This window comes from Campylobacter pinnipediorum subsp. caledonicus (assembly GCF_002022005.1).
GTDB classification, from domain to species: Bacteria; Campylobacterota; Campylobacteria; order Campylobacterales; family Campylobacteraceae; genus Campylobacter_A; species Campylobacter_A caledonicus.
Genome location: NZ_CP017258.1, coordinates 1 through 461,373 on the forward strand (window position 1 = coordinate 1; position 461,373 = coordinate 461,373).

Below are 461,373 nucleotides of genomic sequence, written 5' to 3' on the forward strand. Positions count from 1 at the left end.
TTGCTTGCAAATGAAATTTTAGAAACTCTACGGACTCAAATATCCCAAAAAGAGTATGAATGCTATATAAAACAATTAAAATTTAATGAAAAAATATCAACAGATGAAAATATAGTATTTAATGCTCCAAATGAACTAATAGCAAAATTTATAACCACAAGATATTCAGAAAAAATAGCATATCTTTTTGAAGTAAAAACTGGAATAAAACCAAAAATAACAATTTCACTATCAAATAAATTGAAATCATCAAAAATAAACAAAGTAGACATAAAACAGATAAAAGCTCAAAGCACAATGTTAAACCCTACTTATACATTTGAAAATTTTGTTGTTGGAGCTTCAAATCAATTTGCCTTTTTAAACTGTAAAATAGCATCTGAGGAACCGGGGGTTAAGTTTAATCCTATTTTTATATATGGCTCAACTGGACTTGGAAAAACACACTTACTCCAATCAGTTGGAAATTATTGTTTAAACATCGGAAAATCAGTTGTATACATAACAAGTGAGCAATTCATAAATGATTATATAAACAACTTAAAGTTAAAAACAATGGATAGATTTCGTGATAAATACAGAAATTGCGATATTTTACTTATAGATGATGTTCAGTTTTTAGGTAAGACAGATATGATACAAGAGGAGTTTTTTCACACATTTAATGAACTTCATAGTAAAAAAGCTCAAATCATAATGACATCAGATAAACCACCAAAAATTTTAAAAGGTTTTGAAGAGAGATTAATTTCAAGGTTTGAATGGGGTTTAATGGCTGACATAACACCACCTGAGCTTGAAACAAAAGTTGCCATCATAGAAAAAAGGTGTGAGTTTAATAAAATAACTTTAAATAATGACATAATAAACTATATAGCAACTAATATGGGCGATAATATAAGAGAAATAGAGGGCGTTATAATACAATTAAACGCTTTTCAAAATTTATTACGCGAAGAGATTACACTTGATGTTGCAAAAAATGTTATAAAAGATCACATAAAAGAAAAAAGAGAAAATATAAACTTAGAAAACATCATAGATATAGTCGCAAAAGAGATGAATATAAAACAAAGTGATATAAAAAGCAAATCAAGAGTTAAAAGCATAGTTGAAGCAAGAAGAATAGTAATCTATCTAGCAAAAAATTTAACTCCAAATTCAATGCCAAAACTTGCTAATTACTTTGATATGAAAGATCATAGTGCTATAAGCCACAATATAAAAAAGATAAATGAGCTTATAAAAACAAATGAAGTTTTTAGACTTAGAGTTGAAGAAATAAAAAATAAAATTTTGACAAAAGGATGATAAAATAAAATGAAATTTGTGAATATATGTGAATTAAAAATAAAAGATATTCACAATGAAAATAACGAAATACTCGAAAGAAAAGATAATTTTCACATTTTCACAGGGTATACTATTAAAACTAAAATAAATTTAAAAAATATGAAAGGCAAAATATGAAAGTTTTTATTAATAAAAATGTTCTTGAAAGCATAGTAACAAATACAAGCCCATATTTAGAAAAAAAAGATCTAAGTGTAATAACATCTCACATAGTTATATCAGCACAAGATTCTGTTTTAAATATAAAAGCTACTGACTACGAAATAGGTTTATCATATAAACTAACAAATGTAAAAATAGTAGATGAGGGAACAGCTACTGCAAATGGTAAAAAGTTATTAGACATAATAAGAAGTTTAAAAGATGAAGAAGTTATTTTAGAAACTATGAATAACTATCTATATATAAAACAAAAAAATTCAAAATATAAACTTCCTATGTATAAATTTGAAGACTTTCCAAATTTTCCAAAAGTAGAAGGTAAAAATAAATTTGATATAGATGCTGTTTTATTTGGTAGAAGTCTTAAAAAAATACTTCCAAATATAGAACAAGGAAATAGCAAAAGAGAATTAACAGGTGCTTTAATAGATATAAAAGAAAATCACATAAACATAGTAGGAACTGACTCTAAAAGATTAAGTATTTTTAAATTAGAAACTCAAACTGAAAATGAATTTTCAATAATAATTCCAAAAAAAGCAATAAGTGAAATGCAAAAATTATTTTTTGATAAAATAGAAATTTACTATGATGAAAATACTTTGATAGCACAAAGTTCTAATTTTGAATTTTATACAAAATTAATAAATGGAAAATATCCAGATTATGAAAGAGTAATACCGAAAGAGATTAAAAAGAGATTAAAACTAAGTAGAGATAAAATGATAGATGGTATAAAAACTATATCAATACTTAGTGAAACTATGAAAGTTACATTCTCAAAAGAAAATATAACATTTGAAAGTGTTATAGAAGATAATTCAGAAGCAAAAACTACAATAGAATATCAAACAGGACTTGAAGAGGATATAACTATAGGACTTAGAAATAGATTTTTACTTGATTTCTTATCAAGTATAGAAGAAGATGAGTTTGAACTTGGATTTAATGATTCAAATTTAGCATTTACAGTAACTTCTAAAGATCTAAAAACGGTATTAATGCCTATAATATTATAAAAAATTAAGAAAGAGAAATAATGTCTGAAATAGAAAATAAAGCATACGGTGCAGGAAGTATTAAAGTTTTAAAGGGGCTAGAAGCTGTTAGAAAAAGACCAGGTATGTATATCGGTGATACAAACATAAATGGTCTTCATCATATGATATATGAGGTTGTAGATAACTCTATAGATGAGGCTATGGCTGGTTATTGTGATACTATAAATGTTGAAATTACAACAGAAGGTAGTGTTATAGTTACAGATAACGGTCGTGGTATTCCAGTTGGTATGCACCCAACAGAAAAAATTCCAGCAGCTACTGTTGTTTTGACAGTTTTACACGCTGGTGGTAAGTTTGATAAAGATACTTATAAAGTTTCAGGTGGTCTTCACGGTGTTGGTGTTTCTGTTGTAAATGCTTTATCAAAAAAATTAGTTTTAAATATCAAAAGAGATGGGAGCTTACATAGACAAGAGTTTTCAAAAGGTATTCCAGTAACAGATCTTGAAATAATAAAATCAACAAATAGAACAGGAACTTCTGTTGAGTTTTGGGTAGATGATAGTATTTTTGAAATTACTGATTTTGATAAAAATATACTTGCAAAAAGATTTAAAGAATTAGCATATCTAAATCCAAAAATAACTATAAATTTCAAAGATAGTAGAGTTGGATTTAGTGAAACTTATAAATTTGAAGGTGGTCTTGAAAGCTTTGTAAATGATTTAAATAAGTCAAATGCTGTAAGTAAAGCTGTCTCATTTAGTGGTGGTGAAGAGGATGTTATAGTTGATTTTGCACTTATATATAATGAAACATATAGTGAAAATTTACTTAGTTTTGTAAACAATATCAAAACTCCAGATGGTGGAACACACGAAGCTGGTTTTAGAGCCGGTTTAACTAGAGTTATAACAAATTATATATCAGCTAATGCTTCAGCTAGGGAAAAAGATACGAAAATAACAGGCGAAGATATAAGAGAAGGTCTTATAGCTGTTGTAAGTGTTAAGGTTCCTGAACCACAATTTGAAGGTCAAACAAAAGGAAAACTTGGCTCAAGCTATGTAAAACCAATAGTTCAAAAGATGACTTTTGAAGTTCTAACTAAATATTTTGAAGAAAATCCTATAGAAGCAAAAGCCATAATGAATAAAGCTTTAATGGCTGCTCGTGGTAGAGAAGCTGCTAAAAAAGCAAGAGATTTAACTCGCAAAAAAGAGAGTTTTAGTGTAGGAACTTTACCTGGAAAATTGGCTGATTGTCAAAGTAAAGATCCAACTATAAGTGAGCTTTATTTGGTTGAGGGCGATTCTGCTGGTGGTTCTGCAAAACAAGGTCGTGATAGAGTTTTTCAAGCTATACTTCCTTTAAAAGGTAAAATTTTAAATGTTGAAAAATCAAGACTTGATAAAATTTTAAAATCAGATGAAATAAAAAATATGATAACAGCTCTTGGTTGTGGTATCGGTGAGGAATTTGATGCTGAAAAATTAAGATATAATAAAATAATAATAATGACAGATGCCGATGTTGATGGAAGCCATATCCAAACACTACTTTTGACATTCTTCTTTAGATTTTTAAATCAAGTTGTTGAAAATGGTTATGTGTATTTAGCTCAACCACCTTTATATAGATATGAAAAAGGTAAAAAAGAGGTTTATTTAAAAGATGATAAAGCTTTGAATGAATTTTTGATTCAAACAGGGATTGAAGGGATTGATTTTAAAGGAATCGGGACTAATGATTTAGTTGATTTTTTAAAGATAGTTGCAGCTTATGATAATGTATTAAATGAACTTTCAAAGAGATTTAATTTACTTATTGCTTTAAGATATATGATAGAAAATCCAGACATAATAGGAAAAACATATCAAGAAATTTTTGAAATTTTAAAAGTATATCTTGAAAATAAGGGTTATAATATATTAAACTCATATGTAAATGATGATGAAGTAAGAATTTATGTTCAAACAGAAAATGGTCTTGATGAGTTTTATATAAATGATAATTTATTTTCAAATCCTTTATTTGAAGAGGCACTCCATATAAATAGAAAAATTGTTGAAAGAGATATGGATTTTGGTGGAAAAGATGTTTTAGATGTCTTAAAAGAGGTTATTGATAATGCTAAAAAAGGAAATAATGTAAAAATTCAAAGATATAAAGGTCTTGGTGAGATGAATCCTGATCAGCTTTGGGAAACTACTATGAATCCTGAAAATAGACGTTTATTAAAAGTAAATATACAAGATGCGCAAAGTGCAAGTGATACATTTAATTTATTTATGGGTGATGAAGTTGAGCCAAGAAGAAATTATATTCAAGAACATGCAAAAGATGTAAAACATTTGGATATTTAATGAAAAACGCACAAAATGTAGAGCGATCTCATCGTTTTAAAATAGCTTTTAAGATTGCTCTGCCTTTTATAGTTATAGTAGCTTTTTTATTATACATGTTTTTTAAAACAAACAATATAAGTAGTAAAGATATTATTCTTTTTACACTGCTTACTTTTTGCTATATACACTTTACTACTTATATGATATATCAAAGTTTTAAAGATAATGTGCTTGATAGTGTTGTAGATGTTTTTCATAGAAAAAAAATACTAGAAATTATCTCAAAAAAAATAAAAAAATATCATAAAAATGATAATTTAATTTTATTAAATTTTAAAAATATAGATGATATTTTCCAAAGATATGGATTAAATTTTGGAGATGAAATTTTAAGAAAAGGAGTTGAAAAATTAATATATTTTTTAGAAAAAAATAAAATAAAAGATAGTGTAATTGGAAGATATAGTGGTGGATATTTTTTAATTTTTGCAAATGCAAATAAAGCATATATTACACATATTTTAAATATTTTTTCTAAAAAAATACAAAATGATGGTATAAATGATATTGAAATAAAGACTAATTTTGCTTTGGTTAATGCTAATTATTCAAAAGATTTGAAAAATAGTATAAATTTTTTACTAAATGACATAAATGGTAATGAATATAGTCATAACAATATAAATGAGTATGAAAATGAAGTTTGTAAAAGCATAGATGATTCAAATTTTATATTTAAAACTCAAAAGATTGTAAGTTTAAATGATGATTCTTATCTTTATTCAGTTGTTCCTATATTAAAAACAAACAATTTTGGAAAAATTTCAAAGAGTATTTTTATGAATATTGCTAATAAAAATGGATATGAAATTACTCTTGATAAAAATATTTTTTCTGAATTTTTTAAAAAGGTAACAATTAAAGAAAATGAAAAATTTATTTTAGATGTTTCAGCAGTGAGTATTAGAAATAATACATTTTTAAATTTTTTAAAAGATTTTATAGAAAAAAATAATATAGATCCAAAAAAGATAATTTTTGAATTTAATGAGCATGAAATTTATACTCATATTAAAAGATTTGATGAAATTATAAAAATGTATAAAAAATTAGGTTTTAGTTTTGCTATTAGTCATTTTGGGGGTAAGAATAGCTTTTTTACATATTTTTTAAATTTAAAAGTTGATTACATAATTTATGACATTTCTATAAGTAAAAATTATGAAAAAGAAAAGGTAAAAAATGTATTTTTGAAATTTAATGAAATTTGTAAAAAATTAGGTATAAAAAGTATTATAAAGTTTGTAGAAAAAGCTGAAGTTTTAGAATTTGCTAAAGAAAATAAGGTTGATTTTGTTCAAGGCTTTTTTATAGAAAAACCAAAAGAAGTTTAAAAATTTAAGGAAAAAAATGCAATACGGTGAAGAAATTATAAAAGAATTTGATGTTGAAAGAGATTTAGAAGTTTGGGAAAACAAAAACGAAAGAGAGTTTGTTATAAGGATAACTTTACCTGAGTTTTGTTGTCTTTGTCCTCGTTCAGGATATCCTGATTTTGCTACTATTTATGTTGATTATGTTCCAGATAAATTAGTAGTAGAGTTAAAAGCTATAAAGCTTTATATAAATAGCTTTATGAGTAGAAAAATTAGCCACGAAGATAGTATAAATGAGATATATTCTGCGATAGAGAAAAAAATTCAACCAAAATGGATGAAAATAGTAGGTGATTTTAATCCTCGTGGAAATGTTCATACTGTTGTTGAAATATGCTCTGAAAGCTTTATAAAAGAGAAAAAAGTTGAAGCTGAAACCAGACAAGACAATAGAAGTGCCGGTGCTAGACGCATAAATGAGCGTGAAAATGATAGAAAAAGAGATTTTGCTCCTAGACGTAATGACAGAAGAGATTCTTTCAGAGGAAATGACAGAGATAGAGGAGACAGAGGAAGCTTTAGAGGTGGTGATAGAGATAGAGGAAACTCTAGAGATAGAGGAAATTTCAGAGGAAACGATAGAGGTGATAGAGGTGATAGAGGTGATAGAGGTGATAGAGGAAACAACTCTAGAGGCGACAGCAGAGATAGAAGTGGTGGTGGCTCAAGAGATGGTTACAGGAAAATACAATACGAAAATGATAAACAACCAAATATAATTAAAAAAGACTAAAAAATGATAAGTGCGAAACTGATAGAACATATACTAAAAGCGGCTTCCATTTCAAGATGGAATGACTATCCAAAAATGACAAATTTAGTTGAGCTTGATAAACAGGCTCATAAGTTTATCATCGCTTATTTTATTGCAAAATTAGAAAATGATGTTGATATAAATTATATAATTGAAGCTGGAATTTTTGAGTTTTTAAGCCGTGTTGTTGTTACTGATATTCGCCCTGATGTTTTTCACTATATACAAAAAAATAAAAAAGAAGAAGTTAACGACTGGGTTATAAATAAGCTAGAAAATATCGTTAGTGATATTGATGATGGTGAGTTTTTTAAAAAGTTAAAAAAATACCTTTTAAGTAGCGAAAAAGACCACCCAAAAGAGCGTCTTATACTAAGAGCTGCTAGCTATCTTGCTACAAGGTGGGAGTTTAGTATAGTCTATCAAACTAGCCAATTTTTAAGTGATATAGATGAAGTAAAACGAAAAGTTGAAGAAGAGCTTGAAGACTATTATGAACTAATAGGTGTTAGAAAAATAGCTATGAATCAAAAATTAGCTAGATTGGTCGATCTAAGTGGAAGACTTAGATTTCAAAAAAGATGGGCTCAAACACCTAGGATACCAGAAACAGCTGTTTTAGGACATATGCTAGTTGTTGCGATACTTAGCTATTTTTACTCTATAAAAGTTAAAGCTTGCGATAAAAGGCTTGAAAATAACTTCTTTTGTGCTTTATTTCACGACCTACCAGAAAGCCTAACAAGAGATATTATAAGCCCTGTAAAATACGGAATTCAAGGTTTAAATGAAATAATAAGTGATTATGAAATGAGACTTATAGATGAGCAAATTTTACCATTTGTTCCAAATTTCTATAAAGATGAATTTTCATATATTTTAGGTATTAGAAAAGAAAATGGCAAATTTATCAAAGATGAGTTTGAAAATAGAATTTTTGACAATTTCATAACACTTACACAAGGCACTATGGAAAATTATAACGAAGATAAATATAATGCAATAGATGGCAAAGCTTTAAAATATTGTGATAAATTAGCAGCTTATATAGAGGCTGGTATATCTATAAGTTATGGTGTAAAGTCAAAAGAATTAATTGATGGATTTGGAAAAATGCAGAAATTTTTCAATGAAAAGCCAAAAATAGATGGAGTTGATTTTCTAAGTGTATGTAATGACTTTGATAAGTATTTTTCTTTAAAAGACCCCTTCTCAGATAACTGCGGCACACACTAAATATAAGTGCTCTGCTGTGTTCCCACCCTGAAGCGGTGCCTATAAATAGCATTGCACAGGTCTAAGAAGGAGCGAACTTGGATTTTACTAAAATCTTACTTAAAATATAGTAAATTTTAGTAATCCTTAAATAAAAATATTATTTAGCTGATATATACCCCACTATCTCATCATCGCTAAGATCAGTAACATCTTGTGTTTTGTCTATGTCTATACGATTTAAAGTGCTATATACGCCTTGAGATTTAAATAGTTTTGTATTGCATTTTTCCACAGATGATTTTAATTTTTCTGTATATTCATCTACTTTTTGAACTAACTCGTTAAACGCTTCCTCGGCCGAGATACCCCTTGATTTTGCATCTTCTATCACTCTAAGAGTCTTTCCTAGTGTTTTAATACTATTAAACACAGACCAAAAATCAATTGCAATATTTACTATCATTCTTATATGAGTAGGCTCTACTATCTCTATATTTTTTTCATTAGCAAAACCCAAAACATCAGGTTGCATATAACTTAAATAAGAGTATATTTCATAAGGCACACACATAAACAAAGTAGGGTATATATCCCCGTTTCCAGAGTTGTATCCCTTTTTACCAAAGCCTAAAACCGTATTTTTCATAGTAGTAGCAAATTCAGACTTAGCTTGTTTTATCTTTTCTTCGTTTGATTGTGGATTTTGTATGATAGCTACCATTTTATTATAAGATTCTACATTGTTTTTTGCATCTATGATTATAAATTTATTATTTGGAAGTACTATTTTAAAATCAGGTCTTAAAGTACCATCTACTTTTTGAGCAAAATAAGTAATATCCTTAACCATACCGCCATTTATAAGCATTTGTTCTATTGTCTTTTCAAAATACTCTCCAGCAAATCGATTTGCCTTATAATCACGCTCATTGCTTCTATCATACATAGCTTTGACTTTATTGCTTACATCATTCATTTGTTCATTAAGTGTGATTTTAAGTCTATCATATTCGCTAGATAAAGCATTATTTTTTTCATTTAGTTCATTATTTATTTGGATTAGGTTTTTTTTATCATCTTCTAGTGATGAAACTACCATTTTTATAGCATCTAGTCTATTTACATTGTCTCTTTTTTCTATTTCAAAGCTACGATTTAAATCATCTAAATTTTTATTTTCTAAAGCTATCTTATCAAGTTGTTTTGTTATAAACTCAAGTTTTGTTTCTAACTCAGTTTTTTTACCTATCAAATCACGATTTTTTATCTCAAATTCACCTATTTTTAGGTTTAAATCTCTTATCTTTTCATCGTCTAAACTTTTTATAGCTAAAATTTTTGCATTTTCGCTATTTAGCCTCATTATCTCAGTACTAAACTGTCTATTTTGCTCATCAAATCCATTTTTGACATTTTTTAAAATCTCATTATTTGTACTTATAGTATTTTCTAGTTCAAAAATTTTTGATGTGTATTGCTTTTTTAGATTTTTAATTTTTATTAAATTAAAAAATAAACATAAAACTATACTACCAAGACCAGAAATTAAACCTATTAATATATATTCATTCATTGCTTTTAATACCTAAATATTAGAAAAATAATTTATATTATTTAACCATATTATTTTTCTAATTCGACTTTTTATATTGTTAATATCTCTTATATTAATTTTATTATATAATATTTTTATAAATTTAATAAGTTGAATATTTTTTTAAAATTATCTTTTCTGATTTATTTTTTATTGGAGATGTTATATATGGAAGATTTTCTTGATAAATTTGAAATTAAAATCGGAGATTTTATTTTAATTACAGGAAATCTAATTAAATTTATTAAAAAAGCTAAAAAAATAGACAAAGAATTTAATTTAAATTTATTAATTGACTCAATACTTGATAAAATAGGAAATAGTGGAACTCTTGCAATACAAACATTTAATTGGCAGTTTTGTTCTGGAGAAACATATGATATTTTAAACACAAAATCAGAAACTGGTTTATTAGGTAATATTGCTCTTAAAAGAAATGATTTTAAAAGAACTAGACATCCAATATATTCTTTTGCTGTTGCAGGTAAATATCAGAATGAACTTATTTCTTTAAGAAATAAAGGTGTTTTTGATGCTAATTCGCCTTTTGACTTTATGTATAAGCATAATGCAAAAATGATTATAATTGGATTACCTCTTCAAAATTCTTTTACATTTGTGCATTATGTAGAAGAAATGCATAAAGTGAGTTATAGATATAACAAAACATTTACTTCTTATTATATCGATGATAAAGGGAATAAAGAACTTGTTGAATATGATATGTATGTTAGAGATATTGAAAATAAAGTTTTAACTTTTATTGAACCATTAGAATCTATATTTATTGAAAATAATGTTATGAAAGTATCTTTATTTGATGGTATAGAGATTAAAAAAATTGATTTGTATTTAGCATATAATATAATAAAAAAAGATATTTTAGAAAATAATGGTAATAATTTATATAAAATAGGATAAATGATTGAAAAACTCAGCCAAATGCAATTGCGTATATAACTTCTTACTATAAATAAATACGTGGATTTTGTTTATCTTATAATGATTTTAAAACTTGAGTATGGAACTTATAAAATAAAAATATATAGCTAATTAATCGATGTAAAAGTAGAAACTATATGAAATTATTGATAAATTAGACTTAGCTAATTTAATTAAAATAATGCCATAAAACAATCTATTTTTAACACCAATATGCTTATTTATAATTTTTTTATCAATACCTAACTCCATTTTGTTTTAAAAAGTCTCTTAAATCCTCATATTCACTATTTTCAAAGTATCTCCATTTGCCATCTTTAAGCATTCCAAGCTCAACTCTTCCAAAACTAACTCTTTTAAGATCAACAACTTCCAAATCAAAATATCCAAAAAATCTTCTAAGCTCTCTATTTTTACCCTCATTTATCATAACACGAAGTTTGGTATAACCACCACTAGAACCAAATATATCAAATGCCACAAATGGTTTAAAATCCATAGATGTTATCTTACTTTTTTCATGAGCACCTTTTGTTGCATTTTGTGCAAAAAAGCCCTCTCTCATAGCATTTTTAACCTCTTCTGTTATCTCTCCCTTTACTTTTAGATAATACTCTCTTTCTATATCGCTATTCATCAGTGCAGTTGCGATAGCTGGTGCATCTGTTAAAAGCAAAAGCCCTTCACTTGCAAAGTCAAGTCTACCTATACTAACAAATTTTGAAAATCCACGAGGCAAGTTATCATATATAGTCTTTCTTCCACGATCATCTTTTTTTGTTACTAACTCGCCTTTTTGCTTGTTATAAACTATAACAGTAAAATCTTTCTTTTCTTTTACAAATCTACCGTTTATTTTTACTTTATCATCACTACTAACACTAACAGCCATTTGACTAATTACTTTGTTATTTATACTAACCTTAGCTTGTTTGATTAGCTCATCAGCCTCTCTTCGTGAGTAGTTTGTGTTATGTGATATGAATTTATTTAATCTCATTTTTTCTTGCATTATTTTAGTCCTAAGCTTGTTAAATCGTGGATATGAAGCACACCTCTTATCTCATTGTCTTTTAAAATTATAAGAAGTTGAATTTTAAATTTCTCTATCAAAGCTAACGCATCTATTGCTAACATATCCTCGTTATCTAATACTTTTGGATTTTTTGTAGCATATTTTATAGCCTTTGCATTTATATCAAAATTCTCATCCATCAAAGCTCTTCTTAAATCACCATCACTTAAAACAGCAACTAATGTATTGTTTTTATCAACTATCAAAACATTTCCTAGTTTTGAGTGAGTCATTACATCTATCGTAGTTTTTAAGCTTTCATTTTCATTTACTATAGGAAGATTTTCAGTTTTCATTATGTCTTTTACTTTTATAAAAAGTCTTTTTCCTAAGCTTCCACCAGGATGAAAATTTGCAAAATCTTCTTGTTTAAAATTTCTCTTATTCATTAAACAAATAGCTAACGCATCTCCTAACACAAGTGTTAGTGTAGTAGAGCTTGTAGGTGCTGCATTTAGCGGACAAGCCTCTTTTTGTATATCTAGTTTTAGCACTACATCACTATAATAACCAAGCGAACTATCCTTACTTTTTGTTATAGATATGATACTAACACCAAAACGTTTGATGTGAGGAAGTATCTTTGTTAGCTCCTCACTCTCTCCGCTAAAGCTTATAGCTAAGACTATATCATCTTTACTTATCATCCCAAGATCGCCGTGCATAGCCTCAGTAGGATGTAGGAAAAAGCTAGGCGTTCCCGTGCTTGCAAGTGTAGCTGCTATTTTTGCACCTATATGACCACTTTTACCTACACCAGTTACTACGACCTTGCCCTTAGTACGATGTATAAGCTCAACTGCTTTTTGTATATTTTCATCTATAAGCTCGGCATTTCTTAAAATTTCATTAGCTTCTAGTGTTAGCACTTGTTTTGCTATTTTTATATAATCACTCAATTTTTTTCCTTACATTATATAAATTATTGGAACGATAGTCGGATATTTTTTCACTTTTCTAAATATATGTTTTCTTATCACTTGTCTTATCTGACTTTCAAGCATTCTATTATCTTTTAAAAGCTCCTCTTTTACATTGCTTAAAAATTGAATCAATATCTCTTGCATCTCTTTACTAAACTCAGCATCTTGCTTATTTGCAACTAAACCATAGCTTATAACCCTAGGCTTTCCTATAAGCTTTTGATTGTGACTTGAAATTTGAGCTATTATCATAACGACACCAGACTCAGCTAATTTTTGTCTGTCTATCACAACATCATCAGCTATTTGTTTGTTTATTTGATTATCTATAAACATCTTTCCGGTTTTTACAGTTCTTACTCTTTTTAGATGTTTATATGATACTTCCATCTGATCGCCATCACTCATAAGATATATATTTTTCTCATTTACACCACATGCTATCGCTGTCTCTTTGTGTTTTGCTATGTGGTTGTATTCGCCGTGAACAGGTAAGAAAAATTTAGGTTTTACAAGCCTTAACATCAGCTTTTGCTCCTCTTGTGCCGCATGTCCACTTACGTGAATTTCACTAAAGTCCTGATAAGCTACATTTGCTCCGCTCTTTATCAAAAAGTTTAATACCTTTGATACACTAGACTCATTACCTGGTATCGCTTTTGAGCTTATTATTATCTGGTCAGTTGGTTTTATCTTTATGTATTTATGCTCATCAGTTGCCATTCTATATAAAGCACTCATAGTCTCGCCTTGAGATCCAGTAGTAACTATAAGCACATCGCTATCTTTATACTTAGCTACCTCATTTGCATCTATAAATATCTTTTTATCAAGCTTTATATAACCAAGTTCCATTGCAGTAAATAGGTTTCTTTCCATACTTCTACCTATCACACAAACTTTTCTGTTGTATTTAAGTCCCCAAGATATAGCTTGATAAACACGGTGGATATTTGAGCTAAATGTGCTCATTATAACCCTACCTTTTGCTTTTGAAAATATCGCATCAAAAGTCTTACCAACACTACTTTCAGACTTTGTAAAGCCCTCTTTATAGCTATTTGTACTATCACTCATAAGACATAAAACACCGCGCTCACCATAATACGCTAAGCGACCAAGATCCGCAGGATAGCCATCTATAGGAGTATGGTCTATCTTAAAATCCCCTGTGTGTATTATCGTTCCAGCCTTTGTTGTTATAGCAAGTGATGAGGCATCTATGATAGAGTGTGTCATGTGTATCCACTCTATCTCAAACTCGCCTATTTGATATGGTTTTCTTTTTTCCACTGAACGGAAAAACGACCTTTCGCTTTTTAGCCCGTGTTCTTCAAATTTATTATTTATCATACCAAGTGGAAGTGGAGTAGCATATATAGGAAATTTAAACTCTTTGAAAAAATACGGCACAGCTCCTATATGATCTTCGTGTGCGTGAGTGATAATGATACCAGCGATTTTATCCTTTATCTTTCTTATATAGTCAAAATCAGGTATAAGTATATCAACCCCGTGCATACCTTCATTTGGAAAGCTCATCCCTATATCTACTATGATAGCTGAGTTTTCAGTCTCAAACACAGTCATATTTCCGCCTATCTCACCAAGTCCACCAAGTGGAGTTATGCGTATTTTGTGTTCGTTAGAGTGTAGATACTTTAGTGGCTCAAGTATAAGCTCATGTGCAGCCCTGTTTGCTTGCATAGCCTGCGCTATATCTTGTTGCCAAGGTTCATTACCGTTTAGTTTGGCGGGTAAATTCTTACGTATTCTTTTTTTCTTAGGTGCTTTTTCGCTGTTAGTGTTTGTGCTGTTTTCTTGTTTGTTTGTGTTAGTGTTAGGATTTTTTGCTTTGTTGTTTGTTGGTTTTTTCTCTTGTTTGTTTTGAGTTACACCATTTTCATCTACTTTTTGTTTAGGTTTTTTATGGTTAAATCTCTTTTTTTTGTTGTCCTTGCTATCGTTAGTTAGAACTTTAGCTTCATTGTTTTCGCTCATTTCTTGCCTTTATTTTTTCATAAATTTTTAAATACAAGGCGACATTTGACTCGTGTGGACGAAGATTTTGGTTTATATCAAGTTCATCAAAAACTATGCGAAGTTTTTCTTTTTCTACTTTTGAACTTAGATTTTTAAACAAAGTCTTTCTAGGGGCTATAAAACAAGCTTTTAAAAAGTCTTTAAATTTATCATACTCATTTGTATCACTAAAAAGACCATTATCTCCTAAAAGCTCTTGCTTTTTGTCTATCCTTAGGACCGATGAAACAACTTTTGGTATAGGATCAAAGCACTCAGGAGCTACATCAAAAAGTAGCTCACAAGACCCTGTTAAATTTGCAAGTACTCCAAGAGAGCTAAATTCCCTCTCTCCTCCACTGCTAGCAAACTTCATAGCCACCTCTTTTTGTGTCATAGCTACTATGCTTATACAGTTTTGATCTTCTAACGCATTTAATATCATCTTGGTTGCGACATAGTAGGGTAAGTTTGCCACTAATATATAAGGCACATTGCTTAAACTTTTATGTTCGCACCACTGTAAATTTGCGTCTTTGTTTATCAGTCTAAATTGTCCATTTTCGGCTTTGTCTTTAAATCTATCAAGCAAGATAGGTATAAGCTCACTATCTATCTCATAGCTTGTTACTTTAAAATCACTTTTTAAAAGCCAAAAGGTCAAATCACCTAAGCCAGGCCCAATTTCAACTATATGTTTTATATCTTTGTTATCTTTGGGAATCGATTGGATGATCTGTGATAAAATACTTGCATCTTGTAAAAAATTCTGTCCAAAATGTTTCTTAGCTTTTATCATAGTGGATATTGTATCTAAATGATACTTATAATGAAATAAATCAAAATTTTATTAATTTATATAATTAGCAATATCAATTTTAATAATATTTTAATAGGGGGGGGGTAAAATACCTAGCTAAATTTATTTAAGGAGAAAAAATGAAAATTTCAATGATTGCTAGTGCAACCATTATAGGTGTAATGATGACAATAAATGCTTATGGTGGTTCATCTTTGGATGAAATAAATAATATACAAAACCAAAACCAAAACCAAATTAAAGAATTAGAAGAAGCTAGTAAAGATGGATTTCTTGATAAATTTCAAAAGCAAAAACAACAAATCGAACAAGAAAAACGACAAGCTGAAAATGTAAAACAAAAAGCCTTTATAAAGCAAAAAATTGCTCAAACTGAAAAAATCGAAGCCGAAGTAAAAAAAGCAGCAACTGAAAAAGCAAAAAAAACAGCTGAAAATTCAAAAAAAGAAGCTGAAAATGCAAAAAAAGAAGCTGAACGAAAAGTTGATGAAATTTTTACGCAAGGCGACAAACCTATTAAAAAATTAAATGATAAAATTGATGAAGCTATTAAAACTGATAGTACATTGCAAGATATAATAAAACAAGCAAATAAAGAAGATTTAAAACATATAACAAAAGACGAAATTGATAGTTTTAAAGATATATCATTTGACGATAATACAATTTCAAATTTATATAATGTCATTGAAGATGATAGTGCTCAAACAAATAATGCATCACAAAATGTTGAAAAGATATTGATTTTGAAAAAAATATTTAGTATGGGACTTATCAAAAAAAATGTGTTTACAGAATATAATAGACAATTTCAAGAAGCAAATTCTAACCCAGAAAATCCAGTAAAAACAAATACAGATAATAGAAAATTAGCGGAAAATTTTAAAAAAATCATAGGAGAAGATAAAAATAAAGGCTTAAGAAAGTTATATACTATAATAAATGAAATTGATAAAAATAAACTCACAAAAGAATTTGAACAAGTTGTGGATGCTCAAAAAGAATTAAAACAAAAAGAAAATACTTTACAACAAAAAATTGCTCAATTAGAAAAAGCTGAAACTGAAATTAAAAAAAATATTGAAGAGATAAAAAAACAATCAAAATTAGAACAAAAAGCACAAGAAGAAATCACACAAAAAGAACAAGAAATCAAGCAAAAACAAGAAGAAGTAGAACAAGCCGAAAAAGAACTTGAAAAAGCCCAAGAACTAGCAGAAAAAGCAAAAAACCCAGAAGCAAAAGCTAAAATAATAGCAGAACTAGATAAAAAACTAGAAAAAGCCAAAAAAGATAGAGCAGAAGCTATATCAAGTGATAAAAATTTAGAACTAAACAAAGATGAAGCTCAAACAACATCATCTTTATTATCTGTTGTTAATAATAAAGAGGTTGAAAATTTACTACTTAATGTTAAAGCCAAAGACATAGCTACTTTAGCTAAAAATATAAATAGCACATTAGAAGAAGTTTCAAAAGAGTTTAAAGACAATAAAACAGTAGATACACTTTTATCAAGTGTTGGTTCAGCTACAAACTCAAGACTTGCTAAACTAAGCAATCCATTAAATGATGATTTAGCTTTAGCTTATGCTATAAAAAATCTAAGTGATAATAAATTTGCAGATAATGCAGATACTCTTTCAAGTGTAGTAAAAGAGTATACAAATAGATTTAACTATGACAGCAACCTATGGGGAAATATCATGGGTGGTAAAGCTAAATTAAAATCTCAAGCAAATACAAATACCTATGGATTTATGCTAGGTTATGATAAAGCATTTGATAATATGATAATTGGTGGATATGCTGGATATACTAATGCTAAGTCATCAAGCAATACACTAACAACCAAATCAGATAACTACCACTTTGGTGCTTATACTAGAATGTATATTGATCAAAACGAAATAGATGCTAAAGTATCTTATGGTAAAGGTAAAAACAAACTAGATAGAAAAGTAATTATAGATCCAGACTTTGATGCTAATGGTAAATATAATACTAAATTCTTTGATGCAAGTATTGATTATGGTCATATATTTGATACAAACAACAACTCTTTTATGAAACCAATGATTGGTTTAGAATATAGCCATGTAAGTACTAAAGGCTTTAAAGAAACTGGTAAAGTTCCTGTAAGCTTTAAAGGAACTACTGTAAAAACACTATCAGCTAAAGCAGCAGTAGAGTTTAGAAAATACATAGCAAACAGTAACTTCTTATACATAACTCCAGGTATACAAAAAGAGTTACGTAAAAGTATGAAAGATACAGAGCTAGCATTTGTAAACTCAACAGAAAATATCAAATATGCATCTAAAAAAGATAAGCATACATTCTTTACACTTAAAACAGGTGCAGAGATGAAACTAACTGATAATCTATCTACAAATATAAACTTTGGCGTAAAAGCTAAATCAGAATCAAAATACTACAATGGAACTGTAGGACTTTCTTATAAGTTTTAATTACACAAACCACAACTCTAACCAAGGGTTGTGGTTATCACACAATACATAAACAACACTAATCTTATAAAACATACAAATTTATATCAAATATTTAGCTTATTTTAATAGGGGGGGGGTAAAATATAGTTTTTATATCTATAAATGCATATTAAATATAGATATAATTTATATAAAAGGAGAAAAAATGAAAATTTCAAAGATTGCATGTAGCACATTATTAGGTGCTATTATCGCTACAGGTGCTTTTGCTGCTGATGATGATCATACTGCTAATAAAGAAAGAGCTGCATACGATGCTCAAAAGCAAAAATTAGATAAAGCTCAAAAAGCAGAAGAAGTATTTAAAACTGAACTACAAAATCTTAAACAATATATAGGTGATCTTAAAAACTATGATCCAGATAATCATAATACTGGTAATTTACCTAAGATACATGAATTAATGGAAAAAATTCATAACGCTAGAGTTAAGATAAGAGGTCAGATAAGCGAAGATAATATTATGTATGAAAAAAACAAGGATTATATAGAATATGAAGATGGTAAGGGTAATAAAGTTACCCTTAAACAATATGGAGGAGTAAAGATTAAGATAAATAATGAAGAAAAGAATTTTGCTTTAGATAAAGAGGTTAATAATAAAGCAGGAGTGGAAGATTATAAAACTTTTTTTGCCGACAGTAATAAACAAATCGTACTTGGTCTTATAGACGGTTTTATCAAAAAATTCCATGAAGCTGTTGAAGCAAGAGAAGATAAGGTTGTTGAAAGAGAAAAGGACTATATTTATGAGCTTACTGTTGATGCAGATAAGTATTCTAAGCAAGATATGGATGCTATCAACTCAATATCCAAAGATTTGATTAGAGAGATTAAAGAAACTTCAGATGCTTTAGGTACTAACCATAAGTTTACTTTATACAAAGATAATGGTGCAGATAATAAAAAAGATGTAGTTATAACTATCAAAAATGCAGAGCATGCAAAAGCACTTTCTGATGCCATAGATACATTAAAAACACCTAATGGCAAAAAAATAGAAGAAGTAAGAGCTGCAGCCAAAGTTCTTATGAATGCTGGAGTGAAGCTAAAAGCAGGACAAGATCTTAGCAAGATTACTGATACTAAACAAGTAAAAGATGCTTTAGATATAAAAGAGTTTGATATAGTTTATAATAGTAAATTTAATAGTGATAAAAAAGTAAAAGAAGCTGTGCAAGCCCTTACACTAAGAGATCAATTATTTAATTTTAATGAAGATAGTTCAATGACTTCTTATTTTGAGACACAAATGGGTGAAAAAAAAGAAGAATTAAAAAAAGCTCTTGAAGAAAAAAAAGAAGAAGAAGTAAAAAAAGCACAACAAGCATTTGAAGAAGCTGAAAAAACATTTTATGATAGTGTGTCTTTAAGAGCTAATACCCTTATAGAAAATCCTAAAAACTCTCTATCATCAGCAGCTAAAGATATAATTTCTAGTATGAATGATAAAAATCTTCTTAAAAACAAGATAATACATCAAAACATGGTATCATTGATAAAAAATTCTTTAGTATCTTTCGTTAAAGCCAACGAAACCTCAATCCAATCAGCAACAAACGAAATAGGTAAAGTATCTAATCTAGATATGGTTAATTTTAGTAATCAACTATCAACACAAACAAGACTTGCTAAACTAAGCAATCCATTCAATGAAGACTTAGCATTAGCATCTGCTATAAATAAACTAAGCAATGATAAATTTGCTGATAATGGTGATAGTGTATCATCTGTAATAAAATCATATACAGATAGATTTAACAATGATAACAATATATGGGCAAATGTTATAGGTGCAAAAGGTAAAGTAAAAGATAGTTCTAATCCAGAACTACATGGCTTTAGTATAGGTTATGATAGAGCATTTGATAACACAATAGTAGGTGGATATATGACTCTTGCTAAATCAAAAGCTGATTCTAGCCTAATCAACACAAAAGCAAGCAACTATCAATTTGGTCTATATGGTAGAACATATATAGACAATAGTGAAATAGATACAAGAGTATCATTTGGTAAAGCTAAAAACAAAATTGATAGATATGTAAAAAGCAATGGTAATGTATTAACTCAAAACGGTAAATATGATACAACATATACATCATTAGCAGTTGATTATGGTTATGTTATAGATCTAAGCGATAGCTTGTTTATGAAACCATTAGTAGGATTAGATTATTCTCACTCTAAATCAAAAGCTTTCAAAGAAAGTGGAGATCTAGCATTATCATTTAATGGTGTTACTTCAAAATCTTTAAATGCTAAACTAGGTTTAGAATTTAGAAAATATGTAGACAATGGAAACTACCTATATATAACTCCAGGATTTGAAGCAGAAGTATACAAAGATGTAAAAGATCCTGTAGCTAGATTTATAGGTTCAAACAAAGACATCAAACTAAAAGCAGATGATAAAAAAGGAAGATTTGTTACACTTAAAACAGGTGCAGAATTAAAACTAACAGATGCTTTATCTACAAACGTAAACTTTGGCGTAAAAGCTAAATCAAAACAACAATACTTTGATGGAACTGTAGGACTTAAATACAAGTTCTAAGAACACAACTAAACTACAAACCACAACTCTAACCAAGGGTTGTGGTTATCACACAATACATAAACAACACTAATCTTATAAAACATTATAAAACATACAAATTTATACCAAATATTTATCTTATTTTAATATGGGGGGGGGGTAAAATATAGTTTTTATATCTATAAATGCATATTAAATATAGATATAATCTATATAAAAGGAGAAAAAATGAAAATTTCAAAGATTGCATGTAGCACATTATTAGGTGCTATTATCGCTACAGGTGCTTTTGCCGAAAATGAAAAGAAGCAAGATTATCTTACTATAAAAGATGCAAAAGATAATATTGTTAAAGAGGTTAAAGCTTTTAAAGATAGTTTATCAAAAGTTACTGATTTTTATTTAAAACATTATGATTCTAAAAAACCAATCGATGTTCCATCACTTAAAGAACTACATAGCCATGTTGCCAAATTAGCTGAATATTTTGATGTGATCAAAAACAACAGTAATCAAAAAGATGTTTTTATACCTAAAAATGGTAAAGATACCTGCAAAGATAACACAAACGATTGTCTTTTTGCTATTGATGTCAAAAAAAATGAAGTTTATCTTGATGGTGAAAAAATAGCTGAGTTAGAGGGAAATAGGATAGTATTTAAAGGTGGTGATGATAAACCGTTAGGAAAATACAAGAAAACCAATAAACCATTAGATGAGTCTTCATATTTAAAACTACAAGATTTTATAAACAAAGAAGTAAAAAAAATTGCAGATAAGTATGCAGAAGAAGCTTTAAAAAAAGATAATTTTAAAGATGCAGATAAAAAGCTTTTAACTGAAGCTATAGTAACAGCTAATGAATTAAATAACAATGAAGCTCAAACAGTATCATCTTTATTAAATGTTAAAGATGATAAAAAACTTTCTGGTATTATAGAAGAAGACTATGATGCTGAAGATATAGCTATGTTAGGTAAAGTGTTAAACAAATCTTTAGAAGATATTACCAGTGGCTTTAACAATATCGATACTATAGATGCTATAATATCAAATACTGGATTGGCTACAAACTCAAGACTTGCTAAACTAAGCAATCCATTAAATGATGATTTAGCTTTAGCTTATGCTATAAAAAATCTAAGTGATAATAAATTTGCAGATAATGCAGATACTCTTTCAAGTGTAGTAAAAGAGTATACAAATAGATTTAACTATGACAGTAACCTATGGGGAAATATCATGGGTGGTAAAGCTAAATTAAAATCTCAAGCAAATACAAATACCTATGGATTTATGCTAGGTTATGATAAAGCATTTGATAATATGATAATTGGTGGATATGCTGGATATACTAATGCTAAATCATCAAGCAATACACTAACAACCAAATCAGATAACTACCACTTTGGTGCTTATACTAGAATGTATATTGATCAAAACGAAATAGATGCTAAAGTATCTTATGGTAAAGGTAAAAACAAACTAGATAGAAAAGTAATTATAGATCCAGACTTTGATGCTAATGGTAAATATGATACTAAATTCTTTGATGCAAGTATTGATTATGGTCATATATTTGATACAAACAACAACTCTTTTATGAAACCAATGATTGGTTTAGAATATAGCCATGTAAGTACTAAAGGCTTTAAAGAAACTGGTAAAGTTCCTGTAAGCTTTAAAGGAACTACTGTAAAAACACTATCAGCTAAAGCAGCAGTAGAGTTTAGAAAATACATAGCAAACGGTAACTTCTTATACATAACTCCAGGTATACAAAAAGAGTTACGTAAAAGTATGAAAGATACAGAGCTAGCATTTGTAAACTCAACAGAAAATATCAAATATGCATCTAAAAAAGATAAGCATACATTCTTTACACTTAAAACAGGTGCAGAGATGAAACTAACTGATAATCTATCTACAAATATAAACTTTGGCGTAAAAGCTAAATCAGAATCAAAATACTACAATGGAACTGTAGGACTTTCTTATAAGTTTTAATGTCTAGATAAACTATAACAACCACTGATTTATGTTGGTGGTTGTTATTTAAACCTCACTATAAAAACAAAATTATCCATCAAAAATACAACGATCTCTGAATTAAAATATACAGCAAAAATGACTTTATAAATTTATGAAATTTAGTAGTTTTATTTTTGTTAGTAGTTTGTAGCTGTTAGTGATTTGTTATGTTATCAGCTAACTAACAACTATAAAAATTTGTTTGTTAGCTTTTATTAAAATTCTATGTTTTGATTTATTAAGTTTGTAAGGAAAGCTTTTAATATTTAGATACCTATAATATTTCAAGACTTTTAAATTCTCATTATGATAATATAAGTATAAAATGATTATATATGAAATTTGGTATTTTAGAATTTGATTTTTAATGTTTTAGAAATCAAATAATGTTAGTAGTTTTTGCATCAATGGTATTTAAAATAAAGACAATAATAGGAGTTAGAATTTGATAATTTGTGCTGGTAAGAGTGAGAGTTTTGCATTTGCAAGGTCTATCGGAGTAGGGCTTGTTGATGCGAGTATAAATTTAAGTGAGATTTGTATCAAAGAAAAACCAAATGAACTTTTGTTTGTAGGCTCTTGTGGTATTTATAAAAATGGTCAAATTTTTGATATCTTTGAAAGTAAAAACGGAACAAACATAGAAATATCATCTCTTGAAAATAACTCTTATACGCCTTTTGAACAAAAGATTATTAATGATGTTTCTTGTGAAACATTGATAAATTCATCAACATTCATAACGACAAATCAAACCCTAGCATATAAAATGTCTGATATGGGATGTGATATAGAAAATATGGAGTTTTACTCTGTTTTAGCTGTGGCTAAGAAGTTTGATATACCTGCAAATGGTATATTTGTTGCTACAAATTTTTGCAACGATAATGCACATAGTGATTTTATAAAAAATCATAAAAAAGCAAAAGAAATTTTAGAAAAATATTTAATAGAAAAAGGATTGATTTGAATAATTTACTTGATTATACTCTAAATGAACTTGAAGAGATGGTAAGTCCAAAATTTAGAGCGAAACAGATTTTTGAATGGATATATAAAAAGACAGTTGATACCTTTGATGATATGTCTAGTTTGCCTAAACAGATGAGAGAGGAGCTGTCAAAAATTTATCATTTCAATCCTCTTAAGTGCATAAAAGCAGAACAAAGTAGCGATAAGAGTATCAAATATCTTTTTGAAGCTTTAGATGGGTCTAGGATAGAGAGTGTGCTTTTGCCTATGAAAGAAGAGCAGGTTGATGAAAATGGTAAAATTTCAAAACATGCTAGATATACTATCTGTGTAAGCTCTCAGGTTGGCTGTCGTATGGGTTGCTCTTTTTGTCTAACTGCAAAGGGTGGACTTAAAAGAAATCTAACTCCGGGAGAGATAGTAGGGCAGATACTTTGGATAAAAAAACAAAACAATATACCTTATGAAAGAAGGGTAAATATAGTCTATATGGGTATGGGCGAACCACTTGATAATCTTGAAAATGTATCCAAAGCTGTTAAAATTTTGCAAGAAAATGATGGACTAGCTATCGCACCAAGACGCCAGACTATATCAACGAGCGGTCTTTCAAATCAGATAAAAAAACTTGGTGATTTAAATCTAGGTGTTTTACTTGCTATATCACTTCATGCTGTTACGGATGAGCTTAGAACAAAGCTTATGCCTGTAAATAAAGCGTATAATATCCAAACCGTTATGCAAGCTGTGAGAGAATTTCCTGTTGATATGAGAAAGAAAGTTTTGTTTGAATATCTTGTTATAAAAAATGTAAATGATAGTATAAAAGATGCTAAGACCTTGGTTAAGTTACTTGATGGTATAAGAGCAAAGGTGAATTTGATATATTTTAATCCGCATGAGGGAAGTGTATATCAACGACCAGATGTGAAGGATATGATAAAATTTCAAGACTATTTGAGCGCAAAAGGGGTTACTTGCACCATAAGACAAAGCAAAGGGCTTGATATATCTGCAGCCTGTGGACAACTAAAACAGAGAAATGAAAACAAATGACAACACTTGATATATTTCAGATAGTTTTTATTTGTATTGTGGTTTGTATCGGGATTGGTATGTTTGTTAAATTTGCATTTTTTGATGATGATAAAAATAGCTAATTTATCATAACTAACACTAACATTTTAATATCAAGCTTGTTAGTGTTGGTAGCTTTTATTATTTAATTTATACGTGTTTGTGTTAGATAAATTTTGTTATAATAATATCGCCTTAAACTCAAATCATATTTACTAACATAAAAAATAAAAAGTGTTAGCTTTGGTTTTTTAAACCAGCAAGATAGTTATAAATTCATTTTAATTACTTTTTTATTTAGTATGCATATGAAAATTTAGATGAAACAATACATATAAATTTATATATACCCATAAGCTTTTACTATGTTATTTATAACCATTGTTTGTAAAATTTACATATGAGTTACAAGAAGAACTTAGTTCGTTTGATTTATTTTTTAAATTTATAGCTATATTTTTGTAGTCTGTTTTAATATATCTTTTTATTTTATGATAGCATTGTGCTATATGTCTTTTAAGATTTATATTTATATGCTAGTTTGTAAAACTCATCATAAGCATTAAAATTACTTTTTATGTTGTATTCTTTTTCATTAAATATAAAGGACAATGAGTTTGAATGTAGCAACAATCTACTTGCACCAGTTAGTACTAGTCTTTCTTGTTTTGGCATTTTTTTATCTAAAATTTCTATTATTTTATCTTTTGTAATTCCATAAAGTGGATCTCCTAATATACTATGTTGCACGTGAAACAAATGCACTCTTATCTGGTGTTGTCTTCCAGTGAATGGTGTAGCTTCTAGCAAGGTAGCATCTATATCATCAAAATATTTTATAACCCTAAATCCAGTCAAAGCATCTTTTCCATTATCTGAAATTTCCATTCGCATTTTTACATCATCGTAGTTGTTGGCAAGTCCTATTTTTGCATTTACACTAAAATCTTCTTTTATAAAACCTTTTGCTAATGCAAGATATGTCTTTTTTACCTTTCGTTGTTCAAATAGCTTTTTTAACTCTATCTGTGAGTTTTTGTTTAGCGCAACTACTATAAGCCCACTTGTTTCAAAATCTAGTCTATGTGCAACACAAGCATTTTTACCATACAGATGCCAAATTTCATCATTTAAAGAATAAAGACAATTTCTTCCATTTGGATGACTTAAAACCCCGCTAGGTTTATCAAATACTACAAAATCATCACATTCAAATATCGGTTTTAGACCTTTTGGATTTGGCTCATAATCAATCAAATAAACATCTCCATTTAAGATGGCATTTTTTTCTTTTATGACATTTTTATCACAGATAAGTCTACCTTTGTCTATAAGTCGTTGAGCTTCTCTCATACTAAAGCCTTTGTCTATCATTATCTCATAGGCTTTTTGTGAATTTGCTTTGGTTAGAAATTTATTTATGTATGGCAAATTAACCTTTCTTTATAAGTTTATAGTCTTTAAAAATTTAAGTTCAAATTAAACCAATTATAACCACTATTTCAGGGCAATTTTTGTATAATTTTTTTATTAAAATTATACAAAAAAACTCATAAAGGTCTTATAATATGGTAGAACGATATTCGCGTAAAGAGATGGCTGATAAGTGGAGTATGCAAGCGAAATATGACGCTTGGCTTAAAGTAGAACTTGCAGCTGTAAAGTCTTGGAATAAGTTAGGATTCATTAGTGATGATGACTGCGAAAAGATATTAAAAAACGCTAAATTTGACATATCAAGAATAGATGAAATAGAAAAAACAACAAAGCACGATGTTATAGCATTTTTAACAAGTGTTAGTGAGAGTCTTGGAGGTGAGAGCAGGTTTGTTCATTTTGGAATGACAAGTAGCGACTGTATAGATACAGCTGTTGCTTTGCAGATAAAAGATAGCTTAGAGCTTATCATAAGAGATGTGAATGAATTACTTTCGGCACTTAAAACAAGAGCTTTGGAGCATAAGAAAACTTTAATGGTGGGAAGAAGTCACGGAATACACGGTGAACCTATAACATTTGGTTTGGTTTTGGCGATTTGGTTTGATGAGATAAAAAGAGCCTTAGAGCTTTTAGAACATTCTAAAAAGGTTATTAGTGTTGGTATGATAAGTGGTGCTATGGGAAATTTTTCACATGCTCCGCTTGAACTAGAAGAATTAGTCTGTGATGAGCTTGATTTATCACCAGCTCCGGCTTCAAACCAAGTAATCCAAAGAGATAGATATGCGCAGGTTATGAATGCCATTGCAATCCTTGCTTCAAGCTGTGAAAAGATAGCAGTTGCTGTAAGACACTATCAAAGAACTGAAGTTTATGAGGCTGAAGAGTATTTTAGTCCCGGTCAAAAGGGAAGTTCTGCTATGCCACATAAAAGAAATCCAGTTCTTAGTGAAAATATAACAGGACTTTGTAGAGTTCTTAGATCTTATGCTATCCCAGCTATGGAAAATGTTGCACTTTGGCACGAAAGAGATATAAGTCATAGCTCTGTTGAGAGATTTATGCTACCTGATTCATTTATAACGGCTGATTTTATGCTTCATAGACTTACAAATTTGATTAAGAATTTAGTTGTCTATCCTGAAAATATGATGAAAAATCTAAACTTAACTGGTGGCTTAGTGTTTTCTCAAAGAGTTTTACTTGAACTTCCTAAGTGTGGTGTTAGTCGTGAAGATGCTTATAAGATAGTTCAAAGAAATGCGATGAAGGTGTGGGCTGATTTACAACAAAATAGACCAGCCATAAACGAAAATGGCGAAAGCTTGTTTTTACAAAATTTATTAAATGATGAAGACTTAAACAAATCTCTTACTCAAGATGATATAAGAAGTTGTTTTGAGTATGGATACTATACTAAAAATGTAGATAGAATTTTTAATAGAGTTTTTAGATAGTATGACAAGTATAGAGCTTTTTGCTGGAGCTGGTGGGCTTGCTTTAGGGCTTGAAATGGCAGGCTTTGAACATATAGGCTTAGTTGAGTTTGATAAATCAGCAGCTAATACATTATCTACAAATAGACCTAATTGGAATGTTATTTGCGAAGATATAAAAGAAGTGGCAAAAAGGGATTTGGAAAAAGAATTTGGAATAAAAAGTAGACAATTAGACCTTTTATCCGGTGGTGCACCTTGTCAAAGTTTTAGCTATGCTGGTAAAAGATTAGGCTTAAACGATATAAGAGGAACTATGTTTTATCATTATGCAGAATTCTTAAATCGTTTACAGCCTAAAATGTTTTTATTTGAAAATGTAAAAGGACTTTTGACACACGATAAAGGAAATACATTTAAGGTTATTTCTGATATTTTTGAAGAACAAGGATATAAGATAAAATACAAAGTTCTTAATGCATGGGATTATGGAGTAGCTCAAAAAAGAGAAAGACTTATTGTAATAGGAGTAAGAAAAGATTTAGAGAACCTTAAATTTAATTTTCCTATGCCACACGAATATAAACCAGTGTTAAAAGATATACTTAAAGATCTTCCCAAAAGTGAATGTGCTAGCTATTCGGAGAAAAAAGCAAAGATATTTTCTCTTGTCCCAGCTGGCGGATATTGGAGAGATATACCGGAAGATTTGGCTAAAGATTATATGAAATCTTGTTGGAATATGGGTGGTGGGAGAACCGGAATACTAAGAAGATTGAGCTTAGATGAACCATCCTTGACAATTTTAACAACACCGCAAATGAAGCAAACAGAACGATGCCATCCAATAGAAGTAAGACCATTTAGTGTTAGAGAAAATGCTAGAATACAAAGTTTTCCTGATGATTGGGTTTTTACCGGCTCAATTGTTGCAAAATATAAACAAATTGGGAATGCTGTGCCTGTAAATTTGGCTAAAGAAATAGGCCTTGAAATATCACAAACATTAAACAAGGTATAAAATGAACGAATATATACTTGAATTTATTAGCGAGAATGATTTTGAAAGACATTTAGAACAAACGATAAAAGAATATAATCAGGTTCTTAAGTCTGTTAATTTAAAAAAATTCAATAGCAACATTATCGATCCTATAAAATTATTATTTGATAAAAATGTATTTAATAAGTCTTATGAAGATATTATAAGGCTTGAAATACAAAGACAAAGAGATAAGTCAAATAATAATATTATTGGTTATTTCCATCAGAATATTTTTAAATATTTTAACTGTTGCGAGGTGCCAGAAGAGTATTGGGATGTAATATATAAACCTAACTGTGGTGATACATACTATGTTGAAATAAAGAATAAACATAACACTATGAATAGTTCATCTAGTGCTAAAACTTATATGAAATTTCAAAATCATTTATTAACTAGTGATGATAGGGGCAATAGTATATGTGCATTAGTTGAGATTATAGCAAAAGAAAGTCAAGATAAAGAATGGGTTATTGCTATTGATAAATCAAAACAAAATCCAAATGCAAGATTAAGACGAATTTCAATTGATAAGTTTTATGAGATAGTTACAGGAGATAAAGAGGCATTTAAAAAATTATGCATTCAATTACCTATAACTATTGAAAAAATAATAAGCGAACAAGAAACTCTACAAGCTCAAGAAGATACAGTAATTGAGGAGCTATTAGAGATAGATAAGAATACACTAATGGCTTTATATAAATTAGCGTTTAAAACCTATGAAGGTTTTTAAAACCAAAGAAACAAATAAAATATTTTAAGGTGAGAAATGAAAGTAATAAAAAGAAACGGAAGAACAGAAGAGCTTGATATATCAAAGATTAAAAAATATACAACAGAAGCGATTGAAGGTCTTGATAATGTAAGTCTTAGTGAACTTGAGGTTGATGCAAAAATTCAGTTTCGTGATATGATAAGTACCGAAGAAATTCAACAAACTCTTATAAAAACAGCTGTTGAAAAGATAGATATAGATCGTCCAAATTGGACTTTTGTTGCTGCTAGACTTTTTTTGTATGATTTGTATCATAAAGTAACCGGATATAACGGCTATAATCATTTAAGAGAATATTTAGAAAAAGGCGAAAAAATAGGTCGTATTATCCCAGGTCTAAAAGAAAAATATGATCTTGATGATCTTGATGATTATATACAACCAAAAAGAGATTTACAGTTTACATATCTTGGTATAAAAACACTTTACGATAGATATCTTATAAAAGATCAAAAAGGTGAACCTATAGAGTTGCCACAGCATATGTTTATGGTTATAGCCATGTTTTTGGCTCAAAATGAGCTTGACTCTCAGAGCTGGGCAAAGAAATTTTATGATCTTATAAGTAAATTCGAGGTTATGCTTGCTACTCCTACTTTATCTAATGCAAGAACACAAAGACATCAGCTAAGCTCTTGTTACATAGGTAGCACCCCTGATAATATAGAAGGAATTTTTGATAGTTACAAAGAGATGGCATTGTTATCTAAATTTGGTGGTGGTATAGGCTGGGACTGGAGCAAGGTTAGAGCTATGGGCGGCAGCATAGATGGACATAAAAATGCAGCAGGCGGTATCATTCCATTTTTAAAAGTTACAAATGATATAGCGGTAGCTGTTGATCAGCTTGGCACAAGAAAAGGCGCTATAGCTGTTTATATAGAGCCTTGGCATATGGATGTTGGGGATTTTATAGATCTTCGCAAAAACTCAGGAGAAGAACGCCGTAGAGCACACGAGCTTTTTCCAGCTTTGTGGATAAACGATCTTTTTATGAAGCGTCTTAAAAACAACGAAAGATGGACTCTTTTCGATCCGGCGCAAGTTAGCGATCTTTGTGATCTTTATGGCGAAGAGTTTGAAAAACGCTATATAGAGTATGAAAATGATGAAAGCATACAAAAAAATACAGTTATGGCAAAAGAGTTGTGGAAAAAAATTCTTACTAATTATTTTGAGACTGGTATGCCATTTTTGGGATTTAAGGATAATGCAAACAGAACAAACCCAAATAACCACGATGGCATCATAAGAAGTTCAAACCTATGTACCGAAATTTTTCAAAACACAGATCCAAATTATTATAAGATAAAAATCACTTTTGAAAATGGTGATATTGAGCTTTATGATGAAGAGGATGAAGTAAAAATAGATACAGGTATAGTCAAAAAAGCAAAAAAATTATCAGCACTTGATAGTATAAATAAAAGACAAATTTTTATAGTAGAAAAAGAAAATATAGAGGGCAAAACAGCTGTTTGTAATCTAGCAAGTATAAATCTAAGCAAGATAAACACAAAAGAAGATATACAAAGAGTAGTGCCTATAGCTGTAAGAATGCTAGATAATGTAATAGATCTAAATTTCTATCCACATAAAAAGGTAAAACAGACAAATCTTCATACAAGAGCGATAGGGCTTGGTGTTATGGGAGAGGCTGAAATGCTAGCTACAAAAGGTGTAAGTTGGGGTAGTTACGAACATCTTAGCCTTATAGATAGTGTTATGGAAAACATAAGCTATAATGCTATTTATGCTAGTTCAAATTTAGCAGTTGAAAAGGGCATTTATCCTAGCTATGATGGATCAAAATGGAGCAAGGGTATATTTCCTATAGACTCAGCAAGTGAAAAAGCAAAAGCACTTGTTGATAGAGGTGGGTTGTTTGATGATGATACTTGTGACTGGGATAAGCTTAGAAAAAAAGTAAAAGAAGATGGTATGAGAAATGGCTATCTTATGGCTATTGCACCTACTTCAAGTATAAGTATACTAGTGGGAACCACTCAGACAATAGAGCCTGTTTATAAGCGTAAGTGGTTTGAACACAATTTAAGCGGAATGATACCAACTGTTGTACCAAATCTAAACACAGATACTTGGCAATACTACACACCAGCTTATGAACTAGATCAAAGAGTTATTATAAAGGCTGGTGCTATTAGACAAAAATGGATAGATCAAGGTCAAAGCCTAAATATATTTATAAGCTTAGATAAGGCTAGTGGTGGATATCTAAGTGAAATTTATACTCTTGCTTGGGAGCTAGGACTAAAATCAACATATTATCTAAGAAGTGAAAGTCCTGATAGTGAAAAAGTAAATAATGTAGCCGATAGATCTATCGAATGTCAAGGCTGTCAGTAATTATGAGTATTTTTATATATTAAGATATCTACAAAAATAAAAAGATAAATAATTAATAAAGTTTATATTTTAAGGATTTAATTTGAAGCTCACGCAAAATAAGTTAATTACTTTAGTAAGTATATTTTTTGTTATATTTTACAATACTACATTTTTAAAAAATGTAGTAGAGGTGTATAAATTTAGTGGTATTGATTTATTTTATTTATTTATGGCAGCATTTACATTAACAAGTTTTTTGATAGTTTTTTTCACATTATTATCATCCAGATATACAACTAAGCCCATTTTGATTATAACTTTATTTGTATCATCTTTTAGTGCCTATTTTATAGATACTTATCATATAGTTATAGATACACAAATGATACAAAATATAGTTCAAACAAATTTAAATGAGTCATTTGATCTTTTTTCTTTAAAACTATTGTTATATATAGTTTTTCTTGGTTTTTTACCATCGTGTTTTGTTTATAAAGTTGATATTGAGTATATGGCTTTCAAAAAAGAGTTATTCTTAAAATTTAAATTTTTAGGTATATTTTTTATATTGACAGTAGTGATTGTTTTGATTTTTAGTAGATTTTATACATCTTTTTTTAGAGAACATAAACCGCTTAGATATAGTATAAATCCTGTTTATTGGATATATAGCACAGGAAAATATGTTTCTAACTTGATTAATTCAGCAGATGTGGTTGTTAAGCCTATTGCAGAAGATGTAAAAATAAATAAAATACAAAATCAAGTCCCGAAACTTGTTATAGTAGTTGTTGGCGAAGCAGCTAGAGCAGATAGGTTTTCATTGAATGGCTATACAAAAAATACAAATCCTTTATTGTCAAAAGAAGATGTTTATAATTTTTCAAATGCTTTTTCTTGCGGAACTTCCACAGCCTATTCTGTGCCTTGTATGTTTTCCGTTTATAATAGAGATGATTATAGTCAGAAAAAAGCTAATTCAACAGAAAATGTTTTAGATATATTATTAAGAACAAATGAAGTTAATATATTGTGGAGAGATAATAATTCTGATTCAAAAGGTGTTGCTATAAGAACTAATTATGAAGATTATAAAACCCCAAAAAACAATACCATTTGTGAAGGCTCTGAATGTAGAGATGAAGGAATGCTTGTCGGACTCGATAAGTTTATAGACAAAAACAAAAACAAAGATATCCTTATAGTGTTACATCAAATGGGAAATCACGGTCCGGCATACTATAAAAGATATCCTAAATCATTTGAAGTTTTTAAGCCTGTTTGTTTGACAAATCAGTTTGAAAAATGCACTCAAGAAGAGATAAACAATGCCTATGATAACGCTATTTTATATACTGATTATTTTCTTTCAAAGGTTATAAAATTTTTAAAAAGTTATTCGAGTACCTATGATACTGCTATGCTCTATGCAAGTGATCACGGAGAAAGCTTGGGTGAAAATGGAATTTACTTACATGGTTTACCGTATTTTATGGCACCTGAAAATCAAAAACATATTGGTTTTATGATGTGGTTTGGAGATAGTTATTTAAACAAATATATAGATAAAGAAAAATTGATTTCTTATACTAAAAACGAAGTCTCACATAATAATTTTTTCCATACTATTTTAGGCTTGTTTAATGTTGAAACAAAGGTATACAAACCAAATTTAGACATTTTGCAAAATGCTAGAAAATAATTACAAAAAGGCAATATATGAGAAATCAACCAAAATACAATTTTTTAAAAATACTACATATGCTCTAAAATGGCTTAAAGATATGATAACTTCAGAAAGTTCTTTTAAGATAGAGATTATATGTATAATTTTGTTATTACCATTGTTATTTTTGTGGATACAGGCCTTACAAACAAAATTTTGATGTTTATGAGCCTTATTATTATCTTCATAGCAGGAGCTATAAATAGTGCTATAGAAAGATTTGTAGATTTTGTAACCTTAGAATATAATGAGCTAGCAGGAAAGGCAAAAGATGTTGAAAGTTCTATAGTTTTTAAGCATTTTTCTTTGTGTTACGGTATGGTTTATTGTGTTATTTAATATTTTTGCTTGATTTTTATGAATTATTTTAAGTGTAAATTAAAAAGTACTTTATTTATTATTTTTTTGATAAATAATATCAATTTGCTTAAACTTTAAGCTTTTTTTCTATATACTCCAAAGGAATTTTATATAGGGTGGGATATGAAACAAGTTGTAAAAAGAGATGGAAGTAAACAGGATTTTCAAGCATATAAAATTGTTGATGCTATAAAAAAAGCATTTGAAAGTGAAAATTTAGATTATGATGAAAATGTATTTACAAATGTTGTTCAAAGTATCTTTCAAAAACAAAATATAGCTACCGTTGAGGATATACAAGACACTATAGAAAAAGAGCTTTTTAATACTGGTTATTTTAATGTCCTAAAGAGCTTTATGCTTTATAGGCACACTCATAAAATGCAAAGAGAGCAAATTCTTGGACTCAATAAAGATACAACTTATATAAACTCAACCCAAACTATAAATGAATACATAAACAAATCAGACTGGAGGATTAGTGCTAACTCAAATACAAGCTATTCAAATGCAGGTCTTATAAACAATACAGCCGGTAAGGTTATAGCAAATTTTTGGCTTGATAGCGTGTATAGCAAAGAGGAGGGCATAGCTCATAGAAATGGTGATTATCATATACACGATCTTGATTGTTTAACCGGATATTGTGCTGGTTGGAGCCTTAGAGCCTTACTTAATGAAGGCTTTAATGGTGTTAGGGGTAGGGTTGAAAGCAAAGCGCCTAGACATTTTAGACAAGCACTCTCTCAAATGGCAAATTTTTTAGGCATACTTCAAAGTGAATGGGCTGGAGCTCAAGCTTTTTCTAGTTTTGACACATACCTTGCTCCTTATATTTTTAAAGATAAATTAAGTGATTTGCAGATAAAAAAGGCTATAACTAGTTTTATTTTTAATCTAAATGTTCCAGCCAGATGGGGACAAAGTCCATTTACAAATGTTACTATAGATATATCTTGTCCTGATGATTTAAAAGAGCAAATTCCAACGATAAATGATGAGCATATTTTTAAACACACAGATGACTTTGAGCTTTTGAAAGAGGCTAAAAAAAGAGGTCGCAATAGTCTTATTGATATGACATATAAAGATTTTGAGCCTGAAATGCACAGAATAGTGAAGATTTTTTATGAGGTTTTAACGGCTGGAGATAAATGCTCACAACCTTTCACATTCCCTATACCTACGGTAAATTTAACAGAGGATTTTAACTGGGATAGCGAAGTTGCTGATGTTTTGTTTGAAAATACGGCAAAAATGGGGTCTAGTTATTTTCAAAATTTCATAGGTAGTCAATATATTATTGATGAAAATGGAAATAAAATACCAAATGAAAAGGCATACAAGCCGGGTGCTGTTAGGTCTATGTGCTGTAGATTGCAGCTTGATTTAAGAGAGCTTTTAAAGCGTGGTGGTGGTCTTTTTGGTAGTGCCGAGATGACTGGAAGTATAGGTGTTGTTACTATAAATCTAGCAAGACTTGGTTATGAGTTTAAAAATGATAAAAAAGCGCTTTATGATAGGCTTATATATCTTTTAGAGTTAGCAAAGTCAACTCTTGAAAAAAAGAGAAAATTTATACAAGAGATGTATGATAGAGGTCTTTATCCATACACAGCTAGATATCTTAAACATTTCAATAATCATTTTAGTACTATTGGTATAAATGGTGCAAATGAGATGATTAGAAATTTTACAGATGACAAAGAAGATATTTCTACCGATTTTGGTAAGGAATTTGCACTTGAAATGATAGAATTTTTAAGAGATAAGATAAAATCTTTTCAAGAAGAAACAGGAAATTTATATAACCTTGAAGCAACACCGGCAGAAGGAACTACTTATAGATTTGCAAAAGAAGACAAAAAAAGATTTAAAGACATCATACAAGCTGGAAGCGGAGATAATATATACTATACAAACTCTACTCAGTTACCTGCTGATTTTGGAGATGATCCTTTTGAAGCACTTGATTATCAAGATGAACTCCAATCAAGTTATACAGGAGGAACCGTATTTCATCTATATATGAAAGAAAAGATAAGTGATACCCAAACTTGTAAAAAACTTGTAAAAAATATAGTCCAAAACTATAAACTTCCGTATATTACCATAACACCTGTGTTTAGTGTTTGTGAAAAGCATGGTTATATAGCAGGGGAACATGAGTTTTGTCCTATATGTGATCAAGAGTTACTTAACAAATATAAAGGAGCGTAAATGCAAGAATTTCCACAAGAATTGCAATCAAAAAGAACAAGATGTGTTGTATATACAAGAGTTATGGGGTATCATAGACCAGTTGAAAGCTTTAACCTTGGTAAAAAAGGTGAACATAGAGAGAGAGTTAAATTTAAACAAGAATGTGATTTTAAATCTTATAAAAATATTTAAACCAATATCAATATGGGTATTTTTAAAATAACACCATTTAATTTAACTGATTATGCTGGCAAGATAGCTTGTGTTGTTTGGTTCTGTGGTTGCAACATGAGGTGTCAGTATTGCTACAATACGGAGATAGTTTTAGGTGAGCCTTATATAAGCGATGAGGATTTTTGCAAATTTTTGGATTCTCGCAAAAATAAACTAGATGCTGTTGTGTTTAGCGGTGGGGAATGCACTCTTACAAAATCTTTTTTGAAACTTGCAAAAGAGGTTAAAAAAAGAGGTTTTTTGCTTAAAGTTGATACAAATGGAACAAATTTAAAAATCCTAAAAGAAGCCATCCAGCTTGGGCTTATAGACTATATAGCTCTTGATTTTAAATCCTTAAAAGAAAAATTTAAAGATATTACAAACTCAAATTTATATGATGAGTTTATGAAAACTTTAAAATACCTAATAAGCATAAATTTTGACTTTGAAGTTAGAACAACCGTGCATAACTCCCTTTTAAGTAGTGATGATATCCATTCTATGTATAAATTGTTAAAAGAAGAGGGTTATAATAACGAATATTTTTTACAAAATTTCTTAGATACTGGCGAAAATTTTGGAAATTTAAAAGCTTGAGTACTTTTAATTTTTAAGTAGCAACTTAGTTGCATTTTGTTAAACTCTATGACTTTTATTTTTAAAATCAAAGGAGATTTTTATGAAAAAAACACTTTTATTCGCGATCGTTGCCGCTACCGCTCTTTTTGGTAAGCCACTTGTAAGCACATCTATCTTACCTACAAAATATTTTGTAGAACAAATAGCTGGAGATACTTTAGATGTTAATGCTATGGTTGAAAAAGGATCAGATCCTCATACTTATGAGCCAAAACCACAACAGATGAAAGAGCTTGAAAAAAGCGATTTGTATTTTGCTGTTGGTATAGAGTTTGAGGACACTTGGCTTAATAAATTTAAAAAAGCCTACCCAAATTTAAACATAATCCATACAGATAAAGGTATAGAAAAGATAAAAATGGCAGCACATCATCACCACGATGATGATGATGACCATGATGAACATCACTACCACGAAGGAGATCATCACGACGAAGATCACGATGGCGATCATCATGACAAAGACCATGATGATAACCATGATCATGCCCACGATAAAGACCATCACGATCATGATGATAACCATCATGCACAAGCACATCATCACCATCATGGCGAACTTGACCCACATATCTGGCTTGATCCGATGCTTGTTAAAGAACAAACAAAAACAATAGCACAAGCTTTAATTGAAAAATTCCCAGAAAATAAAAAACTTTATGAGGAAAATTTAGATAAATTTACAAAAAGACTTGATGAGTTGGATAAATATATAGAAAAAACATTAAAACCTTTTGAAGATTCTATGTTTATAGTTTATCATCCATCTTGGGGATATTTTGCAAAAAGATATGACTTAAAACAACTTCCTATTGAGATAGAAGGTAAAGAGCCAAAACCAGCTGAACTTGCTGAGCTTATAGAAGAGGCAAAAGAGCATAATATAAAAGTTATCTTTGTAGCACCTCAATTTTCTCAAAAAACAGCTAAAATCATAGCAAAACAAACAGGTTCAAAAGTTGTTGAGATAGATCAGTTGCCTCTTGAATGGGAAAAAGAGATGAAAAAAACAGCTGAAGTCTTTGCCAAAAGTCTTAAAAATTGAAAAATTTTTTTTTAGTTATTATCCTTAGCGTTAATACATTTGCGTGTGCGTTGTGTGCTTTATATAGCCCTACCGCACACGTAACCACTAAATTTCATACAACAAATGATAACATAGATAGTGTAAAACTTATCTGGACATTTTCTGAAAATTTTTCAAATTTGATGCTTCAAACATATGACACAAATTCAGATAAACACTTTGACAAAAGTGAATTGCAGGTTGTTCTTAGATCTCTTTTAGACTATCTTGTTCCAAATGGATTTTTAACTAAAATATCGCATTACAAAGGCGATGAAGATGCAAAAGATATCTTGCTTAAAGTAAAAGATTATAATATATTTTTTGACAAAGGGCGGCTGAGATTTGAAGTTGAGTTTTTGTTGAGGATAAAAATAGAACAAAACCTTGTTATACCTATAGAAATTTTTGACAAAAATGAGTATTTTTATTTTACTTTTATGGATGAAAAATCATACGAAATATCGCCTAGTTATTGGGTTGTTCAAAACATAAATGCAAACATAAATTTCTTTAAAATAGTAAAAAAAGAGGTCGCAAAGCAAGATGATGCCAAACCAAAGTTAAAAGATGTGGCAAGTTTGCAAGAAAAAGAGCCTGATTATTCTTATATAGATGAGATTGATGCCAAGAAATTTGACTCTTTATCAAAGGTAAGTCTTGGATTTTTAGATAGACTAAAGCAAATTTTTAAAGACAATCAACAAAATCCAACTATATTTTCAACATTTTTGATACTGTTTTTTTCTTTTATTTATGGCTTTTTGCACGCTGCTGGTCCAGGACATGCTAAGCTTTTAACAGGAAGCTATTTTGCTGCAAATGGAGGAAGTTATCTTAAAGCTTTTAACTTTTCTATAAAAGTTGGTGTTATGCATGTTTTGGGAGCTTTTGTCTTGGTTGGAACTACATTTTTGACACTTAGTAAGATAGACTTAATACTTTCTAGAGAATTATCAAGAATTTCAACATTAATTTGTGGCATTGTGATAGCAATGATAGCTATTTATATGCTATATACAAAACTTAAAAAAACAAAACCAAAATATACTTGGAATACACACGAAAGTGGTTGTGGTTGCACATCTTGTACGAGCATAAATCTAAGCAAAAATAGCACATATAAGGACTGGGTTATAGCGGCTTCATCTGCCTTGATACCTTGTCCGGGTGTTATTTTGGTGTTTATACTTGCTTTTGAGCTTGGAAGTTATTTTACGGGTATACTAAGCGGTATTTTTATGGCTCTTGGAATGAGCGTTGTTATATTTTTAGCAGCCGTTTTTGGTCAAAAAATAAATAATAACTCTATATCAAAGATAAGAAATTTTAAACCATATATAGAGATTATTGCGATTTTTATAATGTTAGTTCTAGGAATTTTTATGATTTTTATTTCATTAAAAAGTAGTATATTTTGAATATGATCGAATTAAAAAATGTTAGTTTTAGCTATGACGATACAAATTTTGTTTTAAAAGATATTGACTTAAATGTAAATATTGATGATTTTTTAGTTATCATAGGGCCAAATGGTGGTGGCAAAAGCACACTTTTAAAGCTTATGCTAGGACTTTTAGAACCACAAAGCGGAAGCATAAAGGTATTTGATAAATCCCCAAAAAGTATAAGCAATGCCATAGGTTATGTTCCTCAAAGCTTTATACACAATCAAAATTTTCCTATAACCGTTATAGAAGTAGTATTAATGGGACTTATAGATAAAAAAATGTTTGGTTTTTATACAAAAGATCAAAAACAACAAGCCCTAAATGCCCTTAAAATGGTAGATATGCAAGAATACGCAAATTCTCGTATAGATAAGCTTAGTGGTGGACAAAGACAAAGGGTTTACATAGCAAGGGCGTTATGTACAAAAAGCAAGATTTTAATGCTTGATGAGCCAACGGCTAGTGTTGATACAAAAACACAAGCAGAAATATACTCTTTGCTAAAACATATAAATGCACAAGGCGTAGCCATAGTGCTTATAAGCCACGATGCAAACATAGCCCTTAGTTTTGCCACAAAAGTAGCCTATGTGAGTAAAAATTTACACTTACATAACATTACCCCGGATTTAAATAAACAAGAATTTATAGCTCATCTTGCCAAAAATCACAATCACTTTTGCGATGTAGAGCTTGCTTTAAAGGAGTGTGGTTGTGATTGAAATTTTACATCTTGATTTTATGCAAAATGCACTTTTGGCTGGTTTGTTAGTTAGTATAGCTTGTGGAGTGGTAGGCTCTTTGGTTGTTATAAATCGTATGGGCTTTATAGCAGGCGGTATAGCACACGGTGCTTATGGTGGCATAGGTATAGCATTTTTTTTCTCATTTGAGCCACTTCTTGGGGCTAGTACATTTTCACTTTTGTTAGCCCTTATTATCGCTAAAATAACATTCATAGACAAAAACAAGATAGACTCTATCATAGGTGCTATTTGGGCTTTTGGAATGGCACTTGGTATCATTTTGATAGATCTTACACCTGGATACAATGTAGATCTTATGAGCTATCTTTTTGGCTCTATACTAGCTGTTAGTGATACTGATTTGGTGTTTATGCTTATACTAAACTCTATATTTATACTCTTAGTTTCTACTCTTTATCGCCAGTTTGTGGCTATTAGCTTTGATATGGAGTTTGCAAAACTTCGTGGTGTAAATGTAAAACTTTTATATTATATTATGGTTTGTATGATGGCACTTTGTGTGGTTGCTACTATTAGAGTAGTGGGGCTTATACTTGTTATAGCTCTTATTAGCATACCATCTATAATAGCAAGTGGATTTGCAAAAAGACTTGGTTCGATGATGGTTTTATCATCAATCATAGCATCTGTTTTTTGCATCATAGGCTTGATATTAAGCTTTGAGTTTGATCTTACAAGTGGAGCTAGTATCATACTTGTAGCTTCTGTATTCTTTTTTATATTTTGTTTTAGATTTAAAAAATAAATATTTTATCTCTTAAACTTGTAAAAAGTAAAAACAATAATTATTTTATCTATATTTCAAATGTGGATGGACAGTTTCAAAAAGCTGGGTTTAGTGAAGATAAAATTCATGAATGCCATGGAAGCATCCACTACTAGCAGGGTATACATAGTTATACGAATCTTAAAAATATATTAAGCAACATATAAAATTTAAAAATTTTTAGATTTAAGTAAAAATTTAATTCTAAAAGAATATATTTATGAAATAATAAAGATTATTAATAATGAAACAATTAACTACGACTTTTGGAAATCCAATAGCTGATAACCAAAACTAACAGCTGGCAGTAGGGGAGGCATAATGCTACAAGACTATCAGCTTATAGAAAAACTAGCCCATCAAAACAGAGAAAGAATCCCCGAAAGAACAGTTCATGCAAATGGTAGTGCGGCTTATGGAGTGCTTGAGATAACAGAAGATATCTCACAATACACAAAGGCAAAGGTTTTACAAAAGGCGAAAAGACAAAGTTACTTTTGAGATTTTCAACAGTTGCAGGCGAGGCTGGTGCCGGCTGATGCCGAAAGAGATGTTCGTGGATTTGCACTTAAATTTTATACAAAAGAGGGTAACTGGGGCTTAGTAGGCAACAACACTCCGGTATTTTTCTTAAAAGACTCTTATAAATTCCCTGATTTTATCCATACTCAAAAGAGAAATCCAAGAACACATATGCGTTCAGCACAGGCAGCTTGGGACTTTTGGAGCTTAAGCCTTGAAACACTTCATCAAGTTACTATACTAATGAGTGATAGGGGTATTCCGGCAAGTTATAGACAAATGCACGGATTTGCTAGCCATACATATAGCCTTATAAATAAAGACAGACAAAGAGTTTGGGTTAAGCTTCACTTTAAATCAAGACAAGGCATTAAAAACTTAACTAACAAAGAAGCTAATGAGATAATAGCAAATGATAGAGAAAGCCATCAAAAAGATCTATATGAAAATATAGAAGAAGGCAACTTCCCAAGCTGGGATTTTAAAATCCAAGTAATGACAGAGGAGCAAGCTAAAAAGCTTTCTTATAGTCCATTTGACTTGACTAAGGTTTGGTCTCATAAGGATTTTCCACTTATCAAAGTTGGTGTAATGACTCTAAATGAAAATCCAAATAATTACTTCAATGAAGTAGAACAAGCGGCATTTGGCCCTTTAAAGTGCAGCTTAAAGAAATCGCCCTATAAACGAAGTAGGTACTTATACTGTTGGTGGTGCTATGAATAATGGCACATATGAGATAGAACAAAATGCTTACTATGAGCCAAATAGCTATGGTGACGCACAGGAAAATAAAGAATTTCTTGAGCCTGATTTGGCACTTGAGGGTCTTATAAAAAGGTATGATCATAGAGAGCTAGATGATGATTGCTACTCACAGCCAAGAGATTTATTTAATCTTATGAACGATTCACAAAAAGAGCAACTTTTAACAATATAACTGAAAGTATGGCTGGCGTGAGCGATAAAGTTATAAATAGAGCTTTAGGACATTTTGAAAAAATATCAAGTGATTATGCTAATGGTGTTAGAAAAGCTTTAAAAAAAATAGGCTATAAAGTTAAGCAAGACAAGGTGCTTGGCTTTATCTTGTGTAAAAAATTCTCTTTAAAATTGCAAAAAATTATAAAAACAATTCCCTCTAAAGTATAAAAGAGGGAATTTTATTTTATTAAAATTTGTATGAAAACATTAATTTTGCTGTTCTACCACGAGCAAAGTTGTTTTGGAGGTATTCTGTATAAAAATAATTCCCATTTTTTTGCTTTGTGTGAATCACTTTTGCATATTGTGATGCTGAGTCGTTATTTGCATCAAGTGGGTTTACATAAAGTTTGTCTGTTAGATTGTCTATAGCAAATTTTATCATAAAATTTTTACTAGGTTCATATGTGGCATAAATATCATATATTATAGGCTGGCTTTCAAACTCTTCATATTCTGCTATTTGACCTATACTTTTATATTGTTTACCTGTTGCATCTTTTGGACATTGTAAAGCTCTTTCAAAACTAAAATTACCATGTTGATCTAATGGATGAATAGGCTTAGCTCCACCTTCGCACATTAAAGTTGTATCATATTTGCTTCTTTTGCTCTTACCATAGTATTTTGCAATACCTCCTAGTGTAAGTTTTTGATCAAATAATCTTACTCCTAGTTCAAGGGAACCGTATTGATTGGGCAATATTGTAACCTTTGTTAATCCAAAACTTTGTGCATCAGCTTGATCTACAGTTATATTATCTGCAGTCCTTGATATATCGCTATAAGATGCTGGTTGATTTGTTCTTTGTTTCGCAAAGCTTGCATTCGCAAAAAATGTTCCCATATCATAGCTTATTTCAGCCTCGAAACCGTTTATAAATACTTCTTCATTATGGTTTCTGTGATATATGGTTCCGACAGTCACAGATGTTCCGTCTAGATATTTTCCAGGAACTACCCTGTAGCTTAATATATTGTGTATAAAATTTTCAATTCTTGTTTGATATCTTGTGAATTTATATCCTATTGTATCGTTTTTTGTAATTACTCCTTGAGTAAACCCATTAAATCCTATTTGTTTGGTTTTGGCTGTTTCTGGTTTTAGGGATAAATTTTTTCCAGCATTGCTTAGGTTTGAAAAGAACATTTCTTGTATAGTAGGTGCTCTGTGTGTCCTTGATAGCCCTATAAAAGGTGTAAAATATTCATTAAGATTGGCTGTTACCATAAAAGAGTAATTTAGAAAATGATCTTTTATTTCATCTTGTTTTGTTATTATATTGTTTGGATTTTGTGTGAAACCTTTTTCTATTTCATCTTGATCATGTATATTGTTTTTCTTTACTTTATTCCAATCATAGTAAGGTTTATAGAGCTCTTCTAATCTATTAAATTCCGGCTCTAATGCCTCTCTTTCTTTTGACTTTTCGGGTAATTTTTTCCAGATCTCATCAAGTTTGTTCCATTGATCGTTTAATTCATCAACAAATTGACTAACCGTAAGCAGGCTTTCGCCTTTATTTTTGTATTTAACAAAATTTATATTATAATTAAAAGTTAATTTATCCCAATTAATTGAATTATCTAAGTAAAAAGCTTTAAATTTTTGTTCTCCTTGTGGAAAAAATGAATTTGTTGGCAATGCCGCATTTATTTTTTCTGCTTCAGAAAAAGTACCGCCTAAAAACTCACTAGTTGATACCAAACAATCATCGTTTTCTTCATCATCTTCGCAAATTTTATATATTTTAAGCTCATCAGGGTAGCGATTTCTAGAGTATTTATTTTCTAATACGTTTAAACCAAATGTAGTGCTTAACGTTGAATCTTTCGGTAGCTCAAACTCAAATGTGTTGCTTATATCAAATATCTCAGCTTTATTTTCTCCAGTAAGTGGCTTGTTTATTCTTCTGTTTATTATCTCAGCACCTATATCATAGTTTTGTTGATTGAAATTATTTGAGTATAGAAAATTAAAATTAACTAAATTATTATCCGGTATATTTAGATTATAATTAATCTGCTTTGTATTATTTTTTATGCTACGACCTGCTAAGTGATTGTTTAAGGTTCTGTATTGTAATTCAAGTGAGTTATAGTCATCTGTATATTCTATCTTAAAGATATCGCTTTTTGGTTTTTGTCTAACTTTTTCAGGATCGTATGGTGTTGAATCATATGGAGATTTGTCAGGATAGTATTCTTTTTCATAATCTTCTGATATACGTTTTGTGTCTCTAATTGATTTTTCTGAATGTGTTTCACCCCCTCCAACTTCATAATTTTGTGATATGGTTTTTTCACTATGCCCATATAAAAATCCAAGAGCACCACCGTAATTAAAAAATCTCTTCCCAGCCACTGCAAACATATGCTCGGGTCTCATATCGTTGCTACCGACTTGACTTTTTAGCATACCACCTATATTTCTATCAAATCTTAAGATATCATCAACCGCGATTGTCTTAAAATTTGAAGAACCCATTAAAGAGTTTGCACCACCACTTCCTTTAAAAGAGCCTCTGTTTAGCTCAACACTTGTAATAAATGATGGATCTATGGATGCACCAAACTGAGATCCTGCACCACCCTTACCGCCGGTATCTCCACCACTGCTATAAAATGTCTGAGAAACACCATCGACCATTGTATTTACCCTACCAAATCCAGTGCCGCCCCTTATATTTACAGTAACGGCTCCAGCACCTTTGTTCATCTGTGTAAATGTGCCAGGTATTGATCTGATTATTGTATCAAGTGTTTTATCTGATTTATTTATCTCATCTCTGATACTTACAGCGCCACTTTTTTTATAGGCCTCATCTCTCTCTTTATGGTTTTGGCCAACAACTTCTACTGAATCTAACTCAACTTCATCCTCAGCATATGTAACAGATAAAATATTAACAATCAAAGCCAAACTAAGTCCGGTTTTAAGCAAATTATTCAACACAACTCCCTTTAGTTAACTAAACAATTTAAAAAATGTTTGTATTATATAGCTAAAGAATTTAAGATTTTATAAATTCTGATAATTGTAATCAAAATTATAATTTTAATTACATATCTTGTATGTTTGCGATATTGCATTAGTAAGTTAGATTTAGGCTATTTAGTTGATTTTATAAGCCAATATGATAACAAATATTAGCTTATAAAAGTGTAAATATGATCGTTTATATTTATTATGAATTTCTTACTATCAAGCTATCAGGAAGTTCAAACTCAGCTATAACAGCTTCTTCTTTTTCTCTCATTTGCCCATCATCTGTTTCGTGATCATATCCTAGCACATGAAGTAAGCCATGAGTAAACAAAAGTGCGATTTCAGCCTCTTTGCTATGTCCTAGTTCATTTGATTTTTCTTCAACCAAATCAACATTTATAAGTATGCAGCCAAGCGGCGCATGTGGCTGATAGACAAGTGGAAAGCTAAGCACATCAGTTGTTTTGTCAAATCCACGTTCTTTTAAATTTACTTTTCTCATCTCTTCGTTATCAACAAAGCACAAATCAACATCTCCCGGTGTTAAAAAATCGCAAATTTTATCTAGTATCTCTGGGTAGGTTTCATCGCAAGTTATCATTTTTTTCTCTTTTTAGCTTATTTTTGTATAATTTTATCTAAAAAATTTATGGGGTGCAAGAGTATGAAAAAAGCAGTTTGTATAATGAGTGGAGGAATGGATAGCACCTTGTGTGCTGTTTTGGCAAAAAAACAAGGCTATGATATCGTTGCATTGCATTTTGATTATAATCAACGCACGATGAGCCGTGAAAAGCGTGCATTTAAAGAGATATGCGACAAAATAGGTGTGGTAAAAAAGGTAGAGCTTGATGTTAGCTTTATATCTGATATAGGTGCTAATGCTTTGACTGATTTAAGTATGGATATAAGAAAAGACGGCGTTGCTGATGATGTGCCAAATACCTATGTGCCTTTTAGAAACGGCATTTTTATATCCATAGCTGCAGCACTTGCTGAAAAAGAGGGAGCAGAGGCTCTTTTTATAGGGGTAGTTGAGGAAGATAGTAGCGGTTATCCTGATTGTAGTGATGAGTTTATAAAAAGCATAAATGATGCTATAAACAAAGGCACAAAAGACAGCACAAATATAAAAATTCATATGCCCTTAGTTCATCTTAGTAAGGCTGATATAGTAAAATCATCTTTACAAAACAACTCTCCACTTGAGCTTACTTGGTCTTGTTATGAAAACGAAGATGAGGCTTGTGGACTTTGTGATAGTTGCAGGCTTAGGTTAAACGGCTTTGAGCTCGCTGGTGCAAAAGACCCTATAAGGTATAAAAATTTGAATAGTAAAATAAAATTATAGCTAATATACAACATATAAAATGTATGACAAAAGAGTGTGGAATGTTATCAAAAGATAAACAAAAAATAACTTTTTTTATTGATGCCGAAATAATAGAATATGATAAAAAATTGCAAACAACTTACTTTTTTCAATCAATGTCTTCCGTAATAGATGAAGCTAGAAAGGTGGAAAAAGGCTATGAGATAGCTAACTTTATCTAGCTACAGTTATAAATAGTGGTTTTGAAAAAAACTACGATATAAAAATGTTGCTACTTATAACTACATATCAAAATAAATTTTTAAAGAACTAGGGCTTGATAATGTATCAGCTGTTAATTGTTTTCAAATAGATTCATTTCCTAGTGAGAGATTTAAATGTAAGCTAGGAAAATAGGCATACACTATTTGAAATTCATTAAATATTTATAGAAGTCCTAAATCCTTATTTTATGCTATAAGTATTGAATAATTTTTAAGGATTATTTAAAAAGTAAGGTTAATGTTGCTTAATTGCTTTTAATATTATATTTGTAGTATAATACAAAAATGACAAAATAAGGGCTTTTTATGGAAAATATAGAAGAAATAACTGAACAAGATGAACAAAGATACGCTGAGCTTTGTGGCAAGGCTTTTGAATTTGCAAGACGTGATGAAAAAGAAGAATTGCAAAAGATGATAGAGGCAGGACTAAGCGTAAATTTGAAAAATGAAAAAGGCGATTCGCTTATAATGCTTGCAAGCTACCGCAACTCGCTTGAAACGGTAAAAATGCTTATAGAAAAAGGTGCTAGAGTTGATGAGCGAAATGATAAAAACCAAACTCCGCTTGCTGGTGCTTGCTTCAAGGGTCATCTTGAAGTGGTAAAAGCTTTAGTTGAAGCCGGTGCTGATATAAATGCAAATAACGGAATGGGAGCTACTCCTCATACTTTTGCTATGATATTTGGTAGAACTGAAGTTGTGAAATATCTAAATAGTGTAAATAAAAAACATAGTTTTTTACAAAAAATATTCGGTAAGATTTTTGGTTTATTTTCAGGTAAATAGACTTATTGATTATTTTGTTTTTTAAAATTATCAATTATTAGTTTTAAAATTTTATACAAATATTTTTTATATATTCTGCAAAAATTAATTCAAATTATAGTTAATTATTTGAAGTTTAAGAGCCTTTGAAGATGGTTTAAGTTATTATTATATAGTATTGAATTATTAGAAGGAGTAAAAATGAAAATTTCAAAGATTGTAAGTGCATCTATACTTAGTATTGCTGTAAGCAGTTCCGCTTTTGGTGCTGAAAATGTAACACCAAAAGAGGAAATAGAAAATGCATTAAATAAAGGAGAAATAACAGCTAAAAAAATAACAGAAAAAAATATAGAAGCAGCCAAACTAATAGCTGAAAATAAAAAAATTGAACTTAAATTGGCAAAAGAAAAGCTAGCAGCTATAAATGCAGGTGAAGAAGCTACTGAAAAAAAAATAGAAGCATTAGAGGATAAAGTATCAGAAGTAATAGAATCAGTATTAGCAGCAAAAGAAGCAGCAAAAAAAGCAATAATTATAGCATTAGAAGAAGAACAAAAAGCTGTAACACAAGAACAAAAAGCAGCAGCAAAAGCCAAAAAAGAAGCAGCAATAAAAGTAGTAGAGGATACAGATGAGCTATTGGCTGAAGCTGAAGCTGAAGTCTACATAGCAAAAGAAGCAGCAGAGGCAGCTAAAGCAGAAGATGTAGCAACACCAGAAAAAAAAGCAGAAGCAATTGAAAAAGCTAAAAAAGAAATAGAAACTAAATCTAAACAAGTAGATGTATTGCAAGATGCTTTAGCGGAAACTAATGTTAATACAGCTAAAGCTGTTAATGAGCTAAAAGAAAAAGAAAAAACGCTAAAAGAAAAAGAAACAGAATATAAAAATGCTACCGAAGCACAAAAAGCTGAGAAACTAAAAGCACTTAATGATGCCAAAAAAGAAGTAGCAGAAGCTAAAGAAGAAGTAGGTGAAGCTAATGCTGATCGTGCTAAACGTGCAACTAGAAAGCTAGATAATACAAATAAAAGTATAGCAGAGTCTTTAGGTGATATATCAGCAGATAATGAAGTGTTAAATAAACTATTCTTAGATGGCAATACTAAAAAAGAAGATATTGTTAATATAGTTAAAAATGTAACAAGCTCTGTAACAACATCAGTTGATTCAATGGCTAAAATATCTAATGTAGATATCGTTAAGTTTAATACAGATCTTTCAACCTCTACAAGACTTGCAAGTCTAAGCAACCCATTCAATGCTGATTTAGCATTAGCAAGCGCTATCAGACATTTAAAAGATGATAGCTTTGCAAGTAGTGATGATATGGCATTAAGCAACGTAGTAAGAGAATACACAGATAGATTTAACTATGACAATAACCTATGGGGAAGTGTCTTAGGTGGTAAGACAAGTGTTAAAAATGGTGCAAGTCCAAAAATCTTTGGTGTAACTCTTGGTTATGATAAGAGATTTGATAATATGATAGTTGGTGCAACTACAACTTATACTCAAACAAAAGCAGACAAAAGTGATGTTGAGTTAAAAGGTAAAAATATCCAATTAGGTCTTTATACAAGAGGATACTTTGATGAGAATGAAGTAGATGCAAGAATCAACTTTAACTTTGGAGATAACAAGGTAAAAAGAACAACTAGTATAGGTAAAACTGATGGTAAGTTTGATTCATTTGCAACATCTTTTGATCTAACTTATGGTCGCATATATCAGTTAGACAATGATGTAATGATTAAACCACTTGGTGGTGTTGGATATACATATCTAAAAACAAAATCATTTACTGAAAAAGGCGAGGGTGCTTTATCATATAACTCTATAACAACAAAAGTAGCTAACTTAAAAGCTGGTGTTGAGTTAAGAAAATATGTTGAATCTGGTAAATACTTCTATGTAACTCCTGGTGTAGAAAGAGAGATATTTAAAAACGTTAAAGATCCTATAGTTAAATTTATAGGAGCAGATAATGGCATTAAACTAGTAGGTGATGATAAGAAAAATACTTACTTTACTTTACAAACAGGTGCTAATTTTAACATAACAGATAGCTTAAGCACAAATATAAACTTTGGAACAAAACTAGGTTCTAAAAACAAATTCTATAACGGAACTATAGGTGTTAACTATAAGTTTTAATTAGCTAAGTAACCACACAAAGATACTCAAACAAGTATCTCTATAACCCCTTTAAAAGTAAAACTTAAAGGGGTATAACTATTGCTAGTTTAAAAATCAATGAATTTCTTAAAGATTAAGAACTTTTTAATATAACTGAATTTACAATAATCCTGCATTTATATTTTAAAAGGAGTAGAAATGAAAATTTCAAAGATTGTAAGTGCAGCTATACTTAGTGTAGCTGTAAGTGGTTTCGCTTTTGGTGCTGAAAATGGGGGGGGGGTAGCGACTAATCCTACACTTGATTTTTTTAATACCGTAAAGCAAAAATTAGCAGATATAGCTAACAAGAAAGAAAGCTTAGCAAATGATATATCGTCTATACATGATGAGACTGTAAAAGGTGCATTTAAAGATATTTTAGTTAAAGCAAAAGATTTAACAATTCCAGAAACCGGGTTTACTATTGCAGATTTTGCTACAGTTGGTGACAAACAAGTTAGCCTAAAGCTAACTAACCAAGCTTCTAAACCCATGCTTGAAATTTCATACGATGGCAAAAAAGACGTTTTAAGCTTAAATGATAGTGATGCTTTAACTTTTAACCCTAGAATATTAGATAGAGTAGATCCTAGTCTGAAGAATTTTAAGAATCAAGAAAATATAACTCATGATAATGGCATAGAAACTGATAGGGAAAATAATGCAAAAAATAAAGCAATGGTTGAGTATTTAAATCTGATAGTTTCAGAAACTGATAATGTATTTGATGAATTAATCAAAAACAAAGCAAATGAAGAAACAAAAAATGCAATAACACAAAATGCTCACCCACATTTACAAAAAATAGCAAAAATCCTTGATGCTGCAAAGAAAGCAAAAAAAGCAAACAACGATAATGTGGATTTTACAGATATTACTATAGGTGAAGGTGGTAAATTTAAAATATCTATTGAAACAAATGGTGAAGAACCTAAACTTAAGATAAAAAACAATCAAACAGTATTTGCAACAGATACTTTTACGTTAAAAGAAAATGGTTCTTTAGAATATCAAAAGAATACAACAACAGAAAATGTATGGAATCATATACTTCTAAATTTTAAAACTGCTGAAGCTACTCAAAAAGTAACAGAAGCTATTAAACTAAAAAAACAAGAATTAGATACAACAGAAGCAAAGGCTTCATTAAGACAAGCTATAGATACTGTTTTAAATATTGATATGGATAAATTAAAAGCTTATACTACTAATCAACAAGATGAAGGTGTAAAAGGCCGCATAAAAAACATATTAACAAAAGCTAAAGATGAAAAGCTTGATTTTTTAGGTGGTCAAGGTATTAGTAGCGGTGAATTAGATTTAAATGGCGGTAAAGCTAAAATTATATTAAAGAAAACAGATAGTGGTGCTGAACTTGATATAATTTATGATAGCACAGGGACTAATACAAATGATGAAGCTAGTAAAATAAATAAATTTGTGCTTAATGGTAATGATGTAACTTTCACTGAAGCTTCCGAAGACAATAATAAACTAAAAAATTTAGCTGCTGTTGATGATATTAAAGAAAAAATCGAAGAAGCTTTGAATAAAGGGCCTAATTTAAAATTTACAACCGAAGAAATAAACAAAGCCAAAGCCAAAGTTGACGTTTATGAGACTTTAGTAACTAATTTGCCGAAAGTACTTTCTAAAGAAAAAATAGATAAGCTTATGAATGCAGGAAATGCAGGTGTAGTGAATGCAGAACTAAAAGCAATAGTAGATCAAGTAATAGAATCAAAAGAAGAATTAACTGCAAACTTAGGAAATATAAATAATCAAAATATCACACTAAAAATAAAATCAAACGGCACTGCAATAGAAATTTCACAAGCAGATGGTAAAAAAGACACTATAACATTATTGGCTGATAATAAATTCAAAGTTGAGACCAATAGCAAAGTTGCTAAACCTGTTTTACAAGAATTAGCAGAAAATAAAGATGCATTAGGACAAGATCCATTTAAGAATGCTATAGAAAAAGCAAAAGAGAAAATTCCACAAGAAAATGGACAAGATTTAACTTCAACAGAAATAGATAAAAGAAAAGCATTTTTAGATGCCGTATACAAAGATAATGATAACAATGCTTTAAAAACTATTTTAGATGCAATTAAAACTAAAGATCTTACAACAGCTAATACAGATGCAGATATTTTAAATACAATTGATCAAGCTGGTAAAGATAAAATTAAAACAATGCTTGAAAAAGCAAAAGAAGCCGGTAATGCTTATATAAAATCATTAGCACTTGAAGCACAAATAGGTGGTGCAACCGTAAAACTAGAAATAGTAGATGATAAACCTGCTTTAACTATAGAAAAAGATGGTAAAAAAGACACATTTAAGCTTTCAGGTGATAACAATGGTCAATTAGCATATGAATCAGCTAAAACACCTACAAAAGACTCTGTATTACACCTACTATCAGGCTTTGATCCTACAAACCTAAATGCTACACTTTCAGTTTTTATAGCTAAAAATGGTGGAGAAATAACAGCTAAAGAAATAACAGCTGGGAATATAGACAGAATAGAAGATACAGCCGATGATAAAGAAAGAGATCTTAAAGTAGCACAAGCAACACTAGCAGCTATAAATGCAGGTGAAAAAGCTACTGCAGAAAAAGTAAAAACTTTAGAAGAAAAAGTAAAAACTTTAGAAAAAGCTAAAGAAGATGCAACAAAAGCTAAAACAGAAGCAGAAAAAATAGTAACAGATGCAGGAGAAAAAGCAACACAAGAACAAAAAGCAGCAGCTCAAAAAGCAGCAGAAGCAGAAGCAGAAGCAGAACTAGCAGCAGAAGAAGCTAAAGCAGAATTAGAAATAGCTAAAGAAGCACAAACAGCAGCTAAAGCAGAAGATGTAACAACACCAGAAAAAATAGCAAAAGCTAAAGAAAAAATAACAAAAGACATACAAGCTAAATCTAAACAAGTAGATGTATTAAATGATGCTTTAGCAGAAACTAATGTTAATACAGTTAAAGCCGTTAATGAGCTAAAAGAAAAAGAAAAAACATTAAAAGCAAAAGAAACAGAATATAAAAATGCAGCTGAAGCACAAAAAGCTGAGAAACTAAAAGCACTTAATGAAGCTAAAAAAGAAGTAGCAGAAGCTAAAGAAGAAGTAGGTGAAGCTAATGCTGATCGTGCTAAACGTGCAACTAGAAAGCTAGATAATACAAATAAAAGTATAGCAGAGTCTTTAGGTGATATATCAGCAGATAATGAAGTGTTAAATAAACTATTCTTAGATGGTAATACTAAAAAAGAAGATATTGTTAATATAGTTAAAAATGTAACAAGCTCTGTAACAACATCAGTTGATTCAATGGCTAAAATATCTAATGTAGATATCGTTAAGTTTAATACAGATCTTTCAACCTCTACAAGACTTGCAAGTCTAAGCAACCCATTCAATGCTGATTTAGCATTAGCAAGCGCTATCAGACATTTAAAAGATGATAGCTTTGCAAGTAGTGATGATATGGCATTAAGCAACGTAGTAAGAGAATACACAGATAGATTTAACTATGACAATAACCTATGGGGAAGTGTCTTAGGTGGTAAGACAAGTGTTAAAAATGGTGCAAGTCCAAAAATCTTTGGTGTAACTCTTGGTTATGATAAGAGATTTGATAATATGATAGTTGGTGCAACTACAACTTATACTCAAACAAAAGCAGACAAAAGTGATGTTGAGTTAAAAGGTAAAAATATCCAATTAGGTCTTTATACAAGAGGATACTTTGATGAAAATGAAGTAGATGCAAGAATCAACTTTAACTTTGGAGATAACAAGGTAAAAAGAACAACTAGTATAGGTAAAACTGATGGTAAGTTTGATTCATTTGCAACATCTTTTGATCTAACTTATGGTCGCATATATCAGTTAGACAATGATGTAATGATTAAACCACTTGGTGGTGTTGGATATACATATCTAAAAACAAAATCATTTACTGAAAAAGGCGAGGGTGCTTTATCATATAACTCTATAACAACAAAAGTAGCTAACTTAAAAGCTGGTGTTGAGTTAAGAAAATATGTTGAATCTGGTAAATACTTCTATGTAACTCCTGGTGTAGAAAGAGAGATATTTAAAAACGTTAAAGATCCTATAGTTAAATTTATAGGAGCAGATAATGGCATTAAACTAGTAGGTGATGATAAGAAAAATACTTACTTTACTTTACAAACAGGTGCTAATTTTAACATAACAGATAGCTTAAGCACAAATATAAACTTTGGAACAAAACTAGGTTCTAAAAACAAATTCTATAACGGAACTATAGGTGTTAACTATAAGTTTTAATTAGCTAAGTAACCACACAAAGATACTCAAACAAGTATCTCTATAACCCCTTTAAGAGTAAAAACTCATAAAGGGGTTATAATCCTTTTACAAACATTATCCTTATCCTTGATATTTATCAATTACTAATTTTAAAAATTTCCCTAGAATGTTCTTATATTTTTAAAGGAGAACATATGAGTGAAGAATTAAAAATGTTTTGCCATCAATGCGAAATGAGTGCTATTGATGGATGTGGCTCTCACGGTCAAAGTAAGGGAACTTGTGGCAAAACTGATACATTGGCTCGTTTGCAAGATACTATGGTTTTTGGGTTAAAAGGACTTAGCGCATATCGCCACCATGCAAATGAACTTGGTGCTGATACAAGCTATGTTGATAAGGTTATGGCTGATACTCTTTATTTTACACTTACAAACTCAAATTTTAATTTTGATGAGCATATAGCACAATTATTGCAAGTTGGCTCTGCTGGTGTAAATGTCATGGATATATTAAGCGAGGCACATACAAATGCCTTTGGTGTCCCATCTCCAGTAAGGGTTACTCAAAACAAGGTAGAAGGCAAGGCTATACTTGTTAGTGGACACAATTTAAATGCTTTAAAATTACTACTTGAAGCAACTAAGGATAAAGGTATAAATATATATACCCACTCTGAAATGCTTCCAGCCCACGGCTACCCTGAGCTTAGAAAATACCCTCATTTAAAGGGAAATGTAGGTAAGGCATGGTTTGATCAGACTAAACTTTTTAATGAATTTAAGGGCGCTATACTTATGACAACAAACTGCATAGTTCCTTTACGCTCAAGCTGTGAGTACTCCGATAGACTTTTTGGTTATCAAATAGTCGGCACAGATGGAGTTAGGCATATACAAAACGATGATTTTGCACCTTTGATACAGTGTGCTATTGATTGTGGAGATGTTAGTTTAGATAGTGATGATGTTTTGGTTACAGGCGGTCATTATAAGAGCATATTGGGTCTTGCACCTCAAATTCTTGATGCGATAAACTCTGGTAAAATTCGTAGATTTTTTGTTATAGCTGGATGCGATGCGCCTGGAAAAGGTAGAGAGTATTATAGAGAACTTGCACTATCTTTACCTAAGGATTGTGTGATACTTACATCTAGTTGTGGCAAGTTTAGGTTTAATGATATTGATTTTGGAATGGTGCCAGATACACAAATACCAAGATACATAGACCTAGGTCAGTGCAATGATAGCAATGGCGCTGTAAAAATAGCTCTTGCTTTAAGCGAGGCAACCGGTATAGCGGTAAATGACCTACCTGTTTCAATAGTGCTTATGTGGATGGAACAAAAAGCTGTTATTATACTTCTTGCTTTATTTAGCTTGGGTATCAAAAATATAAATGTAGGTCCTACATTGCCTAAATTTTTTAATGAAGAGATAGTAAATTTCTTGGTAGAAAAATTTAATGTTAGACTTATAAGTGGCGATGCAAAAGCTGATTTAGAGTATTATTTGAGCAAATAAATACTTTAACTTCTCTAAGAAATTTCTTAGAGAAGGTTATTTTATATATCTCTTATCTTTTCTAAAAATTTTTCCGACGATATATATCCTATTGTTCTTTTGTGTGAAATTTCTTGTTTGTCTTTAAACAACAATAAAGCAGGTGGATTTATAAGACCAAAGTTTTGAAGTAACTTTGTATTTTCATCTTTGTTTTCGCTTACATCAATTTTTACAAGTTTAAACTCTTTTAATTTTTGCATTACATCTTTATGTTTAAAGGTTTTATTATCAAGCTCCAAACAACTAACACACCAACTAGCCCAAAAATCAACTAAAATAGGTTTGTCCGATGTTTGTATTATTTTATTTAAATCATTTAGAGTTTTTACTTTTTCAAATTTTGTATGATTATCACTTTGTATATTTGAGCTTATATGTAGCCCTTCTAATGGCGAAAGTGGATCTTTTGAACCTATAAAGCTTCCAAAAATAAGCATTAAAGAGTATATAAATATAAGTATGGCGGATGATTTTTTAAACTTCTCTATGCCATTTTCTGCACTTTCAAAAGCACCAATATAAACAGCCCATATAACACCTATAATACCATATCCTAAAAGCTCAAAAAAGCTGCCAAATATCCTTGATAAAAGCCATACTGCCATTATAAGCATTAAAAAACCAAAAGTATATTTTATGGTATCCATCCAAATTCCTGGTTTTGGTAAAATTTTTCCGCTACTAAGCCCTATGATAAGCAAAGGCACACCCATTCCTATACCCATCACAAAAAGCATAAGCCCACCATAAAATAAATTTCCGGTTTGTGATATATAAAGAAGTGCTCCAGCTAAAGGTGCAGCAATACACGGCGAAACTATCAATGCTGATGCAAAACCCATGATAAAAACACCAAGCATACCCTTTTTATTGCTTGTTTTTTTGTTTATAAGATTTTCAAGTTTTGATGGTAGTTTGATGTCATAAAATCCAAACATACTAAATGATAAAGCTACAAAAATAAGGCTAAAACCACCAAGTACCCATGAATTTTGTAACAATCCTTGAACACCTACACCTACAATACTCGCTAAAACCCCAGCCATAGCATAGGCTAAACTCATAGCAAAAACATATACAGCCGATATTAAAAAGCTATTTTTTGAAGTTTCGCTTTTTGATACTATAATGCTTGAAAGTATTGGTATCATAGGGAAAACACAAGGTGTAAGAGATAGCAATAGACCAAATCCAAAAAATGTAGCTAGTGATAAAAATATATTATTTGATGATAATTTACTTGCTATGTCTTGCTCTTCTGATAAAATTATCTCTTTTTCTTTACCTTTTTTTAGCTCTTTAAGTGCAATTTTTCCAAAATTTTCACTTATATGGTATTTTTTAAATTGTGGTTGATAACAAATTCCATTTTCTGCACAACCTTGATACTCTAAATTTAGGGTATTTTTGTTTTCTGCTAGATATTTTTGAATAAGTTTGATAGGTATAAATATACTAAAATCTTTATCAAAAACCTTATAATCTTTTTTCTCCACCGCTTTTGGCATATTTAGTATATCTAGTATGCTCGTTTCATCTATTTTTATGTTAAAAGTTTTTTTATAGACGTATATGTCTTTTCCTAATTGGAATCGTATCTCCACATTATCGTTTGTTATGTGATTGTTTATTTTAAAAGCTTTATCTAAATTTAAGACTTCAGAAAAGCCAAAAGAGCATAAAAAACTAATTAACAGTATAATTTTTTTTATCATTTTGCCTCTATATTGGGATTTTTACTTTTGATTTTACTTAAAAATCTTAAATTTTTTCTAACTCGTGCATAATATAATTTCATTGATTTTTGTGGTTATATTTGTATTGTGATATTTTTGTGTTAAATTTTGATAACCATTTTTATTTTTATTAAAGTTAAAATGTAGTAAAGTTATGTCTTATATTTGATTAAACATGGAAAATTATTATGAAAAAACTTATTACATTTTTATTTTTAGTATTTGCTCCTATTATTTTAACTGCTAAAAGTGATGATTTTGCAAAAACTACCCAAGATATAAAAGATGCTTTAAATATTGTTATAAAAGAGTACGAAGCTGGTAATATCGATGAAGCTAAAACAGATGTTCAAAATGCTTATTTTGGTCTTTTTGAAGATATAGAAGGCGCTATCAGGATAAATCTTTCTGCCAAGAAAGCTTATCTTATGGAAAAGCAATTTGGAGATATAAGAAAAGCTATAAAAAAAGGCGAAACTGTTGCTCAAATCCAAAGTAGAGTTGATAAACTAAACAAAGAACTTGATGAGGTTTTACCTATAATTTTAGATGGACACAAGCTAGTTGGTGAGTACTCTGATACGCCTAGCGATAAAGCTAATGTTGCTGAGCTTGATTTGCAAAATTTTGCTCCTGAGTGGAAATTTGTTTTTGAAAACATTAAAAATAGCTTGGAGTTAGCAAAGCAAAATTATCAAGATGACAAAAAAGAAGAGGCCAAAAAAGCTGTTGAAGATGCTAAATTTGTCTATTATAGAAATACAAAACTAGAAGAAGCTATCAGAAAATATGCTGATAAAGGACAAAGTTTAGATGGCGATATTCAAAGAAAGATGAATGAAGCCATAGTTGGAACAAAAAATTTAATTACAAAAGATGATTTTAATACAAAAATAGATGACATTATAAATATAACCTATAATGCAATATCAAAACTACCTGCTGAAGCTACAAAAATAGCTGATGTTAAACTCCCAGATGATTTTAGTGATGAAAATAGTGGAGCTGATTTTACAAATGTTGTAACAAGCATTAATACAAAAATGCAACAAGCACTTGGTAGATACTTAAAAGGTGAAGTTGAAGCTGCAATGAGTGATGCTCAGGATATATATTTTGATGATTTTGAAGCAAGCGGCATGGAAAATAAAATTGGCGCTATAAATGTAAATCTTAAAACTACAATAGAAGCTAGTTTTGGATCCATTGTTTCTTTGATGAAATCAAGAGCAACTAAAGAATCTCTCCATGAAGTTTTAACCAAGCTTGATTCTCAGCTAAAAGAGGCTTTGGAATTAATCAGCACTCAAAGTTCGCCTTGGACATTATTTGTTTGGTCTTTGACTATTATACTTAGAGAGGGATTTGAAGCACTTATTATAGTTGCCGCCGTTGTTAGTTATCTACTAAAAACCGGTAATGCAACAAAAATGAATAAAATAGTTTATAGCTCGATAATAACAGCTGTTATTTTAAGCTTTGTTATGGCGTATGCTATGAACTTGATATTTGCTCAAACAGCTGGACAAAAAAGAGAGCTTTTTGAGGGCATAATCATGCTTGTAGCTGTCGGATTTTTGTTTTATGTTGGATTTTGGTTGCTTTCAAATGCTGGAGCTAAAAAATGGGCTGCTTATATACAAAGCAATATCACACAATCTTTAACTTCTAACTCTGTTATGGCGCTTTGGTGGACTGTATTTTTGGCTGTATTTAGAGAGGGCGCAGAAACAGTATTGTTTTATCAAGCTTTGATATTTGATGCTAAAGATAGTGCGCCAGATCTTATGATGATTGGTAGTGGATTTGTTGTAGGTCTTATTATATTATTGGTTGTATATTTTGTATTTAAAATATTTGCTGTAAAAATTCCTATCAAACCTTTCTTTATATTTACGTCAGCAATTATTTTTTATATGTCTATAGTTTTTGTAGGTAAAGGTATAATGGAGCTTGTAGAAGGAAAGATTTTTGTTCCTACAATAATAGATGGATTGCATTTTCCACCATTCTTTAACTCATGGCTTGGATTTTATGCTTATTATGAGACTTTGATTCCACAGATTATTATGATTTTATCATTGGTATTTGGAATTTTTATTATGAAGAAAAAACAAATACAATAAAAAACTTTAAACAAGGAGAAAAAATGAACAAGTTTTTAAATTCTGCATTAGCAGTAAGTCTTTTTGGCACTTTGAGTATGGCTGGTGAGTTTCCTATAGGTGAGCCTGTAGAAATCAATGGAATGCAGATAGCTGCTGTTTATCTACAACCAGTTGATATGGAACCAAAAGGTATGGATTTGGCTCCTAGTCAAGCCGATATACACCTAGAAGCTGATATACACGCTATCAAAGGAAATAAAAATGGTTTTGGTGAAGGCGAGTGGATGCCATATCTAAAAATTGCTTATGAACTAAAAAATCTTGATAATGGCAAAATGAAAAAAGGAACTTTCATGCCTATGGTTGCCTCTGATGGTCCTCACTATGGCGCAAACTTAAAAATGGATGCTGGTATAGGTAATTATGAGTTAAAATTTCATATTGATAACCCAGAAAAACAAGGTTTTGGAAGACATGCTGATAAAGAAACAGGTGTTGGTAAATGGTTTGAAGCTTTTGATGTAACTTATAACTTCAAATGGACAGGCGGTCCTGTAAAATAATTTTTAAAGGGTGTTTATCACCCTTTTATCCATCAAATAAATAGTTAGGGCTTTTATGTCAATTTATTTCTTTCATGTTATATCTTCGTTTTTTGGTTTAGTCTTTTTTGCTGCCTTAAGTAACAAAACAAAATCTATTAAAATCATATTTCTACCATCTTTTATAGGTGCTTTGCTTGGTATATTGATTTTTAAATTTGCTAGATATTTTTTAATTGATAGTTCTGTTAAAATATTTTTTGATTATCTTGCTATTTTATTTTTAATAATATCTTGTTTTTGTATTTTTTTTGAATTTAAGCCAGTAAAAATTTTTACATTTGGTGTATTATCCTTATGCTTTGGTTTTTCTTATAGTTTAAATAGTTCTCTTTTTCCACTATTTGACTCTCAGTTGCTTGATACAATGTCTATAATAAGCTTTTTCTTAATGCTTCTTGGTATGCTATTTTCTATCTTTATCTTTTTCTTAATCTCAAATTTAAAAGATAAAATTTGTAGTCATATCGTTAAAACAACATCATTTTCGGTTGTCATTGTCTTGTTGCTAGAAAAGGTTTCTCAAGCATTATTAGAATCAATGCGAGCAGGTATAGTTGCTACTCACTCTTGGCTTTTGTCGTTAGTTGCAAAAGGTATTTATTTTAATAGTTTTGCTATTTATTATTATATTGCTTTGTCTGTTGTTATCGCGCTTTTTGCTTTGAGATCGGCTCCAAAACTACAGAGCAAAGATGATATCGGTTCAAAAGAGTATCGCTTTTTAAAAGCACAAAGAAATTTTATATTTTCAAATTTCAAATATTCATTTTATATTATATTTATATCTTTATGTTTTGTGTTGTATTATGATTTGTATGCTTCAAGACCACCACAGATATCAGACCCTACATACGTAGAGCCAAAAAATGATAAGTTTGTTTTTGATGTTGAAGAATTAAGCGATAATAAGCTACACAGATATGCTTATATAACAGATGAGGGTAAAGAAGTTAGATTTTTCTTGCTTAATCGTTTTGCTGATAGAGCTTCACCTGTTATAGTGTTTGACGCTTGTATGATTTGTGGGGATATGGGATATATAAAACAAGATAACGATCTTATATGTATATCGTGTAATGTAAGGATATTTTTACCTTCAGTTGGTAAACAAGGTGGTTGTAATCCAATACCTATGGAATTTGAGTTTGATGGTAAGCATGTTACTGTTGATAGACAAACCATCGTTAATGGTGCTGGCTATTTTAGCAAAGTGGTTGAAAAAATGGTTCTTGATCCGGTTTCAAAAAAAGAAGTCAGCAATCTAACATCAAAATCATATTTGTATTATGGACATACATACTTTTTTGAAAACGAAAAAACTCAAGCCACTTTTGAAGCAAATCCTGAAAAATTTGTAGATACAAACGGGACATTAAAATGAAAAACGCACATTTTCTTATGATTATAAACTCACTTACTCGCTCAAAACTTCAAAAGCTTATGGCTTTTGTAACTGTGTGTTTGGCATCAACTCTAATTGCTTGTATGCTAAACATAACTTTAAAAATAGGCGATGAAGTTGCCAGTGAGCTTAGATCTTATGGCTCAAATATAGTTGTTTTACCAAGAGGAGAGAGCCTTAGTATAGAGGTAGAGGGTAGAAGCTTTACGCCTTTAAAATCTCAAAATTTCTTAAATGAGTCGGATTTATATAAGATAAAAGAGATATTTTGGAGAAACAATATAGTCGCCTTTACTCCTTTTTTGGAAGGTAAAATGAATGATAGCAAGGGTAGAAACTTTTCTATCATGGGGACATATTTTGATAAAAATATCGGACTTGCTGATGAACCTGAGTTTAGCACTGGCGCTAAAAGTTTATTTGGCTTTTGGAGAGTGGTTGGAAACTGGGCGAAAGATGATAGCTTAGATGAGGCTTTGGTTGGAGAGAAGTTGTCGCAAGATTTATCTATCAAGGTTGGAGATGTTTTAAACTTTAATGGCAATGATATCAAGATAGTTGGTATTTTAAAGGGTGCCGGAGATGAAAGCGGTAAGTTGGTAGTTTCTTTAAAACTAGCACAAAAACTATTTGATAAAATTGGTAAGTTTCAAAAGGCAGAAGTTTCTGCTATGACTATACCTGAAAATGATTTATCTTTGAAAGCTAGAAAGAATTTAGATGATTTAGATAGTGCGGAGTATGATAAATGGTATTGTTCTGCTTATGTTAGCTCTATAGCATATCAAATAGAAGAGAACTTCTCAGGAGTGAGTGCAAAGCCTAGTTTACAAGTAAGTGATGCTGAAAGCCATATAGTAAAAAAGATACAAAGCCTAATGGGTATAGTTAGTATAATAGCCCTTTTTGTCTCATCTATAGGCATTACATCTTTGATGACTAGTGAAATTTATCGTAGAAAAAAAGAGATAGGGTTACTAAAAGCATTGGGAGCTAGTAACTTTGCGATATATACTCTTTTTACAAGTGAAAGTTTGGTTGTTGCATTTATCGCTGGATTGGTTGGTTCGTTTATTGGTTATATTGTTAGCTATTTTGTTGCATATACTATTTTTTCACATGGTATCGGACTAGCTTTGATTATTATCCCACTTAGTGTATTTTTCTCGCTTTTAGTTAGTGTTATTGGTTCTATAATCCCTATGAAAAGTTTGATAAATTTACTTCCGGCGGAGGTATTGTATGACCGTAAATAATAAATTTATTATCAACTTAGTATATAAAAGCCTAAAAAATAGTTCGCTTCGTGGTGCCGTTATTGCTGTTTGTATCTTTATAGGTGCTTGTGTGTGCGCAGCTTTTGTAAATGTGTATTTGGATATAGATTCTAAAGTTTCAAGAGAGTTAAAAACTTATGGTGCAAATATGGTTTTTGTTCCTACTGATATGACAAAAAATGAATTTATAGATGAAAGCCTAATACAAAAAGCCAAAGCAGGTATTGATAAACAAAATCTTATAGGTTTTGGCTCTTATCTGTTTTCTCAATCAAACATAGGACCTACCGATGCTATCATAATGGGCGTAAATTTTAGCTCACTTAAAAAGATTAAACCATTTTTGGAGCTACGAGAAGGCTCTATGATTAATGTTGATTTTGATGATAAAAATGCACTTATTGGGGTTGATTTAGCAAAACAGACAGGTTTTAAAGTCGGAGACTTGATAGATATAAGAACTGCTGGCTCAAACAAAGTAACAAAGGTTCGCATAAAAGGCATAGTTGCTAGTGGTGATAAAGAGGATACTTTGCTTATAGTATCTCTTGGTTTAGCACAAGAAATTTCTAACTTGAAAAATAAAATAAATTATGCTGAAGCTGTTGTTTTAGGCTCTTTTGGTGAGATACAAAAATTATCAAATAGTTTAAGCAATGATGGATTTGTTGCAAGACCGGTGGCTAAGGTTTCAAAATCAGAGGGTATGATACTTGATAAGATTAAGCTTTTAATGGCGCTTGTTTCGCTTGTTATTTTGCTTATAACTTCTATGTGTGTAAATACGACTTTATCAGCTATAATGCTTTCTAGATCAAAAGAGATAGCTTTAATGAGAGCACTTGGTGCTAGCAATAAAAATATTTTAAATCTTTTTAGTTTAGAAATTTTTTCTTTAGCTTTTATTTGCTCAATTTTTGGTGCATTTTTTGGATATATTTTGGCTCAAATTTTAGGTTTTGTTATTTTTGATTCTAGCATAGATTTTAGAATTTTAAGTATCCCCATTGCTGTTTTTATATCCTTGCTTTTTGCTACAATTGCATCTTTTTATCCTATAAAAAGAGCATTGGGCGCTAATATGGCTGAAATTTTAAGAGGAGAATAGATGAATGCTTTAGAACTCAAAAGTGTGTGTAAACATTTTGGTGATGTTAAAGCTCTTGATGATATAAGTTTTGATGTTAAGCGAGGTGAATGGCTTAGTGTTATGGGGCCTAGTGGTTCGGGTAAATCAACCTTGGTTAATATATTGTCTTTGATGGATACACCAACGAGTGGTTTTTATATTTTAGGTGGCGATGATGCTAGCAAGCTAAGCCCTGATGATACCTTGAAATTTAGGCGTGAAAAAATAGGTCTTATCTTTCAACAATTTCATCTTATACCTTATTTGAATGCTATTGAAAATGTGATGATAGCACAGCATTATCATAGTAGTGTTGATAAAGATGATGCAATAAAAGCTTTAGAAATGGTTGGTCTTGGGCATAGACTCGATCATTTACCTAGTCAGTTAAGTGGTGGCGAACAACAACGTTTGTGTATAGCACGCTCTTTGATAAATGACCCAGAGATACTTATAGCAGATGAGCCAACTGGTAATCTTGATGAGGCAAATGAAAAGGTTATACTAGATCTTTTTTGTGAGTTAAAAAAACAAGGAAAAACTATTTTATTAGTAACCCATAATCCTGATTTAGGCGAATATGGCGACAAGATTGTTTATTTGAAACATGGAAAATTAGAAAAAATACGCATCATCGAAAGGGAAAAATGAAAAAATATCTAAAAATTTTAGCACTTTTTGTCATTTTTTTCTTTATAGGTTGTGCCGATGAGTTTAGTAAAAATCATATAATGTTAAATGATTCAAATGTCTTAAAAACTCAATATTTTCCTAAAGATAGGCGTTTAAAGATAGGTGATAAGCCATATTTTTTGTTCTTTTTTAGTTCTAGTTGCGGTGTTTGTAAAAAACAAATTCCTATATTAAACGAGTTAAATTCTAAATTAAATAGCAAGATACAGTTTATTGGAGTTTTGGGTGGAAGTATGGGTTTTGATAAAGATATACAACTTTTAAAAGAACACAATATAAATTTTAAAACAACTAGTGATAAGATTTCTGTTGATTATTTTAGTAGGGCTGTAGGCGGGATTATGGGTGTTCCTGCTAGTTTTATATTTGACAAAAATGGCAATATGGTTGAGAAATTTATAGGTTTAATACCAGAAAAAATACTCAAAGACAAAATAAATCTTTATGCAAATTAATTCATAAAAAAGAGCAATCAAATGTTATGTTTGTTGCTCTTGATGAAATCTAAATTTAATAACTATATTTAATTTTTAAAAATAGCTTATACTTAGTAATGATATAATTTATTCACAAAATAGGGGGAATTTATGGATAAAAATATTGATATTTTAAGGGCTAGGGCATATTATTATGAAGTTTTTGCGACCCCATTTTTTTTCTATGAAAATGAAGAAAAATTCCTGATTTTAAAGGAGCAACTCGCATATCTTCAACAAAATCCTTTATCTGATTCAGATGTTGAAAATTTTAAAATTTTGAATAATTTTGATTTTAAGGCTTTTAAACAAGAGCAAAATGATGTTTTGTTTGACCTTAGTTATGTAAATATACCATTAAGTGCTAGTTTTTACGAAGAGGGTAGAGATGATGGGGCTGCTAGGCTTAGGGTTATTGAAATTTTTAAAAAAAGCACTTATTATAGAGACTTTTCAAAATGCAAAGATAGTGAAGATTTTGTAGGATTTATATTTCTTGCAATGAAAACTTTTATAAGTGATGAGATAACAAATGATATAAATTTAAGTTTAAGCACCGAGTTGTTTTCTAGTGTTATAAATGGCTTTATAGATGAGTTTTGTGATAAACTTTACTCTCACGAAAAATCAGTATTTTTTAAAGCATTGGCTCAAATTTTAAATACTTTTATCACCCTTGAAAGATCCATTCTTAGCATAGAAGCACCATACTTTAAGCCAGATCAACAAAGTGTGGCTGACAAGGCTTTAAATAAAGTTCCATTTAAAACAAAAATGCCTACGCCAAAATCAAAAATTCACTGGGAAGAATTTACGGCTTTATGATTTAAGTTTTTTAAAGGAACAAATAGTACTAGAAAGGCACTATTTTGTGTCCAAAATTTTTAAAATCTCTTTACTGTCTTGATATAATTCATTTTTCGCATAAATTTCGTATTTACCAAGCCTTACATCATCTAGTATTATTATCGGATTTAGGCTCATTGTGCCACTTAACTCTTCTCTTATTTTAAGCTCATCTTTTATGCTTAATGGGTTTTTGCAAAGTTGTGTTGTATCTTTGAAATTTGTATTAAAAATAGTATTAAATCTTGATATTGATAAAAGTATGATTCCATCACGTAAATTTGTATTTTCATCTGCTTGTTCTTGCAAATTAAACTTTATAAAATTTCTTTTAAAATTTGAATAAAGCATAAAATAGCTAGGTATTGTTTTGCTATCAAATCGGACAAATGCTCTAAGAAGTCGGTAGTTTAAAAAAGAGTTTCTTTTTAGAGTAAAGCTTATCCCTTTTTCTTCGCACTCTCTTACTTTTTTATAAAGCTTTAGCCTCTCCTCTATGCTTCCTGGCATTATCCTTGTGTTTATTTCGCTACAAAGTTCGCTAAGCGGAAGCTTTTGCGCCTCTCTTTGTTTAGAAAGTCCAAATATACAACCACAATAATTTTGATGATATAATTTATCTTTTTTTGCTAAGGTAAATTGCTCGTTTGTGCCACCATTTTTGCGGTAATCTTTTGCATAAATTTCTATCTGTGTATTTTCAACAGCTTTTTTTAAAGCATTTGTTAATTGTTCAAAGTCTTTTTTTGGACTCATTAAAAGGGTAGTTGTTATACTTTTTTCTCCTATTTCAGCGGCTTTTTTTGCACTATTTCCAACCCTGAAATCAAAACAATAACTACATCTTTTACCTTTTTCTGGCTCATCTTCTAGCCCTTTTGTGCCTTGTAGCCAACTATCATAGTCATAATCCCCACATATAAGCTCTATTTTAAGTTTATCACAAGAGCGTTTTACATCCTCAAACCTTAGTAAAAACTCACTATATGGATGAATATTTGGGTCATAAAAATAACCAACCAAATTCTCATCTGGTAAATCGGCTCTTAGTTTTTGTAAAAAATAATGACTATCAACGGAACAACAAATATGAACCAACATCCTTTAACCAAAAATTTCAAATTTTTCAAATAAAGCTGGATCGTCTTTGATTATGCCTCTTTTTATTAGACTATCAACTACTTCAGGTGTGCAATCAGTCTGCTTTGGCCACTCTCTTTCGTATCCATCTTGTGCATTTTTTGGTGTTGCATCCACACAAAATCTACTATCTTTTATATAAATATCACGGATAGCATCTATATTGTTTACCACTCTCCAAGTTAGCATGTATGGGTTATTTACCCTGTTTTGTTCATCAACAAATATAAGAATTTTAAAATAATCTTTTATTTCTAATAACTTTTCAAAGAGATCTTTTATTCGCTCTTTTTTTGAAAATTTCACTATACATATTGGGTTTTTTGTATCTGTTTTGTATTGTTTAAGTTCTAAAATATCGTTTGAAATTTCTTTAAACTTAGCCAATAACTCATTATCGCTTACGGTGTTTATACCATCATCGGACAAATCCATTGTAGCATCTATGCCTAGTTTTCCGCCATAACAAGAGTTTGGCGAAGCATGATCTAACTGGTCACAAACACCCTCTGATATAAGAAGTGATTTTTCTCCAAAACGATTTAAAACATAGGTGCTAAACTCATCTAAATTTTCTAGTTCTGGTGCATTTTCATCAACAAAAATAGCATGTTTTACAAAGCTCATCTGCCCAACACCCCAAAAAGCATGCATTGCTTGTTTGGCGTGACCTGGATAAAGGGTGTTTAGTTTTGCTAAGATTAGATTGTGAAAAACACCATTTTCTGGCATATAATAATCATTTAGTTCAGGCACTGTTGTTTTTAAAAGTGGTAAGAAAATTCTCTCTGTAGCCCAACCCATATATTTGTCCTCAAGCGGTGGTTTTCCGACAACTGTCGCATGAAATATAGGATCTTTTTTGTGTGTGATAGCAGTTACATCCATAACCGGAAAAGGCTCTATTGGGGTATAAAAACCAGTATGATCTCCAAAAGGACCCTCAAGCTCAGTCTTGCTTGTATCTACAAATCCCTCTATAACAAAATCAGCATCGTGAGGCACTAAAATATCATTTGTTATGCTTTTTACAAGTTTTGCCGGTTCTTTTCTTATAAAACCATATAATAAAAGCTCAAAAATACCCTTAGGCAATGGCGCCTGACCGCACCAAATATATAAAGGATCTCCGCCTATAGCTACACTAACTGGCATTTTCTTGCCTGCTTTTTTGTATTCGTGAAAAAAATTTGCACCATCTTTGTGTATCTGCCAATGCATACCAAGTCTATTCTTATCATATATTTGTAATCTATACATGCCTAGGTTTGAAAGCTCTCCGTTAAGGCTTTTGGTGTAAACTTGCCCCATTGTTATAAATCTTCCGCCATCAAGCTCCCAAGTTTTTAGCACCGGAAGGTCAAGTAAATTTACATCTTCGTTCAGGTGTATTATTTCTTGAGCTTGTGCATTTTTATCTATTTGCTTTGTAAAAACTTTCTTCATGCTAAACAGATATGATAAAAAATCAATTTTTTGCATTAAATTTTTTGGTTTTTTTGGTTTTAAAAGAGCTTGAATTTCATCCGCTATCTCATCAGGATGTCTTTTAAAAATTAGCTCTAATGCTTTTTTTGAGCCATATATGTTTGTTAAAACCGGTGGATATTTTTTACCATTTTTGTCTATAACATTTGTAAACAAAATAGCCTTACTATCTTCTTTTTTAACCTCAATATAGCTTATATGTCCTATTTCAAGGTCTATGTCTACCGGTTGCTCTATCTTTGTTAAAAGCCCATTTTCTTCTAAAAGTTTTATATAATTCATAATAATTTGCCTATTTTTTTGAAATTTATACTATTATATAATAAAAAAGTATTTTTTTATTAAATTTGGAGTTGATATGAATTTATTAGTTGTTGATATGCAAAATGATTTTATAGGTGGAACACTTGCTTGTCCAAATGCTTTGGAAATTGTGAAAAAAGTGGTAGATTTTATTAAAAACTTTGAAGGAAATGTCTATTATTCTTTAGATTGGCATGAATCTGATCATTGTAGTTTTATCCAAAATGGGGGTATTTGGCCCACTCATTGTGTAGCTGAAAGCTTTGGCGCTTCTTTGGATAATGAATTTTATACAAAATTACCAGCACAAAAATCCCCAAATGCAGATAATATGTTCTTTAAAGGTATGTTAAAAGAGCAATATTCTGCATTTAAAGCTACAAATAAAGATAGTGTTTTTTTGTCTGATATTATAAATAATGATGTTCTTATTGTTGGTATCGCGCTAGAATATTGTGTTTTACAAACCGCAATTGATTTTAAAAAAGCAGGTTTTGATGTAAAAGTAGATTTAAATTTATGTGCTTGTGTGGATAAAAGTAAGGTAGATGATATTATTTTTAAATTTAAAAAAGAAGGAATTAAATTTAATATTTAATTAATAATTTCAATATTAAATTTATATAATTATTTAAATTAGCTGCTATTTCAATAAAAACAATATATTGTATCTAGATTTATATATTAATTTTTTATTGTTTTTTAATTTTATTTTATATAGGATGTTTTGATTTTAATATAATTTTTATATTAAAAATTATATTTAATACTTATATTATAATAAGGAGCGATCAAAATGATTGATCTATCAAAAAGGCGAACATTAAAAACTCTTGCCTGTTGCTCGGCTACACTTGCGATGCCTGATTTGGCTTTTGGTAAAATTTCTGTTAGTGATGTCAAGCATTGGGATAAGACATTTGATGCTATCGTTGTTGGAAGTGGATTTGCCGGAAGTGCAGCAATGCTTTCTTTGCTTAATGGAGGCGTAACAAATTGTATAATGATTGATAAAATGCAATATTTAGGCGGAAACTCTGCATATAGTGGTGGCTCTATGGCTGTTGCTGGAACTTTTATGCAGGAAAAAGATGGCATTAAAGATAATCCTGAATCTCAAATAAAAGATACTTTAAAAAGCGGACATGATTTAAATGATTTGGCATTGGTTAAAGAGATGGTTTATGAAGGACCAGCAACCTTTAATTGGTTGGTTGATAATGGTGTTAAATTTAAATGGGTTAGTAGAAGTGGTGGACACAGCGTTCCTCGTTCTCATTCTGCCGGCGCAGGAAGTTATATTACAAGACCATTGCAAAAAAAAATATTACAGCTTGGCGGACAAATAGCAACTAGGGTTATTATGGATGATATTATTTACAATGATAAAAACGAAGTTGTAGGTATTAAAGTTCGTGAAAAATATGAGTTTAATTTTAATAAGGGTTTTGAAGAAGAAAATAATAATAGCGGACAAGTTAGATACTATAGAACTTTTGGCGGTCTTATACTAGCAACTGGTGGTTGGGGAGCTGATATAATGTTTAGACAAAAATTCGACCCTGCTTTAAGATCTGATGTTTTAACAACAAATCACTCAGGCGCTACTGCTTATACTGTTAAAAAATTAATATCTGATGATATAAAATTTATAGATATGCAATATATACAAAGAATGCATGTAACATCTGCAGATGAGCCATTTTTTGGATTTGCTTATAGATGGATAACTCGTGGTTATGCTTATGGAATCATGGTAAATCCAAAAACAGGACTTCGTTTTGTAAATGAAATAGCGGATAGAAAAGTGGGTTCTGATGCTATTTGGGCGATGAATGAAAATGGAACAAATCATCCAATTTTAATAATGGATATAGAAGGAACACAAACTGTAGATGTGAAAGATTTTCAGCGCGGATTAAGTGTAGGCGCTATAAAACAATTCGATACTATGGATGAGCTTATTGAGTTCTATCATATCAATAAAGAACCATTTTTAGACCAGTTGAAAAGATATAATTCTTTTGTAGATGAAGCCTCTAAAAATAAAGATTATCGTGACCCTGAATTTAACCGCAACTTCTCTCCTTATAAAGGAAAATATATAAAAGTTGAAAAAGCTCCTTTCTTTGCTTCTAGACCTGGACCTAAAGTTCATCATTGTATGGGTGGAATTAAAACTACAATAGATTGTGAAGTTTATAACAATGACATGCAAATTGTGAAAAATTTATATGCATGTGGTGAATTAACTGGCGGCAGACATGGATACAATAGACTTGGTTCAAATGCAGTTCTTGATTGTTTGGTTTATGGTAAAAGAGCTGGTGCAAAACTTGCACAAAAATATAACGAAAAAAGAGGTGCATAATGAAAAAGATAATATTATTAATCTCGCTTATGGCTATATTTTTAAGTGGAAGTGAAATAAACCCAAAAGATAGCTTAACTGATGTTTTAAGAAATTCAGATGGTAAGGTTGTTACAGATTTTAGTAAAAATGCATTTCCTATAAAAGGAATACATGAAAAATTGGGTCTTGATTGCAAAGATTGTCATAAGGAAAAAAACGAAAAAGATTATTCATCTGCTATGAATAGTTCCTGTCTAGAGTGTCATGGAAGTTACAAAAAGCTGGGCGAGGCTACAGGCCATTTGGGTCATAATGATAATATACATGCCAATCCTCACTATGAGGCTCTTGATTGTGACACCTGTCATAAAGCGCATAAACCAACTGTTAATATGTGTTTGCGTTGTCACACACAAGATTCCATGAAAAAGCTTGAAGTAAAGTAAGAAAGGAACTAAGATGAAAAATACAGTACTTAAAGCGGTTGTGATAACTGCCCTTGTTATGTTTGCTATATTTTTTGGCGGATATGAGGTTGTAAAGGCAACATCTGACTATCCTTTCTGTGGAAGTTGTCATGAATGGGATGGAGCTATAGCTCAAACAAATTTAGCGGATAAAGTTCATGGACCATCAAACCAAAAAGGTGTTGGTGTCAAATGTACCGACTGCCATTTACCTCATGATTCTTTTGTTAATTACATCTTTACAAAAGCAAAAAATGGTATTTCCGAAGGTTTAACAACACTAACTAAAGATCCAAAAGCAAAAGATTGGATAGCTAATAGAGCATATGCACGTGAAAAATATACTTTCGATAGTTCTTGTTTGAATTGTCATAACAATATTTTAAAATCTCAGGATGGAAATATCACAAGAGTTGTGAATAAAATGCACTTAAAGTATATTGAGTTTAAAGGCACAAAAAATGAGATGAAATGTACCGAATGCCATAAACATGTAGGGCATCATGATCTTGGTAAAATGCTTATAGAACAAAAACATAAAACAGCACAAAATTGGGATGAGTGGAAGAAAATGCACGACTCAAAAGCTATCGCAAAATAAAACAAATTTCCCAAAAAGATTTGCTTTTTGGGAAATAAATCTACTATAATTTTTTATCTTTATATATAAATTTGAAATAATTAATGCAAAAGATATTTAGGCTAGGTGTTTGCAAGTGTGTTTTTAAAATAGGGTAAAACATAATTATAAATTTTTAAACGCACTAAAAGCTTGAAATTTAGCTACCTAGTTTATGAAATATAAAAAGGTTTTTTAGTAATAAAATTTGTGGCCTATTTAAAAATAAATTGATAATTTGTGCATCAAAATCTTATATTTAAATTTTTATGATCAAATTCCATTTGGTTGCAGGAGTTAAAAAAGTTTGTATAAAAAGTATAGTGAAAAATAACTTTAAAGTATGAGTTATAAAAAATAGTTGTCTCAAAAAGAGACAACTAAAAAATTACATCGCTTGAGCTTCTACATCAATTTGAATTTGAACTTTGTCTGAAACCATAGCACCAGGGAATTTATCTCCGATTTTAAAATCTTTTCTCATAACATCACCAGTAAGACTAAAGCCTATTCTCTCTTTTCCATCCATATCTTTAGCTATACCGCTAAGTTCAAATTTAAGCTCAACTGGTTTAGTTACGTCTCTTATAGTTAAATCACCCATAACTTTACCTTCTGTATCGCTTTCTTTTTCAAATTTTGTCATTTTGAATTTCATATCTTTAAATTCGCTAGTTTTGAAAAAATCTTCACTTTTTAAATGCTCATCTCTTTTTTCGTTTTGAGTATCTACTGAATTTACATCTAAAGTTACATCTAAAGTTTTTAGCATTTTTGCATCTTTATCATAATCTACATCTGCATTATAGCTTTTGAAACTACCATAAACTTTTGCAATTGTAAGGTGTTTAACCATGAAACCAACATTTGAGTGAGCTGGATCAACTTTGTAATCAGTAGCATATGACAAGCTCGCTAAAAGAGCTGCAAGTAAAGAAGCTTTAACCATTTTTTTCATTTTTTCTCCTTGAGTGTTTTTTACAAGGTCAAAGTATAGTACACTTTTTTATAATATATGATAAATAAAAAATATACTTTTGTTAAGCTATTTTAAATTTGCTATATTGCGATATTTTTAAGAGTTTATATCTTTTAGTAGTTTTTGTATCTCTTCAAAGCTAAAATTTTCATCCTCGCCTTGTTTTAAAAAGTCATTCATAAATGTTTTTTTTGCTATTGCTATGTCTAACTCTTTATCATTGCCTCTTTGATAAGCTCCTATGCGTAATAATACTTCATTTTCTTTTAAAAGAGAGTATAGTCTTTTAAAGGTTATGGCATTTTGTCTATGTTCTTTGCTAACTACATCATTCATGACCCTAGAAGCCGAGTTTTGTATGTTTATAGGAGGATATATTCCAAAATCAGTCAATTCTCTACTTAACACTATATGCCCATCTAATATAGAACGACTTTGGTCAGCTATCGGGTCACTCATATCATCACCCTCTACCAAAACCGTAAAAAATGCTGTTATGCTTCCTTTGCCCTCTTCTTTTCCGGCTCGTTCCATTAGTTGTGGAAGTAGCATTAAAGATGATGGTGGATAGCCTTTTGATGTTGGCGGTTCGCCAAGTGCAAGACCTATCTCTCTTTGAGCCATTGCAAATCTCGTAACACTATCCATTATAAACAAAACATCTTTACCTTGTTCTTTGAAGTATTCAGCAACACTCATGGCACAAAATGCTCCATATTTTCTCATAAGGGCGCTATCATCAGATGTTGCTACTATTATTATAGTGCCGGCAAGATCCCCTTTCAGGTTTTTTTCTATAAACTCAGGAACCTCTCTTCCTCTTTCGCCTATTAGTGCTACAACTTTTATGGGAGCTTGGGTATTTTTTACTATCATACTCATTAGTGTTGATTTTCCAACACCAGAACCAGCAAAAATTCCAAGTTTTTGACCTTTACCACAAGTAAGAAGCCCATCTATCGTTTTAATCCCAACATTAAAAGGCTCATTTATAAGTCCTCTTTTCATAGCATCTATAGGTGCTTTCATTATTGGCATTAAATCAGGTAAAAACATAGAGCCTTTGCCATCAATAGGTCGCATAAATGGATCAACTACGCGACCCAGCAGTTCATCTCCAACAGGTATATTCATACCCTGCTCACTTTGATATACAAAATCACCAACCCTAAAACCCTCAACAAAGCCAAAAGGGCTTATGAAAGCACCATCTGATGTTATCTGCGTAACCATGCCAAGACCGGTTTTACTCTTATCTTTACTTGAAATTTTAACAACATCTCCGATACTAGGTCTTAGCCCGTTTATCTGTATGGTTGTTGGCGTTATTTTCGTTATTACTCCAAATACATTGGCTAGTGAAATTTTTTTATCGTTTAGTTTAAGTTTGATTCGTTCTAAACTCAAAAAGAAAATTCCTTAGGTGAGTTTATGAGAGAAAAAAACTCTTTTCTAGTTTCGGCATTTTTGATAAATGCGCCACGAAGAGCAGATGTTGTTGTCGTTGAGTTGATTTTTTGAACCCCACGCATTTCCATACACATATGCCTTGCTTGAACTACAACTCCAACCCCTTTTGGCTCAATAACATCAGCTATAGCCTGTGCTATTTGTTCGGTCATCTGCTCTTGAATTTGAAGCCTTTTGGCGTATATATTTACCATTCTTGGTATTTTTGAAAGCCCAACAACCTTTCCATTTGGTATATAAGCTACGTGAACACGCCCTATTATAGGCAATAAATGATGTTCACAAAGGCTATAAAACTCTATATCTTTTATTAAAACCATTTCATTGTTTGAACTTTGAAATAAGGCATTGTTTAAAACCTCTTTTGGGTCTTCTTTATATCCACTTGTGAGATCTCTAAAAGACTTAAAAACTCGCTCAGGAGTTTTAATAAGACCTTCACGATTTATGTCTTCGCCTATTATAGTAAGCATATTTCTTACTGAATTTTCAAAACTTTCTTGCATTAACTTTCTCCAAAAATAAAGTTAAATTCTATATAAAAATGCCTTTTAGATGCATAAAATTTTAAAATTTATACTATTAATAAGGAAAATTTTGGTATATTCTTGCTTAAATTTTTATTTAAAAAAGGAATAAAATGGCGATTACCGTAAAAGCTATAGATAGCGTAAATACTGAAATTAGCGCAAACATAGAAAATTCACAAATAAAGGCTAATGTTGAAAAATTAGCAAAAAAAGCTGCAAAGACTATGAAAATAGATGGTTTTAGAAAGGGACATGTTCCAACTGCTGTTGTGCTTAAAAGATATGAAAAAGAATTAACAAGCGACGCAGAGCAAGACGCTTTAAAAGATATATTAGATGAGGCTATAAAACAAGCTGGCAAAAAAAGTAGCGATATTATAGGCGAGCCTATGGTTGATAAGTTTGATAAAAACGAAAAAGGCATAGATGTTAGTATGATTATATCTTTTAAGCCAGCTATAGATGTTAGCGGTTATGAGGAGATAATACCTGAGTTTTCTACTCCAAGAGTTTTGAAAAAAGACATAGAAGAGAAGAAAAATGAAATTTTAAAAATGGTTGCTCCACTTGAAAAAGTTAGCGAAGATAGAGCTTTAAAACAAGGTGATTTTGCTAAGTTTGATTTTGAAGGTTTTGTTGATGGCGAAGCTTTTGAAGGCGGAAAGGCTGAGGGCTATGTCCTCGAAATAGGCTCTGGTCAGTTTATACCTGGTTTTGAAGATGGTATGGTTGGTTTAAAAGTTTCAGAAGAAAAAGATGTAAATGTAACTTTCCCTGCTGAGTATGGTGCTGCGAATTTAGCTGGAAAACCTGCTGTGTTTAAGGTAAAACTACACGAAATCCAAGAGAGAAAAATACCAGAAAAAATTGATGAGCAAACATTAAAAGGTATATTACCAAATGAAGAAAACCCAACTGAAGAGCTACTTGATGAGAAAATAAAAGAGCAAATCAGAAACGAAAAATTATTCACTCTTGTAAATGAAGAATTAAAACCTAAATTTGCAGAAGCAGCTGTTGAAAAGTTTAAATTCGATGTTCCTAAAAATATAGTAGAACAAGAACTTGATATGCAATTTAGAGGCGCTTGGTCAAGTTTTACTGAAGATGAGATAAACAAATTTAAGCAAGATCAAGATGCTTTAAAAAATAAGCGTGAAGAATTTAGAAAAGATGCTGAAAATAGTGTTCGTTTGACATTTATTATAGATGAACTTGCTCGTGTAAGAGATGTTAAAGTAAGCGATCAAGAAGTTGTTCAAGCTGTTTACTTTGAGGCATATAGAAGCGGAAGAGATCCAAAAGCACACCTTGAAGCTTATAAAAATCAAGGAGTGTTGCCAGCTATTAAAATGTCTATGATAGAAGAAAAATTATTTAACGAAATGTTTAACAAAGATGACAAAAAAGCGGCTAAAAAAGAGAAGGCTGAATAATGAGTTATTATGTTCCTGTCGTAGTTGAAAGAACAAGCAAAGGAGAGAGAAGTTATGACATATATTCTCGCCTTTTAAAAGATAGGATAATAATGCTAAGCGGTGAGATAGAAGATGGTATGGCATCTTCTATCGTAGCTCAGCTTTTATTTTTAGAAGCGGAAGATCCAGAAAAAGATATATATTTGTATATAAACTCTCCAGGTGGAGTTATTACAAGCGGATTTAGTATATATGATACTATGAATTATATTAAGCCAGATGTTTGCACTATATGCATAGGTCAAGCTGCTTCTATGGGAGCTTTTTTGCTTAGCTCGGGAGCTAAAGGCAAAAGATATGCTCTTACAAACTCTCGTATAATGATCCATCAGCCACTTGGTGGTGCAAGAGGACAGGCTACTGATATAGAGATACAAGCTCGTGAAATTTTAAGACTTAAAGAGATTTTAAATACGACTTTAGCAAATAATACTGGTCAAAAACTTTCAAAAGTAGTAAAAGATACAGAGCGTGATTATTTTATGAGTGCCGCAGAGGCAAAAGATTATGGTCTTATAGATACTATACTTAAAAAGAGCTTTAAATAGGAATAACTTTGCAAACAGTAGATTCTGAGTCAAAATATAAGATAATAAATAATAAAAATGATAAATTGGAAGATGTTGATATATATAAATTTTCCGAAAATGTATTAAAGCAATTAAATAAAGATAACATTTCATCTATACCTAGTAATTATTCTATATATTTTGAAAAACTACTTGAGCAAAAATCTCCTGATTTTAAAAAAAAATTAGGAGATTCGCTTGAATTTTATGAAGAATTTGGTGAAAAAATGTCAGAAAGTAGCATATGTATAGAAAAAGAGATAAAACAAGGTTTTGTCCAAATTAAAAGTATGCTTCAAGCCGTTGCCTTGATTTATAAAAACATAGGCTTAATGAAAGGTATAACAAAAAAAAATTTAACTATATTAAAAAGCAATAGAGATATCCTAGCTGTTCAAAATGTGGTTTCTTCTTTTAATTGTGATATTGCTAAGCTTTTTGCGTTGATGGATAAGCATATAGAAGTAATCAAAACAAATTATAATGAAATAGGTAAAATTTTAAAAACCATAGAAGAACAAACTGTATACGATTCCAGATACGAGATATATAATAGAAAGTTTATAATCAATACTATGCAAACGGAGCTAGACACAGCTAGGCGTTATGGTTACAAATCTTCATTTTTAATTGTTAAAGTTAGCGAAAGAATACTTTTTGGTATGCAAAATTTAAAAGAAAAAAACAACTTTTTAAAAAATATCGCCAAACTTCTTTTAAAGGTATCTAGACGTAGTGATGTTGTTGGACACTATGGTGATGGGTATTTTGTCGTTATCATGAAACATACTGACATAAATGGTGCAAAACTTGCTTGCAATAGGCTTTCTAAGTTGATAAGTTCAGTAAAGCAACGCATAAATGACAATGATGTGTATGCTAAGCTTCGTATGGTTGCATGTGAGCTTGGCGCCAATTCTTTAAGTATGGAAGAGATGCTATCAAAAGCTTTAGATAGTATTGAAGTTGCTAATGAAGATGAACCTATAATTTTGGAGTAATTTTAGTGATTTTAGAAGTTTTATCATACCCTAATAAAAAATTATATGAAGTCTCAAAAGAAGTTACAGAATTTGATGATAAATTACATAAATTTCTTGATGATATGTATGATACGATGATAGCAAAATTAGGCATAGGTCTTGCTGCTATTCAAGTAGGCGTTGCAAAACGTATTTTTATTATAAATTTAGTTAATGAAGATGGAATTCAAGATAAAAATGAACTCATAGAGGTTATCAATCCTGTTTTTGAAGACAAAAAAGGTGAAAGTATTTTTCAAGAAGGTTGTTTAAGTGTGCCAGATTTTTACGAAGAAGTAAAAAGGGCCGAATGGATAAAAGTATCTTATCAAGATCGTTTCGGAATACATCACTCTATAGAAGCTGATGGATTGTTGGCTATTGCTTTTCAGCACGAAAACGACCATCTTGATGGACACCTTTTTATAGAAAAAATAGGATTTACTAAACGTAAAAAATTTGATAAAGAATTTAAAAGTGGTAAAAAACAAAAACCAAAAGAGAGTAGCTAAATAAATATATGAAATCCCTATACTGCGCAACATACTTAGATGGCTTAAAAATTGTAGAAGTAGAGTCTGTATTTTCTAGGGGGTTGCCGGGGTTTAACATAGTAGGGCTAGCTGGTGCAAGTATAAAAGAAAGCACTGAGCGTGTAAAGGCAGCACTTTTATCTTTGGGGTTTTCGTTTCCATCTCAAAAAATTACTATCAGCCTATCCCCATCTGATATATCCAAAAACGGTTCACATTTTGATCTCTCAATAGCTCTTTTGATAGCACTTCAAAAATCAGAGCAACTTGATAAAATTTTTGTTTTTGGAGAACTTGGACTTGATGGAAGTGTTAAAAATACAACAAATCTTTTTTCAATACTTCTTTTTTTAAGCACTAAGGTTCAAAATGCAAAAGTTTTAGTCCCAAAATCCATAGCGGATAAGGCAAGCGAGATACAAAATTTAGAAATTTATGGTGTTGATAAGTTGCAAGATGCTATTAATTTTTTCAGAGATAAAGACTATCAACAAAGTTGTAAGTTTAAAAATACGCATCCGGTTTTTAAAAATATAATTGAGATAAATGGTAAAAAATATCTTCCAAATTTAGATTTTAAGCTAGATTTTAAAGATGTTTTGGGTCAAACAAGAGCAAAAAGAGCTTGTCTTATATCGGCTGTTGGCATGCATAATATAATATTTGAAGGAAGCCCAGGATGTGGTAAAAGCATGTGTGCTAAAAGACTTTTGTATATTCTTCCACCTCAAAGCTTGGATGATGTTTTAAGTTCGGCTGCTTACCGCTCTTTAAATATGCAAGATAGCGAGTTTAGTAGTGTTCGTGCATTTAGAAGCCCACATCACACATCAACAAAAAGCTCTATATTTGGTGGTGGAACTAGTGTTGCTAGGATAGGTGAGGTAGCTTTGGCTAATGGCGGTATTTTGTTTTTTGATGAGTTTAACTATTTTTCAAAGCAGGTTATAGAGAGTTTACGTGAGCCTTTGCAAGATTATAAAATAAATATTTCAAGAGTAAATTCAAAAGTTTCTTATGATACAAAATTTACATTTGTGGCTGCTTTAAATCCTTGTCCTTGCGGAAATTTATTATCTAAAAATTTAAATTGTAGATGTAGTGAAAGAGAGATAAAGCAGTATAAGTCAAAACTTTCAGAACCTATTTTGGATAGGATTGACCTTTATGTCCAAATGGATGAGGTTAGCAAAACCGACAAATCAGATATCACCTCAAGACAGATGAGTGAAGTGGTGCTAAATGCCTTTAAATTTCAAAAGCAACGTGGGCAGATTGAGTTTAATGGAAAATTACAAGATAGCGATGTTGATAATTTTTGCACCCTTGATGATGAGGCAAAAAATATTTTAAATAAGGCAATAACAAGGTATAATTTATCTCAAAGAGGTATAAAAAAGACTTTAAAAGTAGCTAGAAGTATTGCTGATATTGAGTTTAAAAACGATATATCAAAATCACATATTTTGGAAGCTTTGAGTTTTAGAAATAAGGATTAGCCTTGAAAAAATTATTTTTAAACACAAATGAACTTGATTTAAGAGCTACATTAAAATTTGGACTTGAAAGTGAAATTTTAATGGAAAATGCAGCTTTGTCTATGGCAAGTCACATACGTAAAAAGATAAAAAAAGGTAGTAAAATTCTTGGAATATGCGGTGGAGGAAACAATGCAGCAGATGTTTTTGCAGCTCTTAGAATGCTTCAAGGGGACTACAAAACAAAAATATTTTTAGCATCCACAAGTTTAAAACCATTGGCTAAAAAGCAGTTAGAAATAGCTAAAAAAGCCGGAGTTAAATTAACAACAAAAATCAAAAAATCAAAGTGCATATTAGATGGTCTTTTTGGTTCTGGGCTAAATAGAGAACTTTGCAAAGAGCATAAAAAACTATTAAAAAAGATAAACAAAATAAAAGCATATAAGGTAGCTTGTGATTTTCCAAGTGGTTTAAGTGAAAATGGAAATATTTTAGGCGAGTGTTTTAAAGCTGATATTACTATTTGTATGGGTGCTTTAAAGCTTGGATGTTTTTTAGATGAAGCAAAAGATTATGTTGGCAGGGTAAAAGTTGCTAATTTGGGAGTTTGCAAAGATAAATTTCAAACAAAAACAGATACTTTTTTGCTTCAAAAAAGCGACTTAAAACTACCATTTAGAAAAAGACTATGTGTAAACAAGGGAGATTTTGGACACGCTTTTGTTATTTGTGGCAAACTGTCAGGCGCTAGTGAAATCTGTGCAAAAGCAGCGTTTAGTATAGGTGCTGGACTTGTTAGTGTGATAGGTCGAAATAAAATCATAAAAAACTATCTTATGCAAACAGATAAAATAAGTCAAAAAATGAATGCAGGTGCTGTTGGAATGGGGCTTAGCCTTGAAGATGTGTCAAATTTGAGTTCGGATACGCTAAATGATAAAAGTCTTGTTTTGGATGCTATGATGTGTCATTGCAAGATTACTTTTGATATTTTAAAACAAAATAAAAAGGTTGTTTTGACACCGCACCCAAAGGAATTTTGCTCATTGCTCAAACTTGGTGGTTTGGCTGATATTAGCGTTGATGAGCTTCAAAAAAATAGGTTTGAGTATGCTAAGAAATTTAGCCTAAAATTTAAATGCGTTTTGGTTCTAAAAGGTGCAAATACCATCATTGCAAAAAATGGTAAATTATTTATAATGCCTTTTGGATCAAGCTCTCTTGCAAAAGGTGGTAGCGGAGATGCGTTGTCGGGTATTATACTTGGGCTTTTAGCTCAGGGTTATTCTCCTTTAAAAGCCGCAATAAACGGCACATTAGCACACGCATTATCAGCAAAAAAACAAAAAATAAACAACTATGCTTTAAACCCAAACAATATCATAAAAGGAATAAAATGCTTACAAAGAAAATAGCAGTGCTTTTTAGCGGTAGCGGTTCAAATCTGCAAGCCATTTTGGATAAGGTTCACAACAAAGTATTTAATAGTGTGAGGATTGAGGTTGCTTTGTGCATAAGTAATAAAGCCGATGCTTATGGTATACAAAGAGCAGAAAAATACGGACTTGAAACCAAGATAATAGAAAATAAAAATTTTTCATCAAGAGAAGAATTTGATGCGGCTTTGGTTGAAGAGATAAAAAAACAAGATATAGATTTGGTTGTGCTGGCTGGATTTATGAGAATTTTAACAAGTGTTTTTACAACTCAAATAAAAGCGATAAATTTACACCCGTCTATACTTCCGCTTTTTAAAGGCGCACATGCTATACAAGAGAGTTTTGATAGTGATATGCAAGTTGGCGGTGTGAGTGTTCATTGGGTTAGCGAAGAGCTTGATGGCGGAAAACTTATAGCCCAAAGAGCTTTTGAGCGTAAATCGCAAATGAGTTTAGATGATTGGGCTAATGCTATACATAGTATAGAACATGAAATTTTACCAGAGGCTATAGTTAAAATTTTGTGTAACAATTAAATTAGATAAAAAATAAAATAGTCGCTTATTATTAGCTTGATTTGATTTTTGTCTTATTAGATATAGGATTAAGCTTTACAAAAAGATTTTTTTAATACAATACAAGACTTATTTTGTGGTTCCGTAGCTCAGCTGGTAGAGCACTACCTTGACATGGTAGTGGTCGATGGTTCAAGTCCATTCGGAGCCACCATTTAATAATTTTTCCATTACTTACTTTCTTTTATTTTTACTCACAAAACCCTATAAAATCAGTATTTGTTTTAATTGTATCTTTTTACATTATTCTTATTTAATTTATATTGTTTTAACGGACTAAAACAGACTTAATATAAAAAGCCCGTTAAAAATATCAAAGATAAATTCATATGCTATTAAATTTATTTAAACTAAGCGCAGGTGAGAGAATTGTCAATCTCTCGGGTATGCTATCTGTCCAGCTATGGCTGAAGTGGCTGAGTTTGCTTGATTTACACTAGCTATATCTTTTGCTGGCATGTGGTGATCCAAAACGATAGCAAAGCCATCAGGATTTGCTAAAGTCTTAGCTCCACTTCTTTTTAAATTGCTCTATAGAAATAGATGTAGCAATGTCATTTCGTATAGTCATATATAGGCTTTGTGCTATTTTTCTAGCATAAACATCTTTGCTCACATGGACTGAAAATATTTTTCTGTTATTGTCTGTCCCTTTTTTATTTCTTGTTTATTTTATCTTGTTTCTTTTTTGCATATATATTTATAAGCTCAACACTAAGTGAAAATGCCATAGCAAAATATATATAAGCCTTAGGTATATGAGCTCCAAAACCTTCTCCTATAAGGGCAAAACCTATCATTATTAAAAATGCTAAAGCCAAAACTTTAATCGTAGGGTTATTATCCACAAAATCAGATATAGCCTTTGAAGCAAACATCATAACGCAAACAGCTAAAATAACAGCAAGGATCATTATTTCTATATGCTGAGCCATTCCTACCGCCGTTATAACACTATCAAGAGAAAATACTATATCTATGATGGCTATTTGAGTAACAACCGATATGAAATTTGAACCCTTTGTTTCTTCTTTATGTTCTTCGTGTTCGCCATTTATGCTTGAGTGAATTTCCATTGTTGATTTTGCTATCAAAAACAAGCCTCCTAAAATCAGAACAATATCACGACCAGTGATATCAAATCCAAAAAGGCTAATAAGCGGTTTTGTTAGTTTCATTATCCAAAACAAAGACAACAAAAGTAATATTCTAGTAATCATAGCAAGCCCAAGACCCACCATACGCCCTTTGTCTTTTTGGTGTTGTGGCAATTTTCCTACTAAAATCGCTATAAAAATAATATTATCAATGCCCAAAACTATCTCAAGTCCTGTAAGCGTAAAAAGTGATACCCAAGCTTCAGGCGATGCTATCCAATCAAACAATACTTCTCCTTTAATATTTTAAGATACAATTTATCAAAATAAGACTTAAAAAATATAAAATTTATTGATTATCAATGATACTAAAATCATAAAATTCATTTTTGTGATCAGTGTTTCCAACTTTACTGTATTGAAGCATAGCTGCTTTTATATTATCTATTTCTTGATATAAAAAACCAAGTGCGATTCTATTTTCTATCGCATCTGGATCACTAATACGAGTTAGTTCTAAAAGTGCTATTGCGTTTGCTGACTTATTTGCTCCAGTTGCAGCGACTGAAGCTAAAAATAGAGTAACTGGATCTTCAACTTTAAAATTATCTATCAAAATATTATAAATTTCAAAACTTTTATCAAATTCATTTGTAAAAAGTTGCATGTATGCCAATGTTTGAAGCAAATTCACATTTGATGGTGCATCTTTTAGTTTTTGAACAATCTTATCTCTTTCGTAAAACAAAAGCCCAGAAATTTGAAGCAATTTAGTATATTGTTTTTTAATTATGCTTGCCCCATTATAAAAGCTATCTTCATTTAAGTCTTTGTTTTTAAAGTATTTTTGTATATTTAGTGCATATGTTTTTATATCATCTGTGTCGTAGTTTGCTATAAAATTTAGTATATTTGAAACTATATCATTTGGCATAAGCTCTAGTAGTTTAGCTGTTTTTTCTTTCATTACTTCATCTCTAGATGACATTTTAGCGATTATTATTTCAAAGGCTAAGTTTAAAGTGCTTTCATCTTTTGACTCTTCTAGATATCTAATCATAGATGATTGGTTTTGTGCTATCAAATCCAATAAAGAATTATAAATATTCGGTCGTTGAATATTTGTGTCGTTTCTTAGGTTTTTACTAAGTTCGCTTATAAATTTTGGATTTAAATTGTTTGTTATATCCGCGCAAATAGCATGAAAAACACCAGCTAGATAGTTGGTAGGATCAAGATGATAGCTTGTAGCAAAATGTTTTAAGGCCATAGAAAAATTTCCAAGTTGTGCATATGTAAGTGCTAGATTATAATGCAATATAGAGTGTTTTGGATATATAGACACAAGCTTTATAAAATCCATATTTGCCTCTTTTAGCTTGTAGTTTAAAGCCTTTGCAATAGCATTTGATAGCTCTATATTTACATTTGATAAAAGCTGTGTGTTTTTTAAATAATCACTAGCACTAGTGGTATCATCTAAAAATATACTAATACCGCCTTTTCTTATTCTTTGTATGGTTTGCTTTGCATCAAAAACTTTATATGGAGCAAAATAAAATAGTGTTTCGTATCTCTTTACCTTGTCAAAAAACATATCATTTTCAAAGTGTTTTTGGGCTATGTTTATGTCAAATAGCTCAGGGTTTAAAGTGGCTTTTATTTTGTAAATTTTACCAGGTAATGTTTTATCTATTTTATAAACTTCATCAATAAGTGTTGCACTATTTGCATAATACCCGGTTTTTAAATTTATCAAAGCATTAGTCATTCTCATAAGGTCTGGATTTGTAGTATTTTTAGAGGCTTTTTCTAGGTATTGTCTTGCTTTGTCATAGATAGCAAGTCTTGCATAAAGTTGCGAAAGAGTTAAATTTACATCAAATTCTTTTTGTGCTTCAAGTTTTTGTATAGCCTCCTTGTATCTTCCAAGCATCGTTAGTATCTTACCGCTTAGATAAAGGTATTTATCTTTATAGTGATCGCCATTTGGATGAGATAAAGCATGGAGTGCCTCTATATAATTACCTTTATAATAATTTATAAGTGCAAAATAATAATTATAAAGTGGTGAGTTTGATTCATCTTGCAAGAATGATTCAGCAAGTTCTATATAGTATTTAAAATTTTGAGTATTGTTTAAATCCAAAGAACAAACGGCAGCATTTATAGCGCTAACCGTTGTGTTTTCTTTGTTGTGAATAGCTTTTAAAAAAGACTCTATAGCCTCATCACACTTTCCTTGTTTCATTTGCGAAACTCCAAGATTATAGCTTGATAAAGATTGACTCTGTGTCGCTATATTTTCATAAATTTTAAGTGCTTGAAATTTATCCCCACGTTCGTAAAGTTCATTTGCTTTACTTATCATGTCATCTATCTTAGAAGCCTCAAAATCCTTTGTTGGGTAGTTTTGCTCTATCTGTTTTACAAGCTGATTTGTGTCAAAGTTTTGTTTTTTATCTTTTTTTGAAAGCACAACGATCAAAATAACAATCAATAGCAGGATAAAAATGCCAATACTAGCAAATATGATTATCTTTTTTTTGGTTAAAAATGGCTCTTTTTGTTCTTGCTCTTGTTCTTGCTCTTCGTTTTGATCATCTTCTTGTAAACTTTCAATGGAGACCAATTCATCTGGCTTATCATCTTCGCCAGGTGGTTTTAAAACTACCTCATCTTCTGACACTACATATACCTTTTAAGAACTTCTGGAATTTCTATTGTGCCATCTTGGTTTTGATAATTTTCCATTATAGCAATAAGTGTTCTACCTACAGCCAAACTTGATCCATTTAGTGTGTGAACTAAGGTATTTTTTGATCCATTTTTATAACGAATTTTTGCTCTTCTTGCTTGAAAATCCCTAGTATTTGATACAGAACTTATCTCTCTAAATTTATTAGCAGAAGGCAACCAAACCTCAAGGTCTATCGTTTTTGCAGCACTAAAACCAAGATCCCCGCTGCATAAAAGCATATGGCGATGTGGTAGGCCAAGTGAAGCAAGCAAATCAGAAGCACAATCAACCATATCTTGAAGCGTCTTTTCGCTATCTTCCGGTTTTGTGATACAAACCAATTCAACTTTTTCAAATTGATGTTGTCTTATCATTCCCCTCGTATCTCTCCCAGCACTTCCAGCCTCTTTTCTAAAACAAGCAGAATAACAAGTCATCTTTATAGGAAGCTCTTCTTCCGGGATAATTTCATCATTATATATATTTGTTACCGGAACCTCGCTGGTAGGTATAAGATACAAATCTTCTCCATCAACTTTATACAAATCCTCTTCAAATTTTGGAAGCTGTCCAGTTCCATAAAGTGTATTTGAACTAACCAAAAAAGGAACATTTACAAGCTCAAATCCTCTTGAATTATTAAAATCTATCATATAATTTACCAAAGCCCTACTAAGTCTAGCCATCTGTCCTTTTATGATAGTAAATCTAGACCCAGAAATTTTTACACCTCTTTCAAAGTCCAAATCAGGACTTAGTTCATAATGTGGTTTCGGTTCAAAGCTAAACTCTCTTGGTGTCAATACCTCTTTTATACATACATTGTCATTTTCATCTTCGCCAAAAGGCACATCATCATCTATAATATTTGGGACACTATTTGCTATATCTGAAAGTTTTGCTTCTAGCTCTTTTACTATCTCGCTTTTTGAGCTTATAGCCTCTTTGTTTTGGCTAAGTTCTTGTTTTAATCCTGAAACATCAGCACCACTTCTGGCTAAATTTCCAAGCTCTTTGCTTTTTGAGTTTTGGATAGCTTGCAAGTTTTCAAGCTCTATTTTTTCTTTTTTTAAGGTATTAAAAGTTTGCAAAAGGGTCTCAAGTAGCTCTTCATTTGTCTTTTTGCCACGAAGTTTTTTTACAAATTCATCATAATTGCTATCAAGAAGTTTTAAGTTTATCATTGTTTTTCCTTATTAATAAATTCCAGTAGTCTGTCTTACTTTTTCAATCAAAGGCAAAGCTACATCTTTGGCTTTTTTTGCACCGTTTTCTAAGATTTTTTCTATTTCATTTGTATTATTTATATAATAATCAAATTTCTCTCTCGCATCAGCAAAATAATCCCAAACAAGCTCATTTAGATACATTTTAAAATGTCCGTGACCCTCTCCGCCTCGTTCATATCTAGCTTGCAAATCTTTTTGTCCATTTTCATCCAAGAATAGCTTGGCGATATTATAGATATTGCAGTTTTTCCAATCCTTTGGAGCCTCTAGAGGCTCTGAGCTAGTTACGATTTGAGATATTTGCTTTTTTAATCCTTTTGCATCAGAAAAGATATCTATGGTGTTTTTATAACTTTTACTCATCTTTGCACCATCAACACCAGGAACAGTCGCCACATTTTCATCAACCTTATAATTTGGAAGTTTTAAAATATCTCCGTGGTCGTTGTTAAATTTCAAGGCTATATCTCTTGCTATCTCAACGTGTTGAATTTGATCCTTTCCGACAGGCACAACATCAGCACTATACATCAAAATATCAGCCGCCATAAGCACAGGATAACTAAATAATCCGTGATTTGCACTTATGCCTTTTGCTGTTTTATCTTTGTAACTATGCGCTCTTTCAAGTAACCCCATAGGTGTGTATTGACTCAAAATCCAATACAATTCAAGAACTTCTTTCACATCACTTTGAACCCAAAATGTTGATTTATCAGGGTCAATTCCAAGCGATAAAAATGCAGCAGCAGCTTCTAGTGTGTTTTGTCTTAAGGTTTTTGCTTCACTAGTTGAAGTCATAGCGTGATAATTTGCTATAAAGATAAACATATCGCTATTTTCTTGAGCATTTAGCATTTGTTTTATACTTGCAAAATAATTTCCAAGGTGCAATTTGCCTGATGGTTGAAGTCCTGTTAATACTCTCAAATCTAATCCTTTATTTTGTTTTTTATCTCTTTTGCTATTTGTTTTAAGGTTTTGTTTTCTATACAAACCACAATATCAGCTTTTTTTTGATAAATTTCTTCTCTTTGCAAAAATATTTTTTTTGCTTCATCTAAATTTTTTAAAAGTGGTCTTTTTTCAAAATCAGCTTTTGAATTCTCACCATTTTGCAATCTTTGTATAATAAACTCAAAACTTGATTTTAGATATATTATTTTTCCTATTTGTTTTATACTTTTAGTATTTACAAAGCCACCGCCGGTTGAGATAATGGCATTTGTTATGTTTTTGGCTAAAAAACTACAAAGCTTCTTTTCTAAATCTCTAAAATAACTTTCCCCTTTTGTTTCAAATATCCTAGGTATGCTCATACCTTCGCTATTTTCTATTAGATTATCACTATCAAGGTTAAACATTTTTAGGCTTTTTGCAAGTTCTCTTGCAACAGAGCTTTTACCAGCACCCATAAAGCCTATTAAAACCAAGTTTTCACCCTTCATCTTCGTTTGTTTCTCCGCGTTTTTTAGGTATGAATTTTATAGGAACACCGCTTAGGTTAAAACTAGCTCTTAGTTTATTTGATAAGTAGCGTCTATAACTAAAATGCAAAGCCTTTGGTCTATTCATTATAAGTGCTATTTTTGGTGGCGCAAAAGCAAATTGAACGGCATAATAAATTTTTACAGATTTACCCTTGTCGTGTGGCAGTGGATGTGTCTTTGTTGCTTCTGATATTACTTCGTTTAATTTTGATGTTTGAAGTTTTTGTGTGAAATTTTCATAAACTTCGTTTATTATAGAGTATACCTTATGGACTCTTTTTCCACCGAGTGCGGATACACTTATGATAGGTGCATAAGCTAGGAATTTAAATCTATCTTTTATATCTTTTACCATCTCATCAAACTCTACTTGCGACTTATCCCATTTATTTAAAACTATAATTATCCCCAAATCAAACTTAGATGCAAGTCCGGCTATTCTCTCATCTAGCTCGCTAAAAGGTTCTGAGCTATCAAGGACTAAAAGTGCTATATCTGTATTTTCTAAAATTTTTTGTGTTCTATTTAGTGCGTATTTTTCAATGCCTTCTATCTTACCCCTTCTTCTTATACCAGCCGTATCTACAAACTCATAAATTTTGCCATCATTTTCATAAACTTCATTTACAGGGTCTATTGTGGTTCCAGCTACATCGCTAACAACGGCACGAGAGTCTTTTACCAAGGCATTTAATAAACTTGATTTTCCAACATTAACGCGCCCTATTATCCCAACTCTTATATTTTTGTTTTCAAAGTCTTGTTTTGTTTCTAAATTATCATCTATCTCATCTAAAAAATCATCAAAATCATCGCTTTCATCAGGTATAATCTCATCTTTTAGATGTTTTTCTATCCAATCACTAAGCTCATCTATGCCGGTATTGTGGCTAACTGATATACTAAATACATCTTTTGCACCAAAGCTTATAAACTCCCAAGCCCTTTGTTCATCTTTTTTGCTATCACATTTATTTATCACTAAACAAATGGGAAGTTTTTGTTTGCTTAGTTCATAAAAAAGCTCTCTATCTTCATCATCTGGCATCATCTTGCCATCAACCATATAAACGATAGCATCAGACTCTTTTACTTCATTTAGAGTTTTTGCTTTTACATTGCGAAACAATTCAGAGCTATCATCAAGACCTCCTGAATCTATCAGTAAACATCTTTTATCATAGATGTTTATTATGGCTTTATTTGTATCTCTTGTTGTTCCACTAACATCGCTAGTTATCGCAATTCTCTGTCTTGCTAGTCTATTAAACAGCGAACTCTTTCCGACATTTGGCTTACCTACTAATATAATCTTTTGCACTTTTTTCCTTTTTTAAAGTCAATATTATACAAAATTTAAGCTTTTTGTTCGTTAATTTGAGTAAAATATATGTTTAAATTTAAAGGTATTATTTTGTTTCGTAGAATTATTATAAGAAATTTAGGCATTTATTATATGATTATTGCCTCTATTTTATTTGCTTTCACTGGTGCTTTTGCCAAAATTTTAAGCAGCGATTTACCATCCATTGAAGTCGTTTTTTTTAGAAATTTAATAGGCTTAATGATGATACTATATGCCATTTTTAAAAAGCCATTAAATCAAAAAGGCGGGCATATATTTTTACTTATGTTCCGTGGTTTTGTAGGAACAATAGCACTTTTTGCATTTTTTTATAATATAGCTCATATAAATTTAGGAGCGGCATTTACCTTTTCAAAAACAAGTCCAATTTTTACAGCTATCTTAGCGGCATTTGTGTTTAAAGAATCACTTAGCTTTAAAGGCTGGGGAGCGATATTTTTAGGTTTTATTGGGATACTTTTTATCATTCAACCAAACCTAGGTATAAGCAAAACAGATTGGCTTGGGATTTGGAGTGGTGTTGGAGCAGCACTTGCATATACAAGCGTCAGGGAATTAAAAAAGAGTTATGATACAAAGGTTATAGTTTTATCTTTTATGGGTTGGGGTTCTTTACTACCGCTTGTTTTTATGGGTATGGCTGAGTTTGTTGAGTATGAGCCGATTGATTTTTTACTATCAAAATTTGTTATGCCAAATATTTGGGATTTAGCAGCAATTATAGCTATGGGAGTCTTTGGACTTTTTTTTCAAGTTTATATGACAAAGGCATATGCGGTCAGCAAAAAAGCTGGAGTTGTGGCAGCCGTCAGTTATCTTGATGTAATTTTTACGATAATTATAGGATTTTTTATGGGTGATAAGCTTCCTGATGGATTAGCTTTTTTTGGTATAATACTTGTTATTCTTAGCGGGATAATAGTTGTAAGGGAGAAATGATGATATTAATAGCTGGTCCTTGCGTAATAGAAAGCGAAGAGCTTGTAATGCAAGTCGCCGAGAGACTACAAGAATTTAATGATAACAAAAATATAGATTTTTATTTTAAGTCAAGTTTTGATAAAGCAAATAGGACAAGTATTTCAAGTTTTCGCGGTCCTGGTTTAGAAAAAGGTTGCGAGATATTGGCAAAAGTAAAAGAGAGATTTGGATATAAAATTTTAACAGATATTCACGAAAGCTATCAAGCACAAAGGGTAGCACAAGTAGCAGATGTGCTTCAAATTCCTGCTTTTTTGTGTCGCCAAACTGATTTACTTGTGGCTGCAGCAAAAACAGATGCCGTTGTAAATATCAAAAAAGGTCAGTTTCTAGCTGCTGATAATATGAAATACTCAGTTAAAAAAGTGCTTGAAACCAGAAATATAAAAGATGAAGGTTATGAAGTAGCAAAGCAAAACAAAGTATGGCTTTGTGAGCGTGGAAGCACATTTGGATATGGAAATTTAGTAGTTGATATGAGAAATTTGCCTATTATGCGTGAGTATGCACCTGTGATATTTGACGCAACACATAGTGTCCAAATGCCTGGGTCTGCAAATGGTAAAAGTGGCGGCGATGCTAGATTTGTGCCGTATTTAGCAAAGGCTGCGGCTAGTGTCGGTGTAGATGGATTTTTTTATGAAACACATATAAACCCTTGCGAGGCGCTTTGCGATGGTTCAAACATGCTAGATATAAGTGAGCTTAAACATCTAGTGGAACAAACTATGAAAATAGAAGAAATTTTAAAAGGATAGATATGAACATTATAGAAGGAAAACTTTCATTAGATGGAAGTGAAAAGATAGCGATAATAAACGCTAGATTTAATCATATAATAACAGATAGGCTAGTTGAGGGTGCAAAAGATGCCTTTTTAAGACACGGTGGAGATGAAAAAAATCTAAGCCTTATTTTAGTGCCTGGCGCATTTGAGATACCTATGGTTTTAGAAAAAGTTTTACAAAGTGGAAAATTTGATGCTGTTTGTTGTGTTGGTGCTGTTATTAGGGGTTCAACTCCGCATTTTGATTATGTATCAGCTGAAACAACAAAAGGTATAGCAAATGTAACATTAAAGCACGGAAAACCTGTAAGTTTCGGTGTTTTAACAGTAGATAGTATAGAACAAGCTATAGAAAGAGCTGGAAGCAAAGCTGGAAATAAAGGCTTTGAAGCTATGGCTGGCATTATAGAAATGCTTAATCTTTATAAAACTTTAAAGGTTTAAAATGGCAACTCGTCATCAAGCTAGACAAGCCGTAGTTTCACTTTTGTATGCTTATGAAATGGGGACAGATAGTAAAGAGTTCTTAGAAGAGTTCTTGGAAGATAAAAAGATAAGAAACGAGAGAAAAACCCAGGTAGTTGAAACTTTTAATAAAATTCTTGAAAAAAAAGATGATATAGATAATGTTTTTAAACAACACCTTAAAGATGAAGATATAAGCAAGGTGGGGCTTGTTGAACGCTCTATTATTAGACTTGGTATATTTGAGATCAAATTTGCAGACACAGATAAGGCTGTTGTTATAAATGAAGCTATAGAGCTTGCAAAAGAGCTTGCAAGTGATACAAGCCCTAGATTTGTAAATGCAATATTAGATAAGGTTAGTAAATAAATGAAGCTTTGTGTAGCGCTTGATATGCAAAGCTTAGATGAAAATTTAAATCTCGCAAGAGGTTTAAATGGTCTTGATATATGGATGAAAGTTGGACTTAGAAGCTATCTTAGAGATGGGGCTTTGTTTTTAACTGAGCTAAAAAAGATGAATTTTAAAATTTTTTTAGACCTTAAACTTCACGATATACCAAACACAATGGCAGATGCTGCTGAGGTTATAGCTGATCTTGGCATAGATATGACAAATATCCACGCAAGCGCCGGAAAAAGAGCTATGAGCGAGGTCGCAAATAGACTAAGTATAAAGTCAAGTCGCCCATTGCTCTTTGCTGTGTCAGCTCTTACTAGTTTTTCTCAAGATGAGTTTTTTGATGTTTATAATGAAACTATAAATAATCGTGTTAGGAAATTTAGTATAGATGCTTATGAGTGTGGTCTTGATGGGATGGTTTGCTCTGTTTTTGAAAGCAAACTTATAAAACAATCAACAAGCAATAGCTTTTTAACACTAACTCCGGGCATTAGACCATTTAAAGAGTCATCAGATGATCAAAACAGAGTAGCTGATATAAATACCGCAAAAGAAAATTTAAGCGATTTTATAGTGGTCGGTCGCCCTATATATAAGTCTGACAACCCAAGAATGGTTGTAGAAAAGATACTATCTGAGATTTAAAATTTTAAATAAAATTTAACAATTTAAATATCTGTAAAATATTCAAAGTGTATATTATCTTATTTATACACTTTGAAAAATAATTGTAAAAAATTACAAGTCTATATCAAAATAACTATAAATTGATTATAAATTTTGTAGCTTTTTGTGATAATTATGAAGAATAATTATTCTCATAAAGGACTAACTTGAGTTGGTGCCATTGTCTTTTTATGTGCTACTTACTATTTTATACTACTTTACCTAGTATAGCTGCAAGTTTTAATGAGTCTCTGTTTTATGTTCAAATTTCTATCATAAGCTATCAGTAGCTATATCTTTTTTACCCCGCTTTAAATGTCTGGTTTGCTTGAGCGATACTTTGTGGCAGGTACTTGCCTAATTTAAAAAATTTAGTAGAAAATTATACTGGAAAGGTTTTACGTTATTTTCTTTTGGGCTTGTTTGTTTGACTATAGAATTGATTTTATTGCGGAGCCTGGGTTTTTTATTTAAAGTGCTTTTATTGTCTTGTTTAGTGGTTTGCTTATGGTGCCGATGTGTTGGTTCTCTTTGCTTGTTCCAATCCAAACGTGCGCTGTTTTGATTGAGTTTTTATAGCATATATTTTAAAGAAAATAAGCTATAAAACAGTATTAATATCAGTTTCTATTTTTACTATGGCAATGGGAAATAGTGCTTCCATGTTTACAATAGTTATTTTATGTGGATTTTATGGTCTATACTGTTTACTTCCAGTAATGCATTAGTCATTATAAGATAGCTAAAATTTAGCCGGTTCGTTATTTATCATGCTTAGTGTTATACAGCAAATATGCATAGGTGTTGGCATTGCTGTTGCTTTATGCTTTTAAGTTTTATAAAGACAGCATTGGAGATAGTGCTAAAATTACAATATTCTTTTGGTTATATATTTTTAAATAAGTGCTTTAGCGTTATGCTGATTTGGCTTTTGGCTATTTACATAAAGATGAAGGTAAATCTTTACAATAATCAAAACTCTTTTTCTAGCATATCTAGATCAAAAAATTCAACGTTTTGAAGAAGTTCTTTTTTTTCGTGAGTTATTAAAACAAATGCTTTTTTTTCATTTAAAATTTCTAAGACTAGATTGGTTTTTTCTTTATCTAGCTCTTTAAATGGCTCATCTAATAGATATAAATCAGCATATCTTACTAGCATTCCAGCTATTGCAACAAGCCTTTTTTCCCCACCAGATAGATAATATATAGAGTTATTTTTAAGATGTGATATTTTTAGTCTTTCAAGTATGTTGTTTGATAATCTTTCAGCTTCTTTTGCGTTTACACCATCTACTAAAAGTGAAAAAGCTACATCCTCAATAACGTTTGGGGCTATAAACTGATCATTGCTATCTTGAAACAAATATGCTATTTTTAAATCAGGGCGAGTTTTTATATTCTCTTTGCAATCATCTTTTAATCCAGCTAAAAGTGATAAAAAAGTGCTTTTCCCTCTGCCGTTATTTCCGTGTATTACTATTTTTGAGTCTTCTTGTATATCTAAGTTTATGTTTTGTAAGATGGTTTTGTCTTTGTATTTGAAAGATAAATTTCTAATTTCTACTAAATTTTTCATCAATTAATTATAATCCTATATAAAATATTTAAAACGCTAAGTATTAAAAGCATTATTTCTCCAAAATGTGCTTTTTCTGAATGCAAAAATGCAATTTTGTCTTTATATCCCCTTACTTTCATTGTATTAAAAATTTCAAATGCAAGATCAAGACTGGCAACTATATTTTTGCCTATTAAATTGGCATAACATTTGTATGTAAAAAATGAGGTTGTTAGGTTAACGCCTCTTGCTTTTAACGTTTTTGGTATTTGTTTGGTTTTTTGTAAAAAATCACTAAATAATCTTGAATTTATTACCATTATGGCTATAATTTTTTGTGGAAATTTAAGCTCATAAAGTGCTTTTGTAATAAAGTATTGATCTTTGTTAAATAGCAAACTAAGAACTAAAAGAAGTATTAAATTTGATCTTAAAAAGATAATTTTTGCATTTTGTATTTCGTTGTTTATAAGGTATGAAATGACTATAAAAAGGATAAATAAATTCAATCCAAGTAGCCAAAAAAATACACTTTTTTTATCAGGACATAAAAATAAAAACGCAAAAAATGGTATAAAAAAGTCAAATGCGCCAAAATCGTTTAAATTAAGCAATAAAAAATCATAAAGTATTATGCAAAGTAAGTAACAAACCGGTTTGTTCATAAAAAATCAGGCTTATATTTTAAGATAAAACGCAATGTAAATACTGATATAAAGCCTTCTATAAACATTAATGGTAGGTTAAATAATACGATCATATAAATAGCATATTCGAGTTTTGTACTATTTATAAGCAAAACCGCACACAATAATATAACGCTTAATAAAACCGGCAAAAAACCACCTATAAAAGATACTAAATTCGTATTTTTGTGTAGTTTGGGTCTTAAAAAATACCAAACCACAACTGCTGGAAATGCCATAATAAAGGTGTTTACACCAAGAACCCCTATGCCTCCAAACCCATAAAGCAGGGCTTGAAAAAATAGAGCTATCATTATAGCCAAAAACGAGTTTAAACCGCCAATTGCCCCAATCAAGCCGTTAAACAAAAGATGAACGCTTGTAGGCCCAACCGGTATGTGTATAAACGAACCTATAAAAAACAAAGACGATAGCATTGCAATTTTTGGCATGTCTTTGTTTTTTAATTTATAAAGTGCGTAGGCAGCTAATGAAGTAGATACAGCCCATCCTGCGGTAATTATAGTGTTGTTTAATACACCTTCTGATATATGCATTAGTTATCTTTTTTTCTTGATTTAATTAATGATAATACACCAAAAATTCCAAAAATAATACCAATTGCGCTAAGAGCACCAAAGTATTTTTGAAATACTGGCTGTTCAAATTTTGCAATTTCAAAATCATTTGCCACATCTATCTTAAATTCTTTTATGTGTTCGCCATGGTCGCTACCAGCTGTTATTTTTACATTGTAGGTTCCGGCAGATTGCGGTAAAAATGCAAAATTACCTTTGCTATCCATTCTACTATTTACAAATGCAAGAGCAGAATCTCCCTCAAAAATTTCAATCTTTGCATATGCGGCAGGTACGCTTTTTGTGAAATTTGCATTTATTATTATAGCTTTGCCCTCTTTTGCTTCATAAAAAAGACCATGTGAAAACAAAAAAGAGCAAATAAATGCCAATGTAACAAAAAATTTCACTATTTTACCTCAAAAGATATAGAGCTTTGGATAAATAAAGTATGTGCATCTGGGTCATTAAATAATGGCTCTTCGCCTCTTGCTGCAATTATATTTAGCCCTTTTTCTTTGATAGGAATTAAAGCTATACCAAATTCATTAGTTAAGTTATCAAGGTCTTCATTTGCTGTTTCAAATGCTACACCTTTTGCTGGTTTGCCATCTTTTAATACCAAAACAGGTAAAGAGTCACCAACTTTAACTTTTAAAGGATCGTTTAGCGCTATTACTTCTAGTTTTAAACCTATCGGATCTAAAAATTTCTCGTTCCAAGAAAAATATGTTTTTCCTATTTTAACACTCTTGATGTCATCAAACACAACATCATCTATTTTTGTTTTATTTCCATTTTTGTATCCGGCATCTGTTTGAACCCAGTATTTTGCATCAAAAACTGTTACCATTATGGCAGGTGCTTTTTCTGTTAGAATTTCAGGTTTTTTCGAATCATCATTATAATTATATTTTATACCTGTTTTTATTCGATCTAAATTTTCATCGTAAGCTTTGGCTCCAAGAAGTTGGTTTGAGTTATAATCGTCAAATTGCGTGTGTGCCCAGAATTTAGCTTCAAATTTATTTTTTCCAACACTGCTTGCTATAATTTGATGAGCATTTGCATTTACGGCAAAACCTAGTGTTGCAACAACGGCTAAAGATAATATTTTTTTAAGCATTTTGAGCCTCCAAATAATAAATTTTTAAAAATAGTATTATAAAACCACAAAGTTTAAAAAGTTATTAAATAATAAAGCCTGCTATCTTAAGTCATTTTTAGTAAATACTAACTTTAAATTCTAATTGTATAAATTCAAATATTTATTAAAATATAAAATTAATATTTTTTTATAAAGATAATTTTTATTATTTTTATAAAATTGCTTTTTTATATAGTATAATTAGAAATGTAATTTTTTAATAACAAGGAGGAATTATGAGAATTATTCATACAGATGAAATAAAAAAGGTTGTAAGTGAGCTTTGTAAAAAAGCCTGTTATGTTATTACTCCTGATATGAAAGAAGCTTTTATAAAAGCTACACAAACAGAAACATCACCTTTAGCAAAGGATATTTTATTTAAATTGTTGCAAAACTCAGAACTAGCTGAAAAAAAAGTAGCTCCAATATGTCAAGATACTGGAATGACTGTTGTATTTTTGGAGATAGGACAAGATGTAAGAATAGAAGGTGAGTATATAGAAGATGCTGTAAATGCTGGTGTAGCAGATGGTTACGTCGGTGGTTATTTGAGAAAATCAGTTGTTGCTGAACCACTTTTTGAAAGAAAAAATACTACAAATAATACCCCAGCCGTTATAAACACAAAGATTGTCCCTGGTGACAAAATCAAAATAAAAGTAGCCCCAAAAGGCTTTGGTAGTGAAAATAAATCTATTTTAAAAATGCTTGTTCCTGCCGATGGAATAGAGGGTGTTAAAAAAGTTTTTTTAGATGCTGTAAAGTTGGCTGGACCAAATGCTTGCCCACCAATGGTTATTGGTGTTGGAATAGGTGGCACTATGGATAAAGCCGCTCTTTTGTCAAAACATGCAGCTGTTCGTTCTATTGATAGTAAAAATAGTGATGAGAGATATGCAAAACTAGAAGAAGAGTTGCTAGAACTTGCTAGAAAAACAGGCGTAGGTCCTCAGGGTTTAGGCGGAGATACTACAGCCGTAAAGGTAAATATAGAATGGTATCCAACTCATATCGCAGGTCTTCCTGTTGCTATAAATATAAATTGTCACGCTGCTCGCCACGCTGATGCTGAAATTTAAGGAGTTTAGTTATGTCAGATATAAAAAAAATACAAGCACCTTTTGATAAAGAGGTAGTAAAAAGCCTAAAAGCTGGAGATAATATTTTAATATCAGGAACTATTATTGCTGCAAGAGATGCTGCTCACAAGGCTTTGATAGAAACATTGCAAAGAGGTGAGAGTTTGCCGGTAAAATTGGCTGGAGAGACTATATATTATTTGGGACCAAGTCCTGCTAAACCGGGAGAGGTTATAGGTGCAGCAGGCCCTACGACAAGCGGAAGAATGGATAAATATACGCCCACTATGATAAATGAAGTTGGTATAAATGGCATGATAGGTAAAGGATATAGGTCGCAAGATGTTGTTGATGCTATGAAAAAATCAGGCTGTGTTTATATGGTAGCTATAGGTGGTGCCGGTGCTTTGATAAGTCAGAGTATAAAAAAATATGAGGTTTTAGCCTATCCTGAGCTTGGGCCAGAGGCAATAGCAAGACTTACTGTTGAGGATTTTCCAGCTATAGTTGCGATTGATTGCGAAGGTAATAATTTTTATGAGGTAGGACAAGAACCGTATAAAAAGATATAGATAAAAAATAATGTCTTTGGCTAAAACCAAAGACATTTAGAAAGAATTATTTTTCTATCATTAGATTCATATCAACTTTAGCTTCGCTCCAAGTTTTTCCACTATGTAAAGCTTTACACTCTTGTGCGAACTTATTGAAAGTTTCATTTAAGCTAAAATCAAGAACATCTAAAACAGCGCTAGCTGCTAGCTTTCCATCTTTTACTTCATAAGGAGCGTTATAAGTTTTTGTTACTCCATTTGCTGTGATTTCAAGAGTAAATTCGCCCTTGTTTTCATCACCTTTTACATCAACGATTTTTGCCATTATTGCTTCATTTTTGAAAATAGAAGCAATTCTTTTGTCGCGAAGTGGATTTTTTGTAGTTAAACCAGTTGATTCAATTTTTATATCAATTGTTTTAGCAAAGTCAATAAAACTATCTTTTTTTTCTGATTTAAATTCAAATTTTTTAAATGTTCCGCCAACAGCAGTTTTATTTTCCATTTTATATCCTGTGAAACTTAGCTCAGGATCCATTTTTGCATTAAAAGCAAACGCACCAGTAGCAAATAAAGATGCTACAACAACACTAGAAATAATTTTTTTCATTTTCCATCCTAATATTAAAAATAAGTATCAAGATTATACAATGAATAAAATAATTATTTTCTTAATTTGTATTTTTTATTAAAAAAAATTTTTTTGATTTAAGATTGATGAGAGTTGTTTTTAAGTTATAGTAAGTAGTTAATTTTATTCTGTTAATTATAATGTATATTGTGTTTATTTTGTTTAAATTAATATATTTTGGTGCTGCAATTACAGTTTATATAAAATTATTATTTAACTTTTTTGTAATACTTTTTTGCGTATCGATGTTTTTAAAATCCTAATGCCCATTGGTAGAATGGTGTTATTTCGCATCTTATGCCCTCTTGGCTTACTTCATCGTAGTTTGATACACTTATGACTTGAAGTTTGCTTATATTGAGTTCTTTAAGGACTGAACGAAGTTTTTGAAATTTTAAAAATACTATTTCGCTTATTCCGAAAGGCACACATAAAATAGCTATTTTTCTATTTGGCAGATAAAAATCAAACTCTTTTGTGTAGAATATATCCGTTTTTAATTTTAGTAACTCACAAAAAACAGCATTTTTAAATACAGAGTTGAAATCTTTTTTTAAAATCAAGCTATTTTTTAGTGCGAAATTTGAAAAAAACACTCTTTTTTTGGCTTTTGATTCATTAAATTTGCCTATATTTATAATAAAACCATTTTGTTCTAACTCGTAAATTTTATTGTATACACTATCTTTTGAAACTTTTGTTTTTGCTTTTATGTTTTTATAGATTTCAAAGCTGTTTAGTTCAGATGATATTTGAAAAGCACACTCTTTTAGTAACTCTATCTTTTGATATTCAAGACCTCTTTTTAATTCGTTTTGTAAAAACTCAGAGTTTTCAGTTGGATCTAAAAATGCACTTTTTACAGCTCCTCCGTGTGCTAAAAAATGGCTAAAAAGCATTGATTGGTCTATGTTTTTTTTAAAAAATGATATAAATTCCTCGTAGTCTAGATAGTTCAGTTTTAGGTTTGAAAAACCATCTATTTTTAGATTTGTATCATATGTTGAAAAAACTATTTTTTCGCAATGCTTAAAACAGCTTGTCAAATTTGCTATATCATTTTGGCTAATATTTTCAATAGCTAAAACCTTGATATTATTTTTTGTGATAAAAGCTTGTAAGTTTTTTAAGACTTGGTTTTTGTCTATTCTTGTATCGGTTAGGTTTATATAAAGTCTATCATTTTGTTTAAATTTGTTTAAATACTCAGATATTAGTGAAGTTTTACCACTTCCTATACAGCCTGATATTATAGTTTTTGCTGATGTGATAAAAACTTTTCGGTTTATAAATTTGAAATTTTTTAAAGGTGTTTGATAAAAAAAGTCTAAATCATTCATTTTTTTCCTTATTATAAGGAATGATTATATCACAAAATAGTCTTATTTTTTATTACTAAATACTGTGTTGGTGCCATCAACTCTAAGATAAATTTTATCCCTACCTTTATACATTGTTATGAGTTTTATCTTTTTTGTTTCGTTATTGTATGTTATTATTTTTTCATAAGGCTTACTCATAAACAAAAACTCGCCTATCTGTTTTCCTATGTATTCGTTCCAGGAACAAACACAAGCCATAAGACAAATCAGATAAGAAACCATAATAAACTTTTTAAATCTAAAATATAGCAAAAGATAACCAAGTGCTATTGATATAGGCAAAAGAATATAAAAATTTATATTATCAACAAATATCACATTAAAAAACTCATTTATCGCATAATAATCAAAGTAATTAATCTTTATTCCAACAAAAATTGTAAATAAAATAGATAGTGATAACAGCAAACCTACGCAAAATGAGTTAATTAATTTCACAAATTTCCTTAAAAGTGCAATCAGGATAAAATCCTAATCGCACTCTATTTTTAATGCTTTGATAGATAGTTGGTATCGTAATTATTTGATATAAAATCTTTGTTTTTCATCATTTGTATATGAAAATCACGAGTTGTTTTTATGCCACCTATTACGAGTTGTTCGAGCGCTATACGCATTTTGTGAATAGCTTTTTCTCTATTGCTATCCCAAACTATAAGTTTTCCTATCATACTATCATAATACGGTGGGACATTGTATCCTTGATATACGTGGCTATCCATTCTTATGTTTCTTCCGCCCGGACATATGTATTTTGTTATCTCTCCAGGACTTGGGACAAAGCTATTTGGATCTTCTGCTGTGATACGGCACTCTATTGCATGACCATTTAAGTTTATGCTCTCTTGAGGCGGTAGTTTCTCACCTTGTGCTATTCTTATCATCCATTCAATAAGATCAAGTCCACTTACCATTTCGCTAACACAATGCTCAACTTGCAAGCGAGTATTCATCTCAATAAAATAAAAATTTAAATCCTTATCAACCAAAAACTCAAATGTTCCAGCACCCTCATATCCTATAGCTTTTGTAGCTTTTACTGCTGTTTCGTGAAGTTTTTGTCTTGTTTTTTCATCAAGCAACACAGCCGGGCTTTCTTCTATAAGTTTTTGGTGCCTTCTTTGCATAGAACAATCTCTTTCACCAACGTGAATAACATTTCCATGGCTGTCACCAAGAACTTGAACTTCTATGTGTCTTGGGTTTAAGATGTATTTTTCCATATACATAGTTCCGTCGCCAAATGCTGTTACTGCTTCACTTTCAGCTGACCAGAATGCCTTTTCTAGATCCTCTTCTTTTTCAACAACACGCATTCCTCTTCCGCCACCACCAGCTGCGGCTTTGATTATCACAGGATAGCCTATTTTACTTGCTAATTCTTTTGCAAATTTAACATCTTTTATAGCGCCATCAGAACCCGGTATTACAGGAACTCCGGCTCTTTGCATTACTTGCTTAGCCTTGCTTTTATCACTCATTATAGCCATAGCTTGTATGCTTGGTCCTATAAATTTTAATTTATGGTATTCACAAATTTCAACGAAATTCTGATTTTCACTTAAAAATCCATATCCGGGAAATATTGCATCAGCTTCACTTATTTCAGCTGCTGAAATAATTGCTGGTATATTTAGGTAACTATCGCTTGAACGAGGATTTCCTATACAAATGGCTGCATCAGCGTATTTTACATAAAGGGCATCTTTATCGGCTGTAGAATAAACTACTATTGCCTCTTTGCCCATTTCTTTTATAGTTTTTAATGCACGAAGAGCTATCTCTCCTCTATTTGCTATTAAAATTTTATTTATTTGCATTATAGTTTCTCCACCGCAAATAATGCCATACCAAACTCAATCGGCTGACCATCAGCTACTAAAATTTCAGAAATTTGACAATCATATTCAGCCTCTAAGTCATTCATGATTTTCATCGCTTCAATAATGCCTATAACTTCGCCTTTTCTTACCTTCTGCCCAACTTTTACAAAAGATGAAGCACCTGGGCTAGGGGCTGAATAAAATGTTCCTACCATAGGTGAGTTTAATGTGTTTTTGGCAGTTGTTGCTGGTTTTTCATTTACAACTTGAACATTTATAGGTGTTGGTGCTGGTGAAGCAACTGGTGCGGCTGGTTTTTCCGATACCTCTGTCTGTTTTTCAAGCTCAATTTCAAAATCGCCTTCTTTTATACGAATTTTGTTTATGTCTTTTTTTTCAAATAGCTCAATTATATGTTCGATATCTTCTTTTTTCATAAAAATCTCCTAAAATTACAAATCAAAATGCTACTATTTTATCAAAAAATATCAAATTTAAAGCTTACTTTTGTTTTTGCAGTATAAAAAATATCATTATTTGGTTATCTTAGATATAAAGTTTTTATCTAAAAAACGATATATTTCATTATAAATAGTTTTAAAATTAAGCTTTATATTATGGTATAATTTTACGAAATTTGATCAAGGAAAAAAATGGGACTTAAAAGCGATACTTGGATAAGAAAGATGAGTTTAGAACACGATATGATTTCACCTTTTTGTGAAGAACAGATAGGTAAGGGTGTTGTTAGTTATGGACTTTCAAGCTATGGATATGATATCAGGGTTGGCGATGAGTTTAAAATTTTTACAAATATAGGTGGAACGATAGTTGATCCAAAAAATTTTAATGAAAAAAATGTAGTTGATTTTAAGGGAGATGTTTGCATTGTTCCACCAAATTCTTTTGCTCTTGCAAGGACTATTGAGTATTTTAATATGCCAAATGATGTTTTAGCTATTTGTCTTGGCAAAAGCACATACGCAAGATGTGGAATAATAGTAAATGTTACACCTTTTGAGCCAGGTTTTAAGGGTCATATAACAATTGAAATTTCAAACACCACCCCTTTGCCGGCTAAAATTTATGCAAATGAAGGTATAGCGCAGGTATTGTTTTTGCAAGGCGATGAGGCTTGTGAAGTAACTTATGCTGATAAAAATGGAAAATATCAAAGCCAAGAGGGTATAACACTGCCTAGAATTTTAAAATAATTTAATTTTAAAATATATTTTTGGTTTATATGAGAAAGGAAAAGTATGTTTGATGGTAAAAGTATCTTAATAACCGGAGGAACTGGATCTTTTGGTAAAAAATACGCGGAAATTTTATTAAAAAAATATAAACCAAAAAGATTGATTATATATTCAAGAGATGAATTAAAACAATACGAGATGTCTCAGGTTTTTAAACATCAAGCGATGAGATATTTTATAGGCGATGTTCGCGATGAAGTTCGTTTGACAACTGCTATGCGCGAGGTTGATTATGTTATTCATGCTGCTGCTATGAAGCACGTGCCTATAGCTGAGTATAATCCAATGGAGTGTATAAAGACAAATATAAATGGCGCTCAAAATGTTATTAATGCTGCAATAGAATGCAAAGTAAAAAAAGTAATAGCTCTTTCTACTGATAAGGCTTGCAATCCTGTAAATTTATACGGTGCAACAAAACTAGCAAGTGATAAACTTTTTGTTGCTGCAAATAATATAGTAGGCTCTTTGCATACTCGTTTTAGTGTTGTGAGATATGGAAATGTAGTTGGTTCAAGAGGTTCTGTTGTGCCGTTTTTTAAAAAGCTAATCTCAGAGGGCGCAAAAGAGCTACCTATAACACATATGGATATGACAAGATTTTGGATAACCCTAGAGCAAGGCGTTTCGTTTGTGCTAAAAAACTTTGAAAGAATGAAGGGCGGAGAGATTTTTATACCAAAAATTCCTTCTATGTCTATGCCTGATCTTGCTAAGGCTCTCGCACCTGATTTGGGTATAAATATCATAGGTATAAGACCCGGTGAAAAGATGCACGAGGTTATGATTTCAAAAGATGATGCTCATCTTACATATGAGTTTGATGACCATTATGTGATTAGTCCATCTATTCAGTTTCTTACGCCTTCTGATTTTTCTACAAATTTACTTGGAGAAAAAGGCAAGAAAGTAAAAGATGAATTTGAGTATAGCTCGGATAAAAATCACTTGTGGCTTGACAAAAACTCTTTGTTGGAGATGATAAAATGATACCTTATAGTAAGCAACAAATAATTCAAAGTGATATTGATGCCGTTTGCGAAGCTTTGAAGGGGGATTTTTTAACTGGCGGTAAAAACGTAGATGCCTTTGAAGATGCGCTTTGCGAGTATCTTGGGGTAAAAAATGTAGTTGTTATGAACTCCGCTACTTCTGCGCTTCATGTAGCTTATACTATTTTTGGCATAAAGCAACAAGATGAGGTTATAACAACTCCGATAACCTTTGCAGCTACTGCCAATGCCGCTTTGATGTGTGGTGCTGATGTTAAGTTTTGTGATGTAAAAGATGATGGAAATATAGATGAGAGTTTGATACAAAATTTGATAAATAGCCAAACAAAGGTTATAAGTGTTGTTGATTTTGGTGGAAATCCAGTTGAGATACAAAACATAATAAACACAGCAAAAAAACACGGCATAAAAGTCCTTGATGATGCCTCTCATGCTCTTGGAAGTGAGATAGATGGTGTTAAGGTTGGAAATCATGCTGATATTAGTGTGTTTAGTTTTCATGCTATAAAACCAATTACTACATTTGAGGGTGGGGCCATAGTCACAAATAGCGATGAATATGCAAACTTAGCCAGACTTTATCGCTCTCACGGCATATCAAAAACAGAGCTTTGGGATAGCGATATGAGTTTGCTTGGCTATAATTATAGGCTTAGCGATGTTGCTTGTGCTTTGGGTGTAAATCAGCTTAAGAGGCTTGATGATATGATAGCTGTTCGTGAGGAAATAGCTCAGTTTTATGACGAGAGTTTTAAAGATAATGAGTTTTTTAAAACGATAAAAATACCATCAAATAAAAAAAGCTCAAGACATTTGTATCCTATCATATTAGATGAAAAATTAGCAAGATTTAAAAAAGAAATTTTTATCAAACTCCATGAGCTTGGTATCGGTGTTCAAGTGCATTATAAGCCAACATATGAGTTTAGTTTTTATAAACAAAAATACAAAGATATAAGCCTTAAAAATGCTGAGAATTTTTATAGTCGCGAGCTTAGTTTACCTTGTCATCAAGGTATGAGCTTATCAGATGCAAGGTTTGTGTCTGAAAAACTGCTTGGTGTATTGAAAGAGATTTTAAAATGAATTTATGTGTAATTCCGGCTCGTGGTGGAAGCAAAAGAATACCCAAAAAAAATATTAAAGATTTTTTAGGAAAACCACTTATAGCTTATAGCATCCAAACAGCCTTAAGCTCAAAGATATTTGATGATATTATAGTAAGCACTGATGATAAAGATATAGCTGATGTTGCAATAAAATTTGGTGCAAAAGTGCCATTTTTTAGAGATGAAAAATTAAGCGATGATTATGCTTCTAGTATTGATGTTGTGATAGATGCTATAAAGAAAATGGATGAAAGATATCAAAATATATGCTGTTTGTATGCAACCGCACCTTTGTTAAAATATCAAATTCTAATGAAAGCTTATGATGAATTTATAAGCTCAAATAGCAATTTTTTATTTTCTGTTTGCGAGTTTTCTTATCCGATACAAAGAGCCTTAATGCTTGATGAAAACAAAGCTGTAAGTATGTTTTATCCGGATTATTTTAACTCTCGTTCGCAGGATTTGCAAAAGGCATATCACGATGCCGGCCAATTTTATTTTGGTAAAAGAGAGGCTTGGCTGAGTAATAAAAACATTTTTAAAGATAATTCAAGAGCATTTGTTTTACCTTATAATTTGGTTTGTGATATAGACACATTGCAAGATTTTGAATTTGCACAAAAGCTCTATCAGATAAATGCTATTTGAAAAAATACAAAACCTAAAAACACTAATCCGTTCAGACAGTAGCTCAGATATAGGGCTTGGCCATATAAAAAGAGATTTAGTCCTTGCCAAAAAGATAAAAGATGTCAGCTTTGCTTGTATAAACCTAGATGGAAATATCATAAATGAAATTTCATATCCTACTTATATAGTAAAAAGCAATGATTTAAACGAACTTATAAAACTCATTAAAAGAGAAAAAATAGAACTTTTGATAATAGATCATTACGGGATAAGCTTTGAAGATGAAAAATACATCAAGGGGCAAACCGGAGTTAAAATTTTAAGCTTTGATGATGAGTATAAAGAGCATTATTGCGATTTTTTGTTAAATGTAAATTTATTTGCAAAGAGCGAAAACTATAAAGATTTATTAGCAAAAGATACAGAAATTTATTGTGGTGCTAGGTTTGTTTTGGTTAGAGATGAGTTTTATGTTGAAAGTAAGATTTTAAGAGATAAGAAATTTGATTATTTTGTCGGTATAGGCGGAAGTGATATACTTGGTTTGGGTTTTGAAATTTCAAAAAAACTTCTATCAAAAGGTGCTTTTGTATCAATGGCAACCACAAATGCAAACAAAACACTTAACGAGCTTAAAAAACTATCAATGCAATATCAAAATTTCACACTTTACATAAACTCAGACAATATAGCAAAGATAATGAATGAAAGTCGTGAGCTTATCATACAAGCTAGTTCATTTGTAAATGAAGCCTTTGTTTTGAAGTCTAAATTTAAAGCTATAAAAACAGCTAAAAATCAAGAACAGATATATCAATGGCTTTTGCAAAATGGCTATGATGTTTATAATGCTGATGAGATTTTAAAGTTTTTGTAAGTTAATAATAACGGCAATAAAATTATTAGTTATGTTATAATTTCTTGGTTCTTTAAAAATACCAAGGAATTATATGGAAATTTTATCACAAATCCGCTCACTAAAACCACTAGTTCATTGTATAACAAATTATGTAACAGCAAATGATGTTGCAAATGCTCTTATATCACTTGGTGCATCGCCTGTTATGGCTGATGATGAAAGAGAAGTTGAAGAGATGGTTTGTATGTCTAATGCTTTGGTTATAAATATAGGCACATTAAACGAAAGAACTATAACATCTATGATAAAAGCCGGTAAAAAAGCAAATGGGTTAAATATACCTGTGGTTCTTGATCCAGTAGGTGCCGGTGCTACAACCTTTAGGACACAAACAGCTTTAAAACTGATAGAAAATATAAAATTTAGCATTATAAGGGGCAATGCTTCTGAAATTTCAGCTCTTGTCGGAGATGATATTAATAAATCTCGCGGAGTAGATGTAAATAGCAAAAGTGCCGAGCTTGGAGTAGAAGAGATGGTAAAGCGCGCATCTGTTTTGTGGAAATTATCAAAATCAGTTGTCGTTGTATCTGGTAGAATAGATATTGTTCTAGAAGGAAATAATGTAGCTGTTGGTGAAAACGGACATGAGATTATGACAAAAGTAACCGGAAGTGGTTGTATGCTTTCAGCTGTATTGGCTGCATTTGCAGCTAGCGAAGAAGATATATTTCAAGCCGCATTATATGGTGTTTTAGCATTTGGAATTTGTGGGGAAATGGCTATGGATTTGATGAGTGATAGAGATGCAAATGCTAGTTATAGGAATTATCTTATTAATGAGCTATCAAACATTGATGATTCAACCATTGAGCTTAGAAAAATGGTTCGTAGTAATTTAGAAAAATAGTTTTAATTATAAAATATTTTTTTGCTTATCCTTTTATGTTATTAGTGTAGCCAATTTATACCTATCAAACTGCGATTTGATAAAAATAATTTAACATCGATAGCTATTGTAAATTTTTGCTGATATAACAAACGATATCCTAATGGCTTTATCAAAAAATATAAGAAATATAATAATAAAGCTTATGACTTTGAAGACTTTTTTATAGCAAAAGCAGATTAAGATGGTTGGGCTATAAATAAAGTAGGCTTAGCAACTTTGCCTATAAAAAATGGTTTTATAATAGCTATCATAAAAGCAGCTTCACAAAATAAAGATATAGCCTTATTAATTAAAAATCCAAAAGATAATGCATATAAGTATATATTTCTAAATCGCAACAGATAAAAACCAACATTATGATTTTTAAAAAGCATAGAGTTTTTAAGCTTATTTATGTCTTTCTTTGGCTATAACCTGCTATATTTGCTAAAAGCTTAACACTCTTGCTTTAATGCTAAAAAAGATTTTTTAGCAAATAGATATTTTATATAAAATGCAAAATAAAATCTTAATAAATTTAAATTTTTTGATATGATTTTGTTTAGTCTATTAAAATTTATATTTTATTGCTTGATATATATTTTTTCCTTTTTATAAGGAAAAAATAATTTAAATTTTTAGCGAATTCTACCATTTTTCTTGACTTTAATAGGGACTTTTTGTAAAATCACAATCTCTTTACGATAAAGGTGTCTATGACCTACTTATAAGATTTTATAAATCCTCTGTAAGTTTTGTTTTTATGTAAAGAGGTCGCGGGTTTGCGACAAGTTCTTTAAAAAGGAAAAAATATGGAAAGAATTAGGTTAAAGCTAAAAGCTTATGACCATAGAGTTCTAGACCGCACAGTTGCAGCAATTGTAGAAGCTGTTAAAAGAACTGGTGCTGACGTTCGTGGTCCAGTGCCAATGCCTACGAAGACTAAACGCTACACAGTCTTAAAATCTCCACACGTAAACAAAGACTCACGTGAGCAGTTTGAGATGAGAATTCATGCTAGAATGCTTGACATTGTGGCAGCCACTCCAGAAACCGTAGATAGCTTAACAAAACTTGACTTAGCCCCTGAGGTTAATGTTGAAGTTCGTGCAATGAAGTAAGGGGTGATATATGGAATATATCGTAGAAAAAATAGGTATGAGCAGAACAGTAGCTGCACAAAGCATACCAGTAACTTTGTTAAAACTTGTAGATACTAAAGTTTGCGAAATAGATGAAAATAAGCGTGCTATCGTTGCTTATGCTGACACTAAAGCAAATAACAAATCTATACAAGGTCAACAAAAAAAATACAATCTAACTGCCGAATTTAATAAATTCGCAACAATTGAAGTAGCAAACTCAGAAGTTGGCGCTATTGATGTTACTCCACTTAGTGAAGCTAAGGTTTTAAAAGTTAGCTTTAACTCAAAAGGTAGAGGATATCAGGGTGTTGTAAAAAGACATGGTTTTGCTGGTGGTCCAAAAAGCCACGGTTCTAGATTTCACAGAAGACATGGTTCTATAGGTAACTGCGAATGGCCTGGACGTGTTCAGCCTGGTATGAAAATGGCGGGACATATGGGTAATGAAAAAGTTACTGTTAAAAATGAACTAGTTAGCTTTGATAATGAAAATGGAATTATCGTAGTAAAAGGTTGTGTACCAGGTTATAATGGTGCAATGGGTAGAATAAGGATTGTAAAATGAGTAAAATTTGCGTATTAAATGATAAATTTGAAAAAGCTAGCGAGCTTGAACTTCCTGCAAGTTATGCAGAAGTAAATCCTCACAATCTTTATCTTTACGTAAAATCTTACTTAGCTTCTATGCGTGCAAATACAGCTCACACAAAGAGCCGTGCATTTGTAAGTGGTGGCGGTAAGAAACCTTGGAGACAAAAAGGTCGTGGTGGTGCTCGTGCAGGTTCAACTAGAACGAATGTATGGGTTGGTGGTGCAGTTACATTTGGTCCTACAAATAACAAAAACTACTTTCAAAAAGTTAATAAAAAACAAAAAAGACTTGCTCTTGAAGTTGCTCTTGCTCAAAAAGCAGAGGCTGGAAAACTTTTTGCTGTTGATAGCGTAGAAGTTCAATCAGGCAAAACAAAAGATGCAAATAAAATCATAAAATCTTTAAATTTGAGAGATGTGCTTGTTGTAAAAGATTTGCTTGATGACAAAACATTATTAGCGTTTAGAAATTTAGCAAATAGTTATGTTGTAGATGCAAGTGAAGTAAATGCTTACTTAGTAGCTACTTATAGTGCAGTTATAATTGAAAAAGCAGCACTTCAAACAATAACAAAAGAGGGCTAAAATGGCAGATATAACTGATATCAAAACAATTATTTATACAGAAAAAACTCTTGGCCTTCAAGAAAATGGTGTTGTTGTTATACAGACTTCACCAAGAGTTACAAAAAATGGCTTAAAAGAAGTTTTAAAAGAATATTTTGGTGTAACGCCACTTCAAGTAAATTCTCTAAGAGTGAATGGAAAAGTGAAGCGTTTCAGAGGAAGAATTGGCGTAAGAGATGATGTTAAGAAATTTTACGTGAAATTACCTGAAGGCGTAAGCCTAGAAAATACGGAGGCATAAAATGGCTATAAAATCATATAAACCATATACTCCTAGCCGTAGATATATGACAGGATTAAGTTCAGAAGATATTACAGCAAAACCAAGCGTAAGAGGACTTCTTGTTAAGATACCAGCAACTGGTGGTAGAAATAATAATGGTCGTATAACTTCAAGACATAAAGAAGCTGGTGCTAAAAAACTTTATCGTATTATAGATTTTAAACGCCGCAAATTTGATATTGAAGGTAAGGTTGAGGCTATTGAATACGATCCAAACAGAAACTGCCGTATAGCACTTATATCATATAAAGATGGTGAAAAAAGATACATAATTAGACCTAGTGGTTTAAATGTTGGTGATGTTATCTCTTCTGCAGAAGACAAATCACTTGACATCAAGCCTGGTAATGCTATGAAATTAAGATATATACCAGTTGGTACAATTGTTCATAACATAGAGCTTAAGCCTGGTAAAGGTGCACAAATAGCTCGTTCAGCTGGCGGATATGCTCAGCTTATGGGTAAAGAAGAAAAATATGTAATCTTAAGAATGCCAAGTGGCGAAATGAGACAAGTATTAGCTGAATGTATGGCAAGTATTGGTGTTGTTGGTAACGAAGATTGGGCTAACATCACTATAGGAAAAGCGGGAAGAAATAGACATAGAGGTATTCGCCCTCAAACTCGTGGTTCTGCGATGAACCCAGTTGATCACCCACACGGTGGTGGTGAAGGTAAGAAAAACTCAGGACGTCACCCTGTTACTCCTTGGGGTAAACCAACTAAAGGTGCTAAGACTCGCCGTAAAAAAGCTAGCGATAAGCTTATAATTTCAAGAAGGAAAGGAAAATAGAGATGGCAAGATCACTCAAAAAAGGTCCTTTCGTAGATGAGCATGTAATGAAAAAAGTTGTTTCTGCTAAAAGCGCAAACGACAATAAACCAATCAAAACATGGTCAAGACGCAGTACGATTGTGCCTGAAATGATTGGATTAACTTTTAATGTTCATAACGGTAAAAGTTTTATACCTGTATATGTAACAGAAAACCACATTGGTTATAAACTTGGCGAATTTGCTCCAACACGCACATTTAAGGGTCACAAAGGCTCAGTGCAGAAAAAAATAGGCAAGTAAGGTGGAAGTCATGAGTAAATCAATAATAAAATTTGTAAGACTTTCTCCAACAAAAGCTAGACTTATAGCTCGTGAGGTTCAAGGAATGAATGCTGAACTTGCTCTTGCAAGCCTTCAATTTATGCCAAATCGTGGAGCTAGATTTATAGCAAATGCTATTAGTTCAGCTGTAGCTAATGGCGGATTTGAACCGGAAGAAGTTGTTGTAAGCAGTTGTCGCGTTGATGCAGGTCCAGTTCTTAAGAGATTTAGACCAAGAGCAAGAGGAAGTGCGAGTAGAATTCGCAAACCAACTTCTCATATATTGGTAGAAGTATCAAAAGCACAGAAGGAAGCATAATATGGGACAAAAAGTAAATCCGATAGGTCTTAGACTTGGTATAAATCGTAATTGGGAATCAAGATGGTTTCCTGCTAAAGAAAGTCTTGCTGAAAGCATAGGTGAAGATTATAAAATTCGTGCTTTTTTAAAGAAAAAACTATATTATGCAGGAATTAGTCAAATTTTAATAGAAAGAACAGCTAAAAAACTTCGTGTTACAGTTGTTGCTGCTCGTCCTGGTATCATTATTGGTAAAAAAGGACAAGATGTTGAAATATTAAAAAATGATGTTGCAAAATTAATCGGTAAAGATGTTAATATCAACATCAAAGAGGAAAGAAAAGCGCAAGCATCAGCTCAATTAGCGGCTGAAAATGTTGCTATGCAACTTGAGCGCCGTGTTGCTTTCCGTCGTGCAATGAAAAAAGTTATTCAAGGTGCTCAAAAGTCTGGCGCTAAAGGTATTAAAATATCAGTAGCTGGACGTTTAGGTGGTGCAGAAATGGCTAGAACAGAATGGTATCTAGAAGGCCGTGTTCCACTTCATACACTTAGAGCAAAGATTGATTATGGTTTTGCTGAAGCACATACAACTTATGGAAACATAGGTATTAAAGTATGGATATTCAAAGGTGAGGTTCTTCAAAAAGGCGTTCAAGCTGATAAAACTGAAGATGATGCACCAAGAAAACCACGTAGAGCAAGAAGAGGTAAATAGTTATGTTGATGCCTAAAAGAACGAAATTTCGTAAGCAAATGAAAGGGCGTAACCGCGGCTATGCAACTCGTGGTGCAAGCTTATCAACTGGTGAATTTGCTATAAAAGCAGTTGAAGCTGGTAGAGTAAACTCACGCCAAATAGAGGCTGCTCGTCAAGCACTTACTCGTCATGTTAAAAGACAGGCAAAAATTTGGATTAGAGTGTTTCCAGATAAACCACTAACCAAAAAGCCACTTCAAACTCGTATGGGTAAAGGTAAAGCAGGTGTTGAAGAATGGGTAATGAATATTAAGCCTGGTCGTATAATCTATGAAATGGCTGGTGTTAGTGAGGAGCTTGCAAAAGAAGCACTAACTTTAGCGATGCATAAATTACCATTTAAGACAAAATTTGTAACGCGAGAGAGTGAAAATGAAATATACTGAGTTGAAAGAAAAAAGCGTTACTGAGTTAAACGCTATGCTAAAAGAGAAGAAGGTGCTTTTATTTACACTAAAGCAAAAGTTAAAAACTATGCAGTTAAGTAACCCTAATGAGATAGGTGCTGTAAAAAAAGAGATAGCACAAATCAATACTGCAATTAGTGCTTCAAAGTAAGGGGTAAAAGATGGCATTAAAAAAAGAAATTCAAGGCGTAGTTTTGCAAAAAGCTGGAGATAAAACAGCTACTATTTTGGTTGAAAGACGCGTTATGCATCCAAGATACCACAAATTTGTAAAGCGCTTTAAAAAATATTTAGTTCATGATGAAAAAAATGAAACAAAAGCAGGCGATACTGTTGTAGCAATAGAATGCAGACCAATTTCAGCACGCAAAAGTTTTAGATTAAAAGCTATTGTTGCAAAGGGAGTTGAATAATGATTCAAAGTTTTACAAGACTTGCGGTTGCTGATAACAGCGGTGCAAAAGAATTAATGTGTATAAAAGTTTTAGGTGGCAGCAAAAGAAGATATGCAACACTTGGAGATATTATTATTTGCTCTGTAAAAAAGGCTCTTCCAAACGGTAAGATCAAAAAAGGTCAAGTTGTGAAAGCTGTTGTTGTTAGAACAAAAAAAGAGGTTCATAGAGATAATGGTTCTCTTATAAGATTTGATGAGAACGCTGCTGTTATACTTGATAACAAAAGAGAACCTGTTGGAACACGTATATTTGGACCTGTTGGCCGTGAAGTTAGATATGCTAACTTTATGAAAATTGTTTCACTAGCACCGGAGGTTCTATAATGGCAAATGTTAAATTTAAAATCAAAAAAGGTGACACTGTAAAAGTTATAGCTGGCGATGATAAAGGAAAAACAGGTAAAGTTTTATCTGTTATTGCTAAAAAAGGTCAGGTTATAGTTGAAGGTTGCAAAATTGCAAAAAAAGCTATAAAGCCAAGCGAAAAAACTCCAAATGGTGGACATATCAATAAAGAGATGCCAATAGATATCTCAAATGTTGCGAAAGTTGAGGAGTAAGAGCTATGAGATTAAAAGAGAAATATAACGAAAGTATCAAAGCAGCTCTAACAAAAGAATTTGATATTAAAAATCCTATGCTTATTCCTGCTATAGAGAAAGTTGTTATAAGTGTTGGTGCTAATGATTCTGCAAAGGATCAAAAGATACTTCAAAATATGGCTGATACTATATCTTTGATAGCTGGACAAAAAGCTGTTATTTGTAATGCAAAAAAATCTGTTGCAGGTTTTAAGGTTCGTGAAGGTTACCCAGTTGGTATCAAGGTAACATTGAGAAAAGACCGTATGTATGCATTTTTAGATAAGCTTATAAGTGTAGCATTACCAAGAGTTAAAGACTTCCGTGGACTTTCTAGAAGTGGTTTTGATGGAAGAGGAAACTATAACTTTGGTCTTAATGAACAACTTATGTTTCCTGAAGTTGAGTATGATAAAATACTAAGAACACACGGTATGAACATAACTATAGCTACAACAGCTAAGAACGATAAAGAGGCATTCAAATTGTTAGAGTTATTTGGTATGCCATTTGCAAAAGGAAAGTAAGATGGCAAAAAAATCAATGATAGCAAAAGCTGCTCGCAAGCCTAAATTTAAAGTGCGCGGCTATACAAGATGTCAAATTTGCGGTCGTCCGCACTCTGTTTATAAAGATTTTGGAATTTGTCGTGTTTGCCTAAGAAAAATGGCTAATGAAGGACTAATACCAGGTCTTAAAAAAGCAAGTTGGTAAGGAATAAATATGTTAAATGATTTAATAGCAGACGGACTAACACGCATAAGAAATGCTGCAATGAGAAAGCTTGAAACTGCTAAGCTTTTACACTCTAAAGTTGTTGAGGCTACTTTAAATGTTTTGGCACAAAAAGGTTATATTGAAAGCTTTAACGTTGTTGAAGAAGACAATAAAAAATTTATAAATGTTGTGTTAAAATACGATGAGTACGGCAAAAGTGTAATAAATGAGCTAAAAAGAGTTTCTACTCCAGGACGTAGAGTATATCAAGGTAAAGATGATATAAAACGTTTTAAAAATGGTTACGGAACTATAGTAGTTAGTACTAGCAAAGGCGTTATGAGTGGTATTGAAGCTCACAAAGCTGGCGTTGGTGGCGAAATCATCTGCACAGTTTGGTAATAAAATAAAAAGCTTGGTTTTATACTAGGCTTTTTAAAGTTTTTGTCTGAAAAGACAATCAATTTTACGGCATTGTGGTGTTGATTCTTGATTGTAAAAACACCCTAGACAAGTAAAAGGAAAATAATGTCACGTATAGGAAAACAGCCGATATCTATTCCATCAGGTGTAGATGTTAGCTTTGAAAATAATGTCCTTAAATTTAAAAAGGGCAATAGTGTAAAAGAGCTTGATACTAAAGGTAACGTTGAAGTAAAAATAGAAAACAATGAAGTTGTTTTTTCTTCTAAAGGCGACGACAGACAAAGTAGAGCATATTGGGGAACTTACAGAGCTTTAACTAACAATATAATAATCGGACTAACTCAAGGTTTTACTAGACAACTTGAGATAAATGGTGTTGGTTATAAAGCAGCTGTAAAAGGAAAAATTCTAGAACTAGCTTTAGGTTTTTCTCACCTTGTAAATTATGAACTACCTGAGGGTATAGAGGCAACTGTTGAAAGAAACGTTATCACCTTAAAAGGAAACGATAAACAAGTTATTGGTCAAGCAGCAGCTCAAATCAGAGGTTTTAGACCACCTGAGCCATACAAAGGAAAAGGTGTTAAATATCTAGAAGAACGCATAATCCGCAAAGCGGGTAAAACATCTAAGAAGTAAGGGATAAGTAATGACAGCAAAAGTATTAAAAAGAAAACTTGCTCTTAGAATTAAGAGAAAAAAGAGGGTTAGATCTAAAATTTCAGGTTGCGAGCAAAATCCAAGAATTTCTATTTTTAAATCAAATAGAACTCTATATGTTCAAGCTATAAATGATGTAACTGCTACAACAATAGCTTCAGCTAATGGTAAAAAACTAGGAATAAAAGCAAACAAAGAAGGTGCTGCAATTATCGCTAAAGAATTTGCTAACACTTTAAAATCAAAAGGTATTAGTGCCGGTGTATTTGACAGAAATGGCTATTTGTATCATGGTGTTGTTGCAGCATTTGCTGACGCATTAAGAGAAAATGGCATCAAGCTATAACCCAAAGGAAAATCAATGCAAAAGTATAATAAAGAAGAATTTGAAGAAGTAATTGTTGATATCGGAAGGGTTACAAAGGTTGTAAAAGGTGGACGTAGATTCAGATTTACAGCGCTTGTTGTAGTTGGAAACAGAAATGGCTTGGTTGGCTTTGGATATGGTAAAGCAAAAGAAGTTCCTGATGCTATGCGTAAAGCTATAGATGATGCGTTTAAAAACATTATCAATGTTAAGCTAAAGGGTTCTACTATACCTCATGATATTGAAGTTAAATATAATGCTAGTCGCGTTTTATTACGCCCAGCGAGTGAAGGTACTGGTGTTATAGCTGGTGGTAGTACTCGTCCTATCTTAGAACTTGCTGGCGTTAAGGATATTTTAACTAAATCTCTGGGCTCAAACAACTCTGCAAACGTTGTTCGTGCTACTATAAAAGCACTTAGCATGCTTAAAGGATAAGAAATATGGCATTAGAAAAATTAACTCCAGCACCAGGCTCAACAAGAGAAACTAAGAGATTGGGTCGTGGTCAAGGAAGCGGACAAGGTAAAACAGCTGGTAAAGGTCACAAAGGTCAAAGAGCAAGAAAAGGTTACAATGAGAAGCGTGGTTTTGAGGGTGGACAACAACCCCTTCAAAGACGTCTTCCTAAGGTAGGCTTTACTTCTAAAATTGAAAAACCTTACGCTATAAATGTTGAAAAAATAACAGCTATCAAAGAGTTAAGTGAAATTACTATAGCTAGTATAGCTTCTGTTCATAAAATTTCAAAAAGCGTAAATAAAATCAAACTTATCGGAGCTAGTGCAAAAGATCTTGCTTCAAAAGTAAAAGATAGTAACGTTATCGTTAGCGGACAAAAATAATGAATAAAGCATTGACCAACAAGATATTAATCACGTTGGCATTTTTATTCGCATATAGGATACTGGCTTATGTGCCAGTTCCTGGCGTTAATGTAGATGTGATTAAAGATTTTTTTGATTCAAACAGCAATAACGCACTAGGTTTATTTAATATGTTTAGCGGTAAGGCCGCTCAGCGTCTTAGTATTATATCTCTTGGAATTATGCCATACATTACAGCTTCTATTATTATGGAGTTGCTAGCAGCTACTTTCCCAAATTTGGCTAAGTTAAAAAAAGAGCGCGATGGTATGCAAAAATACATGCAAATAATCAGATACGCAACTATAGTTATAACAATCGTTCAAGCTATTGGTGTTAGTGTGGGACTGCAAAGTCTTAACGGACAAAATGGCGAACAAGCTATTATGATAGATATGAACTTATTTATAGCAATAGCGGCTGCTTCTATGCTTACTGGAACAATGCTTCTTATGTGGATAGGTGAGCAAATAACTCAAAGAGGTATAGGAAACGGTATAAGCTTGATAATTTTTGCTGGTATAGTTTCTGGAATTCCAAGCGCGATAAGCGGAACTATAAACTTAGTAAATACTGGTGAGATGAATTTCTTAGCTGTTATAGGTATTTTTCTGATTGTTTTATTAACTATAGGTATTATTATTTTTGTTGAAATGGGAGAGAGACGTATCCCTATCTCATATTCACGCAAAGTAGTAATGCAAAATCAAAACAAGAGAATAATGAATTATATACCTATAAAAGTAAATTTAAGTGGTGTTATTCCACCTATTTTTGCTAGTGCGATTTTGATGTTTCCAAGCACGATAATGCAGGCAAGTACAAATTCATACGTTCAAGCGGTTTATGACTTTTTAAACCCAAATAGCTATGTATTTAACTTTTTAACATTTTTATTTATACTATTTTTTGCATATTTTTATGCTTCTATAACTTTTAATACAAAAGATATAAGTGAAAATTTAAAAAGACAAGGTGGTTTTATACCTGGTGTTAGACCCGGAGAAAATACAGCACATTATCTAAATGAAGTTGCCAGTAGGCTTACTTTTAGCGGTGCCATTTATTTAGGTTTGATATCTACATTACCTTGGGTATTGGTTAAATTTATGGGTGTTCCATTTTATTTTGGAGGCACTTCTGTGCTAATTGTTGTTTCCGTTGCACTTGATACAATGAGACGTATAGAGGCTCAAATTTATATGAATAAATATCAAACTTTAAGTGCGGTAGGCTTGTAATGGCAATCGGTTTAAAAAGACCTAATGAGATTGAAAAGCTTAGAGCGGCAAATGAAATTGTCGCTCGAACTTTAGACTATATAGCAGAGTTTATCAAGCCAGGTATATCACTTCTTGAAATAGACAAGGTGTGCGAAGACATGATAAGATCATCTGGAGCAAAACCAGCTTTTAAGGGTCTTTATGGTTTTCCAAATACAGCTTGTGTAAGCTTAAACGAAGTAGTAATACATGGCATACCGGATAACACAATACTAAAAGAGGGCGATATAGTAGGTGTTGATCTTGGCTCAAATTTAGATGGCTATTTTGGAGATAGCGCTAGGACTTTTCCTGTTGGAACTATATCTAAAAAAGATGAAGAGCTTATAGCATGCAGTAAAGATGCACTTTATTTTGCTATTGATTATATAAGAGCTGGAATGCACTTTAAAGAGCTATCTTATGAGCTAGAAAAATTCATACTCGGTCGTGGATTTGTTCCATTACGTGGTTTTTGTGGACATGGTATAGGAAAACGCCCACACGAAGAGCCAGAGATACCAAACTATCTTGAAGGAAACAATCCAAAAGCCGGACCAAAGATAAAAAACGGTATGGTGTTTTGTTTAGAGCCTATGATATGTCAGTTAGATGGCACTCCGGTTATAGGTAAAGACAAGTGGAAAGTAACATCAAAAGATGGTCTAAATACTAGCCATTATGAACACTGTGTAGCTGTTATAAATGGCAAAGCAGAAATTTTAAGTCAAGTGTAGTTTTTATATTATAATCTATAATTGGCTTAATTATTTTTTGCTATTCTTAACTACTAAAGTTTAAATATAAAAATATCACAATAATAATCCATTAAATTACATTTTTAATAACACAAGTTTTTTTAGCTATGTTAATATTTTTCCCTATTTATTTCTTTTATAAAATTTTATTATGAAAATGATCTTATAGTATACAATTATAATATTTGCAATATACAAAAAACTAAGAACTCGTATGATATAAAATATTTGATTTATAACATATTGAAACAATTTTATTATTAATGCATAAACACATAAAAATTATTATTTTTTATGGTTTATAGTTTCTTATAACTATTGTTTTGTTTTATTATACTTAAGCAAATGGTTTAATATATAAATGGGGTAGTGGTCGGTATACGTTAGCATAATATAAAATTTAGCAATAATAAATAAAATGATATCTTGGTTGTGGAATAAGGTGTATATAGGTAAATACTCCCATTTATAGGGAGTATTTATATTTAGTTAGTTGTTAAAACTTCTTCTTCCTTACATCTTCAACTATAGTCTTAGCCATATCATCTACTTCTAATGTAATTTGATTTGTGTTGTTTGCTATTTTAACATTTTGTTGAGTTAGCATATCTACTTCTGAAACAGATTTATTAATCATATTAATACCTTCTGCTTGTTCTTTTATAGACTCACTCATTTCATTTATTGATTGAGCTAATACATTTGTATTTGCTTCTATCTCTCCTAATGATTTTTGAGTTCTTTCTGCTAGTTTTCTTACTTCATCAGCAACAACTGCAAAGCCTCTACCATGTTCTCCTGCTCTTGCTGCTTCTATAGCTGCATTAAGTGCTAGTAGGTTTGTTTGATCTGCTATATCTCTTATTATTGTTATTATGTTTTTAATCTCTTCTGATTGTCTTATAACATCTTGTGTCTTTTGAGATATTGCATTCATTGAACTGCTCATTTGCTCTACTGCTGCTGCACTCTCTTGTAAAGAACTTGCTTGTGAGTTTGCTCCATTTGTTAATTCATCCATAGAGCTTGATAGTATTTGAGCTTTTTGTTGTAGTGTTTCTGCTTGTTTTAGATTGTTTTTAAGCATATTTGTTATTTCTTCACCAAGTAAATTTACACCACTAGCCATTCTACCTTCATCATCAAGTCTTGATGTAAAGTCTTGTCTTTTATATGAATCAAGTAATCTTAATACATCTTGACCATCTTTTGCTATTGCTTCTTGTAATGCTTCTTGAAGCTCTTTAAATGTTTGTTTTAATTGATTAAGTGCTGGGTTATTTGTATTAGCATCTAATGTAGCTGTAAAATCAGCATCTTTTATCTTATCAACAAAGTGATTTGCTTGTTGGATGAAGTTGTTTTCTTGTGTTTTGCTATCTTGGATTTTAGCTATGTTTTCGTTTATCATTGTTGCCATTTGACCAAATTCATCTTGTGAAGAAACATTTGTTCTTATAGGCTCTTTTATTTCATAATTTAGAAATTTAAAAAATGAAGCTAAACCAGCACTTATAGAAGATATAGGCTTTAAAAAGTAATTTACTGTATAAAGCAATATAGTAACTATAACTATTATGAAAATAATAGAAAATATAGCTTGATGAGTAATCACTCCATTTAGCTCTGTATCATAATCAGACAATGCATTACCAGAACAAACCAGCCAATTAGCCTGTTTATATGCTTGACATGCACCTATTTTATCTACTCCTTTGAAGGTATAGTTAAATGCCTCATCTTTATTTTTTTGATATTCATCTATAAAATGTTTTGTCAAATTTGAAAGAGTAGGATCATTAGACATTATATAGCTAGGATTTGGGTGATAAACCATTTTTAAAGTATCCATGTCAATAACATTTATAACACTTGTTTCACTATCCTTAACATCAGATAATACTTTTAATTTTTCTATAAATACATCTGTGCGTATAACTCCTAAAAGTTTTCCATTAGAATAAAAAGGAGCAGATACAGTTATAGCATTTTTACCAGTGAGTTCATCAACATGTGGATTAGTGAAATAAATATCTCTTTTTTCCACCGCTTTTTTATAATATTCTTTTGATTTAGGATCATAACTATCTTTTTCTTTTGTATATACATTAAATAGTATATTTCCATTATGTCTATTTTCTGCAGCAATCAAATCGCCTTGTTTTTCTCTTATTATATATACACCATTAGAAGCTGGAGATGTTGCATATTTTATCAAATCCTCTTTTAGGATTTCTTCATTGTCTAGCAAATAAGGATTTTCTTCCAGATGTCTTTTTACATCTTTTATAAGACCTATGTTGTCAACAAAGTAGCTTTCTATGAATATCCTCATTGATAAAGAAGCGACTTTTTTTGCCTCTTTTGATAGAGCTGTTATTACTGATGATGTTTCTTTGTAGCTCTGAAATGCAAATATTGAAAAAGAAGCTACAAGTAAACATAATATAACAACGCCTAGTTTGTTAGAAACTTTTTTCATGTTAAACCTTTTATATTTAATTTTCGTGTTAATTTTACATTTTAATAGTTTAAAATAACATTTAATATTTTAATTTATTGGATAAAAATCATATTTATTAATAAAATTTGACACTATGTTGAACCAAAAAATAAAACTTATCTACCTAAAACTTCTTCTTCCTTACATCTTCAACTATAGTCTTAGCCATATCATCTACTTCTAATGTAATTTGATTTGTGTTGTTTGCTATTTTAACATTTTGTTGAGTTAGCATATCTACTTCTGAAACAGATTTATTAATCATATTAATACCTTCTGCTTGTTCTTTTATAGACTCACTCATTTCATTTATTGATTGAGCTAATACATTTGTATTTGCTTCTATCTCTCCTAATGATTTTTGAGTTCTTTCTGCTAGTTTTCTTACTTCATCAGCAACAACTGCAAAGCCTCTACCATGTTCTCCTGCTCTTGCTGCTTCTATAGCTGCATTAAGTGCTAATAGATTTGTTTGATCTGCTATATCTCTTATTATTGTTATTATGTTTTTAATCTCTTCTGATTGTCTTATAACATCTTGTGTCTTTTGAGATATTGCATTCATTGAACTGCTCATTTCTTCTACTGCTGCTGCACTCTCTTGTAAAGAACTTGCTTGTGAGTTTGCTCCATTTGTTAATTCATCCATAGAGCTTGATAGTATTTGAGCTTTTTGTTGTAGTGTTTCTGCTTGTTTTAGATTGTTTTTAAGCATATTTGTTATTTCTTCACCAAGTAAATTTACACCACTAGCCATTCTACCTTCATCATCAAGTCTTGATGTAAAGTCTTGTCTCTTATATGAATCAAGTAATCTTAATACATCTTGACCATCTTTTGCTATTGCTTCTTGTAATGCTTCTTGAAGCTCTTTAAATGTTTGTTTTAATTGATTAAGTGCTGGGTTATTTGTATTAGCATCTAATGTAGCTGTAAAATCAGCATCTTTTATCTTATCAACAAAGTGATTTGCTTGTTGGATGAAGTTGTTTTCTTGTGTTTTGCTATCTTGGATTTTAGCTATGTTTTCGTTTATCATTGTTGCCATTTGACCAAATTCATCATTTGATGAAACGGTAACAAAACTAGGTTTAGCTATTTTATAATTTAAATAATCAAAAAAGCCTTTTAAATCCTCGCCTATATCAAACATTCTTTTACCTAATGTTTTTGAGTATGTCCACATAATAATCATTAAAATTATTATAGATATAGCGGATATTATTATCATAAAATTTCTTAAAGATCTTGCTTCTTGTGTTATTTCATCAGGATCAGCAGTCAAAACAATACCCCAGTTCTTATCAAAATTGTCTATCTCAACAGCTGAGTATATAACTTTAGACTTTTTATTGGTAATAGTAGAAACAATTTCAATCTCTAAAGGTTTTGTGTCAAATAGCGCATCTACAATAGGTTTTGCGTTTGGGTTGATTTCAAGTAGATTTTTTCCTATTAAATTTTTATCTTTATAGGTTATAAGATTTTCTTTATGCGACATAAGTAGTGCATAGTCTGTTTTGTATAGTTTGATAGAATCTACTATTTCTTGTATCTTTTCTATATTCATAGCTATACCCATAGTTCCTACAAATTTATCTTTAGCGTAAACTGGCACAGTAAAAGATGTTATTAAAACATCGGCTCCATTGAAATTGTAAAAATAAGGGTCTAATATAGCTGGTTTTTTTAGTGTCCCTAGCAACAGTAAAACAAAAGGCATCTCTATACTCTTTTGTTCTTTTGGTTAGTTTCGGAGTTCCACTGCTATTTACACTCCAAGGCGCAAAAAGTCCGTTTTCGGCATATAGTAATTCATCTCCGCCATCTTGGTATTTGTTGTAAAATTCTTCATTTGCACTCATAAACCAAATACTCATAAACTCAGGATTACTTTCTTGTATCCTCAGAAACATATCGCCTATAGAATCGGGTGATAATTTACTATCTTGCTCTATAGCTCCTGATATAGAATCCGCAATAATACGAGAACTTTGCAAGGCTCTTGTTAGAAATATAGAAATGTCATTCGCATCTTTTTTTAATTCGCTAGTCATATATTTTATGCTATTTTCATCTTTGATGGCTAATGTCTTAAATGTAACAATAAGAGAAATAAGTGACATTGTACAACTTATAATGGTTATTTTCGTGGAGAGTTTTAGGTTTTTAAACATAGTATTTATTTTGTAAAAAAATTCATATTACAATAAATTTCTTAATATAAGGTTAAGGTCAAAAATGGAACAAATCTTGCTTGTATAATTTTGAAATAAATTTATATCTAAGGATAAAACTATGTTAAGATCACTTTGGTCTGGTGTAACCGGTCTTCAAGCACACCAGATAGCAATGGATGTAGAAAGTAACAATATAGCAAATGTTAATACTGTTGGACACAAATATTCTCGTGCAAATTTTTCGGATATGTTGAGTCAAACACCAAGGATAGCAACAGCCCCACAAGGTGAGCTAGGTGGTCAAAATCCTATGCAAATAGGTCTTGGAACATCTGTTCATTCAACTACAAGAATTTTTTCTCAAGGAACTTTGCAATCAACTGATAAAAATACAGACTTAGCGCTTCAAGGAGATGGATTTTTTATAGTATCGCCCGATGGAGGTAAGACAAATTTATATACTAGAAATGGTGATTTTATAAGAGATAGAGCTGGAAATTTTGTAAACAATAGTGGCTATATAGCACAAGGATGGATTAGAGATGATGAAACCGGAACGATAGATTCAACAGGGCCTATAAGAAATATAGTAATACGAGAAGGACTTACAACCCCAGCTCGTGCTACGACATATATAAATGTAAAGGGAAATCTTGACTCAGGTAACTCAATAGGTCCAAGAAGTATCCCTATATATACTCTTGATTCTGTTGGAAATGGACGTGATTATAACAACGATGGTGTTTTGGATCCTATAGAAATTCATAATGAAAATGATGTAACCAATGATAATTTTTACACAAATAAAAGAAATGAGCAGGTGCTAACAGAAAGAGGTGTTGACCTTGGTGTTATGTTTGATGATAGAGGAAATGGTGTCGCACTAAGACAGGGCCAGGGCATATGGGTAAGCTATGCAAATGCAGAAACTAAAAAATTTAAGCTTGGTAGTAGTGATGCTGCAAATGTTGGAAAATATTTAAAGCTTCAAAATGGCAAACCTGAGCTTAAGGATGGTAAGGTTATCCCAGAGAGTAAGTCTATAGATATAGTTTTAAATGGAGTGCCTATAAAAAGTGCAAATTCTATACAAAGTATAAGCGATGTAGCAAAATTTATAAATGACCAATCAAACAAAACAGGTGTTCAGGCTGTTGTCTCAGATGGAAATAAACTTACTCTTATAAATAGAAATAATACTGGAACATCGGCAGCCACAAAAAATATACATTTGGTTGTAAATAAAGCTGGAAATAATGGAGGAACTGATACTACTGGCTTAGAGAGTATAGATGTTATAACAGCATATCAGTATGAATACACAACTTCTACTGCAAACACAACTCACTCTGCAAATGATAAGATCCCAAGACTTATAAATAGCACAGAAGATCTAAGAAGGGCTATGCAAGAGGATGCAAGAAAATATGTTGATTATAATGGAGATGGAAAAATAGAAAGAGGTACTGTAAAGAAAGTTACTAAGAAAGTAAAAGAATCTTTAACTCAAAATAATAATGGCCAAGATGAAAATGAAAAAATAAATAAAGCCGCAGATGGATTGCAAAAGATCTTAGAAGATGAAAAGATTATAAAACAAAACGAAAGCATTACATCTTACAAAAATGAATTTAAAGCCGCGTTTCATAGAGCAAGAAATAGTGGTCAAGCTTTTGATGTCGCAGCAAAAACAGCGGCACTTTATATAGGAGAGCTTACTAAATTTACTGATTATAATGATGGGGTTAAGGTTAGTGTTAATGCACAAGGTCAGTTTCAGCTAGAAAATCCAAAAGGCGATAATTTTGATCATCCGCTTTATATAAGTATAACAGGTAGAACAACTGAAACGGAAAATGATGCCCCAGCTATAAATGAAAATGTTAGACTTACTAATATGCTTAAATCTCTTGAAGGCTCATTAAGTCCAAGTGAAACTATAAAAACAAGCTCTAAGTTTATGCTTTCAAGCCACGGCTCTACTACCGAGATACACGACTCTCTTGGTTCAAAGCATACTGTAAATATCAAATGGGCTAAGGTTGGAACAACAAATGATGGTGGAACAGAGTGGAATATGGTTATTCAGGTGCCTGAGCCTGCTAAGATAAATTTTTCTGGAGAAGGTCCAGCTAACGTAATAACAGGTTCGCTTAGATTTGGCCCTGATGGTGCTTTGGCCTCATTTAATCCTTCAAGTTTTACATTTAGCGGAAATAACGGCTCATTGCCTGGACAAAGTGTTCAGCTGGATTTTGGACTAAATAGCGATTTTAATGGATTAACCAGTTTTGATAGAGATTCATCAACTGAGTATATAAGGCAAGATGGTTATGAGGGTGGAACCTTAAAAGATGTAAGGGTTGATGAGACTGGTGTTATCGTCGGTGCTTTTACAAATGGTCAAAGCTTTGGTTTGGCTCAGGTTGCTGTCGCCACTTTTACAAATAACGAGGGTTTGCAAGCAGAGGGTGGAAATGTCTTTTCTAGGACTGCAAACTCAGGGGATCCTGTCATAGGAACTGCGGGCAGTGGAAATAAAGGAACTATCGCAGCTGCAAAGTTAGAACAAAGTAATGTTGACTTAAGTAGGGCATTAACGAATTTAATAGTTATTCAAAGAGGTTTTCAGGCAAACTCAAAAGCAATCACAACAAGCGATGAGATGCTAAATACACTTTTACAATTAAAACAATAACAAAACACTTATTCACTGGTAGCTATACCAGTGAATTTATAATACCTTTATTGCATTTTTGGGTATAATGTGCTTTATAAAGGGTTTTTATGAAGTATTCACATCTTTTACAAATAGCTAGCTATCTATCAAATTTTAAAAAAATCACAATTATTAAGCGTGTTGGTAATATGAATATATATATTGGATTTGACAAAAAAGGCTTGTTTTTTGATCTATCAAAATCAGACTCATCTATATATGCAAATGATGATTTTATGCAGATAAAAGAGTATCAAGCACCGTTTGATAATATCATCAAAAAAAGACTTAATAACTCATTTTTGCTTAGTGTGGAGTGCTTAAAAAACAATAGAATTTTAAAATTTATTTGTGAGCAAAAAGGCTCATATAAGAGTATAAAAACGATACTTTATCTTGAGTTTACTGGTAGATTTACAAACGCTATTGTAACCGATGAAAATGGAATAATACTAGAAGCTTTAAGACATATAGATAGTGATTTTAGAAAGATAGAAACTGGAGAAAAGCTAAAAGAGCTTGGCGAGTTTGAGATAAAAGAAAAATCAGTTTTACCTATAAGTGATTTTGATGATTTTTTTGCTAGTGAGTTTGATAGGGTAAATAATGCAAATTTTATCTATACAAAAAATATAAAACTAGCTCAAATAGATAAAAAAATTCAAGCTGTTTTGCAAAATATAAATGCGCTTGAAGATAAAGATGAGCTTTTGATGAGTGCTGATAAAAACTCAAAAATGGCTACACTTTTACTTGCAAATTTATCAAATATAAAAGACTATGAAAGAAAATTTCAGCTTATTGATTTTGATGGAAAGGCTGTTGATTTTATCTTAGATGATAGTCCAAAGGTATTTGCAAATAAGCTTTTTAATAGCTCAAAAAGACTAAAAGCAAAGGCAAGCGGTGTTGATTTGCAAAGGGAAAATTTATCTCAAAAACTTGATTTTTTAAGGAATTTGTCAAACCTAATAAACAGTGCAAATAGTGTTAGTGAGCTTGAAATTTTGCTACCTAAAAAAAATACAATCAAAAAAGATAAAACTATAAATGAAAATATAAAAAGTTTTTATATAAGAGAGTTTAAAATTTTAATAGGCAAAAATGAGAGTGCAAATTTAGAACTTTTAAAAAATGCTAAAAAAAATGATATTTGGGTGCATTTAAAAGACCACCCAAGTCCGCACGTTATCATTAAGACAAATAAGCTAAAACCAGATGAAGATGTGCTTGAGTACGCGGCTAAAATTTGTCTAAATTTTAGTAGTGTTGGAAGTGGTAGATATGAGATTGATTATACAAAACGAGAAAATGTTAAGATAATAAACGGAGCAAATGTAAATTATATCAATTATAAGACGATAATACTTTCAAAATAAAAGGAGCTAAAATGTCAATCACGCCAGCCGGAAATATAAACTTTATAAACCAAAATGCTCCTGTTGTATCAGCTTCTAATGCAAATACGCAAGCTAGGCTTGATATGCAAAATACTATGGCTGCTGAGCTTGCAAATGAAACAAAGGATGAGATAGCAGAGCTAAGACCAGCTGAGGAGACATATAAAATAGACCCTGAAAATCAGCATGAAAAACAAAAAAATCAACAAGAACAAGAGAATAATCAAAGTAATTTGAAAAAAAATGATGAAATAGAACAAGAGACAAGCGAAAATGAAAATTCGTATCATTTGGATATAAAAATTTGATATTTTAAAATTTTAATGTATGAAGTATAAGCAAATTTTAGATAAAATCTTGTAATCTACAATCAAAATAAAGGATTTGTTATGAAACAAAGAGTTATTACTGGTGCATTGATGTTTTTAGCTGTTTTAATCATATTTTTTGTTGATAACTATAATCTAAATTTTATAATTTTAGGTGTGGTTTTATATCTATCGTTTAAAGAAAGTATCCAGCTTTTTAAGCTTGAAGGTTGCGAGAAACTTGTTTTTGTCGCTCTTGCTTTTTATACATTGAGTTTTGTTTCAAATCCGATATTTTGTCTAATTTTGGCAATACTTGTTATAGTCTCTTTTGTGGCTTATCAAAAAAGTGAAGATTTAAATCTTATTTTACCTTTTATATATCCATCAATGCCTATTTTTATGATGTGGGCTATATACTCACAATACGGAGTTGGCTATCTTGCTTGGGTGATATTATCAGTTGCTGCAAGTGATACTGGTGCTTATTTTGTTGGGAAAAAATATGGGCATAGGCCTTTTAGTAAAAGCTCTCCAAACAAAACTCTTGAAGGTGTTTTGGCAGGCTTGTTTTTAGGAACTGTTATAGGCGCTATGTATTCAAGTTATTTTATGGAAAATGCTCTTTATTGCGCTTTTGCTAGTTTCTTGATGTGTACGTTTGGTGTATTTGGAGACTTGTTTGAAAGCTACTTAAAAAGAAGGGTTGATATAAAAGATAGTGGAAATATACTACCCGGACACGGTGGTGTGCTTGATAGGATAGATGGATACTTGTTTGCAGCACCTGTTTTACTTTGGACTTTATCGTGGTAATACTTGGCTCAACCGGCAGCATAGGTAAAAATACTCTTGATATATGCCAAAGATATGGTATCCAAGTAGAGGCTATTAGCTGTAACAATAATATCGAGTTGTTAAACGAGCAAATAGCTAAATTTAATCCAAAATTTGTCTGTGTTGGCGATGAAAAACTAGCTAAAAATATAAAACATAAAAATGTTTTTTGTGGCGAAGAAGGCATTGTTGATATGTTATCTGAGTGCAAAAGCCAAAAAGTTGTAAATGCTCTTGTTGGTTTTGCTGGGCTTAAGCCTAGTTTTAAGATACAAGAAATGGGAAAAACTTTGGCTTTGGCAAACAAAGAAAGCCTTGTTATAGGTGGTAAATTTTTAAAATGCGATCAAATTTTAGCGATAGATAGTGAGCATTTTGGGCTTAAATTTTTGCTTTCCAACTCAGCATCAAAACCGCAAAAACTTATAATAACAGCTAGCGGCGGAGCTTTTTATAAAACCCCTGTAAACGAGCTAAAAGATGTAAAACCAGAAGACGCCTTAAAACATCCTACTTGGAGCATGGGGGCTAAAATAACAATAGATAGCGCTAGTATGGCAAATAAGCTTTTTGAAGTGCTTGAGGCTTATTGGCTTTATGGCGTTAAAGATATAGAGGCTATCGTAGAAAAAACTTCTATGATACATGCACTTGTTGAGTTTAAAGATGGCTCAACAACAGCTCATATATCAGGGACTGATATGAGACTTGCTATATCTCATGCAGTGCTTGATAGTGTTGATGAAAATATAGTTTCAAGTGTTGATTTGCTAAAACTTAAAGAGATAAAATTCCAAGAGATAAGCTTAGAAAAATATCCGATTTTTGGCTTAAAAGATAGGGTTTTGCAAAATCCTGATTTGGGAGTTGTTATAAATGCCGCAAATGAAATTGGTGTTTATGCTTTTTTGAGTAGAAAATGTGGATTTTTAGATATTTCAAAAGTTATATTTGAGTGTGTTGATATTTTTAAAGATATAAGCATAAGTGATAAAAACGATCTTTTTATGATAGATGATGAGGTTAGAAAACAGGCAAAAAAGATACTTAGCGTTTGATGAATTTAATAAAAAAGGAAAAACATTGACAAAATATGAGGGTTATAAATTTAATTTTAGGCAGAGCATTTTAGGTGTTCAGTTTTTATTTGTTGCTTTCGGGGCATTGGTTTTAGTTCCTATTTTGACCGGACTTAATGCAAATGTAGCTCTTTTTACAGCAGGCATAGGAACACTTGCCTTTCAGCTTGTTACTCGTAAAAATGTCCCGCCTATATTTTTAGCTAGTTCTTTTGCATTTATAGCCCCTATGACTTTTTCTATACAAAAATGGGGTGTCTCTGCCACTATGGGAGGCATTATAGCTGCTGGATTTATGTATGTTTTACTTAGCTTTTTGGTTAGATTTAAAGGAGAAGAGTTTTTACATAAACTTTTACCGCCTGTTGTTGTAGGACCTGTTGTTGCAACTATAGGTCTTATACTATCGCCAGCTGCTGTAAAGATGGCTATGGGGGTAGGGAATGAGGCTGTTTATTCTCATGCTCAGTCAATGTTTATAGCATTTTTTACCCTGATTTGCACTATTGTTATTATGACACTTGCAAAAGGAATATTAAAATTAATTCCTATTCTTATTGGAATTTTATTCGGATATTTGGCGTCATTTTTGATGGGTATTGTTGATTTTTCACCTATTGCAAATGCTAGTTGGTTTGGTATTCCTGAGTTTGTATTTCCTAGTTTTGAGTGGCATGCTATCTTATATATGATACCTATAGCGATAGCTCCGGCTATAGAGCATATAGGCGATATGATAACTATTTCAAATGTCGCAAAAGAGGATTTTTTGAAAAAACCGGGGCTTAAAAATACACTTTTAGGCGATGGTATTGCGACTAGTTTGGCTGGATTTTTTGGAGGACCACCAAATACGACATATTCTGAAGTAACAGCTGCTGTTAGCCTTACAAAGTCTTATAATCCAGCTATAATGACATGGACAGCAATAACCGCAATTTGTCTTGCGTTTATTGGAAAATTGGGTGCTGTGCTATCGACTATACCAACTCCTGTGATTGGTGGTATAATGCTACTTTTATTTGGTGTTATAGCAAGTGTTGGTATGCAAATACTTATAAAGCACAATGTTGATTTATCTGATCCTAGAAACATAATCATAGTTTCTTTGATTTTTGTATTTGCTATTGGCGGAATGATTCTTGATTTGCAATTTGTAAGTTTTTCTGGTGTTGGGCTTGGTGCGATAGTTGGTATTGTGCTAAATCTAGTTTTACCGAAAACAAAACATTTTGATGAAGTGTAAAATATTTTATATTAAAGATGGAGAGTGGAGTTGAAGGTTGTTTTTAAATTTTTTGTAATTTTTTTTGGTGTTTTGGCATTTTCTCAGAATTTAGATTATGCTCTTATTAAAAAAGGTGTTCAAGACGACAACACTATGCTTTTGATAGGTGGAATCCAAGGCGATGAGCCGGGAGGTTTTTTGGCGGCTAGTATTGTTGCTACTGATTATAATATAACAAAAGGTAGTCTTTGGGTTGTTCCAAATTTAAATTTTCCAAGCATTATACAAAGATCTCGCGGAACAAAAGGCGATATGAATAGAAAATTTGCCAAGATAGATAAAGATGATCCGGATTATAGAGCCGTTATTAGCATAAAAAAACTTATAACAGATCCAAGGGTTTCTTTGATATTAAATTTGCACGATGGTAGTGGTTTTTATAGTGGTAAATATATAAGCAATGATATAAATCCTTCAAGATGGGGAAGCACTTGTATAGTAGATCAAAAAATTTTACATGGGTCTAGTTATCCGAATTTAGAAGATATTGCTACAAGGGTAAAAGATCATATAAACTCTAAAATTTTAGATGCACACCATACTTATCATGTAAAAAACACAAGAACAGCAGAGGGCGATGTTGAGATGTTGAAATCTCTTACGTATTATGCTGTCACCCAAAATAAATCAGCATTTGCAAACGAAGCTAGTAAAAACCTAAATGCAGAAGAAAGGACTTATTATCATCTTCTTGCGATTGAGGAGTATATGAGAGTGGCTGGTATAGAGTTTACTAGACCATTTGAGCTAGATGTAAAGAGCGTTAAAAAGGCCATAGAAAAAGAAATTCATCTAAGTTTTTTTAATAATATGTTTGTTTTGAATCTTATAGATACTCGCTCGGCTTTGACATATATACCACTTAAAATTGGAGTTGAATTAGAATATGTCTCTACAAACCCTCTTTTGGCTGTTATAAAAGAAGGTAATGGGTATAAGGTTCAATATGGAAATAGATTTGTAACAAAATTAATTCCTCAATACTTCCAATACGGAAAAAAAATAGATATGATAAAAGTCATTGTTGATGGAAAAGAGGAGATACTCCAAAGTGGCACTAAGATAAGTGTTGAAAACTTTTTTAATATAGAAAAACAAAATGGCATAAGAGTTAATGTTATAGGCTATAGCTCTGGTAAAATAGATGAGAGTGATGAAAATATATATAGAAAAAATATGATAACTAGATATTCTACAGATAAAGCCGGTAAGATATATAGAGTTGAGCTATATGAGACAAATAGCAATAAATTTGTAGGTATGTTTTTGGTGGAATTTGTATGATACTTGCTATAGAAAGTAGCTGTGATGATAGCTCTTTGGCACTTTTAAAAATTAATACATTGGAGTTGGTTTATCACAAAAAAATTTCCCAAGAAAGTGAGCATAATTTATTTGGTGGTGTTGTCCCAGAGCTTGCAGCTAGACTTCACACAAAAGCTTTACCAAATCTAGTAGATGAGGTAAAAGAATATTTTAATGATATAAAAGCAGTTGCTGTTACAAATGAGCCTGGTCTTAGTGTAAGTTTGATAGGTGGAGTTAGCATGGCAAAAACTCTAAGTATGGGGCTAAAGGTCCCGCTTATACCCGTAAATCATCTTGTTGGGCATATATATTCGCTATTTTTGGATTCAAAAGCAAGGTTTCCAATGGGCGTTCTCTTGGTTAGTGGTGGACATACTATGGTTCTTGAGATAGATGAGGATAAAAACATTGAAATTTTAGCCTCTACAAGTGATGATAGTTTTGGTGAAAGCTTTGATAAAGTAGCTAAAATGCTTGGTTTGGGTTATCCTGGTGGTAGTATAGTTGCTGATTATGCGACAAAATCAACAAATAAAAACCGCTTTAAATTTCCAATTCCTTTGCTTGGAGATAAAAGGTTAGAATATAGCTTTTCTGGCCTTAAAAATGCAGTTAGACTTGCCATACAAAAGATAGATAATATAAGTGAAAGCGATATTTCTGATATATGTTTTGCTTTTGAAAATGCCGCTTGTTTGCATATAATGGATAAATTAAAGCGTATCTTTGATGAGAAAAAATTTAAAGTTTTTGGTGTAGTTGGGGGTGCGAGTGCGAATTTAAACTTGCGCTCAAGACTCAATGAGCTTTGTCAAAGACACAATGCAGAGCTTTTAATGGCGCCTTTGGAGTTTTGTTCTGATAATGCTTTTATGATAGCAAGGGCAGCTAGAGAAAAATATCTACAAGGCAATTTTATTGATTATAATGAGATACAGATAAATCCAAGAAGTGTTTTAAATAAGGCATAAAATGAAAATAGCAGATTTTGATACCAGTAAAAAAGTTTTTATAATAGCCGAACTTTCGGCAAACCATTCAGGCGAATTAAAAACCGCCATAGAAACTATAAAAGCGGCTAAAAGAGCAGGGGCTGATGCTATAAAGCTCCAAACATATACCGCAGATAGTCTTACATTGGATTGTCAAAATGATGATTTTTTGCTTAAAGATGGTTTATGGAAAGGTCAAAATTTATATAAACTTTATCAAAAAGCGTTAACTCCAAGAGAGTGGCATCTTGAGCTTTTTAAAATAGCCAAAGAGGAGGGGCTTATATGTTTTTCTAGCCCTTTTTGTAAAGAAGATGTTGAATTTTTAGAACAATTCAATCCTCCTGCTTATAAGATAGCAAGTTTTGAGGCGAATGATTGCGATTTTATAAATTATGTTGCTAAAAAATCAAAACCAATGATAATTTCAACAGGTATTATCAATGAAGATGAGATATTATCAGCCGTTAATGCTTGTAAAGAGGCAAAAAATAATGACATAGCATTGCTAAAATGCACATCTAGCTACCCATCTCCTCTAAATGAAATGAATCTAAAAAATATTGCAACAATGAAAAAAGCATTCAACGTAGAGATAGGTTTTTCTGATCATACTTTGGGTATTGTGGCGCCTGTTGTTGCTGTTAGTCTTGGTGCTAGAATAGTGGAAAAACATTTTATTTTAAATAAAAATATAAAAAGTGTAGATGAGGCATTTTCTTTAGATGAAGATGAGTTTAAAGATATGGTAAATGCTGTTAGAAATACTGAGGCTTTGCTTGGACAAGATGAGTTTGTGCTTGATTCAAAAAGTATCAAAGGTAGAGAGTTTGCAAGGTCTATTTATGCAAGCAAAGATATAAAAAAAGGTGAGAAATTTAGCGATGATAATATAAGGGTTGTAAGACCTGGATTTGGTTTGCATCCTAAGTTTAAAAAAGAACTTATTGGCAAAGTTGCTAAAAGAAATATAAAATTTGCCGATAGAATAAGAGAAGAAGATTTATAAGGAGCTCTTTTGAATAACACACAAGATACAATTTTTGAAAAGAATTTGCAGGCACTTTTCCAACAAGATGAAATTTTGGCGGCTCGTCTTTTTGCTATAACATCAAATGAAAAATACGATGTTTATATCGGTAAAAATGATCCTATAGATATAAATATTATAGATAAAAAAACTTTAAAGTATGTGTATAACAACCCACCTAAAGATGTTCACGATATGCTTGAAAGTTTAGAGAAAAAATATAAGCGTTATCCGGTTATGTTTTTTTATGGTCTTGGTAATGGTGTTTTATTTAAAGCTCTTTTGCAAAATAAAACTCATCAAAGGATAGTAGTTGTAGAGCCTGAGCTTGAAATAATTTATATAGCATTAAATTTAATAGATCTTTCAGAAGATATTAGAAGCGAAAGATTGGTATTGTTTTACTCTGAGCTTGCTACATACTCGCAATTTTATTTTTTGGCTTCTAAAAGCGAGTTTTCTGTGTTTTCAAAGCTTTATGATCTGCATGTGCATTCTGAGTTTTATGAGAATTTCGAAGAGGATTTGACAAGGATTAATGCTGATTTTACAAAGGCTATATCTCAAATGGTGGTAAGCCATGGAAACAGCATAGATGATAACTTGCAGGGCATTAGACAAAACTTAGAAAATATCGTTCACACCTTAACTAATTATTCTTATGTGGATTTGGTTAAAAAAAGACATAAATTAATGGATACGGCTGTTATCGTTGCTACTGGGCCATCTTTGGATAAACAGCTTCCTATACTTAAAAAAATAGCGCCTTATGTTAGTGTTATTAGTTTGGATGCCTCTTATCCTATACTTCTTAAACATGGCATTGTGCCTGATTATGTAACTTCTATTGAAAGGGTTGTTGAAACATCTACTTTTTTTGATAAAAAAGATAAAAATATAGATAAAGATATATATTTTATAGTCGCATCTTTAACACATAAAGAAACGATAAAAAAAATACTCCCAAGAAAACTGGTTCTTACAATGCGCCCAACGCAAGATGAAAAGACTATGAGGCTAGATAAGTTCGGCTACCTAGGCATTGGTCATAGCACTGCAAATCAAGCTTATCAGTTTGCTTACGTTTTAGGTCATAAAAATATAGTTCTTATAGGACAAGACTTGGCATTTGCACCAGATGGTTCTAGTCATGCCAAAGGACATGCTTTTGCTCAAAATGATGAGTTTCTTTATACTACTGCTTATGGCGGCGAAGGAGAGGTTAGAACTACTTATATATGGAATTTATTTAAAAACCAATATGAAAAAGATATAGAAAACTCATCAAAAGAGGATGTTGTTACATATAACTGTACTGAGGGCGGTGCTAGAATAAACGGTACTATAGAGCGTGGTTTTGAAGAGACTATGCAAGAGCTTTGTAAAGATAAGGGGATTAAAAATCTACCAAATATAGACAAGGTAAGTTATAAAGAAGCAAATAAACATCTTTTAAAAATTTATAAATACGTGACTAAAAAAACAGCTATACAAAAAGAGGCAAAAAATAAAGTAGAGGCTGCTTTTTTGGAGATTACTCCGAAGATAGATGAGTTGTTGGAATTAAAAAACAATGATAAGATAGAAGAAAAGCATTTTAAGGATTTGGTAAAAATTTCTAAAAAGATAGATAAGCTAAAAGATTTTTTAAGTTCAAAAAGGATTATGGGGCATATAGAAAATATACTTACAATATCTGTATTTTATCAAGAGTTAGAGCTTGCTAAAATCGCGGTAGCTCCAAGCGATACTACAAAGGAAAAAATAGATAAGTTGTTGGAATGGGGCGAGATACATAAGTATTGGATGTTTTCGCTGGCAGGTGGACTTGATGCCGACATACAAACTACCACAAAAGCCAGTAAAAACTTAATAAAAGAGCTTAAAAAAAGAAATATATTTCCTGAAAAAATAAAGCCAAGTGAGAGCAAGTGAAATTTTTTTATTTTTTATTTTTTATTTTATTATCATTGTTTGCAAACGATGATGAATTATTAAAAGAAGCCCAGAATGCTTATAAAGATTATGATTGTGTAAAGGCTGAAAAACTATATAAGCAACTAGCTAATAAAAACAATCCCGATGCTATTTTTACTTATGCATGGATGCTTGAAAAGGGTGAGTGTGTAAAACGTGATTATGCTGAAGCTAGAAAGTATTATGAGCTTGGCATAAAAAGTGATGATGTAAATGTTCAAAAATTATCAAATTATAGGCTTGGTCTTTTGCTTATAGCAAATAGGGGCGGAGATGAAGATGAAAGTAATAGGGTTCTTTCTTTATGGGGTACTGCTGAAAGACTAGGGTATTTCCAAGCAAGTTTGGCTATAGGAATGCTTTATTTAAGAGGCAATATAGTAGAACAAAATGATAAATTAGCTAGAGAGTATTTTAATAGAGCTTGTGATAATGATATAAAAGAGGCTTGCACAATAATATCTAATTTAAAAATAAAATAAATTTAAGCCTAAAAATTTAGGCTTAAAAAATTACTTACTAACTCTTTCTATGTATTCACCACGAACAGTATCTACCCTGATAGTTTCGCCTTCTAAAACGTGAAAAGGTATTTGAATTACTGCGCCACTTTCAAGTGTAGCTGGTTTTTTACCGCCTTGAGAGTCGCCTTTGAAGTTAGGTGGAGTTTCTACTATTTTTAATTCAACAACTTGAGGAACTTCAACACCTATTGCGTTACCGTTGTGAAATAAAATATCTACCATCATTCCATCAATCATCCATTTTTTAACATCGCCAATATCATCATCAGCTATTGAAACTTGTTCGTATGTAACTGTGTCCATAAATTGGCAATATTCACCATCATCATATAGATATTGCATTTGTTTTTCTTCTAAATTTGGTTGTTCGCATTTATCACCAGCATGAAATGTCTTTTCTAAGACTTTCCCATCTACAAAAGATTTGATTTTTGCACGAACAAATGCAGCTCCTTTGCCAGGTTTTACGTGTTGGTATTCAACAATTTTGTAAGGCACGCCGTCCATTTCTATCTTTAAGCCTTTTTTTAAATCACCCATAGAGTATGAAGCCATTTTATCTCCTTAATAATATTAAAAGCTTGCAATTATATCAAAATCAAATTTAAAATTGCAAAGTTAGTTGTCTATACACCTAATACATAATATGTTGTTTCGTTTATTTTCTTTAGATTTATTTTATATTTTTTTGCCCAATTTTGTATAATGTTTTCAACATTTTGTTTTATTTCTTCTATTGTGGCTACATTTTTTATTTTTATTCTATCCTCACTACCGCTCATAGCTACAAAGCAAAGATGAGGTTTTAAATGATCGTGTAGCTCTAAAACTTGTTTTATTTCTAATCCATCTGTGTTGTTTAAAATTCTCTTTATTTGAGCTTCATTAGCTTCATCTGTATTATATCCAAGTTGAGTCAATAAACCTTTGTAATCCATAATATTATCCTTTTTGATGAAATTTATGATAACCAAATAAAAACTTAAATATTTTTATATAATTATCTTTTAAAAAAATAATAACATTTACACTATAACATAATTTTAGTAAAATATAAATAGCTTAACATTCTAAAATTTAAAATTATGTAAGTTAAAAATTTATATACAAATTTTAGTTGATTTTTTAATTGAAATTAATAGAAAAAATACAAATAAACAGGGATTTTGATTGAAAATTTGATTTTTAATTATTTTTTTGATAAAATCACCGCTTGCTTAATTTAGAAATAAATAATAATAAACCAAAACTTTAAGGATTTAGCAATGAAAAAAGAAATTCATCCTGAATATGTTGAGAGTACTGTAACTTGTGCTTGCGGTAATACTTTTAAAACAACTTCAAACAAAAGTGAAATAAGAGTTGATATATGCTCTGAGTGCCATCCATTTTTTACAGGTAGCGAAAAAATAGTTGACAGTGCTGGTAGAGTTGAGAAATTTAAGAAAAAATACGCATTAAAATAATAACTTGATATATTTTATTCCTACTCCGATAGGAAATTTAAAAGACATATCGCTTCACGCACTAGATATTTTGCGTGAATGCGAGATTGTTTTATGTGAAGATACTAGAGTAACCAAATCATTATTTACTCTTTTAAATGATAGATTTAATGCAAATATAGATATTTCTAGTTTTATACCGTTTCACACCCATAATTGTTTTGATTTTTTGGATAAGGTTACTTTGGACTTTTTTTCCAAAAATATAGCTTATGTTAGTGATGCTGGAATGCCTTGTATAAGCGATCCCGGTGTTGAGCTTGTAAGATATGCGCTAAAAAACAATATAAATTATGAGGTTTTGAGCGGTTCAAATGCCTCCATACTTGCCATTGTTGCTAGTGGAATTCTTGAAAAAGAGTTTATTTTTTTGGGGTTTTTACCCAATAATGGCTCTGAAAGAAAGATAGCGATACAAAATGCGATGCATCTTCCTTATCCTGTAGTTTTGTATGAAAGCCCAAAAAGAATTCTTGAGTTGATACAAAATTTATCAAACATAGATCCCGAAAGAGAAATTTTTGTAATAAAAGAGGCTACAAAAAAATTTGAAACCAAGATAAAAGATAGTTCAATAAATTTAGTTGAAAAATTAAAAAATATTAACTTAAATGGCGAATGGTCAGTGGTTATAGATAAATCAAAAAATGTTCCATCTCAAAGCATAACGGTTGATGATATTTATTCGCTCGATATACCTCCTAAAAATAAAGCAAAGCTAATCAGTAAAATTACTGGTGAAGATGTAAAAAAAATATATAACAATATTATAAAATAAGTAAATTTTTACTTCTTTTTGGATACTATATATACCATGATAATTTACGGAAAACAACTATTTTTACATATTTTACAAAGACATCCAAAAAAACTTGAAGAGGTCTATCTAGCAAAAGATTGCGATAAGGCTTTATTTTCTCGTATTTGTGGAACTGGTGCGATCATTAAGCGCGTTGATAACCAAAAGGCTCAGGCTTTGGCTCATGGAGGAAACCATCAAGGTCTTTTAGCTAAGGTTAGTGAGTTTGAATTTACTAATCTAAATGAGTTTAAAAAAATGAACTTTATAGTTTTGCTTTATGGTGTTAGCGATGTTGGCAATATAGGCGCGATACTTAGAACTGCTTACGGACTTGGTTGCGATGGTGTGATACTTGTGTCAAAAAGCATAAATATAGAAGGCGTGCTGCGTAGCAGTAGTGGTGCAGCATATGAGATACCTATAGCCTTGTGTGATGATGGACTTAGCCTTATAAACGAATTAAAACAAATTGGCTTTTTTGTATATTCTACTGATAGTAATGGCAAAGATGTAAGAAAGGCCGAGTTTAGTAAAGAAAAAAAAGTTCTTATTATGGGAAGTGAGGGCGAAGGAATACCTCAAAAAGTTATTAAAAAAAGTGATGAGTGTATAGGTATAAAATTAAAAAATAACTTTGATTCTTTAAATGTAAGTGCCTCTTTTGCGATAATTTGTGATAGGATTATAAATGAATGATTTAAATATTTTAAAAGATGTTGGATTGAAAGAAGTTTCAAGGAAAACTTATATAGGAAGAGAATTTCTAGAACATATAGTAAATAAAGACTATGAAAAGCTAACTCATGTAAATGTCAATGGTTATATAAAAATTTTACAGCGTGAATATGGCATTGATCTTAGTGAGTGGATACAAGAGTATGAACAGTATTGTAAAGACAATAAAATAAATGAAGCCTTAAGAACAAAGGTTGACCCAAAGCTTAAATCATATACAGGTAGTGGTGTTGGTACAAATAATGTATCGGGTAGCTCTCTTGGGTGGCTCTTATGGCTTTTGATATTTATTGTTTTTATTGTGGCTTCCTATTTTTTAGACGCATACAAATATATAGAGTCTTTGCCTGATATTTTTGAGGATAAAAATAGAAGTGTCGTTTATTCTGATTCTAGTGTAGTGCAAGAGGTCTCTAAAAATATTAGTGTTACACAAGAAAATGTAAATATACCAGCTACAAATAAAAACAAAGAACAAAACATTAGTGTAGAAATTTCATTTGAACAACAAAATACGAAAGCTTTAAATGATATATCTTCTAATAGTACTGATAATAATTTAAGCAAAGAAGAGTTTGAAGATAATTTAAATCCAGAAGAAGTATTATCTAAAACTGATATGGCAACAGAAGAAATCAAAAACGAAAGCGATTTAAATGCTACGTTGGTATCTGAAACAAATGAAGATGGGCTAAAAAAAGAATACGAGATGGGAACTTTTCTTGCTAAAGGAAAAAATGGTTATATTGTTCCAAAAAGTAAAGTTTGGATAGGCGTTATTGACCTAAAAAATAAAACCAAAAAATCATCTACTGTATCTGAAAGATATGACTTGGATTTAACCGGAGAAAAACTAATAGTTTGCGGAAATGGAAATATTGCAATACATATTGATGATGAGCAAAAAACTTTTGATCCAGGTCGTGCTGCAAGATTTTTAATAAAAGATGGTGATATTAGATTTTTGACATATGATGAGTTTTTGAGCTTAAATGGCGGTAAATCGTGGTAAAAATTATTGCTTATTTAGCAATATGTATAAATATAATAATAGCAGATAGCTATATTAATTTAAATTTTACTACTGATAGTAATGTTTCTTCATCAATACTTGTAAAGAGTATAAATCAAAGCTTGGATGATATTAACTCTAGAGTTTTTAAGATAAATAAGTTTTCAAATAAAAATCCATTCATCTACTCTGTAAGTGTTTGGAGAGATTATTCTGTGAATTTAAATGATATAAGGGGTGAGTTTTTAAAACATGGAATTGAAATTTTAAAAACTGAAATTTCTTTAAATGCTATAAATTTTACACTCAAAGTAGATAATTTGCATATGCAATTAAACGATATTGATTTTGAAAATGAAGTTTTTATCCAAAGAGGCAAATCTAATTATCTTATAAATTTACATGGTGCTTCAAAAGTGTTTATATACCCACAGGAAAAAAGCCAGTGGCTAGCACTTATTAGGATTTATGATAAGGATTTGAAATATATTACAACCATACAAGAAACAAAACCAGTTTCTGAAGTTACGTTTGATATTTTTGATGATTATTATTATGCTCTTGTTGGCGATAGTGTTGATGTAAGCAATATAAAAGGTGGGCTGATTTTAAAATTTATTAAGGAGTAGGCTTTATGTTTGATGAGATTCGTTTCAATACAATTGAACGACTTCCAAATTATATTTTTGCTGAAGCTAATGCTATAAAAATGGCCGCAATAAGAAATGGTCAGGATATTATAGATTTTTTTATTGGAAATCCTAAAAGTAGAACTCTTCAACATATCGTAGATAAATTTTGCGAAAAAATAAATCAAGACAAAACTCATAGCTATTCGGTTTTGGTTGGAATTTATAAATTAAAATTAGCAATAAAGTTTTTATGAGAGATTGGTTGCTCTGTCAAAACAAGAGAGATTTTATATCATATCCGATATAGCGACTTTTGATAGATATAAAACACCAATTTTGACAAATGGCTGTGTTGCTGTAAGCCCCAGAGTTGGTTTTGGTAAAGTTGGTGGCAGCTATCTAAAAATAGCTTTATAGAAAATGAAAATATAATAAGACAAGTAGTAAGAAATATAAAAAAATATTTAAAAGAGTTTGAATGAATATAGCAGTTTTAGGTGTAGGAACAGTTGGGGAACAGGTTGTAAAGATATTACAAGAGCATAAAGATCTTATATTTGCAAGATCTGGCAAAGAGATAAATCCTGTTGTTGGAGTTGTAAAAAATTTAGAAAAAAACAGAGATGTAAATATAGAGCTTACTGATGATTTGGACTCTGTTTTAAACAGAACGGATATAGATGTTTATGTTGAGCTTATGGGTGGCATAGATAAATCATACGAAGTTGTAAAATATGCTTTGCAAAATAAAAAAGCTGTAGTTACAGCAAATAAAGCGCTTTTAGCTTATTATAGGTATGAGCTTCAAAAGATAGCTGGTGAAACTCCTTTTGGCTTTGAAGCTAGTGTCGCTGGTGCTATACCTATTATAAAATCTTTAAGAGAAGGTCTTAGTGCAAATAATATATGCTCTATAGAGGGCATAATGAACGGAACTAGCAACTATATCCTTACATCTATGATGAAAGGCGATACTGATTTTGCTGAGGCTCTTAAAAAAGCTCAAGAGCTTGGTTATGCAGAGGCTGATCCGACATTTGATATAGGTGGTTTTGATGCAGCACATAAGCTTTTAATACTTGCAAGTATAGCTTATGGTATCGATGCTAAACCAGAGGATATTTTGATAGAGGGAATTGACCGCATAAATAGAGCAGATATATTTTTTGTTAATGATTTTGAATACACGATAAAACTTTTAGGGATAGCGAAAAAAGTTGGAAACAAGGTAGAATTGAGAGTTCATCCTACGCTAATACCAAAAAATAAAATGTTAGCAAAAGTTGATGGTGTAATGAATGCTATAAGTGTTATAAGTGATTGTGCTGGAGAGAGTATGCTTTATGGTGCTGGAGCTGGTGGAAAAGCCACAGCAAGTGCTGTTATAAGTGATTTGATAGATATAGCCAGAGGCACAAATTTGCCTATGTTAGGATATAAAGAGCCACAAAAAGCAGGTAACTTTGAACTTTTACAAAAAGATCAGATACAAACAAAGTATTATTTTAGGCTTGAAGTTGAAGATAAAGTAGGTGTTTTAGCAACCATAACTAATATTATGAGTCAAAATAATCTATCAGTAGATAGCTTTTTGCAAAAACCGCATTTGATTTCAGATGATGATAATATGGCAACGCTATTTTTTATAACTCATACTAGTTATGAATCTGATGTAAATAATTTTATAGATTTAGTAAAAAAAGAAAGTTTTATAAAAGCCGAACCTTTTATGATGAGAATAGAGGAGTAGTTGGGACTAAAAGAGTATCTTTTTGGAAAAACAAGCGAAGATAAGGCTTGTGAATACCTGAAAGGCTTAGGGTTTAAAATTTTAGAAAGAAATTTTCATTCGAAATTTGGTGAGATAGACATAATTGCCATAGATGAAAATTCTATAGTTTCTTTTGTTGAGGTAAAGGCTAGTGAAAAATATGATGCTGCATTTAGACTAACAAAGGGAAAAATGGATAAAATTATAAAAACAATAAATTATTATTTGATGATAAATAAACTTGAGTATGATTTTGAGATAAGTTTTATTATTATTAATGGAGGTGAAATCAAATTAATAAGAAATATTAGTTTATAAAAATTATTATTTATATAAGATTTAAAATTTTTTGTGTATAATGGTGTTAAAATTATTTTAAGGAGATAAAAATGGGAAAATACATAGAACTTACATCAGAGAATTTTGATGTTGCAAAAGAGGGAGTTGCTTTGGTTGATTTTTGGGCACCTTGGTGTGGACCTTGCAGAATGTTAGCTCCTGTTATAGATGAATTGGCTGAGGAGTTTGATGGAAAAGCAAAAATTTGCAAGGTTAATACCGATGAAGTTCAAGAACTTGCTGTTGAGTATGGCATAAGATCAATCCCTACAATACTATTTTTTAAAGATGGCGAAGTTGTTGAGCAAATGGTAGGTGCTCAGTCAAAACAAGCTCTTGTAAGTAAGTTAAACTCACTTCTTTAATGAAAAAAACAAATAGAGGAAATCTTTTTCCTCTAACATATGTTTTTGCTTCGTTTTTTGGTGCTGCCATGATTGCTGGTGTGTTTGCATACAACAATTATCGTTTTTCACAATATAAATTTATTGATTTTTCTGAATTGCTTTTTTATGAACAAGGAGATATATTTGTTCCAAACAATGATGAATATATGCTTGTTGTTTACAGTTCAAATCAGTCAAATTTTTCAAAATTTGAAAACAATTTAAATATCAAAACCATAGCGATTGATATAATGCAAAAAAAACGTGAAAACAAATCAAATATAAGTTATATAAGCTCTGATATAAACACTATTTTAAAACTTTTAAATACATTCAATATCACAAGTATTCCAAGTAGCGTTAAGATAGTTCATCAAAAAAATCAGATTTATAAACAAGACTCAAAAATAAATAAAATTTAATCAAAGGAAATAAATATGCTTGATTTAGCTATTATAGGTGGTGGTCCAGCTGGTCTTAGTGCGGGGCTTTATGCAACTCGAGGCGGACTTAAAAATGTTGTAATGTTTGAAAAAGGTGAACCAGGTGGTCAAATAACATCTAGTTCTGAGATAGAAAACTATCCTGGACAAAAAAAACCTGGTGAGAGTGGTTTTGAGTTTATGAGTACATGGTTGGAACAATGTAGCCACTTTGGTCTAGTTAATAAATGGGCCAATGTTACTCAAGTTGTTCAAAATGAAGATAAAACTTTTACTATAAAATTAGATAATGGAGAAAGCGAATTAGCAAAAGCTGTAATAGTTTGCACTGGTTCAACTCCTCGTAGAGCTGGTTTTGAAGGCGAAAATAAATTCTTTGGTAGAGGCGTAAGCACCTGTGCTACTTGCGATGGATTTTTCTATAAAGATAAAGAGGTAGCTGTTTTAGGTGGTGGAGATACTGCTATTGAAGAGGCTTTATATTTATCAAATATTTGTTCAAAAGTTTATGTTGTTCATAGACGTGATGAGTTTAGAGCAGCTCCTATAACAGTTGAAAAAGCCAAGAAAAATGAAAAGATAGAGTTTATAACAAATGCAACAATCAAAGAAGCATATGGTGATAATACCGGCTTAAATGGTATTGTTTTAAATACTCCTGATGGCGAAAAAGAGCTTGAAGTTCCTGGTATATTTACATTTGTTGGTCTTAATGTGAATAATGAGATTTTAAAGCAAGATGATGGAAGTTTTATATGCAAAATGGATCAAAACGGACAAGTTGAAGTTGATTTAAAAATGAAAACAAGTGTAGATGGTCTTTTTGCTGCCGGTGATTTAAGAACTCAAGCCCCAAAACAAGTTGTTTCTGCTGCTGCTGATGGTGCGGTTGCTGCACTTAGTGTTTTAAGCTATATAGAGAGCTTGCATTAAGATTTAAATTTTAATAGCCGGGTTTGGGATTTAAAATCCGGCTTTTTATTCTTCGTATGCACCTATGGATAAAATTTTATCCATTCTAATTTTAACTAGTTCATCTTTATCTATCTTGCTTAATTCTTCTAATTGATTTAAGAAATAGTTTCCTAGCTCTTTTGCGGCATCTACTTTGTTTCTGTGTGCTCCATTGATAGGTTCATTGATGACATCATCAATAAGATTTAGTTTTTTTAAATCATCGGCTGTTATTTTCATGGCTTTTGTTGCTTGTTCTTGTTTGCTAGGATCGTTCCATAAGATAGCAGCACATCCCTCTGGAGATATTACCGAAAATATAGAGTTTTTCATCATTGCAAGTTTATCAGCAACTCCTATAGCTAAAGCTCCACCGCTTCCGCCTTCTCCTATAACTACAGCTATGGTTATGGTTTTTAAATTTGCAAACTCAAAAAGATTTTTAGCTATTGCTTCGCTTTGACCGCGTTCTTCTGCCCCTATTCCAGGATAGGCACCTGGTGTGTCTATTAGGAACAGTATAGGTAGATTAAACTTTTCTGCCATTTTAGCAACTCTTAAAGCTTTTCTGTAACCTTCAGGATTTGGCATACCAAAGTTTCTTTTTAATTTATTCTTTGTGCCTCTGCCTTTTTGTTCGCCTATAACAACGACTTTTTTACCACTTAAATATCCTATAAAACAAACTATTGCGGGATCATCACGAAATGCTCTATCTCCATGAATTTCATAATAATCAGATAGCAATAATCTCACATAGTCTATAGCGTATGGTCTGTCTGGATGTCTTGCAAGTTGCAAACGTTGATATTCATTTAAATTCTTATAAACTTTTGCAACTTCTTTTTCTAAGTTTTTATTTAAAATTTCAACGGCATGTTCATCGCCGCGTATTTTGGCTGTAGCGATATCATCATCTATTTGTTTGATATTTTTTTCAAAATCTAAATAGCTTGACATTGCTAAATCCTTTTTTAATCTAGTTTTTTAAATATAATAGAACCATTTGTGCCGCCAAAACCGAAAGAGTTACTCATAACAACTTTTAAGTCAGCTTTTCTAGCTACATTTGGAACATAGTCAAGATCACAATCAGGATCTTTTGTTGTTTGGTTTATAGTTGGAGGTATAATGCTATCTCTTATCGCCATGATTGATATAACAGCCTCTATAGCACCTGCTCCACCTAAACAATGTCCAGTTTGCCCTTTAGTTGAGGTTACAGGAGGACATTTATCTTTAAATACCTCTTTTAACGCAGCTGTTTCATTTTTGTCATTAACTGGTGTTGATGTTCCGTGAGCATTTACGTAATCAATCTTTATCTCTTCTCCAGCCATTTGTATAGCTTGTCTCATAGCATTTACAGGACCTTCAAGAGATGGAGCTGTTATGTGGTGTGCATCACCGCTTTCTCCAAAACCAACTATTTCAGCATATATTTTTGCACCTCTAGCCTTAGCACTTTCAAGCTCTTCTAAAACTAAAGCACCAGCACCTTCTCCTATTATAAATCCATCTCTGTCTGCATCAAATGGTCTTGATGCAAGTTCTGGCTCATCATTTCTTGTTGATAGCGCTTTCATAGCTGCAAATCCGCCAACTCCAGCACCGCATATGGTTGCCTCAGAGCCAATTGCCAACATTTGCTTCGCTTGTCCAAGCATTATGCACTTAGCAGCATGTGTTATAGCATGTGTGCCTGCTGCACAAGCTGTAACGCTAGATAGATTTGGTCCTTTAAGACCGTGATTGATAGAAACTATACCACCTAGCATATTAACAAGAGATGATGGGATAAAAAATGGTGAAATTTTTCTTGAACCCTTTTCTTCAAGGGTTACTGAGTTTTTTTGAATATTTGGCAATCCGCCTATTCCAGATGCTGAACTAACACCAAATCTAGTGGTGTCAAATCCTTCATCAAAATTTGCATCTTGCATTGCTTCTTTTGACGCTTTTATCCCAAGTTGTATGAAGCGATCCATTTTTTTTACTTCCTTTGCGTCAATCACACTTGTTGGCTCAAAGTCTGTTATTTCAGCTGCTATTTGGACAGGAAAGTCACTAGCATCAAACGATGTTATCTTTTTTACACCAGTTTTTCCATCACAAATAGCCTTAAAAGAGCTTTCTTTATCAAGACCTAGTGAAGTTATCATTCCAATACCTGTTACTACAACTCGCTTCAATACTTCTCCTTTAATTTTTTGATTTTATTACTTTCCTAGTTTTTCAATGTAAGTAACAACATCAGAAATACTTATAAGCTTTTCAGCTTCACTATCAGGTATTTCAACTTCAAATTTCTCTTCAAGAGCCATTACTAATTCAACTACATCAAGAGAGTCTGCACCAAGGTCTTCTATTATTTTAGATTCCAATTTAACAGCATCAGGCTCAACGCTCAGTTGCTCCACTACAACATCTCTAACATCTTCAAAAATTGCCATTTGTTTTTTCTCCTTATATAAAAATGGGTATTATTTTATAATATATAAGCTTTTGTTTATTTTAAATTGCGGATTAGCAACAAAAAATCAACATTATATTTTAGACTTATACGTATAAGCCACCATTTACTTTTAATACTTCACCGGTTGTATAGCTTGAATAATCACTTAGTAAAAATGCTACAGCATTAGCAACTTCTTCTGGATTTCCAAGTCTTTTAAGCGGTATGCTATCAACATACGCTTTTTTAATCTCTTCGCTTAAAACAGCCGTCATTTCAGTTTGTATAAATCCAGGAGTTATGCAATTAAATCTAACATTTCTACTAGCACCTTCTTTTGCAAAACTTTTTGTCATAGCTATCATTCCGCCCTTGCTAGCTGAGTAATTAACTTGTCCAGCGTTACCAGTTTCTCCAACTATTGAAGCTATATTTACTACTGAACCAAATCTTTTTTTACTCATTACTTTCAAAGCTTCTCTTGAGCCTATAAATGCTGATGTTAAGTTTGCATCTATTATGCTTGTAAACTCTTCTGTTTTCATTCTAAGGGCAAGTTTATCATTTGTGATACCAGCATTATTCACCAAATAGCTTAGCTCGCCATCGCTATCAATGATTAAATTTATACCTTTTATAAACTCATCTTCATCTGTTACATCAAATTTAATAACCGCTGCTTGTCCGCCATCTTTGTTTATCTCATTCATTAGCTCATCGGCAAGTTCTGGTTTTGAACGATAATTTATCCAAACTTTTAAACCCATTTTAGCTAAAACTCTTGCTATATCAGCGCCTATTCCACGACTAGCACCTGTTATAAGAACATTTTTTCCACTAAATTTCATATTTCTCCTTTTAAAAATTAAAATAACGCTTCATTCATTTCATCTGGTATTTTTAACCCCATCAGCTTTAAGACACTAGGGGCTATATTGCTTAATCCAAGATTTTGTTTTAATATTTTAACATCTTTTGCTATAACAAAGCAAAACACATCAAATGTGGTATGATTTGTAAGCATTTCTCCATTTTTATCACGCATCTCTTCACAGTTTCCATGATCGCTTGTTTGTATGTATGCATAGTCTTTTTGTTTTGCTTTGTCTATAATCTTTCCAAGACATTCATCTATGGCTTCTACTGACTTAACGGCTGCTTCGTAATTTCCTGTATGTCCTACCATATCGCCATTTGCAAAATTTACAACTATAAAATCAAACTCATTATCCATAGCATTTAAAACAGCATCGCATACCTCATATGCACTCATCTCTGGTTTTTCATCGTATGTTTTTACTTTCGGGCTAGGGACTAAGATCCTGGTTTCATTTTTAACCATATCTTCCACACCACCATTAAAAAAGAACGTTACGTGTGCATATTTTTCTGTTTCTGCTGTGTGAAATTGTCTTAATCCAGCATCTGCTATAACCTCAGATAGTGTATTTTTTAAAATTTCTTTTTTTATTAGTGTTGGAAAGCCAAACTTTGAATCATACTCTGTCATTGTTATAATATTTTTGATGATAAAATCTCTTTGAAATTCTTTAAAGTCCTTACAACCAAAAGTGGCAACAAGTTCTTTCATTCTGTCATTTCTGAAATTTATAAAAATTACACCATCTTCTTGTTTGATTCCATCAAATTCATTAAATGTAGCCGGTGTTATAAACTCATCAAACTCATTTTCATTATATCTTTGTTTTATGTATTCACTTGGCTTTATTTTAAGTGGTTTTAGTTTTGCAAAATATGCATCGTATGCTAATTTTACTCTTTCAAATCTATTGTCTCTATCCATAGTGTAAAATCTACCACTTATACTTGCTATATTCATTTTATTTTCGGCATTTTTTACAAAATCAAAAGCACTTTTTGGCGATACATCTCTACCATCTGTAATTATGTGTGCGAAGGTATTGCAGCCATTTTGTTTTGCTAGGTTATATATGTTATTAAAGTGATCCAAGTGTGAATGAACCCCACCATCTGAATATAATCCTATTATATGTATGTTTTTGCATTTTTTAAACATATCGTTAAGGTCGGTATTTTGTTCGAATTCTTTATTTTTTATTGCCAGGTCTATTTTTACTAGATTTTGATATATTATCCTACCGCTTCCTATGCTCATATGCCCCACTTCGGAGTTTCCCATCTGACCTTGTGGAAGACCTACAGCAAGTCCTGATGTTTTTATCAGAGTATTTGCGGTATTTTTAAACAGCCAATCAAATGTTGGTTTTTTTGCGGCACTAAATGCATTAAAATTGTTATCAGAATTAAAACCTATGCCATCAGTTATAACAAGTATGGTTTTTTGTCCCATTATAGGCTCCTAAAAGCTTTTAAATTTATATTTATTTTAGTGGCATTATACTAAAATTACCCTTTTTTAAAATAAAGGCTATAATTTGTTTTACTATCTATATGAATGTATAAATTTAAATTTCTTTCAGTATTTGACTGTTCGTTCAGGCATTGCTTTTTTTATATCTTTTTTGCTAACTATTATTATTATGCCAAAATTTATAGCTTGGGCTATTGCCAAAAATGCAAATCAACCCATCTATGAATTAGCTCCACAAACACATCAACAAAAGAGCAATATACCTACAATGGGAGGTGTGGTTTTTGTATTTACCGCAGTTATTGCAACCCTGCTTTGTGCTAGGCTAAATAATGCTTTTGTTATTATTTCATTGATGAGTTTAGTAGGTTTTTGTGCGATAGGTTTTTTTGATGATTTTTCCAAGATAGTGGGCAAAAAAAATCATGCTGGTATCACTCCAAAAACAAAGATGGCTTTACTTTTATCACTATCTTTGATCTTATGTGCTTGTTTATATTATTTTACTGATATTGGAGGAGATTTTTATCTTCCATTTTATAAATTTCCTATTTTTAATATGGGTATTTTTAGTATATTGTTTTGGGTTTTGGTGCTTGTTTCAACTTCAAATTCTGTAAATCTCACAGATGGACTCGATGGTTTAGCTACTGTTCCCAGTATATTTTCTTTGATAACTCTTGGCATATTTGCTTATCTGAGCGGGCATTCGGTTTTTAGTTCATATCTATTTTTGCCAAAAATTGCTAATTTGGGAGAGGTTATAATAGTTGCTTCTGCTTTGATAGGTGCCTTAATGGGATTTTTGTGGTATAACTGCTATCCTGCTCAGGTGTTTATGGGCGATAGTGGTAGCCTTAGCATAGGTGGATTTATAGGTATGATGGGCGTTATGAGTAAAAATGAGGTATTGCTTATACTTATTGGATTTGTTTTTGTTGTGGAGACAATGAGTGTAATTTTGCAAACTACGAGCTATAAATACCGCAATAAAAAGAGAATATTTTTAATGGCACCAATCCATCATCATTTTGAGATGAAAGGCTGGGCTGAAAATAAGATAATAATTCGTTTTTGGATTATAGCTCTTTTATCAAATTTAATAGCTTTGATAGCTTTAAAGTTAAGATAATGAAAAAAAGTATTTTTGGTTATGCAAACACAACAAAAGCGATTGCAAAGAGTGGTGGATGGGATATTTATGATGATAAATTTACTAGCGTTTCAAAGGATGAGTTTGGCAATTCACTCTTTCCTTCAAGCATGTTTGATGAGACAAAAAGCTCTTTTGAAATAACAACACCTGGCATATCTCCGAACAATCATCTCATAAAAAAGGCAAAAAATTTAATAAGTGAATATGACTATTTTTATGATGATATGCCTTTTAATGTTTGGATTAGTGGGACTAATGGAAAGACTACAACCACAAAAATGACACAGCATTTACTTCAAAGCCTTGGTTCTGTTATGGGTGGAAATGTTGGCGTTGCTTTAGGGGATTTAGATAAAAATGCAAAAATTTGGATACTTGAAACAAGCTCTTTTACTATACACTATACAAATAAGGCCAGACCAGATATTTATATCCTTTTGCCAATCACTCCCGATCATCTATCTTGGCATGGAAGTTTAAAAGAATATGAAGATGCAAAGCTAAAACCACTTAGTATGATGAGCGAAAACTCAGTAGCCATACTTCCTAAAAAATATGCAAATACAAAGACCTTAGCTCATGTTGTTTGCTATGAAAATGAGGCTGATTTGGCTGATTTTTGTAAGGTAAAATTGGATGACATAAACTTTAAACCGCCTTTTTTACTTGATGCTTTGCTTGCACTTTGTGTGCAAAAAATATTGATTGATTTTTCAGATGTAGAGCTTTTAAATAGGTTTGTTATAGAGCCAAATAAGCTAGAAGAGATTGTTGATAATAAAGGTAGAATTTGGGTAAACGACACAAAGGCTACAAATATAGATGCTTGTATCCAAGCCGTTAAGAGATATGAAGAGCATAAAATTCATCTTATACTTGGTGGTGATGATAAGGGTGTGGATATGAATCCTGTATTTAAGTTTCTAAAAGGTATGGATGTTGTTATTTATGCTATTGGTTCAAATACCAATAAACTTATAGAGTTATCTTCGCAGTTTGGACTTGAGTGCAAAAAATGTAACTTTTTACAAAACGCTGTAAAAGAGATAAATGAAAATTTAAAAGATGATGAGATAGCTTTATTGTCTCCAGCCGCGGCTAGCTTGGATCAGTTTAAAAGCTATGCACATCGTGGAGATGAATTTAAAAAATTTATTAAAGAATTAAATTTGTTATAGTAAGACTTCTTAGTTATCTGGTTATTATTTTTTTAAGCTCTCTTGCTATCTCTTTTCCTACTTTTATATATCCTTTTTGTGTTAGATGAACATCTTTTTTGGACAATCCTTGCTTTATCCATTTTCTTTTTGAACCGGTTAATTTCATAAATAAATCAATATCGTAAAAAAGGAATTTCTCTTCTTTTGCTACTTTTTTTATGATTTTTTGAACAGTTTTAAATTTTGGCTTTAGTGCTGTTGGCGGAGACAACATAAGTATTGTTGTGTTTGGTTGTGATTTTTTGATTAGGCTTATAAGCTGTTTTGTATTTTTATAGAAAATATTTTCATTTAAATTATTGTTAAATGAATCATTTGTCCCATATGCAACTATGATGATATCGTATCTAATCGAGCTTAAATCTCTAAAAAACGCCCCATTATTCCATTTTTGATATAAATTCATATGGGCTCCATTTAGCCCGCAAATATCTGCAAATTTTGCCCCATTTTTTTGATAAATTTTGTAACCACCTATCAATACATCTTTTTTTAATGCTGTGATTTCTATCGGAAAGATAAGTTCGAACTTTTTAGATTGCCAGCGATTATTTCCGCTATTTTGTATCTTAAAGCTTGTATTTTTTGTGTCTTTTATCTCTATCACATCGCCTTTTTGTTTGCTTTTGTATAAAATTTCAAATATCATTTTGTTATTTATTTTTTCATCTAGCGTGAGCTTTATATTTGCTTGATTGGTGCTTGATTTTGCAATGACTCCACAAAGTGGATAATCATTAAATTCATCAAATTGAGAGTTTATCATTTCAAAGTTGTTTGTTTTGTATTTTAGTAGTTTGTTTAAATGATATTTTGGTAGTGCCGGTAAACCAAATCCAATACTATTTTCTTTAAATAATGCATTTCTAAAAGCACTCGCTAAATCATCGGTTGCTATATGTGAATCGCCAAAAAATTTTATTGCAAATTTTGTATTTTGATTCATGCTTTTATATTTTTTAGATATATTATTTATGTTTTTATCACCAAAATCTATAAGTATATCTTGTTGTTTTATAGGGGTGTTTGGTGTGCTACAGCCATATAAAAATAGTAAAAATATTAGCGATATAAATTTATTGTTTAGAGCTATTTTCATCTATCTTGATCTTGCTAAAAATCGTTTTAGCTATTATTCTTCCACCTGCTATGCTTATATGAATACCATCATTTGCTCTTATTTTTACTGTTTCATTGTTATCATTTTTTAAATGTGTGGTATAAATTTCATTGGTGCAAATTATGTTTTTTACATCAAGGTAGGTTTCATCGTAATTTTTGCTTAAATTTGAAAATAAAACATTTAATGAGTTCATTTTTTCATTAAAATCATCTTTTTTCATACAAGGAACACCGAGCCATAAAACCTCAACATTATGTTTTTTAGCTATTTGATAAATTTCTGATATTCTATTTTTATAAAAATCATTCCATTCTTTTGTGTTAAATTCTCTATATCTTCCACGAATGCTTCGTCCCCATGAGTCATTTGCTCCAAATAATGCGATTAATAACTTAATTTTATTGTTATTTTCAAGAGCTATGGATGTTTTTTCTTCCCAGTTGTAATATTTTTTATTCACTAGGCCAGTGCTATGTTTGCTTATATCTATTATTTTTATGCCATTTTTTGCAAATAATTTTCTAGAACCAATTGCAATATTTTGCATTATAGAATCACCTATAAATAAAATTTCATCTCCAGCTTTTAATCTTATCTGTTTTGCTTTTTTTACTACGATTTTAGTTTTGTTTTGGTCATTTTTTTGTTTTTGATTTTTTTTGATTTCTTGTTTTATAATATTTGTTATTTTAATTGGCTCAGGAATATACTCTTCTTGTGGTTTATATTTTTCTTGTCCTGCGAATTTAAATTTCAAAAAGTCATAAAATTCTATGCCTTTGTTTGCAATTTTTATCTCTTTTAATTTTTTTATCCCAAAGTCGCTATTATATTTTTGTTCTAAATACATACTAAGCGGGTCTTGCATAAAAAAACATATTAGCAAAACAGAAAATATATAAACAAATAAAAACTTAAACATCAAAAACTCGAATATATAAAATCAGGTATACCATCTGGCATTATAGCAAATATAAATACAAAAAATATAGCTAAAACAAATGGTTTGAGTATAGTTGGAGTCGCCCTTAAAAATCCCCTTATAATATCTTTTAAATTCTTCAAAAAAGGATAGAATAAAAACAATACGCATAAAGCTACAAACAAAATTACATCATTTAGCATAATTTTGTTTTCATTGTTAAACATCAAATTCAAGATATTAAATGCTTCATCAAAATCATTTCTATCAAAAAATATCCAAGTTATACTAACAAATGTATATGTTATACACATTGAAAATAAAGGTAGTTTTTCTGATATGTTTATTTTTGCTTTTTGCAAAATGTTTAAAAACATAATTCCAAATCCATGAAGTAGTCCCCATATCAAGAAATTTATCCCAACCCCGTGCCAAATTCCAGATAAAGCAAATGCTATTATTAGATTTATCTGTGTTTCTAAAAATCCATTTTTGTTGCCACCTAAAGGTATATAGATATTTTCTTTAATGAAATTTGAAAGGCTTATATGCCACCTTTTCCAAAAATCTTTTAAATTTACAGCAATATGTGGCATATTGAAATTTATAGGAAGATAAAAACCTATTGATAAAGCCATAGCTGTTACTATGTCTACATATCCGCTAAAATCACAATACAACCATGCTCCATATAAATATACAGCTGTTATAATTTCTAAGGCATTAAAGCTATGCGGGTCTGAAAAAACAGCACTTACTTGTATATTTAGGTAGTTTGCAATAAGAGCTTTTTTGGTTATACCCAATATAACTAGTGTTATAATAAGGTCTATATTCTCAAATTTTCTTGTTTTACAAAATTGGGGTATCATAAAATTACTTTTTGCAATAGGACCAGCTAATAGTGTTGCAAAAAATGATAAGTAGCATGCAAGTGGTATAAACTCAGCAACTTCTTGTTCTTTTTTATATATTCCAACCAGATATGTTATAGATGAAAATGTATAAAATGATATACCTATTGGTAGCGCGATATCCAAATTTTTTGCTAAAAAATCAAATTTCAATAAAAATAGTAGACTTTTAAAATCAGAGTGGATAAAATCATAATATTTAAAAAAGCATAAAAATAGTATAGTAACTAATAGCCCTGAAAAAAGCGCATTTTTGTTTTCTCGGTATGCTATAAAAAGCCCAAAATAGGATATAAAACAAGTATGTAAAAGCACTATAAGAGTAAAGTATGGGCTAAATGAAAAAATTAGCATATAATTAAAAAACAATATAATATAGTTTTGTATTTTATAATTTTTGTAAAACATCCAATAAGTTACAAAAAACATTATAAAAATTAATGCAAATTCAATTGAAAAAAAAGTCATTTTTAAGCCAAATATTTATGTAAATTTAAAGTTAAGATTTTACAAAAAAAAATATAAATTTCTAATAAGTTTTTATCATCTTAAGTTTGATTTTTACTTGATTTTTAAAGTAAATTTAAATAAAATGATATATTTAAAATAATGAAAGGAGAGTTGCTGTTTGAAATTTCCAAACATAAGACAACTATAAAATTTATGAGAAGTCATTATTGCGCCGAACTTAACAAAGATGATATTGGAAAAGAGGTTACTCTTTGCGGTTGGGTAAATACCTATAGAGATCATGGTGGTGTTATATTTTTAGATCTTCGTGACAGAACAGGTTTGATACAACTTGTTTGCGATCCAACAGATAGTAAAGATGCTCATGAGGTAGCTTCAAGGGTTCGTGATGAGTATGTTTTAAAGATAAAGGGTAAGATAAGAGCAAGAGGCGAAGGACTTGTAAATCCTAAATTAAAAACAGGTGAAATAGAGGTTGTTGTTAGTGAGCTTGAGATAGAAAATCCAAGTGAAGCACTACCTTTTATGATAGGTGATGAAAATGTAAACGAGGATATAAGGTTAAAATATAGATTTTTAGACCTTAGAAATGAGCGTTTGCAAAATATATTCAAGCTTCGTTCAAAAGCCGCTATTGCTGCTAGAAATTCTTTGGATAAAATGGGCTTTACTGAGTTTGAAACACCAATTTTAACCCGTGCTACACCTGAAGGCGCAAGGGATTATTTGGTTCCTAGTCGTGTTTATCCGGGTCAGTTTTATGCACTTCCTCAAAGCCCTCAGCTTTTCAAGCAGCTTTTGATGTGTTCAGGTTTTGATAAATATTTTCAGATAGCAAAGTGTTTTAGAGATGAAGATTTAAGAGCTGACAGACAGCCTGAATTTACCCAAATAGATGTTGAGATGAGCTTTTGTGAACAAGAAGATATTATAAAAATGGCAGAAGAGATGCTAAAAGATATTTTCCAAGCTTGTGGTTATGATATCAAAACACCTTTTCGCCGCATGAGCTACAAAGAAGCTACTGAAAAATATGGCTCAGACAAGCCTGATTTGCGTTATGATTTGGCTATGGTTGATGTCGTTGATATATTTGAAAGATCTACAAATGAAATTTTTAGCTCAATCGCAAAAGATCCTAAGAGAAATCGCATAAAAGCACTTAAGGTTCCAAATGGCGACAATATTTTCAGCAAAAGAGAGATGAATAGATTTGAAGAGTTTGTTAGAAAATTTGGAGCACAAGGTCTTGGATATTTCCAAATGAAAGAAGAGGGTCTTAAAGGACCACTTTGTAAATTCTTTAGTGATGAAGATTTAAATGAAATTATCTCAAGATGTGATTTGAAAGTCGGTGATGTTGTATTCTTTGGTGCTGGACGTAAGAAAACCGTTCTTGATTATATGGGTAGATTTAGAATCTTCTTAGCAGAGCAAATGGGTATTATAGATCAAGATAAGATGGAATTTTTATGGGTTCTTGATTTCCCTATGTTTGAACAAAACGATGATGGCTCGTATTCAGCAATGCACCACCCATTCACAATGCCAAAAAATATAGATGAAGAAGATCTTGAAGATATACTTTCTATAGCTCACGATGTTGTTTTAAATGGCTTTGAGCTTGGCGGTGGTAGTGTTAGAATACATAAAAATGATGTTCAACAAAAAGTATTTAAATTGCTTGGAATTGAAGAGGAAGAGCAAAGAGAAAAATTTGGATTTTTACTAGATGCACTTAGTTTTGGAGCGCCACCACACGGGGGTATAGCTATAGGTTTTGATAGACTTATAATGCTTGCTACAAAATCAACAAGTATTCGTGATGTTATAGCTTTCCCAAAAACACAACGTGCTCAATGTCCTTTAACAAAAGCGCCTAGCGCACCGAGCAATGAACAAATGAGAGAGCTTGGACTACGTTTAAGAGAAAAAGAAAAATAATATTAAGGAAGAAGTTATGAAAAGTTTATTTTTAATTATTGGCGCACCTGGTAGCGGTAAGACAACTGACGCTGATTTGATTGCAAAAAATGATGAATCTTTTGCACATTTTTCAACAGGTGATCTGCTTCGTGCAGAGGTTGCAAGTGGTAGCGAACTCGGTAAGACAATAGATGGCTTTATATCAAAAGGAAATTTGGTTCCATTAGATGTTGTTGTAAATGCCATTATATCAGCTATAAAGGGTTCTGATAAGAAAAATATAATCATCGATGGTTACCCAAGAAGTGTAGAGCAAATGAATGAGCTTGATAAAGTTTTGGCTGCTCAAAACGAGATAGTTTTAAAAAGCGTTATAGAGGTTGATGTAAGCGAAGATGTAGCTAGAGAGCGTGTTCTTGGTCGTGCAAGAGGCGCTGATGATAATAATGAAGTATTTAACAACAGAATGAAAGTATATCTAGAGCCAATTACCGCAATAAGAGATTTTTATAAGAATAAAAATTTATTGCATGTTATAAATGGCGAAAGAACGATAGATGAAATCGTTTCCGATATGTCTGAATTTATTAAAAGAGTTTTAAGTAAGTAGGGATTTTTGGTTGTGCTTTGATTAAAAGCGCAACCAAGATTAGTTTTTAAGGCGAAGTCGTAATTTTTTGTTTTAAAGACTTATTTTTTGATGTAATACTATCTAAGTCTATATTTTTGTTCAATATTTAGTAAAAATTCTTTTGTTGTTATTCCATCTCCACCAGAGTATCCGCCAAGACTATTTACACCAACAACTCTATGACAGGGTATGATTATTGGTATTTTATTTGTTGCATTTGCATTTCCAACAGCACGAAATGCGTTCTTATGCCCTATATTTTGTGCTATTTGCTTGTAAGTTGCGGTCATGCCGTATGGTATTTTGCTATTTCATTGTATACTTTTATCTTAAAGTCAGTACCTTTTAAAAATATAGGTGTTGTAAAAGCTTCTAAATCCCCTTTAAAATATCTATAAATTTCATTAGCACAAAGGTTTAAAACATCATTTTTGCTCTGTGTATCCTTGTAATGTTTTACAAAATTTATCTCATGCACAGCTTGTTTGTCGGCTATAATTTTTAAAATACCAATAGGAGTTTTGATATAAATTTCGTCCATTTTTCCCTTAAATTTATTATAAATTTGATATTATGGTTAAATAATAATAAATTTAAATAAAAAGAGGCTTAAAATGAGTTTTTTTGATGATTATAATAAGCACAAACACGAACGCGAGTTATTAGGCATAGACCCTTTACCGCTTGATGAAAAACAGATAAATGATGTTATATCTTTACTAAAACAAAATCACGAAAAATCTCAAGATTTATTATTTTTGCTTAAAAATAGAGTTTTGCCCGGAGTTGATATTACATCAAAGATAAAAGCCGAGTTTTTAAATGAAATTTTAAATCACGACCTAAAAATAGCCTGTATAGATAAAGAAAAAGCTGTTAAAATGCTAGGCACTATGCTTGGGGGATACAATGTTGTTGTGCTTATAGCAACTCTTTTAAATAACGATGAAAAGCTTGCAAAATTGGCTTGTGATGAGCTAAAGCATACTATTTTTGTTCACGGATATTTTGATGAGATAGTAAGTTTGAGTAAGACAAATAAATACGCCCTTGAAGTTTTAAAATCTTGGGCAAATGCTGAGTGGTTTTTGTCAAAAGAAAAATTGCAAGATAGTATAAAAGCTGTTGTTTTTAAGGTTGATGGCGAGACAAATACAGATGATTTAAGCCCAGCAAGCGAAGCATTTACTCGTTCTGACATACCATTGCATGCAAATGCTATGCTTGTTAAAAAGGTTCCTGATTTTTTAGAACAAATATCCAAGCTTAAAGAGCTAAATTTACCTATAGTTTATGTTGGAGATGTTGTTGGAACCGGAAGTAGTAGAAAAAGCGGTATTAACTCTATTCAATGGCATTTTGGCAAAAATATAAATGGCATTCCAAATAAAAAAACAGGCGGTATTGTTATAGGGTCTAGCATTGCGCCTATATTTTTTAACACAGCAGAAGATAGCGGCGCTTTGCCTATTGTTGTAAATGTTGATAAATTAAATACTGGCGATGTGATAGAAATACTTCCTTATGAAGGTAAAATTTTAAAAAATGATAGTGTTGTTGCTGAGTTTTCGCTTGATCCTGTAAGTATTATTGATGAGTTTAGGGCAGGTGGACGAACTACTCTTATGATAGGAAAAAGTCTCTTTGAAAAATCAAGAAAAGTGCTTGGCATAGAAGAAGAAAGCGATATTTTTATCAAAATAAAAAACGAAAAACAAGATGATACCGGCTATACATTGGCACAAAAGATGGTTGGTAAAGCTTGTGGTGTTGAGGGTGTTAGAGCTGGGGAGTATTGTGAGCCAACTGTCTTGACTGTGGGTTCTCAGGATACTACCGGTCCTATGACAAGAGATGAGATAAAAGAGCTTGCTAGCTTGAGCTTTGGGGCTGATTTTGTTTTGCAAAGTTTTTGTCATACAGCCGCATATCCAAAACCTAGCGATGCCATCTTGCATAAGACTTTGCCATCTTTTATAAGTTCAAGAGGCGGTGTTAGTCTAAAGCCAGGTGATGGAGTTATACACTCTTGGTTAAACAGAATGGTTCTTCCTGATACCGTAGGGACAGGTGGCGATAGCCATACTCGCTTCCCAATAGGTATAAGTTTTCCTGCTGGTAGTGGTCTTGTTGCTTTTGCCTCTGTTTTGGGAATAATGCCGCTTAATATGCCAAAAAGTGTTTTGGTTCGTTTTTCTGGCTCTCTTCAAGAGGGTATAACTTTAAGGGATTTGGTAAATGCAATACCTTATTATGCGATAAAGCAAGGGTTACTTACGGTTGAGAAAAAAAATAAAAAAAATATTTTTGCCGGTAAGATTATAGAGATAGAAGGGCTTAATACACTAAAGGTAGAACAAGCTTTTGAACTTAGCGATGCTTCTGCTGAAAGAAGTGCGGCGGCTTGTGTTGTTGCGCTTGATAAAGAGCCTGTGATAGAATATATATCATCAAATATAGCACTTATTGATTCTATGATAAAATCAGGTTATCAAGATAAAGATACTCTAATGCGTCGCAAGCAAAAGATGCAAGAGTGGCTTGATAATCCCGAGCTTTTAAAAGCTGACGATGATGCAAAATATGAATGCGTGATTGATATAAATTTAGATGAATTAAAAGAGCCTATAGTTGCTTGTCCGAACGACCCTGATGATGTTGCGACTTTAAGCGAGGTTTTGGCTGATGAAAAAAGACCAAAAAATATAGATGAGGTTTTTGTTGGAAGTTGTATGACAAATATAGGTCATTATAGAGCTCTTGGTGAGATTTTAAAAGATATGGGTCAAATTCCTACAAGGCTTTGGGTTGTTCCACCTACTAAGATGGATAAGGATAAACTCACAGAGGAGGGGTATTACTCTATATTTGGTGCAAGTGGTGCTAGGATAGAAGTTCCTGGTTGCTCGCTTTGTATGGGAAATCAAGCAAGAGTTGCCGATGGCGCTGTTGTCTTTTCAACATCTACTAGAAATTTTGATAATAGAATGGGTATGGGAGCAAAAGTTTATCTTGGAAGTGCTGAATTAGCCGCCGTTTGTGCTATTTTGGGAAAAATTCCAAATAAAGATGAGTATTTACAAATCGTAAATAAAAAAATAAATGGCAAAGAAAAAGATGTTTATAGGTATCTAAATTTTGACCAGCTAAGCGATTTTATCGTTTAAATTTGTTAAAATAGATACTTCGCGCAAGGAGATTATTTTGAAAAAGTTACTTTTTACTATGTTTTTGATTGTTCGAGTTTGGCTTTTTGCTGATACAACTTGTGCTGATTTAAAAAATAATTCAAACAGTTTTTTTAAAACCAATCCAAGTACTTTTTCAAATTTTAATGATTCTTTATTTGAATGTGATGGTTCAATTTTTAATTTAAAAGATATTCAAAATCTCCTAAAAGTAAGCAAACAAATAAGGGGCGATAATATTAATTGCGTTGGTTCAAACGAATATTTTGAAAAACTTAATAAATTTAAATTTACTATCCTAAAAGCCTCTTTTTCTCCATATATGTATGCAAAAACATTACCAGATATAGAAACTGCTGATATTGTAAGGGAAAAACAAAGGGGGTATTTTAGGTATTGGGCTCATCAAGCATTTTATAATTTTTATAAATTTAAAGAATTTTGGAATATTTTTAACCAAGCTCAAACCCCACTTGTGAAATTTTATGAAGATAAGGGTTTTAAAACAATGGAAGCTGCATATTTTGCAACCGCTGTTTTAAGCGAGTTTTTAAACTATTCTGTTGGTAGTTACGCTAATTTATCAGATGTTGATATAGATATTTCAAAAGAGCAAAAGCTTTTAAGTGAACGAGCTGATATTTCTAAAATTATGTCTATTTTATATTCTAAAAATTGGGAGAGTTTTGAGCTAAACCAAATTTTAAATACAGCACTTTTGTATAATAAAGAGATAGAAATTTTAAATGAGATCATTAAGCGTGGAGCCAATTTAGAATCAGGTGATGAGAGTGCTATATTTTTCGCATTAAATAATTTGCATAATGTTGAGTTTTTGATAAAAAATGGTGCAGATGTAAATCATAAAAATTCTTTTGGCAAAAGTCCTATTTTCTATGCGGTTGAACTAAAAAATCCATCTTTGGTAAAATTGCTTATAAAAAATGGTGCAGATGTAAATGATACCTATATAGACCAAAACACCAAAACAGCTACGCTAGGACTTGGTAGCTCTTTACCGTTTTATATAAATATGTGTGCGTTAGAGCATACAAAAAGAACTCTTTTTATGCACGCTTCAGCAAATTCAAATCCTGAAATATTGCGTATTTTGGTAGATAATGGTGCTATTATAAATGATATAGATGAGCTTGGTTTTAATGCTATGGATTATGCTAAAATGACTTCCAATGTAGAAAATATTGAGTTTTTAAAATCATTAGGTGTTATGTCAGAAGGTTATTGATAAATTCAAGGGGTGTGGTATAAATATGAAAAATACAGCTTTTATTACTGGCGCTACTTCAGGTTTCGGGGAAGCCATAGCTAGAAGATTAAACAAAGAAGGATATAAGATAATAGCGCTTGGAAGACGTAAAGAACGCCTTGAGAAACTTGCAAGTGAACTTAATAATGTTCATATCGTGCCTTGTGATATAAGAGATAAAGACTCTGTTTTTGATGCTATAAAAAATTTACCAGATGAATTTAAGGATATAGAAATTTTAGTAAATAATGCTGGTTTAGCACTTGGACAAGAGGCTGTAATTGATGCTAGTATTGATGATTTTGAGGTTATGATCGATACAAATATTAAAGGTCTTATCTATGTAACAAAGGCTGTTTTACCTATAATGAAAAATAGAAAAAGCGGTTATATTTTCAATATTGGTTCTGTTGCAGGAGCTTGGCCTTATGCTGGTGGTAATGTTTATGGAGCCACAAAATCTTTTGTAAAACAGTTTAGCTTCAACCTCAGAAATGATTTAAAAGGTCTTAATATAAGGGTTACTGAGATAGCTCCAGGGTTGTGTAAGACCGAGTTTAGCGAAGTTAGATTTAGAGGAGATAAAGCGAAGTCTGATGCTGTTTATGAAAATACGAAATTTATAACAGCTGATGATATATCGCTGATAGTTTCAAATTGTATTAATATGCCAGCAAGTGTCAATATAAACACTTTGGAGGTTATGGCTACAACTCAGACTTGGGCTGGATTTTATTTTGAGAGAGATTGATATTTATATAAGGGGTTTAGATGAGATTTAAGTTTTTGTTGCCTTTGCTGGCTCTTTCTGTTTTTGCATTCGCGGACCCAGATAAAAATGCAGAAATTTTTGGTATTTGGACACTTTTGCCACCTTTAATAGCTATAGTTTTAGCTTTTATAACAAAAGATGTTATTTTATCACTTTTTATAGGTGTGTTTAGTGGAACATTTCTTATAAACATAATAAATGAAAATATTTTTCTTGCATTAATAAAGGGTTTTTCCGATATTGTAGCTCGTATAGTTGCTTCTATGGCTGATAGCTGGAATGCTGGTATAATGCTACAAGTTTTGTGTATAGGTGGAGTTGTTGCGCTTGTTACAAAAATGGGTGGAACAAAGGCTCTTGCACTTTGGCTTAGCAAAAAGGCAAAAACAGGAATTTCTGCTCAAATCTCAACTTGGTTTATGGGAATTTTAATATTTTTTGATGATTATGCAAATGCCTTGATAGTTGGCCCTATTATGAGACCTATAACTGATAAATTTAAAGTTAGTAGAGAAAAATTAGCCTTTATTATAGACGCAACTGCTGCCCCGATAGCGGGTATAGCTATTATATCAACTTGGGTTGGGCTTGAAATTTCTTTGATTAAAGATGGTTATAATCTTATAGGCATAAAAGAGATTAATTCTTATGGAGTTTTTATAGAGACCATACCTTATAGATTTTACAATATCTTTATGTTGTTTTTTATAATTTGTACAGCTTTTATGGCTAGAGAGTATGGCCCTATGCTTACGGCTGAACGCCGTGCGAGAAATGGCGAAATACATTACGGCAAAATAAACATAAATGATGTCGAAGATAAAACGCTAGAAGCAAAAGATGGAATTAAACTTCAAAGCTCAAATGCTATCGTTCCTATAATGGTTCTTATTATTGGTGCCTTTGTGAGTTTTTATTTTAGTGGTCTTGGTGCTTTGGAGGGTGAAGTTTTAAAATCAGCACAAGAAAATCCTTTTTCTTTTAATACTTTTAGAGAGACATTTGGCGCAGCAGATGCTTCTGTGGCACTTTTCCAATCAGCTTTGTTTGCAAGTATAGTTGCTATTTTTATGGGTGTTTGGCGTAAAATTTTTGGCGTTAAAGAGGCTATTGAGACATGGGTTAAGGGCTGGAAAACTATGATTATAACGATAGTTATTTTGCTTTTGGCTTGGAGCTTAAGCTCAACTATAAAAGAGCTTGGCACTTCTAAATATTTGGTTGAATTGTTAAGTGATACAACGCCTAAATTTATACTTCCAACAGCTATTTTTATACTCGGTTCTTTTATATCTTTTTCAACAGGCACAAGTTATGGAACAATGGGCATTTTGATGCCTCTTGCGATACCTTTAGCAAATGCTGTTGGTATCTCTTCTGGACTTGAAGGGCAAGAGCTTTATTCTTATACAATAATAAGCATATCTGCTGTTTTGACCGGGGCTATCTTTGGTGATCATTGTTCCCCTATATCAGATACTACTATTTTGTCATCAATGGGTGCTGGTTGTTCTCACATAGATCATGTTTCTACTCAAATTGTTTATGCTGTAAGTGTCGGAATTATTGCAATTGTTATTGGTTATATACCGGTTGCTTTGGGTATTAGTGTATGGGTTTCTTTAGTGCTTGGTTTGATTGCGACTTGGTCTTTGGTTAGATTTGTTGGAAAAAAGGTGGAATTATAGTTTGGATTGTAAATATTTAAAAGAGTGTGGAAGTTGTAGCCTTTTTATGCCATATAGTGAGCAAATAGAGTTTAAAAAAGAGCTAATAGGCTCAAAATTTAATCAGTTTTTTGATGGTGTTTTTGAGTTTTTCGGCTCTAATGATAAACATTATAGAATCAGGTCAGAGTTTGGTATATGGCATAGTCAAGATGATATAAATTACACTATGAATTCTACCAATAAATCTAAAATTTTTATAGATGAATGCCCAAAGGTAAGCAAGCCTATTTTTGATATTATGCCAAAACTACTTAATATTTTAAGAAACAATACTCATTTAAAAGAGCGACTTTTTGGAGTTGAGTTTTTAGATGTAAATGGTAAGATACTTTTAACACTTCTTTACCATAAAAAACTAGATGATGATTTTAAAAATGTTATTGATAATTTGCAAAAACGCCTTGATGTTTTTGTGATAGCTCGTTCAAAAGGCAAAAAGATATCAAACTCAGATATTAGTTTGGTAGAAAAACTTATTATAAACAATAAAGAGTATAAATTTACTTTTAGCGAAAATGCATTTGTTCAACCAAACAAACAAGTTAATCAAAAGATGATAGAGTGGGCTTTGTCTTGTGTTGATAGTGCCGATGATTTGCTTGAGCTTTATTGCGGTCATGGTAATTTTACGATACCTATAAGCTTTGCTTTTAATAGGGTGTTGGCGACTGAGATAAACAAAAGTTCTATTGCAAATGCTATTAAAAATTGCGAATTAAATGGTGTAGACAATATAAAATTTGTAAGGCTCAGCGCTGATGAACTAATGCAAGCTTTTGCAAAAGAGCGAGAGTTTTTTAGGCTAAAAGAAGTTGATTTGTTTGATTATAATTTTACTCATATTTTTGTTGATCCGCCACGTGCAGGACTTGAAATGAGTGTTATAAATTTTATAAAAAATTATGAAAATATAATATATGTATCCTGTAATCCAGATACATTATTTTTAAATTTACAAGAATTATGTAAAACACATACGGTTGAGAGATTTGCGATTTTTGATCAGTTTGCAAATACTCATCATATTGAGTGCGGTGTTTTATTGAAGGAGAGAAAAAATATTTGAGTTTATAAACAAAGCTAAAAACATAGCCATAGTTGGACTTAGCCCAGATGAAAATAAACATAGCAATATGGTTGCTAGTTATCTTCAAAAGCAAGGCTTTAAAATTTATCCTATTTATCCTAAAATGGATGAAATTTTAGGTGAAAAAGTTTATAGAAATTTAAATGAAATAAAAGATGATATAGATATAGTTGTTATGTTTAGAAAAGCTGAATTTGCCGAGACTTTGGTTGATGAGGTTATGCAAAAAGGTGCAAAAACACTTTGGCTTCAACTTGATATCATAAATGATAAGGCAAAAGAAAAGGCACTGCAAAATAATATAAATTTTGTTCAAAATAGGTGTATAAAAATAGAACATATGAGGCTTAAAGATGATTTTGTTGAATAAAATAATACAAGCAAAAAGAATGATAGCAGGGTTTGTAGATAAAACTCCATTTGCGTATTCGTCAAAATTAAGTGCGCTTTGTAATGCAAATATATTTTTAAAAGAGGAAAATTTACAAAGAACAGGTGCTTACAAGATAAGAGGTGCTTATAATAAAATATCAAATTTAAGCGAAGAAGAGAGAAAAAGAGGTGTTGTTGCAGCAAGTGCCGGAAATCATGCTCAAGGTGTCGCTATAAGCGCTAGAGAGTTTAATGCAAAAGCTGTAATAGTAATGCCAGAATCTACACCTTTATTAAAGATAGCTGGAACAAAAAGTCTTGGGGCAGAAGTTATTTTAAGTGGAAATAACTTTGATGAGGCATATGAGTTTGCTACAAAATACGCAAAAAAGCATCAGATGAGCTTTATCCATCCTTTTAATGATGAGTATGTTATGGCTGGACAAGGCACTATAGGTCTTGAAATGCTTGATGAAATTGCTGATTTGGATATGGTTGTTATACCAGTTGGCGGTGGTGGACTTGCTAGTGGAATTTCTAGTTGTGTTAAGCAGGTAAATCCAGATATAAAAGTTATTTGTGTTGGTGCAAAAGGTGCCCCGGCTATGCATGATAGCTATAAAGCAAAAAAAGTTATAAACTCAAAATCTGTTAGAACTATAGCCGATGGTATAGCTGTAAGAGATGCTAGTGAGAAGACATTACCAAATTTGATGGAGTGTGTGGATGAGTTTGTTCAGGTTGATGATGAAGAGATAGCTACGGCTATACTTTTCTTGCTTGAAGCTCAAAAAATAGTAGTTGAAGGTGCTGGTGCTTCTGGTGTTGCGGCATTAATGCACGGAAAAGTAAAACATAAAAAAGGCGCTAAAATAGGTGTTGTTTTAAGTGGTGGAAATATAGATGTTCAAATGCTTTCTATTATCATAGAAAAAGGCCTTATAAAATCAGCAAGAAAAATGATAATACAAGTAACATTGATAGATAAGCCAGGAGCCTTGCTTGGTCTTACTGACGCGATTAAAGAGGCCAATGCAAATATAGTAAAAATAGACTATGATAGATTTTCTACTGAGCTTGAGTATGGGGATGCTAGTATCATTATCACTCTTGAAACAAAGGGTAAAGACCATCAAGAAATAGTCGCTAGCAAATTAAGCGAAAATGGGTTTGAGTTTAAACAAATTTTCTAGTTTTTTGCTGTAGGTATTTAAGGGAAATATTATGACTGATATATTTAGTTTTGTGCTTATTATCTTGCTTTTAGTTTGTGTTTTTATTGTTTATAAAACGAACTTGCAACTTCAAAAAGCAAAAAATAACGAAAGCAAGGTAGAAGCTGTTTTAAAAATCGAACAACTAAAAAGCATAGGAGAACTATCCGTGTTTCAAGTTTATAGTAAAGAGATAGTAACAAAAACCGATCACGCTTTTGGTAATTTTGGCAAAGAGTATCTTAGGTGGCTGGTTAGCGAAAAAAAGCTTTCTATGATATTTGAGTTTGAGATAAATTTTGTATATGATTTAACAAGTGAAAAAATGCAAATTCAAGAGATAGCAAATTCTAAATTTCATATAACAATGCCACCTTGTAAATATAAATTTTCTATAGCGGATATGAAATTTTATGATGAAAAAAATGGTAAGTTTATACCTTTTTTGCTTCCTGATTCTTTAAATGGCTTTTTTGGTAGTAGCTTTAGAGAAGATGATAAAAACAAGCTTATAAGTGAAGCAAAATTAGAAGTTGAAAAGATGAGCTTAAGGCTTATAAGGCAGCTAGAAAGCAAGATACACAAATCTGCAAAAGATACATTAGAAGCTATTGCAAAAAGCTTTGGCGCGATAAGTGTTACGTTTGATTTTAATGATAGCGAAAGTCTTGCAGATACAAATTTAGAACTAAAAAACATAGCTTAGTATTAAAAAACTCATAATTTAATTATGAGTTTTTTGTTAAATGCCTAGTGTTTTGTTTTATATAATCAGAGTTGGTTCTGAACTTAATTGATAATTTCAAAAGATTTATCGGTTTTGTATGAAAAAAGATTCTTATTTGAAGTAGAAAAAAGAGTTGCCATTTGGCAACTCAATAAAATTATATAGGCATTACTCTTATTTTTTGGCTAAGGCTTTCTTGCAAAACATTTTCTATAGCATAAAGTGTACCACTGCTACCGCTTGAGCAGCTAGAACAAGCACCAAGGTATCTTATATATATGTCTATATTGCTTTGATCATCTTTTTTAATATCTAAAATTTCCAAGTTTCCACCATCCATCATAAGCATAGGTCTTATTTTTTCATCTATAACAGACTCAACAGCTTTTAATTGTCCTACTACACTTAACTCATCAAAAGCTAAATCATCATCAAAAGATTTTGCATCAGCTTGTTTTTTAAGCTTTTCTTGTTCCATTTCAGCCCTTGTGTCTCTTAATATGTCCACTAGATAATGCTCTCTATTTTCGTGTCCACCAGGTTTTACGCAAGATTTACAGAATGCACCAGCTTTTGTGTATTTTGTTATGTCTTCAACTGTTTTAAGATCATTTAGCTTTATTACTTCTTTTATTGTTCCAAGGCTAACACGAGCGCATTCGCATACTATTATCTCATCTTCAAAGTGATCTGGGTCCACACCTTTGTAGCTGGCAGCAGCGGCTTTTATAACATCATATGCCATAACAGAACAGTGCATTTTTTGTGGTGGAACAGCCGGAGTGTCAGGGTTGTCTCTCATTGCTTTTTCTACATCTATATTTGTTATTTTTACAGCTTCATCTACTGTTTTTCCTATACAAAGTTCAGCCATTGTATCAGAACTAGCTATCGCAGTTCCACAGCCAAAGCTTTTAAATTTTGCATCTAAAATTTTATCTGTTTTTTCATCTACAAGCCAATAAAGTCTAACAGCATCTCCACAGCTTTCAGCTCCAAAATCAGCAACTATAAGTTTTCCATTTGCTTTTTTTGCCTCTTCTTCTGTTATTTCTCCCATAAATTTTGGGTTGTTCATTCTATTTTGAACATTTTGTGAATACTCATCCCAAATTGAACCGCTTATTAAATTATTTTTTGCCATTTTTTATCCTTATCCTTATTTTTATAGCCCGCTTTTATGACCTTCTGGAGCATATGCAAATGTGCTTGATATAGCTCTTAGCCTTTTTACTGCTTTATTTATTACATCTATTGTGTAGTCTATCTCTTCTTCTGTGTTGAATCTAGAAAGAGATAGTCTTAATGCGGTGTGCGCTAATTCTTTATCTGCACCTATAGCTTCTAATATAGGGTTGCTTTCTAATGTTTCACTAGCGCAAGCTGAACCTGTTGAAGCAGCTATACCAGCTTTGTTTAAATCCCACAACATAGCTTCGCCTTCTATACCTTTGATAGATGCTAGTATGGTGTTGGGAACTCTTTTGCTTTTATCGCCAATTACATTTATGTCTGGAATTTGAAGCAGTGCATCTTCTAGTTTATCTCTTAATCTTCTTACATGAGAGTTTTCAAAATCTATAAATTTATTCGCTGTTTCAAGTGCTTTTGCCATTCCGACTATCCCAGCCACATCTAAAGTCCCGCTTCTTCTTCCGCCCATGTGTTCTCCACCATGAAGTAAGCTTGAAAGTTTTTGACTATCTTTTATATAAAGAGCACCTATGCCTTTTGGCCCATGAAATTTATGAGCTGAAAAACTTAAAAAATCAACATCTAAATCTTGAACATCTACAGGTATTTTACCCATTGCTTGAACCGCATCTGTGTGAAAAAGAGCGCCGCCTTCGTGGGCTATTTTTGCTAACTCTTTTATGGGAAATATCATTCCCGTTTCGTTATTTGCATACATTACAGAAACCAAAGCTACATCATCACCCATGGCTTCTTTTAGTTGTTCAGGCGTTACTACACCTTCGCTATTTACATCAAGGATGGTTATCTCTACTCCAAAATCTTTTAAAAAAGCACAAGTAGCGCTTATAGCAGGATGTTCAACAGCTGTTGTTATAATTCTTTTTTTCTCTCCTGTTGCGATTTTGTCAAAATATATACCTTTTACTACCCAGTTATTACTTTCTGTAGCACAAGATGTTACGACTATGTCGTCGTTATCTTTTGCGTTTATACCTTTATATAGTTGATCAAGCGCTTTTCTTAAAGCTGGATGTGTATCTGAGCCAAATTGATGAAGTGAATTAGGGTTGCCATAAATTTCGGAAAAAAATGGTTTCATATCTTCAAATACTTCAGGATCAACCATTGTTGTTGCATTGTTATCTAAATATACTCTCAAGTTGTTGCCTTTAATTAGGATAGATTTTATCCTTTTAATTTTAAGAATGATATTATAACAATTTTTATAAATTTTAGTTTAAAATTTAGCTGTAATTTTTTCATCTAGGGATAAAATTTGATAATAAAAATATATTGAAATTCTTTATCAATTTATGAAAATATCGTTATTGTTGCAATTAAAGCATATGACAGCCATTTAAAATATAAACTATTAATTTATATTTTTAAGAATTGTTATAAAAATTTATAAAAATTTTTTATAAAATTAAAAATATATAGTTTTTAATTATAAATTAAATCTAAATATATTAAAAAAATATTTACTACTTACATTGTTTTTTGGAATTATTAAGATTTGTTATGCTATAAGCATATAAAAATTTAAACAGGAGCCAAATGTGAGTTTGTTTACTAAAAACAAAGCTTCAAAAGAAAAAAGCGATTCTAATAATATAGAAATTAATGAGTTAAAAGTAAAAAACAGTAGTATTATTGATGAAAATCATAAACTAAAGCAGGAACTCAAACAAGTTAGAGATGAATCAAATTTAAAAGATTCTTTGATAAAAATTTTATTAAATGGTTCTATAAATGGAGTAGATGATGTAAGGGCTATGATAACAAAAAATATGGAGGTTTGTAAAGATATAGCATCAACAAGTATGGATTCGTCATCAAAGATAAAAATATTAAACGAAACAAGTGAAATTTTAATGAACTGTATATTAAAAATTTCAGAACAATCAAATAAATCTCACGAAAATGTAGATATGCTTCACAAGAGTGTTGATGAGATATCAAGTATAGTAAATCTTATAAAGGATATCTCTGATCAAACAAATTTGTTGGCACTTAATGCGGCCATAGAGGCTGCAAGAGCTGGGGAGCATGGTCGTGGTTTTGCTGTTGTTGCAGATGAGGTTAGAAAACTAGCAGAAAGAACTCAAAAAGCTACAAGTGAAGTTGAGATGAATATAAACTTGCTTAAGCAAAATGCAAATGATGCTTTAAATATGAACGAAGAAATAGAGCAAATATCAAAAAGTTCAACAGAGCATGTGGATACATTTAGAACAAATTTTGTTGATATTTTAAATATGGCAGATATTATAGAAAACGATTCTATAAAAATAACTAATAATATTTTTATAGGTCTTGCAAAATTAGACCACGTTTCATTCAAACAAAATGGATATAGAAAAATATTTATTGGTGAAAAAGAAGAAATGGTTGATCATTTAAATTGTAGGCTTGGTAAGTGGTATGAAGGCAGAGGGAGAGAAGTTTTTGGATCAACTATAGCTTATTCAAAATTATTAAACCCACACGAGGCAGTTCATAAAAGTATAAATGAAGCGATAAATAGCCTAGAAGACATGAAGGTAGTAAAAGAAAAATTTGAAATAGCTGAAAAATCATCGCAAGAATTATTTGCTTTATTAGATAGTATGCTTTCAGAAAAATATAAGTTTTAATCCCTATGCAAAAAATGGTTTAAATTTAATTATTTAAACCATTTTTTGATAAAATCCTATTAAAAAAGGATTTATCTTGCAAAATTTCAAACAAATAGATGTAGCTCATTCGCCTGATGCGGATGATATATTTATGTATATGGCTATCAAATTCGGATGGGTTAGTGCAAAAAATCTCCGTTTTTCAAATATAGCTCTTGATATTCAAACCCTAAATGATGAGGCATTAAAAGGCACTTATACAGCAACAGCAATAAGTTTTGCTTTATACCCTCTTATAAAAGATGATTATTCTCTTTTAAGAACTGCTGTTAGTTTTGGCAATGGTTACGGTCCAAAACTAGTAAAGAAAAAAGATACAAAACTAAAAAGAAATTTTAAAGTTGCACTTTCTGGACAACATACAACAAATGCACTTTTGTTTAAAATAGCATATCCTGATGCGAGGATAGTTTATAAGAATTTCTTGGACATAGAAAAAGCTGTTGTTGATGGTGAAGTTGATGCTGGGGTTTTGATTCATGAAAGCATTTTGGAATTTAGTGAAGAACTTTGTGTAGAAAGAGAGATATGGGATATATGGTGCGAACTTGCCGGAGAGATTCCTCTTCCTCTTGGTGGTATGGCTATTAGAAGAAGTTTGCCTTTAACAGATGCTATTACAGCAGAAGATGTTTTAACAAAAGCTGTAAAAATAGCAACATCACATAAACCATTTTTATCACATATGCTCATGGAAAGAAACCTAATAAGAGTTGATAAAGAAAAATTAAAAACATATCTAAATATGTATGCAAATGATGATTCTATAAGTATGAATGATGTTGCTCTGAATTCTTTAGACAAACTATTTGAGATAGGCTATAAAAATGGAATTTATCCTGAACTTATAAAAGCAGCTGATTATCTTATACCAAAAGAGTATAATGAATTAAGGTTTTCTTAATGCAAAGCACTCTTGTATCACTTGGCATAGAGACTTTTAAGATAGCTTTATATCTTAGTCTTCCTATGCTTTTAAGTGGTCTTATAGCTGGACTTTTGATATCTATTTTTCAAGCAACCACTCAAATAAACGAAACAACTTTGAGCTTTGTTCCAAAGATAATACTCGTTGTTGTTGTTATAATTTTTTTAATGCCTTGGATGGTATCTATGATGAGTGAGTTTACTATTAAGATGATAGAGATGATACCGGAGTTTATAAAATGAAAAAATTGGTTAATTTTTCTAAATTTAGCTCTATAAAAGTTGGTGGTAATTTTGAAGTTGATATTATAAACTCAGTCAAAGATAATACTTGCGGTAAGGTTATTATAGGCGGTGCAAATAATATTTTGATTTCTAAAAATCCACCAAAGTTAGCTATGCTTGGTAAAAGCTTTGATTATATTAAACTTGATGAGTGTATTTTAGAGGTTGGGGCTGCAACAAAAAGTTCAAAAATTTATAATTTTGCAAAAATAAATAATATAGGGAATTTTGAGTTTTTAAAAAACATTCCTGGTACTCTTGGCGGTCTCATAAAGATGAATGCAGGTCTTTGCGGGATTAGTATAAGCGATAATCTTACTCATGTGCTTTTAAAAAGAGGTTGGGTTGAGCGTAATGAGATAACTTTTTCATATAGAAAAAGTGGAATTGATGAGGTTATTTTTGGTGCTAAATTTAAAGTAGCTGGTGAGTTTGACCAGAAAAAAGCAGATGATTTTGAGCTAAAAAGATCTAATCAACCAAAGGGTCCTAGTTTTGGCAGCTGTTTTATAAATCCAAAAGATAATTTTGCAGGAAAGTTGATAGAAGATGTCGGGTTAAAAGGCTATAAAATAGGTGGTGCAATGTTTAGTGATAAACATGCAAATTTTTTAATTAATTTTGATAATGCCAGTTTTGATGATGTTATAAATCTTATAGAGTTAGCCAAAAAAAGAGTATTTGAGCGTTTTGGTATAGAGTTAAAAAATGAAGTTGTGATAATTTAAAAAGTGAGATTATGCAAGATATAATTAGTGAAATTTTAACAATGTCTTTAATGGCTGTTTTTATTTTTTTGTTTGTGATTTTAAAGCAAAGAGTAAAGATTAAAAACCAAGCTATTAACTTTGATGAAAATATTGAGAAATTTAGAAAAGAGTTTGGTGTTCTTGGGGCTGATTTTAATGAAATTTGTGAAAATTTTATAAAAAATGGTTTTGCAAAAGAGATTAGTAAAAACTCAAAAGTTGATGAAATGTTAGAAATTTTAGGCACTAATCTGTTTTTTGAGTTTGAAATCCCAAACGAAATAATAGATGAAAAAAATCTTTTGCTTTGTGCTAACAACTTAAAAGATGATTTGCAAATGGCTATTTATGACTTTAAAAAAGATAAATTTTTAGTTTTTGTGTCAAAACAAGAAAAAATCACAAAACTTGTTAAAATGGCTGGTGATTTGGGTGAAAATATAATAATAGGTGTTTAAACCTTTGTTCGGCTTTCTATTGCTTTAAGCAGAGATAGCATATCTATATTTTCTAGATTTACACCAGTTGGAACGCCTTGGGCTATTTTTGAGTATTTTATGTCACTATTTTTTAGTCTATCTTCTATAAAAAGCATTAAAGCATCTGAGTTTAGACCCGGTGTAAATGCAAAGATTATCTCTTTTATATCATCTTCTTTTATTATTTTATCAAGTCTTTCTATTAGATAATCACTTAGCTCATCAAATACAAAATAACATCCATCAAAAATTTTATTTTGTTCAAAAACAAGTATGTCTTTTGGGCTTTCAACTACCATAAGGACACTATTATCCCTTGTTTTATCTGTACATATATCACAGAGTTCATCTTCGCTAAGCCCACCACATTTTGTACATTTTTTTGTAAATCTTACAGCGTCTTCTATACATTGTGCTAATTGTAGTCCAGAAAAATTATCTTGCAAGCTAACAAAATATGCAAACCTTGTCGCTGATTTTTTACCAACACCGGGCAGTTTTCCAAATGCTTGGACTAATTCATTAAATTTTTCTAAACTTTTTTTCATTGAAATTTATATGTTTATACAAAAGTTATGAAAACCATCTTCATATTTGTATTCAAGTGTAAATTTATGCATATTGCAAATTTGTTCTATTATATAAAGGCCAAGTCCCATTCCACGAGTATTTTTTGCATTTATGTTTCCTCTTACAAATGCTTGCTTGTAATGATTTATATCGTATTCTAGCTTTTTACCTAGATTTTTGATTATTATTTGTTTGCTATCACAAATTAAAATAGCCTTTTTATCATCTGCATATTTTAGTGCATTGTCTATTAGATTTTTTAATGCTAGTGAAAAGAGTTGAAAATCAACTTTCATTAAAACATCATCTTTTATATCGCAAGTTACTCTGCTTTCAAAATTATCAAGCATTAGCATATCTCTTACTTGCTCCAATATAAGTGATATGTGGCATTGCTGATATTCTAATGAGCAGCTTTTTGATAAGAGTTGTTCCACCTTTCCAAATTCATTAATAAGCATATCAAGTCTTTCAAACACACCAACAAGTCTATCTTTTTGTGTTTCGTTGCTTATCATTTCAGACACTATCCTACCTTTGCCGATAGGAGTTTTTAGCTCGTGCATTATAGCTCTTAAAAATAGCTGTCTTGATTGTATTAGCTCTCTTATCTTACAAACAGCATTATTAAACTCATATGCAACCTGCCCTATCTCATCTTTTTGCCCTTCATTATAGCCATGAGTGCATATCGCTACTTCCATATTTCCTGAGGCAAATTTTCTTATGTCTTTATTTAGTTTTTTAAGAGGCAATAGACTTCTTAATACTGATATATAAAGAGAAATTAAAAGAATAGAAGATATCAAAAAACTAACCAAAAGAGGGTTGTTTATGCTACTTGTTTCATTGTTTTTTAATAAAATTTCAAATGATGTGTTTTTGATTTGCAAGTAAAGATCATTATTGTAATACACTGATTTTACCATGCCTATTGGAGTTTGATGTGAAAATATCAACTCTCCATTTTCAAATATAGGTTCTATCGGCTGTTTTTTATCCACATAGATAAGCCCAAAATTTCTAAAATAATGGCTTAAATCTTGTGGAGGATTAGCTCTTTCATAAAGAGCTAATAGGTAGTTGATAGCATTTATTTGTTTATCTCTTGCTTTTTCTATAATGTGCTCTTTTTCTATATTTGAAAAAGTTATTAAAAGTATACATACCAAAGAAAATGCTATCGCAAATATAATAGTTGTTTTCGTGGTTATAGAATACTTCATCCTATGAGTTTATATCCTATTCCACGAACTGAAAATATATGTTTTGGAGATTTTGAACTGTCGCCTATTTTTGTTCTCAATCTTCCTATTATAACATCAAGACTTTTAGAGTCTTTGTCTTTTAAACTTTTGCAGTTATATACTAATTGCTCTCTTGAAACAGAAAAACTATGTTGTTTTATAAGATATGTTAGTATCTCGTATTCAGCAGGGGTTAAAACTAAAGGCTCGTTGTTAAAATAAACTTCGTGTCTTTTTTCATCTATTCTAAATACGCTATTTATAGCTTCTTCTACCACTTCATGGCTCTTTTTGTATCTTCTAATAAGGCTCATTATCCTTGCATACATCTCTTTTGGGTCGTATGGTTTTGGTAAATAATCATCAGCACCCAAACTAAGACCTATGACCTTATCGCTTATATCTGAACGAGCAGAGCTTATTATGATAGGTATGTCGTATTTTTGGCGAATTTCTTTACAAACTTCAAGACCATCTATGCCAGGTAGTGTGAGGTCTAATATAAGCAAATCATAGTTTTTAACACCAGCACTTAGTCCAAGATAAGGATCTTCAAAACTAGTTACTTTTATATTAAAATTCTCTAAATATTCAGAAAGAATTTGAGAAAACTCTGGATCATCTTCTATCATTAAAACATTTACCATTATTTTATCTCCTTGTCTTTGGCTTTTTTGTAAAGATTATACACAAAAAATATTAAATATTAAACAACATTTTGGCAAAATATATTAATTATAAAATTTTAATAATAAGGAATAAGATGTTAGAAGTTAGAGGCCTTACACAAAGATTTGCAAGTAGTTTGCTTTTTGAAGATGTAAATTTAAAATTAAACCGTAACAACAGATATGGATTGATTGGAGCAAATGGAGCTGGTAAATCAACTTTTTTAAAAATTTTAAGTGGAGATATAGAGGCTAGTAGTGGAGAAATAATAATAGAAAATGGTCTAAGGGTTGGTGTTTTGGGTCAAGATCAGTTTGCTTTTGAGGCTTTTAGCTTAAAAGATGCTGTTTTGTATGGCAATAAGCGACTTTTTGATGCTGTAAAAGAAAAAGAGAAGCTTTATATGAGTGAAGAATTTACGGATGAGATAAATAATAGACTTAGTGAACTTGAGATGATAAGTGCCGAAGAGGACCCGACTTACGAATATGAAACTAGAATAGAAAAAATACTAAGTTCCCTTGGGCTTAATGAGTTTGATAAGCTTATGAGTGAGCTTGAAAACTCAGATAAGGTAAAGGTTTTGTTAGCTCAGGTTTTATTTCCAAAGCCTGATATATTATTTTTGGATGAGCCAACAAACAACCTTGATATAGATGCTATTGCTTGGCTTGAAAATGAGCTAAATCGTCATGAAGGAACACTTGTTGTTATAAGCCACGATAGACACTTTTTAAATAGAGTTTGCACTCATATACTAGATGTTGATTTTAAAAAGATACGTGAGTTTACCGGCAACTATGATGAGTGGTATATGGCGGCGAATTTAATAGCAAAACAGAGTGAAATGGAAAGAGATAAAAAGCTAAAAGAAAAAGAAGAACTTGAGAAATTTATTGCTCGTTTTAGTGCAAATGCCAGTAAAGCAAAACAGGCTACTAGTCGTTCAAAGCAACTTGAAAAACTAAATATAGAAGAGATCGCTGTTTCTAGCAGAAGAGATCCAAGTATATTGTTTAGAGCAAACAGAGAAATAGGCAATGAGCTTATAGAAATTAAAAATTTAAGCAAAAAATTTGATGATAAAGTTATATTTGAAAATTTTAATTTCAAGTTAGAAAAAGGAGATAAATTGGCTATTATCGGACATAATGGTGTCGGTAAAAGCACATTGTGTAAAATAATTACGGGTGAATTAGCCCCTGATTTAGGCAATGTTCATATTGGAACTACGATAGAGCTTGGATATTTTGCACAAGATACCGTTAGTAAATTAACCTCTGATTTAAAACTATATGAATACCTTCAAGATGCTCAAAATAAAGATATAGATGAGATAAGAAAATGTCTTGGTAGAATGCTTTTTAGTGGTGCCGAACAAGAAAAGGCCGTAAAATCTCTAAGTGGAGGTGAAAAACACAGAGTAAGATTGGCTCAACTTATGTTGCATAAACCAAATTTACTTGTTATGGATGAGCCAAATAACCACCTTGACCTAGAAGCGATTATATCTTTAGGAGAGGCTTTTTATAACTTTTCTGGTAGTGTTGTTTGTGTTAGTCACGACAGAGAACTCATAGATGCATTTGCAAATAGAATTTTACATCTTAAAGGTAATGGCGAGATAGATGATTTTCGTGGAACCTATGAGGAATATAGACAGAGTTTAGGGCTTGAATAATCTAGCTTTGTGGATAATTAAAAAATTGATATTGAAAGGTTTTTTTATGAAAAAAATAGCTTCTTTGTTTTTATTTGTCATTTTTGCATTTACTTTTTATGGTTGCGAGAGAAATGACTATCAGCACCCACTACATCGTGCTGGTAAAAAATAATTTTTTGAGCTTATAAGGAAAATTTGTGGCTTTAATAGATTTAATAGAAGTTAGCAAAAAATTTGGCGCAAATGAAATTTTAAGTGAAATTAGTCTTAGCATAAATGAGCGTGAAAGAGTTGCTATTATAGGTAAAAATGGTGGTGGTAAAAGCACTTTGATGAAGGTTATTTGCGGTGTTTATGATATAGATGCTGGTCGTGTCATAACTCAAAACAATATAAGTGTTCAAATGTTGCAACAAGCTCCAAAATTTGATGATAGCCTAAACGTCAAAGATGCTATGAATTTAGAACTTAAAGAAATATTTGATGCGCGAGATGAATACTCTAAGACAATAGCTCTTATGGAAAAAGATCACGATAATCCAGACTTGCTTGCTAAAAGTGAAGAGCTTTTGAAATTTATAGACTCAAAAGATGGTTGGGATATAGAGAGAAAAATAGAGCAGGTTTTGGAGTATTTTAGTCTTAAAGAGTATGAAGATAGAATGATAAATAGCCTAAGTGGTGGCGAGATAAGGCGTGTGGCACTAGGTGCTTTGATACTTAAAAAACCAGATGTTTTGCTTCTTGATGAGCCTACAAACCACCTTGATGTTTATATGGTAAAATTTCTTGAAGATATGTTAAAAAACTCAAAACAGACTATTATATTTATAAGCCACGATAGATATTTTATAGATTCTATTGCTACAAGAAGTATAGAAATTCAAGATGGAAAGCTAAGCAATTTTAACGGTGGTTATGCCTACTATTTAGAAAAAAAACAAGAAATTCTACAAAGCCTTGCTAAATCTCACGAAACGCTTTTAAAGCAATTAAAAAGCGAAGAAGAGTGGCTTAGAAGAGGTGTAAAGGCTAGATTAAAACGAAATGAAGGCAGAAAAGAACGTGTTTTTGCTATGAGAGAAGAGGCTAAGAAAAATCCGGGAATTATCAAAAGAGTAAAACTGGAACTTGAACGAGCCTCAAAAAGTTTTAATCAAGGCGGAATAGATCAAAATAGAAAAAAGATGCTTTTCGAAATAAAAAATTTAGGTGTAAAGATAGATCAAAAAGAGCTTTTTGATGGATTTAATGCGAGAGTTTTGCAAGGTGAAAGAATAGCGATAGTAGGTAAAAATGGTTCAGGTAAAAGCACGCTTTTAAAAATTTTATTAAATCAGATTGATTTTAATAGCGGAGAGATAAAGCGTGGTGATGTTAAGATCGGGTATTTTGATCAAAATAGAAGTGAACTTGACGATGATAAAAGTTTGATTGAGGTTTTTTGTCCAAACGGTGGAGATATAGTTCAAGTAAGAGGGCGAAATATGCACGTTTATGGATATCTCAAAAATTTTTTATTTCCAAAGGAATTTTTAGATAAACCAGTCGGTGTTCTTAGTGGTGGAGAAAAAAATAGAGTAGCTTTGGCTTTGCTCTTTACAAAGCAATATGATGTTTTGGTTTTGGATGAACCGACAAATGACCTTGATATAGCAACTATAAATATATTGGAAGATTATCTTCAAAGTTTTACCGGAGCCATTATTTTTGTTAGTCACGATAGATATTTTGTTGATAAGATAGCAAATAAACTTTGGGTTTTTAAAAATAAAAAAATAGATGTAATTCATACAGAATATAGCGTATATCTTGAACTTGAAGATGAATTAAACCAAATAGATGATTTTTCAAAAGAGCTTGAAACTGAACAAAACAATACACAAAAAAACAAGACAAAAAGTGTAAAGTTAAGCTATAAGCAAAACAAAATTTTAAATGAATATCCAGCTTTGATAGATAATTTACAAAGTGAGATAAATGAGCTAAATGTTGCATTAAGTGACCCAGCTATTTATCAAGAACTTGGTATAAATGAGATATACAAAAAACTGGAACAAAAAAAAGATGAGTTGGCTGCTCTTGAAGATGAGTATTTTGAAGTGCTTGAAATTTTAGAAGAGATGACGGCTGATTGATATATAAAAAAGGTGTGAGAATTGATACAAGCAAGGGTATATGAGTATTTTTTAGGCGATAATGATTGTGAGCTTTTGATATGTGAGGATGACAAAGAAGCTAAGTTGTGTGCCGATGCAGCTGAGTTTGCTGGGATTAAATCCTTTTGTTTGCCTAGTTTAAGGGCTAGTTTTGGAGATGACCTTAGGTCGTTTTCTTCTGAACTTTTTGAGCTTTCAAATACTCTTAGTAAATTTTATAAATTCAAAGAAAAAAAATTACTCATTAGCCCGTTTCATACTATCTTAAATCCACTGCCTATCAAAAAACACCTACAAGAAAAAAATATAAATTTTGGCGACCAACTTGATCTGCAAGAATTTGCCGATGAATTGCTTAGATTTGGATATGAAAGCGTTGATATAGTTGAGAGCAAGGGCGAGTTTAGTTTTCGTGGAGATATTATAGATTTATTTAGTGTAAATGAAGATGAGCCTTATAGAATTTTGCTTTTTGATAATGAGGTTGAAAGCATAAGGTATTATTCCCCATCAACTCAAATAAGCACTAAAGATGAGTTAGAAAGTATAAGTATAACCCCTTTTATAGCCTCTCTTAATAAAGATGAGTTTGAAAAAACCATGCAAAATATAAAAAACATACAGACTGATTCAATAGTTAATGATTTAAACTCACTTGGTTTTTGGGCTATTGATGATTTTGCTGATTATACAACTATATATAAATGCAAGTTTGTTAAAAAGATAGATTTTTCTGATATTGAAGCTGATGTTAGTAAATTTAGTGGTATAGGAATCATAAATGAATCTAGAAAATACAAGGGCTTAGAAGTTAGTTTAAGCCCTGATTTTTTTGAGCTAAATCGAAATAAAAAAATACAAATACTTGCAAAAAATGAAAGTATGTTTAATGCTTTGGAAATTTCTTATGAAAATGTAGAGTTTATTCAAAGTCCACTTGTTGTAAATCTTGTTTCAAATGATCAAATCATTATCTCTTTAAATAAATTTGATAAAAAAGCAAGAGTTAAAAAAAGTAGTTTGGTGCTAGATGAATTAAAAATTAATGATTATGTTGTTCATGAAGATTATGGAATAGGGCAATTTTTAGGGCTTGAAAAGATAACTGTTTTGGGTGCTACAAGAGAGTTTGTAACGATAGCTTACCAAAACCAAGATAAACTTTTTTTACCGGTTGAAAATCTAAATTTAATTGATAGATATATAGCTTTAAATGGTTCGGTTGCTATTTTAGACAGACTCGGTAAGGCTAGCTTTGCAAAACTCAAAGAAAAGGTCAGAGAAAAGCTATTTATTATCGCTTCAAAGATAATATCAATAGCTGCAAAAAGAGAGCTTATAAATGGTGTTGTTATACAAAAAGATGATTTAGAGTATATAAATTTTGTTCAAAATGCCGGTTTTAGCTACACAAGAGATCAACAAAATGCAGTGGATGATATCTTGACTGAACTATCTAGCGGACGAGTAATGGATAGATTGCTTGTTGGAGATGTGGGCTTTGGAAAGACAGAAGTTGCGATGAATGCTATTTTTGCTTGTGTCAAATCAGGATATCAGGCCTTGTTTTTTGTGCCAACGACCCTACTTTCATCTCAACATTTTAAAAGCCTAAAAGATAGATTTGATGGGTTTGGGATAGAGGTTTTAAGACTTGATAGATTTAGCACCACAAAAGAAAAGGCGTATGTAACAAGTGCATTACAGAGTGAAAAACCGCTAGTTTGTGTAGGCACTCACGCACTTTTGAGTTTAAAAGCTTCTAAGCTTGGACTGATTGTGATAGATGAAGAGCATAAATTTGGTGTAAAGCAAAAAGAAAAATTAAAAGAGATAGGCTCAAACTCACATATTTTAAGTATGAGTGCCACTCCTATACCAAGAAGCCTAAATATGGCTCTTTCTAAGATAAAAACATACTCGACTTTAAAAACTCCACCTAGTTCAAGACTCGATGTAAGAACTAGCGTAAAAGAATTTGATGAGAAAATAATAAAAGAAGCCATTATGCGGGAACTTAGACGCGCTGGACAGGTTTTTTATATACACAATCATATATCAGATATTATGCAAACAGCGAAGTTTCTTTTAGATATCTTGCCAAAGCTTAGAATTTTGGTTTTGCATTCTAAAATAAATGCTAAAACGATAGAAGAAGAGATGATAAAGTTTGAAAACAATGAGTATGATTTGTTGCTTTGCACAAGCATCGTTGAAAGCGGTATTCATCTTCCAAATGCAAATACAATGATAGTTGAAAATGCAAATAAATTTGGCATAGCTGATTTACACCAATTAAGAGGTAGGGTCGGTAGAAGCGATAAACAAGCGTATTGCTATTTTTTGGTTGAAGATAAAACTACTATAAGTTCGGATTCGTTAAAAAGACTTGTAGCACTTGAAAGCAATTCAAGTCTTGGTTCCGGTGCTGTTTTGGCATATCACGATTTGGAGATAAGGGGCGGTGGAAATATCGTAGGAGAGGCACAAAGTGGACACATTGAGTCAATAGGCTACTCTCTTTATCTTAAAATGTTAGAAGATGAGATAAACAAACTTTTAAATAACAATGATGAGGTAAAAAGGCAAAGTGTGGATTTAAAGCTTAGCGTAAATGCTTATTTAAATCCTGATTTTATAAAAGAAGATAGGCTTAGATTGGAGCTTTATAGAAGACTTAGCAAATGCACAAAATCATCTGAAGTTTTTGAAATTTCAAGCGAGATAGAAGATAGATTTGGTAAGATTGATACATTTACAAAGCAGTTTTTGGATCTTATTATGATAAAGATTTTTGCACTTGAGCTTGAATATAAAACGATTTCAAATGCTGGTCAAAATATCGCAATTACAACAAATAAAGATGAAAAGATAAGACTAAAATCAAAGAGTTTAGATGACGATGATATATTGGATGAAATTTTATCATTTTTGAGAAAGACATTAAAGGAGCGAAAATGATTGATTGGACTTGCGACTATGCAGCTATTTTTAAGCCACAAAAAGGGCTAGTGGCGGTTAAGAATATTGATTTTGTAAATATCGACTCTTTAATAGGTCTTGAAACACAAAAAGAACAACTTATCAAAAATACCAAAGATTTTTTAGATGGTAATGAAGCAAATCACGCTTTGTTATGGGGTGAAATGGGGTGTGGCAAATCAAGTCTTATAAAGGCTGTTTTTACTAAATTTTATAAAGATGGGCTTAGGATTATAGAACTTTTTTATGATGATTTAAAATACCTAAGCGACATTATAGATGAACTTAGAAACTCAAGCTTTAAATTTATAATATTTTGTGATGATTTGAGTTTTGAAAATGGCTCAAAGGATTATAAATTTTTAAAACCACTTATGCAAGGAAGCATATCAAAACCACCAAAAAATGTATTGATATATGCCACTTCAAACAGAAGACACTTAGTCAGTGAATATAAAAGTGAAAATCAGCAAGTTGAAATTTTAAATGGTGAGATACATTATGGTGATTTTATAAATGAAAAGATATCTTTGTCTGATCGCTTTGGACTTTGGATAAGCTTTTATCAGGGAAGTTTTGAAGATTATTTAAAGATAGTGGATTATTATTTTAAAGACATTGATATAGATAAAGCTTTGCTTCACAATACAGCAAAATCATATGCTACTTTGCGCGGAAGTAAGAGCGGAAGAACGGCAAAGCAATTTTATATGAGTTATAAGGATAAAATTTGAACTCTACAGAAATTTTCTTATCGCTTTTAAAACAAAACAAAAGAAGCTTTCAAGAGCTACAGTGGCCAAATTCAGATACTTTTGAGGTGGTGGTTGGGGCTATTTTGGTTCAAAACACAACTTGGAAAAACACACAAAAAGCACTTTTAAACTTAAACAATGCGAATTTGCTAAGCTTAAATGCAATAGCAAATTTAGATATAGCCTTACTTGCTGATTTGATAAAGCCAAGTGGTTTTTATAATACAAAGGCAAAACGACTTTATGGGCTGGTAAAATCCATAAAAAAAGATTTTGATGATTTTGAAAATTTTAAACAAAATGTTACTAGAGAGTGGCTTTTGGGCATAAAAGGCATAGGTCCTGAAACTTGTGATGCTATACTTTGTTATGCTTGTGGCAGGGCTGAGATGGTTGTTGATACTTATGCTTTGCGTATTTTAAATGCTTTGGATTATGAATTTGAAAGCTATGATGAGGCTAAAGAGTGGCTTGGGAGTTTGGATTTTGATAAAATCTATAAATCAACTGAGCTTTTTGATGAGCTTAGTGTGTTTAGGCTCTATCACTCTTTGATTATGGAATTTTGCAAAGATTATTCAAAAGGTAAAAAATTAGATCATGATGTGATAAAATTACATTTTGGTTGTTAGTTGTTTAAAAGTTTTATTTTTATTGTAAAATTTACGATAGATTTATAATAAATTTTTGGAGGAAATTATGATATATGAAAACATTACGCAAACCATTGGTAACACTCCGATAATAAAACTTAAAACATCTTCTGATGAAGCAGAAATTTATGCTAAGTTAGAGTTTTTTAATCCGGGCGGCTCCGTAAAAGACAGAATAGCATTAAATATGATTCAAAAAATGTTAGCTGACGGTAGCTTAAAACAAGGAGATACTATTGTTGAGCCAACAAGTGGAAATACTGGAATAGGTGTTGCTATGGTGGCAGCTTCTCTTGGTATAAAAGTAATCTTTTGTATGCCTGAAAGTATGAGTATAGAGCGTAGAAAAGTTATGAAAGCTTATGGTGCAAATCTTGTTTTAACAGATGCTACAAAGGGCATGAAAGGCGCTATTGCTGAAGCTATGCAGATAACAAAACAACCAAATCATGTAATGCTAAGTCAATTTGACAATAAATACAATCCAAATGCTCACGAAGTAAATACTGTTTCTGAAATTATAAAAGATTTTTCTGACCTTGATGCTTTTGTTGCTGGTGTTGGAACTGGCGGAACTATAACTGGTGTTGCTAGAGGTCTTAAGGCACACGGATATGAAACAAAAATTATAGCTGTTGAGCCAGAATCTTCTGCTGTTTTGAGCGGGGAGCAGCCAAGTTCGCATAAGATTCAAGGTATAGGGGCTGGATTTGTTCCCGTAAATGCTGATTTAAATCTTGTAGATGAAATAGAAAAAGTAAGTAACGAAGATGCATTTGTTGCTGCTCGTTTTTTGGCTTCTCAAGGACTTTTGCTTGGTATAAGTAGTGGTGCTGCTTATGTTGTTGCAAAAAGAGTAGCTAAAAAACTTGGTGCTGGTAAAAAAGTTTTATTTATAGCTCCGGATAACGGCGAAAGATATCTTAGTACAGAATTATATGGAAATTAATAATTGAAATTTTTTGATGAATTGAAAGAATTGGTTGCTGTTGTAAAAGATAAAGACCCTTCTATGAAAAGCTCTTGCTTTTTTGAAGTCTTGGTAAACTCACCAGGCATACATGCTATTGTTTTTCATAGAATGGCACATTTTTTATATAAAAACAATATGCGCTTTCTTTCAAGATTCTTGTGCCAAATTTCAAGATTTTTAACCGGTATTGAAATCCATCCTGGTGCAAAGATAGGAAAAAGACTATTTATAGACCATGGAATGGGCGTTGTTATAGGCGAAACAGCGGAGGTTGGTGATGATGTTACTCTTTATCATCAGGTTACTCTAGGAGGCACAGGTAAAGAGTCTTTAAAGCGTCATCCAAATATTGGCAATGGAGTTATTGTATCAACTGGCGCAAAAATTTTAGGTGCTATTAATATAGGTGCAAACTCGAAGATAGGTGCAAACTCTGTTGTATTAAAAGATATCCCAGAAAACTCAACGGTAGTTGGTATACCGGCTAGGGTTGTTAGAATTTCTGGAAAAAGCATATACCCAGAATATAATATTTAGTCTTTAAGTTAAAATTTTTAATATTTTTTATAGTTTAAACTAAAATTTATGTTTGTTGAGTTATAATCACATTTCTTTTATTTAGGTGGTTGGATAGCTCAGTCGGTAGAGCAGCAGACTGAAAATCTGCGTGTCGGCAGTTCGATTCTGCCTCTAACCACCATTATATTTATTCAATATTTCTTTTCTCATTGACATTCGATTTTTGTGATTTAAAAAAGTATTTTCATATAGTCTAATATAATATTTTATCTATAATAATGTTTAATATATTATGATTTTTAAGCTTTATTGTTATAAATTTCTTTAAAATATATTTTAACCCTTGACAAAAACCTATGTTTTTTGTATAATCTCCACTTCTTTATTACGGAATGTCTTGTTAGCTCAGCCGGTAGAGCATCTCACTTTTAATGAGGGGGCCGTTGGTTCGAATCCAACACAGGACACCATTTTATTGATTTTGTATATTGGGTCGCTTAGCTCAGTTGGTAGAGCGCCACCCTTACAAGGTGGATGTCATAAGTTCGAGTCTTATAGCGACCACCATTTACAAAATTTATTTTGTAAGTCATTCTTTTAGGTGCAGCGGTAGTTCAGCTGGTTAGAATGCCGCCCTGTCACGGCGGAGGTCGCGGGTTCGAGTCCCGTCCGCTGCGCCACTTTAATATGTCTTGTTAGCTCAGCCGGTAGAGCATCTCACTTTTAATGAGGGGGCCGTTGGTTCGAATCCAACACAGGACACCATTTTTTATTTTCGGGTTATAAATGACCCTTTCGTCTAGTGGCTCAGGACTCTACTTTCTCAATGTAGGAACAGAGGTTCAAATCCTCTAAGGGTCGCCATTTACATAAAATATTTAGTTTGGTCGCTTAGCTCAGTTGGTAGAGCGCCACCCTTACAAGGTGGATGTCATAAGTTCGAGTCTTATAGCGACCACCATTTACAAAATTTATTTTGTAAGTCATTCTTTTAGGTGCAGCGGTAGTTCAGCTGGTTAGAATGCCGCCCTGTCACGGCGGAGGTCGCGGGTTCGAGTCCCGTCCGCTGCGCCATCTTTCGGATAAGTTACCTAATGTTGTCAGCTAAAAATTTAACTCACACTAATTAAGTATGTTATCTGTTATCTTAAATTTATTAAAGAGATTTTTATGGAAAATAACTCAAAAGAAACCAAAGACAATAAAGACACTCAGGAAAAAACACAAAAAACAACAAAAAAACATCAAAATACAAGAACGCACATACCAGTTGATGGACACAAGATAGAAGAGCTTAGAATGCTTGATCTTGAAAGCTTGGTTCAAATAGCTTTAAACTTGGGCGTTGAAAATCCAAGAGAATTTCGTAGACAAGACTTGATGTTTGAAATCTTAAAAACCCAAACAAAGCAGGGTGGTTTTATACTTTTTACAGGTATTTTAGAAATTACAAATGAAGGTTATGGATTTTTAAGATCCGTTGATGTAAACCTAAGTGATAGTTCAAATGATGCCTATGTGTCAAATTCTCAGATCAGAAAATTTGCACTTCGTGTAGGAGATATAGTTACAGGTCAAGTTAGAGAGCCAAAAGACCAAGAAAAATATTATGCATTGCTTAAAATAGAAGCTGTTAATTATCTATCTTTGGCAGAGGCAAAAGAACGTGCTTTGTTTGATAACTTAACTCCGCTTTTTCCAACACAAAAGTTGCATTTAGAATACGAACCATTAAAACTAACTGGTAGGGTTTTAGACCTTTTTACACCCATAGGTAAAGGACAAAGAGGACTTATAGTTGCTCCTCCAAGAAGCGGTAAAACAGAGCTTATGAAAGAATTAGCTCACGGCATAGCTAAAAATCATCCAGAGTCTCATCTCATGGTGCTTTTAGTTGATGAAAGACCGGAAGAGGTTACTGATATGCAACGTTGTGTGAAAGGTGAGGTATTTAGCTCTACTTTTGATTTGCCGGCACTAAATCACGTAAGAGTAGCCGAGCTTGTTATAGAAAAAGCCAAGCGTATGGTTGAAATGGGTAAAGATGTTATCATATTGCTTGATAGTATCACAAGACTTGCAAGAGCTTACAATACAGTTACCCCGCCAAGTGGAAAAGTTTTAACCGGTGGTGTTGATGCAAATGCTTTACATAAGCCAAAAAGATTTTTTGGTGCAGCTAGAAATATAGAACATGGTGGTAGCTTAACAATAGTCGCAACCGCTCTGATAGATACTGGTTCTAGAATGGATGAAGTAATTTTTGAAGAGTTTAAAGGAACTGGAAATAGCGAAATAGTTCTTGATAGAAATATATCTGATAGAAGAATTTATCCAGCTATAAATGTATTAAAATCAGGAACCAGAAAAGAAGAACTGCTTCAAAAACCTGATGAACTTCAAAAAATATGGGCTATAAGAACAGCAATTGCTTCTATGGATGATGTTGAGGCTCTTAAATTTTTATATGCAAAAATGCTTAAAACAAAAGACAATATTGAACTATTGTCTATATTAAACGACTAAAATTATTGTAGTCTGAAAATGACTACAATAATATGTTTTGATTTTTTATATTCTTGGATTTTACTTATAAAGTATTTTTTGGTTTAAAAATTGCTTATAAGCCAAGAATCATAAAATATATAAGAAAACAATAAAATCTATTATATGAAATTGATATATAATGGTATTTTTTATAAGTAAAAATATATCTATAATGATCATTAAAATGTTTGGTTTGAATAAAGAATAATTTAAAGGTTTTATTTTGAAACATAACAAGAAAGCTTATTTTAAACGTATTATTAGTGCAACAAAATATTCTTTAAAAGGTTTGAAAAGTGCATATATTTATGAAGCTGCTTTTCGTCAAGAAGTATGGTGTTGTTTTATATTTATTCCAATAGGACTTATCTTTGGAGATAATGCTATTGAAAAGTCTTTGCTTGTTGCATCTATTTTAATTGTATTGATAGTTGAATTGATAAATAGCGCTATTGAAGCTGTTGTTGATAGGATAGGATATGAAATTAATGAGTTATCTGGTAGAGCAAAGGACATGGGTTCATCTGCTGTTTTTGTATCAATAATATTAGCTTTTATTGTTTGGTTTATTATTTTTGTATTTTAATTTTTCTTCGTGTATTAGATATTTTAGTGTTTGCTTTGAACTAGTATTTAACTATTTTATTTTCTAAATTTCTTTGCAACAACCATTAAAATAGGCTATAAGAACAGCAATTGCTTCTATGGATGATGTTGAGGCTCTTAAATTTTTATATGCAAAATGCTTAAAACAAAAGACAATATTGAACTATTGTCTATATTAAACGACTAAAATTATTGTAGTCTGAAAATGACTACAATAATATGTTTATATGGCTATAAAATGTCTTTTTATTTTGAGTTAATCTTTAATATAATAAATCCAACAACTCCAGATATTACCGAGCCTATTAATATTGCTAGTTTATCAGTATAAGCAAAAGCATTAGATTCGTTGTAAGCCAATCCATTTACAAATAAACTCATGGTGAAGCCAACGCCACAAAGAACTGCAACGCCATAAAGTTGTTTAAAATTTACACCTTCTGGAATTTTGGCTATTTTTAATTTAATTGCTAAAAAACTAAATCCAAACACCCCAAATTGTTTGCCTATAAACAAACCAATCATAGTTCCAAGCGGAACAGCTGTCAATAACTGATCCATGCCTATGCCTTTTAATGAAATTCCTGCATTTACAAATGCAAATATTGGCAATATAGCAAAAGCAACCCAAGCATGTAAATCGTGTTCTATCTCTCTTAACATTGACTTGTTTGGATTATCTTTTTGTTTTATAGGTATAAAAAATGCAGATATAACCCCTGCTAGAGTAGCATGAACACCGGATTTTAAGACACTAACCCAAAAAATTAGACCTATTATTAAAAATGCTGCTTTACTTTTGACACCCATTAAATTTAGCACAAAAAGTCCTAAAATACATAAAAAAGAAGATCCAAGAGACAGCAAACTAAGATCACTTGTATAAAATAGCGCAATTATTATTATTGCACACAAGTCATCTATTATTGCAAGTGTCATAAGAAAAATCTTTAAGCTAGTCGGCACTCTAGAGCCAAGTAAGCTTAAAATACCAAGTGCAAATGCGATATCTGTAGCTGTTGGTATAGCCCACCCACTTAATGCAAAACTATCGTGTTTTGTAAATATATAAAATATAATTGCAGGTATTATAATCCCACCTATTCCTGCTATAGCAGGAAGGGCTATTTGTGAAGGATTTTTCAACTCCCCTTCTAAAATTTCTCTTTTAAGTTCAAGCCCAACAAGAAAGAAAAATATAGCCATTAAGCCATCATTTACCCATAATATAAGTGCTTTACTAAGCCCAAATTCTCCAAAACTAATAGTAAGATTTGTCTTTAAAAAACTATTGTAAAAATCGCTTAATAGTGTATTTTGAAAGATGAGTGCAAAAATAGTTGCAATCATTAAAAATATTCCACCACTAGCTTCGTGTTTTAAAAAATCTTTTATGTCACTCATAATACTCCTTGCTTTTTAGTAATTCTATACAAATTTATAAAATATATCAAGTATCTTAATTTTATAAATTTTTAATAGTGTTCAAAGAAGATTATAATTAATAAGCTTTTATAACGATAATGAAAACACTAATTAAAAGTGGTTTTTGTTTTTGCTATTATTCATTTTTGTCTTTTGGTAATATTGCGGGATCATTTTTTAGATTTTTGTAATCCGCTAAATCTTTTCCGTTATAAATCTTTATATCACCTATTTGTTTATCTGTAAAAAATGTTTTATTTTTAGATAAATTTTTCTCTTCTATGCCTAACCAATAAGCAAAGCCATACATAAAATCATAACCACTTTTCGGACTATTTATATAAGTTCTATTTGTGTCATCACTAGAAAGAATCAAAAATGGAACTTCGTAGTTTTGCTTATGTTCCGGATCGTGTCGCATATTTAAGTCGGAGAAAAATTTCTTTTTATGAGAAAGCCCATGATCTGAAAAATACATAATTGAAAAAGTTTCTTTTATCTCTTGTAGTCTTTGATAAATCATTTGTATTAATTTGTCGGTTTGTCTAATACTTGACAAATAACAAGACATTTTTTCATTTATAAAATCTGTTACATTGTTAATGTTATAGTTTTTATCAATTCTGTCACAAAAGACCGAATGTGAACCGATTAAATGGAGAACAATTAGCTTGTTTTTATCTGTTTTTTCTTCTATTGCTTTATAAAATTCTGGTATTAATTCCAAATCACTATGTGTTTTAAAACTGTACCCGTTTTTTGTTGTAAAGTATATATTTTTTGATTTAATTGCTATTGAATATTGTAAAATATCATAAGATCCCATTTTTCCTTGATTAGATAGCCAATAAGTATCCATATTTGAATCATTAGCTAAAGATATTATTGTATTTTCGTGAACCAAAGATTCTAGATTTTTATCATCATGTTGAGTTAATGTTCTTTGTAAAGACAAAGGTGTATTCCAAGAAGGCGACACATAATTGTTAAAAAATAAACCATTTACATTATCCAAGAAAGGTGTTGTTTTAAGAGAATATCCGTATAAAGACATATAATCTCTTCTCATACTTTCACCTATTATTAGAATATAATTTTTATATTTTTGATCTATATTTGTTATTTGCCATTTAGACGCATTATTTTTTGCAATAGACAGCATATTTTTTCTTTTGTGATATGTTGCAATGTTAGTTGTGAACTCAATTATAAATCTTAAGGGATAATATTGAAATTTATATGTAATATTTTCAAAGCTAAAATTTTTTGTTTCATATATTGTTTCTATCGGTTTGTGTATAATTGCAGTTATGATTATAATAGTTAAAATTTTTACAATCTTAGGGTTTGGTTGATTAAAAATTATAGAATTATTTAGTCTATATACTATGATAAATAAAATTATATATAAAAATACTAAAATATATGCTATAATTGGTATATCTTTTATATATTCTAGTGCCTCAAGTTTATTTGTCTCCATTAGAGAAACGACAATTCCTTCGCTTATACTTCCATAAATTATTGAATTAGGAAGATACATAACCCCCAAAATAAAGTTAATTACTAAATAAAATTTAAAAAATTTATCAGAATAAAATTTTATAACATATAAACTAGTAAAAAGCAATAATCCGTATGAAAATAATTTTTTATAGTGTTCCCCAAGTGCATAAACTGTAAAGCAACTAAAAATAAATAATACCATATAAAATAAGGTATTTTTCTTAAGACTATAATTCATATAAGTTCCTCAAAAATTTTTAACTAAAAAATTATTATTTTAAAATATTTTAACTAAAAAATAGGTAAGTTGATAATAAATTTAAACTAATGTAAAAAAAGCAAATAATAAATTATAGTAATCAAACAATATAATTTTTAATACTATAATTTAATCAATTCTAAAAATTCTTTAGCAAGTTTTGGTAATTTTTTATCTTTTTTGTATGCTACTACTATAGTTTTATCAAGTATCTCATCTCCTATATCAAATAGTTTGATATCTGTATTTTTAAAAATCTCTGTTGTAAAACATACTCCTTTGTTTAAAGCAACTAATGATATTGCTATATCAATAAATTCAACTTCGCAAAATATTTTTGGTTTAAAATTATGCTTCAAGAAAAAATCATCTATACATTCTCTGCTTTTATAAGAATCTCTTGGAAGGATAAAATTTTCATCTTTTAAATCTTGTATGTTTATCTTTGGATGTTTTTTTGTTATATTTTTGGCTAATCTATGTGATTTTGATAAAGCTAAATATGTCTTTTCTCTGTATATATTCTCACAAACTATATCATCACACTCTATTGGTATAGACATTACTGCCATATCAATATTAGAGTTTAAAATTGATATTCTTGCACTTGCTAATGAATTTAATTGTATTATTCTTATGTTTGATCTTGGATGGGTTTCGTGTAGTTTTACTATATGTTTGTGTGAAAAGTTATAGGCTATTTTGGAAAATCCTATTCTTAGGTTTTGTTTATTTGATTTTACTAAATCTACTATTTTATTATTTAGTTCATCTTGTAGTTTTAAAATTAACCTTGCTTTTTCTATATAAATTTGACCTACTTGTGTTAAGCTTAGATTATTTTTTCTATCAAATAGCTCGGTTCCCAACTCATTTTCTAATTTTAATACACTTTGAGATAGTGATGGTTGTGAAACATTTAGCTTTTCAGCTGCCTTTGTAAAGCTCTTGCTTATAGCTACTTGCAATACAAATTCCATTTGTCTAATATTCATGTTATACCTTAAAATAATATTTTAATGTTATAGGTAAAAACTATCAAATTATAATATAAAACTATTTGACATATACTTAAAAAAAATTATATTATTGTATATATTTTAAATATAAAAATTAATTTATGTATTTAAAAATTATATTCAAGGAGTATTCTTATGGAAAACATGTCTAGAAGAAATGTGTTAAAAATGAGCATGATTGGAGCTGGAGCATTAGCCTTAAGTGGGGTAAATGCAGATGCAAATAGCAAGGATATAAATTGGGATGAAGAATGGGATGTTGTTGTTATAGGAAGTGGTTTTGCTGGTCTTGCGGCTGGTGTAACTGCTGCTAACAAGGGCAATAAAGTTTTGATTATAGAAAAAATGAGCCGTTTTGGCGGTAACTCTGTTATAAATGGTGGGGTTATGGGTGTTTGGGGTAATGACTTCCAAGAAAAAGAAGGAGTAAAAGATAGCAAAGAATTATATATAAAAGATATTATGAAAGCAGGTGGCGGACTAAACCATGCAGAACTTGTAGAGACATTGGCAGATAGGGTTCAAGATGCTTATAAACTTGCAAAAGATTGTGGTGCTAAGTTTATTATGCTTAAACTTCACGGTGGACATAGTGTTCCAAGAGGTGCATTGGCAGAAACTGACAGCGGCGCAGGTATCACTAGACCTATGACTGAGTTTTTCCAAAAAATAGAAGGTTGCGAAATTCGTAGACAATGTAAACTGGATAGAATAATCACAGATGATAGCGGCAAGGTTTTAGGCATAGAAGCTAGGGTTGATTATAAATTTGATAGAAATGCTGAAAATGATGATAAAGAAAATACAAGTGGTACTAAGAAATTTATAAAAGCTAAAAAAGGTGTTGTTCTTGCGGCAGGCGGATTTAGTAGAGATAAGCATTTTAGAAAAGCACAAGATCCTAGAATTGCTGATGATTTGGACTCTACAAACCATCCAGGCGCAACTGCTGGTGTATTGCTTGAAGCACTTAAAGTAGGTGCAGAACCCGTTCAAATTAGCTGGATTCAAAGTTTACCTCTATCAAGTCCAGATGAAAAAGGATATGGTGTATCATCTGCATTTACACACGAAAGTTTTAGGTTTGGTATCATTGTAAGTCCAAAAACTGGCAAAAGATATGGAAACGAACTTGCAAATAGAAAAGTTCAAGCTGATTATGAGTTTAAATCAAAAAATGAAGACGGCGTATATCTATTAAGTATGTGCGATAGCAAAGCTGCTGCCGAAATGCTACCTGAAAAACTAGAAAAAGTTCAAAAAGTAGGTATAGTTAAGAAATTTGATAGTTTAGAAGCTATTGCTAAGGCATACAATATACCACTTGATGAGTTTAAAAAGACTGTTGAAAAATACAACCAATATGTAAAAGATGAAAAAGACCCTGATTTTGGTAAAAATTTAAGCAAAGCAATCACAAAAGGTTATGATTTTTCGGTTCCACCATTTTATGTATCACGAGTAATACCAAAAGTTCACCATACAATGGGCGGTCTAAATATAACTCCAAAAGCTGAAGTTATATCATCTTCTACAAACAAACCGATACCGGGATTATTTGCTGCTGGTGAAATCACAGGTGGTGTTCACGGTGCTGTTAGATTAGGAAGTTGCGCAATTGCTGATTGTCTTACATTTGGTATGATAGCTGGAGAAAATTTCTAATTAAAATAATTTCCAACATAGGAGAGGTATGATTTTTATATTCTCTCCTTTTTTAAAATCAATAAATATTAATATAAACTTATTTTAATTTTTAAACAGTATTAAATAATTTTTACTGTATATCCAATCCAAAATCAATGTTTTGATAAAAATAAATCAATCTTATCTTGAAAGTATCTTTTTTATTATTTTATAATGAATTTACTTCCATTATACTTTTAATATAAATGCTTTAAAAGTATAATAAAAAACTATTAAATTATAAGTTAAGACTATTTGACACATAGCTAAAAAAGTTATATTATTATATATAAATTAAATTATAAATTTAATTTATAATTTAAGTATAACCCTAAAAAGGAGATTATATGTCAAATATTTCAAGACGTGACATGCTTAAAATGAGCATGATAGGAGCTGGGGCATTAGCATTTAGTGGTGTAAATGCAAGCGCGACATTAAATTCTAAAGATATCAAGTTTGATGAAGAATATGATGTTGTCGTAATAGGTTCAGGGTATGCTGGTATGGCTGCTGCTATAACCTCTGCTGAAAAAGGACTTAAAGTTCTTGTTATTGAAAAAATGGGTCGCCTTGGTGGTAATTCAGTTATCAATGGTGGATTATTTGCTGTTGTAAATAGCCCTAAACAAAAAATAGAAGGAATAAAAGACTCTTTTGAAACATATATGAATGACTGTTTAAAAGCTGGTTTGCAAATAAACCATCCAGAAAACCTTAAAATTATTGCAGATCGTGGAAATGATGCATTAAAATTAACAGAAAAATGTGGTGCAAAATATTTTGAAAAACTATCACATCTTGGCGGACACTCTGTTCCAAGAACATATTTATCAGCAAACAGTAGCGGTTCTGGTATATTGCAACCTATGATTGAATATTTTTCAAAATTAGATAATGGCACAATAAAAAGAAGAACTAAATTTGATGACTTTATTCTTGATGATTTAGGACGAGTTATTGGCATATCAGCTAGAGAAAATTACAAATTCGACTCAAAGCTTTTAGATGATCATATGGAAAATAAAACAGGAGAACAAAAATATTTTAAAGCTAAAAAAGGTGTTGTTTTAGCAGCCGGTGGATTTTCTAGAGATGTGTTTTTAAGAAATATGCAAGATCCTGGCATACCTGTAGATACAGATTCTATAAATCAACCTGGCGCTACTGGCGAAGTTTTGATGAAAACATTTGAGCTTGGAGCAGTACCAATTCATTTGTCTTGGATTCAATTTGGTCCATGGGCTTGTCCTGATGAAAAAGGTTTTGGATCAGCTTCTAACTTTAATATAAATGCTACATTTAGATATGGAATCTCTGTTAATCCAAAAACAGGAAAACGCTTTATGAACGAACTTGCAGATAGAAGAACTAGAGCTCAAGCAATGTTTAAAGTGATTAATGGTGATGAAAAAAATTATCCTATTAATATTTGTGATCAAGCTGGGGTTGATAAGATTACTCCAGAAATTGCAGAAAAAGCTGTGAACTCTGGAGTGGTTAAAAAATTTAATTCCATAGAAGATATAGCAAAAGAATACAATATTTCGGCATCTGAACTTAAAAAAACAATTAATGCGTACAATAGCTACGTAATGTCTAAAAAAGATCCAGAGTTCAGTAAACCTGTTCATACACTAGAAGGTGTACAAATTATTAAAGCACCATTTTATGCAACAAAAGGTGTGCCGAAACTTCATCACACTATGGGTGGTCTAAAAATAAACGAAAAAGCTCAAGTGGTTTCTACTATCACAAGAAAACCTATTCCAGGTTTATATGCTGCTGGAGAAATTACAGGAGGAACTCATGGTGCAAGTAGATTAGGAAGCTGTGCTATACCTGATTGTCTTGTCTTTGGTATGATAGCTGGAGAAAATATTTAAATCAATTTTGTTTTAGTAAGCTTAGGATAAAAAATCCTAAGCTTATATTAAAGAAACGGAGAATTTATGAAATTTAAAATATTTTATTTAATCATTTTTTTATTTGCCTGTATATCGCAAATTTATGCTATAGACAAAAATACGACAAAAATAGAGATAACAAAAGAAATACAGGATAAATACCCTATTAAACCACATCATTCAAATATAATGCTTTCTTGTTTGAATTGTCATCAGGGGCAAGGAAATGATGTTACTAAGTTTAAAGCTATTGGTGATAAGGGTTGTATATCCTGTCATGGAGATAAAAAAAGAATAGCAAAAAGACTTGAATATATGGATATGTTAAAAGCAAATCCGCATAATTCAATTCATGATGGACCTACTTTGTTTTGTGATGAATGCCATAATGAGCATAAAAAATCAACCAATATGTGCTTAGAATGCCATGAAAGCGAAGTAAAAAATTGGATGAGGGTAACACCATGAAAAAAAGAGTAATATTTTTTATCTTAATAATAGGCGGATTACTGGGGCTTTTATCTTCCTTGGGAGTCTATTATGGACTTTCTGCAACAAGTGATGAGAAATTTTGTGTAGTTTGTCATGAGATGGATCCTATAGTCATTGCTTATAGTAAAGATATACATAGCGGCATAGGCAAAACAGGAGTAAAAGCTAAATGTGTTGATTGTCACTTACCACACGATAATATCATAAATTACATATACGCAAAAGCTAGAAATGGTGTTGTAGAGGGTGCTATTCACTTTTTTGGTGATGCTGAAAATATAAACTGGCATGAAAATAGAAAACATAGAAAAAATTTTGTGTTTGATGATGGATGTTTGAATTGTCATACAAATATTTATGATAATAAACTAATATCGGCAAAAGCTCATGAAATGCATGATCATTATAAATCTTTATTAAATACGGATAAAAAACTTGGTTGTGCTTCTTGTCATGTTGAGGTTGGACATACGGGACTTCAAAATATGCTTAATTATTGGAATCCACAATACGAAGCATATAAAGAAAAAGCATTAAAGAAAAAGCATTAAAGAAAAAAGAAGAGCTTAGAAAAGAGTATTTCAAGTAAGCTATTTAGAATTTTATGTGATGATCTTAAAAACTCATTGCATAAAATTCAGATTGCTATAATCTACATTTATGTAAAATACAATACAAATTTTATATAAAGGATGATTTATGAATAAATTAGTATTGTCTTTAATGCTTTTGGTTTCGTATATGTTGGCGGCTATAAATTTAAATACAGCTACAAAAGAAGAGTTGATGAGTTTAAAAGGTATAGGTAGCTCAAAAGCCGAAGCTATAATAGAATATAGAAAAGCAAATAAATTTAAAAGCACAGAAGAATTAAAAAATGTAAAAGGCATTGGAGATTCTATTTATAAAAAATTAGAAAAAGAGATATCGGTTTCTAATACAAAAAATAAATAAAACAACTTGTTTGAGCATTTTTTATATGCTCAAATTTTGTATATCAATCAAAATCTTTTACGAAATTTTATTTTTAATGTAAGTTAAATTTAATATTTGCTATAATTGCGATTTTTAAATCAAAAAATACTTAAACAAAGAGAGAATGATGGCTAAAGATGATGTAATAGAAATTGATGGTAATGTTGTAGAAGCGTTGCCTAATGCAACTTTTAAAGTTGAACTTGATAATAAACATGTGATTTTATGCCATATAGCCGGCAAAATGAGAATGCACTATATAAAAATTATGCCAGGAGATAGAGTTAAAGTAGAACTTACTCCATATAGTCTTGATAAGGGCAGAATAACATATCGCTACAAATAATACCTTATTTTTAACATTTTTAAAATTTTATAAAGTTTATTTTGGTATAATCCATGCTTCGCAACAAAGCTGTATGAAGAATTATTTTTAAAGATTATCACTTTTTTTTAAAAATAGTTGGTTTATATTTTCAATAAACCTGTATGCAGTTTGCTAAAAGTGAAATAAATTTTTAGGAGACTAGAATGAAAGTTCGTCCTTCTGTTAAGAAGATGTGTGACAAATGCAAAGTTGTCAAGCGTAATGGTATAGTTCGTGTTATTTGCGAAAATCCAAAACATAAACAAAGACAAGGATAAGTATGGCACGTATAGCAGGTGTAGATTTACCAAATAGAAAAAGAGTAGAGTATGGATTGACTTATATATATGGTATAGGTCTTTACAAATCACGTCAAATTCTTGATGCTGTTGGAATATCTTATGATAAAAGAGTTCATGAGCTTACTGAAGATGAAGCTGCAGCTATAAGAAAAGAGATCCAAGAACATCACATTGTTGAAGGTGATTTAAGAAAACAAGTAGCTATGGATATAAAGGCACTTATGGATCTTGGTAGTTATCGTGGTCTTCGCCATAGAAAAGGTCTTCCGGTTCGTGGTCAAAAAACAAAGACAAATGCACGCACAAGAAAAGGTAAGCGTAAAACTGTCGGTGCAGCAACTAAGTAGTCGATTGTTAAAGGATAAATAAATGGCAAAAAGAAAAATTGTAAAGAAAAAAGTAGTTAAGAAAAATATAGCCAAAGGTATCGTTTACATCAGTGCTACATTTAATAATACAATGGTTACAGTTACTGATGAGATGGGAAACGCTATAGCTTGGAGTAGCGCAGGTGGGCTTGGTTTTAAAGGTAGTAAAAAATCAACTCCTTATGCTGCACAACAAGCAGTAGAGGATGCTTTGAGCAAAGCTAAAGAGCATGGTATAAAAGAAGTTGGTATAAAAGTTCAAGGTCCAGGAAGTGGACGCGAAACAGCTGTTAAAAGCGTTGGTGCAGTAGAGGGTATAAAAGTTACTTTCTTAAAGGATATTACACCGCTTGCACATAATGGTTGCAGACCACCAAAACGCCGTCGCGTCTAATGAAGTTAAAGATTTAGGAGAATATTAAAATGGCTAGATATACAGGACCTGTTGAAAAATTAGAGAGACGTTTAGGTGTTTCTCTTGCATTGAAAGGTGAAAGAAGACTTGCTGGCAAGAGTGCATTAGATAAAAGACCTTTTGCGCCAGGACAGCATGGACAAAGACGTGCAAAAATAAGCGAGTATGGTTTACAATTAAGAGAAAAGCAAAAAGCTAAATTTATGTACGGAATAAGTGAAAAACAATTTAGAAGATTATTTTTTGAAGCAGCAAGAAGAGAAGGCAACACAGGTGCTTTACTTGTTCAATTATTAGAACAAAGACTTGACAATGTTGTTTATAGAATGGGATTTGCTACAACTAGAAGATTTTCTAGACAGCTAGTTACTCATGGGCATATTTTAGTAAATGGTAGAAAAGTTGATATACCATCTTATAAAGTTGAGCCTGGTGATAAAGTAGAAGTTGTAGAAAAATCAAAAAATAACCCACAAATAGTTCGTGCTATTGATTTAACATCACAAACTGGCATCGTAGCTTGGGTTGATGTTGAAAAAGATAAGAAATTTGGAATTTTTACAAGAAAACCAGAAAGAGAAGAAGTTATCATTCCTGTTGAGGAAAGATTTATAGTTGAGTTATATTCAAAATAATTAGAAAGTTCGATAATGAGAAAAATTACTACGTCAGCTTACATGCCAACTGAAATAAAAGTTGAAAGTATTAGCGAAAATATGGCAAAAATAATCGCTTATCCTTTTGAGGCAGGTTATGCGGTGACATTGGCACATCCTCTTCGTCGTCTTCTTTATACAAGCACAGTTGGTTTTGCGCCAACTGGAATTAAAATAAAAGGCGTAACTCATGAATTTGATAGCATGAGAGGTATGCTTGAAGATGTTGCTTTGTTTATTATTAATTTGAAGAACTTACGTTTCAAGCTAAAAAACGATAGCCAACGTGAAGTTATTGAATATAATTTTAAGGGACACAAAGAGATTATAGGCGCTGATTTAAATAATGATTTAGTTGAAATTGTAAATCCAAGTGAATACCTTGCTACATTAAATGAAGATGCTGAATTAAGCTTTCAGTTGATTGTTCAAAAAGGTATAGGTTATGTTTCAAGTGAAGATTTAAGAAGCAGTGTTGATGAGGATTATATAGCTCTTGATGCATTCTTTACGCCTGTAAAAAAAGCGATATATGATATAGAAAATGTATTGGTTGAAGATACACCAGATTTTGAAAAAATTATCTTTACTATCACTACAGATGGTCAGGTTAAACCTATAGAAGCATTTAAAAATAGTTTGGAAGCTATGTATCAACAAATGTCAGTATTTAAAGGAATACTCAACATAGACTTAGATACACCTGTTGTAAGTTCTAACGCTAACAGCGAGTATTCAAAATTACTATCTAGTGTAGAAGAGTTAAATTTAAGCGCAAGAAGCTTTAATTGTATAGATAAAGCAGATATAAAATATATAGGCGAATTAGCTTTAATGGATGAGACAGAGCTTAAAGATCTTAAAAATCTCGGTAAAAAATCCCTAGATGAAATAAAGGCTATAATGGAGGAAATAGGTTATCCTGTTGGAGCTACTCTTCCAAGAGATGCTAAAGAATATCTTAAGAAAAAAATAGCCGAATTAAAAACACAAACAAACGCAAAGGAATAAAATGAGACATAAACATGGATATAGAAAACTTGGTAGAACCTCATCTCATCGTTCTGCGTTGCTTAAAAATTTAGCAATTGCTATTATTAAAAGTGAAAAGATTGAAACAACTTTACATAAAGCAAAAGAACTTAGAGGATATATAGAAAAACTTATAACTAGAGCAAGAAAAGGTGATTTTAATGCTCATAGAGCAGTTTTTGCAAGTTTACAAGATAAAGAAACTACAAATAAATTAGTTACAGAAATAGCTCCTAAGTATGCGGATAGAAATGGTGGATATACTAGAATAATAAAAACTCGTATACGCCGTGGAGATGCCGCAGAGATGGCTTATATAGAGCTAGTTTAATTTTTATTAATCCAATAAGATTTTAAATCTTATTGGATTATCTTTTGCTACAAAAATTCATATTTTATCTTTAAATATTTTTTTATTAAAAGTTAGATTTTGTTTAAATAAAACATTCGCAAATATTAAAATTTCTATTAATAAATGTAATTATGTTAAACATAGTCTTGTTAAAAAATCTTTGTATTTAATTTTTAAATAATTTCAAAATATAAATTCTTTAAAAATTTATCCTATTGTTTGTCAAATTCTACCTAATTAAAAACAAAAACAATAATTAAAGCTTATATCTAAAATACTTTACATATTAAATTGTTTTTTTTAATATAAAAAATAATAATCAAATAAAGTGTTTTAAAGATTTTATTAAAGCACACAACAAATAGTTTTAAATATTAGATATATTATAATTATTTTTTATGGAGGTTCATCGGATAAAGATATCCGATGATTTGTTTTTTAGTGTTGTTTTATGTGAGGGTTATTTACTCTTTCTTCGTTTGCTATCTTTAGACCTTCTATATCGTATGCAGCCCCAAATCCTTTTACATAACGTCCAGTTTTAGGTGTTAATTTAACAACATAGAAATCTTTCATAGTTTTTATAAAAGAAAGTGCTGATTCATTTGGATTTAATTTTTCAAACTTATCCATTATATCAGCTCTTTTTGCATCATCTACAAATTCAGCTACAACATTTAAGCTTACCCTAACTCTAGCAAATAAGCTTTTAGCCTCTTTTTCATCTTGTATGAAAAAAACTGAAATATTATTTGGATTTTGTTTAATAGCATGATAATGTTTTGCTACTGATGATATGCATATATAAAAAGCGTCATCTTCTTTTACAAATGGTGAGTATGATGATACTGGTTGTCCATCTTTTATGCTTGAAATTACTAAAGTTTTAAAGCTATCCATAAACTCAACCATGTTTTTTTGAACTTTGCTTGTGCTAGAATCTTCTTTTACGCTAGCATATAGTTCTATGATCGCATCTTTATATCCATCATGATCTTCTACTTTGGTAATAAATGGAACAAATATAACATCGTCATTGCAAGTTATTTCTATACCGTTTTCGTTCATGTCTGTCATTTTTATATTTGTTGTATCTGCATTAGCATTGCCAAATTTCTTATAAACACTAATCAGAACTTCTACATGATCTCTGTTCATGTGATCTATTGCTCTTTGTTTCAATTGTACTCCTTGAATGATATTAAAGTAACATATTCTATTAAAACTTACTTTAAAAAGGATTTAAAACTTTTTATTACTTGATTTTTATCTAATGTTGTAATAATTTATATTTGAAGCTTATAATTTATAATGTCGTGTTTAGTAATTTTTTAATATTTTAGCTTAAAAATTTTATTTGTAATTTAAAATTTTATTTAAGTTAAATACTAATTTTATTTTTTAAAAAGCTTAATGTAGTTTTTATAGAAACATAGATTGATATTTTTTATTTTAAGGCTAGGCCAAACTATTTATAAATAATTATAGTTTGGCTTTTTGTGCTATAAATAATTTATTGGTTTAATAGTTTATCGTAATGAGCATCGTAGTTGTTTATATGTTCACTGTTTAATTTATAAAATATAGTATCAATATCTTTTACACGGGTATAAAACGGTAGTTGATAATATTCAACTTCGCCACTTTTAAACTCTTTTATTACATCAAAGCTTTGGCAGTCTGCAAAAACACTTTTTTGATCCATTGCTATAAATATTAAACCACTTGCACTTTGAGAACACATTTTTCTAAAATCATCTCTGCTAGGGTTTGGCTTATATTCATAACTTAAATAAGCACCAACAATATCTGGGTGTATAAAAGTTATATTTTTAAAAGAAGATACCACTTCTTCATATATTTCTTTGTTTGGAACAATTATTAAAGCTCTTGAATATAGATAATTTAATATTATTTCATCGCCTTTTTGTGGCGCTATACCAGGCATAGGAAGTGCTTTTTGTTCCAATGAATCAAAAACTTCAAATCTTACTTTTGCAAAACCCCCTTTTTTTGATACAACACTAACTCTTGCTATTATAGAGTTGTCATAATCGCCGAATTTGTGGATAACAATACCGCTTGAACCAACAACAATATCTGGGCTATCTATTATTGTTGCTGTCCCATTTTCTTCTATGCTTATAATTGGAGTTTTGTGTTCTGCCATACTAAAATCAGCACAAAAACTAACAATAAATAACGAAACTAGAATAAACATAACTTTTTTCAAAATAACTTCCTTATAAATAAAATTGGCTAGATTATAACCTAAAATGCTTTATTTTTTGCATAATTTAAAGAAATTTTTAGTAATATAATAAGATTTTTTATAAAGGATTCTGATGTTAAAACCAATAATTGCTCTTGTATTATTAATTATAAATTTATACGCTATAAAACCAAGCGTAGAAGAGTTAAGTTGGCCAAGCGGAACTCCTTTTTTAAGCTTTTTAGAGAAAAATAAAATACCATTATCTGTTTTTTATAATCTTTCTAGTGAAGATAAAGAGCTAGCAGCTGAAATTTTTGCAGGATTAAAATATCAAATTTCAAGAGATAACAATGGGGATGTCTTGCAAATTTTGATACCAGTAAATGATGAATTACAAATTCATATATATAAAGATGAAAATGATATTTTTAAGTTAGATTTTATTCCAATCTCTTACGAGGTTCAACAAAAAGTTTTAAATATTAATTTAGAGCGTTCTGTAACCGAAGATATCTATAATTATACCGGTTCTGTGGCACTTGCTGTTGGTTTTAGAGATGCTTTTAAAAATGAAGGAATTGATTTTAGAAAGGTTAGAAAGGGCGATAGAATAGTTATACTTTATACTCAGAAGATAAGGCTTGGCAAAATATTTGGAACTCCTGATATTCATGCTGCGATGATTGAAACAAGAGGTAGAAAAAATATCGTTTATGGTTATAATGATAAATTTTATGACAAAAGTGGAAAAGACAAGACAAAAGTAGCTTTTGTTAGACCTCTAAAAAATATAAGGATAACATCTCCTTTTACCTTAAAGAGGTGGCACCCAATTTTAAAGAGATATAGGGCCCATTTGGGTGTTGATTATGGAGCCCCACGAGGAACTCCTGTTAAATCATCTGCCGATGGAAGAGTGAAATTTATAGGTAGAAAAAATGGATATGGGAAAACAATAATTATATCCCACGGCGGTGGATATGAGACATTATATGCTCACTTAAATGGCTATGCCAAAGACTTGAAGGTAAATCAGACAGTTTCTCAAGGTAAGCTTATAGCCTATGTTGGAAGCACTGGTATAAGCACTGGTCCACATTTGCATTTTGGATTTTATATCAACAATAAGCCTGTTAATCCTGAAAAAATGATGAAAGTTGTAAGAAGTATATCTAGTGGAAAAAGTGGTAATAAATTTAAAGCCATCGTTGATAAATATAGTAAAGAAATCAATAAATACAACAAAGAAAATTTAACAACTCAAAAAGCTGAGAAATTTCTAGATGTAGTTGAATATTAAAAAGGTTTAATGTGAATACTGATGATATTGAAGAGGTACAAAAAGTTTTAGACCTTTACTTAAAACAAGATTTAGAAAATGAGCTTAGTGCTTATGATATAGCACAACATCTAAAGGCATTAAAGTATCACGATGAGGATACATATACTAGCTATTTGGCTAGATTAAAAACCGATGTATTGGGTGATGTCGCTATTGAGCTTCCTGAATCACTCTTAAAAGATGTTATAGAAAATATATCTACTGATAAGATGGTTGAAGCTTTAGAAGAGCTTGAAAGTGATGACCAAACAGATCTTTTACAATACATTAAAGATATAGATGAAGATAAAGCAAAAGAGATATTTGATGGTCTTGACAAAGAAGATCAAGCAGATGTTTTAAGGCTTGGAAGTTACTCTGATGATGAGTCAGGTGCTTATATGCAAACTGAGCTTTTTTGGGCTTATGCTGATGAAAAATTAGGCGATGCCGTAACAAGGCTTCGTGAACAGAAAAATGCAGGTGAATTAGAAAACATATCTCAGCTTTTTATAGTAAATAATGATAAAATTTTAAAATACACTATACCCCTTGAAGAGCTAATTTTATTTGATTTTTCAAAGAAATTACAACAAATAATACAAGAACACGAACCTGATTATTATAGTCCTTATGCGGCACTTGATACACAAGATATAAAAGATACAGTTGCATTGGTTCAAGAGTATGATTTAAACGTTATTGCTGTTGTTGATAGCAAGGGTATTTTGCTCGGTCGTATTACAGCAGATGATATTCACGATTTTATTCAAGAAAGTGCAACTGAGCAAATTTATAATCTAGCTGGTCTTAATGATGAGGCAGAAGAAGAAGATACATTAGCAAAAGCTGGTAAGGCAAGAGCTATTTGGCTTTTTATAAATCTTTTTACAGCTATTTTGAGTTCTTCTATTATAGGTATTTTTGATGAGACCATTGCATCCTATGTAGCACTTGCTGTTTTGATGCCGATAGTTGCATCTATGGGTGGAAATACAGGCACTCAAGCACTTACTGTTACAGTTCGTAGGCTTACTTTGGGCGAGATAGAGTTTAAAGATGCAAAGTATGTTTTAAAACGAGAGGTGGGAATATCTATAATAAATGGTATTATTTTTGGTGCTGTTATGGGTATTGTTTCTTGGCTTTGGTTTGATAAGGCCCTTTTAGGTCTTGTTATAGCTTGTAGTATGATTGTAAATTTATCTTTGGCTGGATTTTTTGGAACAGTTATACCACTTACTCTTAAGCGTTTAAATATAGATCCAGCTGTTGGCTCTGCCGTTTTACTTACTACATTTACTGATAGTATAGGATTTTTTAGCTTTTTGGGACTTGCAAAATGGATACTCATATAACAGAATTAAATATTTTACCACTTGGCGAATCAAAATATCTTAAACCTTTTAAGATGGAGTTTAAACAAAATGGAAAACTTAGAGATTGGGATTGTGTAAAGGCTTTTAATAGCGTTTCTATACTCCTTTATCATGTAGAAAAAGATGCTTTTTTGTTTGTTAAGCAGTTTAGGCCAGCTGTTTGGTATTCTCAAGAAAAAGAAAATATAAAAAGCAAAGAACAAGGTTTTACATATGAACTTTGTGCTGGCATTATGGACAAGAGTAAAACTGAAGAACAAACAATAAGAGAAGAGTGTATAGAAGAAGTAGGCTATGATATAAAGGATGTTTTTCGTATAACAATGTGTTATTCCGCATTGGGTTTTGGGGGCGCTACTCAAACTATGTTTTATGCCCAAATAGATGAAAGTATGAAAATAAGCGACGGCGGTGGGATAGATGATGAGAGTATTGAGCTTGTTTTTATATCTAGAGATAAAATTGATGAATTTTTATATGATGAAAGTAAGGTGAAAGGTTTTGGCATGTTGTTTGCCATTTCGTGGTGGAAAGATAAAATTAACAAGGGGTTAAAATGAAAAAAATTGTTTTTTTATTTGTTTTGTCAGTTTTTTGCTTTGGTATGGGAGCAAATGATAAGTTGGCTGGTGGCGTAAAGCCGAGTCAGGATGTTGTTCTTGATAAAGAGTATGAAAAGTCAGCAAAAATTTTTAAAGAAAGCTGTGAAAAAGGAAATATGTATAATTGCTATAATTTAGGGAAATTTTATAGTGATGGCAGAGGTGTCATACAAAGTGATATAAATGCTTTAAAATATTTTCAAATTTCTTGTGATGGAAGATTGCCTTATGGCTGTTTTATGTTAGGTGAAATATTTTACAATCAAAAAGATTTTGAAAAAGCTGCAAATAATTACTCATTGTCTTGTGATTATGGTGATGATAAAGGATGTTTGAAACTAGCTGAAGCTTATTATGCAGGCGAAGGTGTTGTAAAAGATTTGTCAAAAGCTAGGGATTTATCACAAAAAGCATGTCAAATGGGAAATGACAAAGCTTGTATAGCATATGAAAATTTAAAACAACAATAAATTATAATAAAGCAGTCAAAAAAGACTGCTTTATATCACGTATATCTTTTTGGTGAAAGATAAGGTGTTTCTGAGTGCATACTCATTTCATTTAATTCTCTAAATTTTATAAACTCATCTTCTGTAATTTTTTTTATGTTTGCTATTGTCATTTTCAAAGGAGTCATGCCCGATAATGGGTCTGTATCGTTCGCATTTGCAAGTTCATTTCCATCAGCTTCACTATAATGAAAAGTTGTAAATATCGTTCCTTCTTTTAAGTCGTGATTTATCATAAGTTTTGCAGCTATTTTGCCTCTTTTGTTGCTAACAAGCGCATAACATCCATCTTCAAGTTCTCGCTCTCGTGCTATATCTGGGCTAACTTCTATAAGAGCTCCTTCTAACCCAGCTCCATACTCTAAAGCCGGACACTCTCTTGTCATTGTTCCTGTATGATAGTGATAAACCTTACGGCCTGTTGTAAATAAGCATGGATAAACCTCATCTGGAACCTCACTTAATGAACCACTGCCTACTGGATAATCTTTGTCTATATTCATTTTTGCTCTAAAATCTTCTTCTATTTTTTCTCTTTCATCTTTATAATCAGAATATAAAACAGGCACTAGTTTAAATTTTTCATCAGGAAGCATTGAGTTTTTATCTGTGTATAAAACAGGCGTTCCAGGATGGTCTTCATCAGGACAAGGCCAAGATATACCACCAAGCTTATCTAAACGATAATAACTTATACCTCCAAAATATTTAGGCATAAGCTCTCTTAGCTCATTCCATACGCTTTCTGCTGTATAGAAATTAAAGCCTTCTAGTCCCATTCTTTGGGCTATATTGCATACTATTTTCCAATCAGGTTCCAAGCCTTTTGCAGGTATACTAGCAGCTCTTGTTCTTTGAACCCTTCTTGAAGTATTTATAAATGTTCCATCCTTCTCTCCCCATCCGGCAGCAGGAAGCACTACATCGGATTTTTGTGCGCTTTCTGTTAAAAATAAATCTTGGACTATAAAACAATCTAGTTTGTGGATAGAATGGACAAAGTGCTCTGTCCAAGGATCACTCATAACGGGGTTTTCTCCATAAACATATAAAAGCTTTAATTCTCCACTATCCATTTTATCAGGTGCTTGTGTTAGCTTAAGTCCTGGAGTTGGATTTAGATCAAAATGCCATACTTTTTTTGCTTGTTGTTGAGCATATTCGCTATTTACAGCTCCAGCCGGAATAACATTTGGTAAAGCGCCCATATCGCATGAGCCTTGAACATTGTTTTGACCTCTTAATGGATTTATGCCAGCCCCTTTTTTGCCTATATTTCCTGTGATTAATGATAGATTAGAAAGAGAAAATACATTTGATGTTCCATCGGTAAACTGAGTGATTCCCATTGTGTAGCAAATAGCAGCTGCGTTTGCCTTTGCGTATAATCTAGCAGCTTGTATTATAAGCTCTTTTTTTATTCCTGTATCGGCTTCAAATTTTTCAGGAGTAAATTCTTTAACAGCCTCTTTTAGAAGTTCGTATCCAGATGTATGATTGTCTATAAATTCCTGATCTTGCAAATTTTCACTAATGATTATATTTATGATTGTGTTTAGTGTTTTAATGTTTGAACCTATTGGAATTTGTAGATATATATCAGCTTTTTTTGCCATATCTGTTCTTTTTGGATCAACTACTATCATTTTTGCACCACGCTCCAAACCCCTTTGTATTTGCATGGCTATTATAGGATGGCACTCACTTGTGTTTGTTCCTATTAGAAAAAATACATCTGTATCTGTAGCAAACTCAACCAAATCATTTGTCATTGTTCCATTTCCTAAAGTACTGGTAAGACCTACCACTGTTGGACCATGTCAAAGACGAGCGCAATGATCTATATTGTTGCTACCTTGAGCTCTAAAAAATTTTTGAAAAACATAATTGTCTTCGTTGTTTGATCTAGCTGAGCTAAATCCCATTATAGAATTAGGGCCATATTTGCTCACCGTTTCTTTGAATTTAGAAGCTACAAAATCATAAGCTTCATCAAAACTAACTTCACAAAGTTCCCCATCTTTGCTAAATACGCCATTTTTTTTGCGTATCATTGGCTTTGTTATTCTTTTTGAAGAATTTACAAATTCCCAACCAAACATTCCTTTTAAACAAAGCTCTCCATCATTTACATGATGATCTTTTGTTGCTTGAGCACCAACTATTCTTCCATTTTTTACGATCAAGTCTATACCGCAACCAGTGCCACAATAAGGACAGGTTGTTTTGACTATATTTTCCATAAAACCTCCTTTAAATATCACAATTTGCGATTATACTCCTAAAAATATAAATTAATTTTTAAATTTAATTTATATTTAATAATATGCTAAATATGAATATTATTAAATATCGTATTCTAGCCTACTTATAGCTTATTAATAATATAAATTACATATAAAATAATACTAAATTTAAAAAAATAATATTTAAAAAAATAATATTTAAAAAATTAAGTATTTTTAATTTATAATTTAAAAAAGATATTTTATTATATTTAAAGAAAAATCAATGAAAAAGACAAGAACTAGAATAGGCTTAGCTGAATTAGAAATAAATAATTTATTAGAAGAAGAATATAAAACTGCATTTAAACATCGATTTTTAAAAAAAGATAGCATTTTGTATGCAGATAATATTAGCATTGTTATTATCAAAAATGGTTCGGCAAAATTATCTTTTTTTGAAGATGGAGATGAGTTTATAATCTATCATGTCTTAAAAAATAATATAACCATACTTGATGATAGCTGTGCTTTAGAATTTTTAGAAGATAGTGAAATTTATATCATAGAGTTAGAAGATGAAAAAAATATCTTTCAAAGTTTTGAGTTTAATAAAATAACAAATGAAGCCCTTATTGATATAATTTTACTTCAAAGAAAAATTATAAAATCCATTTTATATGAAAGCGCAAAAGGAAGAATAGCAAATTTCTTAATAGAGTTAGCAAAAGAGCAAGATTTAAAGCAAAATAGCTATTATTATGTATTTTTACCTTTTTCAGTTAAAGTGCTTTCTTCTTTTGTTGGGCTTAAACGACAAAGTGCTTCAACTGCTTTTAATGAACTTATTAAAGATGATATTATAAGAAAAATAACAGCTCATGAGTTTTTAATTATAGATTTTAATGCACTTCAAAGTTATACAAATTATAATTGTTTAGACTAGAATTTATTTATAAAAAAAGGAAAAATGGCTAGTGTTTGCATTGGAATTTAGACCTAAAAATCTTGATGAGATATACGGTCAAGAACAAATAGTAATGGTATTTAAAAAATTTATCAAAAATGGAAAAATACCTCATAGTATATTTTATGGTGTTGCTGGTTGTGGTAAAACAAGCTTTGCCAGGGCTTTGGCTGGAGTTTTGAATTATGATTTTTATGAGTTTGATGGTGGAAATTTAAAGATTGAAGAATTTAGAAAGATTTTAAAAAATTATGAAAATGCGCTAACAAAACCGCTATTTTTTATAGATGAAATTCATAGATTAAGCAAAACCCAACAAGAGGCATTGCTTGTTCCTATGGAAAATTATAAAGCATTAATTGTTGGAGCAAGTACTGAAAATCCATATTTTACCCTTAGTTCCGGCATAAGAAGTCGTTCTATGCTTTTTGAGTTTCAGCCCCTAGATAGCGGTGAGCTTGAAAAAATGCTTTTTTATATCAAAGATAAAATAAATTTTGAGATAGATGATGAAGCAAAAGAATATCTTATAAAAAGTAGTGGAGGCGATGCTCGTGGTTTTTTAAATTTACTTGAGTTTGCAATTAGCCTTGATACTCATATAACTCTTGAAAATCTTAAAATTTTAAGAGGGCATAGTGTTTGTAGTGGCGCATCAAATGATGATACGCATTATAACCTTGCTAGTGCTTTGATAAAAAGTCTAAGAGGTAGCGACATAGATGCTTGTATCTATTATCTTGCAAGACTTATAGATGAAGGCGAAAGTGCTGATTTTATAGCTAGGAGGCTTGTAATTTTTTCTAGCGAGGATATAGGAAATGCAAATCCAAATGCTTTAAATGTGGCCACAAATACACTACTTGCTGTTTTAAAAATAGGCTATCCAGAGGCTAGAATACTTCTTTCTCAGTGTGTCGTTTATCTAGCTTCATCTCCTAAATCAAACTCAAGCTATAAAGCTATAAACAAAGCATTAGATTATGTTAAAAACAATGAAAAACTTGAAATTCCAAAGTATTTAATCAATACATTGCCTGAAAAAAAAGATTATTTATATCCTCATAATTTTGGTGGATGGGTAAAACAAAGATATCTTCAAAAAGATTTGAAATTTTATGAAAGTAATTCAATAGGTTTTGAAAAAACACTTGATGAATGGCAAGAAAAAATAAAACAATGCAAATAAGAAAAACCCTCTTGGGGGAAAGAGGGCTCACTACAAAAAGGAGGTATTTCTTTTTGAACTTCGGAATACTACATTGTTCTTATTAATCAAAAATTAACTTAAAATTAATAAAAATATAAAATACATATTTCATATATATAAATAACAATTTTTTAGCTTGATTAAACAAAGTCATTAAGAATATAATATATTGTTATTAAATATTTTTGTTATAATGTTTCAAAATATGTAAGGAATTATAATTATGTTAACACATATAGATGAAAATAATCGTCCAAAAATGGTAGATGTAAGTCAAAAAGATATTACAAAAAGAGTAGCTAAGGCTAGTGGTATTATAAAAATGAGCAAAGAGGCTTTTGAAGCTGTTAAAAATAATACCGGTAAAAAAGGACCGGTTACCCAAACAGCTGTTGTTGCGGCTATAATGGGTGCAAAAAAGACAAGTGAGCTTATACCAATGTGCCATCCTTTAAATATCCTGGGTGTCGAATGTGATATAATGGAGTTAAGCGACGTATGCGCTTATAAACTTTTTGTTACTGTAGCAATAGATGGAAAAACTGGCGTTGAAATGGAAGCACTAACTAGTGTGAGTATAGGACTTTTAACTATATATGATATGATAAAAGCGATAGATAAAAGCATGGTTATAACTGATATTATGCTTGAAAGTAAAAGTGGAGGAAAAAGTGGTGAATATACTAGACTTTGATAAACAAAAAGCACAGATACTTTATCCAATTTTTTGGGAATATAAGGTTATATATGATGCTAGTGTTGATATTGATAAGAAGATAGAAGAGATTTTAGGCAAGAGAGATTGCCTGATAAGTTTTTCAAAATTTAGTAAAGATAAAAAATATAAAAGTTATAATCTTAGTATTTTTGTAAAAGATGAAGCTGAGCGACTAGAAATATTTTCTTTGCTTAAAAAAAGTGCAAAATACGTTCTTTAAGGAAAAAATATAATGAAAGATAAATTAGATATAGATTTAAAAAACTATAAAGATAATAGTGTCGAATTTAAAAATTTAAAAGATATTAGCGCGGATTATTTTAGCGATGTTGATGATGTAAACTTGGATGATTTTCAAAATGCTTTAAAAGAAAAGATGAATGATTTACTTACAGGCTTTTTAAAATACGATTTAGCTACAACTGAAAATTTAAAACTTGCTATGGATGGAATAAATCAATCTTTGATTGGCAAAAAAGAGCGTGAGTTGTATGAGCTTTTAAATGCCAAAGATGAGATAATAAAAAAAATCAAATCAAATCAAGATGATATAAGACAAAAGTTAAGATTTTCTTTTGAAACAGCTGAAGAGATAGTTTCAAACAGTGAGTTAAAACATAAAGATGAACTTTTAAATTTATTAAATAATGCCATTATCCAAGAAACAAGAATGCTTGGAATTTTAAAAGAGAGTTCACAAAATGCCTTTTTGACAACTCTTGAAAATGGCGTTAATATACAAGATACTGTTTATCAAATTTCAAAAAGTATGGCATATTCAGCTATACATGAGGGTGAGTTTGATAAAAATAGAATACTTGAAATTTCAAAAACCATAATACTTTCTGCCGCCGAGGTTGCAAATGAAAGCCATATGTTTGCAAAACAGCTAATTAGTGGAGCTATACTTGGAACAAAAGAGGGGATAATAAGCTCTATTGAGAGAATCAAAGAACAATCAAAATACATACCAGATGAGTTAAAGCTCTCGCAAAACATAAATCAGTTAAAAGATATTTATAAAGATTTTGTAGATATGCTAAAAGAACTTGAATTATCTTGTGAGTCTCCTTCTAAAGATGAAATAAGAGTGATTATTGATGAAAGATTGGATAATGCCAAATCTAAATTAAAAAGACTTAGTGAACAAGCAAGCGAACAAATTAGTGATAGACTCAATGAATTAAGATCAAATGAAAACATATCAGAGCTTGTAAATGCAGCAAATGAAAAACTTGAAAAATTAAAATCAGCTATAAATAAAAATGGAACAGATTTTAATATAAATGATAGGTTTGACTATATTAAAAAACAGTTTGACAAGAAAACAGGTGAAAAATTTGAAGAGATAAAATCTTTGGATTTAAAGCAAGAGGCTAAAAAATTAGGCGATAGAGCTTATAATGCAGCTAAAAATTTTATTGGGAATTTTAAAAAAGATAAAGAGTAATATTAAAATACAATGAATGATGAAAAATTTATAGCCATAGATATCGGCTTAAAGCGTATAGGATTGGCTTTCGGATTTAAGGGCGTTGTTGTTCCTCTTACGCCTATACTTAGGAAAAATCGCAACCAAGCATCAAGAGATATCAGTAGGGTTTTAGATGAATATAATGCTGATATTTTGGTTGTTGGAGTGCCTATTGGTGGAAGTAGTGAGGATGAGATGAGAAGAAGAATATTGCATTTTGTATCCTTGCTTGATTTTACTGGAAAGATTATATATCAAGATGAATCGTTTAGCAGCTTTGAGGCTGCTGATTTTGTAAAAGATAAAAGAGATGGTAAGCTTGATAGCATGGCTGCACTAATAATACTAAAAAGATATTTGCAAATATCTGCATAAAAAGAGTTAAATGTGATAAAAAAAATACTTATAAAAAATACAAAAACACTTATAAAAATATTTTTCTTAACACTTTTGTATAGTGGACTTGGTATTTTAACTTTATCTTTTATAAATAATCAAATTTTAACCATAGTTGATTTTGATATGTTTGTTGTGGTTGAGTTTTTATCGTTGTTGGTTGTTTTCTTGGTTGTGTCTATATATGCAAATGCTAGCCTTTCTATATTTGGACACAATTTTGTTTACAATATGCGAAAAGAGGTTGTAAAACGCATTTTAGATACTAAAAATAGCCAAATAGAGCTAATAGGAAAAGCAAAAATAATTGCAAGTTTAAATAATGACATAAGAACTATTTCATTTGCTCTAATGAGTGTGCCAAATTTTATACAGGGTTTATTTTTTATGGCAGCTACTAGCATTTATCTTATTTATATATCTCCAAAATTATTTTTATTTGTTTTTGTTTGGATACTTGCAATGTTGTTAGTCGGTGTGTTTTTTATGAGTAATATACACAAATACTTTAAACTTGCCAGAAAAAGCGATGATGATCTTCAATCAAGCTTTGAAGATGTAGTTCAAGGCCATAAAGAGCTTACTTTAAATAGATATAGAGCAAGTATGGTTTTTGATGAGTTTGATAATGTTGCAAATGAAAAAAAGATAAATCTTATAAAGGCTGATATTTTTAACTCAATTAGCGATAATTGGAGCAACATAATGCTTCTTGGCTTGGTCGGCATGTGTATATTTTTATCCATTTCTCTAAATTGGGCTAGTTTGCAAACTGCTATTACAACAGCTTTAACGATACTTTTTTTAAGAACTTCTTTGACTTCGCTTATAGGTTCTGTTCCTACTTTGCTTAGTGCTAAGGTGAGTTATGAAAAACTAATGAGTTTAAATTTTGTTGATTATAAAGATGATTTTTTACCTGAAAACTTACTTGATAAAAATTGGAAAGAACTTCGCTTTGAAAATGTAAATTTCAAATATAATGATAAATTTGGATTAAAAAACTTAAATTTAAAAATCAATCGCGGTGATATGATATTTTTGATAGGTAAAAACGGAAGCGGAAAAAGCACTTTTTCAAATTTGGTTTGTGGCTTATTGCAACCAAGCTCAGGAAACATCTATCTTGATAATGTTGCTATTGGTTATGATAACTTGTCTGATTTTCAAAGCAACATAAGTGCTATTTTTAGTGACCTTTATCTTTTTTCACAAGTTATAGATGAAAATGGTGATTTTTCAAATGAAGAAGAGTATACTAAATTGCTTAATATGCTAAAAATAGAAGATAAAGTTCAGGTTTTAAATGGTAAACTTAGTACTACTTCTTTATCTACTGGGCAAAGAAAACGACTTAGTTTGCTAGTCGCGCTTAGTGAAAAAAGAAGTTTACTTATACTTGATGAGTGGGCTTCTGATCAAGACCCAGTCTTTAAAAGAGTTTTTTACCGAGAAATTTTACCATATTTGAAAAACCAAGGGATTAGTATTTTGGCTATTAGCCATGATGATGCTTATTTTGATATTGCAGATAGGATACTTTTAGCAAAAGATGGATGTATAAGAGAGCTTTTCGGGGAAGAAAGAGCGATAGCTAGCATTGATGCTGTTGAAAAAATAAGCTAAAATAAAGTCTTTAAAAGAGATAATAAAAGCTTAAAAAAGGAGATAAATTTTGAAATTTAAAGAATTTAAGAAAGCAAAAACTTTAAGCTTGGCAAATTTATTATCTTTATCAAATTTAAAACTAGCCAATGAACTTAAAGAGTGCGATTTTAAGTATATTTCTTGTTTAAATGATGAAGTTTTAGGAAGCAAAAATCTAATAAAATGCGAAATAGGAAGCATTAGCTATATATTGGCATTGCTTTGTAAATACACATTAGATATACAAGATGAGTATTTTGATGGGTTAGATGAAGGCTATTTGAGTGGCGAATGTAACGTTGGAGAAGAAGAATTTGATGAACTTAAAGAGTGGATGAAAGATGTAAAAAACATAATCATAGACTCTTCATTTTTTGCACACCCTGACTCTAAAATGCTTTTTGAGTTTTTGAGCTTGTTTGATATTGATATAGTATTGGCTGATGGCGAAGCTAGTGAGATAAAGGTTGATAAAAAATTTACCGAGCTAAAAGAGCTTGATAGCTATGATGGCAGTGTTATTTATCAGTATATTTCTCAAGATTCTTTTATAAAAGGCGGCACAAGCTTTGCTGTTGCAAGTAGGGTAAAAGATAAAGATAATATTATTTTAAAAGCGAAAGATTTTGAGCTTAATGCCGATTTTATACTAGATACAAATTTAAAAGGAACGATAGCTTTTGTGCCTGTAAAAAAGGTAAATGGATATAATTTTAGGTTGGTTAGAGTCCAAAAGATATAATGAATAAAATTTTATTATTTTTATTTTACCCATTTTTGCTTTTTGCTTTTACTATTAGCTTAAATAGTGGTATTGAAAATAAAAAATCCTATAGTGTCTTAAAGATTAGTGATGATAAAGAGTTCGAGTGCGTTGAGCAAATTTTAGCTTATAACACAAAAAGATATGCTTGTATGTTGGATGATAATGGTATGATGGACATACAAGATGTTGAGCTTGATCTTATGGATATAAACTATAAAAAACAAGATGGAAAGTTTTTTATAGTTGTCTTACCAAAAGCAAACTCAAGACTTATAAACACCGAAAATAAGTTGTATTTTGATACTAATGTTAAAACAAATAAAAGTAAAACCTCAAAACAATTTGACATTGTTGTGGACCCAAATTTAAAAGAGTTTGATGAAACATTACCAAATGGTGTAAACTTCGCTCCAAATTTTGATCTACTTTTAAGACCAAATATCGGAGCTTTGGATTTTAATAAAGCGCCTATTGAGGGTTTTGATAGCAATGATATAGATATTTATATAGGGATAAAAAAATCTTATGACAATCAAAGCTATAATAAAGTCATAGATGATACACAAATAGCCATACAACGCCATCCAAAAAGTATTTTTGCCGGTGAGTTTTTGCTTTATAGATTAAGAGCTATGGATAAAATTTTTGAAACAAATGATGAATACGAAGAGCTTACTCCTGAAAATATCATTCAAGAAGGCAAGGCTTGGATGAGAAAATTTGTATCAGATGATAATTATCCTGAGGTTTTATATATGGTGGTAAGGGCATACATAAAAGACAATATTTTTAGTGATGCAAAATACATGATAGATATACTTTTAAACGAACATCCAAAGTCTATTTTTACTTCTCTTGCGATACTTGATTATGCTGATGCTGTTTATAATAACGGCAAAGACAAAGATGCATTAAAGCTTTATGAAAATGTGCTTTACGCAACAGACAATATAGATATAGCAAGTCGCGCAGCTTTAAGCTTAACTAACAAAAGCATAGAAAAAGAAAAAATACAAGATGCAAAGAAATATGTGCTTAAAATTCTAAACTCAAATAATGATTATTTTTTAAAGGACAAACAAAAAGCATTTGATTTGGCAGGTGCTTTTGTAAGAAATAAAATGCCGGAAGTGTCAGCTAAGATATATGAAATTTTAGTAAAAAATATCGAAAAAAGAGATCGTTTGTATGAAGTATCTTTGAAAAATTTAGGAATAGAACTCGCAAAAGATAATCAAACAAAAGAGGCTTACAAATACCTAAATAAATATCAAGATGAGTTTAAATATGGTGATTATGTGAGCCAAGTGCAAACCGCAATGGACAATCTGTTTTTCAAGCTTGATGAAAACAATGCTACAAAATTAAGAGAGCATTATAAAGAACTTATGAAAAAATATCAAAATGCAGATATAGGCAAAAAAGCTTTGCTTTCTCTTATGGATTTAAATATTAAAGAAAGAAAATTTAAGCAAAATTTGGAGTATGCCGTTTTGGTTAAAGACTTAAATCAAACAAAAGGCATTGAATATCTAAACACATCAGCATTTGAGCTTGCCAAAGAAGGCATAAGGCAAAATGATTGTCAAGATGTTGTAAATTTGATTGAAAATTACGATGTGAATAGGCTTGAATTATCCCAGTTTAAACTATATGAATGTCTTAATAGAACAGCTAGATTTAAAGATGCGTTAAATTTAGCACAAACACATATTTATGATAATGATTTAGAAGATAGGGTTGAGTGGCTTGTAAATTTAAGCGATAGTTATTATAAGACTAAGGATTATGAAAACAGCATAAAAGCCGCAAATGACGCTATCTCTTTGGGTGCTGGTGTTGAGCATTCAGACCCAACTCCAGCCTTATTTTTTAGATTTTATTCTCTTTTAGAGCTTAATAGATTTTCAGAAGCTATTGCAACTTTGCAAGTTATGGATGAGATAAGGGGTCAAGATTTCAAGCTCATAGAAGCATATGATAAAGTTAGTAAATATGCTTTTTATAAGAATGATTTTGCAAATGCAAATATATATTCAAAAAAGGCATTAGAGCTTCAAAATGGTGTTAGAATAAACACATTTACGCCAGAACTCAACTTTATATATGCCAGTTCGTCTTTAAAATTAGATCATATAAGTGATGCGTTGGATGAAGCAAAATATATACTTAGTTTAAGGCTTAAACCAGAAGAAAGAAGTAGGGCTTTAAACCTAATATCTACTATTTATATCCAACAAAAAAAACCACAACTTGCTAAGCAATATTTAATAGAATGTATAAATACAAATATACAAAGTTCATACAAATCTCTTTGCGAAGCTCAATTAAATTTAATAAAATAATATAGAATTCATTTTCATTTTTTATTTCTCTACCTTTTGATACAATAAATGTTTTTTAATTTACACAAAAAGGCTAAAAATGTCAAAAAAGTATAGGTTTGTTATATGCAATCCAGAGCTTTGTATTAGGTGTAAAGCTTGTGAAAAGCCTGTATCAAATCGCCTATGCACGATGTAGGATTTAATAAAGAGACTTCATGTACTTTTCTTGATATTGGTTAAAATACCAATTCAATGTCATCAGTGTGGACGGCTCTTTTTTGTGTAAGTATTTGTGCTACAATCAGACCTTATATTTTCAGATAAGTCATATATAGAATTTCGTGAAAATATATGTATAGGTTGCAAACTTTGCGCGATTGCCCGTCTTTATGGAGTTATTCAAATGGAAGTTGGATGATATTTCATCTTTAAATATGATGGCGACTACAAGTTGACTTTGTCAAAAGCAGAAAGTCTGTTGTATTAAAATGTGACTTATTTATCTTGTTGATTTTAAAAAATATGAAACATTTTTTAAAATTTAGAACAGATATGATTATAGATCTTTGATGTAAGAGCTAAAATATGTTTTGCAACTCTATAATTTAGATGTTTTATTATTATGCTAATTTTATTTAAGGCTGGGTTATAAAAAAATATCTTTTTACTATTTAAAATTAAAATTATAAATTCTTTGCTTTGTTTCATGTTTCCCAACCTTATATAAAATTCTTTAATATATTTGTTTGTTTTGCGATTTATTAAAATTTATAAACAGCACCCAAAGTAAAGACGCTATTATCTTTTTTCCCATCCTGTATTGACACATCGTGCTTAAAGTCGACGGTAAAATTTTCATTTACATCATAAATTAGCCCAAATCCTAGCCAAGTTATATGTTTGGCTTGTGATATACCTTTTACATTTATGTTGTTATTCATATTGCTAAATTTAGCATTAAAGTTAAAATCATTAGGGTTTGGAGCGTATGAATGGGAGATGTTAGAATTTAGCGTAAGAGAGTTAAACTTAAAGCTAGACCTCACACCTGCTAATATAGAGTATGTATTATAGCGTTTTTTATCCGCAGCAATTCCTAAAGGCAGGTTTTCACTAAAGGCTCCACGAGAAATTTTATTTAGCTCAGTAGCTATAAATGGATTTAAATTCACAAAATCAACATTATAAAAACTTCCTAGCTCAGTATAAACAGAGTAGGTTTGGTGTTTGTATGATACATCGGAGTTTTTGTCCGCAACAATCCTTTTTATATCATTTCTTGAATCATTTAGTCCGACTCTGCCAGAGAGATAAAAATTTAAAAAATCATAAGATCCGTATACCGAAACATTGTCATTTTCTATCTTTATATCGCCTGCTGATTTGTCAAAAGTAGCTCTTGAAGCGCTTTTTGATATAGCTAGACCAAGAGTTAGCTCATCGGTTACTTTGCCGTCTAGTCCGATTTGAGTTCCTTTTGTCTTAGCTAGAGTGTTTGCGTAGCCCTCTTTGGTGATTTTGCTCTCACCATACACCCCATCAAACCACACTCCACTTTTATCAGAGCGCATTAGCGAAGCTATCCTGTTGCTTAGTGTGCGATTTATGGTCTGGTTTTGTTTGAGTATTATGTTTTGATTTGATGCGTGAATTTCTCCTGAGAGTGAATCTATCATTTGTGGGAGTGCGTTAGCATGTGCATTCATTACTCTTACTGCTGTAGCTGAAATTTCATTTTGTTCTTGAGTTTGCGCTAGCTCATCTAAAGCCGTATCAAAATTTTTAGCTGTATTTAAAGAGCTTGCTGTTACGTATCCTGCTGCCTGCAATACGTGTACGGTAGCTTTTCTGTTGTATTCGACCCATATATTTTGTCTATTTTTATCTACATAAAAGTTAGATAAATTTACGTATCTTGATACATTGTTTGAAATTTTATAATCTCCATTATAGTTTTTTATCTCTTTCGCTTTTATTATATTTTTTGTTTTAGTTTGAGCGCCTATTACGGAATAGATATTTTCAACATCGGCTAGGATATAAGAGCTATCTTTCATATCCATTGTGCCCGTAATTTCTAAATTTGACTTGTCGATATCTATTGCTATGCGACCTTGATTTTTTGAAATGTAGTCTCCGTTTATTTTAAGACCTTGTCCGTAAACGTTTAATGATCCGCCATTGTTGGTTATGGTGTAGCTGTTACCGTTACCTATATCGACTCTACTATTATCATTTTGTGCAAGAAGTGTCCCACCTTTTTCTATTGTAATACGAGAATTTAATAAAGATTTTTCAACTCCTATGGTACCCTCTTTAATCCATGTGATGGCTGTGTATGTATTTTCTCCTCCAAGATATAAGGTTCCAGTACCTTTTTTGTATATTCCACCATCGCCTGCCATATCGTTATTCCAAGTCAGTTTTCTTGTATCTTTATAATTTCTATAATCAAAATCAACTGTAAATAAACCCAATACCGCTTTTTCATCTTTGTTTGTTAAAAGGCGTTTATCTAGTCTTCCAGGACCTCCTAAGGCTCTATCTTGATTTAAAATTCCCCAGCCAAATGTAGCATCTGGACTTTCTGTTTGTTCTCCTTTGTGTCCTGGTTTATCCGCACTAGATAGGATAGTCATAGTAACTAAGTGATTATCCATCCATGGAAATTTCGTCCATACATTCGCAACTGCAGCAGTTACTACAGGAGCTGAAAATGATGTTCCTGTTCCATATATAATACATGCTTGACCGCTTTTGCATTCGCTTGCAGGCAGCTCTATAGCCCAATTACCCCGAGCCGTGATTCCCCAATTTTTACCTTTGTCTCCTATTTTGTTTGAATAACTTGCAAGTTTAGATGTATTTCCTGTTTCATCAACTGCCATAACGGTTATCCAACCATTTCTAGCATCATTGTTAAGATGAGGATAGAGCGACTCCGGAGATGCATGATTTGTATGTTCGTTTCCAGCAGCCCATATGAATATACTATCTGTCGCTGCATAGTGGGCAACATTTGGAAATGTTGCATTTACTTGTCCGTAATCAGTGCCATTAAGACCATATGAATTGTTAAAAATTCTAGCGCCTTTATTATGCAAATTTCTATAATCATTTTCAGTAGAGCCAATCAGGAGTGAATTTCTATTTCCCGATAGACCTGCTGACCGAGCGAATATCTTAGAGTCTGTGTTGTGTTTCACAATCATATGAGTTACCATTGTTCCGTGATGTTGTTTATCTTGCGGATCTTTATTTGTTTGCACTATTTCTATTCTGGATGTTCCGTTCGGTTTTTCAAATTTTTTAGATTTATAAAAGAAAGTATCAACTACACCGATATCCATGATCTTTTTTTCATCTTTTATCTTATCTTGCAAATTTTGATTCGCGTTTTCTTGCCCTTTTTTTACCCCTAGCGTTCTATTGTTTGGCATAGGTGGCTGAGCTATCGGAGGTTGTTGAATACCGCTGTTTGGATCATTTGGTGCAAGCGGTGGCGGAGACACAGGGGGGGGGGGTGGTAGGCCACCAGCGGGTGGTACTGCAGGTGGTGCTATATGATTGTTATTGGGACGGTTGTTTGGATAATTGTCTGGGATTGATGGACCGCTACTACCGCCACTTCCTCCTCCACAACTGACAAATAATGCAGATATTATTGGTAAAACTACAAAAAATTTTGCACTTTTTCTGTTTTTAAGATTGGCTAATTTCATTTTAATCCTTAATTTGTTTTTGAGTAAGACTAAACTATAATCTTAATTTAAAGTAATTAAAGTCATAACTTAATATAATTAAAGTTAAGTAAAACTGTAAATTGTATCCAAAAACTATAAATTTAATTTTAATAAACTCAATTTTAAAGGACAAACAAAAAGCATTTGATTTGGCAGGTGCTTTTGTAAGAAATAAAATGCCGGAAGTGTCAGCTAAGATATATGAAATTTTAGTAAAAAATATCGAAAAAAGAGATCGTTTGTATGAAGTATCTTTGAAAAATTTAGGAATAGAACTCGCAAAAGATAATCAAACAAAAGAGGCTTACAAATACCTAAATAAATATCAAGATGAGTTTAAATATGGTGATTATGTGAGCCAAGTGCAAACCGCAATGGACAATCTGTTTTTCAAGCTTGATGAAAACAATGCTACAAAATTAAGAGAGCATTATAAAGAACTTATGAAAAAATATCAAAATGCAGATATAGGCAAAAAAGCTTTACTCTCTCTTATGGATTTAAATATTAAAGAAAGAAAATTTAAACAAAATTTGGAGTATGCCGTTTTGGTTAAAGACTTAAATCAAACAAAAGGCATTGAATATCTAAACACATCAGCATTTGAGCTTGCCAAAGAAGGCATAAATCAAATTTTACAAGATAAACACAATGACGAAAAAAAGATCATGGATATCGGTGTAGTTGATACTTTCTTTTATAAATCTAAAAAATTTGAAAAACCGAACGGAACATCCAGAATAGAAATAGTGCAAACAAATAAAGATCCGCAAGATAAACAACATCACGGAACAATGGTAACTCATATGATTGTGAAACACAACACAGACTCTAAGATATTCGCTCGGTCAGCAGGTCTATCGGGAAATAGAAATTCACTCCTGATTGGCTCTACTGAAAATGATTATAGAAATTTGCATAATAAAGGCGCTAGAATTTTTAACAATTCATATGGTCTTAATGGCACTGATTACGGACAAGTAAATGCAACATTTCCAAATGTTGCCCACTATGCAGCGACAGATAGTATATTCATATGGGCTGCTGGAAACGAACATACAAATCATGCATCTCCGGAGTCGCTCTATCCTCATCTTAACAATGATGCTAGAAATGGTTGGATAACCGTTATGGCAGTTGATGAAACAGGAAATACATCTAAACTTGCAAGTTATTCAAACAAAATAGGAGACAAAGGTAAAAATTGGGGAATCACGGCTCGGGGTAATTGGGCTATAGAGCTGCCTGCAAGCGAATGCAAAAGCGGTCAAGCATGTATTATATATGGAACAGGAACATCATTTTCAGCTCCTGTAGTAACTGCTGCAGTTGCGAATGTATGGACGAAATTTCCATGGATGGATAATCACTTAGTTACTATGACTATCCTATCTAGTGCGGATAAACCAGGACACAAAGGAGAACAAACAGAAAGTCCAGATGCTACATTTGGCTGGGGAATTTTAAATCAAGATAGAGCCTTAGGAGGTCCTGGAAGACTAGATAAACGCCTTTTAACAAACAAAGATGAAAAAGCGGTATTGGGTTTATTTACAGTTGATTTTGATTATAGAAATTATAAAGATACAAGAAAACTGACTTGGAATAACGATATGGCAGGCGATGGTGGAATATACAAAAAAGGTACTGGAACCTTATATCTTGGAGGAGAAAATACATACACAGCCATCACATGGATTAAAGAGGGTACCATAGGAGTTGAAAAATCTTTATTAAATTCTCGTATTACAATAGAAAAAGGTGGGACACTTCTTGCACAAAATGATAATAGTAGAGTCGATATAGGTAACGGTAACAGCTACACCATAACCAACAATGGCGGATCATTAAACGTTTACGGACAAGGTCTTAAAATAAACGGAGACTACATTTCAAAAAATCAAGGTCGCATAGCAATAGATATCGACAAGTCAAATTTAGAAATTACGGGCACAATGGATATGAAAGATAGCTCTTATATCCTAGCCGATGTTGAAAATATCTATTCCGTAATAGGCGCTCAAACTAAAACAAAAAATATAATAAAAGCGAAAGAGATAAAAAACTATAATGGAGATTATAAAATTTCAAACAATGTATCAAGATACGTAAATTTATCTAACTTTTATGTAGATAAAAATAGACAAAATATATGGGTCGAATACAACAGAAAAGCTACCGTACACGTATTGCAGGCAGCAGGATACGTAACAGCAAGCTCTTTAAATACAGCTAAAAATTTTGATACGGCTTTAGATGAGCTAGCGCAAACTCAAGAACAAAATGAAATTTCAGCTACAGCAGTAAGAGTAATGAATGCACATGCTAACGCACTCCCACAAATGATAGATTCACTCTCAGGAGAAATTCACGCATCAAGCCAAAATATACTTTTTAATCATAATTTATTAACAAATATTTCTTTTAGTAACAGAGTGAGTAGCTTATCTACGATAAATAGTAGCGGCTTTTGGTACGATGGAATTTATGCCAATAGTAAAATTAACACAAAAAATTATACAAAAGCTATATCTAAAACAAAAGGTAATTTGTTTGGAGTCGATAGTGTATTTGGCGATTATATCTTTGGTATAGGGTTCGTGCATGCAAATGCAGATACTAAATTTAATAATGATTTAGGAAATATCTATATGAAAAACAAAGGTATTATGCTTTATTCAAGTAAAGATTTAGGATATGCATATATATTAGGAGCCGGCGGGTTAAATAATGTGTCAAGCAGTGTAAATAGAGAAGTTATTAATAAAAGAGTAGATTCAAAATTTGATAGCAAAGTGTATAATTTATATACAGAAATTGGAGTTAGAAAAAATATTGATAATATTTTAATAAACCCTTTTATTGCAAATCAAGCTACTCGAATAAAAAGAAATGATTTTGAAGAAAAATATGAATTTGGCTCTTTGAAAGCTAATTCAAAAAGATATAGCTCTAATTATGTTATTTTGGGTTTAAGAACTAGTTTAAATTTACAAAAATTAAACTTAAACTCAGGCGTATTTTATTCTTATAATAGCAATCCAGCAAATTTTGATTTTGAGGCAAAAGTTTTAGCAAATGGTTATAAAGATGTTGCTGTAAAAGGAGTTGGTGAGCCAAAAGATAAAGTATGGTTTGGTATCGGGGGAGCTTATAAAATTAATCAAAAGGTGTCATTACAAGCAAACTATAATTTATCTATTGAAAACAGGAATAAAACAAATTTATTAAATTTAGGAGTTTATTATAAATTTTAATTTTTACAAATACTTATAATTTATCCATATCTTAGCTATAAATTTAACATTAGGTTTGTTTTATTTATTCCAACCCTTTAAAATGATAGTAGGTTAGATATCATATAAAACCACTATCATTTTAAACACCTTTTAATATTTTAAAACTGTAATGAAAGAATATCATAAAATGATATAAGTAGTTATAGAAAATAAGTTACCAAAATTTCATTTATTTATATATTTATTGATGTTTGTGACTTATTCTTCAAATATTAAACCACTTTAAGATTCTTTCTTTTAAAATTACTATTATTTTCTTTGGATAAAAATTAGATTTTTGTAATAGTAAATCTTTAATTTGTAAGTTTTTAATGTTTTTTGGTGATTTTAATAAGAATAAGATTAGATATTGTTTATTTTGTGTTATGTTTAGTGTTATTGATGCTCAATATTAGTTAACTTATCCTAAAGTTAATAAATAGCTTATTCTAGTTATTTTTTTATTAATTATTATGTGTCTCACCCAAATTCAAATTATTTAAAATATTATTTTATATTTAAGTAGCATTTAAGCATTACTCTTATATAATTCCAGCTCACGATTTGAGAAACCACCTTTAACTTTTAGTTAATAAAGCTTTTCTTTTTAAATATCGTTGTTCTGTTAAATTATAAATGTTAAACTATTAGTCAATCTTTGAAATCTAAACAAGTGATCGATTGAGCCAGTCTATATTGTTTATAGACTTAAAACTGATTAACAAAAAAATTAAAGTTTTTTAGATTAAAAACTTCATATAAATTATATGGAGAGTTTGATCCTGGCTCAGAGTGAACGCTGGCGGCGTGCCTAATACATGCAAGTCGAACGGAGATTAATTAAGCTTGCTTTTTTAATCTTAGTGGCGCACGGGTGAGTAATGTATAGCTAATCTGCCCCTTACAAGAGGACAACAGTTAGAAATGACTGCTAATACTCTATACTCCTTCCAAACATAAGTTTGGTCGGGAAAGTTTTTCGGTAAGGGATGAGGCTATATTGTATCAGCTAGTTGGTAAGGTAATGGCTTACCAAGGCTATGACGCATAACTGGTCTGAGAGGATGATCAGTCACACTGGAACTGAGACACGGTCCAGACTCCTACGGGAGGCAGCAGTAGGGAATATTGCTCAATGGGGGAAACCCTGAAGCAGCAACGCCGCGTGGAGGATGACACTTTTCGGAGCGTAAACTCCTTTTGTTAGGGAAGAACCATGACGGTACCTAACGAATAAGCACCGGCTAACTCCGTGCCAGCAGCCGCGGTAATACGGGGGGTGCAAGCGTTACTCGGAATCACTGGGCGTAAAGGACGCGTAGGCGGATTATCAAGTCTTTTGTGAAATCCTATGGCTTAACCATAGAACTGCTTGGGAAACTGATAATCTAGAGTGAGGGAGAGGCAGATGGAATTGGTGGTGTAGGGGTAAAATCCGTAGAGATCACCAGGAATACCCATTGCGAAGGCGATCTGCTGGAACTCAACTGACGCTAAGGCGTGAAAGCGTGGGGAGCAAACAGGATTAGATACCCTGGTAGTCCACGCCCTAAACGATGTATACTAGTTGTTGCTTTGCTAGTCAAGGCAGTAATGCACCTAACGGATTAAGTATACCGCCTGGGGAGTACGGTCGCAAGATTAAAACTCAAAGGAATAGACGGGGACCCGCACAAGCGGTGGAGCATGTGGTTTAATTCGAAGATACGCGAAGAACCTTACCCGGACTTGATATCTAACAAATCATCCAGAGATGGAAGAGTGTCTGCTTGCAGAAATGTTAAGACAGGTGCTGCACGGCTGTCGTCAGCTCGTGTCGTGAGATGTTGGGTTAAGTCCCGCAACGAGCGCAACCCACGTCATTAGTTGCTAACGCTTAGGGCGAGCACTCTAATGAGACTGCCTTCGTAAGGAGGAGGAAGGTGTGGACGACGTCAAGTCATCATGGCCCTTATGTCCGGGGCGACACACGTGCTACAATGGCATATACAATGAGAAGCAATATCGCGAGATGGAGCAAATCTATAAAATATGTCCCAGTTCGGATTGGAGTCTGCAACTCGACTCCATGAAGCCGGAATCGCTAGTAATCGTAGATCAGCCATGCTACGGTGAATACGTTCCCGGGTCTTGTACTCACCGCCCGTCACACCATGGGAGTTGATTTCACTCGAAGTCGGAATGCTAAACTAGCTACCGCCCACAGTGGAATCAGCGACTGGGGTGAAGTCGTAACAAGGTAACCGTAGGAGAACCTGCGGTTGGATCACCTCCTTTCTAGAGTACAATGTATATTCTCTCACAAGATATACATCAAAGGAAAATATCTCAATCAATCCTTGTTTAGTTTTGAAAGATTGACAGCTAATAATTAAATATATTTTATTTCTATTAGTATTTAGAAATTAATATTGGGGAATTAGCTCAGCTGGGAGAGCGCCTGCTTTGCACGCAGGAGGTCAGCGGTTCGATCCCGCTATTCTCCACCATTTAAGGGCCTATAGCTCAGCTGGTTAGAGTGCACCCCTGATAAGGGTGAGGTCACAAGTTCAAGTCTTGTTAGGCCCACCATTAATATAGTTTAACAAAATACTCTTTTTAATTATTCTATATACTTTTTATCATTGTTTCTTGTATTAATATTTTATGTCTATACTTTTGTATGCTATATATGTTTAAAATAAAAAACAATTCTTTTTTATAAAAAATAACTTGATATGTTATGTTTCTTAATTGCCTTTGTAAAAAATAAAATTTTTATCTGAATGGGTTTAATTAAATATATAAATGATTGTATTGTATAAGTCTTGTTAGCTAGTTGTTTAATGAAAAAGATTAAAAATTATAAAGGATATTAGTGAATAAAATTTTAAAGTTAATTGTTGTTGTCTTTATATGTATTCAAAGTATTCAAGCTATTGAGCTAATGAAGCTTGGTGTATACAAAGATCAAAACATAACCGGATGGTATGCTAGCGAAAAGCTTGATGGTATAAGGGCATATTGGGATGGTAAAAATTTACTAAGTAGACAAGGTAAAGTCATAAAAGCACCAAAGTATTTTTTAAAAACTCTTCCGGATTTTGCTTTAGATGGAGAGCTATATACTAAAAGAAATGAATTTGAAAAAATACAAACCATAGTTATGGATCAGATACCAAATGAAAAAGAATGGAAAAATATAACTTATTATATATTTGATGCACCTAATGCAAATGGTGGATTGATTGAGCGTTTGAAAGTAGTTCAAGATTATATAGATAAAAATTCCAACAACAATGATATAAAAAACCACATAAAGCTTATACCCCAAAAACTTATAACAAGCAAGAAAGAATTAGATAGCTTTTTAGATGAAATTGTAAGTAGTGAAGGTGAAGGTGTTGTTATTCGTGAACCAAATTCTGTTTATATAAAATCAAGAAGCAATCTAAATTTAAAATACAAACGCTTTATTGATTCAGAGTGCAAAGTTATATCTATAAATAAAGGTAGTGGCAAATATAAAGACTTAATGGGTTCTATAACATGTGAGTTATCAAATAAAATTAGATTTAAAATAGGATCTGGTTTTAGTGATTATATTCGTAAAAATCCACCAAAGATTGGGAGTATTATTACTTTCAAATATCAAAATTTAACCAAAAACGGCATACCACGCTTTGCTACTTTTTTAAGGGTTAGAAAAGATTGAGTTTCTAAACCCTCTGCTTTTATCTAAGTAACGTAAAACCTATGCCTATTTTATTTGTGCTATGGTTATAATCTATTAAACTTTCACTATATCCGTTAAAGTATTGTAAGTATCCTAAAATTCCACCAAAGAGTGGAAATATCAGACTGGCTTGAACTGCTCCTTTGTTGTCTTTTATGCGAAAGTTATTGCGCAATAGTAGTTCAAATGATATATTTTTTGTAGTATATCTTGCTTGTATATCACCATAACCCAAATAACGATAAATATCTTTATTATCGCTTAAATCTCCTATGTGATACCAAACTCGTGGAGTTATGGATAGATTGCTAAAATTTAATTTAGAGCTAGCATATACCCTGTTCCAGCTTCTGCTTTTATCTTTACCTAGTCCATTTGATTCATGTAAAACACCTATATCAAAGCTATTTATCCGTTCATTGTTTGTATATAGGCGCATAAAAACTTCTGGTCTATAATTTGTTTCTCTAAAAGGCGAACTATGCTTTCCTGTTTGCCACCATGATGTTTGAGAGTATGCCATATAAAGATTAGCCCATTTCGGTAATAGTGAAATTTCTATCGGTTTTTTGATACTTATGTTAAATTTGGTTTCAAATTTTTGTCTATCGTTGTTAGGCACACTAGAAGCATAGGTGCCTAAAAGCAAATAGTTTAATTCATGAAAACTTATACTGCTTCCTGCAAAAAGTTCTCTAAAAAGTGCTTCATCTTTTGCTTTTGAATTGTTTATGGTGTCTGATTTAATGTATTCTTCTGAGCGTGAATCTTTTTTTATATTTTTAGCGGCCAGGCTTTTATAAATACTCATTGCACCCTTTATATCGCCTGCTTTTTCTAGTTCATTCGCAAGTTTAAATTTACTAGAATCATTCGCAAATAAATAAAACGAAAAAACAAATAATATAAATAATGATTTATTCATATCTTAAAGCCTTTTTTAGATCATCAGGATTATTTAGGTTTATCCCTTCATCATCACCAGAAAGCTCGACCCTAACTACATCACAAATTTTTAAAAGCTCTTTTATTTTATGCTTTCCATCTTTAGCTAATTTTTTTGCTTTATCTGCTACGCTAGGAGAAAAATAACCACAAAGTACATGATCTATTTCTGCTTCACAAGCGATTACAATTTCAAAATCATCTTTTAGTTTAGACATATCTTTGATGCTCTCAGGTTTTAAAAAAGGCATGTCAACAGGCTGTATAAAAACCGGTTCATTAAAATGATGAAGTATGCTAGCAAGTGCAATCATAGGCGAGCTTTCATTGCTTTCATCGGCTATAAATTTGATGCTTTGATTAAGTTCGGCATTGTTAAATTTATTGGTTTTAGTGCTTATATAAACTTCTTTAAAAATGTTTGATAACTTATCTGTTACATATGCAGATAGACTTGCTTTGTCTTTAAAAGGCATTAATGCTTTATCTACTCCCATCCTGCTGCTTTTACCACCAGCCAATACTACACAAGATTGCTGTTGTTTCATTAATAAAAATCCATCACAACCATTATCTCCACAACTATGTCCCATTTGAATCCTTCGTTAATTTTTTATTTTTATTTTATCCATTATTGACTTTTTGTCGCCTTATGATATCTTAAAATATAAAAAATTTAAATATACAATAGTAGCTAAAATTAATCAATAACTATATTTATAGATAACGTATTTTTATTTACCACTACACACACCTCTCCAAATTCCAACAAACTAAAATATTTTTATTTTTTTTTACAATATTAAGCTCATATTAAGCATTGCTCTTATATAATTCCAGCTCACGATTTGAGAAACGGAGTTTATCTCCTTGAGAATATAAGTCAATATTTTATTTTTAAACAAATCGTTGTTCTTTTAATTACAATTGTTAAGAGTCACAAGCAAGTTTTAATAAAAACAATTTTACAGGACTTGTTAAAGATTTAAATATCTAATCTCTTGTATATAAATACAGAAGTTTAACATCACAAGATATTATAGAGTTAAAACTTATCTATATTATCTGTTAATGCTTTCCGTCTTGGGGATTATGTGTTTAGATTTAGTAACTACATATATTTATGTATAACAGTTACCTTTAACAAGGAAGTGATGCGAATTAGAATATAACAAAAAATATACTAACAACTTATTATGTATTAATAGGTAAAAAAAGGTAAGCTACTAAGAGTAAATGGTGGATGCCTTGGCTAGTAGAGGCGATGAAGGACGTGCCAGGCTGCGATAAGACTCGGGGAGCCGTCAAGGGGCTTTGATCCGGGTATTTCCGAATGGGGCAACCCAACTGATAGCGATGTCAGTTACCATATAATGGAGCAAACGTTGGGAATTGAAACATCTTAGTACCAACAGGAAGAGAAATCAAAAGAGATTACGCTAGTAGCGGCGAGCGAACGCGTAAGAGGGCAAACCACTAGTTTACTAGTGGGGTTGTAGGACTGCAACATAGACTAAACAAAGCTAATAGAATAACCTGGAAAGGTTAAGCGTAGAGGGTGATACTCCCGTATATGAAAGCAATGTTTTACTTAGCAGTATCCTGAGTAGGGCGGAACACGTGATATTCTGTCTGAAGCTGGGTAGACCACTATCCAACCCTAAATACTACTACTAGACCGATAGCGAACAAGTACCGTGAGGGAAAGGTGAAAAGAACTGAGGTGATCAGAGTGAAATAGAACCTGAAACCATTTACTTACAATCATTCAGAGCCCTATGATTTATCAGGGTGATGGACTGCCTTTTGCATAATGAGCCTGCGAGTTGTGATGTCTGGCGAGGTTAAGGAAACCCGGAGCCGTAGCGAAAGCGAGTCTTAATAGGGCGATTAGTCAGATGTTGCAGACCCGAAACGATGTGATCTATCCATGAGCAGGTTGAAACTGGTGTAAGAGCCAGTGGAGGACCGAACCCGCTAGCGTTGAAAAGCTATGGGATGACTTGTGGATAGGGGTGAAAGGCCAATCAAACATCGTGATAGCTGGTTCTCTCCGAAATATATTTAGGTATAGCGTTGTGTCGTAACACTAGGGGGTAGAGCACTGAATGGGCTAGGGCATACACCAATGTACCAAACCCTATCAAACTCCGAATACCTAGTGTGTAATCACAGCAGTCAGGCGGCGAGTGATAAAATCCGTCGTCGAGAGGGGAACAACCCAGACTAACAGCTAAGGTCCCTAAATCTCATTTAAGTGGAAAACGATGTGAAGTTACTGTAACAACCAGGAGGTTGGCTTAGAAGCAGCCATCCTTTAAAGAAAGCGTAATAGCTCACTGGTCTAGTGATTTTGCGCGGAAAATATAACGGGGCTAAAATGAGTACCGAAGCTTTAGACTTAGTTTTACTAAGTGGTAGGAGAGCGTTCTATTCAGCGTTGAAGGTGTACCGGTAAGGAGCGCTGGAGCGGATAGAAGTGAGCATGCAGGCATGAGTAGCGATAATTGGGGTGAGAATCCCCAACGCCGTAAACCCAAGGTTTCCTACGCGATGCTCGTCATCGTAGGGTTAGCCGGGTCCTAAGCAAAGTCCGAAAGGGGTATGCGATGGAAAATTGGTTAATATTCCAATGCCAACATTATTGTGCGATGGAAGGACGCTTAGAGTTAAAGGAGCCAGCGGATGGAAGTGCTGGTCGAAAGGTGTAGGTTAAGATCTAGGAAAATCCGGATCTTTTTAAGCCGAGACCCCACAGGCAGACAACATTCTTCGGAATCGAGTCTGAATCCTTGATACTGTCGAGCCAAGAAAAGTTTCTAAGTTTAGATAATGTTGCCCGTACCGTAAACCGACACAGGTGGGTGGGATGAGTATTCTAAGGCGCGTGGAAGAACTCTCTTCAAGGAACTCTGCAAAATAGCACCGTATCTTCGGTATAAGGTGTGCCTAACTTTGTTAAGGATTTACTCCGTAAGCATTGAAGGTTACAACAAAGAGTCCCTCCCGACTGTTTACCAAAAACACAGCACTCTGCTAACTCGTAAGAGGATGTATAGGGTGTGACGCCTGCCCGGTGCTCGAAGGTTAATTGATGATGTTAGCTCTGCGAAGCATTTGATCGAAGCCCGAGTAAACGGCGGCCGTAACTATAACGGTCCTAAGGTAGCGAAATTCCTTGTCGGTTAAATACCGACCTGCATGAATGGCGTAACGAGATGGGAGCTGTCTCGAAGAGGGATCCAGTGAAATTGTAGTGGAGGTGAAAATTCCTCCTACCCGCGGCAAGACGGAAAGACCCCGTGGACCTTTACTACAGCTTGACACTGCTATTGGGATAAAGATGTGCAGGATAGGTGGGAGGCTTTGAGTATATGACGCCAGTTGTATATGAGCCATTGTTGAGATACCACTCTTCTTTATTCTGATAGCTAACTGGCATGAGTTATCCTCATGCAGGACAATGTCTGGTGGGTAGTTTGACTGGGGCGGTCGCCTCCCAAAATGTAACGGAGGCTTACAAAGGTTGGCTCAGAACGGTTGGAAATCGTTCGTAGAGTATAAAGGTATAAGCCAGCTTAACTGCAAGACGTACATGTCAAGCAGGGACGAAAGTCGGTCTTAGTGATCCGGTGGTTCTGTGTGGAAGGGCCATCGCTCAAAGGATAAAAGGTACCCCGGGGATAACAGGCTGATCTCCCCCAAGAGCTCACATCGACGGGGAGGTTTGGCACCTCGATGTCGGCTCATCGCATCCTGGGGCTGGAGCAGGTCCCAAGGGTATGGCTGTTCGCCATTTAAAGCGGTACGCGAGCTGGGTTCAGAACGTCGTGAGACAGTTCGGTCCCTATCTGCCGTGGGCGTAAGAAGATTGAGGAGAGTTGACCCTAGTACGAGAGGACCGGGTTGAACGAACCACTGGTGTACGAGTTGTCCTGCCAAGGGCATCGCTCGGTAGCTACGTTCGGATGTGATAAGAGCTGAAAGCATCTAAGCTCGAAGCCAACTCCAAGATGAATCTTCTTTTAAGAGCTCTAGTAGACTACTAGTTTGATAGGCTGGGTGTGTAATTGATGAAAGTCATTTAGCTGACCAGTACTAATAGCTCGTTTGCTTATCTTTTTAAGCATCACTTCCTTGTTAAGGGTAAAACCTTATACAAGAAAAGATTGTTTAATAAAACAAGCTTTACTCTTAACGATATAATTTAACACAAACAGTGTTAAATAAGAGATTACACAAATAATCACTAATCTTTTATTTAACACTGCTCGTGGCTATACAGACGAGGAAACGCCTTGCTCCATCTCGAACCAAGAAGCTAAGCTCGTCCTGGCTGATGATACTCTCTCTTACTGAGATGTTGGGAAAGTAAGTCGCTGCGAGCTTTGTTTATTCTTTCTTTTTATAAATCCAATTAATATTATTTATTATATATCTTTATTTCTTATTCTTTTTTATGTTTTTTTATTTAATAAATTTAAAATATTTTTTATTCTTTTATGTTATTGTGTTTTACTTGGTTGTGATTAATATACAAGTGGTATATTTTATTGATTGTGGATAATTGTTTTTTATTCTTTTTTATTTTAATCATTTAAATTCTTGTTGTTTAATAGCTAGATGGTAGGTTTTTTATAAATTGAGGATATAGTTTATGAGGAATTTTAACAGCTCAATTAGCACAGAATTTAATCTAAAAGGTTATGATTATAATCCATATAAAAATAATTAGGAATAAATTTATTAGAATATAATAATTATAAAATGTGCTAACAAAATAAAAGAGTGAGCAGATAAATCAAATTTACAAAGATACAAAAAACAAAACTACTTAAATAAACAAACTCTTCCTTGATGGACATATAAACAAAATAGAAATTTTACAATCACTAATCAACTCATTAAACAAATCACATTATAAACTCACAAGCAAATAATATAAAAGCAACTGTAATTGTGTGATACTCTTACAGTATTTATAATAAGTTTTTTTATTTAAACAATATAAAAAAGATTAATTAGCTGTGAGTATACGAAGTACTTATTTGCTGAAAGGTAAATTAGCGATTACTCTTGTTTCGTTTTTTGTTAAAAATCTTAGTAAGTTTATCAATACTTTACTCATATAATACTGCTATATTTATAGATAAGTACAGTTGAATGCTTTATAAAAGTGTTATTTGATAATGTAGAATCTTTAATAGGCATTATAAAAAATTTATAGTGAATTGATTCATGTTCTTTTTTGTTGATAAATTTATTTATCTATTTATTTGTCTTTTATAAATATGTATATTCACTAAAGATAGTTTATTTAACTTTTATGAAGAAAAAGGATTGGTATGGTGTTTTCTATGCTTATTCTTTTAATTTAATATATTAGTTTTTTAATTTTCTTTAGAGTCTTATTGATTATTGCTTAAAGATTTTTTTGAATGTATAGGATGTTTATTGTCCATAATAAATAATATAAATTTTATTTAAAATGCTTATAAATAATTAATTTTTTAATATGTTTTAATATAATATTTAGTTACTTAGTTTGAATATTTGGGTTTAAAAATGATATATTTTGGCAATGGTTGTATAAATTTAATATATAATTTATTAAAGATATTGGTATAAATACTTTATTTGTGTTATAATAAATGAAATTTAAATGAAAAGGATTTACCATGAATGCTGTATGGCTTATGTTGGTCGGCTTTGCTGTTTTTAGCTTTGGCTGGTTTGTGTATTCTCGCTTATATGCATCAAAAGTTTTAGAACTTGATGATAATTTTACTACTCCAGCTCACGAATACCGTGATAATGTTGATTTTGTTCCAGCTAATAAATTTGTATTGTGGGGACATCACTTTACTGCAGTTGCAGGTGCTGCGCCTATAGTTGGTCCAGCTATTGCTGTGCAGTGGGGCTGGTTACCTGCATTTTTATGGGTTATTATAGGCACTGTTGCTTTTGCCGGTATTCATGATATGTCAGCACTTTGGGCTAGCGTTAAAAACGAAGGTAAGAGTATAGGAACAATCTGCACCAGATTTGTTGGAAGCAAAGTTGGTCAATTATTCATGATTGTTATATTCTTAGTGTTGTTGATGGTAAATGGTGCTTTTGGCGTGATTATTGCCAAAGAAAGTGTTGAACATACAAGTACTATTATACCTGCTTGGGGAGCCGTTGCTATAGCTCTTATAATGGGTCAAGCTATTTATAAATTTAAAATGAAGCTTGTGCCTGTTACTATAGTAGCTGTTATTGCTCTTTATGCGCTTGTTCCGCTTGGTGTTGCTGTGCCTTTAAGTTTGCCTGATTCAATGTTTGGTCTTAATCAAAATGCTCAATGGGTTGTACTTCTTTATATATATGCTGGTATAGCCTCTATACTTCCTGTTTGGGCTTTATTGCAACCAAGAGATTATGTAAATGGTATACAACTTTTTGTTGGACTTATCTTGCTTTATACAAGTATTATTATAGTTCATCCAACAGTTGCTGCACCTACCTTTATACCTGCTATCACGGATAATCCTGGCGGTTGGCATGTTGTAGTTCCTGTTTTATTTATAACAGTTGCTTGCGGTGCTATAAGTGGTTTCCATGGCATAGTAAGCTCTGGAACAACTTCAAAACAAGTTGATAAGATGAAAGATGTTCGTTTTGTTGGATACTTAGGTGCTATGGGCGAGGGTTCATTATCACTTGCTACAATTATAGCTTGTGTAGCCGGCCTAAGCTTGATAAATGCTGATTTAAATCTAGATACTTGGGCTGATTTATATAAGGGTGGTACTGCGAGTTTCGTTGCTGGTGGCGGTGCTATTATTTATGAAGGACTAGGTATTCCGCAAGAAGCTAGTGCTACATTGCTTTCACTTATGGTTATACTTTTTGCTGCAACCACAATGGATGCTGGTATTCGTCTTCAAAGATACATCATCCAAGAGTGGGGAGATATATACAATATAGGCTTTTTAAGAGGAAAAGGCATAGCTACTATAGTTGCTGTTATCACATCCTTTACTATATCTATGAATGGTGTTAGTGATGGTAAAGTTGCGATTTGGCCTTTATTTGGTGCTACAAACCAACTTCTAGCTAGCCTTACACTTTTAGTTGTTGCTGTTATATTGCTAAAGTCTAAAAAATTTAGTGGTAGTTTGATAGCGCTTATTCCTATGAGCTTTATTCTTGTAATGAGTTTTTGGGGAGCGATTATAAAACTTGGTGATTATTATAATGACCAAAATTATCTACTTACAACCTTAAATGCTATTGTTATAGTTGTAACACTTCTAGTTGTGCTTTCTGCGCTTAAAGTTATAAGCAAAATTTTAGCCGATAAAAAGGCAGCCGCTTAATCCTATTTCTTGCCTTGCCTTTTTTGGCTTGGCAAGAATTATACAAAAGGATACAAATGATAAAAAAAATTATTAAATTCTCACAAGATCTTGAGAGTTTTTATGTTGGCATGCATAAAAGTGCCATTATGAAAGAAAATTCCGAAATTGACGATTTTTTTATGATTATCACATTTAGTGAAATTTACGGTATAGAAAATCCTTATTCGCTTTATACACTTGAAATGCTTCCTGCCCTTATGCCAAAATTTCATCGTTGGCATCAAAAAGTTGGACTTAAGCACTCATTCTTTGAAAATTTTCCATGCAGTTGCTGTTGTTAAAGGAGATAAATGAAGAACAAACAACTTCCAAAAGTTATATTTGTAGGTGGTAAAGGCGGTGTTGGTAAAAGCACTACATCAAGCTCGCTGGCAGTAGCTTTATCAAGTGTCAAAAATACTAAAAAAGTTTTGCTTGTCTCAACAGATCCAGCACACAATCTTAGTGATATATTTGATGTTGAGTTTAAAAACTCTATCACAAAAGTAGATGAAAATTTAAGTGTTGTAGAGATTGACTCTGCTCTTGAAGCAAGAGAATATGTCCAAAAGGTTGCAAAAGATACGAGAGGTTTTGTAGGTGCATCAAGCTATGCTCAAATAGATAATTATTTTGCGAAAATAGCTGATAGCTCTTCTACTTTAGAAGCGGCTTTATTTGAAAGACTAAGCACCATACTAACAAAAGAAATATCTAGTTATGACCATATCATCATAGATACTGCTCCTATAGGACATACATTAAGGCTATTTTTTATGCCAAAAGAGTTAAGGGATTGGAGCAAGACACTTCTTAGTATGCAAGAGCGAGGCGGAATGAGTGAAAAAGTACTAGGGCATTTAGATGGTGGTGACAAAAATAGATTTAGCGATCCAGATGGCTTTATAAGAGGGCGACTTATAGAAAAACTTGATGAAAGATATGCAAGATATAGCGCTTTTTCAAATTTAGTAAAAGATAGCAATAAATGCGGTATAGTTTTGGTTTTAAATGCTTCAAAGCTAGCTATAGCCGAAACACAACGAGCTATACAGAGTTTAGAACAAAAAGAGCTTAAACCTTATGCTGTTGTTTTAAATAAAGTCCTTCCTGATAGTTCAAATGATGATTTTTTAAGCTCAAGAATCTCACAAGAAGCACAATATGTAAAGCAAAGCGATAATGAGTTTGGAAAATATCATTATGCAAAAATACCACTTTTCAAAGAGGATATAACCAACAAAGAAAATCTTAAAATTTTTGGGGAAAAAGTGCTTGAAAGTATTATTTGATTTATTTTTTGTGATAGTATTAAACCCCTTTTTAAAGGGGTTTAAGTTTATTTTTTAAGTTTTTCGGCTTCTATTTTCATAACACCTAAATGAACCATATAGCAGCATAAAATGCATGCAACAACAGCAAACATTAAAAGATAAAAACCATAATCCCAGCCATAATTTTTAGCCATATATCCTATAAGTGCAGTTCCTGAAAAGCTACCAAGTACATAGCTTAAAAGACCACGAAGACCGGTGGCCGAACCAGCTGCAAAAGGAGGAACAAGCTCTATAGTTTGAAGTGAGCTAAGGAACATCGGCACATATATAAAACAACCAATAATAGCAGCACCTAGCGTTACGGTAGTTAAACTTTCTCCGCCGTGATAAATAAACATAGCACCACCCACTATAACAAGAGAAATTATAGAAAGAGGCATTCTTCTACCTTTAAAGAAGCTATCTGTTAAATAACCTGCTGCTATTGTGGAAATAATAGCTGACCATTCAAATATAGCAAATGCTATACTCATATCTTTTTTACTAAATCCTTTTGTTTCTAGTAAGTAAAGTGGTAGCCATGTAAGAACACCAAATCGTATCATATATGTAAATACATCTATAAAGCTAACAAACCATACATTTTTATCTGTTAATATATATTTTTTTAGTATTTCCCAGCTACTTAGTTTTTCACCATCTTCTTTTGCTGTTACTAATTCATCTTTATCGTTGTTTAAAATTTTATTTAGCTGAGGAAGACCTTCATTATATGTTTTTCCAGCTCCAAAAATAGCAAAAATAGCAGCTATGAAAATAACCACTGCAACAGGAATTATAAAATTTGCTGTTTGCCAGTGATCCGTGCCTAGCCAAGCAATTGCTCCACCAGTTATTGGTGCCACAAGTCCCCCACCTACATTGTGCGATGTATTAAATATAGAAGTGATAAGACCACGAGACTTTCTAGGATACCAACTGGCAAGAACTACATAAGCAGGACCAGCACCCATTCCTTGAAATAGTCCATTTAGACAAACCAATATAAAAAATAGCCAAAATGCTGTGCTAAATCCCATCATTAGGTTTACCATTGCTGAAAGAACCAAACCAAATATCATAAACCACTTTGGGTTCGCCTTATCTGCTAGCACACTCATAAAACCTTTGCTAAAGCCGTAAATTACAAGTGAAGTTCTAGATATTAATCCTATATCTGTTTTATCAAAGCCAAGCTCACTTTGTAGATATGGAGTTGAGAGAATGAAGTTATTTCTTATGATATAAAATGCGGCATAGCCGATAAAAATACCAAAAATAGCATTCCACCTTTTGCGGTTGTAGGTTGCTAAGACTTCCTGCTCAGGCACTATTTTTCCTTGCTTGGAACGTAAAAATCCAAACATATATTTCTCCTTATAAAATAAAATGTAAATTTATTTATTATAATCAATAAATAATAATATTTTTATAAAAACAAATATCATTTTGTTATTTTATTTTTTATAAAAATAAAAAATAAAACTAAGATATAAAATTATTTAATATGCCTAAGGCAAACAATAAGTTTTGTTGGATTTGTGTCTTGTAAAATGGTGTTAAAAATTGTAAATAAAATTTTTGAATTATTATTGTGTTTTAATAGACTTATTATTTAGCCTGTTAAAATTGCTTAAAAAATCAAAACAACATAAAAACTAAAATTAAAGAAAACTATGATTTGTAGCGGTTTATTAAATAAAAATAAGTAAAATGGTGGAAGCGAGGGGAATCAAACTTTATACCAACTTACCAAGAAATAAGTGATTGCTTTACTATCTAATTTTTAAAAGTCCGTTAAAAAATCCGTTAAAAAAAGAATTTTAAAAAATTGTAAAAAAAATAGGAAATTAACAAATATTATCTTTATAAAAACTACACAATAAGGATAAAATATGGCTATAGACCCTGTGTTATTTTTGAGATTTGCAAAAGATATAGAGCCTGAGATATTCCAAGATAAAACTCCACAAATACATTTTAAAATATTAAAATTCATTGATGGTGATTCTATGTATAAAGCCGTGGCGGTTTTCCGTGGTGCTGGAAAAACTACATTATTAAACAAAGTGTGTATATTAAGCAGAATATACTTTTACAAAGAGCCTTTTATAATGATTGTTTCTAGTAATGAGGAAAAGGCTATCAACTTCCTTGAAGCAGTAAAAGGCACGATAGATAGAGCCTCACAAAGAGGATATGCTATAACAAGAGGCAAGGTTTGGAATAAAAACAGAATATCTGTTGTAGTAAATGCAGGGCTTAAAGATAAAAATGGCAATAGCATAGAAGCAACTTGTCATATAATAACTATTTCAGCAGGACAAGATCCGCGTGGTGCAAATATAGATAATATGAGACCAACTCTTATAATAGTTGATGATTTAGAAAGTAAAGTCGGACAATATACAATACAGAGTAAATCGAATAGGCAAAAGCTTAGAAGCTGGTTTTATGCGGACTTGTTACCAGCAATGCACCCTAAGATAGGCAAGGTTATCATTATAGGAACAATACTTCACGATGATAGTATTTTAAATAATATAATCAACCCAAAAAATGATGAATTGGATACAGGTATAAAATGGCAAACACTGAAAATACCTATTATTGAGAATGGTAAAAGTGCATGGAACTCAAGGTTTCCTATAGAAACTATTCAGAAAATCAAAGGCACACTTGAAAAACAAGGGATGTCAAATGAATTTTACCAAGAGTATATGTGTGCGGCGATAGACCCCGAAAAGGCTATATTTAAAAAAGAGTTTTTTAAATACTTTAAAAAAGTTGAATATGATTATACAAGCCCTTTGTTTAGAGTGCTTGTTAAAGATGGGCTTAACCAAAAAGAGCTAAAAGTAGCTAAGGCTAAAAACATTATTTTAGCAGATGGAACCAGTAAGGATTTAAATAAAATGCACTGCTATACCACAGTGGACCTAGCAAGTGCAACAGGACAAGACCAAACAGCAATGGTAACCTTTTGTATAGACGAGCTAAACAACATTTACATCATAGATATTAGTGCGGGACACTGGACACCTTTTGAGAAAAGCGTAGAAATTATAAGAATATTTAACACTTTTTCACCTATACGAATAGGTATAGAAAAAGCAGGAATGCAAAACGACTTCTTTTATACGATAGATGTTATACAAAAGATAACCGGTGTATCGTTGCCAATAGAGCCATTAAGCCACGGCGGTAAAGCTAAAAACATAAGAATATCAAACCTAGAGCCTTATTATAGAGTTGGACAAATACTTCATAATGGAAATCTAGCACAGACTGGGGAGTTAGAAGCACAGCTTATAGCCTTTGACCCAGAAGTTGAAAGTAAGCAAGATGATTTGATGGATGCAGAAGCTTACTTGTTACAATACCTAGGCGGCAGAACATTCACAGAAAGGCAAAGCATAGAAGATGTTGAATACTACGAGTACGAAGAAAGTTGGTACTAGGGACAAGGGCGAAGGCGGCGACCAGGCACGGGACTGGAGCAAGTGGCAAAGCCAAACACGTGGGAGTTGTGCAAAAACTTCACAAGTCAGTAAAGACCAATTAAAAAAAAGAAAAAATGGCTTTGTTTTTTTTTTGGGCTAAAACTTGAAAATTTTATAATTTTTAAACATAGGGTGGTATATGTCAAAAAAATTCCAATGGGTTCATGGCTCCCCTATAATAAAAAAATCACAACAAAATGGCTTAAGGTTTCTAACTATAAAAAAATATTTTTCTATCTCTAAAAACTCAAAGCTTAAATAAAATAATTAGTTTTTAGCACTCTAAACTTAAACAACATTTGTAATATTATAACAAGCTTAAAAATAATAGTTTTTAGTAGTTAAAATATTATAAATTAACTACTTTTTATATTTTTTAAAGTTTTTTTGTAAATTTTTGCAAGTTTAAGCAAAAGTCTGTAAAATTTTATGTATTTTGTTTTTTTGTGGGCTGATTTTTGTTTGAAAAACTCAAGGATACGACCCACACCGACAATCATTCTTATTAAATGCTTTTGGATTAAATTGTGTTGGACTTTGTGCTTGCAAAGGCAGTGAAATTTAAAAAAAATCAGTATTTTATACTTTTCTTACTTTTTATCCTATTTTTAAGTATTATTTAATTATGTATTTATTATAATTCTACAAAGAAAGCAAAGGAACAAAGATGACCGTAACAAACTTTAGAAAAAAATACGGCTTTTCAAGAGAAGAACTATCATCTGTTATAGGTTTATCAGACTCTTTTTTGGAAAAGATAGGAAGCCAAGATATAAGCAAGCTATCAACTAAAACAACAGTCTTATTTAATCTATTAGAAGAAAATATAAAGTTAAAAAACAAGATAAAAGAGCTTGAAGCAAAAGAAAAAGATATAAACGATAGCTTTGATAGCTGGAATGAAGTTAAAAAAGAAGTTAATAAAAGAGAAGGTGGTTACACTGTTAAACCAAAAAATATTTACTGGGTAAATTTAGGTTTGAATGTTGGTGATGAAGAATTTGGCAAAGGTAAAAAGTTTTTAAGACCTGTGCTTGCTATCAAACAAGTAACAAAAAATCTTTTTATAGGAATGCCACTAACAACAACAATAAGAGAAGATAATGAATTATTTCACACAATAACTTACACAAATAATAAGCAAGAAAAATCAAGTTCTGTTATAATTTTTCAAATAAAAGCATTTAGCATTAAAAGAATTGTTAATAGAGCAGGTAAAATAGATAATGAAAGTTTCAAAATTATTACAGATAAGTTAATAAAAATAGTTACTCCCCGCTAAAAAACGGGGAAAACTTTACAAGTTGCCCTGTAAAGCGAATTGTAGGCGAATTATACACAAATCATCTTCAAAAGTCAAACTTAACAAACTCCATCGGCAAGTTTAATATTACCGTTTTCGTCTAAATTAGTAGCTTCAAAGTCCTTAACTTCCTTATCTACGGCTTTTAACTCATCATTAATAGTATCCATATTCTTTTTAAGTGTTTCAAGTTTTTGATTAGCTAGTTTTAAACTACTCTCTTTACTTTGCAGTCTTTTTTTATTAAAAGCTTTAGTTTTAGCAAGCAAGCTATCGTATTTGTTTTGCAACTCTTGTTTTTTTGTTAAATCCTTTTCTTTTACCATCTTTTCAAACAAGCCCTGTGCTTCTTTTGTAGGTGTATCACTCTTTAGATTTTCTTGTATCATCCTAATCTCACCTTGTAGGTTGGTAATATCAACGTTTTTGCTTTTGATGCTAAAGTCGGTATCACGTCTTGCATCAAATAAATCAGCACGCTTGCTAAGCAAAGAATTGTGTTTTATCTTTAACTCAAGTTCAGCACGTTTTATAGGATCTCTTGCAAGAGCCAACATTACTTGCTCCGCACTAGGCATAGCAGCGGAGTCATCCATACTTACACTCATAGTATTTGCTTTTTCTTTGCCATATAAAGCATCATTCCAACCACGTTTACCTAAAACAGTTTCATACATCAAGCTATCAATTGTTCCAGCCTGCATAAAAAAATGTGTATTTACTTCATCGTTTATATTGCCAGAGCGGACTCCCCGCCCGTTTCTTTGTTTGATCTCAGCAGGTGTCCAGGGTAAGTTTAGATGATATATATCAGTAGTATATTTTTGTATATTTAGTCCTTCCCCGGCTGTTTGTGTTGTGCCTATAACAACTTTAATTTTACCGGCATTATAAGCATCCACTATATCTTGCTTTGCTTGCATCATTTTTTCCCCACTCATATTATTACTTTCTTTACCTGTTTTTACATTTGTAGCTTCATTTCCAGAGATGATAGCTATTTCACTTTCTTTAAATTTTCCACTTGCAACAAGCTCATCTTTTATTTTTTTATGTAAATTCTTTTTTAAAGCACCAGCAAAAACAGCACTATGTCCTGCATTATCTAAAAATATAATCTGTCCAGCATCTTTATTTGCTTGTCTTTTTTCGCTCACCATTTTAATGGCAGCCTTTATCTTATTGTTTGTATGATTCATTTCTATAAACTCACCATGAATAAAATCTTTACTCTGATAAAGTCTAGGATCAGCACTTGCATTTACAGCTTCAGAGTAATACCCCATCATTTTGTTTTTACCATCCGCATCACTTTTTGCTTTTTCCATCTTGTTAAAAATATCTTCAAACACAGCAACGGTATTATCATTAGCATCTAGATAATGAAACTGTATATTTTCTTTTGGTATTGTTATGCCGTTTTTTGCAAAATCTTCCATAGGTATATAATCAATAAACCTACTCTTAATACCATCAAGTTCAAAAAAGTTTTTAATCTCTGTAAGCCCTGTTTTAAACCTACCGTCTTGTGCAAAATATTCACTAGTGCTAAAATATCTATCTTTAAAAATAGTAGCATCATATATACCATACTCATCTAAAATTTTATTATCAAGCATTCTTAAAACAGTGTAAAGCTCCATAGGTTTATTAGGTGTAGGTGTAGCATCAAGCATAAATATATTACTATTATTGTTGCGTTCAGATATATATCTAGCCTTAAAAAATACATCATAAGCACGATTAGAGCCAAAAGAAAGTTTGCCAGTCTTTTTATTTCTTTTAATATTAATGCCAACACCCAAACCATCTTTTGCTATTTTGCTAGAAAAGCCAACATTTTTAAAAGCCCTTGCTTCATCTATTATAAGAGAGTCTATACCAAGCCTATCAAGAGTAAGCTTTTTATCTTCTTGATTTAGATGGTAGGTTTCTAAAAGCAGTTCAGTACGTTCTTTGTTTAGTGCTTCTTGTCGTCCTTTGTCATTTAAATTCATAGTATTTTCTATCAAAAATTCATTAAGATACTTCCTTGTCGCTTCTTGTGGCAAAGCTAGCTTTTCAAAGCCCTCGTGCGATATTAGCACATAATCAGCTCGTGAATTTCCAAGTTCACTAAGCATTCTTACTCTTTTTTCAGCAGGCAAATTATAAAGATTTATAATTTTAGCACCAGGATATATTCTTTTTATCTCACTCTCCCAATTTTTCATAACCTTGCTAGGCACTACAAATAGTGGCTTTTGAGACATACCCCTTAGTTTTAAAGCCTTTGCTAAAAGTATTGCAGCAGCAGTCTTACCACCGCCAACATCGTGAGAGTTGATACCTTTACCTTCAAATATAGCCTTTGCAGCCCACGCTATTTGATTATCTCTAAACCTAAAGCCTTCAGCCGCTTCGTTTATAGCGTCTTGCACTAAAAACTTAGCTTTTGTATAATCAGGTGTAACATAAGAATTAAACATATTATTATAAATGCTTTCCACTCTTTGCTTTAATTCAGGGTTGTTATTTACTCTTTCTTTTATCTCAAATTTTATATCTTTTACTCTCTCTTGAGCTTCTCTAAGTCTTTGCTTATAGATAGCTATGTTCTCGTCTTTGCCCCTTGCTATTAGCTTTCTTGAGTTTAAATAGTTATCAAAAACTTCGCCAAATTCACTTTTATACTCTTCGCTAGCTTTTCCATCGCTACTATATTTTACAACCTTTTCAAGCTTATATATATTTATATTATTATCTATTAGCCAAGGTTCGTTACCATTTATCTCAAAGTCATCTATGGTCTTTACAGGTGGCAAGCTTTCTTCAAGCTTTAGCTTTTGGCTTTCAAGCTTATTAAGAACAACATCATCGTATATATAAGTCTGCTTTAGTTTATCTATATTATCAAGCTTTTTTCTAAGATTACCAGCATAATAAAGCACATCATTAGTAACAAGATTAATTCCAGATACACTGTAACCATGATCAAGTGAGCGGTGAAACTCCTGCTTGTTTAAAATCTCGCTAGGCTTACTAAAATCAATCTCCCCAGTTCGCCCCATGCTAGCCTTTAGCCTAAACTCCAAAGGTGAATCAGCATCTACATCAAGCCTGCCCATATTTTCAAACCTAGTTCGTTTTATAGCTATCTCTTTAGGTGTAAAGTCCTTATCAAAAAAGCTAGCATAATCATGAAACAATGTATTTTCATCGCCAAAAGTTCTAACAAGGGCATTATCATTATATGGATGCTTTTTAAACCTTTCTTTATACTGGTTTATAAGCTTTGTAGCACCTTCTAAGTCTTGCTTCTCACTAGCCTTTTTTATCTTATCAAGTAGCATTATCTTTTTGCCGTTTGGTGTATTTGTTATATCTTCATATATCCTAACTTTTTCTTTGATATCACTAAATTCAACAGTTTGAGTAGCTTTCTTAATACCTTTTTCACCTATAAAAAGTTCAGGGTTTTTAATATCATAATATTTTACATTATTATCACTAGCCCACTTTTTAAACTCATCAGCTTCAAGCGGCATTTTATCCATCACCTCTTGTTTTTTTATCTTTTCTTCAAAGCTAGGCTTTATTTTTATCCTTGATAAATCACTCTCGCCAAGCACTTCATAAGCCTTGTCACCATGAAATTTACTAATTCCAGCTTTCAAATCTCCCAAAATATTTTCAGGGTGTTTTTGAAAATACTCATTTAAATATATATCATCAGCTGTTTTGCTAGATTTTATAAATGCATCGTTATTAGCCTTTTGAGCCTCACTTATTTGCTTATTTGCTCCCCTTTTTTGCAAAAAGATTATATCTGTTCCTACATCAGTATGAGCATTTTGGCTAAAGCTTTTATCAGCCAGTCTATACATACCTATCACATCAGCCTTACTCATTAGCTCGGCTCTTATCTTAGTATCTATCTTATCAGCCACACCTCTGCTTGTTATAAAGGCAAGTATGCCATCATCTTTTACACTATCAATACCTTTAACAAAAAAGTAATCATGCAAAGTTCTAACATCTGTTCTATCTAGATTTCTACCACCGCCCCTTCTTTCTAAAAAAGGCACATTTGATATAACCAAATCATAATCACCCTTTTTAAACGATTCAAAACGTGTATGGTAGTGTTTGCCTTTAGAGTAAAGCCTTTTAACAACCTCGTGTGCATTAGGGTCTATATCTATAGTAGTCCAATTTAATTCAGGCTTCATTCCTACAAAGTTACCACTTCCAACAGCTGGTTCAAGTGCATTTTTTATCTCAACTCCAGCATCATCTAGGGCTTTATACATAGATTTTATAACAGGGTAGGGAGTATAAAATTCAGTAAATCCAGCTTCGCCATTTTTTAAACCACCCCTACCAGTATAAAGCCTTAAAATTTCCCTATCTTCATCTGATATATCTTTAACATCTTTTTTAAGTATCTCTAAGGCTTTTTTATTTAGCTCAACTCTTTCTCTTTTATCTAGTCTTATAGGCTCTTTGTTGTTTAAATCATAATTACTTTGTGTATCTTGTGTAGTGTTTTCTTGCTCGTTAGCTTTTGTAGGCTCTTGTATATCACTAGCCAAAGGCTCATCTTTAGCTAGTGTATTGTTGCTTGCTTCGTCTAAAAGCCTTGCTCTTCCGGCGGTATCGCTTGCTCTTGTAGTGGAAAGCCCGCTATCGTATTCATCTTGTTTTGATACCACAGTGTCTCTACTAGCCCCCACATCACCTGTCCCATCGCTGCTAGCGGGTTCATATCCATCCACTGAGTCATCGCTCGCGGATACCCGCCCACTCTCGCTAGGGCTTGCAGTATGCTGTCGGCTATATCGTAGGGTGTCGCTAGTATCTCGTAAGCTTGCTCCCTCACTTCCTTGATATTGCTCTTTAGTGGTGCTTCCCCTTCTATTATCTGACTCGCTATGTCTTGTAAGTCCTTGTTGGGTAATCTCTGTTTGAGTATCTCCGCTAGCTCTTGCGTTGTTAAACTCTTCATTGACTTTAATCGTGCCATATTCCACTCCTTTATTTGTAATTTTTTCACTAAAAAGTCTATTTGCTATACTTATATCATTAGATGTAAAAGCTTGCATAAAAACATCAATATTTTTATCATTATATCCTGATCGTTTTAATATATTAAGCATTTGTTCATCAGATAGTCTTTTTTCAGGTGGAGTTGACATGCTTTGTTTTAAAGCATGTAGTATATTATATCCAGCAAATCTAGGCTCAACAGGCACACCGTCATTTATAATATTACTTATTAAAATTTCTTCATTAGTTGGCTTGTATTTTACATTTATAAAATCTCTCACAAAATCTGGACTTATATTTGGGTTTTCTTTAATTTTCTTACTAACTTCAGATTGAGCCTCGTTAAACCTAAGCATAGAATCCTCTTCTGCCTTACCAACATTTTGCCCAAAGTCTTGCACATGCTTTTCAAATTTCTTTATCTGCTTTTCATTAGCTTTAACAAATGCAGCCTCGCTTATATTATCAGCATATTCTTTTACATCTTCGTATGTTTGCTGGTCTATAACACTAGAGTCTTTGTTTTCTTTTAAGTCCTTAGCAACTTGCTTTTTTACATCAGGACTTTCATTTGGTATTACATCTTCAACAATATCATCAGTTGTTATATCTTCCCCATTTTCAACTTTTTTAACAGAATACAACTCGCCTATTTCTTTAGCTTGTTCTTGTATCTTTTGTCTTCTTGCATTCTCAGCATCACTTATAGCGATATCTTTTTCTTCTTGTGTTTTTGCATTAGCTATATTTTCATTAGCCTGTGCTTCTTTATTTTCAGCACTAGCTACACGTCTATCTTTTATTTTCTTAAAAGAATTTATTAATGCCTTTCCACCATATTCTAAACCAGTGCCTAAAACAGCAGCACTAACAGCACCCATAGCAGCACCTTCGGCTACATCTCTATCACCACCGTGTGCAGCTATTGCCCCACTTACTGCACCTGTTCCACCATAAAATAAAGATTTTTTACCTATTTGGGTCAAAAGCTTACCTTTATTAAAAACTGCTCCCATAGGAATTAAGTTTATAGGATCAATAAAACTACCAAGTATACCGCCAATTGTTCCTGCAACATCCCACTCGTTTGGATGAGCTTCGTGCCATGCCTTGTCTTTTTCTTTAAAAAGGTCTATACCTTTTTTTGCTTTTTTCGCCCAATCAATACCATAATCAACATTACCATCTTTATCTTTCATTGCTTTTTTTCTATCTTCATCAAAAAAATTTACAGCATCATCTGGTAATTTTGAATATCCAAGTGCAGATTCCGTAGGCTCTTTAAAGAAATTCATTCCAAGTCTCGTCCACGGGCTTTCGATATCCTTGGCATACCTAGCTTTTTTTAATGCTTCACCTTCGCTAAGTTCACCACGAAATATTTTATTTATATTATCGTTATTTACACCACGATTAAAAAGCTCTTCACGTTTTGCATTTTTATACTTTATATATTCATCTTTTGCAAAATTTATTACGGCATCTTTACTAAAGCCTTGTTTTTGTAAGGCCATGATGGCATCATCGCCTAAAAATTCTCTTATTGTCATGGCTTAATCCATTTCATACTTATTAAGCCAATCTACACTATAACTTTTATTTTTTGGCTTTTCTTGTATTTTTTTAGGTTCGTTTTTGTTAGGTGTACTACCGGTAATACTATCACTAAAAGCCATATCATCAGAAGTGTTTTTTTCGCCATTAAAAGCACTTCTACTTATATACTTATTTCCACTCTTGTCAGACTTTATATATCTTAGATATTTAGCATCTAAGTTTTTATACTCTTCTAATGATATAGGCTTATACTCATCAGGGTCTATACCTGTGTTTTTTATCTGTTCTGCCTTATGTTTTTGATACTCTTTGTGCTGCTTATCTATCTTATTACCAAATAAAATAACCTCATTATCACTAAGCCCCTTTGTCTCATCAGGAAACATCTTCCTAACTAATGATATAGAGGCTATCCTATCTTCGTTGCTAAATCTAGCTTTTTGTTTAGCTTCAGCAGTGTTCGCATTATAATAATTAACCTTACTATTAGTTTCCATACTCCTAAGTCTAAGCTCTTTATCTTTTATCTTATTATCGTGTTCTAGATTATTTATTTGAGCGTTTGCTGTTCTTTCTTTCAGTCCATACTCTTTATTTTGTAAAGCTACAAGTCTCTCACGTTCCGCCTTTTCTTCTTCTCTCTTTTTTCTTTGAAGTCCTATGTCTCCGAGTCTTGATATACTCTCTCCAATAGCAGCTATTCCCATACCAGTACCAGCACCTGAACTCATAGTTGGATTTGGTAGGTAGTTTATATTAAATCTAGCCATTATTACATCTCCTCATCTTCATTACGTTTTCTATAGATATTTAAATTACTACCACTCCAAGCCCTTTGCAAGTCTTGTTCGGATCTATTTCTTCGCTTTCGCTCCTCTCTTGCCAAATCAAGATTAAAATTAAACTGTTTTTGTTGTAACTTAGCTTGTTTATGACTAGCTATTGCACTACCAACACCACCGACAACAGCACCTACAGCATTGATACTATCGGCATTGTTTTTTAAAAAATCACTAAAGCCATTACCAGCATTTTTCAAAAAATCCCACATTACTATCTCCTTTCTTTTTCTAATGATAGATTTAGTTTTATATTTTTAGCTCTTGAATATTTCTTATACTCTTCAAGTTTATTTTTAATATCTCTTTGTTTGTTATAATCTCTCTCTTCTACTGATTTTTTATACTCTTTTTTGAGTTTATTTGCTTGTTGTTGTGCCTCTTTTTGTTCTTGAAATTTTCTAAACCCAACACCTTTTGAAAGTATTTCACCGACACTAGCATCATCTTTTTTATTGTATGACTTTGGTGCATCTATAAAATCAGGTGCTACACTATGAACCGTGCTTTTAAACACATCTTGTCCATATCTACCAAAAGTAAGCGGTGGTAGATAATTTCTTGTTAATTCTGCTATACGTTTATACATTTTTTTAGGTATGCCGTCATCTTCTTTTTCAAAGCTATATCCAAGTGTGCTTTTACCTTCAGCTAATACATTCCATATACCCTTAGCAAAACCACCACTAAGTTCAAGCTTATCAAAGCCATCAAATCTAAATCCAGGCACCAAACGACCTGAGTTTAAATACCAACCATTACCTAAATCCATAAAGCTTTTTATTCCAAAAACATTAGGAAATTTATTACTATCAGCCCACGATGGCTTAAATAAATTCTCTTTTTCATTATCACCAAAAAATGAACTAGCTCCAAATCCTACAAGTCCAGCCTGAAGTAGCATAAACTTACCAGGATTTTTCATTATTGTTTTTAGCACCATAGGACTTGACTTTACACTGTAATGTAAAAATGGCATGATCCCGCTTTTATCAAGCCATCTAAGAGTTCCATTAAAATGTGTTGAATAATCCACATAAGCATACTGTGCATCTTTCATAGCCTCTTTTGGACTCATTCCAGCATCTATATTTTTCTTATATCTAGCTAGTTTAAAAAACTTATCTTCCCAGTCGTATGCTTTTCTTATCGCATCACCAGTTTTTGAACCTTCTGAAAAATAAGCAAGCCTAGCTAAATTCCAAAAAATGCCATCTCTCTTTTCTACTTTTAAGTCTTTTATACCTTCAAGGTCATTAAGCATAGAGTTTAAACCAACTCCGTTTGCTTCATTAACAAGCTTATCAAAAGCCTTTTTATCAGTAGCAAGCATATTTAAAGTCTTTGCAAGATATTTTAAATCACCATGCAAATAACTAAGCATAAAGTTTGAACCAAAATTGTATAAATGTGTAAAGGGGTTTTTAACAGTAACATTTACTTTTATATGATCAATTAGCTTATAATACCAGTGGTTAAATTTCTTTATCTCTCCGCTTATCAAATCAGCTTCTTTAACAGCATTTGCAATATCTTCTGGCACATACTTACCAGCCAAAGCACCATATTTTTTTATACCACCACCAACAGTCTCATCACTTATTCTTACTAGTCCATCAGCCATCTTATCACCAGCATATCTATCAGCAAAAGTTTTTAGTATATTTGCCCTTAGTAATTGAACCTTTTGTTCTGCTATTGTTTTTGAGATAGCAAAGCTTGAGTCTTCAATCATTTTAAGACCAACACGCTGATCATAAGTTAAATCTTTTCTTGCTTTAAACTCATCAAACAAAAGCTTTTTTGTTTTTTCGTTTTCTTTTAAATGTTTTTCATAGTAGCGTTTTATATAATTGCTTAGTTTTTTATCTTCGCTTAAAGCACCAGCTTTTACAAGATCAGTAGCATTATCATCTATGATTTTTCTATATGTTGCATAGGTTTGTTTTAGATAATCAGGTAAGTCTTTAGATTCTATCTCTCCATCCATTGCCTTAAAAAGGAGCTTACTTTCATCTTTATTTAATTGTGATAAGTTATCCCTTACTCTTTTAGCATGAGCATATATGCCCATCTTTGTTTTTGTAAAATCATCTAAGATATTATTTATCTCTCGGCCATATTTACTTAGACTTAAAATTTTAGCTATTTGTGGATTTTTTTGTGCGATTTTTACACTTGCATCATCTGTAAGTTTACCAGCAATTTCAAAAAGTTTATCTACTTTTTTATCCCAATTATCTTGTTTTAAAACATCATCAAAAAGCTTTGAACTCTTTGCAATGGTTTCTTTTATAGGACATTTCATAATAAAGCCTTTTTTAGTTTTTTATATACTATTAAAGACTTTCCTAAAAAATATAAAAACTACCAGCTCTTACCGGTTTTGCTTCTATTGCTTGCCCTTTCCTTACTTGCTCTTGAGCGACCACCTGGCTTACCATCGCTCATGCCACTTCTGCGACCACCCCTGCTACTTCTAGAAGAATTATCACTACCTGAGTTACCATTACGACCAAGACCACGACCAAGACCACTTCCTAATGCACCATAGTCACCATTACGACCAAGACCACGACCAAGACCACTTCCTAATGCACCATAGTCACCATTACGACCAAGACCACGACCAAGATTATTTCTATCTGCTTTTAAATTCTCTTTATTTCTTTCGAAAGTAGCTATAAGATTTAAATGCTCTCTCACAAATTTATTTTTTTCATTTCTCGCACGCTTATAAAGTCTATCACTAAGCTCATGTATATTATCTGAGCTAGCCATTGTTGAGCTTGATGTAACACTCTGTGTTTGTGCTGTAGCTTGTGTATTTATCCTATCCCAATCCAAAATATTTGGAGTATCATAAGAAAACTTAGCTAACTCATTTTTCACTTCATCACTTAAACCAAAAGCTATACTATCAAGCTCTCCACGAATATTTATATTAAAGTTTACATTTCCGTAAGCATCCATTGAGATATTAGTCCCATAAGTAGAGTTAAAACCATCTATGTTTAAGCTTCTTGACATAGAGTCTCTATTATAACTAGAGACTTCAGAAAAGCTATTAAACCCAGTTTCTAAAAACGCACTCAAACTTTTATCAACTATTGTGCTACTAAACACATTATTGGTTATATTACTTACAAGTTTATCGCCTTGATAAACAGCTGATATCTTTTCATTATATGCAAAGCCAAGAACATTTTTATCTATGTCTGTTAAAAACTCAGCTCCCATATCAAGACCTATCATAGATTTCAAACCTTGCAAAAAGCTTCTATCGCCTATGTAGGTATTTACTTGCTTATTATCAATATTTACAGCACCTACCAAGTCTCCACCAAATCCAAAGCGATTATCAAGCCCAGTTGCTACTTCTAAAGCTTCTGTTACTAATGTTTGCACTGCTTTTAATGCCATAAACCCACCGATAGGAGATATCGTAGTTCCAAGAGCTGATAAGCTTTTACTTATAGCCACATCTACACTCTTTTTAAGAAGTCCTGTGTAAACATGCTCTGCAATATTTGAAGCATTAAATTTATCATCTTTAGCATAATCAAATGCAATACCAGCAAAAATTGAACCAAGAGAGCCTAAATAAACATTACTAATACTCTCAAGCACATTCTCTAAAGCACTATCTTTATGTATCTCATCAGCAAGACCTGCAAGACTACCAGCTTTATAGTATCCATTTCCAGAAATTCCAATATTCCCAAACTCACCTAAAGCTAGAGGATTTGTTTTATCAAATCTTGCATTCTCACTATCGCGGTTTGATAGCTCATTTGTATAATGTCTTAAATCATTTATAGCATTTATGGCAATTTCTGTAGCATTTGTAAAACCCTCTAAACTTCTTTTATAATCTTTATACTCAAGTGATATCTGTATAGCACTTAGTGCAAACTCTACAAAGTCTTCATTAAGTTGCATTATAGCCTCACTTAAAGACCCACCTTGTTCTATAAAAAGCCCTTTTAAATTTGGCATAGGTAAAGAAAAGGCATTATAAAGACTTCCGCTCGCATAACTCTCATCAAAGTTACTTCCCGCAAGTTCTGTAAAAATATCATCACTAAAGTTATATGTTGTATTTATAAAGTCTTTAAATGCAATATACATCTATCTTATTTCTTTCGCTCTGTCATACTCATTGTGGTTGGTTTAGTAATGTTTACATCATTTTTAATAAGCTCACTTTGTAGGTCAAAAAAGAACTTAGTCATATCACTAGGCACTATCATACCGCCTTGTTGATTGCCTTCGATAAAGCTTCCTAAAATACTAAGCACTTTTATTACCCTATTATCTTTTACTTGTCTATCTATCGCTTCTTGTTGTGATTGAGCCAGTTTGTTTTCTTTTTCTAGCTTTTTTATCTGAGCTTCTAGCATTCTTCCTTGTTTTTTTAGATTTTCCAGTTCATCAGCTCTTTGTTCTGATAATTTTGCATTTTTTATCTCTTGAGCTTTCGTTTGCTCTTTTATGCCAGCGATATTTGCTTCCATAGCTTCGCCTTGTTTTCTTAGGTTTTCAAGCTTTACAGCAAAGCTTAGGTCTTCATCGGCTAATTGTAAAGCTACTTGCATTGCTGTTTGTGTAAATTGCAAAGTCATCTGCGGAAGTAAAGCAACAAGTATCTTTATACGATAATCATTTGTTATATTGTACTCGCTAAATTTCTCTTCTAAAAACTTTATTGTTTGGTTATAAGGGCTATCTTCTTTTGTTGTTAGCTCTATTAAATCCTTTAATCGCTCTTTATATACTTCATTATAGTTTGTATCTATCATCTCTTTGTATCCTTCTTATCTTTGCATTTTGTAGAGTAAGAGTGTTGTTTATATCTCTTACTTTTGAGCTTATGCCATTATTATTTATTTTATCTATCGCATTTGATAAATTATCTATTCTTTGCTCCAAATAATTAACTTTATTTTCTAAAACTTGTTTTTCTTGTTCTAGATAAGATACTTTCTCTTTTAGCTCTTTTAGCTCTTGATTATTGTTTGTGCTTTCATCTGACATCGCTTATTACCACCTTTAGCTCTTTACATCTTGTTAATTTTAAAAATTTATTTAAAGTATCTTTGCTTTTATACACGCCCTTATCATCATAACTAGCCCCAAGCAAGATACATCCTTTTGTGTCCTTTGGGTAATTCCCAGCATGTATCAGCACAAACCTATCTTTGGCTACGTTTTCATTGTGCAAGAGTGGCAATGTCGTTTTAAACTTAGGGCTAGAATGCCAAGAGACATGATAAAGCCCCTTTGGCATTCTTTTATCTTTGTTTCTTTCTATTGTGTCAGGTCCTGCTGGTTCTAGTGTGTAGCCATTTAGCATTATCTCATCATCACTATTTTTTAGTTCAAACTCGCCAATGGTCCCATCGTTTATATCTTTTATTCTCATTATGTGAAGTATCATCTAATGCCTTTATTTGTTTTTGTCTCTATAAATTTATCAACTATGCTATTTATCCACTCAGCGCCTCTCCACGCGACAAACCCACCAACAGCTAAAGATAGCCTTTCATGGTCTGTAAAATAGTATGATATTTCATAAGCTATCCAGCAAAAAAACATACTAGATATTGCACCTGTAAAGAAATTAGCCATCTTTCTTGTGTTTGTCTTATCTTCACTATACTTATCATTTAAAAATCCAGCCACAAGACCAATAGTTGCTATCCAAAGTAAATAACTATTTTTTTCAAAAAATATTAAGATATCATTCATCTATACATCCCTTTAAAAGTATTTCTATTTGCTTATAGTATTTAGATAGCTCTTTTGCTGTCTGCGGGTTTTTTTCATCAAATGCTGGTTTATTTGGTAGCTCTACTTTACATTTCACTGGCACGTATACATCTTTATACTCTGTTTTTACTATTACTTGTTTATCAGCACAACCTGCTAAAATAATCAAAAAAACAACTACAAAGATATAAAATACAAACTTACAATTTCTGTTTTTAGTTTCTGTTTTCATCAAGAAAGCTCCTTAAAAAGTTGCTCATAGTATTTTAGTTTTACGCTACATTTGCTATTTGATTTTGGCGTTGTTATCTTTTTAAATTTATCATCAAGCTTTATAAGTTCATCGTTTAGTTTTTCTTTATCTACTTTTAATGCTTTTAGCTTTTCGTTTTGAAGTTCTATCTTAGAGTTACACTCACTAAGGTTTGATATATAAAGTTCATTTGTTATATTGCTAGCGTTTAGTTTGTATGTCAAATCATCTATTTTATTATTCAAATGATTTATCCACACAAAACAAAGTACAATAATCATATAAGGTATATAATTAAAATAGCTTTTTATCATTGTCTATACTTTATTTTGTGATAAAGCCTACAGCTATAATAAAACAGCTTAGACTTAAATTTTCCAACCCCTAAAGACAAAAGAGTCTTTAGAAGCATGTCATCAGCGTATTTAAAGCTCACATTTTTAAGTGTGTCGTATTTGATAGTGCTATCAGCTACATCACATAAATAATCATGCAAGATAGTAGCCGATAGATACTCAGGACTATTTGGTGGAAAGATAGGCCATAAAAGGCGAGGCACATTTGCACCATTGCTTTTATACCCCTTAGGTACTTTTATACCTTCAAAGATAAAATCTTCTACTACTTCGAATTTATCTTTACCAAAAGGTTTAACAATGACTCTGTTAAGTTTGTTCATATTTGTTTTAAAGTAGAATTACGACTAGAGGTTAGGCTAGAGGGTCACAACCTCCAGCCTAATGCTTAACTTCGGCGGTGGATAAATCCACATCGCCTCGTCTTGCAAAGCTAAAAATGACAAGCAGTTGTCGTTTTTTACGCTTCTCACCTCAGAAAGGAGGTGAGCTTAATGCTTCAAAAAATCATATTAACAATTATAATACTTTGTTTTATAGTTGTCAAGGCTTACTAAGCCTAGCCCCTTTTTTGGGGCTAATATGGTTTTTCCCTCTAGCCGTTTTTACTATCTCCTTTCTATTTAGTTAACTCTAACTCCGGGAGCTGTTTAAAAAGCTCTTCTAAATCTACATCTCTAGGGTCTACACCTTGTGCTTCCTTTTCAGCTAAAAACATATACCCAGTTTTCCACACTTTAGACTTCCACACACCAAAAGCTTTTCCTTCTTCTTGAAAGTCATTTTCATACCCAGCATAAGAACTGGCACTTAAAATATTATCATATCCGTGTTCTTGTGCTTTTTTATCTAAATACTCCCCAGCTCTATCCTTAAATTCTTGTATAAGTTTTTCTTTTGTGTATTCTTGTATACTCTTTGTCTCTATGATTTGAGCTACATATTCACCATCTACCTCTTTATACTCTACCGTTTGATAATCAGGGTTAATTTGAACTTCTACAACAGGAAGCAACCCAATCTTATTTAGTTCCTCTTTACTTAGTCTATCAAGATAAAATATCCCATCATCTGTAGTTACATAACTATCAAATACAAACCTTTTTTCTTTTTTATCAAAGTATTTTTTCATTTTTTATCCTTATCTCCAAGCTGTGTTGGCGTTCTTGTTTCTAAACTTAGATGGAACATTACTTTTTGACAATGCTGAGCCTTGAGCAAAATATTGGTATATAGTAACACGACCAACGCTCCAGTTAGTTATGTTTTTGTTAAACTTTTTACAATCGTGGAACATAAAGGACATATCAATAACTTTATCAGTCTTGAAATGTTCTAAAGTCTGATTAAACTCATAGCAGTCCCAAAACATACTATTCATATCAGTAACATTTTCTGTATTGAGGTTATTTAAAGACTGGTTAAATTTCTTACAACCGTAGAACATATCAGCCATATTTGTAATTTGTGTTGTATCCCAAAGACTAATATCAGGGTCATTAAAGTACAGACTGTTATTTGCATTTGAGTCATTCTTGAAAAGATATTTAAACGAAGTTGGTGGCTTTGAGAAATATAAACCATCATTAGGTTTAAATGTATAAGGAGTTCCTCCTCGCTCTACGTATTTTGGGTATACTGGGTCTTTAGTGGTATGTGTCAGTGGAAAATATGTACCTTTGAATCTTTGGACTTTAGATTCAACACTATTGCTGTTATTAACTGTTATATGTGACATTTTGATATCAGTAGGACTAACAGCAAAATAAATAAAAAGCTCATAGCCATATAAATTTTTTGGTACTACTTTAAACTTACACATACTACCAAATCCTGATATTTTAGAGCCATCCATTACTACTATCATCCCAGTTTGCCCAGCAATTGCGTTGTTTAAAGACAGTGTTTCTTTTGTAGATGGGGTTATAACAAAGTTGTTACTCTGTCTTAAATCAGCACTTAAACTTGTTTGTTCCCTTTTATCAAATGCAGTCTGTCCTGCTTTTTTTAGATATAAAAATTCAGCTGAAGTTTTGTCTATTTTCTTATCTATCAACTCTTTAAGGACTTTACCTTGATTGGCACTAAGGGCTTCCTTTGGCGATGAACTAGCAAGATTATCTGTTACTGTTGTATAGTTTGCGTTTTCTGAACGAATATACCTACTATCTGCACTACTTTGAGTTAAAAATCCTGAAGTGCTAGGTATAGCGCTTCTTACAGAGTTTAACTCATTCTTTGTAGCAAAATTATTTTTTTCACTAGTGTACGTATCTACAGTTAGTTTGCTATCTAACTCAATCTTTGTAGCATAAGTACTACTTGCCTCTGTAGTCGTAAGATAACCCGCTAGTGCTGAACTTAATGCGTATTTATCATCGCTTTGTGCTTTTGTATAAACATCTCCTAAAAGCTCGTTTATCTTATTACTTGAATAAGTCTTGTTAACATTTTTATTGCTATCGTCGATAACACTCTCTTGCTTTACTTGCTCACCTTTTTTTAAAAAAGTGTTATCAGCTTCAACTCTAGAGTAAACATCTTTTTCAGTTTCTACCGTATTACTTGCTTTAATTATCTTTATCATATTTGCTCCTTAATATCTATGTATTTTTATATCATCACTTGATAAAACATAATAATTAAATGTTTCTACACCACTCATACCTTTCGGCTGTGTTTTAAACTTTAGCTTATTGTTAAAGTTTGTTATCATTGCACTGTTTGTTACTACTATCGTTCCAGTTTGTCCTACTGTGGCATTATTTAAGCTCATCTCTTCGCTTTGTGCTGGTTTTATCACAAAGTTATTTCCCTTACTTAAATCTATACTTAAGCTTGTTTGTTCTATTTGGTTTTTAGGTAAAGCGAAATTATCATCATCTATACTAAAACCTTCGCCTAAAACATTAAACAAATCTGCATATTCAGCTTTGCTTAAACTAGCACCATCAAGGGCTTTAAAACCCTTAGGTAAAGTTTGTCCTTTTGGGTAGTTAAAGATAGTTCCTACAGGGATTGTGCTATTGTTTGCACTTATTAAGCTTTCTATCTTTGTGCTTGAATATGTCTTATTGGTTCCTTTGTTGTTATCATCTATGACATCTTGATTCGTTTTTTGTTGAATTTGTTCTGTTGGTAGATTAAAACTACTTTCATCACTTCCAAACTTATCACCTATGATTTCATAAAGTTCTGCATACTCTGATTTATCTAAGCTACTTCCATCAAGTACCTTAAACCCTATCGGAAGTTCTTTGTCCTCCGGATATTCTACTACCGCACCCACCGGCACAGATGGGCTGTTTATATCTATAAGTGTTTCTACTTTTTTACTTGAATACACCTTTATTAAAGATGGCTTTTTATCATCTATAAGCCCATCACTTGATACAGTTTGTATATCATCCTTTAACTCATTTAATTTATCTTTTAGCTCTGTTAGCTCTTGTTCTTTTTGTTTTATCTCATCAGCTGATTGTCTGACTTGATCAACTTCTTGTTTAGCTTCTTCTAACCTATCCATATAATCATCAATTTGTCTATTCTCTAGTTTTACATCTTCTACTTGTTTTATTATTTCTTGTGCTTTTTTATCTAATTCGTTTATTACTTCATCGCGTTTGCTATACCAACAGCACATTTTTTCTTGCACAAAGTCTAATAGTTTTCTTGTTTGGTCTGCGATGTCTTGTGTAGCTTGTTGTTGTCTTGTCTCCACAGTAGCTACTGCATTTTGTGCTACAAGTTTCATCTCGTTTGATTTGTTTTGTAGTTCTTGATATATTTTAGATTTTAGTGCGTCAAGTCTGCTTATACCTTCATCAGCTCTTGCCAAAGCACTTTCTACTCTCTCAAGCTTTGATACTACTTCATCTTTTATACTATCCGCTTCACTTATTTTAGCTAAGCCACTAGATACAGCTTGGTTAATTTCACTAGCCTTAGCTTCTATTTCGCTTTTTATATTGTTTAAGCTAGTTTCATATCCTCTTAAAGCGCTTTCAAGTCCGTGAAGTTGTGCATATTTGCTATCAAAATCACTCTTACTAGAATCAAGTGCAACCTGTATAGCCTTAACATGGACTTCTATTTGCCTAAGCTCTTCAAAGTCCATAGCCTCTATTCTTTTGCCAAGTGCTAAAATCTCTTTACATATCTGAGTAAATTCTTTTTCAGCCATCTAATCCATCCTTGTTTTATCTTTCATAAGTTTGTCAAGTTCTCTTAAGTCTTCTCTGTCAGGGTCTATCTTTTGGTTTTGATAGTCAATAAATAAATAAATAAATTTTCTATATGATAAGTTCTTTATCGTATATACATTAGCCATCCAATAATCCAATTTTTGGATAAAATCACTATCCCATACATAAAAACTATCAATCGCATAATTAATATCATAAGGCTTTAACCACCCCTGTGCCTTTAGTGCTTCTTCTGTGTTGTAGCTTCTCTCATCAAAGTTATTTAGGTTATATTCGCACATTGCACTTTTATAAAGCCTGTCATATTTATAATAAAACTTATCTTCTTTCGCTCTATCTCTTGCTATCAAAGCACATAAAGCATTTAAAAGCATTTTGTCAAGAAAATCAATCTCATCATTATCGTTTTTTGGTAGTTTAAATTTCCTTACAAAATACTTTTTATCAATATAATAATCCACTTCAAAATGCCTATGGTCTATCTCTATAAGCTCAAGTGGAGTAGTTGCCCTAGTTATTTCTAGGGCTGATTTTTCCATAAGCATAAAAAACTCATTATCATCAGGGATTTTTACATCTCCCCTTGTGATAATCTCATATTGTCTTTTAAATGCTGATAGTGTCATTAGTTTGCCTTTAAGCTTTGTAATGCACAAAAGGCATAAGGTGTACACACTCTAAGAGTAAACTCGCTTATTATCTCTTTTAACTCTTTATCATCTGTTGTTACACGACTTTTTACTTCCATAGGACGCCAATTAACCTTAACGATATCTTCAGGGTTATAAGCAATTATTTCGTTGTTTTCAAGATAAGGGTTTAAAAGTATCTTGATATTGCTACCGTATGAGGTGCTTTTTAATGTCTGCACATTCACACCAAGATAGTTAGTGTCCATTGTTGCTTGTTGTTTTTTCTCAAGCAAAAAGTCTAATCTATCCTTTTGGTTATCGCCCATCATTAGTATTTTATAAGGACGTCCTTTTAAAAATCCAACCTTAAGCAAGTCTAATATCATTTGCCAACTAAGCTCAGAACCACCGGCATCTACTTTGTTTGAGCTAGTTAAAAAGCTCTTAAGCCCACCACATTTACCAGCCGTATTAGCAGAGTTTACTCTTTGCACCGCAGCTTGATCTGACACTAATATCTTCTCGATTGTTCTTTTATGCACGTGTGAACTAAGCTCACCTTGCACGGCTAGTTGTTTTTTACCATCTATTCTGTTTCCAGCTGCTTCACTACCTGTAACACCATAAGCATTTTTAACTATCTGAAAGTGATTTTTCAAACTTCCACCTGTATAGTTTTTAAGATCAGCCATCGCTGCACCTTCATTGTGTGCATTATCTATATCACAATCAGGTATCTCATCATAAAACCATTGATGACCCAAACTAACACTTGAGCTTCTATCTGCCGGTGCCATTGTTTGTATCGTGCTTAAAAATGGTGTTTCAGTCCAGCCTATCTGATATATTCTTCTTTCTAAGTCTGCCCCGCTTTTACCAAAAGCTTCTTGTGTTGTTACTAAACCTTGTTTCATTGCCATATTATTATTCTCCTAACTTTATGCAAAAAATTTAGAATAAAAGCCTAACTTATCATCATAGCTAGCTTCGCCTCTATTCATCTTCTCTATCCTCTCATCCATAGAGATACCGCCTGCCATTCCTCTACCTGTGTCAAACTCATCATCTTCTACTTGCTTATCTTTAAAGTGTGTAAGATAGATATTTTCAAAACCCATAGGGTTATAATACAAATCAGCAAATCCCGGGTCTTTCTTATCAAATTCAAGTATCTTATCTATGATTTTTCTAACATTAAAGTCAGAATATTTATTTTTCATAGTTTTATCAATTTCATCTAGCTCACGCTCTTGTTCCATATGTTTGAAGTTATGATATTCATCTTCATTCATAGTTATAGTTTTTGGTTCTTTTGCTTTTGGCTCAGTTTTTTCTGCTGGCTTATCAGCTGCTTTTGTTTCTACTTTTTTTGTGCCTTGTTCGCTATTGTCTGTGCTAGGCTCTTGTCCGACATCATCCAAAGACACATCAAAAGCACTTAAATCTTTATCCATTATTTATCTCCCTCATTGTCTAATAATTCAGGCTCTACCGCTGGCAAAACTTCCACATCTGATTTATGCTCCTTTTCACCCCTGCTAGCCTTTTCAAGTTCAAGCAATCTTCTTTTTGTTTTTACAAGTTCTGCTTTTAGCTCTTCTATGGTTTTAAACTCTACAACACCAAGTGCCTCAGCCTCTTTTTCATCTTTTGATAAAGCTTCCCACTCTTCAGGACTCATCACACTTATGGAGTTTATAAAGCCACCATTTTTTAATCGCAAAACATAATCCCCTATGTTTCCACCATCTACCTGCCCCTTTGTGGCATTTTTACCCCTGCCACCTTCATAGACATTTAGTCCGTTACTTGCTTGATACTTGATAATACCAAGCACTTCAAACTGTTCTTTATATCTCATAAAAACTCCTTTGGTATTTTTCATATTTTATTTATTTCTTTCCTACTTTTTATAAAAACTATACGCCACCCATAGCTAAATTTGCTAATTCTTTTTGCTCATCGCTTAATTCTTGTTCTTGTGCTTCTTGCTGTGCTTGCATCGCTTGTTGTTCTGCCATCGCTTGCTGTTGTGCTTGCATTTGTGCTATATACTCATCTATCATCTCAAGCGGTGCATTTTCACCAAGTATAAGTGTCAAAATCTCTTTTAATATACCCGACACTATCTCTATAGACTGTATGCCGTTTTGAGCTAAGACTCCAAGCAGGCTATTAAGCTGCCCTATCTTAACCTCCTTGCTTATAGTAGTTCCAAACTCTATATTTACATCAAAATCAAGTCTATTACTACGCCTAAAGCTCTCATCACCTATCTTTGCTATAAGCTCTTCATCTTCTGTTATCTTTATAAAGTCATCATCGCTAGTATGTTTATATATAAGCTCTACAAAGTGAGTAGCATAAGATGAAAGCATAGTCTCCATTAGTGTTTGCATCATACTCTCAATTCTCATAGAACTTGATGCATTCACAGTTTGCAAAGCCCCCATTGCACGCCTATCGCTAGGGCTAGTCTGTCCGGTCATTACACTATTTACACCAGTAATTACTTCATACTCATTTTTAAGCATAGCTATCTCTTCACTAAGTGGATATGCATTTGGTTGTGGTAATGGTTGGATTATATCGCTTATGCTTTTACCTTGAATACTTTGCGCCCTTATATATTTTTTTCTTGCAGATATGTCGCTTATAGCTATCTCTCCAACCTCTTTATCTATGATATACAAAGGGTCTATTTGATTTTCTGTTATATCTATCTTTTGATTTCTTTTTATGTTGTATTCTTCTTGTATTTCTCTTGCTATTTCACTTATACAAGACCCATAAACACAGTTTTGATTTTCTCTATCTTCTTCTAAAATCCTTGGCATATCCTCTATACAATACCCAAAGTGAAAAGGTAGTCTTGAAAATGTAGCCTCTCTAACAAGCACATCATTAGCAAAGCTTTTTAATTTCCATACGATCTTATTATCCTTATAACTCTTTTCGTATAAGTCTTTCATCTGTATGCGTGAGCTATCTTTACTATAAGCCCTATAAATAGCCTCTTCATCCTCCACTTGCTTATAGTATTTGCTTTTAATCTTTTGTTTTACTTCTCTTATTGATTGGTGCCATTTGTAGGCTACATATTCTATATCATTTATATCACTTGCATCTTTATCAAAGGCTAGATCGTTTATAGGTATAAATCTAGTTCTTATTTTCTTTTCTTGCCCATCATAATAAAGGCTGGTTATTCCAAGCGGTAGATATAGTGCGGATAATACCGCCTTGCTTAATCCTACCCTATGTTCTGTTTTTTTCCATCTGTTTTTAAGCACTGCTGTTAGTGCATTTTGTAAGGTTAAATCACTATCACTTTTTAAACCAACCCTTGTTATCTCTATAGGACAACGATCGGACATAAAGCTAGTTTTAAATATTGAGTGTATTATCAAAACAGTTGTCTTTATAAGTGGTACATAAAGCCTTGATCTGCTTCTTTCTGTATTTTTTCTTTTTGTGGTTCTGTTATCTTCTTTATATTTTGCAAGATATGCTCTTTCACAATTTAAAAATCGTTCTTGTAACTTTTCTAAATTCTTAAAAGCTTCATTTACTAATTCCAGCTTAACATCAGCCATATAACTATCCTTTCTAACATTTAGAATAGTTTAATTAGTATTTTCCTATTTTTTATAAAGTTTTTTATTTACAAATTTACTTTTTTTATATATAATTTCAAATTAAAGATAACTTGTGATGGATTAAAGCTGTAGTCTTGCATTCAAGGTAGGCATTTGCTTAGTATTCTGCACGCTCCTGGGGTTATCTTTTTTTTTATTTTTGTGGATTATTTTTTGTTTCTTCCGCTTATATGATATAAGCCTAAGATTACAGTACTTATAACAGAAGTGATTGAAAATGCAGTTTGTTCTGTATATACGGCATATGCTACTATACCCAAACAACTAAGTATAACTACAAAAGCCAGCCATTGCCCAATACCAGAGTATTTTATATTTGCGTCTGATTCTTTTATTCTTATTTTTTGTTCATCTTTTTCTATATTTATTAACCCATTCTCAATTTGCCTAACATGTTCATTATTTTGTAAAATTACTTCTAGATACTCTCTAGCCAAGTCTTGATTTATTTTTGCTATACTTGCAAGTTCAGATGGGTTTATCTCTACATTTACATTTGTGTTTTGGATTATAGCCTTTACATCCATATGTTTATCCAAAACATCTTGATTTTTATTTTTTTGAGCTTTTTCTTTTAAGTTGTTCTTCTTCAATTGCTCTATCTCTCTTTTTATAAAAATCTATAAATGTTTCGCCATATTCTTTAGCGTGTTTTATCTTCACAGGCGTAAAAGCATTTCTAAAGCCCATAACAAGATAGTTAAATGCTACATTCATTTTTTGCCTCCTTATCTATCTAATAAGCACAATAATTATACCATATATTAATTAAACTTAATCAAGCTAAAACAACATAAAAGTATTTAATGCCTAAGTAAATATATTTTATCTTTTTTTTCCTAACTTTTATATATTAAAACATCTTCATCTGTATAGAAAACTATTTATTTTTTTTGGTTTTTTAAAGTAATAATTTTTACTTTTAAAAAAGGTTCATCGTCTTCGTGTTCTTTTATAAATTCAGCTTTTAAAATCTCATAATATGGTATATCCAAATTTTTTAGCATTTCCTCTGCGGCCATATTTGGATTACCAATATATCCAGTATCAATTGGGGCATCTTCTCTCGTAATTATAAATTCTTTTACCTTGTATATTGATAACTTGTGATCACCACCAGCTCTTAAACCAGTTTTTACATTTGTTATGTTACCACTATTGTTGCCATTTACTATAACAGAATTGTTATTGTTGCTTATATTGCTCATTGTGTAACCTCTTTTATTTTTAGTAGCTTGTCTTTAAACTCTTGTAATATTTTGTTATTGCCGTATTCTTCAAATAATTCTATAAACTCCATAAGCTCAGAACTAACTTTGTGCTGATGGCTATTTACTATATTTCCACTATTTGAGCCATTGACAATAACTGAATTTTGAATATCTGAATAATTACCCTTGCCATCTAATAGCCATTCCAAGCTAACAAGATTATCCTGTGAAACATCTATTAATCTCTTTGTAGGTATTGATTTTCTATCTTTCCAGCCATTTAAAGTTTTATAAGGAACATTCATTGCAACTGCTAATTCTTTATCTGTTTTGACTTCAAAAAGCCACCTTAATCGCCAAAATATATTTTCAACATCTTGCATTTTTATCCTTTTAAAGTATTTTTTACTATAAAATACTTGACTTTTAAAAAAAATAGGGTTATAATTACCACAAAATTAAGTAAATGATTTGCCAAATATCACACATTATAGCAAATCTTTTACCAAAAAGGGCTTTAAATAATGGTAAAAATAGATTTTGAAAGTATAGGTGATAGACTTGAAGCTATGAGAAAAGTAGCAGGGCTAAACAAGCAAAAAACCTATGAGCTATTAGAGACTACGAAATTTATCTATCACGAAGTCCGTTATGGTAGAAAAAAAATGCCATTAAGTTGGGCTTTTACTTTTAATGAAAAATATGGTTTTAACTTGCAATGGATTTATTCAGGACAAGGCGAAATTTTTATATCAAATAAGGATAACAAATGAGTTTAGAACTTAGCCTATTGATAATATCAGTAACATTTATATCTTTTATGGGTGGAGCATTTTTATCAATATTTTTATATTTGTTTTTTACAAAGGGTAAAAAATGAGACCGATAGGATCAACAAAAGAGCGTTTACCTATATACAACATGACTTTTAATACATTGATTTGCCAATTAAAAATGGATAAGCATATATCAGATGAAACCAAAAACAAGCTAATACAAGCTTACACTTTACTTTATTATACAGGTTGTAGGGTTAGCGAGATAGCAAAATTAGATGTATCAGATATTAAAAATATAATAGCATTAAAAACACTTGCATTAAACGGTCAAACTAAAACTAAAAGACCAAGAACTATCCATTTTACAGATAGAATGATAGCTATAATAAAAGATTTTAAATTAGATAATGCTACTAAACATGGGGATTATTTGTTTTACCAAAATGGCACAAATTACCCTATGGATAAAAAAGGTTTAACCAAACTTTTAAACAACTATCTAATGGCATATCTTAAAACAGACCTTTACACTACGCATAGCTTTAGAGCTGGCTATATAACAAGGATAGTTGAAAGCACGGGCAATATAAGAACGGCTTGTGATATGGTAGGACATAGAAATGTAACTACCACACTTAGATATATAGCTACCTCAAAAGAGCAAAAGTTAGACGCACTTGCAAAGGTATTTGGATGAGAGAGTTTATCCCTATTCAATACTTTGATTTATCAAACACAACTAAAAAAGATATTCAAAACCTTTATTATAGAGATAAGCAAATAGGTAGAACAGATAGATTTATGATTGAAAACGGGCAGTTATTAGTGCATAATGATTATAAATGCCCACATTTTCACAAGGTAGCTGATTTATATTACAAAGCACTTGAATGTGCTAATTCACAAAGAGAGTTAGCAAAATTTGTAGCAAAGCAAACAGGTAAAGATATAAACACTGTGTATTTTTATTTTAGAAATTTCCGTTTCAAAAATCCAGACTTTGCACAACAAATATGCAATCTCTTAAAAAGATTTATAAAAGAAAATAATTTATTTGGGGATTATGATGAATAATGTATTTGAGACAATAAAGCAAACCATATCCAAAGACGACTTAAAAGACTTTATAAGCAATGAATATGGTATAGAATTTAAAGCAAACAATGCCAATGCCTTTTGTCCTTTTCACGATCATAATTTCCAAACACCATCACTAGGAGTGAGTGCCAATAACAACGGAGCATTTTTCCACTGCTTTGCATGCAACACCAGCGGAGATATAACCAAATTTGTAGAACTCAAAGAAAACATATCACCACTACAAGCAGCCAAAAAAGTATGCGAATATTTTAATATACCTTGTGATATTAACGCACAAGACCTATCCGAAGAAGAAAAAAAAGAAAGAGCCAAAAAATTAGAAGCTATAAAAAGACAAAACAAAGAAAGAAGAGCCAAAGACAACGAACAAAAACAAGAACTTATCAAAAAAAATATAATAGCAATAGGCAAAATAGCACCAACTCTTATAAGAGATTTAGAGATAAATTATTCTAGTATCAAAGACACCCTAGAAGAATCATTTCATTTATATTTTATGCCGATATTTAAAGATATTTCAAAAGACCTTTTAGGTTATAGCTTAGAGCATAAAAGCCTAGCTATCATCATAAGAGATAAAAACAACAATCCTATAAATATCAGATATAGACAAAAATTTAAATACGATAGCACTCACAAGATGCTAACAAATGAGAGAATGGACGGCAAATGGATAGGACAAGCAAATATGTCATCTTTTCCTTTTCCACTAAGCCTATATGGAAATCACACAGACGATAAAGTGATAATCTGCGAAGGTGAAAAAGATGCACTAAATTTATATAGTGTAGGGGTTAGAGCCTTGACCTTGGGGGGAGTAAATAATAGCTTTGAGCCTTACAAAGCCTTACTAAAAGACAAGACTGTATATATATGGTTTGATAATGATGAAGCAGGGTATGAAAACGCTATCAAAAAATACCACGAATTAAAAGATGTAGCAAAAAATATATATGTAGTTTTATTTTATGCTATTAGCAAAAAGCTACCACCAAAATATGATATTAGCGATTTTATAGGGGATAATATACCAAAACTACACGCAAATACTATATATGATTTAATATCATATAGTTGCTTTAAAGTCTCAAATGTGCTTATAGATGAGATATGTGATTATTATCCAAAGCTTAGCAAAAAGCTAGAAAAATTTAGAGAGATAGAGCCTTTAAAAGAATTCATAGATATAAAAAAAGAAATTATCCAAAAAGATGATAATGGCAACTATATAAATATTTTTCCAGTCAAAGGCGAACTAGATGATGAATTTATAGACCGCATCCTAGACAAAACAAAAGCCTTAAAAAAAGAACTAGGCAATGAAAGATATGATTTATTAAAAGACCTTTATTTACGCAACTTTGTAGTAACAGAAACAGAAACAGAAAATTTTGAGCGATGGACTAAATCTTTTGACGAAGCCTTTAAGATAAGCAAAACAATGAGATCAAACTATCATCAGACACATATTGTGGATATGGTAGAAAGTCTAAACCAAAGTTTTTACAAACTAGGCTACATCTTAGGCGAATACAAAGGCAACCTATATGTATGGACAAATAACCACTATATGAAAATAGAAATTAATTCTATGGCTAAATTTATACATAGTTACTGGATGAAAGCAGCACGGGTTGATTTAAAAAAACAAACAAGACCAAATGTTGATTTAATAGTAGCAGACCTTATAAGCTTAGCTATCAATCTTGATGAAATAAAAGCAAGACAACAAAGGCGTGTTATAAATATGTTAAATGGCACTATCTTTATAAGTAAAAATGGCAAGGTTACTTTTAAAGACAAGCACGACCACAAAGACGGCGCTACAAATATTCTTAAATTTCATTATGACCCTAATGCAACTTGCCCTAAATGGAACAGATTTTTAAGCCAAGTAATGAGCGATAGTGATGATGAAAAAACACTAATGGAATTTATAGGATATTGTTTATTACCAAGCCATGATTATGAAAGCTTTTTATTTTTATATGGCAAAAGTGGAGCAAATGGCAAGAGCGTTATTCTTGATACACTCAAAAGCTTTTTTGGTGATGATAATATCTCAGCCTTACAACTTCAGCAATTTGAAGGACACCAGCTACACGCCCTAACAAATAAAATAATTAATATAGGTAGTGAGATAGATAAAAACTCAAGCGACAAAGGACAACTTGCCAACTTAAAAGCAATAGTTTCACCAAAGGATAATTTGCAAATAAACCCTAAAAATCAAGAGCCTTATTTATTGCTTCCAAATGAAAAACCAAAACTAGCCTTTGCAGGTAATGAAAAGCCTAGACAAGGTTTAGATAATGCAGTCTTTAGGCGTATGCTTTTAATTAGCTTTGATAAGGAAGTAAAAGACGGACAAAAGATAAGGGGGCTTAGTGATAGATTTGCCGATGAAATGGCAGGAATTTTTAATCTAGCCATAGCAGGACTTGCAAGACTTATCACAAATGGCAAATTTACACGTTCACGCAGAATGCAAAACGAACTAGAAGAATACAAAGACGAAGTAAATCCTATCAGGGCTTTTGTGCGTGATGCAATCATACAAGATGAAAATTATTTTATACCAAGCAAATATCTATATGCGGTATATAAGAATTTCATAGAAGACAAAGGTGGCACACCGCTTAAAGAAAAGAACTTTTTCAAAGCATTTAGAGATGAATGTTTGATGAATAATATAGTAACATCCTACGAACAAAAACGTTTGCAATCTCACTACCTAGGACTTACAAATGATAGACCTTATTGTATCGTAGGCGTTAGAATCAATCTAAATATTGACTTTGATTCAGTAAGTTTTGGCGGACAACAGATATTTATTAACACAATGAGTGTTCGAAAAGGAGCAGAACTTGCTTCTATTTAACCCTTGTCTTATGAATGTCTTATCATTGTCTTATGATTTTACACCGTTCATAAGACAGCAAAACCACGATAAACACGGGGTTAGTAGTGCCTTGTCTTATCATCTTATGATTTTTGCCCCTATATTGATTTTGAAAAATATTTTTTTTATTTTATTTTATTTTTTTCTAACTAATATAGTAAAAATCATAAGACAGATAGAAAACTTAAACAATCAAATAACCATTTTATCGGCTTTCTCTTTTGTCATACGATTTTTAACCTTAATAAGACAGCAAAAAAGCAAAAGCCCATTTTTAGGGGCTTTGCTTGTCTTACGATTTTTTTATGATAATAAGACATATAAGACAGGAGCTAAAAGATGAACGATTTACAACAAATGGCATTTAATATCTACATAGACTCAGCAAGCTTTGAAAATGACTTTAAGCCTATGAGTGAAGAGGCCATAGCCCAAAAGATGAGAAACGAAGGACACGAGACTTCAAGCTCATCCATAAACAGATGGAAAAATAAATTTGAATGGAACAAGGCACTAGAAAATAAAATAACCCTAGCTATGAGTGAAAATAAAGAGTTAAAAAACATAATACAAAAAAGCTCACTACAAACTACCGTAAAAAATACAAAGGTAGATATAGAACGAAATAACATGATAATAGCCGGTAGCTATGAGATCATGGAAAGAGAATTAACAAGGTTGATTAATGACCAAAAACAAAATGGCAAATTAAAGTCCAAAGAAGATATAGAGCTATTTAAATTTATAGCAACACTAAGCACACAAAGACACGACAAAATGCTTGACAGACTAGCACTTATACCACCGGAGTCGGTTTCTGGTGATGAGCTAATTAGCAGGCTCATGGATGTAACCATAGATGTTGAAGTTGAAGAAGATACACAGGAGTAAAATATGATAGAGATTAAATTTATAAGTTTGCAAAAAATCAAATATGGCAAGTATAAGGCTAGACTTTTTAATGAAAAGAAAAATCTTGTTTTAGAGATAAACAAAGAGTTTAGACTTAATGAACTTGGAATAGTTGGACAAGAAATAATAAAAGCAGAGAAAAAAATAAAAGAAGAAGAGGAGCCTAGATTATTATGAATTTTATGACATTTGATGAATATGTAAAAATACTTAAAACCGCTGAAAAACAAGCAACCAAGACAGAGATAATGAGAATGAATAAACCGTTAAAACCTGATAATCCGAAAGCGGTTTTTGTCAAAGTAAATGCGAAGCTCTTAGAAATTTGGGATAAAGAGTTTTATTCTTGTGTTGATAGTGAAGTTGAAAACATAATAAACGAAGCTTTAAGTAAAAAGCAAAACACAAAGCTATCAAACAGTGTTTTATCAGGTATAAAAGAAGCGAGAACAAGAATTGAGCTATTAAAAGATATCATAAACAAAATAGCAAATATCCAATGTAATAATTTAACAAATGCAAAAAAGATAATAGCAAATATAAATGAGGTGGTGCAAAATGCTTAAAGATATCGTAAAAGATAAACTTATAGTTTTAGCAAAGATGTTGTTAGTTGTTGTAACTATGATTTTTATAATGGCTATACAAGCCTTAGTAAATTAAGGGGATGTATGAAAACAAGTATGTATTTATATGGGGGTGAAAACTCACATCTTATATCTATAAACAATGGTGCTGATGACCGCATAGCAAAGGCAAAGATATTAATAAAAGAACTTTTAAAAGAACCGTTAAAGAGTAGAGATTTTAAAAGGATAGATGATATTTGCAAGGCTATAAAGCATTGGGAAAATTTAAAAAACTAAGGAATAAAAGATGAATATAGGTTATTTTAAAAATGTTATATATACAAACGAACAAGGGCAGGAGTTAAGTTATATAGGTGGTATTATCAATATACCTTTTGCCAGACCTTTAGAAGTTGCTTTGTTAAAAGCTAGTGCGGAAGATAAAAAAAACAATGCTAATTTACCAGATTTTAAGATAGTTTTACAAAGACCAAAAGGCTATCAAGGGCAAAGACAAATAATAGGTGCTTTATGGAAAAGACAATCGCAACGCGGTTTAGAATACATTTCAGGAAGTATCCAAAGTCCAATCTTACCCGGTGGGCAAATGTATATAGCATTGTTTGAGCCAACACAAGATGATTCACAACTTTTATATGAAATAAGTTGGAGTGTGCCAAAGAGCAATAACACTCAAAGCAGTATACCGGATGTAAACACAGATGATATAGCTTATGAGATTAATAACGAAATACCTTTTTAAAAGAAAACAAAGGGGCGAATAATGAATGATTATAAAGATATATTAGTAACGTGGTATTCACCGAAATATAACAATGGCTACAAGGTAGTTATTAGGGTAAAAGATGAGTTTTTAAAGGAAAATTACATGTATTATAAAGAACCTGATATTCTTAAAAAATATAGGGAAGTTTTAAACGATGATAGTGCAGTTGTGCTTTTTGTAGAAGATGAAGTTTATTTTATAGAGGTGTAAAAATGGAAGTAAAAGAGATATTAGAACAAAGAGAGCAAACGCATGGAACTTTTGAGGAGCAATCCTCAATCTCCCAAACTTTAAAACATACACTAGGTAAGTATAGTTACAAACTAACCCCTCAACAAAGAGAGGCTATGCAGATGATAATGCATAAACAAGCGAGGATTTTAGCAGGTGATCCAAATGTTAAAGACCATTGGGTTGATATAGCAGGTTATGCGACATTAGTAGCTAAAGAATTAAAGGAGTAAAAATGCCATATGTAAACTTATATTTAGATGATGAAGTTGCTTATCAACTTTTAGAAGAATTAGAAGTAGAAGAATACCTTTCTCTACTTGAATCTAAATTACTAACAGATAATGATATAACAGCAGGAGGAGTTGTTTATTTAGCAGAGATTTTAGAAAAAATAGACACAAGGTCAATAGGCGAACTTATTTATATGCTTAGTGATGATAGAGCAAAAGAAATAAAAGACTTTTTATCAGCATATAAAAAAATTAAAGGAGGTCAAGAGCTAAACACAAGAATACAAAGAGCGATAGAAGATTTATCACATTATTTTAACGAGTATGAAGAGTATGCGGAGTTAGATTATGAAGATTGGAATAAAGATGATGCAGAGTTTATATTAATCAATATGTCATATTTATTAGATAAATTAAGAACTTATGTTGATGACACTTTAGATGAGTTGATGGAATAAAACAATGACAAAAACACAATTTAACGACATAAAAGAAAAGCTACTTGAGTATTGTAAAGACAAAGGGCTAAGTATAGTAAATCAAAGAGCAGGTTATGCAGCAAACCTTAGCAAAGAGATAACCGAATATCTAAGAGCTAATAACGACGATGATAAGGTAGACGCACTTTGTGATATGATTGTGTTTACTCTAAATGCCACCTACAAGCTTGAATATAGAACCGGAGATTCTCATTTTGATAATAAAGTGCCAGTCATAGCTTTTGCTTTTTTAAGTATGTATTGTGACAAGTTAGCAAATATCACAGATGTAGCTTATTTTGTAGCAAACATTATAAGAAATATTGAAATAATGGGCTATGATAGCTATAAATGTATGCTTGAAACGATTAAGAAGATAAGCTCCCGCACAGGGCATTACGATGAAAAAGCAAAAAATTTATCAAAGATACTTCAGATGAAGCCAAAGCCAAATGGTACAAAGCTGATTATGCTAGTTGCAAGTTAATGGATTAATATGAGCTATTTAAACTATGATGAATTATCAGGTTTATTCATTGCACCTGGCTTGCTAAATGATAAATATGCCAATTACCTAGTATAGGCTGAAAAAGACGACACAGGCAAGACGGTATATAGAGCAAAAAACAGATGTAACGATAAATATTTGCAAGACAGATAAAGGCTTTGAGGCTAAAAAAGTTTTTTTATATGAAGCCTTTTATAACTATATAAAAGCAACATAAGAAAGGAATACAAATGAACGATGAACTATTAACGGCAAAAGAAGTTATGCAACTTTTAAAGATAAGTGCAACAACTTTATGGAAGTATGTAAAAGCAGGGAAGATAAACAAACACTCTTTGACAAAAAGAACTATAAGATATTCTAAAAATGAGATACTACAACTTGTTAAATCTCAAACAGTGGCTTAAGAAATTAAGCCACTTAAATAATCACCCCACCATTGCATTAAAACTCTCATCTGTTTTAAATTGCTAGCCCTATTATAAGCATCTCTTATCTTGTCTTTATCAGCATGTGCCAAACATTTTTCTATTATATCTATACCACATTGATGATCATCTCTTAACTCATTTGCTAAAGTTGAAAACATCGCCCTAAAGCCGTGAGATACTATCTCATCTTTACTATAACCAAGTCTTCTTAAGGCGGCATTTAGTGTGTTATCGCTCATACACCTATCAGCACTTCTTAAACTTGCAAATAAATAGTTGCTACTCTTGTCAGCTACCAGCCTGTAATCTTTTAACAAATCCATAGCTTGAGTAGATAAAGGCAAGATAAATTCTTGTTTCATTTTCATTTTCTCAGCCGGTATCACCCATAGCTTGTTTTTAAAATCTATCTCATTCCACTCACAAGCCCTAATGTTAAAAGGGCGGACAGCAGTATTCATTAAAAGCTTTAATGCTACCTTTGTTTTATAATCGCCATTGTATTCATCTATACTAAGTATCAAACCTCTTATGTCATTTGTCTTTGTTAGGGTAGGGTAGTTTTTTGTTTTTGCCTGTTTGAATGTATATCTAAAACTTATATCAGCTATTATATTATGCTTTGTATAGCCGTAGCTTACGGCATATTTGTATATTTGATTAAGTAGGGAGAATATTCTTTTTAATGTTTCAAGAGAGCCACTATCTTCTATTATTTTAAGCGTATTTATAATATCAACTGTGCTTATAGCGTTTATATCTCTATCGCCTAAATATTTTGATACATGTTTATTAAACACCAATAATTGTTTTTTTGCATAGCTTTGCGTGTTTGTAGCGTTTTTAATCTCTAGCCACTCAAGCCCTATTTTATTTAGAGTGTTTATCATTTTGCCTTTATGCATTAAGGGATCATTGCCCTCTTGCAAAGCTTCTAATAATTCAGCCCTTTTCTTCCTTGCATTTGCAAGAGTAAGTGTAGGATAATCACCAAGTGCTATTCTTCTAATCTTTTGAGTAACAGGACTTTTATATTCAAGTGCAAAATGCTTACGACCATTAGGCTTGATAAATAGATATAGCTTATCACCATCTGAAAGCTTATACTCTTTATCTTTTGGTTTTAAATTCTTTATCTTAGTATCAGATAACGGAGTGCTTATCTTAGGCATACATAATCCTTTTAACGGACTTTTTTTACAAAGTCCTTTTTTAGTCCGTCAAATTATCCGTTAAAAATGTTTAAAACAAGTTAAAACAAGTTAAAACAAGTTAAAACAATATAAAACAATATAAATAAACCAACACGAACAAAAACACGATTTTATCGAACTTCGGTTAAACAAAATAAAAGAAAATGAATAAGGGGAAAATATGTAAATGGTGGAAGCGAGGGGAATCGAATTATATTAAGTAAAAGCCCATAATATCGTTATTATTTATTTTATGTGCTTTGTTTAGTCAATAATGAAGTCAATAAAAAATATATTAGTGCGTAAAAAAGTAATACATCAAAATGTCAATTCTACCCCCAGCTACTACCGCCTCTTTCTCTATTTCTTGACCTTTCCCTACTTGCTCTACTTCTGCCACCGGGCTTACCATCACTCATACCACTACGGCGATTACTGCTCTTTGATGAGTCTTTATCTCTACTACTACCGCTACTTGATGCCCAACTACTTCCAAAGCTACTGCCAAATTTATCTTTGAAAGATTTGTCTATAGTCATTTCAAGACCACTCTTATATTCACTTTTTTTAGTTTTGTCGTTTTCTCGATAAAAACCACCACTTCCGTTTGTATGCCATCTATCTCTACTCCTACTCCTCCTAGAGTTACCACTACTTGATGCCCAATTACTGCTTAAATTATCATTAATAGCGTTAGTAAAGGGGCTATTTATTGTTGTGTTATAACCATAATTGTTAGCTATATCCTCGACGCTCTTATTTTTAATTATACCACCATAAAGGCTACTCTTACCATTTCTAAGCCAATCGCCATCACTCCTACCTGTAGTGATTAAATTATATGCCCTCATATCTACCAAGCTACCCTTAAATGTATTCCCTGTCATTGTGCTTGTGATTGTTCCATCAGTCCCATAAGTAGCTGACACGCGACCATCAACACCAAAGCCAGCCATATTGCCGTCCCAATCTGTAAGCATTTCTAATTTACTCTCAACTTCATCGCCAAACAACGAATTGACACTGCCAACTAAATCTTTTAAAAATTCTCCTATTGTTTTTGGCTGTTGATAAAGTGCCATTCTCTTACCATCAACTTCAGCAAAGCCCATCAACTCCCCACCAAATCCGTAGTGTCTGTCTAACTTTGTCATCACCTCAAACGCTTCTGTTACAGCCATTTTGACAATTTCAGCTACAAACATACCGCCTATAGGGGCTATACTTGTGCCTATAGCCGACATTGTTTTCTTAACGGCGACATTGGTCGCTTTTGACAACAAAGTATCTGATAAATTCTCAACAGCGTTAGCGGATAAGTTTAGTTTGCCTGTTGTAAGACCATCATAAATAGTACCTAAAACAGTACCGCCAATTCCCGGCATTATCGTATTTCCTACATATTCTAATTTATTCTCAATAATGCCATCAAATTGCTTCTCTTTTACAAACGCTTCAAGCGAATTTGTATAACCATTTGCTTGTAAAGTTGCCCTATCTTCACCAAATATAGCGTTATAGCCTTGCCCTTTGTTAGTAAATTGCCTTTTTAAAGGAAGTATTACATCTTTAATAACCCCCTCTATATCTTGCATTATCTCTATCGTTGTATCTATATCATCATTCATAACAGACATTTGAATACTCATTAATGCAAACTCAGCAAAATCTTCATTAAGTGATGTTATAGCACCGCTTAAATTACCACTTTTGTTTAAAAATATAGCCCTATAATCAGCCCCTGTCTCATTAAATGCAGAATATCCAAACCCACCAGCTAATGTGCTATCCATAGCACCACCAGCCATATATGAAAATACATCACTTTCAAGCGTATTCTCTGCATTAAATGTAGCGTTTAGACTATTTTCAAAGGCTATATACATTCTTAACTTCTTTTAGTCATTGTATAAGTGCTAGGTTTGTTCGGTGTTGCTCCTGCCTCAACCAACTTGCCAACCAAATCAAACAAATATCTACTCATATCAGTCGGCACAACTAAGCCACCTTGCTGATTTCCTGTAATCAAATTCTCAATTATATTCGCACCTTTGATTAGTTTATTATCCTTAACTTGCTCTTTTATCGCTTTATGTTGTTCTTCTGCTAGTGTCTGCTCTTGTGCTAGTTTAGCTATTTGTGCATCTAGCATTAGACCTTGTTTATGCAAATTTGCAAGTTTATCGGGGCGTTGTTCTTGTGCCTCTTCATTCTTTATTTGAGTACCTTTTGTTTGTTCTTTTATGCCCTCAATGTTTGCCGTCAAAGACTCGCCTTGCTTTTTTAAATTATCTAAATTTGTATCAAAACTAAGTGACTGATTTGCTAGCTCTATCGATATTTGCATTGCTGTTGTAGTAAATGATGTTGTCATTACGGGCAACATTTCAGCAAAAACCCTTATTCTCTCGTTTGCACTTAATTGATATTCATTAAATTTTTCCTCAAAAAATGCTATAGTCTTATTGTATGGGGAGTTTTCTTCTACACTTAAAGCCAACACTTCTTTTAAAATTTTCTTGTATTCTTCGGAATAAGTACTCATCATTTATCCTTTTCAAGTTTTCTAATTTTCAACTTTTGAATTGTTTGTTCTTGTTCTAAATTTCGCACAACACCCCTAAGCCCATTATCTTCTATGTTTGCAAGCCTAACATTTACGCTATCGTTTGCCACGCTTAGTTGTTCTATCCTTTGGTTTAGTCTATGCACTTCATTATTTAGCGCTGTTATTTGCTTTGCTTGTTGTTTTAAATTATTTATTTCATTATTTAGTGCTGTTATTTGTTCTTTTAATACTTCTATCTCATTATTTTCAGCCATTTACGCGCCTTTCAAAGTGTGGGCAGTCCGTAAAGTTCTTATAGTTTCCACCCCATTTATTTATAGGGGTTAAACTTTCCCAAAAAGCTCCAATTTCTTTTAAATCATCTTTGTTGGTTAGCCAGTTACCTTCTTTAAATATAAACAAATCAATAGCACACTTTATTAAGTGGTTTGAATTGTTTGTTTTGCTTTTTCCTGTTTTTAGATAAATTTCTTGTTGCTCTTTTGTTCTTAAAAGCTCTCCACCTCTTACACTGTATCCGTTTGTATGTATATAGTGCAAAAGCTTTTCTACATCTTTCATAAATAATTCTTGTTCTTTTCCTAAACTCATCTTTTATATTTTCCTTTGAAAAAAATTAAGTGCAAATTCTTTTAAACTAACTAACATATCACTACCACTAAATGCCCCAACACCACATATAGCAAGGCTTAGCTTTTCGTTAGTTGTAAAATAATATGCTATCTCATATACTACATATGCAGAAAAACAACCATCAATTACTCTAAAAAATATATTTCTAAGGTTATGATTTTCCGCTTTGCTCCAGCTTACAAAACTGCCTACTATTCCTACTATCAATATATAAATTATGTAAGTTTCTAACATATTTATATCTTAAATATCATTAGCCATTTTGCAGGGCTAAGAACAGCAGAGTATGTACCAACGCTTACTAGCCACGCTATAAATGTTGTGTTTTCATCTTCAAACATCACATCAAAAAAATAAAATGCCCCAATAGACACAGCTATCGAGATTATGCCACCTATAAAGAGTGCTAATACCTTTTTCATTTTACGCACTCCAACAGTAGAGCTTCAACTTTTAAATAATACTCCATTAGCCCCTTTGCGTCCTCAATACTCTCATATTTAGGTTTGTTTGGAATCTCTGCTATACACTTAGTAGGCACTAGCACATCTTTATATACTATTTGTTTAGTAGCACTAGCACATCCACTAAATAGCATTAATGCTATTATTAAAATGCTTTTCATCTGCTTACCTCCTTAAACAATGCTTCAAAGTAAGCTAGTTTTTTCTCGCAACTAGCATTTTTTGAAACGCTTTCAACCTTTATCTTTTTATTTAATGCTTTTTGTATATTGTGATTATCTACTTTTAACTTTTTTACAGCCTCATTTTGCTTATAAATGATCTCATCTTTTTCTCTAATTTTTACACCCAAAAGTGCATTATCAAGCTTTAAATTTGATAGCTCATTTTTAGAATTTAATAGCTCATTGTTGATTGTGTATGTCTTATAAAGAAGCATACAAAGAGTTAAGATAAGCCCGATAATAGCGTAGTTTAGTTTAGAATTCTTAAGTAGATTAAATATTATACTTATCATTGTCTATACTTTATTTTGTGATAAAGTCTACAGCTATAATAAAACAGTCTAGTTTTAAATTTATTCACACCCAAAGCTAAAAGAGCTTTTAAAAGCATGTCATCAGCATATTTGAAGCTCACATTTTTGAGTGTGTCGTATTTGATAGTGCTATCAGCTACATCACATAAATAATCATGCAAGATAGTAGCCGATAGATACTCAGGACTATTTGGTGGAAAGATAGGCCATAAAAGGCGAGGCACATTTGCACCATTGCTTTTATACCCCTTAGGTACTTTTATACCTTCAAAGATAAAATCTTCTACAACTTCAAATCTATCTTTATTGAAAGGTTTAACTACCACACAATTAATATCCTTCATCTTTAGTTACTCCTTTTATATCTCTAATTCTGGTAAACCCTCTAAAAGTTCATCAAGGTTTATTGTGCTAGGGTCTTGATCACCTTTCTCAGCTAAAAACATATACCCAGTTTTCCACACTTTAGACTTCCACACACCAAAAGCTTTTCCTTCTTCTTGAAAGTCATTTTCATACCCAGCATAAGAACTGGCACTTAAAATATTATCATATCCGTGTTCTTGTGCTTTTTTATCTAAATACTCCCCAGCTCTATCCTTAAATTCTTGTATAAGTTTTTCTTTTGTGTATTCTTGTATACTCTTTGTCTCTATGATTTGAGCTACATATTCACCATCTACCTCTTTATACTCTACCGTTTGATAATCAGGGTTAATTTGAACTTCTACAACAGGAAGCAACCCAATCTTATTTAGTTCCTCTTTACTTAGTCTATCAAGATAAAATATCCCATCATCTGTAGTTACATAACTATCAAATACAAACCTTTTTTCTTTTTTATCAAAGTATTTTTTCATTTTTTATCCTTATCTCCAAGCTGTGTTGGCGTTCTTGTTTCTAAACTTAGATGGAACATTACTTTTTGACAATGCTGAGCCTTGAGCAAAATATTGGTATATAGCAACACGACCAACGCTCCAGTTAGTTATGTTTTTGTTAAACTTTTTACAATCGTGGAACATAAAGGACATATCAATAACTTTATCAGTCTTGAAATGTTCTAAAGTCTGATTAAACTCATAGCAGTCCCAAAACATACTATTCATATCAGTAACATTTTCTGTATTGAGGTTATTTAAAGACTGGTTAAATTTCTTACAACCGTAGAACATATCAGCCATATTTGTAATTTGTGTTGTATCCCAAAGACTAATATCAGGGTCATTAAAGTACAGACTGTTATTTGCATTTGAGTCATTCTTAAAAAGATATTTAAACGAAGTTGGTGGCTTTGAGAAATATAAACCATCATTAGGTTTAAATGTATAAGGAGTTCCTCCTCGCTCTACGTATTTTGGGTATACTGGGTCTTTAGTGGTATGTGTCAGTGGAAAATATGTACCTTTGAATCTTTGGACTTTAGATTCAACACTATTGCTGTTATTAACTGTTATATGTGACATTTTGATATCAGTAGGACTAACAGCAAAATAAATAAAAAGCTCATAGCCATATAAATTTTTTGGTACTACTTTAAACTTACACATACTACCAAATCCTGATATTTTAGAGCCATCCATTACTACTATCATCCCAGTTTGCCCAGCAATTGCGTTGTTTAAAGACAGTGTTTCTTTTGTAGATGGGGTTATAACAAAGTTGTTACTCTGTCTTAAATCAGCACTTAAACTTGTTTGTTCCCTTTTATCAAATGCAGTCTGTCCTGCTTTTTTTAGATATAAAAATTCAGCTGAAGTTTTGTCTATTTTCTTATCTATCAACTCTTTAAGGACTTTACCTTGATTGGCACTAAGGGCTTCCTTTGGCGATGAACTAGCAAGATTATCTGTTACTGTTGTATAGTTTGCGTTTTCTGAACGAATATACCTACTATCTGCACTACTTTGAGTTAAAAATCCTGAAGTGCTAGGTATAGCGCTTCTTACAGAGTTTAACTCATTCTTTGTAGCATAAGTGTTATTTGCATTTACGGTAGTAAGATAGTTAGCTAGTGCTGAACTTAATGCATATTTACCATCGCTTTGTGCTTTTGTATAAACATCTCCTAAAAGCTCGTTTATCTTATTACTTGAATAAACCTTATTAATAGCACTTGAGTTGTCGTTTATAAGATTGGTCAATTTCTCATCTACATTTATATCTGCTAATTTTTGTTCTATTTTATTACTACTATATGTTTGAGTTTGTGAAACTACATTATCATTTATAACACCCCCAGAGATAACTTGATTTATTTGCTCTTTTATCTCAGATAAACTACTCCCCAACTCTTTTAATTCAGCCTTTTTTTGGTCTAACTCATCATTAGCCGAATTCACATTTTGCATAAAGTCTTGTATTTGCTCTTTTAACTCGTTAGTTTCAGCTTTTGCGCTTTTAACAATTTGTAACACTTCATCGCTTTTCTCTTGTTGTATATTTTCAAGATGTTTCTCTATTTGTGTAAATTTTGTGTGCTTATCATCTGTATAGGCTCTTAACTCATCGGTTTTTAAATCAATATGCCTTTTCGCACTATCAACGCTTGTCAATGTTTGATTAACCTTTTCTGCATTTTTTCTAAAATCATTTGTAGCGTTTGTTATCTCATCGTGCTTTTGCTTAATATCATTAGCATATCTTTTACTTTCATCTGCCTTACTTATTGCATTTCTTTCAGCGGTTAAAGCACTTTGCTTAAGGCTTTCAAGTGTTGATTTTAAGGTATCTAAGGTATTATGAAATTCATTAAATAAGCTATATTTACTGTCAAAATCACCCTTTTCGTTTTCAAAAGTGTTTTTGACCTCATTTATACCTTGTTCTATTGTTTCAACCCTATCTTTAGCTTGTGTAATGCTTTCGTTTATACCTTTTATTTCTGTTAAATTGATAGTCTTTATAGCACTTTCTAACTCTGTTGTTTGTGTTAGCAAAAACTTTAATGCCTCTAGCGTTTCATCAGCTAATTTTAACTCGTGCATACTTATCATAATTTAGCCTTTTTGATAGTTTCTTTACACTCAATGAAATGTTTAGCCATATTTTTTAAAAACTTAAGCAAATCAATATCAGCTATTGATTTTACATTGTCAATTAAGTGTATTTTGTCTTTTTCATTAATCATAATAAACCTCTATACCGTCATTTGCGTTAAATTGATTGATTATATCCATAGCTAACTGCCTAAACCCCATATCTTTATTAAGTAAGAAAAGCACTTCATACATAACAGCATAAGTTAATACTTCATCTATTTGTATATGTTTTTCAGTTGAGTTTATATCTACTTTATCGGGTATTCTTAGCCCAAACCCATTGCTTAATCTTCTCAATAATCTTATGTTTGTTGTGTCTTTTACTACCAATTCAGATGGTACACATTTTGTAGCTACAAATACAATCGCCTCTTTAACTAATTCATTTAAAAGTTCATCGCTAGGGAGATTGATACCACTCTTCCCCCTTAGCGACAATAACTTTTTAAACTCACTTGCAATCATTATGCACGAAGTCCTACACCTATACAGAATGCGTCCGCGTTTCTAACTTCAAGACAACCCTCAGTATAAAATCTCTTTTGAGTTGCTGTTTTAGAGGTTGGCACTTCCTCAATAGTAGTCGGAATTAATAAGCCCATTTTTGCATAATCAAAATCACCGGCAATTAAGACATCATCAAGACCGTATTTAGTGTTTAAAAATCTGTGTAATCTAAAATTAACTACCCCAAAATCAGTTTCTAAGCTTGTTACTCTTGTGTTGATTTTCTTTTCGCCCCCAAATTGTCTAGTAGCCATTTTATTAATAGCTTGTTTTAAACTAGCACCGATAAAAACATCTTTTGGAGTTGCACCACTATCCCATATCTTTTGTAAAATAGTATTTAGCTCTTTCTCTGTTAAAGGTGTTTTTGTGCCTTGCCAATTTTGTGAGTTGTCAAAAGCCAAAACATTGCCCCTAGCACCACTTGTAAATGCACTCGCCCCTTTTGCTAAGTAGTAAAACAATCCTGCCATTTCAGCCGGTGTTTCATCAGCTCTTGTTGTTGGTTTTAAAAATACACTTTGTTTAGCGTCGCTATTTCTACCTAAGCCCAAAAGTGCATACTCAATATCTAGTTTATGCTCTTTTGTTTTCTTGCCTAATTCGTGTTGTAACTCTTTTCCGCCATAGGTTTTAACAGCTTGCATAGTTTTAGAAACCATTACATCAGTTGTAAATATTTGAGTTGAGTTTGTAACGCTTTGTTTAGTTGATTTTGCTGCACCTGTAAAGTCGCTTATCTCTTTTTGAGCATTTTTCTTTGGGTCTGCCAAGCTATCTACTATCCAACTATGTGTGATACCTGATACTTTGCTTTTACCTATAAGTGATAATAAAGGTGTGTCTTCAGCACCTACCATAATGATTTTGTCATAAACTGATGGGACTAAGCCCTCTCTTCTTGTGGCTGGGTTTTGAAACCCTGTTGAAGTTATTGCCATTTCGTTTCCTTTGTTGTTAAATTTCAACAACTTTAACGAATAAGGCAGTCCAAAAACTACCCAATTTTTGGACTTTTAAAAGAAAAATAGCGTTAAATTAAAAATTCATAATGATTAATTCTTTACGAGCTGTTTTGTTCTTAATTTCATTTAGTTTCCTTTTCTTTGTTTTCTATGCCTAAATCTTTCGCTAATTGTGTAATTGCACCTTTACTTAGCTTTCTTTGTTTTGCTTTATCAAGTAAAAATTTCCTCATTGCTACCGATTTTCTTGCCAAATTTCGCTCAAAATCTGTTAAATCATTTTCGGTTATATCTGCCAAACTATCGGCTAATATTTTGGTTATATTCCTAACCTCTTTGCCTTCTTGGTTTTTTTGTGGTATAATTCTTTTAGCAGATGAATGTGCTTTAGCACCAGTCCCAGTTCCATTATTGGAAGTGATAGGTAAGGACGCCCTATCCATCTGCCTTTTAATTAATCTCTTAATTTCTTTTTTATTTGAGCTTCTTAAAGCGTGAACTATAAGATTTACATCCTCTTTGTTTCTTTGAATCCCTATATACCCTGTCTTATTGTCTTTCAGTTTTTTTAATAAGATAGCATTGTCTTCATTGCTCCCATCTAAGAAATGTGTTGGGTTGTTTTTGATTGCGTAAATAAGCCTAGCCACGTCTCCTTGTGTTTTAAACACGTTGGGATGTTTTTCTCTTAATTTGTCTAAATTTGTCTGTATTGGCGTATCGTTTATTTTTGCTTTTTCTCTAACATTTTTTGGTACATCAAACAGAGTATTTTTGTATTCAAGAACCCCGTTCTGCATAGTAAAACCATCGCCTTTTATTATAGGCTCTATGTTGTTGCCAACTTCTGCTAATTCTTTTGCGTCGTTTAGTACATCTTGCAAAGTTTTAATAGTTTCTTTTGGGGCATTTGTGCGTTTTAAACTTTCTATATAATCACTAAACCCATTATCTTTTGCTTTTGCGTGTTTTAGTCCTTCTGCCAAATGATAATAAAATGCACTATCATCGCCCATATAAGGTATATATTTTTGTGCTTTAGCCCTTATAGCATTGACTGTTGCTGTTTTACTAGCACCCTCAAAGGTAGTAGCTATCCCCTTGTTAAATAATTTCGGTTTAATGTATGTGTTTTCTAAGGCTTGTAAGATGTCTATGACATTACCTCTAGTTTTTGCCAATTTGTCTATTTGCTCTTTTATTGCTTTTGCTCTTTTGCTTTTGAAATTCATCTTTTCTAAAACTTCAGACAATGCTATTGAGTCTAGTGCCTCTTTCTTGTTATATGTTCCACTTATCCCCGTAGCCCCATCTATGTAATGCTTTAGCAAAGCCGACTCAAATCTTTCTGCCTCTTCATCAGATAGCCTGTTAATAAAATCATCATATATCTTGCCTTGCGACTTATAAGCCCCCTCAAATGCATTTACAATATCTTCCATACTACTATCTTTATTTATAACAGTCTCAAAAAACTTATTGCCCGATATATGCTTCATATCTTTGTAATTTTTTAGGTTGTCTTTTAGATATTTAATCGCGTCACCATCGGCTAAAAGCTCATCCATAGCTTGCTCTAATATCTCTTTGCCCCTTGCAAAATCAATCTTTGTAGCTTGTGTAACCTTATCCTTGTTTAATATATCGTTTAGCCCTTTATTATAATCAGACCTAAGCTTATTTAAATCCTTAACGCCTAACTCTTTGCCCCTTAGATTTTCAAACGCATTGATAATTTCTTGTGTTTTATCTGAACTTTTATCAAACTCATTAAGCCTACTTGTAACATCATCTATCATATCATCAATAGCTTTATCGCTTAATGTTACGGTTTTAGCCCCACCCCTATTTTCTACAAAATCTGCAAGTTCGTCTATTGCTCTCCCAAAGTTACCTTTGGTGTTGTTGTAATAATTTTCTACTATTGTTGATAATGCGTTTTTATCGCCCTCATCAAGTCTTAGTGCTTGTTTTATTTTGCTTATATCATCGTGTGCTATTTCTTGTAATTTTCTCGCCCCATTACCTGAGCTATCTTGTCTTAACGCGTCAATAAGCCTTGCGGACTCTTTCCTATCACTTAACGCTGTGTTTAATATATCTTCTCTAATCTTATCAACGCCACCACTTTCTTGTATCTTTTTAGAAACATCATCAAGGTGTAATTTTTCAGCTAGATATGAGCTAAAATCTTTTATTTTATTGATAACAGGATTAAATGCTTGTATATCGGTATAGCCCCCACTATCTACACTAAGCCCGTCTTTTTCTGCCCCTTTTAAAATTAAATCTCTTTCATCTCCTGCTATTGCCTTTGATACCTTTTCAGCACCACTGGCATTTGCAGTCGGCACACTTTTTAAAACATCTCCTGCAAGACCTGCTACTTTGCCTGTTGGTGTGTGAGTTAATACCCATTTCCCTGCATTTAACGCAGGTTTTGCACTTTTTCCCAATGCCTTAAATGCTAAATCGCCACCAGCTGAAAACCCAGCTTCTTCTACTACTTTTTGTGCTAAATCTTTTAAATTAATATTTTGTTCTGTGGCATTTGAGTTTATAATACCATCAACTCCACCACCCAAACCACTGCCAACTGCACCACGAGCCACATTTGATAAGAAGCTTTTCCCACCTTTAACAGCTAATGCCCCACCTATGATTGAGCCTAGATTATCTCTGCCAATTCTGGCGATATGTTTTAAAATCCCGTCGTCTAAATCTATTAAATCATCTCCCCTTTCAATATACATAGTGTTAGTATCATTATCAACGATAAGCCCATCGCCTAGCTTGTTTGCTCTAATAACATCGCCTATTTTTCCTAAGAATTCGCCCTTTTTCTTATCATCGCTAAATATAGGCTTTGAGCTATCATATCTTGACAGAGAATTATTTACAGCACTTCTTAAATCATCATCGTTTTTAACATTGCTAAATTCATCTTTATAGTCTTTTCCATAGCCTAATGCACCGCTTACACCTTTAACCCCAAGTTCTGCTATATTTTTCATAGGGCTTATAAATGGTAGGTCTAATTCTAAGGGCTTATCTTCTGCCTCGATATTAGGTTTAAACCCTTTTAATTTTTCCAAATGCTTTTTTATACTATTTCTTGCTACATTTTCATCAATTAAGCCATTCATATTAATACCTTTTTATGTTTTTTATTTGGGATTTTGTTTTTTTATGTTCGCTTTTTGTATTTTCCATAGTTACGGGGTCTATCCCTGTTAAATCCTTTATCCTAGTTAAAATTGCTGGTATATTATCTAGTTCTGCTTGAAAATCATCGCTATAAGTGCCATTTGGTAGGGTTTTAGCCATTGATTGTAATTCAGAATTAAGCTCACCGCTTAAGACTGCTAAAGATGATAAGAAGTTATTTGTAGATGGGTCACCAAACTTTGGTAAAATTCTGTCCATTGCCTCAGCTACCTTATCACTTCTCGCTCCTTTTGCAAATCTTGTATATAGTGCATTTAACTTATTTTTTAAAGCAGTAGCCTCAATATCATCACTATTTAAGAATTGTTTTATCGCGTTTATAGGCTTGTTTGCTCCAAAAAAACCGGTATGATTACTAGCTCCTTTTTCTATCATTCCGACGATTGTGCCTAACTCTTTTAAGGCTGTTAGATTTGTCGCCATAGCTTTTGCATTCTTAGAACTTGCTATAATATTATTTCTATTAAATAATCCCCCTTTGCCTGTGCTTTCAAGCCTTATATAGTTATCTAAAGTTTGCGGGTCTAAATTCTCAATAGGCGCTCCATATTTTGCTGACAATGCGTTTCTTGCTCTTTTGTTTCCTAAAACATAGCTTTTAACTGCTGAAAAATTAGCCTCATCTTGTTGTGCTTGTGCGTTGCTTTCTTTTATTTTTCTTATGTATTCGTATGGATTTGTGTTAAACCCTGTCCCTAATGAGGCTATTTGTGTTTTTACAAGGGTATTAACTGCTCCGTTTATTTGGTCATCTGTATACCCTTGCTGTTTTAATCGCTCCCTAGTCTTGCTAAGCCCCTCTTGTGATATTCCAAGAGTTTTAGCAACATCTGGGACCTCTTTATTTAACCAATCTGCTTGTGAATTGGCGAGTATATTTTCAGTATTGATTTTCTCTTGTTTTTCTTGCTGGTCTGCAAACATTTTCGCATAAGCAATATCTTTATTTGCTTTAAACTCATTCCACCTAGTCCATAGGCTTTTATCTCTGTAGTCTTTTGTGTTTGCAAATTCATCTTGTTTTAAAGCATAATCTTTATTCCAATGGTCGTTTTCTACATTAAACTTATTTTGTTTAAAATCACGGTCAAACGCGTTATCGGTGATTGTTTCTTGTAATGTTTTGTTGCTTAAATCCTCACTTGCTACATTATGCCTTTTATCCTCATCAAGCTTCATTTGTGTTTGATTTTTTGCAACATTATGCTTATAAATATCCCATAAACCACCACCTATATCACCTGTTGCTTCTATCCTCATTCGTGATGGATTGAAATCCACCACTTTAGGGTTATAAAATGCCATAAGGTTTCCTCTCCTCGTCATCTTTCCTTGCTAAAAGGCTAGTGTTCCACGCGTTTGCTAAGTTATTTTGTGCTGTATTTTCTTTATTTAGAGACCTATTAGCTAACATTTTATTATAGTCCCATTGCTCTTTCATAAGCTTATTATTCGCCCTATTTGCTTTATATTTTGAGTAACTATCGTAAATGTTTCCAGCTGTTCCAAGTGCTGTTAAAAAGTTGCTAGTTCCATCTTTTCCACTACCGCTTAGCCACTCTTTTACACTTCCAAAATTATCGCCTATAGTTTTTCCTGCATTTCCTAAAAACTCAAAAAAGCCCATCATAGCCCCCTTAACAACTCTTCGCCTATATCAACATTTGAAACACTTTCTCCCCTTTTAATTCGCTCAAATGTATCACTCTTTGCTGTTGCTCCGTTTGTGCCTATAATATCATCTGGTGTTTCTTTTGGAGTAGCTGTATTTAGCATTGCTTTTGCTACTATTTTCCAACCCTTGTAGTCTTCACCAAGTAGGTCAATTACTCCGTTTTCTTCAGCAAACTTTCCTAAATCTTCCGGCTTAATTGTAGGAAACTCTTTTTCAAACATATTGATATTTTGGTTAAATAGCTCTTGTTTTCGGGCTTGTTCCATCATCTGCTCTTGTTGTGCTTTAAACGCTTGTAACTCTTGCATTTTCTGGTTGTAATCAGACAATCCCAACTCTTTTAACAACGTTTCTCTTTCAAGTTCAGCTGGTGTTGGCTCTGCTTGTTGCTGTGATTGTTCTTGTGCTTGTTGTTCTTGTGCCTCTTGCTCGTTTAAAGCTTGTGCTAAAGCGTTCTTAATATCATCAGGATTTAGCCCTTTTTGCTCTTGTGCCTCTTGCTTTGTTTCTTCTTTACTTTCTTGCCCTTGCTCTTGTGCCTCTTGCCCTTGCTCTTGTGTCTCTTGAACTTCGCTATCGCCCACTAATTCATTTACTAAACTTGCTAATGCCTCATTCTCTGTCATCTTTATACTCCTTAATTGTTTGTATTAAATTTAAAATGTGTTTTTGCTTTTCTATTGCTAAAATTCTTGTCCTATCATCATTTGATGAGTTGTTAAAAGTTGCTTGTGCTTCATATAGCAAACTCATCAGTTGCTCCAATATCGCCCGTGTCAGGGGGTTGTAATATTGGGAGATTTCCTTGTTCGCTAATAGCTCCTGCTCCAATATCGCTAGTTCCTGCTCCCTTGTTAATAACATCTTGTAAGCTCTCTTCCTTTCCTAGAAATTCATCAGTATTCTTAACACCATACAACGGTAAAAGCATTCTGATAATCTTGTATGATTCCCCTACAACATTTATAAAAGTTCTACATTCTCAAATCATACTTTTATAAATTGTTTAAACAATGTAAAATGATGATAACTCGCTGTTAATAATTCAAGTGCTTTGACACTGTTGGGAAGATTTTAGCGATTATCATCGTTTTTGTTACTGATTAAAATCTTAGTAAGTTTAATTAAAACTCTACTGAATACAAGAAAAGTAACAAGAACTAAATTAAATTTTACATTCAAAAAAGGATTCACACATGAAAAAATGTTATTTTTGTGGAGTTGATGTATCCAAAAATACTTTGGATTTATGTTTTTTAACAAACAACGATAATATAAAACCTAAATATGAAAAATTACCAAACAATAAAGAAGTATTAAAAGCTTATTTTAATTCATTTATCAGTGATGATATACTTGTAGTATTAGAATATACAAACAATTATCATATAGCATTGCAAGAAGCATTAAGCGAATTAAAAATAAAATACTCAGTACTTAACCCAAACAAAACATCACACTTTTTAAAACACCTAACCCATATAAAATCAGATTTAACAGATAGCTATGGACTTGCTTTATATTGTAAAATGTTTAAGTCCTATATAAACCCATCTAAATATAATAAAGAATATATATTAATTAAAAGCTATAACACTACAAGCGAGCTTTTATCAAAGATAACAACTCAATTAAAAAATCTAAAAAAATCACAATCTTTAACTTATGATAAAGACATAGAAATAATAGTTAAAGATTTAATAAAACATATAGATAGTATAAAAGAAAAACTTAACAATATAGCTTTTGAACTACTAAAGCAATACATACCACAAACCGAGCAAATTATAAAAGATAGCAAAGGAATAGGTAAAGATTTAGCTTTAAAACTATTCCCACAGCTACATTTTAACAGATTTAAAAATGCAAAAGAATTTATCTCTTTTATTGGCTTATCGCCTAGAATTTATGAATCGGGTACAAGTGTTAAAAAAACTAAAAAAATAAATAAAATTGGAAGCAGCACAATAAGAAAAGCTTTATTTATGTCTGCTTTATCTTGTATCAGATTTAACGATAAATTTAAAACAAGATATAACAGGTTAATAGATAGTGGAAAAAATAAAAAAGTTGCTATTGTTGCAGTAATGTGTGCGATAGTCCGATTTTTAAAAAGTTATTTTAAAAATGAAACAAATACCTATAAATTTAACACAGTTTAAAATTTTAAAATCTGTGCTTAATAACTTTAATAACAAAAGGAGTATTACAAGACAAGATATATTAAACACTACAGACATATCAAAAGATAATTTAAGTAAAACAATTAAAAATGGTTATTTGTTAGAAAACAAATTAAACAAACATTTAAACAGTTTATAAAAGGATGACACAATGGCAAAAGCTACAGAAGCTTTATTGAACACAGAAAAAGAGCAAGAGATAAAAAATATATGGAATGCTTTAAATCAGAATAACGACTTATTCGAACAAAAGATTAAAGTAACAGGTTTAAAACTTCAAGAAGGTAAGGAAAAAATAGATAAAGATGGTAACATCTTAACAGATGAGTTTGGAGAGCCGCAAAAATGGGATAACACTTATCGTTTAAGCTATGTATCTTTAAATAGTGGTGGCGAACACTCAACAAGAATAACACAAGAACAATATTTAAATTTAAAACTTGATGAAGTATACATCGCTTCTGGCTCTATAAAATACGTATTATACAAAGACGCATATAACACAACCCCGACCGTGGTATTTGAAAAATTTACCCCAGCTAGCGAGTTGTTTGTAACGGCAATGTTAAAACTTGAAGGTTTAAAAAAGTAGCGCAAGCCCTGATTTTATAGGGCTTTAAACAAAAGTAAGTGCCTAGACTATCAGTACCTCACACCGTTACAAGCCCCTTTAGATAAAAAAAGAAAGGACAAAAAAATGAAAACAACAATTTTTAATTCAGATATTGAAAACATATCATCTTTAGCCAATAATAATAAACATACAATGTCTATAGCCAAAGATATAGCAAATGTTATAAATGAAATAGATAGTTCTGTTTTTGTTAATAATTTAATCTTTCTCTTAAATGATGAGCAAAAAGAGCATTTTTTATATCACTTAAAACACTCTATCATAGAAAGTAAAACAAAATGATTTTTGATAGCCTAAATTTTAACATTGTTCACCAAGGTATTGATACTTTAGTTTTAGGTATTCGTTGCAATGATGAAGAATACTACAAAAATGAGTATTCTGAGTTTATATCAAAAATTTACGATTTAAAAAATCAAGCCCAATTAATAAATACTTACGGTGAAAAATATATCCTTGATGATTTAGGCTCATCATACGGTAATTTTAAAGTGTCATCTAAAGGCTTAGGTAATTATTTCGGTTTCTTTGAAAACGATGATATATTTTGCTTAGTAGGTGATACAAGCTTTAAAAATAAACAAATGTATCATTTAAAAATACAATTTAGAAGTATATTTTTACTTAAATACGGTCATAAAGAATGTTATAACCGTGTAAAAGCATTTTTAAATGATATATTCAAAGATAAATTTGATGTTGAAATCTCAAGGGTTGATATTTGTACCGATGTTGCTGGTATAAAATACACACCGCAGGATTTTTTAAAATTTAGAAGTTTAAAAAGAACAACAAATTACACTCATTCAACCTATAAGCATGATAGCACACTTATAAAAGATGATGAAACAGAAACAAATCTTATAAACTTAGAACAAATGACAATTAACAATTTTATGCAATATAACAGATTTGAAGGTATCGCATTTGGCAAATCTCCATGTATGTTTAGAATATATGACAAAGTTAATCAGGTCATTAAAAAACGTATAAGTAATTTAATATTTACTAAGTGGGAGCTTTACGGATATGATATAAACTCTAAAAGCAATGTTTATCGCCATGAAATTGAACTTGGTCGCCCCTTTGTTAAAAAACTTATGGGCGATAATGTAACTGATGAAATTTCTTTTTTATTTGATAATTTAGGGAAATTTTGGGCTTATGGTTTAAAAATTTGTAAGTGGTATGATTTAACAGATGATGAAGTTAAGAGATTAACAGAAAGCAACATTAAATCAGATAGCAAGCGACTTATATATTTTCGTTGTGAAGCTGACACAAACCGCTTGAATTTTTGGGATATGATTAATAAATTTGATGAAGAAAACAACGAAGCTTTATATCTTCATAAGTTTATTAATACAAGAGATATTAAAAAAGTAAAGATAGCTTTTAAATCTTTTATATCTTCAGTTTATAGTAATTTAGGTTCATTTGATGATAATTTCACCTATGTAATCAATGAAGTTAAAAAAGACCTTGCTATGCAAAAAATATCACTTCATGAATACGGTTTATCTAAAATGTGCGGTAGCTTTAATAAAAACGAGCAAATTATTAAAGGTGAAAAATTAGATGTTATAAATCCATTATATCCATCACTTTATCGCTCACTTGATGACTTATTACAAGCTTTACAGGATATTAGAAATGATGATTATAAAAAAGATATTGAAAAATCTTTAACGGTTTTAAAAAATGATGGATACATTTATGAATATTAACAATAATTTATACATAGCATTAGTTGGTTATCTAATTGAAGAAAATAAAGAAAATAAATATATTTGTATTGATTTAAGGCATTATAGTGTTATAAAATCTTTTGCAAAGCAACATGGATTTATTAAATATAATAGCTTTGTAGGGAGTTTAAAACGTTATCGTGAATTACAAGAAAAATTAGCAAAAGATTTTGTTATTGCTCCTATTCGTAAGTTTTTAAGTATTAAAAATTATACCTTTAAAATTAGGGGCGATTATCTATTTATAGTTAAACAATTTACATTATTTTAGAAAGGTTTTTTTATTTTGATAAAAATTAATAGTATTTCTAGTTTTTTAATTAAATTTTTAAAAGATTATTATCCATATAAAAAAAATATTTCTTTTAAAATTGAAGAAATTAATAGACATTTTTTAATTATTGATTTTTATTTTAATGAAAGCTATGTAAAAAATGATTTTAGTAATTATATAACTTTTACACATTATTTTATTTTAGATGATAGTTATCTTGTCTTTCATTTTTTTATTTTTAAAAAAGCAAAAATTCAATCATCATTTTTACAAAATTTTATAATTAATCTTAAAAATGATTTTATTTTTTCTTTCAATTTAAGAGATTATGTTTTTAATTATGATGAAAATTTAACAAAATACAAAGGAGTTATTTATGCAAATAAATAAAGAAGATATCGCAAAATTTAGCGATAAGGCAAAAGGTGTTTTCGATGGACTTTCAACAATTACAAGCGTATTTTTTCCACAAATTACTGCGCCAGTTACTGCTGTTAGTAAGGTATTTTCTAAAATATCAGAACTTGATGACACAGAAGCAGAAAACATCGCAGGTTTATCTGCTACAGCTTTTAAACTTGATGAAATGATTAAACAAGTTGAGAAAGGCGAAAAGATAGACATTGAACACTTAAAAGAACTTTCTGAAAACATTAAAAGTATAGATAGCTCTTTAGATAAATTTTACAAGGTTATTTCATGATACAATCTGTTACAAATCTGAATCAATTTTTTGAAGAGCCTGCGGATGGTTATTATCTTTTTAATGGAAATATCTATAAAAAAATTGGAGAGATTTCATTATATATTGATAATAATACTTATGAAAATATATCTATGCTTAACACGAAATATCGAATAATATTTGTTAAGACTTCTCTTATTACCGCAGTTGATTTAAAAGACAATAAGGACTTTATTGAATCAACTTTTTTTGATTCTGAGGGTTTTCCTTCTCGTGTCCCTGCGATTTCTTCTTCTGGCTTATCTTTGCCTTTGCTGACTCCGGTAAAATTAAAAGGTTTTGATTTTTGGTTTTGTATAGCATCTTCTTTTATGCTATACATTGACAATAATACAGAAATATTATGTTATGTTCCAGAAACTTCTTTATTAGATTGTTTTGGTAAACTTTATAATCTTTCTGTTGCTTGTCCTGCTTCGCTAATTACTGAATATAAAACTGGTGAATTATTTCCTTATTGGTTCTTTTTTAATATTTATTCTTCTTTTGGTTTGCCATTTAAAAAAGACCATTTCTTAAAAGTTCTTGCCGATAAGAAAGATTTTTTGAGTTTTGAAGAATTTAAATCTTATGATGAAGAATATTATTCTCTTTATTCTTGGGCTGATTATTTTGAATGATTTTATATTTTTTATACAAAATGTTATAATCTATAAAAAAAAGAAAGGATAAAAAAAAATGCCTCTTCCTGTTGTTGGTATTATTGCTAATCTTCTCCGAACCGGTGCTATATCTGCTTTTGATATTGCTAGTGCTGGTGCTGGTTCTTATGCTTTAACAAAAACTTTAAAAGATACTGATTTAAGTTCTCCACAAAACACTGGTGATTATATAAATCCTTTAGGTTTTTCAATTGCTCGTAATATTGTTGAGCGTATAAATAATTATTCTCGTTCAAGTTCCTCAACAACTGATTTTAATCTTTCAGAAGCTCCTTCAATACCAAAGCCTGAAGATTATATTAACAAGCTCAGGTCAATTCATGATAAGGATTATACTATTCCCGCACCATCAGCTCCGCAAACTCCTAAGAACAATTTATCTTCTTCTGCTTCGTTTGCTAGTGGTAGCTCTAATATTAATGCTGGTAATTCAACAAATCTTATCAGTGCTATTAATTCACAAAATGCTATACTTGCGGAAATTGCTTCAGCATTAAATTCTTTTGTAGCTTTACAAGCAACAAAATCTCTTAATATTGCAGTGCCTACACAACAAGCAAGCAAAAAAGGTGGTTTTACACAAACTATATCTACACCTTTACCAAATTTTAAACCAAAACCTGAGCTTAACTCAAAATCACTTGAAAAAAGTTTGGATTTAATAGCAAATTTATATAAAAAGTCTCTTGAAAATCCTAGTAAATCTGTAGATTTAACAGAAGTTACCAAAGCTTTAAATAATATAGCTAAAATAAAACCTAGCATAAAAATGACAATGCCAAAAGACTTATCTATAGCTTTCCCTGAATCAATGGCTGTAACTTTACCAGCTGATTACGTTGCAAATCAGACAGCTATTAAGGAAGCTTTATCTGGAACCTTTGAAATACACAAAGAACAAGCCGAATACATGAAAACACCAGCAACAGTTAAAGACCTCGATGGTAACACCATCGCTAAAGCTACTCCAAGAGAGATGTCGCTTACATACGAAGCAACTAGAGCAAGAACTGCAACAGATGAAAACAATTTTGAACTTGATGAAAATGATATAAATGCTTTATATCCTGCTTTACCGGATATATCTCAATTATTTAAATTTAAACTTGTCGGCGAAGTTACAAAGGATTATTTAAATGAAACAAATAAATAAAAATGATTTAAAAAATAATGATGTCAATAACAACGATGATAGTAATATATTGATTGATATTATCGTTATTCTTGTTATTATTGGTATTGCTTACTATTTTATAAGCTCTTTCAAACTTGTTGGAGATGTTTCCCGTGAATATTTGGATGAGCAAAAGGTTATAAATAATGTCAGAAACTAAGCAAAGTAACACAGCTCGCATTATTGGTCTTGGTGTTGATGAAATGTTTGAAGATTTAACATATTCGGTTGCTTATAACGAAGTTCTAACAAGACTTAAAAATAGTGGTATGCCTGATGGAATTTTAAACGACGCTATTAATAGTGGTATTAGTATAATGTTTTCGGCTGCTTTAATGACTTATATCCAAAAACAAGAAGCTATTATCCATAAAATTGTTGGTATTGCTGGCTCTTTGCTTATTGCTACTCTTACGCCTGTTCGTGCCGGTGCTAAAAATCTTTTTAAAAAATTTTCCAAAGGTCGTAAGCTTGGCATGTTTAGTAAAATTTTTGGCGATTCGGATGCTAATAATATATCTTATGGACAAGTTATTGCAACGAGTGCTAATTCTGCTTTTAATGCTCATCAATCTTCAAGTAATGTTTTTCAAGCTGGCAGTGTTGCAATGCAACAACGGGAGCATATTCTAAACACTAAAAATCATCAGATGAATTATGCTAAAGCTAAAGTTGATAGCATAAATCAAACATTATTATTTAAACTATTTACATCTAAATTTACAAGTCAAGACAAAGAAATTTTACGTAAAATTACTGGCTCTTCTGAGATAAACATAGAAAATATTAACAAAGTTGCTTCTTTTATGTTTGTAACAGACAGCAACGGCGATATTACAGGTCTAGCTGAACAATTTACAACTATGTTAAATGGTTTGGGGTATTTTCATAATAAGGGTAAAAAATGAGTATGAGTGAACAAGAATGTAAAGAAGCTGTTGAAAAAGAAATTTTATTGTTAAGTACAATTAGTAAAAATATTGAAATATTAAATTCCAATATCCAAAAACTTTTACTTGCACTTACTGGTGAAACTGGCGATTCTACAAAAAGTCAAGGTAATTAAACATGATTGCTCCTTTAGTTTGTTGTTGTAAAAAAGAAAAAAGGGAATTTTATCTTTCTGTTTTTCAACTTATAATTGAACTTCATGCAAGTTCAACTTATTATGATGGTGATTTAGCAAATTTGTTTGGTATTCACGTATTTCCAATATTTCCTCTAGAATTTCAAATTAATCACAATCTTCCTAATTTCTTTTTTCGTAAAGATATTTCTTTTCCTGAAAATCATTTACCCGGATATGACTATGAAGCACCTTTATTTTTGACTGGGTTTTTTAAAAATGCTCCTGAAACTTTTTTTTATGCTGATGATTACAGCGAAAAGCCTATTCGTATTCCTGATCCTAATTTAAGTGTATCTTCAATTAACGAAATTTACTTGGCTATATTAAATTATTATGATAAAAAATCTTTTGATATAAACAACTATACCCCCGATGAATTTTCTTTTATTTTTACAAAAAAACATTCTTTTAACGGTTTTGATTTGTTTGGCGGCGATACAGTAAAAACAAAGCACTATAATTATAATTCTTTTTCAAGTTGTTTTAATAATCTTAAATCTCTTTATGCTGATTTTATTTCTTCGCTTGATTTTGCTAAAAAATCAAATAATTTTTATGAAGATTTTACAGGTATTCATATAGGTAAAGAATTTACTGAAATTAGTCCTTACTCTTTTTCTCACATTTCCAGTATTGAATTATCTATAGCACTACCAATAATAAAATAAAAAAGGAGTTAATCAATGCCCGTATATAAAGTAACCCAGCAACAAGGAAATCGTGTTATAACTTCAACATACGAAGCTAAAAGCTCTACATCTTTATTACAATTTTTACAAGAAGTATCAACCGCTAAAGTTAAGTATATATATCGTGTAGAGTATGAAGATGAAGAAACGACACCGCCAAACGATGACTTTAATTATCACAAACAATTTAAAGCATTTGCAAAAAATAGCAATAATGCTTCTAAACAAGTTTTAATACATAATGTTAAAACAACTAAGAATGAGCAAGAATTAACAAATGCAATAATTACACATCTTAGTGTAGGAGAACAAGCAATTAAATCTGTGGCTTGTTCTTTGTTTATGCACTAAATTTTTAACCTTTCTTATAATCTAACCGCTTTAATTTTGAGCCTTGTCTATTTAAGCCTTGCGGTCGCTCTGCGACCTGCTGGCTTGATCCTTTTTTTTCTCATTCTCTTACTTTTTCTTACTCTCTTTTTGCCATTTTCTATCTTCTTGAAAAACTATAATCACATCTTATTAAATTCTTTATAAAAATACTCCCCAAACTCTTGTATTTTTTATTTTTATATTATTTTGCTTACTTGTTTTGTTTTTCTTTGATTCTATAGCTTGTTTGATATCTTTATACAGCTTTTTAACTTAACCCTTATATTTTTTTATTTATTTCCTAATAAATAATATTTTTCATTCTTGCATAAATACCCAATATTATTTTATTTTTGCTTGTCAAGACTGCGAAGCACACCGCTAGGTGCTTGGTCTTTACAAGCTTTCAAAAATAAAATAATAAACTCCAATTTATGCCAAGAATGATAAAATATTTCTTATATCTGTTTGTTTGTCTTTTTTTTTAATCAACTAAAATTTTGTAATAAAAACATATCCATCTGTGTTAATTTCATAATTTTACATTTTTAAAAGTTGCTTAAAAACTTTTAAACGCCCCTTTATAACGTTTAATAATCATGTGTTGCTTCAACTTTTTATATTTATCTTTATAATTTGAATTGTTTTAAAAACGTTTTTTAACAAATATTTTAAGTCTATATGACACAAATAAAACAAGAAAAAAAAGGAAACACATGCTAAAACAATACATCCAAGGTTTAAATCCTAAGACATTGTCTTTTAGTGATAATAGTGATGAGGATTCTCTGTTACCACTTCTTGCTGGAAAAATTGAAAAATATGAGCAAACTGCTACTGGTGGAGCTGTATTAAATGAACTTCCCACTACATTAAATCGTAAAGAATTTATCGTTTCTAAAGATAGTCCTACTGGTAGAATTTCTTCAATAGTTAGAATACCGCACGTTAAAGAAACTTTTTACTTTAACGAGCTTAATGCTTCTGTTAAAGGTAAATTTGATTCATCTTTTACTAGCGATGTTAAATGTGATGAAGTTAAATTACGTTTCGACTCTCTAGCAAAATAATTAAGATAAAAGGATAAAAAAATGGCTAAAACATTAATAAGAAACAAGATAGCTAGTAAAACTTTTGGTATGGCTTTGCCTGCTAGTGCTGAAACTGCAAAAGCTTTTGCTGATGTTGCTCTTGAGGGTGAATATGCAATATTTGAAAGAAAAAGTGAGCAAGGTAATGATACCGAAGCCCAAGTTATAGAATATGTTGTTACTGGTAAGAGTGAGGCAGGTTTTAAAACAACATTTAGTTTTTATGCAAATGCTAACAAAACAGAAGTTGATATTAAAACTGCTCTTTTAGAAAAAACTTTCAACGGTGTTAAGTTTGATGAAATTTATATAATTTCGGCTAAATATGTTAAAGGTTAATAAACATTAATATGCAATCTTTAACAAATGAATATTTAGAGTTAGTGCTAACTGCACTAGCTCTTTTCTTATCTGGTCTCAATTGGTTTATATCTCAAAAATTATCAAGTTTTTCTTATAGACTTGATAAGATAGAAACATCTTATACTGACACTTATCAGATAAAAGCAGATATACAGCTATTAAAAGAAAAAATAGATTTCATTATTGAGATGTGTAAAGATAATAATAAAAAGGTTTAACTATGCCGTTAGGAAAAGAACAAGAAGATTTCACTAAAGATTTAAATAAATTACTTACATATTTACATAATAATAACTATAATGTAAGATGTGGTGAACTATTTAGAACACAAGAACAACAAGAAATTTACTATCAAAGAAAACTAACTAAAACAAAAAATAGCTATCATACAAAAAAATTAGCTATTGATTTATTTATATTCAAAAACGATACATGGTTAAAAACCAAAGAGCAATTACAACCAATAGGGGATTATTGGGAGAGCTTAAACAACATAAACAAATGGGGTGGTAATTATAACAGTTTTATAGACTGTGTACATTTTGAAAGAAGAGCAAAATAAGCTAAAATAAAAAACTACAATTTAAATACTCTTGACATTTATCTTAAAATCTTCCCATTTGCTTTTTTAAGTTGCATTGCACCTTCCATATCTTGAAGTTGCAAACAAACGCCAAGTTGATTACCAATGGCTCCCATTGCTTCCATTAGCCCCTGTTTTTGCACTTCTTTATTTAAAGCACCAATTCCCGTATTTAAACTAACTGCAAAAGATGGTATTTCATCTCTGCTATATCCCGCAAAGAAATCAGCGTTGCCATATTTCCAAACCAATTTTGCAAGTCTTTCAAATATAGGCTCAAAAAATGTTTCGTTAAAAGTTCTAATATAACCTTGTATCCTAACGCTACCTTCATTCGCCATAATGCTAGCCATCGTTGCAGTTTCTTTTCTGTATGTACTTGCTCCATTTTGTTGAGGGCTTACACCACTTGCTTCGCTCATTTCTTGGTCTATTAAACTTACTGCTAGTTGTGCCACATTTAGATTAGGCGCAGGTAGCACTTGTAAGGCTGTTGGCTCATTTGTAAATATTGGCAAGCCTATCGTTTCTATTTGCTCCCTTGTAACATTTGCACTTGTGTTAACTACTATCTTTGGCTTTAATGCCATATTGATACCATCTATAATTGAGTTTCTTGTAATGTTTATCTCGTCTTGTAAAGGTAAAATACTAGCAAGAGGTGGCTCACCATACACACAAACAAAGTCTTGCTCGTTAAAATCTCTAACCTGTGGTGTCATATACCCAAAGATAAAGGGTTGTCCATCTTTTAGCTTAATGCCTTCTCTTAAAAGTGTTTCGTTAAATAAGGTTGAAACTTCCCATTCCCCATTGATTTGTTCGTAAATATCATATACTTCAAAACGCTCATAAGGCTTAAATTCAATATCATCAAGGCTTAATAACACTTGTTCTTTTTTAAATATCTTTCTTTTTGCAAGTGCTAACAAATCATCAGCCGTTAAGATTAGTTTATTGACTATATAACGCACATCTCTTGGGCTTTTAGCATTTGGGTCAAAGTATATCTCATCTAATTCTATCTCTTCAATAATAGGCATATCACCAGACCAATATACCTTAGCCACGCTTGTTCCTAAGAACGGTATTTTTTGAAAGATTGGTGCAAATGTGTTATAAAGCTTTAGCATATCGGTGTAAATATCCAAAGCCTCTTGCCATTTGTCTATAACTTCTTGCTTAGAATTGATATAAGTTTGAAGTTTCGCAAAAGTATCATTGTTAAAATACGTTTCGCTTAAACTATCACTTATACGCTTAGCCTTTGCGTTTATCTTTGGTATATAAATGCGTGATTTGTTCCTTTTTGCAAGTGATGTTATCTGCTCTTGTTCTAGATTAAGCAAGTAAGCACTATTTAATTTATCAAAGCTAGGCTTATACTTTTCAAAGCCGTCCTTCGCATTTGATAACAACTCTTGCAAATAAACTACATCTTTTCCCATATCACTTTACCAAAGGTGTTACATCTTGCACGAAATCGGTTATAAACTCATCATCTTTTAATGCATTTATAGCCTTTAAACTATCATCATCCATACCACCTGTTAAAGGTATTTTAGCGATAAGCTGAGCTGAGCCTATAACATCTCTCCAATACACACCCTTGCTTATATATTCAAGCATAATATCAGCCTTTTTCTTGCTAAGCTCATCGCCCCTTATATACTCATATTCGGGTATTTGTTTAACTTCTTGTAACTCTTCTTTAATCTCTTTCTTTGCCATTTTCTTGCTCCTTTTTCTTTATGTTAAAATATGTTGATTTGCTAACCCCAGTCATTTGCATAACTTTGTCCTTGCAAACACCTTTTTTAATTAGTCTCTTAACTAACTCAACCTTTGCCTTTTTCTTTGGAATATATTTAATACCGCTAGTTATTTCGCAAATCATACTAGCGATAACAAGGCTAAGGTCTTCATCGTTTAGCTTAACTGCGTCCCTTATAACGCCCAAGCTTATGTTTTGCCGAATATATTCAAATTTCCAGTCCAAATTCAACCCAATTTTTGGACTATTCTCTTTTTTACCACGCGTTTTCACTATAAAATTCATATTCTTGCTCTATTTTGTTATAATTTATGCCATCGTAAAAGCATAAAGCTAAACTATCAGCATAATCAGGACTCACCCCATAATCTTTTTTTATCTCTGTTTTTGGAATTATCAAATATCTATCTTGCTTATCATAAGCAAACTCAATCATCTGCAATTGTTTTTTTAGTTTTTCGCTGTGAGTTATTGCTAGTAAATGAAACTTCTCTTTTAAATTAAAATACATTTCAGCGCGTTTGTTAAAATATCTCTTTTGATTTGTTGCTTTAAAACTTGCCTTTGCTTCTACACAAACACCCCTTAAGCCCAAATCACAAAGCATATCAAAGACACCAGCACCGACGCCTATAGTGTCTATGTATATCCATTTTGGTTTAATTTGGGCGAGGTTGTATTCCCTTAATATCTCTCTTGCAAGTTGTGTAACTGAATTAATCCTGTATGACTGAAACTCCGTTATATTGTAACCTTGCCTTTTGCATAAAACACTCTCATCATCGCCCTCACGTGCGACATCAAGACCCCACACATTCATATCATCGGGGTTAAAAGTTAGCTCTTTGTTAAACGCATTTTCAATCATTGAAACGCTAAACATTGCGTTGCTTGTAGTGTCTAAAAATTCGCCATATATCTCTTGTTTGACAACATCACTATCAGCGCCGCCTAGTTCCTCGATAAGTTCGTTGATTTCATTTTCTCTAAGCATTGGGTTATCAAAGCTAGAAACTTGATAATTAACCCAATCCTTTTCGTTTCTCATGCCTTTTATTGCTAAATCATAAAACTTATTCTTGCCTTTTGGAACACCACCTATAAAAGCCCTTGAATTAGGATAATCAAGCAACATAGGTCTTATTGCGTTATCCCAAAGATAGCTATTTTTTAAGATAATTCCTGCCTCGTTTAGTATAATGATGTCATAGCCAAAGCCCTCTATATTTTCAGGTCTTTCAGCACTTCGCATATCTAAAAAAGCCTCGTTATTAAAGACTAAGCGTTTATCTTGTGAGTAGAATTTCCAAAAATCGCTAGGTAGTTGTTTTAATTCAGGTAAAAAATAACGCTCAAAATAACGCTGTAAGTTTGATGTGATAGTATCTACCCAAAGGATTTTCTTACCTTCAAGTAACCACTCAATACTAGCATTTGCTATCCCTTTTGTGTAGCCTACACGGCGACCTTTTTCAATTGTGGTAAATTTTGATTTGTTTTTAAAAAATACTTCCCTTTGCCAAGGTGCATATTTTAAACTTATAGTTGCATCACTCATCATCAACCAATCCCTTACGCTCAATAGTTATTTTGTTATTGTTCTGTTGTGCGTTTGTGTTGTTTATTATCGTATTTGCTTCTTTACCAAGCACCGTTTCTTTATTTCTTGCTGTTATTCTGCTGTGTGCTTCTACATCTTGTATCGTGTCTGCCATCTCCAAAAGCTCATTTGCTTTTTTTTGATTTGCTAAGGCGATATTTTGAAAATAGATTAAATGTTTGGTTCTTTCTTCCACCACTTCGTGAAAAGCTTTCACTTCTTTTTCATTTAGCTTTGCTAGCTCTGTTTTTATCGCGACTTCAGTTTTCACAAGTTCTTTTAAATTTTGTTCTACATCTTTGCAAAGATTATAAACAAAGCCAACACTAACATCATATTTTATTGATAGTTGATTTTTAGATGCACCAGTTTTATATTCAGCTACAATTTTGTCTTTTAAATCTTGTGTAATTTTTTTCATTTCAGCTCTCTATAAAAACCGCATTGATTTTTTTATCAGCAATTAATTTTTTAAGCATTTTTGCTTTTAATTTATATTCAGTAGTCTTAAAACCTTTGACATCTTCTATAAACATCACATCTCCTTTTTTGTAAGTAAAATCAGCAATGTATTTAATATCCCTTATGCGCTCAAATCCGCTTTTAGTTTTATCACTTGGCACTTTAAAACTCTCTTGCAATACAAAAGGCACTTGTTCTTTAAGCTCGCTTATTTGCTTAGCACTCTGTAAGAGCCTTAGCTCATTAGCTCTTTTAGCTTCTTTCTTGCTATCATAGCCTTTTGATTTTGTGTTGTGATATTTGCTAACCAATTCAAGCTCCTTGCACGATTTGATTTATTTGTGATAGTAAAAATTCATAGCCTTTAGTGTTGTTACATTTGATGTTTGACATTTTTGAAATAGTTTCTTTTAAAATTTCAATCCTATCCCTTGCTTCATCTATGACTTTCTCAAACTCACTCATCATTTTCCCTTTTTTCTTGATTGGCATTATGCAATTGTCAAGTATTGTGTCTATTTGTTCTGAAATATCAGCCAACCCTAACTGTTTATCTCTCTCCCAAACGTCACATAATTTTGTATTTATTCTCTTGTAAACAGCATCAGGATTTACTGGTCTTGTTGAATTGTTTAAATCTTTTAATTGTTCTTGTTGCACCATTTTCTCAAACCTTTCAAGTTCTTTAATCATCTCTTCAAATGTAGCAAATGCTCTTACCATAAGCTTTTTTCTCCACCTTCATTTAACTTTTTTTGCTCTTTGTCAATTATCTTGTTTAATTCTTGCAGTTTGTAAAATGCTAATAGTTGATCAACTTCACGGACAAGTTTTTTGTTTTCATCAAACAATCTAACTTTAAAGCCGTTTGGCTCTTTCTCTAAGCTCACAAACTTGATAATTCTTCTCACGCTAAGCCCTTTTTAATGCTAATTTATTGCTTAATTGCTTAACCATACTCGCAACTTGTTTATTTTGTGGGATAAGCTCTTGTTTGTGTTCTATTGCTGGTGTTTCTTCTTCATAGCTAGGATTGATATATTCAACATTCCCTATCTTGTGTTGATTTTCAAATAGCCAATTAAAAATTTGTGCTGTTTCATCACTTGTCAGCCTTTGGAAAGTGCCATTATCAAGCACGACAAAGTTATTTCGTAAATTACCATCACTATCAACGCTTATAATCACAAAATCTTTAAAACCACTGCCTTTACCGCAGTTGCAAAGCAATTGCTCTTTATAGGTTTTCTTGCAAAACTCAGCTAAACCATCAACGCTTTGAAAGTATCTAAGCCCTTTTGCTTGTGCTTTAGCTAATAGGAGTTTACCCCACTCGTTTAATGCTTTGTTTAAAAGCATATCCGTGTTTTGATAATTTTCTCTAAAGCTATCAGCAAAGATTGAAAACTCTACAAGTTTATCTGTCGGTATTTGTTGTAGCCTTAGTGCGTACTTCTCCAATCTTGCTTTTGGTAAAAATCCTTTGCTATCTCCAAAAAGTTCGCAAATTTTTTGCTCTCTAAAATCCATTAAAAAATCCCTCCCTATTATTTTTCATAGCGTATTCCAGCATTTCATCAGCAAAACCCGGTTTACTAAACGGGTTGCTTGAGTCCAAAAACGCTTGAAACTCCTCCTGTGGTGTTGCGTATTTAGGTGGCTCATAAGAGCTAACCTCAACATCGTTATAAACTTCAACTTGATTGTTTTGTTGTTTATAGCCTTGATTGTTTTGTTGTGCTTTTGGTTTAAACACTCCTTGCCAGTCATTTGCCATTGTTTCGATTATGCACTGGTTAACATCAATTCCTTCATCGTGCCATTTTTGCCATTGTGAGAATTTTCTTTTTATGCCTGTAAGAGTAATTTTTTCTTTTCTCTCTTTTCTGTAAGCTAAAAAATCACTCCAAACTTCAGGATTTAAAAAAGCAGGTAAATCAATTTCAAGTTTTTGAGATTTTTCTTTTTTATTTTTTTCTTTCTCTGTAGTAGTCTCTGTTGTAATCTCTGTAGTAATCTCTGCATTATAGTAAGGGATTTGTGAATTTAACTCGTCTTGTTTAGTGAATTTCACTAATCTGTTATCGTTAATTTCACTCATCTTGTTTTGTTGATTTAACTCATCTTGTTTTGTTGAATTAACTGAACTTGTTTGTGCCTTTTTAGTTCTATCTTGAAAAGTTTTTTCATACAATTCCCAGTCAATTTCGTAAAAAGTTCTAGCAGGTACTCCCTCTCTGCTAATTTTTACAAAGCCAACATCTTTTAATGCTTTCTTTGCACTTCTTAGCTCATTTACTGTTAGCCTTGTTTCGGCTATTATATCGCTATCAGTTTTAAAGAATTTATCTTGTTTTGCAAACCAATACATAAGCTGAGACAACAATATTCCTGCAGTTGTAGAGCCTGTAATCTCCCCATAAATAGGATAATAAGCTATCGGTCTTTGATTTAACTCCCTTAATACATCTTTCATCTTTAAACCCTTTCAACAACTTTTAAAATTTGAGTATCTTTGTTTGTATATTTGTCTTTTTTGTTTCCGCAAACTCTGGAGCTAATAGCTCATTTACACGACCACAAACACTGCACTCTTTAAGCTTGTACCATCTGGCTATCTCTTGTCTTGTAGCTCCGTTTTCGTGTTGTGTAAAAAGCTCATAAACTGCTTTTCTTTTACCGCTTAAAAACGGTCTAATAGCTCTGTAAGCTCTTCTTGAAGTATCTGCTATCATTAATTAAGCTCCTTATTGACTTTCAGATAAATCCTCTGTAAAATTACCTAGCGACCAAGCATAGGAAATTTACACAAAGGACTTATATGACAGACAACGAACTATTACTAGAACTAACTAAACTCGCTATACAAAACAAAGCTTTGTATATAGAAAATACTAAAAACAACGGACAAGATGGTAATTTCTCATCACCCGTAACTCTCCACGAAGGAGTTAAGGTTGTTGAAGATATAGCAAACATCTTTAACACCCTTAAAGAAAAAATCATTACGAACAAGTAGGCGGCTGAGGCTTAAAGAAATACGCCTCAACTATCTCTATAATCCTATCTCGGTCGTGCTGATAGTCCCATTCGTGAAGTATTTTGATAATCTTTTTAGCACTCTTCATTCTCTTTTTCCTGCGTTCTTTTAACTCTACGCTTTCTGGTCTCATCTTTTACCTTTCTCTGTTGTCATATCTTCTAGTATCTTTGCTATTGTTTGAGTTTCAAGCTCTTTATCAATTAAAACTTTTACAAAATCCAAACAAAACCTTATAACCTCGCTATCGTTCTTAAAGCCTTTCTTTTTTTGAATTTCCAAAATGTTATAAATATTTTGGTTTGAAAGCTTAAAGGTTTTTGATATGTCATACTTTTGTGTTGTCATTGTGTTGCTTTCGTAATGTTTTAATCGCCCCAAATCTTTCGCTATTATTATCAAAATTAGGGGCTAGTATTTGCTCAATAGTTATTTTACTTTTGGTAATTTTTGTTAAAAAAGCACTTGTTTGCAACAAATGTTTTTTAGGGACACTGCCAACATTAAACCAATTAGCTACTTGTTGTCTGGTTGCTCCTACATTTCTTGCATATTCTGCTTTGCTAACAGAATTTACTTTTAGTATGTGTTCTATAAATTTTGTCTCATTCATGGGTGATATTGTACATAATTTTTTTACCTTTGTCAATATTAAAATGTACTTATAGTAAAAGATTTATGTACGTAATATTAGATAAAATAGCAAAATGTTTTAAGGAGTTAAAAAATGGCTGATGGAATTAAGTACTCTATTGTTGAAGAAGCATTAGAAATAATAAACAAAACAAATGTTGATTTTTATAAATACATAGGTCTAACAAGACAACAAGATAACAATAATAAAAAAGTTGGTTATTACCCTATCAAGTATATTAAAGAAATTGCAAGTTTTTTTAATGTATCCGCAGATGTATTATTAGATGAAACATTGATAAAAACACTAAAAGAAAAAAAGAATGGAAAGCACAAAAAACCAATAAAAACAATAACAAATGACAACACAGTAAATGTCCCATTTTTTAAAAATGGTGTTGTCTCAGCTGGTTTTGGTAATGAAAATGATGATATGGGCGATTATGAGTTATTACCTTTTAATCCTGAGGATTTAAAGATTATGTTTAATGTTTCTCCAAATGCCAAAATAGGCATTATACCTTGCTTTGGTAACTCAATGGAGCCAACCATAAAAGAAAGCGATTTGATAGCATTTTGTGTTGATGGTGCCGACATCGTTGAAGGTGCTATTTATATTTGTAAATATGACAATGAACTATTTGTAAAAAGAATTAAAAAACGACCAAAATTAGCACTATTAAGTGATAACAAAGACTATGAGCCTATTTTAGTTGATGAAGCTTTAGAAGTGCAAATAATAGGTCGTGTTGTTGGTTGCTATTCTATAAATAGCAAAAGAATTTAAAAAAAGGAAAGATAATAAAACAAGAAATATCAATCAAATCAGTAAAAGACTTAATTTTGTTAATATGAATTATCATTTTGTTAAGTAAAATTAACTTTTTTATAAAGGATAGAGAATGTCATTAAGTAACAAAATTAAAAAAGCAAGAAAACAAGCCAATTTAACACAACTACAATTATCAAAATTGTTAGGTATAAATCGTGCTTCTATAACACAATACGAAACAGATGTAGCTATTCCACCTGTTGCAACACTAAAACTTATTGCCGATGCTTGTGGTGTTGCTATGACTTTCTTTTTTGATGATGAGCTAGAAATTAACAGACAAATTGTAAAACAAGAATTAAAAAACAATTTTGCAAAGTATGCTGACCTAATCCCAAACCAAGCACAGATAAAAAACACAGTATTTTTACCAAAATCCGAAATGGTTATCGGTGCAGGTGCTGAGGGCACTTTTGATTTGAGCTTATTTGAGAGCGAGACAAGGATAGCAGTTGACAAGAAATTCATAAAAGGTCTAAACCCTGCCAATCTAAAATTATTCGAAGTCGTAGGAGATAGTATGTTTCCTGAGTATGATGAGGGCGACCTAGCCATTGTGGATATGGTAAATCATCGCTATGATTTTATCAAGATAGCAGGTATATATATTGTCCGAGTTGGCGATGTAATTTATATTAAGCGTGTTGAGTTTTTACCAGAAAATGCCGTTAAACTAATCTCCCTAAACTCAAAATACGGCGATATGTATCCACATAAAGATGGCTATGAATGCGAAATTTTAGGTAAGGTTTGTGGAAAAATCAAGTTTGAAATTTCAAAAGGCTTAACATTTTCAGATAGTGGAATAAAATAAAAGAGTTAAATAAAGCTAGTTGAAACAAGATAAAGCAAAATAAAACAAGGTGAAGTAAATTTCATTTTTTTTTAAACAATTTTGCATTATAATATAGAGCTACAAGGAAAAATAAAAGAAAATGTTTAAAATTAGACACTTTTTGTCTAGTTTTTTGTTTTTTAATTGATAAAAAAAGTACAAGGCAAAGCATTGAATGACTTAGCACAAGTAGCTATACAACATGCTAACACTACAATATCAATAGCAAATACTTTTTTAGTGTGGGGTGGGATTTTTATAGCCATAGTGACTTTTTATCTGCCTTATATTTCAACAGAGATAAAAATAATGATATAAAAAAAGCAATATCTGAAGTATTGGACAAAATAAATAAAGATAAACAAGTAAGAAACGAGCTAATACAATCTATTTTAAAGAACGATGAGTTTAAAACAGAGTTTAAAGCTATGATAGACTTGGCTATAAGAGACCAATTAGACTTAGATAAAGAGCAAGGTTTATCAAACATAGAAACACCAAAATCCAAAAAGGAGAGCGAACGATGGAAATTTTAAAATGGGCAAATGTTTCATCAGAAGAAATTTTGCAAAAATTAGATTTAACTACCCCGCCGTTTGACCCTTTTAAAATTGCTGAATTAATGGGAATAACAGTAAAAAATGATTTAAATTTTGATGAGCTTGCAAGCGATGGCATGATTTATTTAAATAATAATATACCTGAAATTTGGATAAATCCAATCAAACCAGAAAAAAGACAAATATTTACACTAGCTCACGAGCTAGGACACTTGGTTTATCATGTTTTGCCAAATATTGAAAAATTCCAAAATCCTATAAGAGATGATTATTCTACTCTTTACAGAAATGGAGTAAGAAACCCACAAGAAACATTAGCTAATAGATTTGCTGCAAATCTAATCATGCCGTTAAAATACATGATGGATTTTACAGATAGACTATTTGAAGAAACAAAAGGCGAAGAGCTAAACAGAAGAAATATTATAGATGCACTTGTTGGAGAATTTAACGTTTCAAAAGATGCCATGATTATAAGGCTTAAACAACTAAAAACTATACCTCAAGACTATGATTACAATGATGATAGTAAACAAAAAATAATGAGCGGGTATTAAAGTGGCAGAGCCCTACGGAGCTTATCTGTTGAATGAGTTAGTATTGTAGCAATAAAACGTTAATAAGCATCTTTTCTATCTGTAACTTTTAACACGTATATTATTAGCTTATCATCTATCTTTTCATAGATAACCCTAAAACTTCTAAGGCGTAACCTAAAAAGCCCTTTTAATTCGCCTTTTAGGTGTTTTATTTTGCTTGTTTTTATAAGCTCTTTTTCGTATTCGTGATTAAAATTTAGCTCAAATTCTTTTAATGCCTTTAATATAAATGTTCTTGTGCTTTTTTCAAGGTTAAAAAGTTCTTTTTCAGCTCTTTTATCAAACTCTATTTTATAGCTCATCATTTAACTTTATAAGCTCATCTAAGCTATGCCCTTTTTGTTTGTCTTTTGCTCTTTGCTCGGCTAGTTTTAAGTCAAGTATATCAAAGTAATAATCTAGTGCTTGTCTAACTAAAGCACTTTTACTCTCGCCTAGCTCTTTTGATATGCTTGCAAGTTCTTCGTTTAAGCCACTTGGCAAAGACAGCATTACATTATCACGCATAAAGTATCCTTTTTTTATTTGTGATTATATACTTTTATATATATAATTGTCAATATCCAAAACATTATATAAACATTCTTTTAAATTCCATATAAAAGTAAATGAAATAATTAATGTACATATTTTTTTTACTTTTTTGTAAAAATATCTTGACAAATGTAAAATATTTATGTACAATTACACCAACAAAACAAAGGAGCCCCACTCCTAGCTAGGGTTTAGCTAAAGCTACGGGTAGCGTCAGTATGTAGGCGATAATTATATACTCGGTTCAAGCCCCGATAGTAGTGTGTTCGGGGGTAGTAAAATCCACACTTTTTAAAACAAAAATATGCACATTAGGCAATGAGCTTTCAACAATTGACATCTTATAGTACTTTTTAGAAATTAGAGTTATCGAACCTTTCTTAAATTGAAATTGATTTTCGGCGGCGGTTTAGCAACTTGCTTAGTGTGTATTTTTTTGTTTTAAAGGATATTAGATGATAGAAGCATTTATTAGAGGTTTTGAGTTTGGCATTATTACAGGCTGTGAGCTTGTGCTTTTTGCTTGGTTTTTGGTCTTTATAGTTGATACGATTAGACTTGTTTATTTAAAGCTTCGCAATCGGTTTTAGCTAGTTCGCACTTGCCTTTATTAAAGTTAGGACAGCCCACACGAACAGGTTTGTTATTTTCATAAGTGATAACGACATTTGTTGTATAGTCCATCACTTGACCGTTGATTTTAACAGGTATAGCACAGCTTCCGGTGCTTTGAGTTATAAAGATTTTCTTATCTTTAAAACGAAAATATTTAAAAGCAACAAGCCAACCACAACAAAACCCAGCGATAAAGATTACTAATTCATAAGCATTAAGTGTTTTAAGATAATTTATCCATTCCATTTAGAAAGTATAACAGATTTTGTACACATATACAAGCCCTTATGACTTCAAAGAAATTCAACATAAAAGCCATGCAGACATAAAAACTCCTTATTAATTAAATCAAAAAAAATTGGAGTTGTAAGGGTTTGTATATGTGTAAAAAAAGGAGTGATTATGAAAACTATAAAAAAGATTTTGAGCTTATTTCAAAAAAAGGGTGCAGTTATCAAAAATATAAGATTTTTGTACCTAGAAAGGATTTAACAATGAATAAGTTTAAAAAATATTGCCCTAACGTATTTATCGCTGAATGTGATAGCGAACATCAAAAGGGCGAGATAATAGAGCTAACAAGCAACTACGGCAAGACATCAAAGCACGAAGTTTATAACCTGATAGCAAATAAAAATGGAAAATTTTATTATTCGATTGTAAGAACAGACAGCGAAAGCTACGCACAGAAAAAAGCAAACAGATACAGAAAAAGCGAAGCAAACCTAAAAGACATATCAAAGCAAAGTGCCATAAATGCAACAAAAATGCTTGAAAATGTGCCTATGGGTCAGCCTATTATCGTAGGAAGTAGCAAGGAAGCAGGACATAGAGCCTTACTTAAAAGAAGTGATAACGCGATGAGAAAAAGCTGGGAAGAACATGAAAAAGCAAAAGATTACGAAGATAAAAGCAGATATTGGGAAGAAAAGGCGACAGAGATAACTTTGGCTATGCCTTATTGTTTAGAGTATTTTTTAGATGAGCTGGAAAAAGCAAAAGAGTATCATCAAGGGCTAAAAACCGGCAAATACGAAAAAGAACACAGCTACACACTAACTTATGCTAACAAAAGAGTTAAAGACCTAGATAAAAAAGTGCAAGTAGCTACTATTTTATGGGGATAAGGATTTAAAATGTTATTAGAAAGCTATGAAAAAGATTTATTAACACACGAACAAATACAAGCAAGAACAGACTTATTATTTGATGAGTTTAGCTCAAAGCTAGATGATATCTTTGCTAATGCAAATGCAGAAATAGAGCATTTGGTATCAAACTACGAAGAGTATATCAAATACAAAGATTTACAAGATGAGATAAAAGCTCAAGCAAGAGCATTTTTTTAAAAGGTAAAAAGATGAGATACAAAGACTTTCAAAGATATGTAGATATTTTTAACCAAAAAGGTGCAACTATGCACGAGTTTATACTGTTTTTAAAAGCGATAAAGGGTTAAAGATGACAAACGCAGAGTATCATGCAAGACCCGAAATAAGTAAAAGTGATTTGGATTTACTAGCTAAAAGCCCTTATCACTTTAAGAACAAGGATAAGTTTAGAACGGAAACTAAGAGCCTTTTGTTAGGCTCACTCGTGCATAAACTTGTCCTTGAGCCAAATGACCTTTATAACGAGTTTGCTATCGAGCCAGATTGTGATAAAAGAACAAAGGCTGGTAAAGAAATTTATCAAGAGTTTTTAGAAGAAAATCAAGATAAAAGCATTGTTGAGGTATCTGTTTTTGATGAGGCTAAACAAATAGCAGATAGCGTTTTATATATGCGTGAAAGTGGACTTTTTTTAAAAGATGGGTTAGCCGAACAAAGCTATTTTGCCGAGATTGAAGGTGTAAAAGTCAAATGCCGACCTGACTTTTACAATGAAAAATTAGGCATTGCGATTGATTTAAAGACTACATCAGATGCAAGTGCTTTGGGCTTTGCAAAGAGTGTAGCAAACTTTAACTATCACATACAAGCAAGTTTTTACAGTGATATTTTAAGGGCAAACGGAAAAGAAGTAAATAACTTCCTTTTTATAGCAGTTGAAACAAAAGCCCCTTATATGGTGGGATTTTATGAGCTTGATGAAGTTGCTTTGCAAAAAGGTAGGGAAGATTATTTAAAACTATTAGAACTTTATAAAAACTGTAAGCAACGCAACGAATGGTGGGGCTATGCAAAGTATGAAGATGATAAGGTATCACATATTCAAACGATAAGCTTACCTAGCTGGAAGTTTTACGAAAAATAAAGCGTAATAAGGTTTTAATCTAATTTTGAATAAAATTATTAACAAAACAAAGGGGGTTAATATGAGCGATGAAAGGCTATCTAACAAGTCAATAAGAAAAGCTGGGGCAAATCTTAAAGATAATATAGCTACTAGCGATGATTTAGACATTATCTCAACGTTTAGAAGCAACCATATCCCCCTTATGAAAATGCTTGTAAAAACACTTAGTAAAAAACTTCCAAAGCCCATATTTATAGCAAGGCGATTAAAAAGGCTAAATTCTATAAAAGCAAAGCTAACGCGTTTTAGCGGTATGAATTTAGACAGAATGCAAGATATAGGTGGTGTTAGGGCAGTTTTTAAAAATGACAATGAAGTTATGAACTTTGCAAGAAAAGTTAAAGAGACCTATTCCGAAAAAGGTGCTTTGGAAATCGTAAAAGAAAATGACTACATCAAAGAGCCAAAAGATGACGGATATAGGAGTTATCATATTATTTTTAAATATAACGGAAAAATACCATCAGTTAGTGGCTATCATATAGAACTACAGCTAAGGAGCATTTTACAGCATTATTGGGCTACAGCAGTTGAGATTTTAGCTTTAAAAAGCGAAACAAACATAAAAGCAGGATACGGGCAAGAGCATTATAAACGATTTTTTTGGCTATGTGCTGAACTTTTTACAGGCAAGAAAGAGTTTATAGAAGAGATAAAAGAGCTTGATGACAAGCACAATATCTTAATATTACTAAGTGGCTTAAACGTAGTTGCGAACAAATTACAGGATAAAGGGCAAGAGGGCTTATACCTTTTGATACTAGATACACAAAGCTCAGTTTTAAAACTTTTAGAGTTTGGTAAAAATGAGATTGAAACCGCGAAGGAAATGTATCAAAACCTTGAAACCAGTAAGAAAACTCAAAGCGTTTTAGTTAGCGTTGATAGCATCAAAAAACTTAAAAAAGCCTATCCTAACTATTTTATGGATGCAAAGAGTTTTATCAAAGAAGTAAAACAAAGGGCTAAATATGAATGAAAAAGTGCTTATAAAAGACATTAAAGGGCTTGATTTTAAGTGCAATACCTGCGGTCTTAACTTATCCTATATTTTAGACACGCAACAAACATTTATAAACGAATGCCCCAACTGTGGTGCAGAATGGCTACCAGCACAGCTAAATATAGAAAATGTAAGAAATTTAAAAAGTATATTCAAAGTATTATCAAAGATAGCTGGTGCTGATATTAGTTTGAGTTTTGAAAAGGAGAAATAATGGCAGAAGATAAAGAAGTAGCTAAAACAAAAATAACTCAAAATAGAAAAAAAGAAATAAAAGAAAAAATGAAAAATGTAGTTTTGCAAAACCCAAAAGTAAAAGCAGTCTTTGAAAGGCTAAAATATAAATGAAATATTTTAAAATTCAAGATGCAATAACATTACACGATTATATAATAAGTGATATGGGTGGGGCAAGTGGCTATAATAAAGAAAGCATAGGTTACTTATCATCTGCACTAGACCAAATACAAAATGATGAATTTTATCCTGATTTTATTGATAAATTAACTCATCTAGTTTTTGCTTGTGTTAAATTTCATCCATTTTTAGACGGCAATAAAAGAACAGCTATTTACTTAGGAATTTTCTTTTTAGAATTAAACGGCTTTGATGGATATTTTGTCCATTTTGCAACCATAATGGAAGATGTGGTAGTTGATTTAGCAAGTGGAAAAATAGACAAAGAAGGGCTAAGAGAAGTTATTTATAATATTATTTATTAAGGAGAAATAATGGCAGAAGATAAAGAGTTGGAACAAGAGATAAACAATGCGATATACGACGCTTTGGATAAATTAGCCCTTGAAGGACAAATCAAAAAAGACCTAATGGAAAAACAAGCCAAAAGACAACTCAACAGCTATCTAAAAAAGAAAGAGCAAAAAAAGGCACTTGATAAGGCTTTGGAAAAGTTGAAAAGATAACGGGATACCATTTTCTTGTCTAACTCTTAATTAGGCAATAACTACGAATTAATCCATTCAGTAACATCTTTACTTAAATTGCTAATCCCGTTTAATTCATAAGGCAACTCAAAAACTAAACATTTATCGTTGCAGTCCAAACACTCTTTTTGTAGTTTGTCAAAAACTTCATTATATGAATATTTAGTTTTTAGTATCCAAGTAGTGTTTAAAATTTTACGACAATCCCCCAAAGTCGGGACAAGATTATCTATTGCTTTATAATTTTGTCCTTGTTTATACAAATCATAACATATTAATAATTTTTGCATTAGGTATCCTTTAAATTTGGCATCCCGCAAATACATTTTAATATTTTTATGATAAAAACCAAATAATAATAAAAAAAGGAGCTATAATGATTATTTCAAGCGAAGATACAAACCTAAACCCTATTACTCTACTTGTTAAGTATAAACAAACAACGCATAAAGAACTAAGCGATAAGCTAGGCTATACCATAGATGAAATAAAAGAGTTTGAAAAACTTGATAAAGCCCTTATCCCTTTACGTTTTGAAAAAGCTTTGAATTTATACACAGAATTGCTTAAAACAAAAATATCCATTAAAGATATTTATAGTAAAATAAATATTTAAGACAAGGAGCAATAATGGCAGATGAAAATATCGTTAAAAAGGTATGTAAAGAGCTAAATATAACACAGGCAGAGCTAGGAAGACAGCTCGATGTGCCACCATCTACAATAGGAACTTGGGCTAGTGGTAAAACCCCAAAAATGGCAGAAGTAGCACTAACTTTAATGCTTGAAAATAAAGAGCAAAAGGAAATTTTAGAAGCCATTAAGAAAGCAAGAGATTTTATAGGTCGGATTTAAAATCCGCTCTATATTTATAATTTTAAAAGGAGTATAAAATGGCAGATGAGAAAGAAACACCAACGGGAAGCTATAATTTACAAATAAAAATCCCATATGAGTTAAAAGAAAAATTAGAAGCTTTGGCACAAGAAGCAGGAGTAAGCTTAAACCAATACATAATGTTTATGCTAATAAGAGAAACAAAAAAATAGGCGGTCGGATTTTAAATCCGAGTGCTTTATTGCTAACTCAATGCAAAAAGATTAAAAAAATAATAATAAAGTATTGACAAATAAATTATAATTCAATATAATTTCAATAATAAATCATTGGAAAGGTATTGATTATGAATAATTTAGTCATAAATCATAATGGCACACTAGCCACAACACAAAGTAAAGTTTCAGTTCTAACTGACAATAGCGAACAATCAGTCCAAAGACTTATAAGAGAGTATAAAACCGATTTAGAAGAATTTGGAGTTTTGGAAGCATATAAAGAAGAAGTTCAAGCAGGGCTGGGCTATACTTATAAGAAAATATACTACCTAAACGAACAACAAGCAACACTATTACTTACTTATATGAAAAATACAAAGAAAGTAAGAGAAGCTAAAAAAATACTTGTTAAAGCTTTTTACGAGTTAAAAGCCGAAAACCAAAAACTAAAATTTGATAAATACATAAACGAAATTTCATCATTAAACGCAGTATTGATAGACAAAGCAAAAAGACATCAAAGAGTGGTAAATGCTTATAAATCAAACCTATCACAACGCAAAAATGAGATAACTATACTAAAAAATGAGATAGCAAAAGCAAAGGCAGTTAATGATAATAGTTACAAGGCACTTTATCATAATGCAAGGCTAGAACGTGATTGTTATATAAATGCAAACGAAAGATTAAAGGCTATGTTTGCTGATAAAGAAAAAAGAGTTTTTGAGATATTGCAAAACATTTTAAAGCAAGTGGATAAGACTTATGGCGATATAGGAGCGTTAGTATCTTATGTTTGGGAAGATAACGATTATTTTATAAATCAAAGGAGATTAAATGGAGCAAAATCAAACAGGGTTTGATGAGCTAAAATTAAAATTAGCAACAGCATTAGCAACAGCAGAGGCGGAGATTAAGTTGTTAAATAGTGCAGTTGATGAACTAATTGCTGAAAATTACAAACTAAAAAACAATTAAAGGAGCTAAGATGTCAAATGAAGCAATGCAGCAAAACACAACTTTGGCAAAAAATGAGTGGTTATCAAGAGAAGAAAAAGAGATAATTAAAAAACAATTTTTCCCACAAAATGCAACCACCAGCGATATGATATATTGCATGAATGTTGCAAAAACTTTTAAGTTAAATCCTATCTTAAAACAAATCTTCTTCATAGAAAGAAAATCCCAAATAAATGGTCAATGGGTTAGCAAAGTAGAACCGTTAGCAGGTCGCGATAGCTTTTTAACTTTAGCACATAGGAGTGGTAAGTTTGCAGGTATTGAAAGCCATACAGAAATCAAAAAAGCACCTATGCTTGTAAATGGAGAATGGCAGGAAGTGCCAGAGCTTGTAGCAACAGCTTGCGTTTATAGAACAGACACACAAAAGCCATTCGTTTGCGAAGTTAGTTTTAACGAGTACGCACAATTTACAAACAAAGGAGACCTTACTAGTTTTTGGAGAACAAAACCAGCCACAATGCTTAAGAAAGTGGCAGAAAGTCAAGCTTTAAGAAAAGCATTTGATATATCGGGGCTTTATAGTTTAGATGAAGTTGGCGAAAATGAAACAACACAACCAAAACAACAGCAAAAGCAGAACCTTAACGATGTTGTAACTCAAAAAGAAAAAGATGATTTAAACACCATAGTGGCACAAGAGATATACCCACACGATGAGTTAGAACAAGAGCTTATTAAAAGAGGTGTCAGCTCTGATAGGGCGGAGGATATTGTTTCAAGATTTGACATAAATCAAGTAAAAGAGCTACTTGACAGCCCATCAGCCATTGATGAGATTTTAAGGAGTGCTTAATGCAAGTAAATGAAATTTTAAAACAACGAGAGCAAACTCACGGGAAGTTTGAAGACTATGCGACATTAAATATATTTTTACTTGAAGGTTTTAACGAGTTTTCCGTGAGAAGATTAAGTATGTCGCAAAGGTCAGCCCTTATGATGATTTTTAGCAAGATAGCAAGGATTGGTGTTGGCAACCCAAACGAAGCTGACCATTGGAGAGATATAGCAGGTTATGCGACCTTAGTCGCTGATACGCTTGAGTAAAGAGCGTTAAGATGACAAAAGAACAGGTGCAAAAAAATAAAAATAAGATTTTAAAGATTATTTCAAATCTTGAAAATGCATTTAGCGAGTTTGAGGACTTGGATTTTGATTGTAGCGAAAGAACCATAGAAGAATTGGTTTTACAATCAATGAAAGGTGAAGCAAACGATTTAATTAAGATTGTAGATAATCTTTTAGTTTATTATGAAGAAAAGGACAAAAATGTTTAACAAAATAGTATTATTAGGACATTTAACAAAAGACATAGAGTTAAGATACACAACAACAGGCACAGCGATAGGAATTTCATCTATAGCAGTAACAAGGAAATTTATAACAAATGGCGAAAAGAGAGAAGAAACTTGCTTTATTGATGTAGTATTTTTTAACAAACTGGCAGAAACTGCAAATCAATACTTAGCAAAAGGCTCAAAGCTTTTAATTGAAGGTAGGCTAAAACAGGACATTTGGCAAGACCAGCAAGGAAATAACAAGAGCAAACATAGCGTCATAGTTGAAAATATGGAGATGTTAGGCGATGCAAATAACAATAATAACAACACTTATAACACTAATGGTAGTTATAATCCTACTGCCAAAAATAGCAACCAAAGCTATCAAGCAAACACTTATCAGAGACAATCACAACAGCCACAAACACAGGTGCAACCAAAGCCACAGCAACAAGTAACTTCAGATGATGATATATTGGTTGATGGCACAGGCATACCGTTTTGATTGAAAAGGGATTTAGGGTCGCTTTAACTATAAAAGCAATTATGGCAAAAATAAATAAACTTTTAATATCTTTTTAAATACAATTTGCTTTTATTATAGACTAAAGGCAAAATATGGATTTTAGCGATAAATTAGACAAGTGGAACGAGCTAAAAAAAGCTATTGACCGCAATAAAAATAATCCTATTTCAGAAGGTAAAGTATATTGGGTAAGTATAGGGCAAAACATAGGGTGCGAAACATACGGCAAAAAAGATAATTTTATAAGACCCGTTTTAGTAATTAAAAAAGTTTATATTCCAAACTACCTAAATGCTTTTATCGGCATACCTTTAAGCTCAAAAACAACCAATAAAACAGGCTATTTGTATCATAAATTCATAGATAAAAAAGGTAACAAACAAGTAGCATTATTGTCCCAAATAAGACTTTTTGACACAAAAAGAGTAACACATTATGCTAAAATAAATATAACCAAAAAAGACTTTGAAGATATAAAAAGCAAGATAGTTGATAAGTTGATAAATTAGCCCGGCACTAAGACCGGGAACCCGAGCCTTGAAAACAAGGGGGCAAATCCTTTTCTTGTTAAAAAAAGTAATCTAAGTTTCTAAAAACTCACATTACTTTTTTTGTAAGTGAAAGTATAACGAAGTTAGATTTAAAAATAGATAAAATATAAAGGAGAAGTAATGGCAGATGAGAAAGAAGTGGATGTCCAATATATTGCAAAAGTAACACAGCTTATTTATCGATGTTTGTAAGGAGCAAATAGTGATAGATGTTACAAAACAAAACTTTATTATGTATTCAGTTGAAGATAAAGACATAAATATACAGATTTTAGCAGATAGTAAGAATGAAACAATATGGCTAAATCAAAAACAAATAGCTGAGATTTTTGATACAGATAGGAGTGGAATTACTAAGCATATAACAAACATATATGAAAATCAAGAGCTGGAAGAAAAAAGCACTTGTGAGCTTTTTGCACAAGTGCGAAAAGATGGGACTTCAATTAATGTAAAACATTACAATCTTGATATGATTATAGCCATAGGGTATAGGGTAAATAGTAAAAAAGCTACTAAATTTCGCATATGGGCTACCAAAACATTAAAAGAGTATCTTACCAAAGGCTTTATCCTAGATAAAGAAAGGCTCAAACAAGGAAATAATATTTTCAATAAAGACTATCTTGATGAACTTATAGAGCAAATAAGGGAGATAAGAGCTAGTGAAAAAATGTTTTATCAAAAGATACAAGCAGTATATGCACTAAGTATTGACTATGATAAAAGCTCAGAACTAGCAAAAAACTTTTTTGCATTTGCTCAAATGAAGCTAGAGTATGCTATAACTCATCAAACATCAGCAGAAATTATATCTCAAAGAGTAGACCACACAAAAGAACACTTAGGGCTTACATCCTGGAGCGGTAGTGAATACGGCAAAGAGCCTATAAAAAAAGATGTTTCAGTAGCTAAAAACTATCTAAAAGAAGATGAGATAAAAAACTTAAACCGCCTTACCACTATGCTACTTGATTATGTAGAAAATCAAGTAAAACAAGGTAAGGTTTTTACTATGAGTGATTGGGTTGTTAAACTTGATAGCTTTTTAGAATTCAACGGATATGATGTTTTAGATGATTTTGGAAAGATAAAAAGCCAAAAAGCCAAAGATAAAGCAGAACTTGAATATCAAAAATTTCAAGAGCTAAAACAAACACAATACATAGAAGAATTAGAAAACAAAACAAAGGATTAAAATGGCAGATGAAAATTTAATAAAACAAACTTGCAAAGAACTTGGCTTAACTTATAAGCAACTTGGGGAGATGATAGGAATAAGCGAAGGTAGAGTTAAGCAACTTGCAATTACAGAAGTTGGGGAACAAGTAGAAAAATCGTGTAGTATGCTTATTAAGATTAAAGAATTAGAAGCTAAATTAAACGAACAAAAAGAACTACAAGCACTACTTAAAAAATTTATATCTTAACGGACTGCGGAAAAATTCGCAGTCATTAAAAAGTATAAAATCATAACCAAAAAATACAAAAATATTTATATTATATTACTTTTACTATTGACAATAGTTATTATTTATGTTATAATTCTCCCATAAAAGTTATAAAACATAACTTTTAAATAAAGAAAGGAGAGTAAAACAATGTCGGCTAGTGAGATACTCGAGTTAATCACTGCTATAATTTGCTTGATAACTGCAATCATTCAAGCAAAAGGCAAGGGGTAGCTTAAAAGGGGCGAAAGCCCTGCCTTTTGTTATCGTTTTACTCATCCTTTGATTATACCATAAAGGGGCAAAAATGATTATAAATATTTTGGTGCTTATTTTAGCAGTTAGTGTTTTAGTATTAAGTGTAAAAGTAAATAGATTAGAAAAAGATATTAAGGAGCTTAAGAAATGAGTTCTTTAATATCCATAAATAATATAAGTGTAGATTTTAAAGTTGTTGGTAATGAGATATTTGCTAATTCTTTGCAAATTGCAGAAGTATTTGGGAAAAACCATAGAGATATTTTATCTACTATCAGAGCCTTACCAAATGATGACTTTAGAGAACATAACTTTCAAAGTAGCTTTTACATAAATTCTCAAAACAAAAAGCAACCTTGCTACAACCTTACCCGCGATGGCTTTTCTTTACTTGTTATGGGCTTTACAGGTGAAAAGGCTTATAAATGGAAGATAGAGTTTATCAAAGCTTTTAATATGATGGAAGCTGAATTAAAAGCCATAAAGACAAAGCATTACATAAACGAAATATCAGCTTTAAAAGCCCATCAAATATTGCAAAGCAAAAGAGTTACAAATCAAATAAACGGCTATAAATCACAAATAGCACAGCATAACAAGCAAATAGCTATCTTAAAGGCTGATTTACAAAAGATAGACAACACAAAGGCTATTTTACAAAATGTTAAAGATGAGCGGGATTATTTTAGAAAAAAATACTATGAAGCTTACAAGGCATTAGGTAAAGATAAAGATATTGTCTTATCCTTACACAAGATACAAAAGCATTTAGAGCCAGTATATACAGCACTTGGTGCAGTGATGGCATATGTAGATAGTAACAACACTTATTTTATGAAAAACAATGAGATATTTAAAACATAAAAGGGACATTATGAAATCATTTATAAATAAAATTTTAAAGATACTAAAAAGAAAAGGTGGCTATATAAAGAATATAGCCTATTTACACATTATATAAAGGAGATAAAATGCAAGATACTTATATAACTGCAAAAATGGCTAAAGAAAAGTTGGGAGTAAGTGATTCTGGACTTTATAGACTAAGACAATCAGGCAAGATAAAAGCCAACAGAGTTAGCTATAAGACCATATACTACTCTTTAAATAGTATTAATGCTTATCAGTCTATGAGCTTAAACTATCAAGATAATCACTCCACCACTGCATCAGCTTAGCCCTTTGTTTTAGATTTTTAGCGTGATTATACGCATCCTTCACTTTATTTTGCTCTATGTGAGCTAAGCACAATTCTACAATATCAGAATTACATCCGTGTAAATCAATATTTTCGTGGCATATCGTGCTAAATGTAGCTCTAAAGCCGTGTGGTGTTATATCTTCCTTTGAATAGCCCAAATTGCGAAGCATTGTCCTTACTGTGTTATCGCTTATTGGTCTTAATGTTGTTCTTAGGCTTGAAAATAGATATTTTGAGTTAAATATATGCCTTTGTTTATATGATAAAAGCATATGTTTAACACTATTTGTTAAATGCACTTCGTGAGCCTTAGCCATTTTCATCTTATCAGCACTTATATGCCATATATTTTTATCAAAATCAAACTCCGACCATTCTGCAAATCTTGCATTTGCTCCACGCACAGCAGTATAAAGCTGAAGCAAGGCACATACTTTTATCCTATCATCTCCGTTATACTCTTTTATATTTCTTAACAAATTTCTTATATCATCATCATTTTTTAAAAAAGCATAATGCTTAACTTCTACCTTACCTATTAATGCTTTTTTATCAATATCACTTATTATATTATGTTCGGTGTATTCATAAAGTAGGGCATATTTATAAAATTGATTAAGCGACGCCATAGCTTTTTTTAAACTATCGGGAGTTGATATTAAAGGCGAAAGCACTCTTAGTATATCTTTTCTTGTAATGTTTTTTATATCAGATTTTGCAAAATTTGGTAGCAAAAATCGCTCAAAAAAACTTTTTATCCGTTGTAGGTGTTTTTGGCTTATGTCTGTTCTTGTTTTGATGTATTCTTGATAAATTGCTTCAAAGTCTTTAAAGTAGGTTTGTTCTAGTATATCTATACCACTATCTATATCTTTTTGAAGTTTTATCCTTGTATTTCTAGCTTCTGCTAAGGTTATTTCAGGAAAATTACCTATGGTGTATCGCCTTTGTTTATTTGTCTTTGGGCTTTTGTAGTTAAAGATAAAAGTTTTAGTTCCATTTTTTGACACCTTTAAAAGCAAATTAAACCCATCACTTATAAAGTATGGCTTATCCTTTGGCTTTAAATTCTTTATTGACAATGTAGTTAGTGAAGTGGCTACTTTTGGCATATTATTCCTTTTTTTATTGACTAAAATGTAAATTTAACTAATATTTTTTAATTAGTCAATAACTCAGTCAATAAAAAAGTTTGAAAGTAATAAAAAGTAATTGAATGGAATAAAAGGAAATAAACGCCTCAAAAATGCCTTTTTATCGTGCTTTGTAGGTGATTTTTGAATGGAATAAAAGGGAATAAAAAGTAATTAATGGTGGAAGCGAGGGGAATCGAACCCCTGTCCAAAAACAAAACAACCACAACTTCTACATGTTTAGCAAAAGTGAAAAATTCACTAAGACATGCTCACTTTCCAAAACACTTATCTTAGCTAAGGCAAAAATTTCAACCTATATCATGCCAAAATACAAATCTACACTATCTAGGTAACTTGCAATCTTTTTTAGATAGTATCAAAAAGTGCAAGGCTCAACTGAACTTACGCAGCTTTAGCGTAAGCAGGAGCGAAATTAACGTTGTTTGCGTTTAAATTTAATTTTGAGCTTTTTACGCTTTGCTCAAAGCGACATGCCATCGTAGCCACTCTGCTCCTGTCGAAGCCAAGTCACTCCCATTTTTTAAGCTTATATTCTAATATCTTTTTAAATTTTAGTCAAGTTTTACCGGTATATTTATTATTAATGGTTCTAGAATACTAAAATATTCAGAGTCATTTTCTAAATCACTTTTGTATTTTATGAATTGATCCCCAACGAGTAACAACCAGTCTATAAATTTATCATTTGCTGGACCTTCTATTTCTCTAGCTTCTGCGCAAATTTCTTCTGCTAATGTTGCTAAATTTATTATAGGCTCGAGGTGCATATATCCAGCTGCTGATTTTATATTGTGATAAATTCTAAATAGCTCTTTTATGTTTTCGTTATATTTTGTTTTATTGCCAAGGCCTATTACGATTGGTTCTGAAATATCACACATTATTGAGTAGTGTGATAAGAATTCCTCCACAATCTCAAATGAATAATCTATCTCTAAATTTTTTAATATACCCATATTTAATCCTTGAAAAACTGTAACCTAATTGTAACATTTTTTTTGGTAAAATACAAAGTGCAATAAATGCGATTAATACAAAACAAAGGTTTTTCAAATGTCAGTTTATAAAAAAATTACAACTCAAGATATATTAAATAAAAAAAATAATGAAAAAATAGTTGCAATAACCGCTTATGATGCTTTATTTGCAAAACTTTTTGATGATTATGCTGATGTCATTTTGGTTGGAGATAGTTTAAATATGAGCTTTAATGGTCAAAAAGACACACTAAATGTTGATTTGAAATCTATGCTTTATCATACAAGAGCTGTTTGTGCGGGCGCAAAAAGGGCTTTGATTATGGGCGATATGCCTTTTGGTAGTTATCAAAATGAAAAGATGGCTTTAAAAAATGCGGTTAAGTTTATAAAACAAGCTGGAGCTGATTGTATAAAGCTAGAAGGTGGTATGAGGGTTGTTCCTACTGTTAAAAAACTAACAGAAGAAGGTGTAAGTGTTTGCGGACATATAGGCTTAATGCCACAAAGAGTTAGATTTGAAGGTGGTTATAAGATAAAAGGTAAAAATGATGATGATAAAAAAAAGCTAAAAGAAGAGGCCTTGGCTTTGCAAGATGCTGGAGCTTTTTGTATAGTCTTAGAAGGTGTTATTAGCGATGTTGCGAATGAGATAACGCGTTCTCTTGAAATTCCTACTATAGGAATAGGTTCAGGCGTTAAGACTGATGGACAAATACTTGTATTTTCTGATATGCTTGGATTTTTTGAGGAATTTAAGCCAAAATTTGTAAAGCAATATATGAGTGGCGCCAGCTTGGTCCGAAATGCTATACAAGAATACGCCAATGAAGTAAAAAATCAAAAATTCCCAACATCTGATTTTTGGTATTAAAAAAGTATGATTTGGATTAAAAACTTTATAGATTTAGATAACGACTAAACATATTCATAAATATAGAAAGGTTTTAATATGAAAGTGGCAATTTTAACTAGTAAAAACCAGTGGTTTTTGAATTATGCCAAAAGTTTATCTAAATGCATAAAGAATTCACAACTTTTTTTAGACCATAAATTAATAGGTAAAGAATATGAAATAGTTTTTATACTAAGTTATCATGTTTTAATCCCCGATGTTTTTTTAAAACAACATAAACATAATATCGTAATTCATTCTAGTCCTTTGCCTCAAGGAAAAGGCTGGTCTCCAATGTTTTGGCAGATATTGGAAGGAAAAAATGAAATTTGTTTTAGCATGTTTGAAGCAAATAAAGGAATAGATGCCGGTGATATTTATATGCAGAGGTATCTTAAGTTAAATGGCTATGAGTTGAATGATGAATTAAGAGAAAAACAAGCTAAAATGATTATTCAAATGTGTATAGATTTTTTAAAAAATCATAAAGATATAAAGCCAAAAAAACAAGAAGGTGTAGAAAGCTTTTATCCAAAAAGAACTGCTAAAGATAGCGAACTAGATATTAACAAAAGTATTAAGGAACAGTTTAATTTATTGAGGGTGTCAAATAACGAAGAGTATCCAGCATTTTTTGTTTTAAATGGACATAAATTTATATTAAAAATAACAGAAGAGGTTGTTGATTAGAATTACTTTAAAAATAAGCACATAAAATTATGAAAAATATTTTTTAGTTTTTAAAAAAGATAGCCCTATTGGTGTTATATCATTTAGTGATATAGACACAAGTTCTTGCGAGTTTGGATTGTATCAAAATCCAAACTTAAAAGGATATGGGCAGGTGTTAATTGATGAGATTAAAAAATATGCTTTTAATGTTTTGAGGGTTTTAAAAATTAAATCATTTGTTTTAAGCTCAAACGAAAAAGCTATCAAGCTGTATCTTAAAAATGGATTTAATATATCAGATAAAGATGATAAATTTAAGTCCATTGAACTTTCTTTATAATAAAATATATCTTAAATAATTATATTACATTTATATTTAATTATAAATGTAATATATTATCAATAATACATAGTTTTTAATTTAAAATATATAAAACATATTACATTATAAATAATACAAGTCCCTTATATAGCTATACTATAAATATATAAAAATATACAAAATTATAAAAATTAATTTTTATAAATAATAAATGTCAGGAAAATGACAGAAAAAAAATTTGAAATTTTATAAAATTGTCAAAGTTTTCTATAAAACGCGAGGAGGATTTATGAAACAGCATAAATTTGTTATTGCTGATTATAAGCGTTGTATAGGCTGTGCTACTTGTATGGCCGCGTGTTTTAAAAGCGCTTATGAGAGGGGGAAATTATCAAAAGCAAGGCTATCTGTTTTAAGACAAGCTGCTGGTGTAATGCCAACACAATGTAGACAATGCGATGATGGCCCTTGTGCAAATGTTTGTCCGACTGGTGCATTGAGATTTGATGATGATTGTATTGAGCTTCACGAGGAGATATGTATAGGTTGCAAATTATGCACTATTGCCTGTCCTTATGGAGCTATTAGTTCAAGCGCTGAACTTATGCCTTCAGTAAATTATTCAGTTGAACCAAAATATTATCTAGAAATAGAATCACAAGCCGGAGCTAAAAATATCGCCATAAAATGTGATATGTGTTATGGACAGGAAAAAGGACCTGCATGCGTTGATGTTTGTCCTACTTCAGCTCTTATTATGGTGGATCCTAGAAATCAAAATCACAAACTTGGTAAAAGTATAGACTTTAAGTCAGCAAATGAGTTTTTGCATAAGATAATGCAAAGCGAGGAGGCCTGAGATGGTTGAAATTTATTTGCTTTTTGTATTAAGCGCTATTATTAGTATGTGTTTTTATAAAAATCCAAAATTAGCTGTAAAGGCTGGATTTGGACTTAGTGCGATTAGTTGCTTTATAGCTATGAGTCATTTTGTATGCAATATGGGTGTTAGTGATAGCTTTTTGCTTGGTGGAAATTTTTTATATTCTCCAAATTTTGCACTAAACCCACTTGGTAACTTTTTTAGCTTTGTGGTTGTATTTATAGGTTTTGCAAGTAGTATTTATGGTATGAGCTATGCAAACGAATATATCAAAAAAGCAAATGTTGCTGTTTTTGCAAGTTTGTTTAGTATTTTTATATTGTCAATGCTTCTTGTAATTAGTGCAAATAACGTATTTTGTTTTATTGTGCTTTGGGAGCTAATGACACTTGTATCATCTTTCTTGATTTTAGTAAACGATGGCAAAGGCACTTTAAAAGCTGTTATGATATATCTAGGTATAGCTCAAATAGGAGCATTTTGTATAACTTGTGGTTTGCTTTTATTGTCTTATTATGCAAACAGCACAGAATTTAGTGATTTTGCAAACCTAAATATGCCTTTAGGTGCTTCAATAGTTGTATTTATATTATTTTTGATTGGTTTTGGTTCAAAAGCTGGCATGTGGCCATTTCATGTTTGGCTTCCACTAGCTCACCCAGCTGCCCCATCAAATGTATCAGCTCTTATGAGTGGTGTTATGATAAAAGTTGCATTATTTACACTTGTTAAATTTACACTTTATCTACCACTTAGCCCTTATTTTGGTCTTACTATATTAGCTTTGGGCGCAGCTAGCTCATTATTTGGTGTTTTATATGCGCTTTGTCAACACGACTATAAAGCTTTATTAGCGTATCACTCAGTTGAAAATATAGGAATCATACTTCTTGGTCTTGGAACTGGAATTTATGGCTTGTCTGTAAACAATGCAACCCTAGCCGCAATAGGATTTTTAGCTGGTTGTTATCATATTGTAAACCACGCTATATTTAAAGGTTTATTATTTCTTTGTGCTGGTTCTGTATTGCATGCAACTCATACAAGAGATATGGATGTTCTTGGTGGACTTGCCAAAAAAATGCCTTGGACTGCGGCTGGTATGTTTATAGGTATTATGGGTATTGCTGCCTTGCCACCTGTAAATGGTTTTGTGTCTGAATGGTTTACATATCAAGGCATGCTTCAAGGTGCTATGCAAGATAGTGTTATAGCTAGATATTCATTTTCTTTGGGTGTTGTTGCTCTTGCTCTAACAGGTGTTTTGGTTGGTATGCACTTAAAATTATATGCGGTAATTTTTTCAGGAACCCCAAGAGATCAAAAAATTTGGGAAAATGCAAAAGAAAGCCCTCTTGGTATGGTTATTGGAATGATAATCTTAATGGCTGGATGTATAGGTTTTGGTGTTGGTGCAAATGTTGTTGTTGATTATATTATGCAAGGTGTGAATTCTATAGTTCCTAGTTCATATATAGCGAGTTCTGGTTCAACATCTGTTACTTCTCCTCTAGGAAGTTATATTTCAACTCCATTAATTGCTATTGTCCTAACTTCGACAATGATACTTCCTTTTGTTATATTAATGGTTATGAAAGCTAATAAAACAAAACCAAGAGAAACAGATCCTTGGGCTTGTGGATTTAAATACAATTCACGTATGCAAATGACTGGTGGTCCTTTTACTGGTGATCTTAGAAAAATAATGCAGTGGTTATTCCGTGCCGATAAAAAAATTATCAGCAAAGATTATTTTACTCCTGTTGAATATCATAATCATCCAAAAGATATTTGGTGGGGATTATTTTATGAACCTTTTATAAATTTAAGCAAAAAAATAGCTGATAAAATAGGTATTTTCCAAAGTGGATATACAAATGTTTATTCATTTTATATCATTTTATATCTTTGTTTGATGCTTGCGGTTAGCTACTTTTTAATATAAGGAATTATTATGCAAACTATAATTTTAATGATATTTCAAGTTGTTGTTATAATCCTTGTAGCTCCATTGTTTGATGGTATAGCAAGAAAACTTAGAGCAAAACTTCAATCAAAACAAGGAAGTGATTTTTTTCAAACTTATCGTGACATAAAAAAATTATTTAAACGAGGAAGAACTACCCCTTCTTGTTCGCATTGGGTTTTTAGATATACACCCTTTGTTTTATTTGCCACATCGGCAGGTTTATTAGCAGCTATACCTATTACATATAGTCAAAATTCTGATTTTGGTGCTTATGCTGATATTTTTGTAATTATTTATTTAGGTGCCTTGTTTAGATTTATGTTTGGTTCCGCTTCTATGGATAGTGGTAACCCTTTTGCTGCTACTGGTGGAAGTAGAGAGCAGATGATAGGTGTTTATGTTGAGCCTGTTATGATTATGTGCCTTATTGTTGTGATGCTTGCAGCTAAAACATCAAATTTGGTTGAGATTCAAGATATGGTAAAAACAGGGGTGATAGGATATCAAATTCCTAGTTTTGCTGTTGCTTCTATAGCTTTTTTATGGTGTATGTATGTTGAAACAGGAAGAAAGCCTTTTGACCTTGCTGAAGCCGAACAAGAGCTTCAAGAGGGTTTATTGGGTGAATATGCTGGATATGATTTGGGATTAGTTCAAGCAGCTTTGATATTAAAACAATTTGCAATGATAGGTCTGTTTTTGACTATATTTGAGCCTTGGAATTTTTCAAATCCGATTTTAGCAATTATAGTTTTTGTCATAAAAACAGGTGTTTTTTATGTAGCAGCTGTATTTATAGACAACTTCGGACCACGCTTTAAAATTACATCAAGTCTCCGTAAAAATGCACTTTTTGCACTTGGTATCTCTTTTATAGCGTTAAGTCTTTATGCTTTAGGAGTTTAAAATGGGTATTATAGATACAATATCTATCGCTATGATAGTAACCTCTTTGGCTGTTTTTGGGTTGAGAGGTCTTAAATTATCAGTTTTTGTTTATGCAATTCAGACATTGCTTTTAGTGAGTATGTTTTTTGTTTTATCTTCAAAATTTGATGCCCACGAGCTAAGAAATTGGGCTTATGTTGCCTTTTTTACAAAGGTTTTATTTGTCCCATCTATTTTATTGTTTGTGATAAAAAAATTAAATGTTGTGAGTGAAGATGAGCCGGTTGGCGGATTTTTTGTTAGCCCTGTTGTGGCTATGGGATTTTCTTTGGCAATAGCCATGAGTATACACGGTGTTTTTTTAGAGTTTTCTCTTATCAAAGAAAAAATAGCCCTAATAGCTTCAGCTACTATATTTATGATGGGTATTTTTGGATTCATTCTTAGAAACTCATTTATTAAACAGATACTTTCTTATTGTCTTTTTGAAAATGGAATACATCTAAGCCTTGGTTTGATGGCTTTTAATTCACACGAATTAGTTGAACTAGGAATTTTAACAGATGCACTTTTTGCTGTAATCATAATGAGTGTATTAGCTGTTAGATTTTATAAAATTTACGATAGCCTTGATACTTCTAAGGCTACAAATTTAAGGGGGTAGTGATGAGTAGTTTAAGCTTATTGTTAATCACGCCTTTAATAGGTGCATTAGTGCTATTTTTTGCTCCAAAATGGCATAAACAACTAAATTTTATACATATATTAGTGTCAGGTTTGACTTCACTAATATTGCTTTTTAATGTTAGCAAAGTATTGCAAGATGGGGCTTTTTTTACTGATGATAAGTTCTTGTTTTTGGATGGATTAGGAAGTGTGTTTTTGGTTTTGATAGCAGTAACTGGCTTTTTGGTAAATTTATATTCAACAACATATATGAAATGGGAAGTAGCTGATGGACATATTAATTTAGACACATTAAAAAAATACTACTCTCTTTGCCATGTGTTTATATTTACAATGAGCCTTAGCGTTGTTTGTAATAATATAGCTTTTATGTGGGCAGCTATTGAAGCAACAACTTTGGCTTCTGTCTTTTTAGTTGCTATAAATAAAGATAAAAAATCTACAGAGAGTGGTTATAAATATATAGTTTTATGTTCTATAGGTTTGGCATTTGCTCTTTATGCAACCATACTTTTGTATTCAGTAACATTTACAAATCTAGGTGATGGAGAGTCATCTATGTTATATACAAGCATAATTGAAAATGCTAAAAATCTAAACCCAGATATTGCAAAACTTATATTTGTGTTTGCTTTGATTGGTTTTGGAACAAAAGCAGGTTTAGCACCAACTCATACATGGCTACCAGATGTTCACGCACAAGGCCCAGCTCCTATATCAGCTCTTCTTTCTGGCGTGCTTTTAAAATGCGCTATGCTTGCTATTTTTAGATATTACGCTGTTGTATCAAATGCAATTGGATTTGAATTTACACAAAATGTTATGCTTATTTCTGGAACAATCACTCTTTTTGTTGCAGCATTTTTCTTGATGCGTCAGCATGATGTAAAAAGAATGTTTGCTTATCACTCTATAGCTCATATGGGTGTTATTGCATTTGCTTTGGGTGTTGGTGGAAAAATAGGAATATTTGCAGCTATTTTTCACTGTCTGGCTCATAGTTTTACAAAAGCACTTGCATTTTGTTCAACCGGAAATATAGCAAGAATTTACGGTCATAAAGATATGAGTAAAATGGGCGGAATGGTAAAAATAGCACCTGTTACAACTATGATGTTTGGAGCAGCTGTTTGTTCGTTGGTTGGTGTTCCAGCTTTTGCTATATTTGTTAGCGAGTTTTTGGTATTTAAACAAGCTATAACAAGTGGACAATTTGGAGCTGTTGCTTTATTTGCTGTTGCACTTACTATAATTTTTATAGCAGACTTTTCACACTTTAATATGGCTAGTTTTGGCGAAAGTAAAGGCGAAATTGCTCACAAAAAAGAGATGAGTTTAATTGAAAATATACCATTGATAGCATTATGTGTTTTGATAGTTGTCTTTGGTTTGTGGCATGTAGATAGCTTTTACACTTTAGTTGAAAATGGCGTAAGAATAATAATGAGAGGTTAAAAATGCGTGGCGATAATTTTATACAAATTTTAAAAACTAAAGTAAATGTGTTAGAGGTTACAAGACAGGCTGATGATCAGGTTACTGTTTTGGTGGATAGAAATGATCTACCTTTGGCTGTAAAAACGCTTTATTATGATATTGGTGGTTTTATAAGCACAATGATACCAAATGATGAGCGCGAACTTAATGGACATTTTGCACTATATTATGCTTTGTCTATGGAAGGTTCAAAAATGACAGAAAAAGATGATTTTTTGCCTGAAGATAAATGTTTTGTTACTGTAAAAACACTTATTCCAGCAAATGATCCTACTTTTCCATCTGTCACACCTCACGTTCCAGCTTGTGTTTGGTATGAAAGAGAAGCATATGATATGTATGGTCTTGTAGCTGAGGGATTGCCTGATAAACGTCGTTTGGTTTTAAGTGATGATTGGCCTGAAAACCTACATCCGCTTAGAAAAGATGCGATGGATTATCGTTATAGACCAGACCCTGTCGCACATCAAGATGAGCCAGATGCTGAGTTTTTGTTTCCAAAAGGCGATGGCGTTGTTGATGTTCCGCTTGGACCTTTGCATGTAACAAGCGATGAGCCTGGGCATTTTAGACTATTTTGCGATGGCGATGAGATAATAGATGCTGATTATAGGCTATTTTATCAACATAGAGGTATGGAAAAACTTGCCGAAAACAGAATGAACTATGACCAAATGGGTTATTTGGCTGAAAGGGTTTGTGGTATTTGTGGATACGCCCATGCTATAGCTTGTATAGAGGCTGCTGAAAAGGCCATAAGATTAGAAATTCCTCTTCGTGCTCAAGCTATTAGAGTTATTTGTCTTGAAATAGAAAGACTTCACTCACACCTTTTAAATATAGGTTTAGCGTGTGAGGTGACTGGTAACTATAACGCATTTATGCATATCTTTAGGGTTCGTGAGTATTCAATGGAGTTAGCTCAACTTGTTACCGGCGGTAGAAAAACTTATGGTAACGTTATCATGGGCGGACTTAGAAGAGATATGACCGATAATGAGATAAGAAAATCAATAGCAATCATAAATAAATTAGACGTCCAAATAGATGAAATTTGGGATGCTGTTATGGATGATAAAAGACAGATAAGTCGCTGGAAAGGAGTTGGTATTCTTGATAGACAAGTAGCTCGTGATTTTAGTCCAGTTGGCCCAAATATGAGAGGTAGCGGATTTAAAAGAGACAATAGATATGACCATCCTTATGACTTTTTTAAACAGATAGAATTTGAAGTTGCTGTTGAACACGGTGGAGATGTATTTAGTAGAGAGATGGTTAGGTATAAAGAGCTAAAAAGCTCAATTCATATCATTAGACAATGTCTTGAACTAATGCCTCAAACATCTATAATGATAGATCCAAAAACAATGATTAAGCCTGAGAATTTTGCCTTAGGATACGATGAAGCACCTAGGGGTGAAAATGTGCATTGGATTATGCAAGGAAGCGCTCAAAAAGTATTTCGTTGGAGATGTAGAGCCGCTACATACAATAACTGGCCTAGCCTTCGTTTCCAATTTAGAGGAAATACAATAGCCGATGCAGCTTTGATAGTATGTTCACTTGACCCTTGCTACTCTTGTACCGAGCGTGTTACAGTTGTTGATGTTAAAACTAAAAAGAGTAAAATTTTAACCGAAAAAGATTTAAAATTATATTCTCAAACATTAAAAGATTCTCCATTAAGGGAGTTAAGATGAAATTATTTGATGTAACAAAAAAATATGGAAAAGCTACATATGCTTATCCATTTGAACCTTACGTAGTCCCCGATAATTTTCGCGGACAGCCAAATTATACATATGAACTTTGTATAGGTTGTGCGGCTTGCGGTGTTGCTTGTCCATCTAATGCAATTGAGATAAAAATGAACGAAGAGCAAACTAGACTTATTTGGGAGTTTAGCTGCGGTCGTTGTATATTTTGCGGTCGTTGTGATGAGGTATGCCCAACAGGTGCTATTAAGCTTAGTGATAGTTTTGAGCTTGCTGTTAAATTTGATAAGTCTGCGCTTATTCAAAGAGGAGAATTAGAAATTCAAAGATGTAAATGCTGCGATAAACCTTTTACTCCAAAAAGACTTATAAATTTTAGCTATGCAAGACTAGAAAAAGCAAATTTATTGCCAAATAGACTAAAAGAAGCAAAAGAGTATTTATATATATGCCCTGAATGTAAAAAAGCAGCAGCTGTAAAAGAACTAACAACAGCTTCTGAATCAAACATAAGATAGTAAGGGGGATAAGATGAGTTTATATCAAGTTTCAGATAATATAAAAACAGCAAATGACCTAACAGCAAAATTGGAGCATTTGCAAAATATAAAAAGAAGTTTTAGTGTTTATAGAGTAGACTGTGGTAGCTGTAACGGCTGTGAGATAGAAATTTTTGCAGCAATTACACCTATGTGGGACCCTGAGCGTTTTGGATTTAAACTTGTAGCAAATCCACGCCATGCTGATATTTTAATCTGTTCAGGCCCTGTTACTAGACAGATGTATTATCCACTTCTTCGCGCATATGAGGCAACACCAGATCCAAAGATAGTAGTTGCTTTTGGTGCTTGTGGTGCTAGTGGAGGTATCTTTCATGATGCTTATAGCGTTTGGGGCGGTATAGATAAGGTGATACCGGTTGATGTTTATATACCTGGTTGTCCTCCACACCCAGCAAGTGTTATATATGGTCTTGGAATGGCACTGGGGATTATAGATCAAAAGCTAGAAAAAAAGAGCTATGAAAATGATACAACTCTTGTACCAGAAGTAAAAGACTCAGTTATGGGCGATATACTTTTTGAAAGAGACTTGCAAGCCGAATCAAAAAGACTTATGAGTTATGTTTTTGGTAGAGAACTTTATAAAAAATATATAAGCGCTATAAGCTCTTCAAGTGATATTTATAATGTGGATATAACTAAAAATACTTTGCTAGAAGCGATCAAAAAAGAAGAAGATCCTAGATATGCTGAGTGTATGGCGATTTTACATAATGATATCTATTTAAAATATGCAAAAGCCGATAAAAGCTTTAGTATAGACCCTAAAAAAGAGATTTGGGATAAAAGATGATAAGAATTTTTAAACTTACAAAACGCCATATGGATGATAACGACAAAATGCCACGCGAGTTAAAAGATATAAAAATATTTTCAACTTGCGTTGGTCATGGTGTTGGCACGATTGATTTTAGCGAACAAATAGCACAAATGAGCGAAGAAGAATACGAACAAATGCTAAATGAGTCTGGCGAGTATGTAAAGTTTAAGCTTGGAAATCTTAGTAAATATTTTGAAGTTGAAATTTTTACAGAGCATGCTTTAAAGCTTTTGCCACAACTTTGTGACGGCAAACTTAAACAAATTCTACTAAATTTACGTGAAGGATATTTAGTTATTAAAAAGGATTTTTGATGAACAAAGCCGTTTTGTGTATAGGTAACCCTTTGCGTGGAGATGATGATGTTGGTAATGAGGTTGGACGATTAGTTTGTGAAAATTTAAAAGATTGGAAGGTTTTTTTTGGGGAAGATGTCCCTGAAAATGAGTTTGGTGCGATAAGAGATTTTGCTCCAGATATACTTATAGTCGTAGATGCTATGAGCGGATTTGATGATGAGAAGATTGAATTTTTTGATTTAAGTGATGATAGGGATTATATCTACTCGACACACAATCTACCAACTCCAATTCTTTTAAGTTATTTAAGAAAAATATGTCCTAAAACGCTTTTTTTGGGAATTAATGTTTTGCTTGAAAATGTTCTTGATTTTAAAGAGGGTATGAGTGAAAAAGCAAAACAAAGTGCAAAAAAAGCTCTTAAAAAGATTGAATTTATAGATGAAAATTTTAAAGGAGGTTGAAATGTTAAATCCGGCACAAACAGCACAGGCTGTTTCAAGCTCAATGGAACACAAAGCTCACACTCCATTTATAAGTGTGGTCTTTTTGGCAATAATGGCGGGGGCTGCTATTGCTATGGGCGATATTTTTTGGGCTCACTCAACAGTAGGTATGGCCGAAAAACAATCAATAGGCATGGCTAATTTTATAGGAGGTATAACTTTTTCTTGTGGTCTTATGATGGTTGTTTTTTATGGGGGACATCTTTTTACAAGTTCTGTTTTGTCAGGTGTAAGCGCTTATGACAAAAAATTAACACTAGGAAAAACGGTTGGCTATTGGATTTTAGTTTGGATTTGTAATTTTATAGGTGGTGCTTTGATCGCTTATATGTATTATTATTCAGGGCTTCCTTTGAAATTTGATGGATATATTTTGCATCACTTTATACCAACTGGTATAAGTAAAATCTCAACTCCATTTCATGAGCTTTTTATACGTGGTATATTTTGTAATGTTTTTGTTTGCATGGCTATTTGGACAGCAGCATCTGAAAATGACTTGGCGGGTAAATTTTTTGCAATTATGTGGATGATAGGTGCTTTCGTTGCTTGTTCTATGGAACACTGCGTTGCAAATATGTTTATAATAACAGAGGCATTGATAGCAAAATCTCACTATTTGGCGATAAATTCTGGAGATATTAATGCTCTTGCTGGCTCCTTACATGGCGTTAGTGTCGATGGGTTAAATTCTCTTAATGTATCTAATTTTTTGATTAAAAATTTATTACCTGTTACTATGGGGAATGTTGTCGGGGGGCTATTCTTTGTAGGTCTTGTTGGATTTATGGTAAATAAATTTGATATGAAAAAAGCCTAATTTTATCATGTTGGCAGGTTTTTCCTGCTAACATTTTTTTTGTTAAACCTAATCACAAGTTAATATATATCCTGTTTCTGATACATTTTTTAGCTTTATGCCAAGCTCTCTTTTTAATCTTAGTATAGTGTTTTGAATAGCACCTTTACTTACATACTCATTATCATATACAAATTCTTCTATCATCTCATAGCTAACTAGTTTATTTAGATTATAAGCAAATAACCAAAAGAATTTGTTTTGAAGATAAGATAGGTAAATTTCTTCTCCATTTTTAAATATCTTTTCTTTTTCTAAATTTATACTTATCTGATCGTTTATTTTTGTGAGTTTTTGGTATTTTTCATAAGTTAAGGCTATTATCATAAAAAGGTCTAACAATAGACCTTTTTATTATTTTGGATTTTTAACTGTTGTTATGATTTTACTAGTAAATAATACTAATAATACAATAAAACAAACAACAAAGCCAAGTAAAGTACTATCTGCCATAGACATAAAGTGTTGTGAAGGTATCAAATACCAGCCATCTTGATATAAGTTTATGAAGTATTCTTGAATACTATTTAAAGTAACTCCATCTGGTATTACAGAGTTCTCAAATCCACAATCCCCAGTAGGTAAAAACCAATCAGGAGCCCATATGTGAAGTGGTAAGTTAAATGGATATGTTGGATCTGTTGAACAACCTTGAACACCAAAAGGATCATCGCTATGTGCTGCCGCATGTATTCTAGCAAGCTTTACACTATACATAATTCCTTGTATTGCACCCCAAAAAGCAAAAGCATACCCAGGCAGTATAAAATAATTTTTCTTAGGGTTTATTGTAGCTAATATCCCACCAAGAGTCATACATAAAAATGCAAATCTTATATATACACATTGCTCACAAGGAGGCATATAAAGATAGTGCTGAAAGAAAGAGTGAGCTAAAACTACTAGCCCAGCACTTACAATTATCAACAATATCCAAGGGTATCTAGTATATTGCCAAGATGATATTTTTTGTACTATATTCATTTTTAAAACCTATTTTTTAATAGTTCTTCTATAAGTTGTGCAAAACCATCTATTGATTTGATACTGCTTGTATAGATTAGATATTTACCATTTACAACAAATGCTGGAACACCTTGAATTTTAGCTACATCATAGGCAGCATCCCATTTTTTAAGTAAGTCTTGAACTTCTGGAGTTTGTAACTCTTTATTGTATTCATCCATGCTCATACCAACAGCATCAAGACCTGTTTTTAAAAAAGCTGCTTCATTCTTACCAGCATCCCATCTCTCTTTTTTGTCATGATAGGCTTTATAGTATGCAAATTTAGCTTTTTTAAATAGTGATTTTTCATCTAAAAGACTAGTGCCATTTTTCATATCTTTAACAGCTAAAATAGCTAATATTTTACTTCCAGCCTCACCATAATCACCTTTTGTTTTTAGATGAAATGGAACATATCTTAAACCAGCAACTTTTTCAACAACTTTTGGTGTTACACTTTTATCATATTTATAACAAAATGGGCAAGCATAACTAAATACTTTTGTTAGTGTATTGTTTTCTACAGGTAGAGGATTTTCTAGTTTCATATAGTCCTTTCCTTCTGTAAAAGCATTTGCACTTAAAGCACCAAAGATAGCAACAGCTGACAAAAGTTTAGTTGTCTTAGTAAATAAAGATTTCATAATAAAACTCCTTGCGATAAAATTTTGATAATGTAATTTTATACAAACCAACTTCCAAAAAAATAACGCTAGTATAAATTTAAGATTAAATATATTGTTTATTTAAAAATTACTCAGTAATATATAAATTTAAATTAGGTATATAATTTAGTGTATTTGTATATTTAATTAATGCTGTTTTAATATTTGCGTGATTTATTTGTTATTTTATTTTTATAGAATTATTTAAATATATAAATTTATTAAATATAAAAAATAATTTTTGTATTTAATATTTTAAATCAATAAGGAGTAGATCAATGAAATCAAAAAGTATTATTTCATCAGCCTTAGTTGCTGCAATGCTTATAGGCGGACTTAGCACAACTGCATTTGCCATAGGCGGACCAAGCGGACCAAAAAATGACTATCAAGTACAAGGTAAAATAGGCGCTATTAAGTTAAATCCTTATGGATATGCCCCACTAACAGCTATAATTATGAATGGTGGCTACATCCTTTCAGATGTGCAAGTAACCATTCTTCCAAAAAAAGATGGACAAATTATTAGCTATAAGGTAGATAATCAAACTCTAAAAACTTATGGTGGCATACCTGTATTTGGCCTTTATCCATCATATACAAATACTGTTGAAGTTACTTATACAAAAGCAGCTATTGGCTTTAAAAACGAAACAGTTACTGAGCAGTATTTAATAACAACAGGCGGTATAGGTTTAACTCCATCAGGGCTTACTATGCAAAAAGGACCTTTATTTGGCACTGTAAAAGTTGTAACTCCTGCCGCAAAAGAATTTGCAGACAGACTTTATCTTATAAATAATGTTTCAGGAAAAGCTCCTGGAAGAAGCTCTCAAGCTACTTGGAATAATCCAGCTGGTGGTGCTTTAGAGTGGAATGATTCATCAAATTCATTCGTTGTTGATACAAAAGGCGAGGTAAGATGGTTTTTTGATTCAGACAAATTATTGGATTATGGTAATATATACAAAACCGGTATTCAAATGGGCTTTAGACAAAATGTAGATGGTGCTTTAACTTGGGGTTTTGGACAAAGATATGTTAAGTATGATTTGATGGGAAGACAAATTTTTGATCGTCAATTACCACTTGGATATAATGACTTTTCTCACTCTTTAAAAAATGCTTCAAATGGCGATTATTTTCTAAGAGTTGGCACATCTAATGTAAAAAGACCAGATGGTAAAAATGTAAGAACAGTTAGAGATACAATTGTTGAAGTTGATCAAAATGGAAATGTTGTTGATGATTGGAGATTGTTTGAGATACTTGATCCTTATAGAGCCGATGCTATTTTGGTTCTAGATCAAGGTGCGGTTTGTTTAAATGTTGATGCTTCTAAGGCAGGCCATACTACAAGCTCCCAAGAACTTGCAAAACTTGATAAACAAGATAAGTTTGGTGATATAGCAGGAACTGGTATAGGTAGAAACTGGGCTCATGTAAATAGTGTTGATTATGACAAAAATGATGATTCTATTATTATCTCAAGCCGCCATCAAAATGCTTTTATAAAAATAGGTAGAGATAAAAAAATAAAATGGATAGCTGGTACACATAAGGGTTGGAAGAAAGAATTCCAAGATAAATTACTTCAACCAGTTGATAGCAAAGGTAAAAAAATCGTTTGTGATGATGAGTATAGTAAATGTCCAGGATATCTAAATGAAAATGGTGGATTTGACTGGACATGGACACAACATACTGCATTTTTGATTGATTCTAAGTCAAATAAAGATATAGTTTATCTTACAGTATTTGATAATGGCGACAGTCGTGGTATGGAGCAACCAGCTCTTCCTAGCATGAAATACTCTCGTGCTGTTGTATATAAAATAGATCAAAATAAAATGACTATACAGCAAGTTTGGGAATACGGCAAACAAAGAGGAAGCGATTGGTTTAGTGCTGTTACAAGTTTAACAGAATATCAAAAAGATAAGGATTCAATTGTAGTTTATTCAGCAACTGCTGGTATGCAATTTGATTTATCAAAAGGTGTGCCTGTTGGCGATCCTGCTCCTGAACTTTTGGAATTTAAATGGGGCTCAACGACTCCATCATTTCAACTTAAATTTACAGGCACTGGTATAGGCTATCAAGCGATGCCTTTAAGTCTTGAAAAAGCTTTTAATAAAAAAAATAAATAACCTCAATACGGCTATAATTTTATAGCCGTACAATAAATTTATAAAAAATAAAATAATACAACCATCCCCAAATAAGGAATGGCATAAATGTCTAAAAAGTCATAGGATGATGGTGGAAGTCATCAAATATGATTTTTGAAGTTTGGAATTTCTCTTTTTTTAACTCTCTAACTCTTAAAAACTCATCTTCATCTATCTTTTTGATTTGGATTGCAGCTTTAAATGTAGGAGTTTTTGATATATAATCCCATCCAGAACTTGTAAGTTCGTTACATGAACTTTCCCAGTAGTGGAATGTCATTTGTATGATTCCATCAGGAACACAGTCGGTTAAGTCAGCTTTGATTACTATATAGCCATATCTACTCCATGCTTTTATAAAATCGCCGTGAGATATTCCATACCTAGCAGCTAGTGCTGGATTCATTTCAGCTATAGGTCCTATGCTATCGCCACCTTCTTCTATCGCTTTTGAGCGTCTTGTCATTGTGCCAACTGTATATTGATATACTTTTCTTGTTGTTAGTAACTGTATAGGGTATTGCTCATCTGTTTTTTCATCAATAGACCCAGCCATTACAGGGTAGTCTTCTGGCATGTTTAATTTTTTTGCAAAATCTTCTTTTGCTGTCTCTATATCGCTTGCTTTATCAACAAACAAACAAGGTACTAAATTTCCCTTTCCGTCTGGTGTGAAGAATTTTTTATCAAGATATAGACTTTGACCACCCATACTATTTTCATCAGGGCATGGCCAGTGTAATCCGTGATTTCTTTTTAGTCTATAATAACTCATGCCGCCGTATCTTTTAGGGTCTATTTTTCTTACTTCTTCCCATATCTCTTCTGGATGTTTATAGTTAAATAGCTCCCCATATCCAAGTCTTCTGGCAAGTTCGCATACTATCCACCAGTCTTGTCTTGCATCACCTGGAGGTGTTATAACCGCATCATTGTGCTGAACTCTACGCTCAGCATTTGCATAAAGACCCTCTTTTTCGCTACTTGCAACACCTGGCAATACTATATCAGCTTTTAAAGCTGTTTCTGTTAAGAAAATATCTTGAACCACATACATCTCAACCTCAGAAACACCTTTTAAGAAGTGGTTTGTGTTTGGTTCAGATATAACAGGATTTTCACCTATTGTCCAAAAAAACTTAATCTTACCATCCAATATCGCATCTGGAACTTCTGTTTTATGAATTCCTATCTTATCGCTTAAATGTCCTTTTGGTAGATGCCATTTTGTTTCAAACCATTCTCTTGCCTCAGGATCTGTTACTGCGCCTAGATTAGGAAATACATTTGGTAAAACGCCCATGTCACAACAGCCTTGAACGTTTTCTTGACCCCTTATAGGCAAATCCCCGCTACCAACTTCACAAATATTACCTGTTATAAGCATTAAGTTTGATATATCACAAACGCCACCTACACCGTGATTAAAGTGTGTTACGCCCATTCCGTGTGTTATTACAGCTGGTTTTGTAGTAGCATAAATTCTAGCCGCCGCTCTTATGTCTTCGGCTTTTAGTTTTGTATATGTAGCAACTTTTTCTGGCGAATAATCTTTTACAGCCTCTTTAACATACTCAAATCCATGAGTGTGTTTTTTAATAAAATCATAATTAGCAAGATTTTCTTCTATGATTGTATAAATCAACGCATTTATTACAGGTATATTATGTTCTGGTTCAAGTTGCAAATGTATATCTGCTCTATTTGCAAATTCTGTTTTTATAGGATCTATAACTATTAGTTTAGCACCTCTATTTAAAGCCCTTTGAACATGCATAGCTACGATAGGATGACCATTTTCAGGGTTTGAACCTATCATTAGTATACAGTTACTATGAGTTCCTATCTCTGTGAAACTATTTGTAGCTGCTCCGTTACCGATTGTTTTGGCAAGTCCTGCCACTGTCGGAGCGTGTCAAATACGAGCACAGTGATCTATATTGTTTGTTCCAAGTACCCTCATAAGTTTTTGTGCTACATAGTTATCTTCTAGTGTACACCTTGCTGAAAAATTTCCAACCAATGCATCTGGCCCATGTTTTTCAACAACATCTTTCATTTTGTTTGCTATAAGGTCAAGTGCTTCATCCCAACTGGCTTCAACAAAGTCCCCATCTTTGCTTAAAACACCATCTTTTTTTCTAATAAGTGGCTTAGTTAGTCTATCAGGAGCTCCTACATAATCCCAACCGTAGCATCCTTTTAGACAAAGACTTCCCTCGTTAACAGGATTGTCTTCAACACCAACAGCAGATTTGATATGATTTCCTTCAACAAAAAGTTCTACTTCACATCCTGTCCCACAATACGGACAGATGACTTTTCCTCCGCTTTTCATTTTTCCTCCTTTTTTGCAAATAGCTCAAATATTTCAAACTAGCATATTTACTTATTATGCAATTTTTGCATATAAATGTTTAAAAAAATATAAAAAATTTATTAATTTTTATTGTTTAAGGATAAAATATAAAAATGAGTAATAATTATATAAAATTCGTAATACTCAGGCTTAAGCTAAATACCCCTTTAAAAGGCATTTAGCTCCTTGTTAGCTTCGATTTGTGCTTTTATCATAACCTTGGCTTTACAGTCAGAACAACAATACAAAGTTTTTATTTTTTCTGGGAAATTTGCAAATTTTGGAGTCATTATCGTAGCTATTTTTTCAACAGCTTTTTTTGTAGCAAACTCTTTGCCGCACTCTATGCACTTAAATAACTCATCTTGTGCTAGCTGTGTATAGACAAAAGTAGATGGTTTTAACTCTATTTTACCCCTTGTTAGTTTTATTGTATCTTTTTCGGCACAGCTTAGTTCGCAGTATCCACAGGCCGTGCAAACACTTGGGTTAAATTGTATTGAGTTTGTGTTTTTGTCAGCTACCAAAGCACCTACGTTACAGGCGCCAACACAGCTAAGACAAAGTGTGCAGCTGTCTTGGTTTATCTGTACTTTTCCGTATCTTATGTTTTCATCTGTATAGACTTCGCCTAAATTTTCATCTCCTACAAAAAAGCTAAGTCTTTTTGCAAAAATCTCTCTTTTGGCCAAAGCATACTCGCTCATACTAAAATAACTGCCATCTATAAACCCAGCTTGTGATAAAGCCTCTTTTAGCTCTTTTTCATTTTTTGCTATATAAACTGCTTGTTTGTTAAATTTGATTTTATAAACTTGATTTATTATTTCAGCAGAAGAACTTAACGCTCTAGCTCTTGTTTTTGTATAGATAATTATACTAGAGCCACTCTCTTGTAAAAGAGTCAAAAGATGTGTTTCGCTAAAAAACTTCTCACTCCATCCACCAAAAGGCAATACCCCGACAGGTAATTTTATATCTAGCTCATCTAAGCTTGAATCATTTGCAACAACAAGAGGAATTTTATCTTTGTATAATTTTGTAGTTTCTAAAAATGCATTTCTTGGCATAAGAGAATAATCAAGCGCCCCACTAGGGCAAATAGCTATACATTCAGCACAATTTACGCAATCTATATGCGAAAAAACAAGATGTTTTGTCTCATCTTCTTTTAGTATGGCTACGGTTGGGCATATGTCTGCACATTTTCCGCAAATTTCTTGTCTTCTTTCGTGGTATTGGCAGATGCTAGAATCATAATGTATATAGCTTTTATATGAATAATTTGGACTACAGGAGTTTAAAAATGCTAAAATTTCATCATCTTTTTTACCAGATATCTCTATACAGCCACTTTGTTTTAGCATATAATCACGTGCATTTTCTACCAAGAAAAAATCACAATCTAACTCAAACTCATCGTTGTCTCTTAAGACTATAACACTAAGTTCTCCAACAGCTCCAAACACAAACTTAACTTCAAAATGAGTCAGTTCAATTACTTTATATTCATTTTTTATTAGTAAATCTGCTAGTTGTGATTTTTCGCTATTGCTAACTATAACTACATTTTTTCCAACTTTTTTTTCATAGTCTATATCTTTTGCCAAATCAAAAGTATTTGCTCTAGCTTCATATAATAAAAGTGTATTTTTTGCTTTATTCAAAGTATCATCTTGTGTATTTTTTAGATAAAAATTTATCTCATTTGCTACTATATCGGCTTTTAATTTTTCTGAGTTTGAGATTAAAAAATGTGAGTTTGTGTCATCTGTTATCTCTATCTCTTCGTTTAAAACCACCGGTTCATCAAATGCGTTATAAAAACCAAATTCTTTCATCATAGACTACGCCTTTTAAAATTAGTTTTATCATACTACAACTAAAAGTGTTAATTTTGGATAAAAAATTATAAGTGGATTTTAATTTTAAAAAAGAATAAGAATTCCCCGCATAAGCAGGGAAAATATATTAACGTTTTGAGAACTGAGGGCTTCTTCTAGCTTTTCTTCTACCGAATTTCTTACGCTCAACAACACGAGAGTCACGAGTAAGTAATCCTTTAGGTTTTAAAGCAGCTCTGAAGTCAGCATCCATAGCCGCTAAAGCACGAGATATACCGTGTCTTAAAGCTTCAGCTTGTGCTGAGTAACCACCACCAAGTGTAGTAGCTTTGATATCTACCAAAGTTTCTTGTTTAGTTGCTAGTAAAGGTTGAACTACCTTTAATTTTATAGCTTCGTGGCCACCTAACCAAGTGTTAAGATCCATGCCATTAACTAAAATTTTTCCGCTACCAGATTTGATCCAAACCTTAGCAACTGCTGTTTTTCTTTTACCTGTTGCATAAACTGTTGCCATTATTATTTTCCTTCTTTAGCGATTTGTGCTGTGTGAGGGTGTTCACTTCCAGCATATACTTTTAGTTTTTTGATCATATCTTTACCTAGCTTAGTTTTTGGAAGCATTCCGCGAACAGCAAGTTTGTAAAGTTTTACAGGGTTATTAGCTAGCAAATCACCAAATTTTTCACTCTTTACACTTCCGAAATATCCAGAGTGTCTATGGTATAATTTTTGCTCAGCCTTGTTTGCACCAGTAAACTCAGCTTTTGAAGCGTTTATAATAACTACATAATCACCACAATCAACATTTGGTGTATAGTTTGGTTTATGTTTTCCACGAAGTAATGTTGCTACTTCTGTAAGCATTCTACCAAAACGCTTACCGCTTGCATCTATTACAATCCAATCGCGTTTTACTTCGTTTGGCTTTGTTATTTTTGTCATTTTGTTACCTTTGCCAAAATTTAATTTTAGAGTGTGATTTTACTTAAATAAACTTATAAATAGCTTAATTTAAGCAAAATTTAAATAATAATTTTTTCTATCCCATCTTTCAAAACATAAAATATAATGCCACAAACTTTCATATCTGGATAGATTTCTTTAACTATCTTTGTATATTCTAAAACTTGCTTTTTGTTATTTTCTATATCTTTTTTAGAACTTTTATAATCAACTATCGTTATGGTATAGTTTTTAACACTCATCAAATCAAGCTGTTTTGTTTGTTCCTTGTAGTATATGCTTTGTTCTTTTTTTATGACAGAATCTTTTACTAACTCTTTAAAATCACTATCATTTACCAAATTTATACATCTTGTTACGATCTCATCAAGCTCATCTTTTGATAAAAATTTAGAAAATTTATCTCTTAAAGCATCTTCTTGATACCTTAAGCTTTTTTCATCAAAACTCTTTGTCATTTCAAGCAAGAAATGAAGAGCAGTTCCAAAATATATGCTATTTAGATTTAGCTCATACTCTTTTTCTTTATTTGTTGTTGTGTCTTTTTCTACACTTACAAGCTCTATTTTTTTTGTTGTTTTGCTTGTACTATCGCTACTATTTTGCTCTATTTTTATAGAGCCTTTTTCGCAAATTTCCAGATCAAGATAGTCATACACCTTACCACTTTTTAGTTTGTATTTACTAAAATAACTAGGTCTTGATGCATCTGGGTTGTTTGTTTTTAGTATGATGAGATTATTTTTGGCCCTTGTTAAAGCCACATATAGCTTATTTATCTCTTCTTCTTTATCTAGACTTTCGCTTTGCTCTATGAGTTTTTTATACTCTTTGTCAAAAAACTCTCTATTTGAAACATTAAGTTTTATTTGCCACCCTGATTTTATATCGTATTCGCATATAAATCTACCCTTACCTTGTCTTCCTTTTGATAGTTTATCGCAAAGTATTACGGTATCAAACTCAAGCCCTTTTGATTTGTGTGTTGTCATAACTCTTACGCCAAAGCTATCGCTATTTATCGCTTTTTCATCTGAGTTTTCAAACTCAAACAAAAAGCTAACTATATCAGATGAACTGGAGCTTATCTCAAAAAGTCTTAGTATATCAAGGTCTTGCATTGATATATTTGCTATTTTTGCAAGATAATAAAGACACTCGTTTGCTGTTTTATTAAGATCTAGTTTTACTTTTGTAGGTTCAAATCCAAAATACGATATGAAATTCTGACAGTATATCCTATCTTCAAAAAGACAAAATTTAGCGTAGTTTATAAGCCCAAAGACAGGTTTTGAGTTTTTAAGTAGCATTGCTCCTTCATCGGTAGATGGTATGTTTTGGGCTTTTAATTTGTCACATATCGTTTTTATATCATCATTTTTCCAGCAAAGCACAGTTATATCTTTACTTTGCACTCCTAAGTCTAAAAGTCTTTTTGCTTCGTCAACACAGCTTTGCACTACATCATCACACTCAGCAACTTTTATATATCCATTTTTATCGCTATTTGGTATCTGCTCGGTAAAATTATCTTCTTGATTGCTGTTTTGGGTATTAAATTTATCTTTCATCTTTTCATTTACAAACTCAACAAGAAACTTAGCACTTCTATAATTTGTCTTTAAACTCTCAACTTCTATCTGTTTAAAATCATCTTTTAATTTATCAAAAAGCTCTTTTTTACCGCCACGAAACCTATAAATACTTTGCTTTATATCGCCTACATAAAAAAAGCTTCCAAGCCCAGTTTGTCCGTATCCTGCAACTATCTCTTCTATTATAGGAAATATTATATTGTATTGTGTTACGTTTGTATCTTGAAACTCATCTATTAAAAGGTGTGATATAGTGCCATCTAGTCTAAAATAAAGCATTTGCTTATCTAGGTTGTTATAAAGCAGCTCATTTGTAAGCCTTGTTATATCAGAAAAACTAAGCTCATTTAGCTTTTTGTTTAAGTCTGTTTTGATATCTTTATATGTTTTTAAAAACTGATTTAGCTCATTTAGCTTGTATTTCTCAAGGCCGTTAATATATTTTTGCAATTCATCTTTTAGCTCATCAAAATACACATCAAGCTCATCATCATAAACCTTTGAAAATGTTTGGTAGTTCAAGCTCTCTCTTTGTATCACGCTTTTTTCGCAAAGTTCTAAGGCATTAGCTACATTAAAGGCATTTATTGCTGTGTTTGAGCCATTTTTATTTTGTATGTATGTTTTTATTTGATTGCATAAGCTCATTACTTTATTATCATTTGGATAACTCACTCCGCCGGCTATATTTATCTCACTAAAATTATCATATAGCATTTCAAGAGTTTCAAAAAAATCATTTTGACCCTTTGAAAACTCAAGTATATAAATAGCCAATGATTTTAGTAGTTTTTCATCTTTTGCTATTTGATTTATGAAATTTTCTTTAAATACATCGCTACCTATATCTTTTATATCATAGTCCGGATTTAGTCCTAAATTTAAGCTAAAGCTTCTTAGGATAGTGCTAAAAAACGCATCAAATGTCATTATCTTTAAATTTGAGCTTAAAAAGTCGCTCTTAAGCTCATCTCTTTTATCTATAACTTCATTTTCGCTTATTCTTAGAAGTTTTGAAATTTCTGCTAGTTCTGCTTTTTTTTGATCTAGATTTAAAAAAAGAGATACTATCCTTTCGCTCATCTCACTGGCTGCTTTTTTTGTAAATGTAAGTGCTATGATATTTTGTGTTTTTGCCCCTTTGAGTAAAAGTGCCACATATCTTACGCTAAGTGCAAATGTTTTACCGCTACCGGCACTTGCCTTTAGCCCAAAGAAATTTTTCATATTTTCCTTTCGCATATATCAAAAAAAGGACAGTAGCTACATTCTGTTGATGGATTTGGTTTGTATGTTGGTTTGTTTGAAAAATACTCTTTTATCTCATCTAAGATTTTGCATATCTCATCTTTGCTCTCACAAGCTTCAAGCTTCATGCTGTCTTTTAGATTATAAAAGTATGTTTCGCATTTTTTGCCTATTAGTAGCTCATAAAACTCAAGTTGCAAAGGGTCTTTGCTAGAACCGGTTTTATAATCAATCACACATATATCAGAGCCTTTTTTGTCTATCCTGTCTATCGTGCCTTTTATATTTACGCCATTTATTGTATTTGTTTTTTCACACTCTAGCTCACTTACTTTCCAGCCTTGTGAAAAATGCTCATTTTCGCTTTTTTCAAACTCTTTAAATTTCATACTTGCCAACTCAAACTCAAGCGGGTTTAGCCTCTCTTTTTCTAACACCTTTAAAAAATCAGACAGATTAAAATCAGTAAAATTTTTATAGTATTCAAAAAGTGCTTTGTGTATGCTATTTCCATAATCCGAGCTTACGCCTTGCTCAAGAGATCTGGGCTCATCAAGTTTTAATACATAGCGGTAGTAGTATTTTTTAGCACATTTTCTAAATGTATTTAGCCTTGTAAAAGATAGTGGTTTTTCAAAAAAATCGTGTTTTATATCTGTATTACAGCTGTAGAAATTTGCTTTTTTTCCTTTGTGAAATAAAGCCATATACGCATCTTCATCAAATTCTTTATCAGGTATGCAATTAAACTCATTTAAAAATCTTGAAGAAATTTTACTCTCCGTATTTACATACGATATAGCGACTTTTTTTGCATTACAAATAAGGCTTTCATAATATGATCTTTGAAGATTTTCTCTATCTTTGTAGCTTACAAGCCCAGCTTTTTTTCTGACATTTGAGCTTAAAAACATCTCATTTATACTTCTTTTTGGCACTAAGTCATCGTTAAAATCAACGATAATAACCCCATCAAATTTAAGCCCTCTGCTTTCTAGTATCCCAAGCACACGAACAGCACCGCCACCAACTTCATCTATTTTTGCATTATTTAGCCTTATAAGCAAAAGCTCTACTACTTCAAAAAACCTAAGCTTGTTTTGATTTATTAGCTGGCGCATTAAAAATAGCTCTTCGTTTAAGATATTATAAATATCCCTATCTCCAAAATATTCACATAGCTTTTCTAGTGTGCTTTTTATATCATCAAAGCTTATTGTCTGAGCATAGTTTATATTTATAAAATCAAACAGTCCTTTGTCTAGATGTATTAAATTTAAAAATGTTTCACTCTTTTTTAGCTCTTTTTGATTTAAAACATCATCGTTTAAGCTTATATTTTTTTGCTCTTTCAAGCATTCAAATATCGTTTTTATGGTGGTGTAAAAAAGTGTAGTTGAAAAAGGCTTACCCATGGCAAAACTCAGAAATTTCTTATCATCATACATTTTTAAAATTTCAGCAAAGCCCTCATCGGGTAGTATTACAACTATCTTATCAGCGCTTATTCCATCTTTTATAAAGGTTGAAATTTTTTCAAATATAAAAGCAGCTTGCAAGCTTCTTGATTGAAATGATTTTGTTAAAACCACTCTGTTTTGTTGATTTTTTTCTATGTCGCTTAGTTCTAAAGTGTTTAAATTTAGCATGAGCTTATGATACATCAAAAACTCATCAATACTTTTTTTGCTTATTGCGGCTATTTTTTCTATAAGTTTTTTATTTAGTTTTGAAGTATTAAATATGATATTTACTTTTGTTAGCTCTTTGCATTTTAGTATTATTTCCCATTCAAACTCGCTTAAAATCCCGTTTATTTGGATATCTATCTCGCTATATTGGCTTATAAAGTCTTCATTTATCTCATATATATCACATATGCTTATATCATCATAAAAGCCATTTTGTTGCATAAGTTCTTTATAATTTTTTAGAGTGTTTGATAGTATTTCTATATGCTCTTCATAGTTGGCATATATGTCGCTCATTTTTAGGTCGTTTATATCTTTTCTTTGATGAGCTATCTCCTTAAAAAAAGAAAACAGATAGTCGTTGTGTTTTAAAAATGCAAAAAAATCTTTTGGTATTGCTAGTTTTTCGTGGGCATTTTGTGTGTTTTTACAGGCTTGTTGCATTATAAGCAAAAGCTGTGCATCCGTTGGCTTTTGCAAGTTTCTTACAAATATAGCCTTTTGTAAAAAATCGCCCATACTAATAGCCTTTTGGCTTAATGGGCTTTTAGAGTTTTTTATAAAATCCCTAACGCACCTTAGTGTTGCAAATACAAATAATTTATCATCTGGCAAAAAGTTCAAATTTATAAAATCCTGTTGAGTTTTTATCTGCTAATTTTAACATAATTTGCCATCTTCCGATAAGATTTGGTGTGAAGCTTTTAGTTGTCAAAATCTCATCACTATATGTTGCATTTAAATCTACATTGTGTGCATTTGTATCTGGTCTTGTTAGCAAGATTTCAAATTTTGGATTTTCTAAATTTGATAGTTTTTTTGATATTTTTATATCTATTTTGTTTTCTTTATTTAAATCTATATTTTTTGTTAAGATTTTTACATCAAATCTTTTTTCAAATTCTTTTTGATTTTTCATTATTTCATTTATATCAGAATCAACCTTTTGGTATTTTTCAAGGTTAAAATTATCCATTTCTACCGGATAATCAAGTGATACTACTATTGTTGCTACACAGGCTATTATCACAGCTATAATGCTTAGTAAAATTCCATAAGGCCAAAATGTTTTTTTGCTTTTATCAGACATTTTTTGCTACCCTTTTTTTATAAAACATAAAGCAAAATACAAATATCATTGACCCATATATAAAAAATCTTAATAAATTAAGTGTATCTTTATTGCTATTTCCTATCGCATTTACAAGTTTTATATTTTTGCTTTTTGCTATTTGTTCAGATAAGTCGCCATATCCATTTAATATAGCGGCATTGTATATATCTTTTCCATTTTTTGATGCTAATATAGGCAGTATCGTTCCTGATTCTGGAAAGGGGCTTAGGATTTGATCTTTGTTAAATAATTCTAATGTTTTCTTGTCTGCATAGATTTCAACTTTTTTTTCATCTTTTGCTAGCGCTATAAATGCAAAAGGTTCTTTTATGTTTAATGATAAAAACTTATCATCTAAGCTTTGTTTGTTTAGATTTTCAAATACACTAGCACCTACAAAAATACCTGTTTTTGAGTATAGCTCATCTGCTATTGTTTGTAGTTTTTCTTCAACTTTTTGACTTAAAATATTATCATCATTAAATACAAACTTATCGCCAAAACAAGCACTTACAAGAAACAAAAGGGCGAATAAAACGCCCTTAAAATCAAGCCACTTCATCCTATAAAAAGATGATTTGGAGTAAGTACTGACCATGCACAAACTATCCCAGCCACAGCTATTAGTAATATTATAACTTTTTCTAATATAACTGACATATACTACTCCTTAACCATAAAATGTTTTTTGTTTTCAACGCTTTTTGCTTTAAGACCACTTGCATTTTCTATCTTATAAGGTTTTGTTGAAACATCTTGTTGGATAATTATTGCAAAATATGTCAAAACCCCCAAAATACTTAAAAGCAAAACAGTTGCTATTAGCATTCCAGTTACTCCATTAAGGGCGAATACAGATCTATTTTCGTTTTGCATTATTTACTCCTTGAAAGAGAAAGTATATATTCTCCAACTGCACGCTTTTGAATTTTATTTAGCATGTTTTCATTAAATTTAGGCATTACGCCTATATCTCCATTTTTACCACGATTTAAAACCATAGTGACAAAATCACTGGTGCCGTATGTGGTTAGATCAGGAAATACTCCATCCATTCCTTTGCTATCATCGCCGTGACAAGCCGTGCAAGTTCCGCTATATAGCTCTTCGCCTTTTTGCACTAAGGCTTCATTTTTTGTAGCTTTTATGCCAGATATATTTTTTGCGACATATGCCGCTATAGCTTTTGCGCTCTCTTCATTAAGCCCAAGATCGGAAGCTTTAGGCATCTCTCCACCATCAAAGCCTAAACCTTTGGAGCCATTAACGATAGCTTCGTATATCCCTTCTTCGCTTCCCCAAGTTTTTAGATTGGCTGCTTTATTTTGCATTCCATCTCCTATTATTCCATGACAAGGGGAGCAAGATACTAAAAATATACTACTACCCATATCAACCAATGTGCTTTGATCTAATTTTGCATGTTCTTTTGCAAATTTTGCATTATACTCTTTTACTTCTTCATTATACTCTCCTATTTGAGAGTATGAGTTTAGTGGATAACCAGCTAAAAAATACCATATAGCCCAAACCAAAGCCAATACAAAAGAGACAGCCCAACCAAGTGGAGGATCGTTTTTATATTCTTGAATTCCATCCCATTCATGTTCGCTTAAAGGCGCAGTTGCTTCGCTTTTATCTTTCATTTTGTTTACATATCTTCCGACTATTGTAACAGTCAGTATAACGATAGCAAAAGCACCAATTAATGACAATAGATTAATATTGTCTTCTAAATTTAACCACTGCATATCAAAGCCCCTTTTTGCTAATATTTTGCTCTAATATAGCACTGTTTAGGTCATCATTAAGTGCTAGATTAGAATATTTTTCATAATTCCTTCTTCCAGTTCTCTCTGACTTGTAAAGATGGTAAAAATAACCATACAAAACAAGCACAAGAGAAAGAGTAAAGAAAAAAAAGCCGTAAGCTTGAAGCTCTCTTATAGTTTGCATGTCCATAATTATTCCTTATTTAAGGCTATTTAGATAAGCTATAAGCGCTACTATCTCACGAATTTCGCCTTTTTCAAATGCATCTTTTATGCTTTGATCTTTCATCTGCGATACAATCTCAGAAGCTTCCATGTTTACTTGCTTTTGTGTGTCTTCAAAACTTCCAAGTTTTGGCATATCAGGTTGATCATAAGGCACATTGAAAACTTTTTTAACTGTAAAAGCTTCCGCATAAGCTGTTTCTATATCTACATTTTTAACAAATATATGTTTGTATGAAGGCATTATAGAGCCTGGAACTACAGATGTAGGATCTTTCATGTGATTTTCATGCCAATCGCTAGTTCTATAGTTTCCTACACGCCATAAGTCAGGGCCTGTTCTTTTTGAACCCCAAAGATGAGGTCTATCATAAGCATATTCGCCACTCATAGAATACATGCCATATCTATTTGTCTCACTTTTAAATGGACGGATTAATTGTGTATGACAAGCATTACAGCTTTCTTTTATATAAACCTGTCTCCCTGCTAATTGTAAAACGCTATAAGGTTTTGTTGTTTCTAAAGGCCTTGCTCTGTTTGAAAAATCAGGCAAAATTTCGACTACACCAGCATAAGCTATCAGTATAAAAACTGCTACAGCAAAGAAAAATGGATTTTTTTCTAACCAACTAAACATGTGAAACCTCCGAATTTAAACCACCCATAGGAGTTGTATTTTTTGGTTCAAAATTTATTTTTGGTGCCGATAGAGATTTACAGATATTAAATACAAATATAAAAAATCCTAGTAGGTATAAAGCACCACCTATAGCTCTAATCCAATAGTATGGAACAAGAACAACAACTGTATCTATAAATGAGTATAGCAAGCTTCCGTATTGATCAGTAGCTCTCCACATCATACCTTGTGTGATACCAGCTATCCACATAGAAGAAAAGTACAAAACTATACCTGTTGTTTGAACCCAGAATTGAACTTCCATTAAAGATTTTGAATACAATTGGCGTTTAAACATACGAGGTGTCATGTGATAAAGAGCTGCCATTATCATAAAGCCTATCCAGCCCAATGCGCCATCATGAACGTGTCCAGGAATCCAATCTGTAAAGTGAGCTAAAGCATTTACTGATTTTATAGAAAGTATAGGACCTTCTAGCGTTGAGAACATATAGAATGTAGAAGCCAATATCATAAATTTTATTAGAGGATTTTCGCGAAGTTGAACCCATTCGCCTTTCATTGTAAGTAGTATGTTTATAGCAGAACCCCAAGATGGAAGTATCAATACTATAGAAAATATTGAACCCATTGTTTGCATCCAGTCAGGCACTGTTGAGTATATCAAGTGGTGACCGCCAGCCCAAAGGTATATAAACATAAGACCCCAAAATGAGAATAATGATAATTTATATGAAAATATAGGTTGCCCACTCTCTTTTGGCAAGAAATAATAAATCTGTGCAATTATCGCAACCGTAAAGATAAATGCAACCGCATTGTGACCAAACCACCATTGAACTAATGCATCATTAGTTCCGGCATACATAGACACAGAGTGCATCCAAGAGCCATATCCAGATACTAATCTTGTTGGAATTTCCATATTGTTGAAAAGATAAAGCATAGCAACACCAAGAAATGTAGCTATAAAATACCATACAGATATATAAAGCGTCTTTTCTCTGCGAATTCCTATAAGGCCGAAGATATTGATTCCCCAAAGAACCCACACCAAAACAACCATTATATCAAGTGGCCATTCTAACTCAGAATACTCTTTTGAAGAGCTTAAACCCATAAATAGAGTAACAACAGCAAAAGCTATAAGTATTATGTATAGCCAAAAGTGCAATTTACCAGTAAACATCAAAAATTTTGATTCACTCATAGACACTTTTAAAACACGTTGTCCTATATAATACCAAGTAGAAAAAATACCAGAAAGCATAAAACCAAATATAATTCCATTTGTATGCAATGGTCTTAAACGGCCAAATGTTGAGTATTCTCCTGCTATATAATTGAGGTCAGGATATGCCATCTGAAAAGCGATAATAACGCCAAGAAGCATACCAACCACACCAAAAACTAAGGTAGAAAACATAAAAAGTTTAGCTACACTATAGTCGTAACTTAATGTCTGACTAGGTCGCATTAAAACCCTCCTTGTTAATTTTACATTAAACAATAATATAAGTTTTATTATTTTAAGATAAAAACAATATAAAAAAACTTAAATAATATATTTTTATATTTATTTTAGTTAAAATTCTTTTTAAAATTAAATATATAGTTACTTTATAATATAAATATTTTTAACATAACATAAGTCAAAAAAGTCAAAAAACTTAATTATAAATTTACTCTGCAATAAAGAAAGTATATTGTATAATTTTATAAAAACAAACATTGTTAGATAGAACAAAAGCGAGATAAAATGCCAAACGAGAGAAAAACAGAAGGTATCCTTAGAAATCATTTTGGGCAATATACTAATATTATTAGTATCGAAGAGCAAAAATCAGATATCCTAAAAATAGACAAATTATTAAAGACAGCATCTAAAAATGGAAGTGCAAAAGGCTATCCTGATTTTATTATTTCATACAAACAAAATTCGCAATTTTTGATCGTTGTTGAATGCAAAGCCGATATAAAAAAACACGAAAGTGAAAGTAAAGATAAATATTCTGATTTTGCAGTTGATGGAGTATTACTTTATGCTTCTTATTTAAGTAAGGATTTTGATGTTCTTGCTATTGGTATTGGTGGTGAAGATGAAAGCCATTTAAAAGTATCTCATTTTTTGCATTTAAAAGGAGAAAGTAAAGCAAGTGCTATATTTGATGATAAATTACTTTCGCCAAATGAGTATCTAAATGGCTATTTAAAAAGCCCGGAAAAATTTAGACAAGATTATAAAACCTTACTTGATTTTACTAAAAGCTTAAATGAAAAACTACATATTTATAAGATTTTAGAAAGCCAACGAAGTTTGCTTATAAGTTGTATTTTAATCGCACTAGAAAATGAAGCCTTTAAAAGCTCCTATGCTTCATACAAAACAGCAAAAAATTTAGCAGAAGCACTTGTTAAGACAGTTTCAGATGAATTAGAAAATGCAAATATAGGATTAGAAAAATTAAACAACTTAAATATCCAGTTTAGTTTCATAAAGACAGATACATCTTTATCTAAAAAAGAAAATGTATTAAAAGAATTGATCGATGAAATTGATGAAAATATCAATCAATTCATAAAAACCCATGAGTATTTTGATGTGTTAGGTCAGTTGTATATAGAATTTTTACGATATGCCAATAGCGATAAAGGCTTAGGGATCGTTTTAACTCCACCACATATAACAGAGTTATTTGCAGAATTAGCACAAGTAAACAAAGACTCAGTTATTTATGATAATTGCACCGGCACAGGTGGATTTTTGATCTCTGCTATGAAAAAAATGCTCCAAGATGCAAAGGGAGATGAAGCTAAAGAAAAAGAAATAAAATCAAAACAACTCATAGGTGTTGAGTATCAGTCGCATATTTTTGCTTTGGCTGTATCAAATATGTATATCCATCAAGATGGAAAAACAAATATTATTAATGGTAGTTGTTTTGATAAAAATGTAATTGACAAAGTCAAAGAGTATAAACCAACTGTTGGTTTTTTAAACCCACCTTATAAATCAAACAAAAAAAATGACACCGATGAGTTTGAATTTATCCTTAATAATTTGGAATGCTTGGTAGATGGTGGGACTTGCATCGCTATCGTGCCTATGCAAAGTGCATTAGCAACAAAGAGCAATGCTTATGAGCTTAAAAAGAACATTCTAAAAAACCATACCCTTGAAGCTGTTTTGTCAATGCCTGATGAATTGTTTTTTAATTCAAAAGTTGGAGTGGTTTCTTGCATAATGATATTTAAAGCACACAAGCCACATCCAAAAAATAAAGAAACTTATTTTGGTTATTATAAAGATGATGGATTTGTAAAACGCAAAATACGAGGCAGATTTGATGCCTTTGGAAAGTGGGAAGCTATAAAAGAAAAATGGATCTCAAACTATATCAACAAAAAACAAGAAGCTGGTTTTAGTGTTAGTAAAATTATAACAGCCGATGATGAGTGGTGTGCGGAGGCCTATATGCAGACAGATTATATAAAACTTAGCGAAGAAGACTTTGAAAACACTGTTTTAAATTATGCTACTTTTTTGTTTAATAACAAAATACAAGGCTAAAATATTATGAATGATTTGGTTAGATTATCTGAGTTGTTTGATATTAAGTATGGAAATAGTCTTGAGTTAATAAATCTAGAACAGTGCAAGTCTACAGACCGTGGAGCTACACCTTTTATTTCAAGAACAGAGAAAAACAACGGTGTTTCCGCTTTTGTTTATGAAATGTTTGACATAAAACCAAATACAGCCCATACTTTATCTGTTGCTGTTGGTGGCTCAGTTTTAGCAACATTTTATCAGCCTCAACCTTATTATACTGGCTATCATATCATGGTGTTATCACCTAAAAAAGAGATGTCAGTGATTCAAATGCTCTTTTATTCAAAATGTATTTATGCTAACAAATACAGATATAACTACGGAAGACAAGCAAACAAAACCTTAAAAGATTTATTAATCCCCAAAGATATACCACATCAGCTTTTAACTAAAATGTCTAATTATAAAAACAACTTACAAGCAAAGATGCTTTCAAAACCAGTGTCTAATGAAAAGTTAAGCTTAAATACCGATAGCTGGAAAGAATTCTACATAAAAGATTTATTTGATATAACAGGAAGTAAAACAACTTCTATGATAGAATTAGAAGAATATGGCATCGGAAAATACCCTTATGTAACAACACAAGCATCTAATAACGGTATCGAAGGATTTTATGATTTTAGCACAGAAGATGGAAATGTTTTGAGTATAGATAGTGCTGTTTTAGGGTATTGCTCTTATCAGCCCTTTGATTTTTCAGCAAGTGATCATGTAGAAAAGCTAATTCCAAAATTTAAAATGAATAAATATATTGCTATGTTTTTAGTAACAATCCTTAACCTAGAACAATACAGGTATAATTATGGTCGCAAAGCAAGTCAAACAAGAATAAAAAAAATGAAAATAAAACTACCTGCAAAAAATGGAGAAGTTGATTTTGAATTTATGGAAAATTATATAAAATCACTTAATTACTCACAAACATTATAAAATGTTGCAGTATTTTTTTTGATATTTTAACTTAATTTGTATTTTTTAGGAGCTTAATAAAAATATATTTAGTCTTACTTTTAACACTTTTTTACTTTTATTTAGCTAAAATAACCAAAAAATTTAAAAGGGTAAATATGCGTATAAAACTTCCGCACACACCATACATAGCACGAAAAATAGCCATAGATTTATTAAACTCAAGCTTCGTTACACTAAACGCAGGTATAGAACCTATAACAGAAATAGCTCAAAATATATTAACAGAAGATGTAAAAAAAGAAAAAGCACTTGAAGAAAAAGTCAATGAGCTTTTAGAAAGTAACGAAGATGAAATGGATCTTATGCAGATCGATAGAAAAAATATGTTTTGGTTGGTTAAGAAAAAACTAGCACCTGAATTTGATGTTGTTTTATCATTTGAAGATAGATACAGCAATGTAGCACATATGATACTGGATTCTCTCTTGGATGATGTATTGATAGAATACAATGTATCAGAAAATAGAGTAAAAAACATCATCTACAACTCAATAGATGGCTATCTAAAAATATATGAAAAGATAGAAGATGAGGTTCTTGATAAGATAGAAAATTACAAAAGAAAGCTTGTGCCAGGAAGTGAAGAGTATGACTTGGTATTTGAAAAGTTATACCAAGATGAGCTTCAAAAAAGAGGTATGCTTTAATGGATGCTTATATCTATATAGAAAATGGAGTTTTTTTAAAAGCAAAAGCATTTGGAGTAGGTGGCGAGTGTGCTGCTGAGCTTGTTTTTAATACATCTCTAACAGGCTATGAAGAGATACTTACAGATCCTAGTTATGCAGGTCAGTGTGTAGTATTTACTATGCCAGAGATAGGAATTGTAGGTATAAACGATGATGATATGCAAAGCCCAAAGATACAAGCTAATACCATCATTGTAAGAAGCTACAACGAATTTGACTCAAATTTTAGATCTAAAAAAACTCTTGGCGAATTTTTCAAAGAACAAGGAAAATTTGGCATTTATGATATAGATACAAGATATCTTACAAAGATGCTAAGAGATGAGGGTGCCTTGATGGCATACATCTCAACCACTACAAGTGATAAAGAAATTTTAAAACAAAAGCTACAACAAGCAGGACATATACAAGATACAAACTATGTAAGCAAAGTAAGTTCAAAACAAAGCTACACCTACAACACGGCATCTTGGGATAATATATCTCAAAGTTACAAAAATCTAAAAAGTGTTGGCAAAAAAGTAGCTGTGCTTGACTTTGGAGTAAAGAGTTCTATCTTGAATGAAATTTGCGAAGTAGGCATAGAGGTAGAGGTATATCCTCACGATACAAATGCTGATATTTTGATAGATAAGTATAAAAACAAGCAAATAAACGGTGTATTTTTATCAAATGGACCAGGCGAACCTAAAAAGCTAACATCGCAAATAGCCGAGATAAAAAAGCTAATCCAAGCTAGAGTGCCTATCTTTGGTATCTGTCTAGGTCATCAGCTCTTATCAAATGCCTTTGGATATCCTACTTATAAGCTAAAATTTGGACAACACGGAGCAAACCACCCAGTCCAAAACCTTGAAACAAAAGCCATAGAGATAACCACCCAAAACCACAACTACAATGTCCCAGAAGAGATAGCCGAAGTAGCTACCATAACCCATAGGAATTTATTTGACAACACTATAGAAGGCGTAAGGTATAAAGACTATCCTATATTTTCAGTCCAGCACCACCCAGAAGCAAGTGGCGGACCAAATGAAAGCAGATATATCTTTAGGCAGTTTTTAGACATACTCTGATATGCAAGAACTTGGTTTTACGACTATAGTAGCTGTTGGATTTTTGAGTAGTTTTAGCCACTGCGTAGGTATGTGTGGTGGTTTTTTGAGTTTGCAGTCTATCGCCGTGCAAAAAAAAGATATACTTTCATCATTTTTACTAAGCCTATCATACCACATCGCAAGAGTCATTTCATACTCATTGCTTGGAGCTATATTTGGTGCTTTTGGAGGTGTATTTGCTATCTCTTCAAACTCTAGGGCTTTACTCTTTTTTATTGTAGGTGTCTTGCTTGTGCTTTTAGCCACCGCGCTTTGGGTTCGTGGTGGATTTTTACACCTTATAGAAAATGACAAAATTTCAAGGCTAGTAACCAAGAGTATATTTGCACTAAGCAAAAAAGGCTTTATAGGCTTTGCTATTGCTGGATTTTTAAACGGTCTTTTACCTTGTGGTTTGGTTTATTATTTTCTTGCTATGTCTATCGTAAGTGACTCAGCCCTGCAAGGTATGCTTATCATGTTTGTATTTGGATTAAGCACTTTGCCGAGTATGTTGGGTGCTGTTACACTTTTTGGCTTTATCTCCGTGAGATTTAAACAGATGATGTTTAAGGTATCACTTGCTATCATAATGATAAACGGAGTTTATCTAGCATTTTTAGGATATACGGCATATGGATGATATAAAAGATAAATTTGAACAGTATCAATACGCTATAGAGGCAAGTAACATAGTATCAAAAACAGACATGAACGGTATAATAACATTTGTAAACGATGAGTTTTGTCAGATGAGTGGATACACCAAACAAGAGCTTATAGGTAAAAATCACAACATAGTAAGGCATCCGGATGCAAGTCAAGATGTGTTTAAAAACCTATGGGATACGATACTGTCAAAAAAAGTCTACAAAGGTATAATCAAAAACCTCACAAAAGGCAAAAAAACCATCTATCTGCACACCACTATATCGCCCATCCTAAACTCAAAAGGCGATATAGAGGAATTTGTAGCTATAAGGTACGATACTACTAAGCTCATAGAGCTAAATGAACAGCTTATATCGCAAGAACAAGAGCTAAAAAAGCTAAATGAAAACCTAGAAATGATAGTCCAAGAAAAGACAATGGAGTTAAGGGTCTTAAATGAAAATTTGCAAGATATCATAAAATCCGAAGTAGCTAAAAACGAAGAGCAAACAAAAATCATACTAACTCAGTCTCGCCTGGCATCTATGGGTGAGATGATAGCAAATATCGCTCATCAGTGGAGACAGCCTCTAAACGAGCTTAGTATTACACTTTTTAAAATGAGTAAGGATAAAAATAAATTTAACGAATCCTATGAAAAATGCAAAAACATCATAAAAAATATGTCAAACACGATAGAGGACTTTAAAAATTTCTTCTCCACAAGCAAAGCACCAGAAGCATTTTTTATATCTGATGCCTTGCATGATTCTATTATGATGCTTCAAGGGACATTTGAGAAAAAGCAGATAAATGTATCTATAAATACCGAGTTTGATACAGAGATCTTTGGCTATAAGTCCAAACTAACACAAGTCATCATAAATATACTAAACAACGCCAAAGATGCCTGTGTAGAGCGAAATATAAAAAACAAGCAGATAAAGATAACTACATCACAAGAACAAGACCTAGCCGTCATAAGCATATGTGATAATGCGGGCGGTATAAGCGATGATATCATAGATAAGATTTTTGAGCCTTATTTTACTACAAAGCACTCATCACAAGGAACGGGCATAGGGCTTTATATGTCAAAGCTTATCATAGATAAATTAAAAGGTGTTATAATGGTAAAAAACAAAGACAATGGAGCTTGCTTTAGCATAAAAATACCAATAAAAGGAGAACTTAGTGAGTGAAATTTTACAAAATTTAACAATACTTTTCATAGAAGATGAAAACGAGACAAGAAAACTCATGGAAGATGTCTTAAAAGATGAGTTCGCTAAAGTCATAGTTGCACAAAACGGCGATGAAGGTCTTAAAAAATTTAAAAAATACACCCCAGATATGGTAGTAAGTGATATAGCTATGCCTATACTAGATGGGCTTGATATGTCAAAAGCTATCAAAGAAATATCACCAACTACACCTGTAGTGCTTCTTTCAGCATATAGTGAAAAAGAAAAACTCCTAAAAGCCATAGAGCTAGGTATAGACAAATATATCCTAAAACCTATAGATGTGGATGAGTTTTTACTATCTCTAGCTCACATAGCAAGTTCTAAAATAAGCTCTACATGTATAGTAGATATATCAAAAGAGTATAAATTTGATAAAACCAAACGAATACTTATAAAAAAAGACAAAGAGATAACTTTGACAAAAAAAGAGCTAGCTTTTGTATCTCTGCTAGTAAAAAGACTAGGTACTGTTGTGCTACACGAAGAGATAAAAGATGTAGTATGGATAGGCGAGAGTGTCACCGAAGCAGCCATCAGGACCTTTGTCAAAAGGATACGCGACAAGACTGATGAGCGCTTTATCAAAAATGCCCCAGGTCTAGGATATAAAATAGATATAAGATAATCACTATTTTATCACTTCATGATATATTTTATACTTTGGAGTGATATTACTTTTATTTCACCAATAAATTATTAAATAAAGCTAATTAAATTCAATTTTTAAGTTTCTATTTATATGGGGGGGGGTATACTTAATAAATTAATTTTTTATTTAAAGGAGTAGAAATGAAAATTTCAAAGATTGTAAGCGCTGCTATACTTAGTGTTGCTGTAAGTAGTGTTGCTTTTGGTGCCGGGGGAGGGGCGGTAACAACTAATTCTATGCTTGATTTTTTTAATACCGCAAAAGATGAGTTAAATAATATAGCTAAAAATAAAGCTGGCTTAGCAGATGATTTATCAGTTATCAATGATGATACTGTAAAAAATGCATTTAAAAATATTTTACTTAAAGCAAAAGGTTTAACAATTTCAGCAGAAGGCTTTAATATTGAAAATTTTGCTACAGTTGGTGACAAACAAGTTGGTTTAAAGTTAACTAAGCAAGCTTCTAAACCCATGCTTGAAATTTCATACGATGGCAAAAAAGACGTTTTAAGCTTAGGTGCTGATGATGCTTTAACTTTTAACCCTAGACAATTAGATAAAGTAACCCCTAGTCTTAAAAATTTTCATCAACAAACTGAAATAACTCATGATGCTGATATAGAAACTGATATAGCAAATAACACAAAAAATAAAACAATGTTTGATTATGTAAAATTGATAGGTTCAGGAACTAGTGAAGTATTTGATTATTTAATCAAAAACAATGAAAACTTAGGAAACAATATAAATACAGAAACAAAAAATGCAATAACACAAAATGCTCACCCACATTTACAAAAAATAGCAAAAATACTTAAAGCTGCTAAAGAAGCAAAAGATGCTGGAAATCAAACAGTGGATTTTAAAGATATAGGTATAATCCAAGATAAATTTAAAATATCTATTGATACAACAGATAAAAATAAACCTAAACTTAAGATAAAAGACACTCATGGAATTATACATGGAGAAGATGTTTTTACATTAGAAGACACAACTTTAAAATATGAAAAGAATACAGCAGGAAATGTATGGAATCATATGCTTCTAAATTTTAAAGCTGATGGTGCTGATAAAAAAGTAGTAGAAGCATTAGGAGATAATGGAGCTATTGGTCAACAAAAAAAAGAAGCTGATAAAACAAAAGCAAAGGCTTTATTAAGAGAAGCTATAAATGGTGTTTTAGAAGATAGTATAATAGAAAAATTAAAAACTTATGATACCAACCAAGATGCTGCCACAAAAGAAAAGATAAAAAATATCTTAACACTAGCTAAAAATGAAAAGCTTACTTTTTTGGATAATAATGGTATTAGTCACGAATTGCAATTGGATAACGGTAAAGCCAAAATTGTATTAAAGAGAACAAATAGCAATGTTGAATTTGATATAATTTATGATCATGATGAAGCTGGTGAATTACAAGAAACTGCTCAAAATACAAGTAAATTTATACTAAATAATAACAGTATAGAATACACTCCAGCTCAAGAAGCAGGCGATAAACTAACAGATTTCGCTAAACTTGATCAAATTAAAGATAAAATTAAAGCTGCTTTGAGTCAAGGAACTCATTTAAATTTAGATGAAGCTGCAATAACCAAAGCCAAAGCAAAAGCCAAACTCTATGAACTTCTAAAAAAAGACTTGCCAACATTACTTTCTAAAGAAAAAATAGATAATCTTATAAATGCAGGAACTACTGGTATAGCAAATACAGAACTAAAAGCAATAGTAGATGAAGCAAAAAAATTACAAGAAGATGTAACTGCAACTATAAATGGTGTAAATAATGAAAATATCACACTAAAAATAAAAGCAGATAGCACTATAGAAATTTCAAAAGCAGATGGTAAAAAAGACACTATAACATTATTGGCTGATAATAAATTCAAAGTTGAGACCAATAGCAAAGTCGCAAAACCTGTTTTACAAGAATTAGCAGAAATTAAAAACACATTAGGAGAAAATCCATTTAATGCTGCTATAGAAGAAGCAAAAAAGAAGATTGTAAAAGAGGGAGATCATGTTTTAACTTCAACAGAAATAGATAACAGACAAGCATTTTTAGATGCTGTATATAAGAATGATAATGATAATGCTTTAAAAACTATTTTAGCGGCAATTAGTAATCAAGATCTTACAACAGCTAATACAGATGAAGCTATTTTAGCTAAAATTCAACAAGCTGGTCAAACTAAAATCAAAGATATCCTTACTAAAGCAAAAGATGTTGTTGAATATGTTAAGTCATTAGCACTTACTGCAACAATAGGTGGTGCAACTGTAAAACTAGAAATACTAGAAGGTAATAAACCTGCTTTAACTATAGAAAAAGATGGTAAAACAGACACATTTAAGCTTTCAGATAATAACAATGGTCAATTAGAATATACTTCAGCTAAAACATCTACAAAAGACTCTGTATTACACCTATTATCAGGCTTTGATCCTACAAACCTAAATGCTACACTTTCAGTTTTTATAGCTAAAAATGGTGGAGAAATAACAGCTAAAGAAATAACAGCTGGGAATATAGACAGAATAGAAGATACAGCCGATGATAAAGAAAGAGACCTTAAAGTAGCACAAGCAACACTAGCAGCTATAAATGCAGGTGAAAAAGCTACTGAAGAAAAAGTAAAAACTTTAGAAACTAAAGTAGCAGCAGCAAACAAAGCTAAAGAAGCAGCAGAAGCAGCAGCTCAAAAAGCTAAAGAAACAGCAGATCAAGCAAATGCAACACAAGAACAAAAAGCAGCAGCTCAAAAAGCAGCAGAAGCAGAAGCAGAAGCAGAACTAGCAGCAGAAGAAGCTAAAGCAGAATTAGAAATAGCTAAAGAAGCACAAACAGCAGCTAAAGCAGAAGATGTAACAACACCAGAAAAAATAGCAAAAGCTAAAGAAAAAATAACAAAAGACATACAAGCTAAATCTAAACAAGTAGATGTATTAAATGATGCTTTAGCAGAAACTAATGTTAATACAGTTAAAGCCGTTAATGAGCTAAAAGAAAAAGAAAAAACATTAAAAGCAAAAGAAACAGAATATAAAAATGCAGCTGAAGCACAAAAAGCTGAGAAACTAAAAGCACTTAATGAAGCTAAAAAAGAAGTAGCAGAAGCTAAAGAAGAAGTAGGTGAAGCTAATGCTGATCGTGCTAAACGTGCAACTAGAAAGCTAGATAATACAAATAAAAGTATAGCAGAGTCTTTAGGTGATATATCAGCAGATAATGAAGTGTTAAATAAACTATTCTTAGATGGTAATACTAAAAAAGAAGATATTGTTAATATAGTTAAAAATGTAACAAGCTCTGTAACAACATCAGTTGATTCAATGGCTAAAATATCTAATGTAGATATCGTTAAGTTTAATACAGATCTTTCAACCTCTACAAGACTTGCAAGTCTAAGCAACCCATTCAATGCTGATTTAGCATTAGCAAGTGCTATCAGACATTTAAAAGATGATAGCTTTGCAAGTAGTGATGACAGTGCATTAAGCAACGTAGTAAGAGAATACACAGATAGATTTAACTATGACAATAACCTATGGGGAAGTGTCTTAGGTGGTAAGACAAGTGTTAAAAATGGTGCAAGTCCAAAAATCTTTGGTGTAACTCTTGGTTATGATAAGAGATTTGATAATATGATAGTTGGTACAACTACAACTTATACTCAAACAAAAGCAGACAAAAGTGATGTTGAGTTAAAAGGTAAAAATATCCAATTAGGTCTTTATACAAGAGGATACTTTGATGAAAATGAAGTAGATGCAAGAATCAACTTTAACTTTGGAGATAACAAGGTAAAAAGAACAACTAGCATAGGTAAAACTGATGGTAAGTTTGATTCATTTGCAACATCTTTTGATCTAACTTATGGTCGCATATATCAGTTAGATAACGATGTAATGATCAAACCACTTGGTGGTGTTGGATATACATATCTAAAAACAAAATCATTTGCTGAAAAAGGCGAGGGCGCTTTATCATATAACTCTATAACAACAAAAGTAGCTAACTTAAAAGCTGGTGTTGAGTTAAGAAAATATGTTGAATCTGGTAAATACTTCTATATAACTCCTGGCGTAGAAAGAGAGATATTTAAAAACGTTAAAGATCCTATAGTTAAATTTATAGGAGCAGATAATGGCATTAAATTAGTAGGTGATGATAAGAAAAATACTTACTTTACTTTACAAACAGGTGCTAATTTCAACCTAACAGATAGCTTAAGCACAAATATAAACTTTGGAACAAAACTAGGTTCTAAAAATAAGTTCTATAACGGAACTATAGGTGTTAACTATAAGTTTTAATTAGCTAAGTAACCACACAAAGATACTCAAACAAGTATCTAACCCCCCCCCTTTTTTTTTAAAAAGTAAAACTTAAAGGGGGTATAACTATTGCTAGTTTAAAAATCAATGAATTTCTTAAAGATTAAGAACTTTTTAATATAACTGAATTTACAATAATCCTGCATTTATATTTTAAAAGGAGTAGAAATGAAAATTTCAAAGATTGTAAGTACAGCTATACTTAGTGTAGCTGTAAGTGGTTTCGCTTTTGGTGCTGAAAATGGGGGGGGGGTAGCGACTAATCCTACACTTGATTTTTTTAATACCGTAAAGCAAAAATTAGCAGATATAGCTAAAAATAAAGAAAGCTTAGCAAATGATATATCGTCTATACATGATGAGACTGTAAAAGGTGCATTTAAAGATATTTTAGTTAAAGCAAAAGGTTTAACAATTTCAGATGCTGGTTTTACTATTGAAAATTTTGCTACAGTTGGTGACAAACAAGTTGGTTTAAAGTTAACTAAGCAAGGTCAAGGAAATGCTTCTAAACCTATGCTTGAAATTTCATACGATGGCAAAAAAGACGTTTTAAGCTTAAATGATAGTGATGCTTTAACTTTTAACCCTAGAATATTAGATAGAGTAGATCCTAGTCTGAAGAATTTTAAGAATCAAGAAAATATAACTCATGATAATGGCATAGAAACTGATAGGGAAAATAATGCAAAAAATAAAGCAATGATTGATTATTTAAATCTGATAGTTTCAGAAACTGATAATGTATTTGATGAATTAATCAAAAATAAAGCAAATGAAGAAACACCAAATGCAATAACACAAAATGCTCACCCACATTTACAAAAAATAGCAAAAATACTTAAAGCTGCTAAAGAAGCAAAAGATGCAAAAAATGATAATGTAGATTTTACAGATATTGGTATAGGTGAAAATGATAAATTTAAAATATCTATTGATACAAAAACAGATCCTACTAAACCTAAGCTTATTATAAAAGACACTCAAACTACACAGGGAACAGATACGTTGATATTGGATGGAACAACTTTAAAATATGAGAAAAATAAAACAAAAAATGTATATATCCCTATACTTCTGGATTTTAAAACTGATGATGCTACTCAAAAAGTAACAGAAGCTATCACACCAAAAAAAGCAGAAGCTGATGTAGCTAACGCAAAGGCTTTATTAAGAGAAGCTATAAATGGTGTTTTAGAAGAGGGTATAATAACAGAATTAAAAACATATGATAATTCTCAAGAATCAAATGCAAAAACAAAAATAAAAGAAATATTAACAAAAGCTAAAGATGAAAAGCTTGATTTTTTAACCGGTAAAGGTATTGATAGTGGTGATTTAGCTTTGGATGAAGGACATGCTAAAATTATATTAAAGAGAAAAAGCACTAATAATATTGAGCTTGATATAATTTATGATCATGATGGGAATGTTTTAGAAGAAGGTAGTGAAAGTGTAAACAAATTTGTGCTTAACGGTGAAGAATTAACCTATACTGAAGCTTCCGAAGAAGGAGATAAGCTAAAAGATTTAGCAAATGTTGATGATATTAAAACTAAAATTGAAGGTGCTTTGAATAAAGAAGGTGGTAAATTAAAATTTACAACCGACGAAATAGCCAAAGCCAAAGCCAAAGCTGATCTTTATCAGACTTTAGTAACTAATTTACCGAAAGTGCTTACTAAAGATAAAATAGATGAGCTTATAAAAGCAGGAACTACTGGTATAGCAAATACAGAACTAAAAGCAATAGTAGATGAAGCAAAAAAATTAGACACAGATGTATCTGAAAATATATCATTAGGAGATAATAAAAATATCACTTTAACATTAAAAGCAGATGGCACTAAAATAGAAATTTCAGCATCGAATGGTAAAAAAGATACCATAACATTGAGTGGTAATAAATTTAAACTTACTACAGATAACAAATTTAATTACAGTGTTTTAGAAGAGTTAGAAGAAATTAAAAACACATTAGGACAAGAACCATTTAAAAAAGCTATAGAAGCAGCAAGGAATAAGATTCCAAAAGAAAAAGGTCAAGTTTTAACTCAAGACGAAGTAAATAAAAGAAAAGCATTTTTAGATGCTGTATATAAGAATGATAATGATAATGCTTTAAAAACTATTTTAGCGGCAATTAGTAATCAAGATCTTACAACAGCTAAAACAGATGCAGATATTTTAGGTAAAATTGGTGAAGATGGTAAAACTAAAATCAAAGATATCCTTACTAAAGCAAAAGATGTTGTTGAATATGTTAAGTCATTAGCACTTACTGCAACAATAGGTGGTGCAACCGTAAAACTAGAAATAGTAGATGATAAACCTGCTTTAACTATAGAAAAAGATGGTAAAAAAGACACATTTAAGCTTTCAGGTGATAACAATGGTCAATTAGCATATGAATCAGCTAAAACACCTACAAAAGACTCTGTATTACACCTACTATCAGGCTTTGATCCTACAAACCTAAATGCTACACTTTCAGTTTTTATAGCTAAAAATGGTGGAGAAATAACAGCTAAAGAAATAACAGCTGGGAATATAGACAGAATAGAAGATACAGCCGATGATAAAGAAAGAGATCTTAAAGTAGCACAAGCAACACTAGCAGCTATAAATGCAGGTGAAAAAGCTACTGCAGAAAAAGTAAAAACTTTAGAAGAAAAAGTAAAAACTTTAGAAAAAGCTAAAGAAGATGCAACAAAAGCTAAAACAGAAGCAGAAAAAATAGTAACAGATGCAGGAGAAAAAGCAACACAAGAACAAAAAGCAGCAGCTCAAAAAGCAGCAGAAGCAGAAGCAGAAGCAGAACTAGCAGCAGAAGAAGCTAAAGCAGAATTAGAAATAGCTAAAGAAGCACAAACAGCAGCTAAAGCAGAAGATGTAACAACACCAGAAAAAATAGCAAAAGCTAAAGAAAAAATAACAAAAGACATACAAGCTAAATCTAAACAAGTAGATGTATTAAATGATGCTTTAGCAGAAACTAATGTTAACACAGTTAAAGCTAATGATGCACTAAAAGAAAAAGAAAAAACGCTAAAAGAAAAAGAAACAGAATATAAAAATGCAGCTGAAGCACAAAAAGCTGAGAAACTAAAAGCACTTAATGAAGCTAAAAAAGAAGTAGCAGAAGCTAAAGAAGAAGTAGGTGAAGCTAATGCTGATCGTGCTAAACGTGCAACTAGAAAGCTAGATAATACAAATAAAAGTATAGCAGAGTCTTTAGGTGATATATCAGCAGATAATGAAGTGTTAAATAAACTATTCTTAGATGGTAATACTAAAAAAGAAGATATTGTTAATATAGTTAAAAATGTAACAAGCTCTGTAACAACATCAGTTGATTCAATGGCTAAAATATCTAATGTAGATATCGTTAAGTTTAATACAGATCTTTCAACCTCTACAAGACTTGCAAGTCTAAGCAACCCATTCAATGCTGATTTAGCATTAGCAAGTGCTATCAGACATTTAAAAGATGATAGCTTTGCAAGTAGTGATGACAGTGCATTAAGCAACGTAGTAAGAGAATACACAGATAGATTTAACTATGACAATAACCTATGGGGAAGTGTCTTAGGTGGTAAGACAAGTGTTAAAAATGGTGCAAGTCCAAAAATCTTTGGTGTAACTCTTGGTTATGATAAGAGATTTGATAATATGATAGTTGGTACAACTACAACTTATACTCAAACAAAAGCAGACAAAAGTGATGTTGAGTTAAAAGGTAAAAATATCCAATTAGGTCTTTATACAAGAGGATACTTTGATGAAAATGAAGTAGATGCAAGAATCAACTTTAACTTTGGAGATAACAAGGTAAAAAGAACAACTAGCATAGGTAAAACTGATGGTAAGTTTGATTCATTTGCAACATCTTTTGATCTAACTTATGGTCGCATATATCAGTTAGATAACGATGTAATGATCAAACCACTTGGTGGTGTTGGATATACATATCTAAAAACAAAATCATTTGCTGAAAAAGGCGAGGGCGCTTTATCATATAACTCTATAACAACAAAAGTAGCTAACTTAAAAGCTGGTGTTGAGTTAAGAAAATATGTTGAATCTGGTAAATACTTCTATATAACTCCTGGCGTAGAAAGAGAGATATTTAAAAACGTTAAAGATCCTATAGTTAAATTTATAGGAGCAGATAATGGCATTAAATTAGTAGGTGATGATAAGAAAAATACTTACTTTACTTTACAAACAGGTGCTAATTTCAACCTAACAGATAGCTTAAGCACAAATATAAACTTTGGAACAAAACTAGGTTCTAAAAATAAGTTCTATAACGGAACTATAGGTGTTAACTATAAGTTTTAATTAGCTAAGTAACCACACAAAGATACTCAAACAAGTATCTAACCCCCCCCCTTTTTTTTTAAAAAGTAAAACTTAAAGGGGGTATAACTATTGCTAGTTTAAAAATCAATGAATTTCTTAAAGATTAAGAACTTTTTAATATAACTGAATTTACAATAATCCTGCATTTATATTTTAAAAGGAGTAGAAATGAAAATTTCAAAGATTGTAAGTACAGCTATACTTAGTGTAGCTGTAAGTGGTTTCGCTTTTGGTGCTGAAAATGGGGGGGGGGTAGCGACTAATCCTACACTTGATTTTTTTAATACCGTAAAGCAAAAATTAGCAGATATAGCTAAAAATAAAGAAAGCTTAGCAAATGATATATCGTCTATACATGATGAGACTGTAAAAGGTGCATTTAAAGATATTTTAGTTAAAGCAAAAGGTTTAACAATTTCAGATGCTGGTTTTACTATTGAAAATTTTGCTACAGTTGGTGACAAACAAGTTGGTTTAAAGTTAACTAAGCAAGGTCAAGGAAATGCTTCTAAACCTATGCTTGAAATTTCATACGATGGCAAAAAAGACGTTTTAAGCTTAAATGATAGTGATGCTTTAACTTTTAACCCTAGAGAATTAGATAAATTAACACCTAGTCTTAAAAATTTTAAAGATCAAGAAAATATAACTCATGATGCTGGTATAGAAACTGATATAGCAAATAATACAAAAAATAAAACAATGTTTGATTATGTAAAATTGATAGGTTCAGGAACTAGTGAAGTATTTCAGTATTTAATTACAAACAATAATAATTTAACAAATGTATTACAAATAAATGATATATCAGATGCAACAACGCAAACAAACCACCCACATTTACAAAAAATAGCAAAAATCCTTGATGCTGCAAAGAAAGCAAAAGAAGCAAAAAATAATAATGTGGATTTTACAGATATTGCTATAGGTGATAAATTTAAAATATCTATTGATACAACAGATGAAAATAAACCTAAACTTAAGATAAAAGACACTCAAGATACGGCTGGAGAAGATACTTTTACATTAGATGGCACAACTTTAAAATATCAAAAAAATACAACAGAAAATGTATCTAGGCACATACTTCTAAATTTTGAAGTTGAGGGTGCTAGTGCTAAAGTAAATGAAGCTTTAAGGGATGATGGAAGTATTGGAAGGCAAAAAAAAGCTGCTGAATTAACAGAAGCAAAGGCTTTATTAAGACAAGCTATAAATACTGTTTTAGAGAGTGATATAGACAATTTGAAAACTTATACTTCTGCTCAAGAAAATACAGATGTAAAAGGTCGCATAAAAAATATCCTAAAACTAGCCAAAGATGAAAAACTTACTTTTTTAGATAATGGTGGTCAAGGTATTAATAGCAAAGAGTTAACTTTAGATGGTGGTAAAAAAGCTAAAATTATATTAAAGAAAACAGCTAGCGGTGCTGAACTTGATATAATTTATGATAGCACAGGAACTGATATAAGTAATCATACCGATCCTAAAAAACTAAATAAATTTGTGCTTACTGGTAATGATGTAACTTTTACTGAAGCTACCGAAGAAAATAATAAACTAAAAGCTTTAGCTGCTGTTGATGGTGTTAAAACTAAAATTGAAAGTGCTTTGAATGCCGGATCTAATTTAAATTTAACTGTACCACAAATAACCAAAGCCAAAGTCAAAGTTGATCTTTATCAGACTTTAGTAACTAATTTACCGAAAGTGCTTACTAAAGATAAAATAGATGAGCTTATAAAAGCAGGAACTACTGGTATAGCAAATACAGAACTAAAAGCAATAGTAGATGAAGCAAAAAAATTACAAGAAGATGTAACTGCAACTATAAATGGTGTAAATAATGAAAATATCACACTAAAAATAAAAGCAGATAGCACTATAGAAATTTCAAAAGCAGGTGGTAAAAAAGACACCATAACATTGACTGGCGATAAATTTAAAATTACTACTGATAACAAAGTTGCTAAACCTGTTTTACAAGAATTAGCAGAAATTAAAAACACATTAGGAGAAAATCCATTTAATGCTGCTATAGAAGAAGCAAAAAAGAAGATTGTAAAAGAGGGAGATCATGTTTTAACTTCAACAGAAATAGATAAAAGAAAAGAATTTTTAGATGCTGTATATACAGATGAACAAAACAATGCTTTAAAAACTATTTTAGATGCAATTAAAACTAAAGATCTTACAACAGCTAATACAGATGCAGATATTTTAAGTAAAATTGGTGAAGCTGGTAAAGATAAAATCAAAACAATGCTTGAAAAAGCAAAAGAAGCTGGTAATGACTATATAACATCATTAGCACTTACTGCAACAATAGGTGGTGCAACTGTAAAACTAGAAATACTAGAAGGTAATAAACCTGCTTTAACTATAGAAAAAGATGGTAAAAAAGACACATTTAAGCTTTCAGGTGATAACAATGGTCAATTAGAATATACTTCAGCTAAAACATCTACAAAAGACTCTGTATTACACCTACTATCTAACTTTGATCCTACAAACCTAAATGCTACACTTTCAGTTTTTATAGCTAAAAATGGTGGAGAAATAACAGCTAAAGAAATAACAGCTGGGAATATAGACAGAATAGAAGATACAGCCGATGATAAAGAAAGAGATCTTAAAGTAGCACAAGCAACACTAGCAGCTATAAATGCAGGTGAAAAAGCTACTGAAGAAAAAGTAAAAACTTTAGAAACTAAAGTAGCAGCAGCAAACAAAGCTAAAGAAGCAGCAGAAGCAGCAGCTCAAAAAGCTAAAGAAACAGCAGATCAAGCAAATGCAACACAAGAACAAAAAGCAGCAGCTCAAAAAGCAGCAGAAGCAGAAGCAGAAGCAGAACTAGCAGCAGAAGAAGCTAAAGCAGAATTAGAAATAGCTAAAGAAGCACAAACAGCAGCTAAAGCAGAAGATGTAACAACACCAGAAAAAATAGCAAAAGCTAAAGAAAAAATAACAAAAGACATACAAGCTAAATCTAAACAAGTAGATGTATTAAATGATGCTTTAGCAGAAACTAATGTTAACACAGTTAAAGCTAATGATGCACTAAAAGAAAAAGAAAAAACGCTAAAAGAAAAAGAAACAGAATATAAAAATGCTACCGAAGCACAAAAAGCTGAGAAACTAAAAGCACTTAATGATGCCAAAAAAGAAGTAGCAGAAGCTAAAGAAGAAGTAGGTGAAGCTAATGCTGATCGTGCTAAACGTGCAACTAGAAAGCTAGATAATACAAATAAAAGTATAGCAGAGTCTTTAGGTGATATATCAGCAGATAATGAAGTGTTAAATAAACTATTCTTAGATGGCAATACTAAAAAAGAAGATATTGTTAATATAGTTAAAAATGTAACAAGCTCTGTAACAACATCAGTTGATTCAATGGCTAAAATATCTAATGTAGATATCGTTAAGTTTAATACAGATCTTTCAACCTCTACAAGACTTGCAAGTCTAAGCAACCCATTCAATGCTGATTTAGCATTAGCAAGCGCTATCAGACATTTAAAAGATGATAGCTTTGCAAGTAGTGATGATATGGCATTAAGCAACGTAGTAAGAGAATACACAGATAGATTTAACTATGACAATAACCTATGGGGAAGTGTCTTAGGTGGTAAGACAAGTGTTAAAAATGGTGCAAGTCCAAAAATCTTTGGTGTAACTCTTGGTTATGATAAGAGATTTGATAATATGATAGTTGGTGCAACTACAACTTATACTCAAACAAAAGCAGACAAAAGTGATGTTGAGTTAAAAGGTAAAAATATCCAATTAGGTCTTTATACAAGAGGATACTTTGATGAGAATGAAGTAGATGCAAGAATCAACTTTAACTTTGGAGATAACAAGGTAAAAAGAACAACTAGTATAGGTAAAACTGATGGTAAGTTTGATTCATTTGCAACATCTTTTGATCTAACTTATGGTCGCATATATCAGTTAGACAATGATGTAATGATTAAACCACTTGGTGGTGTTGGATATACATATCTAAAAACAAAATCATTTACTGAAAAAGGCGAGGGTGCTTTATCATATAACTCTATAACAACAAAAGTAGCTAACTTAAAAGCTGGTGTTGAGTTAAGAAAATATGTTGAATCTGGTAAATACTTCTATGTAACTCCTGGTGTAGAAAGAGAGATATTTAAAAACGTTAAAGATCCTATAGTTAAATTTATAGGAGCAGATAATGGCATTAAACTAGTAGGTGATGATAAGAAAAATACTTACTTTACTTTACAAACAGGTGCTAATTTTAACATAACAGATAGCTTAAGCACAAATATAAACTTTGGAACAAAACTAGGTTCTAAAAACAAATTCTATAACGGAACTATAGGTGTTAACTATAAGTTTTAATTAGCTAAGTAACCACACAAAGATACTCAAACAAGTATCTCTATAACCCCTTTAAAAGTAAAACTTAAAGGGGTATAATCTTACAAACATTATCCTTATCCTTGATATTTATCAATTACTAATTTTAAAAATTTTTCTATGAGTGAAGAATTAAAACCTTTATCGGATATCATTATAGATACATAGTATCTAAAGTAGTCAAAATATATATAGCATTTTAAATATCGATAATTTTTATTTTTTAAAATCATTTTAGCATACGGATAAAAACTATAAAGTAATGTTTGAAGTTATTTGTATAAAATATAAAGCCTAGTATCTTTATAAGTATACTAGGCATAAGAAATTAGATTTATTTTGAAGTTTTACTGGCTTTTAGCTCAGCTGCTAAAAACTCTCCGGTGTAGCTTTTTGTTTTTTTGTAGTTTTTTGCTATCTCTTTTACGCTGCCCTCTGCTATGATTTTACCGCCTTTAGCTCCACCCTCAGGACCCATATCTACTATATAGTCGCAGTTTTTTATGATGTCCATATTATGCTCTATAACAAAGACAGAGTTTCCAAGCTCTACTAGATGGTGAAGCACCTTAGCTAGTCTATCCACATCTGCAAAGTGTAACCCAGTAGTAGGCTCATCAAGTATATAAAGGGTATTTCCAGTATCGCTTCTACTTAGTTCTTTGGCTAGTTTTACACGTTGTGCTTCGCCCCCACTTAGGGTTGTTGCGTTTTGCCCAAGTGTAACATAGCCAAGCCCCACATCAGATAATGTTTTTAGCTTTGTATAAATTTTTGGTATGGCTTTGAAAAACTCCAAAGCCTCATCTATACTCATATTTAACACATCCGCGATATTTTTACTCTTGTAATGTATCTGCAATGTCTGCGCATTGTATCTTGTGCCGTTACATGCATCACATACCACCATCACATCAGGCAAGAAGTGCATTTCTATCTTTATCTCGCCCTCTCCGCTACACTTTTCACATCTTCCACCCTTTACATTAAAGCTAAAACGACCTATCTTATATCCACGAAGCTTTGACTCTTTGGTCTGTGCAAACAAAGTCCTTATCTCATCCATCACACCTGTATATGTAGCTGGGTTGCTTCTCGGTGTTCTTCCTATTGGGCTTTGATCAAGATATATGACCTTGTCTAAGTTTTCAAGTCCTTCTATCTTTGCACCGGCTACTTTTTTTATCTTTCTTGCGTTGTTTAGCTGTTCTTGTGCTACTGGTAGCAGGGTTTGAAGGATCAGTGAGCTTTTCCCACTCCCGCTTACCCCTGTTATGCCTACTAGGTTTCTAAGTGGAAATTTAGCCGATAGGTCTTTTATGTTGTTTATTGTTACATTTTTTATCTCTATCCAAGTGCTTTGTTTTCTATTTTTTTGATACTCTATATTTTTAGTTCCATTTAGGTATTTTGCTGTTGTTGTGTCTGATTTCATTAGCTCATCGTATGAGCCGGCAAATATTATATTTCCACCAAATTTACCAGCACCTTCTCCTATATCCACGATAAAGTCAGCCTCTTCTATGGTCTTTTTGTCGTGTTCTACTACTATTACAGAGTTGCCTTTGGTTTGTAGGTTTCTAAGAGTTTTTATAAGCTTTAGTGTATCTCTTTCGTGAAGCCCTATACTTGGCTCATCAAGTACATACATAACTCCACTAAGCCCACTTCCTATCTGACTTGCTATCCTTATACGTTGAGCCTCTCCACCACTTATAGTCCTTGCATCACGACCTAGGCTAAGATACCCAAGTCCTACATCATAAAGAAAATAAAGCCTTTCGTTTATCTCTTTTAGGATAGGTGTTGCTATCATCTTTTCTTGTTCGCTTAGATACTCAAAATTCTTAGTATCTGAAAAAAACTTCACACACTCCTCTATACTCATATCAAGTATATCGCCTATGCCTTTTTGCGCTACCATTACGGCTAGGCTTTGTGGTTTTAGCCTGTAGCCATTACAGTTTGAACACACCTTTTCACTCATATAGTCATCTAAGTATTTTTCGTTGTTTAGTAGGTCATAAGATACCTTCACAGCACCCTCAAAAGTCCTTGATAGCTTATGTCTTTTCCATGTAAAGTTAACTTCATTTGCATTACCATAAAGCACGAGCCGCCTTTCATCATCTGTAAGCTCTGCAAATGCCTTTTTTGTATCTATACTGTTTTGTTCACAAAATGCGATAAGAAATTTATAATAATAGCTCATATTATACCCGTGTAAGGTTCTTATAGCACCGGCTTCTATGCTTTTTTGATCGTCTACTATCTTGCTCATGTCAAGGCTATATTTTATACCAAGACCATCGCAATGCTCACAAGCACCTTTTGGAGAGTTGAAGCTAAAGCTAAGTGGCTCAAGTGGCTGAAAAGATATCTTGCAATCAAAACAAGCCAGATGCTCGCTATAATGTATATGTTTTTGACTAAGTCCAACCTCTTCGGCATTTATGATCTCAACTTCAACCTCGCCAAAGCTCTCTTTTAGCGCTTTTTCTACATCTTGTCCTAGCCTTGTTTGATTTTCATCATTCACTACAAGTCTATCTATGACTACTTTTATCGTGTGTTTTTTTGTCTTTGAAAGCTCTATATCTTCATCAAGTCTTACGATAACACCATCTATCAAAGCTCTTACAAAGCCTTTGCTTCTTAGTCCTTCTATGAGATCAGCCCAGCTTCCCTTTTTTTCCCTAACCAAAGGCGCATACATGACTATCTTTGAGCCTTGAGGTAGTTTTGAAATTTCATTTATGATATCACTTGCTGACATCTTTGATATCGGTTGTTTGCATTTATGACAGTGTTGAGTTCCTACCCTTGCATACAAAAGTCTTAAGTAGTCATATATCTCGGTTATTGTTCCTACTGTTGAGCGTGGATTTTTTGATGTAGTCTTTTGATCTATGGCTATGGCTGGAGTTAAACCTTCTATCTTATCCACATCAGGTTTGCCGACTCTATCCAAAAACTGCCTTGCGTATGAGCTTAGGCTCTCTATATATCTTCTTTGCCCCTCTGCATATAGTGTATCAAAGGCTAGTGTGCTTTTACCACTTCCGCTAAGACCTGTAAAAACGACTAATTTATTTTTTGGAATTTCTAAGTTTATATTTTTTAAATTATGCTCTTTCGCACCTGTTATTTTTATAATGTCATTCATGCTTTAATTAACCTAACTTTTTATGTAATAAATTCGTTATTGTATTACAAAGCTATAAATATATGATAAATTTAAAGGTGGAATTAACCACCTTTAAATTATTCTAGTGTAAAAAGAATATTTTTGTTGTCTTGATAAGATAAGATATCAAATTTATTGTTATTTAAAATCAAGGCTCTAGCATTAGCTATCTCACTTGGGAAAGATATAGTTTTTACAACTTCTTGATTTTTTAAGTCAATCAATAAAATAACGTTGTGTTGCTTGCTTAGAGCATAAAGCAAACCATCTTTATATACCATAGATGTTATATATAAATCACCTAATGTTTTGTCTTGTTTTAAATCAGCATTAGGAGTAAATTCAGCAGATAATACTCTATCTTTTGTTGCGATTTTAGATATAACAAATTTATTTTTGTCTTTGTTGTTAGGAACAGTTGCTGTGTATAGATAATCGCCATCTGTTGCCATACTTGCTATATGATGAAACTTAGCTCTTACGGTATTTATCCTACCTCTTCCTAAGCCATCTCCTTGACCTTCAAATTTATCATTTCCTTTGATAAAATCAGCATATTGCAAAAATTTATCAGCATTTGGATTTTTTGCAAATCTTAAGAATGATTTGTTTGAACCCATTAGTATAAATTTATCTTGCATATATGGAACAATGCCTATGATAGGATCTACTGTAGCTGAGAAATATGGATCTAACTCAAACTCATCGTTTATCTCAAACTTATCATTCATAAAAAATACATTAAATTTTGAACTACCAACATACTCATTGTTTATATAATTTAGTGAGTTTAAAGGTGCTTCGATGCTCAAATCTTTTTGGCTAACTATGCTTAGAGTTTCATCTATTTTAGTTGGTGCATTTTCTGGGTTGTTATCAAATTTTATACCTAATTTTTCACTTGCTGGTGCAAAAGCATAATCAGGGTTTCTTACATCACGTTTTCCTAAGAAAGATATGTTTTTCCAAAAACTACCCCAGCCACTTTTATCCCATACTATGTATTTTTTGTCAAAAGTAAATCTAACAGGATCTCCTTGACCATGATATGGTGGTATACCTGTGCTGACAAAAGCTTGAAATACGTTTGAAGCTATGATAACTGAAACAATTATAAACATCGCGCTTGTAGCTTTTGTGAATTTTCTAGTTTTTTCGCCATTTAATTCTTTTTCAAAAGAGTCAAATCTAGGTGCAAAGAAAAAGATAACACCAAGCATCAAAACAACAACCCAAAAGACTATCTCAGCCCAAAAATAAGTATGTATTCCAAAAATAGGTAATCCAAAACCTTGATCCAAGTCTCTTTCTGCGTGATTTCCAAAGTGTGCAAATGACTGCCATATAGCAAATGCGGCCATTACTAATAGAGTCGCTAAGTATTTGCCTTTTAAGCCATATCTAACTATAAATAGAGCCATTACGCCTATGAAAATCATAGCCTCTCTTTGTCCCCAGCAAAGTATGCAAGGACTATCGCCTAATACATATCCGAAGTAAAAATTTGCTATACCTACAGGCAGGGCTATTATCAAAAATCCTGCTAGGCACATTAATGAATAAAAAAACTTTGTTTTGTTTAAATCGTTCATATTTTTACTTCCTTATAGGTTTATATGGGTAAGAAGATTTGTTGATTTGTCACCCATGTATAAAAAGATCATAAGTAGCCAAGATGCTACAACTAATGTAAACGCAAGTTTTTCTTTTTCTGGTTTTGCAATTATTATTATCATTGCTATTAAAACCATTAAAAGTTCTAAAAACTCCATTGTTTCTCCTTTTTTATTAAATTTTTATAGGTAATTTAAGATACATATTATAATTAATAAAGCTTAAATTATTGGCATATTGTAAATTAAATATTAAGTGTAAAAATTTATTATTTTAATTTTTAAAAAATTTAATATCAATTTTAACTCTTTTTTGATATTCTGATATTTCAATTTATTCAAAGGAGAAAAAATGGCAGTAAAAATTACAGATATTTGTATAAGCTGTGGTTCTTGTATAGATGAATGCCCAGTTGAGGCTATAGTAGATGATAGTTCAAACCCAGATGGACTAGATGCATATTATGTATATGCGGATAAATGTGTTGAGTGTGTTGGACATAACGATGAGCCAGCTTGTGCTAGTGCCTGTCCAACCGATGGTTGTATAGTATGGGATGCTCCATTTGCTGGACAACCATCACGTGATGAGATAGGCGCTGAGCTTAGAGATGGAACTACTCCAGTTATAGGCTAACCCTAAAAATAGGCTCTTTTGTGAGCCTATTTTGTTTTTTAAGTTTTTTTTGATATAATTTGCGATTTCTAAAATAACCCAAACTAATAAAGGATAAATATGCAAAGAACGCTCTCTATAATAAAACCAGATGCCGTAAAAAAAGGTGTTGTAGGTAAGATCGTTGATAGGTTTGAGACAAATGGCTTAAGGGTTGTGGCTATAAAGAGATTATTGCTTAGTGAGTATGATGCAAAAACATTTTATGCTGTTCATAAAGAAAGACCTTTTTTTGGGGAACTTGTTGAATTTATGACAAGTGGACCAGTTGTTGTTATGGTTCTTGAAGGTGATAATGCTGTGTCTAAAAATAGAGAACTTATGGGCGCAACAAATCCAAAAGAGGCAAAGCCTGGTACTATAAGAGCTGATTTTGCTGATAGTATAGATGCAAATGCTGTTCACGGAAGCGATAGTTTAGAAAATGCTAAAAATGAAATAAGCTTTTTCTTTTCAGATAGAGAAATTTTCTAAGGATTTTTCAGTTGAAAATAAATTTCCTAAAAATTTCAAACAATGGCTTTCCTTTTGATTTGGATAGTAATGGTTTAAAATTTTTTGGAAATCTAAGAAAAGCAGATAAAAATCTAGTCTTGTGTGAAGCCAAAATGACCGGCAAAACAGATGTTTTGTGCGATAGATGTGGTAAAGAAATGACTTTGGAACTAGATGAAGATATAAAAATTTTCATCAGTGATGGAGTTTATAATGATGAAGGCGAAGATTTGATGGATGTTATTGAATTTTTTAATAACGAAATAGACTTAGATGAGGTTTTTGAAAGCGAATTACAAGCTTACAAAAGCGATTATTTTTATTGTAATGAATGTGAAAATTTATAAAGGAGAATAACAATGGCAGTACCTAAGAGAAGAGTTAGTCACACACGTGCAGCAAAGCGTAGAACTCATTATAAAGTGACACTTCCTATACCTGTAAAAGATAAAGACGGGTCTTGGAAGATGCCTCACCGTATAAATAAGACAACAGGCGAGTACTAATATGATACGCATTGCTATTGATGCTATGGGTGGAGATTTTGGTCCTGAGCCCATAGTTGCTGGTGTTGTTGAGGCTTTAAAAGAAGTCAGTTTTTCGGCAATACTTGTAGGAGATAGCAATGCACTAAAACATCTCATACCATCTAAATTTCAAAAATTTGTTCATTTTGTAGAAGCTAGCGAAGTTATTTCTATGTCCGATTCTGCTACAGATGCTTTAAAACGCAAAGACAGTAGTATATATATAGCTATAGAAATGCTTAGAAACAAAGAGGTTGATGCTGTTGTGTCGGCAGGACATAGCGGTGCTACAATGAGCCTTGCAACTCTTAGAGTTGGGAGGATCAAGGGTATAGCTCGTCCAGCTATTGCTACATTAATGCCAAATACTTCAGATAGTACAACACTTGTTTTAGATGTTGGTGCTAATGTTGATTGTAAGGCTGAGAATTTATTTCAGTTTGCCGTTATGGGCGAATCTTACGCAAAAGAGATATTGAATAGAAAAAGTCCTAGAGTTGGTTTGCTTTCAAACGGAGAAGAGAAATCAAAAGGCAATGAAGTCACTAAAGAGGCCTTTGGTATGTTATCTCGTATGAAAAGTTTTGTTGGAAATGCAGAGGGAAATCAAGTCTTTGATGGAAGTGTAGATGTTGTTGTTTGTGATGGTTTTATAGGAAATATCTTGTTGAAAACAAGTGAAGGTGTGGCGGATGCCATCGGAAAAATCATAAAAAAACATGCCAAAAAATCACCTTTAGCTATAGCAGGGTCTGTTTTAATGAAGAGGGTCTTTAAGGTACTCAAAAAACAGGTAAGCTATGATGAATATGGTGGAGCACCACTTCTTGGTGTAAATGGGTGTGTTATAGTAAGTCATGGAAAAAGCAATCCAAAAGCTATAAAAAATGCTATTTTCCAAGCAGTAAATTTTTCTCACTCTCATATAAATAAGCTTATAGAAGAAGAATTAAATAAATTTAAGACATTATCAGATGAATAAAGCCTCTTTACTATCAATAGCCTCTTATGTCCCAGAAAAAGTTTTAACAAACCTAGATCTAGAAAAAATGGTAGATACAAGTGATGAGTGGATCACAAAAAGAACAGGCATAAAAAAGCGCAGGATAGCACAAGAAGAGGTAACAAGCGATCTTGGAACTAAGGCGGCAGAGGTAGCTATCGCACGTTCTGGCATAAGCAAGGGCGATATAGATGCGGTTATCTGCGCTACTATCTCACCTGATCATTTTTGTATGCCATCAACGGCTTGCAAGATTGCCTTAAATTTGGGATTAAATGTTGGGGTGACAGCATTTGATATCAGTGCTGCTTGTACTGGATTTATTTATTTATTAGAACTTGCAAAGTCTTTTGTTCAAAGTGGCATTAAAAAAAATGTTTTGATAGTTGGTGCCGAAAAGCTAAGTTCTATTGTTGATTATACTGACAGAGGCACTTGTATATTATTTGGCGATGGTGCTGGTGCGGCTGTGGTTGGTGTAAGTGATGATAATGAGATAATAGACACACATACAGCAAGCGATGGAAGATATGGTAATTTGCTTTCAACTCCAGGATGTGGAAGTGTATATCCTGCAAATCAACTAACACTAGAAAAAAAACTTAACTACATACATATGGATGGCAAAGAAGTTTTTAAAGTTGCTGTTCAGACACTTACAAGTGATGTTGTAAATATATTGGCTAAAAACAATATAAAAAGTGAAGAAGTTGATTTTTTCATACCTCATCAAGCTAATTTTCGTATAATAGATGCTGTAAAAAACAAGCTTGAGTTTAAAGATGAACAATGTGTTTTAACTGTTCACAAATATGGAAACACGAGTTCGGCTTCTATACCTATGGCTATGAATGATGCTTATGAAGACGGACGCATTAAAAATGGTTCTTTATTATTGCTCGATGCTTTTGGCGGTGGTTTTACATGGGGTTCAGCCTTGCTTAAATTCGGGGGCAAGGATTACAAAGCTACACTGTAAAATAATATAAATATATTATTAAATACACTTCTTTAATCATTAAAAATGATAATAGCTTTTAAATTTATCTTATTTTGAGTCAACTCAGCATATAATATATTAAAATATTTTTACGAATTTCAAAAGGTCTTTTATGAAGCTAAAAGTTGGTATTGTTGGTTTTACGGATATAGGTAAAGCACACTATAGTGAGCTTAGGCGTTTTGATAAAATTGAAGTTTGTGGAATTTTTGATGAAAAAGAACATAATGAGTATAGCAGGGTTGAGTTTTATAATGATTTTAAAAAATTTATCCAAGACTCCAGTCCCGAAGTATTGCTTATATGCGTAGACCAATCCGATGTTTTAGATGCTTTTTTGGAATGTTTAAAACATGTAAAAACAATCATTATAGCTTCTCCGATTTGTAAAAAAACTGATGATTTAAGACAGATTAGATATAGCGCGAGTGTAAATAAAATAAATTTAACCTTTTGCCTTAGTGATAGATTCAATCCAGTAATTTGTTCTTTGCGAAAAGCGCTTTGTAAAGAAGATGAAATTTATAGTATTGATATTTTTCATTCAAAATCTATTTGTAGTGCTGATATGATAGATTTTTTAAGTGTTTTGGATATTGATTTGATAAAACATATAACAACAACTGATTTAGCTGACTTTATTAGCATGTCAAGAGTAATACAAGATGAAAAACACCCTAGCAATACTCAAATCACATTTAAGACTAAAACACAAATTTTAGTTAATATATTAAACTCTACTACAAATCCGCTTGATCAATTTAATATAAGAATCTCTACAAATAACGGTATATATTTTGCTGATTTGTTAAATTTTAAACTTTATCAAACAAATATCAATGGTCAGATAAATCTTAAGGTAGATAAAGAAGAAAATGAGCTTAAAAAGTTTTATAATGAATTTTGTATCTGTTATGAAGATATAGAAAATAAAGAGGTCGTGAGTGTAGATGAGATTATAAAAATTAAGGAACTTTTTAAATGAAAAAAATGATTTTACTTTTAAATATGGGAGGTCCTCAAAATCTTGATGAGGTAAAAGTTTTTTTAAAAAATATGTTTAATGACCCTTATATACTAGGCATCAAATCCAATTTTATAAGAAAAACTTTAGCTTGTTTGATAACAAATTTAAGAGCCAAGACAGCTATAAATAACTATAAACAAATAGGCTCAAAATCTCCAATTTGTGATATCACAAAAAGCCTTTGCGATAAAATGGTAGAGATTGATGATAGTTATATTGTTGATTTTGCTATGAACTATACTCCACCTTTTGCAAAAGATGTCCTTGAAAAATATAGCGACTTAGATGAGATCATAGTTTTACCACTATATCCGCATCATTCGGTCACTACTATAACTTCAAGTCTTGATGAGTTTTATAAGGCGTTTAATGAGCTTGGATTAAAATCAAAAGTAAAGGTTGTTGAGCCTTTTTATAACGATGATATTTATAATAATATAATCATAAACGATATAAAAGAGCATGTAAAAGATAAAGATATTAGTGATATGATTATGATATTTTCAGCTCATTCTTTGCCCGAAAAAATAATTCAAAAAGGTGATAAATACGAACAACATATTGTTAAACATTTTGATTTATTAAAAGAAAAACTTTTGCAAAATGGTATGAAATTTAAGGATATAAAGCTAGCCTATCAGTCAAAACTTGGTCCTGTGAAATGGCTTGAGCCATCACTAAATGATGTCTTATCTTCAATTGATAGTAAACAAGCATTAGTATATCCGATGTCTTTTTGTATAGACAACTCAGAGACTGTTTTTGAGCTTTGTATAGAGTATAAAGATATAGCAAAAAGTTTGGAATTTGAGTATTATGATGTAGTAAAATGTCCAAACGACAGTGATGATTTTGCTAAGTTTTTATTTAAATTATCTGATATGTGAAATTTATTATTGTTTTGTTGTAAATCACAACTTTGATTTTATAAAAGTATTTATAAGTTCTAGGATACTGCTAAAGATAAAACAGCTCTAAGAATGGATTTTTAATGCCAACAAGTATTGCTATGGCAGCAATTCTCTTATTTTAAAAAATAAAGATGAAATTGTAAAAGTTATCATAAATATATTTGTTTTAAAAAATTTAAAATAGTAAAAATATTATAAAATAAACATAATTTATTTGTCCAAGAAAATATAAAAAATTTATCAAATTCAAAACCATTTTTGGATAAAATCATAGATAAATTTAAAATTCAAATAGGAAAAATGATGCAAAAAATAGATGTTAGAAGTGCTTATCTTGATTTTTTCAAATCAAAAGGACATGAGGTTATAGAGTCAGCACCACTTGTTCCAAATGATGCAACCCTGCTTTTTACAAATGCTGGTATGGTACCTTTTAAAAGTATTTTTACCGGAGAAATTCCTAGACCAAATCCACCTATAAGAACAAGCTGTCAAACATGTATAAGAGCTGGCGGAAAGCATAATGATCTTGATAATGTCGGATATACTGCACGCCATCATACTTTTTTTGAAATGCTTGGCAATTTTAGCTTTGGTGAGTATTTTAAACAAAATGCCATATCCTATGCTTGGGAGTTTGTAACAGAGGTGTTAAAACTACCAAAAGACAAGCTTTATGTTACTGTTCACGAAAAAGATGATGAAGCTTTTGAAATCTGGAAACAACATATAGAAGAAAGTAGAATCTATAAATTTGGAGATAAAGATAACTTTTGGGCTATGGGTGATACCGGACCTTGTGGGCCTTGTTCTGAGATATTTTATGACCAAGGCGAAGAGCATTTTAATACAGATGAGGACTATATGGGTGGAGATGGAGATCGTTTCTTGGAAATTTGGAACTTGGTATTTATGCAGTTTGAAAGATCAAGTGATGGAAAAATGACACCTTTACCAAAACCTAGTATAGATACAGGAATGGGACTTGAAAGAGTAAGTGCTATCATGGAAGGTAAATTTAGCAACTATGATAGTAATTTATTTATGCCGTATATTGAGGAAGTTGCTAAGCTTTGCGGTAAGCCTTATGAGTATGAAAGTGGTGCTAGTTATAGGGTTATTAGTGATCATATTCGTTCGGTTACATTTTTGTTAGCACAAGGAACCACATTTGATAAAGAGGGCAGAGGCTATGTTTTAAGACGTATCTTGCGCCGTGCTGTTAGACATGGTTATTTGCTTGGCATCAAAAAACCTTTTATGCATAAGCTTGTTGATAAAGTATGCGAAATGATGGGATCTCACTATACTTATCTAAACAATAAAAAAGATAGTATAAAAGAGCAAATTTTGCTTGAAGAAGAGAGATTTTTCTCAACAATATCATCAGGACTTGAGCTATTTAATGAAGAGCTTAAAAATACAAAAGATGTATTTAGTGGCGATGTAGCTTTTAAGCTTTATGATACTTATGGATTTCCTTTGGACTTAACAGCTGATATGCTAAGAGATAAGGGAATGGTTGTTGATGAGGCTAGATTTGATGAGCTTATGAATGAGCAAAAAACTCGTGCAAAAGCTGCTTGGAAAGGTAGTGGAGATAAGAGTCAAAAAGGTGATTTTAAAGAGCTATTAGAACAATACAATCAGAATGAATTTATAGGTTATAGTACCTTAAGTTCCAAAAGCAAAATTTTAGCTATTTTAGATGATAACTTTAAAATAACAGATAAATTACAGCCAAATCAAGAAGGCTGGGTTATGTTTGATAAAACTCCATTTTATGCACAAAGTGGTGGACAGTGTGGAGATAGCGGTGTTATAAAAGATAAAGCCATTGTCCTTGATACACAAAAATTCCACGGACTAAACTTATCACTTGTTAAGACTAATGGCACTCTTGCACAAAATGAAAGTGTTGTTTTGGAGGTTAGTGAAGATAGACACGAGATAGCAAGACATCATAGCGCTACACACCTTTTACACGCTGCATTGCGTAAGATTTTAGGTTCTCATATCACACAAGCCGGTTCTAGCGTAGAGGCTACAAAATTGCGTTTTGATTTTTCTCATCCAAAGGCGCTTACAGCCGATGAACTTACACAAATAGAAAATTATGTAAATCAAGCTATCATAAAAGGTGCTAATGCAAATGTTGAGATTATGGACTTGCAAAGCGCAAAAGATAGTGGTGCTATAGCTCTTTTTGGCGAAAAATATGAAGATGATGTAAGGGTTTTAAGCTTTGGAGATGTTAGCAAAGAGCTTTGTGGCGGAACTCACGTAAAAAATATAAATGAAATAGGTAGCTTTTTTATCACAAAAGAGAGTGGTGTAAGTGCCGGTGTTAGAAGAATAGAAGCTGTTTGTTCAAATGCGGCTACAAATTTTGCAAAAGAAATAAGAGCTGAATTAGAAGAAATAAGAGCTGAATTAAAAACAAATCAACCTATCGTTAATATCAAAAAATTAAAAGATGAAATAAGAAGCCTAAAAGATGAGCTTAAAAACTCAGGTAGATCAAAATCAATAAAGCTTGATGATGTAAATGGCATTAAATTTGGTGTTGAGGTTATAGAAAATGGCGATATCAAAAGCTTGATAGATGATATAAAAAATGCAAATTCTAGTGTTGCTGTTATGCTTATCCAGCCAAAAGAGGATAAAATTTTAGTAGCTGCTGGCGTAAAAAATGCAAATATAAAAGCTGGAGAATGGGTAAAACAAGTAGCTCAAACACTTGGTGGAAATGGTGGCGGTAGGGATGATTTTGCTACTGCTGGAGGTAAAGATATCTCAAAAATACCAGATGCCCAAAAAGTTGCAGTTGAGTTTGCGAAAGAGAAATTAAAATAATGCAACCAGAAAATATCGCATTTGCAAGACTTGGTCAATTTTTACCATTTTTTCATATAACATCTGTGATTTTCTTTGTTGGTTTGCAAATCGGTTTTTGGTATGTTTTGAAATTTTTTCTAAAAGAGAACTCAACAAAGGAGTCATATAACGATGTATTAAATGCTTTAAAAATATTTTGGTATATGATTTTGATTGGTTTGTTGCTTATAGTAGTAACTGGTTCTTTTGTTCAAGTTGCTGATATGATGAAGTCAGCAGATCCAATGGCAAATGCCATACTTGGAACGAAATATACACTTTTTGGCTTTTTAACATTAAATGTTTTATATATGATTTATTGTTATAAAAAGTCAAAAAATGCATTTTTAGTTGATGAAATGATAGAGTGTTATGAAAATATAGTTGTTATAATAAAATATTTTATACCTTTAAATATTATTATATCACTTGTTGCAACATATCTTGGTGTTGCATATAGAGGTTTTTGATGATTATACTTGCTTCAAGTTCGCAAACAAGGGCCAAAATTTTACAAGAATACAACATTGAATTTAAACAAATTTCATTTGACTTTGATGAAAGTATGATTAGTAGAGATTTGCAGCCACATACCTATGTTTTAAATGTTGTAAAAACCAAAAAAGATCAATTTTTGTCAGCACATAAAGGGCTTAAAAATTTACTTTTTGCCGATAGTTGTGTTGTCTGTAATGGTAGAATTTTAGGCAAGGCTACAGATGAGCAAAATGCTATACAAATGCTTGAAATGCAAAGCGGAAATTGTGCTAGTGTTGTTACTGCTATGACTTATTTGAGTGAGAAATTTGAACTTATATCAACTAGCGAAACTATATATAAATTCAAACAATTTGATAGACAAGATATGCTTGAATACATAAAAAGCAAAGAGTATATCGGTAAAGCTGGAGCCATGATGGTGGAGGGGTTTAATAAAAAATATATATTAACCCAAAATGGAACGACTGATAATGCTCGTGGTTTGAATGTAAGTATTTTAAAGGCTTTTTTATGAAATATATTTTGACTTTTTTATTTTTGATAGTAGTTGCGTTTTGTGCTGGATTTTTTTATGTTTATTCTGAGGTTAGATTTAATGCTTATAATATTATTGATTATAAACCAAAACTCACAACACAAATATTTGATGCGAACAATGAGCTTATAGCAAATGTATTTGAAGAAAATAGACTTTATGTTGCTTATGATGAGATACCGGCTAGGGTTATAGAAGCTTTGGTAGCGATAGAGGATACTAGCTATTTTGAGCATGGTGGAGTTAACTTTGAAGCTATAGTAAGAGCTATAATAAAAGATATAAAAGTAGGAAGACTTGCAGAAGGGGCATCAACTCTTACTCAACAGCTTGTGAAAAATTTAGCTTTAACAAGTGAAAAAAAGATAGAGAGAAAGATAAAAGAGATGGTTCTTGCAATGAAGCTTGAAAATGAGCTTACAAAAGAACAAATAATAGAAAGATACCTAAATCATGTCTATTTTGGACATGGCTATTATGGTATAAAAACAGCAGCTCTTGGATACTTTAGAAAAGAGCTAAACGAGCTTAGTTTAAAAGAAATTTCAATGCTTGTAGGGCTTCCAAAAGCACCTAGCTCTTATGACCCTACAAGACATCTTGACCTGTCTCTTAGCCGTGCAAATAGGGTTCTTGAACGTATGTATGATATAGGGTGGATAAATGAAGATGAGTATAGAAAAGGTTTGGTTGAAGAACCTGTTGTGTTTAATGATACGCTTAGTAAAAACAAAGCACCTTATGTTGTTGATGAGATACTAAAAGAGTTAAATAAAAAATACGATGACATAAAAACCGGTGGCTATGAGATCCAAAGCACGATTGATCTTGAAGTGCAAAATATGGCCAAAGAGGCTTTGAAGTTTGGATATAATGAAATACTAAGAAGAAACAAAAAAGCAGATCCTAATATCTTAAATGGTGCAATGGTTGTTACAAAACCTCAAACCGGAGATGTGCTTGCGCTTGTTGGTGGAGTTGATTACTCAAAAAGTAGCTACAATAGAGCTACGCAAAGTAGAAGACAGCCTGGTTCTAGCTTCAAGCCTTTTATATATCAAATAGCTTTAAATAGCGGTTACTCTACTATGTCGCCAGTTGCTGACATATCTCGTAGTTTTGATATGGGAAATGGAAAAGAGTGGACACCTAAAAATTATGGCGGAGACTTTAGTGGTTATATTAGCTTAAAACAAGCCTTAACAAAATCAAGAAACTTAGCTACTATAAATTTATTGAACGATTTGGGACTTAATTTTGTTAAAAAAGAGCTTATAAGAATGGGTTTTGGCGATATACCCGAAAATCTATCTATAGCGCTTGGTAGCTTTGGTATATCTCCTATAAATTTTGCTAGTCTTTATTCTATGTTTCCAAATGATGGAGAGGTTGTAAAAACTACTCTTATTAAAAGTATAAAAAATAGATACAAAAATCTTATCAAATTTGAATCAGAAAGAATAAGAGTTAATTCTCCTGAGCAGAGTTTTTTGATGACAACAATACTTACAAATGTCATTGAAAATGGAACCGGACGAAACGCAAGGGTAAAAGGCATACAAATAGCCGGAAAAACAGGCACAACAAATAACAATATAGATGCTTGGTTTTGCGGCTTTACGCCAGATATAGAGGCTTTAGTTTGGTATGGAAATGATGACAATACCCCTATGAAAAAATTTGAAACAGGAGGTATTACAGCAGCTCCTGTATTTAAGAAATTTATACAAGCATATCTTAAGCAGTATCCAAATACTCAAAGAAATTTTATAAGACCAGATGGTGTTTATAGAGGTAAATATGAAGGGCATGATGAGTATTATACAAATCAATCTCCATTGCCCGATAACTCAGCTCAGCAAAATATTATGCAAGAAGTTGATGAAGGTGGATTGATATTTTAGATATTTTGTCTTAAAATTAATAAAAATATAAAGGTGTTTTTGGATACAGAATCACCTTTATATTGTTTTGATAATCTTAAAATCTTCAATCTCGCAAAAATCAATTAAAGCATTCATTATAGCAAATCTTTTAGTATTCATAAGTCTATTTATAGATATGTTTTCTTGTCTTAAAAATCCATTTTCTATAAGTCTAGCTCTGCATGTTCCTTTTAAAAGAGGTGTTTTTGGAGTTATCCAACCATTATCAAATATAGCAATATTTGCTATACTGGTATCAGTCACAAAGCCATCTTTGGTAATTATGATTTCTTCATAATTACTTTTTGCTTCATCTATAAGGCTTCTATCTAGGAATTTCTTACTATAGTCAAAGTCAGCACTAACTATATAAAAACTCCTAAAATTTCTAGCCTTATATGGATAAAACTCAGATCTTATAAACTCGCCTTCTAGATTGTATATAATCTTAGCTCTAGCAGTACCAAGAGGAGCCTCGCTTGAAGTTTTTTCTAATATATCTTCAAATTCAAATTCCAATGATTTATCTATAGAGTTTTTAGCTCTTGATATATGGTATTTTAAATTTTGTGGCTTATGGTCAACTAATTTTATAGTTTCAAAAAGGAAAATAGACTTTTTTGATGAGCTCATCATATTCCTTTTTGGGATCACTTTGTTTTGTTACGCCCCCACCGCTAAAAAAGCACAATCCATCTTGAGTTTGTTTTACAAATCTTATTAGGACAAAACTTTTACATATTTTTCCATCAAAATAGACAAAAACACCTGTATAAAATCCTCGTTTTGAAATCTCGCATTCTTTTATTATTTCTATGGCTTTATCTCTTGGACTACCTGCTATTGAAGCTGCTGGAACAAGAGCTGAAAAAATATCTCCTAAGCTTAGCTTGGGTTTGATCTTGCCTTTTAAGTATGAACTTGTTTGGTATAAGTTTTTTACACGTTGTATATAGCGAAATTTTTCAACCTTAATATCTTCTGCAACTAAAGATAAATCATCTTTCATAAATCCTACCATTTTATATTGTTCATCTATCTCTTTTTTGTTATTTAAAAGTGTTTCTTTGGCATTTGGTAATGTTGCATCTATTGTCCCTTTCATTGGAAAGGTATGGATATGGCCATTTTTTATAGTTATAAATGGTTCCGGAGAAAAGCATACAAAATCATTTTTTTTATACACCAATGCCTTTGCTGTTGAGTATTGATATATTTCTTCTAGGCTTAAATTTGTTTTGATTTTAGTTGGAAAACATAAATTTAAAAGTTCATTTTGCTCGCTTTGTTGATATTTTGATAAAATATTAAAGCGTTCTAGATATTTTTCAAACTCTATAGGCTCTTTTTCAAGAGAGTAGTTAATTTTATTATAATTTTTAGCATTTATTTTGAATTTTATTCCGAATTTTTCAGCATCTTCAGGGGCACAGATAATATTATTTTCTGGCTCATCATAGCTTAAAATAGCTATAAAAGGTTTGTTGCCATAAGAGTCTATTAGGTTTTTTACCATTGTTTTAATCCTTTGAAATTTTAAAAGCGAAATTATAGTATATATTTATTTATTAATAAATAAATATTTATATTATTTAATGGATTAACGCAGAATTTGACTAATTTTTATTACATAATGCTAAGATTATCTAAAATTAATTGGCGGTAATATTTAATTTTTAAATATTAAATTACTAGAAATATTCAAAAAGGAACCTTAATAACAGGTTTATGTAGATATGAGGTGGTCTTATTTTATTGGTAGTGTTAGATCAAGCTTAAATGTGCCGTTGAGATTAAAAAACCATAAATATAATCCTAAAAAGAAAAAGCCAAAATTTTACTATATTTTTTAATATAAAATAGGATGATATTAGAAACAATATAGATAATATAGAAGAATTTAAGGAATTGTTTTAAATGAATGTTTTTTAAGGAATTTAGAAAATTTGATATCAGATAAAAGATTAGAATCTTATAATAATATATACAACATACTAAAATTTTAATCTTATATCAAAACTCACTAGAATTATTGCTATGATAAAAATATCGTAGTAATAAATATAGTTGATTTTTATCTAGTTAAATTAAAGGGCTATGGCTGGATTGTTGATTCCGAAGATATAAAAAATTATTGAAAAAATATAAGATAAATAGAAGATTTCATAATAATACACATAACCAATGCTTGTCAGATTTTAGTTTTGGAATAATTATATATCTTTAGAAAACATAATTTTATAAATTATATGGTTTTGATAGTCTTGATAATTTAAATTTTTAAAGACTTTAGCGACAGTAATAGAATTTTTTATTTTTATGTTAACAATAAGAAATAGATTTTATCGGTTAGAAAACATATTGAAATCTAGAAATAAAAATAAAATATATCCACGAATAACTTATAAATTACATGATACAAAGATTGCAATAATGCCTGAGTATTTTTAATAAAAGATTATTGTCAGGATAGATTATTTAGTTACCCTGACTTTTTTGAGTGTTGTCTCCGCTCCTCAAAGTAGATTTAGTTATATTAAAAACTTATATATAACTTATTATTTTTTTAATTATGCATAAAATATAACTATAAAAGGCTTTGTTTGGTTATAAAAAATACTTACAATAAATTATATAAAGTTATATTTTTGGTGGCTTCTAAAAGGTTTTAAATAAGGTGGTGTCCCCAACAGGATTCGAACCTGTGGCCTCAAAATTAGGAATTTTGCGCTCTATCCAGCTGAGCTATGAGGACATTATAAAATTGATATATAAATTTCTACTTTATTATTATCAATGTATTTTTCAAAATCAGTAGTATAAGTTCTTTTTATGGTGCTATTTTCAAAAAAATGCCAAATTTCTTGCCATAGTTCTATAACAATTTCTGGAATTCTACCCTCTTTTTTAAAAACTAGATATTTTCCTTTTTTGTATCTCAACAGTGTCTAAAGTTTGCTTTTTTGAATTTTTTGTTCCAACCAAGATATCATATTTTCCAAAATGTTTATCTTTGTAATTGAAATAAACTCCATATTTAACATTACTTTCGTTAGATACACCACTTTTAAAAAAATTATTCCATAATTTGTCTATTACGGAAGTTTTTAAATCAGATTCATCTTTATTGGTTGTGGTGGCTTTAAAACCAGTTATTTTAAAAGATTCATTTATACTAACTTCATTCATTGTTAAACTTTCAAAGTGCAGGGTAGTTTTTACCCTGCATTATAAGTAAACTAATTAACCATTTCTCTTTTTAATGATTTCATCGCTAACATTTTTAGGAACTTCTTCATAGTGATCAAATTCCATAGAGTATGTTGCGCGACCTTGAGTTTGGCTTCTTAGGTCTGTTGAGTATCCAAACATAGCAGCTAGTGGGCAAAATGCAGTTACTATTTTGTTTCCACTTCTGTCATCCATAGAGTTGATTTGTCCACGGCGTTTATTAAGATCGCCTATAACATCACCCATATACTCTTCCGGAGTCTCAACTTCAACTTTCATCATAGGCTCAAGTATTACAGCGCCAGCTTTTCTAGCACCTTCCTTAAATCCCATAGATGCAGCTAATTTAAATGCCATCTCAGAACTATCAACTTCGTGGTAGCTTCCATCAAATAATGTAACTTTTACATCTTCAACAGGGTATCCCGCTAAAACACCGTTTTGTAAAGCTTCTTGACAACCTTTGTCTACTGCAGGTATGTATTCTTTAGGAACAACACCACCCTTGATATCATTAACAAATTCATATCCACTTCCTGGCTCTAAAGGCTCAAGACGTAAGAATACGTGTCCATACTGACCACGACCACCAGATTGTTTTGCATATTTGTATTCTTGCTCAACTGTTTTTCTTATAGTTTCTCTGTAAGCAACTTGTGGTTGTCCTACTTCAGCATCAACTTTAAATTCTCTAAGCATACGATCAACAATAATTTCAAGGTGAAGCTCGCCCATACCTGAAATAATAGTCTGTCCGCTTTCTTCATCTGTTCCAACTCTAAAGCTTGGATCTTCTTGTGCAAGTTTCTGTAAAGCAATGGCCATTTTTTCTTGGTCAGCTTTTGTTTTAGGTTCAACAGCAACGCTAATAACTGGATCTGGGAAATCCATTCTTTCAAGGATAACATGATCTTTATCGCTTGATAGTGTATCACCTGTTAGTGTATCTTTTAGTCCAACTACAGCGCCTATCTCACCTGCATGTAAAACACTAATTTCTTCTCTTTTGTTTGAGTGCATTTTAAGTAAACGGCCAATTCTTTCTTTTTTACCTTTTACTGGGTTGTAGGCATAGCTTCCGCTCTCCAAACTACCACGATACACACGAACGAATGTAAGTTGTCCAACAAATGGATCTGTCATGATTTTGAATGCAAGACCTGCAAACTCGCCATCATCTGTAGAATCAACCACAACCTCTGTGCCATCTTCATACTCGCCTTTTATTGCAGCAACTTCATCAGGGGCAGGTAGATATTCAACAACAGCATCAAGTAGTGGTTGAACGCCTTTGTTTTTAAATGCTGTTCCACAAAGCATAGGTATGATTGCCATAGAAAGACAACCAGCTTTTAAACCTTTTTTGATTTCATCTGTTGTTAGCTCTTCACCACCAAAGAATTTTTCCATTAAAGCATCATCTGTTTCAGCGATAGATTCTACCATTTTTGCTCTATACTCTTCTGCTTTTTCTTTTAGTTCCGCTGGAATTTCTTTTTCTACAAATGTAGTTGGTTTATTTTCATCTTCCCAAACAAGAGTTTTCATAGTAACCAAATCAACTACACCTTTGAAGTTATCTTCAGAACCTATAGGAATTTGTATAGGCACAGGATTTGCTTTTAGTCTGTCTTTTATTTGTTGCTCAACATTAAAAAAGTTAGCACCAGTTCTATCCATTTTGTTTACAAAAACCATTCTTGGAACACGGTATTTGTTTGCTTGTCTCCAAACTGTTTCAGATTGAGGTTGAACCCCACCAACAGCACAAAAAACAGCAACAGCACCATCTAGAACACGCATAGAACGCTCAACTTCAATAGTAAAATCAACGTGTCCCGGAGTGTCGATTAGGTTAATTTGGTGTTCTTTCCAAAAACAAGTTGTAGCAGCTGAAGTAATTGTTATACCTCTTTCTTTTTCTTGCTCCATCCAGTCCATTGTTGCAGCACCATCATGAACTTCACCTATTTTATGACTCATACCTGTAAAGTATAAAATTCTCTCACTAGTTGTTGTTTTACCAGCATCTATGTGTGCGGCAATACCAATGTTTCTAACCATATGTAATGGTGTTTTTCTGTTTGACATAAAATTCCTCTCTTAATCTTACCAACGATAATGAGCAAATGCTTTGTTAGCTTCTGCCATTTTGTATGTATCTTCTTTTTTCTTAAATGAAGCACCTTTTGAATTTGCAGCATCAAATAGCTCATTAGCAAGTTTTTCTATCATAGTTCTTTCGCTTCTTTTTCTAGCAAAAGTTATTATCCAGCGAATAGCTAATGCTTGTTGTCTTGCTGGACGAACTTCGATTGGCACTTGGTATGTAGCACCACCAACACGACGAGATTTAACTTCCATTATAGGTTTAACATTTTCGATAGCGTCATTAAATACATCTATACCTTTTAAATCAGCACCTTTTTTTTCTATAGCTTTTATAGCACCATACATTATTTCAGTAGCTACACTTTTTTTTCCATCATACATAAGCGAGTTGATAAATTTAGTAATTACTTTATTTGCATAAATCGGATCAGGTAAAACTTCCCTTACAGGGGCTTTTCTTCTTCTCATTTTATTCCTTCAAATTTAAAAATTTTACTCAAACTAGGCTAAAACTTGAGCTAGTCTGCATATATTATTATTTTACTTCTTAGCTTCTTTAGGGCGTTTAGCACCATATTTAGAGCGAGAAACTGTTCTTTTTGCTACACCAGCTGTGTCTAATGCACCACGAACGATGTGATACTTAACACCCGGTAAGTCTTTAACCCTACCACCACGAACTAGAACTATTGAGTGTTCTTGTAGGTTGTGGCCTTCTCCGCCTATATAGCTAATAACTTCAAAGCCACTAGTTAATCTAACTTTGGCAACTTTTCTAAGAGCTGAGTTTGGCTTTTTAGGAGTAGTTGTATAAACTCTCGTGCAAACTCCTCTTCTTTGAGGGCACTCTTTAAGTGCAGGTGATTTTGACTTGTAAGTCACCTTCTTACGTTCATTTCTGACCAATTGATTTATGGTTGGCACAGTAATTCCTTTCAACTAAATTTATAAAAAAGACCTAATTTTATTTAAAATTTCCTTAAATATAAGTAAAACACTATATAAAATAAAATTTTTCAAATTATTTTTGATAATTTTTATATTGTGGATTTGTATTAAAATTCTTATTATAAAACTATAATCTATAAATATATTTTTATGTCTATAAATTTTGTTTTTATTTATTTCTTAAAAACAGAAAATACACATTAATAATCTTGCATTTTGATTGAAATTTGATTTATAATAATTTTAATTTTTTTGATTAATTTGCAGATTATATAAAATATACACCTAATAAAAATAGGTGTATTTTATTTTATTTTTTACATGCTCCATATAAAAAAATTTCAACTATGTTTTTAGCCATCATCTCTTTTCTTTTTTTTGTAGGGCTTTTTATCTCTTTATTTCCAAGCCAAAGTGTATGTGTGTAAAAAGGATCTCTTATTAATGCACAAAACTTATAAGCAAGTGTTTCGCTCTCTGTATAAGATTCTTTTTCTTCCGATATCGGAAGCTCTAGGTCTTTTAATTGTGATTTTATCTCTTCTCTTTCAAAGTATTGTATTAAAAGGTTTACACTCTTTGATACAATGCTTTCATATAAAATTCTCCCAAGTCCAGGATTTTTATATGTTTCACTAATGACAATTCTAGAAAGTTCTATAACTTCTATCCTATAAAAAATTTCTATGTAGCTAATAGCAAATTTATATAAATATTCATCTAAATTATTAGTGTCTTTCAATTTTACACTTTTTTCAAGATTTTCTTGGAAGTCACTAAATTTTTTATCTAGTATAGCCTCAAAAAGGCCTTCTTTGTTTGTAAAAAATTTATATATACTAGCAAGTGAACCACCACTTTTACGAACCAAGTCGTTTAAACTAGTTCTTTCATATCCGTTTTGTAAAAATAGTTCAAGCCCTACTTGTATGAAATTATCATATCTCTTCTGACCCTTGTTTGAAATGCTCATATTCTTATTGTACCTTCCTTAAAAATGTAAAATTATAATTTTACCGTATTTTTTTAGGATAAACAAATATCGTATCTCTATCTACATTTATCAAGTCTTTGCTGTCATCTGCAAATGCCTTTATTTTTATCTTTGTAGGAATGTCTTTTGTTGAATTTTGATTTAAATTTTCCGATGCTAATGTAACAATAATCTTTTTCTTGTAACCAGCCTTTATGCCAAATGGTTTTTTTGGAGATAGAATTTTGATATTTGTGTTGTTTGTGTCAAAAAAGTATGAGTGGTCTTTTTTGTCTGTATTTTGAAATAAAAATACATAGTAATTTTCTACGATATTATTATCTACAATCTTATAAAGTTCGCTTGTCCTATTTATATTTAAAAGCATGTTTTCTTTTTTTCCGCTCATTAAAAATAAAACAACACAAGCTATTGTTAAAACAACGCAGTAAGCGATAGTTCTAAAGCGAGCAAATTTTACTTTTGTATTGTTTTGAGTTGCATTTTGACTTGTCCATGTTATTAAAGATGTTTTCCCTAGTTTTTGCATAACCGAAGAACAGGCATCTATACATTCTAAGCAGTTTATACAATCAAGTTGCATACCTCTTCTTATGTCTATGTGCGTAGGGCATATCTTTACACAAGATTCACAGCCAGTGCATTCATCAATCTCATTTGGAGGTTTTTTCCATAGTTTTACTGCTCCGTCAAATATCTTTCCGCCACGTTTTTCATTATATATAACTTGCATTGTATCGTTGTCAAACATGACAGATTGTATCCTTGCATAAGGACATATGTAAATACAAAATTTTTCAGCCAAGAAAGCGATGTCAAATACAAGCCATGATGTTATGATTGCTAAAATTCCAATTAAAACTTTATGTTCGGATGGATTTAATAAGTAATCAAGAAAATAGTCACTAGGTATAAAATACAACATAAAATTACAGGCTATGATAAATGAAACACAAGTCCAAATAACAATAGCCACAATGCTCTTGATTCCGTTTTGCGTATCCTGTTGCTTGTTTTTTACATTTTTTCTGATTTTTAGAAGTTTGGTCTGTAATAAATCTCTATAAAATGTTCTAAAAATGGTTTGTGGACAACTCCAGCCACACCATACTCTACCACCAAGTGTTGTCATAAAAAATATAAATAAAAATAGTATTATAAAAACAAAAGGCATTAAATATAGTTCTTGCATATCAAACTTGATAAAAAATAGATTAAGCTCTTTTTGATCAAAATTTAATAAAAATAAGTGGTTATCGTTTACCTTAAAAAACGGTAAAAACATGGCTATACAGGTAATTATAAAAAAACTCAAATACCTTTTTTTTGCATACATTTTAGCCCCTAATGTTAAAAATATTACTATTTAAGTTAAATAAATATATTGTGTAGATTATAACCCTGTGCTGCTAAAATAATCTTTAAATTTGGAAAATTTAGCTTTTTAAGATATAATCGCCGACTAATCTTATTTTGAAAGGTGGTGAGGAGAGTGCCAGGAATTAAGGTACATCCTAATGAGTCTTTTGACGAGGCTTACAGGAAATTTAAAAAACAAGTTGACCGTAACCTTGTAGTAACAGAAGTAAGAGCTAGACGTTTTTTTGAACCTATGACAGAAATTCGTAAAAAGCAAAAAATTGCTGCTCGCAAAAAGATGCTTAAGCGTCTTTATATGCTTAGACGTTACGAGTCAAAACTCTAACCAAAATATAGCTGATTGTTTTTTAGTAATCAGCTATCATTTTTTATGCTTTCTTTTTTGGAGATATAATGCAAAAAATGCTAGTAAGCGAGGCTGCAGATTTTTTAAACATCACAAAAGAAGCAGTTTATAATAGAATACGAAGAGGCTCTTTAAAATCAATTGAAGAAAATGGGCATAAATTTGTTTTATTCGGCATAGACAATGATTCGGATTTAAATAAAAAAGAAGATAAAAAAACTACTAAAACCACCAAAAATACAAAAAAACAAAATGCAAAAGATAGTGATTTTGTAGAGTTTTTATTAAATGAGCTAGCAGAATTAAAAGAGAAAAATACTTTGTTGCAACAAGACAAGGAAGAGCTGTTTAGACAAAAAGAACAAATGCTTATAGAAGGTAAAAAAGAACTCATCTCTATATATAAAGATAGAGATGAAAAGCTCATGCAATTTTTAAATGCTATGCAAAAACCGCTTTTACAACATAAACAAAGTGATGGTTATGATATTGAAGAAGACAAAGAATCTGTAATAGATGCACAAGTAGATGAGATAAGTGATAAAAAATACATAAGCTTGGATGATTATTTAGACCAATTAAATTTAAGTTCTGTAAAAATTAAAAAAATAGAAAAAAAGATTATAAAACAAATAAATAAAAGTAAGTTTGTAAAGTTTAAAAATGGATTGGTTCTTGTTAGGAAAAATAAAACAATCAAGCAGATATTAGGAGAAATATGAAACACATAAAAAAGATAGCAACTTATGCAGCGATTGGTGGTTTTGGAGCTTTGGTTATGGCTGGACTTAGTGGTTGTGGAAATGACAATAGCTTTGAACAATCATCAAAGTCCCAAGTTCAAAAGGGCGCTTTTGTGGTTATAGAAGAGACTGCTCCAGGAAAGTATAAGGTGAGAGAAGAGTATCCTAGTAGCGAAACAAGAGTTGTTTTAAAATCTCTTGATGGTAGCGAAAGAGTTCTTACAAAAGAAGAGATGGATGATCTTGTAGCAAGAGAAAATGCAAAAATTGATAATGGAACTTCAAACTTAACAAATCCAGATGCGCAGGTTTCAAATGGTGGAGCAGGCCTTGGTGAGATATTGCTTAGCTCGGCAGCCGGTGCTATTATCGGTAGCTGGATAGGAAATAAGCTTTTTGGAAATCAAAATTTTCAAAACCAAAGACAAACAGCATATAAAAGCCCTAGTGCTTATTCAAGAAGTGCTGATAGCTTTAAAAAAGCAAAAGCAACTTCTTCAAGAGCTGGTAGCGGAAAGAGTGGATTTTTTGGCGGTGGAAGTAAATCAAGTGGTTCAAAGCAAAGTTTTGGAGGGTGATATAAATGATAAAATTAAAAAAAATACAACCGCTAAATAATGAATTTTTAGAACAAATAGGCTTTACATGGCATACAGATGAAGATAACACATCTTATGTAAGTGATGAAATTATACAGGTTGAGCAATATGAAGCAGAAGCTTACTATGAAGCAACCAATGAGCTTTATGATATGTTTATAAATGCGGCTGAGTATGTAATTGAAAATAATTTATTTCACGAGGTTGGTATTCCTTTTAATCTTGTTGAATTGATAAAACAAAGCTGGGAAAATGATGTTCATTGGCATTTATACGGAAGATTTGATTTAGCTGGTGGTCTTGATGGTAAGCCGATTAAACTTATTGAGTTTAATGCAGATACACCAACCGCTGTTTTTGAGACAGCTATTATCCAATGGGCTATGCTTAAGTTTAATAAAATGGATGAAGATTTACAATTTAATGATTTGTATGCTGGCTTGGTTGAAAATTTCAAAAGATTGGTGACTTTAAGCGAGGATACAAGTGAGTTTGATAAATTTTATGAGGGTTGGAAGATACTTTTTAGCAGTGTAGCTGGAAGTATTGAAGATGAAAATACAACAAAACTTCTTAAAAATGCAGCCACGGAGGCTGGGTTTCAGACAGAATTTGCTTATGTGGATGAGGTTAAATTTAGCGATGAAGATGGTATTTTTAAAGATGATGAAAGTTATGAGTATTGGTTTAAGCTAATTCCTTGGGAGGATATAGCTATACAAGAGGGTGAACTTGCTTTGATACTAAAAAATATTTTACAAAACCAAAAGGCTATTGTTTTAAATCCGGCTTATACTTTGCTATTTCAAAGCAAAGGGATACTTAAAATTTTATGGGATTTATATCCAAATCATCCTTTATTACTTCAAACAAGCGACAAGCCATTAGATGGTAAAAAATGTGTAAAAAAACCTATCTTTGGTAGAGAAGGGGCTAATGTTTCTATTATAGAAGCAAATGGGGAAATAAGCAGTAAAAATGGTGGCGAATACGATGAAAGTAAGGCCATATATCAAGAATTTTATGAGTTTAATAAAGATGAAAAAGGTAGTAACTATCAAGCAGGTGTGTTTTTTGCGTATGAGGGTTGTGCTTTAGGATATAGAAAAGGTGGAGATATTTTAAACAATACATCCAAGTTTGTAGGACATTTCATAAAGGATTGATAATGAAAATAGTTTGTCTTGATACACTTACTTTAGGCGATGTTGATTTAAGCATATTTAATCGTTTTGGTGAGTTTATAACTTATGAAAAAACTGATGCTTCTCAGACAATCCAAAGACTAAAAGGGGCAGATGTTGTTATAACAAATAAGGTTTTAATAACAAAAGAGGTTATTGATGCTTGTGATTTAAAACTTATTTGTGTTAGTGCTACAGGCACAAACAATATAGACATGGAGTATGCAAAGCAAAAGCAAATTCCGGTTAAAAATGTTGCTGGATATTCTACAAATAGTGTTGCTCAACAAACATTTGCTTCAATTTTATATGTATTAAATGAAGTAAGATATTATGATGATTATGTTAAAGATGGTAGATGGGTAAAAAGTGATATTTTTACACATTTAGACAAAAGCATATTTGAATTAGCTGGTAAAAATTTTGGAATTATAGGTCTTGGAGAAATCGGCAGAAATGTTGCAAAAGTCGCTTCAGCTTTTGGTGCTAATGTGAGTTATTATTCAACAAGTGGCAAAAACTCAAATCAAGAATATACCAAGCTTAGTCTAGAAGAACTTTTAAAAACTTGCGATATTGTAAGTATTCATGCCCCTTTAAATGAAAATACAAAGGGTTTAATAGGCGAAAAAGAGCTTGAGCTTATGAAAGATGGCGCTATCATAGCAAATTTTGGTAGAGGCGGTATTGTTGATGAGAGTGCTTTGGCGAAAGTTATAGACAGTAAGAATATAAAAGCTTGCATTGATGTTTTGGTGCATGAACCCATAGAATCAGAAAATAAGCTTTTAGAAGTAAAAAATAAATCAAATTTAATAATAACACCTCATGTGGCTTGGGCTAGTTTTGAAGCTAGAAAAAAACTAATAAGCTTGATGGTTAAAAATATAGAGGATTTTTTAGATGGCAAGTGAACATAGCTTTGATGTAAGTGCAGAAGTAAATTTAATGGAAGTTAAAAATGCTATTGAGATAGCTAAAAAAGAGCTTGCGAGTAGATATGATTTTAAGGGTATTACCGCAGAAATAGAGTTAAATGAAAAAGATAAAATCATAACATTAACTTCCACAAGTGATAATAAGCTAGATGCTTTAAAAGATATAGTTGTTTCAAAACTCATAAAGCGAAACATACCACCAGTGGCACTTAGTGAACAAAAAAGAGAGCCAGCAAGTGGTGCAAATATGAGAGCTTTGCTTAAATTAAATGATACCTTAGATGGCGATAATGCAAAGAAAATTACAAAAGCTATCAAGGAATTAAAGCTTAAAGTTAATGCAACAATTAGAGGAGAAGAGGTAAGGATAGTTGGAAAAAGCATAGATGATTTACAAGAGTGTATAAAAGCGATAAAGGCATTGAATTTAGAATTGCCTATTAGCTTTAAAAATTTAAAATAATTTTTTTTATTTCACTGTAAGTTTTATATTAGTTGTTTTTGGTTATCCTATTAAATTATTTTTATCAAAATTAAAAAAAAAGGGTTTATAAATGGGTCTTAAAAAAATAGTTGAAAGCTTGGCCGTTCGTTATGCTCATAATTCTATACAAAAGTCTCTTTATAGCGAATTTAATATAAAAATATTGAATCAGGATAACCAATATAGTAAAAAACCAAAAGAAGGCAAGAGTTATATGTTATATGCTCATGTGCCATTTTGTCATACATTCTGTCCATACTGTTCTTTTCATAAGTATCAATATGAAAAAGACCTAGCAAAAATATATTTTGAAAATTTACGCCTTGAGATGAGGCAAATGAAAGATGTTGGATTTAATTTTAACTCTTTGTATGTTGGCGGTGGAACTACTTTAATAAACGAAGAAGAGCTAGAAAAAACACTTATTTTAGCGAAAGATCTTTTTGATATAAAAGACATTTCTGCTGAAAGTGACCCAAATCACATATCTCCTGAAAGTTTGACAAGATTTAAGGGGTTGATTGATAGATTAAGTGTTGGTGTTCAAAGCTTTGATGATGATATTTTAAAAAAAGTCGGAAGATACGAAAAATTTGGAAGTTCAAAAGATGTTCAAGAAAAATTAAAAAAAGCTTTAGGGTTTTTCCCAGCTTTAAGCCTGGATCTTATTTTTAATCTTCCAAATCAAACAACTGAGCAATTATTAAATGACATAAAAATAGCAAAACAGATAGCTCCTGAGCAAATCACTCTTTATCCTCTTATGAAGTCAAACTTAACAAGAGATTCTATAGCTAAATCGCTTGGTGTTTCAGATGTCGATAATGAACGCGAGTTTTATGATATTATATGTGAGAATTTCAAAGACTATTACCAAAGTAATGCATGGGCATTTTCTAAAGAAAAGATGAATTTAAAAGATGAATATGTCGGTTCAAACGATGAATATGTCGGCATAGGAAGTGGTGCTTTTAGCTTTTTAAATGGCGAGCTTGTAATTAATGCATTTAATTTGTTTGATTATGGAAGAAAAGTTAAAAATGGAGATAGTGCTATTATAGCAAAGTGTGGATTTGATAAAAAAGAGACATTAAAATATAGACTTTTGATAAAACTTTTTGATGGTATGCTTGATGTAAAATCTTATAACACACAAAATAATGCAAATTTATATAAAGATTTGGCATTTGAGGTTAATATGTTAAAGCTTATAGGTGCTATACGAGAAGAAAACGGAGTTATTTATCCTAGTGATTTTGGAAGATATATATGTCTTACTCTTATGCGTGATTTTTATGCTGGGATGGATAGGGTTCGTGCTATTTTTAAAGATGATGCAAAGATTAAAAGCTCAAAAATGCTTAGAATTATGAGCAAAGAGCATGATGTTGTAAATCAAGATAGTTAAAAGTTTTATTTAATTTATTTATTGTTTTATTTGTATAAAATTTATTTTTCTATTGACTTATTTCTTATTTTATTGTAAGATGTTGTCTTTAAAATTTTGGCGACATGGCCAAGCGGTAAGGCATGAGCCTGCAAAGCTTTGATCCCCGGTTCGAATCCGGGTGTCGCCTCCATAAAATTTTAAAAGGTTTTTATATGAAAAATGCTTTATTTATATTTTTTGTTTCTTTGTTTTTTGTAGCATGTTCTAGCACATGGAATGGTGTTAAAGATGATGCCAAAGGTGCTAAAGAGTGGACAAAAGAGAAGGTAAATAAAGGCGCAACATATATTAAAGAAAAAACTGAATAAATTAGGAAAATTTAAGATTTTTCTGGTATAATTCAACTTCTTTATTAGTCGGGAGATGGCTGAGCGGTCGAAAGCGGCGGTCTTGAAAACCGTTGAGGGTAACACCTCCTGGGGTTCGAATCCCTATCTCCCGGCCATTTTAATTTACTTTTGTCTTATATTTATTATCTATCAATACCTTATCTTTCTAATTAAATTATCTTTTGGTAAAATATTTGAAATTTGTATAATTTTTACTAAAAAGGACTTAAATGAAAAAAATTGTTTTATCTAGTTTGGTTCTTGTTGGCTTATTACAAGCTCAGATGATTGAAGTTTATAAATCTCCTAGTTGTGGATGTTGTTCTAATTGGGAAAAAAATATGAATCAAAATGGTTTTGAAACTAAAGAGATAAAAACAGATGAAATAATATCTATAAAATCTAAATACAAAGTTCCATTAGAACTATCATCTTGCCACACAGCTGTTGTTGATGGTTATGTTGTTGAGGGACATGTTCCTGCCGATGAGATAAAATCTCTTTTAGCAAAAAAACCAAAAGATGTTTTAGGAATTAGTGTTCCTGGAATGCCACTTGAAAGTCTTGGTATGGAGCAAGGAAGTGTGCCAGAAACTTATGATGTAGTTGCTTTTAAAGAGGACGGTTCAAGGGAAGTTGTTGCTACATATATAGGAAGTAAAAAAATTAAATAAATTATTCTTATTTAAAGTATGGTTAATCCATACTTTATGTTATACTGTCTTATATAAATTATACTTATGTTTTTTAATGCTTTTAATTCCATAGTTTAAATTAATTGATTTGTATCAAGGTGTTTTAAATAAAAATTAAATATTATAATAAAATTGATTTTAGTCTTAAAGGAGAAAATATGAACAGAAGAGATTTTATAAAATCAGCTGCTGCTTCTGCTGCCTGTGCTAGTGCTGGCATAAGTGTGCCTAGCGGTTTGTCAGCAAATGAGGGTGAAAAAGGTTGGCGATGGGACAAGGCAGCTTGTCGTTTCTGTGGGACTGGTTGTGGTATTATGGTTGCTACAAAGGGTGGCAAGATAGTTGCTGTAAAAGGGGACCCAGAAGCACCTGTAAATCGTGGCTTAAATTGTATTAAGGGTTATTTTAATGCAAAAATTATGTATGGTGAAGATCGTATAATTCATCCACTTTTGAGAGTAAACGAAAAAGGTGAGTTTGATAAAAAAGGTAAGTTTAAACAAGTTAGTTGGCAACAAGCTTTTGATGTTATGCAAACTCAGTTTAAAAAAGCATACGATGAGCTTGGACCTCACGGTATAGGTATATTTGGCTCAGGTCAATATACTATCCAAGAAGGATACGCTGCTGCTAAGCTTATGAAAGCTGGTTTTAGAAGTAACAATATAGATCCAAATGCTCGTCACTGTATGGCTTCTGCTGTTGTGGCTTTTATGCAAGTTTTTGGTGTTGATGAACCATCTGGCTGTTTTGATGATATAGAGCTAACAGATACTATAGTTACTTGGGGAGCAAATATGGCAGAAATGCACCCTATACTTTGGTCTAGGGTTAGCGATAGAAAGCTTAGTGACCCTGAAAAAGTAAAGGTCGTAAACTTAACCACTTACTCTACAAGAACTTCAAATTTAGCAGATATAGAGATAGTTTTCTCTCCATCTACTGACTTAGCTATTTGGAACTATATAGCAAGAGAGATAGTTTATAACCACCCTGAGATGATAGATATGGATTTTGTGCAAAAGCACTGCGTATTTACAACAGGTCCGGCTGATATAGGTTATGGTTTAAGAGATGATATAAAACACAAAAAATACTCTCCAAGTGAGCTAGATATAGCTTCAAAAGAAAAATCAAAAATAGTAAGTGAAGCTGAGGGTGTTACTCTTTCTTATCTTGGTTTAAAAGCTGGAGATACACTTGAAAATAAAAATACTAAAAAAGCTGGTAGTCACTGGCATATAACATTTGATGAGTTTAAAAAAGCACTTGAGCCTTATACGCTTGATTTTGTGGCTAAACTTGCAAAAGGAAATCCAAATGAAAGCATTGAAGAATTTAAAGAAAAGCTAAAAACTTTAGCTGATTTATATATAGAACAAAATCGTAAAGTTGTAAGCTTTTGGACTATGGGATTTAACCAACACCAAAGAGGCACTTGGGTAAATGAACAAGCCTATATGGTGCATTTCTTACTTGGCAAACAAGCCCTTCCTGGTTCTGGTGCATTTTCTCTTACAGGACAACCAAGTGCTTGTGGAACAGCTCGTGAGGTTGGAACATTTGTTCATAGGCTTCCCGCTGATATGGTTGTAGGAAATCCTAAGCATAGAGAGATCGCTGAAAAAATATGGAAACTTCCAAAAGGCACTATAAATAGTGTTGTTGGCTCTCACTATGTTAAGCTAATGAGAGATTTGGAAGATAGCAAGGTTAAGTTTGTATGGGTTCAGGTAAATAACCCTTGGCAAAATACAGCAAATGCAAACCACTGGATAAAAGCAGCAAGGGAAATGGATAACTTTATAGTTGTTTCTGACCCTTATCCTGGTATATCTGCTAAGGTTGCTGACCTTATCTTACCTACTGCGATGATATATGAAAAATGGGGTGCTTACGGTAACGCTGAGCGTAGAACGCAGCATTGGAGACAGCAAGTATTACCTGTAGGTGAAGCGATGCCTGATATTTGGCAAATACTTGAGTTTTCAAAGAGATTTAAAATAAAAGATTTTTGGAAAGAGACAAAGTTAAATGACAAAGTAACTCTTCCTGATGTTTTAAGCGAAGCAAAAAGCATGGGTTATAGCGAAGATGATACATTGTTTGATGTATTGTTTGCAAACGAAGAGGCAAAAAGCTTTAGTGCTGATGATGATATCATGCAAGGCTTTGACAATACAGAAGTTTTTGGAGATAGTAGAAAAGTTATTGGTTCTGATGGTAAAGAATTTAAAGGCTATGGATTTTTCATTCAAAAATATCTTTGGGAAGAGTATAGAAAATTTGGCTTAGGTCATGGGCATGACCTCGCTGATTTTGATACTTATCATAGGGTTAGAGGTCTTAGATGGCCTGTTGTTGATGGTAAAGAAACTCAGTGGAGATTTAATACAAAATTTGACCCTTATGCTAAAAAAGCTGCTCCAGATGAGAAATTTGCATTTTATGGAAACAAAGCAGCTGCACTTTCTAGTGGAAATTTAACAGGTGTAACAGATAAAGATAAAAAATCACTTGCAAACAAGGCTAAAATTTTCTTTAGACCTTATATGGAACCTTGCGAAATGCCAAGCGAAGAGTATCCATTCTGGCTATGTACTGGCCGTGTTTTAGAGCATTGGCATTCAGGTACTATGACTATGCGTGTTCCTGAGCTTTACCGTGCTGTTCCTGAGGCACTTTGCTATATGAGCGAAGAGGATGCTAACAAACTTGGCGTAGAGAAAAATGATATAGTTTGGGTAGAATCAAGAAGAGGCAAAGTAAAAGCTAAGGTTGAGCTAAATGGTAGAAACAAGCCACCTATGGGGCTTGTTTATGTGCCTTGGTTTGATGAAAATGTATTTATAAATAAAGTTACATTAGATTCAACTTGCCCACTTTCAAAAGAAACTGATTATAAAAAATGTGCAGTTAAAATTTACAAGGCTTAATCTTGCTAGATAGACGAGAAGTTTTAAAATTTACAGCAAAAGGCATAGCGCTTGGTGTTGCTGGTGGATTTATCTTTAAAGAAGTAGCTAGTGCCAAAAGCACTACTCTTCTTCGCCCACCAGGAGCAAAGCAAGAAAGCGAGTTTTTAAAAAGCTGTATTCGTTGTGGGCTTTGTGTTGTTGAATGCCCATTTGATACATTAAAACTAGCAGATATAAAAGATGGCATTGCGGTCGGCACTCCATTTTTTGAACCAAGAAAGACACCTTGTTATATGTGTACTTCATTGCCTTGTGTTACCGCCTGTCCTACAAGTGCTTTAGATACTAGTTTGGTTAGTACTAAGGGTAAATTAGATGCGAGTAAATCAAAAATAGGTGTAGCTGTTGTTGATATGAAGCATTGTGTTGCTTACTGGGGTATTCAGTGTGATGCCTGTTATAGAGCCTGTCCATATATAGACAAGGCTTTATATCTTGAATACAAAAGAAATGACAGAACTCAAAAACACGCATTTTTACTTCCTGTTGTTGATAGTGATATTTGCACCGGATGTGGGCTTTGTGAAAGGGTTTGTATCACACAAGATCCAGCCATTGTGGTAATGCCACGAAATAAAGTCGTTGGTAAAGTAGGTGATAATTATATAAAAGGTTGGGATAGCAAAGATGAAAATAGACTTAATAATACAAGCACAGATATAAAACTTGATAGCAAAAAAGCAATTGATTATTTAAATGATGAGGAATTTTGATGAAAGTTTTATTTTTTAGAAGATTTATTCAAATTTCCTTACTTGTCTTGTTTATATCTAGCAACTACTATGGACTAAGTCTTTTAAAAGGCGATTTTAGTTCATCTTTGATTTTAAACACAATACCTTTAAGTGACCCTTTTGCTGTTTTACAGCTAAGTTTGGCTGGTTTTAGTGTAGGGTTTAGTGCTATTTTTGGAGCTTTTATTGTATTTATGTTTTATGCTTTGATAGCACCAAGAGCTTTTTGTTCGTGGGTTTGTCCTGTCAATTTATTTGTTGACATGGCTTTTAAGCTTAGAGAAAAATTTGGCTTTAATAAAGAAAAAAAGTTATTAAATTTAAGCAAAAAAACTAGATATTTTCTGCTTTTATTTACTCTTATCTTTTCTTTTATGCTATCTTTTGCCGCTTTTGAAAGTGTGAGTTATATAGGTTTATTAGCTAGAGCTATTATATTTTTAAACTCTTCTGTTTTTGGCATTATTTTATGCATTATTGTTTTTGAGATGTTTATAATGCAAAGAGGAATTTGTTCGCACTTATGCCCCCTTGGAGCATTTTATGCAATTATCTCTAGATTTTCGTTTATTCGTATTGCTCATGACTTAGACCATTGCACAAAATGCAATAAATGCAAGATAGTATGTCCTGAAGTTCAGGTTTTAGATATGATAGGTAGGCGTAGTGATTTTGTCAAAAACACAGAGTGTATAAGCTGTGGGCGTTGTATAGATGTTTGTGATGACAACGCTTTGAAATTTAGTATTAGAAATTTAAGGAGAAAAAATGAAAATTAAAATAATATCATCAGCTATTTTAGTTTTTTTGATGGCTGCTTGTGATATGCCTTCAAAAACTGTTAGCGATACAGAAATAGGCATTAGGAAGGTTGAGCTTTCTAATGAAAAAGATGTGGTATTAAAAGATATTAATTGGACGGCTGCTCCAGCTGGGGAATCAAAAAAGTTTGATCGTTCTTTTGAAAATGCACCACCTTTTATACCTCATGATACGGAGGGTTTAGTGCCTATTACAAAAGATATGAATATGTGTGTTACTTGTCATATGCCTGAGTTTGCAGCTGATAGCGGAGCTACAGCTATACCAGCTTCTCACCTTTATGATATAAGAAATAAAAAAGATTTGCAGGGTGTGTTAGATGATGAGAGATTTGTTTGCACAACTTGCCATGTGCCACAAGCAAATACGGATACGCCTTTTAAAAATAATTTCAAAGCTGATTTTAGAAATCCAGATTCAAAAACAAAGTCAAACTTGCTTGAAATTTTAAATGATGGCGTTCGCTAAAAGTGCAGCGCAGAGAGCTATTTGGTAAATTTTTGGGTGCAAATAAAAATGCGCCCAAATTTATAACCCCACCTTATTTTAGTGGAGAGTTTGATTGTAAAGATTGTTTAGCACCTTGCGTTGATAGCTGCGATAGAGAGCTACTTAGCTTAAAAGAAGATAGGATTGTTTTTGAAGTTAAAGAGCTTGGTTGTAATTTTTGTAAAGATTGTGCCTTGGCTTGTGAGCAAAATCAAACAAATGTATTAAATATAAACAATCCTTCAAAAATAATAGCAAAAACAAGTATAGATACAAGCACTTGCTTAGCTTGGAATGGGGTTATTTGTTATAATTGCCAAGATGTTTGTAGATTTAATGCGATAAACTTTTTTGGTGTATTTAGACCTATGATAAATGATAAATGTGTAAATTGTGGCGAGTGTTTTTATGTATGTTTTAAGAGATCAATATCAATGAGGGCAGTATGAAGATTGTTTTTTGTATTTGTATGTCTATGATTTTTGCTTTTTGTGATGTTTTGAAAGTTCCTTATAAAACGGTAGAACTAAATGCAAATGTTTTAAATGTAGCTTTTGTAAATGATAATCTTTATATAGCTACGGATGATGGCTTGGTAATGGATTATGATATCAAAAATGATAAATCTACAAATATACTAACTTTAAAAAAGATAAAGAATTTTTTTAATGATAACAATAATCCCAAGGTCTTAAGCATAGATGAGCTTAATGGCAAAGTGATTGTTTTGGCAGAAGGTGATTTTGGTGATAGGATTATTTATCTTGTAAAAAATGGTATAGCTACTAAACAAAAACTTCAAAACCAGTCTATAAAAAAAGCCTATTTTTTAGATGATGCAAATGTAGTTTTGGGTTCGCTTAGTAATGAGCTTTATTTTTTGAGCTTGAATGATAATAAAATTTATAAAAATACCAAACTATCCACAGCCTCTATGTCAGATATGAAGTTAAGTATTGACAAAAAAATGCTTTGTGTTGCAACTGAGGGTGGTAAGGTTTATTTTTATGACATCTTAAAGGATAAGATTATAAATACACTAGATATTCATAAAGATAAAATATATAGTATTGATTTTAAAGAAAATACCTTGATAAGCGGTAGTGTTGATAAGTTTGCGGGTGTTTATAAAGATGGAAAAATAGATAAAATAAAGACTGAATTTTTAGTTTATGCCGTTGGCTTAAGCCCTGATTCTAATATCGGTGCTTTTGTGAATGGAGAGTTAAATGATGTTGATATAATAAACACAAGAAATTTATCAAAAATAACCACTTTAAATACAAAGCAAGATGCTATAAATGATATTATTTTTATAAGCAACAATAAGCTTATAACTACCGCTTACGACAAAAAATTATTATTTTGGAGGATAGATTGAATATTTCAAGTGTGATTATATATGTAGATAAGCCTGATTTGGTTGATGAGGTTTTGGCTAGAGCAAAAGAGGTAAAAGATTGTGAGATTATAACTCATGAAGGGATTAAAATAGTAGCCGTTATAACTGTAGATAGTGTAAATGAAGAGGTTAAGAAATTTAAAGAGTTAGAAGCTATAAGCGGTGTTAGCTCTGTTGCTATGGCTTATACCTATCAAGAAGATATAGAGTTTGATAAAGACAAGATAGATATAAGTGATATGCTTAAAAACGATGATATAAAAGCAGAGGATATAGTCTATAATGGAAGTGTAGGGTATAAGATAAAATAATTAATTTTATTAATCAATAATTTTTATTATTTAGTTTATGATGTATTAAATATTTTGTGATATAATTTTAATAATTTATAAAGATATAAAGGAGACAAAATGTCAAAAGTAATCGCTCAATTAAATCAAATACAAGCTGATACTCATGCTTTATATATAAAACTTCATGATTTGCATTGGAATGTAAAAGGAATTCAGTTTTATAGCATACACGAGTATACAGAACAAGCTTATGAAGATATGCATGATATGTTTGATGATATTGCTGAAAGAGCTATAATGCTAGGCGGTAAAGCTATAGTAAAAGGTGATGAACTATTAAAGATGTCTCATATAACACATACTCCAAAAGATAGCTATGCTCCAACAGAAGTATTAGAATTAGTATTAGCTGATTATAAACACCTATTAGGTGAGTTTAAAAAATTAGATGAATTAGCTGAGGGTGATACTACAACTCAAGCTTATGCTCAAGAAAAGATAGCTAAATATGAAAAAAGCATTTGGATGCTTGAATCTAGTTTAAACAAATAATACAAACACAACAAAAAATAAAATAAAAGATAGAGAAAAACTCTCTATCTTTTAACTAATTATTCTCTTTATTTATAATATTTTAAGAAATTTAAATTCTTTTTTTATTTTTGTTTTTCATTATGTTTTTTTGATATTATATCACTTTAGAAATTTTAAACTTACAAAATATGCTTTTTTATTTAATGTGCTTAAGTATAATTTTGAAATGAAATTTATAATAAAATAGGAGATAAAATGCAATTGGATTGTAGAGGGCTTGTATGTCCTGAACCTGTTATAAGAACAAAACAACAACTAGAGCAGATAAAAGATGGCGATAAGCTTGAAATTTTAGTAAATGAAAAAGCACCGTTTGAAAACATCTCTCGTTTTTTAAACTCTCAACAACAAGAATTTGTTGTGGAAAACTTAAACGGTGATGAGAAAAAGATAGTTTTAAATAAAAAAGCAAAAATTACAGATATAAATATATCTGATTATGATTGTAATTTATCTTTAAAAAATAAAAAAGTAATATATCTAAATGAAGATAGGGCTGGAAGTGGAGTTGTTGGAGAGGTGCTTTTATCGAAACTACTTGGTGCTTTTTTGCAAGTAGATAATAAACCTTATGCTGTTTTATGTGTAAACAATGCCGTTAAAATGACTACAAATAGAGCATCAGCTTCGTTTGAAGTTTTGAAGAAATTTCAAAGTATAGGTGTTGAAGTGCTTAGTTGCGGAAGTTGCTTGGAGGCTTATGGTTTGGTTGATAAGCTTGGAGTCGGTAAGATTAGTAATGCTTATGAGATAGCTGATTTGCTAAGTAATTACGAGATGATTAAATTATGATATATGATAACAAAAAACTAACAAAATTTGTTCGTTCTGCGGGCTGAGCTGCCAAGCTTGACCCGTCGGGTCTAAACAAAAGCATAGATAAGCTAAGTCTTGGAAATGAAAAATTGTTAACAGGTATTAAAAACAACGAAGATGCAAGTGTCTTTTTGATAAATGATGAACTTGCTCTTGTACAAACTTTGGATTTTATAACGCCTGTTGTAGATGATCCGTTTTTGTATGGTCAGATAGCAGCAGCAAATTCACTAAGTGATATTTTTGCTATGGGAGCTAGGGTTACAAATGCTCTTAATATAGTTGGCTTTGATAGTTGCAACTTTGATACAGGTGTGCTTGATGAAATAATGCAAGGCGGACTTGATAAGGTAAAAGAGTGCGGTGGTGTGATTGTTGGTGGGCATAGTGTTCAGACAACTGAGATGTATTATGGTCTTAGTGTCCTTGGGGTAAGTCATCCTTTGAAATTCTGGGCTAACAACACTGCAAAAAATGGAGATGTTTTAATACTAACAAAGCCACTTGGAACAGGAGTTTTAAGCACTTGTATAAAAGCAGATATGCTAAATGAAGCTCAGATAAAAGAGGCTGTAGATGTCATGTCCAAGCTTAATTGTTATGCAGTGGATGCTATGTGTGATATAAGAGTAAATGCTTGCACTGATGTTACTGGTTTTGGATTTTTAGGACATCTTAGCGAAATGGGAAGAGATGATATATCGTTTGAAATTTTTGAAAAAGAAATTCCTGTAATTGAATATGCTAAAGAGATGGCTGATATGGGTTTTGTTCCAGCTGGGAGTTATAAAAATAGAGATTTTTGCTCTAAGTTTATAAACAAAGATGTTGATATTTTATTTTTTGATGCCCAAACATCAGGAGGACTTATATTAGCTATTGATGAAAAAGATTGTAAAAAAGCTCTGCAAAGACTTATTGATTGCGGTTACGAGGACTCTAGAATAATTGGGGTTGTAAAACAACGCAATAATAGACTTATTGATATAGTTTGATTTGTATTGTTAATTTAATCCAAATAATTTATTTACAATTTTTTGATATAATTTATACTTAAACAAAAATTACAATTTATTGAAAGGCTTTAATATGAAAAAGATCGCTTTAGCTTTAGTTTCTGCAAGTGCTATTTTTGCAGCTGACATGGCTTATAATTATGAGGTAACTCCTACAGTTGGCGGAGTTAGATCAGAGGGAAATTTAGATTTAACAAGAGATCAGTTTAATATTGGAATTACAGCGGCTAGAAATTTAGAAGATATGTTTTTTGATCAAATTCAAGTAGGAATGAATTATACTCGTAATATCAAAGAAACTATAATGGATTCTAAAACAAAAGAAAATGTGACAAGAAAAGGTCACGCTACAAGATATCATGCTGATGTTGTTAAGAATTTAATTGATTTTAGTGATAATGTTGGTGCTTATGGTCTTGTTGGTGCTGGATATGAAGATATATCTCAAAAATTTATTGCAAATGAAAGAGGCGGTTTTGGTGAGTATGGTCTAGGACTTAGATTTCAAGTTACAGACAATTTTGCTTTAAAGGCAGAAGCTAAAGATGCTATCAAATTTGATCATGGTGATCACAACTGGTTTTATACACTTGGATTTGCAATCGGCTTAGATGCTAAAAACACTCCGGCACCTATGGTTAAGCCTGAGCCTATCGTGGTTGAACAAATGCCTATAGTTGAACCTGAGCCTGTTTCTATGGATGATGACAACGATGGTGTTATAAATGAATTAGACAGATGTCCAAACACTCCAGCAGGTGTTGTTGTTGATGAAAATGGTTGCGAAAAAGTTATAATACTTAGAGATTTGGATGTAAACTTTGCATTTGACAGCTATAAAGTTAGTGTATCTTATGCAGAAGAGATTAGAAAAGTAGCTGAGTTTATGTCTGAAAATCCAGCTTATAGAGTATTATTAAAAGGTCATACTGATAGCGTTGGCGCAGAAGCTTATAACCAAAAACTATCTGAAAAAAGAGCAAATGCTGTTTCACAAGCACTTCAATACTTTGGTGTAGATGCTAGTAAAATCAAAACAGTTGGTTTTGGTGAGACACGCCCAGTAGCTCCTAATAACACAAAAGAAGGACGCGCTGAAAATAGACGCGTTGAAGCTACTTTTAGTAAGTAATTCTTAAGGTTGCTATTTGGCAACCTTTTTTAATCACATGAAAAAAACTATATTATTTGATTTAGATGGGACTTTGATAGACTCTACTCCGGCTATACTTGAAAGTTTTAAAGTTGCTTTTGATTTTTATGGCGAGATGAAGTTGGATGAAGAAAAAGCAAAGTCGCTTATAGGATATACTCTAGAAGACATATTTTTAGGCCTTGGCGTTAAACAGGATATGGTGCAAAATTATTTTAATGTTTATAGAGACCATTATAAAAATGTCTATCTACCAAAGACAACACTTTTGCCTTATGCGAAACAAGCTGTTATGAAAGCATATGAATTTGCTGATTTGGGTGTAGTTACGACAAAAAGTTCTAAATTTTTATCACCTCTCTTAAATAATCTTGAAATAGGAAAATACTTTTCTGTATTTGTTGGTAGAAATGATGTTATAAATCCTAAGCCAAATGCAGAGCCTGTTGAATTAGCACTTACAAAACTTAATAAAAATAGCCCTGAGTATAAAAAAATATCATTTATGGTAGGCGATACTCCTCTTGATACGGGTGCTGCCATTAATGCAGGCGTGATACCTTTAAGTCTTACTTGTGGTTATGGTACTTATGAAATTTTATCACAAACAAATGATAAAATATTTGACAATCCTCTTGAAGCTGTTTTGTTCGCTGAGAAATTTTAATAATTAAATATTTTTCCTAATTTATATTATATTGATAAAATTTAGATTATTTTAAAAAGGTGTTTTTATGAAAAAAATATTTATACTGGCATTGTTTGCTTGTTTGTCTTTTTCTAACTCAAATTTAATGAAATTACAAACAAATTTAAGTGTTGATGAGGCTACAAAAAAAAGCTGTTGAAATTTTAAAAAGTAAACAATTAAAAGTTTTTGATATTATAGAGCATTCAAAACTAGCAAAAGATGTTGGCCTTGATATGGGTGATACAACTGTTGTGATTTTTGGATCGCCAAAGGTTGGAACGCTATTAATGCAATGTTCAAACGAGATAGCCATAGAACTACCTCTTAAGTTTTTGATATACAAAAACCAAGATAAGACAATCTTAGCCTATGAAGATATTAAACAAATAGCAAAAAGATATAATGCTCAAGACTGCAAAATAGTATCAAAGATAAGCGAAGTTCAAAATAAACTTTCACATGCGATAGCGAACTAAAATAATAAATGGCATAAATTATATTTTTATGCCATAAAACTCACAATACCAATCTATAAAATTTCTAACTCCATCGTTTATGCTGGTATCTGGCTTATATTCAAAATCATCAACCAAATCTTTAACATCAGCAAATGTAGCAGGAACATCTCCAGCTTGTAAAGGTAGAAAATTTTTCTTAATCCCTTTATTTAATCTTATTTCTATAGCTTTTATATACTCCATAAGTTCTACCGGATTATTATTGCCTATATTGTATATTTTAAATGGCGCACTTGATGTTGCTGGGTCTGGATTGTTGCTATCCCAAGATGGATTTGGTTTTGCTGGATTGTCTACACATTTTACTATACCTTTTACTATATCATCTATGTATGTAAAATCCCTTTTCATTTTTCCGTGATTAAAGACATCTATAGCCTTTCCTTCAATGGCTGATTTTACAAACATAAAAAGAGCCATATCAGGTCTTCCCCAAGGACCATAAACAGTAAAAAACCTAAGTCCAGTCGTAGGTAATCCAAACAAATGGCTATAAGTATGCGCCATCATTTCATTGCTTTTTTTACTTGCAGCGTATAAGCTTATAGGATGATTTACAGCTTCGTGAGTAGAAAAAGGCATATTTGTATTTAGTCCATATACAGAACTAGAGCTTGCATATACCAAGTTCTTAACTTCATTGTGTCTGCAACACTCTAAAATATTTACAAATCCAGTTATATTGCTATCTATATATGCCTTTGGATTTATAAGCGAATACCTAACTCCAGCCTGTGCTGCTAGGTTTACAACACAATCAAATTTTTCTTTTTCAAACAATATTTTTAGTGTATCAAGATCGCATAAATCAGCTTTTATAAATTTCAAATTTTGTTTTGTTTTTGATATTATTAGCTTGTTTTCTTTTATCCCATCTGTATCAAAACCAGCATTTTTTAGCCTTGCGAGTTTTAAGTTTACATCATAATAGTCATTTATGTTATCAATCCCAAATACTTCATCGCCTCTTAAAGATAAGAAATTAGCCAGATGAAATCCTATAAAGCCTGCTGTTCCTGTTATTAAAATTTTCATTATCATTGCCTTATTTTTTATTTTTAAAATTTTATCAAATATACGGTTAAATATATATAATTTAAAAATTTTATTTGCATTTGAATTATCTTTATTTGGCGATTTTAAAAAATATTTAATTTTTGCTACTAAAATTCATATAAAAGCTAGCAAAAGAGGAAAAAATGAAAAAATTATTTAAAATCATGATAATTTGTATATTATTATCAGGCATTGGCTTTTGGGTATATAAAAACTACTTTCAAAAAGATGAAAAGATAGTTTATATCACACAAAAAGCAGAGCTAGGAACACTTACAAAAAGAGTTGAAGCTAGTGGAGAGATATTTGCAACAGAGTTAATTGATGTTGGCGCGCAAGTTGGTGGACAGATAAAAAAGCTATATGTAAAGCTTGGCGACAATGTAAAGCAGGGTGATTTGATAGCCGAGATAGATAGCTCTACACAGCAAAATATGGTGGATAATAGAAAAGCTCAGCTTTTTATATATGAAGCCCAGCTAAATAGCGCAAAGGTAGAAAAACAAACGATAGGATATAAGCTAAATCGTATAAAATCACTCTTTGAAAAGGGTGCTAGTAGCAAGCAAAACCTAGAAGACATACAATCAGCCTACGCCTCTATAAATGCAAAAGTAGCTGAGCTTGAAGCTCAGATAAGACAAGCCAAAATAGCCCTAAACACAGCCCGGATAGACCTAGGCTACACAAAGATAATAGCACCAAAAGATGGAACTATAATTTTTGTCGCGGTAGAGGAAGGGCAGACATTAAATAGTGTCCAATCGGCCCCAACTATCGTAAACATAGCTGATTTAAGTCGCGTAAAAATGAAAATTCAAATAGCAGAGGGCGATATAACAAAAATAAAAGTTGGTGCAAATGTAAGCTATACCATACTAAGTGAGCCAAATAAAACTTTTAGCGCAAAAATAAGCTCTATAGATCCAGCCCTTACCACACTTAGCAACGGTAGATACTCAACAAATGGATCAAGCTTGGAAAATGCCGTTTATTACTATGCTCAAAGCATAGTTGATAACCCATCAGGACTTCTTAGGATAGGTATGAGTACTCAAAATAGTATAGATGTAGCACAAGTAAAAGATGCTGTGATAGTTCCAGCTCTTGCGATAAAGCAAAAAGGAGATAAGAAATTCATAAGCATTTTAAAGCAGGGCGATGTAGTAGAGGAGAGAGAGGTTAAAGTAGGTATAAGTAACAACCTAAGCACTCAGATAATAAGTGGTATAGATGTAGGCGATAATGTTATAACAAGCTCAGGCTCAGAGTCTGAAATAAACTCTATGGTTCAAGATATAAAAAGGTAATCACTTGATAAAACTAGAAAATATACACAAAAGCTTTAAAATAGGCGATAATGAGTTTGAAGCCTTAAAAGGTGTAAGTGTTGAGATAAAACAAGGTGAGATGGTGGCTATCATAGGTCAATCAGGTAGCGGTAAATCAACACTTATGAATATACTAGGCTGTCTTGATAGCCCTACAAGCGGTGTTTACAAGCTTGATAATGCTGATATTTCTAGTTTTAGTAAAGATGAATTAGCACGATTAAGAAGAAAGAAGTTTGGCTTTATCTTTCAGCAGTATAATCTTCTTGGAAGTTTAAATGTACTTGAAAATGTAGCACTTCCTAGCATATATGCAGGAGAGAGTAAGCAAAGTAGAGAAGAAAGAGCGCTAAAAAATTTACAAACACTAGGACTTAGTGAAAAATCTCAAAATGCTATAAATAAGCTATCAGGCGGACAGCAACAGCGTGTGAGTATAGCAAGGGCTTTGCAAAATGGTGGTGAGATCATACTAGCAGATGAGCCAACAGGGGCTTTAGATAGCAAAAGCGGACTGGTAGTTATGGATATACTTACTAAGCTACATGAACAGGGTCATACGATAATAATAGTAACCCACGACCCCAAAATAGCACAATATGCAAGTCGTGTTATTGAGATAAAAGACGGGCTTATTATATCAGATACCACAAAAGATGAAAAAATATCTGAGTATAAAAAACAAGATATAAAATCAAAACCATCTTTTTTAGCCTTCAAAGATAGGATTATTGAGAGTTTTAAGATGTCTATATCAGCAATGCTTACAAACAAAATGCGAAGTATTTTAACTATGCTTGGTATCATCATAGGTATAACAGCTGTCATAAGTGTGGTAGCACTTGGAAAAGGCTCTCAGGAGGAGATACTGGCTGGAATTCGTAAAATAGGCACTAATACGATAGACATATATCCGGGTAAGGGCTTTGGAGATCTGCGTTCAAACCGAGTTAGAAGTCTAACTATAAGCGATGTTGAGGTGCTAAAGCAACAAGCTTTTTTAGATGCCGTTACCCCAAACACATACACAAGCGGAGTTATAACCTATGGCTCGGTTTCGCTTACTGCTAGTTTGAGCGGTGGTGGAGATCAAGGACTTGAAGTAAATGGTCTAAAACTAAAAAGAGGAAGAGTTTTTACACCAGAAGAGGTAAAAGAATCAGCTCCAGTTATAGTCATAGATCAAAACAGCGTAAAAGAGCTTTTTAAAGGCAAAGATCCGATAGGGCAAAAGGTGCTTTTTAACAGACAACCTTTTGTCGTTATAGGTATTTTAGACGAAGATGATGGTTATAGGGATAATAGCATTTTGCGAATTTATGCCCCTTATACAAGTGTTATAAATCGCTTAACAGGAAGTAGATATATAAACTCAATAACCGTTCGCGTAAAAGATGATGTAAATGCCCAAATAGCGGAAAAAAATATCATAGCATTGCTTAGCGCAAAACACGGCAAAAAAAACTTTTTTACAAGAAATAGCGATACTATAAAAAAAGCCGTAGAAGAGACTATACAAACAATGCAAATCCTAATCTCAGGCATAGCGCTTATAAGCCTTATTGTTGGTGGTATAGGTGTTATGAATATTATGCTAGTTTCGGTTACTGAAAGGACAAAAGAGATAGGTATAAAAATGGCAATAGGGGCTTATGCAAGAGATATACTTCAACAGTTTTTGATAGAAGCTGTGATTTTGTGTATAGTGGGAGGAAGTATAGGTATAGGCTTTTCTTATTTTGTAGGATATGTGGCTGATGATTTGCTTGGCTATAAGATGATATTTTCAAATGAGTCTATCGTGATAGCACTTTTTACATCTACAGCTATCGGTGTTATTTTTGGTTATATGCCAGCTAAAAATGCCTCAAAACTAAATCCAATAGATGCATTAAATAGGACATAAGCTTGATTATATTAAGAGCAATGGCTAGGAGTTTTGTTTATAATAAATTTGTTAGACAATGAAATCACAAGATTTAAAACATTTTGGATACAACGAAACAAAAGGAGACTTTACTTTATACATAAATTTAAGTGATAATGGAACCTTGTGTATACATATAGATAGACTAAAACTCTACCAAATTTTTAAAATTATAAAATATTAAACTGCTTTGCTTATTTGGGTTTTTTGTAAATACAGCATTTATAAGGTCTCCTATAGCTATGTCATATTTTCTATTTTATTGATATCAAAAGTATAAATATGTATTTTGGCTTTAGCACTATTTTATAAAATATTTTTTGTGGTTTGTCTATCATATTAAAGGCATTTAGGTAACCAAAGATATGTAATATAATATTTAAAATTAATAATATTTTAATAATTCATTAGTATAATTCGCCAAATGCTTTATATAAATGTATATAGGGTATTATATATTTTTACAAAAGGAGAAACCATGAAAAAAGGTTTTACTATGATCGAGTTGATCTTCGTGATCGTTATATTAGGAATTCTAGCAGCTGTTGCTGTACCAAGGCTAACAGCTACAAGAGATGATGCTGAGGTAGCAAAAGCAGCTACAAACCTAACTACACTTGTAAGTGATATCACATCTTACTATACATCACAAGGTGATTTAGCCAGTAAAATAAAAGATATGACAAATGTTCAAGTAGATGAAAACCCTGATTTAACCGCTGAGTTAATTTCAGCAGGAAAAAAATGCATAAAAGTGGAAGGTAAAAAAGCAACAGATGCAACAGGAGCAACAGGAGCAACAGGAGCAACATTGACTATATCAAAAGGAGATGACAAAGACAAGGCTATATGTTCTAAACTTTATAAGATGAGAAGTATATCTGACCTTCTAGGCACCGACGATAAAGGCAAAGAGATACAACTTGGTGGAACAGGAATAAATTACTAATAAAATTTAACCTAGTTTTTAACTAGGTTATAAAACTCACTCAATGTGTTGTGCTTAATATTTTTTTTATATATCTTAATGAGAATCAATCAATTAAATCTTATTTAAACTTTTGAATATCAAAATTTATATCATTGTTTATATAAATTATGCTAAGATAAAAGCTTATATAAACATAATTTTACTAAGCTAAGGGATTTATGAAAAAAGCTTTTACTATGATAGAGCTCATATTTGTTATAGTCATACTAGGTATACTAGTAGCTATTGCAATTCCTAAACTAATAGCAACTAGAAATGAAGCCGAGATAGTAAATGCAGCCAAAAACCTAAGCACCTTTGTAAGTGATATAGGTATGCACTATACATCCCGAGTAAGTTTATCTGATAACCTAGAAGATATGACAAATGTCCGTGCTATAAGGAAAAATGAATATAATGGCTACTACTATCTTATGACTAATGGCAAAGAGTGCATAAAAATACGACTTATATCAGAAGATAAGATAAATAGCACACCTCCATATCTAGAGATAACACAAAACGAAGCGACTAAGCATGATCCTTTATGTCAAAAGATAATACAATACAAAAGCATTCAAAATATAATGAGTACGCAGTTTAAATACATACAAAAAACAAATAAAATAGTAGCTCAAGATAGAGGTTCGGCAACTCCTGTTTTTATCACAGAATACACACCTGAAGTAATAACAGGCATACCTCTTGGTATGTCAAACATTAAGTGGTGATACCCACTCCCTAAACATAGCCATCAAAACTATGTTTTTGCTATATGTTAGAATAAATTTTATAAGAGATTTAAAAGACATTTAAAAGAATAAAATATAATAAATTTAAAATTTTTAAAAAGGAAAAAAATGAAAAAAGTTTTGATGACAAGCTTGGTCGCGGCTAGTTTTGCATTTGGTGCTAATGACACACAAATAATTGAGTTTTATGGTAATGTTTTACCAGAAAACCTTAAAGCTACTGTGCAAGAAAGAAAAGCACTAGATAGTTCATCGGGTGTAGAAAGTGTTATTGTAAATATAAGCGATGGTAAGGTTACTCAAAGCGATGTGATTTTTACAAAAGGGGATTATGTGTTTCCTGATGTGATAGATGTCAAAAAAGGTATGAGTTATAAGGCATCTTTTGGTGAACAAATGCTAGAAAAAAATCTTTCAAAAGTCTATAAAGAAGAGGATAAAAAATACATAATATCACTAGGAAAAGATAAGAAAAATCCTACAAAAGTTATGTTTAGTGATCCTGAATGCCCTTATTGTAGAGCTGAATTAAAAGAGATAGAAAAAACACTAAAAGATACAAACCTAAAGATCATCATAACACCAGTGCATGATAAAAGCTCTCTTCAAAAAGCACATCTTATATACAAAGATATAGCAAAAGCAAAATCAGATAGTGATAAGGTCAAGATACTAAGAAAATACTTTGATGAAAAATACGAAGTTAAAGATGGCTTGGTCAGCGATAAAGAGGTTGAAAGTATCGATAAACTTAGACAAAAATACTTCGCTACAGGTGTAAGAAGTGTGCCTAAGTTTGTAGATGAGGCTAAGTTATTAAAATAATTCAAATAAAGTTAGGATTTTCCTAACTTTAGCCTTTAAAATATCCATAAATCCGACTAATACCCGATCTTAAAATCCCAAATATTGTCTGTAACTTTTAAACCAGTCTATACTAGAAAAGTATATTTATATCTTTTATACCTTATCCGAAATCTTGTATTTTATTTTGAGTTTTTGCTTTGAGTTTTGACTGTATTAGATTTTAAATGTATAAGTAAAAATACTACCTTCATTTGGCTTTGAAACTACATTGTATTTTATATCATATTTTAAGCAAATTTCTCTTACTATATTTAGCCCAAGCCCGAAACCACCCTGAACCAAATCCTCTCTTTCATATCTTTTAAATACACGATTTGTATCTTTTATACCATATCCAAAATCTTGTATCTTAAAAACCGCCAAACCATTTTCTTTTATCAAACTAACTACTACTTTTGAGTTTTTTGGACTGTATTTTATAGCATTTATGATATTGTTATCTATAATTCTTTGCAAGGCTAATTTACTCATCAAGACAGATATATCACTATCTATATTTTTATCAATCATAATATCCTTAGTGTCAGCAATGGAGAGCAAAAACAAAACCCTACGCTCCAAATACTCACTAAAATTTATACTCTCTACTGGAAATTTAATATGCCCTTTTTTTATATAATACTCAACATCTTCGTAAGCTATCTGCATTTGCTTTAAAGCATTTTGTATACGTTTTGTGTGTTTGTTTGTAATTCCTATCATTTCTAAGTTTATACTAGCTACACTAAGCGGTGTTTTTAGCTCGTGCATAGCATCATTAAAAAAATTATTCATATATTTTTGTGCTTGTTTGTATGGTCTAACACTTGCTATATAAAATGTATAAAATATAAAAACAACCAAGACAAGAGTAAAAACTAGCATTATAAGAAATATAAATAGATTGTGCTTGTTTGAAATTTCTTGAGATATGACTATAAAATAAGGAACCTTGTTTTTAAAAAAGAAATTCTTATAAAAAAGATAACCATCTTCTTGCATTGTAACAAATTTAAAATCACTTGGTTGTTTTGATAGGTTTGAAAATACCGGCTTTAAGCTTGTATCATAAATAGCATAGTTGTATATAACTGAATTTGGTAATGTCTTATCTGAGATAAAATTGTAAGTTACCTTTTCTTCAAAACGCATAATTGAAAAGATATTTTTTAAAATTTCATCTTGGTTGATTATACTTAAGGTATTAAAACCCTTAAAGACAAACAAAAGCATTATTAGTAAAGATGCAAGTATTGGTATCTTAAGCTTTTTTAGCATCTATTTTATATCCTATACGCCTTTTTGATGATATAAAACTACTAGATGTTTTATTTCTTATCTTTAATATATGCATACGGATATCTGCTTCTTCTATGTTTTTATTTTCCCATACATTTTCTATCAAGTCCGCAATGCTAACATAAACATTTAAGTGTGATATAAGATACTCTACAAGTTGTAACTCTTTTGCACTTAAATCTATTGCGTTGTTATTCTTGTCAGATAGAGTTCTTTTATGTATATTAAAACTAAAATCCTCGTTTAGATAGACAATATTTCTATCATCAACATTGTAATATTTTCTTAAAAGCTCTGCGACTCTAAGCTTGAGCTCTGCTAACTCAAATGGTTTTTTAAGATACTCGTTACAGCCTAACTCATAGCAAATAGCCATATCGTTTATATCAACAAGAGAGGTCATAATCATAATAGGGGTTTGGATATCTAGGTTTTTTATATATTTCATAACTTCAAAGCCATTTATATTTGGAACTTTGATATCAAGTATAAAAAGATGGTAAAAGCCATTTGCTATCTTATCACAAGCTAAAGCTCCATCAGCAACCGAATCAACCTCATATCCAAGAGAGCATAAGTATTCACTTACACTCTCGCTAAGTTCTATATCATCTTCTAACAGTAAAATTCTCATTAAATTCCTGTAAAAATTTGTCCGGCATAAACTATATAGCATCTAAGTAAAACGACACCAACTAAAACTAAAAAAGTGTTAAAAACTATAACACCTTGTTTATAAGTATGCCCTTTTAATGCTGTTAAGTCTATTAAAATAGGCATTAATAATCCAAGCCCTACAACACCTATCCAAAAGATTGCAGATATGCCTCCTGTTGTTAAAGCATTTTTTGCAAATAATGCTGCATTTTCGCTGGTAGAAAATACAAATATAAACAATACCACTATCAAGGCTATTTCAAAAAATATGGCAAATAAATCAAGCTTTAAAAGTGTGGCGATAGATGATTTGTCTATATCGTTTTTAAATGATAAAATTCCAAAAAATATACTTGCTGCAATACCAGAACTAAAGCCTGAAACCAAAAATAGTATAGGAAGTATATAATTACTCCAAAGAACTATCTTGCTAACGGCACTTAGTAAAAATCCGGTATAAACACCAACACCAATAGCTAAAATAAAAAGGAATAGTTCAAGTAAATTTAGAAGTCTTGTTTTGGCGATAGTGTTTATAATGCTTTTTAAAGGCGCTAAAAACTTAACATCTCTAAATGCATAGATAGCATACACAAAAGCCAAAGGTGTATAAAATAAAAGTAAAGCAACACCGATAGACATAACAGATTTAAAGTTGTATTTTAATAAAATCCAATAAAAATCAAAAGGCTTACCAAGGTCAAAAACCAAAAGTGCAAGACCTATGCTTATGCTAAGCGGTGCGAGCAAAGAGGCTGATTTAAAACATGCATCATTTTTATCACGCCATCTTTGAATGATAGCTACCATCATAGCACCAGCACTAAGACCAGCCAAAAATAGATAAATGGCGATAGGCCACGGCCAATAAATTTCATTATACTGCAACATACTTCCCCACATATTATTCATGGCTTTCTCCTTTAGTGTTTGCAACCATAGCAAGTCTTGGTCGTGTGCTTAAATGCTCTTTTGGATAATAAACTTTTTTCTCTTTTAGTTTTTTAGAAATTTCTGAGTTTTCATCGTTTGCATCTCCAAATACAAGAGCATCAGTAGGGCATACACTAACACAAGCTGGCTGCTCGCCTCTTCCTAGTCTACTCTCATAACAAAATGTGCATTTTCCTATCTCTCCATCAGGCAAGACAAATCTAGCATCATAAGGACAGGCTAGAATACAGTATTTACAAGAAACACAAATTTTGTGATTTAGTAATGTTACGCCATCTTCTGTCTTAAAACTAGCGCCGGTAGGACAAACATCAACACAAGGTGCATCTTCACACATAACACAGCTATGGCGTAAAAAATCCATCTTTAAATTCGGAAAAGTTCCAATCATCTTGGTATGAACTTGCAAGCGATATAATCCTCTAGGAACTGAGTTTTCACTTCTGCAAGCAACCGAACAAGCTTGACAACCTATGCATAAATTTTCATCGTGTAACATTAAATATTTTTTCATATCATCATCCCCTAAGCTTTTACTATATCAACACCGACATTTGTAACCATAGTTCCTGCAACCAAACCCTCGGCAGGATTAAGCAACTTGCTATCATTTGTTCCAATACCATTAGTTCTAGTCATCCCTGGAGTAATATGCCCAAATCCGTGATATACAAACAAAGTATCTTCTCTAATACCCTCTGTTATAAATACTTTTCCTTTTTCTTTGCCGTGTTTGTTTTGTAAAAATACATCATCACCATCTTTTAGACCTTTTTTTGCGGCTGTTCTTGGGTTTATCCAGATAGGTGCGCTTTTCATCATATCATTTAAAAATGGAATATTTTGAGTATGACCGTTTGTATGAATAGGGGTTTTACCATTTGTTAGACAAAGTTCATGTCCTTCGAATACATCTATATCATTTGTGTTTAAGCAACCATAACCAGGAAATTGTTTTTCTACATCTTCGCTAAACAACTCTATCTTTCCACTTTTTGTTTTTAATTTTGCCATCTCATCCATAAGACCATTTGCGCCTACAAATTTACTAGCATACGGGAATGTTTTTACAAACTTATCAACCGAATCTTTTTCTCTATATAAGATACCAGGCACTTTCCAAGTGATATATCCATCTTTTTCAAGAGTTGCGAGAAGATCTACATTTCCTTTAACTTGTTGCATACGCCAATCTCTTATAGTATCCCAAGTATAGTTTTGGTCTATTTTCATTTTTCTAGCTAACTCTCTAAATATACTAGCCCCATCTTTTGTGTCTCCGATAGGCTCTACTATCTTATTTCTTATCATATAAGCTGGTTTTTGACTTGATTTGTCTTGTATGCCCTCATCTCTTTCAAGATATGTGCTTTCAGGCAAGATAACATCAGCAAAAGTCGCCATATCGTTTAGATAAATATCACTAACTACTATAAAATCCAATTTTTTAAGCGCTTCTATGCTCTTATCTGTCCCCGCGACATTTATAAGATGGTTAAATCTTATATTAAACCAACCTTTTACTGGATATGGCTTTTCGCTTAAGATACTATCTGCGATATCCATCAAAACACCGTGATTTTTGCCTATAAATTTATGCTTTCCATCTTCTCCGGCAAAGTCTATACGCTTAACTTTTGGTGCTTTGAAATTTTTATCTGGGTTTGTTATCTCTGGAAAATCACTTGTTCCTGTAAGTTTATTAAAGGTTTTTGCTTTTTTACCACTAAAAAGACCACCTTTAACCTCCCAGTTACCCATCATAGCATTTGCAACCATAATAGCTCTAGTCCTCATATATTCAGCTCTAGTTGTCGTGGTTTTGTGACCAAAATCTATAATAACTCTAGGTGCAGCTTTCCAAATTTCAGTAGCTATACGCTCAACAGTTTCGGCTGGTATGCCTGTTATTTTTTCTTGCCACTGCGGAGTTGTGTCTTTTGTAGCTTCAACAACTTTATCAAAACCTATTGTAAAATCTTGTATGAATTTTTTATCATAAGTATCTCTTTTGATCCAAGTATGTATCAATGACATAACAAAGGCTATATCAGTTCCTGGTTTTACAGGTAGCCACTCATCAGCCTTAGATGCAACCACACTAAATCTAGGCTCTAAAACTAAAAGTTTTGTATCTTTTTTATCGGCAAATTTTGCAAGTTTTTTTGCATCAGATATAACGATACCCTCAAATAAATTATGTCCGAAATTTACGATATATTTTGCATTCCCATAGTCTCTTTTTAGTTTTGCATCTCCATACATATGAGAGCATACCATTTGATATGTTATAGGACAGCAAGAAAGGTGAGAAAATACATTTGGCGAACCATAAGAGTGTGCGAAATTTGTCATAAGCTTATGAGTATCTGAACTTTTACAGGTAAAAACAAAACTTTCAGGACCATATTTTTGTTTTATCTCATTCATTTTTGTAGCAACCAAATCAAGAGCCTCTTCCCAGCTAGCCTCTCTCCATTTTCCTTCTCCACGCTCTCCGGCACGAATAAGAGGCTTAACTATACGCTCTGGATCATAAAGCTGATTATGTCCTGAGCCTCCTCTTGCACAAATAGAAGTTTTTGTTCCGCTTGCTTTGCTATTTCCTTGTATAAAAACATTTTTACCATCAACAACACGACCCTCTATAGGACAACGAGTAGAACACATTTCGCAAAAGCTTCTGGTAAAACTCTCGCTACCCTTTAAAGCACCAGCTCCAACACTAGCCAATGAGCCAGGTGTAATACAGGCTGCAGCAGCACCAGCTGTTGCGGTGGATTTTAAAAAATTTCGTCTTGAAAAATCCATATCTTCTCCTTTAAAAAATATTTTATTTTTGTTGATTTTATAACTTTTACGTAAATTTATAGTAAAATTAAACTTAAATCTAAAATATAATTTTTAATTTTTATTATTTATGCAAAACATTATCAAAAAACTTAATTTTTATCAATGATTTTTCTCCTTTTTTATTATATTATTATAAAAAAGGAGAAAAAATGGAAAAATTAAGTTGGAATGTTAAAAATTTTAGTGACATAGATGTAGTAAAAATGCTTGAAACAAAAGACACAAAAGAGATAAGAATTTGTATGCAAAATGGCTCTATAATGAAAGAACATCAAGCACCGGCCCCTATAAGTATACAGGTTTTAAAAGGTAAAATAACGCTAGGCGTAGAGAGTGAAAAATTTGAATTATCAGAGCTTGAAATGATAGCTTTAAATGCAAATATGAAACACTCACTAACAGCTTTGCAAGATAGCATAATAAGGCTAAGTTTAAGTAAAAATGATGATGTTAGCCGAGTTTTTAAGGTTTTAAATAAGTAAAATACTTTAATCTAAAAAGTAATTTTTAAAGTAAAGTTTGTTTAGTATTTTTAATCTAATGCAAGAACTTGTATGCAAAATGGCTTACGATACAAAAAATCAAGCCCCTATAAGCATACAAGTTTTAAATCGCAAAACAGGGAGTGACAAATTTGAGCTAAATAAACTTAAAATGATAGCTTTAAATGCAAATACAAAACACTCACTAACAGCTTTTCAAGATAGCATAAGGCTAAGTTTAAGCAAAAATGATGATGTTAGCTGAGTTTTTGATGTAAATTTAAATCAAATATCAAAATTTACATCAAAGCAATGTTTTACAAAACCCCTAAAAAGTATCTTGTTATTTTTAAACTCAAGCCCGAGTTTTTCGCCACTTTTTGGATATACATTTATCTTTTTAGAAAGGTTTAAATTTAAAATCCCTCCATAAAAACAAGCAGCCATTCCTGTGCCACAAGCAAGTGTTTCACCCTCAACACCACGCTCGTAAGTTCTCACAAAAAGCTCATCATTAAAAATCTTTGCATAATTTACATTTGCATTATATTTGTGTCTTAGTTGTTTGCAAATTTCAATATCAAACTTATCCAAATCATCTACATAACATACCAAATGAGGCACACCGGTGTCATAAAAATACCATTTAAAGTCAAACTCATCTATAATATTATCACTAAGTATCTTAAGGCTTGTAAGCTCGACCTCAACATCTAAAGAGACATTTACACCAATATCTCCACTACCTGTTTTTATAAAAAAACTTCGATACGCCAAACCATTATCAAAGGCATATCTTGCAGCAGCTCTTGAGCCGTTACCGCACATATTTGCGATACTTCCATCGCTATTGTAAAACTCCCATTCAATATGATCTTTATCAATGCCAGGTTTTAATACAATAAGCCCATCAGCACCAACTCCGTTTTGTCTATCGCAAATTTTTCTAGCTAGTTCGCTTCTATCTTTGGTTAAAAATGTATGAAATATAACAAAATCATTTCCACTTGCATTGTATTTTGATACTATCACTGCATATCCTTGTTTATCTGATTTAAAAACATCTTGGCTTGTTCTTTTAGATTATCAAAATCCTTGCTATTATCTATCACATAATCAGCCATTTTTCTTTTAGTTTTCATATCAATTTGTTTATCAAGCCTAGCTTGTATTTGCTCTTTTGTTAGGTTGTTTCTTTTTGATATACGATCAAATAAAATCTCATCAGGGGCATAAACCACAACTACATTTTTAAATCTCTTATCGCCACATTTTTCAAAAAATACAGAAATTTCAACAAAATATGGCTTATTTTTTAACTCATTTTTTTCACACTCAAGATAGACTCTATCCATTATCTTTGGATGTATGAAATTTTCTAACTTTTCAAGCTCGTTTTTGCTATTAAAAACAAGTTCGCCAAGCTTTGTTCTATCAACCTTATCATCTTTGATAAACTCTTTTGAAAATATCTCTGATATATCTTTTATGCTTTCATCTAAGATCAAATGCCCTATCTTATCAGCATCTATAACATCATACCCAAGTTCTTTTAGTATATTACAAAAGCTTGATTTTCCACTGCCGATAGTTCCTGTTATCACATATGCTTTGTTAAATTTATTCATCATTATGCCTTGAGTTTTAATCCGATTTTAGCAAATTTTAGATAAAATCGAGCAAATTTATAAGGAGTTTTGATGATAACATATAAAGATGCTGGGGTTGATATAGATGCTGGAAATGATTTTGTAAATGCGATAAAACCACATGTAAAATCAACTTTTACGCCACTTGTTCTTGGGGGGATTGGTTCATTTTCTGGAGCTATTAAGCTTCCTACTGGATACAAAAATCCAGCTATTTTAGGCGCTACTGATGGAGTTGGAACAAAATTAAGACTTGCTATTGATACAAATCGCCTTGAAAATGTTGGACAAGACTTGGTTGCTATGTGTGTTAATGACTTAATTTGCAATTTTGCAACACCTTTGTTCTTTTTAGATTATTATGCTACTTCAAAACTTGATATAAAAAGCGCACAAATAGTAGTTGAGGGTATAGCAAAAGGATGTAGACTCGCACAATGTGCATTAATAGGCGGAGAAACTGCTGAAATGCCATCTATGTATAAAAAAGATGATTTTGATCTAGCTGGTTTTGCTGTTGGAATGGCCGAAATAGATGAGATAGACAGAAGTAAATTTGTAAAAGAGGGTGATGTCTTGATAGCCCTGCCATCTAGTGGACTTCATTCAAATGGCTACTCTTTGGCTAGAAAAGTGCTAGATGTAGCAAAGCTTAATTTAGATGACAAGATAGATGGAAAAAGTATAGCCGATATGCTTTTAGAACCTACTAGAATTTATGTAAAAGAATTTTTAGAATCAAAAGACAAAATAAATGCACTAGCACATATAACAGGCGGTGGCTTGGTAGAAAATTTACCAAGAGTATTTCCTGATGGCATAGGTGCTAAGATAGATAAAAGCCTTATTAAAACACCTAAAGTATATGATATATTTAAAGGTCATGTTGATGATAGTGAGCTATTTAGAACATTTAATATGGGTGTTGGTATGGTTATAGTTGCATCAAAACAAAATGCAGATGAAATTTTACAAAAAACAGATGGCTACTTCATAGGAGAAATTATAAAAGGAAGCGGAGTTAGCTTTAGCTAATTTATAGCTTTTACAATGTAAGACATTGTTGATATGTCTTACTACTTTGCCTTTGGAACAATATATTATTGTTGATTTTTAAAATTTTATTTACTAGCGAGTAAAATATATGATGATATATTTTATAAGCAACTTTTATGGTTTATCTAATGTTTGCACTACAACAACCGCTATAGCAAAACCACCATCGTGGCTTATACTAAGGGCTGAGTTTTTTATGCCAAAGCTTTTTTTGACTTTATCGCTAAAGTCTATAATGGGTGCGTTTTTTTTATCTTTTGTGATGATGATATCAAAAAAGCTACACTCAGTACCTATGCCTACACCCAAGGCTTTACTTGCCGCTTCTTTTGCTGCCCAAAGACCAGCTATACTTGCATCATTTTTTGCTATAGATATCTCGTGTTCGCTTAAAAAGCGTCTTAGAAAATTATCTTTAAAACGCTCGTTAAGCTTTGAAATTCTATCTATAGATATGATATCTACACCTATCATTGCACCACAAAATCAGTAAAATATATGTTTTTGATATAGCCATCACTTAAAACTTCATTTATCTTACCTACTATCTCATCTTTTAGTTTGTCTTTGCCTTTTGCTGTGCTTACTTCTTCAAATGTCTTTGATGATAGAGTTCGTATGATAATATCTCTTAAAAGTGCTTTTTTCTTGTCTAATTCTGCCATAAGTGATTCATTGCTTTGCTCTAAGTCTATTTTTGTTTTTAAAAATCTTGAGCCGTTCTCACTTAGTAAATTCACTATGAATTGATCAAGTGGATAAATAGGTCCCATATTCATATAGTCGCTACTTCTTTTGCCTGGCATTCTTGATTTTGGTGCTGTTTGAGAGACTTGTTGCTGCATTTGTGTGTTTTCATCATCTCCTGATAATAAAAATATTATAACACCACCTATAGCTAGTAATAAAACAATAACTACACCTATAATTGCTATAATAAGCCCTTTGCCACTTTTTTTGGTTTCTTCTTTTACTTCTTTTTCTTCATCTGCCATCTATACTCCTTAGCTTTTTTGAATTATATCTAAATTAAATTTGATTGCCCATAATTTCAGCTTGTTTTAATATCTCTTTTGCACCTTTTTTTATAAATTCATTTGCCAGTATAGTGCCTATATCTTTATACTCGCTCTTGCTTACTTTTATACTGTCTTTTATGTATTTACTTGCATCAGGCATACCAACTATAGCTCTTATATCTATCGTGTCATTTTGTAATGAGGCGTTTATGCCTATAGGGACTTGGCATCCACCTTGAAGTGTTGCTACAAAATCACGCTCTATTTTTGTTTCTATGATGGTTTTTTCATCATTTAAAAAATCAATCTTTTGTATTATCTCTTTTTTGTTTACAGCCTCTATGCCTAATGCGCCTTGTCCCATAGATGGTATCATCTCATCTAATTCAAAAGGCGTTATATATCTAACATCGTTTTGTAAGTTTAGTCTATTTGCCCCTGCTTTTGCTAAGATGATAGCATCAAATTCGCCATCTTTTAGCTTTTTAAGTCTTGTTTGGACATTTCCGCGAAGAGAAAATATCTTTAAATCAGGTCTTAGCAGTAAAAGTTGCATTCTTCTTCTTAGGCTTGTTGTGCCTATTTTTGCGCCTATTGGAAGTTCGCTTATATGTTTATATTTTTCAGATATAAGAGCATCTCTTACATCTTCGCGGGAGCAAGTAGCTGCCAACACAAGTCCATCAGGAAACTCAACCGGAACATCTTTTAGACTATGAACTGCTATGTGTGTATCTCCGTTTAGCATACTAATCTCAAGCTCTTTTGTAAAAAGTCCTTTTCCTCCTATTTTTGCAAGAGGGGTGTCTAAGATAACATCGCCTTTGGTTGTCATGCCTACAAGCTCAACATCTAAATCTTTATGCTGTGTTATAAGTTTTTGCTTGATGTGTTCGCTTTGCCACATCGCCAGTATGCTTTTTCTAGTAGCAATTTTGATCGTTTTCATGTATAGCATCCCTTTTGAAATTTCGTAAGTTTATACTCATCTTTTCGCCTAAAAGTTTGTTTCTTAGACTTATTTTTGTTTTTGTATCAAAAATTTCTGTCACGATTAGATCGTTGTTTACAAATATAATATCTTTTTTTGATATTTTTCTGTTTAATGGTTTGAAATTTATATCAAGTGTAACAAAATATGCGTCAAAGCCATTTTGTAGCTTTTGAATTTTGTTTGTTTTTATGTTTGCAACTTTTAGGTTCTCGTTTTTTTCATAATTTCTTTTTAAAAAATTATGAAAATTCATATCAGCAAAGCAAATACTAGCGAATGTGATGAGTGTCATCAATAACTTCAACATCTATAATCTCTTCTTCGTTATCATATCTATCATATCTAAAATCGTGTTCATTTTGTTTATAATCAGGTTTTTTTACTAGCTTGTAAATAAGACTTATTGTTATAACTATAATTCCAAAAGTATCGCTTATAAGTCCTGGTAAAAATAGCAAAAATCCTCCTATGCCTATACCAATAGAGCTAAAAATATCGCTTGGTTTTATCATATTTATCTTAGATGTTAGGTTGAAAAAACCTATGTTAAATATAAATAAAAAACCAATTATAGCACTTAAAAATACTTCGCCAACTAATGATAAAAAACCATAATTGCTTATATAAATAACCGTAAATACTGTTTCTGCGATTATATATGGTATAAAAAGTGAGCTTTTAATTCTAATTAGCATAGTCTATTTTTTAGCTCATCTAGTGCTTGGCTTGCTTTGATTTTTGTCTTTATAAGCCCATCTCTTTGGATAAGTTCTACTTCATCATCTGCTAGTGATTTTCCAACTATGATAGCATAAGGAAAACCTAGTAGCTCATAATCATTCATTTTTACACCAAATCGCTCGTTTCTATCATCAAGCATTACATTTATTCCGATATTTTTTGCTTGCTCATAAAGCTTTGTTGCATAATTTACACAGTTTTCATCTTTTAGATTTGATATAACTATCATACCATCAAAAGGAGCGCACTCTTTTTTCCAGATACATCCTTTATCATCGTGGCTTGCCTCTACCATAACAGCTATAAGTCTACTTACACCTATGCCATAACAACCCATTATAAATGGCCTTGCTTTGCCATTTTCATCTAAGAATGTAGCATTCATAGCACTTGAGTATTTATCGCCTAGTTGGAAAATATGTCCTACTTCTATGCCTTTGCTTATTTTTAGCTTACCGCCGCATTTTGGACATCTGTCGCCTTCATTTACTTGACTTAAGTCTTTAAATCTATCTTCGTTGAAATTTGTTATATTTACACCAACAAAATGATAGTCTTTTTCATTGGCTCCGCATATCATTTGTTTGCTATCTTTTAGCTCATTGTCTATAAAAAACTCAACTTTATTTAGCCCAACCGGACCACAAAAACCGGCTATAAGACCAGCTTGCGATATCTCTTCTTCTGTTGCGTCTGTTAGCTCCAAGGCTTTTGCTGCATTTTGTGCTTTTGTCTCTTGAAGCTCATCATTACCACGGATAAAAAATACAACTATTTTTGACTCTTTTTCAAATATGGCTTTTTTTATAACGGCTTTTATTGTGTAGTATTCATCTATCTTGAAAAACTCGGCTACATCTTTTATTGTTTTTGTATCTGGTGTGAAAAACTTAGAAGCATCTGCTTCTGGTTGTGGCTTATCTGTCGTTTTTGCAGCTCTTGTCGCTACTTCTATATTTGCCGCATAATCACAATGTTCACAATAAACTATGTCATCTTCGCCGTTTTGTGTAAGCACCATAAACTCTTTACTGCCACTTCCGCCTATAGCTCCGCTATCTGCTTGAACTGCTCTGAAATTTAGACCAAGTTTTGTAAAGATAGCTGAGTAGGTTTGTTCCATTAAGTCAAATTCTCTTTTTAAATCATCTGTGTTTGAATGAAAGCTGTAAGCATCTTTCATCACAAACTCACGACCTCTTAAAATTCCAAATCTAGGTCTTGCTTCATCTCTGAATTTTGTATTTATTTGATATATGTTTAGTGGTAGTTGTTTGTAGCTTGTAACTTTACCACGAACCATGCAAACAGCACTTTCTTCATTTGTAGGGCTTATAACAAAGTCATTTTCTTTTCTATCTTTAAATCTTAAAAGCTCTTTTCCAAAAACATCAAAACGACCACTTTGTTTCCAAAGTTCTGATGATGTTACAACGCTAAAATCAACCTGCAAAGCGCCGCTTTTGTCCATTTCTTCTTTTACTACGCTTTTTATCTTTTCAAGCATAATTTTTCCAAGTGGCAAGAAGTTGTAAAGACCAGATCCGTTTTGTTCTACAAATCCACCTCTTACTAAAAATATATGGCTTGGCAGTGTTGCATCTTTTGGTGCTTCTTTTGTTGTTGGTGCGTAAAATTTAGAAAATCTCATTGTTGTTTATCCTCTTTGATGTCAAAAATATATTTCATTGATTTTGTTATGTCAAGTGCATTCTTTGTTTCGCCTATTTGCTTTAAATTTATAGTCATAGGGTGTAAAAAAGAGTTTAGGACTTGATTTATTAGTTTGTATGCCTCTTCTTGATCTGAGTTTTTTAGATAGCCTTTTTTTATGGCTTTTTGTAACTCTTTTTCGGCACACTCCTTTGCTTGTTGTCTTATAGCTTTTATGATCGGCGTGCTAAGGCTTGTTTTTTGAGCTTTTAAAAACTCATATGTGCTGTTTCCTACGATAGAGTAGGCTAGTTGAGCTTGTTCTTCTCGTAGTGCCAGGTTTTGTTTTACTATCTCTTTAAGGTCATCAACAGAGTATATATCTATAAGCTCACTTTTATTTTTTATATCTATATCTCTTGGAACGGCTATATCAAAAAAGTATCTGTGAAATGTTGTTGGTTGTATTGTTTCATCTGTTATTATAGGGTTTGGCGCAGAAGTTCCTGAAAAGATAAGGTCAGATTTGTTTACATACTCTTTGAGCTTTAAAATCGTATCCCAATCAGCCATCTCTCCTAATCTACCTACTAAGTTTTCTACTCTTTCCGAGCTTCTATTTAGGATAAGAACTTTGGCTCCATTTGATATCAGGTGTTTAGCAGCCAGCTCACACATCTCTCCAGCCCCGATAATCAGAGCTGTTTTGCCTTGTAGGGTTGTAAAAATTTCTTTTGCTTTTGCTACAGCTACACTTGATACTGAGATCGGATTGTTTGAAATTTGAGTATCGTTTCTTACTTTTGCTGCACATATTTTTGCATAATCAACAGCCTTGTTTATATGTTCGCCACAAAACTGATTTTCAAGAGCAAATTTAAAATCATTTTTTATCTGCCCCATTATCTGCGTTTCGCCAACCACTAGGCTATCAAGAGAGCTAGCTACAGAAAAAAGATGGTGTAAGGCACCGCTATCTTCAAAGACATCAGCCCTTTCAAAAAGCTCATCTTCAAATACACCAGATGCTATCGCCATACATTTTATTATATGAGATGATGATGTTTTTGGCTCATTGCTAAATGACAAAACTTCCACCCTATTACAGGTGCTTATAACCATAGCTTCATTTATATCTTTGTCTGTTTTGATTAGTTTTAAAATTTGCAATTTTTTTTCTGGTGTATTAAATGCTAACTTTTCACGAACAGAAATATCTGTATTTTTATGTGTAAAACTAATACTTAAATAATGCATTAGTAATCCCTGTCGATCATACTTTTTATAATGCTTTCAAGCTCTGAGTTTGAATGATCTTTAATCGCTTTTATAGCCTCGATTCCAAGTTCTTTTGCTTCGTTTATAGTTTTTTGTATTATATTGTATTTCTCAAATCTATCTTTTATCCATTTTATTTGGCTTTCATCTAACTCTTTTGCATGAAAACTTTTTAAAATTTCTTTCTCTTTTTCATCTAAACTTTCATAAAGATATATATAAGGAAGAGTTGTTTTTCCCTCTTTATAATCGCTCAAATTCGGTTTTCCTAAAGTCTTGCTATCTTGTGTAATATCTAAAACATCATCTATTATTTGAAATGCAAGACCTAGGTTTTTACCATAAATTTCAAACTCATTTTGTGAAAGCCCAGCTAGTATCGCACCACAGCAAGCCGTGGCTTGTATAAGTATAGCTGTTTTGTAATATATCATTTTATTATAAGCTTCTTTGTCACAGTTAAATTCTTTGCTTAAATTTACATCCATAAGTTCGCCTATGCTTAGTTTGCAAACAGCGTCTGATATGATAGATGATATCTCTTTTCCAAATTTGCTTAGTTCGTGAAAACCTTTTGAATATAAAATATCTCCAAGCATTACTGAGTTTTGTGTGCCAAATAGATAGTTTATGCTCGGTTTTCCTCTTCTTGTATCGGCTTTATCTATCACATCATCATGCAATAAACTAGCTAGATGGATAAGCTCAATTATCGCACACAATCTATATGTATTTTTATTTTCTCCAGCTATTTTTAGCAGTAGTTTTGAGCGAAGTTTTTTACCTGAGCTGATATTTTCAAACATATCGGTGGCAAGTTTATAATCAAGCTCCTTTATATAATCAAGCATTATCTTATCTATCATATCCATAACTTATCTCCTAGTTTTTGGTCTTATAAACTCAACATCAACAAGTTTTTGTCCATCTAAAATATCAATTTGAAAACTGCCTAAGTTGTTTTTAAAATCAATAAAAGTTATATATAACTTCACTCCATCATCTGGCGGGTTTTTCATACTTGGTAAGATGTCTTGTTTGTATCTATCTCTACCGTGTTGCAAACCCATAACCATATGCCTTGGAAATCTTCTAAAAAAACTTTGAACTGTTATGTTTGTTGTGTCAAACAAAGTCCATCTAAAATCAAAATAATCTTTTTCATTTGTCTGTTTTTGTATTATAGCAACTCTTCCCCACTCATCTTTTGGTAACTCAAAAACATAGGAGTGATCAAAATCCGGTTCTGTTGCAAAACAAAAAACAAAGCAACAAAAAAATATTATGATTTTATTCATCTAATTTTTCTTAAAAATATAAAATTTATTAACAAAATTTTTAGACCACATTATACTTAAAAAATTAAATTTTTTCTATTAGCTGCCAAGCTTGGTCTGTGGTATCTGCACTATATTTGCTTTCTATAGCTACCCCAAATCCCCAATTTACCTGTATATAATCTATCTTTGCATTATCAGCAGCCATTTTATCTTTTAAGCTATCTCCAACAAATACAGCTTTTGTCGCACCTGTTTTATCTATAGCAAGATGTAACATAGTTGGATCTGGTTTTTCTGGCACATCTTTACTTGCTCCTATTACTTCATCAAAAAAATGTAGTATTTCGTTTTTTTCAAGAATTTTGCTTAGTGTTTTTTCTGGTGCATTTGAAGCTAGGACTATTTTATAATCATTATCTTTACACTTTTGTAAAAGCTCTTTTACGCCATTATATGTCGTTGCATATAAGTCGTAGTTTTTTTCAAACTCAGCTTCAAAACCCTTTTTTAAAGATGTGCTTGGTGTTTGTATGCCATAAAGATCAAATGCTAAATTTCTGCCAGGTTCATTTATAACTTTTGTTATATAAGCTTTTGCAAGTTCATCTAGCCCCATATCTTTTCTTATACCATTTATGGTTTTTTCTATCGCCGTTGAGCTGTCTATGACAGTTCCATCCATATCAAAAATAACAACTTTCATTAATTTTCCTTAAATTTATTTTTATGCTTATCTTTTTTATATGTTTTTGAATTTTTTAATTTATCAAGATGATTTGCCTTTTTTAAAAGCTCTTGTGGATCTTGTTTTGCAATAGCAAAATTTACAAAGTTTTCAAGCTCTTTTGTGTAAGGGCTATCAAGATAAACAGCCTCTACTTTTTCCAGCATTTTCATATTTTTGTCAATTCTTATGTAAAATTCATCTTTATTAAAATCATCTCTTTTAAGTCCACTTATGGCTGATTTTGAGAATTTTTCTAATGCCCGTATGTATTTTACTCTTTTTGTTTTTTCGTCTATATGTTTCATCTTTTCACTTAAAATTTTAAAATGTGTATCATATCTAAAAAGTATAAATTTAATGAAAATATTTTTCGAGTTTATAATAACTAGCCAAAAACTGACTAGTTATTACCGTTTCATTTGTATTGCGGTTTGTATCATTTGATCGCTTGTTGTTATGCTTTTTGAACTAGCATCGTAAGCTTTTTGCATAACTATCATTTCTGTTAGCGCTTGGCCTAGATCTACATTGCTTATTTCAAGTGTGTTTGATGCGATATTTGTTCCAAGTATTGTTGCTCCATTTTTGCTCTTATAGAAAAATGGCTCTCCTGAGTTTGATGTTTTTGTATATATATTATCGCCCATTTTTGCAAGACCTTGGTCGTTTTGAAAATGATAAAGCGCAACTTTTGCTATAGGAAACATTTGACCGTTATTAAAATTTGCCATTATCGTGCCGTTGTTTACAACCTCATAGCTTTTCAATAATCCTTCTATAAAGCCATCTTTTTTTATATCTGTTACGGCTTTGCTGTGAAATGTGGTTAAACCTTTATATATCCCTTGTTGTTTATCTTTATCATCATTGGCATTATTATTTGTATTGTTTTTATCATTTTGTGGCTCTTGTTGTGCGAAATTTATATTTACCCCGCCAATTTCTGTTAAGGTTGTTTCTACTAATGTTCCTTTTGGTCCAAAAGTAAGCATTCCTTTTTTTGTTTCAACTATATTATTTTGTTCATCTGTTATTGTAGCCTCTATATCCCATACTGTTTTATCATTTTGTTGAGGAATTTGTTTTGTGTATCTTAGTGATAGTAGGCTTTTTGTGCCATCGTCGTTAAATATATCCGTACTCATTTTTTGGACATTTGCAACTTCTTGATTTGTTAAAAGTTGTGCTGAAACCTCAACCTTTTTTAGGTCCATATAATCTAATTTATAATCTTTTAACTCCCAGCTTCCATCTTCATTTACCTGTGTTGATAGTTCACTAAGTTTATCCCCATCTTTTATTTTTATAATTATACTATCGCCTTTTTTGTATTTATTTACACTTGGACTGTTGTTTATGTTTCCACTTATGCTTATTGTTTTTTCATCTGCTTTTATTTCATGTTTGTATGAATCTTGTTTCAAATCAACTTTGACATTTTCAAATTTTCTTGTAGCATCAAGGTTGCCTTTTATGTCTACATTTTTTGTTGCTTTTGCTTGTTGATATAAAAAATGTGGAAGCTTTATATTTGTTTGAGCGTTTTCATTTTCAAGCTCTAAGACCTCTTTTTCATCTATACTAAATGCTTTATTTATATCTTTTGTTGAATCATATTGTTTTAGTGCGTTTTTGCTTGGTGTTGCTGTTTTTAAGTTTGCCATAGTTCCTTGCACAAACTTACCCATAGGATCAACTAAATTTCCATCAGCATCAACATCAAAGTTTCCGGCACGAGTATAATACACATCTCCGTGTCTATCTCTCACACCAAAAAAACCATCACCGTGAATAGCCATATCAAATTTATTTTCTGTGTTTTTAAAACTACCCATTCTCATATCAAGAGCTGTTGTCTGTTTTGTTGCTCCAAGCCCTACCTGATCCGTTGTAGGATTATTTCCAGCCGATACCATGCTTTGATAAAATATGCTTTTAAACTCAGGCAAAGATGCCTTAAAGCCTACATTATTTATGTTTGATATATTATTTGCCCAAACATCTATACCAAAACTTTGTGTTTTGATTCCAGCAACTCCGTTGTAAAATCCTCTTATCATCTTTTAACTTTCAAAAAATTCAGATACTTCTTCTACTGGCTTATACTCGCCACCAATTTTTACATTTGCCTTACCATCTATAAACTTAACAGCTTCTACTGGATATGTTCCATAAATGGCAGTATGGGATTTTTTTCTTGAGTCTTTATAACTAGCCTTTACTTCATAGCTTCCTGGTTTTGCAACCCCTCCTGTGTCCGTTGATAAATCCCATTTTATACTATGTGTTCCAGCTGGCATTTTTTCTAAACTAATTTTTTTTATTACATTTGAGTTTGAATCAAGTATTTCAACTACACCAGATTTTACTTTATCTTCAAAATAAAGAGGTATATCTAGGGTTTGAGTTTCTTCGTTTACTGAAATTCTATCTGTGCCTAGATTTGCCATCTTTCCAAGTGCGGATAGAGCATACATGCTTGAGTTTGATTTAAGTTGTGATACAAGTTCTTTCATGGCTGAATTTGTATTTTCTTGCATTTCAAGTGTAGCCAGCTGACTTGTTTGGGTTAGCATTTTTTCTGTGTCCATAGGCGATGTTGGATCTTGATATTTAAGTTCCGTTAAAAGCAGTTTCATAAATGCATCTTTGTCAAGGTGTGCCGATGGATTTGTTCCATCCGCTTTTTGATTTTTTATATCTTGAAGTTTTTTTGTTCTTTTATCTGCTGTAAATTCTAAATTTGTATCTGTTATACTTGCCATAATTTCTCCTTATTTATATATATATCGGCATTACAAGTTCTAATAATACTTGTTCATTTGTTGCTTCATCGCTTTCGCCTTGAGCCATTTGTTTGTATTTTTTTTGTCCTTGTTCTTGTTTGTTTTGTTGGTCTGAAAAATTCATTTCAAGTTCTGTAAAGCCCATATTTACAAGACTATTTTTAAACTCTGCTTGATTTTGTAAAAATATATTCATTGTGTTTGTATTTGAGTTAAAGTTTATATGCAGGTTATTCCCTCTGTTTACCATTGTTATTTCAACTTCCCCTAAATTTAGAGGATTTAGAGTTATGTTGAATTTAGTAAAAGGTGCTTTATAATTTTGTATCTGATCTGCTAAATTTTGTGAAAAATTACTAAAAGTCTCCTTTACTGCTAGTTTGTGATTTATCTGATTGTTTGCTGTTTTTACTATATCTTTTACTATTGCATTAAGATCATTTTGATCATCTTTTTGTGTTGTTTGAATTATGCTATCTTCTTGGCCTGATTGTTGTTCTTTTTCAGGATATAATAGTGTTTGTAAATTTATCTTTTGATTTTTTGTATCTTTTGCGATCATTTCATTTGTTTTTGGAGTTAGGTTTATCTCCTCTTTTAAATCATTATCTAGCATACTTTCACTTTTTTTATCATCTTGTGTCGATTGTTTTAGTGTTTCTGTTTTTAAAGATTCGTTTATAGGCTTTGAAATCTCTTTTAGGACTTCGTTCAATCCGATAGGATTTTGTGTATTTTTTGTAACTTGTTGTATGGTTTGCTCTACCTGATTTTTTATATCTAGATTTATAGGTATTACTGGTTTGAAAAAGTCTTTTTTACCTAGGTTTTCAAACATATTTTTTAGCTCATCAACATTACCCTGTGTGATTTTTATCTTATCAAGTCCAAGGTCAAATTTGTTTGCAAGTTCTATAAGCTCATTGACACTTTTTATATTGCTTAATTCTTCAACGTTTGATATTTTATTTAAAAAATTTGCTATTTTGTCTGTGAAATTTGGAAACTTACTAACCTTTTCTCCACCATTTAAAATTTCTAAAACTTGTAAAAGTTGCATAAAATTTGCATTTTCATACAACTCATTTTTTGTATCATCATCAAGTTTGTTTTCTAAATCTTGTGAAATTTTTATATTATTTTCTTTTTTTATCTGTTTGTCTGTTTCGTTTTTCATGCTTACCGATTTTGCTATATCTTTTACATCTTTTTCGCTTAGTTTTTCGCCTTTGTCTGCTTTTTTAGATGCAGCACTTAAAACCATATTTAAAAATTCATTATTATCGCTTTTGTCTTTTTTGGTGCTATTTGGGCTTTTTTTGTTTGTATTTGTAAAAATATCAACCTGATTTTTTGTGTTAAATGTTTGCATTTTTAACCTCTTATATTAAACTGAAAATATATTAAGCAAAATATGTTCCAAAATTCTCATTAAATTTATATAAGAAAATTTTAGGTATAATCTCCCCCTTATTTAAAAACTTGGAGATAGATTTTGGAAAATTTACGAAATATAGCAGTAATAGCTCACGTTGACCACGGTAAAACGACTATGGTTGATGAATTGCTTAAGCAATCTGGAACATTTAACGAACACCAAAGTGTTGGTGAGCGTGTTATGGATAACAATGATATAGAAAAAGAACGTGGTATAACCATACTTTCTAAGAATACAGCGATAAAATATAAAGATACTAAGATAAACATTATAGACACCCCGGGACACGCCGATTTTGGTGGCGAGGTTGAGCGTGTTTTGAAAATGGTTGATGGTGTATTGCTTTTGGTTGATGCGCAAGAGGGTGTTATGCCTCAGACAAAATTTGTTGTGAAAAAAGCACTTAGTTTGGGTCTAAGACCTATAGTTGTTATAAACAAGATAGATAAACCAGCGGCTGATCCTGAGCGTGTCATAAATGAAATTTTTGACCTGTTTGTTGCGCTTGATGCAAATGATGAACAGCTTGAGTTTCCTGTGGTTTATGCTGCCGCAAAAAATGGATTTGCTAAACATAACTTAGATGATCCGGATGTAAATATGGAACCTCTTTTTGAGGCTATACTTGCACACGTTCCAGCTCCAAGTGGAAAAGATGAAAATCCTTTACAACTTCAAGTATTTACTCTTGATTATGATAACTATGTTGGAAAAATTGGTATTGCTAGAATTTTTAACGGTAAAATTTCTAAAAATCAAAATGTTACTTTGGCAAAGGCTGATGGAACAAAAACAAATGGTAGAATTTCAAAACTTATCGGATTTTTAGGTCTTGAAAGACAAGATATAAACGAAGCTAGTACTGGTGATATAGTTGCTATTGCTGGTTTTGAAGCACTTGATGTTGGTGATAGTATAGTTGATCCAAATAATCCTATCCCGCTTGATCCTTTGCATATAGAAGAGCCTACACTAAGTGTTGTATTTAGTGTAAATGATGGTCCTTTGGCTGGAACAGAGGGTAAGCACGTTACATCAAATAAGATAGATGAGCGTTTGCAAAGCGAGATGAAAACAAATATCGCAATGAGATATGAAAATATAGGCGAAGGTAAATTTAAGGTTAGCGGTCGTGGAGAACTTCAAATAACAATACTAGCTGAAAATATGCGTAGAGAGGGTTATGAGTTTTTGCTTGGTCGTCCTGAGGTTATTATAAAAGAGATAGATGGCGTTAAGTGTGAACCATTTGAGCTTTTGGTTATAGATGCACCTGATGACTGCACCGGAACGGTTATAGAAAAGCTTGGTAAGAGAAAAGCCGAGATGATAAGCATGAATCCAACAGGCGATGGACAAACAAGAATAGAGTTTGAAATACCGGCTAGAGGGCTTATAGGATTTAGAAGTCAGTTTTTGACAGATACAAAGGGCGAGGGCGTTATGAACCATAGCTTTTTAGAGTTTCGTCCGTTTAGTGGAAGTGTTGAGCATAGAACAAATGGTTCTTTGGTTTCTATGGAAAATGGAGTATCTCTTGCTTATTCATTATTTAACTTACAAGACCGTGGAGTTTTATTTATTGACCCACAAGCAAAGGTTTATATAGGCATGGTTATAGGTGAGCATAGTAGACCTAATGACCTTGATGTAAACCCTATAAAAGGTAAAAACCTAACAAACGTTCGTGCTAGTGGTTCTGATGATGCTATAAAACTAGTTCCACCAAGAAAACTTAGCCTTGAACGAGCTCTTGAGTGGATAGAAGATGATGAGCTTGTTGAGGTTACTCCTCAAAACATAAGGGTAAGAAAGCGTTATCTTGATCCAACAGAGAGAAAAAGAAAAGCAAAACAATCTAACTAATAAATTTAAAGCAGTTTTTATAACTGCTTTAACTCATTTAACGTTTAATGTAATAAATTATATTTAAAAGTTTTTTTAAAATTTTTAAATATATTATTCACAATTTCCTATATTGTTTTTATCTTCTATGCATGTGTATCCACTTTCTTTAAAAACAATTATATTTAATATATCACCATTGCCTTGCAATGATATTTTTGTATCTTCTTGAAGTAACTTTTCGTATGGGCTTTTTGAGTTTTGCAATGCAGAATACGGGCGACCTAATATATCAAATGCTAATGTTTGATTTTTTGAATTAAACTTTACTTTTGTGATACCATATGTTTTTGTTAAGTTTAGTTTTTTATCTAAAATTTGATTTGGATATTTTTGCCTAGCATAGCCACTAGTTAGTTTTTTGTTTAAATCTCTTGGGTTGTTCGCTATTTGATCTATTGAATTTGGATTTCCACTATATGAACCACTATCGCTAAAAACCGTATATCTCCATATTTGCTTACTTTTTTGCGTATCATAATGAAAGAGTATTCTCCAGTATGCTTTATACCAATCATTTTCCGGAGTGCCATCTGATTGTAGTGTAAATTTATTATCTTGCATTGCTAAGTGTTGAGTATATCTTATATCTGCCATTATCTGATTTGCTGCTTCTCTTAGTGGATTTTTATTTGATCTTGGTATGGCTAAAGCTGATAGTATTCCAACTATCGCTATAACAAATACTAGTTCCAACATTGTAAATGCTCTTTTTATCATCATAACCTCAAATTATTTATTTATAATTTATGTATTATTTTATCAAATTTTTTAACAAAAAAATCATTATTATTTTCTATAAGAGCTAAATTACCACCATTGGATATGCCATAAAATTTTAACCTAAGAGCTAATTTATAATTTTGTGTATTTATCTCATATATATTTAGCTTTGATAACTCTTTTGATAACTCTTTTGCTACATGAAATTTATATGCAAAATGTTTTTTTGGATTGTTTATAAAATTATATAATACAGGGTTGAAAATAATAATCAACCAATTAGAAAATAAAAATAAAAATACAAATACTAATGCTATTTTATGTTTTTTTCTAAACTCGGGTAGCCTTACTCTATATGAGCTAAAAAATATTCTAATCATAAGAGGTGTTGCTATAATGCAAAAAGGTAAGAATTCTTCCAATTGAACCTTTTGTCTTATAGATAATACTATACTAATACAAAACGAAATTACAGATAAAAACCACAATATATCTTTTTTTTCTTTTATCCAAATTCTATATATGGCATATATAAAAAATATAAATATAAATGGTGAAAAAACAGCAGCAAATATACCAAAGGTATCTATAAAGTGGCTACTTGGTTTACCCTGTGTATCAAATCCAAAAAAGGATAGACTTATTGTAAAAAAAATAGCACTAAGCCAAGCTAGTGTAGCATTTTTTGTATATACACCATAAGCAAAAAATGCTAAAAATAGTATCATAAATGAGCTATCTACAAAAATAGAACTAGCCATTAATATATAAGTTATATAGATATTGTTTTTGTGAAAAAAATATAAAATAAAAAGTGTTATCATAAGGCACAAGCCGGCATTATTTACTATTAAAGCGCTTGCTACAGTGCCTGGTAAAAATACAAAAAGTAATATTGCGATAATTCTATCTTGATGAAATTTAATGTAAAACTTACTTATTTTATATAACAAAATAACACTAATAATATGAAAAAAAATCATAGGTATTCGTAATGCAAAATCGTTTTGCCCAAATAGTTTGCAGCTAGCGGTTATTATTTTATGTAAGATAGAATCTTGTTCGTTAAAAAACACAAGCGCTTCATAGTAGCTTATACTTAAAGTGCTTGTGCAATATATCAAAAGAGCTAAATCAAGAGCGCAGATTATGGTTAAAACAAATATATCATTGTTTTTAATGCTATAAAGTTTTAAACCATAATCTTTCATTTAAAGTGTTATATCCCAAAAAAATTCAATCCACTCAGTTGCCTCTTTTGCTTTATAGTCAGGCATTAAAAGAGCGGTTTTTTTATAAAATATAGTTGCTATTTTTATATCTAAATGAGGATATAGCTTTAATAATGTCTTTTTTATCTCAGCCATACTTTCTCCGCTATCAACTATATCATCTACGACTAAAATTTTATTTACATTTGATAAATCAGGTATGTTAAATATGTTTATTGTGTCAAGCTTGCTTTGTTCATCGTAGTGTATAGAGTTTAGACTAAATAAATTGCGATTTTGTAAAGCAATTGCTATAAAATGTCCTATGGTCATTCCACCTCTTGCGATAGCTAGTATAGCATCAGGACTAAAGTCATCCCTTATCTCTCTTGCCATAGACTTTATATCTTTTTCAAATTCATCATAAGAATAAAAAAACATAATCAACCAGCCTTTCTTAATGAACTAAGAATATTACAAAGCTAATAATAGACAATACAATAATTCCTAAATTTATATGCTCCCACTCTTTTCTTAGCACTCTTACTATAAAGTAAGATAAAAATCCAAATGCCAAACCATTTGTTATAGAGTATGTTAATGGCATTAAAATAACTATAAAAAATGTTGCTACACATATAGCCGGGTCTTTGAAATTTACATTTGTAAGTTCTGTAAACATCAAAACACCCACCATTACCAAGATAGGATAGATTGCATTTGCTGGGATTGCTTTAAAAAATGGAAGTAAAAATAGTGTCAAGATAAACAATAATCCACAAAATACAGCTGTCAGTCCAGTTCTTCCGCCAGCGGCTACTCCACTTGCACTTTCTACGAATGTTGTGGTTGTGCTAACGCCTATTAGCGATCCACCTACTGTAGCCAGTGCATCAGCTTCTAATGTCTTTTCTAATCTTTTTGAATCATTTTGATTTTTTCCTGTAAATAAGCCAGCCTTGCTTCCAACACCAGTTAAAGTGCCGATAGAGTCAAATAAATCTGTTACAAAAAATATTATAATTACAGGAAGTAAAGCGAGCGTAAAGACACCACTTGCATCAAACAATACGCTTTTTATATCAAATTGTAAAAATATAGGCTCTATTGAAGCTGGAGTTGATAAAAACTCAGTTGGAACCGGAGACATTCCAAAAACCCAAGCTATGATAGAAGTGGTTATAACAGCTAACATAAATGCGCCTTTTATCTTCCAAGACCAAAATGCCATTACTATTAGTAGTCCTATAATTCCAAGTAAAACATTTGAATTTTTGATATCGCCTAATGAAACCAATACGGCATCGTTGTTTGCTATAATTCCTATTTGTTGTAATCCTATAAAGCTTATAAAACATCCAATACCAGCGCTTATAGCTCTTCTTAAATCAATAGGTATAGATTTTACTACCCATATCCTAAAGTTGGTAAAAGACAAGGCTACAAACAATATACCAGATAAAAATACTATACCCAAAGCCGTTTGCCAAGGTATATTCATACCTATAACAAGACCAAATGTAAAATAAGCATTAAGACCCATTCCAACGCTCATTGCAACCGGAGTGTTTGCCCAAAGACCATTTAAAACTGTTGCTAAGATAGTTGCAAGAGCTGTTGCTGTTATAAGCGCATCTATTGGCATACCTGTTTTACTCATTATGATAGCATTTGTAGGCACGATATACATCATCGCCAAAAATGTCGTAAATCCAGCAGTAAATTCTTGTTTTATGCTGGTGTTGTTTTCCTTAAGCTTGAAAAAATCCAACTTATTCTCCTTTAATAAATTTTTATTTCATTATACAAACTGTCTCTTTCAACAGGCAAAAACCCAGAGCTTCTTATAAGCTCACAAAATGTTTTTAAATTTGTTCCGTTAGCACTATTTGCACCAGCAGCACTTTGTATACTTTCTTTTTCTATCGTTCCATCAAGATCATCAGCTCCAAATTCTTGAGCTATCATTGCTAGATTAAGTGTAGATGTGGCCCAATAAGCTTTAATGTGTGCTACATTATCTAAAAGAAGTCTTGCTATGGCTATCGTTTTTAGTATCTCACTTGAACCTAGAAATTTTATATCTTTTAAGTAGTTGTTTTGTGTTTGATAAACTAGAGGAATGAATGCATTAAAGCCATTTGTTTTATCTTGCAAGTCGCGAATTCTAAGCATATGGTCTATCCTATGCTCTCTTGATTCTATATGACCAAATAACATTGTGGCGTTACTTTGGCGACCATGTTCGTGCCAAATTTGATGAATCTTTAGCCAATTTTCAGAGCTTACTTTTCCGTTGCAAATTCTTTTGCGTATATCCTCATCAAATATCTCAGCCCCACCACCGGGCATACTATCCACTCCGTATTCTATCATTTTATCTATAACTTCTTCGTAGCTAAAACCACAACTTCTTGATAAAAAATCAATCTCAGCAGCAGTAAGTGCTTTTATATGTATTTGTGGATATTGTTCTTTGATTTTTTTGAAAATTTCAAGATACCACTCCCAACC

472 protein-coding genes, 14 tRNA genes, 3 rRNA genes, 2 other RNA genes and 10 pseudogenes (1 of these 501 only partly in view) are annotated in these 461,373 nt (G+C 31.6%); 313 read left to right on the forward strand and 188 right to left on the reverse strand.

The window, feature by feature from the left end; all coding sequences use genetic code 11:
* The 6 genes and pseudogenes from dnaA to CPIN18021_RS00030 all read left to right on the forward strand — a co-directional run.
* Nucleotides 1-1,311 (forward strand): chromosomal replication initiator protein DnaA, encoded by a 1,311-nt coding sequence (gene dnaA, locus CPIN18021_RS00005; protein WP_078422596.1) that lies wholly within the window; start codon nucleotides 1-3, stop codon nucleotides 1,309-1,311.
* A gap of 155 nt (nucleotides 1,312-1,466) precedes the next feature.
* Nucleotides 1,467-2,534: a DNA polymerase III subunit beta gene (gene dnaN, locus CPIN18021_RS00010; RefSeq protein WP_069637858.1), complete on the forward strand. Its 1,068-nt coding sequence runs from the start codon at nucleotides 1,467-1,469 to the stop codon at nucleotides 2,532-2,534.
* A 20-nt stretch (nucleotides 2,535-2,554) separates the two neighbouring features.
* A complete protein-coding gene (gene gyrB / locus CPIN18021_RS00015; protein WP_078424108.1) occupies nucleotides 2,555-4,885 on the forward strand; it encodes a DNA topoisomerase (ATP-hydrolyzing) subunit B in 2,331 nt (776 codons plus the stop codon).
* The gene (locus CPIN18021_RS00020) at nucleotides 4,885-6,261 is read left to right on the forward strand and encodes a GGDEF domain-containing protein (RefSeq protein WP_078422600.1); all 1,377 of its coding nucleotides are present in this window, start codon (nucleotides 4,885-4,887) and stop codon (nucleotides 6,259-6,261) included. The genes gyrB and CPIN18021_RS00020 overlap by 1 nt, the downstream gene beginning before the upstream one ends.
* Nucleotides 6,262-6,277: 16 nt before the next feature.
* Nucleotides 6,278-7,036 (forward strand): preQ(1) synthase, encoded by a 759-nt coding sequence (queF, locus tag CPIN18021_RS00025; protein WP_078424109.1) that lies wholly within the window; start codon nucleotides 6,278-6,280, stop codon nucleotides 7,034-7,036.
* Between the two features lie 3 nt (nucleotides 7,037-7,039).
* Nucleotides 7,040-8,257: pseudogene (locus tag CPIN18021_RS00030) on the forward strand (HD domain-containing protein); the annotation flags it as partial.
* Nucleotides 8,258-8,263: 6 nt separating this feature from the next.
* On the opposite strand, the gene ffs reads toward CPIN18021_RS00030, so the two are convergent.
* An RNA gene (ffs, locus tag CPIN18021_RS00035) (signal recognition particle sRNA small type) lies at nucleotides 8,264-8,361 on the reverse strand.
* Between the two features lie 71 nt (nucleotides 8,362-8,432).
* The gene (gene rmuC / locus CPIN18021_RS00040) at nucleotides 8,433-9,848 is read right to left on the reverse strand and encodes a DNA recombination protein RmuC (RefSeq protein ID WP_078422604.1); all 1,416 of its coding nucleotides are present in this window, start codon (nucleotides 9,846-9,848) and stop codon (nucleotides 8,433-8,435) included.
* Nucleotides 9,849-10,037: 189 nt separating this feature from the next.
* On the opposite strand from rmuC, the gene CPIN18021_RS00045 reads away from it, so the two are divergent.
* Nucleotides 10,038-10,790, forward strand: a complete 753-nt coding sequence (locus CPIN18021_RS00045) for an AAC(3) family N-acetyltransferase (RefSeq protein WP_193431644.1) — start codon at nucleotides 10,038-10,040, stop codon at nucleotides 10,788-10,790.
* A 256-nt stretch (nucleotides 10,791-11,046) separates the two neighbouring features.
* Here the strand turns inward: CPIN18021_RS00045 and CPIN18021_RS00050 are convergent, their stop codons facing one another.
* Genes CPIN18021_RS00050 through rsmA form a run of 4 tightly spaced genes read right to left on the reverse strand, consistent with a single transcriptional unit; the run spans nucleotide 11,047 to nucleotide 15,630 of the window.
* Nucleotides 11,047-11,811 carry a pseudouridine synthase gene (locus tag CPIN18021_RS00050; protein WP_078424005.1) on the reverse strand — a complete coding sequence of 255 codons (765 nt, stop codon included), beginning with the start codon at nucleotides 11,809-11,811 and terminating at the stop codon, nucleotides 11,047-11,049.
* Between the two features lie 11 nt (nucleotides 11,812-11,822).
* Complete coding sequence (locus CPIN18021_RS00055) at nucleotides 11,823-12,785, reverse strand: KpsF/GutQ family sugar-phosphate isomerase (RefSeq protein ID WP_078422608.1); 963 nt, start codon at nucleotides 12,783-12,785, stop codon at nucleotides 11,823-11,825.
* A 9-nt stretch (nucleotides 12,786-12,794) separates the two neighbouring features.
* Nucleotides 12,795-14,810, reverse strand: coding sequence for a ribonuclease J (locus CPIN18021_RS00060; protein WP_078422616.1), 2,016 nt, complete (start codon nucleotides 14,808-14,810; stop codon nucleotides 12,795-12,797).
* Nucleotides 14,794-15,630: a 16S rRNA (adenine(1518)-N(6)/adenine(1519)-N(6))-dimethyltransferase RsmA gene (gene rsmA, locus CPIN18021_RS00065; RefSeq protein WP_078422617.1), complete on the reverse strand. Its 837-nt coding sequence runs from the start codon at nucleotides 15,628-15,630 to the stop codon at nucleotides 14,794-14,796. The genes CPIN18021_RS00060 and rsmA overlap by 17 nt, the downstream gene beginning before the upstream one ends.
* A 140-nt stretch (nucleotides 15,631-15,770) precedes the next feature.
* Between rsmA and CPIN18021_RS00070 the strand changes: the two genes are divergently transcribed.
* The 5 genes from CPIN18021_RS00070 to rlmN all read left to right on the forward strand — a co-directional run bounded on the left by CPIN18021_RS00070 (nucleotide 15,771) and on the right by rlmN (nucleotide 24,762).
* The gene (locus CPIN18021_RS00070) at nucleotides 15,771-18,122 is read left to right on the forward strand and encodes an autotransporter outer membrane beta-barrel domain-containing protein (protein ID WP_078424111.1); all 2,352 of its coding nucleotides are present in this window, start codon (nucleotides 15,771-15,773) and stop codon (nucleotides 18,120-18,122) included.
* A 187-nt stretch (nucleotides 18,123-18,309) separates the two neighbouring features.
* On the forward strand, nucleotides 18,310-20,721 hold the full coding sequence (locus CPIN18021_RS00075) for an autotransporter outer membrane beta-barrel domain-containing protein (RefSeq protein WP_078424112.1): 2,412 nt from the start codon (nucleotides 18,310-18,312) through the stop codon (nucleotides 20,719-20,721).
* Nucleotides 20,722-20,931: 210 nt separating this feature from the next.
* On the forward strand, nucleotides 20,932-22,710 hold the full coding sequence (locus tag CPIN18021_RS00080) for an autotransporter outer membrane beta-barrel domain-containing protein (protein ID WP_078424113.1): 1,779 nt from the start codon (nucleotides 20,932-20,934) through the stop codon (nucleotides 22,708-22,710).
* Nucleotides 22,711-23,179: 469 nt separating this feature from the next.
* Nucleotides 23,180-23,704 carry a purine-nucleoside phosphorylase gene (locus CPIN18021_RS00085; protein WP_078422623.1) on the forward strand — a complete coding sequence of 175 codons (525 nt, stop codon included), beginning with the start codon at nucleotides 23,180-23,182 and terminating at the stop codon, nucleotides 23,702-23,704.
* On the forward strand, nucleotides 23,701-24,762 hold the full coding sequence (rlmN, locus tag CPIN18021_RS00090; RefSeq protein ID WP_078422624.1) for a dual-specificity RNA methyltransferase RlmN: 1,062 nt from the start codon (nucleotides 23,701-23,703) through the stop codon (nucleotides 24,760-24,762). The genes CPIN18021_RS00085 and rlmN overlap by 4 nt, the downstream gene beginning before the upstream one ends.
* A gap of 537 nt (nucleotides 24,763-25,299) precedes the next feature.
* Here the strand turns inward: rlmN and CPIN18021_RS00095 are convergent.
* Complete coding sequence (locus CPIN18021_RS00095) at nucleotides 25,300-26,214, reverse strand: RluA family pseudouridine synthase (RefSeq protein ID WP_078424114.1); 915 nt, start codon at nucleotides 26,212-26,214, stop codon at nucleotides 25,300-25,302.
* A 137-nt stretch (nucleotides 26,215-26,351) separates the two neighbouring features.
* On the opposite strand from CPIN18021_RS00095, the gene purB reads away from it, so the two are divergent.
* The 15 genes and pseudogenes from purB to CPIN18021_RS09075 all read left to right on the forward strand — a co-directional run bounded on the left by purB (nucleotide 26,352) and on the right by CPIN18021_RS09075 (nucleotide 42,698).
* A complete protein-coding gene (gene purB, locus CPIN18021_RS00100) occupies nucleotides 26,352-27,680 on the forward strand; it encodes an adenylosuccinate lyase (RefSeq protein WP_078424115.1) in 1,329 nt (442 codons plus the stop codon).
* Nucleotide 27,681: 1 nt separating this feature from the next.
* Nucleotides 27,682-28,680: a DNA cytosine methyltransferase gene (locus tag CPIN18021_RS00105; RefSeq protein WP_078424116.1), complete on the forward strand. Its 999-nt coding sequence runs from the start codon at nucleotides 27,682-27,684 to the stop codon at nucleotides 28,678-28,680.
* Between the two features lies 1 nt (nucleotide 28,681).
* A complete protein-coding gene (locus CPIN18021_RS00110; protein ID WP_078422630.1) occupies nucleotides 28,682-29,440 on the forward strand; it encodes an Eco47II family restriction endonuclease in 759 nt (252 codons plus the stop codon).
* Nucleotides 29,441-29,476: 36 nt separating this feature from the next.
* Nucleotides 29,477-31,849 (forward strand): ribonucleoside-diphosphate reductase subunit alpha, encoded by a 2,373-nt coding sequence (locus tag CPIN18021_RS00115; RefSeq protein WP_078424117.1) that lies wholly within the window; start codon nucleotides 29,477-29,479, stop codon nucleotides 31,847-31,849.
* 82 nt (nucleotides 31,850-31,931) lie between these two features.
* Nucleotides 31,932-33,533 (forward strand): phosphoethanolamine transferase, encoded by a 1,602-nt coding sequence (locus CPIN18021_RS00120; protein ID WP_078424118.1) that lies wholly within the window; start codon nucleotides 31,932-31,934, stop codon nucleotides 33,531-33,533.
* A gap of 120 nt (nucleotides 33,534-33,653) precedes the next feature.
* Entirely contained in the window at nucleotides 33,654-33,896 is a 243-nt protein-coding gene (locus CPIN18021_RS00125) for a diacylglycerol kinase (protein ID WP_226995981.1), read from the forward strand.
* A gap of 144 nt (nucleotides 33,897-34,040) precedes the next feature.
* Nucleotides 34,041-36,281 (forward strand): annotated as a pseudogene (locus CPIN18021_RS00130) (ribonucleoside triphosphate reductase); the annotation flags it as partial.
* A gap of 42 nt (nucleotides 36,282-36,323) precedes the next feature.
* Nucleotides 36,324-36,932, forward strand: coding sequence for an anaerobic ribonucleoside-triphosphate reductase activating protein (locus tag CPIN18021_RS00135; RefSeq protein WP_078422637.1), 609 nt, complete (start codon nucleotides 36,324-36,326; stop codon nucleotides 36,930-36,932).
* Between the two features lie 82 nt (nucleotides 36,933-37,014).
* A complete protein-coding gene (locus CPIN18021_RS00140) occupies nucleotides 37,015-38,019 on the forward strand; it encodes a metal ABC transporter solute-binding protein, Zn/Mn family (protein ID WP_078424120.1) in 1,005 nt (334 codons plus the stop codon).
* Nucleotides 38,016-39,461 carry a HoxN/HupN/NixA family nickel/cobalt transporter gene (locus tag CPIN18021_RS00145; protein ID WP_078424121.1) on the forward strand — a complete coding sequence of 482 codons (1,446 nt, stop codon included), beginning with the start codon at nucleotides 38,016-38,018 and terminating at the stop codon, nucleotides 39,459-39,461. The genes CPIN18021_RS00140 and CPIN18021_RS00145 overlap by 4 nt, the downstream gene beginning before the upstream one ends.
* Before the next feature lie 2 nt (nucleotides 39,462-39,463).
* Nucleotides 39,464-40,213, forward strand: coding sequence for a metal ABC transporter ATP-binding protein (locus CPIN18021_RS00150; protein ID WP_078424856.1), 750 nt, complete (start codon nucleotides 39,464-39,466; stop codon nucleotides 40,211-40,213).
* Nucleotides 40,206-41,003 (forward strand): metal ABC transporter permease, encoded by a 798-nt coding sequence (locus CPIN18021_RS00155; protein ID WP_078422642.1) that lies wholly within the window; start codon nucleotides 40,206-40,208, stop codon nucleotides 41,001-41,003. The genes CPIN18021_RS00150 and CPIN18021_RS00155 overlap by 8 nt, the downstream gene beginning before the upstream one ends.
* 342 nt (nucleotides 41,004-41,345) lie before the next feature.
* A pseudogene (locus tag CPIN18021_RS00160) lies at nucleotides 41,346-42,272 on the forward strand (catalase).
* Nucleotides 42,265-42,486, forward strand: coding sequence for a hypothetical protein (locus tag CPIN18021_RS09070; protein ID WP_236844864.1), 222 nt, complete (start codon nucleotides 42,265-42,267; stop codon nucleotides 42,484-42,486). Before CPIN18021_RS00160 ends, CPIN18021_RS09070 begins: the two are co-directional and overlap by 8 nt.
* A gap of 8 nt (nucleotides 42,487-42,494) precedes the next feature.
* Complete coding sequence (locus CPIN18021_RS09075) at nucleotides 42,495-42,698, forward strand: hypothetical protein (RefSeq protein ID WP_236844865.1); 204 nt, start codon at nucleotides 42,495-42,497, stop codon at nucleotides 42,696-42,698.
* A 19-nt stretch (nucleotides 42,699-42,717) separates the two neighbouring features.
* Here the strand turns inward: CPIN18021_RS09075 and CPIN18021_RS00165 are convergent, their stop codons facing one another.
* Nucleotides 42,718-45,483, reverse strand: coding sequence for a TonB-dependent receptor domain-containing protein (locus CPIN18021_RS00165; protein ID WP_162273634.1), 2,766 nt, complete (start codon nucleotides 45,481-45,483; stop codon nucleotides 42,718-42,720).
* 235 nt (nucleotides 45,484-45,718) lie between these two features.
* On the reverse strand, nucleotides 45,719-46,120 hold the full coding sequence (ybeY, locus tag CPIN18021_RS00170; protein WP_078422646.1) for an rRNA maturation RNase YbeY: 402 nt from the start codon (nucleotides 46,118-46,120) through the stop codon (nucleotides 45,719-45,721).
* A 63-nt stretch (nucleotides 46,121-46,183) separates the two neighbouring features.
* Here ybeY and queC point away from each other — a divergent pair, with 63 nt between their 5' ends.
* From queC to hcp, 6 genes are all read left to right on the forward strand, one after another.
* The gene (gene queC / locus CPIN18021_RS00175; RefSeq protein WP_078422647.1) at nucleotides 46,184-46,870 is read left to right on the forward strand and encodes a 7-cyano-7-deazaguanine synthase QueC; all 687 of its coding nucleotides are present in this window, start codon (nucleotides 46,184-46,186) and stop codon (nucleotides 46,868-46,870) included.
* A 23-nt stretch (nucleotides 46,871-46,893) separates the two neighbouring features.
* Complete coding sequence (locus tag CPIN18021_RS08790; RefSeq protein ID WP_157888026.1) at nucleotides 46,894-47,073, forward strand: hypothetical protein; 180 nt, start codon at nucleotides 46,894-46,896, stop codon at nucleotides 47,071-47,073.
* Between the two features lie 357 nt (nucleotides 47,074-47,430).
* Nucleotides 47,431-47,904, forward strand: coding sequence for an ankyrin repeat domain-containing protein (locus CPIN18021_RS00180; protein WP_069637865.1), 474 nt, complete (start codon nucleotides 47,431-47,433; stop codon nucleotides 47,902-47,904).
* 180 nt (nucleotides 47,905-48,084) lie between these two features.
* Nucleotides 48,085-50,043 (forward strand): autotransporter outer membrane beta-barrel domain-containing protein, encoded by a 1,959-nt coding sequence (locus CPIN18021_RS00185; RefSeq protein WP_078424124.1) that lies wholly within the window; start codon nucleotides 48,085-48,087, stop codon nucleotides 50,041-50,043.
* Nucleotides 50,044-50,223: 180 nt separating this feature from the next.
* Entirely contained in the window at nucleotides 50,224-54,387 is a 4,164-nt protein-coding gene (locus CPIN18021_RS00190) for an autotransporter outer membrane beta-barrel domain-containing protein (protein ID WP_078424125.1), read from the forward strand.
* 176 nt (nucleotides 54,388-54,563) lie between these two features.
* The gene (gene hcp, locus CPIN18021_RS00195) at nucleotides 54,564-55,892 is read left to right on the forward strand and encodes a hydroxylamine reductase (RefSeq protein WP_078424126.1); all 1,329 of its coding nucleotides are present in this window, start codon (nucleotides 54,564-54,566) and stop codon (nucleotides 55,890-55,892) included.
* Between the two features lie 41 nt (nucleotides 55,893-55,933).
* On the opposite strand, the gene dsbD is transcribed toward hcp, so the two are convergent.
* Complete coding sequence (gene dsbD, locus CPIN18021_RS00200; RefSeq protein ID WP_078424127.1) at nucleotides 55,934-57,649, reverse strand: protein-disulfide reductase DsbD; 1,716 nt, start codon at nucleotides 57,647-57,649, stop codon at nucleotides 55,934-55,936.
* A gap of 209 nt (nucleotides 57,650-57,858) precedes the next feature.
* On the opposite strand from dsbD, the gene CPIN18021_RS00205 reads away from it, so the two are divergent.
* The 8 genes from CPIN18021_RS00205 to CPIN18021_RS00240 all read left to right on the forward strand — a co-directional run bounded on the left by CPIN18021_RS00205 (nucleotide 57,859) and on the right by CPIN18021_RS00240 (nucleotide 66,185).
* Nucleotides 57,859-59,796, forward strand: a complete 1,938-nt coding sequence (locus CPIN18021_RS00205) for an FTR1 family iron permease (protein ID WP_078424128.1) — start codon at nucleotides 57,859-57,861, stop codon at nucleotides 59,794-59,796.
* 23 nt (nucleotides 59,797-59,819) lie between these two features.
* Nucleotides 59,820-60,341 (forward strand): iron transporter, encoded by a 522-nt coding sequence (locus CPIN18021_RS00210; RefSeq protein WP_078424129.1) that lies wholly within the window; start codon nucleotides 59,820-59,822, stop codon nucleotides 60,339-60,341.
* A 55-nt stretch (nucleotides 60,342-60,396) separates the two neighbouring features.
* Nucleotides 60,397-61,764: a Fe-S-containing protein gene (locus CPIN18021_RS00215; RefSeq protein ID WP_078424130.1), complete on the forward strand. Its 1,368-nt coding sequence runs from the start codon at nucleotides 60,397-60,399 to the stop codon at nucleotides 61,762-61,764.
* Nucleotides 61,761-63,041 (forward strand): ABC transporter permease, encoded by a 1,281-nt coding sequence (locus CPIN18021_RS00220; protein WP_078422659.1) that lies wholly within the window; start codon nucleotides 61,761-61,763, stop codon nucleotides 63,039-63,041. The genes CPIN18021_RS00215 and CPIN18021_RS00220 overlap by 4 nt, the downstream gene beginning before the upstream one ends.
* On the forward strand, nucleotides 63,028-64,170 hold the full coding sequence (locus CPIN18021_RS00225) for an ABC transporter permease (RefSeq protein ID WP_078424131.1): 1,143 nt from the start codon (nucleotides 63,028-63,030) through the stop codon (nucleotides 64,168-64,170). Before CPIN18021_RS00220 ends, CPIN18021_RS00225 begins: the two co-directional genes overlap by 14 nt.
* Nucleotides 64,171-64,842 carry an ABC transporter ATP-binding protein gene (locus CPIN18021_RS00230; RefSeq protein ID WP_078424132.1) on the forward strand — a complete coding sequence of 224 codons (672 nt, stop codon included), beginning with the start codon at nucleotides 64,171-64,173 and terminating at the stop codon, nucleotides 64,840-64,842.
* Complete coding sequence (locus tag CPIN18021_RS00235; RefSeq protein WP_078424133.1) at nucleotides 64,839-65,339, forward strand: TlpA family protein disulfide reductase; 501 nt, start codon at nucleotides 64,839-64,841, stop codon at nucleotides 65,337-65,339. Before CPIN18021_RS00230 ends, CPIN18021_RS00235 begins: the two co-directional genes overlap by 4 nt.
* A gap of 132 nt (nucleotides 65,340-65,471) precedes the next feature.
* A complete protein-coding gene (locus CPIN18021_RS00240) occupies nucleotides 65,472-66,185 on the forward strand; it encodes a TorD/DmsD family molecular chaperone (RefSeq protein ID WP_078424134.1) in 714 nt (237 codons plus the stop codon).
* Between the two features lie 39 nt (nucleotides 66,186-66,224).
* On the opposite strand, the gene CPIN18021_RS00245 is transcribed toward CPIN18021_RS00240, so the two are convergent.
* Together CPIN18021_RS00245 and CPIN18021_RS00250 are read right to left on the reverse strand one after the other, a co-directional pair.
* On the reverse strand, nucleotides 66,225-67,307 hold the full coding sequence (locus CPIN18021_RS00245) for an epoxyqueuosine reductase QueH (protein WP_078424135.1): 1,083 nt from the start codon (nucleotides 67,305-67,307) through the stop codon (nucleotides 66,225-66,227).
* A 3-nt stretch (nucleotides 67,308-67,310) separates the two neighbouring features.
* Entirely contained in the window at nucleotides 67,311-69,116 is a 1,806-nt protein-coding gene (locus tag CPIN18021_RS00250) for a menaquinone biosynthesis decarboxylase (RefSeq protein WP_078424136.1), read from the reverse strand.
* A gap of 76 nt (nucleotides 69,117-69,192) precedes the next feature.
* On the opposite strand from CPIN18021_RS00250, the gene CPIN18021_RS00255 reads away from it, so the two are divergent.
* The 4 genes from CPIN18021_RS00255 (at nucleotide 69,193) to CPIN18021_RS00270 (ending at nucleotide 72,558) form a co-directional block, all read left to right on the forward strand.
* Nucleotides 69,193-69,735 (forward strand): isochorismatase family protein, encoded by a 543-nt coding sequence (locus CPIN18021_RS00255; RefSeq protein ID WP_078422669.1) that lies wholly within the window; start codon nucleotides 69,193-69,195, stop codon nucleotides 69,733-69,735.
* 198 nt (nucleotides 69,736-69,933) lie between these two features.
* A complete protein-coding gene (locus CPIN18021_RS00260; RefSeq protein WP_078422670.1) occupies nucleotides 69,934-71,508 on the forward strand; it encodes a flavocytochrome c in 1,575 nt (524 codons plus the stop codon).
* Complete coding sequence (locus CPIN18021_RS00265; protein WP_078424137.1) at nucleotides 71,508-71,936, forward strand: cytochrome c3 family protein; 429 nt, start codon at nucleotides 71,508-71,510, stop codon at nucleotides 71,934-71,936. Before CPIN18021_RS00260 ends, CPIN18021_RS00265 begins: the two co-directional genes overlap by 1 nt.
* Before the next feature lie 13 nt (nucleotides 71,937-71,949).
* A complete protein-coding gene (locus CPIN18021_RS00270; RefSeq protein WP_078424138.1) occupies nucleotides 71,950-72,558 on the forward strand; it encodes a cytochrome c3 family protein in 609 nt (202 codons plus the stop codon).
* Nucleotides 72,559-72,964: 406 nt separating this feature from the next.
* Here CPIN18021_RS00270 and CPIN18021_RS00275 read toward each other — a convergent pair whose 3' ends face one another.
* The 3 genes from CPIN18021_RS00275 to folE all read right to left on the reverse strand — a co-directional run bounded on the left by CPIN18021_RS00275 (nucleotide 72,965) and on the right by folE (nucleotide 75,531).
* The gene (locus tag CPIN18021_RS00275) at nucleotides 72,965-73,534 is read right to left on the reverse strand and encodes a YceI family protein (protein ID WP_078422674.1); all 570 of its coding nucleotides are present in this window, start codon (nucleotides 73,532-73,534) and stop codon (nucleotides 72,965-72,967) included.
* A gap of 117 nt (nucleotides 73,535-73,651) precedes the next feature.
* On the reverse strand, nucleotides 73,652-74,962 hold the full coding sequence (gene fliI, locus CPIN18021_RS00280) for a flagellar protein export ATPase FliI (RefSeq protein ID WP_078422676.1): 1,311 nt from the start codon (nucleotides 74,960-74,962) through the stop codon (nucleotides 73,652-73,654).
* On the reverse strand, nucleotides 74,959-75,531 hold the full coding sequence (gene folE, locus CPIN18021_RS00285) for a GTP cyclohydrolase I FolE (protein ID WP_078398187.1): 573 nt from the start codon (nucleotides 75,529-75,531) through the stop codon (nucleotides 74,959-74,961). The genes fliI and folE overlap by 4 nt, the downstream gene beginning before the upstream one ends.
* A gap of 134 nt (nucleotides 75,532-75,665) precedes the next feature.
* On the opposite strand from folE, the gene tig reads away from it, so the two are divergent.
* The 8 genes from tig (at nucleotide 75,666) to CPIN18021_RS00325 (ending at nucleotide 82,806) form a co-directional block, all read left to right on the forward strand.
* The gene (tig, locus tag CPIN18021_RS00290) at nucleotides 75,666-76,991 is read left to right on the forward strand and encodes a trigger factor (protein WP_078424139.1); all 1,326 of its coding nucleotides are present in this window, start codon (nucleotides 75,666-75,668) and stop codon (nucleotides 76,989-76,991) included.
* Nucleotides 76,991-77,581 carry an ATP-dependent Clp endopeptidase proteolytic subunit ClpP gene (gene clpP, locus CPIN18021_RS00295; RefSeq protein ID WP_078422679.1) on the forward strand — a complete coding sequence of 197 codons (591 nt, stop codon included), beginning with the start codon at nucleotides 76,991-76,993 and terminating at the stop codon, nucleotides 77,579-77,581. The genes tig and clpP overlap by 1 nt, the downstream gene beginning before the upstream one ends.
* Before the next feature lie 8 nt (nucleotides 77,582-77,589).
* Complete coding sequence (locus tag CPIN18021_RS00300; RefSeq protein ID WP_078424140.1) at nucleotides 77,590-78,603, forward strand: GGDEF domain-containing protein; 1,014 nt, start codon at nucleotides 77,590-77,592, stop codon at nucleotides 78,601-78,603.
* A 5-nt stretch (nucleotides 78,604-78,608) separates the two neighbouring features.
* Nucleotides 78,609-79,136, forward strand: coding sequence for a peptide deformylase (def, locus tag CPIN18021_RS00305; protein ID WP_078422682.1), 528 nt, complete (start codon nucleotides 78,609-78,611; stop codon nucleotides 79,134-79,136).
* Nucleotides 79,137-79,144: 8 nt separating this feature from the next.
* Entirely contained in the window at nucleotides 79,145-80,656 is a 1,512-nt protein-coding gene (locus CPIN18021_RS00310) for a YifB family Mg chelatase-like AAA ATPase (protein ID WP_078424141.1), read from the forward strand.
* A 2-nt stretch (nucleotides 80,657-80,658) separates the two neighbouring features.
* Nucleotides 80,659-82,053 (forward strand): NAD(P)H-hydrate dehydratase, encoded by a 1,395-nt coding sequence (locus tag CPIN18021_RS00315; protein WP_078424142.1) that lies wholly within the window; start codon nucleotides 80,659-80,661, stop codon nucleotides 82,051-82,053.
* Entirely contained in the window at nucleotides 82,035-82,613 is a 579-nt protein-coding gene (gene purN / locus CPIN18021_RS00320) for a phosphoribosylglycinamide formyltransferase (RefSeq protein ID WP_078424143.1), read from the forward strand. Before CPIN18021_RS00315 ends, purN begins: the two co-directional genes overlap by 19 nt.
* A gap of 117 nt (nucleotides 82,614-82,730) precedes the next feature.
* Nucleotides 82,731-82,806: transfer RNA gene (locus tag CPIN18021_RS00325), tRNA-Val, on the forward strand.
* A 221-nt stretch (nucleotides 82,807-83,027) separates the two neighbouring features.
* Here the strand turns inward: CPIN18021_RS00325 and CPIN18021_RS09010 are convergent.
* The 7 genes and pseudogenes from CPIN18021_RS09010 to der all read right to left on the reverse strand — a co-directional run.
* Nucleotides 83,028-83,283 (reverse strand): annotated as a pseudogene (locus CPIN18021_RS09010) (3-isopropylmalate dehydratase large subunit); the annotation flags it as partial.
* A gap of 25 nt (nucleotides 83,284-83,308) precedes the next feature.
* Entirely contained in the window at nucleotides 83,309-84,037 is a 729-nt protein-coding gene (locus CPIN18021_RS00330) for a TerC family protein (protein WP_078424144.1), read from the reverse strand.
* Nucleotides 84,038-84,098: 61 nt separating this feature from the next.
* On the reverse strand, nucleotides 84,099-86,438 hold the full coding sequence (locus tag CPIN18021_RS00335; RefSeq protein WP_078424145.1) for a CDC27 family protein: 2,340 nt from the start codon (nucleotides 86,436-86,438) through the stop codon (nucleotides 84,099-84,101).
* The gene (gene serS, locus CPIN18021_RS00340) at nucleotides 86,438-87,673 is read right to left on the reverse strand and encodes a serine--tRNA ligase (protein ID WP_078424146.1); all 1,236 of its coding nucleotides are present in this window, start codon (nucleotides 87,671-87,673) and stop codon (nucleotides 86,438-86,440) included. The genes CPIN18021_RS00335 and serS overlap by 1 nt, the downstream gene beginning before the upstream one ends.
* A gap of 12 nt (nucleotides 87,674-87,685) precedes the next feature.
* On the reverse strand, nucleotides 87,686-88,648 hold the full coding sequence (gene trpS / locus CPIN18021_RS00345) for a tryptophan--tRNA ligase (RefSeq protein WP_078424009.1): 963 nt from the start codon (nucleotides 88,646-88,648) through the stop codon (nucleotides 87,686-87,688).
* Between the two features lie 2 nt (nucleotides 88,649-88,650).
* Nucleotides 88,651-89,166 carry a shikimate kinase gene (locus tag CPIN18021_RS00350; protein ID WP_078424147.1) on the reverse strand — a complete coding sequence of 172 codons (516 nt, stop codon included), beginning with the start codon at nucleotides 89,164-89,166 and terminating at the stop codon, nucleotides 88,651-88,653.
* A complete protein-coding gene (der, locus tag CPIN18021_RS00355) occupies nucleotides 89,156-90,529 on the reverse strand; it encodes a ribosome biogenesis GTPase Der (protein ID WP_078422690.1) in 1,374 nt (457 codons plus the stop codon). Before der ends, CPIN18021_RS00350 begins: the two co-directional genes overlap by 11 nt.
* A gap of 69 nt (nucleotides 90,530-90,598) precedes the next feature.
* On the opposite strand from der, the gene CPIN18021_RS00360 reads away from it, so the two are divergent.
* Genes CPIN18021_RS00360 through pyrF form a run of 5 tightly spaced genes read left to right on the forward strand, consistent with a single transcriptional unit; the run spans nucleotide 90,599 to nucleotide 93,855 of the window.
* A complete protein-coding gene (locus tag CPIN18021_RS00360; protein WP_078424148.1) occupies nucleotides 90,599-91,513 on the forward strand; it encodes a DMT family transporter in 915 nt (304 codons plus the stop codon).
* Nucleotides 91,513-92,313 carry a 3-deoxy-8-phosphooctulonate synthase gene (kdsA, locus tag CPIN18021_RS00365; RefSeq protein ID WP_078424149.1) on the forward strand — a complete coding sequence of 267 codons (801 nt, stop codon included), beginning with the start codon at nucleotides 91,513-91,515 and terminating at the stop codon, nucleotides 92,311-92,313. Before CPIN18021_RS00360 ends, kdsA begins: the two co-directional genes overlap by 1 nt.
* 2 nt (nucleotides 92,314-92,315) lie before the next feature.
* Nucleotides 92,316-92,786, forward strand: a complete 471-nt coding sequence (gene ribH / locus CPIN18021_RS00370) for a 6,7-dimethyl-8-ribityllumazine synthase (protein WP_069633082.1) — start codon at nucleotides 92,316-92,318, stop codon at nucleotides 92,784-92,786.
* A gap of 1 nt (nucleotide 92,787) precedes the next feature.
* Entirely contained in the window at nucleotides 92,788-93,177 is a 390-nt protein-coding gene (nusB, locus tag CPIN18021_RS00375; RefSeq protein ID WP_078422693.1) for a transcription antitermination factor NusB, read from the forward strand.
* Nucleotides 93,178-93,855: an orotidine-5'-phosphate decarboxylase gene (gene pyrF / locus CPIN18021_RS00380; protein WP_078424150.1), complete on the forward strand. Its 678-nt coding sequence runs from the start codon at nucleotides 93,178-93,180 to the stop codon at nucleotides 93,853-93,855.
* 993 nt (nucleotides 93,856-94,848) lie between these two features.
* Here the strand turns inward: pyrF and CPIN18021_RS00385 are convergent.
* From CPIN18021_RS00385 to CPIN18021_RS00405, 5 genes are read right to left on the reverse strand one after another with little or no spacing between them, the layout of a single operon-like run.
* Nucleotides 94,849-95,454: an ABC transporter ATP-binding protein gene (locus CPIN18021_RS00385; RefSeq protein WP_078422695.1), complete on the reverse strand. Its 606-nt coding sequence runs from the start codon at nucleotides 95,452-95,454 to the stop codon at nucleotides 94,849-94,851.
* Complete coding sequence (locus CPIN18021_RS00390) at nucleotides 95,454-96,101, reverse strand: CbiQ family ECF transporter T component (protein WP_078424151.1); 648 nt, start codon at nucleotides 96,099-96,101, stop codon at nucleotides 95,454-95,456. The genes CPIN18021_RS00385 and CPIN18021_RS00390 overlap by 1 nt, the downstream gene beginning before the upstream one ends.
* Complete coding sequence (cbiM, locus tag CPIN18021_RS00395; protein ID WP_078424152.1) at nucleotides 96,098-96,679, reverse strand: cobalt transporter CbiM; 582 nt, start codon at nucleotides 96,677-96,679, stop codon at nucleotides 96,098-96,100. The genes CPIN18021_RS00390 and cbiM overlap by 4 nt, the downstream gene beginning before the upstream one ends.
* Complete coding sequence (locus CPIN18021_RS00400; protein ID WP_078424153.1) at nucleotides 96,679-97,110, reverse strand: hypothetical protein; 432 nt, start codon at nucleotides 97,108-97,110, stop codon at nucleotides 96,679-96,681. Before CPIN18021_RS00400 ends, cbiM begins: the two co-directional genes overlap by 1 nt.
* Entirely contained in the window at nucleotides 97,110-97,826 is a 717-nt protein-coding gene (locus CPIN18021_RS00405) for a DUF4198 domain-containing protein (RefSeq protein ID WP_078422699.1), read from the reverse strand. The genes CPIN18021_RS00400 and CPIN18021_RS00405 overlap by 1 nt, the downstream gene beginning before the upstream one ends.
* A 257-nt stretch (nucleotides 97,827-98,083) precedes the next feature.
* Here CPIN18021_RS00405 and CPIN18021_RS00410 point away from each other — a divergent pair, with 257 nt between their 5' ends.
* Both CPIN18021_RS00410 and CPIN18021_RS00415 read left to right on the forward strand, forming a co-directional pair.
* The gene (locus tag CPIN18021_RS00410) at nucleotides 98,084-98,929 is read left to right on the forward strand and encodes a fumarate hydratase (RefSeq protein WP_078422700.1); all 846 of its coding nucleotides are present in this window, start codon (nucleotides 98,084-98,086) and stop codon (nucleotides 98,927-98,929) included.
* 11 nt (nucleotides 98,930-98,940) lie between these two features.
* Entirely contained in the window at nucleotides 98,941-99,501 is a 561-nt protein-coding gene (locus CPIN18021_RS00415) for a Fe-S-containing hydro-lyase (RefSeq protein WP_078424154.1), read from the forward strand.
* A 46-nt stretch (nucleotides 99,502-99,547) separates the two neighbouring features.
* Here the strand turns inward: CPIN18021_RS00415 and CPIN18021_RS00420 are convergent, their stop codons facing one another.
* The 5 genes from CPIN18021_RS00420 to accB all read right to left on the reverse strand — a co-directional run bounded on the left by CPIN18021_RS00420 (nucleotide 99,548) and on the right by accB (nucleotide 103,756).
* Nucleotides 99,548-100,093: a YceI family protein gene (locus tag CPIN18021_RS00420; RefSeq protein WP_078424155.1), complete on the reverse strand. Its 546-nt coding sequence runs from the start codon at nucleotides 100,091-100,093 to the stop codon at nucleotides 99,548-99,550.
* A 272-nt stretch (nucleotides 100,094-100,365) separates the two neighbouring features.
* Nucleotides 100,366-101,454 carry an ATP-binding protein gene (locus CPIN18021_RS00425; protein ID WP_078424156.1) on the reverse strand — a complete coding sequence of 363 codons (1,089 nt, stop codon included), beginning with the start codon at nucleotides 101,452-101,454 and terminating at the stop codon, nucleotides 100,366-100,368.
* 42 nt (nucleotides 101,455-101,496) lie between these two features.
* The gene (locus CPIN18021_RS00430) at nucleotides 101,497-101,934 is read right to left on the reverse strand and encodes a hypothetical protein (RefSeq protein ID WP_078424157.1); all 438 of its coding nucleotides are present in this window, start codon (nucleotides 101,932-101,934) and stop codon (nucleotides 101,497-101,499) included.
* 50 nt (nucleotides 101,935-101,984) lie between these two features.
* The gene (locus CPIN18021_RS00435; protein ID WP_078422705.1) at nucleotides 101,985-103,316 is read right to left on the reverse strand and encodes an acetyl-CoA carboxylase biotin carboxylase subunit; all 1,332 of its coding nucleotides are present in this window, start codon (nucleotides 103,314-103,316) and stop codon (nucleotides 101,985-101,987) included.
* Nucleotides 103,316-103,756, reverse strand: a complete 441-nt coding sequence (gene accB, locus CPIN18021_RS00440; RefSeq protein ID WP_069637807.1) for an acetyl-CoA carboxylase biotin carboxyl carrier protein — start codon at nucleotides 103,754-103,756, stop codon at nucleotides 103,316-103,318. The genes CPIN18021_RS00435 and accB overlap by 1 nt, the downstream gene beginning before the upstream one ends.
* Nucleotides 103,757-103,972: 216 nt before the next feature.
* Here accB and dcd point away from each other — a divergent pair, with 216 nt between their 5' ends.
* The 6 genes from dcd (at nucleotide 103,973) to thiM (ending at nucleotide 109,099) form a co-directional block, all read left to right on the forward strand.
* Nucleotides 103,973-104,533: a dCTP deaminase gene (dcd, locus tag CPIN18021_RS00445; protein WP_069637084.1), complete on the forward strand. Its 561-nt coding sequence runs from the start codon at nucleotides 103,973-103,975 to the stop codon at nucleotides 104,531-104,533.
* 45 nt (nucleotides 104,534-104,578) lie between these two features.
* Nucleotides 104,579-105,565 carry a UDP-N-acetylglucosamine 4,6-dehydratase (inverting) gene (pseB, locus tag CPIN18021_RS00450; protein ID WP_078424158.1) on the forward strand — a complete coding sequence of 329 codons (987 nt, stop codon included), beginning with the start codon at nucleotides 104,579-104,581 and terminating at the stop codon, nucleotides 105,563-105,565.
* A complete protein-coding gene (pseC, locus tag CPIN18021_RS00455; protein WP_078424159.1) occupies nucleotides 105,562-106,674 on the forward strand; it encodes a UDP-4-amino-4,6-dideoxy-N-acetyl-beta-L-altrosamine transaminase in 1,113 nt (370 codons plus the stop codon). Before pseB ends, pseC begins: the two co-directional genes overlap by 4 nt.
* Nucleotides 106,671-107,348, forward strand: a complete 678-nt coding sequence (pseF, locus tag CPIN18021_RS00460) for a pseudaminic acid cytidylyltransferase (protein WP_078422708.1) — start codon at nucleotides 106,671-106,673, stop codon at nucleotides 107,346-107,348. Before pseC ends, pseF begins: the two co-directional genes overlap by 4 nt.
* Entirely contained in the window at nucleotides 107,338-108,207 is an 870-nt protein-coding gene (pseG, locus tag CPIN18021_RS00465; protein ID WP_078424160.1) for a UDP-2,4-diacetamido-2,4,6-trideoxy-beta-L-altropyranose hydrolase, read from the forward strand. The genes pseF and pseG overlap by 11 nt, the downstream gene beginning before the upstream one ends.
* Nucleotides 108,208-108,280: 73 nt before the next feature.
* Nucleotides 108,281-109,099, forward strand: coding sequence for a hydroxyethylthiazole kinase (gene thiM / locus CPIN18021_RS00470; RefSeq protein ID WP_078424161.1), 819 nt, complete (start codon nucleotides 108,281-108,283; stop codon nucleotides 109,097-109,099).
* A 218-nt stretch (nucleotides 109,100-109,317) separates the two neighbouring features.
* Here the strand turns inward: thiM and CPIN18021_RS08945 are convergent, their stop codons facing one another.
* Nucleotides 109,318-109,479, reverse strand: coding sequence for a hypothetical protein (locus CPIN18021_RS08945; RefSeq protein WP_157886642.1), 162 nt, complete (start codon nucleotides 109,477-109,479; stop codon nucleotides 109,318-109,320).
* A 453-nt stretch (nucleotides 109,480-109,932) separates the two neighbouring features.
* Between CPIN18021_RS08945 and rpsJ the strand changes: the two genes are divergently transcribed.
* From rpsJ to map, 22 genes are all read left to right on the forward strand, one after another.
* The gene (rpsJ, locus tag CPIN18021_RS00480) at nucleotides 109,933-110,241 is read left to right on the forward strand and encodes a 30S ribosomal protein S10 (RefSeq protein WP_069633354.1); all 309 of its coding nucleotides are present in this window, start codon (nucleotides 109,933-109,935) and stop codon (nucleotides 110,239-110,241) included.
* A gap of 10 nt (nucleotides 110,242-110,251) precedes the next feature.
* The gene (rplC, locus tag CPIN18021_RS00485) at nucleotides 110,252-110,830 is read left to right on the forward strand and encodes a 50S ribosomal protein L3 (RefSeq protein ID WP_069633353.1); all 579 of its coding nucleotides are present in this window, start codon (nucleotides 110,252-110,254) and stop codon (nucleotides 110,828-110,830) included.
* Nucleotides 110,827-111,441 carry a 50S ribosomal protein L4 gene (gene rplD, locus CPIN18021_RS00490; protein WP_078424162.1) on the forward strand — a complete coding sequence of 205 codons (615 nt, stop codon included), beginning with the start codon at nucleotides 110,827-110,829 and terminating at the stop codon, nucleotides 111,439-111,441. Before rplC ends, rplD begins: the two co-directional genes overlap by 4 nt.
* A gap of 1 nt (nucleotide 111,442) precedes the next feature.
* Complete coding sequence (locus tag CPIN18021_RS00495; RefSeq protein ID WP_069633351.1) at nucleotides 111,443-111,724, forward strand: 50S ribosomal protein L23; 282 nt, start codon at nucleotides 111,443-111,445, stop codon at nucleotides 111,722-111,724.
* 1 nt (nucleotide 111,725) lies between these two features.
* A complete protein-coding gene (gene rplB, locus CPIN18021_RS00500) occupies nucleotides 111,726-112,559 on the forward strand; it encodes a 50S ribosomal protein L2 (RefSeq protein WP_069637078.1) in 834 nt (277 codons plus the stop codon).
* 2 nt (nucleotides 112,560-112,561) lie between these two features.
* Nucleotides 112,562-112,843, forward strand: a complete 282-nt coding sequence (gene rpsS, locus CPIN18021_RS00505; protein ID WP_069633349.1) for a 30S ribosomal protein S19 — start codon at nucleotides 112,562-112,564, stop codon at nucleotides 112,841-112,843.
* Between the two features lie 10 nt (nucleotides 112,844-112,853).
* Nucleotides 112,854-113,183 (forward strand): 50S ribosomal protein L22, encoded by a 330-nt coding sequence (rplV, locus tag CPIN18021_RS00510; RefSeq protein ID WP_069637077.1) that lies wholly within the window; start codon nucleotides 112,854-112,856, stop codon nucleotides 113,181-113,183.
* A 1-nt stretch (nucleotide 113,184) separates the two neighbouring features.
* Nucleotides 113,185-113,883, forward strand: a complete 699-nt coding sequence (rpsC, locus tag CPIN18021_RS00515) for a 30S ribosomal protein S3 (RefSeq protein WP_078422712.1) — start codon at nucleotides 113,185-113,187, stop codon at nucleotides 113,881-113,883.
* A gap of 2 nt (nucleotides 113,884-113,885) precedes the next feature.
* The gene (rplP, locus tag CPIN18021_RS00520; protein WP_069633346.1) at nucleotides 113,886-114,311 is read left to right on the forward strand and encodes a 50S ribosomal protein L16; all 426 of its coding nucleotides are present in this window, start codon (nucleotides 113,886-113,888) and stop codon (nucleotides 114,309-114,311) included.
* Complete coding sequence (gene rpmC, locus CPIN18021_RS00525) at nucleotides 114,298-114,483, forward strand: 50S ribosomal protein L29 (protein WP_069633345.1); 186 nt, start codon at nucleotides 114,298-114,300, stop codon at nucleotides 114,481-114,483. The genes rplP and rpmC overlap by 14 nt, the downstream gene beginning before the upstream one ends.
* A 10-nt stretch (nucleotides 114,484-114,493) precedes the next feature.
* Entirely contained in the window at nucleotides 114,494-114,745 is a 252-nt protein-coding gene (gene rpsQ, locus CPIN18021_RS00530; protein WP_069633344.1) for a 30S ribosomal protein S17, read from the forward strand.
* A complete protein-coding gene (gene rplN, locus CPIN18021_RS00535; protein WP_069633343.1) occupies nucleotides 114,745-115,113 on the forward strand; it encodes a 50S ribosomal protein L14 in 369 nt (122 codons plus the stop codon). Before rpsQ ends, rplN begins: the two co-directional genes overlap by 1 nt.
* Nucleotides 115,113-115,349 carry a 50S ribosomal protein L24 gene (rplX, locus tag CPIN18021_RS00540; protein ID WP_078397602.1) on the forward strand — a complete coding sequence of 79 codons (237 nt, stop codon included), beginning with the start codon at nucleotides 115,113-115,115 and terminating at the stop codon, nucleotides 115,347-115,349. Before rplN ends, rplX begins: the two co-directional genes overlap by 1 nt.
* Nucleotides 115,350-115,354: 5 nt before the next feature.
* Nucleotides 115,355-115,897 (forward strand): 50S ribosomal protein L5, encoded by a 543-nt coding sequence (rplE, locus tag CPIN18021_RS00545; RefSeq protein WP_069633341.1) that lies wholly within the window; start codon nucleotides 115,355-115,357, stop codon nucleotides 115,895-115,897.
* Between the two features lies 1 nt (nucleotide 115,898).
* Complete coding sequence (locus CPIN18021_RS00550; protein WP_069633340.1) at nucleotides 115,899-116,084, forward strand: type Z 30S ribosomal protein S14; 186 nt, start codon at nucleotides 115,899-115,901, stop codon at nucleotides 116,082-116,084.
* Between the two features lie 9 nt (nucleotides 116,085-116,093).
* Nucleotides 116,094-116,489, forward strand: coding sequence for a 30S ribosomal protein S8 (gene rpsH / locus CPIN18021_RS00555; protein WP_078422713.1), 396 nt, complete (start codon nucleotides 116,094-116,096; stop codon nucleotides 116,487-116,489).
* Between the two features lie 126 nt (nucleotides 116,490-116,615).
* On the forward strand, nucleotides 116,616-117,152 hold the full coding sequence (rplF, locus tag CPIN18021_RS00560) for a 50S ribosomal protein L6 (protein WP_069633338.1): 537 nt from the start codon (nucleotides 116,616-116,618) through the stop codon (nucleotides 117,150-117,152).
* 10 nt (nucleotides 117,153-117,162) lie between these two features.
* Nucleotides 117,163-117,519 (forward strand): 50S ribosomal protein L18, encoded by a 357-nt coding sequence (rplR, locus tag CPIN18021_RS00565; protein ID WP_078422714.1) that lies wholly within the window; start codon nucleotides 117,163-117,165, stop codon nucleotides 117,517-117,519.
* Nucleotides 117,520-117,534: 15 nt separating this feature from the next.
* On the forward strand, nucleotides 117,535-117,978 hold the full coding sequence (gene rpsE / locus CPIN18021_RS00570; RefSeq protein WP_069633336.1) for a 30S ribosomal protein S5: 444 nt from the start codon (nucleotides 117,535-117,537) through the stop codon (nucleotides 117,976-117,978).
* 5 nt (nucleotides 117,979-117,983) lie between these two features.
* Nucleotides 117,984-118,385, forward strand: coding sequence for a 50S ribosomal protein L15 (gene rplO, locus CPIN18021_RS00575; RefSeq protein ID WP_078424163.1), 402 nt, complete (start codon nucleotides 117,984-117,986; stop codon nucleotides 118,383-118,385).
* On the forward strand, nucleotides 118,385-119,647 hold the full coding sequence (secY, locus tag CPIN18021_RS00580; RefSeq protein ID WP_078422716.1) for a preprotein translocase subunit SecY: 1,263 nt from the start codon (nucleotides 118,385-118,387) through the stop codon (nucleotides 119,645-119,647). The genes rplO and secY overlap by 1 nt, the downstream gene beginning before the upstream one ends.
* Nucleotides 119,647-120,405: a type I methionyl aminopeptidase gene (map, locus tag CPIN18021_RS00585; protein WP_078422717.1), complete on the forward strand. Its 759-nt coding sequence runs from the start codon at nucleotides 119,647-119,649 to the stop codon at nucleotides 120,403-120,405. The genes secY and map overlap by 1 nt, the downstream gene beginning before the upstream one ends.
* A 517-nt stretch (nucleotides 120,406-120,922) precedes the next feature.
* Here map and CPIN18021_RS09015 read toward each other — a convergent pair.
* From CPIN18021_RS09015 to CPIN18021_RS08970, 4 genes and pseudogenes are all read right to left on the reverse strand, one after another.
* Nucleotides 120,923-122,278, reverse strand: coding sequence for a methyl-accepting chemotaxis protein (locus tag CPIN18021_RS09015; RefSeq protein ID WP_418226054.1), 1,356 nt, complete (start codon nucleotides 122,276-122,278; stop codon nucleotides 120,923-120,925).
* A gap of 66 nt (nucleotides 122,279-122,344) precedes the next feature.
* Nucleotides 122,345-122,908, reverse strand: a pseudogene (locus CPIN18021_RS09170) (cache domain-containing protein); the annotation flags it as partial.
* 145 nt (nucleotides 122,909-123,053) lie between these two features.
* Entirely contained in the window at nucleotides 123,054-124,634 is a 1,581-nt protein-coding gene (locus tag CPIN18021_RS09240) for a methyl-accepting chemotaxis protein (RefSeq protein ID WP_193431646.1), read from the reverse strand.
* Entirely contained in the window at nucleotides 124,531-125,055 is a 525-nt protein-coding gene (locus tag CPIN18021_RS08970) for a PDC sensor domain-containing protein (protein WP_193431647.1), read from the reverse strand. Before CPIN18021_RS08970 ends, CPIN18021_RS09240 begins: the two co-directional genes overlap by 104 nt.
* 172 nt (nucleotides 125,056-125,227) lie before the next feature.
* Between CPIN18021_RS08970 and flgE the strand changes: the two genes are divergently transcribed.
* The 11 genes from flgE to CPIN18021_RS00650 all read left to right on the forward strand — a co-directional run bounded on the left by flgE (nucleotide 125,228) and on the right by CPIN18021_RS00650 (nucleotide 138,529).
* A complete protein-coding gene (flgE, locus tag CPIN18021_RS00600; RefSeq protein WP_078424166.1) occupies nucleotides 125,228-127,807 on the forward strand; it encodes a flagellar hook protein FlgE in 2,580 nt (859 codons plus the stop codon).
* Between the two features lie 89 nt (nucleotides 127,808-127,896).
* On the forward strand, nucleotides 127,897-129,207 hold the full coding sequence (locus CPIN18021_RS00605; RefSeq protein ID WP_078424167.1) for an NFACT RNA binding domain-containing protein: 1,311 nt from the start codon (nucleotides 127,897-127,899) through the stop codon (nucleotides 129,205-129,207).
* Between the two features lie 11 nt (nucleotides 129,208-129,218).
* Nucleotides 129,219-129,536, forward strand: coding sequence for a hypothetical protein (locus CPIN18021_RS00610; protein WP_078422721.1), 318 nt, complete (start codon nucleotides 129,219-129,221; stop codon nucleotides 129,534-129,536).
* An 81-nt stretch (nucleotides 129,537-129,617) separates the two neighbouring features.
* A complete protein-coding gene (locus CPIN18021_RS00615) occupies nucleotides 129,618-130,352 on the forward strand; it encodes a phosphatidate cytidylyltransferase (RefSeq protein ID WP_078422722.1) in 735 nt (244 codons plus the stop codon).
* The gene (gene dxr / locus CPIN18021_RS00620; RefSeq protein ID WP_078424168.1) at nucleotides 130,346-131,431 is read left to right on the forward strand and encodes a 1-deoxy-D-xylulose-5-phosphate reductoisomerase; all 1,086 of its coding nucleotides are present in this window, start codon (nucleotides 130,346-130,348) and stop codon (nucleotides 131,429-131,431) included. Before CPIN18021_RS00615 ends, dxr begins: the two co-directional genes overlap by 7 nt.
* Before the next feature lie 25 nt (nucleotides 131,432-131,456).
* Nucleotides 131,457-132,698, forward strand: a complete 1,242-nt coding sequence (locus CPIN18021_RS00625; protein WP_078422724.1) for a uracil-xanthine permease family protein — start codon at nucleotides 131,457-131,459, stop codon at nucleotides 132,696-132,698.
* A gap of 24 nt (nucleotides 132,699-132,722) precedes the next feature.
* A complete protein-coding gene (locus CPIN18021_RS00630) occupies nucleotides 132,723-134,024 on the forward strand; it encodes a M99 family carboxypeptidase catalytic domain-containing protein (protein ID WP_372236838.1) in 1,302 nt (433 codons plus the stop codon).
* Nucleotides 134,021-135,019, forward strand: coding sequence for a tRNA (adenosine(37)-N6)-threonylcarbamoyltransferase complex transferase subunit TsaD (gene tsaD / locus CPIN18021_RS00635; RefSeq protein WP_078424169.1), 999 nt, complete (start codon nucleotides 134,021-134,023; stop codon nucleotides 135,017-135,019). The genes CPIN18021_RS00630 and tsaD overlap by 4 nt, the downstream gene beginning before the upstream one ends.
* A 1-nt stretch (nucleotide 135,020) precedes the next feature.
* A complete protein-coding gene (pseI, locus tag CPIN18021_RS00640) occupies nucleotides 135,021-136,049 on the forward strand; it encodes a pseudaminic acid synthase (protein WP_078424170.1) in 1,029 nt (342 codons plus the stop codon).
* A gap of 9 nt (nucleotides 136,050-136,058) precedes the next feature.
* Complete coding sequence (locus tag CPIN18021_RS00645; protein WP_078422727.1) at nucleotides 136,059-138,005, forward strand: motility associated factor glycosyltransferase family protein; 1,947 nt, start codon at nucleotides 136,059-136,061, stop codon at nucleotides 138,003-138,005.
* The gene (locus CPIN18021_RS00650; RefSeq protein ID WP_078405794.1) at nucleotides 138,002-138,529 is read left to right on the forward strand and encodes a tetratricopeptide repeat protein; all 528 of its coding nucleotides are present in this window, start codon (nucleotides 138,002-138,004) and stop codon (nucleotides 138,527-138,529) included. Before CPIN18021_RS00645 ends, CPIN18021_RS00650 begins: the two co-directional genes overlap by 4 nt.
* A gap of 30 nt (nucleotides 138,530-138,559) precedes the next feature.
* On the opposite strand, the gene efp is transcribed toward CPIN18021_RS00650, so the two are convergent.
* The gene (gene efp, locus CPIN18021_RS00655; RefSeq protein WP_069632620.1) at nucleotides 138,560-139,126 is read right to left on the reverse strand and encodes an elongation factor P; all 567 of its coding nucleotides are present in this window, start codon (nucleotides 139,124-139,126) and stop codon (nucleotides 138,560-138,562) included.
* Between the two features lie 71 nt (nucleotides 139,127-139,197).
* Entirely contained in the window at nucleotides 139,198-139,509 is a 312-nt protein-coding gene (locus CPIN18021_RS00660) for a type II secretion system protein (protein ID WP_078422728.1), read from the reverse strand.
* Nucleotides 139,510-139,836: 327 nt separating this feature from the next.
* On the opposite strand from CPIN18021_RS00660, the gene rpmE reads away from it, so the two are divergent.
* From rpmE to trxB, 12 genes and pseudogenes are all read left to right on the forward strand, one after another.
* Nucleotides 139,837-140,037 (forward strand): 50S ribosomal protein L31, encoded by a 201-nt coding sequence (gene rpmE, locus CPIN18021_RS00665; RefSeq protein ID WP_069632622.1) that lies wholly within the window; start codon nucleotides 139,837-139,839, stop codon nucleotides 140,035-140,037.
* Nucleotides 140,038-140,041: 4 nt separating this feature from the next.
* Nucleotides 140,042-140,854 (forward strand): 16S rRNA (cytidine(1402)-2'-O)-methyltransferase, encoded by an 813-nt coding sequence (gene rsmI / locus CPIN18021_RS00670; protein WP_078422729.1) that lies wholly within the window; start codon nucleotides 140,042-140,044, stop codon nucleotides 140,852-140,854.
* Nucleotides 140,855-140,890: 36 nt separating this feature from the next.
* A complete protein-coding gene (gene rlmB / locus CPIN18021_RS00675) occupies nucleotides 140,891-141,574 on the forward strand; it encodes a 23S rRNA (guanosine(2251)-2'-O)-methyltransferase RlmB (RefSeq protein ID WP_069636406.1) in 684 nt (227 codons plus the stop codon).
* Nucleotides 141,567-142,625 (forward strand): hypothetical protein, encoded by a 1,059-nt coding sequence (locus CPIN18021_RS00680; RefSeq protein WP_078422730.1) that lies wholly within the window; start codon nucleotides 141,567-141,569, stop codon nucleotides 142,623-142,625. The genes rlmB and CPIN18021_RS00680 overlap by 8 nt, the downstream gene beginning before the upstream one ends.
* Entirely contained in the window at nucleotides 142,619-143,254 is a 636-nt protein-coding gene (locus tag CPIN18021_RS00685) for a hypothetical protein (RefSeq protein ID WP_078422731.1), read from the forward strand. Before CPIN18021_RS00680 ends, CPIN18021_RS00685 begins: the two co-directional genes overlap by 7 nt.
* Nucleotides 143,255-143,259: 5 nt before the next feature.
* Nucleotides 143,260-143,499 (forward strand): annotated as a pseudogene (locus CPIN18021_RS09020) (alanine transaminase); the annotation flags it as partial.
* A gap of 16 nt (nucleotides 143,500-143,515) precedes the next feature.
* On the forward strand, nucleotides 143,516-143,674 hold the full coding sequence (locus tag CPIN18021_RS09025; protein ID WP_226995970.1) for a hypothetical protein: 159 nt from the start codon (nucleotides 143,516-143,518) through the stop codon (nucleotides 143,672-143,674).
* Between the two features lie 61 nt (nucleotides 143,675-143,735).
* Complete coding sequence (locus CPIN18021_RS00695) at nucleotides 143,736-145,007, forward strand: homoserine dehydrogenase (protein WP_078424171.1); 1,272 nt, start codon at nucleotides 143,736-143,738, stop codon at nucleotides 145,005-145,007.
* Entirely contained in the window at nucleotides 145,008-145,346 is a 339-nt protein-coding gene (locus CPIN18021_RS00700) for a YraN family protein (RefSeq protein ID WP_069636402.1), read from the forward strand.
* 71 nt (nucleotides 145,347-145,417) lie between these two features.
* Nucleotides 145,418-145,732, forward strand: a complete 315-nt coding sequence (gene trxA, locus CPIN18021_RS00705; protein ID WP_069632629.1) for a thioredoxin — start codon at nucleotides 145,418-145,420, stop codon at nucleotides 145,730-145,732.
* The gene (locus tag CPIN18021_RS00710) at nucleotides 145,732-146,175 is read left to right on the forward strand and encodes a hypothetical protein (RefSeq protein WP_078424172.1); all 444 of its coding nucleotides are present in this window, start codon (nucleotides 145,732-145,734) and stop codon (nucleotides 146,173-146,175) included. Before trxA ends, CPIN18021_RS00710 begins: the two co-directional genes overlap by 1 nt.
* Nucleotides 146,176-146,190: 15 nt before the next feature.
* The gene (trxB, locus tag CPIN18021_RS00715; protein WP_078422735.1) at nucleotides 146,191-147,129 is read left to right on the forward strand and encodes a thioredoxin-disulfide reductase; all 939 of its coding nucleotides are present in this window, start codon (nucleotides 146,191-146,193) and stop codon (nucleotides 147,127-147,129) included.
* A 45-nt stretch (nucleotides 147,130-147,174) separates the two neighbouring features.
* Here trxB and accA read toward each other — a convergent pair whose 3' ends face one another.
* From accA to gpmI, 5 genes are all read right to left on the reverse strand, one after another.
* Nucleotides 147,175-148,110 (reverse strand): acetyl-CoA carboxylase carboxyl transferase subunit alpha, encoded by a 936-nt coding sequence (accA, locus tag CPIN18021_RS00720; protein WP_069632632.1) that lies wholly within the window; start codon nucleotides 148,108-148,110, stop codon nucleotides 147,175-147,177.
* Between the two features lie 14 nt (nucleotides 148,111-148,124).
* Nucleotides 148,125-149,342, reverse strand: coding sequence for a beta-ketoacyl-ACP synthase II (locus CPIN18021_RS00725; protein WP_069632633.1), 1,218 nt, complete (start codon nucleotides 149,340-149,342; stop codon nucleotides 148,125-148,127).
* Between the two features lie 27 nt (nucleotides 149,343-149,369).
* A complete protein-coding gene (gene acpP, locus CPIN18021_RS00730) occupies nucleotides 149,370-149,603 on the reverse strand; it encodes an acyl carrier protein (RefSeq protein ID WP_069632634.1) in 234 nt (77 codons plus the stop codon).
* A gap of 106 nt (nucleotides 149,604-149,709) precedes the next feature.
* A complete protein-coding gene (gene fabG, locus CPIN18021_RS00735; RefSeq protein WP_078422736.1) occupies nucleotides 149,710-150,453 on the reverse strand; it encodes a 3-oxoacyl-ACP reductase FabG in 744 nt (247 codons plus the stop codon).
* A gap of 17 nt (nucleotides 150,454-150,470) precedes the next feature.
* The gene (gene gpmI, locus CPIN18021_RS00740) at nucleotides 150,471-151,937 is read right to left on the reverse strand and encodes a 2,3-bisphosphoglycerate-independent phosphoglycerate mutase (RefSeq protein ID WP_078424173.1); all 1,467 of its coding nucleotides are present in this window, start codon (nucleotides 151,935-151,937) and stop codon (nucleotides 150,471-150,473) included.
* An 85-nt stretch (nucleotides 151,938-152,022) separates the two neighbouring features.
* Between gpmI and mraY the strand changes: the two genes are divergently transcribed.
* Both mraY and murD read left to right on the forward strand, forming a co-directional pair.
* Nucleotides 152,023-153,090 (forward strand): phospho-N-acetylmuramoyl-pentapeptide-transferase, encoded by a 1,068-nt coding sequence (gene mraY / locus CPIN18021_RS00745; RefSeq protein WP_078422738.1) that lies wholly within the window; start codon nucleotides 152,023-152,025, stop codon nucleotides 153,088-153,090.
* The gene (gene murD / locus CPIN18021_RS00750) at nucleotides 153,090-154,292 is read left to right on the forward strand and encodes a UDP-N-acetylmuramoyl-L-alanine--D-glutamate ligase (RefSeq protein ID WP_078424858.1); all 1,203 of its coding nucleotides are present in this window, start codon (nucleotides 153,090-153,092) and stop codon (nucleotides 154,290-154,292) included. The genes mraY and murD overlap by 1 nt, the downstream gene beginning before the upstream one ends.
* 13 nt (nucleotides 154,293-154,305) lie before the next feature.
* Here murD and CPIN18021_RS00755 read toward each other — a convergent pair whose 3' ends face one another.
* Genes CPIN18021_RS00755 through CPIN18021_RS00765 form a run of 3 tightly spaced genes read right to left on the reverse strand, consistent with a single transcriptional unit; the run spans nucleotide 154,306 to nucleotide 157,446 of the window.
* Nucleotides 154,306-155,433 carry a GDSL-type esterase/lipase family protein gene (locus tag CPIN18021_RS00755; RefSeq protein ID WP_078424174.1) on the reverse strand — a complete coding sequence of 376 codons (1,128 nt, stop codon included), beginning with the start codon at nucleotides 155,431-155,433 and terminating at the stop codon, nucleotides 154,306-154,308.
* Nucleotides 155,411-156,325 carry an SGNH/GDSL hydrolase family protein gene (locus CPIN18021_RS00760; RefSeq protein ID WP_157888027.1) on the reverse strand — a complete coding sequence of 305 codons (915 nt, stop codon included), beginning with the start codon at nucleotides 156,323-156,325 and terminating at the stop codon, nucleotides 155,411-155,413. The genes CPIN18021_RS00755 and CPIN18021_RS00760 overlap by 23 nt, the downstream gene beginning before the upstream one ends.
* A gap of 53 nt (nucleotides 156,326-156,378) precedes the next feature.
* On the reverse strand, nucleotides 156,379-157,446 hold the full coding sequence (locus CPIN18021_RS00765) for an MBOAT family O-acyltransferase (RefSeq protein WP_226995984.1): 1,068 nt from the start codon (nucleotides 157,444-157,446) through the stop codon (nucleotides 156,379-156,381).
* 510 nt (nucleotides 157,447-157,956) lie between these two features.
* Between CPIN18021_RS00765 and aspS the strand changes: the two genes are divergently transcribed.
* Nucleotides 157,957-159,708: an aspartate--tRNA ligase gene (gene aspS / locus CPIN18021_RS00770; RefSeq protein ID WP_078424859.1), complete on the forward strand. Its 1,752-nt coding sequence runs from the start codon at nucleotides 157,957-157,959 to the stop codon at nucleotides 159,706-159,708.
* A gap of 16 nt (nucleotides 159,709-159,724) precedes the next feature.
* Complete coding sequence (locus CPIN18021_RS00775; RefSeq protein ID WP_078424177.1) at nucleotides 159,725-160,300, forward strand: adenylate kinase; 576 nt, start codon at nucleotides 159,725-159,727, stop codon at nucleotides 160,298-160,300.
* Nucleotides 160,301-160,398: 98 nt separating this feature from the next.
* Here CPIN18021_RS00775 and CPIN18021_RS09030 read toward each other — a convergent pair whose 3' ends face one another.
* Together CPIN18021_RS09030 and CPIN18021_RS09035 are read right to left on the reverse strand one after the other, a co-directional pair.
* Nucleotides 160,399-160,611 (reverse strand): methylated-DNA--[protein]-cysteine S-methyltransferase, encoded by a 213-nt coding sequence (locus CPIN18021_RS09030; protein ID WP_226995985.1) that lies wholly within the window; start codon nucleotides 160,609-160,611, stop codon nucleotides 160,399-160,401.
* Nucleotides 160,608-160,862 (reverse strand): hypothetical protein, encoded by a 255-nt coding sequence (locus tag CPIN18021_RS09035; RefSeq protein WP_226995986.1) that lies wholly within the window; start codon nucleotides 160,860-160,862, stop codon nucleotides 160,608-160,610. Before CPIN18021_RS09035 ends, CPIN18021_RS09030 begins: the two co-directional genes overlap by 4 nt.
* Before the next feature lie 73 nt (nucleotides 160,863-160,935).
* Here CPIN18021_RS09035 and CPIN18021_RS00785 point away from each other — a divergent pair, with 73 nt between their 5' ends.
* From CPIN18021_RS00785 to CPIN18021_RS00820, 8 genes are read left to right on the forward strand one after another with little or no spacing between them, the layout of a single operon-like run.
* Nucleotides 160,936-163,488, forward strand: a complete 2,553-nt coding sequence (locus tag CPIN18021_RS00785; RefSeq protein WP_078424178.1) for a bifunctional aconitate hydratase 2/2-methylisocitrate dehydratase — start codon at nucleotides 160,936-160,938, stop codon at nucleotides 163,486-163,488.
* A gap of 37 nt (nucleotides 163,489-163,525) precedes the next feature.
* Nucleotides 163,526-164,755, forward strand: coding sequence for an ankyrin repeat domain-containing protein (locus CPIN18021_RS00790; RefSeq protein WP_078424179.1), 1,230 nt, complete (start codon nucleotides 163,526-163,528; stop codon nucleotides 164,753-164,755).
* A gap of 25 nt (nucleotides 164,756-164,780) precedes the next feature.
* A complete protein-coding gene (locus CPIN18021_RS00795; RefSeq protein WP_078422746.1) occupies nucleotides 164,781-165,527 on the forward strand; it encodes an SDR family NAD(P)-dependent oxidoreductase in 747 nt (248 codons plus the stop codon).
* Between the two features lie 20 nt (nucleotides 165,528-165,547).
* Nucleotides 165,548-167,236: a Na+/H+ antiporter NhaC family protein gene (locus tag CPIN18021_RS00800; protein WP_078424180.1), complete on the forward strand. Its 1,689-nt coding sequence runs from the start codon at nucleotides 165,548-165,550 to the stop codon at nucleotides 167,234-167,236.
* A gap of 46 nt (nucleotides 167,237-167,282) precedes the next feature.
* Nucleotides 167,283-168,344, forward strand: a complete 1,062-nt coding sequence (gene trmA, locus CPIN18021_RS00805; protein WP_089503417.1) for a tRNA (uridine(54)-C5)-methyltransferase TrmA — start codon at nucleotides 167,283-167,285, stop codon at nucleotides 168,342-168,344.
* Complete coding sequence (locus tag CPIN18021_RS00810) at nucleotides 168,337-168,735, forward strand: CoA-binding protein (protein WP_078424182.1); 399 nt, start codon at nucleotides 168,337-168,339, stop codon at nucleotides 168,733-168,735. The genes trmA and CPIN18021_RS00810 overlap by 8 nt, the downstream gene beginning before the upstream one ends.
* Entirely contained in the window at nucleotides 168,719-169,930 is a 1,212-nt protein-coding gene (gene ilvA / locus CPIN18021_RS00815; RefSeq protein ID WP_078424183.1) for a threonine ammonia-lyase, read from the forward strand. Before CPIN18021_RS00810 ends, ilvA begins: the two co-directional genes overlap by 17 nt.
* Before the next feature lie 31 nt (nucleotides 169,931-169,961).
* Nucleotides 169,962-170,657, forward strand: a complete 696-nt coding sequence (locus tag CPIN18021_RS00820) for a DUF4230 domain-containing protein (protein ID WP_078424184.1) — start codon at nucleotides 169,962-169,964, stop codon at nucleotides 170,655-170,657.
* Between the two features lie 178 nt (nucleotides 170,658-170,835).
* Here CPIN18021_RS00820 and CPIN18021_RS00825 read toward each other — a convergent pair whose 3' ends face one another.
* Together CPIN18021_RS00825 and CPIN18021_RS00830 are read right to left on the reverse strand one after the other, a co-directional pair.
* Nucleotides 170,836-171,822 carry an iron-sulfur cluster assembly scaffold protein gene (locus CPIN18021_RS00825; protein WP_078424185.1) on the reverse strand — a complete coding sequence of 329 codons (987 nt, stop codon included), beginning with the start codon at nucleotides 171,820-171,822 and terminating at the stop codon, nucleotides 170,836-170,838.
* A gap of 21 nt (nucleotides 171,823-171,843) precedes the next feature.
* Nucleotides 171,844-173,034: a NifS family cysteine desulfurase gene (locus CPIN18021_RS00830; RefSeq protein ID WP_078422753.1), complete on the reverse strand. Its 1,191-nt coding sequence runs from the start codon at nucleotides 173,032-173,034 to the stop codon at nucleotides 171,844-171,846.
* 796 nt (nucleotides 173,035-173,830) lie between these two features.
* On the opposite strand from CPIN18021_RS00830, the pseudogene CPIN18021_RS09180 reads away from it, so the two are divergent.
* The 6 genes and pseudogenes from CPIN18021_RS09180 to CPIN18021_RS00855 form a co-directional block, all read left to right on the forward strand.
* Nucleotides 173,831-174,094: pseudogene (locus CPIN18021_RS09180) on the forward strand (methyl-accepting chemotaxis protein); the annotation flags it as partial.
* A gap of 39 nt (nucleotides 174,095-174,133) precedes the next feature.
* On the forward strand, nucleotides 174,134-174,511 hold the full coding sequence (locus CPIN18021_RS09185; RefSeq protein ID WP_226995943.1) for a CZB domain-containing protein: 378 nt from the start codon (nucleotides 174,134-174,136) through the stop codon (nucleotides 174,509-174,511).
* A 76-nt stretch (nucleotides 174,512-174,587) separates the two neighbouring features.
* Complete coding sequence (locus CPIN18021_RS00840) at nucleotides 174,588-175,457, forward strand: menaquinone biosynthesis family protein (RefSeq protein ID WP_078422755.1); 870 nt, start codon at nucleotides 174,588-174,590, stop codon at nucleotides 175,455-175,457.
* Nucleotides 175,457-175,723, forward strand: a complete 267-nt coding sequence (fliQ, locus tag CPIN18021_RS00845) for a flagellar biosynthesis protein FliQ (RefSeq protein ID WP_069636379.1) — start codon at nucleotides 175,457-175,459, stop codon at nucleotides 175,721-175,723. The genes CPIN18021_RS00840 and fliQ overlap by 1 nt, the downstream gene beginning before the upstream one ends.
* Nucleotides 175,720-176,493 (forward strand): UDP-N-acetylmuramate dehydrogenase, encoded by a 774-nt coding sequence (locus CPIN18021_RS00850; protein ID WP_078424186.1) that lies wholly within the window; start codon nucleotides 175,720-175,722, stop codon nucleotides 176,491-176,493. The genes fliQ and CPIN18021_RS00850 overlap by 4 nt, the downstream gene beginning before the upstream one ends.
* An 11-nt stretch (nucleotides 176,494-176,504) precedes the next feature.
* Nucleotides 176,505-176,972: a hypothetical protein gene (locus tag CPIN18021_RS00855; RefSeq protein WP_078422757.1), complete on the forward strand. Its 468-nt coding sequence runs from the start codon at nucleotides 176,505-176,507 to the stop codon at nucleotides 176,970-176,972.
* Here CPIN18021_RS00855 and recR read toward each other — a convergent pair.
* Genes recR through CPIN18021_RS00870 form a run of 3 tightly spaced genes read right to left on the reverse strand, consistent with a single transcriptional unit; the run spans nucleotide 176,969 to nucleotide 179,457 of the window.
* Nucleotides 176,969-177,541, reverse strand: coding sequence for a recombination mediator RecR (recR, locus tag CPIN18021_RS00860; RefSeq protein WP_078424187.1), 573 nt, complete (start codon nucleotides 177,539-177,541; stop codon nucleotides 176,969-176,971). The two genes, CPIN18021_RS00855 and recR, sit on opposite strands and share 4 nt — an antisense overlap.
* Nucleotides 177,542-177,547: 6 nt before the next feature.
* Nucleotides 177,548-178,789, reverse strand: a complete 1,242-nt coding sequence (locus tag CPIN18021_RS00865) for an ArsS family sensor histidine kinase (protein ID WP_078422759.1) — start codon at nucleotides 178,787-178,789, stop codon at nucleotides 177,548-177,550.
* On the reverse strand, nucleotides 178,786-179,457 hold the full coding sequence (locus CPIN18021_RS00870; protein WP_078422760.1) for a response regulator transcription factor: 672 nt from the start codon (nucleotides 179,455-179,457) through the stop codon (nucleotides 178,786-178,788). Before CPIN18021_RS00870 ends, CPIN18021_RS00865 begins: the two co-directional genes overlap by 4 nt.
* A 116-nt stretch (nucleotides 179,458-179,573) precedes the next feature.
* Between CPIN18021_RS00870 and CPIN18021_RS00875 the strand changes: the two genes are divergently transcribed.
* The 18 genes and pseudogenes from CPIN18021_RS00875 to CPIN18021_RS09190 all read left to right on the forward strand — a co-directional run.
* The gene (locus CPIN18021_RS00875; protein ID WP_078422761.1) at nucleotides 179,574-181,160 is read left to right on the forward strand and encodes an ABC-F family ATP-binding cassette domain-containing protein; all 1,587 of its coding nucleotides are present in this window, start codon (nucleotides 179,574-179,576) and stop codon (nucleotides 181,158-181,160) included.
* 179 nt (nucleotides 181,161-181,339) lie between these two features.
* Nucleotides 181,340-183,280, forward strand: coding sequence for a ribosomal protection-like ABC-F family protein (gene abc-f, locus CPIN18021_RS00880; RefSeq protein ID WP_078422762.1), 1,941 nt, complete (start codon nucleotides 181,340-181,342; stop codon nucleotides 183,278-183,280).
* 24 nt (nucleotides 183,281-183,304) lie between these two features.
* On the forward strand, nucleotides 183,305-186,262 hold the full coding sequence (gene mfd, locus CPIN18021_RS00885) for a transcription-repair coupling factor (protein ID WP_078424860.1): 2,958 nt from the start codon (nucleotides 183,305-183,307) through the stop codon (nucleotides 186,260-186,262).
* Nucleotides 186,259-187,017: an ATP-binding protein gene (locus CPIN18021_RS00890; RefSeq protein WP_078422763.1), complete on the forward strand. Its 759-nt coding sequence runs from the start codon at nucleotides 186,259-186,261 to the stop codon at nucleotides 187,015-187,017. Before mfd ends, CPIN18021_RS00890 begins: the two co-directional genes overlap by 4 nt.
* Entirely contained in the window at nucleotides 187,014-187,670 is a 657-nt protein-coding gene (locus CPIN18021_RS00895; protein ID WP_078422764.1) for a 3-methyladenine DNA glycosylase, read from the forward strand. Before CPIN18021_RS00890 ends, CPIN18021_RS00895 begins: the two co-directional genes overlap by 4 nt.
* A 67-nt stretch (nucleotides 187,671-187,737) precedes the next feature.
* Nucleotides 187,738-188,640, forward strand: coding sequence for a cysteine synthase A (gene cysK / locus CPIN18021_RS00900; RefSeq protein ID WP_078424188.1), 903 nt, complete (start codon nucleotides 187,738-187,740; stop codon nucleotides 188,638-188,640).
* A 3-nt stretch (nucleotides 188,641-188,643) separates the two neighbouring features.
* Nucleotides 188,644-189,201, forward strand: a complete 558-nt coding sequence (gene epsC / locus CPIN18021_RS00905; RefSeq protein WP_078422766.1) for a serine O-acetyltransferase EpsC — start codon at nucleotides 188,644-188,646, stop codon at nucleotides 189,199-189,201.
* Between the two features lie 87 nt (nucleotides 189,202-189,288).
* Nucleotides 189,289-189,364 (forward strand) — tRNA-Phe (locus tag CPIN18021_RS00910).
* A 213-nt stretch (nucleotides 189,365-189,577) separates the two neighbouring features.
* Nucleotides 189,578-189,653 (forward strand) — tRNA-Lys (locus tag CPIN18021_RS00915).
* Between the two features lie 21 nt (nucleotides 189,654-189,674).
* Nucleotides 189,675-189,750 (forward strand) — tRNA-Val (locus tag CPIN18021_RS00920).
* A 36-nt stretch (nucleotides 189,751-189,786) separates the two neighbouring features.
* A tRNA-Asp gene (locus CPIN18021_RS00925) sits at nucleotides 189,787-189,863 on the forward strand.
* A 9-nt stretch (nucleotides 189,864-189,872) separates the two neighbouring features.
* A tRNA-Lys gene (locus tag CPIN18021_RS00930) sits at nucleotides 189,873-189,948 on the forward strand.
* A gap of 23 nt (nucleotides 189,949-189,971) precedes the next feature.
* A tRNA-Glu gene (locus tag CPIN18021_RS00935) sits at nucleotides 189,972-190,047 on the forward strand.
* Between the two features lie 21 nt (nucleotides 190,048-190,068).
* Nucleotides 190,069-190,144, forward strand: a tRNA-Val gene (locus tag CPIN18021_RS00940).
* A 36-nt stretch (nucleotides 190,145-190,180) separates the two neighbouring features.
* Nucleotides 190,181-190,257 (forward strand) — tRNA-Asp (locus tag CPIN18021_RS00945).
* A gap of 96 nt (nucleotides 190,258-190,353) precedes the next feature.
* On the forward strand, nucleotides 190,354-191,709 hold the full coding sequence (rho, locus tag CPIN18021_RS00950; RefSeq protein ID WP_078422767.1) for a transcription termination factor Rho: 1,356 nt from the start codon (nucleotides 190,354-190,356) through the stop codon (nucleotides 191,707-191,709).
* 244 nt (nucleotides 191,710-191,953) lie between these two features.
* Nucleotides 191,954-192,316, forward strand: a complete 363-nt coding sequence (locus CPIN18021_RS00955; RefSeq protein WP_078422768.1) for a diacylglycerol kinase — start codon at nucleotides 191,954-191,956, stop codon at nucleotides 192,314-192,316.
* 94 nt (nucleotides 192,317-192,410) lie between these two features.
* A pseudogene (locus CPIN18021_RS09190) lies at nucleotides 192,411-192,523 on the forward strand (transcription termination factor Rho); the annotation flags it as partial.
* Nucleotides 192,524-192,582: 59 nt separating this feature from the next.
* Here the strand turns inward: CPIN18021_RS09190 and nhaA are convergent.
* From nhaA to CPIN18021_RS00970, 3 genes are all read right to left on the reverse strand, one after another.
* The gene (nhaA, locus tag CPIN18021_RS00960; protein WP_078424189.1) at nucleotides 192,583-193,740 is read right to left on the reverse strand and encodes a Na+/H+ antiporter NhaA; all 1,158 of its coding nucleotides are present in this window, start codon (nucleotides 193,738-193,740) and stop codon (nucleotides 192,583-192,585) included.
* A 157-nt stretch (nucleotides 193,741-193,897) separates the two neighbouring features.
* Nucleotides 193,898-195,244, reverse strand: a complete 1,347-nt coding sequence (locus CPIN18021_RS00965) for a phosphoethanolamine transferase (protein WP_162273635.1) — start codon at nucleotides 195,242-195,244, stop codon at nucleotides 193,898-193,900.
* A 404-nt stretch (nucleotides 195,245-195,648) separates the two neighbouring features.
* Nucleotides 195,649-196,521, reverse strand: coding sequence for a LysR family transcriptional regulator (locus CPIN18021_RS00970; RefSeq protein ID WP_078422771.1), 873 nt, complete (start codon nucleotides 196,519-196,521; stop codon nucleotides 195,649-195,651).
* Between the two features lie 159 nt (nucleotides 196,522-196,680).
* Between CPIN18021_RS00970 and CPIN18021_RS00975 the strand changes: the two genes are divergently transcribed.
* From CPIN18021_RS00975 to rplQ, 12 genes are all read left to right on the forward strand, one after another.
* Nucleotides 196,681-198,210, forward strand: a complete 1,530-nt coding sequence (locus CPIN18021_RS00975) for a flavocytochrome c (protein ID WP_078422772.1) — start codon at nucleotides 196,681-196,683, stop codon at nucleotides 198,208-198,210.
* A gap of 368 nt (nucleotides 198,211-198,578) precedes the next feature.
* Nucleotides 198,579-200,117 carry a flavocytochrome c gene (locus tag CPIN18021_RS00980; protein WP_078424191.1) on the forward strand — a complete coding sequence of 513 codons (1,539 nt, stop codon included), beginning with the start codon at nucleotides 198,579-198,581 and terminating at the stop codon, nucleotides 200,115-200,117.
* 66 nt (nucleotides 200,118-200,183) lie between these two features.
* Nucleotides 200,184-200,606 carry a cytochrome c3 family protein gene (locus CPIN18021_RS00985; protein WP_078424192.1) on the forward strand — a complete coding sequence of 141 codons (423 nt, stop codon included), beginning with the start codon at nucleotides 200,184-200,186 and terminating at the stop codon, nucleotides 200,604-200,606.
* On the forward strand, nucleotides 200,603-201,181 hold the full coding sequence (locus CPIN18021_RS00990) for a cytochrome c3 family protein (RefSeq protein WP_078424193.1): 579 nt from the start codon (nucleotides 200,603-200,605) through the stop codon (nucleotides 201,179-201,181). The genes CPIN18021_RS00985 and CPIN18021_RS00990 overlap by 4 nt, the downstream gene beginning before the upstream one ends.
* A gap of 148 nt (nucleotides 201,182-201,329) precedes the next feature.
* Nucleotides 201,330-201,584: a ComEA family DNA-binding protein gene (locus tag CPIN18021_RS00995; RefSeq protein WP_180375088.1), complete on the forward strand. Its 255-nt coding sequence runs from the start codon at nucleotides 201,330-201,332 to the stop codon at nucleotides 201,582-201,584.
* Between the two features lie 148 nt (nucleotides 201,585-201,732).
* Nucleotides 201,733-201,951: a translation initiation factor IF-1 gene (gene infA / locus CPIN18021_RS01000; RefSeq protein ID WP_009649712.1), complete on the forward strand. Its 219-nt coding sequence runs from the start codon at nucleotides 201,733-201,735 to the stop codon at nucleotides 201,949-201,951.
* A gap of 185 nt (nucleotides 201,952-202,136) precedes the next feature.
* Nucleotides 202,137-202,250 carry a 50S ribosomal protein L36 gene (rpmJ, locus tag CPIN18021_RS01005; RefSeq protein WP_069632674.1) on the forward strand — a complete coding sequence of 38 codons (114 nt, stop codon included), beginning with the start codon at nucleotides 202,137-202,139 and terminating at the stop codon, nucleotides 202,248-202,250.
* 2 nt (nucleotides 202,251-202,252) lie between these two features.
* Nucleotides 202,253-202,621, forward strand: a complete 369-nt coding sequence (rpsM, locus tag CPIN18021_RS01010; RefSeq protein WP_069632675.1) for a 30S ribosomal protein S13 — start codon at nucleotides 202,253-202,255, stop codon at nucleotides 202,619-202,621.
* Nucleotides 202,622-202,643: 22 nt separating this feature from the next.
* Entirely contained in the window at nucleotides 202,644-203,036 is a 393-nt protein-coding gene (gene rpsK / locus CPIN18021_RS01015) for a 30S ribosomal protein S11 (protein WP_069632676.1), read from the forward strand.
* 29 nt (nucleotides 203,037-203,065) lie between these two features.
* Nucleotides 203,066-203,692, forward strand: a complete 627-nt coding sequence (gene rpsD, locus CPIN18021_RS01020) for a 30S ribosomal protein S4 (protein ID WP_078422776.1) — start codon at nucleotides 203,066-203,068, stop codon at nucleotides 203,690-203,692.
* A 15-nt stretch (nucleotides 203,693-203,707) separates the two neighbouring features.
* Nucleotides 203,708-204,724 carry a DNA-directed RNA polymerase subunit alpha gene (locus CPIN18021_RS01025; protein WP_078422777.1) on the forward strand — a complete coding sequence of 339 codons (1,017 nt, stop codon included), beginning with the start codon at nucleotides 203,708-203,710 and terminating at the stop codon, nucleotides 204,722-204,724.
* Between the two features lies 1 nt (nucleotide 204,725).
* Nucleotides 204,726-205,076, forward strand: coding sequence for a 50S ribosomal protein L17 (gene rplQ, locus CPIN18021_RS01030; protein WP_069636362.1), 351 nt, complete (start codon nucleotides 204,726-204,728; stop codon nucleotides 205,074-205,076).
* Between the two features lie 459 nt (nucleotides 205,077-205,535).
* Here the strand turns inward: rplQ and CPIN18021_RS01035 are convergent, their stop codons facing one another.
* Complete coding sequence (locus CPIN18021_RS01035) at nucleotides 205,536-206,279, reverse strand: HugZ family heme oxygenase (RefSeq protein WP_078424194.1); 744 nt, start codon at nucleotides 206,277-206,279, stop codon at nucleotides 205,536-205,538.
* Between the two features lie 331 nt (nucleotides 206,280-206,610).
* Nucleotides 206,611-207,318, reverse strand: a complete 708-nt coding sequence (locus tag CPIN18021_RS01040) for a plasminogen-binding N-terminal domain-containing protein (RefSeq protein WP_089503397.1) — start codon at nucleotides 207,316-207,318, stop codon at nucleotides 206,611-206,613.
* A gap of 124 nt (nucleotides 207,319-207,442) precedes the next feature.
* Here CPIN18021_RS01040 and CPIN18021_RS01045 point away from each other — a divergent pair, with 124 nt between their 5' ends.
* From CPIN18021_RS01045 to CPIN18021_RS01060, 4 genes are read left to right on the forward strand one after another with little or no spacing between them, the layout of a single operon-like run.
* Entirely contained in the window at nucleotides 207,443-208,612 is a 1,170-nt protein-coding gene (locus CPIN18021_RS01045) for a M23 family metallopeptidase (RefSeq protein ID WP_078422826.1), read from the forward strand.
* A gap of 11 nt (nucleotides 208,613-208,623) precedes the next feature.
* Nucleotides 208,624-209,991 (forward strand): magnesium transporter, encoded by a 1,368-nt coding sequence (gene mgtE, locus CPIN18021_RS01050; RefSeq protein WP_078422827.1) that lies wholly within the window; start codon nucleotides 208,624-208,626, stop codon nucleotides 209,989-209,991.
* Nucleotides 209,976-210,572, forward strand: coding sequence for an NUDIX hydrolase (locus tag CPIN18021_RS01055; protein ID WP_078424195.1), 597 nt, complete (start codon nucleotides 209,976-209,978; stop codon nucleotides 210,570-210,572). Before mgtE ends, CPIN18021_RS01055 begins: the two co-directional genes overlap by 16 nt.
* Nucleotides 210,569-211,084, forward strand: a complete 516-nt coding sequence (locus tag CPIN18021_RS01060; protein ID WP_078424196.1) for a tetratricopeptide repeat protein — start codon at nucleotides 210,569-210,571, stop codon at nucleotides 211,082-211,084. Before CPIN18021_RS01055 ends, CPIN18021_RS01060 begins: the two co-directional genes overlap by 4 nt.
* Before the next feature lie 35 nt (nucleotides 211,085-211,119).
* Here CPIN18021_RS01060 and CPIN18021_RS01065 read toward each other — a convergent pair whose 3' ends face one another.
* On the reverse strand, nucleotides 211,120-213,366 hold the full coding sequence (locus tag CPIN18021_RS01065) for a molybdopterin oxidoreductase family protein (protein WP_226995987.1): 2,247 nt from the start codon (nucleotides 213,364-213,366) through the stop codon (nucleotides 211,120-211,122).
* Between the two features lie 268 nt (nucleotides 213,367-213,634).
* On the opposite strand from CPIN18021_RS01065, the gene CPIN18021_RS01075 reads away from it, so the two are divergent.
* The 9 genes from CPIN18021_RS01075 to CPIN18021_RS01115 all read left to right on the forward strand — a co-directional run bounded on the left by CPIN18021_RS01075 (nucleotide 213,635) and on the right by CPIN18021_RS01115 (nucleotide 222,871).
* Nucleotides 213,635-214,294 carry a Crp/Fnr family transcriptional regulator gene (locus CPIN18021_RS01075; RefSeq protein WP_078424198.1) on the forward strand — a complete coding sequence of 220 codons (660 nt, stop codon included), beginning with the start codon at nucleotides 213,635-213,637 and terminating at the stop codon, nucleotides 214,292-214,294.
* Between the two features lie 31 nt (nucleotides 214,295-214,325).
* Nucleotides 214,326-215,504, forward strand: coding sequence for a replication-associated recombination protein A (locus tag CPIN18021_RS01080; RefSeq protein WP_226995988.1), 1,179 nt, complete (start codon nucleotides 214,326-214,328; stop codon nucleotides 215,502-215,504).
* A gap of 241 nt (nucleotides 215,505-215,745) precedes the next feature.
* The gene (gene moaC, locus CPIN18021_RS01085; RefSeq protein WP_226996001.1) at nucleotides 215,746-216,219 is read left to right on the forward strand and encodes a cyclic pyranopterin monophosphate synthase MoaC; all 474 of its coding nucleotides are present in this window, start codon (nucleotides 215,746-215,748) and stop codon (nucleotides 216,217-216,219) included.
* On the forward strand, nucleotides 216,200-216,463 hold the full coding sequence (locus CPIN18021_RS01090) for an HP0495 family protein (protein WP_226995989.1): 264 nt from the start codon (nucleotides 216,200-216,202) through the stop codon (nucleotides 216,461-216,463). Before moaC ends, CPIN18021_RS01090 begins: the two co-directional genes overlap by 20 nt.
* Before the next feature lie 12 nt (nucleotides 216,464-216,475).
* Nucleotides 216,476-217,693, forward strand: coding sequence for a hypothetical protein (locus CPIN18021_RS01095; protein ID WP_078424201.1), 1,218 nt, complete (start codon nucleotides 216,476-216,478; stop codon nucleotides 217,691-217,693).
* 12 nt (nucleotides 217,694-217,705) lie between these two features.
* Nucleotides 217,706-218,092, forward strand: coding sequence for a Holliday junction resolvase RuvX (gene ruvX / locus CPIN18021_RS01100; RefSeq protein WP_078422835.1), 387 nt, complete (start codon nucleotides 217,706-217,708; stop codon nucleotides 218,090-218,092).
* 12 nt (nucleotides 218,093-218,104) lie between these two features.
* Complete coding sequence (locus tag CPIN18021_RS01105; protein WP_226995990.1) at nucleotides 218,105-219,739, forward strand: multidrug ABC transporter permease/ATP-binding protein; 1,635 nt, start codon at nucleotides 218,105-218,107, stop codon at nucleotides 219,737-219,739.
* Nucleotides 219,740-219,788: 49 nt separating this feature from the next.
* Complete coding sequence (locus CPIN18021_RS01110; protein WP_078422836.1) at nucleotides 219,789-220,502, forward strand: NADH dehydrogenase; 714 nt, start codon at nucleotides 219,789-219,791, stop codon at nucleotides 220,500-220,502.
* A complete protein-coding gene (locus CPIN18021_RS01115) occupies nucleotides 220,502-222,871 on the forward strand; it encodes a tetratricopeptide repeat protein (protein WP_078424202.1) in 2,370 nt (789 codons plus the stop codon). Before CPIN18021_RS01110 ends, CPIN18021_RS01115 begins: the two co-directional genes overlap by 1 nt.
* 743 nt (nucleotides 222,872-223,614) lie before the next feature.
* On the opposite strand, the gene CPIN18021_RS01120 is transcribed toward CPIN18021_RS01115, so the two are convergent.
* Nucleotides 223,615-226,575, reverse strand: coding sequence for an autotransporter domain-containing protein (locus CPIN18021_RS01120; protein WP_078424203.1), 2,961 nt, complete (start codon nucleotides 226,573-226,575; stop codon nucleotides 223,615-223,617).
* 170 nt (nucleotides 226,576-226,745) lie between these two features.
* Here CPIN18021_RS01120 and CPIN18021_RS01125 point away from each other — a divergent pair, with 170 nt between their 5' ends.
* The 5 genes from CPIN18021_RS01125 to CPIN18021_RS01145 all read left to right on the forward strand — a co-directional run bounded on the left by CPIN18021_RS01125 (nucleotide 226,746) and on the right by CPIN18021_RS01145 (nucleotide 233,568).
* Nucleotides 226,746-229,853, forward strand: coding sequence for a S8 family serine peptidase (locus CPIN18021_RS01125; protein ID WP_157888028.1), 3,108 nt, complete (start codon nucleotides 226,746-226,748; stop codon nucleotides 229,851-229,853).
* 785 nt (nucleotides 229,854-230,638) lie between these two features.
* Nucleotides 230,639-232,151: ribosomal RNA gene (locus CPIN18021_RS01130) — 16S ribosomal RNA — on the forward strand.
* Between the two features lie 136 nt (nucleotides 232,152-232,287).
* Nucleotides 232,288-232,363, forward strand: a tRNA-Ala gene (locus CPIN18021_RS01135).
* Nucleotides 232,364-232,368: 5 nt separating this feature from the next.
* Nucleotides 232,369-232,445, forward strand: a tRNA-Ile gene (locus CPIN18021_RS01140).
* 286 nt (nucleotides 232,446-232,731) lie between these two features.
* Complete coding sequence (locus tag CPIN18021_RS01145) at nucleotides 232,732-233,568, forward strand: DNA ligase (protein WP_226995991.1); 837 nt, start codon at nucleotides 232,732-232,734, stop codon at nucleotides 233,566-233,568.
* A gap of 19 nt (nucleotides 233,569-233,587) precedes the next feature.
* On the opposite strand, the gene CPIN18021_RS01150 is transcribed toward CPIN18021_RS01145, so the two are convergent.
* Both CPIN18021_RS01150 and mobA read right to left on the reverse strand, forming a co-directional pair.
* Nucleotides 233,588-234,514, reverse strand: coding sequence for a phospholipase A (locus CPIN18021_RS01150; RefSeq protein WP_078422855.1), 927 nt, complete (start codon nucleotides 234,512-234,514; stop codon nucleotides 233,588-233,590).
* A complete protein-coding gene (mobA, locus tag CPIN18021_RS01155; RefSeq protein WP_078424205.1) occupies nucleotides 234,507-235,127 on the reverse strand; it encodes a molybdenum cofactor guanylyltransferase in 621 nt (206 codons plus the stop codon). The genes CPIN18021_RS01150 and mobA overlap by 8 nt, the downstream gene beginning before the upstream one ends.
* A 623-nt stretch (nucleotides 235,128-235,750) precedes the next feature.
* On the opposite strand from mobA, the gene CPIN18021_RS01160 reads away from it, so the two are divergent.
* From CPIN18021_RS01160 to CPIN18021_RS01180, 5 genes are all read left to right on the forward strand, one after another.
* Nucleotides 235,751-238,656 (forward strand): 23S ribosomal RNA (locus CPIN18021_RS01160).
* A gap of 147 nt (nucleotides 238,657-238,803) precedes the next feature.
* Nucleotides 238,804-238,922 (forward strand): 5S ribosomal RNA (rrf, locus tag CPIN18021_RS01165).
* Nucleotides 238,923-240,212: 1,290 nt separating this feature from the next.
* Nucleotides 240,213-241,898: a carbon starvation CstA family protein gene (locus CPIN18021_RS01170; RefSeq protein ID WP_078422857.1), complete on the forward strand. Its 1,686-nt coding sequence runs from the start codon at nucleotides 240,213-240,215 to the stop codon at nucleotides 241,896-241,898.
* A 56-nt stretch (nucleotides 241,899-241,954) separates the two neighbouring features.
* Nucleotides 241,955-242,221 (forward strand): cory-CC-star protein, encoded by a 267-nt coding sequence (locus tag CPIN18021_RS01175; RefSeq protein ID WP_069633381.1) that lies wholly within the window; start codon nucleotides 241,955-241,957, stop codon nucleotides 242,219-242,221.
* A gap of 9 nt (nucleotides 242,222-242,230) precedes the next feature.
* A complete protein-coding gene (locus CPIN18021_RS01180; protein ID WP_078424206.1) occupies nucleotides 242,231-243,211 on the forward strand; it encodes an ArsA family ATPase in 981 nt (326 codons plus the stop codon).
* A 47-nt stretch (nucleotides 243,212-243,258) separates the two neighbouring features.
* On the opposite strand, the gene CPIN18021_RS01185 is transcribed toward CPIN18021_RS01180, so the two are convergent.
* Nucleotides 243,259-244,602: an MFS transporter gene (locus tag CPIN18021_RS01185; protein ID WP_078424207.1), complete on the reverse strand. Its 1,344-nt coding sequence runs from the start codon at nucleotides 244,600-244,602 to the stop codon at nucleotides 243,259-243,261.
* Between the two features lie 528 nt (nucleotides 244,603-245,130).
* Between CPIN18021_RS01185 and CPIN18021_RS01190 the strand changes: the two genes are divergently transcribed.
* A complete protein-coding gene (locus CPIN18021_RS01190) occupies nucleotides 245,131-246,696 on the forward strand; it encodes a hypothetical protein (RefSeq protein ID WP_078424208.1) in 1,566 nt (521 codons plus the stop codon).
* A 398-nt stretch (nucleotides 246,697-247,094) separates the two neighbouring features.
* On the opposite strand, the gene CPIN18021_RS08795 is transcribed toward CPIN18021_RS01190, so the two are convergent.
* Complete coding sequence (locus tag CPIN18021_RS08795) at nucleotides 247,095-247,238, reverse strand: hypothetical protein (RefSeq protein ID WP_157888029.1); 144 nt, start codon at nucleotides 247,236-247,238, stop codon at nucleotides 247,095-247,097.
* Between the two features lie 167 nt (nucleotides 247,239-247,405).
* Between CPIN18021_RS08795 and CPIN18021_RS01200 the strand changes: the two genes are divergently transcribed.
* Nucleotides 247,406-248,020, forward strand: a complete 615-nt coding sequence (locus CPIN18021_RS01200) for a type II toxin-antitoxin system PemK/MazF family toxin (RefSeq protein WP_078424210.1) — start codon at nucleotides 247,406-247,408, stop codon at nucleotides 248,018-248,020.
* An 80-nt stretch (nucleotides 248,021-248,100) separates the two neighbouring features.
* Here CPIN18021_RS01200 and CPIN18021_RS01205 read toward each other — a convergent pair whose 3' ends face one another.
* From CPIN18021_RS01205 to CPIN18021_RS01315, 24 genes are all read right to left on the reverse strand, one after another.
* A complete protein-coding gene (locus CPIN18021_RS01205) occupies nucleotides 248,101-254,619 on the reverse strand; it encodes a helicase-like domain-containing protein (protein ID WP_078424211.1) in 6,519 nt (2,172 codons plus the stop codon).
* Nucleotides 254,620-254,622: 3 nt separating this feature from the next.
* Complete coding sequence (locus tag CPIN18021_RS01210) at nucleotides 254,623-255,396, reverse strand: hypothetical protein (protein ID WP_078424212.1); 774 nt, start codon at nucleotides 255,394-255,396, stop codon at nucleotides 254,623-254,625.
* A gap of 2 nt (nucleotides 255,397-255,398) precedes the next feature.
* Nucleotides 255,399-255,677, reverse strand: coding sequence for a hypothetical protein (locus tag CPIN18021_RS01215; protein WP_078424213.1), 279 nt, complete (start codon nucleotides 255,675-255,677; stop codon nucleotides 255,399-255,401).
* A gap of 2 nt (nucleotides 255,678-255,679) precedes the next feature.
* Nucleotides 255,680-257,773 carry a hypothetical protein gene (locus CPIN18021_RS01220; RefSeq protein ID WP_078424214.1) on the reverse strand — a complete coding sequence of 698 codons (2,094 nt, stop codon included), beginning with the start codon at nucleotides 257,771-257,773 and terminating at the stop codon, nucleotides 255,680-255,682.
* A gap of 59 nt (nucleotides 257,774-257,832) precedes the next feature.
* Nucleotides 257,833-259,596, reverse strand: a complete 1,764-nt coding sequence (locus tag CPIN18021_RS01225) for a hypothetical protein (RefSeq protein ID WP_078424215.1) — start codon at nucleotides 259,594-259,596, stop codon at nucleotides 257,833-257,835.
* 5 nt (nucleotides 259,597-259,601) lie between these two features.
* Nucleotides 259,602-260,267 carry a hypothetical protein gene (locus tag CPIN18021_RS01230; protein WP_078424216.1) on the reverse strand — a complete coding sequence of 222 codons (666 nt, stop codon included), beginning with the start codon at nucleotides 260,265-260,267 and terminating at the stop codon, nucleotides 259,602-259,604.
* Nucleotides 260,248-260,502, reverse strand: a complete 255-nt coding sequence (locus CPIN18021_RS01235; protein WP_078424217.1) for a DUF5320 domain-containing protein — start codon at nucleotides 260,500-260,502, stop codon at nucleotides 260,248-260,250. The genes CPIN18021_RS01230 and CPIN18021_RS01235 overlap by 20 nt, the downstream gene beginning before the upstream one ends.
* On the reverse strand, nucleotides 260,492-260,905 hold the full coding sequence (locus CPIN18021_RS01240; protein ID WP_078424218.1) for a DUF5675 family protein: 414 nt from the start codon (nucleotides 260,903-260,905) through the stop codon (nucleotides 260,492-260,494). The genes CPIN18021_RS01235 and CPIN18021_RS01240 overlap by 11 nt, the downstream gene beginning before the upstream one ends.
* Nucleotides 260,902-261,216: a hypothetical protein gene (locus tag CPIN18021_RS01245; protein ID WP_078424219.1), complete on the reverse strand. Its 315-nt coding sequence runs from the start codon at nucleotides 261,214-261,216 to the stop codon at nucleotides 260,902-260,904. The genes CPIN18021_RS01240 and CPIN18021_RS01245 overlap by 4 nt, the downstream gene beginning before the upstream one ends.
* The gene (locus tag CPIN18021_RS01250; RefSeq protein WP_226995992.1) at nucleotides 261,209-261,469 is read right to left on the reverse strand and encodes a hypothetical protein; all 261 of its coding nucleotides are present in this window, start codon (nucleotides 261,467-261,469) and stop codon (nucleotides 261,209-261,211) included. Before CPIN18021_RS01250 ends, CPIN18021_RS01245 begins: the two co-directional genes overlap by 8 nt.
* A complete protein-coding gene (locus tag CPIN18021_RS01255; RefSeq protein ID WP_162273636.1) occupies nucleotides 261,469-261,735 on the reverse strand; it encodes a hypothetical protein in 267 nt (88 codons plus the stop codon). Before CPIN18021_RS01255 ends, CPIN18021_RS01250 begins: the two co-directional genes overlap by 1 nt.
* A gap of 65 nt (nucleotides 261,736-261,800) precedes the next feature.
* Nucleotides 261,801-262,169 (reverse strand): DUF1353 domain-containing protein, encoded by a 369-nt coding sequence (locus CPIN18021_RS01260; protein ID WP_078424221.1) that lies wholly within the window; start codon nucleotides 262,167-262,169, stop codon nucleotides 261,801-261,803.
* 296 nt (nucleotides 262,170-262,465) lie between these two features.
* Nucleotides 262,466-262,978 carry a hypothetical protein gene (locus CPIN18021_RS01265; RefSeq protein WP_078424222.1) on the reverse strand — a complete coding sequence of 171 codons (513 nt, stop codon included), beginning with the start codon at nucleotides 262,976-262,978 and terminating at the stop codon, nucleotides 262,466-262,468.
* Nucleotides 262,979-262,987: 9 nt separating this feature from the next.
* The gene (locus CPIN18021_RS01270; protein WP_078424223.1) at nucleotides 262,988-264,433 is read right to left on the reverse strand and encodes a BspA family leucine-rich repeat surface protein; all 1,446 of its coding nucleotides are present in this window, start codon (nucleotides 264,431-264,433) and stop codon (nucleotides 262,988-262,990) included.
* A 9-nt stretch (nucleotides 264,434-264,442) separates the two neighbouring features.
* Entirely contained in the window at nucleotides 264,443-266,029 is a 1,587-nt protein-coding gene (locus CPIN18021_RS01275; RefSeq protein ID WP_078424224.1) for a phage tail protein, read from the reverse strand.
* Complete coding sequence (locus tag CPIN18021_RS01280) at nucleotides 266,030-266,677, reverse strand: hypothetical protein (RefSeq protein ID WP_078424225.1); 648 nt, start codon at nucleotides 266,675-266,677, stop codon at nucleotides 266,030-266,032.
* A complete protein-coding gene (locus CPIN18021_RS01285) occupies nucleotides 266,677-267,597 on the reverse strand; it encodes an SU10 major capsid protein (RefSeq protein WP_162273637.1) in 921 nt (306 codons plus the stop codon). The genes CPIN18021_RS01280 and CPIN18021_RS01285 overlap by 1 nt, the downstream gene beginning before the upstream one ends.
* A 24-nt stretch (nucleotides 267,598-267,621) precedes the next feature.
* Nucleotides 267,622-268,137, reverse strand: coding sequence for a hypothetical protein (locus tag CPIN18021_RS01290; protein WP_078424227.1), 516 nt, complete (start codon nucleotides 268,135-268,137; stop codon nucleotides 267,622-267,624).
* The gene (locus CPIN18021_RS01295) at nucleotides 268,137-268,544 is read right to left on the reverse strand and encodes a hypothetical protein (RefSeq protein ID WP_078424228.1); all 408 of its coding nucleotides are present in this window, start codon (nucleotides 268,542-268,544) and stop codon (nucleotides 268,137-268,139) included. Before CPIN18021_RS01295 ends, CPIN18021_RS01290 begins: the two co-directional genes overlap by 1 nt.
* A 58-nt stretch (nucleotides 268,545-268,602) precedes the next feature.
* A complete protein-coding gene (locus CPIN18021_RS01300; protein ID WP_078424229.1) occupies nucleotides 268,603-270,279 on the reverse strand; it encodes a portal protein in 1,677 nt (558 codons plus the stop codon).
* 209 nt (nucleotides 270,280-270,488) lie between these two features.
* Nucleotides 270,489-270,935, reverse strand: a complete 447-nt coding sequence (locus CPIN18021_RS01305; RefSeq protein ID WP_078424230.1) for a hypothetical protein — start codon at nucleotides 270,933-270,935, stop codon at nucleotides 270,489-270,491.
* Nucleotides 270,895-271,059: a hypothetical protein gene (locus CPIN18021_RS08800; RefSeq protein WP_157888031.1), complete on the reverse strand. Its 165-nt coding sequence runs from the start codon at nucleotides 271,057-271,059 to the stop codon at nucleotides 270,895-270,897. Before CPIN18021_RS08800 ends, CPIN18021_RS01305 begins: the two co-directional genes overlap by 41 nt.
* Before the next feature lie 167 nt (nucleotides 271,060-271,226).
* Entirely contained in the window at nucleotides 271,227-271,550 is a 324-nt protein-coding gene (locus CPIN18021_RS01310) for a hypothetical protein (RefSeq protein ID WP_078424231.1), read from the reverse strand.
* The gene (locus CPIN18021_RS01315; protein WP_078424232.1) at nucleotides 271,547-271,936 is read right to left on the reverse strand and encodes a helix-turn-helix domain-containing protein; all 390 of its coding nucleotides are present in this window, start codon (nucleotides 271,934-271,936) and stop codon (nucleotides 271,547-271,549) included. The genes CPIN18021_RS01310 and CPIN18021_RS01315 overlap by 4 nt, the downstream gene beginning before the upstream one ends.
* 141 nt (nucleotides 271,937-272,077) lie before the next feature.
* Between CPIN18021_RS01315 and CPIN18021_RS01320 the strand changes: the two genes are divergently transcribed.
* From CPIN18021_RS01320 to CPIN18021_RS01390, 15 genes are all read left to right on the forward strand, one after another.
* On the forward strand, nucleotides 272,078-272,326 hold the full coding sequence (locus CPIN18021_RS01320; RefSeq protein WP_078424233.1) for a hypothetical protein: 249 nt from the start codon (nucleotides 272,078-272,080) through the stop codon (nucleotides 272,324-272,326).
* Between the two features lie 103 nt (nucleotides 272,327-272,429).
* Nucleotides 272,430-273,029 carry a tyrosine-type recombinase/integrase gene (locus tag CPIN18021_RS01325; protein ID WP_078424234.1) on the forward strand — a complete coding sequence of 200 codons (600 nt, stop codon included), beginning with the start codon at nucleotides 272,430-272,432 and terminating at the stop codon, nucleotides 273,027-273,029.
* Nucleotides 273,026-273,406 (forward strand): hypothetical protein, encoded by a 381-nt coding sequence (locus CPIN18021_RS01330; RefSeq protein WP_078424235.1) that lies wholly within the window; start codon nucleotides 273,026-273,028, stop codon nucleotides 273,404-273,406. The genes CPIN18021_RS01325 and CPIN18021_RS01330 overlap by 4 nt, the downstream gene beginning before the upstream one ends.
* Complete coding sequence (locus CPIN18021_RS01335) at nucleotides 273,399-276,314, forward strand: phage/plasmid primase, P4 family (protein WP_162273638.1); 2,916 nt, start codon at nucleotides 273,399-273,401, stop codon at nucleotides 276,312-276,314. Before CPIN18021_RS01330 ends, CPIN18021_RS01335 begins: the two co-directional genes overlap by 8 nt.
* Entirely contained in the window at nucleotides 276,301-276,678 is a 378-nt protein-coding gene (locus CPIN18021_RS01340) for a hypothetical protein (RefSeq protein WP_078424237.1), read from the forward strand. Before CPIN18021_RS01335 ends, CPIN18021_RS01340 begins: the two co-directional genes overlap by 14 nt.
* On the forward strand, nucleotides 276,675-277,226 hold the full coding sequence (locus CPIN18021_RS01345; protein ID WP_078424238.1) for a hypothetical protein: 552 nt from the start codon (nucleotides 276,675-276,677) through the stop codon (nucleotides 277,224-277,226). Before CPIN18021_RS01340 ends, CPIN18021_RS01345 begins: the two co-directional genes overlap by 4 nt.
* A gap of 3 nt (nucleotides 277,227-277,229) precedes the next feature.
* A complete protein-coding gene (locus CPIN18021_RS01350) occupies nucleotides 277,230-277,424 on the forward strand; it encodes a hypothetical protein (protein ID WP_078424239.1) in 195 nt (64 codons plus the stop codon).
* Complete coding sequence (locus CPIN18021_RS01355; protein ID WP_078424240.1) at nucleotides 277,421-277,813, forward strand: hypothetical protein; 393 nt, start codon at nucleotides 277,421-277,423, stop codon at nucleotides 277,811-277,813. The genes CPIN18021_RS01350 and CPIN18021_RS01355 overlap by 4 nt, the downstream gene beginning before the upstream one ends.
* A 105-nt stretch (nucleotides 277,814-277,918) precedes the next feature.
* A complete protein-coding gene (locus CPIN18021_RS01360) occupies nucleotides 277,919-278,113 on the forward strand; it encodes a hypothetical protein (protein WP_078424241.1) in 195 nt (64 codons plus the stop codon).
* Nucleotides 278,114-278,123: 10 nt separating this feature from the next.
* Complete coding sequence (locus CPIN18021_RS01365; protein ID WP_078424242.1) at nucleotides 278,124-278,579, forward strand: DUF736 family protein; 456 nt, start codon at nucleotides 278,124-278,126, stop codon at nucleotides 278,577-278,579.
* Nucleotides 278,580-278,600: 21 nt separating this feature from the next.
* Nucleotides 278,601-278,813 (forward strand): hypothetical protein, encoded by a 213-nt coding sequence (locus CPIN18021_RS01370; RefSeq protein WP_078424243.1) that lies wholly within the window; start codon nucleotides 278,601-278,603, stop codon nucleotides 278,811-278,813.
* A gap of 2 nt (nucleotides 278,814-278,815) precedes the next feature.
* Nucleotides 278,816-279,067 carry a DUF6378 domain-containing protein gene (locus CPIN18021_RS01375; protein WP_078424244.1) on the forward strand — a complete coding sequence of 84 codons (252 nt, stop codon included), beginning with the start codon at nucleotides 278,816-278,818 and terminating at the stop codon, nucleotides 279,065-279,067.
* Between the two features lie 2 nt (nucleotides 279,068-279,069).
* A complete protein-coding gene (locus tag CPIN18021_RS01380) occupies nucleotides 279,070-279,525 on the forward strand; it encodes a hypothetical protein (protein WP_078424245.1) in 456 nt (151 codons plus the stop codon).
* Between the two features lie 4 nt (nucleotides 279,526-279,529).
* The gene (locus CPIN18021_RS01385) at nucleotides 279,530-280,033 is read left to right on the forward strand and encodes a hypothetical protein (protein ID WP_078424246.1); all 504 of its coding nucleotides are present in this window, start codon (nucleotides 279,530-279,532) and stop codon (nucleotides 280,031-280,033) included.
* 251 nt (nucleotides 280,034-280,284) lie between these two features.
* The gene (locus CPIN18021_RS01390; protein WP_078424247.1) at nucleotides 280,285-280,461 is read left to right on the forward strand and encodes a helix-turn-helix transcriptional regulator; all 177 of its coding nucleotides are present in this window, start codon (nucleotides 280,285-280,287) and stop codon (nucleotides 280,459-280,461) included.
* Here the strand turns inward: CPIN18021_RS01390 and CPIN18021_RS01395 are convergent.
* The 21 genes from CPIN18021_RS01395 to CPIN18021_RS01485 form a co-directional block, all read right to left on the reverse strand.
* Entirely contained in the window at nucleotides 280,458-281,657 is a 1,200-nt protein-coding gene (locus CPIN18021_RS01395) for a tyrosine-type recombinase/integrase (RefSeq protein WP_078424248.1), read from the reverse strand. The genes CPIN18021_RS01390 and CPIN18021_RS01395 overlap by 4 nt on opposite strands.
* Before the next feature lie 353 nt (nucleotides 281,658-282,010).
* Nucleotides 282,011-283,564: a hypothetical protein gene (locus CPIN18021_RS01400; RefSeq protein WP_078424249.1), complete on the reverse strand. Its 1,554-nt coding sequence runs from the start codon at nucleotides 283,562-283,564 to the stop codon at nucleotides 282,011-282,013.
* A 2-nt stretch (nucleotides 283,565-283,566) separates the two neighbouring features.
* A complete protein-coding gene (locus CPIN18021_RS01405; RefSeq protein WP_078422860.1) occupies nucleotides 283,567-284,223 on the reverse strand; it encodes a hypothetical protein in 657 nt (218 codons plus the stop codon).
* Entirely contained in the window at nucleotides 284,223-284,501 is a 279-nt protein-coding gene (locus CPIN18021_RS01410) for a DUF5320 domain-containing protein (protein ID WP_078422861.1), read from the reverse strand. Before CPIN18021_RS01410 ends, CPIN18021_RS01405 begins: the two co-directional genes overlap by 1 nt.
* The gene (locus CPIN18021_RS01415; protein WP_078422862.1) at nucleotides 284,494-284,838 is read right to left on the reverse strand and encodes a M15 family metallopeptidase; all 345 of its coding nucleotides are present in this window, start codon (nucleotides 284,836-284,838) and stop codon (nucleotides 284,494-284,496) included. The genes CPIN18021_RS01410 and CPIN18021_RS01415 overlap by 8 nt, the downstream gene beginning before the upstream one ends.
* Before the next feature lie 3 nt (nucleotides 284,839-284,841).
* Nucleotides 284,842-285,114, reverse strand: a complete 273-nt coding sequence (locus tag CPIN18021_RS01420; RefSeq protein ID WP_078422863.1) for a phage holin family protein — start codon at nucleotides 285,112-285,114, stop codon at nucleotides 284,842-284,844.
* A gap of 2 nt (nucleotides 285,115-285,116) precedes the next feature.
* Entirely contained in the window at nucleotides 285,117-285,302 is a 186-nt protein-coding gene (locus CPIN18021_RS01425) for a hypothetical protein (protein ID WP_078422864.1), read from the reverse strand.
* Complete coding sequence (locus CPIN18021_RS01430; protein WP_078422865.1) at nucleotides 285,299-285,505, reverse strand: hypothetical protein; 207 nt, start codon at nucleotides 285,503-285,505, stop codon at nucleotides 285,299-285,301. Before CPIN18021_RS01430 ends, CPIN18021_RS01425 begins: the two co-directional genes overlap by 4 nt.
* Nucleotides 285,502-285,861, reverse strand: coding sequence for a hypothetical protein (locus tag CPIN18021_RS01435; protein ID WP_078422866.1), 360 nt, complete (start codon nucleotides 285,859-285,861; stop codon nucleotides 285,502-285,504). Before CPIN18021_RS01435 ends, CPIN18021_RS01430 begins: the two co-directional genes overlap by 4 nt.
* Nucleotides 285,858-286,226, reverse strand: a complete 369-nt coding sequence (locus tag CPIN18021_RS01440; RefSeq protein ID WP_078422867.1) for a DUF1353 domain-containing protein — start codon at nucleotides 286,224-286,226, stop codon at nucleotides 285,858-285,860. Before CPIN18021_RS01440 ends, CPIN18021_RS01435 begins: the two co-directional genes overlap by 4 nt.
* A 15-nt stretch (nucleotides 286,227-286,241) precedes the next feature.
* Entirely contained in the window at nucleotides 286,242-286,742 is a 501-nt protein-coding gene (locus CPIN18021_RS01445) for a hypothetical protein (RefSeq protein WP_078422868.1), read from the reverse strand.
* Nucleotides 286,743-286,751: 9 nt separating this feature from the next.
* A complete protein-coding gene (locus CPIN18021_RS01450) occupies nucleotides 286,752-288,878 on the reverse strand; it encodes a BspA family leucine-rich repeat surface protein (RefSeq protein ID WP_078424250.1) in 2,127 nt (708 codons plus the stop codon).
* Nucleotides 288,875-289,012, reverse strand: a complete 138-nt coding sequence (locus CPIN18021_RS08805) for a hypothetical protein (RefSeq protein WP_157886648.1) — start codon at nucleotides 289,010-289,012, stop codon at nucleotides 288,875-288,877. Before CPIN18021_RS08805 ends, CPIN18021_RS01450 begins: the two co-directional genes overlap by 4 nt.
* Nucleotides 289,005-289,388 carry a hypothetical protein gene (locus CPIN18021_RS01455; RefSeq protein WP_078422870.1) on the reverse strand — a complete coding sequence of 128 codons (384 nt, stop codon included), beginning with the start codon at nucleotides 289,386-289,388 and terminating at the stop codon, nucleotides 289,005-289,007. Before CPIN18021_RS01455 ends, CPIN18021_RS08805 begins: the two co-directional genes overlap by 8 nt.
* Complete coding sequence (locus CPIN18021_RS01460) at nucleotides 289,388-290,371, reverse strand: SU10 major capsid protein (protein WP_078424251.1); 984 nt, start codon at nucleotides 290,369-290,371, stop codon at nucleotides 289,388-289,390. Before CPIN18021_RS01460 ends, CPIN18021_RS01455 begins: the two co-directional genes overlap by 1 nt.
* A gap of 146 nt (nucleotides 290,372-290,517) precedes the next feature.
* Nucleotides 290,518-293,541 carry a hypothetical protein gene (locus CPIN18021_RS01465; protein WP_078424252.1) on the reverse strand — a complete coding sequence of 1,008 codons (3,024 nt, stop codon included), beginning with the start codon at nucleotides 293,539-293,541 and terminating at the stop codon, nucleotides 290,518-290,520.
* 1 nt (nucleotide 293,542) lies between these two features.
* The gene (locus CPIN18021_RS01470; protein ID WP_078424253.1) at nucleotides 293,543-294,928 is read right to left on the reverse strand and encodes a hypothetical protein; all 1,386 of its coding nucleotides are present in this window, start codon (nucleotides 294,926-294,928) and stop codon (nucleotides 293,543-293,545) included.
* On the reverse strand, nucleotides 294,915-295,250 hold the full coding sequence (locus CPIN18021_RS01475) for a hypothetical protein (RefSeq protein ID WP_078422874.1): 336 nt from the start codon (nucleotides 295,248-295,250) through the stop codon (nucleotides 294,915-294,917). The genes CPIN18021_RS01470 and CPIN18021_RS01475 overlap by 14 nt, the downstream gene beginning before the upstream one ends.
* The gene (locus tag CPIN18021_RS01480; protein WP_078422875.1) at nucleotides 295,250-295,924 is read right to left on the reverse strand and encodes a hypothetical protein; all 675 of its coding nucleotides are present in this window, start codon (nucleotides 295,922-295,924) and stop codon (nucleotides 295,250-295,252) included. Before CPIN18021_RS01480 ends, CPIN18021_RS01475 begins: the two co-directional genes overlap by 1 nt.
* Nucleotides 295,911-296,051, reverse strand: coding sequence for a hypothetical protein (locus tag CPIN18021_RS08810; RefSeq protein ID WP_157886650.1), 141 nt, complete (start codon nucleotides 296,049-296,051; stop codon nucleotides 295,911-295,913). The genes CPIN18021_RS01480 and CPIN18021_RS08810 overlap by 14 nt, the downstream gene beginning before the upstream one ends.
* Complete coding sequence (locus tag CPIN18021_RS01485; RefSeq protein ID WP_157888032.1) at nucleotides 296,035-296,217, reverse strand: hypothetical protein; 183 nt, start codon at nucleotides 296,215-296,217, stop codon at nucleotides 296,035-296,037. Before CPIN18021_RS01485 ends, CPIN18021_RS08810 begins: the two co-directional genes overlap by 17 nt.
* Nucleotides 296,218-296,494: 277 nt before the next feature.
* On the opposite strand from CPIN18021_RS01485, the gene CPIN18021_RS01490 reads away from it, so the two are divergent.
* The 17 genes from CPIN18021_RS01490 (at nucleotide 296,495) to CPIN18021_RS01575 (ending at nucleotide 306,924) form a co-directional block, all read left to right on the forward strand.
* Nucleotides 296,495-297,460, forward strand: a complete 966-nt coding sequence (locus CPIN18021_RS01490; protein ID WP_078422854.1) for a transposase — start codon at nucleotides 296,495-296,497, stop codon at nucleotides 297,458-297,460.
* Between the two features lie 172 nt (nucleotides 297,461-297,632).
* On the forward strand, nucleotides 297,633-298,073 hold the full coding sequence (locus CPIN18021_RS01500; protein ID WP_078424255.1) for a hypothetical protein: 441 nt from the start codon (nucleotides 297,633-297,635) through the stop codon (nucleotides 298,071-298,073).
* A 105-nt stretch (nucleotides 298,074-298,178) separates the two neighbouring features.
* Entirely contained in the window at nucleotides 298,179-298,397 is a 219-nt protein-coding gene (locus CPIN18021_RS01505; RefSeq protein ID WP_078424256.1) for a hypothetical protein, read from the forward strand.
* Nucleotides 298,394-299,842 (forward strand): hypothetical protein, encoded by a 1,449-nt coding sequence (locus CPIN18021_RS01510; RefSeq protein WP_078424257.1) that lies wholly within the window; start codon nucleotides 298,394-298,396, stop codon nucleotides 299,840-299,842. Before CPIN18021_RS01505 ends, CPIN18021_RS01510 begins: the two co-directional genes overlap by 4 nt.
* The gene (locus CPIN18021_RS01515) at nucleotides 299,832-300,134 is read left to right on the forward strand and encodes a hypothetical protein (RefSeq protein ID WP_078422849.1); all 303 of its coding nucleotides are present in this window, start codon (nucleotides 299,832-299,834) and stop codon (nucleotides 300,132-300,134) included. Before CPIN18021_RS01510 ends, CPIN18021_RS01515 begins: the two co-directional genes overlap by 11 nt.
* A 379-nt stretch (nucleotides 300,135-300,513) precedes the next feature.
* A complete protein-coding gene (locus tag CPIN18021_RS01525; RefSeq protein WP_078422847.1) occupies nucleotides 300,514-300,840 on the forward strand; it encodes a hypothetical protein in 327 nt (108 codons plus the stop codon).
* Nucleotides 300,837-301,502 (forward strand): hypothetical protein, encoded by a 666-nt coding sequence (locus CPIN18021_RS01530; RefSeq protein WP_078424258.1) that lies wholly within the window; start codon nucleotides 300,837-300,839, stop codon nucleotides 301,500-301,502. The genes CPIN18021_RS01525 and CPIN18021_RS01530 overlap by 4 nt, the downstream gene beginning before the upstream one ends.
* A gap of 58 nt (nucleotides 301,503-301,560) precedes the next feature.
* Nucleotides 301,561-302,697, forward strand: coding sequence for a hypothetical protein (locus CPIN18021_RS01535; RefSeq protein ID WP_078424259.1), 1,137 nt, complete (start codon nucleotides 301,561-301,563; stop codon nucleotides 302,695-302,697).
* Nucleotides 302,681-302,878, forward strand: a complete 198-nt coding sequence (locus CPIN18021_RS01540; protein ID WP_078424260.1) for a hypothetical protein — start codon at nucleotides 302,681-302,683, stop codon at nucleotides 302,876-302,878. The genes CPIN18021_RS01535 and CPIN18021_RS01540 overlap by 17 nt, the downstream gene beginning before the upstream one ends.
* A complete protein-coding gene (locus CPIN18021_RS01545) occupies nucleotides 302,865-303,626 on the forward strand; it encodes a hypothetical protein (RefSeq protein WP_078424261.1) in 762 nt (253 codons plus the stop codon). The genes CPIN18021_RS01540 and CPIN18021_RS01545 overlap by 14 nt, the downstream gene beginning before the upstream one ends.
* The gene (locus CPIN18021_RS08815; RefSeq protein ID WP_157886646.1) at nucleotides 303,623-303,784 is read left to right on the forward strand and encodes a hypothetical protein; all 162 of its coding nucleotides are present in this window, start codon (nucleotides 303,623-303,625) and stop codon (nucleotides 303,782-303,784) included. Before CPIN18021_RS01545 ends, CPIN18021_RS08815 begins: the two co-directional genes overlap by 4 nt.
* Before the next feature lie 2 nt (nucleotides 303,785-303,786).
* Entirely contained in the window at nucleotides 303,787-304,515 is a 729-nt protein-coding gene (locus CPIN18021_RS01550; RefSeq protein WP_078422843.1) for a hypothetical protein, read from the forward strand.
* Nucleotides 304,516-304,530: 15 nt separating this feature from the next.
* A complete protein-coding gene (locus tag CPIN18021_RS01555; protein ID WP_078422842.1) occupies nucleotides 304,531-304,887 on the forward strand; it encodes a hypothetical protein in 357 nt (118 codons plus the stop codon).
* Between the two features lie 737 nt (nucleotides 304,888-305,624).
* A complete protein-coding gene (locus tag CPIN18021_RS01560; protein WP_078422841.1) occupies nucleotides 305,625-305,978 on the forward strand; it encodes a hypothetical protein in 354 nt (117 codons plus the stop codon).
* 21 nt (nucleotides 305,979-305,999) lie between these two features.
* The gene (locus CPIN18021_RS01565) at nucleotides 306,000-306,338 is read left to right on the forward strand and encodes a hypothetical protein (protein ID WP_069637347.1); all 339 of its coding nucleotides are present in this window, start codon (nucleotides 306,000-306,002) and stop codon (nucleotides 306,336-306,338) included.
* Nucleotides 306,339-306,349: 11 nt separating this feature from the next.
* Nucleotides 306,350-306,580 carry a hypothetical protein gene (locus CPIN18021_RS01570; protein WP_069637346.1) on the forward strand — a complete coding sequence of 77 codons (231 nt, stop codon included), beginning with the start codon at nucleotides 306,350-306,352 and terminating at the stop codon, nucleotides 306,578-306,580.
* Nucleotides 306,581-306,582: 2 nt separating this feature from the next.
* Nucleotides 306,583-306,924, forward strand: coding sequence for a M15 family metallopeptidase (locus CPIN18021_RS01575; RefSeq protein ID WP_078422840.1), 342 nt, complete (start codon nucleotides 306,583-306,585; stop codon nucleotides 306,922-306,924).
* 38 nt (nucleotides 306,925-306,962) lie between these two features.
* Here the strand turns inward: CPIN18021_RS01575 and CPIN18021_RS01580 are convergent, their stop codons facing one another.
* The 15 genes from CPIN18021_RS01580 to CPIN18021_RS01645 form a co-directional block, all read right to left on the reverse strand.
* The gene (locus tag CPIN18021_RS01580) at nucleotides 306,963-308,393 is read right to left on the reverse strand and encodes a portal protein (RefSeq protein ID WP_078424262.1); all 1,431 of its coding nucleotides are present in this window, start codon (nucleotides 308,391-308,393) and stop codon (nucleotides 306,963-306,965) included.
* A gap of 1 nt (nucleotide 308,394) precedes the next feature.
* Nucleotides 308,395-308,676, reverse strand: a complete 282-nt coding sequence (locus CPIN18021_RS01585) for a hypothetical protein (protein ID WP_078424263.1) — start codon at nucleotides 308,674-308,676, stop codon at nucleotides 308,395-308,397.
* On the reverse strand, nucleotides 308,657-309,004 hold the full coding sequence (locus tag CPIN18021_RS01590; RefSeq protein WP_078424264.1) for a hypothetical protein: 348 nt from the start codon (nucleotides 309,002-309,004) through the stop codon (nucleotides 308,657-308,659). The genes CPIN18021_RS01585 and CPIN18021_RS01590 overlap by 20 nt, the downstream gene beginning before the upstream one ends.
* On the reverse strand, nucleotides 308,976-310,280 hold the full coding sequence (locus CPIN18021_RS01595) for a terminase large subunit domain-containing protein (protein ID WP_193431648.1): 1,305 nt from the start codon (nucleotides 310,278-310,280) through the stop codon (nucleotides 308,976-308,978). The genes CPIN18021_RS01590 and CPIN18021_RS01595 overlap by 29 nt, the downstream gene beginning before the upstream one ends.
* Nucleotides 310,270-310,740: a glutamyl-tRNA amidotransferase gene (locus tag CPIN18021_RS01600; protein ID WP_078422878.1), complete on the reverse strand. Its 471-nt coding sequence runs from the start codon at nucleotides 310,738-310,740 to the stop codon at nucleotides 310,270-310,272. The genes CPIN18021_RS01595 and CPIN18021_RS01600 overlap by 11 nt, the downstream gene beginning before the upstream one ends.
* A 1-nt stretch (nucleotide 310,741) precedes the next feature.
* Complete coding sequence (locus CPIN18021_RS01605) at nucleotides 310,742-311,092, reverse strand: DUF1064 domain-containing protein (protein ID WP_226995927.1); 351 nt, start codon at nucleotides 311,090-311,092, stop codon at nucleotides 310,742-310,744.
* Nucleotide 311,093: 1 nt separating this feature from the next.
* A complete protein-coding gene (locus CPIN18021_RS01610) occupies nucleotides 311,094-311,504 on the reverse strand; it encodes a hypothetical protein (RefSeq protein ID WP_078422880.1) in 411 nt (136 codons plus the stop codon).
* Nucleotides 311,498-311,692 (reverse strand): hypothetical protein, encoded by a 195-nt coding sequence (locus CPIN18021_RS01615; RefSeq protein ID WP_078422881.1) that lies wholly within the window; start codon nucleotides 311,690-311,692, stop codon nucleotides 311,498-311,500. Before CPIN18021_RS01615 ends, CPIN18021_RS01610 begins: the two co-directional genes overlap by 7 nt.
* A gap of 1 nt (nucleotide 311,693) precedes the next feature.
* Nucleotides 311,694-312,311, reverse strand: a complete 618-nt coding sequence (locus tag CPIN18021_RS01620; RefSeq protein ID WP_078422882.1) for a hypothetical protein — start codon at nucleotides 312,309-312,311, stop codon at nucleotides 311,694-311,696.
* Nucleotides 312,301-313,257, reverse strand: a complete 957-nt coding sequence (locus tag CPIN18021_RS01625) for a phage replication initiator YdaU family protein (RefSeq protein ID WP_078422883.1) — start codon at nucleotides 313,255-313,257, stop codon at nucleotides 312,301-312,303. The genes CPIN18021_RS01620 and CPIN18021_RS01625 overlap by 11 nt, the downstream gene beginning before the upstream one ends.
* A gap of 22 nt (nucleotides 313,258-313,279) precedes the next feature.
* Nucleotides 313,280-313,516 carry a hypothetical protein gene (locus tag CPIN18021_RS01630; RefSeq protein ID WP_089503406.1) on the reverse strand — a complete coding sequence of 79 codons (237 nt, stop codon included), beginning with the start codon at nucleotides 313,514-313,516 and terminating at the stop codon, nucleotides 313,280-313,282.
* A gap of 82 nt (nucleotides 313,517-313,598) precedes the next feature.
* Nucleotides 313,599-313,787 (reverse strand): hypothetical protein, encoded by a 189-nt coding sequence (locus tag CPIN18021_RS08820; RefSeq protein ID WP_162273639.1) that lies wholly within the window; start codon nucleotides 313,785-313,787, stop codon nucleotides 313,599-313,601.
* Entirely contained in the window at nucleotides 313,787-313,954 is a 168-nt protein-coding gene (locus CPIN18021_RS08825) for a hypothetical protein (RefSeq protein ID WP_157888034.1), read from the reverse strand. The genes CPIN18021_RS08820 and CPIN18021_RS08825 overlap by 1 nt, the downstream gene beginning before the upstream one ends.
* Complete coding sequence (locus CPIN18021_RS01640) at nucleotides 313,951-314,169, reverse strand: hypothetical protein (RefSeq protein ID WP_078424266.1); 219 nt, start codon at nucleotides 314,167-314,169, stop codon at nucleotides 313,951-313,953. The genes CPIN18021_RS08825 and CPIN18021_RS01640 overlap by 4 nt, the downstream gene beginning before the upstream one ends.
* Nucleotides 314,150-314,434: a hypothetical protein gene (locus tag CPIN18021_RS01645; protein ID WP_069637506.1), complete on the reverse strand. Its 285-nt coding sequence runs from the start codon at nucleotides 314,432-314,434 to the stop codon at nucleotides 314,150-314,152. The genes CPIN18021_RS01640 and CPIN18021_RS01645 overlap by 20 nt, the downstream gene beginning before the upstream one ends.
* 114 nt (nucleotides 314,435-314,548) lie before the next feature.
* Between CPIN18021_RS01645 and CPIN18021_RS01650 the strand changes: the two genes are divergently transcribed.
* From CPIN18021_RS01650 to CPIN18021_RS01665, 5 genes are all read left to right on the forward strand, one after another.
* Nucleotides 314,549-315,241, forward strand: coding sequence for a S24 family peptidase (locus CPIN18021_RS01650; RefSeq protein ID WP_078415574.1), 693 nt, complete (start codon nucleotides 314,549-314,551; stop codon nucleotides 315,239-315,241).
* A 115-nt stretch (nucleotides 315,242-315,356) separates the two neighbouring features.
* A complete protein-coding gene (locus CPIN18021_RS01655; RefSeq protein WP_078424267.1) occupies nucleotides 315,357-316,100 on the forward strand; it encodes an XRE family transcriptional regulator in 744 nt (247 codons plus the stop codon).
* Between the two features lie 192 nt (nucleotides 316,101-316,292).
* Nucleotides 316,293-316,439, forward strand: coding sequence for a hypothetical protein (locus CPIN18021_RS08830; protein ID WP_157888035.1), 147 nt, complete (start codon nucleotides 316,293-316,295; stop codon nucleotides 316,437-316,439).
* Nucleotides 316,440-316,459: 20 nt separating this feature from the next.
* Complete coding sequence (locus tag CPIN18021_RS01660) at nucleotides 316,460-316,657, forward strand: hypothetical protein (RefSeq protein ID WP_078424268.1); 198 nt, start codon at nucleotides 316,460-316,462, stop codon at nucleotides 316,655-316,657.
* On the forward strand, nucleotides 316,645-317,238 hold the full coding sequence (locus CPIN18021_RS01665) for an ImmA/IrrE family metallo-endopeptidase (RefSeq protein ID WP_078422888.1): 594 nt from the start codon (nucleotides 316,645-316,647) through the stop codon (nucleotides 317,236-317,238). Before CPIN18021_RS01660 ends, CPIN18021_RS01665 begins: the two co-directional genes overlap by 13 nt.
* Nucleotides 317,239-317,297: 59 nt before the next feature.
* Here the strand turns inward: CPIN18021_RS01665 and CPIN18021_RS01670 are convergent, their stop codons facing one another.
* The 3 genes from CPIN18021_RS01670 to CPIN18021_RS08835 all read right to left on the reverse strand — a co-directional run bounded on the left by CPIN18021_RS01670 (nucleotide 317,298) and on the right by CPIN18021_RS08835 (nucleotide 318,675).
* Complete coding sequence (locus CPIN18021_RS01670) at nucleotides 317,298-317,582, reverse strand: type II toxin-antitoxin system RelE family toxin (RefSeq protein ID WP_157886651.1); 285 nt, start codon at nucleotides 317,580-317,582, stop codon at nucleotides 317,298-317,300.
* Nucleotides 317,572-317,787 (reverse strand): ribbon-helix-helix domain-containing protein, encoded by a 216-nt coding sequence (locus CPIN18021_RS01675; protein ID WP_078422890.1) that lies wholly within the window; start codon nucleotides 317,785-317,787, stop codon nucleotides 317,572-317,574. The genes CPIN18021_RS01670 and CPIN18021_RS01675 overlap by 11 nt, the downstream gene beginning before the upstream one ends.
* A gap of 579 nt (nucleotides 317,788-318,366) precedes the next feature.
* On the reverse strand, nucleotides 318,367-318,675 hold the full coding sequence (locus CPIN18021_RS08835) for a hypothetical protein (RefSeq protein ID WP_141080419.1): 309 nt from the start codon (nucleotides 318,673-318,675) through the stop codon (nucleotides 318,367-318,369).
* A 248-nt stretch (nucleotides 318,676-318,923) separates the two neighbouring features.
* On the opposite strand from CPIN18021_RS08835, the gene CPIN18021_RS01680 reads away from it, so the two are divergent.
* The 8 genes from CPIN18021_RS01680 to CPIN18021_RS01710 all read left to right on the forward strand — a co-directional run bounded on the left by CPIN18021_RS01680 (nucleotide 318,924) and on the right by CPIN18021_RS01710 (nucleotide 322,653).
* Complete coding sequence (locus CPIN18021_RS01680) at nucleotides 318,924-319,556, forward strand: DUF3560 domain-containing protein (protein ID WP_078424865.1); 633 nt, start codon at nucleotides 318,924-318,926, stop codon at nucleotides 319,554-319,556.
* Nucleotides 319,557-319,565: 9 nt separating this feature from the next.
* The gene (locus CPIN18021_RS01685) at nucleotides 319,566-319,778 is read left to right on the forward strand and encodes a hypothetical protein (protein WP_078422891.1); all 213 of its coding nucleotides are present in this window, start codon (nucleotides 319,566-319,568) and stop codon (nucleotides 319,776-319,778) included.
* 112 nt (nucleotides 319,779-319,890) lie between these two features.
* Nucleotides 319,891-320,685, forward strand: coding sequence for a PD-(D/E)XK nuclease-like domain-containing protein (locus CPIN18021_RS01690; protein WP_078422892.1), 795 nt, complete (start codon nucleotides 319,891-319,893; stop codon nucleotides 320,683-320,685).
* A gap of 61 nt (nucleotides 320,686-320,746) precedes the next feature.
* Nucleotides 320,747-321,706, forward strand: coding sequence for a RelA/SpoT domain-containing protein (locus CPIN18021_RS01695; RefSeq protein ID WP_078424269.1), 960 nt, complete (start codon nucleotides 320,747-320,749; stop codon nucleotides 321,704-321,706).
* On the forward strand, nucleotides 321,699-321,944 hold the full coding sequence (locus CPIN18021_RS01700; RefSeq protein ID WP_078422894.1) for a hypothetical protein: 246 nt from the start codon (nucleotides 321,699-321,701) through the stop codon (nucleotides 321,942-321,944). The genes CPIN18021_RS01695 and CPIN18021_RS01700 overlap by 8 nt, the downstream gene beginning before the upstream one ends.
* The gene (locus CPIN18021_RS09105) at nucleotides 321,944-322,078 is read left to right on the forward strand and encodes a hypothetical protein (protein WP_257617023.1); all 135 of its coding nucleotides are present in this window, start codon (nucleotides 321,944-321,946) and stop codon (nucleotides 322,076-322,078) included. The genes CPIN18021_RS01700 and CPIN18021_RS09105 overlap by 1 nt, the downstream gene beginning before the upstream one ends.
* Nucleotides 322,075-322,452, forward strand: coding sequence for a type II toxin-antitoxin system death-on-curing family toxin (locus CPIN18021_RS01705; RefSeq protein WP_078422895.1), 378 nt, complete (start codon nucleotides 322,075-322,077; stop codon nucleotides 322,450-322,452). The genes CPIN18021_RS09105 and CPIN18021_RS01705 overlap by 4 nt, the downstream gene beginning before the upstream one ends.
* 9 nt (nucleotides 322,453-322,461) lie before the next feature.
* Nucleotides 322,462-322,653 carry a hypothetical protein gene (locus tag CPIN18021_RS01710; RefSeq protein ID WP_078422896.1) on the forward strand — a complete coding sequence of 64 codons (192 nt, stop codon included), beginning with the start codon at nucleotides 322,462-322,464 and terminating at the stop codon, nucleotides 322,651-322,653.
* A 41-nt stretch (nucleotides 322,654-322,694) separates the two neighbouring features.
* On the opposite strand, the gene CPIN18021_RS01715 is transcribed toward CPIN18021_RS01710, so the two are convergent.
* Nucleotides 322,695-322,964 carry a hypothetical protein gene (locus CPIN18021_RS01715; RefSeq protein WP_078422897.1) on the reverse strand — a complete coding sequence of 90 codons (270 nt, stop codon included), beginning with the start codon at nucleotides 322,962-322,964 and terminating at the stop codon, nucleotides 322,695-322,697.
* An 86-nt stretch (nucleotides 322,965-323,050) separates the two neighbouring features.
* Between CPIN18021_RS01715 and CPIN18021_RS01720 the strand changes: the two genes are divergently transcribed.
* The 14 genes from CPIN18021_RS01720 to CPIN18021_RS01780 all read left to right on the forward strand — a co-directional run bounded on the left by CPIN18021_RS01720 (nucleotide 323,051) and on the right by CPIN18021_RS01780 (nucleotide 329,993).
* Entirely contained in the window at nucleotides 323,051-323,290 is a 240-nt protein-coding gene (locus CPIN18021_RS01720) for a hypothetical protein (RefSeq protein WP_078422898.1), read from the forward strand.
* A 14-nt stretch (nucleotides 323,291-323,304) separates the two neighbouring features.
* The gene (locus CPIN18021_RS01725; protein ID WP_078424270.1) at nucleotides 323,305-323,529 is read left to right on the forward strand and encodes a helix-turn-helix domain-containing protein; all 225 of its coding nucleotides are present in this window, start codon (nucleotides 323,305-323,307) and stop codon (nucleotides 323,527-323,529) included.
* Between the two features lie 38 nt (nucleotides 323,530-323,567).
* Nucleotides 323,568-323,723, forward strand: coding sequence for a toxin-antitoxin system HicB family antitoxin (locus tag CPIN18021_RS01730; RefSeq protein WP_078415577.1), 156 nt, complete (start codon nucleotides 323,568-323,570; stop codon nucleotides 323,721-323,723).
* Between the two features lie 134 nt (nucleotides 323,724-323,857).
* Nucleotides 323,858-324,592 carry a Rha family transcriptional regulator gene (locus CPIN18021_RS01735; RefSeq protein WP_078424271.1) on the forward strand — a complete coding sequence of 245 codons (735 nt, stop codon included), beginning with the start codon at nucleotides 323,858-323,860 and terminating at the stop codon, nucleotides 324,590-324,592.
* Nucleotides 324,567-324,707 (forward strand): hypothetical protein, encoded by a 141-nt coding sequence (locus CPIN18021_RS08840; RefSeq protein WP_157886652.1) that lies wholly within the window; start codon nucleotides 324,567-324,569, stop codon nucleotides 324,705-324,707. Before CPIN18021_RS01735 ends, CPIN18021_RS08840 begins: the two co-directional genes overlap by 26 nt.
* 10 nt (nucleotides 324,708-324,717) lie before the next feature.
* Nucleotides 324,718-325,545, forward strand: a complete 828-nt coding sequence (bet, locus tag CPIN18021_RS01740; RefSeq protein ID WP_078422901.1) for a phage recombination protein Bet — start codon at nucleotides 324,718-324,720, stop codon at nucleotides 325,543-325,545.
* On the forward strand, nucleotides 325,545-325,796 hold the full coding sequence (locus CPIN18021_RS01745; RefSeq protein ID WP_078422902.1) for a DUF6378 domain-containing protein: 252 nt from the start codon (nucleotides 325,545-325,547) through the stop codon (nucleotides 325,794-325,796). The genes bet and CPIN18021_RS01745 overlap by 1 nt, the downstream gene beginning before the upstream one ends.
* Nucleotides 325,797-325,807: 11 nt before the next feature.
* A complete protein-coding gene (locus CPIN18021_RS01750) occupies nucleotides 325,808-326,026 on the forward strand; it encodes a hypothetical protein (protein WP_078422903.1) in 219 nt (72 codons plus the stop codon).
* Nucleotides 326,019-326,534 (forward strand): single-stranded DNA-binding protein, encoded by a 516-nt coding sequence (gene ssb, locus CPIN18021_RS01755; RefSeq protein WP_078422904.1) that lies wholly within the window; start codon nucleotides 326,019-326,021, stop codon nucleotides 326,532-326,534. Before CPIN18021_RS01750 ends, ssb begins: the two co-directional genes overlap by 8 nt.
* Nucleotides 326,535-326,647: 113 nt before the next feature.
* Nucleotides 326,648-327,064 carry a type II toxin-antitoxin system PemK/MazF family toxin gene (locus CPIN18021_RS01760; RefSeq protein WP_078422905.1) on the forward strand — a complete coding sequence of 139 codons (417 nt, stop codon included), beginning with the start codon at nucleotides 326,648-326,650 and terminating at the stop codon, nucleotides 327,062-327,064.
* 244 nt (nucleotides 327,065-327,308) lie between these two features.
* Complete coding sequence (gene rhuM / locus CPIN18021_RS01765; RefSeq protein ID WP_078424272.1) at nucleotides 327,309-328,304, forward strand: RhuM family protein; 996 nt, start codon at nucleotides 327,309-327,311, stop codon at nucleotides 328,302-328,304.
* A 1-nt stretch (nucleotide 328,305) separates the two neighbouring features.
* The gene (locus CPIN18021_RS01770) at nucleotides 328,306-328,536 is read left to right on the forward strand and encodes a sigma factor-like helix-turn-helix DNA-binding protein (protein ID WP_078422907.1); all 231 of its coding nucleotides are present in this window, start codon (nucleotides 328,306-328,308) and stop codon (nucleotides 328,534-328,536) included.
* Between the two features lie 426 nt (nucleotides 328,537-328,962).
* Nucleotides 328,963-329,679: a Rha family transcriptional regulator gene (locus CPIN18021_RS01775; RefSeq protein WP_078424273.1), complete on the forward strand. Its 717-nt coding sequence runs from the start codon at nucleotides 328,963-328,965 to the stop codon at nucleotides 329,677-329,679.
* Between the two features lie 107 nt (nucleotides 329,680-329,786).
* Nucleotides 329,787-329,993 (forward strand): helix-turn-helix transcriptional regulator, encoded by a 207-nt coding sequence (locus CPIN18021_RS01780; protein ID WP_078422909.1) that lies wholly within the window; start codon nucleotides 329,787-329,789, stop codon nucleotides 329,991-329,993.
* Here CPIN18021_RS01780 and CPIN18021_RS01785 read toward each other — a convergent pair.
* The 3 genes from CPIN18021_RS01785 to CPIN18021_RS01795 all read right to left on the reverse strand — a co-directional run bounded on the left by CPIN18021_RS01785 (nucleotide 329,944) and on the right by CPIN18021_RS01795 (nucleotide 332,129).
* Complete coding sequence (locus tag CPIN18021_RS01785) at nucleotides 329,944-331,128, reverse strand: tyrosine-type recombinase/integrase (RefSeq protein WP_078424274.1); 1,185 nt, start codon at nucleotides 331,126-331,128, stop codon at nucleotides 329,944-329,946. The two genes, CPIN18021_RS01780 and CPIN18021_RS01785, sit on opposite strands and share 50 nt — an antisense overlap.
* Nucleotides 331,129-331,327: 199 nt before the next feature.
* Nucleotides 331,328-331,688, reverse strand: a transfer-messenger RNA (tmRNA) gene (gene ssrA, locus CPIN18021_RS01790).
* A 36-nt stretch (nucleotides 331,689-331,724) separates the two neighbouring features.
* A complete protein-coding gene (locus CPIN18021_RS01795) occupies nucleotides 331,725-332,129 on the reverse strand; it encodes an Hpt domain-containing protein (RefSeq protein ID WP_078422911.1) in 405 nt (134 codons plus the stop codon).
* Nucleotides 332,130-332,226: 97 nt separating this feature from the next.
* Here CPIN18021_RS01795 and panB point away from each other — a divergent pair, with 97 nt between their 5' ends.
* The 14 genes and pseudogenes from panB to CPIN18021_RS01865 all read left to right on the forward strand — a co-directional run bounded on the left by panB (nucleotide 332,227) and on the right by CPIN18021_RS01865 (nucleotide 344,686).
* The gene (gene panB, locus CPIN18021_RS01800) at nucleotides 332,227-333,024 is read left to right on the forward strand and encodes a 3-methyl-2-oxobutanoate hydroxymethyltransferase (RefSeq protein ID WP_078424275.1); all 798 of its coding nucleotides are present in this window, start codon (nucleotides 332,227-332,229) and stop codon (nucleotides 333,022-333,024) included.
* 78 nt (nucleotides 333,025-333,102) lie between these two features.
* On the forward strand, nucleotides 333,103-333,735 hold the full coding sequence (locus tag CPIN18021_RS01805; RefSeq protein ID WP_078422912.1) for a formyltransferase family protein: 633 nt from the start codon (nucleotides 333,103-333,105) through the stop codon (nucleotides 333,733-333,735).
* A 43-nt stretch (nucleotides 333,736-333,778) separates the two neighbouring features.
* A pseudogene (locus tag CPIN18021_RS01810) lies at nucleotides 333,779-334,057 on the forward strand (GNAT family N-acetyltransferase); the annotation flags it as partial.
* Nucleotides 334,058-334,328: 271 nt separating this feature from the next.
* The gene (locus tag CPIN18021_RS01815; RefSeq protein ID WP_069633387.1) at nucleotides 334,329-334,898 is read left to right on the forward strand and encodes a 4Fe-4S dicluster domain-containing protein; all 570 of its coding nucleotides are present in this window, start codon (nucleotides 334,329-334,331) and stop codon (nucleotides 334,896-334,898) included.
* Between the two features lies 1 nt (nucleotide 334,899).
* The gene (locus CPIN18021_RS01820) at nucleotides 334,900-336,867 is read left to right on the forward strand and encodes a proton-conducting transporter transmembrane domain-containing protein (RefSeq protein WP_078424276.1); all 1,968 of its coding nucleotides are present in this window, start codon (nucleotides 334,900-334,902) and stop codon (nucleotides 336,865-336,867) included.
* A gap of 9 nt (nucleotides 336,868-336,876) precedes the next feature.
* Nucleotides 336,877-337,797: a respiratory chain complex I subunit 1 family protein gene (locus CPIN18021_RS01825; RefSeq protein ID WP_078424277.1), complete on the forward strand. Its 921-nt coding sequence runs from the start codon at nucleotides 336,877-336,879 to the stop codon at nucleotides 337,795-337,797.
* A gap of 1 nt (nucleotide 337,798) precedes the next feature.
* Nucleotides 337,799-338,443, forward strand: coding sequence for a hydrogenase 4 membrane subunit (gene hyfE, locus CPIN18021_RS01830; protein WP_069633390.1), 645 nt, complete (start codon nucleotides 337,799-337,801; stop codon nucleotides 338,441-338,443).
* Nucleotides 338,444-338,445: 2 nt separating this feature from the next.
* Complete coding sequence (locus tag CPIN18021_RS01835; protein WP_078424278.1) at nucleotides 338,446-339,921, forward strand: hydrogenase 4 subunit F; 1,476 nt, start codon at nucleotides 338,446-338,448, stop codon at nucleotides 339,919-339,921.
* Between the two features lie 2 nt (nucleotides 339,922-339,923).
* The gene (locus CPIN18021_RS01840) at nucleotides 339,924-341,663 is read left to right on the forward strand and encodes a hydrogenase large subunit (protein WP_078424279.1); all 1,740 of its coding nucleotides are present in this window, start codon (nucleotides 339,924-339,926) and stop codon (nucleotides 341,661-341,663) included.
* On the forward strand, nucleotides 341,660-342,196 hold the full coding sequence (locus CPIN18021_RS01845) for a formate hydrogenlyase complex iron-sulfur subunit (RefSeq protein WP_078422919.1): 537 nt from the start codon (nucleotides 341,660-341,662) through the stop codon (nucleotides 342,194-342,196). The genes CPIN18021_RS01840 and CPIN18021_RS01845 overlap by 4 nt, the downstream gene beginning before the upstream one ends.
* Nucleotides 342,197-342,209: 13 nt before the next feature.
* Nucleotides 342,210-343,034: an NADH-quinone oxidoreductase subunit B family protein gene (locus CPIN18021_RS01850; RefSeq protein WP_078424280.1), complete on the forward strand. Its 825-nt coding sequence runs from the start codon at nucleotides 342,210-342,212 to the stop codon at nucleotides 343,032-343,034.
* Nucleotides 343,031-343,375 carry a formate hydrogenlyase maturation HycH family protein gene (locus CPIN18021_RS01855; protein WP_078422921.1) on the forward strand — a complete coding sequence of 115 codons (345 nt, stop codon included), beginning with the start codon at nucleotides 343,031-343,033 and terminating at the stop codon, nucleotides 343,373-343,375. Before CPIN18021_RS01850 ends, CPIN18021_RS01855 begins: the two co-directional genes overlap by 4 nt.
* Nucleotides 343,375-343,824, forward strand: coding sequence for a hydrogenase 3 maturation endopeptidase HyCI (locus tag CPIN18021_RS01860; RefSeq protein ID WP_078422922.1), 450 nt, complete (start codon nucleotides 343,375-343,377; stop codon nucleotides 343,822-343,824). Before CPIN18021_RS01855 ends, CPIN18021_RS01860 begins: the two co-directional genes overlap by 1 nt.
* Before the next feature lies 1 nt (nucleotide 343,825).
* Complete coding sequence (locus tag CPIN18021_RS01865) at nucleotides 343,826-344,686, forward strand: formate/nitrite transporter family protein (protein WP_078424281.1); 861 nt, start codon at nucleotides 343,826-343,828, stop codon at nucleotides 344,684-344,686.
* A gap of 48 nt (nucleotides 344,687-344,734) precedes the next feature.
* Here the strand turns inward: CPIN18021_RS01865 and CPIN18021_RS01870 are convergent.
* The 3 genes and pseudogenes from CPIN18021_RS01870 to CPIN18021_RS01880 form a co-directional block, all read right to left on the reverse strand.
* Nucleotides 344,735-345,052: pseudogene (locus CPIN18021_RS01870) on the reverse strand (DNA-binding response regulator); the annotation flags it as partial.
* A gap of 27 nt (nucleotides 345,053-345,079) precedes the next feature.
* Complete coding sequence (dsbI, locus tag CPIN18021_RS01875) at nucleotides 345,080-345,709, reverse strand: protein-disulfide oxidoreductase DsbI (RefSeq protein ID WP_078423095.1); 630 nt, start codon at nucleotides 345,707-345,709, stop codon at nucleotides 345,080-345,082.
* 2 nt (nucleotides 345,710-345,711) lie between these two features.
* Nucleotides 345,712-346,377: a thiol:disulfide interchange protein DsbA/DsbL gene (locus CPIN18021_RS01880; protein WP_078424282.1), complete on the reverse strand. Its 666-nt coding sequence runs from the start codon at nucleotides 346,375-346,377 to the stop codon at nucleotides 345,712-345,714.
* Nucleotides 346,378-346,676: 299 nt separating this feature from the next.
* On the opposite strand from CPIN18021_RS01880, the gene CPIN18021_RS01885 reads away from it, so the two are divergent.
* Nucleotides 346,677-348,548: an aryl-sulfate sulfotransferase gene (locus tag CPIN18021_RS01885; protein ID WP_078424283.1), complete on the forward strand. Its 1,872-nt coding sequence runs from the start codon at nucleotides 346,677-346,679 to the stop codon at nucleotides 348,546-348,548.
* 91 nt (nucleotides 348,549-348,639) lie between these two features.
* Here the strand turns inward: CPIN18021_RS01885 and CPIN18021_RS01890 are convergent, their stop codons facing one another.
* The 13 genes from CPIN18021_RS01890 to ccoN form a co-directional block, all read right to left on the reverse strand.
* Nucleotides 348,640-350,907: a molybdopterin oxidoreductase family protein gene (locus tag CPIN18021_RS01890; RefSeq protein ID WP_078424284.1), complete on the reverse strand. Its 2,268-nt coding sequence runs from the start codon at nucleotides 350,905-350,907 to the stop codon at nucleotides 348,640-348,642.
* A 188-nt stretch (nucleotides 350,908-351,095) separates the two neighbouring features.
* Nucleotides 351,096-352,769, reverse strand: coding sequence for a 4Fe-4S dicluster domain-containing protein (locus tag CPIN18021_RS01895; RefSeq protein WP_078424866.1), 1,674 nt, complete (start codon nucleotides 352,767-352,769; stop codon nucleotides 351,096-351,098).
* A 130-nt stretch (nucleotides 352,770-352,899) separates the two neighbouring features.
* Nucleotides 352,900-353,289, reverse strand: a complete 390-nt coding sequence (gene rpsI / locus CPIN18021_RS01900) for a 30S ribosomal protein S9 (RefSeq protein ID WP_069633315.1) — start codon at nucleotides 353,287-353,289, stop codon at nucleotides 352,900-352,902.
* A 2-nt stretch (nucleotides 353,290-353,291) separates the two neighbouring features.
* Nucleotides 353,292-353,717: a 50S ribosomal protein L13 gene (gene rplM / locus CPIN18021_RS01905; RefSeq protein ID WP_069637795.1), complete on the reverse strand. Its 426-nt coding sequence runs from the start codon at nucleotides 353,715-353,717 to the stop codon at nucleotides 353,292-353,294.
* An 80-nt stretch (nucleotides 353,718-353,797) separates the two neighbouring features.
* The gene (locus CPIN18021_RS01910; RefSeq protein WP_157888036.1) at nucleotides 353,798-356,560 is read right to left on the reverse strand and encodes a RecB-like helicase; all 2,763 of its coding nucleotides are present in this window, start codon (nucleotides 356,558-356,560) and stop codon (nucleotides 353,798-353,800) included.
* Nucleotides 356,557-358,896, reverse strand: coding sequence for a PD-(D/E)XK nuclease family protein (locus CPIN18021_RS01915; protein WP_078424286.1), 2,340 nt, complete (start codon nucleotides 358,894-358,896; stop codon nucleotides 356,557-356,559). The genes CPIN18021_RS01910 and CPIN18021_RS01915 overlap by 4 nt, the downstream gene beginning before the upstream one ends.
* Nucleotides 358,877-359,362, reverse strand: a complete 486-nt coding sequence (locus tag CPIN18021_RS01920) for a FixH family protein (protein WP_078422930.1) — start codon at nucleotides 359,360-359,362, stop codon at nucleotides 358,877-358,879. Before CPIN18021_RS01920 ends, CPIN18021_RS01915 begins: the two co-directional genes overlap by 20 nt.
* Complete coding sequence (locus CPIN18021_RS01925; protein WP_078424287.1) at nucleotides 359,355-359,948, reverse strand: hypothetical protein; 594 nt, start codon at nucleotides 359,946-359,948, stop codon at nucleotides 359,355-359,357. The genes CPIN18021_RS01920 and CPIN18021_RS01925 overlap by 8 nt, the downstream gene beginning before the upstream one ends.
* Before the next feature lie 101 nt (nucleotides 359,949-360,049).
* Nucleotides 360,050-360,262 carry a DUF4006 family protein gene (locus CPIN18021_RS01930; RefSeq protein ID WP_078424288.1) on the reverse strand — a complete coding sequence of 71 codons (213 nt, stop codon included), beginning with the start codon at nucleotides 360,260-360,262 and terminating at the stop codon, nucleotides 360,050-360,052.
* Complete coding sequence (locus CPIN18021_RS01935) at nucleotides 360,262-361,137, reverse strand: c-type cytochrome (RefSeq protein WP_078424289.1); 876 nt, start codon at nucleotides 361,135-361,137, stop codon at nucleotides 360,262-360,264. Before CPIN18021_RS01935 ends, CPIN18021_RS01930 begins: the two co-directional genes overlap by 1 nt.
* Nucleotide 361,138: 1 nt before the next feature.
* Nucleotides 361,139-361,348, reverse strand: coding sequence for a cytochrome c oxidase, cbb3-type, CcoQ subunit (locus CPIN18021_RS01940; protein WP_078424290.1), 210 nt, complete (start codon nucleotides 361,346-361,348; stop codon nucleotides 361,139-361,141).
* Nucleotides 361,349-361,357: 9 nt separating this feature from the next.
* Nucleotides 361,358-362,023 carry a cytochrome-c oxidase, cbb3-type subunit II gene (gene ccoO / locus CPIN18021_RS01945; RefSeq protein ID WP_078424291.1) on the reverse strand — a complete coding sequence of 222 codons (666 nt, stop codon included), beginning with the start codon at nucleotides 362,021-362,023 and terminating at the stop codon, nucleotides 361,358-361,360.
* A complete protein-coding gene (gene ccoN, locus CPIN18021_RS01950; RefSeq protein ID WP_078422935.1) occupies nucleotides 362,016-363,503 on the reverse strand; it encodes a cytochrome-c oxidase, cbb3-type subunit I in 1,488 nt (495 codons plus the stop codon). The genes ccoO and ccoN overlap by 8 nt, the downstream gene beginning before the upstream one ends.
* Before the next feature lie 282 nt (nucleotides 363,504-363,785).
* On the opposite strand from ccoN, the gene CPIN18021_RS01955 reads away from it, so the two are divergent.
* The 10 genes from CPIN18021_RS01955 to CPIN18021_RS02000 all read left to right on the forward strand — a co-directional run bounded on the left by CPIN18021_RS01955 (nucleotide 363,786) and on the right by CPIN18021_RS02000 (nucleotide 384,038).
* On the forward strand, nucleotides 363,786-365,597 hold the full coding sequence (locus CPIN18021_RS01955) for an HsdM family class I SAM-dependent methyltransferase (protein WP_078424292.1): 1,812 nt from the start codon (nucleotides 363,786-363,788) through the stop codon (nucleotides 365,595-365,597).
* A 6-nt stretch (nucleotides 365,598-365,603) separates the two neighbouring features.
* Nucleotides 365,604-366,572 carry a restriction endonuclease subunit S gene (locus CPIN18021_RS01960; RefSeq protein ID WP_078424293.1) on the forward strand — a complete coding sequence of 323 codons (969 nt, stop codon included), beginning with the start codon at nucleotides 365,604-365,606 and terminating at the stop codon, nucleotides 366,570-366,572.
* A 137-nt stretch (nucleotides 366,573-366,709) separates the two neighbouring features.
* Nucleotides 366,710-367,261, forward strand: coding sequence for a DUF507 family protein (locus CPIN18021_RS01965; protein ID WP_078422936.1), 552 nt, complete (start codon nucleotides 366,710-366,712; stop codon nucleotides 367,259-367,261).
* The gene (gene carA / locus CPIN18021_RS01970) at nucleotides 367,261-368,379 is read left to right on the forward strand and encodes a glutamine-hydrolyzing carbamoyl-phosphate synthase small subunit (protein ID WP_078422937.1); all 1,119 of its coding nucleotides are present in this window, start codon (nucleotides 367,261-367,263) and stop codon (nucleotides 368,377-368,379) included. The genes CPIN18021_RS01965 and carA overlap by 1 nt, the downstream gene beginning before the upstream one ends.
* Nucleotides 368,380-368,449: 70 nt before the next feature.
* A complete protein-coding gene (locus CPIN18021_RS01975; RefSeq protein ID WP_236844873.1) occupies nucleotides 368,450-369,043 on the forward strand; it encodes a sulfite exporter TauE/SafE family protein in 594 nt (197 codons plus the stop codon).
* Nucleotides 369,036-370,253 (forward strand): PAS domain-containing sensor histidine kinase, encoded by a 1,218-nt coding sequence (locus CPIN18021_RS01980; protein ID WP_078422939.1) that lies wholly within the window; start codon nucleotides 369,036-369,038, stop codon nucleotides 370,251-370,253. Before CPIN18021_RS01975 ends, CPIN18021_RS01980 begins: the two co-directional genes overlap by 8 nt.
* A complete protein-coding gene (locus tag CPIN18021_RS01985) occupies nucleotides 370,246-370,923 on the forward strand; it encodes a response regulator transcription factor (RefSeq protein WP_078424295.1) in 678 nt (225 codons plus the stop codon). The genes CPIN18021_RS01980 and CPIN18021_RS01985 overlap by 8 nt, the downstream gene beginning before the upstream one ends.
* A gap of 164 nt (nucleotides 370,924-371,087) precedes the next feature.
* Nucleotides 371,088-375,272: an autotransporter outer membrane beta-barrel domain-containing protein gene (locus CPIN18021_RS01990; RefSeq protein ID WP_078424296.1), complete on the forward strand. Its 4,185-nt coding sequence runs from the start codon at nucleotides 371,088-371,090 to the stop codon at nucleotides 375,270-375,272.
* A gap of 189 nt (nucleotides 375,273-375,461) precedes the next feature.
* Nucleotides 375,462-379,637, forward strand: coding sequence for an autotransporter outer membrane beta-barrel domain-containing protein (locus CPIN18021_RS01995; RefSeq protein WP_078424297.1), 4,176 nt, complete (start codon nucleotides 375,462-375,464; stop codon nucleotides 379,635-379,637).
* A gap of 189 nt (nucleotides 379,638-379,826) precedes the next feature.
* Nucleotides 379,827-384,038: an autotransporter outer membrane beta-barrel domain-containing protein gene (locus tag CPIN18021_RS02000; protein ID WP_078424298.1), complete on the forward strand. Its 4,212-nt coding sequence runs from the start codon at nucleotides 379,827-379,829 to the stop codon at nucleotides 384,036-384,038.
* A gap of 352 nt (nucleotides 384,039-384,390) precedes the next feature.
* On the opposite strand, the gene uvrA is transcribed toward CPIN18021_RS02000, so the two are convergent.
* The 3 genes from uvrA to dba form a co-directional block, all read right to left on the reverse strand.
* Nucleotides 384,391-387,222, reverse strand: coding sequence for an excinuclease ABC subunit UvrA (gene uvrA, locus CPIN18021_RS02005; protein ID WP_078424299.1), 2,832 nt, complete (start codon nucleotides 387,220-387,222; stop codon nucleotides 384,391-384,393).
* Nucleotides 387,223-387,320: 98 nt separating this feature from the next.
* Entirely contained in the window at nucleotides 387,321-388,835 is a 1,515-nt protein-coding gene (gene dsbI, locus CPIN18021_RS02010) for a disulfide bond formation protein DsbI (RefSeq protein WP_078422944.1), read from the reverse strand.
* Between the two features lie 12 nt (nucleotides 388,836-388,847).
* Nucleotides 388,848-389,015, reverse strand: coding sequence for a disulfide bond formation protein Dba (gene dba / locus CPIN18021_RS02015; RefSeq protein WP_069633200.1), 168 nt, complete (start codon nucleotides 389,013-389,015; stop codon nucleotides 388,848-388,850).
* Nucleotides 389,016-389,208: 193 nt separating this feature from the next.
* Between dba and CPIN18021_RS02020 the strand changes: the two genes are divergently transcribed.
* The 12 genes from CPIN18021_RS02020 to CPIN18021_RS02075 all read left to right on the forward strand — a co-directional run bounded on the left by CPIN18021_RS02020 (nucleotide 389,209) and on the right by CPIN18021_RS02075 (nucleotide 400,312).
* Entirely contained in the window at nucleotides 389,209-389,493 is a 285-nt protein-coding gene (locus CPIN18021_RS02020; protein WP_078422945.1) for a DUF362 domain-containing protein, read from the forward strand.
* Nucleotides 389,494-389,592: 99 nt separating this feature from the next.
* On the forward strand, nucleotides 389,593-390,006 hold the full coding sequence (gene ndk, locus CPIN18021_RS02025; RefSeq protein ID WP_078424300.1) for a nucleoside-diphosphate kinase: 414 nt from the start codon (nucleotides 389,593-389,595) through the stop codon (nucleotides 390,004-390,006).
* An 11-nt stretch (nucleotides 390,007-390,017) separates the two neighbouring features.
* The gene (locus CPIN18021_RS02030; RefSeq protein WP_078422947.1) at nucleotides 390,018-390,374 is read left to right on the forward strand and encodes a DUF177 domain-containing protein; all 357 of its coding nucleotides are present in this window, start codon (nucleotides 390,018-390,020) and stop codon (nucleotides 390,372-390,374) included.
* A gap of 12 nt (nucleotides 390,375-390,386) precedes the next feature.
* Nucleotides 390,387-390,533 carry a 50S ribosomal protein L32 gene (gene rpmF / locus CPIN18021_RS02035; RefSeq protein ID WP_069633196.1) on the forward strand — a complete coding sequence of 49 codons (147 nt, stop codon included), beginning with the start codon at nucleotides 390,387-390,389 and terminating at the stop codon, nucleotides 390,531-390,533.
* Between the two features lies 1 nt (nucleotide 390,534).
* A complete protein-coding gene (gene plsX / locus CPIN18021_RS02040; protein WP_078422948.1) occupies nucleotides 390,535-391,536 on the forward strand; it encodes a phosphate acyltransferase PlsX in 1,002 nt (333 codons plus the stop codon).
* Nucleotides 391,529-392,536: a beta-ketoacyl-ACP synthase III gene (locus tag CPIN18021_RS02045; protein WP_078424301.1), complete on the forward strand. Its 1,008-nt coding sequence runs from the start codon at nucleotides 391,529-391,531 to the stop codon at nucleotides 392,534-392,536. Before plsX ends, CPIN18021_RS02045 begins: the two co-directional genes overlap by 8 nt.
* Before the next feature lie 133 nt (nucleotides 392,537-392,669).
* On the forward strand, nucleotides 392,670-393,542 hold the full coding sequence (locus CPIN18021_RS02050; protein ID WP_078424302.1) for a Gfo/Idh/MocA family oxidoreductase: 873 nt from the start codon (nucleotides 392,670-392,672) through the stop codon (nucleotides 393,540-393,542).
* Nucleotides 393,539-394,471: a ferrochelatase gene (hemH, locus tag CPIN18021_RS02055; protein ID WP_078424303.1), complete on the forward strand. Its 933-nt coding sequence runs from the start codon at nucleotides 393,539-393,541 to the stop codon at nucleotides 394,469-394,471. The genes CPIN18021_RS02050 and hemH overlap by 4 nt, the downstream gene beginning before the upstream one ends.
* A 336-nt stretch (nucleotides 394,472-394,807) precedes the next feature.
* Nucleotides 394,808-397,351: an alanine--tRNA ligase gene (gene alaS / locus CPIN18021_RS02060; protein ID WP_193431656.1), complete on the forward strand. Its 2,544-nt coding sequence runs from the start codon at nucleotides 394,808-394,810 to the stop codon at nucleotides 397,349-397,351.
* Nucleotides 397,351-397,842, forward strand: coding sequence for a hypothetical protein (locus CPIN18021_RS02065; RefSeq protein WP_078422953.1), 492 nt, complete (start codon nucleotides 397,351-397,353; stop codon nucleotides 397,840-397,842). Before alaS ends, CPIN18021_RS02065 begins: the two co-directional genes overlap by 1 nt.
* Nucleotides 397,842-398,387, forward strand: coding sequence for a septum formation inhibitor Maf (gene maf, locus CPIN18021_RS02070; RefSeq protein ID WP_078424305.1), 546 nt, complete (start codon nucleotides 397,842-397,844; stop codon nucleotides 398,385-398,387). Before CPIN18021_RS02065 ends, maf begins: the two co-directional genes overlap by 1 nt.
* The gene (locus tag CPIN18021_RS02075; RefSeq protein ID WP_078422955.1) at nucleotides 398,384-400,312 is read left to right on the forward strand and encodes a transglycosylase domain-containing protein; all 1,929 of its coding nucleotides are present in this window, start codon (nucleotides 398,384-398,386) and stop codon (nucleotides 400,310-400,312) included. The genes maf and CPIN18021_RS02075 overlap by 4 nt, the downstream gene beginning before the upstream one ends.
* A 57-nt stretch (nucleotides 400,313-400,369) precedes the next feature.
* Here CPIN18021_RS02075 and CPIN18021_RS02080 read toward each other — a convergent pair whose 3' ends face one another.
* From CPIN18021_RS02080 to ccoG, 10 genes are all read right to left on the reverse strand, one after another.
* Entirely contained in the window at nucleotides 400,370-400,966 is a 597-nt protein-coding gene (locus CPIN18021_RS02080; protein ID WP_078424306.1) for an aminotransferase class IV, read from the reverse strand.
* Complete coding sequence (locus tag CPIN18021_RS02085; protein WP_078424307.1) at nucleotides 400,932-401,849, reverse strand: aminodeoxychorismate synthase component I; 918 nt, start codon at nucleotides 401,847-401,849, stop codon at nucleotides 400,932-400,934. The genes CPIN18021_RS02080 and CPIN18021_RS02085 overlap by 35 nt, the downstream gene beginning before the upstream one ends.
* A gap of 1,162 nt (nucleotides 401,850-403,011) precedes the next feature.
* Nucleotides 403,012-403,088, reverse strand: a tRNA-Arg gene (locus tag CPIN18021_RS02090).
* Between the two features lies 1 nt (nucleotide 403,089).
* Nucleotides 403,090-403,275, reverse strand: a complete 186-nt coding sequence (locus CPIN18021_RS02095; protein ID WP_157886654.1) for a GyrI-like domain-containing protein — start codon at nucleotides 403,273-403,275, stop codon at nucleotides 403,090-403,092.
* Nucleotides 403,241-403,522, reverse strand: a complete 282-nt coding sequence (locus tag CPIN18021_RS02100; RefSeq protein WP_078422959.1) for a hypothetical protein — start codon at nucleotides 403,520-403,522, stop codon at nucleotides 403,241-403,243. The genes CPIN18021_RS02095 and CPIN18021_RS02100 overlap by 35 nt, the downstream gene beginning before the upstream one ends.
* Before the next feature lie 54 nt (nucleotides 403,523-403,576).
* Nucleotides 403,577-405,655, reverse strand: a complete 2,079-nt coding sequence (fusA, locus tag CPIN18021_RS02105; protein WP_078424308.1) for an elongation factor G — start codon at nucleotides 405,653-405,655, stop codon at nucleotides 403,577-403,579.
* A gap of 18 nt (nucleotides 405,656-405,673) precedes the next feature.
* Nucleotides 405,674-406,144: a 30S ribosomal protein S7 gene (gene rpsG, locus CPIN18021_RS02110; protein ID WP_069633185.1), complete on the reverse strand. Its 471-nt coding sequence runs from the start codon at nucleotides 406,142-406,144 to the stop codon at nucleotides 405,674-405,676.
* Between the two features lie 72 nt (nucleotides 406,145-406,216).
* Entirely contained in the window at nucleotides 406,217-406,600 is a 384-nt protein-coding gene (gene rpsL / locus CPIN18021_RS02115; RefSeq protein ID WP_069633184.1) for a 30S ribosomal protein S12, read from the reverse strand.
* A 334-nt stretch (nucleotides 406,601-406,934) separates the two neighbouring features.
* Nucleotides 406,935-407,597: a TetR/AcrR family transcriptional regulator gene (locus CPIN18021_RS02120; RefSeq protein ID WP_078422960.1), complete on the reverse strand. Its 663-nt coding sequence runs from the start codon at nucleotides 407,595-407,597 to the stop codon at nucleotides 406,935-406,937.
* A gap of 40 nt (nucleotides 407,598-407,637) precedes the next feature.
* Nucleotides 407,638-408,954, reverse strand: coding sequence for a cytochrome c oxidase accessory protein CcoG (gene ccoG / locus CPIN18021_RS02125; protein WP_078422961.1), 1,317 nt, complete (start codon nucleotides 408,952-408,954; stop codon nucleotides 407,638-407,640).
* A 156-nt stretch (nucleotides 408,955-409,110) separates the two neighbouring features.
* Here ccoG and rpsU point away from each other — a divergent pair, with 156 nt between their 5' ends.
* The 24 genes from rpsU (at nucleotide 409,111) to CPIN18021_RS02240 (ending at nucleotide 427,230) form a co-directional block, all read left to right on the forward strand.
* A complete protein-coding gene (gene rpsU, locus CPIN18021_RS02130) occupies nucleotides 409,111-409,323 on the forward strand; it encodes a 30S ribosomal protein S21 (RefSeq protein WP_069633181.1) in 213 nt (70 codons plus the stop codon).
* A gap of 68 nt (nucleotides 409,324-409,391) precedes the next feature.
* Nucleotides 409,392-410,066, forward strand: coding sequence for a DNA-binding protein (locus CPIN18021_RS02135; protein WP_078422962.1), 675 nt, complete (start codon nucleotides 409,392-409,394; stop codon nucleotides 410,064-410,066).
* Complete coding sequence (locus tag CPIN18021_RS02140) at nucleotides 410,063-410,665, forward strand: UPF0323 family lipoprotein (protein ID WP_078422963.1); 603 nt, start codon at nucleotides 410,063-410,065, stop codon at nucleotides 410,663-410,665. Before CPIN18021_RS02135 ends, CPIN18021_RS02140 begins: the two co-directional genes overlap by 4 nt.
* Nucleotides 410,666-410,670: 5 nt before the next feature.
* On the forward strand, nucleotides 410,671-411,852 hold the full coding sequence (locus CPIN18021_RS02145) for a glutathionylspermidine synthase family protein (protein WP_078422964.1): 1,182 nt from the start codon (nucleotides 410,671-410,673) through the stop codon (nucleotides 411,850-411,852).
* Between the two features lie 2 nt (nucleotides 411,853-411,854).
* The gene (locus CPIN18021_RS02150) at nucleotides 411,855-412,784 is read left to right on the forward strand and encodes a D-2-hydroxyacid dehydrogenase (protein WP_078424309.1); all 930 of its coding nucleotides are present in this window, start codon (nucleotides 411,855-411,857) and stop codon (nucleotides 412,782-412,784) included.
* Nucleotides 412,774-413,271 (forward strand): YajQ family cyclic di-GMP-binding protein, encoded by a 498-nt coding sequence (locus CPIN18021_RS02155; protein ID WP_078422966.1) that lies wholly within the window; start codon nucleotides 412,774-412,776, stop codon nucleotides 413,269-413,271. Before CPIN18021_RS02150 ends, CPIN18021_RS02155 begins: the two co-directional genes overlap by 11 nt.
* Nucleotides 413,272-413,362: 91 nt before the next feature.
* Nucleotides 413,363-414,700, forward strand: a complete 1,338-nt coding sequence (locus tag CPIN18021_RS02160; RefSeq protein WP_078422967.1) for a coproporphyrinogen III oxidase family protein — start codon at nucleotides 413,363-413,365, stop codon at nucleotides 414,698-414,700.
* A 98-nt stretch (nucleotides 414,701-414,798) separates the two neighbouring features.
* A tRNA-Cys gene (locus tag CPIN18021_RS02165) sits at nucleotides 414,799-414,872 on the forward strand.
* Nucleotides 414,873-414,894: 22 nt separating this feature from the next.
* Entirely contained in the window at nucleotides 414,895-415,050 is a 156-nt protein-coding gene (locus CPIN18021_RS08975) for a hypothetical protein (RefSeq protein ID WP_180375120.1), read from the forward strand.
* A gap of 49 nt (nucleotides 415,051-415,099) precedes the next feature.
* Nucleotides 415,100-415,187 (forward strand) — tRNA-Ser (locus tag CPIN18021_RS02170).
* A gap of 114 nt (nucleotides 415,188-415,301) precedes the next feature.
* Nucleotides 415,302-415,745 (forward strand): DUF411 domain-containing protein, encoded by a 444-nt coding sequence (locus CPIN18021_RS02175; protein WP_078424310.1) that lies wholly within the window; start codon nucleotides 415,302-415,304, stop codon nucleotides 415,743-415,745.
* Nucleotides 415,746-415,924: 179 nt separating this feature from the next.
* Nucleotides 415,925-418,702: a nitrate reductase catalytic subunit NapA gene (napA, locus tag CPIN18021_RS02180; protein WP_078424311.1), complete on the forward strand. Its 2,778-nt coding sequence runs from the start codon at nucleotides 415,925-415,927 to the stop codon at nucleotides 418,700-418,702.
* Nucleotides 418,703-418,704: 2 nt separating this feature from the next.
* Nucleotides 418,705-419,457 carry a ferredoxin-type protein NapG gene (napG, locus tag CPIN18021_RS02185; RefSeq protein ID WP_078424312.1) on the forward strand — a complete coding sequence of 251 codons (753 nt, stop codon included), beginning with the start codon at nucleotides 418,705-418,707 and terminating at the stop codon, nucleotides 419,455-419,457.
* Entirely contained in the window at nucleotides 419,457-420,257 is an 801-nt protein-coding gene (gene napH / locus CPIN18021_RS02190) for a quinol dehydrogenase ferredoxin subunit NapH (protein ID WP_078424313.1), read from the forward strand. Before napG ends, napH begins: the two co-directional genes overlap by 1 nt.
* Nucleotides 420,247-420,768 carry a nitrate reductase cytochrome c-type subunit gene (locus CPIN18021_RS02195; protein WP_069636897.1) on the forward strand — a complete coding sequence of 174 codons (522 nt, stop codon included), beginning with the start codon at nucleotides 420,247-420,249 and terminating at the stop codon, nucleotides 420,766-420,768. Before napH ends, CPIN18021_RS02195 begins: the two co-directional genes overlap by 11 nt.
* A gap of 2 nt (nucleotides 420,769-420,770) precedes the next feature.
* The gene (locus CPIN18021_RS02200; protein ID WP_078424314.1) at nucleotides 420,771-421,238 is read left to right on the forward strand and encodes a 4Fe-4S dicluster domain-containing protein; all 468 of its coding nucleotides are present in this window, start codon (nucleotides 420,771-420,773) and stop codon (nucleotides 421,236-421,238) included.
* Nucleotides 421,235-422,170: a WD40 repeat domain-containing protein gene (locus CPIN18021_RS02205; protein WP_078424315.1), complete on the forward strand. Its 936-nt coding sequence runs from the start codon at nucleotides 421,235-421,237 to the stop codon at nucleotides 422,168-422,170. The genes CPIN18021_RS02200 and CPIN18021_RS02205 overlap by 4 nt, the downstream gene beginning before the upstream one ends.
* Nucleotides 422,167-422,502: a chaperone NapD gene (locus CPIN18021_RS02210; RefSeq protein WP_157888037.1), complete on the forward strand. Its 336-nt coding sequence runs from the start codon at nucleotides 422,167-422,169 to the stop codon at nucleotides 422,500-422,502. The genes CPIN18021_RS02205 and CPIN18021_RS02210 overlap by 4 nt, the downstream gene beginning before the upstream one ends.
* Before the next feature lie 99 nt (nucleotides 422,503-422,601).
* Nucleotides 422,602-423,036 (forward strand): Dps family protein, encoded by a 435-nt coding sequence (locus CPIN18021_RS02215; RefSeq protein ID WP_078423749.1) that lies wholly within the window; start codon nucleotides 422,602-422,604, stop codon nucleotides 423,034-423,036.
* A 237-nt stretch (nucleotides 423,037-423,273) separates the two neighbouring features.
* Complete coding sequence (gene yedF / locus CPIN18021_RS02220) at nucleotides 423,274-423,870, forward strand: sulfurtransferase-like selenium metabolism protein YedF (protein WP_078422976.1); 597 nt, start codon at nucleotides 423,274-423,276, stop codon at nucleotides 423,868-423,870.
* Entirely contained in the window at nucleotides 423,867-424,889 is a 1,023-nt protein-coding gene (selD, locus tag CPIN18021_RS02225; RefSeq protein ID WP_418226053.1) for a selenide, water dikinase SelD, read from the forward strand. The genes yedF and selD overlap by 4 nt, the downstream gene beginning before the upstream one ends.
* A gap of 94 nt (nucleotides 424,890-424,983) precedes the next feature.
* Nucleotides 424,984-426,042 (forward strand): OmpA family protein, encoded by a 1,059-nt coding sequence (locus tag CPIN18021_RS02230; RefSeq protein WP_078424317.1) that lies wholly within the window; start codon nucleotides 424,984-424,986, stop codon nucleotides 426,040-426,042.
* A 37-nt stretch (nucleotides 426,043-426,079) separates the two neighbouring features.
* The gene (locus CPIN18021_RS02235) at nucleotides 426,080-426,730 is read left to right on the forward strand and encodes an HAD family hydrolase (RefSeq protein ID WP_078424024.1); all 651 of its coding nucleotides are present in this window, start codon (nucleotides 426,080-426,082) and stop codon (nucleotides 426,728-426,730) included.
* A 155-nt stretch (nucleotides 426,731-426,885) separates the two neighbouring features.
* Nucleotides 426,886-427,230: a DUF302 domain-containing protein gene (locus CPIN18021_RS02240; RefSeq protein ID WP_078424318.1), complete on the forward strand. Its 345-nt coding sequence runs from the start codon at nucleotides 426,886-426,888 to the stop codon at nucleotides 427,228-427,230.
* Between the two features lie 18 nt (nucleotides 427,231-427,248).
* On the opposite strand, the gene CPIN18021_RS02245 is transcribed toward CPIN18021_RS02240, so the two are convergent.
* The gene (locus CPIN18021_RS02245) at nucleotides 427,249-428,307 is read right to left on the reverse strand and encodes an NAD-dependent epimerase (protein ID WP_078424319.1); all 1,059 of its coding nucleotides are present in this window, start codon (nucleotides 428,305-428,307) and stop codon (nucleotides 427,249-427,251) included.
* 164 nt (nucleotides 428,308-428,471) lie between these two features.
* Here CPIN18021_RS02245 and CPIN18021_RS02250 point away from each other — a divergent pair, with 164 nt between their 5' ends.
* The 5 genes from CPIN18021_RS02250 (at nucleotide 428,472) to CPIN18021_RS02270 (ending at nucleotide 434,133) form a co-directional block, all read left to right on the forward strand.
* Nucleotides 428,472-429,638: an efflux RND transporter periplasmic adaptor subunit gene (locus tag CPIN18021_RS02250; protein ID WP_078424320.1), complete on the forward strand. Its 1,167-nt coding sequence runs from the start codon at nucleotides 428,472-428,474 to the stop codon at nucleotides 429,636-429,638.
* A gap of 4 nt (nucleotides 429,639-429,642) precedes the next feature.
* Nucleotides 429,643-431,565, forward strand: a complete 1,923-nt coding sequence (locus CPIN18021_RS02255) for a MacB family efflux pump subunit (protein ID WP_078424321.1) — start codon at nucleotides 429,643-429,645, stop codon at nucleotides 431,563-431,565.
* Nucleotides 431,566-432,064: 499 nt separating this feature from the next.
* Entirely contained in the window at nucleotides 432,065-432,535 is a 471-nt protein-coding gene (locus CPIN18021_RS02260; RefSeq protein WP_078424322.1) for a type II secretion system protein, read from the forward strand.
* A 200-nt stretch (nucleotides 432,536-432,735) separates the two neighbouring features.
* Nucleotides 432,736-433,287, forward strand: coding sequence for a type II secretion system protein (locus CPIN18021_RS02265; protein WP_078424323.1), 552 nt, complete (start codon nucleotides 432,736-432,738; stop codon nucleotides 433,285-433,287).
* Between the two features lie 129 nt (nucleotides 433,288-433,416).
* On the forward strand, nucleotides 433,417-434,133 hold the full coding sequence (locus CPIN18021_RS02270; protein ID WP_078424324.1) for a thioredoxin domain-containing protein: 717 nt from the start codon (nucleotides 433,417-433,419) through the stop codon (nucleotides 434,131-434,133).
* Between the two features lie 195 nt (nucleotides 434,134-434,328).
* On the opposite strand, the gene CPIN18021_RS02275 is transcribed toward CPIN18021_RS02270, so the two are convergent.
* Genes CPIN18021_RS02275 through phsA form a run of 5 tightly spaced genes read right to left on the reverse strand, consistent with a single transcriptional unit; the run spans nucleotide 434,329 to nucleotide 439,875 of the window.
* Nucleotides 434,329-435,432 carry a sensor histidine kinase gene (locus CPIN18021_RS02275; RefSeq protein ID WP_078424325.1) on the reverse strand — a complete coding sequence of 368 codons (1,104 nt, stop codon included), beginning with the start codon at nucleotides 435,430-435,432 and terminating at the stop codon, nucleotides 434,329-434,331.
* Nucleotides 435,416-436,087: a response regulator transcription factor gene (locus CPIN18021_RS02280; protein WP_069637747.1), complete on the reverse strand. Its 672-nt coding sequence runs from the start codon at nucleotides 436,085-436,087 to the stop codon at nucleotides 435,416-435,418. Before CPIN18021_RS02280 ends, CPIN18021_RS02275 begins: the two co-directional genes overlap by 17 nt.
* A complete protein-coding gene (gene nrfD, locus CPIN18021_RS02285; protein WP_078424326.1) occupies nucleotides 436,087-437,022 on the reverse strand; it encodes an NrfD/PsrC family molybdoenzyme membrane anchor subunit in 936 nt (311 codons plus the stop codon). Before nrfD ends, CPIN18021_RS02280 begins: the two co-directional genes overlap by 1 nt.
* Nucleotides 437,015-437,578: a 4Fe-4S dicluster domain-containing protein gene (locus CPIN18021_RS02290; RefSeq protein WP_078424327.1), complete on the reverse strand. Its 564-nt coding sequence runs from the start codon at nucleotides 437,576-437,578 to the stop codon at nucleotides 437,015-437,017. The genes nrfD and CPIN18021_RS02290 overlap by 8 nt, the downstream gene beginning before the upstream one ends.
* 11 nt (nucleotides 437,579-437,589) lie before the next feature.
* Nucleotides 437,590-439,875: a thiosulfate reductase PhsA gene (gene phsA / locus CPIN18021_RS02295; RefSeq protein WP_078424328.1), complete on the reverse strand. Its 2,286-nt coding sequence runs from the start codon at nucleotides 439,873-439,875 to the stop codon at nucleotides 437,590-437,592.
* Nucleotides 439,876-440,066: 191 nt separating this feature from the next.
* Here phsA and CPIN18021_RS02300 point away from each other — a divergent pair, with 191 nt between their 5' ends.
* Nucleotides 440,067-440,399 (forward strand): cupin domain-containing protein, encoded by a 333-nt coding sequence (locus CPIN18021_RS02300; protein ID WP_078424329.1) that lies wholly within the window; start codon nucleotides 440,067-440,069, stop codon nucleotides 440,397-440,399.
* Nucleotides 440,400-440,457: 58 nt separating this feature from the next.
* On the forward strand, nucleotides 440,458-440,664 hold the full coding sequence (locus CPIN18021_RS08980; RefSeq protein WP_193431649.1) for a hypothetical protein: 207 nt from the start codon (nucleotides 440,458-440,460) through the stop codon (nucleotides 440,662-440,664).
* A 20-nt stretch (nucleotides 440,665-440,684) separates the two neighbouring features.
* On the opposite strand, the gene dapF is transcribed toward CPIN18021_RS08980, so the two are convergent.
* Together dapF and coaE are read right to left on the reverse strand one after the other, a co-directional pair.
* Nucleotides 440,685-441,431, reverse strand: coding sequence for a diaminopimelate epimerase (dapF, locus tag CPIN18021_RS02310; RefSeq protein WP_078424331.1), 747 nt, complete (start codon nucleotides 441,429-441,431; stop codon nucleotides 440,685-440,687).
* Nucleotides 441,428-442,027: a dephospho-CoA kinase gene (gene coaE / locus CPIN18021_RS02315; RefSeq protein WP_078424332.1), complete on the reverse strand. Its 600-nt coding sequence runs from the start codon at nucleotides 442,025-442,027 to the stop codon at nucleotides 441,428-441,430. The genes dapF and coaE overlap by 4 nt, the downstream gene beginning before the upstream one ends.
* Before the next feature lie 69 nt (nucleotides 442,028-442,096).
* Between coaE and purM the strand changes: the two genes are divergently transcribed.
* A complete protein-coding gene (gene purM, locus CPIN18021_RS02320; RefSeq protein WP_193431650.1) occupies nucleotides 442,097-443,083 on the forward strand; it encodes a phosphoribosylformylglycinamidine cyclo-ligase in 987 nt (328 codons plus the stop codon).
* 135 nt (nucleotides 443,084-443,218) lie between these two features.
* Here the strand turns inward: purM and acpS are convergent, their stop codons facing one another.
* From acpS to fliK, 14 genes are all read right to left on the reverse strand, one after another.
* Complete coding sequence (gene acpS, locus CPIN18021_RS02325; protein ID WP_078387441.1) at nucleotides 443,219-443,578, reverse strand: holo-ACP synthase; 360 nt, start codon at nucleotides 443,576-443,578, stop codon at nucleotides 443,219-443,221.
* Nucleotides 443,575-444,099, reverse strand: a complete 525-nt coding sequence (fliL, locus tag CPIN18021_RS02330; RefSeq protein ID WP_078387442.1) for a flagellar basal body-associated protein FliL — start codon at nucleotides 444,097-444,099, stop codon at nucleotides 443,575-443,577. The genes acpS and fliL overlap by 4 nt, the downstream gene beginning before the upstream one ends.
* 34 nt (nucleotides 444,100-444,133) lie before the next feature.
* Entirely contained in the window at nucleotides 444,134-445,072 is a 939-nt protein-coding gene (gene hemC / locus CPIN18021_RS02335) for a hydroxymethylbilane synthase (protein WP_078422994.1), read from the reverse strand.
* The gene (locus CPIN18021_RS02340) at nucleotides 445,047-445,424 is read right to left on the reverse strand and encodes a hypothetical protein (RefSeq protein WP_157886657.1); all 378 of its coding nucleotides are present in this window, start codon (nucleotides 445,422-445,424) and stop codon (nucleotides 445,047-445,049) included. The genes hemC and CPIN18021_RS02340 overlap by 26 nt, the downstream gene beginning before the upstream one ends.
* Nucleotides 445,387-445,812 (reverse strand): FxsA family protein, encoded by a 426-nt coding sequence (locus CPIN18021_RS02345; protein ID WP_078424334.1) that lies wholly within the window; start codon nucleotides 445,810-445,812, stop codon nucleotides 445,387-445,389. Before CPIN18021_RS02345 ends, CPIN18021_RS02340 begins: the two co-directional genes overlap by 38 nt.
* A complete protein-coding gene (locus CPIN18021_RS02350; protein ID WP_078424335.1) occupies nucleotides 445,806-447,509 on the reverse strand; it encodes a proline--tRNA ligase in 1,704 nt (567 codons plus the stop codon). Before CPIN18021_RS02350 ends, CPIN18021_RS02345 begins: the two co-directional genes overlap by 7 nt.
* A complete protein-coding gene (gene hemA, locus CPIN18021_RS02355) occupies nucleotides 447,506-448,768 on the reverse strand; it encodes a glutamyl-tRNA reductase (protein ID WP_078424336.1) in 1,263 nt (420 codons plus the stop codon). The genes CPIN18021_RS02350 and hemA overlap by 4 nt, the downstream gene beginning before the upstream one ends.
* Nucleotides 448,768-449,661 carry a polyprenyl synthetase family protein gene (locus CPIN18021_RS02360; protein ID WP_078424337.1) on the reverse strand — a complete coding sequence of 298 codons (894 nt, stop codon included), beginning with the start codon at nucleotides 449,659-449,661 and terminating at the stop codon, nucleotides 448,768-448,770. Before CPIN18021_RS02360 ends, hemA begins: the two co-directional genes overlap by 1 nt.
* A gap of 3 nt (nucleotides 449,662-449,664) precedes the next feature.
* A complete protein-coding gene (locus CPIN18021_RS02365) occupies nucleotides 449,665-450,087 on the reverse strand; it encodes a hypothetical protein (protein WP_078423000.1) in 423 nt (140 codons plus the stop codon).
* Between the two features lie 64 nt (nucleotides 450,088-450,151).
* A complete protein-coding gene (locus CPIN18021_RS02370; RefSeq protein WP_078423001.1) occupies nucleotides 450,152-450,772 on the reverse strand; it encodes an HAD family hydrolase in 621 nt (206 codons plus the stop codon).
* Nucleotides 450,772-451,101 (reverse strand): hypothetical protein, encoded by a 330-nt coding sequence (locus tag CPIN18021_RS02375; protein WP_078423002.1) that lies wholly within the window; start codon nucleotides 451,099-451,101, stop codon nucleotides 450,772-450,774. Before CPIN18021_RS02375 ends, CPIN18021_RS02370 begins: the two co-directional genes overlap by 1 nt.
* Before the next feature lie 102 nt (nucleotides 451,102-451,203).
* Entirely contained in the window at nucleotides 451,204-452,856 is a 1,653-nt protein-coding gene (locus CPIN18021_RS02380; protein ID WP_193431651.1) for a flagellar hook protein FlgE, read from the reverse strand.
* Nucleotides 452,857-452,859: 3 nt separating this feature from the next.
* A complete protein-coding gene (locus CPIN18021_RS02385) occupies nucleotides 452,860-453,561 on the reverse strand; it encodes a flagellar basal body rod modification protein (RefSeq protein ID WP_078423003.1) in 702 nt (233 codons plus the stop codon).
* Between the two features lie 13 nt (nucleotides 453,562-453,574).
* Nucleotides 453,575-454,954, reverse strand: a complete 1,380-nt coding sequence (fliK, locus tag CPIN18021_RS02390; RefSeq protein ID WP_078423004.1) for a flagellar hook-length control protein FliK — start codon at nucleotides 454,952-454,954, stop codon at nucleotides 453,575-453,577.
* A gap of 123 nt (nucleotides 454,955-455,077) precedes the next feature.
* On the opposite strand from fliK, the gene typA reads away from it, so the two are divergent.
* Complete coding sequence (typA, locus tag CPIN18021_RS02395) at nucleotides 455,078-456,886, forward strand: translational GTPase TypA (RefSeq protein ID WP_078423005.1); 1,809 nt, start codon at nucleotides 455,078-455,080, stop codon at nucleotides 456,884-456,886.
* A 93-nt stretch (nucleotides 456,887-456,979) separates the two neighbouring features.
* Here typA and CPIN18021_RS02400 read toward each other — a convergent pair whose 3' ends face one another.
* The 5 genes in view from CPIN18021_RS02400 to mqnE are tightly spaced (at most 20 nt apart) and all read right to left on the reverse strand, a layout consistent with a single transcriptional unit that may run on beyond the window.
* Entirely contained in the window at nucleotides 456,980-457,645 is a 666-nt protein-coding gene (locus CPIN18021_RS02400) for a prepilin-type N-terminal cleavage/methylation domain-containing protein (RefSeq protein WP_157888039.1), read from the reverse strand.
* Between the two features lie 20 nt (nucleotides 457,646-457,665).
* On the reverse strand, nucleotides 457,666-458,859 hold the full coding sequence (locus tag CPIN18021_RS02405) for a glycosyltransferase family protein (RefSeq protein WP_078424339.1): 1,194 nt from the start codon (nucleotides 458,857-458,859) through the stop codon (nucleotides 457,666-457,668).
* Nucleotides 458,860-459,300: a phosphoribosyltransferase gene (locus CPIN18021_RS02410; RefSeq protein WP_078415747.1), complete on the reverse strand. Its 441-nt coding sequence runs from the start codon at nucleotides 459,298-459,300 to the stop codon at nucleotides 458,860-458,862.
* A gap of 16 nt (nucleotides 459,301-459,316) precedes the next feature.
* On the reverse strand, nucleotides 459,317-460,630 hold the full coding sequence (locus tag CPIN18021_RS02415; protein ID WP_078423007.1) for an NCS2 family permease: 1,314 nt from the start codon (nucleotides 460,628-460,630) through the stop codon (nucleotides 459,317-459,319).
* A gap of 11 nt (nucleotides 460,631-460,641) precedes the next feature.
* A protein-coding gene (mqnE, locus tag CPIN18021_RS02420; protein WP_078424340.1) for an aminofutalosine synthase MqnE crosses the window boundary here: on the reverse strand, nucleotides 460,642-461,373 show its 3' portion. Its footprint extends 330 nt past the window's final position; the window shows 732 of its 1,062 coding nt (coding positions 331-1,062); the start codon falls outside the window, past its right edge; the stop codon is at nucleotides 460,642-460,644.

Bases quoted from the DNA above. Each gene is read 5' to 3' on its own strand.
- CPIN18021_RS02265 (WP_078424323.1), top strand. From the start codon at position 432,736: ATGAAAAAAGCTTTTACTATGATAGAGCTCATATTTGTTATAGTCATA.
- CPIN18021_RS01375 (WP_078424244.1), top strand. From the start codon at position 278,816: ATGGAAGTAAAAGAGATATTAGAACAAAGAGAGCAAACGCATGGAACT.
- CPIN18021_RS02275 (WP_078424325.1), bottom strand. From the start codon at position 435,432: ATGCTAAAAAAGCTTAAGATACCAATACTTGCATCTTTACTAATAATG.
- CPIN18021_RS01990 (WP_078424296.1), top strand. From the start codon at position 371,088: ATGAAAATTTCAAAGATTGTAAGCGCTGCTATACTTAGTGTTGCTGTA.
- CPIN18021_RS01680 (WP_078424865.1), top strand. From the start codon at position 318,924: ATGAATAAGTTTAAAAAATATTGCCCTAACGTATTTATCGCTGAATGT.
- coaE (WP_078424332.1), bottom strand. From the start codon at position 442,027: ATGAATAAATTTAACAAAGCATATGTGATAACAGGAACTATCGGCAGT.
- CPIN18021_RS01745 (WP_078422902.1), top strand. From the start codon at position 325,545: ATGCAAGTAAATGAAATTTTAAAACAACGAGAGCAAACTCACGGGAAG.
- nrfD (WP_078424326.1), bottom strand. From the start codon at position 437,022: ATGAATAATATGTGGGGAAGTATGTTGCAGTATAATGAAATTTATTGG.
- CPIN18021_RS01730 (WP_078415577.1), top strand. From the start codon at position 323,568: ATGGCAGATGAGAAAGAAACACCAACGGGAAGCTATAATTTACAAATA.
- CPIN18021_RS01240 (WP_078424218.1), bottom strand. From the start codon at position 260,905: ATGATACTTCACATAATGAGAATAAAAGATATAAACGATGGGACCATT.
- napA (WP_078424311.1), top strand. From the start codon at position 415,925: ATGAACAGAAGAGATTTTATAAAATCAGCTGCTGCTTCTGCTGCCTGT.
- rsmA (WP_078422617.1), bottom strand. From the start codon at position 15,630: ATGATAAAAGCTAAGAAACATTTTGGACAGAATTTTTTACAAGATGCA.
- CPIN18021_RS01385 (WP_078424246.1), top strand. From the start codon at position 279,530: ATGACAAAAACACAATTTAACGACATAAAAGAAAAGCTACTTGAGTAT.
- CPIN18021_RS00190 (WP_078424125.1), top strand. From the start codon at position 50,224: ATGAAAATTTCAAAGATTGTAAGTGCAGCTATACTTAGTGTAGCTGTA.
- CPIN18021_RS08795 (WP_157888029.1), bottom strand. From the start codon at position 247,238: ATGATTGTCGGTGTGGGTCGTATCCTTGAGTTTTTCAAACAAAAATCA.
- CPIN18021_RS00755 (WP_078424174.1), bottom strand. From the start codon at position 155,433: ATGAAAATAGCTCTAAACAATAAATTTATATCGCTAATATTTTTACTA.
- CPIN18021_RS01425 (WP_078422864.1), bottom strand. From the start codon at position 285,302: ATGAAAAAGGTATTAGCACTCTTTATAGGTGGCATAATCTCGATAGCT.
- CPIN18021_RS08805 (WP_157886648.1), bottom strand. From the start codon at position 289,012: ATGATTAATGAAAAAGACAAAATACACTTAATTGACAATGTAAAATCA.
- CPIN18021_RS00140 (WP_078424120.1), top strand. From the start codon at position 37,015: ATGAAAAAAACACTTTTATTCGCGATCGTTGCCGCTACCGCTCTTTTT.
- pseF (WP_078422708.1), top strand. From the start codon at position 106,671: ATGAATTTATGTGTAATTCCGGCTCGTGGTGGAAGCAAAAGAATACCC.
- CPIN18021_RS00850 (WP_078424186.1), top strand. From the start codon at position 175,720: ATGAAAAAATTGGTTAATTTTTCTAAATTTAGCTCTATAAAAGTTGGT.
- CPIN18021_RS00990 (WP_078424193.1), top strand. From the start codon at position 200,603: ATGAAAAAAAGAGTAATATTTTTTATCTTAATAATAGGCGGATTACTG.
- CPIN18021_RS00110 (WP_078422630.1), top strand. From the start codon at position 28,682: ATGAACGAATATATACTTGAATTTATTAGCGAGAATGATTTTGAAAGA.
- rlmB (WP_069636406.1), top strand. From the start codon at position 140,891: ATGATAATTTACGGAAAACAACTATTTTTACATATTTTACAAAGACAT.
- CPIN18021_RS02270 (WP_078424324.1), top strand. From the start codon at position 433,417: ATGAAAAAAGTTTTGATGACAAGCTTGGTCGCGGCTAGTTTTGCATTT.
- CPIN18021_RS00230 (WP_078424132.1), top strand. From the start codon at position 64,171: ATGAATGCTTTAGAACTCAAAAGTGTGTGTAAACATTTTGGTGATGTT.
- CPIN18021_RS01585 (WP_078424263.1), bottom strand. From the start codon at position 308,676: ATGGCAAAGAAAGAGATTAAAGAAGAGTTACAAGAAGTTAAACAAATA.
- CPIN18021_RS00680 (WP_078422730.1), top strand. From the start codon at position 141,567: ATGAATGATTTAAATATTTTAAAAGATGTTGGATTGAAAGAAGTTTCA.
- panB (WP_078424275.1), top strand. From the start codon at position 332,227: ATGTCAGTTTATAAAAAAATTACAACTCAAGATATATTAAATAAAAAA.
- CPIN18021_RS01250 (WP_226995992.1), bottom strand. From the start codon at position 261,469: ATGAAAACAGAAACTAAAAACAGAAATTGTAAGTTTGTATTTTATATC.
- secY (WP_078422716.1), top strand. From the start codon at position 118,385: ATGAATAAAGCATTGACCAACAAGATATTAATCACGTTGGCATTTTTA.
- CPIN18021_RS00425 (WP_078424156.1), bottom strand. From the start codon at position 101,454: ATGAATGATTTAGACTTTTTTTATCAAACACCTTTAAAAAATTTCAAA.
- CPIN18021_RS01980 (WP_078422939.1), top strand. From the start codon at position 369,036: ATGGATGATATAAAAGATAAATTTGAACAGTATCAATACGCTATAGAG.
- CPIN18021_RS01620 (WP_078422882.1), bottom strand. From the start codon at position 312,311: ATGGATTTTAGAGAGCAAAAAATTTGCGAACTTTTTGGAGATAGCAAA.
- hcp (WP_078424126.1), top strand. From the start codon at position 54,564: ATGAGTGAAGAATTAAAAATGTTTTGCCATCAATGCGAAATGAGTGCT.
- CPIN18021_RS01395 (WP_078424248.1), bottom strand. From the start codon at position 281,657: ATGCCTAAGATAAGCACTCCGTTATCTGATACTAAGATAAAGAATTTA.
- CPIN18021_RS00185 (WP_078424124.1), top strand. From the start codon at position 48,085: ATGAAAATTTCAAAGATTGTAAGTGCATCTATACTTAGTATTGCTGTA.
- CPIN18021_RS00390 (WP_078424151.1), bottom strand. From the start codon at position 96,101: ATGAACAAACCGGTTTGTTACTTACTTTGCATAATACTTTATGATTTT.
- CPIN18021_RS01600 (WP_078422878.1), bottom strand. From the start codon at position 310,740: ATGAAAAAAATTACACAAGATTTAAAAGACAAAATTGTAGCTGAATAT.
- CPIN18021_RS01400 (WP_078424249.1), bottom strand. From the start codon at position 283,564: ATGTATATAGCCTTTGAAAATAGTCTAAACGCTACATTTAATGCAGAG.
- CPIN18021_RS02085 (WP_078424307.1), bottom strand. From the start codon at position 401,849: ATGGTAAAAAACCTAATAGACTCTTATGGCAACAAACCTTTTATAGCT.
- CPIN18021_RS00890 (WP_078422763.1), top strand. From the start codon at position 186,259: ATGATTGATTGGACTTGCGACTATGCAGCTATTTTTAAGCCACAAAAA.
- CPIN18021_RS08840 (WP_157886652.1), top strand. From the start codon at position 324,567: ATGGAGCAAAATCAAACAGGGTTTGATGAGCTAAAATTAAAATTAGCA.
- efp (WP_069632620.1), bottom strand. From the start codon at position 139,126: ATGGCTTCATACTCTATGGGTGATTTAAAAAAAGGCTTAAAGATAGAA.
- CPIN18021_RS01820 (WP_078424276.1), top strand. From the start codon at position 334,900: ATGGTTGAAATTTATTTGCTTTTTGTATTAAGCGCTATTATTAGTATG.
- CPIN18021_RS00710 (WP_078424172.1), top strand. From the start codon at position 145,732: ATGAAAAAAACAAATAGAGGAAATCTTTTTCCTCTAACATATGTTTTT.
- CPIN18021_RS01275 (WP_078424224.1), bottom strand. From the start codon at position 266,029: ATGGCTGAAAAAGAATTTACTCAGATATGTAAAGAGATTTTAGCACTT.
- CPIN18021_RS08810 (WP_157886650.1), bottom strand. From the start codon at position 296,051: ATGAGTTTGCTATATGAAGCACAAGCAACTTTTAACAACTCATCAAAT.
- CPIN18021_RS00415 (WP_078424154.1), top strand. From the start codon at position 98,941: ATGTCAGATATAAAAAAAATACAAGCACCTTTTGATAAAGAGGTAGTA.
- CPIN18021_RS00985 (WP_078424192.1), top strand. From the start codon at position 200,184: ATGAAATTTAAAATATTTTATTTAATCATTTTTTTATTTGCCTGTATA.
- CPIN18021_RS01580 (WP_078424262.1), bottom strand. From the start codon at position 308,393: ATGGGAAAAGATGTAGTTTATTTGCAAGAGTTGTTATCAAATGCGAAG.
- CPIN18021_RS01770 (WP_078422907.1), top strand. From the start codon at position 328,306: ATGGCAGATGAAAATTTAATAAAACAAACTTGCAAAGAACTTGGCTTA.
- rplR (WP_078422714.1), top strand. From the start codon at position 117,163: ATGACAGCAAAAGTATTAAAAAGAAAACTTGCTCTTAGAATTAAGAGA.
- rpsK (WP_069632676.1), top strand. From the start codon at position 202,644: ATGGCAAAAAGAAAAATTGTAAAGAAAAAAGTAGTTAAGAAAAATATA.
- CPIN18021_RS01610 (WP_078422880.1), bottom strand. From the start codon at position 311,504: ATGGTAAGAGCATTTGCTACATTTGAAGAGATGATTAAAGAACTTGAA.
- CPIN18021_RS00310 (WP_078424141.1), top strand. From the start codon at position 79,145: ATGAAATCCCTATACTGCGCAACATACTTAGATGGCTTAAAAATTGTA.
- CPIN18021_RS01885 (WP_078424283.1), top strand. From the start codon at position 346,677: ATGAAATCAAAAAGTATTATTTCATCAGCCTTAGTTGCTGCAATGCTT.
- CPIN18021_RS01505 (WP_078424256.1), top strand. From the start codon at position 298,179: ATGAAAACAACAATTTTTAATTCAGATATTGAAAACATATCATCTTTA.
- CPIN18021_RS02385 (WP_078423003.1), bottom strand. From the start codon at position 453,561: ATGGCAAGTATAACAGATACAAATTTAGAATTTACAGCAGATAAAAGA.
- CPIN18021_RS02020 (WP_078422945.1), top strand. From the start codon at position 389,209: ATGGCAGTAAAAATTACAGATATTTGTATAAGCTGTGGTTCTTGTATA.
- nusB (WP_078422693.1), top strand. From the start codon at position 92,788: ATGGCAACTCGTCATCAAGCTAGACAAGCCGTAGTTTCACTTTTGTAT.
- kdsA (WP_078424149.1), top strand. From the start codon at position 91,513: ATGATATTAATAGCTGGTCCTTGCGTAATAGAAAGCGAAGAGCTTGTA.
- CPIN18021_RS01215 (WP_078424213.1), bottom strand. From the start codon at position 255,677: ATGTGGGATTTTTTGAAAAATGCTGGTAATGGCTTTAGTGATTTTTTA.
- rplQ (WP_069636362.1), top strand. From the start codon at position 204,726: ATGAGACATAAACATGGATATAGAAAACTTGGTAGAACCTCATCTCAT.
- CPIN18021_RS01815 (WP_069633387.1), top strand. From the start codon at position 334,329: ATGAAACAGCATAAATTTGTTATTGCTGATTATAAGCGTTGTATAGGC.
- CPIN18021_RS02195 (WP_069636897.1), top strand. From the start codon at position 420,247: ATGAAAATTAAAATAATATCATCAGCTATTTTAGTTTTTTTGATGGCT.
- CPIN18021_RS01295 (WP_078424228.1), bottom strand. From the start codon at position 268,544: ATGAGATATAAAGAACAGTTTGAAGTGCTTGGTATTATCAAGTATCAA.
- CPIN18021_RS01525 (WP_078422847.1), top strand. From the start codon at position 300,514: ATGCAAATAAATAAAGAAGATATCGCAAAATTTAGCGATAAGGCAAAA.
- CPIN18021_RS08980 (WP_193431649.1), top strand. From the start codon at position 440,458: ATGCAAGAACTTGTATGCAAAATGGCTTACGATACAAAAAATCAAGCC.
- CPIN18021_RS01260 (WP_078424221.1), bottom strand. From the start codon at position 262,169: ATGAACAAACTTAACAGAGTCATTGTTAAACCTTTTGGTAAAGATAAA.
- ybeY (WP_078422646.1), bottom strand. From the start codon at position 46,120: ATGATAACTTGCGATGAAACCTACCCAGAGATACTAGATAAAATTTGC.
- CPIN18021_RS01315 (WP_078424232.1), bottom strand. From the start codon at position 271,936: ATGCAAGATGTTGAAAATATATTTTGGCGATTAAGGTGGCTTTTTGAA.
- CPIN18021_RS02245 (WP_078424319.1), bottom strand. From the start codon at position 428,307: ATGAAAATTTTAATAACAGGAACAGCAGGCTTTATAGGATTTCATCTG.
- CPIN18021_RS01300 (WP_078424229.1), bottom strand. From the start codon at position 270,279: ATGGCTGATGTTAAGCTGGAATTAGTAAATGAAGCTTTTAAGAATTTA.
- accB (WP_069637807.1), bottom strand. From the start codon at position 103,756: ATGAAAAAAGAAGATATCGAACATATAATTGAGCTATTTGAAAAAAAA.
- rplB (WP_069637078.1), top strand. From the start codon at position 111,726: ATGGCTATAAAATCATATAAACCATATACTCCTAGCCGTAGATATATG.
- CPIN18021_RS01410 (WP_078422861.1), bottom strand. From the start codon at position 284,501: ATGGCTGAAAATAATGAGATAGAAGTATTAAAAGAACAAATAACAGCA.
- CPIN18021_RS02100 (WP_078422959.1), bottom strand. From the start codon at position 403,522: ATGAATGAAGTTAGTATAAATGAATCTTTTAAAATAACTGGTTTTAAA.
- rpmE (WP_069632622.1), top strand. From the start codon at position 139,837: ATGAAAAAAGAAATTCATCCTGAATATGTTGAGAGTACTGTAACTTGT.
- CPIN18021_RS01210 (WP_078424212.1), bottom strand. From the start codon at position 255,396: ATGGCTAGATTTAATATAAACTACCTACCAAATCCAACTATGAGTTCA.
- CPIN18021_RS02340 (WP_157886657.1), bottom strand. From the start codon at position 445,424: ATGTTGAAGTTATTGATGACACTCATCACATTCGCTAGTATTTGCTTT.
- fusA (WP_078424308.1), bottom strand. From the start codon at position 405,655: ATGTCAAACAGAAAAACACCATTACATATGGTTAGAAACATTGGTATT.
- CPIN18021_RS00785 (WP_078424178.1), top strand. From the start codon at position 160,936: ATGAGTTTTTTTGATGATTATAATAAGCACAAACACGAACGCGAGTTA.
- CPIN18021_RS02375 (WP_078423002.1), bottom strand. From the start codon at position 451,101: ATGAAACATATAGACGAAAAAACAAAAAGAGTAAAATACATACGGGCA.
- CPIN18021_RS01310 (WP_078424231.1), bottom strand. From the start codon at position 271,550: ATGAGCAATATAAGCAACAATAACAATTCTGTTATAGTAAATGGCAAC.
- ccoO (WP_078424291.1), bottom strand. From the start codon at position 362,023: ATGTTTAGTTGGTTAGAAAAAAATCCATTTTTCTTTGCTGTAGCAGTT.
- CPIN18021_RS01545 (WP_078424261.1), top strand. From the start codon at position 302,865: ATGTCAGAAACTAAGCAAAGTAACACAGCTCGCATTATTGGTCTTGGT.
- flgE (WP_078424166.1), top strand. From the start codon at position 125,228: ATGTTAAGATCACTTTGGTCTGGTGTAACCGGTCTTCAAGCACACCAG.
- CPIN18021_RS02405 (WP_078424339.1), bottom strand. From the start codon at position 458,859: ATGAAAGATTATGGTTTAAAACTTTATAGCATTAAAAACAATGATATA.
- CPIN18021_RS01225 (WP_078424215.1), bottom strand. From the start codon at position 259,596: ATGTATATTGCATTTAAAGACTTTATAAATACAACATATAACTTTAGT.
- gpmI (WP_078424173.1), bottom strand. From the start codon at position 151,937: ATGGGACAAAAAACCATACTTGTTATAACTGATGGCATAGGTTTTAAT.
- tsaD (WP_078424169.1), top strand. From the start codon at position 134,021: ATGATACTTGCTATAGAAAGTAGCTGTGATGATAGCTCTTTGGCACTT.
- CPIN18021_RS01220 (WP_078424214.1), bottom strand. From the start codon at position 257,773: ATGAAATGTCCTATAAAAGAAACCATTGCAAAGAGTTCAAAGCTTTTT.
- rplC (WP_069633353.1), top strand. From the start codon at position 110,252: ATGGAATATATCGTAGAAAAAATAGGTATGAGCAGAACAGTAGCTGCA.
- CPIN18021_RS02370 (WP_078423001.1), bottom strand. From the start codon at position 450,772: ATGAAAGTTGTTATTTTTGATATGGATGGAACTGTCATAGACAGCTCA.
- pseB (WP_078424158.1), top strand. From the start codon at position 104,579: ATGTTTGATGGTAAAAGTATCTTAATAACCGGAGGAACTGGATCTTTT.
- CPIN18021_RS01735 (WP_078424271.1), top strand. From the start codon at position 323,858: ATGAATAATTTAGTCATAAATCATAATGGCACACTAGCCACAACACAA.
- CPIN18021_RS08975 (WP_180375120.1), top strand. From the start codon at position 414,895: ATGAAAAATGCTTTATTTATATTTTTTGTTTCTTTGTTTTTTGTAGCA.
- pseI (WP_078424170.1), top strand. From the start codon at position 135,021: ATGAAAATAGCAGATTTTGATACCAGTAAAAAAGTTTTTATAATAGCC.
- CPIN18021_RS00150 (WP_078424856.1), top strand. From the start codon at position 39,464: ATGATCGAATTAAAAAATGTTAGTTTTAGCTATGACGATACAAATTTT.
- ilvA (WP_078424183.1), top strand. From the start codon at position 168,719: ATGATTTTGTTGAATAAAATAATACAAGCAAAAAGAATGATAGCAGGG.
- CPIN18021_RS00865 (WP_078422759.1), bottom strand. From the start codon at position 178,789: ATGAAGTATTCTATAACCACGAAAACAACTATTATATTTGCGATAGCA.
- CPIN18021_RS01675 (WP_078422890.1), bottom strand. From the start codon at position 317,787: ATGCGTGATAATGTAATGCTGTCTTTGCCAAGTGGCTTAAACGAAGAA.
- recR (WP_078424187.1), bottom strand. From the start codon at position 177,541: ATGAAAAAAAGTTTAGAAAAATTTAATGAATTAGTCCAAGCATTTGGA.
- CPIN18021_RS00980 (WP_078424191.1), top strand. From the start codon at position 198,579: ATGTCAAATATTTCAAGACGTGACATGCTTAAAATGAGCATGATAGGA.
- rho (WP_078422767.1), top strand. From the start codon at position 190,354: ATGGAAAATAACTCAAAAGAAACCAAAGACAATAAAGACACTCAGGAA.
- CPIN18021_RS01760 (WP_078422905.1), top strand. From the start codon at position 326,648: ATGGATTTTAGCGATAAATTAGACAAGTGGAACGAGCTAAAAAAAGCT.
- rplO (WP_078424163.1), top strand. From the start codon at position 117,984: ATGGCATTAGAAAAATTAACTCCAGCACCAGGCTCAACAAGAGAAACT.
- CPIN18021_RS01555 (WP_078422842.1), top strand. From the start codon at position 304,531: ATGCCCGTATATAAAGTAACCCAGCAACAAGGAAATCGTGTTATAACT.
- rpsC (WP_078422712.1), top strand. From the start codon at position 113,185: ATGGGACAAAAAGTAAATCCGATAGGTCTTAGACTTGGTATAAATCGT.
- yedF (WP_078422976.1), top strand. From the start codon at position 423,274: ATGCAATTGGATTGTAGAGGGCTTGTATGTCCTGAACCTGTTATAAGA.
- CPIN18021_RS01860 (WP_078422922.1), top strand. From the start codon at position 343,375: ATGAACAAAGCCGTTTTGTGTATAGGTAACCCTTTGCGTGGAGATGAT.
- CPIN18021_RS02300 (WP_078424329.1), top strand. From the start codon at position 440,067: ATGGAAAAATTAAGTTGGAATGTTAAAAATTTTAGTGACATAGATGTA.
- CPIN18021_RS02135 (WP_078422962.1), top strand. From the start codon at position 409,392: ATGCAAAAAATGCTAGTAAGCGAGGCTGCAGATTTTTTAAACATCACA.
- CPIN18021_RS01695 (WP_078424269.1), top strand. From the start codon at position 320,747: ATGAGCGATGAAAGGCTATCTAACAAGTCAATAAGAAAAGCTGGGGCA.
- CPIN18021_RS00965 (WP_162273635.1), bottom strand. From the start codon at position 195,244: ATGGAGACAAATAAACTTGAGGCACTAGAATATATAAAAGATATACCA.
- CPIN18021_RS01290 (WP_078424227.1), bottom strand. From the start codon at position 268,137: ATGGATAAAGATTTAAGTGCTTTTGATGTGTCTTTGGATGATGTCGGA.
- CPIN18021_RS00795 (WP_078422746.1), top strand. From the start codon at position 164,781: ATGAAAAATACAGCTTTTATTACTGGCGCTACTTCAGGTTTCGGGGAA.
- accA (WP_069632632.1), bottom strand. From the start codon at position 148,110: ATGTCAAGCTATTTAGATTTTGAAAAAAATATCAAACAAATAGATGAT.
- cbiM (WP_078424152.1), bottom strand. From the start codon at position 96,679: ATGCATATATCAGAAGGTGTATTAAACAACACTATAATTACCGCAGGA.
- uvrA (WP_078424299.1), bottom strand. From the start codon at position 387,222: ATGAATGACATTATAAAAATAACAGGTGCGAAAGAGCATAATTTAAAA.
- fliQ (WP_069636379.1), top strand. From the start codon at position 175,457: ATGCAAAGCACTCTTGTATCACTTGGCATAGAGACTTTTAAGATAGCT.
- cysK (WP_078424188.1), top strand. From the start codon at position 187,738: ATGATATATGAAAACATTACGCAAACCATTGGTAACACTCCGATAATA.
- CPIN18021_RS02075 (WP_078422955.1), top strand. From the start codon at position 398,384: ATGAAATATATTTTGACTTTTTTATTTTTGATAGTAGTTGCGTTTTGT.
- pseG (WP_078424160.1), top strand. From the start codon at position 107,338: ATGCTATTTGAAAAAATACAAAACCTAAAAACACTAATCCGTTCAGAC.
- fliL (WP_078387442.1), bottom strand. From the start codon at position 444,099: ATGGCAGATGAAGAAAAAGAAGTAAAAGAAGAAACCAAAAAAAGTGGC.
- CPIN18021_RS00800 (WP_078424180.1), top strand. From the start codon at position 165,548: ATGAGATTTAAGTTTTTGTTGCCTTTGCTGGCTCTTTCTGTTTTTGCA.
- CPIN18021_RS01910 (WP_157888036.1), bottom strand. From the start codon at position 356,560: ATGAAAAATTTCTTTGGGCTAAAGGCAAGTGCCGGTAGCGGTAAAACA.
- CPIN18021_RS01535 (WP_078424259.1), top strand. From the start codon at position 301,561: ATGCCTCTTCCTGTTGTTGGTATTATTGCTAATCTTCTCCGAACCGGT.
- purB (WP_078424115.1), top strand. From the start codon at position 26,352: ATGGTAGAACGATATTCGCGTAAAGAGATGGCTGATAAGTGGAGTATG.
- CPIN18021_RS01625 (WP_078422883.1), bottom strand. From the start codon at position 313,257: ATGAAAGATGTATTAAGGGAGTTAAATCAAAGACCGATAGCTTATTAT.
- CPIN18021_RS08970 (WP_193431647.1), bottom strand. From the start codon at position 125,055: ATGTCACTTATTTCTCTTATTGTTACATTTAAGACATTAGCCATCAAA.
- rplE (WP_069633341.1), top strand. From the start codon at position 115,355: ATGAGATTAAAAGAGAAATATAACGAAAGTATCAAAGCAGCTCTAACA.
- hemA (WP_078424336.1), bottom strand. From the start codon at position 448,768: ATGCATTATTTAAGTATTAGTTTTACACATAAAAATACAGATATTTCT.
- CPIN18021_RS01895 (WP_078424866.1), bottom strand. From the start codon at position 352,769: ATGAAAGAATTTGGTTTTTATAACGCATTTGATGAACCGGTGGTTTTA.
- CPIN18021_RS00550 (WP_069633340.1), top strand. From the start codon at position 115,899: ATGGCAAAAAAATCAATGATAGCAAAAGCTGCTCGCAAGCCTAAATTT.
- CPIN18021_RS01700 (WP_078422894.1), top strand. From the start codon at position 321,699: ATGAATGAAAAAGTGCTTATAAAAGACATTAAAGGGCTTGATTTTAAG.
- CPIN18021_RS09030 (WP_226995985.1), bottom strand. From the start codon at position 160,611: ATGACCGCAACTTACAAGCAAATAGCACAAAATATAGGGCATAAGAAC.
- CPIN18021_RS09035 (WP_226995986.1), bottom strand. From the start codon at position 160,862: ATGGACGAAATTTATATCAAAACTCCTATTGGTATTTTAAAAATTATA.
- CPIN18021_RS01490 (WP_078422854.1), top strand. From the start codon at position 296,495: ATGAAAAAATGTTATTTTTGTGGAGTTGATGTATCCAAAAATACTTTG.
- rpsG (WP_069633185.1), bottom strand. From the start codon at position 406,144: ATGAGAAGAAGAAAAGCCCCTGTAAGGGAAGTTTTACCTGATCCGATT.
- map (WP_078422717.1), top strand. From the start codon at position 119,647: ATGGCAATCGGTTTAAAAAGACCTAATGAGATTGAAAAGCTTAGAGCG.
- CPIN18021_RS01025 (WP_078422777.1), top strand. From the start codon at position 203,708: ATGAGAAAAATTACTACGTCAGCTTACATGCCAACTGAAATAAAAGTT.
- CPIN18021_RS02345 (WP_078424334.1), bottom strand. From the start codon at position 445,812: ATGCTAATTAGAATTAAAAGCTCACTTTTTATACCATATATAATCGCA.
- CPIN18021_RS00615 (WP_078422722.1), top strand. From the start codon at position 129,618: ATGAAACAAAGAGTTATTACTGGTGCATTGATGTTTTTAGCTGTTTTA.
- CPIN18021_RS01045 (WP_078422826.1), top strand. From the start codon at position 207,443: ATGTTAAAACCAATAATTGCTCTTGTATTATTAATTATAAATTTATAC.
- pseC (WP_078424159.1), top strand. From the start codon at position 105,562: ATGATACCTTATAGTAAGCAACAAATAATTCAAAGTGATATTGATGCC.
- CPIN18021_RS02290 (WP_078424327.1), bottom strand. From the start codon at position 437,578: ATGAAAAAATATTTAATGTTACACGATGAAAATTTATGCATAGGTTGT.
- CPIN18021_RS01550 (WP_078422843.1), top strand. From the start codon at position 303,787: ATGATTGCTCCTTTAGTTTGTTGTTGTAAAAAAGAAAAAAGGGAATTT.
- ribH (WP_069633082.1), top strand. From the start codon at position 92,316: ATGAACATTATAGAAGGAAAACTTTCATTAGATGGAAGTGAAAAGATA.
- CPIN18021_RS01245 (WP_078424219.1), bottom strand. From the start codon at position 261,216: ATGAATGATATCTTAATATTTTTTGAAAAAAATAGTTATTTACTTTGG.
- CPIN18021_RS01450 (WP_078424250.1), bottom strand. From the start codon at position 288,878: ATGATAAGTATGCACGAGTTAAAATTAGCTGATGAAACGCTAGAGGCA.
- CPIN18021_RS02380 (WP_193431651.1), bottom strand. From the start codon at position 452,856: ATGATAAGAGGATTTTACAACGGAGTTGCTGGAATCAAAACACAAAGT.
- trxA (WP_069632629.1), top strand. From the start codon at position 145,418: ATGGGAAAATACATAGAACTTACATCAGAGAATTTTGATGTTGCAAAA.
- CPIN18021_RS00220 (WP_078422659.1), top strand. From the start codon at position 61,761: ATGAAAAACGCACATTTTCTTATGATTATAAACTCACTTACTCGCTCA.
- CPIN18021_RS01440 (WP_078422867.1), bottom strand. From the start codon at position 286,226: ATGAAGGATATTAATTGTGTGGTAGTTAAACCTTTCAATAAAGATAGA.
- CPIN18021_RS02400 (WP_157888039.1), bottom strand. From the start codon at position 457,645: ATGATAAAAAGAGCATTTACAATGTTGGAACTAGTATTTGTTATAGCG.
- dcd (WP_069637084.1), top strand. From the start codon at position 103,973: ATGGGACTTAAAAGCGATACTTGGATAAGAAAGATGAGTTTAGAACAC.
- CPIN18021_RS09075 (WP_236844865.1), top strand. From the start codon at position 42,495: ATGGCTGGCGTGAGCGATAAAGTTATAAATAGAGCTTTAGGACATTTT.
- CPIN18021_RS00250 (WP_078424136.1), bottom strand. From the start codon at position 69,116: ATGAATTATATAAAACTTTTAGAAGAAAATGGGCTTTTAACAAAGATA.
- CPIN18021_RS02360 (WP_078424337.1), bottom strand. From the start codon at position 449,661: ATGGATATGATAGATAAGATAATGCTTGATTATATAAAGGAGCTTGAT.
- CPIN18021_RS02080 (WP_078424306.1), bottom strand. From the start codon at position 400,966: ATGAGCTCATCAAAAAAGTCTATTTTCCTTTTTGAAACTATAAAATTA.
- rpmC (WP_069633345.1), top strand. From the start codon at position 114,298: ATGAAATATACTGAGTTGAAAGAAAAAAGCGTTACTGAGTTAAACGCT.
- CPIN18021_RS02150 (WP_078424309.1), top strand. From the start codon at position 411,855: ATGAAAATAGTTTGTCTTGATACACTTACTTTAGGCGATGTTGATTTA.
- CPIN18021_RS01465 (WP_078424252.1), bottom strand. From the start codon at position 293,541: ATGAATGGCTTAATTGATGAAAATGTAGCAAGAAATAGTATAAAAAAG.
- CPIN18021_RS00825 (WP_078424185.1), bottom strand. From the start codon at position 171,822: ATGGCAAAAAATAATTTAATAAGCGGTTCAATTTGGGATGAGTATTCA.
- CPIN18021_RS00115 (WP_078424117.1), top strand. From the start codon at position 29,477: ATGAAAGTAATAAAAAGAAACGGAAGAACAGAAGAGCTTGATATATCA.
- CPIN18021_RS00995 (WP_180375088.1), top strand. From the start codon at position 201,330: ATGAATAAATTAGTATTGTCTTTAATGCTTTTGGTTTCGTATATGTTG.
- CPIN18021_RS02065 (WP_078422953.1), top strand. From the start codon at position 397,351: ATGCAACCAGAAAATATCGCATTTGCAAGACTTGGTCAATTTTTACCA.
- CPIN18021_RS01320 (WP_078424233.1), top strand. From the start codon at position 272,078: ATGGTAAAAATAGATTTTGAAAGTATAGGTGATAGACTTGAAGCTATG.
- dsbD (WP_078424127.1), bottom strand. From the start codon at position 57,649: ATGATAAAAAAAATTATACTGTTAATTAGTTTTTTATGCTCTTTTGGC.
- CPIN18021_RS00695 (WP_078424171.1), top strand. From the start codon at position 143,736: ATGAATATAGCAGTTTTAGGTGTAGGAACAGTTGGGGAACAGGTTGTA.
- CPIN18021_RS01265 (WP_078424222.1), bottom strand. From the start codon at position 262,978: ATGAAAAAATACTTTGATAAAAAAGAAAAAAGGTTTGTATTTGATAGT.
- CPIN18021_RS02230 (WP_078424317.1), top strand. From the start codon at position 424,984: ATGAAAAAGATCGCTTTAGCTTTAGTTTCTGCAAGTGCTATTTTTGCA.
- trxB (WP_078422735.1), top strand. From the start codon at position 146,191: ATGCTTGATTTAGCTATTATAGGTGGTGGTCCAGCTGGTCTTAGTGCG.
- rplN (WP_069633343.1), top strand. From the start codon at position 114,745: ATGATTCAAAGTTTTACAAGACTTGCGGTTGCTGATAACAGCGGTGCA.
- CPIN18021_RS08815 (WP_157886646.1), top strand. From the start codon at position 303,623: ATGAGTATGAGTGAACAAGAATGTAAAGAAGCTGTTGAAAAAGAAATT.
- CPIN18021_RS00235 (WP_078424133.1), top strand. From the start codon at position 64,839: ATGAAAAAATATCTAAAAATTTTAGCACTTTTTGTCATTTTTTTCTTT.
- CPIN18021_RS01335 (WP_162273638.1), top strand. From the start codon at position 273,399: ATGAATAATGTATTTGAGACAATAAAGCAAACCATATCCAAAGACGAC.
- CPIN18021_RS01560 (WP_078422841.1), top strand. From the start codon at position 305,625: ATGCTAAAACAATACATCCAAGGTTTAAATCCTAAGACATTGTCTTTT.
- CPIN18021_RS01530 (WP_078424258.1), top strand. From the start codon at position 300,837: ATGATACAATCTGTTACAAATCTGAATCAATTTTTTGAAGAGCCTGCG.
- CPIN18021_RS00855 (WP_078422757.1), top strand. From the start codon at position 176,505: ATGCAAGATATAATTAGTGAAATTTTAACAATGTCTTTAATGGCTGTT.
- CPIN18021_RS01460 (WP_078424251.1), bottom strand. From the start codon at position 290,371: ATGGCAATAACTTCAACAGGGTTTCAAAACCCAGCCACAAGAAGAGAG.
- ndk (WP_078424300.1), top strand. From the start codon at position 389,593: ATGCAAAGAACGCTCTCTATAATAAAACCAGATGCCGTAAAAAAAGGT.
- trmA (WP_089503417.1), top strand. From the start codon at position 167,283: ATGCCATATAGTGAGCAAATAGAGTTTAAAAAAGAGCTAATAGGCTCA.
- CPIN18021_RS00775 (WP_078424177.1), top strand. From the start codon at position 159,725: ATGAAAAGTTTATTTTTAATTATTGGCGCACCTGGTAGCGGTAAGACA.
- CPIN18021_RS00760 (WP_157888027.1), bottom strand. From the start codon at position 156,325: ATGCAAGACCCGCTTAGTATGTATTTAGAACAAAAATATAATAGCGAC.
- CPIN18021_RS01570 (WP_069637346.1), top strand. From the start codon at position 306,350: ATGCAATCTTTAACAAATGAATATTTAGAGTTAGTGCTAACTGCACTA.
- nhaA (WP_078424189.1), bottom strand. From the start codon at position 193,740: ATGAGTGACATAAAAGATTTTTTAAAACACGAAGCTAGTGGTGGAATA.
- CPIN18021_RS00070 (WP_078424111.1), top strand. From the start codon at position 15,771: ATGAAAATTTCAATGATTGCTAGTGCAACCATTATAGGTGTAATGATG.
- CPIN18021_RS01705 (WP_078422895.1), top strand. From the start codon at position 322,075: ATGAAATATTTTAAAATTCAAGATGCAATAACATTACACGATTATATA.
- CPIN18021_RS02175 (WP_078424310.1), top strand. From the start codon at position 415,302: ATGAAAAAAATTGTTTTATCTAGTTTGGTTCTTGTTGGCTTATTACAA.
- CPIN18021_RS02240 (WP_078424318.1), top strand. From the start codon at position 426,886: ATGAGGCTACAAAAAAAAGCTGTTGAAATTTTAAAAAGTAAACAATTA.
- CPIN18021_RS01920 (WP_078422930.1), bottom strand. From the start codon at position 359,362: ATGTCTGATAAAAGCAAAAAAACATTTTGGCCTTATGGAATTTTACTA.
- CPIN18021_RS01480 (WP_078422875.1), bottom strand. From the start codon at position 295,924: ATGACAGAGAATGAGGCATTAGCAAGTTTAGTAAATGAATTAGTGGGC.
- CPIN18021_RS01285 (WP_162273637.1), bottom strand. From the start codon at position 267,597: ATGAAACAAGGTTTAGTAACAACACAAGAAGCTTTTGGTAAAAGCGGG.
- CPIN18021_RS00820 (WP_078424184.1), top strand. From the start codon at position 169,962: ATGACTGATATATTTAGTTTTGTGCTTATTATCTTGCTTTTAGTTTGT.
- CPIN18021_RS01475 (WP_078422874.1), bottom strand. From the start codon at position 295,250: ATGGGCTTTTTTGAGTTTTTAGGAAATGCAGGAAAAACTATAGGCGAT.
- CPIN18021_RS02045 (WP_078424301.1), top strand. From the start codon at position 391,529: ATGAATAAAGCCTCTTTACTATCAATAGCCTCTTATGTCCCAGAAAAA.
- carA (WP_078422937.1), top strand. From the start codon at position 367,261: ATGGATGCTTATATCTATATAGAAAATGGAGTTTTTTTAAAAGCAAAA.
- CPIN18021_RS01470 (WP_078424253.1), bottom strand. From the start codon at position 294,928: ATGGCATTTTATAACCCTAAAGTGGTGGATTTCAATCCATCACGAATG.
- bet (WP_078422901.1), top strand. From the start codon at position 324,718: ATGTCAAATGAAGCAATGCAGCAAAACACAACTTTGGCAAAAAATGAG.
- CPIN18021_RS01685 (WP_078422891.1), top strand. From the start codon at position 319,566: ATGTTATTAGAAAGCTATGAAAAAGATTTATTAACACACGAACAAATA.
- CPIN18021_RS01955 (WP_078424292.1), top strand. From the start codon at position 363,786: ATGCCAAACGAGAGAAAAACAGAAGGTATCCTTAGAAATCATTTTGGG.
- CPIN18021_RS01670 (WP_157886651.1), bottom strand. From the start codon at position 317,582: ATGAGCTATAAAATAGAGTTTGATAAAAGAGCTGAAAAAGAACTTTTT.
- CPIN18021_RS01650 (WP_078415574.1), top strand. From the start codon at position 314,549: ATGGCTGATGGAATTAAGTACTCTATTGTTGAAGAAGCATTAGAAATA.
- phsA (WP_078424328.1), bottom strand. From the start codon at position 439,875: ATGGATTTTTCAAGACGAAATTTTTTAAAATCCACCGCAACAGCTGGT.
- CPIN18021_RS01995 (WP_078424297.1), top strand. From the start codon at position 375,462: ATGAAAATTTCAAAGATTGTAAGTACAGCTATACTTAGTGTAGCTGTA.
- rmuC (WP_078422604.1), bottom strand. From the start codon at position 9,848: ATGAATGAATATATATTAATAGGTTTAATTTCTGGTCTTGGTAGTATA.
- CPIN18021_RS00660 (WP_078422728.1), bottom strand. From the start codon at position 139,509: ATGGATTACAAAGGTTTATTGACTCAACTTGGATATAATACAGATGAA.
- CPIN18021_RS01510 (WP_078424257.1), top strand. From the start codon at position 298,394: ATGATTTTTGATAGCCTAAATTTTAACATTGTTCACCAAGGTATTGAT.
- CPIN18021_RS00610 (WP_078422721.1), top strand. From the start codon at position 129,219: ATGTCAATCACGCCAGCCGGAAATATAAACTTTATAAACCAAAATGCT.
- CPIN18021_RS00350 (WP_078424147.1), bottom strand. From the start codon at position 89,166: ATGAAGGGTGAAAACTTGGTTTTAATAGGCTTTATGGGTGCTGGTAAA.
- CPIN18021_RS02215 (WP_078423749.1), top strand. From the start codon at position 422,602: ATGTCAAAAGTAATCGCTCAATTAAATCAAATACAAGCTGATACTCAT.
- CPIN18021_RS00105 (WP_078424116.1), top strand. From the start codon at position 27,682: ATGACAAGTATAGAGCTTTTTGCTGGAGCTGGTGGGCTTGCTTTAGGG.
- CPIN18021_RS00605 (WP_078424167.1), top strand. From the start codon at position 127,897: ATGAAGTATTCACATCTTTTACAAATAGCTAGCTATCTATCAAATTTT.
- CPIN18021_RS01595 (WP_193431648.1), bottom strand. From the start codon at position 310,280: ATGATGAGTGATGCAACTATAAGTTTAAAATATGCACCTTGGCAAAGG.
- CPIN18021_RS01390 (WP_078424247.1), top strand. From the start codon at position 280,285: ATGAACGATGAACTATTAACGGCAAAAGAAGTTATGCAACTTTTAAAG.
- CPIN18021_RS01270 (WP_078424223.1), bottom strand. From the start codon at position 264,433: ATGATAAAGATAATTAAAGCAAGTAATACGGTAGAAACTGAAAAAGAT.
- napH (WP_078424313.1), top strand. From the start codon at position 419,457: ATGAAAGTTTTATTTTTTAGAAGATTTATTCAAATTTCCTTACTTGTC.
- queF (WP_078424109.1), top strand. From the start codon at position 6,278: ATGCAATACGGTGAAGAAATTATAAAAGAATTTGATGTTGAAAGAGAT.
- folE (WP_078398187.1), bottom strand. From the start codon at position 75,531: ATGCAAGAAAGTTTTGAAAATTCAGTAAGAAATATGCTTACTATAATA.
- CPIN18021_RS01115 (WP_078424202.1), top strand. From the start codon at position 220,502: ATGAATAAAATTTTATTATTTTTATTTTACCCATTTTTGCTTTTTGCT.
- CPIN18021_RS02120 (WP_078422960.1), bottom strand. From the start codon at position 407,597: ATGAGCATTTCAAACAAGGGTCAGAAGAGATATGATAATTTCATACAA.
- CPIN18021_RS01960 (WP_078424293.1), top strand. From the start codon at position 365,604: ATGAATGATTTGGTTAGATTATCTGAGTTGTTTGATATTAAGTATGGA.
- CPIN18021_RS01655 (WP_078424267.1), top strand. From the start codon at position 315,357: ATGTCATTAAGTAACAAAATTAAAAAAGCAAGAAAACAAGCCAATTTA.
- ccoG (WP_078422961.1), bottom strand. From the start codon at position 408,954: ATGTATGCAAAAAAAAGGTATTTGAGTTTTTTTATAATTACCTGTATA.
- CPIN18021_RS00975 (WP_078422772.1), top strand. From the start codon at position 196,681: ATGGAAAACATGTCTAGAAGAAATGTGTTAAAAATGAGCATGATTGGA.
- CPIN18021_RS00045 (WP_193431644.1), top strand. From the start codon at position 10,038: ATGGAAGATTTTCTTGATAAATTTGAAATTAAAATCGGAGATTTTATT.
- CPIN18021_RS00410 (WP_078422700.1), top strand. From the start codon at position 98,084: ATGAGAATTATTCATACAGATGAAATAAAAAAGGTTGTAAGTGAGCTT.
- CPIN18021_RS00875 (WP_078422761.1), top strand. From the start codon at position 179,574: ATGTTAGAAGTTAGAGGCCTTACACAAAGATTTGCAAGTAGTTTGCTT.
- dnaN (WP_069637858.1), top strand. From the start codon at position 1,467: ATGAAAGTTTTTATTAATAAAAATGTTCTTGAAAGCATAGTAACAAAT.
- CPIN18021_RS00205 (WP_078424128.1), top strand. From the start codon at position 57,859: ATGAAAAAACTTATTACATTTTTATTTTTAGTATTTGCTCCTATTATT.
- rplM (WP_069637795.1), bottom strand. From the start codon at position 353,717: ATGACAAAAATAACAAAGCCAAACGAAGTAAAACGCGATTGGATTGTA.
- CPIN18021_RS01055 (WP_078424195.1), top strand. From the start codon at position 209,976: ATGGATACTCATATAACAGAATTAAATATTTTACCACTTGGCGAATCA.
- CPIN18021_RS01355 (WP_078424240.1), top strand. From the start codon at position 277,421: ATGAATTTTATGACATTTGATGAATATGTAAAAATACTTAAAACCGCT.
- CPIN18021_RS01630 (WP_089503406.1), bottom strand. From the start codon at position 313,516: ATGATAGCAGATACTTCAAGAAGAGCTTACAGAGCTATTAGACCGTTT.
- rpsM (WP_069632675.1), top strand. From the start codon at position 202,253: ATGGCACGTATAGCAGGTGTAGATTTACCAAATAGAAAAAGAGTAGAG.
- CPIN18021_RS02260 (WP_078424322.1), top strand. From the start codon at position 432,065: ATGAAAAAAGGTTTTACTATGATCGAGTTGATCTTCGTGATCGTTATA.
- aspS (WP_078424859.1), top strand. From the start codon at position 157,957: ATGAGAAGTCATTATTGCGCCGAACTTAACAAAGATGATATTGGAAAA.
- hemC (WP_078422994.1), bottom strand. From the start codon at position 445,072: ATGAAAACGATCAAAATTGCTACTAGAAAAAGCATACTGGCGATGTGG.
- CPIN18021_RS01190 (WP_078424208.1), top strand. From the start codon at position 245,131: ATGGCTATAGACCCTGTGTTATTTTTGAGATTTGCAAAAGATATAGAG.
- acpP (WP_069632634.1), bottom strand. From the start codon at position 149,603: ATGGCAATTTTTGAAGATGTTAGAGATGTTGTAGTGGAGCAACTGAGC.
- CPIN18021_RS00405 (WP_078422699.1), bottom strand. From the start codon at position 97,826: ATGCTTAAAAAAATATTATCTTTAGCCGTTGTTGCAACACTAGGTTTT.
- CPIN18021_RS02140 (WP_078422963.1), top strand. From the start codon at position 410,063: ATGAAACACATAAAAAAGATAGCAACTTATGCAGCGATTGGTGGTTTT.
- CPIN18021_RS01720 (WP_078422898.1), top strand. From the start codon at position 323,051: ATGATTATTTCAAGCGAAGATACAAACCTAAACCCTATTACTCTACTT.
- CPIN18021_RS09105 (WP_257617023.1), top strand. From the start codon at position 321,944: ATGGCAGAAGATAAAGAAGTAGCTAAAACAAAAATAACTCAAAATAGA.
- CPIN18021_RS01180 (WP_078424206.1), top strand. From the start codon at position 242,231: ATGAAGAACAAACAACTTCCAAAAGTTATATTTGTAGGTGGTAAAGGC.
- CPIN18021_RS01940 (WP_078424290.1), bottom strand. From the start codon at position 361,348: ATGGACATGCAAACTATAAGAGAGCTTCAAGCTTACGGCTTTTTTTTC.
- CPIN18021_RS01540 (WP_078424260.1), top strand. From the start codon at position 302,681: ATGAAACAAATAAATAAAAATGATTTAAAAAATAATGATGTCAATAAC.
- CPIN18021_RS00270 (WP_078424138.1), top strand. From the start codon at position 71,950: ATGAAAAATACAGTACTTAAAGCGGTTGTGATAACTGCCCTTGTTATG.
- CPIN18021_RS01850 (WP_078424280.1), top strand. From the start codon at position 342,210: ATGAGTTTATATCAAGTTTCAGATAATATAAAAACAGCAAATGACCTA.
- CPIN18021_RS01975 (WP_236844873.1), top strand. From the start codon at position 368,450: ATGTGTGGTGGTTTTTTGAGTTTGCAGTCTATCGCCGTGCAAAAAAAA.
- CPIN18021_RS01170 (WP_078422857.1), top strand. From the start codon at position 240,213: ATGAATGCTGTATGGCTTATGTTGGTCGGCTTTGCTGTTTTTAGCTTT.
- CPIN18021_RS00495 (WP_069633351.1), top strand. From the start codon at position 111,443: ATGGCAGATATAACTGATATCAAAACAATTATTTATACAGAAAAAACT.
- CPIN18021_RS01925 (WP_078424287.1), bottom strand. From the start codon at position 359,948: ATGAAGTGGCTTGATTTTAAGGGCGTTTTATTCGCCCTTTTGTTTCTT.
- CPIN18021_RS01710 (WP_078422896.1), top strand. From the start codon at position 322,462: ATGGCAGAAGATAAAGAGTTGGAACAAGAGATAAACAATGCGATATAC.
- maf (WP_078424305.1), top strand. From the start codon at position 397,842: ATGATTATACTTGCTTCAAGTTCGCAAACAAGGGCCAAAATTTTACAA.
- CPIN18021_RS01665 (WP_078422888.1), top strand. From the start codon at position 316,645: ATGGAAATTTTAAAATGGGCAAATGTTTCATCAGAAGAAATTTTGCAA.
- serS (WP_078424146.1), bottom strand. From the start codon at position 87,673: ATGATAAACTTAAAACTTCTTGATAGCAATTATGATGAATTTGTAAAA.
- CPIN18021_RS01935 (WP_078424289.1), bottom strand. From the start codon at position 361,137: ATGCAGTGGTTAAATTTAGAAGACAATATTAATCTATTGTCATTAATT.
- acpS (WP_078387441.1), bottom strand. From the start codon at position 443,578: ATGATAGGTGTAGATATCATATCTATAGATAGAATTTCAAAGCTTAAC.
- CPIN18021_RS01880 (WP_078424282.1), bottom strand. From the start codon at position 346,377: ATGAAATCTTTATTTACTAAGACAACTAAACTTTTGTCAGCTGTTGCT.
- rpsI (WP_069633315.1), bottom strand. From the start codon at position 353,289: ATGGCAACAGTTTATGCAACAGGTAAAAGAAAAACAGCAGTTGCTAAG.
- rpsD (WP_078422776.1), top strand. From the start codon at position 203,066: ATGGCTAGATATACAGGACCTGTTGAAAAATTAGAGAGACGTTTAGGT.
- rplF (WP_069633338.1), top strand. From the start codon at position 116,616: ATGTCACGTATAGGAAAACAGCCGATATCTATTCCATCAGGTGTAGAT.
- CPIN18021_RS01825 (WP_078424277.1), top strand. From the start codon at position 336,877: ATGCAAACTATAATTTTAATGATATTTCAAGTTGTTGTTATAATCCTT.
- rpmF (WP_069633196.1), top strand. From the start codon at position 390,387: ATGGCAGTACCTAAGAGAAGAGTTAGTCACACACGTGCAGCAAAGCGT.
- CPIN18021_RS02235 (WP_078424024.1), top strand. From the start codon at position 426,080: ATGAAAAAAACTATATTATTTGATTTAGATGGGACTTTGATAGACTCT.
- CPIN18021_RS08835 (WP_141080419.1), bottom strand. From the start codon at position 318,675: ATGGAATGGATAAATTATCTTAAAACACTTAATGCTTATGAATTAGTA.
- CPIN18021_RS02350 (WP_078424335.1), bottom strand. From the start codon at position 447,509: ATGAGATTTTCTAAATTTTACGCACCAACAACAAAAGAAGCACCAAAA.
- CPIN18021_RS01185 (WP_078424207.1), bottom strand. From the start codon at position 244,602: ATGTTTGGATTTTTACGTTCCAAGCAAGGAAAAATAGTGCCTGAGCAG.
- CPIN18021_RS01835 (WP_078424278.1), top strand. From the start codon at position 338,446: ATGAGTAGTTTAAGCTTATTGTTAATCACGCCTTTAATAGGTGCATTA.
- CPIN18021_RS01795 (WP_078422911.1), bottom strand. From the start codon at position 332,129: ATGGGTATATTAAAAAATTTAGAGATAGATTATTCATTTGAGATTGTG.
- CPIN18021_RS01865 (WP_078424281.1), top strand. From the start codon at position 343,826: ATGTTAAATCCGGCACAAACAGCACAGGCTGTTTCAAGCTCAATGGAA.
- hemH (WP_078424303.1), top strand. From the start codon at position 393,539: ATGAAAAAAATGATTTTACTTTTAAATATGGGAGGTCCTCAAAATCTT.
- CPIN18021_RS01845 (WP_078422919.1), top strand. From the start codon at position 341,660: ATGAAATTATTTGATGTAACAAAAAAATATGGAAAAGCTACATATGCT.
- CPIN18021_RS01725 (WP_078424270.1), top strand. From the start codon at position 323,305: ATGGCAGATGAAAATATCGTTAAAAAGGTATGTAAAGAGCTAAATATA.
- CPIN18021_RS01965 (WP_078422936.1), top strand. From the start codon at position 366,710: ATGCGTATAAAACTTCCGCACACACCATACATAGCACGAAAAATAGCC.
- CPIN18021_RS00360 (WP_078424148.1), top strand. From the start codon at position 90,599: ATGTTTAAATTTAAAGGTATTATTTTGTTTCGTAGAATTATTATAAGA.
- CPIN18021_RS01515 (WP_078422849.1), top strand. From the start codon at position 299,832: ATGAATATTAACAATAATTTATACATAGCATTAGTTGGTTATCTAATT.
- CPIN18021_RS01060 (WP_078424196.1), top strand. From the start codon at position 210,569: ATGAAAAAAATTGTTTTTTTATTTGTTTTGTCAGTTTTTTGCTTTGGT.
- CPIN18021_RS00385 (WP_078422695.1), bottom strand. From the start codon at position 95,454: ATGAAAAATTTAGTAGAAATTAGAAATTTATCTTTCAAATACAAAGAC.
- dsbI (WP_078423095.1), bottom strand. From the start codon at position 345,709: ATGAATATAGTACAAAAAATATCATCTTGGCAATATACTAGATACCCT.
- CPIN18021_RS00135 (WP_078422637.1), top strand. From the start codon at position 36,324: ATGGGTATTTTTAAAATAACACCATTTAATTTAACTGATTATGCTGGC.
- CPIN18021_RS01360 (WP_078424241.1), top strand. From the start codon at position 277,919: ATGAAAACAAGTATGTATTTATATGGGGGTGAAAACTCACATCTTATA.
- CPIN18021_RS01780 (WP_078422909.1), top strand. From the start codon at position 329,787: ATGCAAGATACTTATATAACTGCAAAAATGGCTAAAGAAAAGTTGGGA.
- CPIN18021_RS00075 (WP_078424112.1), top strand. From the start codon at position 18,310: ATGAAAATTTCAAAGATTGCATGTAGCACATTATTAGGTGCTATTATC.
- CPIN18021_RS02205 (WP_078424315.1), top strand. From the start codon at position 421,235: ATGAAGATTGTTTTTTGTATTTGTATGTCTATGATTTTTGCTTTTTGT.
- CPIN18021_RS01565 (WP_069637347.1), top strand. From the start codon at position 306,000: ATGGCTAAAACATTAATAAGAAACAAGATAGCTAGTAAAACTTTTGGT.
- CPIN18021_RS00275 (WP_078422674.1), bottom strand. From the start codon at position 73,534: ATGAAAAAAATGGTTAAAGCTTCTTTACTTGCAGCTCTTTTAGCGAGC.
- CPIN18021_RS01500 (WP_078424255.1), top strand. From the start codon at position 297,633: ATGGCAAAAGCTACAGAAGCTTTATTGAACACAGAAAAAGAGCAAGAG.
- rpsE (WP_069633336.1), top strand. From the start codon at position 117,535: ATGCAAAAGTATAATAAAGAAGAATTTGAAGAAGTAATTGTTGATATC.
- rpsS (WP_069633349.1), top strand. From the start codon at position 112,562: ATGGCAAGATCACTCAAAAAAGGTCCTTTCGTAGATGAGCATGTAATG.
- CPIN18021_RS00210 (WP_078424129.1), top strand. From the start codon at position 59,820: ATGAACAAGTTTTTAAATTCTGCATTAGCAGTAAGTCTTTTTGGCACT.
- CPIN18021_RS02050 (WP_078424302.1), top strand. From the start codon at position 392,670: ATGAAGCTAAAAGTTGGTATTGTTGGTTTTACGGATATAGGTAAAGCA.
- CPIN18021_RS01365 (WP_078424242.1), top strand. From the start codon at position 278,124: ATGAATATAGGTTATTTTAAAAATGTTATATATACAAACGAACAAGGG.
- CPIN18021_RS09070 (WP_236844864.1), top strand. From the start codon at position 42,265: ATGAATAATGGCACATATGAGATAGAACAAAATGCTTACTATGAGCCA.
- CPIN18021_RS01345 (WP_078424238.1), top strand. From the start codon at position 276,675: ATGAACGATTTACAACAAATGGCATTTAATATCTACATAGACTCAGCA.
- CPIN18021_RS00060 (WP_078422616.1), bottom strand. From the start codon at position 14,810: ATGAGCGAAAACAATGAAGCTAAAGTTCTAACTAACGATAGCAAGGAC.
- clpP (WP_078422679.1), top strand. From the start codon at position 76,991: ATGAGTTATTATGTTCCTGTCGTAGTTGAAAGAACAAGCAAAGGAGAG.
- CPIN18021_RS01415 (WP_078422862.1), bottom strand. From the start codon at position 284,838: ATGAGTTTAGGAAAAGAACAAGAATTATTTATGAAAGATGTAGAAAAG.
- CPIN18021_RS00080 (WP_078424113.1), top strand. From the start codon at position 20,932: ATGAAAATTTCAAAGATTGCATGTAGCACATTATTAGGTGCTATTATC.
- CPIN18021_RS00265 (WP_078424137.1), top strand. From the start codon at position 71,508: ATGAAAAAGATAATATTATTAATCTCGCTTATGGCTATATTTTTAAGT.
- CPIN18021_RS01380 (WP_078424245.1), top strand. From the start codon at position 279,070: ATGCCATATGTAAACTTATATTTAGATGATGAAGTTGCTTATCAACTT.
- rplX (WP_078397602.1), top strand. From the start codon at position 115,113: ATGGCAAATGTTAAATTTAAAATCAAAAAAGGTGACACTGTAAAAGTT.
- CPIN18021_RS02000 (WP_078424298.1), top strand. From the start codon at position 379,827: ATGAAAATTTCAAAGATTGTAAGTACAGCTATACTTAGTGTAGCTGTA.
- CPIN18021_RS01235 (WP_078424217.1), bottom strand. From the start codon at position 260,502: ATGTCAGATGAAAGCACAAACAATAATCAAGAGCTAAAAGAGCTAAAA.
- CPIN18021_RS01430 (WP_078422865.1), bottom strand. From the start codon at position 285,505: ATGAAAAGCATTTTAATAATAGCATTAATGCTATTTAGTGGATGTGCT.
- dba (WP_069633200.1), bottom strand. From the start codon at position 389,015: ATGGAGTTTTTAGAACTTTTAATGGTTTTAATAGCAATGATAATAATA.
- CPIN18021_RS02145 (WP_078422964.1), top strand. From the start codon at position 410,671: ATGATAAAATTAAAAAAAATACAACCGCTAAATAATGAATTTTTAGAA.
- CPIN18021_RS01775 (WP_078424273.1), top strand. From the start codon at position 328,963: ATGAGTTCTTTAATATCCATAAATAATATAAGTGTAGATTTTAAAGTT.
- CPIN18021_RS08825 (WP_157888034.1), bottom strand. From the start codon at position 313,954: ATGAGACCAGAAAGCGTAGAGTTAAAAGAACGCAGGAAAAAGAGAATG.
- CPIN18021_RS01715 (WP_078422897.1), bottom strand. From the start codon at position 322,964: ATGCAAAAATTATTAATATGTTATGATTTGTATAAACAAGGACAAAAT.
- CPIN18021_RS01805 (WP_078422912.1), top strand. From the start codon at position 333,103: ATGAAAGTGGCAATTTTAACTAGTAAAAACCAGTGGTTTTTGAATTAT.
- CPIN18021_RS02250 (WP_078424320.1), top strand. From the start codon at position 428,472: ATGAAAAAATTATTTAAAATCATGATAATTTGTATATTATTATCAGGC.
- CPIN18021_RS09015 (WP_418226054.1), bottom strand. From the start codon at position 122,278: ATGGATACTTTAAAAATGGTTTATCACCCAAATCCTAGCTATATAATG.
- CPIN18021_RS02280 (WP_069637747.1), bottom strand. From the start codon at position 436,087: ATGAGAATTTTACTGTTAGAAGATGATATAGAACTTAGCGAGAGTGTA.
- hyfE (WP_069633390.1), top strand. From the start codon at position 337,799: ATGGGTATTATAGATACAATATCTATCGCTATGATAGTAACCTCTTTG.
- CPIN18021_RS01690 (WP_078422892.1), top strand. From the start codon at position 319,891: ATGACAAACGCAGAGTATCATGCAAGACCCGAAATAAGTAAAAGTGAT.
- CPIN18021_RS08820 (WP_162273639.1), bottom strand. From the start codon at position 313,787: ATGATTTTTTCTTTAAGGGTGTTAAAGATGTTTGCTATATCTTCAACA.
- CPIN18021_RS01420 (WP_078422863.1), bottom strand. From the start codon at position 285,114: ATGTTAGAAACTTACATAATTTATATATTGATAGTAGGAATAGTAGGC.
- CPIN18021_RS01855 (WP_078422921.1), top strand. From the start codon at position 343,031: ATGATAAGAATTTTTAAACTTACAAAACGCCATATGGATGATAACGAC.
- rpsH (WP_078422713.1), top strand. From the start codon at position 116,094: ATGTTAAATGATTTAATAGCAGACGGACTAACACGCATAAGAAATGCT.
- CPIN18021_RS01120 (WP_078424203.1), bottom strand. From the start codon at position 226,575: ATGAAATTAGCCAATCTTAAAAACAGAAAAAGTGCAAAATTTTTTGTA.
- tig (WP_078424139.1), top strand. From the start codon at position 75,666: ATGGCGATTACCGTAAAAGCTATAGATAGCGTAAATACTGAAATTAGC.
- CPIN18021_RS01350 (WP_078424239.1), top strand. From the start codon at position 277,230: ATGATAGAGATTAAATTTATAAGTTTGCAAAAAATCAAATATGGCAAG.
- CPIN18021_RS00050 (WP_078424005.1), bottom strand. From the start codon at position 11,811: ATGAGATTAAATAAATTCATATCACATAACACAAACTACTCACGAAGA.
- CPIN18021_RS01325 (WP_078424234.1), top strand. From the start codon at position 272,430: ATGAGACCGATAGGATCAACAAAAGAGCGTTTACCTATATACAACATG.
- purN (WP_078424143.1), top strand. From the start codon at position 82,035: ATGCTTACAAAGAAAATAGCAGTGCTTTTTAGCGGTAGCGGTTCAAAT.
- CPIN18021_RS00215 (WP_078424130.1), top strand. From the start codon at position 60,397: ATGTCAATTTATTTCTTTCATGTTATATCTTCGTTTTTTGGTTTAGTC.
- ssb (WP_078422904.1), top strand. From the start codon at position 326,019: ATGTTTAACAAAATAGTATTATTAGGACATTTAACAAAAGACATAGAG.
- CPIN18021_RS01330 (WP_078424235.1), top strand. From the start codon at position 273,026: ATGAGAGAGTTTATCCCTATTCAATACTTTGATTTATCAAACACAACT.
- CPIN18021_RS01075 (WP_078424198.1), top strand. From the start codon at position 213,635: ATGAAAAAGACAAGAACTAGAATAGGCTTAGCTGAATTAGAAATAAAT.
- CPIN18021_RS00870 (WP_078422760.1), bottom strand. From the start codon at position 179,457: ATGGTAAATGTTTTAATGATAGAAGATGATCCAGAGTTTTCTCAAATT.
- CPIN18021_RS00255 (WP_078422669.1), top strand. From the start codon at position 69,193: ATGAATTTATTAGTTGTTGATATGCAAAATGATTTTATAGGTGGAACA.
- CPIN18021_RS01445 (WP_078422868.1), bottom strand. From the start codon at position 286,742: ATGAAAAAATACTTTGATAAAAAAGAAAAAAGGTTTGTATTTGATAGT.
- CPIN18021_RS08790 (WP_157888026.1), top strand. From the start codon at position 46,894: ATGACAAAAGAGTGTGGAATGTTATCAAAAGATAAACAAAAAATAACT.
- plsX (WP_078422948.1), top strand. From the start codon at position 390,535: ATGATACGCATTGCTATTGATGCTATGGGTGGAGATTTTGGTCCTGAG.
- CPIN18021_RS02155 (WP_078422966.1), top strand. From the start codon at position 412,774: ATGGCAAGTGAACATAGCTTTGATGTAAGTGCAGAAGTAAATTTAATG.
- ccoN (WP_078422935.1), bottom strand. From the start codon at position 363,503: ATGCGACCTAGTCAGACATTAAGTTACGACTATAGTGTAGCTAAACTT.
- CPIN18021_RS01930 (WP_078424288.1), bottom strand. From the start codon at position 360,262: ATGCAAAACGAAAATAGATCTGTATTCGCCCTTAATGGAGTAACTGGA.
- CPIN18021_RS01750 (WP_078422903.1), top strand. From the start codon at position 325,808: ATGACAAAAGAACAGGTGCAAAAAAATAAAAATAAGATTTTAAAGATT.
- CPIN18021_RS02160 (WP_078422967.1), top strand. From the start codon at position 413,363: ATGGGTCTTAAAAAAATAGTTGAAAGCTTGGCCGTTCGTTATGCTCAT.
- CPIN18021_RS01200 (WP_078424210.1), top strand. From the start codon at position 247,406: ATGACCGTAACAAACTTTAGAAAAAAATACGGCTTTTCAAGAGAAGAA.
- CPIN18021_RS01175 (WP_069633381.1), top strand. From the start codon at position 241,955: ATGATAAAAAAAATTATTAAATTCTCACAAGATCTTGAGAGTTTTTAT.
- CPIN18021_RS00245 (WP_078424135.1), bottom strand. From the start codon at position 67,307: ATGTTGGTTCATATTTGTTGTTCCGTTGATAGTCATTATTTTTTACAA.
- rpsJ (WP_069633354.1), top strand. From the start codon at position 109,933: ATGGAAAGAATTAGGTTAAAGCTAAAAGCTTATGACCATAGAGTTCTA.
- pyrF (WP_078424150.1), top strand. From the start codon at position 93,178: ATGAAGCTTTGTGTAGCGCTTGATATGCAAAGCTTAGATGAAAATTTA.
- CPIN18021_RS00225 (WP_078424131.1), top strand. From the start codon at position 63,028: ATGACCGTAAATAATAAATTTATTATCAACTTAGTATATAAAAGCCTA.
- fliK (WP_078423004.1), bottom strand. From the start codon at position 454,954: ATGCAAACATTTAACACAAAAAATCAGGTTGATATTTTTACAAATACA.
- CPIN18021_RS08800 (WP_157888031.1), bottom strand. From the start codon at position 271,059: ATGAATGTAGCATTTAACTATCTTGTTATGGGCTTTAGAAATGCTTTT.
- gyrB (WP_078424108.1), top strand. From the start codon at position 2,555: ATGTCTGAAATAGAAAATAAAGCATACGGTGCAGGAAGTATTAAAGTT.
- CPIN18021_RS01205 (WP_078424211.1), bottom strand. From the start codon at position 254,619: ATGACAATAAGAGAATTTTTAGGCGATGATGCCATCATGGCCTTACAA.
- CPIN18021_RS00020 (WP_078422600.1), top strand. From the start codon at position 4,885: ATGAAAAACGCACAAAATGTAGAGCGATCTCATCGTTTTAAAATAGCT.
- thiM (WP_078424161.1), top strand. From the start codon at position 108,281: ATGGAAATTTTATCACAAATCCGCTCACTAAAACCACTAGTTCATTGT.
- rplP (WP_069633346.1), top strand. From the start codon at position 113,886: ATGTTGATGCCTAAAAGAACGAAATTTCGTAAGCAAATGAAAGGGCGT.
- CPIN18021_RS00420 (WP_078424155.1), bottom strand. From the start codon at position 100,093: ATGAAAAAAATTATTTCTAGTGTTGTTGTAGCATCTTTATTTGCTACT.
- CPIN18021_RS01150 (WP_078422855.1), bottom strand. From the start codon at position 234,514: ATGAATAAATCATTATTTATATTATTTGTTTTTTCGTTTTATTTATTT.
- CPIN18021_RS01040 (WP_089503397.1), bottom strand. From the start codon at position 207,318: ATGTTTATTCTAGTTTCGTTATTTATTGTTAGTTTTTGTGCTGATTTT.
- CPIN18021_RS01590 (WP_078424264.1), bottom strand. From the start codon at position 309,004: ATGAATTTTATAGTGAAAACGCGTGGTAAAAAAGAGAATAGTCCAAAA.
- CPIN18021_RS01455 (WP_078422870.1), bottom strand. From the start codon at position 289,388: ATGATTGCAAGTGAGTTTAAAAAGTTATTGTCGCTAAGGGGGAAGAGT.
- CPIN18021_RS01280 (WP_078424225.1), bottom strand. From the start codon at position 266,677: ATGACACTATCAGCATTTAAAAGACAATATGAGATTATCACAAGGGGA.
- CPIN18021_RS01230 (WP_078424216.1), bottom strand. From the start codon at position 260,267: ATGATAGATACAAACTATAATGAAGTATATAAAGAGCGATTAAAGGAT.
- CPIN18021_RS01095 (WP_078424201.1), top strand. From the start codon at position 216,476: ATGAAAGATAAATTAGATATAGATTTAAAAAACTATAAAGATAATAGT.
- CPIN18021_RS01370 (WP_078424243.1), top strand. From the start codon at position 278,601: ATGAATGATTATAAAGATATATTAGTAACGTGGTATTCACCGAAATAT.
- CPIN18021_RS00970 (WP_078422771.1), bottom strand. From the start codon at position 196,521: ATGAATATTAGACAAATGGAATTTGTATTGCAAGTAGCTATAAGCAAG.
- CPIN18021_RS01785 (WP_078424274.1), bottom strand. From the start codon at position 331,128: ATGCCAAAAGTAGCCACTTCACTAACTACATTGTCAATAAAGAATTTA.
- fabG (WP_078422736.1), bottom strand. From the start codon at position 150,453: ATGAAATTTAGTGGAAAAAATGTTCTTATAACAGGTGCTAGTCGTGGA.
- CPIN18021_RS02365 (WP_078423000.1), bottom strand. From the start codon at position 450,087: ATGAATAAAATCATAATATTTTTTTGTTGCTTTGTTTTTTGTTTTGCA.
- dsbI (WP_078422944.1), bottom strand. From the start codon at position 388,835: ATGAACGATTTAAACAAAACAAAGTTTTTTTATTCATTAATGTGCCTA.
- CPIN18021_RS09185 (WP_226995943.1), top strand. From the start codon at position 174,134: ATGGCAGATATTATAGAAAACGATTCTATAAAAATAACTAATAATATT.
- CPIN18021_RS01640 (WP_078424266.1), bottom strand. From the start codon at position 314,169: ATGACAACACAAAAGTATGACATATCAAAAACCTTTAAGCTTTCAAAC.
- infA (WP_009649712.1), top strand. From the start codon at position 201,733: ATGGCTAAAGATGATGTAATAGAAATTGATGGTAATGTTGTAGAAGCG.
- murD (WP_078424858.1), top strand. From the start codon at position 153,090: ATGAAAAAAAGTATTTTTGGTTATGCAAACACAACAAAAGCGATTGCA.
- CPIN18021_RS01405 (WP_078422860.1), bottom strand. From the start codon at position 284,223: ATGAGTACTTATTCCGAAGAATACAAGAAAATTTTAAAAGAAGTGTTG.
- CPIN18021_RS00240 (WP_078424134.1), top strand. From the start codon at position 65,472: ATGGATAAAAATATTGATATTTTAAGGGCTAGGGCATATTATTATGAA.
- mobA (WP_078424205.1), bottom strand. From the start codon at position 235,127: ATGGGACATAGTTGTGGAGATAATGGTTGTGATGGATTTTTATTAATG.
- CPIN18021_RS01575 (WP_078422840.1), top strand. From the start codon at position 306,583: ATGCCGTTAGGAAAAGAACAAGAAGATTTCACTAAAGATTTAAATAAA.
- queC (WP_078422647.1), top strand. From the start codon at position 46,184: ATGAAAAAAGCAGTTTGTATAATGAGTGGAGGAATGGATAGCACCTTG.
- CPIN18021_RS01435 (WP_078422866.1), bottom strand. From the start codon at position 285,861: ATGATAAGTATAATATTTAATCTACTTAAGAATTCTAAACTAAACTAC.
- CPIN18021_RS01645 (WP_069637506.1), bottom strand. From the start codon at position 314,434: ATGAATGAGACAAAATTTATAGAACACATACTAAAAGTAAATTCTGTT.
- CPIN18021_RS01840 (WP_078424279.1), top strand. From the start codon at position 339,924: ATGCGTGGCGATAATTTTATACAAATTTTAAAAACTAAAGTAAATGTG.
- rpsQ (WP_069633344.1), top strand. From the start codon at position 114,494: ATGGCATTAAAAAAAGAAATTCAAGGCGTAGTTTTGCAAAAAGCTGGA.
- CPIN18021_RS00435 (WP_078422705.1), bottom strand. From the start codon at position 103,316: ATGCAAATAAATAAAATTTTAATAGCAAATAGAGGAGAGATAGCTCTT.
- ruvX (WP_078422835.1), top strand. From the start codon at position 217,706: ATGAATGATGAAAAATTTATAGCCATAGATATCGGCTTAAAGCGTATA.
- CPIN18021_RS00260 (WP_078422670.1), top strand. From the start codon at position 69,934: ATGATTGATCTATCAAAAAGGCGAACATTAAAAACTCTTGCCTGTTGC.
- rplV (WP_069637077.1), top strand. From the start codon at position 112,854: ATGAGTAAATCAATAATAAAATTTGTAAGACTTTCTCCAACAAAAGCT.
- CPIN18021_RS02410 (WP_078415747.1), bottom strand. From the start codon at position 459,300: ATGTTTTTTTATTCTTATGATGAATTTGAAAAAGATATAAAGTCTATG.
- rpmJ (WP_069632674.1), top strand. From the start codon at position 202,137: ATGAAAGTTCGTCCTTCTGTTAAGAAGATGTGTGACAAATGCAAAGTT.
- CPIN18021_RS00125 (WP_226995981.1), top strand. From the start codon at position 33,654: ATGTATAATTTTGTTATTACCATTGTTATTTTTGTGGATACAGGCCTT.
- rplD (WP_078424162.1), top strand. From the start codon at position 110,827: ATGAGTAAAATTTGCGTATTAAATGATAAATTTGAAAAAGCTAGCGAG.